The sequence below is a fragment of the Paludibaculum fermentans genome (genome assembly GCF_051172195.1).
Taxonomy (GTDB): domain Bacteria; phylum Acidobacteriota; class Terriglobia; order Bryobacterales; family Bryobacteraceae; genus Paludibaculum; species Paludibaculum fermentans_A.
In genome coordinates this window covers 518109-979481 of the sequence record NZ_JBPJAQ010000002.1, presented here as the reverse complement: position 1 = coordinate 979481, position 461373 = coordinate 518109, and the positions used below count along the sequence as shown (strand labels likewise).

Here is a 461373-nt window from a genome sequence, read left to right as displayed (position 1 = left end):
GAGATCAACGATCATGCCGCCGGGATGGCGTGGCGGTTGCAGGGCGCAGATACGACGAAACCAACAACTGTCGTTTTGAGCCTCAACCTGTTCGACGCGGTGCTGGACGCCATGGAAACACCGCAGGATCCACCGCGGGAGCGCCGTGATTTGACCGCGGATCTCGTCAATCCGCATCCGGACTGCCTGGCAGAGATCAGCCAGGAGTATCCGTTCCTGCAGGAGAAGTATGAGCATTACCGGGCGTTGATGGGCGACGACGCGTCAATCGACCGGCGGCGCGTACAGTACGAACTCCTCAAGGAAGCCGAGCGGAACTACCAGGCGCAGACGGGGGATTCGGTCGCCCACTGGCAGCGGCGCATGATGGCGCGCTATACCCGCAACCTGGCCATGCTGGAGAACCAACTGGTAGCCGGGTTGTTCGACCTGACGGTGGCGGCGCGGGCGGTGGTGGACGACAACTATGCCTGGGAGGTATGGCATGCCGCCAACTCCTACGCCTGGCAGGATGAACACAGCCAACTGGAGACCTTGAACCTCTCGGCCGAAGAGGTCTACCTGCACAGCCGGAAGATGCGCCTGCGGCGGCGGCTGCCTCGCAAGAAACAGCGGTCGATGCCGCGCGGATTAAAGCAGCGGCCCAAAGAGAAACATCCGGGCGAGTGGGCGGAGCAGCTGGACGGGAACTCCATTTGTAGTTATCCGCCGGAAGACCTGGTGATCGAGGACTACGGCAAGTTTCTGCGTGAGCGCGCGAAGACCATGCTGCGAGAGGATCGGGTGCGGGTGGAGCCGTTCACCACCTCGGTGCACGATGGCATCGACATCCGCGAGACCATCCGCAACTGGCACGAGGGCAAGATTTACGTCCGCAAGTTCGAGCGGCTGTCGGGCGATGTGGGGGCGGTGGTGGTGATCTTCGACGAGGATCCGCTGGACCGCTACACCTATTTGACGACCTGGCTGGGCGAGCACCAGAACGAGAGCGACATGGCGTACTATGCGACGCAGCCGTTCGACCACCTGGTGGGCCCCGGGATTGGCCGGGCTGAGTATGGCGGATTCCTGATGGTGCTGCCGCCGCGCCGCATGTTTGACGTCTGGAATGATCCGGACTATGACTTTGCCGAAACGAAGCCGGAGCGGCTGCTGATGGCGGCGCTCGACTACTCAGTGGAGCGGCATGTTGTGTATGTGGCGTCGAAGCCCCCGCGCTCCATCTTCCGGTCGATCGCGGCGCACCTCAACCGCCAGATTATCTACATTCCCATCGGCCAGCTTTCCCCCACTAAGCTGAAGAAACTACGAGTAGTTCACGTTCTGGACAGCTATGAGAGAAGGAAAGTGGCGAAAGACTTTTTATGGTGAAACCGGGATTGGCGAATGGCGCGTCAGTACTTGGGTAAGCCCTGATATACTGAGAGTTTGCGTAACCTGAGACCAACAATGAAGTGGACTGTCCTCTTACTCGCTGCCTCGGCGCTGTGCCAGGCGCAGCAGTACTCCACCGGCCAAGCGGCCCGACTCGTGATAGGCCAGTTGCCGTTCACAGCCCAGGATCCGGGATCCAGCGAAAAGCGGCTGGGTTCGGTGGGCGGTGTTTCGTACGCTGCCGATACGCTGGTTGTTGCTGATTCCAATGGCATTGGCGGCACCCCGATCAACAACCGGGTGGTCATCTATAAGAACGTCGGTTCCTTTGTGCCAGATCGTCTGGCGCCCTTCCCGCAGATCAGCGACCGCTGCAACGCCTGCGTCGGCATCGCCACTGTGGTGCTGGGCCAGTCGGATTTCACCAGTGGTCCCTATGTCGACACCAACAATGATGGGACCATCGACCAGAAGGATATTCCCGCCACCGCGGCGGACACCCTGCGCCGGCCTTTGGGCGTGGCGTACAACGGGCGAATTCTGGCCGTGGCCGACACCGACAACAACCGCATCCTGATCTGGAAAAGCCTGCCGAACACGAACAAGCAGGCGGCCGACCTGGTAGTGGGCCAATCGAGCTTCACTACGTCGAAGCCGGGAACGACCGCCTCGACTTTGCGTGGTCCGGAAGCGCTGTGGCTGGACGACAACAATGGCCTCTGGGTAGCTGATACCGGCAACAGCCGGGTGCTGTTCTACGGTGAGATCACCCAAAACGGGCAGAGCGCGAAGATCGCCCTGGGCCAGAAGGATCTCAACTCGAATCAGCAGCTTGCGGCGTTCCCCGACTATAAGACGACGGACCGTTCGCTGTTGTCGCCGACTTCCGTCTCCATCAATGGCTCGAGGCTGTTTGTGGCCGACCTGGGCGCCAACCGCGTGCTGGTCTGGAACACGATTCCGACGCAGACCGAGCAGCCTGCGAATCTCGTGCTGGGCCAGCCGGACTTCGTTTCGAATACGCACAACAATTCCGCGGCCCTGTGCCCGCAGCAGGGTGTGGACGCGAATGACGAACCCACCTATCCCGACCGTTGCGGCCGCACGATGGAAATGCCGCGTGCCGTCATCTCCGACGGCGTGCGCCTGTATGTGGCTGACGCCGGCAACGACCGCGTGATGGTCTGGAATTCATTTCCGACGGCAAACGCGCAGATTGCAGACCTGATCATCGGCCAGCAGGGTCCTTCCCTGAACCTGGCGTCCGATTCGGCGGAACCGCGGCGCATCTCTTCGACCGACTCGTTCCGGACGCCGGTTTCCATGGCATGGGACGGTCAGAATCTGTATGTCGCTGACACGTTTAACCGCCGTGTGGTGGCCTATACTCCGGGCGACTTTTCCCTGCCCCTGACCGCCGTGCGCAATGCGCCGAGCCCCGACAACCATTCCACGGGCCGCATCACGCTGGGCGGGACGATGGAAGCGGACTACGAGATCTCGGTGAAGATCGGCAACAACACCGTGTTGAACTCGGACGGTACGGTAGTGGATCCGGCCGAGTACAAGTACAAGACGGTCAAGGACGATACCTTCGACACGGTCATCGATCAGCTGGTTTCGATCATCAACAGCAGCGATCCTTACGTGATGGCAGCCCCCAATAAGGACGCCCAGGTGGTGATCCTGTCCGCCCGGTCGTCGGGCGTGGAAGGCAACAACGTCACCATCGTCACCGGCGTCACGCCGGGCACCGCCAAGCTCACAGTCACGACCAGTGGTGCGACGCTCACTGGCGGGCAGGACCCCTCGCTGATTGCGCCATTTTCGCTCGTAACGATCCTGGGAGATAATCTGTCTGACCAGACCACAGCTGTGGCTGATCTGACACAACCGCTGCCCAAGGAACTGGGTGGAGTCGAGTTCTTCGTGGACGGCCTGCAGGCACCCTTGCTGGCGGTCGCGCCGAACCGGATCCTGGCTCAGATCCCGATTGAAGTCAACGACGCGACCAGTTCAGCGGGCATCCTGCGGGTGAAGCGGAACGACGGCTCGGTGACGGTGTCCACGGCGGTAGCGATTCCGATCATAAGCCAGAACCCCTCGGTGTTCAGCGACACGACGCTCGATCCGCAACCTGGCTTGGCCTACCATTATTCGAGCTCGGCGACGGGCACGATTTCGGTGGACGGCACGGCCCAGGGCGGCGACGTCATCACGATCAAGATTCATGACCGGGAGACGAAGTACACGGTGCAGTCGAACGACACACTGGTGATGGTCCGCGACGCCCTGGTGGCGCTGATCAACGCCAGCGATCCGGAAGTGGAGGCATTCCCCTCCGGCTTCTATTCGCGGCTGAGACTGCGGGCGCGCATCCCCGGCCCGGAGGGCAATGGGATTCCCTTCACGGCGACGGCCTCAACGGGTGCGTCGGTGATTGTGACGGCCTTCAATACGACACTGTGCTGCGCGAACGAAGAAGGTTCGCCAGTGACGGTGGACAACCCGGCGGTGCCGGGTGAAACGATTGTGGTGCTGGCCAGCGGCCTGGGGATCGTGAATCCGCAGGAAGCGCGGGACGCCATGACGACGGGCATGCCCTACTTCGGTCCGGCGCTGAACGATGCGTCCGAATCGGTCTCCTCCCTGGCGGGCGGCAAAACGGCGAACGTGCTGTTTGCCGGACTGCGCCGCGGCTCGGTGGGCATCTACGAAGTACAGCTGGAACTCAACCCGGATCTCGTGACGGACACCCAGACACAGGTGACCATCGCGCAGAGCTTCCAGGTCTCAAATATCTTTACGATTCCGGTTGTGAAGAATAAATAGCGGCGGCGGAAGCGCCGCGTCAAGGAAGAGTGCCGGGCACGCCCAAACGGGCAGGCCCGGCATTTTTTATGTCGCTGCCTGGCCGCCCGGGACGTAGACGGCGTGCTTTGCCGCGCGGAGCAGGTCGCGGGCCGTATCTGCATTCTCTTCAGTCACATAGAAGAACGCCCCGATGAGCTCGCGAATGAACAGGACCCCGCCGCGATAGCGGTCGGGTTCGACCAGGTAATCGAGCCCTGCCTCGTCCAACAGTTTCTCAACAGCTTTCGACTCGCTCAGCCGTTTCCCTATATAAATGAGGACTAGTTCCTGGTCCCCGAAAAAAGCGTCGTCCCGGCGCATAGTGCTCTTCCAGCGTAACGCAGACAGAGAGGACTTCCCCATTTCAGCCACTCACTTCCTGGAATATGGCGCCCCCAACGTGTACACACACGAATGAACAACTGCTGCATTGGCTGGCCCTGCGATTGACGCCGGGCCTCGGTGCTCGAAAGACGGCCCTTCTTCTGGAGCAATTTGGGTCGCCGGAGGCGATCTTCCGGGCATCGACGGAGGAACTGGAGGCGGCGGGACTAGCGGGGTCGGTTGCGCGCAGCCTGGCCAGCGGGTGTGCCTTTGAAGATGCCGCGGAGCAGCAGGACCGGATGAAGGCGACGGGGACGCAGGTGGTGGCGTTCACCGATGTGCTGTATCCGCCGCAACTGCGCCAGATCTACGATCCGCCTCCGCTGTTGTTCGCACAGGGACACCTGGAGTTGCTCAGCACGGTCATGGTGGCGCTGGTGGGCAGCCGGAGACCCAGCACCTATGGGGTGGTGGCGGCGGAGCATCTGGCCATCGATCTGGCGAAAGCCGGGGTGACGGTGGTGAGCGGCATGGCCAAGGGGATCGACACCTCGGCGCATCTGGGCGCCTTGAAAGCCGGAGGGGGCACGTGCGCGGTGTTCGGCTGCGGGCTGGACATTATCTATCCAGCGGAGAACCGGAAGCTGGCGGGGCGGATCGCGGCGGAGGGCTTGTTGTTGAGCGAGTTTCCGCTGGGGACGCCGGCGCATCCCCAGAATTTTCCGATCCGGAACCGGGTGGTGAGCGGGCTTTCGGACGGGGTTGTCGTGGTGGAGGGTGTACAGTATAGCGGGAGTCTGATTACAGCCCGGTTGGCGCTGGACCAGAACAAAGAGGTGTTCGCGGTGCCGGGCAATATCACCTCGAAACTGAGTTTTGGGCCCAATCTTTTGCTGAAGCAAGGGGCGCAACTGGTGCAATCGGCGACCGACATTCTGGACGGATTGAGTTGGGAAACGAGGTCGAAACTAGCCCGGCAGGCGGAGCTGCCGTTGGAGGCGGCAGAGGGGGAGGAGCCTGGGCCGATGGCGGCCATTGCATTACAAGTTCTTTCTTTTCTTAGTGTTGATACGCCGTTGCATCTGGATGGCCTGTTGGAGCATCTGCTGGACTGTTCACCCTCCGAGGTGATTGCCACGCTGTTCGAACTGGAATTGCGAGGTCAGGTCCGCCAACTCCCCGGCCGCAGTTATGTTAAGGTGTGGTACGAGTGAACTGCCTGGGAGCCGGCCCTGCCGCCCCGGAGCCGTGTCAAATCGGAATTCATCTTTTTAGTTACCTGTTATGGCCAAATCTCTCGTGATCGTCGAGTCGCCCGCGAAGGCGAAGACGATCGGCAAGTATCTGGGTAAGGGTTTCACGGTCAAGGCCAGCCTGGGCCACGTGAAGGACTTGCCCAAAAATGACATCGCGGTGGACGTCGACCACGACTTCCGTCCTTCTTATGTGGTGATCGAGGGCAAGAAGAAGCTCATCGACGAACTGCGTAAGGCGGCCAAGGAATCCGACGCCATCTACCTCGCAGCTGACCCTGACAGGGAAGGCGAAGCAATCTGCTACCACCTGCAGGAAGAACTGCAGCCCAAGAAGGGCGAGGGTCCGAGCGTCTACCGCGTCACCTTTAACGAAATCACGGCCAATGCTGTCAGGAAGGCGTTTGAGACGCCGCGGGCCGTGGACACGAACCTGGTGGACGCGCAGCAGGCGCGGCGCGTGCTGGACCGGCTGGTGGGCTACAAGATCTCCCCGCTGCTGTGGGACAAGGTAAGGCGCGGGCTCTCAGCGGGCCGTGTACAGACGGTAGCGCTGCGCATGATTGTGGACCGTGAGCGCGAGATTCGCTCTTTCATCAAGCAGGAGTACTGGTCGGTCGAAGTTCACCTGAACGCCAAGAAGGCGCCTGTATTGAAGGCCAACCTGGCGAAGCGGGACGGGGTGAACGTCGAGATTGCAGACCAGACCTCGGCGGATGCGATTGTGACAGCGCTGGAAGGTGCGCAGTATGTCGTCCGGACCGTTACGACGCGCGAGAAGCGGCGTCATGCGGTGCCGCCGTTCATCACTTCGACTTTGCAGCAGGAGTCGGCCCGCAAGCTGCGTTTCAGCGTAAAGCGGACGATGATGCTGGCGCAGCGGCTGTATGAAGGCGTCGAGCTCGGCGAAGAGGGCTCGGTCGGCCTGATCACCTATATGCGTACCGATTCGACGCGCGTCAGCGACGACGCGTTGAAAGAGGTGCGGGAGATGATTGGGCAGCGGTTCGGCGAGCAGTATCTGCCGGAATCGCCCAACGTCTACAAGACGAAGAAGGCGGCGCAGGACGCGCACGAAGCGATTCGTCCGACGTCGGCGATGCGGCATCCCGACCAGGTGGCGCCCTACCTGTCGGAAGACGAGCAGAAAGTGTACAGGCTGGTTTGGATGCGCTTTGTAGCGTCGCAGATGACGCCGGCGGTATTCGACCAGACGACGATCGAAGTGGTCGCCCAGGGCACGGACAGCTCCGAATACCTGATGCGCGCCACGGGCAGTGTTCCGAAGTTCGATGGCTTCCAGGCAGTCTACAAGGAAGGCAAGGACCAGAAGGACGAGGAAGACGACGAGGAGAGCGCCCGGCTGCCGCAGGTGAGCGACGGCGAGACGCTGCGCTTCAAGGCGATTCATCCCGAGCAGCACTTCACTGAGCCGCCGCCGCGCTTTACGGAAGCGACGCTGGTGAAGGAGCTGGAATCGGATGGAGTGGGCCGGCCGTCGACCTACGCCTCGATTCTGTCGACGATCCAGGAACGTGAGTATGTGAAGCGCGAGGGCGGCAAGTTCATCCCCACCGAGTTAGGGGTGGTGGTGACAGAGCTGCTGGTGGAGAGCTTCGCCGACATCTTCGACGTGAACTACACGGCGCGGATGGAAGACGACCTGGACCAGATTGAGGAAGGCAAACTCGACTGGCACGTCGCGATGGCGGATTTCTACAACCGCTTCCTGAAGGATCTGGAGGAGGCCGAGCGGTCGATGCGCGACATCAAGCGCATGGAGCTGCCGACCGACCAGATCTGCGAGAAGTGCGGCAAGCCGATGGTGATCAAGTGGGGTAAGCACGGCAGCTTCCTGGCCTGCACGGGCTACCCCGAATGCACCAATACGCGGCAGCTGAACAAGGGTATCCACGAGCTGGACAGCCCGGAGAACGGCGAAGAGAAGGTCGAGATCTCTGAGCAGGACGCGACGGAGTACTGTCCGAACTGCGGCCGCGAGATGGTGCTGAAGAAGGGCCGCTTCGGGACCTTCCTGGCCTGTACGGGCTATCCGGACTGCAAGACGACCAAGCAGTTGGGCCAGGCGCAGAAGCAGCCGGACGTGATTCTGGACGAGAAGTGTCCGCTGTGCGATCACAACCTGGTGACGAAGAGCGGCCGGTTCGGCGAATTCACGGCGTGTTCGAACTATCCGACGTGCAAGTACGTCAAGCAAAAGACCATTGGGGTAATGTGCCCGCAGTGCGGGACGGGCGAGATCAGCGAGCGGCGCAGCAAGCGCGGCAAGACGTTCTACGGGTGTACACGCTATCCGGATTGCGATTTTGTCGCCTGGGCGCGGCCGATTCCGGAGAAGTGTCCGGAGTGCGGATCGCCCTACCTGGTGGACAAGGTTCTGAAGTCCGGCCATTTCGCGCAGTGCCCCAACAAGGAGTGCAAGTACAAGCGTGAGGTGGAGGAGACCCCAGTCCCCGCGTGAGGAATAGGCGCGGCGCGGCTGGGCATATCTGGTTATGACTGCAAGAGCCCTCCAGGTGTGTCTGCTGGCGATGGTGCTGGCATTAGTGATATGGTCAGCGGCGCCGGACTTGTCGGGTCCGGTGCCGGCTCGTCAGGACGAAGTCTGCACGGTGTGTTACGGAACTGTCGGGTCTTCCGGTGTCGCCTATTTCCTAAACGGCGTACGGTATGCCGTGCACAAGGATGAAGCCCCTATCTTCCTGAATGATCCGCAAGGGTATGCGAAGCGATTCAACGAGCATCAGCGGCCCAACCGGTCGTCGTTAGTGTGGGGCGGCGGGCTTTCGGCCTTCGTGGTGGCGCTGATCGTGATTGCGGCGCGGAAGAAGCGGATGCAGCGGGCGGCGGGGTGAATTCCCTGGACCGGGCGAGGGAGTTGCCACATGGCTCAGCAGTACATCGCTGTGGTTGAACAGGGGGGAGCGCAATCTCTCAGCCTATTTCCCTGATCTCCCCGGGTGCATCGCTACGGGTGACGATATGGAAGAGCTAAAGGCGAACCTGGCAGTTGCGTTGCAGTGGCACCTGGAGGCGCTTCGAGAAGATGGAGTGGAGCCGCCGGCCCCCACCGCGCAGATCATAACTGTTCAAGTTGCCTGACATTCCCTGTCCACGTCTCTGGTTCAGTCGCGTACTCAACGAGTCGCGATTCGCTGAAAGTTTGCCGACAATCTATCTACACTGATAGATATGTCTGCTGAGCGCCAGCGATTGCTGGAGGCCCGAGACCGCGTCAAGCACTGGAAGCGCTGGGGACCTTATCTGTCGGAACGGCAATGGGGCACCGTTCGCGAGGATTATTCACCCGACGGCGATGCCTGGAGTGCTTTCCCCTTCGAACATTCGCACCTGCGTGCCTATCGATGGGGCGAGGACGGGCTGCTGGGGATCAGCGACAACCACCAGCGGCTGTGCTTTGCCGTGGCCCTTTGGAACGGGCAGGACTCGATCCTCAAAGAGCGACTGTACGGCCTGAACAACGCCCAGGGCAACCACGGCGAGGACGTCAAGGAAGTTTACTTCTACCTGGATTCGTCGCCGACTCACTCCTACATGAAGGCGTTGTACAAGTACCCGCACGGCGCCTATCCCTACGACTGGCTGCGGCGGCGGGCGGCGCAACTGGGGCTGCACGAGCATGAGCCGGAGGTCTGGGAGTCGGGCTGTTTTGACGAGCAGCGGTACTTCGATGTCTTCGCGGAGTATGCCAAGGCGGATGAGAACGACATCCTGATCCGGCTGACGGTGCACAACCGGGGCCCGGAGGCGGCTCCGCTGCATCTGCTGCCGACATTGTGGTTTCGCAACCGCTGGGCGTGGGGCCGGAAGAACCGGGCGCGGCCGGTGATTGTGGAAACAGGCCCGGGCCAGGTGGAGGCGACGGAAGCGACAATGGGCCGCTGGAGCTTCACGCTGGAGGGGGCGCCGCCGCTGCTATTCACCGAGAACGACTCCAACGATCATGTGCTGTACGGCAATTCAGTGGGCGGGTTGTATACGAAAGACGCGTTCCACCGGAGGGTGGTGAACGGCGAGCAGGAGGCAGTGAATCCGTACCAGACGGGCTCAAAGGTCTGCGGCTGGTATCAGCTGGAGGTGCCGGCCGGGGGAAGCGTCTCGGTGAGGCTGCGGTTGCGGGCGGAGAGTCAGGCGGCCGGGGGCTTCTCGGATTTCGACGAGATCTTCGCGCAGCGCCTGAAGGAGACGGACGATTTTTACTGCGAGCTGCGGTCGTGCACGTTGTCTGACGATGCGCGGCTGGTGCAGAGGCAGGCGTTCGCGGGACTGTTGTGGTCGAAGCAGTATTACCACTACGTTGTCGAGGATTGGCTGAACGGAGATCCGGCCACACCGGCGCCGCCGGCGGAGCGGATGAACGGCCGGAATGCGCAGTGGCGGCACTTTTTCACGGATGACATTCTGTCGATGCCGGACAAGTGGGAATACCCGTGGTTCGCTGCCTGGGACCTGGCGTTCCACATGATCCCGTTTGCACAGATCGATGCGGAGTTCGCCAAGACGCAGCTGCAACTGTTGCTGCGGGAGTGGTACCTGCATCCGAACGGGCAGATTCCGGCGTACGAGTGGGCGTTTTCCGATGTGAATCCGCCGGTGCATGCGTGGGCCTGTTACCGCGTGTTCAAGATCGACTGGAAGGAGAGCGGGACTCCGGATTACGGGTTCCTGGAACGCTGCTTCCACAAGATGCTGATGAACTTCACGTGGTGGGTGAACCGCAAGGATTCGGCGGGGGACAACATCTTCGAGGGCGGATTCCTGGGGTTGGACAACATTGGGGTGTTCGACCGGTCGCGGCCGCTGCCGACGGGCGGGTATACGGAGCAGTCGGACGGCACGAGCTGGATGGCGATGTACTCGCTGAACATGCTGCGGATCGCCCTGGAACTGGCGAAGGTGAATCCAACGTATGAGGACATTGCCAGCAAGTTCCTGGAGCACTTCCTGTACATTGCTTCGGCGATGAACACGCTGGGCGGCGCGGGTCTATGGGACGATCAGGACGGTTTCTACTACGACCGGCTGCGGCTGCCTTCGGGCAAGTGTTATCCGCTGCGAGTGCGCTCGATTGTGGGGCTGATCCCGCTGTTTGCGGTGGAGACCGTGGATGCCGAGATGACCGCCAACCTGGAAGGGTTCCGTCGGCGGACGAGGTGGTTCATCGAGCACCGGGGCGATTTGACGGGGCATCTGTTGTGGCATCCGGCGGACGACCAGAATCCGCTGGGGATCATTGCTTTGATCCAGCCGGTGCGGTTGATCCGGGCCCTGGAACTGATGCTGGACGAGGCGGAGTTCCTGTCGCCGTATGGGATCCGGTCGATGTCGCAGGTGCACCGGCGGAACCCGTTCGTGATGCACGTGAATGGGGATGAGTATCGTGTGGACTATGCGCCAGCGGAATCGTCGTCGCGCATGTTCGGCGGGAATTCGAATTGGCGGGGGCCGATCTGGTTTCCGCTGAACTACCTGCTGATTGAGTCGCTGCAGAAGTTCCACCACTACTTTGGAGACCGGCTGCAGGTGGAGTTTCCGACGGGGTCGGGCGAGATCATGAACCTGGCGGAGATCGCGTCGGAGATCTCGAAGCGGCTGTCGCGGATTTTTCTACGGGATGAAGATGGCCGGCGGCCGTGCTACGGGGATACGGAACTGTTCCAGAAGGATGAGCATTTCCGGGATTATTTGTTCTTCCATGAGTATTTCCATGGGGACAACGGGGCGGGGTTGGGGGCGAATCACCAGACGGGCTGGACGGCCCTGGTGGCTAAGCTGTTGACGCAGAGCGGGGAGTAGGGGGCGTGCCGTCGTCGAACGGCATAAGGCTACGAACCCCGACCGTCAGGGAGGGGTCTCTGCCCCGCTACCGGATCGTGCCCCGGTTGCCTCGGCGACCACCCCTCTGGGGCATCTCCAGCGTGTCGTCGACGTCCACGGTCGCCGGTGGCGCCAGGTTGAAGGGCGGGCGTCCGCTTAGCAGGGCTACAATCGAAGTGGCCTGATTGACATACCTAATCACCTTCGCCTGCTATGGATGTCATCTCCATGGGGAAGGCGACGGTACCGTGCACCGTACCGATAACCTGAAATCCGCACCGTTTCTTGCGCCGAATCCCAAACTGGCTCGTGCCGAACTGCGATTGATGGACCAACCGTTGTATGAGCTCGACCAGCCTCGGAGGGAGTCCGTTCTAGCCTCGATTGTCGAGGTCTGCCTGCATCGCAAGTGGGACCTGTTGGCCGCGCATGTGCGGAAGACGCATGTCCACGTGGCTGTCAGGGCCGCTGCCCCGCCGGAGCGAGCCATGCTTGAGTTCAAGGCGTACGCGAGTCGCCAGTTGAATCTATTGGGGCTCGATGTGCCAGGTCGGAAAAGATGGAGCCGGCATGGCAGTACTCGCTGGCTGAAGACGACGGGGGCGGTCTCGGCCGCGATCCAATATGTTCTGGAGGAACAAGGACGTCCGATGTCTGTGTATGCAGGACTGCCAGAGTGAGCGGCTAGAGGTAATGTTTCGTGACGGGTGGAGACCCCTCCCTTACGGTCGGGGTTCGTTGCGGGTTCGTTCGGTTCTGCGACTGGGGCGTGTACAGGGTTCCTTTGAAGACGGACGCAGGCCTGGGGGACCCTTCTATACACTCTCGGTTCGTGACGAGGGTGGGACCCCTCCCTTACGGTCGGGGTTCGCAGCGGGCCGGCACGGAGTGGAAACGTGGGGGTCGTTCCTTCGGCGCCTGGCCGGGCGGCTCAGGCGTCTTTGAACGGTGAGCGGCTGATGGCGTAGGTGATGGCTTCCTGGGGCACCTGGAAGACCTGCATGCCTACGTTGCCTTTGTAGCCCAGGGCCTTCACTCCGGCGGGCGAGGTGAAGTAGGCGTCCACTACCATGCGGCGGGCCCAGTCAAAGAAGCGGATGCCGGGGCCGGTCTTGGGCGTGTCGTTGCGGCGATAGGCGATCAGGTCCAGGAGTTCGGTCTGCTGGGCGGGCTTCGCGGCTACGAAGGTCGCTTCGTAACGCTTCAGGGATTGGTCGTCGAGCCAGGCGAGGCCACCGAGCCAGATCTGGGCCATGCGGTCAGAGCCGGAGCAGAGCAGGTCGATGAACTCGGGCGCGCCCGCGGCGGCGGCTCCGGATTCAGCGCCTTCGGGGGGCATGATCAGGTCCGCGAGCTTGGTCACGGTCTGGTATTCGTGCGCATTCAGGGCCTTGGGCTTGTAGACGCCGGCGGTTTGCTTCTTGGCTTCAGCGGCATGCTCGTGAACGTGCTGCATGGCCTCGGCTGACAACTGTCCGAGCAGGGCCGCGGCGGCGGCATTGCGGAGGAGTTCGCGTCGCGTGGATTCCATTACAGCTCTCCCTTCTTCAGGCCGTCGGCGATGAATTCGGACGCGCGCCAGGCCATGGCGCAGATGGTGAGGGTGGGGTTCTTGTCGGGGTTGGTGACGAAGGGGGCGGCGTCGGCAACGAACACGTTTTTGACGTCGTGGGCCTGCGAGTACTTGTTCAACGCGCTGGTCTTGGGGTCGGCGCCCATGCGGACGGTGCCGAGTTCATGAATGATCTCGCCCGGAGTGGAGATGGCGCGCGTCGTATCGGCCACAGTTTTGGGTCCGTTCACGCGTCCGCCCATGCCTTCGATGATGGCGGCGAAGGTGCCGTGCATGTGCTTCACCATCTTGAGTTCGTAGTCGCTCCACTCGAAGTGGAAGCGGAGGACGGGGATGCCCCAGCGGTCGACCACATGCGGATCGATGTCGCAGTAGCTTTTGGCATTGGGGATCATTTCGCCGCGGCCAGCGAAGCCGACTGAACAGCCGTAGCTGTCGAGGATGGCTTTTTTGAGGACCGCTCCGTAGCCTTCGTGGGAGCGGCAGACGCCGTTGAAGCTGCCGAGCATCGGCATGCCGTAGCCGCCGCCGACCTCGATGTGATAGCCGCGCGGGAAGTCCTTGTTCTTCTGCTCGAGGCCCCACCAGGGCATGTAGACGTGGCCTCCGGCATAGCCGTCGGTATCGTGCTTGAGCATGCCTTCCAGGGCTGGCACATAGCCGCCCAGGCTGTAACCGACGGTGTCGGTGAGATTGCGGCCGACGCTGCCCGAGGAGTTGGCCAGGCCATCGGGATGGCGGGAGGATTTCGAATTCAACAGCAGGCGGGCGCTCTCGCAGGCGCTGGCCGCCAGTACGACAACACGGCAGTTGATCTGTTTCTCGGTGCGCGTGGTTTTGTCGATGTAGCTGACGGCTTTCGCTTTGCCATCGGGTCCGGTGATGATTTCGCGGACCATTGCGTTGGGGATGACGGTGAGCAGGCCGGTCTTCATGGCCGGGAAGATCTGGACCTGGCTGGAGGAGTAGTTGGAAGCAGTGACGCAGCCGCGTCCGCACTGGCCGCAGTAGTGGCAGGCGAGGCGGCCGTTCTTGGGCTTGGTGAGGATCGCCATGCGCGACGGCACGCAGGGGATGTTCAGTTTGCGGGACGACTTCTGAATGAGGTGCTCGTGGACGCGCAGGGCCGGTGGCGGCAGGAACTTGCCGTCGGGTGCGGAGCGAAGGCCTTCGGCGCTGCCGCAGATGCCGATGAAGTCCTCGGCCTTGTCGTAATAGGGCGCGATTTCCTCGTAGGAGACGGGCCAATCGGAGCCGAGGCCGTCGTTGAGCAGGCTGGCCTTGAAGTCGTAGTCGGCGAAGCGCAGGGAGATGCGGCCGTAGTGATTGGTGCGGCCGCCCAGAATGCGGGAGCGGAACCAGCGGAACTGGCTGCCTTCGGCGACGGTATAGGGCTCTTCGTCGATCTCCCAATAGCCGGTAGGCGCGCTGAAGAAGCCGAAATCCTTGCGGCCGAAATAGGAAGACGCGTCATCGCCGGCGCCGCGATGCGGGTAGTCGGCGGGGGTCTTGTGTTCCTTATAGTCGCGCGCGGGGTTGAGCATGGCCCCGGCTTCCAGCAGCGTGACTTTCACGCCGAGCTTGGTAAGAACGTGGGCGACGGTTCCGCCACCGGCCCCAGAGCCGATGACTACGACATCATGAACCGGTGCGCCCCTCATCACCTGTGGCATGTCCATCAGGTTTAACACATCCCGGAGGAAAGAGTGAAGAACGACGAGCGGCTGAACCGAAAGAGGGATGTCCGGGGCTGGCGGCGAAACAATTCCCTGCCCTGATGCGTCGATTGAGTAGGGGCGGGCGAAGATCCACAAGGAAATGGCCCCGTCAGATATCCATGCGAATCCATGTGCTGATTGTTAGCTTTGCCCTTTGTGCGATGGGCTCACTGGCCCAGACGCGGCCCAGCAATGTGAAGGCGTCGAATATGGTCCTGCTGGAATTGACTACCGGCGCGAAAGACGGCTGCGGTCCGCTGAAGTTCGAGTTTGTGCGGACCCTGCCCGACGGCACGGCGGAGACAGATGCTTATCGTGTACCGGAAGGGCGAGTGCTGGTGGTGACGGACGTCGACTGGCACTTTGTGAGCGGGCCTCCGAATCAACTGCAGGTGTTCCGGTTGCTGGTGCAGAACCTGGGCGATGGGGCGAAGATCCGGCGTGCGTTCGAGTCGGCGGTTCAGCTGAATGGCTTTGGGATCGGCGGGGCCAGCGAACACATGACGACAGGCTTCGTGGTGGCCCCGCAGGCGAGGATCTGCGCCGATGCCACGCAGGGGATGGACGGGTCCGTCATGCGCCTTTCGAAAGTACTGCTGCGCGGCTACCTGATGGACTGGCAGTAGGACCAGCAAGAAAAAGGACCGGCCGTTGGTGTGGTGCACCAGCGGCCGGTCCAGGACAGCGAGCAAGCGGTGGGACGCAGGCGATTGAGTTTAGCCGCCCGCGATGGCGCCGATGATGATGAGCGGCTCCACTCCGGTGGCGATGGACGCGGGCAGCGGGGTGTCGTGCGGCTCATGCGACCAATCTTCTCCGCACACGAAGAAGCGCAGGAGGTCCCGCCGCTTTCTGGTGACGTGATCGCGCATGGTGCCGCCGAGCATCGGGAAGCGGGCTTCCAGGGCGTCGAGCGCGCCGCCAATCGTCACCGGTTCGGGGAGATCCAGTTGAATCTCGCCCTGGACGCCCGCCAGGTTCCGGAGATGGGCGGGCAGTTCGACGCGGATCATGACAGCGTTTGGACCTCCACGGACAGCACCGCGGGCAGGTCGCGAACGATGGGCGCCCAACTGTCGCCGGCATTATTGGAGGCGTAGACCTGGCCGCCGGTGGTGCCGAAGTAGACTCCGCACTCGTCGAGTTTGTCGACCGCCATGGCGTCGCGCAGCACGTTGACATAGCAGTCGCTTTGCGGCAGGCCCTTGGTGAGCGGTTCCCACTCATTGCCGCCGGTGCGGCTGCGGTATACCTGCAGCTTGCCGTCGATGGGGAAGTGTTCGGAGTCGCTCTTGATGGGGACGACGTAGATGGTCTCAGGCTCGTGGGCGTGGACATCGATGACAAAGCCGAAGTCGGTGGGCAGGTTGCCGCTGACTTCGTGCCAGAGGTCGCCGGAGTTGTCGCTGCGCATGACGTCCCAGTGCTTCTGCATGAAAAGCGTCTCTGGCCGCGACGGGTGCATGGCGATGCGATGGACACAGTGGCCCACTTCCGCCTTGGGATCGGGGATGTACTGCGAGTGGAGCCCCTGATTGATGGGTTTCCAGGTGGCGCCGCCGTCATCGGTACGGAATGCTCCGGCCGAAGAGATGGCGATGTAGATGCGTTGCGGATCGGCCTTATCAAGAAGGATGGTGTGCAGGCACAGGCCGCCGGCACCGGGCTGCCAGTGGGGACCGGTGCCATGGCCGCGCAGGCCGGAGAGTTCGGCCCACGACTTGCCGCCATCGGTCGACTTGAAGAGCGCGGCGTCCTCGACACCGGCATAGACCGTATCGGCGTCGGTGAGGGACGGCTCGAGGTGCCAGACGCGTTTGAACTCCCAGGGGTGCGGAGTGCCGTCATACCACTGGTGGGTGCCGGGCACACCGTCGTAGACAAACTTATTGTCCATGGGGGCCCAGGTTTTGCCGCCATCGTCCGACCGTTGAATCAGCTGGCCGAACCAGCCGCTGGACTGCGAGGCGTAGATTCGGTTGGGGTCCACGGGGGATCCCTTGACGTGGTAAAGCTCCCAGCCCGCGAAGTGCGGGCCGCTGACGTCCCACTTTTCGCGCTTTGCATCCGATTCCAGAACAAAGGCACCTTTGCGTGTGCCAACCAATACTCGTACGCTGCTCATCCCTCAGCTCCTTTCGAACTATTTCCCAAACAGGGGGGAGCACGCCGGCCAGCCCCAGGCAGGCGCGGCGCGGCCGGACTACTCTTGTTCCGGCAATCCCTGGAGTTCCACGACGGGCCTGACCTCGACGGTCCCTTTGCGGGCACCGGGAATCCGGCTGGCGATGTCGATGGCCTCGTCACGGCTTTTGGCTTCCACCATGAAGTAGCCGCCCAACTGTTCCCGCGTTTCGGCGAACGGACCGTCGATGACGAGCCGTTTCCCGTCGCGGACGCGGACGCTGACCGCGGTGGCTACGGACTGCAGCGGAGAAGCGCTGACATACTGGCCGTTGGTGCTGAGCTGGTGGGCGAGGTTCGACGACTCGCCATAGCACTCCACACGTTCCGGTTCGGTGTAAGCCTGTTCCTCCGCGTAAATCAGCAACATGTACTTCATCCCAGGGGTCTCCTTTAAGTCGTCGAATGCAGGTGGCTGAAATCGACACCTGATCCCAGAAAAAAATCAGGCTGGTGCTTTTGTTGTATCGCCTTTTATTCGCCTTCGCAACTCCGCAAGCGAAGATTCGGCTTCAGCTTTGTAAATTCCCAGGGTGCGACGGTAGATTCAACTCCGTCCAGACTACCCTATCCCGGGTGGCAAGTCAGCCGCCCGGCGGGAATGTAAGCCGTCCAACGCGACTTCGATGTTCGCCGAACCATCTGTGCTCGAAAGATAGGACTGCCATCCAACCGTGGATCAGGGAGCTGGACGACGGGGGCATCCCGCAGCAGGCATCGGGGAGCTCCCTGGAGCCCGGCTGCAAAGATAAGGCGAACATCCAATATGAATGATATAAGCGTAGGCAATCGAACAGTCTTTAAGACCGTAAACTCTAAAGCATTCACCCCAATCGAACGATCTACTCCTGAGGGCTGATACCTATCACTAGCCGATCCAACCAGAAGGCATGGAGACGGTCGCCCTCGGCGTGTTTGCTTAGGGGCGATACGTCGAATCCGCCGGGAGGACAGGATGATCGAGAACGGGACACCATCAGAGTCAGTCCAGCGCGCAGCAATGTGGAACAAGTTTGAGCAGGACACCCGGCGCCTGCGCGACGCGATGGCGGCCGGAGAGCTGCAGCACAGGCTGCAGCCGTTCCAGTATGAGGGAGAGGCAGCCGCGGCCTGCACGCTCATCAACGAGACGCTGGATGTGCTAACCGGGACGTTCACGAAGGCCATTGAATCCGTGGAGAAGATGAGCATCGGGCAGATTCCGCCGCCCTTTGAAGGCGGCTTTCCCGGGGATTTCGCTTACTCAAAGAACGTCTGCAACGGGTTCATCGATGTCATCAACCGCCGCAATACGCAGATTGGCCGGCTGACGGAAGCTGCCTCGCGCGGCGACTTGCGCGTGCGCAGCGATGTGGAGCAGTTCACGGGGGCGAACCGTAAGATCTTCGAGCGCTTTAACTCGATGTTCGACGCGTGGCTGAAGCCGGTGGCCGAGATCGAGCAGGTGCTGAACAACCTGTCACGCATGGACCTGACCTCGCGCGTGCGCGGCGAATATGACGGGGAGTACGGGCGCATCGCCAAGTCGCTGAATGCGGTGTGCGGCGCGCTGGCGCAGGAAGTCAACAACATCTCAGAGCACACGCATGTCCTGGCGGCGGCCAGTGAAGAGATCGGCGCGGTGTCTCACGAAATGGCGCGTACGGCCGAGGAGGCAAACCAGCGGGCGCGCAGTGCGGCGAGTTCCAGCGAACAGGTGTCGTCGAACCTGACGACGGCCGCAGACGGGTCGCGGGAGATGCTTACTTCGATCCGCGAGATCGCTCGCAACGCCAGCAAGGCGGCGACTGTGGTGCGCACCGCCGTCGCGGTGACCGACTCCACCAGCCAGAAGATGAACAACCTGGGCCAGAGTTCCGAGCAGATCGGCAAGGTGATCAAGGTCATCACGGGGATCGCGCAGCAGACTAATCTACTGGCGTTGAACGCGACAATCGAAGCCGCGCGGGCAGGCGCAGCGGGCAAGGGCTTCGCCGTGGTAGCCAATGAGGTGAAGGAGCTCGCCAAGGGTACGGCGAAGGCGACGGAAGAGGTGAGCGGCCGGATCGAGGCGATCCAGTTCGACACGAAAGAGAGTGTGCGGGCGATCGCGGAGATCGCGTCGGTGACGAGCCAGATCAACGACATCTCGCATCTGATCGCGTCCGCGGTGGAGGAGCAGACGGCCACGACCAACCAGATGGGCCGGCATGTCACCGAGGCGGCGGAAGCAGCAGGAGCCATCGCGGCCGAGATGAACCGTCTGGCCGAAGCGGTAAGGCTGACCAGCGCCGGCGCCAAGCAAACCGACACTGCGATTGCCGACCTGAACCATACCGTGGGCCGTCTGCAGAAGTTTGTCGACATGTTCCGCGTTTGAGAAGTCGAAGGGGATGAGCATGCAGGACTCAAGCCGTCCGTCTGAGTTGCCCAATCGCTGGCTGATCGCGGCCGCCGGAGTGGCGATGCAGATTGCCCTGGGCGCAGTCTACGCCTGGAGCGTATTCCGCACACCGCTGGTGAAGGCGTTCCATTGGTCGATCATCGAAGTCAGCCTGACTTTTACCATCACAATCTTCACGCTGGGGTGCGCGGCGTTTGTAGGCGGGCTGTGGATGCGGGCCAAGGGGCCCAGGGTGGTGGGCCTGACCGGCGGGCTGCTCTATGGCTTGGGCGTCACGCTGGCCTGCCTTTCGAATCATGGACTTTGGGTGCTGTACCTCAGCTACGGCCTGCTGGGCGGAGCTGGCATCGGGTTGGGTTATATCGTGCCCGTCGCCACCTTGGTGAAATGGTTCCCGGACCGTCGTGGATTCATCACCGGGGTAGCTGTAGCCGGGTTTGGCGCGGGTGCGCTGGTGACGGCGCCCATCGCCACGAGGCTGATCGCGTCGATTGGCGTGCTCTCCACATTCGCAGTGCTAGGCGTCTCGTCGTTCCTGTTGGTGGCCGGATCGGCGCTGGTGATGCGCGATCCTCCGGCGGGTTATAGGCCGGAAGGCTGGGAACCGTCGCAGAAGGGTTCCGCACGCGGCGCCACCGACTTTACGCTGCGGCAGGCCCTGGGCTCGTGGCAGTGGTACGCGCTGTGGGGCATGCTGTTCCTGAATGTATCGGCGGGCATTGCGATCATCTCGCAGGCGTCGCCCATGGCCCAGGAGATCAGCGGAGTGGACGCCGCCGTGGCCGCTACGATGGTGGGGATCATCTCCATCGCGAATGGCGCGGGACGCTTCCTGTGGGCCTGGCTCTCCGACGCAATTGGACGGCGCTGGGTGTTCCTATCCATGTTTCTGCTGCAGGCCGCGCTCTTCTTCGTCCTGCCGCGTGTGGCGGAGTTCAGCATGTTCACCACGCTGTGCGTGATCATCCTGCTGTGCTACGGCGGCGGGTTCGGCACCATGCCTGCATTCTGCGCGGACTACTTCGGCGCCAAGGACGTCGGGTCCATTTATGGGTTGATGCTGACAGCGTGGGGTTTCGGCAGCGTACTGGGCCCGGTGCTGATTGCGCGAGTGAGACAGTCCACGGGCCACTATGACCAGGCACTGTATATCCTAGCCGGGATTCTGGCGGTCAGCGCGATTTTGCCGCTCATCGTCCGGCCTCCGGCTGCCGTGCCCCTGAAAGACGTTGGCGAGCACACCACGCGGCGTGCAGCCTGAGTTCCTTCCCCTATCGTTCTCCGGTCGCGTCAATGTAACTTTTCGCCAAGTGCATTGACGCTGCCCGGCTTCCCCGCTTAGTCTGTTGTCAGTAACTAAGGGGAGAGCCATTGAGCAAACCTACCGACCTGGTCCAGGGCACCCTGGACATGCTGATCCTGAAAGTGATCGCCCTGGAGCCGATGCATGGCTGGGCGATTGCGCAGCGCATTCGCCAGATGTCGGGCGAAGTGCTGCAGGTGGGCCAGGGGGCACTCTATCCGGCGCTGCACAAGCTGGAGCAGAGCGCGTGGATCACCTCTGAGTGGGCGATCAGTGACAATGGCCGGCGGGCCAAATACTACACCTTGACCGACGCGGGCCGCCAGGTGCTCGCGCACGAAACCGCGCAATGGGAGCGGCTGGCTGCCGCCATTTCCCTCATCGTGCGGACGGCCTGATACAGGAGGTGCGGCATGCGCTGGCCTGAAATGCTGCGGCTGAGGTTTCGATCCCTGGTCTCGCGCAAGAAAGTGGAGGACGAGCTCGACGAAGAGCTGCGTTACCACTTCGATCGCGAGATGGACGAGCACATGGCGGCGGGGATGAGCCGGCAGGAAGCGCGCTGGGCGGCGCTGCAATCGGTGGGTGGATTGGAACAACGGAAAGAGGAGTGCCGGGATATGCGTGGACTGAACCTGATCGACAACACCCTGCAGGACGCGCGCTTCGCCATGCGTCAACTGCGAAAGAGCCTGGGCTTCACGTTTACGGCGATCCTGCTGCTGGCGCTGGGCATGGGGGCCAGTGTGGCGATCTTTGCGTTCGTCGATGCGACGCTGATCAAGCCGCTGCCCTACAAGGACTCCGCACGGCTGGTGGGCGTGTTCGAGACGGTGCCGCTGTTTCCGCGCTCCAACCTGTCCTATGCCGACTACCTGGACTGGAAGAAGATGAACAAGGTCTTCCAGTCACTGGATGCCTACGATCAGCGGGGCTTCATCCTCAGCACCCCTGCCGGGGCGGAACCGGTGCGGGCGGCGCGCGTCACCGACGGCTTCTTCCGCACCCTGGGCGTGTCGCCGGTGCTGGGCCGTGATTTCTTTTCAGGCGAAGATCTACCCAGCGCGCACCGCGCGGTCCTGCTGAGCTACGGCGCCTGGCAGAAGCGGTACAGCGGCAAACCGGAGGTGGTGGGACAGGTGGTGACGCTGGATGGTGAACCCAGCACCATCATTGGTGTGCTGCCGCGCGAGTTCCACTTTGCGCCGGCGGAACCAGCCGAGTTCTGGTCCGCGCTGCATCCGGCGGGCGGCTGCGACCTGCGGCGGAGCTGTCATTCGCTGTATGGGGTGGCACGCCTGAAGGACGGAGTGACGCTGCAGAGCGCGTTGGCCGATGTGAAGGTGATCGCGAAGCAACTGGAGGCGCAGTATCCGGACTCGAATCGCGACCAGGGCGCTACGGTGGCGAGCCTGGCGGAGGTGATCACGGGCGACATCCGGCCCATCCTGCTGGTGCTGCTGGGCGGCTCGGGACTGGTGCTGCTCATTGCGGGTGTGAACGCCGCAAACCTGTTGCTGGTGCGCGCCGAAAGCCGCCGGCGGGAAATGGCCGTGCGCAGCGCGCTGGGCGCGTCCAAGGCCCGCCTGATCAGGCAATTCGTCACCGAGGGCCTGGTGCTGGTAATGGGCGGAAGTGCGCTGGGGCTCGCCGTCTCCTGGTGGACCATGCAATTGCTGACGCGGCTGGTACCGGAGAACCTGCTGCTGCGCATGCCGTTCCTGATCGGCCTGAGCCTGAATCCACGGGTGCTCCTGTTTGCAGGTGAGATCGCCCTGATGGCTTTGATCCTCTTTACAGTGACTCCATCGTTCCATCTCTCCTTCGGGCAGACGCGGGAAGGGCTGGCCGAAGGCAGCCGCGGTTCGGCGGGGACGGCCTGGCGGCGGCTGGGCTCGAAACTGGTGGTGCTGGAACTGGCCACGGCCGTGGTTCTGCTGGTGGGCGCGGGCCTGCTCGGGAAGAGCCTTTACAGCCTGCTGCGGGTGGATATCGGCTTCCGGCCAGATCATCTGGTCGCCCTGCAGGTGGCGGCTCCGAAAGGATCATATGACAAGGACGAACAGGCGATCGTGCTGCAGCGCGAGCTGGTGCGGCGCATTGAAACGCTGCCGGGCGTGACCGCTGTCGGCCTGACCAGCAGCCTGCCGGTGAGCGGCAATGGGAACACCACCTGGTTCCGCGTGATCGGCCGGCCGTGGCACGGCGAGCACAACGAGGTGCCGGAACGCGACGTCAGCGCCGGCTACTTCCATGCCCTGGGCGCCAAGCTCATCCGCGGGCGCTTTTTCACTGAGTCCGAGGATGCGTCGAAGCCGAGCGTGGCCATCATCAACCAGGCGATGGTGCGGCAGTACTTCCCGAACGAGGATCCCATTGGAAAACACCTCACCTACTTGTCAGAACCACCCAAGCCGATCGAGATCGTGGGCATCGTGGACGATATCAAGGAAGGTCCGCTGGAGGTGGCGACCGTACCCGCCCTTTACATCCCGTTCAACCAGAGCGCGAGCCGCTTTTTCGGCCTGGTGGTCAGGACCTCCCAGCCGGAGCAGCAGTTGCTGCCTGCGCTGACAGGTGCGATTCGGGAGTACGACCCAGGCATTGTGACGGCGCAGGGCGCGACCATGACGACGCGCATCAACGACTCGCCTTCCGCCTACAAGCACCGATCGTCGGCCTGGCTGGTGGGTGGGTTCGCCCTGCTGGCTCTGTTGTTGGGGGTAGTGGGGCTGTATGGGGTGGTGGCCTACTCCGTCAGCCAGCGGACGCGCGAGATCGGCCTGCGCATGGCGTTGGGGGCGCAACCGGGTTCGGTTTATCAGCTCATCCTGAAAGAAGCCGGATGGCTGACCGCGTTTGGCCTGGTCATCGGGTTGGTGTGTGCCACCGGCGCGGCCACCCTGATTCGCGGGCTGCTGTTCGGCGTGCGGACATGGGATGTGCCGACACTCGCGAGTGTGGCGGTGGTGCTGGGGCTGGCGTCGATGCTGGCCAGCTTCATTCCGGCGCGGCGGGCAGCCTCAGTGAATCCAGTGGAAGCGCTGCGCTCCGAATAGGGGCAAGTATTGGGCGACGTGGAGCCGGAGCCGGACCAGCAGGACTAGACCGGCACGTGGCTTCGCGGCGAAGAACTGACAGCGTCGTGCAGCTTTAGCGAAGCGGCCCAGCGGAGGCGCGCCAGCGCGGTTGCGTTGTGCTCCACCCGTACGCCGACAAAATAGTGGCTCTTTTCCGCCCGGCAGTGGACGATTTCGCCCTCCACTGGACCGCTGTCGAAGATGAGCCTGACTCTGGTTCCTAGCGGGATTTCGCCCCGTAAGGTAATGCCGACGCCTGTGGATGATACGTCTGTCACGCGGATCCCAAAGGCGAGACCGGGCTCGTTGGGAGCCAGCAATTCGAGGGTTCCGAAACACTCAGACGGCACGCGTAGAAACTTCCTGACCGGCCGTGTCATAACTAGATTATCGGCGGTTCCCGTAGTGGCGAGCGAGGCAAAGACCCTCAGGATTCGCCAGTAGAAGACCTTAGTACCGCGGGTGAGGTGGCTGGTACCCTCTTGCGGTTGCTGCACTTGCGCCATTCTGGATTGAATTGTCTAAATTCCTGGCAGCTCTGGTTGAGGGCCGTTCCGCTAAGGTTTTAGCGAACGCCTTCCACCTGGGTGAGATCGCTGTGGGAGACATCCACCCGGACGCAATACAGATACCGTTCATCCGGCGACAGCGACCAACTGGAGGTGCCAATGGGCGGCAGTTGGCCAGGGAAGCGGGCGATCTCCTTATTCGGCGCGCCGTTTAATGGATGGAAGACGACCGCCGCGCCGCCGGTGGGCTGGCTGCTCTCGGCCAGCAGGTAGATGCCGTCGCGGCTGGGCGTCCAGGCGCCCCAGTAGCCGGCCAGCAGTCCATCGATCACCTGGGCCGTCGCTTTGGTGGCGAGGTCGTAGCGCCAGATGGTGGTGCCCGTCCGAGTGCGCGTGTAATACAGGCTGCGGCCATCCGCGGCAAACACCTTCTGGTGAACACCATCGGCCGCAACGATTCTCGTACCTGTCGTCCCGCCCACCGGCACGCGCCAGATGGAGCCCTGCGCGTTGTAGAGCAGGGTTTGGCCTTCGGCGTCAAACATGGGATGGCCGCCGGTCACCCCGGACCCGCCCAGAATCTGCGGCGTTCCGCCTTCGGCATCGACCACATACAGCCGCTGGCTGAGCGCGTCGTTGAAAACGATCTTGCTGCTGTCCGGCGACCAACGGCAGGCGACGGGATGGATGGCGCCGCGGGTGACCTGCATGGCGCGCCCGCCGTCTACCCCGCTCACCCAGAGCTGGCCCTCGCCCGAGCGGTCGGACCGGTAGCAGAGACGCTTGCCATCAGGACTGACGAACGGCAGGATCTCCTCGCCCGTGGAAGAGATGACGCGGCTCCAGCCGTTGTTACCGTGGCGCGCGGCCTCCAGGTCGAGTTTCCAGATGTTTAGATCCTGCTGCAGGTCCGAGTAGACCATGCGGCCACCGGAGCGGCCTACGGAAAGCTGCAACGGGTTGGCGCTGGAGAGATTTGTGCCCTGCACGGCGCCCGTATCCACATTCGCTGACCAGACCTCGAATTCGCGGCGGCGGTTGGAGCCGAAGAAAAGGCGGCGGCCATCGGGCGACCAGTCGTGGCCGCTGATGGTGCGGTCGGCGCTGGTGAGCTGTTTCACGTTGCCGCCGGAGAGGTCGGTGATCCAGAGTTCCTGCCGGAAACGGTCGGCCATTCGCACAAAGGACACCCGCTGGCCGTCGGGCGAGAAGCGTGGATCCACGTCGCCGATGATGGCGTCGGGGGGCCGGGTGAGCCGGGTACGGCTGCCGGTGGCGATATCCACCAGGAACAGCCCAAAAGCCTGCGAGGAGGATTCCTTGTCGTCGACGACGAGTTTGGTGCCGTCGGGGGACCAGTCGAGGTGGCGGCAGTTCAGGCCATAGCGGGAGCGGTAGAGCTGCACGATTTCACGCTCGGCTCCGCCGCGCTCGGGCGTGACGACCACACGGAGAGACGAAGCTTCGTAGCGGATATAGGCCAGGTGGCGGCCGTCTGGCGACCAGGCCGGGCTGCTGTGTTCGTAGCGGCCTTCGCTCACTTTCCGCGGCTCGTCGTCTTCGGGACCCCGGACGTAGACGGCCGGATTGTTGGCGCCGTCCTGATCCCAGATGAAGGCGACCTTGGCGCCATCGCGAGTGAGCGCGGGCTGGTATTCGCTGCCCGGCAGGCGGGTGAGGGAGTGGCGCTGTCCGAATTCGATCTGGGCAGTGGACCGGCGCTGGCTCCAATAGGCCAGGGCGCCCAGCATCAGCACCACCCCGGCGGCCAGGGCGGCCAGCCGCCAGGCCACGTTTACGGTTTCGTGCGTGTGGGGCAGGCTTACCGGCACCACCCACTGGTAGCCGCGGCCCGGCAAAGTGACGAGATAGCGTTCACCGGAGCCGCCATCGCCCAGCGCTTTGCGCAGCATCGAGATGTGTTGGTTGACGTTGGCGTCCGTCACCACCTGCCCGGGCCAGAGGTGGGCGCAGAGCTCCTCCCGGCTGACAACCTGATTGCTGCTCTTCAGGAAGATCATCAGGGCATCGAAGACTTTGGGGGTTACCGCAACAGGTGAAGAGTCGCGCGCTAACGTACGTAACTGTACGTCGGCCGAGAACGGTCCAAAGTGAAACACTTCCTGTTGCATCAGTAGGTTAGCTGTATTTTATGCTGTTTTTTTATTTTTCACACGGCTTTGCTGGACACCCAGGAAAGGCAGGCGCATAACTGCTGGCGGAGCTTCAGGGGCCGCAACGATGCAGCCCCATCCGGTTTGATTGGAAGGATGGTCAGCATGCGCAACCTCGCCGTTGTCCTTATGATGTTTTGCCTCGGATCTGTCCTCTTCGCGCAGAATTCCGGGATTCAGGGATCGGTGATCGACCCGACGAAATCGGTCGTCCCCAATGCCTCGGTGCGTGTAGTCAATCTCGATACCTCCGTCGCCGCCCAGGCCACCACGAACGAGCAGGGCCTTTACCTTTTCCCCTTACTGCCGCCGGGCCGCTACCGGGTTGAATGCGAAGCGTCCGGCTTCGCTCCCCAGAAACTGGCGGAGTTCCGGCTGGAGACCGGACAGACCGCTCGCCTCGACTTTGAGCTGAAGACCGGCTCGATCGCCGAGTCGATTGAGGTGTCGGCCTCCGCAGTCCTGATTAACTCGGAGACCTCGGAAGTGGGCCAGGTGGTGGACTCGAAGCGCATCCTGGAGATGCCGCTGAATGGACGCAACTACCTGCAACTAGCCCAATTCACCGCTGGTGTCCTGCCTGGCGGCGGCCTGGGTGTTGGCAGCCGCGCTCGGGACGAAGGCGCCTTCTCCGCCGTCGGCCTGCAGATTGCCCAGAACAACGTCCTGCTGGACGGCACGGACAACTCGTCGCGGACGTCCGGCGGGCCCCTGGGTTATGAAGCCCAGCAGGTGAAGCCGCCCGTGGATGCGGTGGCCGAGTTCAAGGTGGTCACCAATAACATGAGTGCGGAGTATGGCTACCGCGCGGGCGCCAAGGTGCTGGTGACCACGAAATCGGGCTCAAACCAGTTCCACGGTTCGGTCTATGAGTTCCTGAGGAACGAGAGGCTCGACGGCACCAATTTCTTTGCCAACCGGTCGGGTGCGAAGAAGCCGTCCTATCGCCAGAACCAGTTCGGTACGACGCTGGGCGGTCCGGTCATCAGGAACAGAACGTTCTTCTTCGGCAGCTACCAGGGGACGAGGATCCGCACCGGCCAGAGCTACATCACGACACTGCCCAGCCGCGACATCATCGAGCGCGGCGACTTCTCGAAGCAGCCCGCCGTCCGCCAGAACATCTTCGATCCGTTGACGCAAACGGGAACGGGCGCTACCGCCAAGCGGAGTCCTTTCGCCGGCAACATCATCCCGCAGTCGCGCTGGGATCCCGTCGTCAAGAACATCCTGCCGCTCTACCCGACGGCGAACATCGGCACGAATGACAATCTGACGAATAACTACTACTTCGGGCCCAGCGATTCCGACGATGCGGATCAATACGACTTCCGCGGCGACCACAACTTCTCGGACAAGCATCGCTTCTTCGCCCGCTACTCACGGCGTGACCAGTTCCGCAATCAGAACGGGTATCTGCCCTACCCGGCCATGGGCGGCCAGGGCCAGACGGTGAAACTGAACGGAAACAACGTGGCCGGCGCGCTGAGCAGTGTGCTGACTTCCACGCTCTTCAACGAGGCGCGTTTCGGCTACTCGCAGTTCGATACGGCGTTCGACATTCCGTTCACAAAGAACATGAACAAAGACTACGGCATCAAGAACGCGCCCGGCGATTCGCTTGGTGACGGGCTCGACCAGGGCTGGTCGCTGTTCTCGCCGACTGGTTTCGTGGAAATGGGTCCGCGCGCCTTCTGGCCGAATGTGAACAATCTGTCGAACTACCAGGTCAGCGATGCTATCGTCTGGCAGCGCGGCAAACATACCTTCAAGTTCGGTGGGGAGTTGCGGCGCGCCAACGTGTTCCGCAACGCCGCGCGTTACCGCCGCGGCCAGTTTGCGTTCAATGGCCAGTTTACTTCCGAATCGCCGAACAACGGCACCAGCCGGGCCAACACCGGCAACGGCATGGCCGACATGCTGCTGGGTTATGTCTCCGGCGGCAACTACGGCAACAACCAGGGTGAGGACATCAACAACTGGTACTACGGCTTCTTCATCCAGGACGACTTCAAGATCTCGTCGAAACTCACGCTGAACGCCGGCATCCGCTATGAGGTCTTCAAGAAGGCGCTGTTCCCCAACTCCGCCGCGCAGAGCGTCAGCCGGTACTTGTATCAGGGCATCAATGTCGCCAACCAGGCGGACGAGAAGTTCGTCTATCCCACGGGCGACAAAGACAGCGGCGGCACCAACGACCTGAACAACTGGGCTCCGCGCATTGGCCTGGCTTACTCGGCCAATGCCAAGACGGTGATCCGCGCCGGCGCCGGGACATTCTACGGGGAGGCGAACAGCCTGAGTACGGAGAATTCGAACTTCCGTTCAGGTCCGCCCAAGAGCGCCGACATCGCGCTGCAGACTACTCCGGAAGCGACGTCATACTTCGTGAAGGACGGCTACCCGGCCTTCTCGACCTCGATCGTCCAGAAGGGTTCAGCGGTATACGTGTTCCCCGACTTCCGGCCGACTCTTTACGTCAGTCAGTGGTTCCTGGATGTCCAGCGCAATCTGCCCTGGGACGCACTCCTCACGGTGGGCTATATCGGCACCAAGGGCACGCACCTCCACAACATCCGCAACATCAACCTGCCGCAGACGCCCAGCGCGACCATCGCGGCCAACCAGCGCTATTTCCGACCGCAATTCGGCGGCATCAGCCTGCACGAGAACAGTCTCAACTCAAGCTATAACTCGATGACGGCCAAGGTGGAGAAGCGCTTCTCGAAGGGGCTGACGCTGCTGAGTTCCTTCACCTGGTCGCACAGCATCGACCAGGGGAATGAAGACCTGCTCGACGGCGGCAGCGGCGGCGTGACGCCGTGGGACATGTCCCGCGAACGGTCGAACTCCAATCTCGACCGGCGGCGGGCCTTCGTCTTGAACTCGGTCTACGAACTGCCGTTCGGCAAGGGGCACAGCTACCTCACCTCGGGTCCGGCGGCTGCGGTGCTGGGCGGCTGGCAGGTGGGCGGTATCTTCTCGATGCAGTCCGGCCTGGCCATCGGCCATAGCTTCAACGTGAACAACCAGAACCTGGGCGGCGCCGTGCGCGGCGACTGGGTGAAGAGTCCGAACCTGCCGTCGTCTGAACGCACCATCGACCGCTGGTTCGATACGACGTTCGTCGTGGCCTCCGCTCCGGGCGTGGTCTCCAATGCGGGCCGCAACCTGATCTATGCTCCGGGCCGCACCAACCTGGATATTATGGTGTCTCGCAGCTTCAACATGCCCTGGGAAGGACACTACATCCAGTTCCGCTTCGAGTCGTTCAACTTCGCCAACCATGCGAATTTCGGCTCTCCGAACACGGCCGTGGGGACGCCCAACGCGGGCAAGATCACGACGGCCGAGGATCCGCGCCGCATCCAGTTTGCGCTCAAGTACGCCTTCTAGCCATGAACCGGCGCACCTTCACCCAAACGCTCGCCGCGGCTCCGGCGCTGCTCTCCGCACAGCCGCGGCGCAAGCCGAACATCGTGTGGATCATGGCCGATGACATGGGCCCGGGCGACCTGGGCTGCTATGGACAGAAGCACATCCGGACACCCAACATCGACAGGCTGGCGAAGGAGGGCACGCTGTTCCGCACCGCCTATGCGGGCGGCACGGTGTGCGCGCCTTCACGATCGAGCCTCATGACGGGCCAGCACAATGGCCACACCGCCATCCGTTCGAATCCTGGCGGCGTGCCGCTGTTGGCCAGTGAAGGCACCGTGGCCGATGTCCTGAAATCGGCGGGCTACACCACCGCCCTGTGCGGCAAGTGGGGCCTGGGCGACATCGGTACGGACGGTGTCCCGTGGAAGCATGGCTTCGACCAGTTCTTCGGCACGCTGCACCAGGCGCACGCGCACTTCCAATACCCGCGCTTCCTCTACGAGAACGGCAGGGAGTATCCGCTGGCCGGGAATGTGAACGGGGCGCGCGTCACTTACGCCAATGACGTCATCGCCAGCCGGGCGGTCGACTTCATTCGCCAGAGCAAGGACAAGCCGTTCTTCCTCTACCACTCGCCCACCATGCCGCACTTCGAGCCGCAGGTGCCCGAGGACTCCATGGCGGAGTACCGCGGCAAGTTCCCCATGGGCAAGCCGTGGAGCCAGGCCAACAACCGGCTAAAGGCGCAGCCGGACGTGCGCACCGCCTATGCGGCGATGGTGAGCCGCGTGGACTCCTATGTGGGCCGGATCATGGCCGAGCTGCGGACGCAGGGGCTGGACCAGGACACCCTCGTGTTCTTCACATCGGACAACGGAGCGACGCTGCCCGAGATCGGCGAATTCTTCTTCGACAGCGCGCTGGGCCTGCGCGGCCACAAGGGCAATTTGTATGAAGGTGGCGTGCGCGCGCCGATGATCGCCCGCTGGCCGGGCCATGTGGCGGCCGGCAGGACATCCGACTTCCAGTGGTACTTCCCCGACTTTCTACCCACCGCGGCGGAGGTCGCCGGGGTGCGCCACCTGCCCAAAGGAATCGATGGCATCTCGGTGCTGCCCACGCTGCTGGGGCAGCAGCAGAAACCGCACGAGATGCTGTACTGGGAGAATCCGGACTACGGCTGGAAGACGCAGGAGTTCGCTGCCGGCATCCCAATGCAGGCCATGCGCCGCGGCCACATGAAGGCGGTGCGGCCAAAGCAGAATGGGGTGGTGGAGCTCTACGACTTGGCGTCGGATCCGACGGAGTCGAAAGATCTGGCGGCGGCGCAGCCCAAGCTCGCTGCCCAGTTTGACCAATGGATGCGGGCTGCGCGAACGGCGCCGCGAGTACAAAAAGAGCCACCGCACGGGTGGTGGGAGGCGCGAAGCTAGAATCATGCAGCGACGAAACTTCTTGCAGACCCTGCCTGCCGCGGCAGCACTGGCCGCCGCACCGGCGCCGCGCTACAACGTCCTGCTGTTGATGAGCGACGAGCACAATCCATTCTTCAGCCAACCCTACGGGCACTCCTTTGTCACTACGCCCAATATGGCGAAGCTGGCTCAACGCGGCACGGTCTTCCAGAACGCCTACTGCCCTTCCCCGCTCTGCCTGCCTTCGCGATCTTCCTTTCTCTCGGGCCGCCGGGTGTTCGACCTGCAGACCTACGGCAACTGCAACGTCTTCCAGGTCGATACGCCGAGCTACGGCAAGGTACTGGATAGCCAGGGCGTCCACTCCGTCCACATCGGCAAGACGGACGTGTACAACCAGGCTTCGACGCTCGGGTTCACTGAGATGATTGCGCCGGGTGATCGTGCGCGGCCAGGCGATACGCTGGTTTCACGGGTTCCCCTGGATGTCCAGAAGGATGGAGAAGGCCGCGGCGCCGGCTACGGAGTCAAGCCCAATCCGTTCGGCGGCGATATCAAGAAGGTGGACCTGGCGGTGGAGTGGCTCTCCCGCAAAGCCGCTGCGGTAGGCAAGCCCTGGACGCTGTCCGTGAATCTGCTCAAGCCACACTTCCCGCACAATGTCACGCCGGAACTGTGGGCGCAGTACGCCGCCCATGCGGACCTGCCGAAACATGGTCTCGACAGCCCTGGCGCGAAGCATCCGTATGCCGAGGATCTGCGGAAGTTCTTCGGGACCGACGCCTATGAAGCGGAGACGATCCGCAGCCTGCGGCACGGCTACTATGGCTGCATCACATTCGTCGACCAGCAACTGGGCCGGCTGGTGGACGCGCTGGAGCAGTCGGGCCAGGCGTCCAATACCGTGGTCGTGTATACGTCGGACCACGGTGAGATGCTGGGCAAGTTCGGACTGTGGTGGAAGCGCAGCCTGTATGAGGATTCGGCCCGCATCCCCATGATCGCCGCCGGACCAGGGTTCCAGGCCGGCCAGCGCGTCCGCACTCCCGTCGATCTGCACGACCTGCGGGCGTCGATGTTCGAAGCGGCCGGTGCGAAACAGCCTGCGGGGTGGTGCGGCCAGCCGCTGCAATCGATGCCGAAGTACGACGAAGAGCGCGCCGTCTTCAGCGAGTTTCAGGGCGGCGGCACCCGGGCCAGTGCCTTTCTCGTGCGCCAGGGCCGCTGGAAACTCATCTTCAATTGCGCCGCGCCCCATCAGTTATTCGATCTGGACAAAGACCCCGACGAGCTGAACAACCTCGCCGCCAGCCAGCCGAAAGTCGTGAAGCGGCTGGAAGCGGAACTGCGCCGCATCTGCTCGCCCGAAGAGGAGAATCGCCGAGCCGAGGAGTTCACGCAACGCCAGTTGCGGGCCCTGGGCCGCTGAGAACCAATCATGCAACGCCGACAATTTCTGCAGACCCTCTCCGCCGCCGCAATGGCGCCCATCGCCTCTCCACCGCGCCCTAACATTCTGCTCGTCCTGGCCGACGACCTCGGCTATGGCGACCTGGGCTGCTATGGCCAGACGCGGATCCAGACTCCGAACATCGACCGGCTGGCCGCGGAGGGCATCCGCTTCGGCTCGACCTATGCCGGCTCCACCGTGTGTGCGCCGTCACGCTGTTCCCTGATGACCGGCCTGCACACCGGGCACGCCCATACGCGCGGGAACAAGGGCAACGACCTGCCTCTGCGGCCTGGGGACGTCACCGTGACGGAGCTTCTAAAGAAGGCGGGCTACCGCACCGGGTTGTTCGGCAAATGGAGCCTCGGGCAGTTGGGCACCACCGGGTATCCGACGAAAAAGGGCTTCGATGAGTGGTTCGGCTTCTTCTCGCAGCTGCACGCGCACAACTACTACCCGGAGCATCTGCTGGATCAGGAAGGCAGCTTCCTGCTGCGCGGCAACCTGGGCACCCAGCGCAAGGACTACGCGCCCGATCTGTTCACGAAACGTGCGGTAAGTTTTCTGGAGAGACAACAGGCCGCGCAGCCCTTCTTCCTGCACGTCTGCTACACGCAGCCGCATGCAAACAATGAAATGGGCCGCGATACCGGCAACGGCATGCAGGTGCCCTCCGATGCGCCTTACTCGGATCGCAACTGGCCGCAGGTGGAGAAGAACTTCGCGGCCATGATCAGCCGCATGGACTCCGATGTCGGCCAGTTGATGGCCACCTTGAAACGCAAGGGTATGGATCAGAACACGCTGGTGCTGTTCGCCTCGGATAATGGCCCGCACAAGGAAGGCGGCCACGCCCCGTCGTTCTTCGAAAGCTCCGGCCCGCTGCGCGGCATTAAGCGCGATCTCACCGAAGGCGGGATCCGTGTACCCTGCGTCGCCCGCTGGCCCGGCGGCATCCAAGGCGGCCAGGTGAGCGAGTTTCCGTGGGCGTTCTGGGATATCCTGCCGACCTTCGCGGAGCTCGCGGGCGTCGAGGCCCCGAAGGGCCTGGATGGAACTTCCATTGTTCCGACGCTGAGCGGCAAAACGCAGAAGCCGCACGAGTATTTCTACTGGGAATTCCACGAACTCGGGTTCCACCAGGCTGTACGCATGGGCAATTGGAAGGGCATCCGCAAGGGGCCGGAACAGCCCGTTGAGTTGTACGATCTGTCGACGGACCTGGGTGAACACAAGGACCTGTCGGCAGCCAACCCGGCAGTGGTCGCGAAGATCAAACAGATCATGGCTTCGGCCCGCACGGATTCGCCGGACTTTCCTGTCATGTCCCCGGAGGAAGCGAAGAAGCGGGCACTGCCGATGTAAGGGGAGCACTCCGCATGTAGCCATCTCCGCCGTTGACAGCGTAACCAGATTTGGTTACGCTTGAGACGTGAAATCAAGCGAACTACGGCGCTGGCTCAAAAAGCAGGGCTGCCGGTTCGTGGAAGAGTCCCGCCACACGCGGATCATTTTGGGGTCGAAAGTATCACGCATGCCCCGGCATCCGGCCAAGGACATTAAGACGGGCACACTGCAGAGCATTCTCAATGACCTCGGCCTGAAGATTTAAGAGGCGCCATGGAACACTATTTAGGCCTATTTGAACCTGACGAAAAGGACGGCGGCTATGTGGCCACCTTTCCTGACTTCGGCTACGGTGTCACCCAAGGCGAGAGCATCGAGGAGGTCCTGGATCTGGCCCGGGACCTTCTGATGCTGACCATCGGCGACTTCATCCGGGGCGGAAAACCGCTGCCCGCCGCCAAACGTCGCCGGGGCGCAAAATACCGCCCAGTGCCCTTGACGGCCCTGCAGTGCGCAAAGGTCGATCTTTACAATACATTTCAAACGTCCGGCCTCAATAAGGCGCAGTTTGCGCGCCGCATCGGGATCCCGAAAACTCACATCGACCGGTTGTTCTCACTTCGGCACCAGTCGAGGCTCGACCAACTCGAAGCCGCTTTCGCCGCACTCGGCAAGCGTCTTCATGTCGAGGCGCGCAACGCGGCCTGATTTCTTTACCAGCCATACACAGTCGGCTCCGACGTTCGACGATCCATCGTGCCGGGCGCCCATACCCATCAATAATCCTATCTCTGGTCGCAGCGAGGTTAATTCCGTACTATTTTGACAATGTCCCGGCCAGCCATTTCGTCCTTACTCGAAATTCGGAGCTAGAATAATAGTCACTCATGCAGACCCTCGGCCTGTCGGACTCAACACCCCGCACGGAAAGCCGCTGGCGCGCCCTGTTCTGGCCCACCATTCGCAATGTCGGGGATTTCGATTACATCACCAGGCAGGGGCTCTGGATCTGCTACATCGTCGCCGCGGTGAATGCCGCGCTCTCGGCCTTCTCCGGCTTTCCCATTGCTGGCGCCTTCGAGTCCCTGTTCTATTTCCTGGCCGGCATCGGCGTTCGCCAGCGGAGCCGGTTCGCCGCGGTCGCCGCCTTCGCCGGATACCTGCTCAGCGGATTCGTCGTGCAGCGCTATTCGGGCAATGGCTTTGGCATCGTTCGCATCATTTTTCTGGCTCTGCTCTTCGCCAATATCCGCGGCAACTGGCTCTCAGCCCGCTGGGCCTCAGAGGAGCAGCTGGAATTCCCTCCGATGCGGCTCAACCAGACCCTGGCCGACAAGATGGCTGACCAGCTTCCGGCCTGGCTCTGGCCCAAAATTCGCATCGTCTTTTACGTGATTGCTACGTTGGAATTGCTGTTCTTGCTGTTGGCGCTTTTCGCTCCGCTGCCGTAAGAAGTGTTAGCCGGCGCCGGCCCTTGCTCATTCACTGCCCCGCGGTGTCACTGCAGGCAGCATTGCGCAATTCCTCAAACACGCCAATTGAGGATGGAGGCAAAGGTACCCAGCGCAGCCGGGAGGATTCTCCCCAATGGCGAATCTCCGGTTTCGTGATGGTCCCCCGCTCGACATCAAGCAGTCCGACGTCGTGCAACACACGGCTATCGCCGGGCTGCTCGTCGGATCTCCAGGCTATAGTCAATCGGCTTCCGTCGAGGGACCACTCCGCCGCTGTCTCGAGCAGACCTGGAATTTTCAGCCTTTGCTCTTTCCCTGCCGTGGCATTGAGTGGGAGAACCCGGATCTCACTGCCGTCAATGAAGGCCAGGCGATCCCTGTGCGGATCCCACCTCACAAGGTGACCACGCGCAACAGCCTTCGGTGGTCCCCCGCCTGGGCTTAGGACAAACACCTGGTTCTCGAAGGAAAAGGCGATCTCATTCTCATCCGGTGACCACGAGACAGAATCTGGGACCGCACCGGGTCTATCCGGACACCACAGCAGGCGCCACCATTCATCGCCATCACGCGCGAAGAATAGCCCGTTCGAACACTTTTTGGCTGTAGGGCCAGGCTGCCCGGCAGCCACCAGCGCGCGGCCCGTCGGTGACATCCGCAGATCGGCGACATCCACCGCCGCAAATGGGAATCTGGCGATCATCTTCCCCGAGAAGTCTCGCGCGACAATCGCAGGTATCTGCAGGTTCTGTTTCTTCTCTTGCTGCAACACCGCTGTGCCGTTCACATCGCGCACCTTGATGCGGCCAGCGCAGTCTCCCTCTGGACGCACCGTCAAGGGCATCCCGCTCAGGGAAACGCCCTGAATTGGGTAGTAGAAGTCGACGTCCAGAAGGAAGGTCTTCTCATTGCCCTCCACGAAGGAAGTTGCGAGCGCTATCGCTCCGGCCAGCGCCACCATCACCAGCGGCAGTCTCCAGAGCCGCGATCCCTCAACACCGGACGTCGATCGCAACCGAAGTTCTTCAGCGCTGTCCATGATCACCTTTCGCAAGGCCGTGACGAACTTCGATCGTCTGGCCATCCGGTGGGCTCACAGCCTCAATTCCAGGGCTCAGCAGCTTCAGGATTCCTGCCCACATCAGCACATGGAAAGCCAGCAACGGCAGCTGATACAGGGCTGAGCGCTGGAAGCCCTCGGCCCAATACCAATCACCAGCTCCGATTGCCAGGCTAAATAGAATCGAATCGCGAAGAATAGACCGGCGAGTCAACCGCGGGAGGAGGTTCACAGCGCACCGTCTTCTGATTGATTAAGAGGAAAAGCGGTTTACCTCTCAGTCAATCTCTCTGATTGTATCCCTCTCCGCACCGCCCGGCGCAGCCTTCAACCTCGGACAATGGACATCGATCCAGTCGCCTTCCCTGCATCCAACCGCCCCACCCAGACCTCGTCCCCAAGCACCACGGAGGTCTCGATTTGCCTCTCCGGCACACCCCAATAGCGCCGCAACAGTGCAGCCTTCTGATCCTCCGGCACCAAGGTGAATCCGTGCTTCTCATAGAACCGGATCGCCCAGAACGCCGCGGCCCACGTCCCAATCAGCACCGGTGTGGAGACCCGCCCCCTGAGGTGCGCCAGCAGTTGAGCCCCCACGCCGCTGCGCTGGCGGCTGCCTCGGACATAGGCATGGCGGATCAATGTCACATCCTGCACCGGTTGCAGGCCCATCACCCCCGACAGTCCGCCGTTCTCCTCATAGCCCCAGAACTCGACACCCTGTTCAATCTGGCCCCGCAGTTCTTCCCGGCTCATGTAGGGCGTGTGCAGGCAATCCTCTGGGATGATCCCGCGGTAGGCCTGTGCGCCGTCGTTAATCGTTGTCCAAATCGCTTCGAAGTCCCGCTCGTCGCAGCGTCGAATCATGTTCGTCCTTTCCCGCCAGTTCACGGCACTGAACCCCAGGGGCATTCCGCCGGGCTGGCCACGCTTCAACATCGCAGGAATGGGTTGTGCCGTCTTGAACGAAATTGCAGGCGCGGTAATTGCTCAGCGGAAGGCAGCCCGATAGCGGCTGGGCGTCACCCCGAAGCGGCGGGTGAAATTGCGTGTCATGTGGCTCTGGTCTGCGAATCCAGCTTCGGACGCCGCCTGGGAGGGAGCCACGCCCCGGGCCAACAGCCTGCGCACTTTGAGCAAGCGCTGTTGCACGACATAGGCATGCGGTGTGATGCCGGTGGCGCGCGCAAATCCGCGCAGCAATTGGAAACGGCTCACACCGCACAGCGCGGCCAATTCCGACAAGGAGACTGAGCTCTCACAATCGGCTTCGATCCGCTCGATCGCTCTCTGGACGAAGGGCGGAGCTCCGGTCGAGTGTGGTTTCGACACACCATGCCGCCGCAGCAGGCACATCAGCACGAGCACCAAGCGGTCCTCGGCCGCCAGCGGATCCGGAACGTCGTCCGTCAGGGTCGCGAACAAATCCGAGAATCGCCCAGCCAGCAGCGGGTCGCGCACCACAGGCCGCAGGACCTCCGGAAAGCCGCGGAGTTCTTCGCCCAACTGAGAGGCCACCGCCTGAGGATCCAGGTACACCATGCACCAGCCCCGAGCCCCATCGCCCAGCGGCGCGCCATCGTGGCACTCCCCTGCATTCACCATGATGACGTCTCCAGCCGAGGCTTCCACCGCCCCGATGCCGCTCCACGACCGGTGCCCGCCGAAGCTCATCACCCCAAAGCCCAACTGGTCGTGGAAATGGCGCGGGAACTGCGTGTTGGTCACGAGCGTGCGCGCCTCGACACCGGAAACAACGGATCGGTGCTGCTTTACCTGATGCACTCGCGCGGTCATGATTTCCGTTCAATGCAGCTCGGGTTCATCCCAACCACGATCCTGGGTACAAAATGGGCGTCCGGATTGCCCTGAGTTGCCGAACTTCGCCCTCGCCGCCCGCTCCGTTCTCCCGCATGTACCCGCCTGCTTGAAAGTACAACAAAACCTCCGCACTGGGAGAGTCCGAAGTGCTCTCCCTGACCGCACCCGAAGCGCTCCAGTTCCATTCGCGATTCGTATTGACAATTTAATACGTACGTACGTATTATATTTCCATGGGACGCAAATCCACCCGCAACACCATCGTCGAAACCGGCCTCCAGGTGATGTTCCAATCCGGCTACGTCGGTACCAGCGTCCGCGATATCGTAGCCGCCGCCGGCGTGCCGCAGGGCTGCTTCACCAACCACTTCCGCTCAAAAGAACAGTTCACCAGCGAAGTTCTTCAACACTACTTCGACAACCTGAAGGCCCTCATACAAGACACCTTGGGAGACGCCACACTCAGTCCCCGCGACCGCCTGCGCCGCTACCTCGATGCCATCACCTCCCGCCTGGAGGACGCCCACTGGCGCCGCGGTTGCCTCATCGGAGACCTCAGCCTGGAAGCGCCCGGTCATAGCGAACTGCTCCGGCACCGCCTCGGCGAAATCTTCCTGGAATGGCGAGCCCCCTTCGCGGAATGCATCGCCGCCGCCCAGGCGCAGGGCGAGATCGACACTCAATTCGCGCCGGACGATCTCGCGGAGTTCCTCCTCTCCTCCTGGTTGGGCTCCATCCTGCGCATGAAGGTGGAGCGCAATCCGGAACCACTCGAGCGTTTCAAGCGCATCGCCTTCGCCACTGTCTTCGCAACTAAGTCGCAAGGAGAGAAAGTATGAAAAAGGTATCCGTTCTTGGTTCCGCCATGGCTTATCAGGAAGCCGGCGAAGGAAAACAGCCCGTCGCCGTATTTCTGCATGGGAACCCGACCTCCTCCTACATCTGGCGCAACGTGATCCCGGCCGTGGCTCCCGTGGCACGCTGCATCGCGCCTGATCTCATCGGCTTTGGCCAATCGGACAAGCCGGCGATCAGCTATCGCTTCGAGGATCACGTCCGCTACCTTGACTGCTTCCTCGAAACACTTGGGCTCGACAGTTTCTATCTGGTGGCGCAGGATTGGGGCTCCGCCTTGGCGTTCCACTTCGCGGCCCGCTTCCCGCAACGCGTCAGAGGACTGGCCTTCTTGGAGTTCATTCGGCCAATGCCCACCTGGAACGACTTCAATCCGTCGTCTGAGTCCCAAGCCATCTTCCGGGATTTCCGTACACCCGGCGTCGGCGAGAAGATGATCCTCGAAGAGAACTTCTTCGTGGAAGGCGTCTTGCCCAACGGAGTACATCGCACCTTGACCGAGGAGGAACGGCAGGCTTACCGCGCACCCTTCCCTACCCCGCAATCACGGATCCCCGCCTGGCGCTTTCCCAATGAACTACCCATCGCCGGCGAACCGCCCGACGTATGGGCTGTGATGGAGACCGCACATTCCGCACTGGCTCAATCCCTCTATCCCAAGCTCCTGTTCGCGGGCAACCCCGGCGCGCTGGTGCCGCCGGAATTCGCGGAACGCTTCGCCAGCAGGCTCACGAATTGCCGGCTCGTCCACCTCGGCCCCGGCAGACATTACCTGCAAGAGGATCATCCTGAAACCATCGGGTGCGAAACTGCGCAGTGGATCGCCGCATGCGAACAGGCTGCTCCTCGCCAACAACGTCACGCCGCTGCTCAAAGCTGAGCTTGGTTTGATCGACACGTCGACCCGCAAAAAACCCAGGCCCCCCTCTCGGAGGCCCTGGCATTCGAATGAACAATGATCCGGCTGTGGCGAACCTACTTCATGGGAGCGCCCAGTATCGGCGTCCCCAACACATCCAGCACATGATAGATGCGCACCTTGGTGAGCTTGTCCAGAGCCCTCACCTGTCCAATCGTGTTCATGTAGTTGCGCTCGGGATGGACCTTTCGGAACACCTCCGGTGAGGTACCCGCGCCCGCGCCCAGGCTCGCCGAGTCCTTGAACGTCTGGGCAGTGTAGAGGGTGTAGCCCGTCTCGCCACTCGTGGGCAGGACGGGCACCGAGACCGCCCAGGCGCGGATGCCTTTGCCCGCGTCGATCACTTCCTTGAACATCGGCGCATAGATTGATCTCTCCATATCCATGAGTTCACCCGGACGGTCTGCCGCAGCCGCGTGATAGTCCACGCGCACATAGTTGCCCACCTCCGCCCCAGGACCAACCCGCAACACGCCACGGTTGATCTCCTGGTGGACCAATGTGCTCAATTCACGAGACGTCTTCAGGTACTCCAGGCGGTTGATGCCAGCTTTCTTGTATGTCGCATCCATCTCAGCAGTGGCCGGGTCGAGGTCCGGAAACTTATCCGAACTGATAACCATCACGTAGTTGTAGTCGGAGCCCGCGGCATAGGGCGCGGTCAGCTTCAAGAGGGTCCAGGTCTTGATGCCGCCGGAGTCGATCCGCGCCTGCATCACTTTCCTGGTCTGGTCCATACTGAACGCCAGGAAGGCATCTACTTTCTCTGGCGCCACCTTACGAAAGGTAATCACCGTGTAATTCGTCGGCAGTCTCTGCGCGCCCAGAGGAAGGCACACGAGCATCAGGAGCGCGACGGCGGCAAGGCCGGCGCAAGGTCTGTGGACTTGACTCATTGTTACTGCGTACTCCGTACTTCGGAAGGGGAGGGGCGCCAGACTGGTGCCTCACCGGTGTTGCCCGGAATTGCGCAACGGCCGCGAGGGGTCCAAGGCAGAGGCCGGACGCGGGCCGAGGCACGAGATACTTCGATTTGGGTCCTTACGGTAGGTGAGTCGGCGGCCCCAATACCGCCGCCGTAAGCTGACCCGGTTCCGGTAGCTTACGCGCAGTCTTCTATTTAAGCAAGACTAAATGCGAAAGATTCCTTACACTCGACGTACTGGGTGATCTGCCCGTTTCCGGCTCAGGCTGCCCCTGCCTGTCGGCGCCGCCGCGCCCGGATTGTATATTGGAACGTATCCCCACCGTGACACCTCCGGCACACAAGACACTGGGCCGTCTCTCCGAGCTGCGGCGCCTGCGTGAGCGCTCCGCACACGACATGCTCCTCCTGCCGAATTCCCAGTGGACGCACGCCTTGAACCGCGCCTGGATCGAGGAGGGCCTCCGCCGTTATGAGCCCTTCCTGCTCATCTCCGACGGCGATTTCCGTGGCACGATCCTCGAATGGGAACTGCGGATCGTGCGCGCCGCCGGCTATACGCGCCACGGCCGCTGGTGGAGGCCGCGATGACTTTCCAGGAAAAGACCGCAGCCGAGTGGGCGCCCTTCCAGGCGCTCCAGCCATTGATCGGAGCCCTGCACTGCCGCGGCCCGGCCTCGCGCCGCTTCCTTATCCTGCTGCGAGCCTTGCCGGTACATCTCTTCGGCATCGTGGACCAACCGGCCTGGGCAGACGGAGACACGCGCTCGCCCGCCGAGTTCTTCTTTCACGACCTCGATCACGCCCGCTACAAGATCCGCGAGGATCTCCTCGCGCTCGGCTACGATTGCCCCGATGTCAGCCCCGCTACACCGGCGATCCTTCCCTACGCTCTCGATGCCATCCGGCAGGCAGGCCCAGTGCTCTGGCAGTTGGCGCCGGAACGGCTCAGCCTCGCCCGAACCCTCTTCACGACACTGGATGACTCGCCGGACCGCCAGCTCGCGCACGCCGGCGAGTGGCTCCTCTTCGAGATCCTCCATGAGAAGAGCTTCCCGCTCGACCGCACCATTCTGCGCCGCGAACTGCAACGCCCGGAGCACATCGCCAAGCTGCGGAAGAAGCTGGCCGCCGGCTTCTATGAAGAGGCAAGCCCGCTCGTCTTTGCCCGGCTGCCGGAGGCGCGCGAATGGCTGCTCGGAGCATTGTGACGGTCCCGGTCTTCGATTTCTCAGGCCCGATGGATGCCAGCGAAATCGCCCGGCTATCCCAGGCTGCAGCCGGCGTCGGCTTCTTCCACGTCCGTCACCCGTTGTTCGACGAGCAGAGAGGCAACCAGGCCATCGAACTCGCGCGCGACTTCTTTGCCTTGCCGCCGGCGGACAAGCAGAGCTTGGCCATCGAGAATTCGGCGCACTTTCGCGGCTACAGTGAGATGCGCAACGCTAGGGATTGGCGCGAGCAGATCCACTTCGGGCGCGAGGAACCTGCTGGCGTGCATCCCCTGTCGGGGCCGAATCTCTGGCCCGCCAGCCGCGAGTGGCGCGCGGAACTTCTTCGCCTCATCGCAGACTTTGAGACCGCAGGCCGCGACATCCTGAACGCAATTTCCGCCGGATTACCGCTGCGGCCCGATCAACTACTGCCGCCAGCGGAAGCCCCCTACGTCCTGCTGAAACTCATCCACTACCTTCCGCCGCCGGACGGCCAACCGCGCTCAGGAGTCGCTCCGCACGTCGACTTCAGCTGGATCACTCTACTCCTCCAGGATGACGCCGGCGGCCTCTCCGCCTGCACGCCCGAAGGTCAGTGGCAGGACATCAAACCCATGCCAGGGACGTTGATCGTAAATATCGGAGAGATCCTGCAGTTCGTCACTGGAGCCCGTCTCCGAGCCACGCCGCATCGCGTGATGAACCGCACCCGGGATCGCATCTCGCTACCGTTCTTCCTGAACCCTGGCCTGGACCGCTGGATCGAACCCGCCCGCCTCGGCCAGCAAGACCCCTCGACGGCAACACCGGACCCCGAACACGTCCATCGCGTGCTGCCAGTCAACGCCGCAACGACTTTTCACTACGGCGAAGCCGAATGGCGTCGCAAGGGACAGGGCGTCTGGTGCCGCGATTGCGTCAAGGCTTGAGGCGCCACCGCGCACCCGAATCCTGCGGCCAGGGCACTGTGCTGTCTCAATGATTCATTTCTCCGCGACCGCCCATCCCCGCCGCCTCAACTCGCAGCAGCCCCCGCCCCTGCGTGATCGCATAGCACGTAGTCAGGTCGAAGCACGATAAGCTGACCACCTGCTCCCCGGCCATCGGAATCGCCGTCCACTGGAACCCTCCGTCGTCAGATTCCCTCAGGACTCCATCAGCGCCCACCGCGTAGCCGTGATCCACCGTCAGGAACTGAATCCGTGTATGGCCTGGCCCGGGAGTCCGGGGCCAGATCTGCGTCGGCCGCGCCAACTCAAACCACGAACGCCCTTGATCATCGCTGCGAAACAGGTAATCTCCCTGCAAGAGCCAGTGGAGATCGCCCGTAGACACAACTGCCACTGGCGGCTGAGCTCCACTCAAAAACTGTTCCGAATGCCCGCCGGCGAAGGAGAACTGGCTGGCGGCCCAGGTTCGACCCTTGTCCTTCGAATACATCGCTGCTGTCTTTCCGAAGAGAGAGAACACTGCACCGCGCCCTTCCTGAATGACTTCGAACTTTCCCGATGGCAGCGCACGTTTCTCCCAGGTTTTACCGGCATCCTGACTCACCAGCAACTGCTCGGCGAACCGCCCGGGACCATCCCGCGTCAACACCCGCGCCAGCACCGTCGTCTCATCCCTGCCAACGGTCAGCCACTCCAGGCGTCCGTCCTTCAACGAGGGCCCCACTGGGATCGCACACAATCGCTTCCAGCTGAGGCCCGCATCGGAGGTGAGATACACCGTCTCGTCAATCACGACCCAACCGTGCCCGCCCGCGTGCAACTGGTAGCGCACCGGAGACACGGGCCCAGGGGCATGGGGGTCCACTCGTCCCTTCGCGGGCCAGGCGAGCCGCTGCCAGCTGCGTCCTCCATCCCCTGTCCGATAACTCGGACTGAAGAGGCCGCAGACCAGCCACCCTCTTTCAGAATCCGCAAAATCGACATCGCATTCCGCGGGTCTCGAAACCGCATCCGGCAATCCAGCTACCCGGCTTACACCGGTTGGCAGCAACATCGCATACAGAAAAACCACCGCAATCATGACGTGCAAAGGATAACATTACCTGGAATCCACTCAACTCGCCGCGGAGCTCCGCCCTCTCCCACGATGCCCTTTTCAGCAGAATCTGCCCTCCGCCGGGTCGCGCCACTAACCCCTCCGTGCCATTCAATTTCAGCTGTATATCTGATAACCTCCTCCCAATGCGTACCCGGGCCGCCTCGCTTCTGTTCAGTCTCTTCTCCTTTTGGTGCTTCCTCCCTTCCGTTCTCCCGGCCCAGGCGACTGGCTCTCTCACCTGTCTCATCACTCACGCCCACACCGGTGAACCCGTTTCCGGCGTCCAGGTCCTCCTCCGCCCGGCAGGTCCAGGACAGAATACGGAACTCCACGCCACTTCCGATGCGAATGGACGGCTCCAATTCGAAGACGTAAAACCAGGCCGATACGAACTCTCCAGCACAAAGCCGGGCTTCGTCCCGCACCGGCAACTGGTTGAAGTCGCCACAGGAGTCGCGAGGTGCGCCGACCGCCTTACTCCGTTCACCCGCGTCTCCGGCCGCGTCACCCTCAGCCCCGATCGGCCCGCGGCGGGCGTACCCGTCGAGATCCGCCGCCGTGGCGGCCGCCCCCGCTACACCACCATTACCGTCGCCGATGGCAGCTACGTTCTCGACAAATTGCCGCCCGGCCGCTACCTGCTCAGCGCCGGCGGCCGCGGAGCGGCTCTGCGAAAACTCTCCGGCTACACTCCTGTCGAGGACGCACCCCTCGAAGGCAGCCCCACCACCTGGGCCCCGGCATTCTTCCCCGAGGGCCGCTCGCCGGCCGAGGCGCAGGTGCTCACCATCACTGGCGGCACGGACCTCAACGGCTACGACCTGCGGCTCCGCCAGGTCCCGGTCTACCGCCTTCGAGGCATGGTTGTGGATGATCGCGGCGAGCCTGCCGTCGGAGCGTCCCTCGAACTCTTCACCGCTGACCATTGGTTTGGCGCGGAGTATGAGACCACCGCCCGCGCGGACGGCAGCTTTGAGCTCGAAGGTGTACGCGCCGGCGATTGGAACCTGCGCGCCTCCCTCGCCCGCGCCGGAGCCACCCTCAAGGGCAGCCTGCAACTCGCTGTCTCCAAAGCGGACCTCCCCGCGCTCCGCCTCGAGCTCGCTCCGCCCTTCCCCATGGAAGGCATCGTCGAGCGCGACACACCACGCGACAAGGATGGGAACCGGCTCGTCAGTGGTGTCTACATGAGCTCGGAAGATGGCGGAGCGGACATCGCCCTCTCCTTCCACAAGCAGGACGGCAGCCTCCACTGGGACTCCATCTATCCCGGCCGCTATCGCATCCGCCCTGTCGGCTTCCTCTCCGGCTGGTATCTCGACTCCGTGTACGTCGGCGATCAGGAAGTACTCACGCGGGCGGTGGAGCTGCGGCCAGGCAGCCCGCCCATCCGAATCGTCTACCAGCCCCGGCCCGGCCAGGTGCGCGGCACGGCCGGCCGCCTCGGCGCCGCCCACGTCTACCTGATTCCGGTCGAAGAATCCCTCTGGGACGAACAATTCGTGCGATATGCCAGGACAGATCCCGAAGGCCGCTTCGAGATTGGCAGCCTGCGGCCCGGCGAGTATGTCGCCTTCGCCTTCGACGAGCCCCAGGATACGGACGAATTTACTGATCCTGCGCTCGTCCGGCCGCTGCTCACCCGGGGAACCCGCCTTTCCGTCCGCCGCGGGACGCTCAGCGAGATCGAGCTCAAGCCTCTCCCCGGCAGCCTCTGGTAGGAACCGTAGCCGCCTGGCACCACCGGCCTGCCACGGCCTAGGTCAGGTCTCTATAGAACCTCTAAGGTAAGTTGCTGATGGAACCCCTCCCTGCTTTTCGGCCACCATGACTTAACGAGATAAATCGATGAGCATTCCGGCTCGCATATTACATTGGTATTTCGGCCTCGCTGCCATATTACTGATTCCAGGCAGTCTCCAAATCCTGGGAAAAGCGTGGTGGAAGGCCGCTCACTCGAACCATCCCCCGGCTGGATTGGTCGGCCTCAGCATCATAATGTCGTACTTTTTCGTAGCTGGCTTAATGGCTGCGATGGCCTGGTGGCAGATAAAACGCGGCCGGAGGTTCGCCGGACGCTGGGCGCTGGCCGCTTCGATCTTCCACCTTCTGTTTCTCCCCATCGGACCCTTTGTGACCCTCGCCGGCCTGCTCGTATTTCTGCGCCGGAAACAACGCGAGGCGATTCAGGTGGAACGTCCGCCCGACCATACCCCGAAGGAGGGCGATGGCACCTCGCGGTTCACACAAGGCGCATTCTTTACGGTCTCGTGGGTGTTCGCCATTGCCGGATTCCGCTGGGTCGACCACTTGGCCGCCCAGTCCGGCTTGACCTCCACCCAGGGGCCACTGACAGGCATCCTCGCGCTGCCGCTGGCCATCCTTCTCTCCATCTTCTTCCATGAACTCGGGCACGCGCTCGGCGCCTGGGCCTCGGGATTTCAGGTCCGCATGTTCCGTGTCGGACCGTTCTCCTTCACCAAGCTCGAAGGCAAATGGCGGTTCGGGTGGGCCGGACTGCTGGGTGGGGCGACCGCGGCCCTGCCCTCAAAAGCACATGGCATCCGCTCCGGCGCACTGTTTATCATCGCCGCCGGGCCAGTCGCCTCGTTCGTCACCGGGACCCTCTGCCTCGTGTTGTTCCTCACCGCGCGCAACTCGCCCTGGCAGTCCGCCTGGGATCTGCTGGGCACCATGGCAGTCCTGTGCCTCATCGATTCCGTCATCAATCTGCTGCCCGTGGGTACCAGCAATGGAGGGTATTCCGATGGCGCCAGGCTTTGGCAACTGGCCTTGAATGGCCCGTGGTGCACACGGATCATCGCTCAGTTCTATACGGGACTTTCCATCACCGCCGACCTCTCGCCGGCGGATTGGCCCACCCACCTCGTCGAAGAATCGGCCCGCATTGAACCGGGCACCAGCGGCGACCCGCATTCGGTTCTCCTCGCCTTCGTCCACCTCCGCTTTCGCGGAGAAACTGAGCGGGCACGCGGCTATTACGACCTGATCAATCAATATGAGTCGAAATGGCCGCAAAAGGACGTCACCCAGTTCGCCCCCGAACTCGCCTTTTATGAGGCCTTCTATAACGCGAATGCGGAAGCAGCGCAGCGCTGGTTCGAACGCTTCAAGGATCAGGCCATATCAGACTATTGGCGCGCCCTGGCGGCACTTCACGGAGTCAGGGGCGAATTCGAAGCAGGACGTGCAGCCTGGCACAAGGGCTGGAGCCTGGTCTATCAGGCGCCGCCCAGCGGTCTTCGCCTCATAGACGAACAGGACTTCCGCTGGATGGCCGAACTCTGGTGGCCCGATCTCGCCAGCCTTGCCCCAATCCGACAGGTTTCCCCATCACCAGCAATCACCAGCCGCGAAGCCGTCGTTGTCTGATCCGCACTCCTGCCACATACACCCTTGCCAAACTCAATAAATGAGTATATGCTCAGTCAAAGAGCAGAACTGACATGGCGAAACCTAAGAGCGAAGACAAGCGCAACGCAATCCTGGCCGCCGCCACGCAAGTCTTCGCGCAGCGCGGCTTAAGCGCGCCCACCGCCGCGATCACCACCCAGGCCGGCATAGCCGAAGGTTCGCTCTTCACCTACTTCAAAACCAAGGACGAGTTGATCAACGCGCTCTACCGCGAGCTGAAACTCGAACTGGCTGATGCGATGCTGGCCGGCTTCCCTCGCAAGCAAAGCGTGCGGCACCGCCTGCAGCATGTCTGGAACGGCTATGTGGATTGGGGCATGCACCATCCCGAAGGACAGATGGTCCTGCGGCAGATTCAGGTCTGGGGCGGCTTGACCGAAGAGTCAAAGGCGGCCGCGGGCGCTGCGTTTGGTGAGTTCGAACGAATCTCCGAGGATGCGGTCGCTCAACGGCTCTATCGGGATATGCCCCTGCCTTTCCTCCTCGGCGCGCTGGCCTCCCTGGCGGACATGACCATGGAGTTCATGCGCCGCAACCCCGAGCAGGCAGCGGAATACCGGTCCCACGGCTTTGAGTTGTTTTGGGCCGGTGTCACCCGCAAGTAGTTTTTTTGAACCTTACATGAGTGCGTACGCATTCATATAGAAGAAAGGAATCCCCGATCACCATGCAATACAGACTTCTCGGCAACAGTGGGCTGCGAGTTTCCCAAGCCGCCCTCGGCGCAATGACTTTCGGCGAAGACTGGGGCTGGGGCTCCGGCAAAGACGAGGCCCGTCAGGTCTACGACGCCTTTCGCCAGGCCGGCGGCAATTTCATCGATACCGCCAACGTCTATACCAACGGCACCAGCGAAAGCCTGCTGGGCGAGTTCATGGACGGCCACCGCGAAAGCGTGGTCCTGGCCACCAAGTATTCCAACGCCTTTCCCGGCACAGATCCCAACGCGGCCGGCAACCAGCGCAAGAATATGGTTCAATCCGTCGAGGCGAGCCTCAAGCGTCTCAAGACCGACTACATCGACCTGTATTGGGTCCACATCTGGGATGCCCTCACGCCCGTCGAAGAGGTGATGCGCGCCCTCGATGACCTCGTTCGCTCAGGCAAAATACTCTATACCGGCATTTCCGATGCACCCGCATGGTGGATCGCCCAGGCCAATACCCTGGCCCACCTGCGCGGCTGGACCCCGTTCGTCGGGCTGCAGATTGAATACAGCCTGTTGGAACGGACCGTTGAGCGCGAGTTGATCCCCATGGCGAAATCCCTGAACATCGGTGTAACCGCCTGGTCCCCCCTGAAGGGCGGCGTACTCACCGGCAAATACCAGGGCGGCGCGGCCGCCGATGGCCGCATGAATCACGCCATGCTCAAGGACTTCGCCCGGGAACAGGCCTCCACCGGCAGGATTCTCGACACATTGAAGACCGTTGCCGGCGAAGTTGGCCGCAGTATGGCCCAGGTGGCACTGGCCTGGCTCCAGCACCGTCCCGTGCCGGTGATTCCCATCCTGGGTGCCCGCAAGCTCACGCAGTTCGAGGACAATCTCGCCAGCTTCACGCTGGTCCTCTCCGAAGATCAGGTGCGACGCCTGGACGAAGCTTCCCGCATCGAGCCAAGCTTCCCCACCAGCATGTTCGACCTGGAAATGGTCCGCTCCATCCGCTATGGCGGCCTGCGGGACCAGATCCTGGCCTGACACTCCGCAGTCCGTAGCATGGGGGGCGACCGCCGGCCGTCCCCCCTACTCCCACCCTGGCCTCCACAGCCCCCAAAATCGAAATAAATCCGAGCGCCCTGTCGAATTCCGTTGCCGTGCTTCGACGACTCAGTAGAATCGATAGGAGTTTCTATGACTGGGCACGACGACAAGCAATGGCAACCCCGCGAGCTAATCGCCAGCTTCCTGCACGATTTGCGATTCGCAATCCGCTCCCTGTCGCGCGCGAAGGCGCTGACGGCAACCGTTGTCCTGACTCTCGCGCTCGGCATCGGCGCGAACGCAGCCATCTTCACCCTGGTGCGCGGCGTATTGCTCCGCCCGCTTGTCAATCGTGACGAAGACCGCCTGGTCTACATCCAGCAGAGCGCCCGCGGCATGGGCGCCGACAATGTTGCGTTCTCCGTGCCGGAGATCCAGGACCTCCGCGCTGGCGTCAAGTCGCTGAATGCATTTGGAGAGTTCTCCACCATCGGCTTCACCATGGTCGGGCTGGGCGACCCGCGGGAAGTGCGCGCCGGTGTCGTCGACGGTTCGTTCTTCGAGGTAATGGGCCTTCGCCCCGTCCTCGGCCGGCTGCTCAACAAGCAGGATGACGGTCCCAACGCCGCTGGCGCCTGCGTGCTTACGCATCGCTTCTGGACCACCCAGACGAAGAGCGATCCGTCCGTGCTGGGCAAGACCATCCGCCTGGGTACGCGGTCAGCCACCATCGTCGGCGTCCTCGAGCCGGCCATCCCTTACCCCGCCGAAACAGAGCTCATCGCCAATGTGGTGACCAGCCCCCACCACCTCTCCGCCACCATGGTCACCGGCCGCGTGCACCGCATGACCGAACTCTTCGGCCGCCTGGCGCCCGGCGCCAATCTCGACTCGGCTCGCGCGGAACTGCGCGTCGTCTACGGCTCGATGCTCAAACAGCATTCGGAAGCCTACTCCCCCAAGGCGGACTTTCAGGTCAACGCACTGCTCCTCCGAGACCAGATCACCTCTCGCGCCCGCACCGTCCTCCTGGTCCTGCTCGGCGCCTCCATCCTGATGTTCGTCATCGCCTGCTCCAATGTCGCGAACCTGATTCTCGCCCGTACGGTCCGCCGCGAAGGCGAACTCTGCACACGAGCCGCCCTCGGCGCCACCACCCGCGCCCTGCGGCAGACCCTGCTGGCCGAGAGTCTCGTGCTCTGCGGAGCCGGAGCGGTCCTTGGCGTCGTCAGCGCCGCCCCCATGCTGGCCGTTCTTGCCCAGTACGCGTCCCGCTTCTCCGTCCGCGCGCTCGACCTGACCGTCGATTCCAGCATTCTGTGGGTCGGCGCAATTCTCGCCGTGGTCGCCGCCGTGGCGCTGGCCTTCGTCCCCCGCCTGCCGTCGGGCGACACCTCCCGTGGCATTGGACAATCCAGCGGCAGCGTCCGGATTACCGGCAGCGCCAATCGCCGCCTGCGCGCCTTCGCCGTCACCCAGATTGCCGCCTCCTTCGTGTTGCTGGCCGGCGCGGCCATGCTCATCAACACACTCATCGCGCTGCAATCCACCCAGACCGGCTTCGATACCCGCCGCGTACTCACCGTCAGCGTGCCCGTCATGTCCTATGGGAAAACACCGGAACAAGTGCTGAACTTCTACAAGGAATCCATCCGCCAAATCTCTGCCCTGCCCAGCGTCGACGGCGTCGCCCTCGGCACCTTCATGCCCTGGCGCGACGGCGGCAATTTTGGCCCGGGTTTCAGCTTCACCGCGGAAGGCCGCGTCCCGGCGCCAGGCGAAGAGGATCCGCGCGCCCGGTTCCGCACCGTCTCGCCCGGCTATTTCAGCTCTCTCGGCGTGCCCCTCATCGCCGGCCGCGATTTCAATGAATCTGACCACAAAACCTCCGAGCAGGTCGTCATCGTCAGCCAAAGCCTGGCCCAGCGCATGTTCCCCAACCAGGACGCGATCAACCATCACCTGACGTGGACCGACCCGGTGATGAAGTTCATCGAAGTCGGCACTGAGCCTCGCCGCATCATCGGCGTGACAGCCGATGTCGATGACGAGAATGTCGTCCCCGGTCCGTCCTTCGCCGTCTATCACCCCTTTTCGCAGGAACAGCTTTGGGCCGGCAATCTGTTCATCCACACGCGGGGCAATCCTTACTCCCTCATCTCTCCCGTCACCCGCATCATCCGCTCTATGTCGGCCGATCAACCGGTGGAGCGCGCCGCCACGCTCGAAGACATTCGCACCGAAGTGCTTTCTCCAGACCGCCTCAACACCCTGGTCTTCGGTGGCTTTGCCGCCGTTGCCCTGGCCATCGCCGTCGTCGGGGTGGGTGGCGTACTCGCCTTCTCCGTCAGCGGACGAACCCGCGAATTCGGCATCAGGCTTGCCATCGGATCCCAGCCGCGGCATCTGGTCATGGGCGTCCTGACGCAAGGGGCGTTCATTGCCGGGGTCGGTATCGTCGCCGGAGCCGTGGGCGGCTATGTCCTGGCCACCCTGGCCGGCAGCTATGTCCCAGGATTGAGGATGCCCGGCGCAGTGCCAGTGGCCGGCACCGTCGGTGTCCTGCTGGCCGCCGCACTGGCCGCGTCGTTGGCGCCCGCCGCTCGTGCGGCCAGGGTCGACATCATCCAGGCCCTGCGGTCGGAGTGAGCTTCCGCACCGGAAGCCGCGCCTATGGAATCGTCCAGGTGCCCGCCGGCGTCCACCCCGAATCGCGCCGCAACGGATCCATGGTTCGCAGGTAAAGGTTCCTCGCTCCGGACATCGGCCCTTTGAACGTCATGGGTACATTGATCAGCAGCGCTCCGGCCTGAGCAGACAGTGTGGTGGCGGCGGAATTCACTGAACAGGCGCTACTGTCCAGAACGTTCGATGCTACGCCCGGCTGCACCGGTCCCAGGAAGAATCCGGCGTCGCTGGAATACATCCAGATGCCGTTGCCCGCCCGGTCGTAGTGGAAGAAGCAGAAGCTCTGGCCGCCGCCGTCCGGGGCCGCGGCGACGAGAAACTGCTGCCAGCCGCCCTGCGTGCCCGTGAATCCAACCGGATCGTTGTAAGTGAGCTGGAAGGTCTGCTGCAACCCCGTACCGGCAGCGGGCTGCACCAGGCTGCCGCCAAGCGGTGCCGCCTGGGCGGTCCAGGAACCGTGGTGTTTCCACCCGGTGTTTTCCGCAACGGCACTGCCCGCGCTCAGATAGAGATTGCGGGCGCCCGCGGCTTTGAAGACCAAATCCGCCTTCAGCGTGAGGGTGCCTCCACTGCCCGCCGCCATGGAGGTCTGGGCATTTAGGGCGCAAAACGAGTTCTGCAGCGCCGTGCTGGCGGTGCCGGGCGTCACCGGACCCTCGAAGAAACCGCCTTCCCCGTATATCCAGAAGCCCTTGCCCACCGTATCGTAGTGCACGAAGCAGAACGGTAGCTGCCCACCGTCCGGAGCCGCCGCGACCAGCAATTGCACCCACCGCAGCCGGCGATAGTCCGAACCCCAGGCGTAGCTGGCCTGGAACGAGGCCGCTTGGCCGCTGCCGGCATAAGGGGTCACACCGATGGTGCGAGGCAGGGCGTCGACCACGACGTACGTGAGGGCCGCCGACTCGCCGCCGCCCGGTGCGGGCGTGTAAACCGTCACCGTGTTCGTGCTGGCGCCCAGCAGGTCGGAGGCGGGCAGGCTAGCGAACAGCAAAGTGGAACCGATGAACGTCGTGGGCCGGTCCTGCCCGTTGAAGCGGACGACGGAGGAACTCACGAAATCTGTCCCGGCCACCGAAATCTGCTCTCCGGGGCTCCAGGCGATCCCGGTGGTGGACCAGAGACGTATCGCCACCGGCGCGGGATTGGGGATAGTAAACATCCGCGCCGCGGACGTGCCCCCGCCGGGGGCCTTGTTGTTCACGGTGACCGGCACAATCCCCGGAGTCTCCAGATCCGCCTGGAAAATATCGGCGCGCAGGGAGTTCGAGCTCAGGTATTTGGTATTGCGCACAGCGCCGTTCCATTGGACGACACTGCCCGGCACGAAGTTCGCGCCCGTGAGGGTCAGATGAAAGCCCTGGCTGCCGGGCGTGGCGCTTGTCCTATCCAGCGAATTCAGGATAGGGCTTGGATTTGGTAGCGATACGGCCGCCTGGCCCTGCTGCGTCGGGTCCTGGACCGAGGTGGCGATTACCGTGACGGGGTTCGAGGCGGCGGCGGCAGGCGCTGTGTAGAGGCCTGAGGCGCTGATGGTCCCGGCGCCGGCCGGCCGGAGCGACCACGTCACCCCGTCGGATGCGCCAGTGACGGCCGCTGTGAATTGCTGGGATTGCCCCAGTCCGAGCGTGACCGCAGCAGGCGTCACCTGCACTTTGACCGAGGAGGCCGGGCCGTCGGCCAACCGGGCAACAAACCAAGCACGTTGTCCGCCGAAGGCGGTCTGCGGCGCGCCCTGGGTGAGCGGGAAGTCGGGCGAGGCGGTCAACCCGCCTACATGGACCCGGCCCTGGCCATCCAGTCCGATACCCGTACCGAGGTCATCGTGGGATCCGCCGAAGAAGCCGGAATAGACGAACGACCCGCCACCCGGCGTCAGTTTCGTCACAAAGGGGTGCAAGGGTGACGCGCCGCCCAGAATGTACTTGCCGGCCTCCGTCGGCTCGGCCACGCCCCAATAGACGGGGGCCGGGATGCCAACGTGGGTCCACGTGGCTCCTCCGTCCTTGGACTCGATAACGTTGTCGTAGTCCTGGCCTGTCGCCGCATACACGGAACCACCCAGGGGATGGGGGATCACGGCTCGGGCGCTACCGCCGAAGTCGCTGTACACGGTGCTCCAGGAGTGACCGCGATCGGTGCTCTTGCGGATGCCGCCATAGCCCGCGCCCCAGACTACCTGGGAGTTGGTGGGATCGAACCGCGTGTCCACCATCTGCGCATCGTGAATCTGCGCCAGAGGCGTCCAGGTCTGGCCCGCATTCGTCGATTCAAAGACGCCGGAATCGGTCGCCGCGGCCAGGAACGAAGGGTTGGCCGGGTTGATCCACAAATCGGACGCACCACACACAAACCAATAGCAGGAATGACCGGGCTCCAGCAGTCCGAGGGCTTGCCAGGTGGCGCCGCTGTTCGAACTGCGCACGACGGCCGGACGGTTGTTGGCAAACCCAACCGCGTAACGAATCGCCGGGTTCACCGGATCCACCTTCATCCCGTTCAGGTTGTTCAGCGGTATGGCCACGGCCGCCCATGAGGCGCCGGCATCCAAACTGCGCCAGAACTTGTCAGTCGAAGCGGCCCACACGATATCGGGATTGACGGGGTCGAGCACAATCCGGTCGATCCATTCGTTTCCAGGGCTCGGCAGATTCGACCAGTTGCGACCACCATCAGTGCTCTTCAGCACTTGGCCCTGGTAGCCGGAACTGGCATAAACCACCAGCGGGTTTACAGGGTTGATGGCCATGGAATTGATCCGCGACGCCCAGCCGTCGGTGGCACGCTGGTAGCCGCCGCTCGTCTTCGGCACGAAGAACGCCGCCGTGGAGCCCACTGGCAGCGCCGGCGAACCCGTGGTGTCGTTCGTGGGAAAGCCGCCGCCCTGGGTGCTGCCCGTCAGGTAGACGTTGCCTGCGTCATCGACAGCGATATCCGTCACATCATCCTTCCCCGCGCCGCCCAGGTAGCTCAGGTAGTCCAGGCTCGTGCCGGCGGCGTTCAGCTTCAGGACGAAGCCTTCCCGCGTGGAGCCGCCATTCGTGGGCTGCAGGGCACCGGCGGTCACAGGCAGGTCCGCAGCCGAGGTGGTGCCCACCACATAGGCCGAATCGTTGCTGTCCACGGCAATGGCGCTGGGCAGCGTCTCGGCATCGAGGATCTTCGGCAGCAGCGATTTATGCTGCGGCAGGATGTAGGAGTAAAGCAACTGCCCCACCGGGTCCAACTTGACCACATAGGTGTGGACGCCAGTGCCGATCTCATAAGCCATGCCCGCGGTACGGGGGAAATCCTCACTGCCTACCCTGCCCGTGACGTAGATGTTTCCGAGGCTATCGGTTGCAATGGCAGTCGCCCAGTCATACCAGGCCGTGCCCAGAGTTGTGGGGGTGAAGGCTCCGCTGCCGTTCGGCTTCACTTTATAGATGAGGTTTCCGGCAAGACCGCCGGCGAACACGACGGCGCCGGAGGGATCCACGGCCAGGCCCGCGATGGGTCGGATGTCGCCCGTGGAGTACGTCCACAACACCTGGTCTCCCTGGGGCGCCACCTTGGCGACGAAGCCGGTGCCGCCAACATACAGGCTGCCGGCCGCGTCCACGCGAATGGCCGAAATGCGGTTCCAGCCAATGGTGCAGAAGGAGATGGAGGAGTCCGCCGGATTGACCTTGCAGATCATGCCGCTACCCTGGCCGGGGTTGAGGTGCTGCACCGGAAACGGGAACTCCTCCTTGCTGACGGTACCGCCGACATAAATGTAGCCCTGGGCGTCGACCGCAAAGGGAGTGAAATCGTCGTAATTGGGATCGACGAACTGGTTGGAATAGGAAGGAATCTCGTTACCCGGTGTCTGCGGCGCGGTGAATCCCACGAAGGTGCTGAAGGCGATAATCGGATCGATCACCAGTTGCCGTGACGCGTCGTAACCGCCGAGGCGGTAGCGGAACGATCCATCCCGCTGCTGCGTATACCGGGCCTGCACCAGCGCCCGCCGCCCCTTCCCGCTCTCCTGGTAGGCGACAGGCCGGTGTTGGACGATCGCCCCATCCTCGGCCGGCACCCGGATCACTCCACCCTCGGCCAGGCCAGCCCGGCCGCCGCCCTCAAAGCGGAACGAGACCGCGCGCGGGTTCGCCCCAGGCTGGACAACCAGGTCGTATTCCAGTGCCCCGCCCGTGGCGTGCACCAGGAAGTCGATGCCTGGATAGATGTTGTGATAACGCAGGCTCGAAAAGGTCTCCACCCCCTGGATCCAGGAAGCGGGATCCGCGGCCGGCAGGTAATGGAACCGGGTTTTCAACGCGGCTTCCCCCGAAATCCGCGACGTCGCCGACGCACCGTCGAAGACGAGCGAGACCCGGCTGTGCGGGCCCACCATCGTAATTTGGCGGTCCTCGAAGAGAATGGTCCGGCCGTGCGCCCGGGCCAGGAAACGCGTGCCTTTGGCGGCCTGCCCCTGATTCCGCTCAAACATCAACGGCAACTGGAACCGGCTGCGGCGGCTGGTAGTTCCGTCCGGAGTCCGGGTAGGCGGGACTGCGGAAGCGGTGGCAGGATCGCCTGCAGCGAGGTCACTCGCCCCCAACGGCAAACCCATCGCGAAATTTGAAATTAATATGACCGCGAACGCGGAGAATCCATGCGCCAGCCTGAGACCAAAACTAGGAACGCCCACGAAATAATAACTCCCGCATCTACCATACTACGCAGGGCCGAACGGGCCAACATTGCCGCGCACTTCGAGGGTCAGATTGAATCGAATAGGCCATTCCGGCACCGCAAACACAAGGTCTTCTGAGGTTTTCGCGGCGCAAACGGCGTCGTTTACAATGTGAAAACAGTTGCCGCTCGGCGCTCCGGAAATTGTTGCGTTATTGTTGCTCGAGCCCTTGGTCGGGGTTGAGGGATTTCGCGCCGTGTTCACAGTCCGTGGCTGACGTCCCGCGAGCCTCGCGGCAGGGGTTTCCGTGTCGCTGGTGAGAATCGACGGCCGAACCAATGCCAGCCATCCGGATTGAGCCCCGACCAGGCAGTGGACCACTACCCCTTGTCGCTTTGGGTTCGCACGGCCGCCAGTTCGCAGGCTCGACATCACTCCGGATCGTTTTACCCGAGTCGGGCCAGTCCACGCTGATTCTTACTTCGGAGCAGTGCTATTTCTGCAATTGGCGCCGGCAGGTCCAGCCGGCCAACATCAACGCCCCGGCCAGCGCTGCACCAAACGTCCCTGGCTCTGGCACGGAATTCGCTGGATCGATCGGGATGATCAGCCCGTCGGAGGAGAAGAGACTGAAATTGAGCAGCGGTTGAAGGCTCTCATCCAGGACGAGCACCGATTCCAGGGTAACCGTGGAGGAGAAGTTTGCTTCTGCCTGTCCATAGTAGAAGCCGTCTACAGTCAGCCCAGTGTCCTCCGTCCCTAGCGTCGCTCCCGTTTGGCTCGCCGTGTACCAGAGGAAGGGCGTATTCAACGGTACCCGTGTCAGCGTGTGAGGTGTCGCAGTGATGTATTCGTTGATGTACCTGTACGAAGCTCCATCGTTGCCCCTGCAGTTGAAGGGCGCCGCTGAGACCTGGGTGCCCCAGACAACGCACGAATACGCCACTGTGCCTGAGAACGCCGACCCTGTATTGACACTCCCGTGCAGCCGGTAAGTAGGCAGGAAGTAGACGAACCCATTCTTTGGGCTGTTGATCTGCATGTTGAAGAATGCATACGCAGTCGCCAAGGCCAGAGTTGTCGGCGTCGTATAACTGCCAGGCTGCATCTTCTCCAATTCGAAAGCCGCGAAGGTCTTCAGGCCGGTGAGACTGGCTTGAGCCCATGAATTCACATAAACATGCTCGGAGCCGGATAGCAGGCTCCCATTGTCGGCTCCAATCTGCTCCCCATCCAGCAGCGTTGAACTGGCGTCGGCTTTGGGGTTATACGAACTGTAATATTCGCTTTTATTCCCCTTATCTACGACCCAACCCCACGATTGGAGGATGGCTGCTCCGGCACTCTGCTGCATCAACACCGCGCATACGAGCACTTGGAAGCTATTCATTCTCAATGAGCTACACTCCTCCGCTACAGGCTCCGAGTGATCGCGCCCCCGCTCAGCTGCTCGGCAGCACCACGACCATTTTCCTGGTGCCGTCGTCCGCTCGGCCTCAGCGCATCCTTCGGGAGAATACTGTGCTATTGCAGTTAGGTCGGCCGGCACTGGGCACGAGGACATTAAAACCAGCTAATGGCGGCAGGCACGTTGTTGGCCTGATCCACACTTCGATGCCGGATAAACGGGGCTACCCCGGCGCGTTTCAATTCGTAAGCCACTAGATTCACTCTCTGCGCATACCTTGACGGACCCGCCCCGCCCGCTGACCACACCCCCCAGTTGTGCTAATTTGCCCAAATGGCGACCGGCATGGCAAATCCGTTCCCCAAAGCCGAGAAGTTCCGCGCACGCGTCATCCAGTCCGCCGAACAGGCCCTGGCCACCAACGGCTACGTCGCGCCCCTCGATGTCTTCCTTCGCACCGGACTCCTGGTGCCGCCCCACGTCGACGCCTGGCGCAAAGGCCGCGTCGACAATCTGGTATCTCAGATTCAGGGCAGCCTCCAGAAGCAAATCTTCCTGCGCCAGACCCTCGAGGACTGGGCCCGCGAACACGCCCTCACCCCCTCCGAGACCCGTTACGCGCGGCCATCCCGTGACGGAGCCGCCGAGCTCCGCTTCTCCGTCGACGGCAACCCACTGGACGAGACCTTCTTCCGCACCCACTACCTGCCCGCCTCGATGCCCGAAAAGCAGAAAGAGAAACTCACCGGAAAGCTCAATCGAGTGGAGCCGCCGGTCGTCTTCCAGATCCTGCGCGACTCTGCCTGCTCGGAATGCGGCGTAGAAGTGGAATCCGGTGCCCTGCTCTACATGGAGGCCCAGCAGCCTCTCTGCCTGGCGTGCGCCAGGATGGACGAACTCGAATACCTCGAGGCCGGAGATGCCGCCCTCACGCGCCGCTCCACCAAGTACAGCAGCCGCACTGCCGTCGTCGTCCGCTTCAGCCGCTCCCGCGGCCGCTATGAACGGCAGGGGATCCTCGTCGAGCCCGCCGCCCTCGAACGCGCCGAACGGGAGTGCGCCGCCGATGCGGACCAGCGCGCCCAGGCCCGTGCCGCCGGCGCCGTGCGCCGCGAGAAAGAGGATCGCGACTTCACCCACCGCCTGACCCGGCAACTCCTCGTGCTCTTCCCCGGCTGTCCGCCCCGCGAAGCCGAACGCATCGCCGCCCACACCGCCGTCCGGGGCAGTGGCCGCGTCGGCCGCTCCGCCGCCGCCCGCAAACTGGACGATCGCGCCCTGCACGCCGCAGTCGCCGCCGCCGTCCGCCACAACCACACCGACTACGACCAGCGCCTCGCCGCCGGCGCCGATCGCGAATCCGCCCGAGCAGCCGTCGGCCCGCAAGTCCACCGCATCCTGGACGCCTGGCGCAACGTGGATTAGCTGCGGCCGCAAGGCGCTGGCCTCGCTTGCCGAGGCAACCCTTGCGGAGAGTGAACCGGGAAGCTGCTGGGCGTGCAACGTCGCCAAGCCCTTCTTCAACAAGGGCGGCAGCAGCAGCGCGCACAGCGAGCGATGAATCACACAATGCGTGGGAAAGTAGAGAGGATGCGAATCGAATTCGCGCGGCCCATCAGAACGGCGCCCGGTCCAGGATTCGCCTGCATTCCCGGCTCCCCCCAGGTATGAGGTCACCATGGTAACCACACAGGAAGTGAAGTTGCCGTATTCGGCGATCGTGCTGGGCGCGACGGGCAACGTGGGCGGACGCATCGTCCACCTTCTGGTGAACAACCCGCTCTGCAGGAAAGTGATCGTGGTGACGCGCCGCCAGACAGACGCCTTCTCCGGCGCGAATGTCCAGGAGGTGGTCGTCAACATGGACCGTCTCGAAGAAGAGGTTGCCCCGCACGCCCGGGGAGTCAACGTCGCGCTCGCCGCGTTCGGCGTCGGCAAGGGCAGCGCCACCATGCCGGAGGCGGACGTTCGCAGGATCGAAATCGCATATCCGCAAGCATTCTGCCGCGCTGCCAAGGCGGCAGGCGCCCGAGTTTGCGGGGTCATGACGGCCGTTGGCGCGGATCCCAACTCCAGGGTGAAGTACACCAGGATCATCGGGGAGAAGGAGCAGGCGGCCGAGTCCGTCCACTTCGACTTCCTGGGAATCTACCGGCCCGCGGTCATTCTCGGCAACTCCAACACCCCGGACGCCCTCGGCTACGTCATGCCCCTCCTCCACTGGGCCATGCCATCGAAATACCACTCGATCCACAAGAACGATCTGGCGCGCGCCATGGTGGCGCAGTCGGAGCAGGCGTTCCTAGCGATCGCCCAGGGCGCTACCCCCCAGCCGGCGCCCGTAAAGATCCTGGAGTACCAGGAGATGAAGCCCTTCTTCGTGAAAGGCGAGAGCGACGAGCGGTGAGCACCAGGGAGCGGCATCCTCGGCGTGGTCGATTAATAGTGCTGCGCTCCATCCGAATAGTTCCACTTCGGCTCTCCTGTTGATCCGAGCGGGAACGTCTATACGATTTGGCTGAAGATGCTGGATGCACGAATGATCGGCAAGATCCCCTTTGCCGTCGGTTCCAATTCGTTCCTGGAAACCTGAGCCAACCTATCAAAGCGAGTGCCCCGCCGTGCTCCTACACCTCACCGCGGCGCTATGCGTTAATTTGCACTGGAGGCCCTCTGGAGGCCCTCTGCCTAATCGCCTTCCATGAGCGTTTGCAAATTGACGAAGAAGTCTCCTTTGCCTAGTGCTCTCACGGCGTTTATCATATTGTCAAGTGTGATTTTTGGCACAATGATCATTCCAGGCAAGGCCACACAGATGTCGCCTCGTTCCAGATCTTGCGCTACTCTGACTGCGTCATAGAAACCCACTCGAACGCGCGTTTTATTAGGCAGCTCGACAACAGCATGATAATAGACCCCCTTCATCTCAGCCTCAAATGCAATATTATCGTCAAATCCATAGGGAAATAACAATCTTGGAAGCGACTCTTCATTCATAATTACCTTCCCGAGCTACGACACCAGCAATTTCATTCAAATTCCTTGGACCAGATGCTGGTAATCGACCAAGGTGCTTGGCCGAACCATCTCCAACTGGTAGTGATACGGCAGGAGGTCGTCCTGGTGTGTCACTCCCCATTTTGCCCCGAATGCAACCATCCTCTGAAGAGTGGCTTGACGGGCAACTGTCGTCTTGGTCACTTTCGACGGTGGGCGCAGGATCCGAGAGCGATGACCGCCCACGCGATGGCTCCCCCAGTTGGACTTTGAGAGACTGAGTAGCGATGTAGAACGCGATCGGGGAGTTCAAAACCGTTGGGGCGTCGGAAGTCGACTCCATACCATGATCGGCCATCCTGAATTCCTCGACCGAAATGCGAGTACGACCCACCAGGACGTTCCGACTTCCGTGCGTCCTCTCGGACACAGTTCACCATTTCGTGTCCGCATTGCGGCTGGCTCTTTGCTCCCTCGGCCAAATGCTCTGTAGGGCCAATCATCAATGGCGGGTTGTGACGCACGTACCAATAGAGGTCCCAGCTTTGGGGATCCTCAATGTGTTGATCGATGAGGGACGCGTCAGGCGATGTGAACCGGCCCTGCGTGGACGACAAACACATCACCCTGTAGCAATCCAGCCCGACTACATCATTGGGCGATTCTGTAGGAATCGAGCCTGACAGTCTGCACCTCTTCTTGTTTGCCGCCCTGCCTGATCCGGAAGTATTTGTACTCCACCGGTCCCACGCCTTTGGCGTACGTTGTGATGGTCTGCATTTGTGTCCCCGGATCACGCTCCTCGACGACGGCACAGTCCGGAAATTCCTTCGAGGCAACAGAACATGCTTGGCCAACGGACAGAACCTTGAAGGCTGGAGGCGACTGCCCCTCTCGGACGTGACCGCCACCCTCCCAGTGATCGCCGATGGTAAGGGGCCACTTGAGCACGAGGCTTCGAGTCGAAACTTCCTCAATCCCCGTCCCTGTCGTCGCTAGCATCATAGCCGCATCGTCGGCTTGCATCGGCGTGGGCCATACCTGATATACCAGGCTACCTGCTGTGTTCTTCTCGGCCTTGGTCACGCGCCAGACCACTTTCGATTCCTCGCGACGTGGTATTGAGACGCGAACTCGATACTCCCAAGAGTTTCCGACGGACAGCGGAAAATACGGATGGCCCGTAGGCTGCTGTCCTGACAACAGCAGTACCGGCATCAGTGTGAGGCCGGCTATCCATGACACCCTGTCCGCCGTCATTCCTTCTCCTCTTTCTTCGGCTTCTCTATCGGCGTGTAAACACCTCGATTCGTCTTCTCCGTTCCCTCGGTCATGAAGACCGTAGAACAGCCAGCATCGTTGCGGGAGTCCAAGTGCAAATGCGGAGCCTCAGTCTGCGTGATTGGCCCATGTTTGATGTCCACGGCTTGGGCGTGGCTACCGTCGTACACGTATTCCTGATGCCAAAAATGCAGATGTGGTTTTCGAGGTCCCGGTTCTTCAGGGGATTATTCCTAACGTAGGCGTAAAGGGTCAGCAATTGTGGATCGTTGAGATCCGCGTACAGAACGGGCTCCGGCTTCGCCGACCATTCCGGTGTCGTAAACCTCCCCTGTGCGCCCGAGAAGTACTTTGCCCCGAAGTAATCCAGTCCCATCTCAACATCCCGTTCTTTGCCCGAGAACTTCGAACGTGGCTCGCTGGCAGATGTCCAGGACGAACCAGTCCGGCCTGTTGCCGCGCCCGATGGGATCTGTTCGCCTGATGGCAGGCAATCCAGACAGCGACTTGATGTCGTCCCCGAGAAAACTACTCGTGTACGCCCCAGGAGGTCTGTGGCAATCCAACTACGCCGCCCGCAGTTGCAACCGCCGTATCGGACGCTTCCGTGACTGGTCCATCCACTCCATTCACCATCAGCGTTATTCTCGTCCCAATGACGATGGCTGCACGCTCACCTTATCCATCGTATTTCAAGTCGTGGTGATGCCATCCAGCCTGCTTGTTGCAAGCCGGCCTTCCGCGTCATAGGTCATGCCTTGGACGCCAAACGCTGTCTGGCGCCCAGGATGTTAGTTGTATGTGGACCCGCCAGCCGTCATCCCCAGCAACTCCAACACCCCGGACGCCCTGGGCTACATCATGCCCCTCCTCCACTGGGCCATGCCACCGAAATACCACTCCATCCACAAAAACGGCCTGGCGCGCGCCATGGTGGAGCAGTCGGAGCAGGCGCTCCTGGGATCAAAGGTCACGCAGGAGCCCTTCACGACTCCATCCACAAAGTAGCCGCCCATATGGTGCTCATTCCCATCGGGTGGCTCTTCCTGCTTGGCATCCTTCGGTGGCCTCCTCCCGAGGATGTGCAACTGCTGCATCAGATGCCGAAATGGCGGCCTGCTGGGCGAGGGCGTCCCACCAACGGGAGCGGCTCGCGTATACTATGGCCACTGGATCAGGATGGCGCAAAGGGGATGTTCTGGGCTCCGACGTGTCAGTATTGCTGGACCGTGCAGCACACGGCGATAATAGCGTCCAGGCGCTCCTGTTTGAACTGATCCACACCGAACTCCATAAGTTGGCACGATCTGCGATGAGCCGGGAGCGGCCGGATCACACCCTCCAACCCACAGCCCTCGTCAACGAGGCCTACTTGCGCTTGGTGGGTGACGGCACGGTGAGCTGGCAGAGCCGAGCGCATTTCTTCGGCGCCGCCGCCCGAGCGATGCGGCAGATTCTCATCAACCATGCGCAGGAGCGATCGGCGGCCAAGCGGGGCAGTGGCGGAGTGCGAGTGGAACTGAGCGAGTCGATCGCGTCGTTTACGCCGGACCCCGACGTACTGATCGCAATCGATATCGCGCTGGAGCAGTTGGCCACAGTCGACCCGCGAGCCGCGCGCATTGTCGAACTACGCTACTTCGTCGGTCTGAGTTTCGACGAAGTGGCCGCTTTGCTGGGTATTTCCGTGAAGACCGCGAAACGCGACTGGGAGTTCGCGCGAGTCTGGTTAGAGCGGCGCCTGCGCACCGGCGGGCCCCAATGAGTGGTGAAGCGCAAGCGCGTCTACTGCGCGTCAAGGAGGTATTCTCGGAGGCCGCCGAGGCAGACGCCGGGGAGCGAGCAGCCATCCTGGATCGCTTGTGTCAGGCTGACTCGGAGTTGCGCCGCGAGGTGGAAGCCCTGCTGGACTTGTGCACGGAGCCCAACCTGACGCTCGACCGCCCACTGCGCAGGCATCAGGCCGGGGATCTGTTGGCCGGCCGATACCGTCTCACCCGATTCCTGGCTTCGGGCGGCATGGGTGAAGTGTACGCCGCCACTGACGTCCAAACCGGCCAGGATGTCGCCCTGAAATTCATCCGTCTTTCGCCTGGGTGGCACGATCAAGCCTCGGCCCGGCTGTCGCGTGAGGTGCGGATGGCCCGGCAGATCCAGCATCCGAACGTCTGCCGCGTATTTGAATTGGAGCAGGAACGGGACGAGCAGTTCTGCGTGATGGAGTTGCTGGACGGCGAGACGCTCTCCGGCCGGCTGGCCGCACGCGGACCGTTTCCACACTCCGAGGCCAGCGCCATCGCATTACAGCTCTGCGACGGTCTGGAGGCCGCGCACCTGGCCGGGGTCTTGCACCGCGATCTGAAGCCCGGCAACATCTTTCTGTGCGGCGAACGGGCCGTTATTATTGACTTCGGACTTGCCGTCGCGGCGCCGGGCCGGATGGAGATTACCCATTCGCTGACGTCGGCAGGGGCGGTGATTGGCACGCTGGCCTACATGGCGCCAGAGCAGTTGGAGAGTGGCGAGAGCAGCCCGGCGTCCGATGTCTATTCGCTCGGAGTGGTGCTCTACGAGATGTTGACCGGTGCGCCGCCACACGAGGCGAAGTCGCCGTTCCGCCTGGCAGCGCAGAAAGCGCGGGAGTCGCACTCGACGCCGCGTCTGAAGGTGCCCGGTTTGCCTCAGGTGTGGGACGAGGTGGTCGGGCGCTGCCTGAGAGCGCGGCCCGAAGACCGCTGTTCCCGCGCCGCCGATGTGCGGAGGCTCTTGGAGAGCGGCCGGCCGAGCGCCCGCTTCGTGTTTGACCGCTGGAGGCGAATGCTCACAGTGCCAATCGCGGCGATACTGGCAGTGGCTTTGTTGAGCCTCGGCTGGAATTGGATGGAACGCGACCACCAACCGCCAGCCGAAGCAGTCCGGCTCTACAGTGAGGCGCAGGCCTCGCTGAATGTCGCCGCCCCATGGCGCGCCACAGGCTTGCTGGAGCAGGCATTGCAGCGCGACCCGGGTTTCCTGAAGGCGCGGGCCAGTTTGGCCACGGTCTATGCCGAACTGGACCAGATTGACAAGGCGCGCGATTCGGTGCTGCGTGCTACCGCGACCGCCGACAGCCGCTGGTATGTCGGCCGTGCCGAGCGGCAATCGCTTGACGCGGCGCGGGCCGCCGTGATGCACGATTACCCGCAGGCGGCGCAGCAATACCGGCGGATGGCGATGTCTTCAATCGGCGTGGAACGTAACAATGCACTCCTGGCGATGGCGCGCATGCAGGAACAGGCAGGACAGTTTGAGGCGGCTCAGAAGGTGCTGGAGTCAACTGTGCGCGAGGATGCGGGCAACAACTCCACGCGCGTCCGTTACGCCTTGCTGCTGTGCCGCAAGCGGGACTTCGGTCAGGCTGCGAAGGAATTCGAACAGGCTGCGGCCGCCTGCGAATCCGCGAACAACCCGGAGGGGTTGGCCGATGTTCTGCTTGCGCGTGCGACGGCGCTGCGCACTCAGAGCGTGCAGGAACTCAGTCGCGATCTGGAACGCGCACTGGAACTCAGTTCTAAAACGGGCAACAAGTTCCAGAACCTCTCCGCCCGGTTTCGGACGGCAGCGCTCATGGTAAGAGAACGCGACTACGATGGCGCGATTGCGACGGCCCGCGAAACGGCGCATTTGGCCGCGCGCGAGGGGATGCTGGTCGCGGCCGCACAGTCGATGGGCGAACTCGGTTACACGTTGGTCTATCTGAAGCGGCCTGTGCAAGCCATTGAGCTGCTCCAGGAGGCCGTGCAGTTGGCCGGGAGGGGAGGCAGCGCTCCAACGCTGGCGCAGAACCGCCTGAGGCTCGGTGAGGCGATGGGGGGCAATAACCAAAACGACGAGGCGCTACGGGAGATGGAGCCAGCCGTTCAATGGTACCGGCAGAACGGCGCACAAGACTCACTGCCGCTGATTCTCATCAAGTGGGGCACCGTCCTGGGAGGTACTGCTCGGTTCGAAGAGGCCCCGCGGGTGTTCAAGGAAGCGTTGGAACTGGCGACAAGACACGGCGACGACACCTATAAATCGATGGCGCTAGCGCGGCTCGGTGCCTACTACGGTCAGCGGGACCTGCGGGAAGCGGCCCAATTCTTCGACCAGGCCGTCATCCTGGCCCGCAAGGCCGGCCTCACTGGTCCGCTGCTTCAGGCCGCCCTAATCTGGATTGCACTCGGTGATTTTGAGAAGGGGGAGGCCTTGGTCTCCGAAGCACAGCGCGACTTGGCTACGAACTACAGAGACGGACCAGATCGGCAACACCTGAATGGATATGCCCGCTGGACCAGAGCTCGCATGGCTCTCTATCAGGGTCGCTGCGACGCCGGCCTGCGCGAAGTGACCGGCCTCCCGACCACCCACGCGCTATTTCCCGTTCTGCGGGCCTGTTCGAACACGGCGACCGACGCGGAAAGGCGAGCCCGACGAGTGTCGCTTGAGAAACAGCTTGCTGCCTCTCCCGATCGCTTCAACATCGCGAGGATCTCGGCCGAGGCAGGCGCGCTCGACCTGCAACTGGGCGACTGGGCGGCGGCGCGGCGCCACGGCGAATTGGGCCTGGCAAACGCCACCGAACAGAAGCTGAGGTTGCTCGAACTCGACAATCTCCTGGTCTTGCGCGCCGCCGCAATCCGGCAGAGGCAGAGCGAGCCGGCCAGGGAACTGACGGCCCGCGTCCTGCAAACCGCGGCACGCGCCGGCTTTCAGTCGCCGGAGCGATTCAACGGCCGGCAGGACCTCCTGCGACTATGGGCATATGGCGCTCGCTAAAATAATCTGACCCTCTTTTCTCACGGATCCGGCATGTACCTGTAGAGGGCGTTTCGAGTACATGCATCGAATACTGGCGGCAGTCCTGGCGATCACTGCAAGCGCGGCCGACTTCCACTACGGGTTTGCGGGAGCGAACAGCGATGGGGTGCAGCTCCGCCTTGCCAAGTCCCCCCAGTTCTTCATCGCACAAAAGTTGGTCGCCGTGGAAGTGACCGCTCCGGCCGGTGTTGCGCAGCCGGGGCAGGTCCAGCCCCAAGCCGCTGCCGTCTATCCCGCCTCGGGCACTCCCGGCGCCCCCCAGCCCCAGATCCTGTCGGCATTGCCAACACCGAACCTTGACATGATCCGCTCAGCGGCGGAGAACGGGCTGGCCGCCGCCGGGTTCAAGATCGTAAGCGCGCAACCCGGGACCATCGTCCGCCTTACCGTCTCCAGCTACGACCCCATCAGGACGCAGCAAACGACGCTCCAGCAGACCGTGACGGTACGCGACCCCGCCACGGGCCAGCCCGTCCAGCAACAGATCCCAGTCGAGTTTTGGGAAGGCTCCGGGCTCCTGGCCCTGCGCATCGAGGTGGTCGAGCCAGGCAGTAACCGAGTCGTCGATGGATTCGCCACGTCCGACTCGTTTTCCAAACGAGGGCAAATCGGAGTCAACGGCCGGCGCACCGTCGATCCCGGGCAGTTGCCAATCGCCGACGGAATTTGGCAGCAGTTGGTGAAAAACACGACCGATCCCATCCTTGCGCGCTATGGCACCACTGAAGAAAAGGTGGAGTTCCTGCTGGCGACGGAAGAAGAGCTGCGGCCCGGCAACCAGTTCGCCAGGAACGGCAACTGGAAGATCGCGTTGGCCAGGTGGCAGGAAGCCGCCTTCAATAAGAAACCGGCCGAAGCGTCGCGTGCCTTCAATATGGCCGCGGCCCACGAGGCGCTGGCCTACGAGGCATTGCGGACTCAAAACGCAGCGTCGGGAGCGTCGCTGCTGAACAGGGCCGAAGAGCTTTATCAGAAGGCGATGGAGCTCGAGCCCAGGGAAAAAAACTTCCAGGCTGCCGGCGAGCGGCTCCGCAAGGCCTCCGCGGAATTCAATCGCGCGCTCGCACAGCAGGCGTCTATCCAGGCGCAGGGCCAGCGGCAGCAGGCTGAACTGGATGCCGTCGCAGCCCAGGCTGAATTGGCTCGCCGCCAGGCGGAGGCTGGGGTCAAGGCGCAGCAGGAGAAAGCCCAGTCCTTTGAGGCCAAGCGCGCCGACACCGCCCCGGAGGCCTCGTTTCGTCAACTCGCCAGGGTGCGGCTACGCGCGCAGAACGGGCCGGCATCGGAGGAAGACCGCGCGAAACTGATCGCGTTAGGCCAGCAGGTCTACAAACTCGATTCCCTGGCCGCCGAACGCGTTGTGCATCAGGAGGCGAAGCTCTGGGTCGAGTTGCTGCCAAGAATCGCCAGTTACCGCGAGATGTTCGCTGTCCTTTTTGGTGACAGGAAAATCACCCCCGCCGAGCGCGCCGCGTTGAACGATCTGTCGAAGTCGCTGGACCTGTCGGCGGACGAGGTGAAGGAAATCGAAGCTCAGTTTACGGAAGGGAAATAGATGGAAACGCTCAAATTCGGATTCGGAGGAACATTGGCAATGACAACCACAGCCAGGGTGGTAGGCTTCGGACTCGCGATGTCAGTAGTCTGCATGGCGCAATCACCACCCACTCAACAACGACCTGCCGCCAATCCCGACACGGGGCGCCCAGGCGCGACGATGGCGCGCGCTCCACAGACTCAGACCGAGCAGGCGCAGATCGAAGCTGCTCGTCTTGCAATGAGCGCCGCCACGATCACCATTAAGGGGCATGCCTTTCCGAAACGGCTGAGCTCACCTGGGGCGAAGATGCAGGCGCAGTCATTCTGCGAACCCTACGATACGCGGAAGCAGCCCAAGGTTGCGGAGTTGACGGCGGAGCTGCCTAAGGGCACCAAAAAGGACCACTCGGAGACCTTTTCATCCACGTATTCTCCTCCGCTGCCGATTTGGGTGATCTCGTCATATCAAAGAACCGAAGAGAACAGGATCGGCCCCGTGAGTGTGACGGTTGACGCTGTTCCGGGTGGCTACAAGGTTCTATCGTCGAGCCAGTTCCAGAGCGAGTACAACTCAATGAAGAACTACGTTCTGGGCCTCAACATCCTTGAAAAGGTGAAGGTAGACATTGCCCTCAAGCTCGATGAATACGTGAAGAACTATTCATCGTATTCAATGGAAATCAGCGCTTCGCATGGAACGGCCATGCACAAAGCCGTCCTCTCGGGTGCGGGCAAGTTCAACGGAAGAACCGCCTACCATGGGTGGATTGATACGGTCGAAGTTTGTGCTCCCCCAGAGGCGACTGATCAGGCGGCGTTGCGTCAGACACTGAAGTCGTGGGTTGACGGTCTGGTAAAGGGGATGCCAACGGCGTTGCCCAAGGGAGGGCCTGAGAAATTGAATCCCGGGTCGCTCATAAAGTGAGTGGCGCCGGAGTTGGTCATTTTGCCTCGAACGTCCCCGCCTGCTGGCTCGCGGGCAGTTTTTCTGCCGCCACTACGGCGAGTAACGAACAAGACCTGACGATGGCCCCACGAACACAGAAACAACAAGCAATGTTCTGCTGGAACGCCGTACCGGCGGATCCACAGCCGATGAGATGAAAGGACCATTTGCGTGGCCATCCCGATGGTCCGCATCGTGGCGGAGTAGAAGCCATTTGGGGCGCCTGGAAGCCACCGCGCCCCAGTCAACAATCAGATCGAAACGACCGCGCTCGCTGAACTCAGGTTCGGCGTCACCACGCGGAGATTAGCGGTTGGGTCTGCCAAGCGCGGTTCCCGCCCGCAGGAGGAAAACAGCATTATGTATTCGCAATCAGCACGACTCTGGACTGCGGCGGCATTCTGCGCGGCGATCGCGTTGGCGCAGAATGGTATTCCACACGTAAAAGTAATTCTCGGCAAACAGCCCGGTGCATCCGCATTCCTCAGCCCGTCCCCCACGGGCGGCATCGCCGGACGCCTGCAAGACAGGGTCCCGCCAGGAAGTCGCTTTGTGGTGCTCGACCCCCAAGGAAACACACTATCGGCGGCTCCCGTGAACGCCACCGATGGAACTTTCGTTCTTCCACCGCCTTCCACTCCCCTACAGGCGAACTGCTCCTCTTGTCTGGAGATCCCAGGCTCGCCCCGAGTCTGCAGCGATCCGGGAGCGATGGCCGCGGTTGTCAGTATGCGGCAAAGACCAAAGGGCGACTTCGGTGATCGCGCCGCTCAACCGGCGCCTTGCCCACCCGGATCATCCTGGAATGGCACGCAGTGCGTCGGCATTCAGGCCAACCAGGCGACGCTGCTCCCGCCCGCTGATGCTGCGGTCCTGGCCAATGTCCAGATCATCAGGACGCCCGCCGGAACCTGGCGTTGCATGGGCAGAACCGGCGTCTGCACTCCACCAGAGGTGCAGTCCCTGGCCAGAACGGTAACCACGACCGTGAAGAGCGTCAGCAACATCAAGTCGCTCCTGGTGGTGGCTCCCGACGGGACGATTACTTGCAGGGACTCCGTCGATGGACGGCCCTGCACGCCCGCCGAAACTGACGGGTTTGCGTCCTCGTTGAAAGCTCGTCACGAGACGTTGAAGAATGCTGCTGGCAACATGAGGTGATCCCGGAGAGCCCTGTCCGCAGTCAAAACCCCGCGATAGCTCGAGATCAGTAGCTTGCGCTCAGGACAGGTCGGAGGCCCAACGCACGGTTACGCCATGTTACAGGGGTGAGTTCGTGCGGAATTCACCCTCTCCATCCTCGTCACCGTCGGCGTCGTCTTCGGCAGTCGATGCGGCACCCCACTGGAGGTCCTTACACTCCGGCCGCAGGTCGCCATGCTCACTCGTAATCAGCCCCGACCGACTTTGGACTCCGGGGATCGGAACTTCCGGACCATCCTCCGCCGCTTGTGCTCGGTTGGTCCGACGTACTTGTCGCCTTGAAGCCGGAGACCGTCGTCGGCCGGCACCGCGATGGTCTTCGGTTCTACTGGCGGTGGCGTCATCGGCCGCTGCGTGGCCGACCGACGATCTCCTGAAGGTCCGATAATTGATCCGCCAGTTGGCAGATGACGATATTCGCCTGGTTCGCTCGCGGCAATTCTCCCGAGGCTTCAAGGCCCGACGTGATTCCAAGGAACGCTAAAGAGCAGACTGCTCCCAGGTTCTATCCTTTCGTCGCCTCCAACATCGCTCCCGCTCAACTCTGTTGGCTGGCCAATCCATTTTGATTTGACAGGCGGTCCGGAAGGCACGCCAGAAAGCGAACTGGGTCCTACGATTTCGGCGGTGTCCATAGTAGCCTGAGGCCAGTCTCGAACATTGAGCAGGCACGGCGCGTGTCCGCCGAACGTCACCGTCTCAGACCGCCCCATCCACTCGACTTCTCCCCCATTTCGACCGCTCGGCTCAAATCGGTCCGGCCCCCTGCAAATAATTCTGATCATATTTATCAATCACTTACACCGACCCACTCGGAATACGCTTGCCACGCGGGGTTCTAATCCACGCCGAGGATACAACTATGCGATGGATACGACGGGACAGGGACATGGCGGACGGCGCAGTCGAAGGCCGCTCCAGCAAATCGGCGGGGCTCAACAACGGCCTCGCCAACACTACATCCGCCGGCGCCGGCTTTCGTGCCGATACCCCCATCTCCGCCCCTACAGCCCAAACACCGCTTTTTGAGCGATCAAACCCATCTCAGTGGCACCCGATCCTTCGCCTGCACCCTCGCCTCTCCCAGCAATCCACTCCCCTTGAGGGATCAAACCCATTCTTCAGCTCAGCGCCGCCGCCGCCGACCTCGCCCACGACCCCCTTCCGCCAGCCCGCCACCCCCAAATCCACTCTCCTTGAGGGATCAAACCCATTCCGCCGGACACCGCCGCCGCCCCCTCCCGGCGCACCCTTCCACCAGCCCGCTACCCCCAATCCACCCACTTTGAGGGATCAAACCCATTCCACCGGCCCGGCGCCGCCAGTCCGTCAGTCCCCCTGACGCCCGGCATCGCCGCCCTACTGACTCTCCCCACGCAGGCCCACCCCGCCCTGCAACCGATCTTTGAAATCCTAACCTTCACATTCGCCCCGGCTTAGGTTGACCCGATGCGCGTCAAAGTCTACAATCTTGTCATGCCAAAGCCGGGGCGCAAGGAGTGGCACCTGCGCATACACGGACGTTCTTATCTGGTGGTTCGGAGGATGGACCTGGATGCGGAAGAGGAGTTCGTCGAGCGTCCATTCCTGTCCACCACCACCTTTGACCGCTGGCTGAACGACCAGGTCACCGCCCGCCGCCTGGCCGAGATGCTCTCCTCGGTCACCTCCCTCCCCCAGCGCAACGCCCTCGAGAACAAAGGCTGGCTCAGCGCCCGCCTCGACGACGCCTTCCGGCAGCATCGCCTCGTCCTCATCGAACCCGACGAAGAACCAGCCGCCGCGGCCGCCGCCGGTGGTGGTGGCGGGGGCGGAGGTGCCGCCGCTGGCGGCGCCAATGCCAATCCCGCCGGCGAAAATGCTCCACCAGCCCCCACCAGGGGGCGCACCGGAGCCCCTCCAGCCCCCACCAAAACCTGGATCGAATTCAAGCTGGTGGACAACGACAACAAACCCATCGCCAACGAACGCTACAAGGTGAAACTCACCGACGGTAGCATCAAGGAAGGCCGCCTCGGCGCCGACGGCAGCGTGAAGTTCAGCAACATCGACCCCGGCAGTTGCGACATCTCGTTCCCTGACCTCGACACGAAAGATTGGGCCGCCGCCTGAGAGATTCACCGTGCCTAGAAACCACACTGTCGCCCAACCCGATCACCTGGCCCGGATCGCCGAGAAGTACCACTTCTTCGACTACACGATCATCTGGGACGACGGCGCCAACGCCGACCTGAAGTCCAACCGCGACAATCCCAACATCCTCAATCCCGGCGACGTGGTCGTCATCCCGGACAAAACGCCCAAAACCGAAACTCGCCCCACCAGCCGCACCTATACCTTTAAGGTCAAGCCGCAACCCCTCCAGATCCGCCTCCAGATCCTCGACTACGACGGCGAACCCGCCGTCTGCGAGTTCAAATTCAAAATCGAAGCCGACTCCGGAACCGTCAACCTCACCGACGGCAAGTTCCGGAAACCCATCCAGCGCGCCTGGGAAAACGGCTCCATCCGGGTCGACAAACTCAACATCCTTGATGTACCCATGAAAGTCGGCTGGCTCGATCCCGTCGAATTCCAGTCCGGCCAGGTCGCCCGATTGAACAACCTCGGCTACAACGCCGGCGTCGTCGAGAAGCCCGACCCCCTGCAGTTCCGCTCCGCGCTCGAGGAGTTCCAGTGCGACAATGGCCTGGACATCACCGGTGTATGCGACGCCGATACTCAAGCCAAGTTGAAGGCGATTCATTTGTGCTAACAACCCGGAGGAACCAGCATGGCTGACGCCGGGTTTGCCGCCGACCATCCGCCCCGTCCCGATCAACCGTTCTACGTCGCCCCCAACTTCGATGGCGCGACGGAACGCAACTCTTACCGCGCCCAGTTGATCCCCGTCGCCTGCTGGCGCGTCGACAACATCCGCTTCGAGTTCGACTCCTCCTTCGTCAAGCCCGAAATCGCCGCGGAACTCGCCCTCCTGGCCGCCAAAATGAAGGCCCATCCCAAGGCCCCCATCTCCATCTTTGGCCACGCCGATCCAGTCGGTAAGGACGAGTACAACAAGAAGCTCAGCGGCCGCCGCGCCATCGCCATCTACGCCATCCTCACCCGCAATACAGATCTGTGGGAGAAGCTCTATAACGATAAGGACGACCACTGGGGCCTGAAGTCCATCCAGATCATGCTCACCGCGCTGGGCTATGATCCCGGCCCGGCCACCGGCTACGGCTCCGGCAAAACCACCGCCGCCGTCAAGAAGTTCCAGGGCGACGACGGCACACTCGACCCCGATGGCGATCCCGGCCCCCTCACCCGTGAGAAGCTCTTCAAGGCCTACATGGACAAGACCTGCGTCGACGATGCCGGCGCGGCCTTCCAACTCGGCAACGACGACTTCCTGGCCCGCGGAGCCGACCCCGACGGCAAAGGCGACTATCAGGGCTGCGGCGAATTCAACCCGGTGCTCATCTTCTCCAACGCCGAGGAGAAGGAGTTCAAAAAGCCCGGCAAAACCAAAGCACGCAACGAAGCCAACTCGCCCAACCGCCGCGTCGTCATCTTCCTCTTCCGCCCCAACAGCATCGTCTCGCCCGGCAAATGGCCCTGCCCCCTCGCCACCGAAGGCGGCGAAGGCTGCACCAAACGCTTCTGGTCCGATGGCGAAACCCGCCGCCAGAACACCGACAAACGCCGCGAATACCCCGTCACCCACGACACCTTCGCCTGCCGCTTCTACGACCGCATCGCCTTCAAGTCCCCCTGCGAAACCATTGCCCCCATTCCCCTCGCCACCCTCGATTACAAGATCTGGAATGCCCGCTGGGAACCGGCCGAAGGCTTCTGCGGCGATAAGGTCAAACTGCTGGCCGACACCGACCTGCCCGACGGCGACGCCGTACAGATCAACTTCACTCCCAAACAGGGCTCTTCTCCGAACCTCACCCAGCAGGACACCCAAAGTGCCGGCGGCAAGATCGAAATCGAGTGGGAGATCCACGACGTCGACTTCAAGAGTGGAGCCGCCTTCCTCGAAAAGGTTGAACTCGAGGCCAAGCTCACCGCCGCCAAGGCCGCGCCGGCTACCTCCACTCTCCTCACCGTCAAGGCCATGCGCGACACCGGCGAGGAGACCTTCAAACGCGACATCACCTGGAACGGCTTCGGCAACCACTCCGAATTCAAGCAGAAGACCGATCAGTTCAAGACCAAGCTCACCGCCAACTTCAAAATCGTCAAATCATGGGGCGCTACTTACATCGATTTCCGTTCCATCGGTTTCACCGGCCGGGCCGGCGGCGCTCCGTTTGACGGACATCGCTGGGGCCGCAGCACCGGCGTCAACGCCATGGCTCCCAACGAGTATTACGACGGCACTGCCTGGCAGCCCCTGCCCACCGGGTTCACCATCACCGCCGCCAATTACCAGGCCATCACCTTCCACCGCGACGGCTCAAACTTCGTCTCGGCCAATGGCGGCACCTGGCCCGAGGAGTTCACTGACTACGACTTCAACTCCGCCGCCAACGTCGCCAAACGCGCCGCCTGGTGCACCGAAACCAACAACCGCTGGAGCGATCACTTCATCCTTCGCCGGGCGAAATGCACTTCCCAGAAGAGCACCCGCTGCTGCGTCTACGACACCCAACTCGAATTGATCCTCACCCCGGTGGAGACCTTCACCGCGGCCGACCACGTCGTCTTCGTGGCGCCCGGCAACATGCGCGCCAATGCCGCCAACTGGTTTATGGGCGCACCCGACCTCGCCACCGCCGCCCATGAAACCGGCCACCGCATCGACAATCCCGACGAATATAAGGATGGCGCTACCGATGACACCCTCAACGGCGACGGAGCCATCAACGGCATCGACGAAAACTGCGTCATGGGCCAGAACATGACCAAGGTCAAGAAACGCCACCTCCACGCCATGGTCGAAACCCACAAAAAGGCCATTAAAAACGCCTTCGGCCGCGACTACGACTACGACACTCTATACAAGTGATGAACTGGAACACGAAGTGAACCCCATTCTCGACAAAGCTTTGCAGCAGGCTCTTTCGGGCGATCAGTCCGCGCTGGCCGGGTTTGGGCTTGAGCGCCACACGCTCGGCGGCCCCGGCATCCCCGGCGGCGGCACCGAGTGGGACGAACGCCTCACCCTCACCGGCGACGGCATGCTCACACTTGCCTCCAATCGCTCCATCGCCGACATCAGCTCCGAGCCCATCGGCCTCTACCGCAAGCAGGACAAAGCCGAGACCGTCCGCCGCGCCATCCAGTTGGTCCGCGAAGCAGCATTGACCGAACTCCCACCCCTCCGCGTCGAGCCTGCCGACACCCGCATCCGCATCAATGTGGCCTGCGGCGGCGTGGTCGAACGCGTCACCCTTGGCCTCACCGACCCCATGGCGCTCGAGCCCGCCCGTCCCCTGCTGCAGGAACTCGATCGCCTCGCCCAGTCCGTCCGGGCCGACCCTCTTCGCAGCTTGCGCATCGAGCTCGACATGCCCGATTCCGTCCCCGCCGCCAAGGTCCGCCTCAAAGTGATGGTCATCTTCCAGAACACGGGCACCGAAGGCTATTGGCTCACCCACCCCGGAGCCCTGCGCCGCGAACACCGCTGGGAACAGTGCACCCTCTTCTACGGCCGCAAGCCCGAAATCGTCCGCGGCTTCACCCCCCCGCCCATCGAGTTGCAGGCCTCCGCCCTCGAACCCGTTCGTGAGGAGGGTCTCGACCTGCTGTGGATCCCGCGCGGCGAAGAGGTCGAGCAGCGCTTCACCTGCATCATGGAACCGCCGGTCCCGGGCCTCTACCTGGCTCGCGCCGTCTACTCTTCTTACCTGGGTGACGATCAGGTCGCCGGCCGTCCCCGCCTGCGCGGCTGCGCCTTCTCCAACCAGGTGGAACTCGAGGTCACATGAGCCGGCTGATCGGACTTCTGGGGAGTATCATCATGGCAATGCCTGCAGCCGAAGCAGCAACGTTCTCCCTGGAGTATGCACAGCACTCCGGCTACGGCCGCATGCCGCTGCGCATCCTCGTCGAAGGCAATCAGGCCACCCTCATCCGGCAGGAAACCCTCACCGCCGGCCAGCCCATCGGCCTCTTCCGCGCAACCGTCACAGCGGCCGATCAGAAGCGGCTCGCAAGCGCCGTACCCGACTCCATCGAGAGCGGAACTCCTCTCCAGCGGGACTCCGATTACTTCATCGTCAGGCTCAAAACAGCCCAGCGAAACGTCGAACTCCGCTTCGCCCACGATCCCGTCGCCCTCGGCAAAGCCGCCCCCATGATGAAGGAACTGGAGCGCCTCGAGAAGGACCTCGCCTGGAAACCCCTGCGCGCCATCCTGGTCGAGTTGACCCCCGCCTACGCCGTCAGCATCCGCAACATCGGCTCGGAACCGGTGAAGGTCCCCTTCGGCACTTTGGGCCTGACTATCGAATCCATCGCTGCGGCCGAGCCGCCAAAGGTGCCCGGCAAAACCCCGCCGCCCCGCGTCTGGGAGATGGCCAATGGCACCGCCAACCTGCCGAAGAGTATCGAACTTGCCGCCGGCCAGTCGCTGGAATTCACCCTGCCCCTGGGCCCCACGGCCAAGGACAAACTCTATCGCGCCTGCTTCAACGCCCAGGGCAATATCGACCCCGCCGATCCCGAGATCATCGGCACCGCCTACTCCCTCGCCGTCCCCGGCGGACACAAGTAGCAGCTCCTACTTCGACTCTTCGAAGGCGATCGTGCTTTGGGCCATCGTCCGGCGGAAGTCGTCGTTCTTCAGGCTCATCGTGATGTTCCGCTTGTAGCCAAACAACACCTTGATCCCAAACTCAGTCCCGTAGGTTGAGGGGAACCAGAGCCCGTCGTCCACCTTGCGGTAGCTCACATTGAAGCCCAGTTGCTTGATATCGATGCCGAAGATGATCTTCACCGCCCGCGGGATCTTCATCGACAGCTTCGTGGTCACCATCATCGGCTGGAACTCTTCCGGATGGATCAGCACTTCACCGGCCCAGCTTCGGCTGGCATCTTCCTTCTTCGGTTCGAAGCTGACGCGATAGGCTTCCACCGTGCCCACTTTGCGCGTCCCTTCCAGCTTGAACGTGTAGTGCGCCTGCTCGTCCTTCGTCAACGGAAACAGGTCCTTCGAGATGCCGTCCCGCGACTTCTTGTCGTTGATCATGTCGTCGGTCAGGTCCTCAATCAGATCGCCATCGATGTCCGTGTCCTTGTACTGGAAGTCCGGCTTGTCGTAGGTCAGGATCTTGCCGCCGCGCTCATACCGGCCCTCGAACTTGTCCAACTTCTTATCGGTGCCCTTCTCGTCGGGCGTCACGGTATATTGCCGCTTCTCTTCCCGCGACAGCTTGCCGTTGGTGCGCAGCAGCCTGACAAAGGTGTCCTGCTTGTAGACCACCGTCTTGCGCGCCTCGGCCGCCTTCTCCTGGTTCTCCGCCACGCGGCGCAGGATCTCGTCCACGGAAGGCTGCGCCAGGCACAGTCCGGCGGAAAGGGTGGAAAGTAGGAACACAAGCGTCGTGCGCATCCAGAGGGCCTCCGCTTTCTTATACGCGCCGGAGCCTTACTTCCTTGCAGAAAGTTGGACTACTGCCGGACAATTTCGATCGTGTCCACGACCAGGCTGGTCTTCTCCAGGATCAACAGAATCGTCATCCCGCAAATGCGCCGCAGATACCCCGTAGGCACTGGCACCAGCTTGCGGTCGAGATCTTCGGGCAGCTTGTCGAGCTTCTTGTCCAGCCCGGCCGGGATCACCCCCGCCCGGTGCAACTGCTTCGCGAGTGGCAAAGGGACATCGCCCTTTTTGGCAAGACCCGGCGGCAGATGGCCTGAGCCGATCCGGTAGTAGTCCTGGATGATGCGGTTCTCGGCGTCCGTTATGAACGGATAGCGGAGATGGCTCTCCGCCTCTTCCTCCGCCGTGACTTTGTCTTTCGGTTTGTCCTGGGACTGCCCGCCCGCCAGGCTCGCCGCCAGCAGGAGGACGCTCAAATGCCGCATTGCTTCAATCTTACAGCGCGCTACTCGTAGCGCAGCGCTTCCACCGGATCCAGCCGGGCCGCCTTGCTCGCCGGCCACAGACCGAAGAACAAGCCGACTCCTACGCTGACAATAATGCCCAGCGCAGCCGCCCACAGCGGCACCGTGGTCGGCAGACTCGGGAAGGCCAGTTGCGCGCCCTTGGAGATGATCCAGCCCAGCAGCATGCCCAGCAGGCCTCCGGCAAAGGTCAGCACCACCGCTTCCGTCAGGAACTGGGTGATGATGTCGCGCTTGCGGGCGCCCAGCGCCTTGCGGACGCCGATCTCCTTCGTCCGCTCAGTCACCGAGACCAGCATGATGTTCATCACGCCAATGCCGCCCACCAGCAGTCCGATGGACGACAGCACCACCATCACCAGCGCGGTCACGCTGGTCACCTGGCGGAAGTCCTCGATCATCTGCTCTGCCGTCGATAGCCCGAAGTTGTCGGGCTCGTTGTACTTCAGCCGCCGCTCCTGCCTCAACACGCCGCGCACTTCGTCGATCGCCTTCGGCAGTTCGCCGGGGTAGGCCGATACGACAATCATGTGCTCCAGGGCCGAGGGCTCCAGCTTGCGCATGGTGAAATAGGGCAGCAGCACCCGGTTGTCCTGCTGGCCAGGGAACGAGTTGGCCGGACGGACCATCACACCAATCACTCGATAGCTGTGGCCGTCTACCTGCAGTTCCTTGCCTACCGCATCCTCGGCGCCGAACAGGTTCTTATTGATGTCCTCGCCGATCACGACCACCGGCTCCTTGTGGACGTTCTCGAAGCCGCTGAAGAACCGGCCGGTCTTCATCTCGGCATTGCCGCCGGCGACGTAGTTCTCGTCCGTCCCGCCCAGGTTCAACTGGAGTACGTCATTACCCTTATAGTGCGCTTTGTGGAAGCCGCGGCCCGGGAACAGGTAGGGGCTGACGCCTTTCACCGAAGGGCAGCGCTCCCGAATCGCCACGGCGTTCTCGTAAGTGAGCGGCTTGCGCTGCCACTCTTCCCGCGAACGGCGGCCAAACCGGATGCCGGCCTGCCACTTGAAGACCATGACGCTGTCCGTGCCGAAGCCCTTGATGGCGTTCGTCACCGCGCCGTCAAAACCGGTCAGGATGCTGCCAACGCCGATGATGGTGCCGGTGCCGATGATGACACCCAGCACCGTCAGGAAACTGCGCATCTTGTGGCCGCGGATGGCGTCCCACGCCAGGCCCACGCCGGCAAGGATCAGGGCAAAGTTGTTTATTTTGTATGGCTTCACTTCTCTGCCCTCAAAGCTTCAATCGGATCAAGTTTGGCCGCCTGCGAAGCCGGATAGATGCCGAAGAATAAGCCGACCGTGGCCGAGAGCCCAACGCCCACCACCACGGACGACAACGGCAACTCCATCGGCACAGGCGTGAAACTGCGCACCAGCAGGGCGATCACCCAGGCAATGGTGACCCCGGCCAGACCTCCGGTGCCGGACAGGACCGCGGACTCCACCAGGAACTGTTTCAGAATGTCGGTGCGCCGGGCGCCCAGCGACTTGCGGATGCCGATCTCCTGCGTCCGCTCAGTCACGACGGCGAGCATGATGTTCATGATCACGACACCACCCACCACCATGAAAACACTCACCACGGCGATGGCTGTCGCGGCGATGGCGCCGGTCAGCTTCTCCCAGGCGCCCATGATCGAAGCCGAGTTGAAGACCATGAAGTTGTCTTCCACCCCGGGCCGCAGGTGCCGGTAAGCGCGCAGCAGCGACCGGACTTCGTCCATAGCCTGTTCAAAGTGGCCGTGATCGATGGCCTGCAGGGAGAAGTTGAGCCACGTGCGGGCGCCGAACATCTTGAAGAACGTGAAGATTGGAATGTGGACGAAGTTGTCCTGGGACTGGCCGAAGACGCTGCCGATCTTCTTCGAGACGCCGATCACCTGGAAGGCCTTTCCTGAGATTTCGATCGTCTTGCCGATCGGGTCCGTATTGGCGAAGTACTTCTCTTTCAGGTCGGCGCCGATGAAGGCCACATTGCGGTGGTTGGAGTTCTCACCTTCAGTAAAATAGCGCCCTGTCTCCGTCTGGATGTTATTGAGAATATTCAGGTTCGCATTGCCGCCCGTGATATTCACATCTTCCATCCGCACGCCGTCGCAGGTGACGTCAGCCTGATGGTCGCTGGTCATGCCCATTTCGCGGACCATCGTCGCGCGCTGCTTCAGGAAGTCGAACTCGTCGGGCTTCAGTTGGGGATTCTTGCGCTGCAGCTCCAGAAACTTCTTGGGATCCCAGTCGCCGAAGAAGGCAAAACGGGTCACAACGAAGCCGTCGGCGCCGAGGTCGGCGATCTTTGACTCGACGTAGACGTTCATCCCGTTGATCACGGCCATGACCGCGATGAGCGTCGTCGTCGAGAGAATAATGCCCAGAAGGGTCAGAAAGCTGCGTAGTTTGGCGCTCCGTAGGCTGGCAAGAGCAATGGAGAACGCCTCATAAGTCGAGGCCCCGGATTTCATCTCATAGACCTAGACGGAGCAAACACCCTGTTTGTTCCGCACCTGTAGGATCCAATCGCGTAAAAGAGGATCCAGCCAGAATCTGGGCTGCTCGCGGGCGATAAAGCCCAGATGCCCCCCATGCTCCGTCGGGATGAGGAGGATATTCGGGTTGCCGCGCACCTCCCGCCCCTCAAACAGGTCGTAGGGGATCATTGGATCGTCCTTTGACTGGATCATTAAAGTGGGCACCTGGATGCCGTGCAGGAAGCCGAGGGCCGACTGGGTGGCGTAATAGTTGGGGGCGTCACCGAATTGAAACGCCCGTGCCGTGAAAGTGTCATCGAAATCGAAGACCGTCCGGACCGTGTCGATACCGTCAAGCGGAAACAGCCCGGGATGGGTGGCGTGGCGGCGGCGGTAGCGCCCCTTCAAGCCGCGGACGAAGCGCCGTTCGTAGACCCAGTTTTCCTTCGCGCCCAGGCGGCGGACGCAGGCGTGGAGGTCGATGGGGGTGGAGACGGCACAGACGCCGGAGACGAGGTCGAGGGCGGACGTGCCCGATTCGCCGGCAAACTTCAGGGTGACGTTGCCGCCCAGGGAAAATCCGATGAGAAAGCGCGGGCCCCGGCCTTCCCGTCGGAAGCGGTCCAGAATGGCCCGGACGTCCTGCGTGAGGCCGGAGTGGTAGAGGGTGGGCGTCAGCGCTTCTGTCCCGCCGCAGCTCCGCATGTTGATGCGATGAACGGCAAAACCGGACTCGAGCAGGCATTGCGCCAGCGAAATCATATAGCCGCTGCGGCTGGAGCCTTCCAAGCCGTGATGAAGGAAGATTTCGCCGAGAGCTTCGCCGGACGGCCGGTTTTCGTGGATCAGGACTTGGGTGCCGGGCTCAGTGTCGTAGAGCACGGCGCGGGTGGGAAAGCGCGTCTCATCGATCTCCCTCTTCCAGAAATTTCCGGCGAGAGTGGAGAGGTGAGGGTTGCGGAAATAGGGCAGGAAAGGCCGCAACCCTCTATTTTAGCGTGTCCGCCCGGACCATTCGATCCGGGCTCAAATCCTGGACCTAATCGCCCTCTACGTCGCGGTCGAGCGTACCCGGCTCGGAAGCCTTGCGGGCCAGGTCCTCGGTCAGGATGATGGCTTCCGCCAGATCCCGCATCGGACGCCTCAGGCGGCGGCTTTCGTTGCGCAGGCGAAGATAAGCTTCTTCCTCGGTCAGGTTAAACTTGTACTGGAGAATACCCTTGGCGCGCTCCACCAGTTTCCTGGTCTCGAGCTGCCGCTTCATTTCCTGGGTTTCTTCCATGAGGCGGGCATTCTCGTCTTCCAGGCGGGCCCGGGCAATCGCGCCGCCCATCTGTTCGCCGATGAACGTGATGAGGGAGACTTCCTCGGGGGAATGATCGTGCCGTTCCTTGTGATGGACGTTAATGACGCCAATCACTTCGCCCACCGCGATCAGCGGGACGGAGCAAAAGGCTTCATAGGTGTCTTCCACGAGGCCGGGCAAACGCATGAACCGTTTGTCGTTCGGGGCATTTTCAGCCAGAACGACAACGCTCTTGTTCTCAACCACCCAACCCGTGACGCCCTGTCCAACAGTCATGCTGAGATGACCGATTTCCGCGGCGTGCGGGACCTGGGAGGCCCGGAGAACAATCTCTCCGCTGTTTTGCTCCAGGAGGTAGACGAGACAAGCGTCGCATCCGGTCACCTGAACCGTCATACCTACGATTTCGCCCAGCATCTCGTCCACGGACCGGTTGGAGCTGACGATGCTGCTGATTCTGTGGAGAAGTGAAACTTGGCTGGTATTGGTTTCCATTGCCATGTAAGAAGCCATGCTGTTTGTAGGATAGAAACTGGACCTTTGAGGGTCCAATCGAAACTTTCTATTAGACCCATACCATAGCTCGTGATTCCAAGTACAACCATGAAGCATCGAAAGCTAGTTTGGACTGTCGCCGCCCTTACCCTTTGGCCGGCCCTGACCGCAGCCGACCCCTCCTGGCGCAGGCTGGAATCGGGCCGCTGGACACTGTACACCGACCTGGGCGAAAAAGATGGCTCGCAGGCACTAAGGCAATTGCTGGAGATGAATAATGTCTTCGGCGCTGTGACAAATCCGTTACCAGCGGCAACCCCGCCCATCCGGGTCCTGGTGTTCCGGTCGAAATCGGATTTCCAGCCGTTCCAGCATGGGGCGGCTAACCATGGCATTTACCAGTCGGGGCCAGAGCGGGATTATGTCGTGCTGCTGGCTGCCGGCGAGGAGACGCTGCGGGCGGCCCGGCACGAACTGGTGCACCTCTCGATGCATCACTCTCCGGCAATGATGCCGGGCTGGCTGGAGGAGGGCCTGGCCGACTACTTTTCCACCCTGCAGCGAAGGGGCGAACACGCTGTCGTGGGGCGGCCCATCCAGAATCACATCGACCTGCTGGCGTCCTCGGAATGGCTGCCGGCGGCACGGTTGGCGGAGTGGCGGTACGACCCGACCAGGAACACGGCTGACGCGCTGGCGGCGCAGGTCTACGCGCAGAGCTGGGCATTGACGCATATCCTGATGCAGGCCCAGGACGCGCGCGCCCGGCTGGACCGTTTCTCGGAGTTGATGCGGACCGGGGTGGCGCAGTTGGCGGCGTTTGAGCAGGCGTTTGGACGGAGTATGGACCAGGCCCTGGCGGAGGCCCGGCAGGCTGTGGCGGCCAAGCGCTTTCCTACCCGGGAGGTACCGATTGGGGCCGTGCCGCAACCGGGCTCGTTCCAGGTCCAGGCCGTGGCGGAGGTGGAGGCGCGCCTGATTCGCGCCGAGGCGCTGATGGCTCACGGCAAGCAGACCGAGGCCGCCAAGTTGATCAACGAGACGGCGAAACGCTATCCCGATCACCCCGCGGCGGCAGCCGGGCTGGGGCAGATGGCGATGGCGAATTCCGACTATGCGGGGGCGCGGACGCACCTGGAGAGGGCGCTGGCGCTGGGCGATAAGCAGGCCTCCACTTTCTATGAACTGGCGATGCTGACACGCGACACGCATGGCCCGGAGGAGACGGTGGTGGAGCGACTGCGGCAGGCGGTGCAGGCGAATCCGACGTTCGCGGATGCGTGGTACACGCTGGGCTCGACGCTGCTGCGACAGGGCAAGGCGGCGGAAGCGGCGGAGGCGATGCGGCACGCCGTGGACGTGCTGCCGCGGAACTCGATGTATTGGGAGGGCCTGGGCCGGGCGTGGCAGGCGGCAGGGCAGCGCGAGCCTGCGCGCCTGGCGGCACAGCGTGCCATGGAGGCGGCCACGACTCCGGAGCAAAGCGCGATGGCGCAGGGGCTGGCCAGGGAGATCGAGCAAAACCAGCGACCGCGCCCGGCCGGCAAGCCGGGTGTAGTGACTCCGAAGAGCTGGGAACCCAGGCAGGCCGAGGCGACGGTGAGCGGCAAGCTGGTGATGGTGGATTGTGCGACGGCGGCGTTGAAGTTCCACATCCAGACGGCCCCGGCGACGGCGAAGACGAAGGCGCAGGTGACGATCCTGGTGTCGGACAAACCGAACCAGATCATGCTGCGCGGCAACAGCGGGCAGAAACGGGAATTCGTGTGCGGTCCGCAACGCATTGCCCCGCTGGTGGAGGCGGGCTATATTGCGGCGCCGCCGGAACCAGAGCCTCCACCGGCCGTTGCACCGCCGAAACCCTCGAAGCAGGGCCGGCCCGCGGCGAAGGCGAAGCCTGCCGCGAAACCGGTTGCGGCGGCGCAGCGCCCGGCCGGTGAACTGATCAGCCTCGATTTCAAGTAGACTACTCAAGCACGCCATGAAGATCACACGAATCTCGACCGCGGTGATGGAGTCGAACTTCGACTGGACGCTGGTGCGGGTGGACTCCGACGCCGGCCTGAGCGGGATGGGCGAGGCGTTCCTCGGGCCCGGTTTGACGGCGGTAATCCGGGAGTTCAACGACATCCTGGTGGGCGAGGATCCGACGCATATCGACCGGCTGGTGCGGCGTATGCGGGCCAGTTGCATCTATGCCTCACCGGGCCTGATGTTTCACGCCATCGGCGGCATTGAGACGGCAATTCTCGACCTGCTGGGCAAGGCGTGCAGGATGCCGGTCTGGCAGTTGCTGGGCGGCAAGTACCGCGACGCCGTAACGATCTATGCGGATTGTCACGGGGGCGACGCGCTGGAGTCGATCACGCCGCTGCTGAAGCCGCGGACGCCGGCCTGGATGGCGGCGGAGGGGGCTCCGGTGGAGGAGTCGCGGATCAGCGTGAAGCACCATGGCTGGGACGCGTCGAAGCAGGAGAGCCTGACGCCGGAGAGCTATGCCCAGCGGGCGGCGGAGATGGCCGAACGCGGTTTCCGCATGCTGAAGTTCGACGTGGATGTGCCGACGCCTTATGAAACGGACGAGTATAACCGGGACCTGAGCCCGATGGAGGTGGACTTTGCCGCCTCGCTGGCCGGGGCGGTGCGTAAGGCTGTGGGTCCGCAGGTGGGACTGGCGATCGATTGCCACTGGAACTACGGGGTGGCGGCGGCGGTGGACCTGGCGCGGGCGCTGGAGCCGCTGCGGCTTCTGTGGCTGGAAGACGTTGTACCGCCGGAGAATATCCGGGCAATGGGCGAGGTGCAGCGCTGTACGCGGACGCCGCTGGCGACGGGTGAGAATCACTTCTTCCGGATCGACTTCCAGCGGCTGATTCTGGAGGCGGGCCTGCGGGTGCTGTCGCCGGACGTACAGAAGATTGGGCTGTGGGAAGGCAAAAAGCTGGCAGACCTGGCCGATATGCACTACGTCAACCTGACCTGGCACAACATCAGTTCGCCGTTGGGCACGATCGCGGGCGCGCACCTGTGTGCCGCGACGCCGAACATGCTGGCGCTGGAGTGGCATGCGGCCAGTGTGCCGTTCTTCGATGACCTGGTGAAGAACGGCGATGCGCCGCTGGTGCGTGACGGAAAGGTGAAGGTTCCGGATCTGCCCGGCCTGGGCCTCGAGATCGATCTCGATGTCGCCTACAAGTACCGCAAGCCGGGCGAAGCCTTCTTCGAATAGGGCGTCAAGCCGCGCGCGGCTGTGTCATTTCTTGTGGATGCGGCTGCAAGCCAGAGCCGTGCCGTCGGGATTGACGGCGGAAGTACCTTCCTCGATGTGTTGGATTTTGCCTTCCGCGTCGATGACAAAAGAGGCGCGGTTGGCGATGCCGATGTCCTTATTCAGGACCCCGTAGAGGGTGGCAACGGAACGCTGGCTGAAGTCGCTGGCCAGGGGGAAGCCCAGGTTCAACTCCTTCGCCCAATGACCTAATGTGGGTAAGTTGTCGGTGCTGATGCCGAGCACGATGGCGCCGGCATCTTCAAATTTGGCGAGACCAGCCTGGTACGCCGTGAGTTCCTTCGTTCAACCACCTGTGAAAGCCGCGGGAAAGAACGCCAGGACGACGGTCTTGCCGCGGTTTTCAGACAATTTGAAGGTGTTGTTGGCCGTGGTCTTCAACGAGAAGTCAGGCGCGGTGTCGCCGACCTTCAGATGGGTCTTGGGCGGTTGCACCGGCTGGGCCCAGACGGCCGTGGCCAGCGCCAACCCCAATAGCCATGGAGTGAGTTTCATGGATCCTCCCAGGATCTAGAGGGCTGCTGCATCCTCTTGCGCCCGAGCATAGCAGGCGCTCTCGCGGGGCCGCAACCAGAACCACGGCACATTTTCTATGAATATGGCCGGCGGTTCCGATATGAGCCTCGTGGGCCAACCAGGGCGGCGTGGCGAAGCGCCAGATCCGCTGTCTACCGGGCGATGGTGGCCCGACAGGAGACCGATCAATGCATGCGAGTGAGGTTGCGGGCGGAATGAAGACGAATCAGCGGCAGGGCAAGTACCTCGTCTTCCATCTGGGCAAGGAAGAGTTCGGCGTTCACGTGCTGAAAGTACGCGAGATCATGGGCATCCAGGAGATCACCTCGGTGCCGCAGACGCCCGCCTTTGTCAAAGGCGTCATCAACCTGCGGGGCAAAGTGATTCCGGTAATCGACCTGCGGAGCAAGTTCCGCCTGGACGAACTCGACTACACGCAGCGCACATGCATCATTGTGCTGCAGGTGGCGCACGACAACGGCGACATGCTGATGGGCGTGATCGTCGACGGGGTGTCGGAAGTCCTGACGATTCAGGAAGCAGAGATCGAAGACACACCGGAGTTCGGGGCCGACATGAAGATGCCGTACATCCTGGGGATGGCCAAAGTGAAGGGCCGGGTGAAGATCCTGCTGGACATCGACCAGGTGCTGACGACAGTTGAGGTGCAGGGTGTGAGCCAGGTGCACGGCCTGATGCTGCCACCGCCGGAGATGGGGCTCTCCTCCGATCCGCTGCCGATGTCATAGATCCCGGTCTGAATTGACAGGGAAACCGCTGTAATGCAAAGGGAAGGATACGTGTGCTCATGAACGGGAATATGAGTTTTGGAACCAAGATCAACATCGCCTCTGGTGCGATTGTGGCCTTTCTGCTTCTGCTGGGGGTGACTGCCATTTACACGTTGTCGGATGTGCAGGCCCAGTTGGAACGCTCAGTCAGTGTGGAAGCACGCAAATCCGAACTGGCCATGGAAAGCCAGACGGCGGTAACGATGATCGAGGGGGCGCAGCGCGGACTGCTGCTGGGGTCGATGACCAATGACGGTGCGCTGGTGCAATCGGCCAGCCAGCAAATGAAGGATTCCAGCGACAAGCTCAGCGGGGCGCTGAAGGAGCTGGATTCACTGCTCAAAACGGATGAAGCGAAGCGCTACCAATCGTCGCTGGCTGCCATGAGCGAAGAGGCGCGGCAGAAGCTGCAGCAGTTCGAGAGCAGCATCCGAAGCCAGCGGTTTGACGAGGCCACGAGGATGCAGACGGAGTATTTCCGGGGCCAGTTTGACAAGATGCGGCAGCAGGCCGCGGCGATGGTGGGCGTACAGCATCAATACGCCGTCAGCAGCTCGGCATCGGCGATCTCGATGGCGTCATTCGCGCGGACGCTGGCGGCGGTGCTGTGCCTGCTGGCGTTGGGCGTCGCCGCCATGGCGTTCTGGGTGATCCGGAGGGGCAACCGTGAACTGAGGCAGATTGCGGTGGAGATCGGCGAGGGAGCCGACCAGGTGGCTTCCGCCTCGAGCCAGATATCAGGCTCGTCGCAGTCGCTGGCGCAGGGTTCGTCGGAGCAGGCGGCGTCGCTGCAGGAGACCTCAGCATCCACCGAAGAAGTGAATGCAATGACGCGGAAAAATGCCGAGAGCGCGCGCACCGCGGCAACGGAGACGGAGAAGGCGGATCTGCTGTTGAAGGAGACGGACCAGAAGCTGACGCAGATGATCGAATCGATGCGGGAGATCAACACTTCGAGCGAGAAGATTTCGAAGATCATCCGCGTAATTGATGAGATTGCCTTCCAGACCAATATCCTGGCGCTGAATGCGGCCGTGGAAGCGGCGCGGGCCGGCGAAGCGGGCATGGGATTCGCGGTGGTGGCAGACGAGGTACGGAACCTGGCGCAGCGCTGCGCGCAGGCGGCCAAGGACACATCGGACCTGATTGAAGAGTCGATTGTGCGCTCGAACGAAGGCAAAGTGCGGTTGGATGAGGTGTCATCCTGTGTGTCGCGGGTGGTGGACAACGCGGCGCGGATCCGAGTGCTCTCCAATGAAGTGAACATGGGCAGCCAGGAGCAGGCGCGCGGCATCGAGCAGATTACAAGGGCCGTGGCGCAGATGCAGCAGGTGACGCAATCGACGGCGGCGAGTGCGGAGCAGAGCGCCTCGGCTGGTGAAGAGATGAGTGCGCAGGCTTTGTCCTTGAACGATTCGGTGGGGCGGTTGAGAGTACTGGTGGGCCGCGACGGCGAGCCGCTGAAGGCGCGTGCGGCAGTGCGGCCGGGACGGAGCGTCCAGACGGGCGCCCTCCAGCGTGCGCGGCAGCAGGCGGCGCCGCTGCCCGAGGCGGTGACCGCGGGGGTCCGCAAGGCGCCCGCAGTGAAGGCGCAGGCCCGGCCCGCGGCCAAAGCCGAATTCCCCATGGATGACGACTTCAGGGACTTCTAGGCGAAATCGCGATGGCAACCAAGAAGAAAGGTGCGGCGGGCGGACTGGCCTGCAAGACGCCGGAGAGTCCGTCCAAGACAAGCTCTGACTTACAGGCGCTGGCCGGCAGTGTCGCTGAGCCGATGAGTCAGACAACGCGGGAGAGGCAGATGGCACAAGCGCTGAATCAGGATCCGCAACTGGTGGAAGATTTTCTGGTGGAGGCGCGCGAGCACCTGACGAATATCGAGGCGCGCCTGCTGGAGATTGAACAGGGGGCGCAGACGCGAGAGACGTTGAACAGCGCCTTCCGCAGTTTTCACACGTTGAAGGGCTTGGCGGGATTCCTGGAATACAACGTGATCCAGGAAGTGGCCCACGAAGTGGAAAGCCTGCTGGACCTGGCCCGCAACGATGCACTGCAGTTGAATGCACCCATCGTGGATGTCGTGCTGCAGTCGGGCGACTTCCTGGCGGCGTGCCTGCGCAGCATTGAGTTGAATAAGACGAAGACCGAGGCGCCGCCGATGGATGATCCGGCCGTACTGCTGGAGCGCATCCGCGCCGCGGCCGCGACTCCGCAGGCGGTGGAAGCAACGGCGCAGGGGGAGTTGGAAGAGCGCGACCTGGCTGCGGAGATGGAGCGGACCAAAGCAGGCGCGGGCGAACCATCGAAGGAGATGTCGGCGGCGGCCGAAGCGGTGCCGGCCGAGACGACAGCCGGCCCAAAGCGCAGCGATGCCTCGCTGGTCAAGATCGAGACCGGCAAGCTGGAATACCTGGTTGAGATGGTGGGCGAACTGATGATCGCCGAGTCGATGCTGCATCACAATCCGGACCTGGGCGAGTCGCGGTCGCCGAGGGTGCAGCGCGACCTGTCACAACTGGCGCGGGTGACGGCCGAAGTGCAGAAGACAGCCATGGCGATGCGCATGGTGCCGATTGGCACACTGTTCCGGCGCATGACGCGGCTGGTGCGGGACCTGGCCCGGAAGTCGGGCAAGTCCGCCGATCTGGAGCTGCATGGAGAAGAGGTGGAGCTCGACCGCACGATTGTAGAAGAGCTGGCGGATCCCCTGGTTCACATGCTGCGGAATGCGCTGGATCATGGCCTGGAAGCTCCGGCGGATCGCGAAGCGGCGGGCAAGCCGGCAACGGGCAAGGTCCGTCTCAAGGCGGCGCACCAGGCTGGACAGATCGTGATTGAGCTGAGCGATGACGGGCGGGGTCTGGATCGAGGGCGCATTCTGGCCAAAGCGGTGCAGCGCGGCCTGGTGAGCGCGGAGACGAATCTCAGCGACAGCGAAGTCTATCATCTGATCTTCGAGCCCGGTTTTTCGACGGCCGAGAGAGTGACCGATGTCAGCGGCCGGGGGGTGGGCATGGATGTGGTGCGCAAGCACATCAGCCGGCTGCGGGGCCGGATCGACATCGCCTCGACGCTGGGCCAGGGCACGACCTTCACGCTGCGAGTGCCCCTAACGCTGGCCATCATCCATGGGCTGGTGACGATTGTGGGCGGCGTCCGGTATATAGTGCCGATCTTCGCGGTCCGCGAGATGTTCCGGCCGACTCCGGAGCGCCTGTTCTCAGTGGAAGGGCGCGGCGAGATGGTGCTGGTGCGCGAGCGCCTGCTGCCGGTGGTGCGGTTGAGCCGGAGGCTGGGCGTCCAGGCGAAGAGTGAAGACCCGTGCGAAGGCGTGATGATCGTCGGCGAGAGTGAGGACAGGCAGTATTGCCTGTTGGTGGACGAACTCGCAGGCAAGCAGGAGGTGGTCATCAAGAACCTGGGACCGACCTTCGGCGAGGTGCGGGGTGTGGCCGGCGGCGCGATTCTTGGGGACGGCCGCGTGGGATTGATCCTGGACCTGGCCACCCTGTTCGGAGGAGCGGAGCATGCCGCCTGAGACTTTGCCCGTGATTGCGGCGCAGACCGTGCAGCCTGGCGAGTTCAAGAAGATCCAGTCGCTGACGTACGAGGTGGCCGGCATCGATCTGCGCGAGGGGAAGGAAGCGCTGGTGGGCGCTCGTCTCAACAAACGGATCAGGGAGCTGGGCTTGAAGGACGTCTCCAGCTACCTGAGCCTGGTGGAGGCGGACCGCACGGGCGTGGAGCTGATCGCCCTGATCGATGCGCTGACGACAAACTTCACCAGTTTCCTGCGCGAGCCGCAGCACTTTGAATTCCTGCGCAGCGTGATCCTGCCGGCGTTGTCGGCGCGGGCCACGATGCGCATCTGGAGCGCAGGCTGCTCGACGGGCGAGGAGCCGTATAGCATCCTGTTTCACCTGGCGCAGGCGCTGGGCGAGAAGCAGTTGAAGGAAGTCGAGATCCTGGCGACGGACATCTCCACTCGGGCATTGAGTGTGGCGAGCTCCGGCATTTATGCGGCCAGCCGGATGAAGGAACTGCCTGAGGCGTGGCGCAAGCGATTCTTCCAGCGCGGGGTGGGCGAACAGGAAGGCATGGTCCGGGTGCGCGAAGAGTGGCGCTCGCGCATCCACTTCCGGCGCCTGAACCTGATGGAGGATTTCAGCAGTGTGGCGGTGGCGAACGTCATTTTCTGCCGGAACGTGATGATCTATTTCGACAAGCCGACGCAGCAGAAGCTGGTGCGGCGCTTCGCGGAACGGCTGGAGCCGGGTGGATGGCTACTGATTGGGCATTCGGAAGGCTTGATGGGCATGGAGCATGATCTCTCGTACGTCATGCCGGCGGTATACCGCAAAGCCAGCGGCCGCAAGGGTTGATTGGAGAAAGGGGAGCAGCTTTGGCGAACAGTCTGGTGGTGGGTGTCGGCGACTGCAAAGTGACAGGCGATCCCCTGGCGGAGCTCGTGACCTACGCCTTGGGCTCGTGCATCGCGGTGGCGATCTGGGATCCGGTGACCCGGGTCTCGGGGCTGCTGCACTTCATGTTGCCGGATAGCGGAGTGGACCGGAACAGCAATGGCAGGGAGCATCCCTTCCGGTATGCCGATACGGGGACTCCGCTGTTATTTCGCGGAGCGTACCAGCAGGGCGCGGACAAGCGGCGGCTGGTGGTGCGGCTGGCCGGAGGGGCGGCGGTGGTCAACGACAACGGGGTATTCAATATCGGCAAACGGAACTATGCGGCACTGCGCAAGATTCTATGGAAGGCGGGTGTCATGGTGCATGCCGAAGATGTGGGCGGCAATGTCTCGCGCACGGTCAGGCTGGAGGCCGGTTCGGGCAGGATGATCATCCGCGCCACGGGTGAACCGGAACGGGAGTTGCGGCCGGCGAGCCAGGCTGAACGCGCTGCGTCCATGGGGGGAGCACTGTGTCAATACGTCTGATGATCGTGGATGATTCACCGGTGATGCGGGCCTTCGTGCGGCGCACGGTGGAGGTGACGGGTTTCGACGTGGCCGGCTATCTGGAGGCTGGCGATGGCCGGGAGGCGCTGCTGAAACTGCGATCGGCACGGGCCGCTGGTCCGGCGCAACAGGTGGACCTGATCCTGACGGACATCAACATGCCGGTGATGGATGGCGAGGGGTTGCTGGAGGAGTTGAAGCGGGATGCGACGCTCAGCTCGATTCCCGTGGTGGTGGTGTCGACGGACTCGACCGATCAGAGGATGGACAAGCTGATGCAACTGGGCGCTCGCAGTTATGTACGGAAGCCGTTTCCGCCGGAGAAGCTGGGTGAGGTATTGGCCGGTATCTTCCCTGAGCTGGCCGGCGCCAGCGAGGACGAGGCGGGCGACGGGGGATTCTGATGCCTCAGAACGTAATGGAAATTCACAACATTGCCCTGCCCCAGGTGCGCCAGGCATGCCGGGTGGCGCTGCTGGAGGTGCTGGAGACGATGTTCTTCGAGCTGCCGGTGGCGGAACTGGAGGTGGTGGAAGCGCCGGTTGAGACGAGTTGCCTGATCCGCGCGAGCTTCCACGGCAGTGCCGGCGGCGCGATGCAGCTTGCGATCTCGTGCCAGATCTGCGGCCGGCTGGCAGCCGCCTTCCTGGGCAAGGAGACGGATGAGGTTACGTGCGCCGAAAGGTGCAGTACAGCCCGGGAACTGGCCAATATGCTGTGCGGGGCTTCGTTGAGCCGGTTGCAGCCGCAGGGGCGATTGTCGATTGGAACGCCAGAGTCCGTGGATGAGGCGGACCCGGAATCCGGGCCCTGGCTCAGGTATCCGCTGGAGGGCGGTTCTATCGATGTGGCCTTACGCTATGGCGAGGGCATATGAACCAGGAACGCAGGACGAGAGTGCTGGTGGTGGACGATTCAGCGATCGTCCGCAAGGTGCTGAGCGACATTTTGAGTGCACAGCCAGACCTGGAGGTGGTGGGGACGGCTCCGGATCCTTACGTTGCGCGGGACAAGATTCTGGCGCTGGAGCCGGATGTGTTGACGCTGGACATCGAGATGCCGCGCATGGACGGGCTCACCTTCCTGAAACGGCTCATGCGGTTTCATCCGCTGCCGGTGATCGTGATCAGTTCCCTGGCGCAAAGCTCGACGAAGTCGGCGATGGAGGCTTTGACGGAAGGCGCCGTGGATGTGCTGGCGAAGCCGGGTGGGCCGTATTCGGTGGGCGATCTCAAGGAGGATCTGCCGCGGCGGGTGCGGGCGGCGGCCCGGTCACGGATGCCCGCGGCGCGGCCTGCTCCGGTTGCTGTTAGGGGTCATGCGGCGATCCCGGACGGGCGTGGCGCGGTGCGCCAGATGGTGATCGCGCTGGGCGCTTCGACAGGCGGGACGCAGGCGATTGAACGTGTACTGACGGCACTGCCGGCGGCGATGCCGCCCATCGTGGTCACCCAGCACATCCCGCCGGTGTTTTCGGCAGCCTTTGCTGAGCGGTTGAACAAGGTTTGTGCGTTGGCGGTGCGTGAGGCGAAGGGTGGCGAACTGCTGGAGCCGGGCGTGGCCTGGATCGCTCCTGGCGACCGCCACCTGCTGTTGGACAAAGCCGGCGCGGGTTGGCGCCTCCGCCTGGATGACAGCCCGAAGGTCTGTTACCAGCGGCCATCGGTCGATGTAATGTTCCAGTCCGTCGCGGCGGCGCTGGGGCAGGCGGCGGTGGGTGTGCTGATGACGGGCATGGGCAGCGACGGTGCGGCGGGGCTGCTGGCGATGAGGCAGGCCGGCGCCGAAACCATCGCGCAGGATGAGGCGAGCTGTGTGGTCTATGGCATGCCCCGAGAGGCGATCCGGATGGGTGCGGCTGCGCACGTGCTGAGCCTGGACGCGATCGCGGCGATGGTGCTGAAGAAGAGCCGGGTGACGCAGTAGCGGCCCGGCTAGCCCCGCAGTAGTCCGGCCAGGATGGCCGCGCTGGCGGAGAAGGGCCGTGTGCCGGCCAACGCGCGGGCAGCCAGGGACATTTCCTGGCGCCGCTGTTCATCTTCCAACAGCGAGCGGATGGCAGGCCACAGTTGGCCGCGCTCGTGGTCGCGCAGCATTACGCCCACCTCGGGGGTCATCACCTCGCGCGAGCCCTGGTGCTCCAGGCAGACCGCGGGCAAGCCTTCGGCGAGAGCCTCCATCAACGTCAGGCCGTAGCTCTCGTGGCGCGACGGGAAGACATAGAGATCCGCCATGTGGAATGCCGCCTGTTTTCGCAAGCCGCTCATGTAACCGGGGAAGACCACCTTGACCTGGCGGAGGCGGGCGGCCAGTTGCCGCAGTCGCTCCATATGACGCCGGCCGTGCATAAAGGCCGGTTCGCCGCAGAGGAACAACCACAACGGGCGGGGCGGCAAGCGTCCATGCCGTTCGGCCTCGATCAACGCCTCCAACAGCACGTCCTGCCCCTTCTCCGGCGAGATTCGGCTGAGGCAGAGGAGCACCTGCGCATCGTCCGGCACCTTGAACTCACGGCGCAATCCGATTGCCGCTTGGCGCGCGTCTTCCTCCAGTCCGAAGCGCGGCGGAGCACCCCAGGGCACGACGTGAATGCGCTCCCGCGGAGTGTCCGGATAGCACTCCAGCAGGATGTCCTTCATGCCGGAGGAAGGCACAACCACGGCAGCGGAGTGGCGCAGGCTGGCGCGCTGCTGAGCGAAGATCAGGCGCAGGATTACGGGCGCCACGCGGTCGAGCCGCAGCGCGCGCATGAGTTCCCAGAACCGCGTCAGGCCGCGCGGCGAGAGGCGGTCTTTCAAATAGATGGCCGAGATGTAGGCGACCACATCGACGTGATAGACCGTCACGACGTGGAAGCCGGCCTGCTGGAGCGCGGCGAAGTCAGGACCTTCGCTGATGTCGTTCACCAGGACGGAACTGGTGAGCGGGTCGGCGCGCAGGACGGCCTTCGTCGAGGCGGAGCGGAACGACTCGCAAAAGGCGGCGTATTGGCGCTCGTCAAACTGCACCAATTGGCGGCCGGATGGCGCGGCCGCGCCCAGGATGGAAGGACTGACGAGTTCCACCTGGAAGGGGCGCGTGCGGGCCCATTCGTCCAGCAGCAGGTTGGAGACTGCCGCGCCGCCGCCCAGGGGAATCGCCTGGCCGCCGAAGCCGCCGTGGGCGGCGCAATAGAGAACGCGTTCGATGCTCACCCGCCGACGATGACGGCCGTGGTCGCCGCGCTGTCCTGTTGATGAAGGGCCAGAACGTACCAGCACAAGGTCAGCAGCAGGGGCAGGTCCGGACGCTCCAGGGCGGCCGGTTCGATATCCACGTGCGCGCCATGCTTGAGTACGCCCTGGTTGTGGAACCGGATCAGCGGGTCGCCCGCGGCCGACATCAGGGCCCACTGGCTGCCCCAGAAGCTGGTGGATTTCATGGGCAGCACTTCGCCGCCTGGCAGGAAGATTTCACCCTTGGTACCCATGAGGCCCGGCTTATAGTGGGCGACGTCCTGATCTGAGCCGGCGACCCGGGCGGTGACCACCGGCGTCAGGAAGCCGGTGCGTTTGAAGGTCCAGCTCTGGTCGGCGGTCTTCGCCTCGGCCAGAGTACCGAATACCTTCTTGAAGTCGATGGACGCCAGGACGGAGTCGCCCGACTTCAGCTCATAGGTGCGGGCGAAAGCGGATTGCTGCTTCCACTCAAGGCCGCCGAGTTGGTTGGATCGAATTGGGATCATACTGCAGTCCTTTCTCGAACAACTGAACGGCACGCTGGGCCGTGGCGATATTGATGTCTAGTTCCGCGCAGCGGGCGCGCAGGCGGCGGTTCATTTCACGCCCGACGGTCCACTGCTGGCTGGGCTGGGTCTTCAGCCGTGCTTTCACCACTACGCCCTGTTCCGTGAATTTGTCGACGCCGGCAATTTCGATATCGGCGAGGATGAGCCGTTGGAAGGCTTCGTCTTCGCGTAATTCCCGGGTCACCTCGCGGAACACGTCCATGAGGCGCTGCGGATCTTCCTCGAAATCTACCGCCACGTCAAACACAGCATAGCTGAAGCCCATGGTGAGGTTGGAAAACGACTGGATGCTGCCGTTGGCGAGAACATGGACGGCGCCATCGTAGCCGCGCAGGACCGTGGTTCGCAGCGAAAGCTGTTCCACGGCGCCGGAGACCTCGCCTACCTTGACAACATCGCCGATGCGGATCTGGCCCTCGGTGAGCAGAAAGAAGCCGCCGATCCAATCTTTCAGGACGCTTTGGGCGGCAAAGCCGATGGCCAAGCCTGCTACTCCGGCGCCGGCCAGCAGGGGACCCACCTCGAAGCCGACCTCGCGTTTCAGCGCCAGCAGGATGGCGAACGCCCACACCAGGGAGAAGAGGACGCGGCGGGCGATGGTGGTGACGGTATTGGTCTGTTTGGCGCGTTCCAGATCGACCTCGCCGCCGCGTTCGCGAACGAGGTCGGCGGAGACGCGCCCGACGGTGGAGAACAGTTTGCTGAGCAGGAAGTTCAGCAGCGCGGCGCCGCAGAGGTAGCCGCCGATGCGCAGGGCGCTGAAGAGATAGTCATCCAGACGCTGTACCGGCAGCCCGGACAGGAGCGAGGTCATACTTCTCCATGGTACGCGGAGAGGCCGAGCTGCCGGCTGGCGGCACGTCGGGGTGCCGGGTGCAGCCGAATGAAAGCGCTGGCAGCGGGCGGGCGGCTCTGATAGTCTGTTGTGGATGAAACGCCGTTCATTCCTCCCCGCCGCAGGGCTCAGCGTCGCCGCCATGTCCGCACAAACAACTTCCAACCCAGGCAAACTGAAGCAATCCGTTTGCCGCTGGTGCTACGCCAAAGTCCCGATCGAGGACCTGGCTGCGTCGGCGGCGAAGATGGGCATCGAGTCGATTGATCTGGTCGATCCCAAGGAATGGGATGTGGTGAAGAAGCACGGCCTGAAGCTGACGGTTGTGCCGGGCCCCACCACGATTCCGGACGGTCTCAACCGAAAGGAAAGTCACGACGCGATTGAAGCCAAGTTCAAGACAATGGTCGACCAGGCAGTGGCGGCGCAGGCCGTATCGATCATTGTGTTCTCGGGCAATCGCAAGGGCATGAAGGATGAAGAGGGCGCGGCCAATACGATCATCGGGCTGAACCGCCTGAAGAAGTATGCCGAGGACAAGAACATCCTGGTGGTGATGGAGCTGCTGAACTCCAAGGTCAACCACAAGGACTATATGTGCGACAAGTCGCAATGGGGTATTGAGGTAGTGAAGGCGGTGAATTCACCGAATGTGAAACTGCTGTACGACATCTACCACATGCAGATCATGGAAGGCGACGTGATCCGCACCATCCGCGACAACCATCAATGGTTCGGCCACTATCACACGGGCGGCAATCCCGGGCGCAACGAGATCGACGATACGCAGGAGCTGAACTACCGGGCGATCACGAAGGCGATCGTGGAGACCGGCTTCCAGGGCTATATGGCGCACGAGTTCGTGCCGAAGCGCGAGCCGCTGGTGTCGCTGCGCGAGGCCGTGGACCTGTGCCGGGTGTAGTCGCACGGATCACGGCAAAGTAGTCGACCTCATCTGAAACCACGAAGGAGCACGGCCCAGGCGCCGTGCTTTTTCTTTGCCTGTCCGCCGCCCGTCCGTGCGTCGCGCAAGGGACCATCTGCGGGACAAAGCACTTTTGCGGCATAATATAAAATAAAGGTCGTGAATCATGTACCACTACAACGCAGGTACAGCGCTAGACGAGCTCAGGGAGGATGCCATCCTGCCTAACCCCGTCCATGTGCGCGATATGATTCTTCGAACGCAACACACGCCGGAACAGGCACTGGAATTGAACCGGGCCTTCCTCGCGTATCAGCAGGCCTTTACGGGGGCGCGGGACATCGCAGCCAAACTCCTCGAGGAGCTGGCCGCCGCGACCAACAGGCCGTAATCGCGTAACTCCCTGACGGAGTCTACCCTCACTGTTTTAAACAACCTGCCACCGGGTTGTTACGAACAACTGACACCCGAACTGTACATTGGGAGCACCAACGAGACATTTATGACCAGCAAGAAAAAGACCACCACAGAACCTGAAATCGTGAAGGCGGCCGAGACGGCCCCGGCAACGAAGAGCAAAACCGAAAAGAGCAAGACCACGAAGACACCAACCGCAGCGAAGTCGTCCGCGGCTACGCACAAGCCCGCCACTCGCAAGCCCGTCGCCGCCAAGACCGCCGCGGCTGCGGCATCCGCCCCAGCGCCAGTTGCCGCTGTGACGGCCGCTCCGGTAGCCAAGGCAGCCTTCGAGCCCAGCGCCTACCAACAGGAGATTGCGACCGAGGCGTACTTCCAGTGGGTGAGCCGCGGAGGTGGGGATGGGAACGAGCAGGAAGATTGGCTGCGCGCTGTGGCGATCGTTCGCGCGCGTTACGAATAGAAGTCGGGACAGGAATCAGGGGGCTCCCGGTAGAGCGCGTCGATTCTCCGCGTCCACCGAAGGCCCCCTGAAGGTTCGTGCGGTTTACTTGTACTTGCGCAGAACGGCGAGCACGCGTCCTTGCAGTTCGACGCTCTCACCGGGCACAAGAATGGGTTCCATGGCGGCATTGGCCGGCTGTAACCGTACCATTCCGTCAGTTTGTTTATAGAAGCGCTTCAGAGTGGTTTCAGCCCCACCCACCAACGCCACCACAATTTCACCGTCACGCACATTTGGCGTGCGTTCTACTAGTACGTAATCACCGCTGCAGATATGGTCCTCGATCATCGAGTCCCCCCGAACCTGCAGGGCATAAGTCTCCGCCGAACCTGCAAAGTCGGCGAAGTTGAGCGTTTCGGGCGCCGGAACCGATTCCACCGGCACACCCGCGGCGATACGGCCAAGAAGCGGAATGGTCATACTTCCGTTTTCAGGACCATGGACGCGCGCGTGCTCAGCGGCCCGATATTCCGGTGATACCTCAATGGATCGGCTCTCGTTGTAGCGTCTCTTGAGGTAACCCTTTTGTTCAAGAGCGGTGATGTGTTTGTGAACAGTCGCGAGCGAGGCCAACTGCAGGCCAGCCGCGATCTCTTCAAAACTCGGGCTATACCCGTTCCGCTCCGTATATTCGACGAGGAAGTCTAGGACTTCTTTCTGTCTGGGCGTCAGAGCCATACCCACATTTTTCGGCGAACACGGAGCGAAAGTCAAGCGGGGGTAGTCAATTCGGATGAAGAGGGCTTAATTTATGCCGCACTTCCCGGGGGTCGGACACACGCGTCCAGAGGGACACATGGCCGGCGCGGATTGCTTGGATGCACCCATTTTAGGGGAGAATGTGGAGTGCTCCTTGCGCAGGTGGTGCTCTCCACAGGAGGGGCAGGACAGTGTTTCGTAGTCGGATTCGCGGCGGATCAGCTTCTCAAATTTTGTCCCGCAGTCTTCACAGGCGTACTCAAAAATCGGCATGGTTCAACGTTTCCCTTCCTCGAGGATCGCTACAGCGATTTTATCAACGATCGCCCGGATCTCCGATGTAGGCGCAGTGTAATCGTTCACCAGGATGGAGAAGGCGAGGCGCCGGCCTGAATCTTCACCCACGTATCCAGATAGCGCGGCGACATGGCTGATGGACCCGGTCTTGGCCCGGATGGCTGTCACATCGTTGTAACCGCGGAAGCGATTGTTCAGGGTGCCATCCTCTCCGGCGATGGGCAGCAGTTCACGGAACGCTTCGCGCCATGGGCTGTTGTGCATGTAGCGCAGGACGGTGGTGAACGTTGTAGGAGTCGCCAATGTGCGGCGAGAGAGACCGGAACCATCGGCGAGGGCGAAGTCCTTACGGTCGAGGCCGAGGCTGGTGAGGAACTCGGTCATCTCCTCATGCGCGGCATCGGCGGTTCCTTCGCTCCTCTTGATGAAGCCGACTTCACGAAGCACGATCTCGGCGTAAAGATTCTGGCTGACCTTATTCACCACCTTGAGGATCTCGAGTAAGGGGGGCGAGACGCGTTTCGCCAGTTCGACTCCGGTGGGCACCTGATAGGGCTGGCCTGGCAGTCGATGGGCGGCGCGAGCCGAACCACGGATGGTGACTCCGCGGGCGCGCAGTAGTTCAGCGAATGCCTGGGCGGCGAAGGCGGCGGGGTCGTCGATGGCGATGAGTTGCGAGGCGGCTCCGCCATTGGGCGACGCGGTGCCACCGATCAGGAGGACGTGCGAACTGGGCTGGCGGTCGACGGTGATGCTGCGCGGGGCGCCGATGTGCGTCTTCAGTGTGTTGTGGATGGTGTAGTACTCCACCTGCGGAGTGAGCGAGATTTCGGCGGTTTCACCGGGCTTGCGGCCGGGCCGGATGGTGAGCAGCAGGGCATTGTCATTCAGGGTGAGAGCGCTTACCGGAGCTCCGTATTCCCAGACGGTATCGTCGACGGTCCAACCGTCGGGATAGGGGGACCAGGGCCAGCGGGTGTCGTCTCCGATGATGTCGCCGTCGATGATGCGGACTCCCGCTTCGACCACTTTGTTCGCCAGTTCGGCGAGCGGCTTGAGGGGGTCGCCCTCAATCGCACCTTTCTTGTACGGAATGTCACGGGCAGAGAGAGTGGGGTCGCCGCCGCCGACCAGCCGCAGATCGCCGGTGATTTTGCCGTCGGAGTCCGGCGGTTTTGCGGTGAGAATGCGCGTTTCGAAACGGTAGTCGGGGCCGAGCCGGGCGATGGAGAGGACGGTGGAGAGCAGCTTCGTGTTGGAGGCGGGGGTCATGGGAATGCCGGCGTTGCGGGCATACACCACCCGGCCAGTGGCAGGCTCGACGACATGGATTCCGAAGACGGCGCGTTGGGCGGCCGGGTCGGAGAGGATTTGATTTACTTTCTCGTCAAGGTTCTGGGCAGGCGACACGGCGGCCAGAAACAGAAGGGATGCCGCAAAAGAAGTGGTCCGAAGCATGAGTACTCAGTTTATCCTGAGGTCGTGAAATTCCTGGTGCTGGGCTTGCTGACAACGATGGGGTGGGCGGGGACGGACCCCAAGCCGAAGGCCTCGGACTATCCGGCGCATGGGCGGGCAGCGCGGGCGGAGATTGGCGCGGAGTATCTGTCCAGGACGATCAGTGAAGGGGGCGAATCCTTCTACACAGGGATTTACCTGGTGGTCGAGGTCGCTGTCTATCCGGACAAAGGCGTTACGTTGCCGGTGAGTTCGGGGGATTTCCAATTGCGGATCAACGGAAAGAAGGTGCCGCTGGTCGCACAGACACCGGGCCTGGTGGCGGCGGCGATGCGGAATCCGGAATGGGAGAGAGGCAACCGGGGGCCGACCGCGAATGTGGGATTGGGCGGGGGAGACATCATAATCGGACGGCCGCCAGCGATTGAGCGGTTCCCCGGGGATCCGCAGGCGTCGCGGGGTCCGCGTCCGCCGCAGGCTCCGGAGCAGAGGGATAAAGCGGCGCAGGACCAGGGCGAAGCGGCGCTGCGGCTGGCTTTGCCGCAGGTGGAGGCGGAGACCGGAGTGAGCGGCCTGGTCTATTTTGCGTACAAATCCAAGCTAAACGACATTCGTCGTTTAGAGCTGTTGTACGAGGGACCAGCTGGACGACAAGTGTTGGTTTTGCGCTGAGCGATAGCTTTCTATCATTTGTGTCATCCTGACGGCATGAAGTTGACGTTCTGGGGAGCCGCCCGTACGGTTACCGGCTCCATGCATCACCTTGCCGTGAGCGGACGGCGCTATCTCCTGGACTGCGGAATGTACCAGGGGCGAAGGAAAGAGGCGCGGGAGCGGAACGCGCACTTCCCGTTCTCCCCTTCCACGATCGATGCGGTGCTGGTATCGCACGCGCATATCGACCACACGGGGAATCTGCCCACTTTGGTAAAGGGCGGCTTCACGGGTCCAATCTACGCGACTCCGGCGACGGTGGACCTGAGCAAGTCGATGCTGGCCGATTCGGCGCACATCCAGGAAAAGGACGCCCTCTTCGTGGCCAAGCGGCTGTCGCGGCGGCGGAAGATTGGCCAGGCCGACGATCTGGAAGTGATTGAGCCGTTGTACTCGGTGGAGGATGCCGAGCGGACGCTGGAGTTGTTCAAAGAGGTGACGGAGCATCAGGTGACGGAGGTGGGGCCGGGGCTGGCGTATACGGCGTACGATGCCGGGCATATGCTGGGGTCGACCGCGCTGGCGATGGAACTGCAGGAGAACGGACGCAGGGTGCGACTGGCGTTCTCGGGCGATGTGGGACGGCCGAACCTGCCGATTATCAAGGATCCGGAGACGATGCCGCCGGTGGATTACTTGATCATGGAGTCCACTTACGGCGACCGGCTGCACAAGGATATGGGGTCGGCCAAGGACAAACTGGCGGACGCGATCAACCGGGTGAGCGAGCGGGGCGGGAAGATCATCGCTCCGGCGTTCGCGGTGGGCCGGACGCAGCAACTGGTGCTGCTGCTGCACGAGTTGATGCTGGAGCACCGTATCCCGGGGATCCCGATCTTCGTCGACAGTCCGCTGGCGGTGAACGTGACCGAGGCGTTCCGGAAGCATACTGAACTGTTTGATACGGAAACGCAGGCGTTTATTGATAACGGACATGATCCGTTTGGGTTCAAGCTGCTGCACTATGTGCGCGAGGTATCGGAGTCGAAGGCACTGAACGATCTGCGCGGGCCGGCACTGATTCTGTCGGCGTCGGGCATGGCGGAAGCGGGCCGCATTCTGCACCATTTGCGGAACAATATCGAAGACCCGCGCAATATGGTGCTGATCACCGGCTTCCAGGCGGAGTACACGCTGGGGCGCAAGATTGTGGACAAGCTGCCGGAGGTGCCGATCTTCGGCGAGCCGGTGAGGCTGCGGGCCGAGGTGGTGAAGCTGAACGAACTATCGGGCCACGCCGACCAGAACGAACTGCTGACGTGGATGAAGCCGATGGTGAAGACGCTGAAGAAGGTCTTCCTGGTACACGGCGAACCGCAGCAGGCCGAGGCGCTGGCGAAGATGATCCGAACGGTTTACGAGCTCGAGGTGGAGATTCCACAGCGCGGGCAGGCGTTCGACCTGTAAGACCTACTTGCGGGCCGGACGGGTGTACACGGTCCGGCCCTCGATCATCACCTGCATGGGTTCGATCTGGCGAATCTCGTCGACCGGGCATTTCAGGTAATCACGATCGATCACCACCAGATCGGCCAGCTTGCCGGGTTCGAGTGAGCCTCGCGTCTTCTCGGCGAAGTGCCGGTAGGCGGCCCAGATGGTGTACATGCGCAGGGCCTCTTCGCGGGTGACGCGCTGTTCGGGGTGGACGACTTCTCCGCGGATATTGACGCGGGTGACGGCGTTCCACATGCCCTGGAAAGGGTTGTACGGATTCACGGCCGAGTTTTTGTCGTGGCCGATCATGTGGTCGCTGCCGCCGGCGACGATGATGCCCGCGTCGATGTAGGAGCGCAGGGGGAAGAAGTACTTCATGGCTTCAGCGCCCATGGTTTTCTGCAGGCCGGGGGTGTCGAAGTAGAGCCAGGCGGGCTGGACGTCGGCGAGGACTCCGAGGCGCTTCATTTCGGCGATGGCGTGGGGGTTCTGGAAGCTGGCATGGATGAGGTGGGAACGGGTGGGGGCGATGGGTTTGGTTTTGTTGAGGGAATCGAGGGCGCCCAGGAAGTTGTCGATGGCTCCGCCGCCCTGGCAGTGAGCGGAGAGGGTCCAGCCTTTATCACGGGCGACGCGGAAGATCTCGAGGAGTTTCTCGGCGGTTTCGAAGAGCTGGCCGCGGTCGTCGGGATTGGTCTTGCCGTAGAGCTGGGCTCCGAATTCGCCGTAGGGCTGGCGCTGGAAGGCGGTGCCGATGGTCATGCCGCCATCGACGTTGACCTTGAAAGCTCCGAAACGAAGCCAGTCGTCGCCGTCGTTGGTTTTGTAGGGGAGCGCCTGGATGTCCTTGCGGAGGTCCTCGAGGGGGCGGCCGGCGTCGTAGCGGGCGGTGAGCGTGACGCGCAGGGGCAGGCGGTGGGCGGCTTTGAGGTCGCGGTAGAGACCGATCTCCTCGGCGTAGACCGCTCCATCACCGATGGAGGTGAGACCGGCTTCGACGTAGCGGCGCAGCATCTCTTCGAGGGCACGGCGCTTTTCATCGAGGGCAAAGCCTTCATCTTCCTTGAGACCCTTCAGCAGCTGTTGGGCGTTCTTGATGATGCCGTTAGGTTCGCCGTTGCGATCGTGGACGATCTCGCCCATGGGCGGATTGGGGGTGTCGCGAGTGATGCCGCTGATTTTGAGGCCCAGTGAGTTGACGATGACGACATAGCTGGCGTCGAACATCACGGGATGATCCCGGGCCTCGTCGAGCAGTTCCCTGGTGGGCATGCGCAGTTCGTTCAGGCGCGTGGGGAAGGTGCGGGGGACGATGATCCACTGGCCCTTGGGGGTTTTGGCGGCCTGGGCGCGGATGTAGCTGCGGATGGTGTCGTAGGTATCAAAGACAGGAAGTTTGCCGCGGAATTCACTGAGGCCGGCGCCGAGCGGATGGACGTGGCTGTCGAAGAGGCCGGGCAGAACTGTGGCGCCGTGAAGGTCGGTGACCACGGTTTTGGGGCCGCGTTCGGCGGCGAGCACGGCGGCATCGGAGCCGAGCATGACGACGTGTCCGTCACGGATGGCGACTGCTGACTGGACGGAGAATTTGGCGTCGACCGTGACGATTTTTCCGTTGCGGAGAATGAGGTCGGAGTTGGCGGCGAGGGCGGTGGACGCCAGTCCTGCGAGCAGCAGGAGGGCCGCCCAGGGGCGTGGAGATGCGGGCAGTTGCATTGAATCTTTCTGACCTCGATTTGGAGTGAAGGCTAATACTCCGCGCTGAGTCGGGGCGCTGCGGCGATCACGGGGCCGGGTTGGTGGTTTGCGACGTATTCGACGATATTGTATCGACCCGGCGGCCTGCAGCGGTGAGGGAACGGCGTAGGTCCACACCGCATCCGGCTACGCGGGCGCTAGACCGGATCGGGGATAGTCCAGGGGGTCCGGTAACTTCTTGTCTGGAGAGCTGTGGCCTTGGGGTCGTTGGCGAAGGCGCCGTTGCGGTCGATGCTGAGTTCGCGGCCGACACGGTAGCTGATGTTGGCGAGATGACAGAGGTTGGTCGACATGGCGGCGAGCTCGATGCCGGCGTGGAGGTCGGCTGATTTCCGGCTGCGAACGGCGGCGAGGAAGTTACCCATGTGCGCGGCGTTGGCGGTGTCTTCGCGGGGCGCGGCTTCCTCCTTGGCGAGCTCGCGTTTTTCACCTTTGAAGACGCGGTAGCCCTCGTCGTCGAGAACGAGGAAGCCTTCGCTGCCATAGAAAACGTTGCCGATGGTGTGGGGAGAACCGGAGCGCAAGCCGGCTTCGCCGGGCGTGAGGAGGCCGCGGACTTCGAACATGATTTGCGCCTTCTCGTAGCCGAGGGTGGCGAACTGCATGTTGGGGGTCTCCTGGTCGTCGTCGTGGAGGAATTTGCCTCCGGTGGAGACGGCGTGGGTGGGCCAGGAGTCGAGGCCGGCGCCCCAGCGGGCGATATCCATCTGATGGACGCCCTGGTTGCCGATGTCGCCGTTGCCGGTGTCCCAGAACCAGTGCCAGTTGTACTTGTAGCGGTTCTCATTAAAGGGCCGCATGGGGGCAGGTCCGAGGAAGGCATCCCAGTTGAGACCGGGCGGGACGGGGGCGTCGGGCTTTTGGCCGATGGAGAGGCGGCGCTTGAAGCAGAGGCCTTTGGCGAGATGGATCTGGCCGAGGGCCCCGGTGTGGAGGAGTTCCATGGCGCGGCGGATGTGGGGTTCGCTGCGGCTTTGCGTGCCGACCTGCACCATGCGGTTGTACTTGCGGGCGGCCTGGACCATGCGGGCGGCTTCGTGGATGTTGTGGCTGGCGGGCTTTTCGACGTAGACGTCCTTGCCGGCGCGGCAGGCCCAAATGGTTTGGAGGGCGTGCCAGTGGTTGGGCGTGGCGAGGGAGACGGCCTCGATTTCCTTGTCGGCGAGCGCCTCGCGGAGATCGGCGTAGGTCTTGGGCTCGGCGCCGGTGAGGCGTTTGACGAGGGCGGCTCCTCGTTCACGGGCGGCCTGGTTGACGTCGACGAGGGCGGCGATGCGGGCCTGGGGCAGGGCGGCGTAGGACTCCATGTGATCGGTCCCGCGGCCGCCCAGTCCGGTGATGGCGATGTTGACGCGATCGTTGGCGCCGAGGATGCGCCCGGCGCTGGCCGCGATGGCGGCGGTGGAGTATTGGAGGAAATGTCTTCTGGCGATAGAGGTCACTATTTGTCTCCTGCCTGACGGCAGTATTCATCGTAGAGCGTGGCGACGTTGGCCGTGGCGGTGTCGCCGGGGTGGACGACGACGCGGTAACGGAAGCGGAGTGTTTCCGCGGGCTGGATGGTCAGGCTGCCGTCTTTGGTTTTGTCGTTGAGGAAGTCGTGGAGGCCGAAGATGTTGACGGCGAGCAGGCCATAGGCGCGGCTGTGCCAGTGAGTGGGATGGCGCGGATTGCCGGGGTGGTCAAAGATCGCCACTCCGAGTTGTTCGCCCTGGACGGTGCCATAATCGTCGACCCAATCGGCCTGGCGGCCCCAGACGTTTTTCTCGGACTTCGCTCCGGTGGAGCTGATCATCGTGCCTCCGGTGTCTTCGGAGAGTTCGCGGCCGAGGCGGACGTAGAAGGAGCCTTCCTTCGTGTCACCGAACCGGACGGGGGCCTGGCCGGCGGTGAGTTGGATGTCGAAGTCGATGATGCGAAGGGTGGGGTGGGCGTAGAAGGTCATGACGCGGTGTTCGCGCAGGAGAGTTTCGCCCTTGGGAGTGAGCCACTGGAAGGAAGCTTCGAGAATGCCGGAGTCGCGGCCGCCTTGCGTGCGGATGATTTTGTCGAGGAGGATGCGGCCCTGATGCGGGTCTTTCTGCTCCTGTTCGGAGGCCCAGAAGTTGTAGCCGTTTACGTCGCCGTGGGTGAAGGCGATGCCGCGATGGTGGGGATGCTCGGTGTCCTCGCCGGGGACGGTCTCCATGGGGTAGTGGCGGGAGACGACTTTGCCGCTGGCGGAACGGAGGGGGTGGAGGTAGGGCTTGTTGTCGGCGGCTTTGTAGAGGAGGTCGGTGAAGGGTTGGTTGTTGATGAGGATGTGGATGGTGTTGGGGGCTCGGGTGAAGGAGACGGAGGGGGTGGTGGGCGTGCGTTGGGGTGCGCGCTCTTTGACGGTCGCGGCTCCGATTGCGGAGGAGGAGGAGGCTGCGGGAGTGCGTTGGGGTGCCCGCTCCTTCACAGTCGCGGCTCCGTTTGCGGGTGCGCTGGGCGGTTTTTGGGCTGCTGGAAGCAGGGCCGGCAGGAGGCAGATGAGGATTGATATCGATCTAGACATATCCGGTTATTTGTAGACGGTGGCTCCGCCACGATACTCCATTTGATCGCGTTTGCCGGGGGCGGCGACGTCGAGGATGGCGCGACCCATGCGGAGGCCCGGTGAATAGGCGCTGACCACGCAGCGCCCAACCCTGTCAGTGGAGCGCAGGGCGATGCGCGTTAGGCCGGCGACGCAGTTCCAGGTGAGGCCGGTGGGATGGCCGGGCCAGGTTTGCGGCAACAACTCGCCGGGGCCGTAGGACGTGAAGCTGATGGCATGGGCGGCCGAGGGAACTACCGTGCCGTCCTTGTCGACGACGGCGGCGGTGAGATAGGCGAGGCTCTCGGGATCGCCGGATTCGATGCGTTCGACATCGGAGCGGAGGTCGATTCGGGCGGCGGGGCCGGCGGTCTTGCGCTCGGAGGTGAGGGCTCCGGCTGTGGCCTTGAGGATTCCGGGTTCATAGGGGACGTCCCAGAGAAAAGGCGGGTGATCGAGGCCCGGGAAAGGGGCGGGTTCGCGCACACCCAGGGAGCGGCCGTTCAGGAAGAGTTCGACTCGGGCCTGGTTCGAGTAGACCTTCACCCTGCGGGTCTTGCCTTCCTCGCCGGGCCAGGTCCAGTGGCCGCAGAGGTGGAGCATGGGCTTGGGGCTCCACTGGCTTTGGAAGAGGTAGAAGACGTCCTTGGGGATGCGCCAGAAGTCGGCCAGGCCGAAGGTGACGAGGTGAGGCGTGATGGGATCGTACTCGTCGCCGTCGTAATCGAACTGGTGCCAGACGGTGCTGCCGGCGATCCAGGGGCGGCGGCCGACTTCGGCGAGATAGGCTTCGTGCTTCTCACAGCCGAGGTCTTCGCTCTCCGGGCCCATGCCGTAGAGGCCGCGGCCGATGGCGTCGACGGTGTACTCCTCGATCATGTAGCGGCGCTCGGGGTGAAGATTGCGTTCGTTGTCGTTGGCTTCGAAAGAGGAGTAGAGGCCGACAACGTCGAGGGTCTCCTTGATGCTTTCGATGCGGGCGTCCTGCATCGTAACGGGGCGGCTGGGGTCGGTTGCCTTGATCTTGTTGACCAACTGCTGGACGACGTCGACGTGCTTGGCGGCGGATTCGACTTCGCCTTCGAGACCCCACATGAAAACGCTCGGGCAATTGCGGTCGCGGGCGATCATTTCTCCGATGCCCTTGGCCTGGATTCGATAGTAGCCTCCGTCGTCCTCGACCTCTTCACCGACGAACATCTCTTCGAGGACGAGGAGGCCGAGGCGGTCGCAGGCTTCCATCACTGCGGGGTCGTGGGGATAGTGGCTGGTACGGAAGAGGTTGCAGCCCATCTCCTTGATCAGTTCCATATCCTTGACGTGGCGCGAATTGGGCAGGGCGCTGCCGAGCCCTGGATAAGAGTGGTGCCAGGTGGTGCCACGCAGTTGGAGGCGGCGGCCATTGAGGAAGAAGCCTTGACGGGCGTCGAAATGGAACCAGCGGAAACCGATGGGGGCTTCGTGGAGATCGCCGGCGGCGGCGGAGTCGAGCAGGGTGGTGCGGAGCTTGTAAAGATTGGGGTCGTCGGGGGACCAGAGTTTCGGCTGGGCCAGGCGGAGATGCTGGGTGAGGGCGTGGCCTCGCTTGTTGGCTGGGATGGCGGCGGAGGTTTCGACCTTGGCGGCTACGGCGCCCTGGGGGTCAATGATCTCGTGGATGACTTTCAGTGAGGCAGCACGGCTGGTCTGGTTGTCGATCTTCGAGTGGATTTCGATTTCGGCGGAGTCTGCCGAGACTTTGGGGGTGAGCCAATAGACCTCTGAGAGATGGACGGGCGCGGTGATGCGCAGCCAGGCGTCACGGTAGATGCCGCCGTAGAAAGTGAGATCGGTCTTGACGGTGGGCGCGATGTCCTTGTTGTAGATGTTATCGACCTTGACGGTGAGGACGTTGCCGGCGGGGCCGAACTGGACGTGCCTGGTGATGTCGAATTCAAAGCTGGTATAGCCACCTTCGTGTTTGCCGAGGTGAGCGCCGTTGAGCCAGAATTCACTGACCTGATTGACGCCTTCGAGCTCGAGGAAGATGCATTGGCCGCGGAGGCCTGGTTCGAGTTGGAAGTGTCTGCGGTACCAGCCGATGCCGCGGAAGTAGCCGGGCAGTTCGTCGCTGCCGTCGTGCTGGTTCCAGGTGTGGGGGAGTTGGATGGAGGACCAGGCGGAGTCGTCGTAGGTAGCGGATTTCGCGTTGAGGAAGGCCGGCTCGATGGCAGCGCCCAGGGTGGGGTCACGCTCCCAGGAGCCGAGGGCTCCACCTCCTTTGGATTGGCGTTGGAAGAGCCAGCCGGCATTGAAGTTGCGGCGGATGCGGGGCGGTGCGGAGAGGCGCTTGTCTTGGAGGGGTTGTGCGGCCTGGCTTGCGGAGACGGCGGCCAAGGCCAGGAAATGCCTGCGGTTCATGGTTCCTCTCAGGGTGGACTGGATGGAGGAAGGCCGCAAGTGGGTGAACCCGGTTGCGGCCTTTCGTTGTGGTGCCCGCTTCCTGACGGTCGCGGTGCTGTTGCATGTGGGCTACGACCGGTGCGACTGGCTTGCGGCCTTTCGTTGGGGTGCCCGCTTCCTGACGGTCGCGGCTCTGATGGACACGGGCTGCGACCGGTGCGACTGGCTTGCGGCCTTTCATTTTGGTGCCCGCTTCCTTACGGTCGCGGCTCTGTTTCATGGCGGCTGTGCTAGTAGACGAAGCGGAGACCGAGCTGGCCGTGGCGCGACTGGTTGGCCTGGCTGGCTATGGTTCCGAAGCCGGCCGCGCCGAAGCTGGTGTTGGGCTGGCCGAAGCGCGGTGTATTGAGGGCGTTGAAGAATTCGCCACGAATCTCGAAGAAGCGGCCTTCGGCGACTCGAATGGTCTTGCCGATGCCGAGGTCGAGATTGCGGATGCCGTCGACGCGGGCGGCGTCGAGATAGCGCGGCGCGTTGCCGAGCTGTTGATCGCCGGGCGCGGAGAAGGCGGCCGTATTGAAGTAGCTGCCGGCGCCGTCTACCACGTCGTGGTTGCTGTACTGGCTGCGGGGATCGCCGTTGATGTTGGGGCGCTGGACGCCGCCGCTGAGACGGTTGGTGCGCATCAGGACGGTGATGGGCTGGCCGCTCTGGAGGGTGAGAAATGCGTTCAGCTTCCAACCGCCGATGACGGCGTCGAGAATCCTGGGCATGCTGCCGCCGAAGGTGCGGCCATGGCCGACTGGCAATTCATAGACAGTGGCGAGAGCCAGGCGGTGGGGGGTGTCGTTGGCGCTGACGCTCTTCTCGATGGAGAGGTTGGTGAGGTCCTGCGGTTCGCCCTGGCTGATGCGGCCGACCCAGCGGTTGGCGCCTTCATCCGATGTCGAGACGAAGTGGGAGAAGGTGTAGGCGCCGGTGAAGGAAACGCCGTGGGAGGCGCGTTTCTCGAAGCGCATCTGCAGGGAGTTGTAGAGCGAACTGGCGGCGAACGGCGGGAAGCCACCGAAGTAGCCGGGGAACTGCGGGTAGGGGCGCAGGACATTGATGCGGGCGATGGTGGGGTCGTTATAGATGGAGTCGGGCGAATCGAAGATCGCGTTAGGCCCCTGGAAGAGGTACTGGAAGGGGTTCGCCACCTGCTGATTCAGGCCGGAGATGCCGTACTGTTCGCGGGCGGCGCGAGGGAGCACGTTGTAGTTCTGGGGATTCTTCTTCCAGGGGAGGTGGGTGCTGCGATTGGCGGAGTAGCTGGCTTCCAGCATGAACCCGCCCGGCATCTGGCGCTGTACGCCGATGTTCCACTGGTAGATCTCAGCATTGCGATTCTGGACGCTGGCGTGGTTGTAGTTGGGATAGCCCCATTCGGCGAGCGCTCCGTACCGGTTGCCAGGCGGCATGACGAAGCCGACGGGGAAGGGGTTCTCGATGGTGGCGAACTGGGTGACGCCGCTGTCCTTGGTGCCTTGGATGGAGATATCGCGCAGCCAGGAGGCTCCGGCGTACTGCCAGTTGGTGGCGTAGCTGAGGCCATAGTAGATGCCGGCGCCTCCGCGGATGACGGTCTTCTGATCGGGCGAATAAGCGAAGCCGACGCGTGGGGCGAAGTTGTTCTTGTCGATGTTGGAGCGGCGCATGTCCTTGCCGGCCATGATCGTCGTACCCATGATCTTGCCCAGGCCCGGGACGACGATACCGCTGTCGCAGGAAAGGCAGGTGAACTGGCTGCGGTCGTAACGCTCAGTGTAGGGGGTGCTCCATTCATAGCGCAGGCCGAGGTTGATGGTGAGTTTGTTGGTGACGCGCCAGTCGTCCTGGAAGAAGAAGGACGACTCGCTGGAGCGGTTGGCGACGGCCGGGCTGGCGCTGACGGCTCCGGAGTCCATATAGCCGAGGAGCATGGTGGCCACGGCATTGCCTTCGGCGTCGGTATTGGGGTCGTAGACGCTCTGGGCGGTGGCGGCGGCTCCGAAGTTCAGGCCACCCGCGGTGTTGGCTGGCTGGAAGAAGGTGTTGAGGAAGATGCGATAGTCGGCGCCGAACTTCATGTTGTGGCTGCCGGCAATTTTGGTGAGCAGCGAGTTGAAGCTGTACTGCGTGTCGGTCTCGATGGTGTTGGTGCTGACGTCCGCGTTGAGCCCCTGGTAGTTGTCGAGGTAGAGGCTGGGGAAGTTCTTCTGGCGGAATGCGGGATTGAGGGTGAGGCTGGTGGGGAAGCCGATGGCGTCGGGGTCCGCTGTGACGGGCACGTGCTGGAAGTTGGCGTAGCGGGTGAAGGTGGCGCGATTGGTCCACATGAGGGTGGGGCGCGGGGTCCAGGTGTGGTCGAGCGTGACGCCGTCGCTGTTATAGAGGTTGTCGTTGTTCGACAGGAACGGGTTGGGCGTGAACTGATCGGAGCGGCTGCGGCTATAACGGCCGGCGATGCGGCTGGTGTCGGAGAAGTAGTGGTCGATTTTGCCGTCCAGCCTATAGAGGTGGCTCTGGTCGACGAGTTTGGAGGCGTAGTTGTTGGCTCCGGTGCCGGCGTCACCCGCGGAGGTGGCGGAAGGGTAAAGGGCGATGGCCTTGAGCATCACCGGATCCATCAGGCTGGCGGGGATGACATTGCCGGGGAATGGCGAACGTTTGTAGTCGACGATTTCGCCGCCGTCGAGAACGGGTGAGACGCTGCAGGAAGGTCGGCCGGTGACGTCGGTGGCGCTGGAGTGCACGATGGGACAGGGGTTGTAGATGCTCATCAGGTCGCCATCGGAGTTGAAGGTCTTTGAGAAGTCGCCCTTCTTCTGGAGGTCGGTGGGGACGGTGGTGTTGATGGTGAAGGGCACGTTATGGCGCAGGCGCTCGAAGTCGGTAAAGAAGAAAGATTTCTGACGCTTGATGGGGCCGCCGAGGGAGGCGCCGTACTGGTCGTGGGCGTAGGAGCCCTTGCAGCCGTCGTCGGGGCGGCTGGGATCGCCCGGCGCCGGGCAGTCGCGATTGGCGAAGAAGTCGTTGGCGTCCATGCCCGGGCGGCGGAAAAAGTACCAGCCACTGCCATGGAACTGGTTGGAGCCGGACTTAGTAATCATGCTGATGACGGTGCCGCCGTTGTTGCCGTACTCGGCTGAAAAACTGTTGGTTTGCACCTTGAATTCCTGGATGGCCTCGACGGTGGGGAGGTAGCCGACGAAGGTGGTTCCCCCTTCCCCGCCCTCGGGATGGCTGGCGATGCCGCCGTCGAGCCGGAACTCGGCGGTAGCGTAGCGCTGGCCGTTGGAGGAGAACATGGTGCCGCCAAAGTCGGCGACCTTGGTGCCGGTGACCTCGGTGATACCGGGCGCGAGGAAGGCGAGGGAGGTGACGTTGCGGTCGAGCAGGGGCATCTCCACGATGTATTTGTTTGAGACTTCGGCGCCCAGCGCGCCACTCACCGTATTGAGGAGTGCGGCCTCCGATTTGACTTCAATGGTTTGTGTGGCAGAGCCGATCTCCAGGGTGAAGGAAAGATCCGATTGCTGACCCACACGGAGAGTGATGTTGGACTGTGTGCTGGTTTTGAAGCCCTGGGCTTCCACGGAAGCGGAATAGGTGGACGGTTTCAAGGCGTTGAAGGTGTAGCGGCCGACGCCATCGGAGACGGTTTTGCCCGCCACGCCGGTGGCCAGGTCGGTGAGGGTCACCTGGGCGCCCGGGACGGCGGCGCCGCTGGAGTCGGTAACGGTGCCTCGCAACAGTGCGCTATCACTCCCCTGAGCGAAGGCAGTTTGGGTGGCGAGGGTCGCTAGACCCACCCAGCACAGAATGGCGACGACGACGAATCGGCTGACTCTTGATTCAGGCATTGCATTCTCTCCCAGTTCAAAGCAACTCAGGCAGCTACGGGTAGGCAGCCGGTACGGGGTCCGGCCGCCCGTGATTGCAGGTCATCTCTGACGAGGGCACACATTGAATACTTTCGTTTGCTTACCTATCATGTCGACGAATTCGACAGGAGAGTGTAAGCGGGTGACAGGATTCAGAGCCGGATGAAGCCGGGCGACAAGAGCAGAAATAAGAGCACAACAGGAGCATATCGGAGGATAGGACAGAAATCCGGCTCGAGAGGTGGACATCTCATACTGCACTGCGTGTTCCATCCGACAGGAGTCAACTGTACAACAAACCATCGTTTGTGTCACGTTTAATTTCGTTTGCTTGCTAAATATTTGTTTTGCAGCAAAGCAAAGAGAACTTGCCAAGGGACGGGGACGGGCCTAGACTGTCGGCAGGGTGGGAGAGGGTGCGAAGGGGAGGGGCGGCAGGTACCGCAGGTCCTACGGCAGGCAGGTACGGAGGGATTAGGGATGACTGGAAAAACTGGGTTCGATTCAGCAGTAACAGGGGTAAGGGGCCAGTCCGTCCGGCGGACGGAAACGTGAAGTGGAAGGAAGCAAAGGAGTTCCAGCTAGTTGAGGGCTAGTGGGGGCGGTGCGGTTCGCCCATTTGGGTACCAGAACTCTCAATTCGTTGCGAGTGGGTCGTCTGGCCCTTTATTTTCAGTGGTTTGTAGATTGTAATAGAGATCGAACATGGCTTCCGCCGCACAACAACTATCAATGACCCGGGCCTTGCCGAAGGGCACGGATCAACTACTACAGTTCGTGTACCTGCAAGGGTTGGACACGCTGACGACCTTGGCGTTTCTGCTGGCCGGCGCGCAGGAGGCGAACCCCCTGGTGCGGACGATGATCGGTTGGTTCGGGAATCCCCTGATGGGATTGGCGGCGGTGAAGCTAGCCGCCCTGATGCTGGGTTATTACTGTTGGAACAGGGGCAAAGTGGTGATACTGCGGCGCGCGAACATGTTCTTCGCATTGCTGGTCGCCTGGAATCTCTTTTGTCTGTTGCTGGCTTTGGGCGTCCGTTGGAAAGCGTAGATGGTAGCGGGCGCGGCCTCAGCCGTTCCCCCATGTCTTCATCAAGAATTCGATCTTATTAAAGATCCCGGAGATGGGTCCGGTGACCTGGTAAGGGATAACCGCCGCAACGGCCACGGCGACGAAGCCGACCAGGAGGGCATACTCAACCAGATCCTGACCTTTAAGTGCCCGCGGTGAAGCGGGATGAAACAGGTCTGCTGCAACGAGTGAAGCCCGTCGGGCCGCACCCTCGATCAAACGCCGCATGGTAGTCCTCCCATGTCTCATGTACTAGATCTATGGTGTCTGAGGGTGCCACGCGCGACAACCCAACAAACTCCGTAGAACGTACTGATTTGTTTCTTAGAACTAGTCAGGTCGGCTTGTATTCCTGTAAGGTTTTTCCCGCCCGCCCAATTTGGCCGCGAAAGTGGGGCCGATTGGGGCCAACAACAGGGCTCGGGAACTCATCGACTATACTGGGGAGTCACCCGTGCTTCTCAGTATTCTCATTCCTGTCTACAATGAACGGACCGTTGTCGAGCGTAGTCTACAGCAGGTTTTTGATGCCCCGCTCCCGGAGGGCTTGCTACGGGAACTTGTGATTGTGGACGACTGTTCCACGGATGGTACCTGGGCGATTCTGGAGGGGCTGGCGGCCCGGCACTCGGTCATCCGGCTGTTCCGGCACGAGGTGAACCAAGGCAAGGGCGCCGCGGTGCGGACGGCAATTTCGAAGGCCCAGGGCGACTTCTGCCTGATCCAGGACGCCGACCTGGAATACGATCCGAACGAGTATCCCGCCCTGTTGAAGCCTCTGCTGGCGGGTCATGCCGATGCGGTGTTTGGTTCGCGCTACATGTCAGGTGAAGCACGCCGGGTGCTGCCGTACTGGCATACCAAGATCAACCAGTTCCTGACCTGGACGTCGAATGTCTTTTCCAACATCCATGTGACCGATATGGAGACCTGTTACAAGGTCTTTCGCACCGATCTATTGAAGTCGATTCCGATCCGGTCGAACCGCTTCGGGTTTGAGCCGGAGATCACGATGAAGTGCGCGAAGCGCCAGCTTCGAATCTACGAAGTCCCCATCTCTTACCATGGCCGCACATATGAGGAAGGCAAGAAGATCGGCTGGAAGGATGGGCTGCAGGCGCTTGGCGTCATCTTAAAGTACTGGCTGATCGACGACCTGTACGCGGAGACCAAAGGCCGCGGCGCGCTGATCAACCTGACGCGCACACCCGGTTACATCGACTGGATGACGTCGCTGTTCCGGCCGGTACTGGGCGATACGATTCTGGAGATCGGCGCGGGCTTCGGGACATTCTCGGGACGGCTGATGGGCCGGCGGCTGCGCTATGTGGCGGCCGAATCGAATCCGCTGCACCTGCATGCGTTGAAGAACCGGTTCCTGCGGACGCCGAACGTCGCCGTGGTGGAGTTGGATCCGGGCCGGGCCGCTGATTTCGCTTCCTATGAAGGGGCGTTTGACTCGGCCATCGCGATCAATGTCCTGGAAGGACTGCCGGAGCCGGAGATCGCGCTGGCGGGCCTGCACCGCGCCCTGAAGGAGGGCGGCAAGCTGGTGATCCTGGCACCCCAGGGGCGCGGGGTCTACGGGACGGTGGACCAGGCGATGGGGCAACTGAGGAGATTCGACCAGCAGGATCTGGAAGCGTTGCTGCAGGGCGCCGGATTCAGTGTGGAGACGGTGCGGCAGGTCAACAAAGCGGGCAAACCGGCCTGGTGGCTGGCCGGCAAGGTGTTCAAACGCACCTCCCTGTCGAAACTACCCCTGAAGATCTTCGACAAGAACCTGTGGCTGTGGCGGCCGCTGGATCATGTACTGCCCTGGAAGGGTTTGTCCATGCTGGTGGTTGCCAGAAAGAAGTAGGCGCCATGCGAGCGATCGGCCTGGACTTTGAGCAGCGTACTCTCACGGAGCAGGAGGTAACGCCGCCGCGGGCTCCGCAAGCCGGCGAGGTGCTGCTGCGGATCCATGAAGTGGGGATCTGTGCGACGGATCGTGAATTGTCCAGGTTCCGCTTCGGGCTGCCGCCGGAGGGTGAGAGTTTCCTGACCCTGGGCCATGAGGCGCTGGCGCAGGTGGAAGTGGGCGACGCGCAGTGGGCCAAGGGCGACTGGGTGGCGCCGATGATCCGCAGGAGTTGCAGCCCGGCGTGCGACCACTGCCTGCGGGGGCGGCGCGACCTCTGCCAGACGGGCGAATACCTGGAGCGCGGCATCAACCGGGCGCACGGCTACCTGGTGCCGTTCACAGTCGACACGAGCTCGGAACTGCTGGCCATCCCAGAGACGCTGCTGGATGTAGCGGCGCTGGCTGAGCCGCTCAGCGTGGTGGAGAAGGCCGTGGAAACTGCGCTGCGCGCGCATCCCATGCAGCCGCGGACGGCCATTGTGATGGGCGCCGGTCCGGTGGGCATCCTGACTGCGCTGCTGCTGCTCTTGAAAGGCCTGGAAGTGAATGTGGTCTCGCTGGAGCCCGAGGATCATCCACGTGTGCAACTCCTGAAACGGGCCGGTGCGGCGTACTTGCGCGACCGGCGGCCCTCCAGGGCGGACCTGGTGTTCGAAGCGGCGGGCGGCGCGGCGGACCTTTTGGACTGGCTGTCGCCGTGCGGGGTGCTGATGCTGATTGGCGCGGGCGAAGAAGAGCTTTCGCTGCCGCCGCTGAGAATGCTGGTGGACAACCTGACGGTGGCCGGAACGGTGAACGCCGGCAGGTCGCATTTTGAGCAGGCGATCGAAGATCTTGGCCGAATCCAGCGCCCACTTCTGGCGGCCATGATCGAACGGCGCGGCATCGGCCAATGGCGCGAGTCCTTCACGGGCTCAGCGGTGATCCCGAAGATTGTCCACCGGCTGGGTTGACAACGGGGACGGGACCGGCCCGGCCATTTCAAGTACACTGGGAAGCGATTTCAAATTATGGGCTTACCTTTCCGCCACTCGATCTGCAACGAGGTTTACCAGGGGTGGGACTTCGACAAAGCCTGCAGGCACATCCGTGAAACCGGGTACCAGGGCATCGAGATTGCACCCTTCACGCTTTCGGAGGATCCTGTCACCATTCCTGCCGCCGAGCGCAAGCAATACTCCGATATCATTGCCGGCGAAGGCCTGCTGTTCGTGGGCCTGCACTGGTTGATGGTGGCGCCGAAGGGCCTGCATGTGACGACCCCGGATGCGGATCTGCGCGCGCGCAGCTGGGCTCATATAAGAGGATTGGTCGACCTGTGCGCTGATATGGGGCCGAATGGCGTGATGGTCTTCGGATCTCCGCTGCAGCGCGGGACGGTGGGCGGTTCGACGCGCGAAGAAGCAACGAAACGGTATGCCGACGGGCTGGCCGAGGTGGCTCCGCATGCGGAAGAGCGTGGCGTGAGAATCCTGGTCGAAGCATTGCCGGCGAACCAGACGAACGTCGTCGGGTCATTAGCGGAAGCGGTGGAAATTGTGCGCCAGGTGAACAGCCCGGCGATCCAGACCATGTTCGATACGCACAATGCGGTGGATGAGACTGAGCCGCACCAGGATGTGATCGAACGGTTCTTCCCCTATATCCAGCACGTACATGTGAATGAGACCGACGGCGGCCATTGTGGTACGGGCGACTACGATTTTGCACCGGTCCTCGCCACCCTGCGCCGGTTGAACTATCAGGGATGGATTTCACTGGAGGCATTCGATTTCAGTCCGGGACCGGAGCGCATTTCAGCTGAGTCGCTGCGCTACCTGAATAGTGTGATTGAGGACCTTGAGTCCGCATGATGAGCCTGGATCCCGCGGAGCAGTCACTAGCATGAAAAATCCTGTTGTTACCGGCGGAGCCGGATTCATTGGCAGTAGTATTGTGCGTGCGTTGTTAAAGGAAGGCGCTGAGCGCGTCACGGTCATCGACAACCTGCGTTCGGGGCACGAGAAGAACCTGGCCGAGGTGGCGGACCGCGTAGACCTGCATGTCGTCGACATCCGGGACTATGACGCGATCGCGCCGCTGTTCGAAGGCGCGTCGAAGGTGTTCCACCTGGCGGCGATCCCCTCAGTGCCGCGTTCCATCTCCGAGCCAGTGCCTTCGCACACCTCGAATATTGACGGAACCTTCAACGTCTTCCGGGCCGCCGCCGACGGCGGTGCGGGGCGGCTGGTTTACGCGGCCTCGTCGTCGGCCTATGGAGACACGGAAGTGTTGCCCAAGACGGAATCGATGATTCCGATGCCGAAGTCGCCCTACGCCGCGCAGAAGCTGATGGGCGAGTATTACGCGTCGGTCTTCTCCTCCTGTTTCGGGCTACCGTCGACGTCGCTGCGTTTCTTCAACGTATTTGGACCGCGCCAGGATCCTTCCAGCCCTTACTCGGGCGTCCTGAGCCTGTTCATGCGCTGCCTGATTGAGCGGCGGCCACCCACGATCTTTGGGGACGGCGAGCAATCGCGCGACTTCACCTATGTTGAGGATGTCGCCGAGTTGTGCCTGAAGGCGTCGAATGCGCCGGCGGATGTGGTTTCGGGCAATATGTACAATGCCGGCAACGGAGGCCGATTCACGTTGAACCAGACGTGGCGGATTCTGTGCGGGTTTGAAGGGGTCGAGATCGAGCCGGTATATGGTCCTCCGAGGGCCGGGGATGTGAAGGATTCACAGGCTGACACGGCCCGCGCCGTCCGTGATCTGGGCCATGCTCCAAGGTTTAGCTTCGACGAGGGCCTGCGACTCACGCTTGAGTGGTACCGGGCCAACACATAACAGGTTCTCGCTCGAAGGTGGTTCCAGAAAGAAACCACAATGGTGCTTTCGCAGAGAAAGTGCCTGTATTACTATAGGATACACGTGCGAGTGCAACTCGAGCAGCAGAGCTTCGACAGCGACTATGTCCTGCGGCTCAAGCAGGGCGACCCGGACACTCAGCGTCATTTCGTCAACTATTTCGGCGACCTGCTGCGCGTGAAGCTGCGCGGCAAGTTGAGAGCCCCGCAATTGGTAGAAGAGGCGAAACAGGAGACGTTCCTCAGGGTTTTATTGACTCTGCGGGAACGCGGTATCGACCACCCGGAGCGACTGGGGGCGTTCGTCAATTCTGTCTGCAACAACGTGGTGATGGAAGTGTACCGGGCGGAGTCCCGGACGGCGCCCATGCCGGAAAACTTTCACCCCGCCGACGGGCAGATCGATGCGGAAAGCGAAATGGTGAACGAACAAAGAAGGAATCTCGTTCGCCAATTGTTGGATGAATTACCGGCGAAGGAATGTGAACTATTGCGTCAAGTTTTTCTGGAGGAGAAGAACAAAGACGAGATCTGTCAACAGTTTGGAGTGGATCGAAACTATTTGAGGGTGCTGCTGCATCGCGCCAGGAACCGGTTCAGCGCTCTACTCGGAGAGCGCGGCAAAGCTCATGGCGTCGGTGGGTGAAACGAAACTCAAGCTGAACTCACAATTGTTTTAGAGGTAAAGATGGATCATCGGTCAGCCATCGAAACCACCGCCGTCGAGAGATACTTCCTCGACGAGATGCCCGAGCTCGAGCGCTCTGAGTTTGAAGAGCACTACTTCGAGTGCGAGCAATGCGCGGAGGAAATCAGAGTCATGTCCAGCCTGGAAGCGAACGCCCGTGCCGAGGTACGGGTGGAGCGCCCAAGGGAGAGGACCGAGGCCCCACGGCCGGCGCAAAAGACACAAAGCGCCGGATTCTGGGAGCGGTATTTCAATTGGTTGCGGCCGGCGATTGCGGCGCCTGCGCTGGCATCGCTGCTGGCGGTGATGGGCTATCAGAATCTGTTGGAGCCGGCGCGATCCCACGATCTCACGGCACCGCAGGCCGCCACCCAGTTACTGCTGCGCGGTGAAACCCGGGGTTCCGGCAGCGTGGTCACCTTGCCCGGCAACCATTCCCTGGTCCTGACGCTGGATTTGGCCGGTATCCGGTCGCAGCCTGAATACAGTGTGGAGTTGCAGTTGGAGAATGGCACGGCCGCGGAGCCATTCAAGGTCTCGGCGCCCGGCGCTGGGGAACCGCTGACACTGTCGCTACCAGCCGGCAGTGTGAGACAGGGGCGATATCAGGTTACCCTGCGCAGCGTACCTGGCGGACCGGTCCTGGGCCGATTTCGGTTTGAAGTCCATCCCTGACAGGAGTCTCTCCCTTGGCGAGTATTGAACCCCGTTTTATATTCCGCGGCGACGCTGTGGGCGCCGCCGGACGCCTGGTCCGCAATGCGCGCGGCGAGGCAGTCAACCAGATTGTTCCGGTCCTGGCCGCGAGTTCGCTGCCGGTGATTGGTGGTATTTCCCAGTCCAAGGCGGAAAACTGCACCGTTCCGATGCCCGGAGGCGATCAGCCGTTCCTGTGCGTGGGGCTGGCAGAGACCTCCGCCGTGAGCGAAGTTGATGGACCGGACAAGGATCACACCACCACGGTGAAATGCACCGTGGAGAAGGTCCAGATTCTGGACCGGGTCACGCTGGACGGCGTGAAGGTGGTCCTGGTATCGAGGCATCCCCCGGCGGAGGAAGTGGCCCGCATTACCCCGGATGTAGCGGAACTGACCGGCCTGAAGCTGGACGGACACGAACTGGCCGTCAGTTTCGACCTGAAGGTGTTCCAGCGCTGCCCTACGAAGCAGACCCTCATCGAGTACTACGCCAAGACCGCCTCGTTCCGCGAGAAGTCGGGCTGGCGGGTTTCGTCGGATTCGCCGAAGAGGCTGCGGCCGCCGGAGTTCAAAGGCATGATCGTTGCGACGATCGTGACCGGCATCAAATGGGTGGGTGAGCCGCTGCCCGATGTTGAGATCTGCGGCAACGTGATCCGCTGGCCCGGCGTGGGCAGCATCTACCTGGGCGAACTGCTGATCGCGAAGCACTCCCGGCGGCTGACCATGTTCCGGATGGAACTGGGCGGCAACATGGAGACATTGCGCAACGCCCCGAAGAGATCGGCGAAGGCCCTGAAGCTGACAGCGGCGGCCCGCGCGCCGGAATCCGACCAGGGCGGCGAAGTAGTGATCGGCGAAACCCAGACGAACGGGACGACCATCCCGTAAACACGCGCTGTTACACGGCGGCCGCATTTCAGTGTGAATTGGAGGCGTGAGGACAGGTACACTTGGGCTGATGCTCCGGTGGTGCCTGCTCTTCACGCTCCTACTCTCGGGCTGTTCACGATTCCAGACGGCACCTCAAACCCGCTACCAGGAGGTCTCGCGGCTGTACCGCACGGGACGCCTGCAGGCGGCGTTGCACAACCTGGACGAGCGGCCGGACTGGCGGCACTCCGAATCCAGCGAGTGGCGTTCCCGCTTCCACACTCTCCGCGCCGAAATTCTGTTGGCCCAGGGCAAAGTGGCCGAGGCCTCGAAAGACCTGGCCGACCCAGCGCCGGGCGCGCGGTGGGAGGCTCGCCGGCAACTGGTGCTGGGCGGGGTCTGCCTGCGCCAGGGCCGGTTCGACGAGGGGCAGGTGGCACTGCAGAAGGCACAGCAACTGGCCGAACAGACCGGCGATTCCGAAACAGCTTTGCTTGCGATGGTCTACGAAGGCGCGCGTTTGGCGCGCAAGGGCGACCAACGGTCGGCTGAAGAGGTGACACGGACGGCGCTCAACGAGGCGATGAAGCGCGACGATGCCTATAGCGAAGCCGCCGCGTGCAACAACATGGCGTTTCTGCGGCTGCGCCAGCTTCGCTATGACGAATCGATTGCGTTCACCCGGCAGGCCGTGACCGCGGCCGATCGCATTGACGCGCGCTGGATCGCCGGCCGCTCCGCCACCAATGCGGCGCTGTGTTATGCGCAACTGGGCGACATTCCCCGCGCGCTGGAATGGCAGTCCCGCGTGGCGGCAAATCTCGAACTGGTGGGCGACCGCGGCAATCTCAAGGACAGCCTGGGCGAGATGGGTTCGATGTACCTCATCCAGGGCCGCTTCGATGAGGCCATCCAGTCCTATCGCAAGGCGTTTGACCTGGCCAGGGAGTTGCATGACGACCCGGCGACCTGGGCCGGCAACCTGGCGCTGGCTTTCATTTCCGCGCAGCGCTGGCAGGATGCGGCGTACTGGAACCAGCAGGCCTGGGAGAGCAAGGCTGACAGTTCGAATGAGACAGCCCTGCACTACCTGCGCTTGAACCGGGGCTTCATTTCCGCCGGCCAGTCGCGGTTTGACGAAGCAGCCAGGGACTTCCAGCAGGTGCTGTCCGGCAGCGCGGGGAATCGCGGACTGATGTGGGATGCGCATGCCGGGCTGGCGCGTGTGGAGATGGCGCGCAACCGGTTTGACGCGGCCAAGCCACACTTCGAGGCCGCGTTGCAGCAGATCGAGACGGCGCGTATCGAGCTGCGCAACCGCGAGTCGAAGATCACGTTTCTGGCGCGGCTCATCCGCTTTCACCAGGATTATGTGGAAGCTTTGATGGCGCGGGGCGAGGTGGAGGCGGCGTTGCGCGTGGCGGAATCGAGCCGGGGCCGGATCCTGGCTGCGCAATCGGAGCGGGTCTCGCCGCAGGTGGCCCAGGATGTCGTGGCGCGCGCGCGCCGTTTCGCCGCGGCGCGCAAAACCGCTGTACTGTTCTACTGGACCGCACCGAAACGGTCGTGGCTCTGGACCATCACCGCGCGCGGGGTACGCTCGCATGAACTGCCGCCGGCCGCCAGGCTGGAAGAGCAGGTCAAACTCTACCGCAATGAGATCGAAAAATCGGTGCGCGATCCTCTGCGCGAGGCGGCGGACGGGCCGGGGTCGCAACTTTATCAGATGCTGCTGGGTCCGGCGAGTGAGGCGGCCGGCATCGCGCGCGTGACGGTTATCCCGGACGGCCCGGTTCACCTGATCAATCTCGAATCGTTGCCCGTACCCAAGCCCCAACCGCATTTCTGGCTGGAAGATGTCACGCTCTCCGTGGCTCCGTCGCTCACGATGTTGACCGCCTCCCAGCCCGAACCGGCGACCGGCGAAGGGCTGTTGCTGGTGGGCGCGCCCGAGGCGCCGGATCCGGAGTACCCGACGTTGGAGAGCGCGCGGCAGGAGTTGTCAGGAATCGCAGCCAAGTTCCCTGCCCTGTCCAAAACGGTGCTCGAGGGCGGCAATGCCACGCGCACGAACTACCAGAAGGCGCGGGCGGAACGGTTTGCGTTGGTGCATTTCGCGGCGCACGCAGAGGTCGGCCGGGTGAGCCCCCTGGACTCGGCGATTATCCTGGCCCGGGAGGGCGACCAGTTCCGGCTGTATGCCCGCGAGATCCTGGCTACGCCGAAGCTGCATGCCCGGCTGGTGACGATCTCCGCCTGCAGCAGCGCGGGCACCACCAGTTATGCGGGCGAAGGCCTGATCGGGCTCTCGTGGGCGTTCCTGGAAGCCGGAGCGCAGGCGGTGGTGGCCGGACTGTGGGATGTCAGCGACAGTTCGAGCGCGGAGTTGATGACCTGGTTGTATGAAGGGATTGCGGCGGGGCGGGCTCCGGATGAGGCGTTGCGGGCGGCCAAACTGCGCATGCTGAAGGGCGGAAACTTCCAGAGGCCGTACTATTGGGCACCTTACCAGGTGTACGTCAGATAATCGCAGATTCTCTGCATTCTCATGAAACGCAAAGGGCGCCTGACGCACTTAACAATTAGTAAGGTTGAGGGCAGACCCTAGGATGATCCGGGCCGGCTCTGAGCCACACGACTCGGGAGGAAGCCACATGCGGTTCCGGTGGAACGTCCATCGCCGGAAGGGTGTGTAGGTCGAATGTCTGGGCTCGGTGGTCCGGCGCGTTGATTGTTCCTATCCTCAGCCTTTGCGGCAGTTCTCACGCATAGTCCGAAGATCGGAGGGGATGCGCGTGGGGCTGCCGCTACTGTTTCTGAGGCCCTGAAACAGGGCGGACCCAACTGGTTGGCGGACTACTTGGCGGCGGGAGCAGCCTTCGCATCGGTCAATTTCTGCCGCAATGCGCGCATCGTCAGACGCACCTGCAGCTTCTTTTTTCGCAGGCGGTGATGCCGCGATTTGTCTCCGTTGCTGGCTGACATGGTGGCTAAAGCGTAGCAGGTATCCCCCGCCACCGCCCGTTTATTTTGCCCTTCACGGGCGCAACAGGGCCCCTCAGCCGTAGACGACCGGATGCTTTTCCAGCCAGTGCTCATCGCGTGCGGCGTTGATTTTCTTCATCGCACCGCCGGCCAGCGCACCGGTTACGCGGCGCGAGCCCCAAGCCAAACCACCCGTGAATCCAATCGCTCCGCCGACCACTCCGCCGATCAGCGCGCCGCGGCCCGCCTTGCGATCATCCGTGATGTAACCGGCCGCCGCGCCGATGCATGCACCGATCAGCGCCGGCAGCAGGGATTCCTCGGCGGCGCGGGAGAATTCGCCGGCGATTTCGTCATCGCCGAAGGAGGCTTTTCTCACCGTGGATGCGCCTTCCAACCCGGACTCGACCAGATCGCGGCCGTATTCAATATTTGATTTCACCCAAGAGCCTAGCTTCATAATTCAGCACCCGCTCTCATCATACAGGTTTCGGGATTGCGATCTGAATGTCCGCTGCACCCGGTGCTCCGGATCCGCCAAACACAGCGGCGCGCGGCCCGTCAAGGAGAGATTTGCCTGCCACCCGGTTTACCATATGGGTGTTTCCACATGCCTGAACTGAAGTCTCTTTCCCCTGAGATCCTGATCCACGTCGCGCAGACCATCAATGTGCCATTGAAAGGGCTGACGGCGACCATTGAACTACTGGACGAAGGCGGCACGGTCCCCTTCATCGCACGCTATCGCAAAGAGGCCACTGGCAATCTGGACGAAGTGCAGATCCGCTCGATCGAGGAGAAGCTCGCCTATTTCCGCGAGTTGGAGGATCGCCGAGCCACCATCCTGGCTTCCATCGAAGAACAGGGCAAGCTCACGCCCGAACTGAAGGCGCGCATCGAGAAGACGCTGGAAAAGAGCGAACTCGAAGACCTCTACCTGCCCTATAAGCCGAAGCGGCGCACCAAAGCCACCATTGCCCGGGAAAAGGGACTGGAGCCGCTGGCGCTCTATCTTTGGACGCAGGAGCCGGCCGAGCTGGCGTTGGAGGCCTTCGCCGCCACGTTCGTGAACGCCGAAAAAGGCGTGAATACGACGGCCGAAGCACTGGAAGGCGCGCGTCACATCATCGCTGAAATGATCAGCGAGAACGCCGACCTGCGAAAGGCGCTGCGCCAGATGATGTTCGACGAGGGCGTCGTGGTCAGCCGCAAGGTGATGGACGCCGTCGATGAGCAGGAAAAGTTCAAGATGTACTACGACTATCGCGAGCCGGTGAGCAAGATCCCCTCTCACCGCATGCTGGCGATCCGCCGTGGCGAAAGCGAGAACGTCCTCTACTTCACCATCGAGTTGGAACCCGTGCGGGCGCTTGACCTGGTGCGGCGGTTCATCCTGAAAGCTCCGGGCGACTGGACGCCGCAACTGGAGCTGGCCAGCGACGATTCCTACAATCGCCTGCTGAACAGTTCGATCCAGACCGAAATCCGGCTGGAGTTGAAGAAGCGCGCCGACTCGGAAGCCATCCAGGTGTTCCGCGAGAATCTGCAGAACCTGCTGCTGGCTCCTCCGGCCGGCCAGTTGGGCGTAATGGGCATCGACCCAGGAATCCGCACCGGCTGCAAGATCGCCATTGTCGACGAGACCGGCAAATACCTGGAGAACACCGTCATCTACCCGCAGCGGGGTGATACGGCCGGGGCGATGAAGACGCTGAAATCGCTCATCGCCAAGTTCAACGTGAAGGCGATCGCCATTGGCAACGGCACAGCCTCGCGCGAGACGGATGCGTTTGTCCGCGAGTTCCTGCAACAGGAAAAGCTCGACACGGTGTTCAGCGTCACAGTGAATGAATCGGGCGCCTCCATCTACTCCGCCTCCGATATCGCGCGCCAGGAGTTCCCTGACCTCGACCTCACCGTGCGCGGCGCCATCTCCATCGCCCGCCGGCTGCAGGATCCGCTGGCCGAGCTCGTCAAGATCGACCCGAAGTCGATCGGCGTCGGCCAGTATCAGCACGATGTCGACCAGCGCCAGTTGCAGCAGTCGCTCGAGACCGTCATCGAAAGTTGCGTCAACCGTGTCGGCGTGGAATTGAATACCGCATCGTGGGCGCTGCTGCGCTATGTGGCGGGCATCAGCGAGCGCATAGCGTTGAAGATTGTCGAGTACCGCAACGAGAACGGCAAGTTCACCTCACGCACGCAGCTCACCGCCGTGCCCGGCATCGGGCCTAAGACCTTCGAACAGGCGGCCGGCTTCCTGCGGATTCGCGGTGCGTCGAACCCGCTGGATATGACGGCGGTCCACCCGGAGTCATACCCCGTGGTGGGGCAGATCGCCGAACGGCTGGGCGTGAAGCTGGAAGAGATCATCCAGCAACCGCAATTGCTGGAGAAGTTCAAGAAGGAAGACATCGCCGTCGGCGTGTACACGCTGAACGACATCCTCGAAGAATTGCGCAAGCCGGGCCGCGATCCGCGCGACAAGTTTGTAGCCCCCAGCTTCAAGGAAGGCGTGAAGGAGATTGCGGACGTCCAGCCGGGCATGGTGCTGGAAGGTGTCGTCACCAACGTGACGAAGTTCGGCGCCTTTGTCGACGTGGGCGTGCACCAGGACGGGCTGGTCCACATCAGTGAACTGTCCAACCGCTACATCCAGGACGCGTCCGAAGTGGTGAAGGCGGGGCAGATCGTCAAGGTGAAGGTGCTCAGCGCCGACGCCAAGACGAAGCGCATCGCGCTGTCGATCAAAGCCCTGCAGGGACCGCCTCCGCAGAAACCGCAGCGCCCGCAGCAGGCCAAGCCATCGATGGACGACAAGCTGGCGGCGCTTTCGTCGAAGTGGAAGGTGCGGTAGGGGGGCGATTGCAGAGCCTCCGCTGCATCCGAATAGCTGGCAGCGATCGGCTCTTTACGGCGCTAACCAGGCGTCGGGGTTCATCTGCGTGTCGGGAGCCGTGGTCACCCGCCGCAGTTCGTTGTGGTCTAGCCAGTTCAACCGGCAGTCCGGGCAATTGTCGATGACGATGTTGCCCGGACCCGCGTAGGGGTGGGTGTCCATGCGCTCATGACAGCGGGGACAGTCGATGTTGCGCTCCAACTCCGTGGGGTCCAGCGGACGGGGCGGCTCCGGCAGGATGTCGCGGCGGGCCCTGACAATCTGGACCAGCGCACCGAACGAATCCAGGTCCAGCAGCATCCCCAGGCAATTGGTGCAGTAACCCAGGCGCTTGCCCAGGTAGGACGCGTGCTTCAACTCCTGGCGGCACACCGGGCAACTCTCACCAGTGCCGGCGTCAAAAATGCGCACGCCTTCCGAGTTCGGCTCCGGATAGACCAGCGTGTGGCAGAAGTCGCAGGCCAGTGCCTCACCGATCGCCTCCAACCGCAGCGCACCTCCGCAGTTCTTGCAGTTCATCGAACAACTCCCCGTGTAAACTCTTAATTCTTTAGTTGACCCCGCAACGGATCTGCTCTACAAATAATACTGTCACTTAATTCCTTAGTTGTAGGAGCGTCCAGGTTGGCCAGAAAACGATCACCGAATCTTACCGAAGCCGAACTCCGGCTGATGGATGTCATCTGGGATCGTGGCCCGTGCACTGTCTCGGACGTGGCTGAGGCACTCAAAGAACTGGGGCTCGCCTACAATACCGTGCTCACCACCATGCGAATCCTCGAGGACAAAGGCTTTCTCCTGCACGTCAAGCCAGTCGAGGGACGCGCCTTTGTCTATGAGCCGCTGGTGGGCCGCGACGAAGCCGGCCGCCACGCGGTGCGCTACCTGGTGAGCCGGTTTTTCCGGAACTCACCGGAGTTGCTGGTCCTGAACGTGCTCAACGATGAAGACCTGACGGCCAGGGAATTAGGAAGGATCCGGAAGCTGATCGCGGAGGATGCGAAATGAAAGAGGGATTGGACCTGCTGAATGGGGCCTCGGCCGCTGCGCTCGCCGCCATCGTCAATAGCCTGTGGCAGGCGGCCACCGTCGTTTTGGTTACCTGGGTGGCGATGAAGTTCCTGCCCGGCCTGAACGCGGCGACCCGTCACCTGGTGTGGTGGGGCGTGCTGGGCGTGGTCGCCCTGTTGCCCGTCGCGCCATCCGCCGTCCAGCATTTCAGGGCCTGGCAGAGCGAGCCTCTCAATGCCGAGCAGTTCCGCCCCCTCGAACGCTTCTCCAATCCGCCTGATCTCACGGTCGCACCGGCAGCCTACTCCTATTCCGCCAACCCCCTTCCGCGCCAACCGCTGGCTCCGGTCGAAGTCCGCACGGGATACTGGCCGCTTCTCGTGGCAGGCCTCTGGTTGCTGGGCCTGACTGTACAACTGAGCCGCATTGTCTGGAGCTACTCTTACCTGCGCCAGGTGAAGAAACGGTCGTCGAAGGCCGCCCTGGAGTTGAAGCTGAACTTTGACGAATGGCTGATGCAATCGCGCGTCGGCCGGGACGTCAAGCTGATGATCTCGGACGAAGTCGCGTCGCCGATGGCCGCGGGCTTTGTGCATCCGGCTGTGATTTTGCCCGGCCGTGTCCTGGAAGCCTTCTCCGCTCAGGAGCTCGACCAGGTCGTGCTCCACGAACTCGCTCACCTGGAGCGGCGCGACGACTGGACGAATCTGGCCGGCCAGGTCGCCTCCGCCTTCCTGATGCTGCATCCGGCCGCGGCCTGGATCCTGCGGCAAATCGAGCGGGAACGCGAAATCGCCTGTGATGACTGGGTGGTCTCCATGACAGGAGAGGCGCGCCCGTACGCCGCCTGCCTGGCCCGCCTGTTCGAAATCTGCTGGACTCGCCGCCGCGCCATGCTGGCCACCGGTATGGCGACACGCGCTTCGAACCTGGGGGAACGCGTCGAGATGCTGTTGCGGCGCGACCGCCACTTCACGGCCCGCGCCTCGGTGGTGCCCGCCATCCTGTGCGGCCTAGTGCTGGGCGGCATGGTCATGGCTTCCGCGCAGGCTCCTCACTGGTTCGCGTTCGCTTCGGACGAAGCGCCCGCGCCGCCTGCCCCTCCTGTCGCGCCAATGGCCTCGTCCTCACCGCGGGCTCCCGGTACGCCGAGGGCTGTCCGGGCAGCCTATCCGAACCCGCAGTCACCCCTGCCGGCGCTGGCACCGGAAGCCCCCACCGCTTACCGCGTATTTGATCCGGCCGCGGCGCCGTCTCCGGCTCCGCGTGCGGCCCTGGCGGAGTTGCCTGAGCTGGCCATGGCGCCGATAACGCCCAGCCCTTCGCCGGCTCCTCCTTCCTCACCGGGCCCGGCGCCTGCTCCTCCGGCCGCTCCGCGCGGAATGGCTTCGCCGCCAATGCCCCCTATGCCGCCTGCCGGTGCCAAAGGATCGCTGCTCGCCGCGCTGGTAGCCGCCGGCTATGGCGACCTGCCCGTCGACGAGATCATCGACCTGAAGAACCAGGGCGTCACGGCCGACTACATTCTCGGCATCAGCCGCGCCGGCTGGGGTAAGCTCGCCACGCGACAGATCACTGAACTTAGGAACCAGGGCGTCTCTCCGGAATTTCTGGCCCGCTGCAAGGACATCGGCGTCCGCGACCTCACCATCCGCGAGGTGATCGAACTGCGCCAGCAGGGCGTCAAACTGGAAGAAGTCCGGGAAATTCACGCACTCGGTTTCGGTCCTTACAGCACCCGGCAGTGCATTGAATTGCACCAGCAGGGCGTGCGGGCGCAGTTCTTCCAGGATTTGAAGGACACCGGCTTCGCCCGCCTGGAACTGCGCGAAATCATCGAAGCCCGCAACAATGGCCTGCGCGCCGGCGATCTGCGCGAGGCCCGCAAATACGGCCCCAATCTCTCACTCCGCCAGATCATCAAGCTGAAGCAGGCGGGTGTCATCTAGTTCGCTCCCTTCATACACAGGAGAGACCCCATGAAATACGTAACCGCAATGCTGGTAGCGGCGGCGCTGCTACTGGCCGGCGTAGCCATGCTCGGACAGGACCTGAAGCATGGCTGGAAGATGCACCGGACCGACCGCTCCGACGAGGTGCAATTCACCGTCGAGCGCTGGAAGGAGGGCAATCACTGGAGCAATAGCCGGCCTTACCCCCTCACCAGTTTCCGCGGCTTCACCCAGACCTCGTTCGATCGCGGCGGCAAAGTGAAGTTCAGCTTCGTGCAGGATGCCGGTGAGCTGCAGTGCGAAGGCAGTTTCACGTTTGGCCGGGGCTCCGGTAGCTTTACCTTCGCGCCGAATCCCAACTTCGCGTCGCGCCTGCGGGAGATGGGGTACGACGAACCCGATAGCAACGACCTGTTTGCGATCATGCTCTCCGAGGTGACCCTGGACTTCGCCCGCGAAGTGAAGGACGCCGGACTGGGCGCATCGACCAAACAGTTGATCGAGCTGCGCACACACGGCGTGACCGGCGAGTATATCCGCGAAGCGCGCGAGGCCGGCTATCGTGATTTCAACGCCCGCGACTACACCCAGCTCCGCATCCATGGCGTGAACACTGAGTATCTGCGCGATCTGCAACGGGCCGGCTACAACCTCCCGGCGGGCGATATCACCGAACTGCGCATCCATGGCGTCCCGGCGGAATTTGCCAGGGAATTGAAGGCGGCCGGGTACGACCTGGCCACGCGGCAAATCACCGAACTGCGGATTCACGGCGTCAGCTCCGACTATCTGCGCGACCTGAAATCCTACGGTCTGCGCCCCGAAGCCGGCGACCTGAAGGAGCTGCGCATCCACGGCGTCTCGCCGCAGTATTTGAAGGGACTCAAGGACTCCGGTTATGCTTCGCTGCCAGCGCGGGACATTACCGAGCTGCGCATGCGCGGAGTCTCCACGGAGTTCATCCGCGAGGCTCACGACCTGGGCTACTCCTTCTCGCCGAGGGAACTCAGCGAACTGTGCACGCAAGGCGTGAACGGCGCCTACCTGCGCAAGTTGAAGGAGTCGGGCATGAAGAACCTCAGCGCCTCCCAGATCGCGAAATTGCGCGTCCACGGGGTGGAGTGAATCCGGACGCGCCGTCACATGAAGCGCTTCTAAGGAAATCGCGTTCCAGCGCGGCGTGCGGTAAGGGGGATCCCTCAGCCATAATGGGATACATGAGGATTTGTGCCTTTGCTCTGTGCCTGGGTTTCGCCGGACTTCTTCCGGCCATGGCCGCAGACGTATCCACTGTCGAGGTGATCCTCGCCAAAGTGAACGGCGACATTGTCACCAAGGCGGACCTCGAACGCGCCAAGAAGGACGCCGCTGTCGCGCTCAAAGCGCGAGGCGCCACGCCGCAACAGATCGAAGAGGCCCTGAAACAGGGCGAGAAGGATGTCCTGCGCGACAGAATCGACAACCTCCTGCTGGTGCAGCGCGCCAAGGAGTTGAACATCAATGTCGACGCCGAAGTGTCCAAGTACATCGCCGGTCTTCAGGCGGAAACCAAGCTCGCGGATCCTGACAAGTTCCAGCAGTACGTCCGCGAAGCGACGGGCATGACCTATGAGGATTTCAAGGCCGAGACCACCAACCAGATGCTGACGCAGCGTGTGGTCGGCCAGGAAGTCTATAGCAAGGTCAACATCCCGCACGCCGAGATCGAGGACTACTACAACAAGAACAAGACCAGCTTCGTTCGCAAGGAACGAGTGTTCCTGCGTGAAATCTTGGTCAGCACCGAAGGCAAGGACGAGGCCGGTAAGGCGGCCGCTGAAAAGAAGGCCAAAGACCTGGTCGCCCGCGCCCGTAAAGGGGAGCGGTTCCCTGACCTGATCCGCGACAACTCCGAAGCCGCAACCGCCAAGCAGGGCGGCGACCTGGGCGGCTGGGAGAAGGCTGACCTCAGCGCCGAGATCATCAACGCAGTCTGGGAGAAGCCCAAGGGCTTTGTGAGCGACCCCATCCGCGTGGGCGCGGGCTGGGAAATCCTGCGCGTGGAAGAGCACTTCAAGGAAGGCCAGGCCGCGCTGGAGGATGTCGAGAACGAAATCAAGGAACGCATCGCCGGGGCCCGCATGGCGCCCAAAGTGCGCGAATATCTGACGGAACTGCGCCGCAGCGCGTTCCTCGAACTGCGCGACGATGCCGTCGATACCGGCGCCGCTCCGGGCAAGGACACCCGCTGGGAGAATGCCGCGCTGTTGAAGGCCGAGACCGTGGATAAGACTGAAGTCGCGGCGCAGATTCGCACCCGGCGCCTGCTGTGGGCCTTCCCGGTCCCCGGCACGAATGTCGGCACCACCGGTGTGTCCAGCAGCAAGTAGGTAGCGCAACACGATGAAGGGTCCCGCGGTAAACGAACTGGCCCCCGGCCAGAGTGTGCAGAGCATTTTTCTCGTCCAGGCCAAGGACGTCCGTCAGAAGAAGACCGGAGAGCCTTACCTCTCCCTGGTCCTGATGGATCGCACCGGCGATATTGACGCCAAGATGTGGGATAACGTCCCGGGGGTCATGGAGACCTTCGATCGCGACGATTTCATCCGCGTCAAGGGCGAGACACAGCTCTACCAGAACCGGATGCAGCTGACGGTTTACTCGCTGCAGCGCGTTCAGGATTCAGAGGTCAAACTGGCTGACTTCCTGCCGGCATCGCAACGCGATCCGGACGAGATGCTGGCTGAGTTGCACGCAATCATTGCGTCGATGCGCAACCCGCACCTCAAAGCGCTGCTGGAGGCGATCTTCGCTGATCAGGCGGTCGCTTCTGCGTTTAAAACGGCTCCGGCGGCCAAGGCGATTCACCATGCCTGGCTGGGCGGGCTGATTGAGCACGTGCTCAGCCTGTGCTCGCTGGCACGCTTCATGGTGACCCACTATCCGAACCTCGACGAGGATCTGCTGCTCAGCGGCGCGATCCTGCACGACATCGGAAAAGTGACGGAACTCTGCTATGCGCGCAGCTTCGGCTATACCACGGAAGGCGGCCTGCTGGGCCACATGCAGATCGCGCTGCGCCTCATCGGCGAGAAGCTGCCGGCCGGCTTCCCGCCCAAGCTGCGCAATCTTCTGGAGCACATGATTCTCAGCCACCACGGGCAACTGGAGTACGGCAGCCCGAAGCTGCCGGTGTTCCCCGAGGCACTGCTGCTGCACCATCTCGACAATCTCGATTCCAAGATGGAAACCATGCGCGCTTCCCTGGAACGGGACAAGGCCACACCGGGCGACTGGACTGGATACAATGCTGCCTTGGAGCGCAGTATTCTCGACAAGCGCAAGTACCTGAACGGTCCGGCTCCCAAACCCCAGGCGGTGAAGGCCGCCGCGCCGGCGAAACAGGGTACTGTGATGGGCGAGAAGATGAAGGCGCTGCAAGGATTGTTCAGCGAGGAATCTTAGTGCAGCGGAGAAGAACGGCCCGCGAAATCCCACCACCCCTGGAACTGCAGTGCCTGAACGCGCTGTGGAGCCTGGGTGAAGCCAACGTCCAGTCTGTCCGCGACAAACTGGCGCCCGGCAAACCACTGGCCTACACAACGGTGATGACCATGCTCGACCGGCTGACGCGCAAACAGCTACTCAGCCGGCGCAAAAACGGCCGGTCGTTTGTTTACACGCCGCTGGTCTCGAAAGACGAGGTGCGCCGCCTCGCCGTCAACGAACTGGTGAACGCCCTGTTCGAGGGTTCGGAAGGCGGCTTGCGCGTGTACCTCAACGGTGGCGCGCCCAAGCCGGCCGTCCCCGAAACTCCATCGGAAGAGCCAGAGCGTCTCGACGCAGCGCTGCTCTAGCGCCTGCTACCAGTTCACGCCGCGTCCTCGCAGCTCTGCTTCGATCTGGGCGTGATTCTGAAACTGTACGGCATCGATGCCGGCAAGTTTCGCGCCTTCCACATACTCCGCCACATCATCCGTAAAGAAACATTCCTGCGCCGCGCATTGCGCCTGCTCAATGGCTGCCGCGTAGATCCGCGGCTGCGGCTTCATCGCCTTCACCTCGTGGCTCAGCACGTACGCGTCAAAGTGCCTGAGGATGGGGTAAGTCTCACTCAGCATCTGGAAGTGGATTGGATTTGTATTGGATAGCAGGACGGTGCGGTAACCACGGCGGATGCCTTCCACCATGCTCTCGGGGATCAGGGTTTCGGGCAGGAAGATGGAGCTCCAGAACTCGGAAAACCGGTCGTAGGAGATCTCGGTTTCCAGCAGCCCGGAGACGCGGCGAACAAACTCCGCCCCGTCGAACTCGCCGGATTCGAACCCATTTACCAGGCTGCCCCGCCCGAGGCGCGCGCGAATCTCCTCGGGCGGCAGGCCGCAGTACTCACTCATGGCGCGATAGCCGCGCTGGAAATCAAAAGGGACCAGTACCCGGCCCAGGTCAAAGATAACGGTTCGGATCACCCAACCATTTTAGCGGCCCCGGCCGTTATGCTTCAGCCGGGCAATATCCTGCGAGGTGCGATTCAGGCGGCTCTGCGCGCGGGTGCGCTCGGCTGCCGTCATCCCACCGCCGTCCACACGGTCGCGGTGCACAATGGCCCGGGTGCGGGCCTCTTCCCGCTCCAGGCGCGCTGTCTCCCGGGGAGTCAGTGATCCGGAGCGTACACCCTGGGCAATGCGCTGCTGCTGGTTGCGTTCGCGCTGCCCAATCGTCTGCGCCCCGGCTGTGGCCGCCAGGGCTGTTATGGTGAGGGTCAGAATTAAGGCCTTCATCGAACTTGCCTCCTGCCGTCTTCAACGAGAGTCTGGCCAAAAGGTTGACGTTCTTAGCGAGATTAACTGCAATTCGTTAAGCGGCCCTACGAAGTCACAGGAGGGAGGCAGCGCGAAATCAACGGTTGCGATCCCAACAATCGAGCCTATACTGTCTTCCATGCTCCGCATCGTGGCTGGTGTGGTTCTCCTACTGGGTCTTCGCTGCAACTCCTTCGCGCAACAGGCTCCCGAGGGTCTCTTCGACCGCTTCCTGGAACGCATGGAAGGCGAGCAGCGGCGTCTGCCCGATTACGTTTGCTCCCAAACCATTGAGCGCATTGGCCGGGCTTCGGCCGACCGCGAACTGCAGCGCATCGACACCTTCCGCGTGGATGTCGCTGTCACCGGCGACCGGGAACTCTACGGCCGGCCGGGGGCCAAGGAGTTCTATGGAAAGTCACTGGCCGAGGTGATCGGCTCCGGCTTTGTCAGTACGGGCCGCTTCGCCCTCTTTACGCGCCAGATCCTGAATACCTCCAAAACGATGTACAAGTACCAGGGGCTGAACGAACGGCCTGGAAAGCCCGCGCATGAGTACGATTTCGACGTCGATCCGGCCGGCAGCAACTACATGCTGCGCAGCGGCAATGCCGAGGCCAAAACCGGCTATCAGGGCAGCTTCTGGATCCATGCCGACTCGCTGGACCTGCTGCGAGTCGAGGTCCAGGCCTTCGACATCCCGGAGCATCTGGGCCTCTCCGAAGCCAAAACCACGCTCATCTACGGCCGCATGTCGATCGGGTCCGAATCCATCCTGCTGCCCGTCCAGACAACCGCCAGCGTGATCACCACCGACGGCCTGGAGAATGTGAACCGCATCCTGGTGAACGGATGCCGCCGCTTCCAGACGGAGTCCACGCTGAGCTTCGCGGCCCCGGAGATCGAGATTGCGCCGAAGCGCCACGAGGTTCTCACCCTGCCTTCCGGAGCCATTCTCGAACTGTCTCTCGAAGAAGGATTGAATCTCTCTTCGGCAACCGTCGGTCAGCCCGTGCGCGCCAGCTTGTCCCGAGATTTGAGGTTGGGTGAGAAGATGCTGGTGCCGCAGGGGACGGTCGTCCGTGGCCAGGTAGTGCAGGTGGAGAAGCGAGCCATTCCCTACCCTACTTACCAGATTGGACTCACCTTCGACGCGCTCGAACTCGGAGGCGAGAGTGTTCCGTTAAATGCGACTCTGGCGGAGACGAGCCCCGTCGCTGGATTGATCCAGCAGACCCGGAAACTCAACCCGACCTTCCAGGCGGGCGGCCGGCCCCGCATGGAAGTGCTGGTGCGCAAGGTCCAGACCGGTGAAGGTTATCTTGAATGGGACGCGCGTAAAGGACAGATTCCACCGGGGTTGAAGATGAAGTGGCGGATCACCGGCGAGAAGTAGCCGGCGGTCAGCGCCGCTTGTAGAGCGTGTACGTTAAGCCCAGCACGACCTGATTGTCGAGCGTGCCGCTGCGGAGGCCATAGTGCGCTCCGGAGAGGTCGATCGCAAACCGGTCGCTCAGTTCATATTCCACACCTTCGAAGAGCGAATAGAAGGCGGCGATGCCCGTCGAGCGTTCCCACTGCACATTCCCGTACGCCGTGAGCTTCCGGATCTTGCGTCCGTAACCGGCATTCAGATCCAGCGTCCCGGCCGGGTTGGTGGGCGAACTCTTAGTTGCACCATTCCATGAAGAACCACCACTGAAAGTATTGGATCCACGGTCATAGCGACCGTAGAGCGCTCCGCCTAGACGAGAGCCTGACTCGCCGCGCAGGAACACGGCCGCGGTCGGGGCGATTGCCCAACTGAAGTTCTCGCCCGCTCGAAAAGCCGTGGTGGCGGCCAGGTTTACGTGGTCGCTGAAGTGGGTGGCTCGGCCGGAGGTGTCGTCGACGACGCTGGCGATGGAATCCACGCCGGCACTGAACTCCGTCTGCCAGTGGTCTGGAGTGTACTTGAGCGTGGCGGGCAGGGTGTAGGAGGTGTTGATATCGAAGGCGCCGCTGAACTCCAGGTCGACGTTTCCGGGATCGGTGATCAGCGGACTGGTGAACAAACGGCGCCGCACGGAGAATCCGCCGCTACGGCGGTGGAAAATGCGGCTCTTCAGCTTCGCCTCAACGGGCGGCATGGTGGAAAGCAGGAACAGCAGGCACAGCGCCCGGCGCATACCTCAGTAGGCTAACAGGCGCTCGGCTTCGCGTTGGATATCTTCCGTCTGGGGCAGGATTTCGTCTTCCAGGTCAGGATGATAGCCCACCCAGGTGTCCAGCGCGGCCACGCGGGCGACCGGGGCATCCAGGTGCTCGAACAGTTCACCGGCAATGCGGGCGGCGATCTCGGCCCCATAGCCGAAGCTGAGGCAATCTTCGTGGACGATCAGGACACGATTGGTCTTCTCCACCGACTGCCGGATGCCCTCCCAGTCGTAGGGCGCCAGCGAGCGCAAGTCGATGACCTCGACCGACTTCTCCGGGTGCTTCTGCTCAATGAAAGTGGAAGCCAGCAATGACTTCTGGACGGTCATGCCGTAGGTCAGGATCGTGAGGTGGTGGCCCGGCTTGACCACGCGTGCCTTGCCGAACGGAATGGTGAAGTCGGAACCGGGGTGTGGAGACCTATTGTAAGGCTCGCGATATAGTCGCTTATGTTCCAGAAAAAGAACGGGATCGTCGCAGCGGATGGCGGTGCGTAGCAGGCCGCAGGCATCCAGGGCGTTGGAGGGAAACACCACCCGTAGCCCGGGAATATGGGTGAAGGCCACTTCGCCGCACTGGCTATGATAGACGGCGCCCCCATTGAGGTAGCCGCCAATGGCGACACGAATGACAGCCGGGCACTTCCAGCCATTATATGAGCGCCAGCGCACATTGGCCATCTCGTCCCGAATCTGCATCATAGCGGGCCATATGTAATCAAAAAATTGAATCTCGCAGACCGGCTTCATACCGCGCGACGACATCCCGATGGAACGGCCCAGGATGGCCGCCTCGGCGATGGGCGTATTGAAGACGCGGCGCGATCCGAACTTGGCCTGGAGTCCGAAGGTGGCTTTGAAGACGCCGCCCTTGCCCTTCACTTCACGCAGGTTCTCCTCGCGGCTGCAGTCGGCGACATCTTCGCCGAACAGCACAATGTTCGGATTGCGAGACATCTCTTCCGCGAGAGTCAGGTTGATCTCGTCGACCATGGTGCGCGGCTCACCGGCACACTGCGGATCGGTGTCGAACTGCTCACTGGTGGGATCGATGTCCGGCGAGTATAAGTAGAGGCAGGCAGAGGACTTGGCGGGCGGTTCGGCCTTGAGGACGCGCTCAGTGATCTCTGCGATCTCGAGGTCCACCTCATGACAGATCCGCTTATAGGTGACTTCCTCCATCAGGTTTTCGGAGATGAGGAAGCGCGGGAAGTTGATGATGGGGTCGTTGGCGGCTTCCGCCTCACGCTCGGCCTTGGTCTTATAAAGTCGTTCGTCGTCGGAAAGGGAGTGCGAGTAAGGCCGGGTGCAGTGCGCATGGACCATGGCTGGTCCGTGGCCGGCCCGGATGTAGGCCGCGGCTTCCTGGATGGCGGCATAGGAGGCGAGGAAGTCATTGCCGTCGCATTCGATACGAAGAAGTCCGGGAAAGCCGGAGACGAGGCGGGAAAGGTTGCCGCCGGCAGTCTGCTTTTCCACCGGCACGGAGATGGCATAGCCATTGTCTTCAATAACATAGAGGACAGGCAGGCGGTTCAGGCAGACGGCATTGAGCGATTCCCAGAACTCGCCTTCGCTGGTGGCGCCTTCGCCGGTAGTCACCAGGGTCAACTCATCTGATTCGGGACGCAGGTAGCGGCCCGCCTCGGCGCAACCGACGGCGTGCAGGAACTGGGTGCCGGTGGGCGAGGATCCGGTGAAGATGTGGAGTTCCGGCGAGCTCCAATGGGACGGCATCTGGCGGCCGCCCGAGGCGGTATCGGCCGCGGCGCCCACGCTTTGGAGCAGCATCATCTCCGGCGTGACGCCCAGGGCCAGCGCCAGGGCCCGATCGCGATAGTAAAGGTGGAACCAGTCGTAACTGGGACGGAGAGCCAGGGCGGTGGCCGTCTGAATGGCTTCGTGGCCTGCGCCGCTGATTTGAAAGAAGATGCGGTTCTGGCGCTTGAGCATGACCTCGCGGTCGTCCAGGCGGCGCGAGGTTTGCATCAGGCGGAAGGCGCGTTGCAATTGGTCGCGGTCCAGACCGTGATAGCGGTCTACATTTTGCCGAACGGACACAGCGGTGCTGTCGGTTGTCGCCATTGCTGCTTGCCTCCCTTCAGTCAGTTTACCCCGCTTCCCGCCGCTGGAAAAAACCGGCGAGGGGGTACAATGTGATTTCCTATGCATGATTTAGCATCATTCCGGGCCAACCTGGACGCTGTCGCCGCGCGGCTGGCGGACCGGGGCTACAAACTGGACGTTGAAGAGTTTCGCCAGATCGACACGCAGCGCCGCGCGGCGCTGACGGAGTCGGAGCAGCTGAAGGCCCAGCGCAACTCCGAGAGCATGGAGATCGGCAAGCTGAAGAAAGCCGGGCAGGACACGTCTGAACTGCAGGCGAAGGTACGCGCCATGGGCGAGCGCGGTGCCCAACTCGAGGAGCAGGTCAAGGCGATCGACGAGGACTTCCGGCAACGGCTATCCAGCATCCCTAACCTGCCGCACGAGAGCGTACCCGTTGGCGCCAGCGCCGATGACAACGTGGAAGTGAAGAGCTGGGGCGCGCCCACCAAATTCGAATTCGAACCCAAAGCGCATTGGGACCTGGGTACAGCCCTGGGCGTTCTGGACTTCGAGCGGGCCGCCAAGATCACCGGTGCGCGGTTTGCCATCTACATGGGCGCCGGCGCGAAACTGGAGCGGGCCCTGATCAACTTCATGCTCGACCTGCATACCAGGGAGCATGGTTATACCGAAGTCCTGCCGCCGTTCATGGTGAACTCGGCCAGCCTGTTTGGGACGGGCCAACTGCCGAAGTTCGCTGACGACCTGTTCAAGCTGGAGAACTCGGATTTCTGGCTGATTCCGACGGCGGAAGTGCCGGTGACGAACATCTACCGCGACGAAACGCTGGAGGGCGATCAGCTCCCCATCCGGTACTGCGCCTTTACGCCCTGTTTCCGGGCGGAAGCCGGCAGCCATGGCAGGGACGTGCGCGGCATCATCCGGCAGCATCAGTTCCAGAAGGTAGAGTTAGTTAACTTCGCCCGGCCGGATCAAAGCCATGTGGAACTCGAGAATCTGACCGCCAGCGCGGAGCAGGTTCTGGAGAAGCTGGGGCTGCCGTATCGCCGGATGCTGTTGTGCACCGGGGATATGGGCTTCTCTTCGGCCAAGACCTATGACCTGGAAGTCTGGATGCCGGGCCAGAATGCATACCGTGAGATTTCGTCCTGTTCGAACTTCGAGAGCTTCCAGGCGCGCCGCGCCGGCATCCGCTGCAAGATGGCGAAGGGCAAGAGCGAGTTCGCCCACACGCTGAACGGCAGCGGCCTGGCCGTGGGCCGCACGTGGGTGGCGATCGTCGAGAACTACCAGCAGTCCGATGGCAGTGTCGTACTGCCGGAGGCGCTGCGGCCCTACCTGAATGCCGAGAAGATCGCCGCCAATGGCGCTCTGGCATAAAGGCGGTCACAGGTTCGCGGTTTTTATTTTCTGACCGTCAAGTTGTTTCGCCACATATAGTTACCTAAACCTGAGCCCCGCGCGGCGAGCACCTGCCGTCCTGGCCTGTCTATGTTTTTTGCGGCCGGAGAGATCCAGCCAGAGACAGACGAGGAGGTGGAATTGATGTCCGCGCGGCGGCTCATTTTTGTGTTCACGGCAGTGCAGGCACTGCTTGGGATGTTGGCGGAGGCGGCTCCCCCGCTGACGCAGATTTACGACACGCTTTATAAGGCGGACGGGACTCCGTTCACCGGTTCGGCCGTAGTGAGCTGGCGATCGTTCACGGCGGCTGACACTTCGAATATTCCGGCAAACTCGCTCACTCTGCAGGTGGTTGGCGGCCTGCTGCGGGTGAAGCTGGTGCCGACAACCAACGCATCAGCGAATGCCTACTATACGGTCAGGTTCAATGTGGACGGCAAACTGCAGTTCACGGAGATCTGGTCAGTGCCGCCCAGTAATCTGGCGGTAGCGGTAAAGGATGTTCGGGTGCAGGCGCCCGCCGGATCGAATGCGGTGGCAGCCGCGGCCAGTGTGGTGCAGCTTGTGGATGTGGTGGGACTGACGGAGGCGCTGGCCGACCGTCCGACCAAGAGCATCGCCTTCCAACCCAATCGAATCGCACTGATCGATGCCACGGGGGAGATCGCGGGCGTGAGCGGGTCGCCGGGTGACTGTGTGCATGTGGACGGAACAGCCGGAACATGCGGAGCGGGCGGCGGCGCAATTGGGTTCGTTGATATGGAGACGCCGGCGGGCTCCGTGGATGGAGCAAATGCCGTGTTCGTACTAGCGCAGGCGCCGTTTCCGGCGGGCAGCCTGCACCTGTTCCGTAACGGGATCCTGCAGAAGCCGGCGCTCGACTATGTGTTGAGCGGAAACAGGGTTACGTTCCTTTCGGTAGCAACGCCCCAAACGGGTGACCTGCTATTGGCCAGCTATCGTACGGCAGGTCCGTAGAGGGAAAGGGGTGTGATACTCTCCTGGAGATGCCGGGTTGGGCCAGCGCCCACTGGCATCTACTTCAGGAGGATTCTCATGCGGAGATTCGTGAATATCGTGGCGTCGGCTCTGCTTGTCAGCACGCTGGCGTTTGGGCCCTGCTTCGGGTTGGCCGGCAAGGAAGCGGACAAGAATGCCACGACGGCGCCCAAGACCGCGGTAGCGGAAGCGGACCAGTGTACGGCGTTGACCCAGGCGGGCACCCGGTGTAAGCGCAAGGCGCAGGCGGGCAAAAAATTCTGCTGGCAGCACGATCCAGCCAACAAGGGCAAGAAGAAGACCTAGCCCCGGATTGAACGGCGCGTGAGCCTGTGAGCCGGTGGTGTTCGGTTCTCAGGCTCAATTGGGTTCGTATGAGGGCTGCGGGGGCGATGCACCCGATTGCTGACCGGGAGTGGAGCAATCGATGCAAGGGAAGCTATAATATCCCAGAGGGCCAGCGTAGCTCAGTTGGTAGAGCATCTGATTTGTAATCAGAGGGTCGTGGGTTCGATCCCCTCCGCTGGCTCCAGTTTTCTCCCCGCCTCGCATTCCGCCTCCAGTTGGACCTCGACATGGGAGGAATCCGCATCGGATCGCTGCAGTGCCGCATCGAATGGGCAAAGGGCTCCAAATGTCAGAGATCTTTAGCATCATTCCTGTTCCCGCCTTCATTGCGGTCGCGCTGTTTGGCCTGATACTGGCCGTGATCGCTTCCGCGCCGACAGCCTGGGTCGACCGGGCCGAAAAGGCACTCAAGAAGGAAAAGGAACCCAAGCAGACTTAGTTCTCGCCGGTTTGATAGGGTGGTTACCAAATGACCGCCCGAAGCAGTTTACTGAGTCTTTGTCTCCTCTCTTCCTCCCTACTCGCAGCAGAACCCAAGCGCCCCTCGGCGCAAGCCGTCCAGCAGTGGCAGGACCGCAAATTCGGACTGTTCATCCACTGGGGGCTGTACGCGATTCCCGGCGGAATCTGGCAGGGCAAACCGGTCACGACCGGGTACAGTGAGCAGATCCAGGGCGAGGGCAAGATTGCCCGTGATGAGTACGCCCAACTCACCAGCCAGTTCAATCCTCAGAAGTGGGATCCCGACGCTGTGGCGCGCCTGGCGAAGGCGGCCGGCATGAAGTTCATCGTGATCACCTCCAAGCATCACGACGGGTTCAGCATGTTCGGGACGAAACAAAGCCAGTTCAACGTCGTGAATGCCACACCCTTCGGCAAAGACGTCGTCAGGGGACTGGCGGAGGCCTGCCGCCGCAACGGGCTGAAGTTCGGCGTCTATTACTCCACCATCGACTGGCATGACGAGCGGGCTACGCCCTCCGACGGCGGGCGCAACAACAATGAGATCCCCAAGCCCCACGAGGACTTCAACGTCGCACAGTTGAAGGAGCTGATGTCGAACTACGGGCCGATGTCCGAGATCTGGTTCGACATGGGCAAGCCGACTCCGGAGCAGAGCAAGCGCTTCACCGACACCGTCCACGAGCTGCAGCCCGACTGCATGGTGAGCGGCCGGGTGTTCAATCATCAAGGCGACTTCACCGTGATGGGCGACAACCACATTCCGCCGTACGTGATCGATGAGCCGTGGCAGACGCCGGCGTCGATTTACCACGAGACCTGGGGCTACCGGTCGTGGCAGAAGCGCGAGGATCTGCCAGGCAAGATCAATGAACACATCGTCAAGTTGGTGGAGGTGACGAGCCGCGGCGGCAACTATCTGCTGAACATCGGGCCGATGGGCGATGGCAGCGTGGTGGAGTTCGAACAGAAAGTACTCGAAGGCATCGGGGCGTGGGTGAGGGTCAATGGAGAGGCGATCTATGGGGCGGGTCCGCAACCCTTCCGGGATCTGGCGTTTGGGCAGGTGACGGTGAAGCCGGGCCGGATGTACCTGATGGTCCGCCAATGGCCGGCCGACGGGCGGCTGGAACTGCCGGGGTTGAAGACGCAGATCAAGAGGGCGTACTTCCTGACAGATGCTGGAAAGACCTCCCTCCCAGTGGACAACAGCGCAGCGGTGAAGAGCGTCACGGTGACGAAGCGGATTGAGACAGCTCCGGTGACGGTGGTCGTCGCCGAGTTCGATGGTGCTTTGACCGTGATTCCACCGACGCTGCAACCGGCGGCGAGCGGCGAATTGACCCTGATCTCGAAGCAGGCGGATTCCTTCTACAACTACAACGGCCGTGGCTACTACGAGCGTCCCTCGGTGTACAAGCTGGAGTGGCACTTCGCGTCCAAGCCGGGCAAATACCGGATAGCTGTATCGCCGTCCAGCGCCGGGATGGCTGTGACCATTGACGGCAAGCCAGCGGGCGAACAGGTGGAGTTGGCGGCGGGCGACTATCACACGCTGACGATTACACCGCCGAAGCCGTTTGTGAAGGGCGACCGGCTGCCATCGGCCGTGGAGAGCGTCCGGCTGACACCGCAGTAAGGGCGCATGGCCATGAATCGACGACAGTTCCTTGGATCGGCCACGGCGGCAACTCTCGGGGCCGCACCGTCGCGGCCGCCGAACATAGTGGTGCTCTACTCGGACGACCAGCGGTTCAACACGATTGGCGCGTTGGGCAACAAGGACATCCGGACCCCGAACATCGACCGGCTGGTGGGCAGCGGAATGGCGTTCGAGCGGGCCCACATCATGGGCGGCACCGGCGGAGCGGTATGCATCGCCAGCCGCGCGATGCTGCTGACGGGCCAGACTCTGTTCCGGGCGACCAGGAACATGGACTCGACACCTCCACCGGCTGTCACGCTGATGGGCGAACACTTCCGCAATGCCGGCTTCTCGACCTATGGCATCGGCAAGTGGCACAACGCGAAGGCGCGGTTCAATCAGTGCTTTGAGAATGGCTCGGCGATCTTCTTCGGCGGCATGGCCGACCATCTGAAGACGCCCATCCAGGACTACGATCGGACGGGCCAGTATGGCAAGGAACGCGAGCGCATGGGCGACCGTTTCTCCAGCGAACTGTTTGCCGACGAGGCCATTCAATTCCTGAAGACGGCCAACCGGGCTAAGCCGTTCTTTCTCTATACGGCGTTCACGGCGCCACACGATCCGCGAATGGCCCCGGAGTCGTACCGGAAGCTCTATTCAGCAGACCAGCTCAAACTCCCGCCGAACTTCCTGCAGCAGCATCCGTTCGACAACGGAGAGTTGCAGGTGAGGGACGAACTGCTGGCGGGCTTCCCGCGGCAGCAACCGGAAGTCACGCGGCATCTGGCGGATTACTACGCCATGATTACGCACCTCGATTTCCACATCGGGCGGATCCTCGATACGCTGCGGGCCACCAAGCTTGAGCAGGACACGATCGTCGTGTTTGCGGGCGACAACGGCCTGGCGCTGGGGCAGCACGGACTGATGGGTAAGCAGAGCCTTTACGACCACAGCGTCCGCGTGCCGTTGATGCTGTCGGGCCCCGGAATTCCGCGGAATCGGCGACAAACCGGGCTGTGCTACAACCTCGATATCTTCCCGACCCTGTGCGAGCTCACGGGCACGAAGGTTTCGGCCGGAGTCGAGGGGCAAACCCTGCTGCGCGGCTGGCGTGACAGCGTGTTCTTCTCCTACCGGCATTTCCAGCGAGGCGTGCGGACGGACGACTGGAAACTGATCCAATACATGGTGAATGGCCAGCTGACGACGCAACTGTTCCGCATGAAGCAGGATCCATGGGAGATGCGAAACCTGGCCGGAGAGCCGCAGTCGGCCGGAAAGGTCGCGGAGCTGAGAGCCCTGCTGAAAGAGTGGATGAAGAAGACGGGCGACGCGCTGGATCTGGACAAGCCGAACTGGGGCTACGTGCCGGCGGCGTGAGTTCCACCACCTCCGGCGGTAGGTTATCCATTACAGGCGAGGCTGCGGCGGCTTGACGACTTCCCAGGGAACCGTGCCCTGGCGCCGGACTTTGCGTTTGAAGACCTTGTCGCCCGCGGTGACAAAGAGGATGTCGCGGGCCGGTCCGGCGAAGAGCAGATTGGAAATGTCGGCGCGATCGGGTTTATTCCAAATCGCCACGACACGGCCGGGCTGGTCGCAGATCTGGATTCCGAGCTTGGTCGCCACGAAGAGCTGACCTTCGGCATCGACCTTCATGCCGTCGGCGCCGCTGCGCATGAAATCGTCATGCAACTCCAGGCGGTAGAACGGCTCGCCGTTGGTGAGCGAACCGTCATCCTGGATCTGGTAGGACCAGATGGACTTCGAGGTTGAGTCGTTCACGTAGAGCAGAGTCTGATCGGGGCTGAAGGCGATGCCGTTGGGGAAGCCCAGATTCTCGGCCACGATGCGTTTGGCGCCCTTTGAATCCAAGTACCAGACACGGTGGTTGTTGGGATCGGTGAAATAGATATCGCCCTTGCTGGAAATTGCCAGGTCGTTGGAGGTGACGTCCTCGGCCAGAACCGTTTCGCGGCCATCCATGGTGTAAGCGACGATGCGTTTGCGGCCGTTCTGGCAGGCGTAAAGGCGTCCGTCAGCACCCACCACCAAACCGTTCGCTCCGCCCGAGTCTTCCTTGAAGACAGAGACGGCCCCGTCGACGGTGACGCGGTGGATGCGGTTGTTTGGGATGTCGGTGAAGAAGACGTTGCCCTGCTTGTCGACGGCCGGCCCTTCTGTGAATTTATGGCCCTCGCTGACCAGTTGCCAGCGTTCGGCGGGATCCAGGAACATCGTGGAGAACTGGCGCTCGCCGCCACCGCCCTTGGACGCAACAATTGGTTTGGAGGATTCGCGCCACAGCCAGCGGAGGGCATAGGGCAGGATGGATCCGCCGTGCTTGCTGTTGTGACCTTCGGTGCCCCAGACGTGAGTGGTGTCGTAGCCCGCGTATTCCAGGGCCGAGGCGAGATCCTGATTGCCGATCCACCAGTTGCCGACGAAGATGTTGAGGTCGTGGTCGCCATCCTGCTGGAAGACGCGCAGCGGCTTGGGCTCGGTTTTGCGGACCCAGGACGGATAGATGTTGCCGCCGCGCAGGTTCGTGTAGCTGCCGATGGTGCTGAGGACGCGGCGGAACGACTCGGGATGGAGCCAGGCGACGGTGAAGGCGCAGATGGCGCCTGAACTGGAGCCACCGATGCCGCGCAGGTTCGGGTCCGTCGTGATGTTATACGACTTGGAGACTTCGGGCAGGATCTCCGTGAGCAGGAACTGCGAATAGCGGTCGCCTATGGCGTCGTATTCATAGCTTCGGTTGAAGCGGCCCAGGCTCTGGGTGGAGCGGGCGGGCATCACTCCGGGATTGATGAAGACGCCGATGGTGACGGGCATTTCGCCGCGGGCGATGAGGTTGTCGAAGACGATGTGGGCGCGCCAGGCTCCGGTGTCGGTGATGTAGCCGCCCCCGTCCTGGAAGACCATCAAAGCGGCGGCTTTCTCCTTGGAGTACTGCGCGGGTACGTAGACCCAATAGTCGCGTTCGGTGCCAGGGAAGATCTTGCTGTCCTTCCAGGAGTACTTCGTGACGGTGCCCTGCGGGACTCCGGGGTGACGCTCGGAGTCAGGACCGAGGGGATAGTCTTCGGCGTAAGCGCAGAAGAACAGAGTGGCGGCCGCAAACAACGCGAATCGTGTCGTAGTCATGGGTAGAGAAGGGCTTCAGACATGCTACACCAGACGGAGCGATCCGATATGATGCGGGCATGCAACGCCGTAGTTTCCTGACGCAGTCGCTTTCCCTGCCCTTCCTTTCCGCTTTACCCACACTACAAGCCGCGGCAGTCACACCCCCGCTGGTTTTGGGCGCCGCCTGGTATCCGGAGCAGTGGCCGGAGTCGCGTTGGGACGAAGATTTGAAGCTGATGGAGCAGGCCGGGCTGCGGATGGTGCGCGTGGCGGAATTTGCCTGGAGCACGCTGGAGCCGCATGAGGGTCAGTTTGAGCTCGATTGGCTGGAGCGGGCCGTGGAGATGGCGGCGAAGCGGAATCTGGTGACGGTGATCGGGACGCCGACGGCGGCGCCTCCGGCATGGATGACGCAGAAGTATCCGGACACCCTGCTGACGGAGGCGGATGGACGGAAAGCGCAGCACGGCAACCGGGCGCACTTCTCCTTCACCAGCGAAAAGTACCGCGAGTTCTGCGCGCGGATTGCCGGCGTGATGGCCAAGCGCTTTGGCGGGAATCAGAATGTGGTGGGCTGGCAGATCGACAACGAGTACGGGCGGACGTCGAACGACGATTTCACTCGCGCTCAGTTCCAGGAGTTCTTGAAGAAGCGGTACAAAACGCTGAATGCGTTGAACGAGCATTGGACGACGGCGTATTGGAGCGAGGCTTATACCGACTGGAGCCAGATCCCACTGGGGCCAAGTGGGAATCCGGGCCTGTTCCTGGAATGGAAGCACTTCATCTCGGAGACGTTCCGGACCTACCAGCATGTGCAGGTGGAAGCGATCCGGGCGCATGCGCCGAAGCGGCAGTTCATCACCAGCAACTACATGGGCTGGTACGACTCGTTCGACCACTACATCCTGGCCGAGGAACTGGATCTGGTGTCGTGGGACAACTATGTGGGGCGCGGTCATCTGGATGCGCTGAAGAACGGCATCGTGCATGACCTGACACGCGGGTTGAAGCGCAAGAACTTCTGGCTGATCGAGACGCAGCCCGGTTTCGTCAACTGGCAGGAAGTGAACAACGCGCTGGACAAGGGTGAGGCGCGGGCCATGGCTTGGCATGCGGTGGGTCACGGAGCGGACTGCATCAGTTACTGGCAGTGGCGCAGCGCGCTGAACGGGCAGGAGCAGTATCACGGGACGCTGGTGGGCGCCGATGGGACTCCGGTGCCGATGTATGACGAGGCAGCGCAGTTAGGCCGCGACTTCGCGAAGGTGGGCGGCGCGGTGGGCGGGACCGAGCCGGTGTCAGAGGTGGCGATGCTGCACTCTTACGACAGCCGGTGGGCGGTGAACTTCCAGCGGCACAACCGCAACTTCGACCCGGTGGCGCTGCTGGGCAGCTATTACCGGCCCCTGCGTCGGCAGGCACAGCAGATGGACGTGATTCACCCGATGGCGCCTCTGGGCGGGTACAAGCTGGTGGTCGCTCCGGCGCTGAACGTGCTGACGGAGCCGATGGCGAAGCACCTGGAGGAGTACGTCCGGCAAGGCGGGCATCTGGTGCTGGGGCCGCGCTCGGGCATGAAGGACGAGTTCAACTCGCTGTGGCCGATGAGGCAACCGGGTCCGCTGGCAGACGTGCTGGGCGCGCGTGTGGAGCAGTGGTACGCACTGGATGAAGACGTGCCGGTTAGCGGGCCGTGGGGCCAGGGCAAGGCGACGCTGTGGGCGGAGCAGTTGAAAACGCGCGCCCAGGGTGTCGAGGTGTTGATGAAATATGGCGCCAGCAACGGCTGGCTGGACGATCAGCCGGCTGTGGTTTCGCGCGTAGTGGGCAAGGGGCGGATCACGTACATTGCCGCGTTCCTCGATGATGCGCTGATGGCCAAGGCGGCGGAGTGGATGCTGCGGTTGAGCGGCGTGAAGCCGGCTTTGGGCCCGGTGCCGGACGTGGTGGAGGTGTGCCGGCGCACGGGCGGCGGCAAGGACGTCTTTATCGTGATCAACCACTCGAAGGCGGCACAGAAGGTGGTGCTGCCTCGGGCCATGCGGCCGCTGTTGGCCGGCGGCGCGGCCGTGAGTCTGCTGAACCTGCCGCCACGGGGCGTAGAAGTGTTGTCGGTTTAGCCGCGCTAGCCCCAGGGACGCGAGCGGGCGACCGAGATGCCGCGGACCTCGTTGGGGTACTTGCCGGAGACAGCGCAATAGTAGTGGTAGAGATCGCCCTGATGGACGAGCACTGAGGGCTTGTGCGCGTAGGTGGAATCGACCGTGCCGGGCGGCCCGACGTCGATGAGAATCTGGTCGGATTTGGTGAGGTGATACGGGTCATCGCCCAGCGCGATCAGGTCGCGCGCCTTGCCTTTGGCATCGAGTCCGAAGTAGAAGAGCAGCCAGTGTTTGCCATCGGTGACCACGCAGGGGTCGCTGGCGAAGCGTTGGTCGGGGCTGCCGGCAGGACCGTTGCGCACGATCGGGTTGGCATCGTATCGATTCCAGGTCTTCAGATCTGTGGAGGTGACGACGCCTGTCTGCTCGCGCCAACCGCCGCCTTCTGATTTAGGCAGGTTCCGGGACTTGGCGTTGTAGAAGAGGTAGTAAGTGCCCTGGTCCTCGACGAGACAGGGTTTGTAGAGGCCGCCGCGTTCCCAATCGGCGCCGTCGTCCGGTCGCAAGACAATGTCACCGATTTCCCAGTGGAGGAGGTCGGCGCTCCAGCAGAGTCCGATGATGGCGGGGCCTTCCTCGTAGCCGGCATTGGGGTAAGCGTGGAAGACACCCAGGTAGCGGCCATGAACCTTCTTCAACTCGCCCTTGGAGCGCAGGCGGGTGTCGCGAAGAATCCAGTTCATCGCAATGTTGTAGCGGGTGATGGGGTTCGCCGGATCGCGGCGCAGGATGCAGCCGAGGCGGCGCCAGGTGACGAGGTCGCGCGAGGCGGCCAACCCGGTCTGGTAGCCGGTGCCATCCCAGCCGATGTAGGTCATGCGGAACTCGCCCTTGTGGCGAAAGACGAAGGGGCAATCGACGCTGCGGCTGTCGAAGGCGCCGGGCGTAGGGTCGGGGCCGAGGACGAGCTTGCCGTACTTGTGGGGGGTGAGGTAGGGCGAGACATCCGGCGCGGAGCCGGGGGCGGCCAGGGCGAGGGAAGACGCCAGGAATTGCCGCCGCGAGGGCATTGCTTGAGGATCCATGGTGGGCATCTGGAGCTTCTCAATGTCCCGGTGAGACAAGCAAGTTGATCTCAGCCCCTTCATTCAGGAGGAAGGTCGACTTGGGCGTGACGAAGGCGCCCTTTTCCACGTTGGTGGGCCGCTCTTCATCGTCAACGGCCTTGTGGCCTTTGGAGTTGACGAAGCCGGTTGTCACAGTGGTGATGGGGATCGTCAGCTCTTTGTGAGCCAGCGCGCGGAAACGGATGGTGACGTTGCCGCCGTCCGTGTTGGAGACACTCTCCACGGTGCCTTGCAGGCTGCCGCCGAGGAAGGACTCAGGCGAGATGATGGAGGCCGTGACGGGGTCTCCGGCTTTGCTGATGAAACTACCGATGGGCATGTTCAGTTTGACGAGGAACTTACGCTCCTTGTCGAGCGGAGGCGAGGCCGGCCGCACGAGCAGCGCCCAATCCCTGCTGGGTTCGTTGGGAGGCAGGCCGAGTGTCCGGATGCCGCCGCCCTGGATGGTCCGCACGCTGCCGTTTTGCAGTTCACCGCCGAAGCGCGGGTCGAACCACTTCACTTCGAAGAGGCCTTGCGCCGCGGAGAGGTCAAGAGCGGTGGTGCCGCCATTGGGCAGGTAGACCGCATAGATCTCGCCGCGCTTGGCGAAGACATAGTCGTCCGAGGTGGCGGTCAAGTCGTCATCGTGGCGCATCTGCTGGAAAGGCAGATAGCGCGTGAAGAACTCGTGGGCGTAGTGGAGCAGGTCCCAGAAGTGATCGCGGCTGCGCCAGTCTTCCAGATCGAGGTCGCTGTCGGGATGAGCGTAGCCGAAGAAGAAGACCGTGCCGGAGCCGCCGGCCATGAGGTTGCCCCAGATGGACGCTTTGCGAACCGTGTCGTGCCAGTAGTCGTCCGCGTCAGGCAGGACTCCGGTGCTGGTGGGATTGATTTCGATGATGCCGACCAGCCACTTGTGGCCGGCTTTGGCCGAAGCGTCCACCCACTTGATGGTGGCCGGGCGCGTGTACTCGGGATCGTGCTGCATCGCCGTGCCGTCAAAGCCATCGAAGCCGAGCAGCCGTCCGTAGCCCTTGTCGTCCGGCAGCAATTCGCCCTTCCACTGCACGTACTGGATGGGATGCTGCCACGGATCCACTTGCTTGAAGTACTCACACAGCGCCTTGATGTCCTCGGTGGTGTAGTAGCGCCAACGATCCATCTCCTCGGAAAGATCCCAGAGGATGGCGTGGTGATGGGCGAAGCGGGCGATCAGTTCGCGGTAGTAGAGCTTGCGTAGGACGGTCATCTTGCCCAGCAGTTGCTCGTTCTCTTCTTCCTGCGTGATGAGCATGAGCTGCATGCCCAGCTTGTCCATATGCGAGAAGACTAGATCCCACTGGGCGAGTTTGGAGATGTCGTAACGGGCGCGTTCCTCATAGCTGGTCCAGGGATAGATCTCGCGGCCGTCGCCGTCGATGTTCATGGTCAGCGAGTAGAAGGTGTTCATCCCCTTGCCGGCCAGGTAGTTCAAGGCGCCAATGATGCCCTTGCCCTTGCCGCCCTTCCAACTGGGGTCACCGGCGCGCCAGTCGCGGACGTGGGGCTCGAAGTGATGGAGCCCGTCCTTCAGGCGATTCTCCGCGCCGCCATGATCCACCGTGTCGTCGAACTCATAGTAGGCCAGGAAGTTCTCAGGGCTTTGCGTGCCCACCTGGATGAAGTATTTCTTGGAGCCGTCGTACTGGGCATAGTGTTCACCGACGTAATGCAGGGTGCCCTGTGCACGGTGGTCGCGGCCCGACTTGTCGGAGGGGGCGATGTTGATCTTCCCGGCGAGACCATCGGGCTTGAGCGCAGTGCCGGCGTCGGGATTGAGATCGACCGCGACGTCCTGGCCGGAACGGAACGACACCTGATACTCCCAGTCACCGGTGGCGTCGGGGATGAAGTGGACCCGCCATTTGTTCCCGGCAGTGGCGCTGGTCTCGGCGGTGTTGCCATCGGCGGCGAAGTAGCCGGGAATGACGAAGCGCTTGGCGCCCTGGGTGAAGGTGACGTTGAGCCGGTAGAACAAGAAGGGGTTGGGGTTCGCGGCCTCACTGGTGGCCGGGCCGTCGAAGGTGAGCACCACGTCGTGCCATTGCTTCAGTTCACCGGTAATCTGCTGAGCCGGCAGCAGGCCGTTCAGGCAAGGCAGCAGGAGCAGGGCGGCGGCAAAAGGGGTCGAGTGAATCCAGCGGAATGATGACATGGCGTACCTGGCGGCGTTTTCACACTGTACCGGATCTGAAGCCGTAGGGATACGGCGTTTGCCCGGACCTCCGGGAAGTTCCGCCCTGCGGAAGCGGATCCGGATTCCGGCCGAGGTTCGATGAAGAAGATAGCCGCCAAAGGACCAGCTGCGAAATTCCGCGGAATGGAATATTATGGGTGCTCGGAATTTTCATTCAGAGACGGTAAGGATATGGCCACGACCGCCGATTCATCCTCGCGTGACCGCAATGCGGCGCAGGCAGTTTTACGAGCCTGTGAAGTGTTGAAGTGTTTTCGAAGTGAGAGCGAGGTGGTGGCTTTACCGGATGTGGTGGACCGCACCAGCCTGTCACGGACGACTGCCTTCCGCCTGTTGAAGAGCCTGGTACAGGGCGGGCTGCTGGAACGGGTGGGCCGTGGCGAATACCGTTCACTGGTCCGAACGCGTTCTACGCGGATCATTCGCCTGGGTTTCGCTGAGCAGACGAACTCAGAGTTCTCCCGCACGGTGACGGAAGGGATTCAGCGGGCCGCCTCAGCCAAAGAGAATATCCAGTTGGTGATGGTGAACAACCGGTACAGCGCCGCCGAAGCACTGCGGAATGCGGAGTACCTGATCCGCGAGAATGTCGACCTGGTGCTGGAGTTCCAGACGCACCAGCGGGTGGCCACGAAGATCGCGGCCCGCTTCCAGGAAGCCAATATCCCGGTGATCGCGATCGAGATTCCGCATCCGGGCGCGACCTACTTTGGAGCGAACAACTATGAAGCCGGCCTGATTGCGGGCCGGGCCCTGGGCCGCTGGACAAAGCAGCACTGGCCGGGTGGGGCCGAGCAGGTGTTGCTGCTGGAGCTGCCTATCGCCGGTCCGCTGCCGCGCCTGCGCATTACGGGTACAGTCGACGGGCTGCGCAGCGAGTTGCCCTACTACGACACCATGTCGTGTGTGCACCTGGATGGCAAAGGTTCGTTCGAACAGATCCTGGGTGTTGTGCGCAAGCATCTGAGCAGGTCGAAGCCGCGGCGGACACTGGTGGGTGCGGTGAACGATGCTTGTGCGCTGGCCGCGCTGCGGGCTTTCGAAGAAGCCGGATGCGCGCAGTTGTGCTCGGTGGTGGGGCAGAACGGGATCCTGGCCGCACGGCAGGAATTGCGGCGACGGGGCACGCAACTGGTGGGCTCTGTTGCGTATTTCCCGGAACGCTACGGGGAGGAGCTGATCCGCATGGCGATCCGACTGCTGGAGCACAAGCCCGTGCCCTCCGCGGTGTTTGTTGCGCATAAGCTGTTGACGCCCCAGAACGTGGATCTACTATATCCGCTGGATGGGACCAGCCCGGTGGAGTTGATGTAGCGGGTGTAACGCTAGAGCGCCGCCCGAATCTGCTGCAGAGCCAGCTCCGGGCTGCTGTACACGGGCACGCTGAGCATCTCCGGGGGGATGGCGGCCAGGACACGCGCCATGGAGCCCTGTGCCAGCACAACAGTGTCTGCCTGCGGCATTAGCGTGTCCAACGAGGCGCGAACTAACTGGTCATGGGTCTCGGTGTCGCCCCGGAGCACAGCCTCAAAGGCGCCTTCGCAGCAATCCGAGATGACTTCGCAGTCATGCCCCTGCGCGGCCGCTGTGCCTCGAATCAGTTGGATTGTTGGCTCGAGGGTCGTACTTAACGTTGCCAGCACACCGACGCGCCGCCCGATCGACACTGCCTGCGCGGCCATGGCTTCATCGATGCGGAAGATGGGTCCGTCGAAGAGCTGCCTGGCGACGGGGATTCCGGGTCCTATGGAGGAGCAGGTCACGAGCACTGCTTCGGCACCGGCCTCGAAGGCCGACTGGATCTGCGCCACCAGCCGGCGGGTAGTCGGCTTGTCCAGGCGGCCCGAGGCGATCGTATTGCGGATCAGGCTCTCGTCGACCATGTGGAAGATCTTCCATTCGGGCAGAATCCGGGCGCAGAGCGTGCCGAAGGCCGGCACCAACATTGGGCTCGTATGGATGAGGGCGAGCGTACGCGTCATGGCTTCCCATTATGCCCCGTGTCGTATTCGGAAGGGCGCACAAGACCGGTATTTCGGACTGGAAAGGCGGCTTTTCCTGATATTCTGATCGCGTGCAGAGACGTACGTTCCTCCAGGCCGCCGCGCTTTCACCCCAGGCCGCCAAACACGCTGCCGGTGAGTCCCCAGAGGCTCGCTGGGTGCGGATCGCTGAGTCGTTGAAGCCGAAGCTGAAAGAGACGCCAGTGAAGCCGGCCGCCATCGTGCGCCCGCAGCCCGCACCCGATTCGTTCCTGCGCTGGAAGATGGAAGTCACAGAGACGTTGGCAGCCCTGGCTCAGCGTGCGCTGAAGCGCGGCGACAGTTTCATCGTCGACTTTGGCCGCCATATGGCCGGGTATGTGACCTTTCGGTTGACGGGCGTTGGCGAGGCCGTGGACTCGCCTGTTCGACTGCGGATCACGTTCGGAGAGGCTCCGGCGGATGTCGCTGTGCCCCTGGAGTCCTACACGGGCACGCTGAGCCGCGCCTGGCTGCCGGATGAAACCATCAACGTGGACTTCCTGCCCCGGCGCGTCGAGGTTCCGCGCCGGCATGCTTTCCGCTGGGTGAAGTTCGAGGTGATCGACACATCACCGAATTTCGCCGTGCACTTCGAGCAGATTGAGGCACGCGCCGTCACCTCGGCCATCGCAGAGCCGGCGCCCTTGCCCGCGGGCACTCCGGAGATTTTGCGTTCCATTGATCGTGTGGGCCTGAACACGCTGCGCGACTGCATGCAGACGGTCTTCGAGGATGGCCCGCGCCGCGATCGCCGGTTGTGGGTGGGCGACCTGCGGCTGCAGGCATTGACGAACTATGTCTCGTTCCGCAACCTCGACCTGGTGAAGCGCTGCCTCTACCTGTTTGCGGGCCTGCCGCGCGAGGACGGGCTGGTGGCGGCGTGCGTCTACGATGATCCGGAGCCCAAATGCGGCCAGCAGTTCATCATGGATTACGCGGTGCTTTACATCGCCGCGCTGCTGGATTATGTGAAAGCCGCCAACGACCAGCAGACGGCCAGGGAGTTGTGGCCAGTGGTCCGCAAGCAGGTGGAACTGGTGACCCAGTTCGTCAATGCGGATGGGCTGTTCGCCGATCCCGGAGGATGGTGGATCTTCATTGACTGGCGTGAGGAACTGGAAAAGACTGCTGCCATGCACGGCGTCCTGTTGTTCTGCCTGAAGCAGGCGGTGGAACTGGCCGGGCACGCAGGTCAGCCGGCCGATGCAACGAAGTACCAGGCGTTGATTCAGCGCATGACCACCGCCGGACGCGCGCGTTTCTACGATTCCACACGGAAAGTCTTCGTCAGCGGGCCGAAGGGACAGGTCTCCTGGGCCTCGCAGGCGTGGATGGTGATGTCCGGCCTGGCCACCCCCGAGATGGGCGCGGCCGCACTGCGCAACGCGATGAAGATGCCAGAGGCCGTGCGGCCCGGCACGCCCTATCTCTACCACTACATGGTGGAAGCCATGCTGCTGAGCGGCTTGCGCAAGGAAGCGCTCGATCTGCTCACCAGCTACTGGGGCGGCATGGTGGCCGCGGGCGCGGACACATTCTGGGAGATCTATGACCCATCCGACCCTATGCTGTCTCCCTACAAGAGCATCCTGGTGAACAGCTACTGCCACGCGTGGAGTTGTACTCCGTCTTACTTCCTGCGCGGGCTGCAACTGGGCCGCGCAGCCGGTTAAGCGTTCGCGGCGCCGTGGTGGTAAGTAGACCAGCCGAGATAGGTCTCGAAGGCCTCAGTGAGCACGTCCGCGGAATAGGACGCGTTCATGGCGGCGTGGTGTTCGAACCCATTGCGGCAGATGTAGCGCATGAGGTTCTGTAGCGCAGGCACATGCACGACCGCTCTGCTACCAAAGGTCGCCAGGGGATCGTCGGTGAATTGCCCCTGCCCGACATAGGCCCGGATCCGTCCCTCCCGATCATCCGTGCTCACCCGTGCATAGGTGAGCGGACCGGCCGGTGTGCGGCCTGAGAGAGCGCCGTAGGTGTTCTGCACACCTAGGGTGGAACCAAGGATCGGGGCGGTACTGATGATGATGTCGGGCATGAAGCTCTTGGCCCAATTGCCACAGTGAAACATCACGCACTTGTCGTCGTCATCGCCATAGTTATTGTTCCAGTCCACCAGGGCGCTGGGTGTGCCCGAGGCCAACTGGAGTGCATACATGGACACGACGCCCGTGATATCCACCTCGCAGGCGCTGGGCAGCAACTGTTCGCTCATCATGCTCATCACCGTGCAGGGATTGATGCCGAAGTTGCTCTGCATGGACGTCCAGCACTGGATTGCGGTGGCCTGCAGATCGTACTGCGCCATCCAATCAGAGAGGACGATCGCCAGGCGCGCCATCTGCGTCATCGAACGGTCTGGCGTGTCGCCGCAGGGCGCGTAGCCGCGAATCCGTTCCAGATGCTGCTTTACGCGGGCGTCATCGGCTGGGATCTTCTCCGCCGCTCCAAACACCTCAGAGAGATCGATGGTATTCACGCTGATGCCGGCCGCCTGCAGCAACTTCTCGCTGTAGCGCGTCGTATTGAAGGCGTTCGGACGTGCACCGATCGCACCGATGCGGGCCCGCCGCAGCCCCTTCGTCACGCGGCAGACCGCCAGGAAATTGCGGAGATCCGCACGGAAGCTGTCGGTTAGTGGATGCACCGTATGGCGATGGGTGAGCGTATAGCCGATGCCGTATTGCCGGAGATTGTTGCAGACCGAGACCTTGCCGCAGAAGGCGTCGCGGCGGCGTTCGACACTGAGCTGTGTCAGGTCATCCGGATAGGCCTGCACCAGCACCGGCACGTTCAGCTCTGACAACTGCAGGGTGTCCGCCACACCTTTCTCGTCCCCGAAATTGGGCAGGCAGACCAGCACGCCGTCGATGCGGTCGCGTTGGCTGCGGAACAGATCGGCACAGCGGCGGGCATGCTGCCAGGTCTCCACCGCGCCCAGTTTCGTGGTGTCCTCGTCGAGGATGACGGCTTCGATGCCCATCTCCCCAAACAGGCGCAGGATGTCCGCCCGCCCTTCGGAGACCAACCGGTCAGGGAAGAAATCGCGGTTGCCGACTATGACGGCCAGAGTCATTTTGGACATGGTTCACTTCCTGGTAAATACGCCAAACTGATCGACATTAGTGGACGTCACGAGTTCGCAGTCAATCGACTGCTTCTCGGCTGCTCCGCTGGAGCCCTTCGTCAACATATCGTGTGCCTGATCCACTGCCATGGTCGCGATGCGGGCCGCCGGCTGCAGTACTGTTGCCTTGATCGAGCCGGCCCGGATCGCGGCCAGCACATCGGGACTGCCATCGAAGCCAACGACGATTACCTCCGAGCGGCCCGCGGCCTTCAACGCGGCCGCCGCCCCCAGTGCCATCGTGTCGTTGCCGGAGATCACCCCTTTGATATCGGGGTGCGCCTGCAGGAGTGTCTCCATCTTCTGGAAGGCCTCGGTCAGGCTCCAGTTGGCACTTTGCTGGCCGACCAGCCGCAGGCCGGGATACTTATCGAGCACCTCGTGATAGCCGCGCGTCCGCACCTGCGCATTTGTGTCGGACTCGCGCCCCAGCAGTTCGACGAAGGTACCTTTGTCGCCCATCAGCCGAACGAACTCCTGCGCGCCGAGCAGGGCGCCCTGGTAGTTATTCGATACGATCTGCGCCGCGGCAATCCCGTTGGCGTTGATCTCGCGGTCGATCAGAAAGACGGGGATGTTTGCGCCCTTCGCCTTCGCGACCGCGGCCACGGAGGCATCGGATCCGGCATTGTCGAGGATGATCGCAGCCGCTCCATTGGCGATGGCGACATCCACCAGTTCGTCCTGCTTGTGGGCATCGTCGTTATGAGTATTGATGGAGGCGTCATAGCCCAGGGCGCGGGCCCTGGCGGCGGCCGCATCCGCTTCCGCCTTGAAGAACGGATTGTCATGAGACGGAGTGATGATCGCAATACTCTTCTTGCCGCTGGCGCCCTGACGGCAGCCTACGAGGGCCAGTACACCAAGATAAACAACTAGGAAGATCTTTCGCGCCATGAAAACCTCTTTTGCATCTGGTCGAGCAACACGGCCACCACGATCACCACACCTTTGATGACGATCTGCCAGAACTGGGAAACACCCAACAGAACCAGCCCATCCGCCAACACCCCAATGACGAAGGCTCCGGCGATGCTTCCGCCGACTCCGCCCCGTCCGCCCATTAGCGACGTGCCGCCCAGCACCACGGCGGCGATCGCGTTCAATTCAAATGTCTCGCCCGTCGCCGGGTGCGCCGACATCAGCTGTGAAGCAATGATGACGCCGACAATCGCCGAGCAGAACCCGGAGATCACGTAGCCCAACAGCTTGACCCGTCCGACGCGGACACCCGACAATTCTGCCGCGCGCTCGTTCCCACCGATGGCGTAGATGCGCCGGCCGAAGGGGGTGCGGGACGCCAGAAACGCACCGGCCGCGCCGATCACAGCCATCAGCCAGATGGGGACGGGCAGCAGCAGGATTGATCCGGAGCCCAGCCACGCGAAGCCCGTGTTGTGCAGTTCCGCCTTGCCCAGCAGATTCGGGAAAGTGGCACCATTCGAAATGAGCAGCGCCGCACCGCGAGCCACGTACATGGTCCCCAGAGTCGCGATAAATGGAGCGACGGAGAACTTTGTGATGAGCAGGCCGTTCAGGGCGCCAACACCGCTGCCCGCCAACGCCGCAAGCAGGATCACCAGCCAGACCTGGAAATAGACCACGACGCCAAACGCAGGCAATACCAGCCCGGTATTGATCAGGCCGCCGGCCACGATGCCCGCCAGACCGGCGATGGATCCGACCGACAGATCAATACCCCCCGTGAGAATGACGAAGGTCATCCCGACAGCCAGAATGGCGTTGATCGCGACATGCTTCACCAGGATCATCAGGTTGCCCGAACTGAGAAATGCGGGTGACAACGAGGCGAATACGATGACGAGGACGACCAGGGCGACCAGCGCCCGCAGGCGGAACAACACGTCGCTGATGCGGTGATGGCCGGCCGGAGCGGTGGGCCGGATCACCTCATTGTGCGTTGACATGGAGACTCTCCGGTTTGGCGCAGGCCGCGGCCATCAGGTGCTGTTCGCTAAGCTCGCCTCGTGAATAAGATGCGGACAAGCGTCCGCCGGCCATGACCACGACGCGATCTGCCAGCGTCAATACTTCGTGAAGATCCGACGAGGCGAACACGATCGCCACTCCATCGGCTGCGAGCTTGCGGGCGATCTCGAAGATTTCGGCCCGCGCTCCGACATCCACGCCCCGGCTCGGTTCATCCATCAGAAGGACACGCGGCTTCGTCAACAGATACTTCGAGATCACCGCCTTCTGCTGGTTCCCGCCGCTCAGCGACGTGATGGGCTGGTCTGGACCTGTGGTCTTGATCCGCAATTGCGCGATCATGCGGGCTACGCTGGCCGCCTCGTCGGTATTACTCATCAAGCCGTGCCGCGAGTGCGCCCCCAGGCTCGCTAGGGTCATGTTGCGGCCCAGGGTAAATGTGGGGATGAGTCCCGCGGCCTGGCGGTCTTCCGGCACGAGGGCCAAACCTTGCGAGATCCGTGCCCTTACCGGCAGGTGGTCGATGCGGCGGCCGCTTAGCAGGATCGCCCCCGTGGCGACGGCCCGGCTACCCGCCAGGGCCTCGAAAAGCTCAGTCCGGCCCGCCCCCATCAGGCCATAAACACCCACCAACTCGCCTGCGCAAACCGAGAGGGAAACATCATGGACGCGGCCCGGCACGCTGAGGTGCTCCACACGCAGGACTTCCTCATGGCCTGTACGCTCCTGGTGTTCTTCCGGCGGCGCCCAGCGGCGGCCGGTCATGCGGTCGATGATCCAGGAAACGTCAACGTCGGCGATCGCGGCCGATTCCACCAACCGCCCGTCGCGCAATACGGTGACGCGGTCCCCGATTTCCATCAGCTCTTCCAGCTTGTGTGAGATGTAGACGATGCCGACGCCGGCTGCTTTCAGTTCACGGATTACGCGGAACAGCACCTCGATCTCACTGGGGCTCAACGCGGAGGTCGGCTCATCCATCAGGAGAACGCGCACATTGCGCGCCAGCGCCCGGCAGATCTCTACAATCTGCTGGCAGCCCAACGGCAGGTCGCCCACCAGCGTGGCGACGTCGATGTCCTGCTCCAGTTTCTTCATCAGGCTGCGCGCAACCTGATTTTCGGCCTTGCGGTCGATCACGCCTCCGCGAGTCCGCTCGCGCGCCATGAAGATGTTCTCCACCACACTCAGGTTCGGAAACAGGCTGAGTTCCTGGTAGATCATCCCGATCCCGGCCGCCGCCGCATCGCGCGTCGACCCTAACGTGATGGGGTGCCCGTCGGACTCCAGACAGCCCTGAGTCGGCTGCTCGACACCGGCCAGCAGCTTCACCAGCGTCGACTTCCCCGCCCCGTTTTCACCGATGAGGACGTGAACCTCGCCGCGCCGCACCTCGAAGTCAACCGCATCCAGGGCGAGGGTACCCGGATAGCGTTTCGTGACCTGGCAGGCACGCAGCAGCGCGGGCGCCTGGCTCATTTGGCCCCCTCGGCCCATCTGAAGCGCACCGGGACGATGTGCGGGATCTCACCCCCTGCCGTGAACGTGCCGGTAAAGACGAAGGTTCGTCCCTCTGTGCGGGCCATCTCCGCGCGCGGCGGCAAACACTGCAGGGCTCGTGCGTTCAGTTTGCTGGAGACGTTCGCAAAGTCGATCTGGTTCACAAACTGACTGAATTGGACCAGGCCGGTAGCGTCACGGACCGATGACCCGCGCACCTCCGGACCAATCTGGAGCACTGCATCGGCATGCCCGTCAAAAGGTTCCAGCTCCACACTCATCTGTCCCAGGGGCGGAGTGAGGTTCACCCTGACTACACGCGCGGTGCCTTTGACGCTGAAATGCGCCCCCGGCTTGCGCGAAGGAGCAGGCGGCAGGCTGGTGAGTTCTACCGCGGAAGCTTCAATTGCCGGTAGGATCTTCACCTGCCACTCGGTTTCCACATAACGCGCGGCATCAAATCGCTCTTTGGCCGCGGCCGCGGACTGGCCCTCAATCGGCCGTACTGTCCACGGGACGCAGGCCGTCAGCGAGAGACTCAGGATCGCGGCACAGGTTCGTTTCATTTCTTCCTCGAAACCTGAGTGGCACGGCCGTTGCCGTTGGCCGCGCTGGAAGATTCCAGAAGTTGAGCAGCCGTCAGCCGGTCTGTGATCAGCACATTGATCCACTTTCCGGCCAGGGCGCCGCGAATGGCTGCGAGCTTCCGGCGGCCGCCGGCCACGCCAATCACGCGGCTCACTTTGCGCAGCTCTTCGAGGCTCATGCCGATGACACGTTCGTTCAGAGGGCTGGCGACGGGCAGGCCTTCGCCGTCGAAGAACCGCAGGCAGATGTCACCCACCGCGCCGCGTTCGCCCAACTCCTTCAATTCCGCACCAGAGAAGACATTGCCGCTGAGTGTGAGCAGATGCGAGGGTTCAATCGCGCCAATGCCAACCAGGGCCACGCTGACCAACCCGAACAGTTCGCAGGCCTGCCGGACATACTGGTCCTGCTGCATTACCTGTTTTGCTTCCACGGTGCCCAGCACGCCCGGCGCAGGCAGCAGGGTGGCTGCGCCGCCGATGAGATTCGCCAGCCTCCGCGTGACGTGTGTGGCGTGTACTTCGGCGGCCGGATTGCCAATGCCGCCCAGGATCTGAACGACTCGGGCGCCCGCGCACCGCTGGCTGGGGTGCATGGCATCCACCATCGCCAGCAGGGCGGCGCTCCACGACGAGATACCGATGACATCGCCCGGGCGCAGGGTGGTCTCCATATAAAACGCGGCAGCCGCTCCAAGATCCCGGGCGATCTGCGCCTCGTCGTCGATGCAGTCGACAACAATCACTTCCTTCAGCGCGTACAGGGACTGTAGTGCCTCTTCCAACTCAGGGTGTGTGCCCGAGGGAACTGCCACCGTAATGCGGACTATGCCTTCGGCCTCTGCCTTCTTCAGCAGCCGCGAGATGGTGGATTGCGACACATTCAGCCGCTCCATAATCTCGGTCTGCCGCAAGCCCTGACCGTAATACATGCGCGCAACTTTGGCGATCAACCGGAGTTCGTCTATCCGAGCCATGACTTATGTTGCCATCTCCGGCACCTTAGAATCGCCGAGCACTCGGGCCACGGCATCGCGCCATCCGTCATGTAGCCTGCGGCGATCGGTTTCGCTCATCCGCGGCTCAAATCGCTGCTCCTGGCGCGGCAGCTGCTCCAGTTCCTCAACTCCGGTCCAAACCCCGGCAGCCAATCCGGCCAGCCACGCGGCGCCCATGGCCGAGAGGTCTGGGGAAAGATTCCGCACCACAGGCCGGCCCAGAATATCGGCCTGGAACTGCATCAGTTGATCGTTGCGGCTGGCACCTCCGTCGGCCAGCAGCATCTCCGGCTGCTCGCCGGTGTCCAGCGCCATCGCATCGAATACGTCGCGTACCTGATAGGCGATGGACTCCAGCGCGGCGCGGGCCAGGTGGCCGGCGGTCGTGCCGCGCGTCAGGCCGGTGATCAAGCCGCGTGCATCATCGCGCCAATAAGGAGCACCGAGCCCTGCCATCGCCGGCACCAGGTATACGCCGTCGTTGTCGTTCCGCGCCGCGGCCATCCCTGCCAGATCGGCGGCAGGATCATGCAACCCCAGCAGTTCGCCGGCCCACTGCATGGTGCCGCCGCTGAGAGTGATGTTGCCTTCGATCCCGTATTGCGTCAGGCCGTCTGCCGACCATGCGACCGTCGCCGACAACCCGTGCCTGGAAGCAACCGGCGCATCAGTGGCCCGCATCAGCGAGGATCCTGTCCCGTAGGTCGCCTTGGTCGCGCGCGGCCGGAACGCGGCATGAGCGAAAAGCGCTGCGTGGGAGTCCCCGATCATGCCGCAGATGGGCACGCCATCTCCGCACCGTCCAGCTCCGGCTGTCCCGCCGAAGAGGTGGCTGGAGGGTTGAATCTTGGGCAGGACAGCGCGGGGAATGCCGTACCATGCCAGCAGTTCATCATCCCAGGCCAACCGGCTCAAGTTCATGAGCTGCGTGCGCGAGGCATTCGTGGTGTCGCAGGCATGCGCTGCGCCTTGCGTCAGGTTCCACAGCAGCCAGCTATCCACCGTACCCATGCACAACTCACCGGCCTCGGCCCTGGCGCGGCCGTCCGGCAGTTGCTCGATGAGCCATGCGGCCTTGCTGGCCGAGAACAAGGGATCGATCCCAAGTCCCGTCTTCTGGCGGATCGCGGTTTCCAGCCCGCGCTGGCGGAGATCCGCGCAGAACGGCGCCGTCCGGCGGCACTGCCAGATCACACACGGGCCGCAAGGCTCTCCGGTCTTCCGGTTCCACACGATGACGGATTCCCGCTGGTTGCTCACGGCGAGAGCCGCTGGGGGCGCTCCGCCGGCCGCTTCCAGGCACTCGTCCATCACCTCGAGCACGGCCTGCCAGATCGCACGCGCATCCTGCTCAATCCAACCAGGCCTCGGGCAGTGCACCGTCATCGGCCGGGCGGCCCGCGCCAACACCGTGCCCTGCCCATCCAGCAGCAGGGCCTTCGTGTTCGTCGTGCCTTGATCGATGCTCAGGATTCGAGCGGCTGTCAGCACTTCCGGGCCTTCCTCTTCACCGCTTCCAAACCTGCGTCCCGGATGGCCTCGGCCGTCAGCCCGAAGTGCTGGAATAGGAAGGCAGTGGAGCCGGTGGGTGCAAAGGCATCCCGCACTCCCACCATCCTCACCGGGACAGGCACGGTGGCCGTGACGACCTCTGCCACCGCACTGCCCAGGCCGCCATGAACCAGATGCTCCTCCGCTGTGACGATGCAACCCGTCTCTTCGGCAGCCGCGGCGATGGCCTCTTCATCCAGCGGACGGAGCGTGGCCATGTTCAGCACGCGAGCCTGCACGCCAACCTGCTCCAGTAGATCGGCTGCTTCCAGGGCGCGGCACACCATTGTGCCGTTGGCGATCAAGGTGACGTCGCCGCCTTCCCGCAACCGGGTCGCACGTCCCAACCGGAACTCCTGCCCCGCGCCGTGCACATTCGGCACGCCCATCCGGCTAAGCCGCAGGTACACCGGCCCCTGCAATGCCAGGGCCGCTCGCAGTGCCTGTTCGGTCTCATAGGGATCCGCCGGTACGATCACCGTCATATTCGGCAGCACCCTGGTCCAGGCCAGATCCTCAATCGAATGGTGCGTGGGGCCCAGCGGACCGTAGGCCATGCCGCCGGACATGCCGCACAGCTTCACGTTCGACTTCGAGTAGGCCAGGTCAACCTTCACCTGCTCCATGGCACGCCCGGTGAGAAAGCAGGCGGCGCCGCAGACAAACGGGATCATTCCGCCATTGGCGAGGCCGCAGCCCACACCCACCATGTTCTGCTCGGCGATGCCGACATTCACCAGCCGCTGGGGGAAGAGTTTGCGGAATCCGCCCATCTTACTGGACCCCAATGAGTCGTTCACCACAGCCACGATACGGACATCGGCGGCAGCCACCTCTTCGAGAGTGCGCGCAAAGGCGTCCCGGCAATCGAACAACTGCGGAGACGTGCTCACGACTGCAACTCCTTCAACGCCGCGGCCAGTTCCGCGTCGCTAGGCACTTTGTGGTGCCATTCCGGCCGGTCCATCATGAACGACACACCCTGGCCCTTGTGGGTGTGGGCGATTACACAATTAGGCTTCCCTTTCTCGAAAGGAAGACGACCGAACAGCTCGAGCATGGCGGCGTGATCGTGGCCATCCACCTCGTGCACCGCCCAGCCAAACGCGCGCCATTTGTCGGCGAGCGGCTCCAGCCGAATCGTTTCCTCGGTCCAGGCGCCCTGTTGGATCCGGTTGCGGTCTACGATTAGGGTCAGATTGTCCAAGCCGTAATGGGCCGCAGTCATCGCCGCTTCCCAGTTGCTGCCCTCCTGCAACTCGCCGTCGCCCGTGAGGATGAAGGTGCGCCAGGAGGCTCCACTGATCCTGGCCGCCAAGGCCATGCCGGTCGCAATCGGCATTCCATGCCCCAGTGGACCCGTGTTCGCCTCGACACCCGGCAGCTTGTTGCGGTCCGGATGACCGTTCAGCATCGAGAGGGGCTGCATGTAGGTGTCCAGCCATTCGGCGGGAAAACAGCCGGCCTCGGCCAACGTGCAGTAGAACGCGCCGGAACAGTGGCCTTTGCTCATCACGAAGCGGTCACGGTCAGGGGCATTCGTCCAGGTTCCGCCCGCGCGCATGACCCCAAAGTAGAGTGAGACCAGGATGTCGGTCGACGAGAAATCGCCACCCGGATGGCCCGTCTTCGCGCTGTGAACCATGCGCAAACTACGGCCGCGGATGGAGGCCGAGATCCGCTCCAATTCTTCAATCCGGACTGCAGATGAAACCACTGTAAGTCCCCGCTGGCATAATTATGCGCTACTGCAAGAAATTCCAAACTTAAGCTATCAACGTCCGCTCTGGACGTCAAGCCTGTACCGCATCCGGGTAGGCTGTCGAACTGGGCTTTGTCGGCGGCCACTCGCGCCAGCAGCCTGGCCGGTGGGGCCTACGATGCGGACGTCACGCCATTTGAACGGATCCACGCGCGGGTCTGCGCCAGTATTTCGTCGGAGAGCTTCGGGTCGTCACTGAGGCGTGCAAGGATGAGGCCTCCGACCATCGCAGCCCAGGTTCCGATGGCCGCCTGGCGCTTCTCCGCGGTGGTGTTACCAGGCACGGTTTTAGCGAATCGTTCTATCTGCCGGCGTAGTCCGGCCGTCATGGCCGCACGCGCCTCAGGCGACTGCCGGATGGTCTCGGAACCCAGGCTCGCAGTGGGACATCCGCCAGCGAGATCGTCGCGGTGTTTGTGGGAGAGGTAGGCAGCGGCGTAGCGGCTCAGATCGAAATCCACTGCATCGGTTGAGTCCACTGCATAAGCAAGGGTCTCGGCAATGAGATTGTCTTTCGACTTGAAATGACCGTAGAACCCTCCATGGGTGAGTCCTGCGGCGTTCATGACGTCCGAGACGGTTACAGATTCGAAACCGTGCGCTTTGAACAGACGGGCGGCTTCACTGAGAATCCTGCGCCGGTTTTCAGCCATCTTCTCGCGACTGACTTTCATGAGCACTCCCGTGAAATATTCTGACACTTTTACATGAGCGTGAACATCTTTACGACAGATGATCACCATCATGAATAACTCGAAAGTGGTAGGAGACAACTGATGAGCACGAAAGGCTCGGTTCTGATCACAGGCGCATCCTCTGGGATTGGCGCTGTTTACGCGGATCGATTCGCCAGGCGAGGGTACGATCTTGTACTGGTGGCGCGCGATGCCGCTCGAATGGAAGCGCTGGCTCGGCGCCTTCGAACGGAGACAGGCGTGAATGTGGACTTGATGCCCGCGGATCTAACGGATCCGGCTGGCCTAGCGCAGGTGGAGGCCAGGTTGCGGGACGACGCAGCAATCGGGATTCTCGTGAACAATGCGGGGGCGGCGGCGCATGGCGGCTTCCTGGATCAGGGCCCGAATGACGTAGCGAAGCTCATCAGCCTGAACGCGATCGCAGTGACGCGACTGGCGAGTGCGGTGGCTCCGCGGTTTGCGAAGGCGGGGACGGGATCGATTATTAGTATCGGATCCGTCGTAGGCCTGGCGCCGGAGTTGGGCATGACAGTGTACGGCGCCACCAAGGCGTTTGTGCTGTTCCTGACGCAGGGACTTCATGTCGAACTGGGATCCAAGGGCGTCTATGTACAGGCAGTGCTGCCCGCGGCGACTCGAACGGAGATCTGGGAGCGTTCGGGCCGGGATGTGAATTCGTTGCCTGCGGTGATGGAGGTGGAGGAGTTGGTCGATGCCGCCTTGGCCGGCTTTGACGCCAGGGAGACGGTCACGATTCCGTCGCTGCCAAAAGAGGAGCAGTGGACGGCGTTGGAGGCGGCACGGGCGGCCATGCTGCCTAACTTGCTGCAGGTGCATGCGGCGCCGCGTTATCGCCCCGCATCATGATGGCCAACGGAAAATGAGGGGTCTTAGGACTACCGTAGAATTGAGAGATGTTGAGGCGGCGGGCATTTCTCTGGGCCACGGCTTTCCCTGCGCTTCGAGGCCAGGATCAGAAGCCAAACATGTTTAGCAACGCCGAAGCGTATGAACAGTTCATGGGACGCTGGAGCCGCCTGGTAGCACCTAAGCTGGTGGGTTTCAGTGAACTGCCGGAGAGGGGCCGGGTGTTGGACGTAGGCTCGGGCACAGGCTCCCTTTCATTCGCTGTGGCCGACAGGTCTGCAAAGGCGCAGGTGGACGGGATCGATCCGCCGAAGGAGTATGTTGCCTACGCATCCCAGCGGAACCGGTTTCCTGACCGGGTGCGTTTCCAGGTAGGCGATGCGCAGGCACTTCAGATGCCCGACCGGCAATTTGACGCGGCCGTGTCGCTGCTGGTGTTCAACTTCCTCCCCGATGCGAACAAGGCCTTGCTGGAAGTGCGCCGTGTGACCAAGCCGGGCGGCCGGATTTCCGCCGCGGTATGGGATTACGCCGACGGGATGAAGATGCTGCGGCTTTTCTGGGAAGCGGCTGTGGCGGTGGATCCTGGTGCTGAGCAGCACACCGAAAAGTCGATGAAGCTCTGTCGGCAGGGTGAGTTGGCGTCCTTGTGGAAGCAATCCGGCCTGGTCGGTGTGCGGGAAGAACCCCTTGAGATCACAACCCGGTTCCAATCGTTCGCGGACTACTGGGACGCTTTTCTGCTGGGCCAGGGCACGGCAGGCGCCTATGCCGTCCGGCTGACGAACGAGCAGAAACAGGCTTTGCGTAGTGAACTGAAGCGTAGGCTGGCGTTGCCGGCGGAGGGAACGCCCTTCAGCCTGCCGGCGCGGGTCTGGGCTGTTCGCGGCGATGTTCCGAAGGAAGGGTGACAAACGGGAGAGGTGGATGGTCGGGGGGATTACTCGTCCAACTTCTTGGCCATGCGAATGACCGGCAGCAGCGCGCCGTTGGCGAGCGGCACTTCGAGGCTTTCCAGCGCGACATAGCCTTTCCGGCTGTAGAGTTTCTCGCCCGTCAGCGTGGCTCCCATCTCAAGCCGGCGGAATCCAGCGGCGTGAGCGGCAGCTTCGCAGGCATTCAGAATTCTGGTGCCGATGCCTTTCCGGGCCCAGTCCGGATGAATGAAGAAGGCGCGGATCCTGGCCGCATCAACCCGGGGATCCAGGAGGTCGTTCTCACGCACGTTCGCATGATCGCTGCCGAAGAGGGTTTTGCGTTTGCTCCAACCGCCGCAGCCAACCAGTCCGGCGGAAGGTGATTCCACCACAAAATAGGTGCAGTCGGCTATCAATTGGGTGTCGACGCCAAAGACAGTACCCAGCGCTCCGGCGATCTGTTCAGGCGAGTAGTCGCCGGACTGCAACCGGCGGACAGAAATCTCGATGAGCGGGTGCAGAGCCGGGATATCCGACGGCCGCGCTTCGCGGAGGAAGAGTGAATCCGGCGCAGGCGATGGGCCCATTGCCCCAGTTTACCCGGCGCCCGTGGTCTTTACGGTTTGTGGCGGGCGGGCACAATTCCGAAGATGTTGCCTTCCGGATCGACTCCATCCCAACCACCCCAGGGCCGCTGGATCAACGGAATGCCGAGGACCCGCAAGCGGCCGAGTTCGCCTTCCAGGTCGCCGGCCTCCCACAAGAGTTTGAAGGGGGTGTCTTCGCGCAATTCGGGCGGGTCTGAAATCTCGATCTGATCGGCAATGTGAGGGGGGATGGCGTGAAGAGAGAACTTGGCCAGGCCGGTGTCGAACTCCAGCCAGGTGTCCTGGCGGGACTCTTCCACCGGTCCGTAGCCCAGCACCTGGCTATAGAATTTCTCCATTTCCGGCAGGGACTTCACAAAAAGCATCGCAGACTGCAGCCGCATCCTGTGATGGTAGCGTGCCGGCCGCCGGCATTGCCTTCACGGCGGCCTTCACAGGTACTGGATCCACAGGCGCAGGATGCCGGTGAAAGCGGCGCGTTTAGCCCCAATGTCTCCCATGTCCGCAAAGGTGACCAGTGCCCGGTCTTTCGCCAGCCAGTCGAGCAGGGAATGCGGATCGGGGATGTGGACTCCCGTCTCAGAGAGGGCGTTCTTCTTCGCACCGAAATGGAGAATGACGCCGATCCCATTCTTTACCCGCAGGTTCATGGTGGCGAAATGTTCGGTGGTGTGGAAACTGGGGGCGTTCCACTTGATGGCCTCGCAGATGGTTGGATCGACCGAAAGGATGAGCTGCCGCAAGACCAGAATCTCCGGCTTCCGCGGGTGGTCCAGCTTTGAAAGGTAATCTTCGACGCCTTCAACGGCACTCGTCTTTCGATTGGAGGGCTTCGGACTTGTAGATTCTGGGGTCATGGCTGGTTCGGCCTGGTTGGGTTGGACCTCAGTTTAGCGTAGGAGATTCCGCTTCGGACCACGCCCGGCCGGAGCAGTCCCCAACACGACGAGTTCCCTGTAGACTGTTGGGGGACGCTGGAAGCATGCGCTTCACCTTTCCTCACGAAGCGAGCGAAAGCCGCACGCCCTGCCACCCGGCAGGAACGGCGGAAAGCTGTCCTCGTCCGCTGACGCCGCGAGCGGTGTCATGGGAGCACTCATTATGAAGAAAAGTATTCTCGGCCTGCTGGCGGCGGGCCTGTTCGTGTGTGCGATACCGGCGCCCGCGGCACAACCCATCCGCGTCATGCTGCTTGACGGAGAGCAGGGCGGACCTTATCATGCCTGGCAGGAGACCACGCCGTATCTGAAGAAGATGCTGGGCGATGCTGGCATTTTCAACGTCGATGTGGTGACAGCCCCACCGAAAGGTGCGGATTTCAGCTCGTTCAAGCCGGAGTGGGGCAAGTACCAGGTTGTCGTCTCGAACTATGACGTGCCGGACGAGCGGTGGCCGGATAGCCTGAAGGCTTCGTTTGAGGAGTACATCCGTAAGGGCGGCGGGCTGGTTTCGGTGCATGCGGCGGACAACGCATTTCCCAACTGGAAAGAGTACAACCTGATGATCGGCGTGGGCGGGTGGCGCGGCCGGAACGAGAAATCGGGGCCGCACTTCTACTACCAGGGCGGGAAGCTGGTATCGGACCCCTCGCCGGGTTCGGCGGGACAGCATGGCGCGCGTCTCGCATATAAGGTGGTGAACCAGGTGGCCGATCACCCCATCACCAAGGGGCTGCCCAAGGAATGGCTGCACGTACCGGACGAGCTTTACGCGAAGATGCGCGGTCCTGGTGAGAATATGACCGTTCTGGCCACGGCGTGGTCTGATCCTTCCAACCGGGGCACGAATCACGATGAGCCGATTCTGATGGTGCTGTCGTATGGGAAGGGGCGCATCTTCCATACAGTCATGGGGCACGATCTGGCCGCGCTGAACTGCGTCGGCTTCATTGCCACCTATCAGCGGGGGACGGAATGGGCGGCTACCGGCAAAGTAAAGCAGAAGGTACCGACGGATTTCCCGACCGCGGAGAAGTCCAGCACCCGCGCGGATTACGCACCGCCAGCGGGCTGGACGTCACCGGGTGGACGTCCTCGTCCGGCGGCGGCTCCGGCCAAGTAGCTGAAACGCAGGCCCCCGGGAATGAGATGAACCGAAGCGGCGGTCCGGGGGCCGCTATTCGACGGAATTGGTTGGGTGTGACCGGACGCGGCCACCGGCAGCAATTGCTCAGTCGGCCATTCTTGTGCCCAAACTGTGTTTCCGGCGCCGAAACTTTCCGATTCGGCTAGAATGCAGGTGAATGGACAGATCGTACAGCTCCAGGACCCTGGTGGCGGTCAGTTGCGTGCTCGCCTTGCTGCTAGCAGGGTTGGCTGTCCTGCAATACCAGTGGTCGGCAAGGGTGTCGGCGGCAGATGTGCAGCGGGAACGCGAACACCTGAATTCCGCTGCCCAACTCTTTGCGAGCGAGTTTAACAGCGTCGCCAACCAGAGCGTCAGATTCCTCCAAAACGAAGCCAATACGGCATTACGGGCTGGGGTTCCGCTGACTGGAACCCCGAAGCTGATTGGGGAACTCTACTACCTGAACCTGCCGGCCAATCGCGACCGCGAGATCCTGAAATTGTCGTCGGAGGGGATGTTCGTCGCGGCCTCGTTACCCAGTTGGATACCGGCTGCCCGCTGTTCGCTGGGCGCGGTGGAAGATCCGTCAACGATCCTTGCGCCTATCTTTGATGTCGTCTCGATGGAGCACCAGACTCCGGGCGAAACACGCATCGCCAAGACCATTAAGTGGAACATGGACAGGTGTTTCGTGGCCCGGCTCGACAAGCCGTACCTGAGCAGCACGCTGCTCCCACGGCTGATTGAGAAGAGCTTTGGGAACACGGCGGTGAACGAGTACAATTTTGCGGTAGCTTCCCTCGACAAACCGGACCAGCGTCTCTATGGCGGCGCGCTCCAGCCCGATTTGCGCACGCCGTTCCCAGCGATGGAGCCGAGCTTTCCGATCCCGACGCCGCCAGTTCCGAACAGCGGGGCTCGTCCGCGTGAGCGCAGCTCCATTTTCATCCAGCGCGACGAACGAATCTTCTCAAAAAGGCTGTCCGCGCTGCATGGAACGGGCTTGTGGGAGTTGCAGATCGCACACAAGGACATGCCGATGGCCGCGGCATTTGAGCGCAAGCGCTGGCAGGAACTTGTCGTAAGCCTTGGTGTTGACCTGCTGCTCTTTGCGGCGGTGGCCTTCCTCGTGATCGCGGCGCGGCGCATGCAGTGGTTGGCCGATGAGAAGATGCGGTTTGTGGCCGGAGTCTCGCATGAGTTGAGGACGCCGGTATCGGCCATTGCCATGCTGTCGCGGAACCAGGCCGATGGACTGGTAACGGGTTCGGAGAAAGTGAAACAGTATGGAGAACTGATCCACCAGCAGAGCCGCCGTCTGAACGAGATGGTGGAACAGACGTTGCAACTGGCTGGAATTCACTCAGGTTTGCGGCGGCCGGCGAAGGATGAGATCGATCTCCGTAAGCTGGTTGAGGAATCGGTGGGCGCGCGGCGTGACGAACTGGCGCGCGGCGGATTTGAAGTGGAGGTCGCACTGGACTCGGAACTCCCTCCGATTGTGGGCGACGCAGGATTGCTCCGTACCGCATTCGACAATCTACTCGACAATGCCCTGAAACATGCCGGAGGGGGCCGCTGGATCCGTGTTGGCGCGGTCCACACGCCGATGGAGAAAGAGATCCGGCTTAGCGTAGAGGATCGCGGCGCCGGCATCGACCCGACAGACCAGGCCGAAATCTTCGAACCGTTCAGCCGCGGCCGGGCCGCGGTGGAGGCGCAGATCCCAGGTTCCGGTCTTGGGCTCAGCCTGGTTCGCAGCGCCGCTGAAGCCCACAGGGGCAGTGTGACGCTGGTGAGCAGGCCTGGGCGCGGCAGCACCTTTACGCTGCATCTGCCGCTATGAGCCATCGCATTTTGTTTGTGGAAGACGAAGCCGCGTTTGCGGTGGGCATGATCGACCGCCTGGAATCGGAAGGCTACGCGGTGGAGTGGGCCCAGACAGGCATCGCCGGCTACGATCATGCGCTGCTGCGGCACTTCGACCTGATCATCCTGGACGTGATGCTACCTGGCAAGAACGGATTCGATATCTGCAGGGACTTGAGGCGAGCGGGCCAGAACGTACCCGTGCTGATGCTGACGGCCCGGGGCGAGGTGGTAGACCGCGTAGTGGGCCTCAAGCTGGGCGCGGACGACTATGTCCAGAAGAACTGCGAACCCGTGGAATTGATGGCCCGGATTGAGGCGCTGCTGCGTAGGTCCGCTGCCCCGGCAACGATTACGGCGGAGCGGGCCGAGTTCGGCGACCTGCGGATTGACCTGCGCCGGCACGAGGTGACGCGGGCGGGCAAACCGCTGTTGCTTTCGCCGGTGGAATTCCGCCTGCTTGAGTACCTAATCGAACGGCGCGGGTCAGTGATCACACGGGAAGAGCTACTGGAAAACGTTTGGAACCTAAGCGGCGACACGATGAGCCGCACCGTGGATGTGCATGTGGCCGGGCTTCGCAAGAAGATTGAAGAGGACCCCCGGTATCCTCGTCTTCTGCTGACTGTGAAGGGCGCCGGCTACAAACTTTCCATCTGACGCTTACATTCCTTACACACAATTTGCTCGCCGAACATGCGTATCGCCGCAAGCTATAGACATGAAATCCAGTTTTGCCTGTGCACTGATCCTTTCCTGCTGTGCTGCGTTCGGCCAGCAGGCGGCCGGGACGCTCGCGTTTGAGGTGGCGTCGATCAAGCTGTCTGAACCTCAACAGATGGGCCGCATCCGGGTGATGATGGACACCGACGGCGGCATGCTGCGCTACTCCAACGTCTCGCTGAAGGATTGCGTCCGGACCGCATTCAAGGTGAAGGAGTTCCAGATTGAGGGGCCGGACTGGATGGGCAACCAGCGGTTCGACATCGTCGCGAAGTTCCCCGCCGGCGCGACAGAGAAGCAGGTGCCGGAGATGTTGCAGGCATTGCTGGTTGAGCGGTTCAAGCTGACTGTTCACCGGAATTCGAAGGAAGGGTCGATTTATGCGCTGGTGGCGGGCAAGAGCGGGCCGAAACTGAAACCAGCGGAAACTCCGGCGCCGGATGCCGCGCAAGCCGCACCCAGGCCGGGTGGTGGGCCGCCGAGGGGCGCGATGATGATGATGATGGGACCGGAAGGTGCGCACCTGAAGGCTCCCTCCGTATCGCTGTCCGGACTCGCCGAAATGATCTCCCGCTTTGCCGAACGTCCCGTCGTGGATATGACCGGGATCGAGGGCCAGTACGACTTCGACCTGGTCTTTACACCGGAGACGATGCGCGGCATGCCGGGCGGCGGGCGCGGACCGATGGGCGGTCCCGGACCGGGCGGCCCGCCCCCTGGTGGCGGCGCTCCGGCCAGTGAAATCCCGGTGGAACGCGCAGGGTCGATCTTCGATTCGGTACAGCAGTACGGACTGAAGTTGGAACCGCGCAAAGCGCCGATGGAAATGCTGATCGTCGACCACATCGAGAAAACGCCCACCGAGAACTAACGCCAACCGCCGAGGCCGGCTGACCAGGCCCAAGCCGCTCGCGCCCAAAAATGCGTAGAGCCGAGGTCAGCCGGCGCCAGCACGACGCGAACTTTCCAATCACCTTGAGATCTCCTATGTCCTCCCAACGCCTCGGTCACACTCTTGGACTCTGTGCGGTTGTCTGCATCCTCATCCCGATTCTCGCCGCCTCCGAAAACCGCGGCCGCGTGACATTCAAGGGAATGGCCGTGCCGGGTGCAACCGTCGCCGCGAGCAGGGACGGCAAAACCGTTACGGCGGTCACAGACCAGGAAGGCAGGTACACCTTCCCTGATCTGCCCGATGGTGTGTGGATCATCCAGGTGAAGATGTTCGGGTTCGAGACGATGCAGCAGGAAATGAGCATCGCCGCGAACTCGATGGCCCGGGAATGGCCGCTCACCCTGATGTCTCTGGCACGGATCAAGTCAGAAATCCAGGTGGCCGTTGCGCCACCTAAGCCGTCGCCGGTGGCTCGCCCCGAGGAAGCCCCTCTAAAACCGGCCAAGCCGGCCCCCAGTAAGTCGGCCACACCAGCGCCGCCCTCCGGTGACGACGAGACGAGCCAACGCGCCGCCGACGGGTTGCTGATCAATGGCAGTGTCAACAATGGTGCGGCTTCGAATTTCGGGCAGGCGGCGGCATTTGGAAATAACCGGTTTGGCGGAAAGGGTTTGTACAACGGGGGGCTAGGTATGACACTGGGCAATTCCGCCTTCGATGCCAAGCCATATTCCCTTACCGGCCAATCCACTCCCAAAGCCGGGTACAACCGGATCACGGGGATGGCTAGCATTGGTGGACCCGTGAGAATTCCTCATCTGCTCAAGAACGGCCCGATGTTCTTCCTCGGCTATCAGTGGACCCGCAACAACGATGCAAGCACGGCGACGTCGCTGGTTCCGACTTCGACGCAGCGTAGCGGCATCTTCCCAGGCACCGTTATGGATCCGCTCACAGGGATTGCCTTCCCTGGAAATGCGATTCCACAGAATCGCATCAGCCCCCAGGCTCGGGCGCTGTTGAACTATTATCCGCTGCCCAACTTCGACGGCAACAGTGGCTATAACTTCCAGGTGCCGTTGTTAAATCCTACTCACCAGGATGCGTTGCAGACCCGGTTGTCCAAGACTTTGGGCCGCAACAATCAGGTATTCGGCCAGTTCAGTCTCCAGCGCACGCGGGCGGATGATCCGAGTCTCTTCGGCTTTCTCGATATGCGCAACCTGCAGGGGATCAATAGCGGAGCCAACTGGACACATCGCTTCAGCCAGCGGCTATTCCTCACCCTGGGTGTCCAGTTCAGCCGGATGTCCACGCGAGTCACCCCCTATTTCGCGGACCGCATCAACGTATCAGGCGCAGCCGGCATATCCGGAAACAACCAGGATCCGGTCAATTGGGGACCGCCGGCGCTGAACTTCTCCAGTGGAATTGCCGGGCTCTCAGACGCGCAGAGTTCGTTCAATCGCAGCCAGACGAGCGGCATCTCCGCCTCGATGCTGTTGACTCACGGCGCGCACAACATAGCGTTCGGCAGCGATGCCAGGCGGCAGCAATTCAACTACCTGTCGCAACAGGATCCGCGCGGCACGTTCACCTTCACGGGTGCGGGAACGGGATCGGACTTTGCTGATTTCCTGCTGGGCACGCCACGCACCAGTTCCATCGCCTTCGGCAATCCGGACAAATATTTCCGCCAGACAGTTTATGACGCCTACCTGACAGACGATTGGCGCATCAATCAATCGATCACGCTGAACGCAGGCGTGCGCTGGGACTATGCGGCGCCCATCACGGAGCTGCAAAACCGCCTGGTGAACTTGGACATTACGCCTGCATTCACTGCGGCAGCGCCGGTGTTGGCGAGCAATCCAAGAGGAGGAGTGAGCGGACAGCGGTATCCCGATTCCCTTCTTCGCCCCTTCAAGCAGGGCTTCTCGCCGCGCGTCGGTCTCGCCTGGCGCCCGATGGCGGGTTCGTCCCTGATCGTCAGGGCCGGCTACGGCGTGTATTACGACACGTCCGTCTACCCATCGCTGGCGACCAGAATGGCGCAACAGCCGCCGCTCTCGACGACGGCCAGTGTACAGAGCAGCATCGCGAATCCCATCACCTTAGCCAACGGGTTCAGTTCCGCGGCCTCAGGCAGCAGCAACACGATAGCGATCGACCCGGACTTCCGGCCCGGCTACGCCCAGAACTGGCAGCTCAGCGTACAGCGGGACCTGCCAGGTGCAATGCAGATGACGGCGACGTATGCAGGTATCAAGGGCACTCACGCGATGCAAGCCGTACTGCCAAACACCTATCCGATTGGCGGCGCGAACTCCTGCCCGGCCTGCCCCATAGGCTTTGCTTACCTGCAGTCCAGCGGCAACTCCAGCCGGGAGGCGGCTCAGATTCAGCTCAGGCGGCGGCTTCGCGGTGGCTTTACGGCGTCCATGCAATATGTCTTCTCGAAGTCGATCGACAATGCTGCCGCTTTGGGCGGACCTGGCGGCGCATCCGGTGGGCAAGGGGCCAACGGTCAGAATCAGGCCGGCGCACAATCGGCTGCTCCCCTGGCGGGGCTTGGAGGCTTGTCCATTGCGCAGAACTGGCGGGACACGGCCTCTGAACGCAGCCGGTCGAGCTTTGACCAGCGGCAACTGTTGACGGCTCAAGTGCAGTACACCTCGGGCATGGGACTGACCGGAGGCACCTTCCTGAACGGCTGGAAGGGCACGCTGCTCAAGGCGTGGAACCTGGCCACGCAAATCACGGCGGGCAGCGGACTGCCGCAAACACCGGTCTATCTGGCTGCCGTCGAGGGCACCGGCGTAACCGGCACGATCAGGCCGGACTATACCGGAGCGGGCCTTTACACTGGGGCCGCAGGCCGTTTCCTGAACTCCGCGGCCTATGCGGCGCCACAGCCGGGGGCGTGGGGCACCGCCGGGCGGAATACAATTACTGGCCCTTCCCAATTCACGCTCAACGCCTCGATGGCGCGCACCTTCCGCCTGACCGACCGGTTCAATGTTGATCTTCGATTGGACTCGGTGAACTTACTGAACCGGGTGAATTACACAGCCTGGAATACGACGGTGAATGGCGCCCAATTCGGCCTACCCGCGGCAGCCAACGCGATGCGGAGCGTACAGACGACATTGCGGGTGAGGTTCTAATCGATGCGGCCAGTAATCCTATTCACGTTCTTTTGGTCGCTCGCCGCGTTTGCGCAGCAGGTGGGCGGGAATGCCTCGGCGGGCAAGCCCGAGACCGCTACCTTCACGGCCGGGGCGCAATTAGTTGTCGAAACCGTAACTGTCACCGACAAGCAGGGCAAACCGGTAGAGGGCCTGACCGCCAAGGACTTCACGGTCACAGAGGACGGCGTACCCCAGCAGATCCGGGTCTTCGAGTATCAGAGGCTCTCAACCGCCGCGACAGGTGCGCCGCCCGCCGGCCCCGAGCAGGTGAAGGTCTACGAAAAGCTGGGACAGACTCGAATCGCGACCGAAACGCCCGGCGACGGCCGGTATAAGAACCGGCGCCTGATGGTGTTGTATTTCGACATGACCGCCATGCAGCAGGCTGAGCAGATCCGTGCGCTGGCCGCGGCACAGAAGTTCATCCGCAGCCAGATGACACCGGATGACCTGTTTGCCATCCTGCGGTATTCCGGCGCGGCTGTGGAAGTCCTGCAGGATTTCACAGACGACCGCAATCGCCTGCTTAGCATTCTGCAGACGCTGATCATCGGCGAGGGGCAAGGCCTTGATGAGTCAACAAACGACGCGGCCACTGGAGACACTGGAGCGGCGTTTGGACAGGACGACAGCGAATTCAACATTTTCAACACCGACCGGCAACTGTCAGCCCTGCAGACGGCAGCGAAGATGCTGGGCCAACTCAGCGCGAAGAAATCGCTGATCTATTTCTCCAGCGGTTTGCGGCTCAATGGGATGAATAACCAGGCGCAATTGATGGCCACGGTGAACTCGGCCATCCGTTCGGGCGTTTCGTTCTGGCCAATCGACGCGCGCGGACTTGTAGCCGATGCTCCGATGGGCGATGCGTCGCAAGCCTCACCGGGCAATGCCGGGATGTACACCGGCGCCGGGATGCAGGCAAACACTGCGCGTTTCCAACAGTCGCAGGATACCCTCTACGCTTTGGCGGCGGACACGGGTGGCAAAGCCCTCTTCGACACGAACGACCTGACAAAGGGAATTGTACAGGCCGCGGAAGCCATCTCCAGTTACTACGTCATCGGCTACTACGCGTCGAATGCGGCGCAGGACGGAAAGTTCCGGCGGATCAAAATCACCCTGAACAATGAGATGGCCGCGAACCTGGATTATCGCCAGGGGTACTTCGCCGGAAAGCAGTTCACGAAATTCTCCGTGGCGGATAAGGAGCGGCAACTCGAAGATGCGCTCATGCTGCCCGATCCAATCACGGAATTGACCATAGCGATGGAGATCGACTATTTCCAGTTGAACCGCGCAGAATACTACGTGCCGGTCGTGGTGAAGATCCCAGGCCGTGAATTAGCCCTGGCCAAGCGCCACGGCGCTGACCGGACTGTGATCGACTTCATCGGAGAGATCAAGAACTCGTTCGGGACCACGGTGATGAATCTGCGGGATAAGGTCACCGCGAAGTTGAGTGAGGCGACCGCGGCGGAATTGGCAAAAAGGCCGATTGTCTACGACACCGGCTATACCCTGCTGCCGGGCGAGTACACCATCAAGTTCCTGGCACGCGATGCGGAGACAGGCCGGATTGGGACCTACCAGTCGAAGTTCGTGATTCCGAATCTGAACAAGGACGAAGACCGCCTGCCCATCAGTTCGGTCGTCCTGAGCAGCCAGCGCGTGGATATGAAAGATGCGATATACAACGCCCTGAAGGAGAAAGACCGCCACGATGATGTGAATCCACTCGTGCAGGATGGACAGAAGCTGATTCCCAGCGTGACGAGAGTCTTCAGCAGGGATCGCAGCCTGCTGGTATTCCTGCATTCATACCAGCAAGGTCCGGCCGAGGCTCAACCACTGATTGCGGTGGTAAGCTTCTATCGCGACCAGGCAAAGGCCTTCGAATCGACTCCGGTTGAGGTGACGGCAAGCGGCGGCGGGCGACTGAAGACACTTCCGATTCAGTTCGAGATTCCACTGGCAGGACTGGCGCCGGGCAAGTACGACTGCCAGTTGACGGTGCTGAATCCGGACGGGCAGAAGGCAGCATTCTGGCAGGCGCCCATCCTCGTTGTACAGTAAATTCCGCTGCCCACCCTGCCTGAACTCGCGCGGCCCGCAGGATCAGATCACAATTGGCGTTGTGCCGCCCAACTCGGGCCAACAGAGCCGCGTGGCCAGGGCGGCATTGGCGAACGCCAAAGCGATCTCATTCTTCCCTTCAGAGAAGTGCCGCCAGCCTTCGAAGTGTAGAGGCACGATCGTCGCCTTCTCGAAGGTCTTGGCGAATTCAACGGCCTCGGCCGCGGTCATCGTGAGATGCTGCGGGCCGACCACTGGCACCCGGGCCGCACCCAGATTCAGAATGGCAACTTTGACCGGGAAGCGTCGCCCGATCTCGGCCACATCCTCATACCAGACCGTATCGCCGGAAAAGTAGATGCAGCGATCAGGGGCGTCCGAGAAGTAGAGGACGAAGCCAACCACTGGTCCGCGGTCCCCATCGCTGGGGCCGTGTCGTCCAGGAGTCGCTACGACGTTCAAGGCTCTTCCGTCGCCGGTATCGAATTCCAGTCTCTGCCAAGGCTGCATGCCCACGCTGTTGGCGCCCAGGCGTTGCGCTCCGGCCACGGTGGTGAGCACCGATCTTGCGGTGGAGAGGAGCGTGCGCCCCGAGTGATCCAGGTTGTCGAAATGGTGATCGTGACTGAGCAGTACATAGTCGACGGATCCAATCTGATCCGCGGGAATCGCCGGCCCGGTCAACTTCTCCAGCGTGACAGGCCCGGTTGTATAGTCACTGCCGGGCGGATCAAAGGTCGGATCAGTGAGCAGGCGGACGCGTCCGAATCGGATCAGTGCCGTGGGTCCGCCAATATAGGTGAGGGTCAATGTAGGGCCGGACATCTAAAGCATAGATTCGCCGGAGGTGGATTCGGATTCGGACTACTCAAGTTGTCAGCTACTCACCGGCGAGTGCCTCCATGGGCGAGATGCGCGCCGCTCGATGCGAAGGGATCAGGCAGGCGCCCAGTGCCACCAGTCCGATCAGGGCGATAGAGACACCAAGGGTGGCTGCGTGGAATGGCGGCACGCGGAATAAGAGAGCCCGCATGAACTCTCCCGCGAACCAGGCGCCCAGCAGTCCGGCCGCGACACCACTGCCCAGCAGATGCAGTGCGAGCTTGAGGAACTGCGCCTTGATTTGCCCTGGACGGGCGCCAAGGGCCATTCTGAGGCCGATTTCGCGGCGCCGCTGAGTGACCGCGTAGCTCAGGACGCCGTAGGTGCCAAGGCCGGTCAGCAGCATGGCGACGACCGAGAAGATGGCGGCAGCCAGCGCGGGAGAACGGTAGGCGATGAGACTGTCGGCGACTCGGGCGTCCATGGAACGCTGTTCGCTCAGCGGCAGGTCAGGATCGATCTGCCGGACAGTCCGTTGCAGGGTGAGAGCCAGGGTCTCGGGCGGGAGGCTGGTGCGCACGACCACGAATAGGTTCTCATCCGAGCGCATGGCATAGGGGTAGTAAACGGCGCCCTGGGCCGCCTCATCGGTCAAACCCGCCTGTTTCACGTTGCCGACGACGCCCACCACGGTGAATGCCTCGGCGTCCGCCTTGACGTCAGGGCCGTTGAAGACGAGTTGGCCCAGAGCGCTGGATGCCGGCCAGTAGTAGCGCGCGAAGTCTTCGTCGACCACGCAGACTCGCCCGCTGCGACGGGAATCGGCCGCAGTGAGGAAGCGTCCTTCACGTAAGTGAAGGCCCATGGCGGCGAAGTAGTCACCGTCGACTCCATAGGCAAAGTGGCCTCGCGGCGCCTCCCCAGCACGGCGGATGTGCCCTTTTACGGCCGCCGCGCTCTTTCCGGTCTTGCCGCTGAACGGCACGTTGTTGACCAGGCCAGTGGCCGCGACGCCGGGCTGGGCGGCTAGTCCACGAAGGAGCTTCTCGTTCAAAGCCAGGCGCTCAGGCCAACTACGGTAGCTGTTCCACGGTACGGAGACCACGCTGGTGAGGACATGGTCCTGCCGGAAGCCGGGCGAAATGGCCATGGCCCGCTCCAGGCTGAGCCCGAGAACACCTGCCGCGGAGAGCAGTACAAACGCCAATGCGATCTGGGCGACGATGAATGCATGGCGCAGGCGCTGGGCGGCTCGGTTGGAAGTGGCGCCGCGTGCCTCCGATCGGATCGCGGCGGTCGCGCGGCCTCGCAGGTTCATCCATACGATCGGCATTCCCAACAGAATCCCCAACAACAAGGCACTCAGGAATGCGACGGCTGCCACCCGAAAATCGATTGCGATCTGGCTCCCCAACGGCAGGCGGTCGGCACCCAGCGCAGACAGTAAACGTACCCCGGCCATGCCCATCAGGAGGCCCAGGAGGCCACCGCCCAGGGTGATCAATGACGTTTCAACGAAGGCTTCGCTGACGACGTGGAAGCGGCTGGCGCCCAATGCCTGCCGTACCGCGATTTCCTTCGTACGGCCGTTCGCCCTGACCAGCAGCAGGTTCATCAGGTTCACAGTGCCTATGAGCAACAGCGCGATCGCACCCGCTTGCATCCACAGCAGTACGGGCCGAATCCCGGCCACATGGTCCGCGTGCAGTCCGGCGACAACCGAACGGAAGCCGGCATCGGCAAGGAACTGTGCTTCCTTGGGATTGTCCGCGCCCAGGGATGCGTTCTGCGCATCAATCTGGGTCTGCGCCAAGGCCAGGGTGGCGCCATCGGCAAGGCGCGCGATCATGTGTTTCGAATTGCCGCCGGAGTGCCGGCTCTGTGGAGTCCGCGATTCGGCGCTCGAGGCCAGGGGGCGGAACAGCTTCGCCTCCGAGGAGAGAAAGCGGAAACCCACTGGCAGGATGCCGACGATCGTCGAGGGATTGCCGTCCACACGCAACTGACGGCCGATCGCGGCCGGGTCCGACTGGAAATGCTGGCGCCAGTAAGCCGCACTCAGGATGACCACATTGTCGGTCTTAAAGGATGTCTCGCTTTCGGTGAACGCACGGCCAAGAACCGGGCCCGCACCGAGGGTCGTAAAGAACTCGGGCGTCACTTGCAGGACTTGTTCGCGTGCCGTCAATCCCGACTCCCCCACGATGGCAGTGCCGTTTTGGTAGAGCGAGAGAGAGGCAAATGCGGGAATCTGTCCGCGGCGCTCATAGTAATTGGTGATGGAGGAACCATCGCGGTCCACCCCTGCCTTCGGGTAGGAGTTGTAGACGGTCACCAGGCGGCCGGCCTCGGGGAACGGCAGCGGGCGCAGAAGGATCGAGTCCATCACCGCGAAGATCGTGAGATTCGCGCCCAGGCAGATCGCGATGGTCAGCAGCGCGGTGGCCGTGAATCCGGGGGACTTCCGCAGCAGTCTGGCAGCGTAGCGAAGTTCCCGTCCGAGTTCGTCGAATACGTGCAAGCGACGCGCTTCCCGGCACTCTTCCTCCACGGTATTCACACCCCCAAACTCGAGCCGAGCCTGGCGTTCCGCCTCTTTCGGCGACATTCCAGATCGGATCAGATCCCGGGTGTATTCCTCCATGTGAAAGCTCAGTTCGTCCTTCATTCCGGCTTCGAAACTGCCGCGGCGTGAGAGGACATGCCAAATCGAGCGGAGTCGATTCAACATCTAGACCTCCTCAGAGGTGGCGCTGAGCGCCGCCGACATCGCCACGGCCAGCCGGTTCCAACTGGCCGTCTCTTCTTTCAACCGGCGTCGCCCCGCGGGCGTCAGCGTATAGAACTTCGCTTTGCGGTTGTTGTCACTCTGAGCCCACTCGGCCGCAATGAGCTCCTGATGCTCCAGCCGGTAAAGGGCCGGATAGAGCGATCCTTGCGGGATGTCGAGAGCCTCGCCGGAGATCTGCTTGATGCGCAGCAGGACACCGTACCCGTGCAGCGGTTTCAGTGACACCGCTTTGAGGATGAGCATATCCAGCGTGCCCGGCAAAAGTTCAGCAGTCTTCGTCACAATGCGCTCTCCTAGTCTGGCTAGGAATAGCGTAGCCCCTTTCTCCTAGTTTGACAAGGGGAGACAAAGGTAACATTTCGGAGCTTGGCTTTGGGCATCCCTGAACCGCCAAGCACACGCGGAATCCGGCCGGCTTCCCTTCCCTGCGGTCGTCTGCTAGCCTCATCAATTGCCTCAAACTGTCCTTCTGATCAAGCGCAGTCAGTCCTTCCCAAAGGCAGTTTGGAGGATGCCCGAAACCCGTCGGCATCTGGAGCCGCTGTCCATGGAACGCTGGGTCGGAACCGTAATCCATGGCTGGGCTGCCAGTCCAATCGAACGCGCGATTGTGGAATGCGATGTTGATTTGGATGGGGCTCTACTGAAGCCGCCTGCAATCCGTGCTGCGCGGGATCTTGATTGCGCCGGCGTCTTCGGATTCGGTTTTACGAAGGATTCGCTCAAGGTTCGACTGGATCAGGAAGCCTGCCAGAGGATGTTGCCTTCTCCCAAACGACGCTCCAGGCATCTGGCCAACTTATCCCAGGGAACAGCCATCCGTGTTGTGCTGAACGGGAAGGCGGACTGGCCATCCGGACGGTACTACTATCTGCTGGACTTTCACGTTATCTTCCATGGGGCGGCGGCAACGGAAGGGATTGACATGCGTCGGACGTTTGATCTGCAGGCCGATCTGCTCTGACGACCCGCCCACCCGCAAGAGCGGTTTACGGTTTGCGCCCCGTGAGGCATCCTGGATAGGAATAGTAGGATAGGAGGCCCACGTTGCCGGACGAACAACCACTGCCCCAACCACGCATCCGCAAATGCGGCGCGCCCGAAGTTCATCAACGATTGCTGCAGGATCCGGAATACCAGGCTCGCCGGCTGGAGATTGAGCAGCATTTAACCCGGTTCCTGTACTTTGGACTCGAGAACGCACGGCCCGGAGTAACGGAAATTCCGGTTGCGGTGCATGTTGTGTACTCCACACCGGACGGCAATATCAGTGACGCGCAGGTGGCGAGTCAGATGGATGTACTAAACAAGGACTTCCGCGCCACGAACCCCGACATCATCAAAGTGCCCGCGGTCTGGACAAATCTGGCCAGCGACACGCGCATCCAGTTCGCCCTGGCTACAACGGATCCGAAGGGTGCGCCAACGTCGGGCATCACCAGGACCTCGACAAAGACGTCATCGTTCAGCACCAACGACGATGTGAAGTCGGCCGCCAGGGGCGGGGCTGATGCATGGCCCACTGACAGGTACCTGAACATCTGGGTGTGCCAGTTGGGTGGAGGACTGCTCGGCTACGCACAATTCCCCGGAGGTCCTGCTGCCAGTGATGGAGTGGTGATCCTCCACTCAGCCTTCGGAACTGTGGGCACGGCGACGGCGCCCTTCGATCTGGGTCGCACCACAACACACGAGGTCGGTCACTGGCTCAATCTGATCCATATCTGGGGCGACCGGCTGGATTGTTCTGGCAATGACGACGTGGCGGATACACCTCCGGCGCAACGGCCAAACTACGGCAAGCCGGTTTTTCCGCACGTTTCCTGCAGCAATGGCCCGAACGGCGATATGTTCGTGAACTACATGGATTATGTCGACGATGATGCGATGGTCATGTTCACGCAGGGACAGGCGGCTCGCATGGCCGCGGCGCTGGACGGGCCCCGATCCGCAATGGGCCGGACGGTAGTCGCGAACCCCGAGGTTTAGGTGGGCAGAATCGACAAGGCCCATTTGTTGCGGAGTTGGATCCACTCTCACGAGGAGGATTCCAGCGACGAAATGGTCTTTCGACCGGCGTCCTACCAGTTTCCCCCCAGCCGGGGCCGCTATGGATTTGACCTGAAACCCGGGGGGGTACTGTGCACACTAGGGCCATCGCCGGCAGATTTGCCGTCGATGATCCCGAGTGGCCGATGGAGTCTGGATGAACAGGATTTGCTCTCGCTGGAAGATTCTGGCGAAGGGCCGAGAACCTACGAGGTGCAGCACTTGGGTGAGGACAGACTCGTGCTGCGCCTCAAGGCCTGAAGCGGCGGGCCTACCCCAAGGAAGACCTCAGTTCAACGACTGACCCTGTCCCCTCAGTCACTTTGGAGTGGATCCGCGGGAGTAATGCACCAACCTGAAACTTGAGTGAGCACTCACACATCTATGAAATGGGAATAGGCTTACCCAGGCAAAGAGGTGAGGCGATGAGAGTATTGATCTTCGGGGCGACCGGCATGGTGGGGCAAGGTGTTCTACGCACAGCCCTCCGGGACCCGGGGGTGGACTTCGTACAGACGATCGGGCGTACACCAGCCGGGATCCAACATCCGAGACTGCGGGACGTGGTCCACCTGGATCTTCTCGACTACGCCGCTCTCGATCCGGAGCTTGTCCGGTTTGATGCCTGTTTCTACTGCCTGGGCATCTCCTCCGCCGGTATGGCGGAGGCCGACTACCGCAAGGTCACCTATGACTTCGCCGTGGCCGCAGCCGACGTTCTGGTCCGGCTCAACCCTCGGATGACATTTGTCTTTGTTTCGGGCGCCGGAACCGACAGTTCGGAGAGGGGCCGCATCATGTGGGCACGGGTCAAAGGAGCCACGGAAAATGCATTGCTGAGGCAACCGTTCTACGCCAGCTACATGTTCCGGCCGGGATTCATTCAGCCGGTGCATGGAGCAAGGTCGAAGACTGCCCTCTACCGGCTTATCTATACCGCCTTGTGGCCACTGATGCCACTACTGAGATGGGCGCTTCCAGCCTATGTACTGACGACGGAGGAAATTGGCCTCGCAATGCTGCGCGTGGCCCGGGCCGGTTTCACAAAGCGGGTTCTGGAGACCAGGGACATCCGCGCTGTACTTTCCACCTGAAAGGAAACCACTTATGTCGAGTTCAAAAGTTTGGCTGATCACAGGCAGTTCGCGCGGACTGGGTCGCGCCATCACGGAAGCCGTCCTGGCGGCAGGCCATCAGGCTGTTGCCACGGCGAGGGACCCGAAACAGCTCGCGAGCCTGGTTGAAAGGTACGGGCCAAACGTGCGGGCTGTGGCCCTGGACGTCACCGATCCCGCAGCCGCCCGCAGCGCGGTTCAGACCGCCGTAAACGGATTCGGGCGGCTGGATGTCCTGGTGAACAATGCCGGTTATGGCGACATTGGCTCCGTTGAGGATATGGCAGCGGAGGATTTTCGTGCTCAGATCGAGACAAACTTCTTCGGCGTCGTGAACCTGTCGCGGGCCGCCTTGCCCCAGATGAGGCAGCAGCGGTCCGGACACATCATCCAGATATCATCCATCGGGGGGCGGCACAGCTCTCCAGGGCTTAGCGCGTATCAGGCAGCCAAGTGGGCCGTTGGGGGCTTCTCCGGAGTGCTCTCGAAAGAAGTGGCGCACCTGGGCATTAAGGTCACGATTGTAGAACCGGGGGGCTTTCGAACAGATTGGGCTGGCTCCTCGATGAAGACCGGCCCGATCCGGGAGGAATACCAACCCTCCGTTGGGGCTTATGCGGAGTTCACTCGCCAGCATGACGGGCAGCAGCGGGGTGATCCACAGAAAGCCGCCAAAGTACTGCTACAACTTGTGGAATTGGAGGAACCTCCGCTTCACCTGCTCCTGGGCACCGATGCGCAGTATCTGGCTGCCTCGATCGCATCACATCGGGCAGCCGAGGATGAGAAGTGGAAGGCCCTGGGGGCTTCGACAGACTTCGACGGGGTACCTGGGATTGAATCGCTGGTAGCGAGCCTGCCAGCCAGCATCAAAAAGTGAGCATTCGGTAGCGCGGGCTCTAGTAGGGCTTTTCGCCTTCCCAATTGCCTGGCGGGTTGTAGTAACAAACCCAAACTTCGCGCTGGCCGCGACGGCCTACTGCGCAGCCGACCTGCTTCGAGTTGCGCCAGACCATCTGAGTATAGTGGCCACACTGCGCGCCCGGTCGGCACCTGTTGCTCGACAAGGTATCGTCCTTCGCTTCCGATGCCCAGCTCCCAACGACGAGCTCCGGGGTGGCCCGATCGCCTATGATCTCGAACAGATTCTCGCCGTAATCCGTAGACGGCCGGTGCCGGAACTGCCCGGTCGCCGCCAGCGAACTCGCCCACTGGCGAGCCAGCGCCTCCAACTGGGTTGACCATTCCAGGGCAGGCACGCCCACCCTCGCCCGGACAGCATTCTGAGCCGCCAACATTGGCCGGGCGATAGACTCGGGTGGCGCCGATTGGACAGGGATGACTATCATCACGACGGAGAAGAGACACGCCAGGAGGCGGGGAGGCAGGGATGAGCGCCGCACTCCCGCTTCAACCGCACGAGGCGACACAATGAGGTTTTCGCTCTTTATTCCGACGAGATGGGGCGGCACCTTCATCCACCTACATGCGGTAACAAGAATCAAGACAGCCGGCTACGGGCAGTCCGGGCTGCCACGTTGATTGGAGGTCCAGGACTAGATCGTCCGGACAAGCCTCGACGAGAGCACCGCGGCGCGCCGCTGGTGTTCCCCCGCATCCGCTTTGCCCCTGGTCCGCAGGACTGTATAGTCTTCGCGACTGATTCGATTGGCCAAACGCTCATTGACCAGTTCCGCCGCCGCAGTACGCAACTGTTTGCCCCAACTGCGGTTGCTGATCTCCAACTGGGCCACCTGTTCGGCCGTCATGACCGAGCCATCGCCGGGCCATTCGTTGATATCCCTCATACTTGTCATGATCGGCAGAAACCACCACGGGATTTAGGATTATTCGCGGAGGGCCGCGATTCAACGGCGCAGCCCTCCCCGGTGAGTGGCTTCAGCGGCACACCAAGGCTACCGGAATAGTTTTGGAGCAAATTCGTTCAAATAGTCACGCCAATTCAGCCAGGTATGCCCGCCATCCGTCTCCTTGAAGACAGGGTCAAACCCGTGCTTCTTGAGCATCTCAATGGTCGCCTTGGTCGTGCCCAGCAGGAAGTCCTCTTTGCCCGTGGCAAACCACAGCACTTTCAAACCAGGCTTCAACTTGGCATTGTCGAGCATGGCGGCACGCTCCGTCTCCCACTCCGGAGGGATCGCCGGGGCAGTCGCACCAGCAGTGCGGGGCCCCCGGCCGAAGACGCCGGAACTGAACACGCCGATGTACCCAAATTGGTCAAGATGCGCCATTCCAATGTTCATCGTCTGGCCGCCTCCCATGGACAAGCCGGCCAACGCGCGGTTCTGACGCCCCTTCAAAATGCGGTAATGGCTCTCCACATACGGCATGATGTCGGTCATGAAGTCGTCCGTAAACTCATCCCGACCGCCGGCAGCCCGAGGCCCCATCGTGGTCGAGGTGTGACCGGCCGGCATGACGACGATCATCGGCTTCGCGGTGCCCGCGGCAATCAGGTTGTCCAGGATAAAGCCGGCCCGCCCGACGGACGTCCACGAATCGTCGCAATCACTAGCACCATGCAGTAGATAGAAGATCGGGAACTTGCCCTTCCCCAGTTCATAGCCGGGCGGAGTGTAGATATGCATCCGGCGGTTCCGGCTCAGCGACTTGGAATAGTAGGTGACAGCGGCGACGGCGCCATGCGGAACCTGGCCGGCGTCCACCCAGGCGGCTCCAGGCACCACAACCAGGCTCCAGCCGTTCGTATTCGATTCGCTCATCAGCGGATTGCGAGGATCCATGGCGGCGACGCCATTCACCATGAACCGGTAGCGATACGCGCCCGCGGGCACTACAGGGCTGGTTCCTTCCCATACGCCACTGGCGCCTTTGACCATCGGCAGCACGCCCCTGGTCAGGCCGGGCAGGTCGCCTCCCTGCAATTCCACCGTCTCTGCTTTGGGCGCCGTCAATCGGAATGTGATCGTCCGCTGCGCCGAGACCTCTGGTGACACCACCGGCGGCGTCTGCGGCGCCTGGGCTTGCACCATGGCTGCTGCCGCAATCACCGCGGCAATCGCCCACGTTGGCCTTCTCTGCATAGTTATTACTCCTTGGATCTGGCTCTCGCCACGCCGATGCTATCACGGAGAATCACTCGCGGAGTGCCTCTATCCAGCTCGACCAGGAACCTTCGGCCCCATGCGCCCAACTGCATTCACCGACCACGCACGGTCCTGCCGGCCGAGCCAGACAGCAGGCCACTCGCCAGAATCGCAGCTCCCTCGGCTCAGGGCAGCTCCAAATCTTCCTCGATCAGGCTGCTCTTCGCCACGACCAGTGGCTTGGCCGCCGCAAGATAAGGCCGGACGGCCGCGGGATTGGCGTACTCAAACCGCGAATCGGTCAGCGCGAATAACCTGTACTCGCCGGGTCGTATGTTCTTGAAGTCGAAGCTTCCGTCACTATCCGTCAGATACCCAAGGTAACCGAGAGGATCACTGGGCAATGCGGCCGAAGCTAAGACAACCAGAACTCCAGGCACCGGTTCACCCTTGCGGCGAACGAAACCCTTCGCGCGGCCGATGCTGCCGCTGGCCACCACGTTGACCCGCACCTGCGTTGTCGTGCCGATGTCCAGGACCCCGTCCCGCAACGCGCTGTCCTCCGAGGTGACCTGACTCGCATACACCCCAGGCACGCCGGTGATCAGCAGGCGGTACCTGCCGGCCGTTGTCACAGGCAGCTGAAACGTCCCATCCGCCGCCAGTTCGCGGCTAAAGCCCCGGCTCAGGTTGTCCTCGCTGAGCAAGCTGACAAATAGCCGGCGAACGAGACGCGGGTCGGCCTCGCGTAGCATAACCTGCCCGATCACCCGGGCACTCTCCTGCGGGCTAAGCGTGACCTCAGCATCGCCTGCGGACAGATCCACCTTCGCCGCGGCGGAGAGAGGCTTTGCCGGATCCTGGTTTTTGACCAACACCTCGTACTGTCCTGGAGGTATCGCTGGAATCACTTTTCGTCCGTAAAGATACTCGGTCTGCTGGTAACTCTGAGTTCCATGAATTCCCTCACTCAGGACATCCATCCGCATCATCTTGCCGGCACAGGACTCGCACAGAATTGTCAAACTGAACCCGGGCTTCGTGAATAGCGCGAAGTTCGCCACTGCGTCCTGTCCGGGCTTGACTTGGAGAGGGGCAGCAGCCCGAGGGTCGGATGTATTTGGATAGTACATCGGGACAAAAGCTGTTCGAAGCAACTCGGACGAGGCAGCAGCGCCTCCGAACTCGGGTAGCTGATTCGAAGCAAACCAGGGTTTGCCGGTGACGCCAAGAAAATACTCTCCTGACCCGAGGCCGCTGAATCGATACTCGCCCAGATCGTTGGTCCTGCCCCAGGCCATCGTGGATACACTCTTCCGCCCCGCGATGACCGTGGCATGCAGCAGTTGTACGTTTGCAGCTTCCACCGGCTCTCCGGCCTCATCCAGCACAGTGCCCGAGATCGAGGCAGGCGGGTGAAGCGCGAAAGTCAGATTGGCCGTGCTCTGCCCAGGGCCAGTGATGACTGCAACCCCGAAGTCGGAGCGCAATGATTCTGAGCCATACGACTGGCTCATCAGCCCATTCCTTTGCGCCCGAAGCGTGTAAGTGCCCTTCGGCACCTGGAACTGAAAATTGCCGTCCTCGCCCGTCGTGCCGGCTGCAAGTTCCGCCGCGGGCCGGCTCATCGGCGACACCACCACTCGGATGCGGCCCATCGGCCGCCTCGACACGGAATCGATCACTGTACCGGCGATCGTATACTCCGCAGGCTGATCCTGGCTCCAACAGATTGCGGCCACAAATATCAGCAGCAGTGTGTTCCTCATTGGGACACCCCCGTAATCGTCACCTCGGCCACGCCGGCCGGAGCCACCTTCACGTGAAATCCATTGGTGAATCCACGCAGGACATCCGGCTCCAGATAGGCAGTCTCCCTCAGCCGGGGAACCGCGAAAACGGTATAGTTCCCCGGAGCCAGATTCGGGACCAGAAACTTGCCGTCCTCCGTTGGGTGACCCTCCACGGGGCCGGTGAGGGATTCGAAATCAGGAACCGCCACAATGCCTGGCGTCCATTTTCTGATCTCCTGGCTGATTTCACCCTGAATCGACGCTCCGTCCGAACGAAGCAGGAGTTCCACTCGTTCAGGTTGCAGTCCCGCTCGCAATTGGATGGCAGAACCAGGGATCAGCGGCTCGGAGCCCAAGGATACGGCAGCGACATATCCGCTAAAGCCCTGTACTTTCCAGGTATAGCGGCCCGGACTGAGATTCCTGAACACCATCTGGCCGGAACCATCCTGCCCACTATGAAAGGAAGTATCTCCCAAACGCAGCTCCATCGCCGCGAAACACGGCGTCTCTTCAGCCGGCTCCTTCTTTGCGTCGCAACGCTGCGTCACGAACAGATCAATCCCACGCTGCAGCGATAGCTCGACGCCTTCCACATCGCCCGCCGAAACCCGTACCTCGCATTCGCCCTGCAGCCGTGTTTCGCCCACCCCTTGCGTCGCCGTAAGCCGGTACACCCCCGGGGTGACGTCATTGACTTGAAACCGCCCGTTCGCCTCGTTCACTGAGATACGAGCCGAAACGGGCTCACCCTCGGGCGTCAGTAATTGAACAACGATCTTCGCATGCGCTTCGTAATTCGTCAGGTTGCCCCGGACCTTGAACGCGGGCCGGAGCGGTTCATTGAAATCGACCGCCAGGTGCTGGCCCGGCGATACCACTAGGGGAGTCGCGGAACTCCGGTCCGCCGCGCGGCCCTGATAGATGGGCGCCACGGCCTGCGGCCACTCCACCAGCGGCGCGTTGTCCCCAAGGTACGAACGCGTACCGCCCGCGCGCCCGGCGATCCGCATATAGTAGGATCCCGGGTTCAGATTCCATATCCGATACCGGCCACGATCGTCTGTGGTGACTGTACGGTCCGTTCGGAACGTCCGCCGCCCCTCCGACACAACGGCGCGCACAGCCTGGATGCTGACGCCCTGGATGGGTAGGCCGGAATCATCCAGGACCGTACCCTCAACTGTGGACTGCGGCTCCAGCTTCAGCGCGACATTCGAGCGGGATGGCCCCAGTGTGACCACATCTGCCGCCCGATTCGTTTGAAATTGCGGCTTCTGAGCCGTCACCCGATAGCTGCCGGCATTCAGGCTGGTAAAAGAGAATGCTCCGGATTGGTCGGTCAGGACTTGTCTGGAGGTAAGGTCGTTCTTTTCGCGAGAACGTTCGGATGGATTCGGGCGCAGCGTCACGAGTGCCCGCTGTATCGGCTCACTCGAAATGCTGTTCGCAACGCTGCCTGACAGAGTGTACTTTTCGTCACTGGAAACCTGGCCGAAAAGAAAAGGGTTTGCACAAACAGATCCAATAAGAATGAATCGAAAGAACAGGAATCGAGGCATTTGAGACCATTCACAGTTTAATATACTTCTTGCTATTCCAGCCCTGGCCAGATCAGAAGCACCGCCATATTGTAGAATCCACGGCTCTCCCGGCAGGGATGGGCGTCCCGTCATCCGGGCGCGGCGATCCACCCTGGCTGCGATGGATCAGACCGGCAGCCAGACCACGGCCGCTGGTCGCCAGACTGTCGCTTTGACTATAGTGGTCTAGACTTCCATGCCCGGCATTTTCCTCCTCCCCTCCTTCTCCTCTCGCTTCCTCTCCGTCGTGGCGGTCTTCCCCGCCCTGCTCGCCGCCGACGGTCCGTCCCCGAAAAGCGCACAACTCGAAGCCCGCCAGTGGACCGCAGCCAAGTTTATGGCGCAGGCAGACACTCGTCCCGCCCGCGCCCAACTGGTCGCCCGGACGAAGCAGGGCAAGTTCGACCGCAATGGCCGCCGCGACCGCAAACTGCGGATCGCCGGCAGGAGCTTCGAACGAGGCATTGCCATGCCCACCCCTGGAGAGATCGTCGTCCAACTGGCCGCGCCTGCAACGTCCTTCGACGCCATCATCGGCGTCGACAGCAACGATCTGGGCTACTACGACAATGCGGGGCGCGGCAGCGTCGTGGCAGCGGTAGAGGCGGGCGGCCGCACGCTCTTTCAATCCGGCACCCTCAAAGAGGGCATGGCCGCCGTGCCCGTGCATGCGGACTTGAAGGGAGTCACCGAACTCCATCTCAAACTCTCCGCGGTGGGCGACCGGCCCCGCACTTATCAGGCAGAGTGGGATCAACTGGACTGGGCAGAAGCACGCATCACACTCGCAGATGGCTCCACCGTCTGGCTCGCCGATCTCCCAGCCGGACCGCTGCCCGCTTCTTATTCCGTCGATCCGCCCTTCTCTTTCCGCTATGGCGGACGCCCGTCAGCCGAGTTTCTCGCCCAATGGAAAGTCGAGAGGACAAGCAGCGAAATCGATGGCCGGAAAACGCAAATCAGCGTCACTAACACCGACGCCACCACCGGTCTCCAAGTGCGAACAGAAGCGGTCGCTTATAAAGATTACCCGACCGTTGAGTGGACCGTCTTTTTCCGGAACACCGGCCCATCTCCTACGCCCATCCTCGAAGACATCCAGGCTCTCGACACCGAATTGGAACGTACACCCGAGGGCGAATTCACTCTCCATCACAGCATCGGCAGTCCGAACTCACCCACCGATTTTCGGCCTCTGGAAACCATCCTGGCAGCCGGATCGCGAAAGGCCTTCGTGGCCAGGGGCGGCCGTCCCACCGACACCGACCTTGGCAATTTCAACCTCGAGTGGGCGGGGGGCGGAGCAATTGTCGCCGTGGGCTGGCCGGCTCAGTGGTCCGCGGAATTTGTGCGCGACAAGGCGACCAAGGTGCGCATCCGGAGCGGCCAGGAATTGACCCACCTCCGCCTGCTGCCCGGCGAGGAGATTCGCACGCCCCTGGTCGTCCTGCAGTTCTGGCGCGGCGGCGATTGGATCGATGCGCAAAACGTCTGGCGGCGCTGGATGCTCGATCACAACCTGCCGCGCCCCGGCGGCAGACTGCCTGCGCCCATGCTCTCCAGCGGCAGTTCCCGGCAAACCGTTGAGATGCAGGAGGCAAATGAAGCCAATCAGGTGCAGTATCTCAACCACGCCTTGGACTCGGGCTTGAAGCTGGACTACTGGTGGATGGATGCCGGCTGGTACCCCTACCAACTCGGCTGGTACAAGACCGGCACCTGGGAGGTGGATCCTGCCCGGTTCCCGCGCGGCTTTGTCCCCATCTCCGACGCAGCTCACAAACGGGGCACGAAGATCATCGTCTGGTTTGAACCTGAGCGGGTGACCGACGGCACCTGGCTGCACAAGAACCATCCGGAATGGCTGCTGGGACCCGACGGCAAAGACAAACTACTGAATCTGGGCAATCCGGATGCCCTGCGCTGGGTGACCGGCCACATCAGCAACCTGATCCAGACCCAAGGCATCGACCTGTACCGACAGGACTTCAACTTCGAACCGTTGAAACTCTGGCGGAGTGCCGACACCGAGGACAGGCAGGGCATTACGGAGAACAAGTACGTCACCGGCTACCTGGCCTATCTGGACGAATTGCGCCGCCGATTCCCGGCGATGTTGTTGGACAACTGCGCCTCAGGCGGCCGCCGTGACGATCTCGAAACCTTGCGGCGCGCCGTACCGCTCTGGCGCAGCGACTACGCCTATGACCCGGAGCCGATGCAGCAGTTCACATACGGCATGGCCTTGTGGATTCCCTACTTCGGGTCCGCCTTCAACTCCCTGGACCCGTACATTTTTCGAAGCCAGATGACACCGGCTCTCTCCATCGGCATGGTGGCGGAACGCTACGATAACGGCCTGCCTCGCATGAAATCGATGCTGGCCCAATGGCGGCGCATCTCCGAATTCTACGCAGCGGACTTCTACCCCCTAACCCCCTACGCCGTCGACAAAACCGCCTGGCTCGCCTGGCAGTTCAACCGCCCTGAACGCGGCGATGGCGTGGTGCAGGCCTTCCGCCGAGCCGACAATGCCTTCGAATTGGCGAAATTCCGCCTGCGCGGAATCCAGGCTGCAGCGCGCTACAAAGTCACCGATCTCGATACCGCCCGCTCGACACTCCTGAGTGGGCACGAGCTCATCGAGAACGGCTTACCAGTAACCCTGACTGCCCGCCCCGGCTCCATATTGCTGTTATACGAGAAGCTGCCGGCTGCGCATTGAGGCCCGTCCGACCTTCACCAGAGCGCAATCTTCAGCGCCCCCTGCCCGGGGTTCTCAAAGGGTCCAGGCGTGGGCTTTGGTCCGTTACGCCGCTTTCCCGCAAAGTCGGCGTTGAGCACGAGTCCCGTCCCATCAGCATTCTCGAAGGCCAGATCCGGGATCTTCGCTTTGCCCAGAAGCCCCGTGGTGACCGGCTTTGTCGCAGCCTCTGCGATCTCAGACCCCAGTTGGAGCGTGAGGTACCCGTGCCCGCCTTCCTCCACGATCCCCGGCTTGGGATCGTTGATGAGGACGACTGGGGCCGCCTCGCCGCGATAGGGCCGCGCACCCGAGTAGTAGACATTGCCAGCCGCCTGCAGCGGAGCCTCCCTGGTGTCGTAAACCCACAGCCCATACCCCTCAAAGCGCCGCACCCCCGCGGGAGTGCTGCTGGCTGGCTGCACCGGCTGGGCACCCCCAATCAGAATGTTGTTGTAGAAGCGGTCGTCTCCACCCTTGATATTGCTGAGCCCCGCGAGGGCGGTCGTGTGCGCCCCATGAAACGGCGTCGACCTGCTCAGCTCTGGACTGCTGCTGATTCGACCCGCCATCAGGTTGTGCGCGTACGCGCCGCCTTCCGACCAGTCCCGCAGGCTCGTCTCCGACAGCAACACGTTGTTATCAACCACAAACGGCCCGTGATCGACCTCGACAAAGATGTCGTCAGTCGTGTTGTCGTAGAACAGATTGCCCGTGACACGTGTCCCCTGCGCCATCCAGTCAAGCCACAATCCACGCCCCGCATTGTGTATCCGATTGCCCTTGATCACCACGTCGATCGCGGCATGCAGCTTGATGCCGCCCATCTCGGCTCCGGTGAACTGACGCTTCGCCCATACGCTGTAAATGTGGTTGTTCAGGATCTGGCTGTACACCGCGCCCAGGCTACCGGCAATTCCGGCCTGCTCACAGTTGAAGATGGTGTTGTTCCTCACCACGTGCGATCCAATCCTGTCCCGGGACCATCCGATTGCCAGCGCCCGGACGATCACCTCGTTGTAGTGAATCGCTCCGTCCCGGCTGGGGTCTTTCATCCAGACGTTATGCCCCGTCTTGCGATCCTTGCCCAAAGTCACGCAGGAGCACTTGGAGTCGCTGATGACGTTGTCTTCAATAATCCAGCCTTTGCTCCAGTGCGTGCCAATCAACCCGATCTGCTCAGCTGTAGGAGCGGCCCACTGCGTCGCTGCCTGCTTCAACTGGAACCCACGGACCGTAATGTAGTCACGCCCCGGCTGCGCCGGATAGAAGCAGCTGTCCCGGACATTGATCTCGACCAACTCCTCATTTGGATTCCTGTCGTGGAAGTTGGCGTAGATCGTCGTATTCACTTCATCCGACTCAGTGAACCATGTCCAGGTGGAGCCCTCCCGGTCGCGCCCATCCACAGAAGCCTGGGGCTGCACAACGCGGTCGAGCTGATGTGTCTCCCACAGCGATCTGCCGTTCAGGTAGACCTCCCCCGTATGGTGGGGCCGGCCCTTGTCGGTAAACCAGTCGCCGACTATCAGATCCTTATATGGGTTATATGAGCCAAAGAATGAGTTCGGAATCGTTACCTTCCAGACACCGGGCTGTACCGTTTTCCATCCGCGAATCACCTCGGCGCCGGTAATCGTCACCCGCTCGCCCGGAGCAGCCCTGTAGACAATGCGTTTGGATTCGGATCCGCCGCCGCGTGGAGGCGTCACGCGTTCCCTGTAGACTCCCGCATGCACGGTGATCACATCGCCAGGTTGCGCCACCGCGGCTGCGGCTGAGATCGTTCTCAACGGACTGGACGCAGCACCACTGTTGCGATCGCTTCCTTTTACTGACACGTGCAACTCTGCGGCAAAGGCCGTCGAGACCAGAAGCAGCAAAGCCAGCCCGCCGGCGTGTGAGGTTGCCCGTCGCGGAAATTTGCGATTATCGTGAGTCATTGGTTCGATCCCCCCGCGGTCGGCGCCATCCGGTCTACTGCCTCCGAATCTCATGGGGACGCAGAAACCCGCCGCCGGATGGACGGCCCTCGCCCGGCGCAATTCTATCAGAAGCTGTTCCGCATACCATCCGCACAATGACGTCTAAAGCATCGACAGCAACGGCGGCCGAACGATAGACTGCCTGATGGATGTACGAGGAGCTTTCGTGAAACGCAGAAGCTTCCTGTCGGCGCCGCCGGCAATCCCAGCGCTTGCAGGAGAGGTGCTAGTGCAATGACAAGTGTTCAAACCTACACGATGCCTGGCCGCGAAGAGACAGAGCATCTCTCGCCGGCCGAAATGAGAAGCTACTTCCTGGTGGAAGGCCTGTTCGAGCCCGGAGAACTGAGACTGGCCGCGACCGACCTGGACCGCTTGGTCATCGGTGGCGCCATGCCCACACCCTCGCTCCGCCTGCCGTCCCTCAAGGAATTGGGCGGTGGCGCTTTCCTCGCCCGCCGCGAACTCGGCGTCATCAACATTGGGCACTCCGCCTTGATTCGCGTCGATGGAGAGGAGTACAAACTCGGCCCGATGGACACGCTCTACGCCGGCGCGGGCACCAGGGAGGTCGAGTTCCTTCAAGCCCCCGGCGGCGGCGAAACAGCGCTTTACCTTGTAAGCGCGCCGGCCCACAAATCCTATCCCACCGCCCTGGTCACCCAAGCCGCAATGCAGGCCACTCCACTGGGAGATACCCGCCATGCCTCACGGCGCTGCATCCACAAGGCCATCCACCCAGGCGGCATCGCCAGTTGCCAGTTGGTGATGGGCTTCACTGAACTGGAGGAGGGCTCCGTCTGGAACACGATGCCTCCTCACACCCATTCCCGCCGCACGGAAATCTATCTTTACCTGGGACTCGACGATCAGATGGTCGTTCACCTCATGGGTGAACCCGAACGGACCAAGAGCCTCATCGTGCGCGAACGCGAAGCGGTGCTGTCGCCTTCCTGGTCGATCCACGCCGGCGCGGGCACCACCAACTATCGCTTCGTCTGGGCCATGGCCGGCGAGAACCAGGATTTCGACGACATGGACAAAGTCGCCCTGGATGAACTTGGATAATCGACAGGTCTCTCCGCAACCAGGCTAACCGCCGGCACCGATCCGCGCCGTCGAGCCCCGCACCACCAGGCTGGTCTCAATAGGAACCGGCTGATGCCCAGGCGCCGATTTCTCGTCCAGGCCGGCCATCAGGCTTTGAAACGCCTGCCGCGCCAGGTCCAACCGCGGCAGCCTTACTGTCGTCAATGGCGGAATTGAGTACTCCGCCATTTGAATATCGTCGAAGCCGATAACGGATAGGTCCTGCGGAGCGCGAAGCCCCTCCACGTCGAGCCCCCGCAACACTCCGATCGCGGTCAAATCGTTCGAGCAGAAGACCGCCGTCGGCCTTGGCGTTGCACTCAGCAGCCGCTGCACCGCCGCGCAGCCGCCCGCCAGCTTGTGATCGCCCTCCAGCATCAATGGCCGCGCACCCTTCCATCGCGAGCCCGAGGTGCACCGCAAAAAGGACTCCCGCCTCAGCTGCGCGGACTTCAAATCACCCGGACCGCCAATGAAGGCCAGCCGGCGATGCCCCAACCGGTACAGATGCTGCACCGCTTGCCGGATCCCGGCCTCGTAGTTCACCTGGATGTTTCCAATGCGGCGGCCCGGTGGTCCGATGTCGACAAACACCAGTGGTATGCTCCGGCCCGTCAGTTGCTCCATCAACGACGGCTCAATCTCCGAAGTCATCACCGCAACGCCTTCGACCTTGCGCTCAATCATCCGGCGAACCGTGGTCGCCATCATGGCCGGATCGTAATTAGTGGCGCCCAACAGCACCTCATAGCCAGCCTGCACGGCAAACTGCTCGAAGCCCTGGATCAGCTCAGGGTAGAAAGGATTGGTGATGTCGGAAACAATCAGCCCGAGAATACGGCTGCGGCCGGAAACCAAAGCCCGCGCCTGTGTATTCGGCACATAGCCTACTGCGTTGACGGCGCTCCAGACCCGGGCTGCGATCTCGGGACTGACCGAGCGCACACCGTTCACCGTACGCGACACCGTCGCCACAGACACGCCCGCGCGCTTCGCCACGTCCCGGATACCCATTCGTTTCTCAAATTATCACTTCGGACGAAGGTGGGCAATCGTTTTCCCGAAAGTGTCCGGCGCTTGACACTGCACCATGCTGGCTGATAGTTTCTGCGTGGAAAACGTTTTCCAGAATACCGGAGAATCGTGTTGCACTCCGTCCACACTCGATGCCAGTCCGTCGCCCGCCAGGCCGCGCCCCTACTCATCGCAGCAACTACCATGGAGACTTCACTGCAAGCCGCCAACACCCCGGCTTCCTCCAGCCTCATCAGCCTGTCCACCTCCGACCTCGTCGTCATCAGCCTCTACTTCCTGCTCGTGCTGGCTATCGGTCTCTACCTGAAGCGCAAAATCAAAGCCAGCGACGACTTCTTCTTTGCCGGCAAAGGCGTAGGCTCGTGGGTCGCCGGACTCAGTTTCGTCGCCGCCAATCTCGGCACCCTGGAACTGCTCGGCTGGTCGGCCTCGGCCTACCAATATGGGATGCTGGCCGTGCACTGGTACTGGATCGGCGCCGTGCCGGCGATGTTGTTCCTCGGCATCGTCATGATCCCCTTCTATTACGTATCGAAGGCTCACTCGGTGCCCGGCTACCTGATGCTCCGCTACGGCGAAGGCTCGCGCCGTCTCTCCGCCATCTCCTTCGCCGTGATGACCGTCCTCATGAGCGGCATCAACATGTACTCCATGGCCGTCGTGATGAAGGTGATCCTGGGTTGGGACATCCACTTCAGCATTCTGGTTTCCACCATCACCGTCGGCGTCTATGTCGCACTCGGCGGCCTGCTTTCCGCCATCGTCAATGAAGTCGTTCAGTTCGTCCTGATCTGGGCCGGCACCCTGGCGATTCCCGTCTTCGGCCTCATCGAAACCGGAGGCTGGAGCGGCATGGTCGCCCGCATCGCCCAACGCTCGCCCACCCAGGACTACACCCACATCTGGCGCAACATGGGTGCGGCCGCCGACAACCCCATGGGCGTCCATTGGACCGGCATCGTCTTCGGCCTCGGCTTCATCGGAGCCTTCGGCTATTGGACCACTGACTTCCTGGTGGTCCAACGCGTCATGGCCGCCCGTGATCTGCGAGCCGCCAGAATCGCCACCACCATCGGCGCGGCCTTCAAGATGCTCCTGCCTGCCATCGTGATCCTGCCCGGTTTGCTCGGCCTGGCCGTGTTGCCCATGCGCCTGACCGGTGAAGCCGAGGCTCTCCGCACCGGCGGCCACAGCTTCAACGAAGTCATGCCCCTGATGATGGCCCGCTACCTCGGACCCGGGTTCCTCGGCATCGGCGTCACCGCCCTCATCGCCGGCTTCATGTCCGGCATGGCCGGCAACATCAGCGCCTTCGCCACCGTCTGGACCTACGACATCCACAAGCCGGTCTTCAACCGTCTGGCGGATGATGCCCAGTGCCTCCGCGTGGGCCGCTGGTGCACCGTCATCGGCCTCGCTGCCAGCATCGGCGCCGCCTACCTCGTCATGCAGTTCGCCAGCATCATGGACTATGTCCAGGCTCTGTTCGGCTTCTTCATCATTCCTCTCTTCGGCACCGTCATCCTTGGCATGCTCTGGAAGCGGGCCACGCCGGCAGGTGGCTTCTGGGGTCTCCTCGCAGGCACACTCTCCTCCATCCTCCTGTGGCTGGTCGTCAAGTTGAATCCCGCGGCGCTCGCCATCCTTGCGCTATCCGCCGACGCGCAACCCATGGCCGAAAACCTCTACCGCTTCATCTGGTCGTGGCTCGTGTGCATGATCGTCACGGTCATTGTCAGCCTGGCCACAAAACCCAAGCCGGATTCAGAGTTGCAGGGCTTGGTCTATGGCTTGGCGGATATGCCCACCGAAGCCGGTATTCCCTTCTATCGCCGGTCGACCTTCGCGGCTATCGTGGTCGCGGTGTTCTTCCTGGCCTTGAATCTCATCTTCTGGTAACCCCATGCGTAACCGCACGGCCTGATCCACATGACGCCCTATCAATCAGATTTACAGCGCCGTAATACCTCAATTGCTTCTGGGGAAACCATGACGCGCAAACAGCGCATGCAGCGCGCACTGCGCCGCGAGCCAGTCGATCGGCTCCCCACCCAGTCCAACTACACCAGGCTGATGGCCCATACTCTCGCCGGTCATTTCCAGACGGCAGCAGACTACCTCGGCGAACGCCTCGACAACCACTTGTTGCGTGTCGACATCACCCACACCCGCCCGACCAACCAGAACGGCTCAGTCGAATACGACTGGTGGGGCGCCGGCTGGGACACCCGCACGGAAGGCTATTGGCACTCCTTCGCCCCCCTGCACGAGGCCCTAAACCTCGACGCCTTCTCGTGGCCGGATCCCAACGACCCTCGTCTCCTCGCCTCAGCCCTCCAGACCATCGAGCGCCACGGCGGCGAGCAGTTCATCGCCCCCAACCTCGGCATGTGCCTCTTTGAACGCGCCTGGTCCCTGCGCGGTTTCGACGCGCTTCTCATGGACATGATCGACCGCACGGAATGGGTGGAGGACCTCCTCGACCGCATCACGGCCATCCAATGCGCCCTCGCCCGGCGCTTCGTCGCCGTCGGAGTCCACGCCGGCTACTTCGGTGACGACTACGGCGCGCAGCGTTCCATGTTGTTCTCCCCTCGCCTGTGGCGGAAGCTCTTCAAACCGCGCCTCGCCCAGATGTTCTCGGTCTTCACCAACGCAGGCCTGCCAGTCATCCTGCATTCCGATGGCGACATCCGCGCCATCCTGCCAGACCTCGTCGAGATCGGGCTCACCACCCTGAATCCCGTCCAACCCGAGGTCCTCGACCACGGCTGGCTCTACCGCGAATATGGCGACAAGCTCAGCTTTTACGGCGGAGTGTCCACCCAGGGTGTACTGCCCAATGGAACCCCCGAGGAAGTCCGCGCAGCCACCCTGGCTTGCGCCCACGCCCTCGCGCCCGATGGCACCGGCCTGGTGCTGGGCGCCTCACACCGCATGCAATCTGACATCCCAGTTCAAAACGTGGAGGCGATGCTCAATGCTTTCGACCCTGCAGTCCGTTGAATGGACCGTCAAGTCTCGCGCCCGTGCCCGGCACATGATCGACGAGTTCCGCGCGGAGTTCGGCGGAGAGCCCGAGCTGTGGACTCGCGCGCCAGGCCGCGTCGACCTCATGGGCAGCCACACCGACTACAACCTCGGCTTCGTACTCACCTTACCCATCAGCAAAGACACCTGGATCGCCGCCCGGCGCCGCGAAGACGGCATCGTCCGCCTGCGCTCCATGAACCTCGACGCCGTGGATGAATTCCGCCTCGATCAAATCGACCGCGTCGCGGATTCCAAGTGGCGCAACTACGTACGCGGCGTCCCGGCTGTCCTTCAGCAGGAGGGCCTGGCGCTCAAGGGCTGTGATGCCATCATCCACAGCAGCGTGCCCATCGAGAGCGGCCTCAGCTCCTCGGCTGCCCTGGAATGCGCCCTGGCCACTATGTTCGAGGAACTCGGCGGCTGGCACCTGCTTCCGCAACGCAAAGCCCAGTTCGGCCAGAAAGCGGAACACGAGTTCGCCGGTGTGAACTGCGGGATCCTCGACCAGTACTCCGCCTGCCTCGGCCTCAATGGCTGCGCCCTCCTCCTGGACTGCCGCAATCTCTCTACGCGGACCGTTCACCTTGCAGGCAACATTCACGTCGTCATCTGCAACACCATGAGCCGGCGCCGCCTGTCGGGCGGCGAATATGCCCAGCGCCGCTCCGAGTGCGAGCAGGGCGCCGCCATCCTCGGAGTGCCGGCCTTGCGCGACCTCTCACCCCACCACCTCGCCAGCAGGCGCAACGAACTCAGCGACACGGTGGCCAGGCGGTGCGAATTCATCGTCGCCGAAAGCGCCCGCGTGGAACTGCTGGCACAGGCCCTCTCCAGCAACGACCGCGACGCCATCTCCAGCCTCTGCGCCGCCTCGTTCACCGGAGCGAAAGACCTCTACGAAATAGTCTCCCCGGCCATGGAGACGATGATGGATTGCATGCTCGCCGCCCCCGGTGTCCTGGGCGCACGCCAGGCCGGAGCCGGGTTCGGCGGCTGCATGGTCGCCCTCGTCGACTCCGCCCACACCGAGGCCTTCCGCGCCTCGGTCATCGATTCATACAGCCGCGCCACCCAAACCACGCCCGAGGTCTGGCCCGTCACCGGCGCCCGCGGAGCCGAGGCCTTCCACCTCTGACGCCGCACAATCGCTCCCTTGCGCTTGCCGCCACCCTCGGCCAACCACCACACTGAAGGGGATGCCAAGGACTGCCTGGGGCTGGCTGATTACCCCCGAAGAGCTCGAATCCTGGATTCTCTCCCAGGACGCGAACCTCCTCGTCATCAATAAGCCCGGCCACGTCCTCTGCCATCCCTCCAAACACGGGCCCTGGTCCAGCCTGGTCGGTGCCTGCCGCGAATATCTCTCAGCGGAAGTCCTCCACATGCCCTCCCGCCTCGATCGCGAAACCAGCGGCCTGATGCTGCTCGCCCGCGATCACGCCCTCGGCTCCCTCCTGCAACGCGCCATTCAGAACGGCAAGGTGCGCAAGAGCTATCTCGCCATTCTCGAAGGCAACCTGCAAGACCCCATCGAAGTCGACCAACCCCTCGCCGTCTCCACTAACTCGGCGGTCCGCCTGAAACGTGCCGTGACCGAAGGCGGCCAGCAGGCACATACCCGCTTTGAGCCCCTCGAACACGCCGCCGGCTACACGCTCGTGCGCGTCCGTCCCACCACGGGCCGCCTCCACCAGATCCGCGTCCATGCAGCCCATCTCGGCCATCCCGTCGCCGGAGACAAGCTCTATGGCCCCGACGAAACCCTTTTCCTCCGCTTCATCGATCACGGCTTCGATGAACACCTGCAGGCTGCCCTGCCCTTCCATCGCCATGCCCTCCACGCTGCCTCGCTGACCTTTGAACTGGCGTCGGGCCCACTGCACTTCGAAGCGCCGCTCGCCCGGGACATGGCGGAATTCTGGAACAGTCTCCCACCCTGCCGGACTTCCGGAGTTCCTAGAATGGAAGAGCCCTGATTGTTCTAATGGAGTGTTTTATATGGAACTGCCCGCCATCGGCTCAGCCCTCACCATTCAGTACAAGAGAAACCCAACCGTCTATTCGGATCCCGCCCTCAGCCCGCGCCTCTATTTCGGCCGCGTCGTGCGCCACGAGGGCGAATGGAGCTTCGTTGCCACCCTGGGCAACTATGACAACGTCCCCCAGGAAACCTCCATCGAATGGGCCGGCGACGAATCCGGCTGGGAAGATCGTGAGTTCCATCAGCCCATCGAGGTCATCAACTTCACCCCCAGCACCGACCAGGTGGCCCTGGGCGATGAATTCGCCGCTTTGCCCGAAGAAGTGCCCGCCGCCGACAGCCCCACTCGTCCGGTGGAAGAACTGCGCCTCCGCTTCCTCGCCGCCGGCTTTGAAGCGGGCTGGCTCGACAACCTAGAAAAACCCACCGTCTACTACTCCGACGACTTCCCCGATGCCGCCGCCACCGTCTCCCGCTGGCACAACCAGGAACTCGCCAGCTTCGAACTCAGTGACGACCGCGTCTATCTGGTCTGGCCCGTCGAAGGCCGTCCCGAAGAGGATTGGGGCGTCGAACTCAAGCGTCAGGAAGACGGCGTCTTCTACTCGAAATCAGAAGCCTTCGGCGACGAATTCGAAGCCCGGCTCGAGCGCCGCGAAGGCTACCATGCCCTCATCGGGCTGTGGGGCAGCGACGAGTTCCTCAGCTTCTTCGGAGCCATCCTGCCCGGCCCGAAATAATCAGGCCAGGTCGATCAGGTACATCTGGCGGCCCGTCCCGCCATGGGCGGAATCAATCACCACCTTGCGGCCGTCCGGGCTATAGCGCGGATGCGTGTCACAGCGCCATTCGCCCGTGTACTCCTTCGGCGAGGGAAAACTGCCCAGCGGCACCTTCTTGCCCGTCGACAGTTCATACAGGAACACATTCTGGTTGCGCTGCTTGTCCGGGTAGGTATCGTTGAGAACGTACCGCCCGCCCGGCAGATACGTGCAGTGGCCGTTCACCGTCATCACGTCAGGCCCAATACACTCCACCTGCTCCGTCCGGTCCTTGTACAGGTAGAACTTTTCGCCCTTCGACGGATGCCACGCCCAGGCCAGCACGTGCTCCGGATCCCGCCAGATGAAGTGCGATGTCTTCCCGTAAGGGTCCAGGATGTACAGCTCCTTGCCGTCGCCATTCGCCGTGAACATCCGCGTGGAAAAGCTCGTCCCTTCCTTGTCGCCGCGCCAGCGATGCAGGAAAATGAACCGTGTTCCGTCGGTGTTGTACAGCAGGTGGTTGAACCAATGCTTGGCGCCGTTGGAATAGCCGCCTGGATACGGAATCCGTGCGGCTTCGGAGAATGGGATCAGCAGCTCGTTCCGGCCTGACGCCAGATCCATCCGCCAGATGCCCGCATCCTCCGGCACCAGCTTCTCCTTGTTCGGATCCGGCAGCCCGGCATATCCGTAGCCCGGCCGGCAATCGTTCAGCCGCCGGAAATCGGGATAGATGGCGGTCTTTCCATCCGGGCTCAATGTATACACGGGAGCCGGCAGCTGCCTGGTCCGGCCCGTCTTCACGTTGTGGACCTTCGCCACAAATCGCCCGTCCACACGGTCGTTCCAGATCACCTCATCGCGCGAGCCCGGCACCCACTGCAGCATCGCTCCCTGCTGCCAGTTCCACGCCCGCGTCTCGCCAATCTGCTTCCATTTGTCGCCCTGCCCGGTATCGATCACCCCCAACTGGATCACATCATCCGGCCGCGGCGACCGATGCTCAAAGTCCACCTGCATCCCCAGCACATGCCTCGACGTCGGATCGAATTGGAGCTTGTCGTAGTAGCCGAACCAGTGAAGACCCGGGGCTTTCGTAATCGCCCGGATCTTCACCGGCTCGCCCTTCAGGAGAACGGCTGTGGACGAAAGGAGAAAACTGCGTCGGTTGAGCATTAGAAACCGACCAGCATACCTCCATCCACCGGCAGAACAACACCGTTCACAAACCGTGCCGCCGAGGAACACAGATATACCGCCGCCCACCCAATGTCCTCCGGTACCCCAAAACGCCCCAGCGGAGTCCGGTCCAGAACCTTCTGCTTCCGTGCCGGATCGCCCGCCATCGCCTTCCGCGAGATGTCCGTCTCGATGAAGCCCGGCGCAATGCCGTTCACCCGGATGCCCTTCGGAGACAGATCCACAGCCAACGACCGCACCATGCCCATATACGCCGACTTGGCCGTCGTATAGGCAAATACCCGCGGCACCCCGAAGAACGAGGTCATCGAGGCAGTGAACAGGATGTTGCCCCGCCCTCGCTCCACCATGCCCGGAGCGACTGCCCTCGTCAGCGTATATGCCCCCGTCACGTGCGTGTCCATCAATTGCCGGAACTCCGCCTCTTCCGTCTCCTCAATCGACTTTTTGAAGTGGTTGCCAGCATTGTTGATCAGGATCGAAACATCGCCGTACCGCGCCTTCACATCGGCCACCAGTTCGCCCGCGCGGCTGGTCTCCGCGATGTCGTGGACCGCAAAGCCCGCCTTCGGCCCCAACTCCTCTGCAGCCGCCTGCAGATTCTCCTTACGGCGTCCGACGAGGATCACCTGCGCCCCCGCCGACACCAGCGCGTGCGCCATCGCCCGGCCCAAACCAGTGGCGCCTCCTGTGATTAACGCGACTTCGCCTTCCAGTGAGAAGGCTTCCGCCAGAGACATAAACCCAGTGATGTCTGACATAGTGGAGTATTTACTGATATGTTAATTCACAGCTATGGAAAAAGCAGTAACACTGGCAAAGTTCTCTTTTGGGATGGGTGACCGCTTCGCCCAGCAGGGTAAAGCCCAATTGGCCGCCTGCGCCAAAGCCGCCGCCCTCGGCGCCGACATTATCCCGGTCTGGAACAAGAGCAATCGCGAGCACATGATCGTTGGCTCCAAACCGCCCAGCGTGCGCACGGAAGCGGATGAGGCAGTCGCCGCGCTCCGCTGGACTAAGGCCTACCACGTCGATGCGGACCACATCAATCTCAGCACCGTCGACGGCTTCCTCGCCACCAGCGACTTCTTCACCCTCGACGTCGCCGATTCCATCGGTAAGTCCGCCGAGCCCGCCGCCGTCGATGCCTTCGTTCAGCGCCACGGCGACTTCGGTGGAGCCTTCGGCCTCACCCGGGACAAGGTCCGCGCGGCCGCCGTCAAATACCTGTTCGCCGCCGAAGACGCCGGGCGCATCTACCGCCGCATCGAATCCGCCCGCGGTGCCAACAACTTCGTCACCGAAGTCTCCTGCGACGAGACCGATTCGCCCCAGACGCCCGACGAACTGCTTGTCATCCTGGCCGCCCTGGCTGACCAAAGGATCCCCGCCCAGACCATCGCCCCCAAGTTCACCGGTCGCTTCAATAAGGGCGTCGACTACGTGGGCGACCCCGCCCAGTTCGAACGCGAGTTCCTCGACGACATCGCCGTCATCGCCCATGCCGTGAAGGAGTTTGCCCTGCCCGGCAATCTCAAACTCAGCGTTCATTCCGGCAGCGATAAGTTCTCCATCTATCCGGCCATCCGCCGCGCCATGCAATCTACCGGAGCCGGAGTCCACCTCAAAACCGCGGGCACCACCTGGCTGGAAGAACTCATCGGCCTGGCCGAAGCCGGTGGCGAGGGTCTCGCCATGGCAAAACTTGTCTACGCCGAAGCCTTTGCCCACAGCGCTGAACTCTGCGCTCCATACGCCGCTGTCATCGACATCGATCAAGCCAAGCTGCCGGCACCCGCAACGGTGAATGCCTGGACCGCGCTCGACTACGCCTCCGCCCTGCGCCACGACCAGAGCAACCCGGCTTTCAATGCGAACCTGCGCCAACTGCTCCACGTCGGCTACAAGGTGGCCGCCAAACTCGGCGAACGCTATCTGCGCATGGTCCGCGAATGCGAAGAAAGCGTCGCCCGCAACGTGACGGAGAACCTCTTCGACCGTCACATCGCCCGCGTCTTCCTCTAAACGGAGCCGTGAGCGTCAGCGAGCGGATAGTCGGAACTCTGTCCCAACCCTTGTCCGCAAAACTAATCCAGTCTCCACTTCGCCCGGGGCGTCCGCACCAACAACTTCGACGCCTCGGGCTCCTTGATGTCCGGGCCCTCCTCCCTGCTCCGCCTTCCTCCCTCACATCGACCCAGGCATGTGGCCCCCCTCCGCGAAGCACTATAATGGCCGTCATCGCAATGCTGGGCCGTACCCTCTTCCTCTCCCTCGTCTCCCTCTGCCTCCTGGCCGAGGATTGGCCGACCTATCACGGTAGCGCCGCCAACACGAAGTACTCCACCCTCGACCAGATCAACACCGCCAATGTCAGCCGCCTCAAACTCGCCTGGCGCTACGACACCGGCGACATCTTCGAAGGCTCCGAGATGCAGTGCAACCCCATCATCATTCGCGGAGTGATGTACGCTACCTCCCCCAAACTGCGCATTCTCGCCCTCGACGCCGCCACCGGTAAGCTCAAGTGGAGTTTCGATCCCACCCAGGGCAAACCCGTCACCAGCAAATCCCGCAATCGCGGCCTCAACTATTGGGAGAGCGGTACCGACCGCCGCATCTACTTCTCCTCCAGCAACTGGCTCTACGCCCTCAACGCCGACACCGGCCAACCCGTGCCCTCCTTCGGCACGGCCGGCCGCATCGACCTCCGCCAGAACCTCGGCCGCGATGCCACCAACCTCTCCATCACCGTCACCACCCCCGGCGTCATCTACAAAGGGATCCTCGTCATCGGCAGCCTCGTCAGCGAAGGCCTGCCCGCCGCACCTGGCCACATCCGCGGCTACGACGTCCGCACCGGCAAACTGCGCTGGATCTTCAGGACCATCCCGTCGCCCTCCGATCCCGCCGCCGCCACTTGGCCCAAAGGTGCCCAGGAGTACATCGGAGGCGCCAATAGCTGGGCCGGCATCACCATGGACGAGAAACGCGGCATCGTCTTCGTCCCCACCGGTTCCGCCGCCTTCGACTTTTACGGAGCCAATCGCATCGGCGACAACCTCTACGCCAACTGCCTGCTCGCCCTCAAAGCCGATACCGGCGAAAAGCTCTGGCACTTCCAGTTCGTCCATCACGACACCTGGGATCGCGACCTCCCCACCGCCCCCACCCTGGTCACCGTACATCGCGACGGCAAACCCGTCGATGCCGTAGCCCAGATCACCAAGTCCGGCTGGATCTGGCTCTTTGACCGCGTCACCGGCAAGACCCTCTTCCCCTACCAGGAAATCCCCGTCCAGCCCTCCGACGTCGACGGCGAAGTCCTCGCCAAAACCCAACCCCTGCCCCTCCAGCCAGCCCCCTTCGCACGCCAGCAGTTCACTGAGGAGGAAGTCACCAACCGCACGCCCGAGGCCCACGACGTCGTGCTCCGGCGCCTCAGGCAGGTTCGCAGCGGCCCGCAGTTCACCCCTCCCAGCCTCCAGGGCACGGTCGTCTTCCCTGGCTTCGACGGCGGCGGCGAATGGGGCGGAGCCTCCTACGACCCGCAGACCAACCTGCTCTACATCAATGCCAACGAGATGGCCTGGATCCTTCGCCTCGTACCCAAGGACGCCGCCAAAACCGCCACCGGCCGCATCCTCTACAACCGCAACTGCGCCGGCTGCCACCGCGAAGACCTCGCCGGCAGCCCTCCCGAATTCCCCTCCCTCCAGAACCTCATCTCCAAACGCAGCGAGGCGCAAATCGCCCAAATCGTACACAAGGGCGCCGGCCGCATGCCCGGCTTCGCTCACCTCAAAGAGCCGGCCTTGGACGCCATCATCCGCTACCTGCTCAAGGGTGAGGACAAGGAAGTGATCCAGGCCGTCCCGGGGCTGCCCTCCCCCATCGACCTCAAGTACACGATGGATGGCTACAACAAGTTCCTCGACCCCGATGGCTATCCCGCCATCAAACCGCCGTGGGGCACACTCAACGCCATCAACATCGATACCGGCGAGTACGCCTGGAAGATCCCCTTCGGCGAATTCCCTGAACTCGTCGCCCAGGGCGTCCGCAACACCGGCAGCGAGAACTATGGCGGAGCCGTCGTCACTGCCGGCGGCCTGCTCTTCATCGGAGCCACCAACGCCGACAACAAGTTCCATGCCTTCGACAAACTCACCGGCAAACTGCTCTGGGAATTCACCATGGACGCCGCCGGCAACTCAACCCCGTCCACTTACACCGTGAACGGCAAACAGTATGTCGTCATGGGCGCCGGCGGAGGCAAGTGGAAAGGCCATTCCGGCGGCTCCTATTACTCTTTCGCTCTGCCGGACTAAACTGCTAGACTCCGGCCATGAATCCCAATGTGGCACGCCCGGTGGCGTGGATCATTCAGTTCGTTCTTTTGGCCTTCTGGTTGGGTGTGGTGCCCTTCATCCTGTGGCGCGTCTACGCCATGAGCAAGGATGTCGCCGACATCAAACAACTCTTGAGATCGCTGCTGGAAGAACAAAAGAAAAAGGGCGCCGCCCCGTTGCCGGAACCGCGCCCTGATTCGCTCGAAAGTTAACTAGAAGTTCACGACACCCGCGAAGTCTTCCGCCTTCAACGCAGCACCGCCCACCAGCGCGCCATCGATATCCGGCTTGGCCATCAGGCCCTTCACGTTGTCGGGCTTCACGCTTCCGCCGTAGAGGATGCGTACAGCCGCCGCGGCTTCGGCCCCGAACTTGGCCGCCACCAGGTCGCGGATCGCCTTGTGCGTGTCCTGCGCGATCTCGGGCGTCGCCACCTTGCCCGTGCCGATGGCCCATACGGGCTCGTACGCGATCACGATCTTGGCGAACTCTTCCGGCGTCAAACCGGCGATCCCGCCGTTGAACTGAGTCGCCAGCACTTCGTTCGTGCGGCCCGACTCGCGCTCTTCCAGCAGTTCACCCACGCAGACCATGGGGATCAGCCCGGCTTCCAGCGCGGCCTTGGTGCGCTTCAGCACCGTCTCGTCCGTCTCGTGGAAATACTGCCGCCGCTCGCTGTGGCCGATAATCACATACGTGCAACCGGCCGCCTTCAACATGGCCGGCGTAACTTCCGCTGTGAAAGCGCCTTCCTTGTTCTGCCAATAGCAGTTCTGGCCACCAATACCTACGCGGCTGCCCGCGGCCGCATCCACGGCGGCGGCGATGTCGACAAAGGGAGGGCAAATCGCGACGTCCGCATGCGTGGACGTAGCCACCAGCGGCAGGAACTTCTCGAAGAATGCTTTCGTTTCCGCCGGCGTCTTGAACATCTTCCAGTTGCCGGCCATCAAAGGAGTGCGCATGGTTCTATTTTAGCCTGTTTCCGGACCAGTCAGTCTGAATCGGGGCGGACGGCTGCCCGCCCGCCCCGGTCTCTTCGCTTACTGACCCTTCGCGATCTTGTCCACGATCGCCGCCGTAAACCCATCCACGAACGGACCGCCAAACGTGTCGAAGTTCTCCTTCGTCATGTAGTCCATCAGGATGTCCGGATACACGCCGACGTTCTCCATATGGTTGGCCGGAGGGAAGTCCGGCGTCACCGCCAACTTGCTCCGCGTGACAAACGTGCGCGTCACGCGCGTCGCACTCTCTGAGTACGTCGTCGCATTATACGCGCCAGGATTGCCGCCGCCGCCGTCCGTCCGCATGCCGTAAACCGTCGCACGGTCGCCGTCCTGCAGCATCATCGTGAACGCTTCGCCCGCCGAAATGGTGAACTCATCGGTCACCACCAGGATCGGCTTCTTGTACGCCACCACCGCCCCAGTCTTGTCCGTGGCCGGCTGAACATTCTCGAAGCTCAAAGTGCAGACCGGCAGTGAGCCGGTGCGCCCGCGGTTCTCCGACAACGCCATCTTCACTTCATTCAGATAAGCCGTATACAGCTCGATCGCATACTGCGGAGCGTTCGCACGCTTCGCCGCCGTCAACGTCGTCGAGAAGAAATTCACCCACGTCTGCGTCGCGCGCATTTCGTAAGCGACACCCCGGAACGGCTGCGGAAACAGATACTGCTCCAGCGACTGCGTATAGCACAGGTTCCCGCCGCCATTGTTCATCACATCAATGACCAGTCCGTCCGTGTTCGCATTGAAGTAAGCCATTTCCGAGGCAAACTGCGTCAAGGCCAACGTCGAATTTGTCGGACTCATGTCCGGAATGCGAATGAACCCGATATTGTACGCGCCCGCCTTGTACGTGCCGGAAAAGAACTCATCCGTGCTGCCAAACCCAAGCCGGTACTGGAAGTTTGCCGGCGGATCGAACATCGGATAGAAGTAGGCAAACCCCGTGGAGCCCACCTTCGTGTGGATCCCTTCCATCGTTTGCAGTTCCTTCAACGGCACCATATAGTCGGGCACCGCCTCTTCCTCAGCGCGCACCTTCTCGCGCGTCAATCCACGCTCGCCCCGGCCAGCCACTGCGGCCCGCAGCGCACTGCCCGTCGAACGCCGCTCCATCTGGTCGATCCCGCGGTGCGATAGCAGTGCCCGCGTGGCGGCCACCGGATCAGGCCGCTTGTAGGAGCTCAGGTCGAAGCCGGGCACCGGCCCCACCGTGATCATCGGCGTACCCGACTTCACCCACGGCACCGTGTAGGTCGCTTCCGTCCCATCCAGGCCGCGCACCACAATCACCGCCGAATCGCCAATCAGGCCGGCCGGCGGCATCAGCGTCTGCAAACGGTAGGTCATCGCATCGGCCGCAAGCCGGCGCCGCGTGATCACGTTGCCGGAACCATCCGCCGCATACGGGATCAACTGCTGGATCAGGTCATCCACAGGCACGCCGTCCACCGACACCAGCTCCGAACCCACGTCGATCGGGAACAGTCGCCTCGGCAGCGCCGTCCGGTCCACGCCCTCGATCAATACCTTTCCGTCGTAGATATCCACCAGAATGCGCATGTCCGCAATGAAGTCTGAGGGAATATAGAACTCGTCATGGCTATCTTGCAGACTTGCTACATAGCGCACGCACAGATCCAGAAACTCTATATCGCTTTTCGAATTCTTGACCTTCGCCACCCAGGGCTTGACGTCATAGAGATCGAAGCCCATCACATCGCGCTTCCACTCGTATGGAGCGTAGTTCTTTGCATACAATCCCGCTAGTTGCAGGAAATCCGACACCTTCTGATCCGTCGTCAGTTGGCCGAAGCAAGCTGGCGCGAGACACAGCAGGAACACCGCGGCATTTCTCAAAAGCATTCGTTCACCCTTTTATGGTTATTTGCAGAATCACACTCAGCAGACCCGGTCATTGGCAATAATAACCCGTTCCGCAATCTCCTGCAGGACGCTGTGATATGCTCGCCCCACCACCATGCTGCGCCGATCCTTCCTGCAGACACTTCCGGCGGCTGCCTGGGCCGCGCAACACACCGCCGCCCGTCCCAACATCCTTTACGTGCTCGCCGATGACATGGGCTCCGGCGACCTCGGCTGCTACAATCCCGAGTCGAAGATCCCCACTCCCAACCTCGACCGGCTGGCCTCGCAGGGCGTCCGCTTCACCGACATGCACTCGCCCTCCTCGGTGTGCACACCCACCCGCTACGGCATCCTCACCGGCCGCTACTGCTGGCGCTCTTCCCTCAAATCCGGGGTCCTCCAGGGCTACTCCCCCAACCTCATCGAACCCGGCCGCCCCACCGTCGCTTCCCTCCTCAAAAACGCCGGCTACAACACGGCCGCCTTCGGCAAGTGGCACCTCGGCCTCGGCACGGCCGCCAAAACGGACTACTCCAAGCCGCTGCACCCTTGTCCCACCGATCACGGCTTCGAGACTTTTTACGGGATTCCCGCTTCGCTCGACATGCCGCCTTACCTCTGGGTCGACCAGGATCACGCCGCTGAACCGCCCTCAGCCGAAACACCAGGCGACACCGGCCTCGGAGGTTCCCAGGGCCGCTTCTACCGCGGCGGGGCCATCTCGCCCTCTTTCAAAATCGATGAGGTCCTGCCCACCACCACCCGCAAAGCCGAGGAATTCCTCCGCGCCCGCAAAGCCGCCGCCAACCCCTTCTTCCTCTACGTGCCCCTTACCGCCCCCCACACCCCCTGGGCCCCCAAACCCGAGCACCAGGGCAAGTCCCGCGCCGGCCTCTATGGCGACTTCGTCACCCAGGTCGACGACTCCGTCGGCCGTATCCTCGCCGCCCTCGAACAGTCCGGCCGCGCCGCCAACACGCTCGTTCTCTTCGCCAGCGACAACGGAGCCTACTGGAAACCCGCCAACAGCGTGGAAACCGGCCACCGCGCCAATGCCAATCTGCGCGGCATGAAAGCCGACATCTACGACGGCGGCCACCGCATCCCCTTCCTCGCCCGCTGGCCTGGCCGCATTACGCCCGGCGGTGTCTCGAAACAACTGGGCTGCCTCACTGACCTTTGCGCCACGGCCGCCGAAGTCGCCGGCATCGGACTCCCCCGGGATTCCGCCGAAGACAGTTTCTCCCTCGCCCCGGCCCTGCTCGGCACCCGCCCCGCCACCGCCGTCCGCGAAGCCGTCATTCATCACTCCGCCCAAGGCCTCTTCGCCGTCCGCCGCGGCCCCTGGAAACTCGCCCTTGGTCGAGGCTCCGGCGGCTTCACCCAGCCGGCCGCCATCACGCCCGCTGCCGGGGAACCGCAAGGCGAACTCTACAACATGGCCGACGACCCCCAGGAGACCCGCAATCTTTGGGCGGACAAACCCGAAATCGTGCAGTCCCTCACCGCGCTGCTCGACCAGTACCGCAGCGATGGCCGCAGCCGCCCGCTTCTGACGCGCTGACCCGCATGCGGTATAGAATGGCTGCTCATGCCTAACGGCAATACGCTCGTCCTCTATACGCTGTGTTCCATCGGGCTCCTGCTCGTCCTCATCCTCTGGGCACGCCTCCATGCCTTCCTTGCCCTGATGATCACCAGCATGGCGCTCGGGCTCGCCTGCGGCATGAAACCCGTCCAGCTCCTCAAGTCCATCCAGAACGGCTTCGGCGAAGCGCTGGGCTTCATCGCTGTCGTCGTCGCCCTGGGCGCCATGATCGGCCGCTTCCTCGAATATTCCGGTGGAGGCCGCGCCCTCGCCGACAGGATCCTCGTCATCTTCGGACCCGGCCGCGCCACCTGGGCCGTGCTGCTCTCCTCGTTCCTGATCGGCCTGCCCATCTTCTTCGAAGTGGGCTTCATCATCCTCGTGCCGCTCGTTTACAGCCTCGCGCGCGAATCGAAGAAATCCCTCCTCTACTACGGCCTGCCCCTCGCTGCCGCCCTCACCGTCACCCACGCCATGGTCCCCCCACACCCGGCGCCCGCCGCCGCCGCTCAGTTGCTCGGCGCGGACCTGGGCAAGACAATCCTCTTCAGCATCCTGGTCTCCATTCCCATGACCATCTCAGGCGGCATCTTCTACAGCCGCTGGATCGCCAGGCGCCTCTTCATCCCTGTACCCGAACGCGCCGCCAAAGTGGTGGAATGCTCCAATCAGGCTGCCCCGCCGGTCCCCCTCGTCATCCTGCTCCTGCTGCTGCCGGTCATCCTGATCTTCGCCGCCACCATTTCCAATGCCTACGCGCTCCCTGGCAGGGAGGTCTTCGCCTTCTTTGGGCACCCGTTCACCGCACTCACCCTCACCGCGCTGGCAGCCATGTTCTTCCTCGGCTTCCGCTGCGGCCTCGACCGCTCCAACATCGCCCGCATGGCCAACGAGTCCATGGCCCCCATCGGAGCCCTGCTCGCCATCATGGGCGGCGGCGGCGCCTTCAAACAGGTGATCGTCGATTCCGGAGTCGGACCCTATGCCGGCAAGATGCTGGCCGACTCCAACATGTCGCCCCTAGTCCTCGCTTATCTCGTGGCCGCCGCCATGCGCGTCGCCCAGGGCTCTGCCACCGTGGCCATCATTACAGCCGCGGGCATTGTCGCTCCACTCGTGAAGGGGATTCCAGGCTACACACCCGAGATGATTGTGCTGGCTTTATGCTGCGGCGGGACGATACTGTCGCACGTCAACGACGCCGGCTTCTGGCTGGTCAATCAGTCATTCGAGATGACCGTGCCGCAGACGCTCCGCTCCTGGACCGCCATGAAGGTCATCACGTCCTTCGTGGGCCTGGCCATCGTCCTGCTCGCACAAATGATCTTCTTCCGCTGAGCTCAATGACAAAAAGAAAACCGGCCCGAAAGCCGGCTCTCAGGAACTCAACTTCACACACCCGGTCTGGTTACGCCGGTGTCTTCGTGCAGAAACGGTCGAACGCTTCCACCAGGATCTTCGCGATCTCCGGAGCCTGCCGGCTCTCGATCTCAAACCGGTGCAGCGCCCACACCAACTGGCCGTCACGAAACAAAGCCATTGACGGCGAGGACGGGGGAATCCCCTTCAAATGCTTCTCGCGCAGCGACGCCGTAGCCGCTACGTCCGCGCCCGCAAACACCGTCGCCGCCACATCTGGACGGTTCGCGTGCTGCAGCGCCATCCCGATGGCCGGACGAGCCTTACCGGCGGCGCAGCCGCACACCGAATTCGTGATCATCAGCACTGTACCCGGCGTGGCCACGGTTTCATCCACCGCTTCGGGCGTCCGCGCTTCCACCACACCGAACTTGGTCAGATCTTCCCGCATGGGAATGATCAATGGCTCTGGATAAGGCATGCTTCTAGAATCTCACGAAACCTAACCGATTCGTACTGTCTCGCCCGGCTTAGTCGTATGTTCCGTCACTTTGCCGCCTACGCTCACCTTGCAGGTGCCCCCCAAAGTCGACCGCAGCGTGGCCGACTCCAGCTTCCCGCCGCTCCACGCCAGGTCCACCACATACCCGCCCCGCGCATGCAGCCCCTTCACGCTGCCCTTGCTCCAGGCGTCCGGCAAGGCCGGCAGCAACCGGATCACCCCGTTATGGCTCTGCAGCAGCATCTCCGCGATCCCCGCCGCACCGCCAAAATTGCCGTCGATCTGGAACGGCGGATGCGCGTCGAACAGATTCTCATAACTGCCGCCGCCCGACGAGTAGTTCATCTTTGTACTATTCGAACCCACCGGCGCCAGCAGCATCTTCAACAACTTATGCGCGCGGTTGCCATCCCCCAGCCGCGCCCACAGATTGATCTTGTAGGCCAGCGACCAGCCCGTCGACGCGTCGCCCCGCACATCCAGCGACTGGGCCGCCGCCTTCGCCAGTTCCGGCGTGCCGTCCGGCGTGATCTCGGAACCCGGATATAGGCCCCACAGGTGCGAAACATGCCGGTGGTGCGGCTCCGGTTCCGGATACTCTTCCAGCCACTCCATGATCCGGCCGTCTGAACCCATCCGCGTCGGAGCCAACCGCGCCCGCTTCTCTTCCAGCTCCTTCCGGAACTCCGCATCGATCCCCAAGACCTTCGACGCCTCGATACACGCCCCGAACAGGTAGCGAAGCAGCTGCATGTCCACCGCCGGCCCCATGCACACGTGCGCCCGACGCCCGTCCGGCAACTGGAACGCATTCTCCGGCGAATTCGCCGGCGCCGTCACCAGCCATTTGTGCGACCGTTCCTCGATCAGCATATCCGCGTAGAACCGCGCCGAGCCCTTCATCACCGGATACGACTTCTCCAGATACGCCCGGTCCTGCGTGAACAGGTAGTGATCCCACAGATGCTGGCACAACCAAGCCGACCCGCTCGTCGTCGCGCCCCACGACGCGCTCTCGCCCGGCGAAGTGAAGCCCCACGGATTCGTCACCACATGCGCCACCCAGCCCCGCGCGTTGTAGTAGGCCTTGGCCGTCTTCGTCCCCGGCTCCACCAGCGACTCGATCAGCGCGAACAAAGGCGAATGAAGATCGCTCAACCCGCCCGATTCGGCCGGCCAGTAGTTCATCTGGACATTCACATCCAGATGCCAGTCCGAGTTCCACGGCGTCTCCAGCTCCTCCGCCCACACACCCTGCAAATTCGCGGGCAGGCCGCCCGGCCGCGAAGAGGAGATCAGCAGATATCGCCCGTATTGAAAATAGAGCGCAGCCAACCCCGGATCAGCCGCACCTTCAAACGCCTGGATCAGCCGCTTCGGTGTGGTCAGTTCGTTGTTGCCCGGACCCAGGTCGATCGAGACGCGCTGGAAGTACTTCTTGTAATCCGCCTGATGCGCGCCAATCAGCCCCGCATAGGTCTTCCGCGCCAGCTTCAACATATCGGCCCGCGTGGCCGCCACCGGATCCTTCACGTTCCGTCCGGCAAACCCCTGGTAATCCGTGGCCGCCGTGACGAACAGGATCGCCGCGTCTGCCCCCTGCACCTTAATGGTGTCGCCGTCGACGGTCATCGTCCCGCCGCGCACCATCAACCGCAGCCGCGCCGCAAACTTCACGCCTTTGCCATCCGTGCCGTTGTCCAACTGCCCTGTCATCAACAGGGTGTCGCGGCCCTCGGCCTTCACCGTGGCCCGTTCCGGCCGGTCCAATTTGGCTTCGAACGTCAAATTCCGCAGTTTCGAGGCCGTCAACCGCACGATGATCGCCTGGTCCGGAGCGCTGACGAAGGTATCCCGCGTGTGCTTGATGCCGTCCTGCTCATACTCCACCAGGCCCATCGCGGACTCGAGATCCAGCTCGCGGCGGTAGTTCTTCACCTCACCGCCCTGGGGAAATTTCAGCCGCAGATTGCCCAGAATCTGATACCGCCCGAACGGCACGATGCCGCCCTTGGGATTCCTGGACCCGGCGCCCTGGCAGATGAAGTTCTTGTTCACCAGCGCCTCGGCCTCGAAGTTCTTTCCTTCCAACAGCAGCCGCCGGATCTCCGGCAACACCTCGGCCGCATTGGGCCGGTCCGCATCCTGCCTGCTGCCTGCCCAGACCGAGCTTTCGTTCAGGACAATCCGCTCTTCCGGCACTCCGCCAAAGACCATCGCCCCCAACCGCCCGTTACCCAGCGGCAGCGATTGCTGGAACTTCAAACCCGGTTCGTCGAACCAGATGCGCAGGCTGCTCTTCTTCACGGGCGGCGCCGGAGCGGCCGCGGTTGCCACAGGCAGGCTCTGCAGGAACGTGCGTCTGCGCATCACTCAATCTCCTCTTCCGTTTTCGGAGTGTCTACTTGTACAGGCCCTTTAAATCGTTCAGGCGGACACGCCATGGATCCGCAAAAGCGGTGAGGCCATTCCACATGCTGACCTTCGTGCCCTCCGCGTTGAACCAGCGGACCGGCACTTCCACCACGCGAAACCCGTGCTTATGAGCGATATAGAGGATCTCGACGTCAAACCCGAAGCCATCGCTCTGCTGGCGAGCCGCCACCACGCGCGCCACGTCCGCCCGCAGCATCTTGAAACCGCATTGCGTGTCGCGATAGGGCAGGCCCGTGGCCAGGCGCATCATCAGGTTGAAGAAACGTCCGGCGAACTCCCTCAGAAACGACTGGTGCTTCCCCACCAGCGAACGGTCCAGCGCCCGCGAGCCAATCGCGCCATCCGCTTTCTCGCGCCTCACGGCGGCGATCAGCTTGTCCAGTTCCTGAATAGGAGCCGAAAGGTCGGCGTCGCTGAACAACACCCAGTCGCCTTTCGCCTCCTGCATGCCGTGCCGCACCGCATAGCCTTTGCCGCGGTTGCCGGGGTTCGAAACCAGCCGCACCCGGCTGTCTCGCAACGCCGCCTGATGCACGATTTCCGCCGTTTTGTCCCTCGATCCATCATCGACCACCACCACTTCCACGAAGTCGAAACCCTTTGAATCTAAATAGGATTTGACCGTCTCGAGGCTACCGGGGAGACGCTGCTCTTCGTTGTACGCCGGAATGATGATCGAAAGAGACCGCAAGCTCCCTATTATAATGGGGTTTTCCCTAGGAGTTTCGCCTTGTCCCTGGAACAGGATCTGTTCGACCAGCGCTTCGCGCGCATCCGTGAAATTGCCGCCCTGGGTTACCGCCCCTACGGCCAGCGCTTCGACTTCTCTCACACCCTCGGCGCCATCCTCGCCACCTACACCGAGAAGACGGCGGAAGAGTTGGAGGCCAACCGCGTCATCGTGAAAGTCGCCGGCCGCATCCAGACCATCCGGCGCATGGGCAAGGCCGGTTTCACCCACATCCAACAGTCAGGCGAACGTCTCCAGGTCTACATCAAGAAGGACGCGGTCACCGAGAACGAATACAAGCTCTGGCAATTGCTGGACTTGGGCGACGTCATCGGCGTCGAAGGCTATCTCTTCCGCACGCGCACCGGCGAACTCTCCGTTCACGCCGAAACCCTCACCTTCCTCTCCAAGAACCTCATGGGCATGCCGGAGAAGTATCACGGCCTGGAAGACGTCGAGATCCGCTACCGCCAGCGCTACCTCGATCTCATCGCCAACCCCGAGGTCCAGCAGGCCTTCCAGACGCGCGCCAAGGTCGTCCGCTCGTTCCGCCGCCAGTTGGAGGATCGCGGCTTCACTGAAGTCGAGACGCCCATGATGCAGTCGCTCTACGGCGGCGCCGCGGCGCGTCCCTTCGTCACGCACCACAACACCCTCGATATCGATCTCTACCTGCGCATCGCGCCCGAACTCTACCTGAAGCGCCTCATCGCCGGCGGCATGGAGCGCGTCTTCGAGATCAACCGCAACTTCCGCAACGAGGGAGTCTCCACCCGCCATAACCCCGAATTCACGATGCTCGAGTTCTACCAGTCGTATGCCGACTACCGCGATCTCATGCAGCTCACCGGCGATCTGCTAAAGCAGGTAGCACTCGACGCCACTGGCAACACGGTGGTCGAGTACCAGGGTCAATCGCTCGACTTCGGCAACGTCCGCCGCTACTCCATCCGCGAAGCTGTTTGCGAGTACTGGAAGGGCCCGGTGAAGCCCTCCATGGACAATGTGCGCGACCCGGAATGGCTGCTGGCCCACTCAGAAAAGACCACCGCCGGCGAAGCGCTGGTCGACATCTTCGAGCGCCATTGTGAAGACGCGCTCATCCAGCCCACCATCATCCACGAGTACCCCGTGGAAGTTTCCCCGCTGGCCAAGCAGAACCCCGACGAGCCGGCCATGACCGACCGCTTCGAGATCTTCGCCGCCGGCATGGAAATCGGCAACGCCTTCACTGAGTTGAACGACCCGGACGAGCAGCGCAAGCGCTTCGAAATGCAGCTCTCCATGCGCGAGAAGGGCGACGACGAAGCCCATCAGATGGATGAGGACTACCTGCGCGCCCTTTGCTACGGCATGCCGCCGACCGCGGGCGAAGGCATCGGCATCGACCGTGTGACCATGCTGATGACCAACGCCAAGTCGATTCGCGACGTGATTCTCTTCCCGCTGCTGCGCCCCGAAGGCGAGATCGGGATTGCCCAATGGCTGCGTGAAGCTTCCGCCAAGTGACTCAGGCCTTTGAACTTTTCGTCGCCTCGCGGTACCTGAGGGCCAAGCGCCGTCAGGCCGTGATCTCCCTGATTACCGTCATCTCGGTGATCGGGGTGGCGGCGGGCGTCATGGCGCTGGTCATCGCGCTGGCCATCAACAACGGCTTCCGCACCTCGCTGGAACGCAGCCTGCTGGGCGCCACGCCCCACGTCGTGTTGCTCGAGAAGGAGCCCAGCTCCGGCATCGCCAACTGGCGCGAACTGTGCGCCAAACTGGCCAAAGTACCCAACGTGCGGCGCGCCGCTCCGGCGCTCTACGGCAAGGTGCTGGCCGCCGGGCCCATCCAATCGGCCGAGGCAACCATCAAGGGCATGCCATTGGATGGACAGGACTTTCGCGAACACATCACGGCCGGCGAAGTGGGCGATCTCAGCAATATCCGCGGGTTGCCCGGAGTCGTGCTGGGCACCCATCTGGCGCGCCGCATCGGCCTGCGCGTCGGCGATGTGGTGCGGTTGATCAGCCCGCAAGGGGAATTGACTCCGTTCGGCCTGCGGTCGTCCCAGACCCGCTTCCGCGTCGCGGCCCTGTTCGAGTCCGGCTTCTACGATCTCGACAACCAGTTCGCCTTTACAACCCTGGCCAGCGCGCAGAAGCTCTTCTCGCTGGGTGATGTCGTCAACTCCATCGAGTTGAAGGTGAACGACCTGGAAGCCGCGCCGGAGACCGCCCGCCTGGCCGAAGCGCAGGCCGGCAAGGAACTCGGCGCGACGAGCTGGATGGAACAGAACCGCCAGATCCTGAATGCGCTCAAAATGGAGCGCATCGTCTCAATCGTCACCATCTCGTTGATTCAACTGGTGGCCGCGCTGAACATCCTCACCGCACTCTTTATGAGCGTGATGGAAAAGCGCCGCGACATCGCCGTGCTGCTGTCCATGGGCGCGCGCCGCCGCCAGATCGCCCAAATCTTCATCGCGCAGGGGCTGATGATCGCCGCCGCCGGCATCGTCCTGGGACTGATCCTCGGCTACGGCCTGTCGTACCTGGCCGACCACTACCGGCTGTTTGCCCTGGACGAAGAGATCTACTCCCTGTCCTATGTGCCATTTCAGGCGCGTCCTATCGACGCCCTCTGGATTGCCGCCACCGCGTTGGCGGTGACGCTGGCCGCGACGTTGTATCCGGCGCGCTCGGCCACGAAGATTACGCCGGTGGAAACGCTGCGCTACGAGTAGCGGGCAGCGTCAGATCGCCATCCCCAGTCCGACCAGGTTCGCCGCCAGGATGATGATCAACATCCCGATCCACAGGATCACGATGGGGCGCCGCTTCACGTGGGCCCATTCGCCCAACGCCAGGCCGACCAACCCTCCGAACAGGACATACCCGCTCATGTGCAGCATCCAGTTCACATACGACAGGTTCTGCGGGATGCTGGCCGCGCCCCAGGCGTAGAAGAAGAACTGCAGGTACCACATGGTCCCGCCGGTCGCCGCCAGCAGGCCGTTCCGCAGATTCACAGCCATCGGCTGCGAACAATCGGCACGGAACGATAGTTCGCTGCGCATGATGAGCCGGCCGATGCAGTAAGCGAAGTTGACCAGCGCGCCGCCGCCCATGATGATGACGTAGCTGGGCAGGGCGGCATACAGCGGATTCACACCCAACTGCAGCGCTGCCTGCTCCATCGGCTTCGACGCGTCAATGGCGAACGACATCCCGGAAGAGAAGAACCCGCACATCAGCGCCAACATGAGTCCCTTTTTGAGGTCGAACTCCGCCGCGGTCAGCCCCAACTGCTCTTCCTTCTGGTGACCGGCATAGGTCACAACCCCCACGCCCACCAGGGCAACAAGGATACCCGCCAGGGTCATCAACCCGTTATTGGAGGTGAACAGAAACAGGAATTGTCCGTGCAGAAATGGCGGCAGCAACGTACCCACCACAAGAGTTGTGCCGATCGCGATCCCGATGCCAAGCGACATCCCCAGATAGCGCATGGTCAGCCCGTAGTTCACATTGCCCACGCCCCACATAGAGCCGAACAGGAACGCCTTCCAGAGCACGCTGGAATCCAGCGCGGCGTAGAACGCCCGGAAGTCGGGCAGCAGGAAGTAGCTCACTACAATGGGCAACAGAACCCACGAGAAAATCCCGGCCACCGCCCAGGTGGTCTCCCATGACCACTTCTTCACCTTCCCAATCGGAGCGTAGAAAGAGGCGGCCGACGCGGCGCCCACCATGTGCCAGCCTATGGCGCTAACAATCGAATTCACTCGGACTCCTTATTCGACGTGACAAGCCAAGAAACTACATTACTGCATTGCGCCCTCCGCCCTGGGCTCCCCCTTCAAAAATCAGCCCACGGGAGCACGGGACCCCAAACTGGACGGACGAACCCAATCCGGCGCTCTCAATCTAGACTTACTCTATCTACATACTTATTTTTTAGTTGACATTATCCGTCCACTAAAGGTATTTTGAGTATAGAAGCTCCGCCGATGAACACTCCTTCCCAGCGCCAGCAACTGCCAGCCGCACAAATCACCGGCTGCTGTTGTTGTTGAATCTGCCTCAACGCAACTCATAATTCCCTGCACCGCGGTCGTTTGAGGAACCCCAACCATGTCCGAACTACTTGCCCTGACTCGCCCTGTTTCTACTCTCGAAGTGTCCATCCTTCATGAAATCAGTCATATAGCGAACAACGCCCCAGCCTTCACCTGGGCCGTTGAGAAGACCCAGTCGCTGCTGCGGCGCGAGGCGGAACTCCGGCTCCTGCTGGTCGAGCTCGATTCCGGGTCACCCCTGGCGCGGCAGGAAGTTCAGGACTTCCTGGCGCTGCCCAATCAAGCCAAGCTGCTATACACCTCTCCGCTGGTGGACAAAGGCCAGGAAATCGGCCGCGTCGTCGTCGGTTTCGCTGATCCGGCCCTGGCACCCGAAGCGGCCCACCGCATTGCCGAGTTCGTGGGCCAGCAACTAGGCTCCCTGCTGGGGCGGGCCCGGCTCCGGTCCCGCCGGACGGCCCTGGTCCAGGAGCTGGAACGGCTGCGCGACCGGCTCGACCAGCGCAAGATTCTCTCCCGGGCGGAAGGGCTGCTCTCCAGCCGTCACGGCCTCACTTCACAGCAGGCCCGCAGCTGGCTGGAATCGCAGAGCCTGGCCAGCGGCAAACCCGCCTCGGTGCTGGCCGAACAACTGGTCCTTTTGCATACGCGTGCCGTGCGGCTGAGCGCCTGATCCCATGCTATTGACGCGCAAGGAGTTCGTGATCACACTGGCCGGCGCGGCGGCCCTGCCCGCCCCCAGCCCATTGAAGGTATTGCTGGTCTTTGCCCATCCCGACGACGAATCGGTGGTGGCGGCAACGGTCTACCGCCTGACGCACGAACTGGGCGCAATTGTCGATCATGTCGTAATCACCAACGGCGAGGGCGGCTACCGCTACTCGAAACTGGCCGAATCGCTGTATGGGGCTTCTTTGACGGACGAAGCCAATGGCCGCTCCCGGCTGCCGGAGATCCGCCAACGCGAAACCCGCCAGGCCGGCCGGATCCTGGGTGTCCGCAAACACTACTTCCTGCAGCAGCGCGACCAGCGATTCACACTCGACGCGGGCGAAGCGCTGGATCATCTTTGGGATACGGCCTTTGTCCGCCACCGGCTGGAGGCGCTCCTGGAAGAGGAGCACTACCACGCCGTGCTGACGCTGTATCCCGAGCCCACTACCCACGGTCATCACCAGGCGGCTGCGTCTCTGGTGCTGGATGCCGTTGCGGCGCTCCCTGCCGCCGCGCGGCCAGCGGTTCTCGGGGCCGTTACTGCCCCCAATGGCCCCGATCCCCGCGCCGATTTCGTTCTCAACCGCCACACGCCCCTACCCCAGAATCGCGAGTTGGACTATTCCATCGTCGTGAACTGGGTTATTGCCGAGCACAAGTCCCAAGGTCTGCTGCAGCGCGACTGCAATCGCTTTGACAGCGAGGTCTACCACCTGCTCAACAGCGAGAGCCGCCCGGCAGCACAGCAATTATTTCAACGACTTACCACCGGAGACCACCAGTGAATCTTAGACTCCCCCTGCTTGTTGGAGCCTTCCTCTGCGCCCTGTACGCACAAACCGGAACCAGCGTGCTCACGGGCACCGCCAGCGACGCCAGTGGCTTAGCCCTGCCGAATGTCGTCATCACCCTGACCAACAACGAGACCGGAGCCCGTGCTTCCAGCCTGACCAACGAATCAGGCACTTACCGCCTGGGCTCGCTGCCGCCCGGCAGCTACAAACTTGAGGCCGAACTGCCCGGTTTCGACCGCTTTGTCCGCACGCCCATCCCCTTGAACGTCAGCCAGGTGTTGGCGGTGGATTTCGCGTTGCAGCTGGGCCAGACCTCGAATACGGTCACAGTCCAGGAAGATCTGCCACTGACCGAAACGCAAAGCTCCAGTTCCGGCCAACTCGTGAACCGGCGCATGGTGGCCGGACTGCCGATGCCGAATCGCGCCGCGACCTCGCTGGTTGCCCTGGCGCCCGGAGTCGTGATGATCGATACGGGCCAGGGCGCGGAGAACTATCCGGTGTTTGCGATCGCCGGCGGCCGGGCCCGCAATCAGAACTTCACGCTCGACGGTGGAAACGTGACGAATGCGGTCGGTTTGACGCGGCCGCAGCAGATGACCTCGCTGCCGATGGACGCCATGCAGGAGTTCCGCGTCATCTCCAACAATTACTCCGCGGAAAACGGCCACTCCACCGGCGGGGTGATCACGCTTTCGACGCGCTCCGGCACCAATGCCTACCACGGCAGTGTGTTTGAGTTTCTGCGCAACAACGTACTGGATGCCAGGAACTTTTTTGCCGCCCAGCGTCCTCCGCTGCGGCTGAACCAGTTTGGCGCCTCCTTGGGCGGCCCCATCCAGAAAGACAAAACCCACTTCTTCCTCACCTGGGAGCAGACCCGGCAGGTCTCGTCGATCATCGCCCTGCAGACCGTGCCGACCCTGGCCCAGCGCGCCGGCGATTTCTCCGGACTGGCCCCCATCTACGACCCGGCAACCACCTCCGGGCGGGTCCGGCAGCCGTTTCTGAACAACACGATTCCGGACAGCCGTTTCGATCCCGTGGCCCGGAACGTGCTCGGCTACTACCCGCTGCCCAACCGTGCTGGATCAGCCAACGGCGCCAACAACTACGCCGCCAATTCCAACTCCACCCTGACCAGGAACATTGTCGTGGGCCGGCTGGATCATCAATTGCGCCCGTCTGACCAACTTTCGGCGCGCTACTACATCAATGATTCCTATATCGCCAATACGGGCTCGTTCACAAACCCCGTGGCGGCGCCCGATGCCAACTGGAACGACGCCCGCATCCAAAGCATCCTGGTGGGGCACACTCACATTTTCCGGCCGGACCTCGTGAACGAACTGAAAGTCTCCTATTTGCAGCGCAAGTTCATCGACGACCGCTTCGGAGCGTTCGAGAACCTGGCGGCCAAGGTAGAGTTGACCGGGGTTAGTGCGGCGGCATTCCCCAACTTCACGCTGCCGGGCTACGCTTCTCTCTCGTCGAACTCGATGTCGCGCCACCAGACGCCGATCAGGGACACGCAGTTCCTGGAGTCGCTGTCGTGGCTGCGCGGCAAGCACGCCTTCAAATTTGGCGCCGAGTACCGCATGGGCTCTAACAACGAGACACGCGACCGCACTTCTTCCGGAAGTTTTGGCATCACTTCGCTGATCACGGGCCTGCCAGGCGTCGCCAATACGGGCAACTCGCTGGCTTCGTTTCTGCTGGGCGAAGTGAATTCGGTGAACATCCAGGCCTCGGATCCGATCCTGTCGAAGGCCTCCTACTGGTCGTGGTACGCGCAGGATGACTGGCGCGTGACCTCAAACTTGACCATCAACTATGGATTGCGCTGGGAGTCCGAACTGCCGCGCTATGTGGACAACAACGCACAGAATTCGTTCGACGTCGCGGCGATCAACCCGGTCTCGGGCACTCCGGGCGTGGTGACGTTCTCGGGCGTGAACGGCGTCCCGCGGCGGGCCTTCCGCACGGACCTGAACAACTTCGGGCCCAGGTTGGGTTTTGCGTGGAAGGCGGCGCGCGGGTTTGTGGTGCGCGGCGGTGGAGGGGTCTTCTACGGACCGACGGTGAGCAACACGATTGGGGATACGGCGTCCACCGGCTTCTCCGACGCGATCTCGCTGGTCGTGCCCCAGGCTGACCTGCAAAGCGCCATCCAATTGCGCAATGGAGTTCCGGTGCTGCCCCGGCAGGCGCTGAACTCGAGCTTCGGCGCCGTGGCCCTGGGCCAGAAACCGAACACTTCCGTCGGCTTCTTTGAACTGGACCGGCCGACGCCGGTCAGCTACCAGTACAACTTCAACATCCAGCGAGAGTTGGCGGGTGGAGCGGTGGTGGAGACCGGCTACCTGGCCAATGTTTCTCATCATTTGACGGCCAACGACCTGACACTGAACCAAGTGCGGCCGGAGTTGATGGGCTCCGGTGATGCGCAGGCGCGGCGGCCGTTCCCGCAGTTCAGCAATGTGTACTGGATCAACCCCGCGATTGGAAACTCGACCTACCATGCCGGATTCGTGCGCACCGAGAAGCGCTTCTCACGGGGCGTTTCGTTCCTGGCGCATTACACGTTCTCGAAGTTCATCGATGACGTGGCGTCCGGCAACGAGTATGGCGACCCGCAGAGCTATATGGACGCCTATAACCGCCGGCTGGACAAGGGCTTGAGCGGCTCAGATGTGACGCACCGCACGGTAGTGAGTGCGCTGTATGAAGTCCCAGTGCTGCACGGACTCTGGAACAAGGCCCTGGGCGGCTGGCAGTTGGGCACCTTCATTACATTTCAATCGGGCGCGCCCTTCACGGTGGTGACGGCATCGAACACGACCAACGCGTTCCCGGCCGGCGCAACACGGCCCGACCTGATTGCCGATGCGGCCAGCAGCACGCGGACGCTGGCGCGGTGGTTCAATACAGCGGCATTCCAGACGCCGCGGCAGTTCACATTTGGGAACAGCCCGCGCTCCGGCTTGCGGGGTCCCTTCCAGAAGACGGTGGATGCCACGGTTTCCCGGCAGTTCCGGCTGACCGAGCGTTTCCGGACGGACTTGCGCGGCGAGTTCTACAACCTGCTGAATACGGTGAACTTCGACGTGCCGGGGCACACCCTGGGAGCGGCCGACTTCGGGACCATTCAAAGCTCTCGTCCGGCGCGGACGATTCAAGTCGGATTGCGCCTGAGCTTCTAGGGGTCAGGCGGTGCGGCGGGCTTTGGCCAGGTAGAGCTGTTCGTCGGCGCGGCGGAAGATGGAGTCGGCGGTCTCACCGCGCTTCCATTCGGCTACGCCGACGGAGGCAAGAATGGTGACCTTGATCCAGGAGCCGTCGGCCTTGAAGGTGTATTCCTTGTTGAACTGAGTGCGGATCTGGCTGGCGCGTTCGTTGGCCTTGGCCAGGCCGCAGTCAGGCAGGATGGCCAGGAACTCGTCTCCCCCCCAGCGGCAGATCGTATCCTGTCCACGCACCGAGGACGAGAGGCGCTGCGCGAACTCGAGCAGCACGCTGTCGCCGGCCTGATGGCCCCAACGGTCGTTGACGCTCTTGAAGCGGTCCATGTCGAAGATGAGCAGGGAGAACTGGCGCTTGTTGGTGATCAGGTCCTGGATGCGCTGTTCGCCGGCGCGGCGGTTGGCTACCTTGGTGAGAGGATCGGTGTTCGCGAGAACTTCGGTTTCGTCCAGCTTGCTGCGGAAGGTGCGGAGTTCCTCGCGCAACTTCTCAACGGCCTCTTCGGACCCCTTGCTGACTTGGATTGCGACTTGCCGGAGCTCCACAATTTCGCGGGCCAAACGCTTCCGGATCTCGGGCAGATCGGACATCTGGGAGATGGTTTCGAGGTTCCGGGTGAACTCGCCCAAGCGGGTGCTGTTGGATTGGCCTTGCGAGGCAACCACGGCGGCCACCTGGGAGAGGCAGAGGAGGATCTTCTTAACTTCCTTCTCCTGGTTGCCCAGCATGCGGCAGGACTTCTCGGAGTAAGTGGCCAACTCCTGCTCCAGCCGGGTGCGGGCCGTGTGGAGGGAATCGAGCGTGATGCTGTCTTTCAGTTCATCGGCCAGCAGGCGCAGTTGCTGACGGTGATGAGCGGTGAGAGTCTCTGATACCGGCACAAGCGATTCGCCGATAGTGCTTACAGCGGCCGCGTAGCTCGCCTCCAGTTCGGAACAGAGGCGCTGCCGGTCATCGGCTTCCAGGATGTGCTTTCGCAAGGAGATCATGTAATACCCGTCAAACTGCTTTCCTGTGCATCATCGGCAGATTGTGTTGCGGACTTAACAGACACACCCCGGGCGATTTAACATTTTCATTTCGGATTCTTAAGTATGGAATCAGAAGAGAGGCTAGGCCGGTCTGGATCGGCCTACTGCGCATCAGGCTATTCTATAAATCACCCTGAAACATGCCGACCACAAGCAGTTCTGAACGCCTGACTTCGCTGGATGCATTTCGCGGCGCCACCATGGCGCTGATGGTTCTGGTGAACAATTCTGGTGATGGCGCACACACTTACGGGCCACTGAACCACGCCGAGTGGCACGGCTGGACGCTGACGGACACAGTCTTTCCCTCTTTCCTTTGGATCGTTGGGGTGGCGTTGACGCTGGCGACGGCCAAGCGCCTGGCGAATGGGGTATCGAAGCTTCAGTTGTTCCGGCAGGCGGTGCAACGCACGATTATTCTTTATGGACTGGGGCTGCTGGTTTACGCCTTCCCGCACTTCGATCTTTCGACACAGAGAGTACTGGGCGTACTACAGAGAATTGCGCTGTGCTACCTGATCGTAACTGTAATTTACCTTACATGCGGAATCCGCGGACAGATCGCCTGGATCGTCGGCTTGTTGGGTTCGTATTGGCTGCTGATGGCGTATGCGCCGGTGCCCGGGTTCGGCAGCGGCCGGCTGGATGTGGAAGGCAACTTCGCCCACTACATTGACAGCCTGGTGCTGGGCCGGCACAACTACGCCTCGACCAGGACGTGGGATCCGGAAGGAATAATCAGCACCCTGCCTTCGATTGCGACGGCATTGTTCGGAGTGATGGCGGGCCATATCCTGCGGTTGCGCAAGGAACTGGCCGAGCGCACCAACTGGCTGTTCCTGACGGGCATCGTGTTGATTGCGCTGGGCCTGATGTGCGATCCGTGGCTGCCCATCAATAAGAAGCTGTGGACGAGTTCCTTCGCGTTGTTCATGGCGGGGCTCGACTTTGTGGTGTTTGCGGCGTTCGTGTGGCTGGTGGACGCGCAGGGTTACAAGCGTTGGACGCGGCCGTTCGTGATCCTGGGGATGAACGCGATCAGCGTGTACATGGTGTCGGAGATCCTGGCGGAGACGCTGGGCTCGATCCACATGGCGTCGGGTTCCCTGCGCTCGGTCATCTTCTACAGCGTCTTCACACCCATCGCATCGCCGTACAATGCTTCCCTGCTGTATGCCATCGCATTCACCCTGCTGATGTTCGCGGTCGCGTATGGCATGCACCGCAAGGGCTGGTATCTGCGGGCCTAATCAGTGGATGGTGGCCACCGCTTCGAGCAGGGCGTCAACGTTGCCGCCGCGGAGCAGTGCCTGCAGCCTGGGTTCGTCCAGCCCGCCGGCACGCCCGAGAAGCTGACGGGCGGGCGCGGCCTGGTCGGCTCCGCGCCAGCGCGCCATTTCGAGCAGAATGGGCCAGGCGCGGCCCCGGATCTCCTTCAGGAGTTTGGGGTTGGCTTCCGCGCTGAGGGTGAGCAACAGAATGGCGGCGCGCTGGCGGTCGGACCAGTATCCGGAGTGGAGCATGGCTACCACCTCGGCAGCAGGGACCCAGGCCGCGACGCGGATGTCCGTGCGCAGCAGCACCATCAGTGAGCGGGTGGCGTTGTCCCGCACTCCTTCGTCCGCATCGTGGCAGGCAGCCACGAGCGAACTGATGAGCGGGCGTGACCGGCGGCCATAACTGAGGAAGTGAGCGGCGATGGCGCGGTGGCGGGCGTCGCCGGAAGTCCTCAGGACCCGGCGCAGTGCCTCGACGTGGCGCATGGTGTACTGGCGGATCGCCAACTCAGTGGATCGCAGCTTGATGTCGAGATCGGAGGAGGGCTTCACGGCGTCGGACATTCCGGCCGCCTGGGCCTCCTGCCAGACGGCCCAGGAAGACTGAGCCAGGGACACGCCGTCGGCCGGCAGTTGCAGTTTGCCGCGCGGGCCATCCGCGTATCGAAAGCCTTCGCCCGGTCCGTCCGGCCAGCCGATGAAGAGGGTCCAGGACTCTTCGGGACTCTGGCGGTCGCAGCAGACGACAGCCACATCGGAGGCTTTCGCCATGAAGCGGATTCGAGTGAGCAGGTCGTTCATGTCCTGCGCGTTGACTTCGGTTCCTTCGTGGACGGGGAGTGCGGCGCGGAGAGAGGGGAGGTCGTGACCGGAGGCTCCGAAGAACTCTATTGCACCGATGCGGAGACGGGCATTCTGGGCCTGTGCCGCCAGGCAGAGAAGCGTGGCGCAGGCCAGGTACCGGGCAAGAGTAGAAGGGCGTGGCACCGGGGTATGAGCGATTGTAACGTCTCTTCGGTTGATTGGAACATCGAAGCAGTCCCAATCGTACTCACAGCAGTACCATTAACGAATGGGGAGGCTGACGATGCGTGTGCCCGTATTGTGGATGACGGTAGCGGCGGTGGCGGCGATCGCTGCGACGCCGGTAATGGGCGAAGAGTGGACGAAACAATGGGCCATCCAGGGGCAAGCCGACCTGCGGGTGGAAGTCAACGATGGCCGGGTGATTGTGCGGGGCGCCGACACGAACCAGATTGAGGCGCGGATCATCACGACCGGCTGGAAGATTGGGGCGGGCGGAGTGCAGATCACGCCGAGGCAGGAAGGTTCGCGGCTGGATCTGGACGTGCGGATCCCGCGGTTCAACAACTGGATGGGCAATAACAACCGGTCGCTGCGGGTGGAATTGCGCGTACCCCGCAACCTGGTGGCGAGCATCCGGACCGGCGACGGTTCCGTGCTGGCGGAGGATCTGCAGGGCTCGATCCGGCTGCGGACCGGCGATGGCAGCATTGAAGCGATTGGGCTGGATGGAAAGCTGGACGCCGAGACGGGCGATGGCAGCATTCGGACCCGGGGTCGTTTTGACGTGCTGATGCTGCGCACCGGCGACGGACGGATTGAAGCCGAGGTCATGCCGGGCTCGAAGATGACCAGCGGGTGGGAAGTGAATACGGGCGATGGACACGTGGTGGTGCGCCTGCCCGAGAAGTTCGCGGCCGACCTGGACGCCCATACGGGCGACGGCAAGGTGGAACTCGAGTTCCCGATCAACACCTCCCGGCTGGATAGCGGGAAGGATGTGCACGGGAAGTTGAACGGCGGCGGCCCGACGTTGCGAATCCGGACCGGTGACGGGCCGATTCGGCTGGCACGGATGTAGCTGAGGGTGGGGTAGTTTGCGGGTTCCTCCGCTTACTTGCGTGCGCGGCTCTATCTTGGTTGGGCGGGAGTAGTTTGCGGGTTCCTCCGCTTACTTGCGTGCGCGGCTCTGTACTTGCGTGCGCGGCTCTGTACTTGCGTGCGCGGCTCTGTTCGTTGGGCGGCGCGGCGCCTGTAAGCTAGAAGAATGAGTAATTCCGGCGCATCCAGCGCCCTGCTGATCCACATCACCGGCCACGACAAGCCGGGCCTGACCCATGCGCTGACCGAAATCCTGGCCTGGTACAACGTCCGCATCCTGGACATTGGGCAGGCGGTGATTCACGACGGGCTGGCGCTGGGGATCCTGGTGGAGTTGACACAGGAGATGCGGTCGTCGGCGCTGTTGACGGAGTTGCTGCTGATGGCCCACCAGTTGGGCGTCCAGATCAAGTTCTCCGCCTCTTCGGCCGAAGAATATGACGCCTGGGTGGCCGCGGCGAGCAAGCAACGGTTTATCGTCACAGTACTGGGTCCGACGATCGAAGCGAGCCACATCTCCAAGGTGAGCGGCATCCTTTCGGCGGGTGGTTTGAACATCGACCGGATCGACAGGCTTTCCTCCCGATCCCCACTGACGGCACCGGACGAGCCCGGCCGGTTCTGTGTGGAGTTCAGCACCAGCGGCGGCGCGGCTGTGCAGGAAGACGAAGTGAGGACGAAACTGGCGGCTCTGACAGACGACGCTGAGATCGACATCGCGTTCCAGCACGACTCGGTCTTCCGGCGGAACCGGCGGCTGGTGGCCTTCGACATGGATTCGACCCTGATCCAGGGCGAAGTGATTGATGAACTGGCGCGTGAGGCCGGGGTGGGTGAGCAGGTGCAGGCGATTACGGAATCGGCCATGCGCGGCGAGTTGGACTTCCAGGCGAGCTTCCGGCGCCGGGTGGCTTTGCTGAAGGGCCTGCCGGAGTCGGCGCTACAGAATGTAATCAACCGGATTCCCCTGACCGATGGCGCGGAACGCCTGGTCTCGACGCTCAAGAAGCTGGGGTACAAGACGGCGATCCTCTCCGGCGGCTTCACGTTCTTCGGGCGGGTGCTGCAGCAGAAGCTGGGCATCGACTACCTGCATGCGAATACGCTCGCCATTCGGGATGGTGTGGTGACCGGTGAAGTGGTGGACGACGTCGTGGACGGCGCCCGTAAAGCGCAGCTGCTGCAGGAGTTGGCCAAACAGGAAGGGCTGAGCCTGGAACAGGTGATCGCGGTGGGTGACGGAGCGAACGACCTGCCCATGTTGCGGCTGGCGGGGCTCGGCATCGCCTTCCGGGCGAAGCCCGTAGTGAGAGCCAATGCGAAGCAGGCCCTGAACAGCCTGGGGTTGGACGGCATCCTGTATCTGGTGGGTGTGCGCGACCGCGAAGTGTAACGGTGAGAATTCATCAAACTGTCACATGGCTGGCCTATTCTGACTGCGAATGGGCCTGCCACTTCTCCTCTTCATGCTGCTGGGTGCGGTTGTCATTGCTTTGATGATCGTCAACGGACGCAAAGGCCGGCGCTGGGCCGGACGCTAACAAACTCCATCCAAGACGGGCAGTTACGGTACCCTGGCAAGGGAGTTCGCCGATGTTGCGCCATCTTGCCCTGAGTTCGTTCCTGCTGGGATCCCTCTTATCCGGACAGACTACGCCGCGCTGGAGCCTGGCTCCGGATGGGGGCATCGCGTGGGCCGTCAAGCCGGGCGAGGTACACCAGGACCAGATTGAAATGAGTGGGCGGCAGGTGTCGATGATCGTCACCTATGGCGTCCGGAAGGACGGCACTCCCTACGCCGGGCAGCAGTTGGTGTTCCCTTCCCTGCGGACTGTCCCAAACGACACGCACGCCAGTCTTTCCTATACCTTCGCGGCGGAGGCAGCACCCAGGTATTTCGTGGATGGGCGGCCCGTGCGGGGCGAAGTGACGACGCGCATGCACCATCTGGGACTGCTTACGATCGAGAGCGTGATCGGGCGCCAGAAAGAGGTCACGCTGACCCGGACGATTTTCCCCTCGACGCGGCGTCCGGCGGCCTTCCAGGCGTATTCATTCAAGAACAACTCAAGCAAGCCGCTGACGGTGGAACTGGAAGAGACGCGGCAGGTAGTGACGACGGCCGCGGCGCGCGGAGTAGACGGTTCCTTTCTCATTTCGGCGCAGACCCTGGACGCCGGAGTGCGGACTTTGGAACCGGGCGGCAGCACGACGTTCAGCGTCGTCCTTGCAGCACGGCGCGCGACGGAGCCGGAGCCGAAGTTCGACGTGCCCGCGGAAGAGGGGCAGCGGCGGGCCCTGGTGACGGGATTCCTGTCGAAGCTGCAGCTGGAAACTCCGGATCCTGTACTGAATACGGCCTTTGCCTTCGCCAAGATCCGGACCACCGAGAGCATCTATGACACGGTGGGCGGGCTGATGCACGGTCCGGGCGGCGGAGCGTATTACGCGGCAGTGTGGGCCAACGACCAGGCGGAGTATGCGAATCCATTCTTCCCGTTCCTGGGGGATGTGGCGGGGAACGAATCCGCGTTGAATGCCTACCGTCACTTCGCTCGATACATGAATCCGGAGTACAAGCCGATTCCGAGCTCGATCATCGCAGGCGGGTTGTCGTTCTGGAACGGTGCGGGCGACCGCGGCGACATGGCGATGATTGCCTACGGAGCTTCGCGGTTCGCTTTGGCTAATGGGGATGAGAAGGTCGCACGCGAACTGTGGCCGTTGATCGAGTGGTGCCTGGAATACTGCAAACGCAAAGTGACGGCGCAGGGGGTGGTGGCTTCGGATAGCGACGAACTGGAGGGACGGTTCCCGGCCGGGAAGGCGAATCTGTCGACCTCTTCGTTGTATTACGATGCGTTGATCTCGGCGGCGATGCTCGGGCGGCAGTTGGGGCAGCCGGCTGGTCAACTGGGCGCGTATGCCGATCGCGCCAAGGCGGTGCGGGCGGCGATCGAGAGTTACTTCGGTGCGGAGGTATCCGGCTTCCACACCTACCGCTACTACGACGGCAATACGGTACTGCGGTCCTGGATCTGCATCCCGCTGACGATGGGGATCATGGACCGGGCTCAGGGGACCATTGACGCGCTGTTCTCGCCCACTCTCTGGACTGTGAACGGGTTGGCGACACAGGCGGGCGACAAGACCTTCTGGGACCGCTCGACCCTGTATGCGCTGCGCGGCGTTCTGGCGGCGGGGGCCACGGAAAAGGCGATGGAATTCCTGACGTACTACTCGAAACTGCGGCTGTTGGGCGATCACGTACCCTATCCGGTGGAGGCGTGGCCGGAGGGCAACCAGCGTCACCTGGCGGCGGAGAGCGCGTTGTACTGCCGCATCTTCACGGAAGGGCTCTTCGGGATCCGGCCCAGCGGGCTGCACTCGTTTGCGGTGACTCCGCGGCTGCCGGCCGGGTGGCCCGGCATGAAGCTAAAGGGTATCCAGGCGTTCGGACAGGCGTTTGACCTGGCGGTGACGAGAGCGGGGACTCAGTTGAAAGTGGTGGTAACCAGCGCGGCGCAAGCGCCCATCGAGAGAACGATCAGCGCCGGCGCCACCACGGAGATCCATCTGGCGGCCCGCTAGCGGACCGGCGGCACGCGCACACTGCTAGCCTTGCATTCACGCTGTCCTGTGCAGGGGATGGGCTTCAGATTCTTGTCGAGGCAGACCCGCACTTCGCTGAGAAAGTTCGCGCTGCAGGAGATGGCGATCATGCCGGCGGTCAGGCCCGGATTCGCCTGCAGGAACTCCTTCTTCACCTCGCCCGGGCTGATGGTGAAGTACTCCTTCGGCGACTGGAACTTAGCGGGCACCTTGATGCTCTGCAGGGCCTTGCGAGCGGTTTTGAAGTAGTTGTCCGCGTTCATGCCGCTGCACGTGCCGTGGCGGGTCCACTCGTGGTTGATGAGGGACAGGGACGGCATGATGTCGAGCATGGTCTTGGGGTCCGAAAGACCCTTGTCGGTGGTGCAGAACTGCGGCCAACCGCTGCCGTTCTTCGGTTTTGTATACTGCGGCCACAACCCGTGCAGAATGAAGGAGAAGCTGCGGTCCAAGCCGCATTGCGGATCGTTGGGCCCGGTGTTGCGGCCCTGGCAATAGGCGGGCGACCAGGACATGGTCAACAGATAGTAATCAAACTGGCCAGGTTCTCCGATTTTCTTGTCGCGTTCGGCCCCCGACAGCACCGAAACGGCCAACAAACCCAGACACAGCAGATGTTTCATATGTCGCAAGAATACCTCTGATCGAGCCGTATTCGCTATCCTGGGAGTTTGTGTGTGGAATCGCAGGTTTTACCAAGCTGGATCATCCCGTCGAACGCGGTCGAATCGACAGGATTGTGCAGACCATTCATCACCGGGGCCCGGATCACCAGGGGACGCATGAGTCCGACCTGATTGCGCTGGGCAACGCCCGACTTTCCATCATCGATCTGTCGTCGCAGGGCAACCAGCCGATCTACGCGCAGAATGGCGATCTGGTCATCGTGTACAACGGCGAGGTATACAACCACGCCGAGGTGCGCCGGGAACTGGAAGAACTGGGTCATTCCTTCGAAACGCACTGCGACACCGAGGTGGTGCTGAAGGCGTTCATCCAATGGGACACGCAGGGCTTCAAGAAGCTGCGCGGCATGTTCGCCATCGCCATCTGGAGCGAATCGAAGCGGCGCCTGGTGCTGGCCCGCGACCGCATGGGCATCAAGCCACTGTACCTGTATCATCGCGGGCGGGATCTGTACTTCGGCTCCGAGTTGAAGACGATTCTCGAACATCCGGAGATTCCGCGGAAGCTGGACCGCAACGGGCTCAGTTACTACCTGTCGCTGAACTATGTACCGGCTCCGTACACGCTGATTGAAGGATTGGAAAAGCTGCTGCCGGGCGAGGTTCTGGAGTGGCAGAACGGCTACATCCAGCGCGCCCCGTACTGGTCGATTCAGTTCAAGCCGGACTCCTCCATCACTTTGGAGGACGGCAAAGAGGAACTGGACCGCCTGCTGCGGCTGTCCATCAAAGAACACCTGATCTCGGACGTGCCGCTGGGCGTCTGGGCGAGCGGCGGCCTGGACTCTTCGGCTGTGCTGCACTATGCGGCGCAGGAGGTCCCGAAGCTGAATACGTTCTCGGTTTCCTTCAAGGGCCAGGGGCACGACGAGAGTGAGTACTTCCGCCAGGTGGCGACGCAGTATGGGACGAACCACAACGAGTTCGACCTGAATCCGGAGAAGGAACTGGTCGACGCGATCGGGCAGATGAGCTACTACTCCGACGAGCCGTCGGCGGACGCGGGTGCGCTGCCGGTGTGGTTCCTGTCGGAGATGACGCGCAAGCACGTCACGGTCGCGCTCAGCGGCGAGGGGGCCGATGAACTATTTGGCGGGTATCTGACTTATGTCGCCGACGGCTATGCGGCGCAGGCACAGAAGTATCCGCGCTGGATGCGCCGGCTGGGTTTGGGCGTGGCGCGCATGTTGCCGGTGTCCGACGAGAAGATCGGGTTCGAGTATAAGGCCAAGCGGTTTCTGGAGGGCTCGTTGTTGAAGCCCGCCGAGGCGCACCTGTTCTGGAACGGCAGTTTCAACGAAGAGACGAAACGGACGCTCTACCAGGCGGGGCGGTATCCGAATCCTGGCGAGCTGATCAATACGCTGCCGACCGAGGCGTTCTCCAGCGGCGAGTTGAACAAGTTCCTGTGGCTGGACCAACGCTACTACCTGGCGGACGACATTCTGTATAAGTGCGACCGCATGTCGATGGCGCATTCGTTGGAAGTGCGGCCGCCGTTCCTGGATCATCGCATCGTGGAATTCGCGGGCCGGCTGCCGGAGTCACTCAAAATCCAGGGCGGCTCGCTGAAGCATGTGCTGCGGGAGTTGATGCGGGACAAGCTGCCGCCGGCCGTGTTGACGCGCAAGAAGGAAGGGTTCGATATTCCGGCGCATCGCTGGTTCCGCGGCGTGCTGCGCCCGTTGATGGAAGAGACGCTGTCGAAGGCAAATGTCGACGCGACGGGGCTGTTCCGCAGCGAAGCGATTGAGAAGGTGAAGCGCGACCATGTGAACCGGCGCGCCAACCTGGGTTACCAGTTGTGGGGTTTGCTGACGTTGTTCCTATGGATGAAAAGATGGAAAGTCGAAACCGCTACCTAATCGCCTTGGTGTTGCTGGTGGCGGCGGCCATCTACATTCCGACCCTGCTGGCCCCGCCGCACCTGATGGACGACGTGGACGCCGTGCAGGCGCAGATCGCGCGCAACATGCTGGATTCGGGCGATTGGGTCTCGGCGCGGTTGGACGGCGTGCTGTATCTGGAGAAGTCGCCGCTGAAGTACTGGATGATGGCGTGTTCCTACGCGATCTTCGGCGTGCACGACTGGGCGGCGCGCCTGCCCGTCGTGTTGTCGATTCTGGCGCTGGCGGCGCTGATCTTCTGCATGGGCCGCTGGGCATTCTCGGAACTGGCCGGGTTCTACGCAGCACTGGCGTTCTCCACCTGCATCGGGCTGTTCCTGTTCACGCGGATCCTGATCCCCGACATCATCCTCACCGGGACGATTGCGTTGGCGCTGTGGGGCCTGCTGCGGGCTCTCGATGAAAAGGAAGAGCACCCGCGCCTGTGGGCGGCCATCATGGCCGTGGCCATGGGTGTGGGCCTGTTGCTGAAGGGCTTGATCGCGCTCGTCTTCCCGGTGGCGGCGGGCGTGTGCTACCTGCTGTTCTCCGGCCTGTTCTTTCAGTGGAAGACCTGGCAGCGGCTGCGGCCGTTCTCGGGCACGCTGCTGATTCTGCTGGTGGCCGCGCCGTGGCATATCCTGGCTACACTGGCGAATCCGCCGTACTTCGACTTCTCGATGACCTCGGGGCCGGGCAACTACCGCGGCTTCTTCTGGTTCTACTTCTTCAACGAACACATCCTGCGGTTCCTGAACCGCCGCTGGCCGCGCGACTACAATACGGTGCCGCGCTACCTGTTCTGGCTGTTCCACCTGCTATGGTTCTTCCCGTGGTCCATCTACCTGCCGAGGCTGGTGAAGTTCAACTACCGCGGCGCGGGCCGGGCGGAGCGCATGCGGCTGCTGTGCCTGTGCTGGATCGGCTTCATCCTGATCTTCTTTACGTTCTCTACGACGCAGGAGTACTACTCGATGCCGACGTACCCGGCGTTCGCCCTGCTGATCGGCTGCGCCATGGCGGAGCGGAGCAACTATGCGCGCCATGCCACCAAGGTGCTGGCTGTGGTGTCGGGCCTGGCCTTCGCCGCCATCGTCTTCATCCTGGTGAATGTCTGGAACCTGCCAACGCCGGGCGACATTTCGCAGGCGCTGACACAGAATCCGGACATGTACACGCTGTCGCTGGGACACATGGGCGACCTGACTCTGAAATCGTTCGCCTACCTGAAGCTGCCTCTGGTGCTGGCGGGACTGGCTTTTCTATGCGGCACGATCGTGACGCTGCGCTACCGCGAACGGATGACGCATTACGGCCTGGCGCTGATGATGGTGCTGTTCCTGAATGCGGCGCGCGTGGCGATGAAGACTTTTGATCCTTACCTGAGTTCGCAGCCGATCGCGGCGCGCCTGACCAGTGCCCCGCCCGGGCTCGTCATTTTCGGTGATCAGTATTACAATTTCAGCTCGGTCTTCTTTTACGCCAATTTAAAACAAGCCCTGCTGCTGAACGGCCGCTACAATAACCTGGAGTACGGTTCCTATGCGCCCGGAGCACCGAACGTCTTTGTCGATGACGCGCAGCTACGTGCCTACTGGCACGCTCCGCAGCGCGCCTACCTGATCCTGGAAGGCCCGAAACTGCCTGCTATTGAATCGCTGCTCGGCAAGCAAGACCTCCATCTCGTTCTGGAAAGCGGAGGCAAGTACCTGTTTGTGAACCAGCAACCATGAAGGTGATGATCGACGCCACTGCGCTGCTGTTGCGTAGCGCGGGTGTGAAAAGCGTGCTGTACCACTGGATTCTCGCCATGCGGGAACTGGCCGGGGGCAAGTCGATCCGCGTCTATCCACCCATGCCTGAGATTGGCGGGCTGGACCATCAGCAGAGCGTCACGTCACAGTGGGCCACCATTCGCGGCATCTCCATGGCGGTGCTGAATCAGCGGCTGGGGGTGCCCTTTCCGGCCCTGGCGGCGCGCGGCATGGACGTGTTCCATTGCTCCAACCAGGTGCGGACTCCGCCGCGCGGCATGAAGCTGACGGCCACCATCCACGACCTCACTTGCTGGAAGATGCCGGAGTTGCACACGGCGGCGAACGTCACCGCGGACAAGCGGTATGCTGAGCGGGTATTGTGCCGCGCCGACGGGCTAATCGCGGTGAGCGAGCATACGCGGAAAGACGCCATCGAGATCCTGGGCATCCATCCCGAGAAGATCGTTGCGATTCCCAACGGCATCAGCGAAAGCTACTTCGATGTCACCGGTCCTCCGGTGCGCTCCAAGCCCTATGTTCTCACCGTCGGCACCATCGAGCCGCGCAAGAACATCGACGGCCTGCTGGACGCCTGGTCGATGATGCGCGAGGACCTGCGGCATGCGTACGACCTGTTAATTGTCGGCCCAGCTGGCTGGGCATCGGAGAAGACGGTGGCCCGGCTGCAGTCGGTACCGGAGGGCATTCGGTGGCTGGGCTACGTCGCCGAAGACGATTTGCCGAAGCTGACGCACGGCGCGTCGCTGCTGGCTTACCCGTCGCTCTATGAGGGCTTCGGCCTGCCTCTGGCACAAGCAATGGCGGCAGGTGTCCCCTGCGTCACCTCGAATGTCAGTTCCATGCCGGAAGTCACTGGGGAGGCGGCGCGGCTGGTGGATCCGCGCAGTCCGGCCGAGATCCGCGACGCCATTACGGCTCTGCTGGAGAATCCGGAAGAGCGGCTGAGGCGCGGCCAGGCAGGCCGTCAACGCGCGCTGGAGCGTTATCGCTGGTCGCGTATTGCCGCCCGCAGCCTGGATTTTTTCCAGGACGTAATTACCGGCTGAGACCGAAATCAGAACGCCAAATCTTACCCCTTCCTGCGGAATCGTTGCTTTTCAGCTAAACTCTTCTGAAAATGGCGGATGTGACGCGATTGCTGCGGGAGTGGAAAGACGGACGCGAAGGGGCTGCGGAAGAGCTGGCTCCACTGGTCTACCAGGAGCTGCGCCGTCTGGCTGGTGCGTACATGCGCCGTGAGCGTCCGGAACACACGCTGCAGCCAACCGCCCTGGTGCACGAAGCGTACATGAAGATGGTGAAGGAGTCGACACCCGACTATGAGTGCCGGGCCCATTTCACCGCGGTCGCGGCCCAGCACATGCGGCAGGTCCTGGTCGACCATGCACGGAAACACCGGGCGGGCAAGCGCGGGGGCGGCGTTCAGCCCGTGGCCCTGGAGGATGCAACCATCTTCCAACCGCAGCGCTCGGGCGACCTGCTGGCCCTCGACGAGGCGTTGTCCGAAATGGCCACCGTGGACCCGCGCAAGGCGCGCGTCGTGGAACTCTATTTCTTCGGTGGTATGACTCGCGAGGAGATTGCCTCTGTGGTGGGCATCCATGTGAACACCGTGGCGCGCGACCTGCGCATGGCGCAAGCCTGGCTGAAGGCGAGACTCATGCAATGACGCCCAATCGCTGGCAGCGATTGGAGGCTCTGTTCGAGGCGGCGCTGGAACTGGAACCGGACCGGCGCCCGGCCTTCCTGCAGCGCGAGTGCGCGGGTGACCTGGAGATGCTGGGCGAAGTGCAGCGCATGCTCGCGGCCGACTCCGATGACGGTCACGACCTGCGCCGCGTGGTGGATGCTGAAGCCTTGCGAGCCGTGGCCGAAGCGGAAGAAGAGCCCGCGGACGGACGCCGCATCGGGCCCTGGCTGATTACGGGTGTACTGGGCCGCGGAGGCATGGGTTCCGTCTTCCGGGCCATGCGCGCCGATGACCAATACAGGAAGCAGGTGGCGATCAAGGTCCTGCGGCACGGCCTGGAGAGTGACTTCGCGCTGGCCCGCATCCGCTATGAACGCCAGATCCTCAGCAATCTCGAACATCCGAATATCGCGCGCATGATCGACGGCGGGGAGTCGGGCGGACTACCCTACATCGTGCTGGAGTTCGTGGAAGGCGAAACGCTCACCACGTATTGCGAGAAGCGCGGGCAGACCGTGCCGCAGCGGCTGGAGCTCTTCCAACAGGTGTGCGAGGCCGTTGAATACGCCCATCAGCACCTGGTGGTGCACCGCGACCTGAAGCCCTCCAACATCCTGGTGACCCCCGAAGGCCGCGTGAAGCTGCTCGACTTCGGCATCGCCAAGCTGGAGGATCCCGACTGGCGCCCCGAAGCAGCGGCCGAGACCGCGACCGGCATGCGCATGATGACACCCGAGTATGCCAGCCCGGAGCAGGTGCGCGGCGAGCCGGTGTCGGCGGCCACAGACGTCTATTCGCTGGGCGCGGTGCTGTTCGAGCTGCTGACAGGCGCCAAGGCGCAGAGCATCACCACCACCGATCCGCTGGCGGTGGCCCGCATCGTGTGCCAGCGCGAGGTGCCGCGGCCCAGCACCGCCGCCCTCCCCGCGCATCGCAGGGCCCTGCAGGGCGATTTGGACAACATCATCCTCAAGGCGATGCAGAAGGAGCCCGCCCGCCGCTTTGCCTCGGTAGAACAATTCTCGGCCGACATCCGCCGCCACCTGGCCGGACTGCCCGTGCGGGCCCGCCCCGACACACCGGCCTACCGCCTCTCGAAGTTCCTCCGCCGCAATGCATGGGGCGTCGCGGCCGGTTTGGCCGTCACTTTGAGCCTGGCCGGGGGCACGGCAGCCAGCCTGCACCAGGCGCGGCGGGCCGAGCGGCGTTTCGAACAGGTTCGCAGCTTGGCCAATTCGTTCCTGTTCGAATTTCATGACAAGATTGCGAATCTGCCCGGCTCCACCGAGGCACGCCAGCTCGTCGTGGCTAAAGCGCTCACTTACCTCAGCAGCCTGGCCGCGGAATCCGGCGGCGACCGGTCGCTGCGGCTGGAACTGGCCTCGGCTTATCTGAAGGTCGGCGACGTCCAGGGCGATCCATCCGCCTCAAACCTGGGGCAGCGCGAGGCCGCCATGGTGAGCTACGGGCGCGCCCTGGAGATCGCCCGCGAACTGGTGCGTGAGCGGCGGGACACGGAAGCGCTGCGCGCGCTTGCCTGGGCTCATGTCAAAACCGGTTCCGGCCGGCGGTCCGATAACCTGCCGGAGGCGATCTCGTTACTCCGTGCGGCGGTGCAGTACTCGGAAGAGCTCCGCAACATAGCAGGGAAGCCTGACGACGAACTGATGCTGGAGAGCCACCGTGTGCTCGGCGATGCCTACACCCAGCAACTCGACTGGCAGGCGGCACGCACCGAATTTCGCGCCAGCCTGGAGAGTGCGGAACGCCTGGCGGCCTTGAATCGCGCCGGCGAATGGAACGACCGGGCGGAAGAGGCGGTGGTCCGCTGCCAGCAGCGGGTGTCCAAGGCGGAAGCCATGCGCGGCGACCTGGAAGGTGCCATGAAGGGCTTCCGGCGTGCCGTCGAACTGGGTCGAGAGATGCTGCAGAAGCATCCCAACCGCGCCTCCATCCAGCGCAACCTCATCATCAATTACATGGAGTGCGGCCGGTTCCTTGGCAATCCGCGCGTACCGAACCTGGGCCGTCCCGAGGAGGCGATGGTCTACTACGAGCAGGCCGGGCAGTTTGCCCGCTCGATGCGCGCGTACGACCCTAAGGACGAATTCGCCCTGCGGTCCGAGATCGCCTACCTGCTTTCCACCGGCGACACGCTGGGGCCCATCGATCCGGTCCGTTCCCTCGCCCGCCTGCGCCAGGCCCTGGCCGCGAATGCGGGGTCGAGGGACAAACTCTCGCAGCAATCCTTCGACCTGCAGATTGGAATGTCGATGGTGCTCGCCTTCGAGCGCCTGGGCCAATACCGGGCAGCGCTGGAGATGCAGGACCAGGTGAGCGCGAAACGGCTCGCCGCCGAAGCGACGGCGAAATCTCACGAAGACTTCGAGGAGAACAAAGTAGAAGACGCGCTGCGGCGCGCCCACGTGCTTTACTCCGCCCGGCAATTCGAAGCGGCCTGCCGGATGGCAGAGGGCCAGGTGCAGCAGGCCGCGGCCTTTGGCACACGCTTCTCCAACGACCTCAGCCTGGTTTGGATGCACGCGGACGCTGTCCTGCTGCTGGCACGCTGCCAGTATCAGCTCGCGAAGCTCGCGGGCGGCAGTCCCACCCGGAGCGCGGCCTTGCGCGCCTCGGCCCAGGCCGCCGCCAGGCAGTGCCGTGCGATTTGGGACACCTGGCTCAGCCGGCACCCGGGCAATGTCTTCGTGGATCGCAACCGGCAGTTGGCGGTCGCCTTTGAGCAGGAGCTGGCCTCGCCGCAGTGACGATCGAACGAGGACCCGAAATATTTCGCTTGCCCGTGGTAGATTTCACCCCTGTTTGACGCCTTACCATTTGAGAGGCGATTACAACAGGGTCTGCCCTCATTGGCGGTAACGCAATACACACCTGCTCGGAGGAGCGGCTCCAGCCAGTCTTTGGCTGGAGCTCAGCGGTGTGTTTCACTCACAGCGCAGCGCCACCACCGGATCCACTCGCGAAGCCCGGCGCGCCGGCCAATATCCGGCGAATAAGGCCGTGGCGATCAACGCCAGGGCCGAACCGGCGAGTGTCAGCGGATCGTCCGGCGAGAGTCCGTATAACAGCCTCGCGGCCAGGCGCATCGACGCTATCGTCAAGCCCAACCCGAGCACGGCGCCCACCACCGCCATACCCAGCGTCTCGCGCATCACCAGCCACAGCACGTGCCCGCGCGTCGCCCCGAGAGCCGACCGCAAGCCAAGTTCCGACGTCCGGCGCGAAACCGCGTAAGCCATCACTCCATAGAGACCCAGGCACGCCAGCAGCAGCGCAATGCCCGCGAAGACGGCCGTCAGGCGAGCGACGAACGCTTCCTTGCTCAAGGCGCTCTCAAACTGCCGCGACAACGCTGTCACGCTGCGCACCGGCAGCGCGGGCGCGGCCCGGTTCACCACGGTGCGGATGGTAGAGGCCATGGCCTCAGGATCACCGGCCGTACGGATGTCCAGGCTGCGCACATACTCGTCCGGGTTCTGGCTCAAGGGGAACCAGGCCATGGGCGAAACCGCCTCGCGGAGGTCGTTCATCCGTACATCCCGGACGACGCCGACGATGGTGTACGGAGCCGAAGCGGCGCCCTCCTGGAAGTGGCGGCCCAGGGCCGCGCTGCCGCCAAAGTACTTCTTGGCCATGGCCTCGTTGATCACGGCCACCAGCGGCGCCTTCGCCGTATCGGTAGCCGTGAAGCCTCGTCCCTGTACGAACTGGATCCCGTAGGCGGCAAACAGGCCGGGCGTCCCCAGGTTCACCTGCATGACACGCGATTCTCCCGGCGCCGCGGGTAGACCTGGAATGTAGAACCCGCTGGCGCGGGCCGCACCGCTCAACGGGCTGTAGAGCGACAGGGACGCGGTGCGAACACCGGGTACGGCCTCCACCTGGCGCAGCAGTTCCTGGTAGAGGGCGGGCAGGCGATCAGTGGGAACGCCGGCGGTCCTCGGATCGATGCGCACCGCCAGAACGTGCTCGCGCTGGAAGCCGGGGTCGACGGTGGAGAGGTTTCTCAGGGTCAGGGCAAACAGCGTGGCGCCCACCAGCAGCACCAGGCAGATCGCCACCTGCCCCACCACCAGAAATTTGCCGAGCGTCCAGCGCCGGCCGTGGGCGCCGCCTTCATGGCCCGCGGTGCGTGAGCCCGATTTCAGATCCGTCCCGAGGTCTGCCCGCGTCGACCGCAGCGCTGGCGCGAGTCCAAATAGCAGGCCCGACCCCAGGCACAGCACCGCCGTGAAAGCCAGCACGTGCCAGTTCAACGGCACCTGCAACCCCGGCCCTATCGACGACTGTCCACTGCCAGCCATGCGCACCAGCACGTCCTTCAGCCAGACGCCGGCGACGAACCCGGCCACGCCGCCGATCAGGGAGAGCAGTGCGCTTTCCGTCAGCATCTGCCGAATCAGGCGCCCCCGGCCCGCGCCGATGGACAACCGAACGGCGAACTCGCGGCGGCGGCTCGACGCACGCGCCAACAGCAGGTTGGCAATGTTCGCGCACGCAATCAGCAGCACCAGGCCGACAGTAATCATCAGGACGCTCAACGGAGCGCTGACGGCCTCCCGCATATCCGAGAGCCCCTTGCCCGCCGGTTCAGCAATCACGCGCTGCTTGCGCATCTGCTCCCGCCACGCCGGATCGCTGTCCAGCCCGCCCAGCAATTCGTTGTCCGCATGCAACGCCGCGGAACAGCTGTCGAGCACCGGCTGGATCGATGTCCCGCCCGGCACGCGCACAAACACCATCAGCCAACTGATGCCTCGCTGCGGCGGCCATGGCTTATTTGTGTCAGCGTCGTTCATGTTCGCGTTCTGGGCATAGTGCAACTCCTGCTGCATCTGCAGCGGAACCCAGACCTCGGCGTTGTCGCCCGGATGCGGACCCAGGAAGCCCTGCTGCGCCACGCCCACAATCGTCAACGCCGCCCCGTTGATGGTGACGCCTCGACCCACGACACTGGCATCGCCCGAGAAACGCCGCAGCCAGTAGCCGTGGCTGACCACGGCCACAGGATGCCCTCCCAGGCGTCGGCTGTCTTCCGGCCCGAACACCCGCCCCGCGGCCGGCTTCACCCCAAACAGTTGGAAATACTCGCCCGACACCAGTTGGCCGCGCACCGATTCGGCAGCCGCACCCGTCGCCGCAAGGTTCAGCGTCGTCATGGGCGTCATCGCCGCGGCGCTCGTGCCCGCGGGCATGCGGGCCCGCATCTTCTCGTATAGCGGCCAGGAGAAGCGGAAGTCCGGCTCCTTGTCGCCATCACGAGCCAGTGCCGACAGTTCCCGCGGAGCCTGCACGCCCGGCAGCAGCCGCAGCATCAAAAAGTCGAGAACACTGAAGACCGCGGTGTTCGCACCGATGCCCAGCGCCAGGGAAGCCACCGCCACGACTGCGAAACCGGGGCTCTTCCGCAGCGCCCGCGAGGCATAGCGCAGGTCGGCTCCCAGATCTTCCACCCAGCGTGTCCCGCGGGCGTCGCGGCAGTCTTCCTTCACTTGCTCCATGCCGCCGAACTGGAGTCGCGCGACGCGCAACGCCTCGTCCCGCGCGGCACCTTTCGCGCACAAGTCGCTCACCATCTCGTCAAAGTGAAAGCGCAGCTCTTTGTCCAGGTGCCGCTCCACTTCGCGATGCCGCAACAGACGGTTGATCCAGGTCATCGTGCGCCTCTACTCCACGGTCCGCAGAATGAGGCCCACTGCCTCGCTCATCCGTTCCCAATGCGCGGTCTCCGCGTCGAGCTGGTGGCGGCCCTGTGGGGTGAGGGTGTAAAACTTCGACTCGCGGCCGCTGTCGGACGCCCGCCAGTCCGACGCCAGCAGCCCCTTGTTCTCCAAGCGGTGCAGGGCCGGATACAGCGACCCCTGCTGCACCTGCAACGCTTCCCGCGAGATCTGCTGGATGCGTTGGGCGATGCCATAGCCATGGATGGGGCCGAACTGGACAATCTTGAGAATGAGCATGTCCAGCGTGCCCTGGAGAAGGTCGGATTTGCGTGGTTCCTGCATGATGCCTCGACGGTCTACCTATACAGTAGCGACTGATAGGTAGACCGTCAAGGTATCAGGTAACGACTGTGATTGATGTAACGGGAGCGGGAGACGCACGAGAATCAGCGAGAGAGTAAGTGCGCCAGCCATCCAGAGTGATGCGACTCAACCGCGCGCCGGGGCAGTACCGCTAGACTCGCTCAGTACACGGGTTGAATTGTGTACAATTTGTATGCACAATGAAGTCGTGAGCTTTGAGTGGGATGAAGCCAGTAAGGCCGGAATTAACTTCCGCAAACACGGCGTTCGGATGCCTGAAGCGATTCCCGTGTTTGAGGATGCCTTTGCGCTCACGGTCAAGGATGAGGAATCTGATCCCGGTGAACAACGGTTTGTCACACTGGGCCTGGGCGCGTTAGGGCGTTTGCTCGTGGTGGTCTACACGTGGCGCGGAGAAAACATTCGAATAATATCCGTGCGGGTGGCGGAAGCTCACGAGCGCGAGGAGTACGAGGCAGGTTTATGAAAGATCAGTACCATTTCAGCAAGGGGACCCGCGGCAGGGTTCTCCCGCCAGAGCCAGAGCCAGAGCCCGAGAGCAAGGCTCGCATCACCATTCGAGTCGACCAGGACATCCTCGACTGTTTCCTGAAAATGGCGGAGGAGTCCGGCGGCACCACAGGCTATCAAACCCTGATCAACGCGGCCTTGCGCGAATACATCGAAGGCAAAGCTCCACGATTCGAAGAGACCCTCCGGCGCATCATCAGGGAAGAGCTGAAGTCGAGTGCCGCTTGAGGCCCCGGCCCCTTGGTGGCCCGGATCCAGTGCTGGAATAGCGTCGATAGCCCAGCGCCGGCCCTCGCCGCTCCGTTGATGGTGACGCCCCGGCCGACAACACTCGCGTCGCCGGAGAAGCGCCGCAGCCAGTAGCCGTGGCTGATCACGGCCACGGGATGACCGCCCAGGCGCCTGCTGTCTTCCGGCCCGAGTACCCGTCCCGCGGCCGGCTTCACCCCAAACAGTTGGAAATACTCGCCCGACACCAGTTGGCCGCGCACCGATTCGGCAGCCGCACCCGTCGCCGAAAGGTTCAACGTCGTTATGGGCGTCATTGCCGCGGCGCTTGTGCCCGCGGGCATGCGGGCCCGCATCTTCTCGCAAAGCGGCCAGGAGAAGCGGAAGTCCGGCTCCTTGTCGCCATCGCGAGCCAGTGCCGACAGTTCCCGCGGAGCCTGCACGCCCGGCAGCAGCCGCAGCATCGAGAAGTCGAGAACGCTGAAGACCGCGGTGTTCGCGCCGATGCCGAGAGCCAGCGAAGCTACGGCCACGACTGCGAAACCGGGACTCTTCCGCAGCGCCCGCGTGGCGTAGGGCAGGTCGGCGCCCAGATCTTCCACCCAGCGTGTCCCGCGGGCGTCGCGGCACTCTTCCTTGACTTGTTCTAGGCCGCCGAACTGCAGCCGTGCCACGCGCAGCGCCTCGTCTTGCGTGGCGCCCTTGGCGCACAGTTCGCTCACCATCTCGTCAAAGTGGAAGCGGAGTTCCTTGTCCAGGTGCTGCTCCACTTCGCGATGCCGCAACAGGCGGTTGATCCAGGTCATCGTACGCCTCTACTCTACAGTCCGCAGAATGAGGCCCACCGCCTCGCTCATCCGTTCCCAATGCGCGGTCTCCGCCTCCAGCTGATGGCGCTCCTGCGAAGTGAGTGTGTAGAACTTGGCCTCGCGCCTGCTATCGGATGCCCGCCAGTCGGAGGCGAGCAGCCCCTTGTTCTCCAGCCGGTGCAGGGCCGGGTAAAGGGAGCCCTGCTGCACCTGCAGCGCTTCCTTCGAGATCTGCTGGATGCGTTGGGCGATGCCATAGCCATGGATGGGACCGAACTGGACGATCTTGAGAATGAGCATGTCCAGGGTGCCCTGGAGAAGGTCGGATTTGCGTGGTTCCTGCATGATGCCTTGACGGTCTACCTATACAGTAGCGGCTGATAGGTAGACCGCCAAGGTGTATTTAGGATGGTGTAGTTGGGATGCTACCGATCCACAGTCGAATACATCCCAGGGTGGCTACTGCACAGTGAGCTGTGTGCTCTTCGGCCCGCTCTTGTCGCCGCAAACACCAGCGGCGGTGATTGCCGCACTGCCCTGGATGCTCCCCCCGGTTTCGTTTTCAGCAGCGGTTTCCACTTTGAAAATGAACGTGGCAAGGCGGTCTGTAAACGGCTTGCTGAGGTGGTTTGGATCGACGGGCAGCATCTTGAGATTTGTGGTGAGCGGGTAGATGTTGGCGTCAATATCCACACTGGCGGCTCCGCACGTGCTGGATCTGGCGACAACGGCCTTAAACTCGCTCTTCCCGTTCTTTTGGGCCACCACACTGGGAGTAAAGGTCACACTATCGATCCATACAAAGGCGGTGATAACTGTTGCCGTCCCCGACTGTCCGTCAGAGAAACTGACTCCGACAGCGGGGCAGAACTCCCGCGCGACGTTGAGAACCGAGTAGGTACCCGACTCGCCCGCGAGATCAAGATAGGCGTATACAGTTACACTTCCGAGGTTACTGCCGGTGCTGGTGATCGTTCTTCCGCTTGGGCTGGTTATAGTCACCGTGGCGTAGGCGGTGTGGGAATTGGCCATTTCGTAGTCGGAGTCCGTGACACCGATTCCGATGACATTCGGCCAACTCTCTGCAATGTCTGAATAGGCAGTGCCCGCCTTGAGTATCTGCCCGTTCAAACAGACCAGGATGAGCACAAGCCATGTGGGACTACACGAGTGGTTTTTTTGCCGCATTTGAAGTCTCCCTTTATCTGTCACTGAGTAATTCGGACGCCACGCTTCACACGCGAATTGATGTGCGTACGAAACTTGTCCGCCGCCTCTGGGGACAAACGCTGCAAAAGGATGGCCACTACGTCCCGCAGGATGGAATCTCGCTGAGCACGAAGCGCTTCGGTCTTGCTTGACGCCGTCGGGTAAGCATTGAGAATTGGGCTCTCCATCGAGCGGATCCGAGCCATTGCCTCGTTCGCGGCGTTAATGACGATGTTCGCATCGACACTGGAGAAGCCAGCCGAACTGAGAAAGACCGCCCTCACGTCGCGCCCCGGCGCTCCTGGCCCGTCCGCCACGCTCCTAAACAGCATCAGCCATGCGGTCTCGTCTGGGATCTTCTCCGGATTCTTTACACCGTCGATTATTACGCGATCTGCTGCAATGACACATGACGGCGCCAAACACAGCAGCAGAACGCAACTCGCGCTTCGAAAGAATGCAGATGTATTCATGTTTCAGCCTCAAACAGTCCAAGCCAACTCAGCTTTGAACCTAACGCCTGTCTACGCTCCCAAAGCGCCAGTTGGATCACAAGGCTCTTCTCCCTAATCCCACCTGGCCGCGAGACGCAAAGTCGGCATCACAGCTACATGATTTATATCACTGGTTAACTGCCAGCTAACATGTTTTTTTGCATTTAATGTGAATTATTCGCGCGCAGTGTTGCGATGGATTCGACGATTCAATCAATATCAAATCGCACGCATTACCGAGGCGCTGATTGAACTCCCGATCGCTGGCGCCCACGCCAGGGCACGATCTGGCAACGCGGCCCTACGGGAATACATTGAAGGGAAAGCACCACGCTTCGAAGACACGTTGCGGCGCATCATTCGTGAAAAGTTGAAGTCGAGTGCCGCTTGAGCCATTGGGCCTTTCGTGGCCAGCATCGCCGTCGCGGCCGCCGCGCTGAAATCCACGGGCTCCTCAGATCATGTTCTTCTTCGCATACTCCAGGCTCTTCTCCAGATCCAGCATCTGCTGCACCTTGAGCGCCTCCTGGAATGCCGGCACCTTCGGCCCCGGAGCATCCTCAATTACCATCGGCGTCATCAGCGGATGGCCCTGCTTCACCAGCGACACAAACCGCGCAAACTCCGAGGCGCGTGATTTCGGGAATCCCTTCCAGAACGACTCCTCCAGGTAGGGCACGATGCGCGGCGGGCGGCCGGTGATTACCTCTAAATGCAGCGATGATTCCGGGCATAATTGCTTCTGCATGGCGCCGATCTTCTTCATGTCCACGCAGCCTTCGCCGCACACCGTCCAATGGGCAGCGCAGCCGCGCGGATGCTCGAACAGCGCCGTATCGCGAATGTGCGTGGTCATCGTCAGCGGACCCAGCACCTCCATCGTGACCTCGGGGTGCTCGGCGCACCAGATGGGATTGCCGGTATCCAGGCAGGCCGCGACATAGTCCTTGCCGGACTCCTCGATGACGGTCTTTGCCTCCCACGCCTGCATGTCGCCCGAATGGTTCTCCAGCGCGATCTTCACACCCGTATCCAGGGCCACGCTCCGCGCGCCTTTGAACACTTTGATCGTGCTCTCCATGTGGTACTCGATGCCCTTGCCGTCGTAGCGGTCCACCGTATCGCCCAGGTAGCAGCGCAGGCTGCGCGCACCCACCAGGTGGGCAATCTTCAGCGCCTTGGTGAGATTCTCCACCGGATCCCCAAACGACGGCTTCCACGCCTTCGCCGTGGGGCAGATGCAGCCCGTGCCGGCATCGATGGCAATGTCCAGTTCCTTGCCCTTGGCCTTCACTTTGGCCAGGTGCGCGGGGTCGAGCGACTCAAAGTCATCCAGGGATGAGATCTGGATGGCATTGCAGCCATGCTTCGCCGCAAAGTCGAGGTGCTGCAGCGATTTCATGCCCCAGGCCCGCATCGAGTAGGTGTCGAAGCCGAGACGCAGCTTGGGGTTCTGGGCGCGCAAACCGGCTACGGTCGAGGCGAAGGAGGAAAGGAAGAAAGCACGGCGGGATAGCATGGGTACCGCCTCATCTTATCAAGGGGGGCACCCATCGGCCGGCCATGATGCCGGACCGTCACCACTCGTTGTAGGGATTGCCCTCGAGCGACTTCTTATCCGACTTCGACCGTACGTCGAAGATGCCCGGTTCGGTCTGGTTGACGCTGGTCACGGCGTCTTCCTGGATCGTCGTCCAGTCGGACTCACCTGTCATCGGATCGGACGGAATTTGCCGCAGGTAGCCTTCCTGGACCAGATCCTGCAACGATTGCGGAGCCTTCGCCTTGTCATAGGTGAACTCGTCGATCACCGTGCGCAAGGTGAAGAGGTTCTGCCGCAGGACACTTTCCTTGGCGCGAATGACCGACTTCTGGTACATCGGCACGGCGACCGCCACCATGATTGCGATGATCGCCATCACGATCATCAGCTCAATCAGGGTGAAGCCGCGGGATCTCTTACCACTCGGAGTACATCGTGCCATCGGGCGCCTTCTCCATTGATTTCGTGTACACGTCGAACACATTCTGCCCGCCCCAGCCCGACGACTTCGGATCGTCCTGCGTCGAACGCATGCCCCAATCCGTCGACTTCGTGAACGGATCGCGCGGCATCCTGCGCAGGAACCGGATCTTCTTGCCGTTGGCGTCGTTGGCCATCTTCACGCCTTCTACCAGTTGGTCCAGCGTCTCCGGATAACAATCCGTGCCCATCTTCTGGGCGATCTTGTTCCCGTCGCAGGCGTCCTTGTACTTGTCGATGGCCTTGCGGAGTTCCACCAGCGCGTACCGCAGTTCCCGTTCCTTCTCGCGCCGCACCCGAAACCGGGCCAGCGGCAGCGCCATGGACGTGAGCAGCGCCATGATCGTGAACGCCACGATCAGTTCAATCAGGGTCAGCCCGCGTTGATTCCGCCTCCTGCGCATTGCTCTATTTCACTGTGATCGACGTCACCGGCGCGGTCACCGGAATGCTCTGCAGGCGCGCATCGCGCATCGTCAAATCGGCCAGGGTGATCTGCGACGTGCCCGCGGCCACGGCCGTAAACTTCAGATTCACCAGCGTACCCGAGCCGGAGATTCCTCCGGCGCCGGGCAGGCGGTTCATATTGACGATCGCCATACCCTGTGCGTCCACCTTCGATTCGGAGAATGTCACCTGCTGCCCATCGCCGCCCATGAAGTCGCCCTTGGTCACTTCCACCAGCTTCAATACCTTATTGTCGTAGGTCACGCGCATCGGCGCCGTGAACAGATCGGTCACGTTGTCCACCTGCAGGGTGACCGAGAACGACTCCGCCGGGCTCACCTGCGAAGCGGAGGGCCGCAGCAACAGAGTAGGCGTGCCCGGTCCGGCGGTCGGCCGCCCCAGGCCCGGATTGTCCGGACTCACTCCGGGGTTCGTCTGCACGGCCGGAACCGGTTGATTGTTCACCTGCGACCGGGGCGTCTCCGCGCCCGGCACCACCGGGGTCGGGACATTCACCCGTGAACCAGGCGCCATCGGCAATCCGGCCGGTCCAGCCGGCGGCTTCGGAGCAGCAGCAGGGGCCAGCGGCTTCACATCTTTCCTGGGGGCGTAGCCCAGCTTGTAGATCGACTCAGTACCGGTGGCGATCGCACGCACGTTCTCTGCAGTGACTTCCGGTCCGCGCACAATGTGCGGCACCAGCGCGACCAGCAGGTCGGAATTGATGTTCTCAATGCTATCGGTGGAGAAGAACCGTCCGAAGAACGGCAGGCTCATGAGCCCGGGCAGGCCGCTGCGGACCTTCGTCTGCGTCGCCTGCATCAGCCCGCCAATCAAGGTCACTTCCCCTTCCCTCACGCGGATGATGTGGCTCACTTTGCGCTGGCCGATGACCGGCTGCGAGAGGCCGCCGACGTCCACCTTGTCGCGAATGTTCGAAATCTCGAACTCCACCTGCATCGACACTTCATCATTGGAGTGGATGCGAGGAGTGAGGTCCAGATTCACGCCCACTTCGGCGAACTGAAACTGGGTGGAGACCAGCGGGCTGACGCCCACCGCCCCCGCGCCGGATTGAAACGAACCCGTGGCGTAGGGATAGCGGTCGCCCAGGCGCAGGGTAGCCTTCTGGCCATCCGTGGCTCGCACCTGGGGTGTCGTGATTACCTTTGACGAACTGTCCTTCGCCAGTGCCTCGATAAACGCACCGGGCACGGTCGCCGACCAGTCGCCCAGGCCCAGGCTGCTCAGCCCCTTCAGGCTGACCGACCCGGAGCTGGAACCGCCGGGCGTCGGCGTGATCGTCGAAGAAAACCCGTTCTTGCCGCCGGAAACCAACGACATGCCGATGTCCCGCGTCCTGTCCTTATTTGCTTCCATGACAATGACGTCCACCACGACTTCCGGCTTCGCCTTGTCCAAGTCCAGCAGGACCTTCTCTGCCAGGGCGACTTGATCCGCCGTGCCGCGCACCACAATTGCCGATTGTGAATTCACCGGGAAGACCTTGCGAACATCGGTGACCGTACGCATGCCGGTCATTACTTCCTGCAGTTCCTGCGGCGACGTCAGGTTCTGCAGGTAGAAGATGCGCGTCACCTGCTCTTCATAATCGCGGCGCTTCGTGACATTGTCCTGGGTGACGAAGATCGTGTTGCCGGAAAGCGGCTTCACAAAGGTCTTGGTCAGCAGGGCCAGATAGTCGAGGGCCTCGTCCAGCGTAGTGTTGGACAGGTCCACCGAAAACTTCTTCTGCTGATCCTGGAACTCGGAGTCAAACAGGACGTTGATGCCCGCGACCTTGCCCAGGGTCTCATACAACACCTTCGTGCCCTGATTCGACATCTTGAGCCCCAGCAGTTCCTGCGAAATCGGCTTCAGCTCAGGCACGGGCAGAATGCGGCTGGCCCGCTGCTCGGCATCCTTGCGGGCCGTTTCGGCGGGCGTCATGCCGGGGTCATTGGCGGGCGCGGCGGCGGAGTTGGGATCTTCTTTCTTCGCCTTTTCGCGCTCAATCATCATATTGGTGCGGCGCAGTTCCTGCTCGGCGATGGTCGAGGCGGTGTCGATGGCGAAGGCACGTTGAAATTCCGCCAGCGCCTCTTCCAGCTTGCCTGCCTTGCGCAACTTCTGGCCGGCATCGACGTGCGCCTGTCCGGCGGCGAACCGCACCCTCCGCAGCGCCAGGATGTAGCCCGTATCCCGCGGATCGGCCGACACAGCTTTTTCGTAAAAGTCGAGCGCCTTGTCGTAGTCTCGGGCAGTTTCAGCCGCCCTGCCCTGCTCCAGAAGGTTGTCGCCCTTCTTGTTGCTGGCGGTTGCCAGCGGCACGCTGATAGCCAGGAAAACCAGCCCGCAGGCGGCCGCGAGGACCGCTAAACGATTCATCTTCCGCATGTTAGACCTAAAGTTGCTCCATCGGCCACCTCGCCGCGCCATGCTAAACTCAAGGAAAAGGCGCTACGCGTTCCTGGCACTTCTTCTCAACTGATTGACGTTTCAGACCGCTCACGCGTGGAGGCGAATCTAATGCCCGCGGACAAAACAGGCTTCAAACTCGTCTCTGAGAACCGTAAGGCTTACCACGACTTCTTCGTTCTGGAGAAACTCGAGGCAGGTTTGGTGCTCACGGGGACCGAGATCAAATCGGCGCGCGAGGGCAAGGTCCAGCTCCGCGACAGCTACGCCGACATCGTTGGAGGCGAGGCATGGATCCTCAATGCCCACTTCAGCCCATACTCGCACGGCAACATCTGGAACCACGACCCTACGAAGAAGCGTAAGTTGTTGCTGCACAAGCAGGAAATCCTGAAATTGTTCGCCAAGGTCAGGGAAAAGGGGCTAGCCATCATCCCGCTCAAGCTCTACCTCAAGGATGGTCTGCTGAAATGCGAGCTCGGCGTCTGTAAGGGTAAGAAACTGCACGACAAACGCGAGGCCGAACAGACTCGCGACCAGGAAATGGAAGCTAAAAAGGCCATGAACCTGAAGAATTCGAGGAGCTACTAGTCCAGCCATGGAATTGATACTCAGCCGCACCCCTGCCGCCGCCATCGAGGCCGATGCGCTTCTGGTGATCAGCTTTACCGACGAGCGGGCCGGCAACGACCTCACGGAAGGTCTTGTCTCGGAACTCTATGATCGCGGCGAGTTTACCGGCAAAGCCCTGGAAACCGCCATCGTCCACCGGCCCGGTCCCCTGCGCGCCGCGCGGCTCGTCCTGCTGGGCGGCGGCGATAAGGCGAAGTTCGGCCCCAACGATATGCGCAAGTTGGGCGGCCTGGCCGTTCGCACCCTCAAACCCAAGGGCTTCAAGAACATCGCCATCGCGCTCAGCGGTGAACTCCTCAGCGTGAAGATGGTGGAAGCACTCGTCGAAGGCGCCATCCTGGGCGACTTCGAGCCCGACCAGCTGAAGACCGACAAGAAGAACGCCGACAAGAAGATCGAGCAGTTCCGCATCTCCGTGCCCGACGAAACCGTCGAGCTGGTCAATGCGCTGCGCAGCGGCCGGGCCATCGGCGAAGCCCAGAACTTCGCCCGCACACTGGTCAACCAGCCCGGTAACCTGCTCACTCCGTTGAAGTTGGCGGCCGAAGCGAAGACCATGGCAGAGGAGTTCGGGCTCGGCTGCGAGATTCTCGATGAGGCCCAGATGCGCCAACTCGGCATGGGCGCCCTGCTGGGTGTCTCCATGGGCTCCGCTGAACCGCCGGCGTTTGTCATCCTCCGCTATACCCCGCCCTCTCCGCCGACGACCGAAGACCACCTCGCCATTGTCGGCAAAGGCGTGACCTTCGATACCGGCGGCATCTCCATCAAACCCTCCGACGGAATGGAGAAGATGAAGTACGACATGGGCGGAGCTGCGGCCGTCTTCGGCGCCATGCGGGCCATCGCCCAGTTGAAGCCCGCTATCCCGGTCACCGCCATCGCGCCCTGCGTCGAGAACATGCCGGGCTCCAAAGCCCAGCGCCCGGGCGACATTGTCACCACCTACCAGGGGAAGACTGTGGAAGTACTCAATACGGACGCGGAGGGCCGCCTCATCCTGGCCGACGCGCTCACTTACGCCGCCCGCCACGGCTGCACCCACCTGGTGAACGCCGCCACCCTCACCGGAGCCATTGCCGTCGCCCTCGGCCATCTTTACTCCGGCGTCTTCTCGAATAACGAGGAACTGCAGGCTAAGGTCTTGAGTGCAAGCAAGCTGGAAGGCGAGCGCATGTGGCCTTTCCCCATGGACGAAGACTACAAGGAGTACCTCAAGTCCGCCTTCGCCGACATCGGCAACATCGGCGGACGCTGGGGCGGCTCCATCACCGCGGCTAAGTTCCTGGAAGAGTTCGTCGAGAACAAGCCGTGGGTCCACCTGGACATCGCGGGCGTCGCCTGGCTCGACGACGGCAAACCGTTCCTCGCCAAAGGCCCCACCGGGACCCCGGTGCGTACATTCGTGCGACTCGCTCTCAATTGGTAGGCATCTAAGGGCTTGAGGAGATGATGCCGCTCCGCTCGCTCTGTCTGTCCGTGCTGGCGTGGGCCGCCCTCCCGGCCCTCGCCCAGCCTCCGTCTATCATATGGACCGATGACGAGAAGTCCAACTTCCTGCGTCAGGCCCCCGTGGTCTCCGTCAAGATCCTCAAAGAAGGCGTCACGAGTTCGCACCGGGCTACCTTGCGGAAGAACGGCCGCAGTCACGACGCCCATATCCAAACCGTGAACGAGTCCGGCGTGCTCGCCAGCTCCCTCAACTTCGAGCGAGGCTTTTCAGATAGTTACCGGCACAATCTGGCTGCGTTTGAGTTGAACCAGATGCTTGGATTGGAGCGCATTCCCGTCACCGTGGCCCGGGCATATCGCAAGCTGCCCGCATCCTATACCTGGTGGGTGGATGGCGAGGTGATGACCGAACGGGAACGCCAGGCGCGGAGTCTCCGCCCACCCAACGGGGCCCTTTGGAACGATCAGGTCTACATCATGAAGGTGTTTGACCAGTTGATCTATAACGTCGACCGCAACACCGGTAATATCGTCATCGACAAGGACTGGAAGCTCTGGATGATCGACCACACCCGGGCCTTCCGTGTCCGCATCGATCTGATGAGCGAGGAAGAACTCGTCCGCTGCGACCGGGCACTGCTCGAACGGATGCGCAAACTGGACCCAGCCGAGGTCCGCGCGCGGCTGTCGCCCTGGCTCAATCCACAACAAGTGGACTCGCTGATGGCCCGGCGCGACCTGATCGTCCGCCATTTTGAAGAGCTCGCCGTCCAAAAGGGCGAAGCCAACGTCTTTTATGAGTACCTCGAGAAGAACCCATGAGACGCCGTGACTTCCTAAAACTTGCCTCCGTCGCGCAGATGCAGCCACCGGCGCGGCTGGTGGCCGTCGGCGACGTTCACGGCGATCTCGACCGCTTCATCGACGTCCTCTCCATGGCGGGGCTTGTCGATGATTCCGGCGCCTGGTCCGGCGGCGCGGCCACCCTGGTCCAACTCGGGGATGTGGTGGACCGTGGCAGCAAGTCCCGCGAAGTCATCGACTTCCTGACGAATCTCAAGAAGCAGGCCGCCCGGGCTGGTGGAGCCGTGCATTGCCTGATCGGGAATCATGAGGCGATGCGCATGTATGGCGATTTTCGCTATGTCGCCGCCGCCGAATTCCAAAGCATGTCCACTTCGAAAAGCGAACGCGAGCGCGATCGCCTGTTCGAACAGGATCTGGCCCGGGCCTCCGGCTCGTCCAGCCTGGGCAACCGCAGCGATCTCTCACTGGGATACCGGCCAAAGTGGGAAAAGGAGCATCCCTTGGGACAGGCTGAACTGGCCCGCGCCTTTTCTCCGAAAGGTCCCTACGGCAAGTGGATTCTAGCCCAGCGGGCCGCACTCCGCCTGGGCGGCACACTCTTTGTCCACGCGGGCATCTCCCCCAAGTACTCCGAGTGGTCGGAAGCACGATTGAATGCCCGGGTGACTGAGGAACTCCAGGCCGGAGAACGGCTGGACGATGAGGGCCTCTGCAAGGACACCTCCGGTCCCCTGTGGTGGCGCGGCTTCGCCACGGATTCCGAGGCGGAACTGGCCCCCCATGTGGAAGCGCTGCTGGCCAAGCATCAGGTGCAGCGCATAGTTGTCGGACACACCCCCACCGCGAATGGGATAGTCAGCCGGCTGGGCGGCAAGATCATCCTGGCCGATGTCGGGCTCTCAACGGCCTTCACCGCGCGCCGCGCCTGCCTCGTCATCGAGAATGGGGTGCCGCATGCGCTGGATCGCGGACGCAAACTTCAGCTCACGTAAGAGCCTGATAAGATCTCGTCGAAAATCAGGGGTTTGGTAACCGTCCAGCCGAAGTAGCGCGCTGCCTTCGTGCTGCCGGCGCGACAGTCCATGGCCAGGCAGTCGGCCACCAGGCCGATATGCTCCCGCGCGGCCTCCAGCGGAATCGACTCGACCTTGCCTTCGATCCCACTCGCCTTCGCCACGGCCCGGGCAATCTTCTCCACCGGTTGCGGCATGCCCCCGCAGGCAAAAAACAACTCGCCGGAAGCTGGCTCCGTCACAGCTCGGACGTAGAGGTCGGCTAAGTCGTCTATATGGACGCACGACCAGCAATTGGCCCCTTTTCCAATGATCCGTACAGCACCGTGTTTTTTGGCGTCGGCGAACAGGTTGGCCAGGATTCCTCCGCCCCGGCCGTATACCAGCCCCGGGCGCAACACGACTGGACGGATACCGGAATTCCTGGATTCCAGAACCATCTCCTCCACCGCCGGGCGCCAGGCAACCAACGCTGGTGGGTGCAGTGCGCAGATCTCCCCCACCATGCGTCCATCGGTGTCGCCCACCACCCAGACGCCGCTCGTGTAGATAAAAGTACGTTTAGAACCGGCCAACGCGGACAGCATCGCCCCGACAGCCGCCTTGGCGATCGCGCCCATCTCGGGCACTTCGGCGTCGGCCGCGTGAATCACGGCGTCTACCTCGGCGACCGCCGCGCGCAAACTGTCCAGATCCGTCAGGTCCCCACGGCGGGCGACGAATCCGCGCGATTCCAGCAGATGAGCCTTCTCTTCTGACCGCGCCAACCCCTGCGGCTGGTGCCCCGCCGCTTTCAATGCATCGCACACCGCGGATCCGATGTACCCGGTAGCGCCGGTAACCAGAACTTTCATCGAGCGAAAATCTCCCAGCTATGGAGTGTAGCGTGACGAAGGGGGAAAAAGGAGTCCTAAAGGAGGGAAGGCCCTGTGGCGGGGAGCCGCAGAGCCTTCTTCAGAGGGGCTTGTGAGGGGCTGGGTCCCCTCACGGGATGTTTATAGTCGATGACGACTTTAATTGTCTTTATACAGTGCACATGGCGTGCCAAAGTCCGTCGGACCAGAAATCAAGCACTTACGGCCGCCTAGGCTGGGTCTTCCCCCAATCGAGTGGGGCAAGGGTGGGTGATTCTTAACAGGTGCATAAACCAACTGGGTTATATTTCGCATCCCATTGTCTGAATCGATCACGCAGTCCCCGTCACGCCGCAATTCGCGCCCCGGCAATGTTGGACGATGTTCAGATTGGGAGTGGAAAGAGGGTGCCCTGAAAAGCGTAGAGGCCGTGTGGCTGGGGACCGCACGGCCTCTGTCAGAGGGGCTTGCAAGGAGCTGGGCCTCCTTGCGGGGATGCAATTAAGTCGATGACGACTTATGTTGATCTAAGTATGCATTGCGGATATAAGACTCCGCAAGTCTTTTTTATATTATAGATTCTTCATAATTCATCGCTCTCCTCATACTCACTTATCCATGTACGATTGTGTAGGGTGAGCTCGCCTTCCAATGACTGATGACACTCACTACCTGCCTTCAGAGCGCCTGCCGCGATCAGTAGTGCTGCAGCAACTCACTACGGCTCTCGACCAGGGCGTGCTGTTGAAGCTGGTTAACCTAACCACCGAACCGCTCGCGATTCTGAATCCCCAACGGCAGCTTGTTTACTGCAACGAGGCGTGCTGGCGCATGGCCGGGCTCACCAGTCTGGATGAAGCGATCGGGCTCAGGCCCGGAGACCTGTTGCACTGCGTCAACGTCAAACGCAATCCGGGCGGCTGCGGCACATCGGACAACTGCAAATTCTGCGACTTGGCCAAAGCATTAGTGAACGGCCAGGAAGGACAAGCTACCGCCGGCCGGTGCCTCATCGAATGTGGCGACTCCACCAGCGCGGTCGATGCCGAATACCGTGTGCAGGTGATGCCCCTGCCAGAGGCCGGCCCAGGATGGGTCTGCTACCTCATGACCGACATCAGCCAAGAGAGCAAGCGGCGCGCCCTGGAAAGAACCTTCTTTCACGACATCATGAATCGCGCCTTTGCCGTGGAAGGAGTGGCTGGAGCACTGGCCGAAGATTCCCTCCCGCAGCCTGACCGGGAAGAGTTCACCAGCATGCTCGGCCTGTCCGTGCGCGGCCTGGTAGAGGAGATCAAGAGCCAGCGCGTCCTGCTCGCGGCCGAGTCGGGTGAACTGGCCGTCCACCCTATCCCCATAGACACGCTGGAGGTGCTGCGCGACGCGGTGAGAACCTGTGCGGCCTTCTGGGTGGAAGAGAACGCGCGCGTCGAAATCGAATTGGGCTCACAGGCCGTGGAGTTCGAATCGGATCCGGCGCTGCTCGGCCGAGTCCTGTTGAACCTCCTGAAGAACGCGATCGAATCTTCCGGCCCCGGTCAATCGGTGATCGCCGGCTGCCGCCGCGAAGGCGAGGAAGTCCACTTCTCCGTCCACAACCAGGGAGCCATGACACCGGCAGTCGCCGGCCGGGTCTTCCAGCGGTCATTCTCCACAAAAGGATCCAGTCGTGGCCTGGGCACCTACAGCGTCCGCCTGCTGACCGAGAATTATCTGGGCGGCCAGGTCTCCTTCCACTCCGATCCGGTCTCTGGAACGACCTTCCTCCTCCGGCTCCCGATACTGGCCAGACCGCGGCATACGCTGGTAAACCCGCCCGCCAGGCAAAAGTCCTCCTGCTAGTCGAGGTCGAAGCCGCGGCGCAGCATCTGGACGCTGAGGACTCCCTCCACCGCCTGTAGAGTCTTAATCAGGTGAGGCGGCGCCTGCCCGGGCAGCGGACGCACGCGGTATGCACCGTCCAGCGAGGCGCCCGTTTTCCCGGTGCCCATCAGGATGAGCTCCCGCTCGCTCAGCAGCGGCCCGATCGCTGAACTGACAATTCCGTCCAGATCACAATCCAAGCCGGTCCGAACCTTTAGGATGTACTCCGGTTCCGGGCTGCTCATCGCCTTGGCGCGCAGCATCAACAACGCCTCGGCCAACGCAACCACGCCGAGCCCAATCGAAGCCACCCAGACGCTCCGGGCTCCGACAGCCATGCCGACAATGACCGCGAAAATGACATACGCCGTGTCCTGCGTATCGCGCACCACCGTGCGGAACCGGACTATCGACAAAGCGCCCACCAGGCTGAACGCCCGGGCGATATTGTCGCCGATCACCTGCGTCACCATTGCAATCAGTACGCACAACAACAGCAGCGTCGTCGGGAACTGCAGGCTGGTATTCAATTCCCGCCGGGTGAACTTGTAGATGCCGCCGATCAGCGCTCCGAAGAACAACGCCGAAAGCAGGCGGACAAACACATCCAGCGGTTCGACATGCGGCCCGTTGGCAAACGGCGCAACTAGAAAATCAGGCACGGCGCACCTCCGGCCGGGAAGCCAATCGCCCCATCCCCGGCCACTCCGCCCAATTGCCCCAGGTTCAAGGCCTTGCCGGCTGATCGATATTTCGACGAGTTGCGTGGGTTGAGTGAATACTCCTCCATGAACCCCTGAAACAACGCCGGAACCTCACCGCGGTACTTCAGCTCCAATACGATCCGATCCTCGGAAAGCGGCACCGGGTGATGTCGCGAGTCGAAGGCGAAACCCTCCACTGGAACGGCTCGCACGGCATCATCCAGGGTCAGCCGGATCGGTCCTGTTTCCGTCATGCCCATTCGCGCCGTGCGCGAATAAGAGATCTGGCAGACTGGCCGCAGCCTACGGGCCAGGATGCGGCGATGGAACCAGTAGCCGGCCCAGCCACGCTCGGCTTCAGGCCGGGCCAGGCGGGCGATCTCCGCCAATTCAACCTGCGACCGCTTCTTGCAGACGAGCCCGCGGCTCTTCATCTTGCGCTCCAGAAAGACCACACTGCTGGAACCATAGCGGCGGATCCGGTATTTCCCGCGTGCAAACGAACCCGTGCGGCTCAGGACATCGAAATCGGCCGTATCCAGATACAATGTCGTGATCGTGTACGCATCCTGGTCGGAGCCGAGCCCGTGCGGGTCGGCCATCATGTTGCGCCGTGCCCACGACCGTACCTCCTCGGCCAGGGGCCGCCCAATCACAAACTTGATCTCAGAGGCGAATTTCTTGAACTGCCCCGGATCGATGGAAGGGGACTGCAAGGTTTCCATGGTTATCTCCTGTGGGCGCTTACTCCTGTTGCATCGGCGGACGGCCGCCGGGCGGTCCAAAGCCGCCGGGCATACCGCGCGGAGCCAGGTCCCGGTTGATGCCCGCCCGCACCTGCTCTTCTGTCAAATAGCCGGTCTTCGACCCGCCCCAGCTTTCAAACCACTTGGCGAAGCCGCGGGTAAACTGCTCGCGAGTGATCGGCGCATTCTGGGCTCCGCCCATGGCCTGCTGGAACGCAGGCGCCAGGAACATGCCCGGCCCCATGCCTCCGGGTCCGCCCGGACCGCCGAACCCGCCGCGCCCGCCCGGCCCATTGCCATTGCTGGCCTGGCCCTGCGACTTGCCGGCCAGTTGCGCCGCCACCGATTGCGACCGGGGGCCCACAAATCCCTTGATGGGCTTCATGCCGCCCATGCCCGGGCCCATCCTGCCACCCGGTCCGCCAGGCCCCATCTCTCCGCCCGGGAAACCCGCCGGCTCCTCCTGCTGCCCGCTCACCGCCTTTTCAAAACGAGCCAGCTTGTCAGCCGCTTCCTCTTTCACCGCCGGCCGGATCAGGGCCGCCGTCTCGTCCACCTGATTCGAAATCCTCGCCGGTTCACCAAGCGTCCGGTTCATCTCAGACAGTTTGGCCAGGTACAGCTTCTTGAACTCGTCTACCTGGAACACCCGCTCGAGAAACCGGTTCTGCCCCTGCCACGGCCGCTGGATGCTCAAATCGGTTCCACCCCCCATCGGGAAGTGGCCGAACGAATGGTCCAGGTCCCACGGCAGGAACTGGAACTTGTTCGTTTGAGGATGGAGGTAGACGTAATAGTTCTGCCCCATTGAGAGCAGGCTGTCCATGTTCGACAGCCAAACTGTCGCGGCCATGAACCGTGCAAACTCGTCCAGATCCAGGTAGTTCTTCAAACCGGCCGCAAAGGCCGCATCGTTCGCCGAGCTGACGAAGCGCGCAAACTCGATCACCCTCTTCTTCTGGCCGTCTGTCAGTTCGTCCTTCGGGTCGTACGTCCGTTCGTACTTCGACCAGTCGTCACCCAGATCGGTGAACAGGTTCTGGCCAACCGGCTTGAAGATCGCCCCATCGCGCGTTCCGAACCGCTCTTCCGCGAAGTGCTTGTCGACATCCTCCACCACGGAGTAGAGTCCAAAGTACTTGCGGTCATACTTGCCCGGCACTGTCACATAGACGCGGGCATACGAGGTGCGCGGAGAGGGCACACCGGCATCGCGGAACAGCCGGTAGGACAACGGTTCATTCATCCAGCTCGCATCGGTGACATTATTATGAAGATTGATCTTGGTCAACCCCGCCAGCTTCTGCCCTTTGACGTACTTGTTCAGGTCCAACTTCAATGACTTCTTAATGGAGTTGCGCGACTCCATGTACGAGTTGTTGCCTTTGTAGCGAACCGCTATATCCCGCAACTGAGTGCCGTCGAAATCCAGATCGGCATGTACATATTCAAATTCGATACCGGACATCGCCGACAGGCCATTCCGCTTGCTGGTCCCATTGCGCGCAACCATCCCGGGCCCTCCACCGCCCGGACCACCGGGGCCGCCGAACCCGCCCGGCCCACCCGGTCCAGGCATGGGCGCCAGCGTGTTCAAGCCCGCACGCAACTGTTCCGTCGTCAATTTGCCGGTCTTCTGTTTGTCCCAGGCCGTGTACCATGCCTGGCCGAGACCCGTGAACTCCGCCGCCGAGAGCTTTCCGTCCTTGTTGGCATCCCCCTTCATAAAGGCAGGCGTCACAAACATCGCCGGACCAAAGCCGCCCGGTCCGCCAGGCCCACCCGGGCCACCAGGCCCCCCAGGACCGCCCGGTCCACCGGGACCACCGGGAAAGCCGCCGCCACCCTTGGGCTCGATCGCGGTCCACTGGTCGGCCGTGAACTTCAAGTGAATCGTCCAGATCCTGGCATTCTGGAAGATCTCCGCTGGTTTCGCGGGGGTCGCCGCAACAGCCAGACCCGCCACGCCCAGCATGGCGGCAGCCGCCCACAGCCTTCGCCCGCTGACCGCGCGCTTCGAATTTCCTTCGTGAGTCATACGTTGTAACGCCACAGTAACCGAAGCGACCTTAAGAGAAAGTGAAGCAGCGCCCACCCGCGACAAATTCGAAAGTTAACGTGCTTCATGTTCTCTTAGGGTTCGCTCTGCTAGAGTGCTGACGTAGCAACCGATGCGTGTCCTGATCGTGGAAGACGAACCCGACCTGCTGATGAGCCTGCTGCGCGCCGTGCGCGATGAAGGCTACGCCGCCGATGGCGCGGCCGATGGCATCGAGGGCCTGTTCAAGGCCGAAAGTAACGACTACGACGCCCTGCTGCTCGACGTCATGCTGCCCGGCCTGGACGGCTGGGAACTGCTGCGGCGCCTGCGGCTCTCCAAAAAGACACCGGTGCTGATGCTCACCGCCCGCGACGCCGTCCGCGACCGCGTGCGGGGCCTGGATTCGGGCGCCGACGACTACCTGGTGAAACCCTTCGACCTGCATGAACTGCTGGCCCGCCTGCGCGCCCTCATCCGCCGTGCCGCCAGCCAGTCGCAACCGGTGCTGGAACTGGGCGACGTCGCCATCGACCTGGCCGCACGCACCGTGACTAGGCAGGGTCAGGAGGTCATTCTCACCGCCCGCGAGTATTCCCTGGTGGAGTATCTCGCGCTGCACCAGGGCGCCGTCGTCACACGCACCATGCTCTACGAGCACCTGTTCGACGAGAACGATACCACCCTCTCCAACCTGCTCGATGTCCACGTCTCCAACGTCCGCAAGAAACTAGGCCACGACTTCATCACCACGCGCCGCGGCCACGGCTACTCCATCGGGGCCCAGCCATGATCTTCAACTCCATCCGCTGGCGCCTGCAGGCCTGGCATGGCGTCATCCTCGCCACGGTTCTTACCGGCTTTGGCGTTGCGGCCTATCAGGTCGCCCGCGACAACCAGTTGCGCTCTATCGATCAGGACCTCGGCCAGCAATTGGAGGGGCTCTTCCGCCCCAGGCCGCCGGCAGGGGACCCCGGCGATCCGCCGGAAGCTCGCCCTCCGCGAGGCGAACGCGGCCGGCCCTTCCCGTTCGAGTCGCCCGAATTCGAGGATCACCTGCGTCAGGCCGTCAGTGAATATGGCTCAGCCGGCGGACCCTACCTGGCGCTATGGAAGGTGAACCAGGGGCTGCTTGCCCGCTCGCCCGGCGCTCCGCAGGACATGCCGCCCCCCAGCGAAGCGCTGGCGCAGGCTCCGCAGGCAGCCGGCCCTGGCCAGCCAGGGTTTCGTCCCGGACCTCGCGGCCCCATGCTCGCCCGTACGCGCGGCCCGTTGCGCGAGATCGCTGTCCCCCTGCCCCGCGGTTTCGTCGTCGTGGCCGGCCGTTCCATCGCGGACGACCAGGCCGCCATGCAGCGCCTCGCCCTCTGGCTGCTCGCGGCCGGCCTGGGCGTCTTCCTGCTGGGCCTGGCTGGCGGCGGTTGGGTAGCCGCCCACGCCATCCGGCCCATCGACGCCATCAGCGCCACCGCCCAGCGCATCTCCGCCGGCGACCTCTCCCAACGCATCAACGTCGCCGACACCGAAAGCGAACTCGGCCGCCTGGCCGCCGTCCTCAACAACACCTTCGCCCGCCTGGAATCCTCATTCACCCAGCAGGCCCGCTTCACCGCCGACGCCTCGCACGAGCTGCGAACACCCGTCGCTGTCATCCTGACCCAAACCCAGACCTGCCTGGCTCGCGAACGCGACTCCGCCGAGTACAAAGAGACCCTCGAAGCCTGCCAGCGCGCCGCCCAGCGCATGCGCCGCCTCACCGAATCCCTGCTGGAACTCGCCCGCCTCGATGCCGGAGAAGAACCCATGCGGCGCGATCGCTTCGACCTGGGCCGTGTCGCCCGCGAAAGTGCCGAGTTGATCCGCCCGCTCGCCGCTCAGCGCAACGTCACCCTCGAGACAGATCTCGCCCTGGCCGACTGTGCGGGCGACGCCGAACACGTCGGTCAGGTCGTCACCAACCTGCTGTCGAACGCCATCCACTACAACCGCGACTCGGGCACGGTCCACGTTGTTGTTCGCATCGAAGGCGATCACGGGGTGCTGCGCATCTCCGACGCCGGCAGCGGGATCGCAGTCGAAGACCAGCCCCACATCTTCGAACGCTTCTACCGCGCCGACAAATCCAGGGCTCGCGCCGAAGGGCGCACCGGCCTTGGCCTGGCCATCTGCAAGGCCATCGTCGACGCCCACGGCGGCTCAATCGGCGTGGAAAGCCAGCCGGGCTCCGGCAGCACCTTCACGGTCCGCCTGCCGCTGGCCCATCACTAACGGGCGGTAGTCATCTTCTGGATGAACGCGCGCGGCAGCATCAGCCGCACTCGTTCCGGAGCAATATCCAGGCTCACCGGAGCCTCGCCCGCATACTCGCCATCCACCTGAACATCGATTCGCGTGGAGCCGTTCGCTTCCAGCTGCAGGCTGCGCGCATGCGCCACCGTCACTCCCGTCATGCCCTTCAGGCTGTTCAGCAGCACACCGCTGAAGTACTTCAGGTAGCGGAACGAACTCGGCCCCTCGAAGAGGACCACGGCGAACTGGTCGCTCAGCAGGTTCGCATGCCGCGCGATCTCCAGGTCTCCGCCGTAGTTCCTCACCCGGCTCACCAGGGCGAAACTGCAGCGCGACCGCGTTCCATCCATCACGACATCGAACTCGGGCAGCTTCTTGCCCACCTGCGCGAAACCGCCCTCCCAGTAACTCAGCTTGCCCCAGCGCCGCTTGAACTCCGGGCTCACCATGCGCACGATCCGCGCGTCCAGCCCGACGCCCGCCATGCAGGCGAAGAAACGCGCCGCCTTCCCCGGGGCCGTCATCCGGCCCAGAGAAATCGTCGCCGGCTCCAAGTCCTGGAACTGTGACGCCGCCCGCACAAGATGGCCGCCGATGCCGGTCTCCATACCCAGGACATTGGCCGTGCCAGCCGGCAGAATCGCCAGCGGCACCTCGGAACCGGCCATGCCGGCGATCACTTCATTGATCGTCCCGTCCCCTCCAGCCACAAAAACGAGATTTGAACCTTCGCCGATCGCTTTCCGCGCGATCGAGCCAGCCGTATCGGGCCCCGTGGTGGGACACAGCCGGATGGGTCCGACATGCGGCTCCAACAGCCGCTGGGCCTCGGCAATCATCTGTGGACGGCGAAAAAGCTTTCCGGCGACGGGGTTATAGACCAGACTGGCCTGACTTCGAGATGCGTTGGGATCCGGCACGTAGTTACGATTATAGATAGTGACTGCCCGGCAACAGATGGATGACTTGCGCGCCCAGTTGAGGCGGCACGAATACCTGTACTACGTGCTGGATGCTCCGGAGATCTCGGACGCCCAGTACGACGGCCTGATGCGGCAGCTCCAGCTACTGGAGCAGGAACACAAGGACATCCCTGTCCCACCCGATTCCCCCACTCGCCGGGTCAGCGGAGCGGTGCGCGAAGGCTTCGTCAAAGTGCGCCACAGCGCGCCTATGCTCAGCCTGGACAACGCACTGAATCCAGAGGAGTTGCAGGCGTTCGACAGCCGCGTCCGCGAGCTGCTCGCCGGCGCTGGCTACCAGTACGCCGCGGAGCTCAAACTCGACGGCCTCTCCATGGCCGTCCACTATGAAAACGGAGTCCTCACCCAGGCCATCACGCGCGGCGATGGAACAGTGGGCGAAGATGTCACCGAGAACGCCCGCACTATCCGCTCCCTGCCCCTGCGGGTCGAAGCCGAATGGCCCAAGTTCGAAGTGCGCGGTGAAGTCATCATGCCCAAGGCCTCGTTCGAGAAGCTCAACAAGGAACGCGCCGCCCAGGAATTGCCTCTTTACGCCAATCCGCGCAATTCAGCCGCCGGCTCGTTGCGGGTCCTGGATCCCACCATCACCTCGAACCGTCAGTTGGAGTACCACGCCTACTTTCTGCTGGTCGACGGGCAGCCGGCCAAAGATAGCCATTGGGCCTCGCTCGATGCCATGAAGGCCATGGGCTTCCGCGTGAATCCGCGCCGCCGCCTGTGCGCCAACCTCGAAGAGCTCACCGCCTTCTGCAACGAAGTGGGCGAACTGCGAGACAACCTGCCGTATGAGATCGATGGCGTCGTGGCCAAAGTCGATTCCATCCCCCAGCAGCGCCAGTTGGGCTGGACCGCCAAGTTCCCCCGCTGGGCCATCGCCTATAAATTCACGGCGCGCCAGGCCGAAACCGTCCTCGAAGGAGTCGACATTCAGGTGGGCCGCACCGGAGCCCTCACCCCCGTCGCCCGCCTGAAACCCGTCACCGTCAGCGGCGTTACCGTTTCCAATGCCACCCTGCACAACGAGGAAGAGATCGCCCGGCTCGACCTCGCCATCGGCGACTCCGTCCTCATCGAGCGCAGCGGCGACGTGATCCCCAAAGTGGTGGCCGTGACGAAGCGCCCCGACGACCGGCGCGCCTTCGTCATGCCCAAGACCTGCCCGGTCTGCCAGTCGCCCGTCATGCGTGCCGAAGGTGAAGTGGCCAGCCGCTGCCTGAACACCAACTGCCCGGCCCGGCTCCGCGAGAGCATCCTCCACTTCGCCGCCCGCAGCGTCATGGATATCGATGGCATGGGCGACGCCCTGGTCGATCAACTCGTTGCCAAGGGCCTCGTCCGTAGCGTCGCCGATCTCTACGAACTCACCGTCGAACAGCTGCGCGGCCTCGAACGCATGGGGGAGAAGTCCGCCAAAAAGATCTGGGACAACATCCAGGTGTCCAAACAGCGGCCCCTGCCGCGCCTCATCGCCGGCCTGGGCATCCCCTTCGTGGGGGAACGCACCGCCCAATTCCTGGCCGACAGCCTGGAGAGCATGGACGCCCTCATGGAGGCCAGCGAGGCGCGGCTTCAGGCCATCGAAGAGGTCGGCCCGAAGATCGCCGAGAGCATCCGCCGCTTCTTCGCTGAATCCCACAACCAGGAACTCGTCCGCCGCCTGCGCGGCTATGAATTGAAGTTCACCCACGAGGCCGCCGTCCGCCCGGCGTCCGGAGCCTTCCTCGGCATGGTTTTTGTCCTCACCGGCACCCTCCCGAACCTCTCGCGCGAAGACGCCAAGGCGCGCATCGAAGCCGCGGGCGGCAAAGTCACCGGCTCCGTCAGCAAAAAGACCAACGTAGTGGTGGCGGGCGAAGACGCGGGGTCCAAGCTCGATAAGGCACGCGAATTGAATATCGAAGTGTGGGACGAAGCCACACTCCTCGGCAGGATCGGATCGGCAACAAACGAATGAGTGGATTTCTTGAGTTCCTGAAAGCGCTCGGCCCGATGGGCGCATTTCTCGTCGCATTGATTGACGGCATCGGCCTGCCGAATCCCGGCGGCCCCGACTATCTGGTGATCTTTCTCGCCTGGACCAGGCCGGAGTCCGCCTACAGCAGCGGCCTCCTCGCAGTCCTGGGTGCCTTGATCGGCAGCCTCGTCCTCTTCTGGGCGGCCCGCAAGGGCGGCGAACGCTACCTCGACGAAAAAGCCAGCGGCCGCCGCGCCATGAAGTTCCGCCGCTGGTTCGCCCACTACGGCCTGGTGACCGTCTTCATTCCGGCCCTGATCCCGGTTGTCCCACTGCCCATGAAGGTCTTCGTCCTCTGCGCTGGAGCCCTCGGAGTCCGCCCCTGGGTCTTCCTGCTCGTCATGGCCGCCGGCAAGTTCCCGCGCTACCTCGGCCTGGCGTACCTCGGCAGGGAGTTGGGCGCGCATTCCACCCAATGGTTGAAGGATCACCGCTGGCATTTCGCCGTGGCAACCCTCGCCCTGTTCGCATTCCTGTTTGTACTGGTGAAAATCTCCGACATGCTGCGCGCCAGGCGCACACTGACTCAAGTACAGTAGCAGTACACGAGATCTCAGCCATGCACACTCCTCTCAGCCGGCGCTCCTTTGTCGCAGCCTTCCTTGCGGCTCCGCAGATTGCGAAACAGAACCCCAACGACATCCGCGTGGAAAGCGTCAGCACCGAGGAGGAAAGCTACATCTACCGCACCCCGCTGAAGTTCGGCGGCACCGTGGTCGACCGCGTCACCCTGCTCAACGTCAAGGTGACTATCCGCAATCGGGCCGGCAAAACCGCCCAGGGCTTCGGCTCAATGCCCCTCGGCAACGTCTGGAGCTTCCCGTCCAAAACGCTCACTTACGACCAGACCCTCGCCGCCATGCGCGAACTGGCCGTCAAAGCCCGCCAGGTCACGGCGGACTGCAAGGAATTCGGCCACCCCGTCGAACTGAACTACCTGATGGAGCCCGAATGGCTCAAGGCCGCCGGCACCGCCGTCCCCAAGCTCTGCGCCCTGGTCACCTGCAGCCCCTTCGACGCCGCCATCCACGACGCTTATGGCAAGCTGAACGGCCGCTCCACCTATCACTGCTATACCCGCGAGTTCCTCTCGGAAGACCTGGGCCGCTACCTCGGCAGGGAGTTCCAGGGCGAGTACCTCGAAAAGTACGTCCTGCCCGACCCCAAGCCGCGCATGCCGCTCTATCATCTGGTGGGCGCTGTCGACCCCATCGTCGAGGCGGACATCACGAAGAAGATCGGCGACGGCCTCCCCGAAACCCTGCCCGAATGGATCGCCTACAACGGCCTCACCCACATCAAGATCAAGCTCAACGGCGACAACGAAGCCTGGGATCGCGACCGCATCCTCAAAGTCGACCGCGTCGCCACCGAGAGCATGACGAAGCGCGGCACGAAGCAGTGGTTCTACTCCCTCGACTTCAATGAAAAGTGCCCCAACATCGCGTACCTGATGGCGGTGCTCCGTCAGGTGGAGGAGAAGTCGCCCGCCGGCTTTGCCCGCATCCAGTATGTGGAACAGCCCACCGCGCGCGACCTGAAGACCCATCGCACCAACGTGATGCACGAGGCGTCGAAACTACGGCCCGTCGTCATCGACGAATCGCTCACCGATCTCGAAAGCCTGATGCTGGCCCGCGAGATGGGCTACACCGGAGCCGCCCTCAAGGCCTGTAAGGGCCAAGCCCAGGCGCTCTTGATGGCGGCAGCGGCGCAGAAATGGAAGATGTTCCTCTGCGTCCAGGACCTCACCTGCCCCGGAGCGTCTCTCATCCACTCCGCCGGCCTGGCCGCCCATGTCCCCGGAGTAGCTGCCATCGAAGCGAACGCCCGACAGTACGTGCCAGTAGCCAACAAGGCCTGGGAAAGCAAATTCCCGGGGATTTTCGTAGTGAAAGATGGCTACGTGAAGACGGGTACTCTGACAGGCGCCGGCCTGGGAGCCGTGGCGTAGCAGGCGAAGTGTGCGTCGCGCGGAAGCTGATAGCTGATAGCTGATAACTGAAAGCGACGAACCGGCGCCGAACTTGCTACTGCTTGGCAGCGGCCGCGGCCGGTTGCCCCGGTTTCCGCACCTTCTCGTAATACCGCTGCACAAAGTCCTGCAAATGTAGCGGCACTTCATCCCGGCTGATATCGCCGCCCGCTTCCGCATGGTTCGCAGACCGGTTCACATACGGCGTCTTCAACTGCTGGTTCTTCGAATTGGTGACTTCCACCATCACCTCGCCCTGCAGGTTCAACGCCCGCTTGCCCAGCAACTCGCTCAGCTTGCCCATGGCGTCCTTCTGCTCCGCCAGTTCCGTATCCTTCTTGCCGTCCTGCTTGCCGATCCCGCTCTTTTCCTGATTGTTCGGAACATCCTGGTTGCTGCCCGCCTGGTTCGACTTCGCCTGCTGGGCATTGTCCGCATCCCCAGGCTGTTCCCCTGGCTGCGAGGCATCCGGCTCGCCCGGCTGGTTCGACTTGCCCTGCTGCGGCTGGCCCTTCTCGCCCTTCTGCTGCCCCTGCGACTTCTGGTTCCCCTTATTCGACGCGCTCTGCTGGTTGTCGCCCTTGTTCTCCATCTTGAGCTTGTCCATCAGGTTCGCCATCGCGTCGCGCATCTTGTCCATAAGGCTCGAATCCTTCTGCTGCTTATCGCCCTGCTTCGGCTGGGCGGCATTGGGATCCCCGGGCTTCCGCGAGTCCTGTGCCCCGGACGGCGATTGGTTCTTATCGCCGCTGGCGTTCTCGCCCTCATCCGAATTCTGGTCCTCGTTGTTCTGGCCGGCCGACTGCTTGTCGCCCTTCTGGCCCTGCGAGGTGGCTTTGTCCGGATCCTTCACATCCACGGAACGCAGCGACTCCTGCGTCATGTTGTCGCGTTCCATCACTTCCACGCGCTCGCTCTCGGGCAGCGTCAGGGAGAACGGCTCCGCCGGCATCCCCTTCTGGGCCAATTCCTTGGGAGCGCTCTTCACCGGAGCGGGCACCCCGGTCAGCGTGTCAAACCGTACCTCGGCGATCGGAGCCCGCAAATCAAAGGTATGCAGCACCCCGTAGCGCACAAAAAACATGGCCAGCGAGGCCAGCAGCAGCGCGGCCACCGGCCAGGTATTCCGCGGAGCGCGGATCGGCACAGCCATGCTCGGATCCACCCCGGCGGCGGTAGACTCCGCCTCCGCCTGGACTGCCTCGACAAACTCAGACTGGGCTTTGCCCGGAGTCGCGAAGTGATGGGCGGTGGAGATCAAATCGCGCAGACCCAGCTCGCGGTCGACATTGCAGGCAACTTCGTACTCATTGGGCAGCTTGTTCCGGCTGCGCCACCAACCGATGGCGACGGTCAGGCAGACCAGGATCAGAGGCCAATACCAGTTCAGAATCTGGGTACCCACCAGCAACAGGACAAGCAACGCCCCGAGCCCCACCACCAGCCCCCATCCGAAGTGCTCAAGCAGGATCTGCCACACGGTGCGGCGCCGGGCTTGGAGGATGAGTTTGGAGATGGCAGCGGTGTTAGTCAATGGGTTGATTCTTATTATGACAGGGGCCTAACCGCCGAGGGGAGCCCGTAGGGTGGTAGACGCAGGGAGGGCGAAATGGTGACGAAGCGGGGAGGCGCAGTCGCAGACGGGAAGTTGACCGGGAAGGCGTCAAAGAGCCTCCGACCTCCGTTCCTAGTGCCGTGCCTTCCCGGCAGCCGGCAAATAGGCTTGGTTTCGCGATCGCCAATCGGCCACGCCGCACAGGCCGCCACCACCCCACCGGAGCGAGGCATCTCCAAATTAGAAGTAACCTAAAAAATCGGTCGTGATGTGGACACGGCAGAGGCAAGACGCCCCGGGGCATCCCAATCTCTACTGATTCATTGCTCGCCCACCATGCCTGTGCTATGGTCGGGTCTCGCCAGGTAACCCATGCTCCATCCCTTCACAAATTGCATTTACGCCTGCCTGTTCGTGATCGCGCCAGCCGCCATGGCAGCGGACGAGGTCAAATTTGACTATCGGGTTCTCTCCACCACCAAAACATCCACCATGGAAAAGGAGATGAATGAGGCGGCTGAGGCCGGGTTTTCCTTTTCCAGCGCGATGGGCGGGCAAACCGCGGTCGGCGGCAAGGAAGTGGTCGTCGTGATGGCCAAGGACGACAAGGCCGCCCCATCGGGGAAACGCGTTTACAAGTTGCTCGCCACCAGTAAGACCTCGACGATGCAGAAGGAAATGCAGGTGCTCGGAGACGAAGGGTTCGAGTACAAAGATCAAACCGTGTTCGAAACCGGATTCGCAGGCAGGGAGGTCGTCGTGATCATGGAACGCACGGAGACCGGAGAACCGGGCAGAATCCAGTACCGATTGTTGTCAACGTCGAAGACATCGACCATGCAAAAGGAACTGCGCGAGGCGGGCGAGGCGGGGTTTGTGCTCGTTGGTTTGACTGTCGCCAAAACCTCTTTTGGCGGCTCGGAGCTGGTCAGCATACTCAAAAAGAAATGAGCAATACTGCTCCTCAAATCGCCGATTTGCCTCGCCGGTTTGGGCTGCTCGACCTGCGCCGACGATTCTTGGACCGCGCTCACAGAGAAACAGTCGCGCCGAGTGCTGGTGAAGCCTGCCCGCGCCTCCGGCCCGGTGGGCGGAAGTTGGGCTGGCTGAGTCACGAGCACCAGCCGGAGCTATCGCTACTGAGCCCGGGCCGCGTGGCGCCCTCCGCGGGAGAGTCATCGCGGCATCGGGGACCTCGCATGGGCCTCCGCGGGAATGAATTGACGGGCCGGGCTCAATCGCTCCGCGCGGCCCGCACTAACCTGCAACCCAGCCCCAATCCAGGAACCGCGGCGCACGGAAGAGCTTCCGGCACGACGAACAGACAAACGGCGGTTCCTCAACGCTCTCGGACGTACGACCGCAAGTCCCTCTGTGCACCCAACGTGTAAACCGCATCAATTCGGTTGCCGTCCGGCGAGACCGTGAATACCCCGCGCCATTCAGGCACCGGACCGTGTGCCATCGGCGAGTAGCGGATTGCCAATTCCACCGTGTGGTCATTCAACCGGCCCTCTCCACGCCAGATAACATACTTCCCATCGTCACGCTTCCATGTGGCCGTGGCGAGAACCTGCTGTCCGTCTTGCCAAATGTGCAGGATCCCTCCTGTCCAACTGCCGTTTAGGTCAAGAGGAGCTGTGGAGACGTCACGCCCGCCACCGCCGCTTACCCTGGTGGCCGTGAATCGGAGGCCCTGATTGTTCACGCCGGTGAGGCTGTTCCCGTCGGGGGCAAGCGTCAGGGTATCCGTGTAGCCATGGCTCCACTTGGCCGTGTAGGTGCGGGTGGCTGCGTCGCGCACAGTCCAACTCAGTGTGTTGCCGCGCGGATCGCGTCCTGTACCCCCGGGCTCGATCTCAACAATGCCGCCGCCGGCGCCCCAGTTCCACTTTCCAGCAATCACATTGCTGGAACCAACCGGAAGGGCAGTGGCACCGCTCACACGTGTCGCCGTGAAACGCATTCCCTGGTTGTTGACGGCGGTGAGACTGTTGCCGTCAGCGGCCAGGGTTACAGTATCGGTGTAGCCGTGACTCCAGCGGACGACATAGGCCCGCGCGCCAGCGTCCCGCAGCGTCCATTGCAGCGAGTTGCCGCGCGGATCGCGTCCACCGCCTCCTGGCTCGATTTCCACAATGCCGCCCCCGGCACCCCAGTTCCACCTTCCTGACAGCGAAGGCGTCTGTGCAAAGACCAATGGAGTGCAGGCGAGCACGGCCCAACAGAGCGCTACGGATTGCATGTGGCTTTCTCCCGGCTACAGCATCATGCGTTTAAGACCCATAAATCTTATTCCGAATCGGCGAACATCGCAATCTACCTGTCGTTGCCTCCCAAATCGAACAGCAGGGCACTCACTCCAAAGCTCGCAGCCGGTGAGCCTGTCGGAAGGAAGCCTACCGCGAAATCCGGCCCGGCTGGCGGTCGGCCGCTTCCCCGCGATCACCTCGGTCGACACGGGATGCAGCAACGCTTCCCTCGATTGTTTTGCGCGCAACCTGTGGAAGCCTCCCGCAGCGCCCGTCCGTGCGAAACAGCCCACAAGCTCCACCGAAGCGGCTGCCTTCACTGCGCAAGGCACCCCGTTGGGACGGGTGCCAGGGCAACCCGGGAATCTCAATCCAAGCCACTGTCAGTTCACAGCGCGCCGCCCGGAAGAACGGCGGCGCCACCCCCGACAGGCAGCGCCGCCTCCACTACGGTCTTACTCCAAGGGAGCCGTCACCACCCCTGTGGCTGACAGCGCACCGGTCTGGCCGGCGCCGCTCTGCAACCTGACGGTTACGGTCACACTACCCTCCGCTGCACCAGGAATCCAGGTCGCCGTCCAAAGCCCATCCGGACCAGGCACCAGCGCCAGCGCACGCTCCCCGGCACTCGAGAAGCTCACCAGGCCCAATCCGGTCGAGACCGGCTGCCCACAGTTGTCGGTCACCAACATCTCCAACTCGGCGGGCGTTCCGGCCACGACGGAGAAGTGGTCGCCCAACCGCACCCAATTGGCTCGCAGGCTCGTGGCCGCGCAGTCCGTCGCCGGTATCACCAGCAGGACATCCACCACCGCCACGGTTCCATCCGAGAACTCCAGGGCGATCTGTGCCCGCTGCGTCCCCTCGCCTGCCGTACCCGGCACGGCGTGCACAGTCAACTCCAGGGAGCCATCCGCCGGCACCCTGCCCGACACCGAGCCCAACGTCAGCCAGCCGCTCGCCTCCACCGGCGCTATCGATGCCGTGTAGCCCATCTCCACCCGGCTCGGATTGCTCAGCACCAGCGTCCGCGTCGCAGCCGCCGTTCCCGCGAACGACAGCCCGGCAGGACTCACCTGCGGGCCCGGCTCCTCCGGCGTCACCCACAGTTGAACCTCCGCTGAACGCTCCACCCCACCGGCCGTAGGCGTCACCGTCACTGTGCCCGCATAGTGGCCAGCCGCCAGGTTCGCGGCATCCGCCTTCACCCGTACCGTGGAACTCGGTTGCGCGCTTCCGCCGGCCGGCTCCAGCACCATCCAGGGCGCCGACGCCCGGGCCTGCCATTCCAGGGCCGCCGCGCCATGGTTCAGGATCCGGAACGGTACCTCCGCCGAAGTCCTGGCCGGAGCGGCCCGCAAACTCAATCCAGTCTGCGAGAGCTCGAAATCGGAATGCTCGTCCAACTCCAGGCGCACCATAACTTCCGTAACGGCCGAGCCTTGCCGGAACACCAGCTTGCCCGTATAGGTGCCCGCCCGCAGATGGCTCCTGCGCAGGCTCACGCGCACGACACTCTCCCGGGAGCCGTCGAACGCGTCCGACACCCGATCCACGCCCAACCACGCATCGTCCGTACTCACCGCCCAGGGCTCGGTCCCGGATGTCGTCCGCAGCAGCAACAACCGCTCCACCACGCCTTCGACCGTCCCGGCGGAGACTACCATCTTCTCGGGCGAGGCCGTCAGCTGTACCTCCGGTGCGGTCGCATAGTGCAAGGTCACCCCCACGCTGCGGGTCTCAGAGCCGAGCCGCAGCACAACCGCCCCCGTGTAATCGCCCGGCGTCAGATCGCCCGCAGCCACTGAGACGTTCACCACCGCCGGTGTCACAGCCGTCGACAGCGACGCACTCAGCCAGGCCGAGTCGCTGCTGATTATCACCTTCTGGCCAGCCGGTGCACTGGAAAGCGCCACCTGCTGCGGTGCCGGCGCCGCGCCGCCCACATACCCTGCGAAGCTCAGCGTTGAGGGCGTCGCCTTCAACCGTTCCGCCGCCGTCACCTCCAGGCTGAACGGCCTCGTACTCTCGGCCCCGTTCGCATCGGTTGCCTTCACACTAAAACTGAAGACGCCAGACGTCGTCACGGTTCCGCTCAGATGTCCGTCCCCTGCCAGCGTCACCCCTGGCGGCAGGCTGCCCGAGGCCAAACTGAACACCACCGGGCTTGTGCCGCCGGCCGCCTGCACGGCGCGCGCCACAGTCTGCCCCAACTGCGGTACCGGCAGCGTCAACGGCAGCACCGATAGTGCGTCCCGCACCGCCAGCGAATAGGCCCGCGTCGCCTCAACGCCATTGGCATCCGACACCCGCAAGGTGAATTGCGCCACCTCCGCCGACGTGGCGGTCCCTTCCAGCGTGCCGTCCGCCATGCGGACGATGACGCCCGCGGGCAGCTTGCCGCCCGCGATCGACCACACAAAGGGCGCCTCGCCGCCGCTGGTCGCGATCGCTCGCGCCGCGTAACGGCCCGATGTCACTGGACTCAGCGCTGCCGTCTCAATCGACAGGCCCGGATAGACCCATAGGCTTGCACTGGCGCTGGCGCGCATCGAGTTGCCGTCCATCAGTGTGAACTGCACCTCGTAGCGGCCGGTCACCTGGGGCGTGCCGCTGATCAGTCCGCTGTGCGCGTCCAACCGCAGTCCGGAGGGCAGACCCTCGGCGTAGCCGGAAAGCGTGCCCGTCCCTCCCTGGAAATTCACTTGCCACGGTCGCGCCAGACGCCCGGCAACCAGTTGCGGCGCCACCGGCACTTCCAACGTCGGAGCGGGGTTCACCTTCCACAGCAGGGTCACTGTCGCGCGCAGTTCGTGACCATCGGTCACCTGCACTTGCATCATGCCTGAATCCGCCGCACCCAACGTTCCGGAGATTACTCCGGAATCGCTATCCAATTGCATGCCCACAGGCGCCGTGCCGCCCACCAGCGCCCACCGGTACGGGGCAGTGCCCCGCCCTGCCGCCAGCGTCAGGTTCACCCTCTGCCCCGCGGTCCAGTCCGGCACCATCGTGGTGAGTATCTCTGGCGTGTCCACCACTTGCAGCGTGAACGCGCTCGACGAGCAGGCGCCCAGCGCGTCATCCACCTTCACGGTGAATGAGAACGAGCCCTTCGCCGTCGGCGCGCCACTCAATGTTCCGTCCGCCTCCAGGGTGATCCCCGGCGGCAGCGCACCGCCGGTCACCACGAACGTCCGTGCCCCGGTGCCGCCGGTCACAGCCAGCACCTGCTGGTACGCCGTGCTCAGCACGCCCAGGGGCAGCGAACTCGTCGCGATCATCGGCAGCGCGTTCACGGTCACTGTCATCGTCCGCGAAGCCTGCACCTGATTGTCGTCCCGCACTGTGAAAACGACTTCGCTGATTCCTTCCGTCACCGGTCGTCCGCTCAACTCACCCTGGGTGCTCAATATCAGCCCTGCCGGCAACCCCGTGGCCGACCACGCCAGCGCGCCTGTCCCGCCCGTCCCCGATAACATCGTGGCCGCAATCGGCAGCGAGATCGTTGTCGCCGGAATTGACTCAGCCGGAATCGCCGGCGCCGCGTTCACTAGCCACGATTGCGCCAGCCGCCCCTGCTGGCCCTGCGCATCCGTCACCCGCCAGGTGAAGGAGAACCAGCCCGGTTGCGTCGGCTCGCCCCGCAGCGCGCCCGTCGAGGGGTTCAACACCACGCCTGCGGGCAGCGCACCCTCATCCAGATCCCATGTGTACGGCGCGGTGCCCTTCGTCGCCGTGATCCCGAGTTGAACCGTCTGTCCCACCGTCAGTGCCGCCAGCGTTGGCGGCGTGACCTCCGGCGGATCGATCACCGCGATCGTGAGCGCGGCTGTGGCAATCGCCCCCACTGAATCGGTCAACTGCGCGCTGAAGGACGCCGGTCCCATCGCCAGCGGAGTGCCCGAAATCAGCCCGGATGCGGAAAGACTTAGTCCAGGCGGCAGCGTGCCGCCCGCCAGCGACCAGGTGACGGCCCCCGTCCCCCCACTGCCCGACAATTGCTCTGGATAAGCCACCCCCACCACGCCACCCGGTAACGTCGACGTTTGGATGGACGGTGCCGGATTCACGACGATGCTCAGCGCTGCGGTCGCCGAAGCGGTACTGCAACACTCCACCCTCACCGTGAAACTGTATAACCCCGGAGTGGTGGCCGCGCCCGACAGGGCCCCAGTCGACGAACTCATTAGGATTCCAACCGGCAGGGCCCCACTCTCGATCGACCAGCTCTTCGGCGTCGTGCCACCCGTCGAGGCCAGGGTTTGTAAATATGGTCGCGACTCGGTCGTCGCCGCCAGGCTGGCCGGCTCAACGGCGAGCGCGCCATAGACCGTCAAGGTCACGCTCTTCGTGATGGAGTGCGAGCCCGAATCGTGTGCCGCCAGCGTGAAGGTATAGTCCCCTGCCGCCGTTGGTGTGCCCGCTAGCCGCCCGGTATTCCCATCGAAACTCAAACCCGGCGGAACTGTGCCGGTGGGGGAGTCCCACGCAGAGGGTAGTACTCCACCCGCCAGTGAAAAACTGGTCTCGTAACTCGCGCCCACCACCGCCGGTGCCGCCGTGCCCGAGACAGAAAAGTCCGGCCGGAACTCCACAGTCAGGTCTTCGGTGTTTGCCCCAACACGGGCGCGCAACACCTGTACGTAGACTCCGGTCGCGGCCGCGCTCGGCACCCCCATATAGGCCGAACAGAGCACACTGGGGCCGCACTGGCCAAAACTGCCCCAACTCACACCAGGCGGGGGCGCTCCTGACACAACCTCCACCGAGTCGCCAGGATTGTAGGCGACCGTCGTGGGCACGTAGATCACCCCCAACCCAGTCGATGGAGTGTAATAAATCGTCTTTGTCGGGCCATCCACCCAGACATCCGGGACTCCCGCTTGAGCAAGCGCGGTCAAGAGTACGAAGAGAACTGCGAGTCGCATTCAGTTCTCTCTTCGGCACGAAGGAATTGAGTCTGATGGAAATTGCCGGTGCATTGGGGACGGCGCCACTCGGCGGCAACGCCATCTCGCCCCCCAGCCAGTCAGACCCGCACCACCACCCCTGGCCCGAGCCGAACTCAGCCCTTTCGGCCATGCTGCGCAAGACGGTCACAGGAATTAAAGATCTCTATTTCCTTTATTTGCAACAGCAATCGCGAAGAAACAGCGAAGCCGCCTTGACCCCGCCAGCTACCCTGGAATCGCGCCGGCTCTCATGCCGGCCTTTTTCATTTCCAAGGAGACTTTCATCATGGCTTCCGCCGCCCAGATCACCGCCAACCAGGCCAACGCTCAACTGTCCACCGGACCTGTCACCGTCCCCGGCAAAGCCCGTTCCGCCCAGAACGCGCGCAGCCACGGCTTCACCGCCCGCACGCCCCACATCTCGGACGGCGACCGCCAGGAGTTCGAAGCCCTCGAAGCCCGCCTCCGCCGCGAGACCCATCCCAAGTCCTGCCTTGAGGAAGAGCTCTTCTATCGCATCCTCACCCACACCTGGAACCTCCGCCGCATCGAAACCTTCGAGTCCACCCTCCTCGCCGAAACGGACCCAATGGACTTCTCCGAGACCCAGGCCGCCCACCTGAACCACTTCGCCCGCTATCGCCGCGACCTCGAACGCTCCCTCTACCGCGCCACGACCGAACTCCGCAAACTCCAGACCGAACGCGCCTCGCTCCAGCTCCAGAGCCCCTTTGCCATCCATGCCCTCACCGAATCCGCTCCCCTGGCCGAAGTGACAAAACTGCAGCCACAACTCCATGACTACTTCACCGGACCTCACAACGAACAGGTCATGGCCCAGACCCGCTTCACCTCCGGACCCAAAACCGCAATTCAGTACAGCAAGGCCCTCTCCGCCCGCTGGATCAAGAGCTTGAAAGACAAGCAAGCTACCGCCACCGCCGCAGCCTAAACGCCCCTATCCGCCCCCGCCCTTCACCAGGCGCCCAGATCCTTGCCTCGTGAATTAATCTCCGAGGGTGCCGGGGGCTGTACTAATGCGAGCCCTGGGTTTTCGGCGCGAAGATTCTGAAGCTGTTTCGGGGTGCGTCAATGTGGACGGCTTCCCCGTTGGTTCTTTGATAATCGAATGTTGTTTGGTGGCCTTTGTTCTGATCCTGAACCCTAACACTCCGCGCGCGGGTGGGCGTCGTGGCGAGTGACCTCCCTGCATCTTCAGCGGTGAGGTCTTTACCGCAGCTTGGCGCGCGGACGCGGTGGTGTCGGTTGTCGGCGCCGGGTCGGCACTTGGACTGGTGATGGTCGGATGTGCTTCGAGCGTGGCCTCAACCAAGCCCTGGATCGTCTTTTCGTCAGCCCCCAACTGGCGGAGCTGGTATGCATGGTTGCGAACTTGCCTCTCCCACTCCCTGGCCTTCATCAATCCGATGTCGGGCTCCACGTACGGCCGATCGTCTTTCAGTATCGTCCATACCACCCGGAGCAGGCTCCGGCTCATCGCGATGTTCGCTTTCTTCTTGCCCAACTTGTGGACCCATCGGTGAAACTTCCGTTGGAACATGGAGCCCTGTTTCCTGCCCGCCGCCCAGGCCCCTTCCACTAGTGCAGTCAAAAGGAATTTGTTGGCCTTTTTGATTCGGCAACTCTTGTTCTTGCCCGCCGACCGGTTGTTGCCCGGACAAATCCCCGCCCAACTGCACAAATGATCGGCGCTTGGAAACTGATCCATGTTTGGGCCAATCTCGGCCAGAATGTTCGCCGCAGTAGTCTCCTTGACCCCCGGAATCGTCCTCAACAATTCGTACTGTCGACGGTACGGTTCCAGGTGCTGATCAATCTTGGCCTCTAACGCTTCCACCTGCTGATCCAGCAGTTTGCAGTGTTCGATGCTCTGATCGATGAGCCACCGGTGATGATCGTTCAGCTGATGAGCTTCCAGCGCTTCGGTGAGTTCTGGAATCCTCTGCCGGAGTCGGCACTTCGCCTTGTCAGCCAGATCTGCGGCCGTCACCGGCTTGTTGTCGAGTAACGCCTCCAGAATCTCCTGGCCGGAGACGCCGAAGACGTCACTCACCACATTGCCGATCTTGACGTTGGCGGTCTCCAGCACCTTTTGAATCCGGTTCTTCTCACTCCGGATGTGGCCAAGTAGTTTTTTGCGCCGGCGCGTCAGATCACGAAGCTCCACAATGCCCCGCTCGGGCAGATAACTTCCCGTCAGCAATCCATGACGGTGATAAGTCGCCAAATCCATCGCATCACGGAAATCAGTCTTGTCTCCTTTCCTTGGTTGGTGCTTGCGCGCGCACACCAGCGTAATCTGAAAGTCTTGCTCCAGGACGTTTTTCACCGGAATCCAGTAGGATCCAGTGCTCTCCATCGCAATGCTGGTGCAACCCTCTTCCTGCAACCAGGCACGCAACTCCTGTAAGGCGGGCACTGTCGTTCCGTACGACCGAGTTTTGATCTCCGCTTCTTTGTCCGCCGGACCCACTGCCACGGCTACTGCTAGCCCTCGCTTGCCGACATCGATTCCCGCACACCGTTCCAGAATTACCGGGATCGTGATCATAACTCGTCCTTTCTGCGCGGACGAGCAGCCAGCGTTTCCTTTCACCACTTTGCCTCACGGGCTCGAAGCACCATTCCTGGGTCCATGTCCGCTGGCCGGACCAGTTTGAAAACCGGGGTTTGCCCACCAGTAGGAGTCTCGGTCACTGCTTCGTCTGGCGCGCCACAATCGTACACCCGCGCCAATCAATTTTCATGCCCGTGGGTGGCCACTGGCCATCACTGTTTGACATCCGAACCTCAACCGCCCGAAGTGTGTCCACGAGGGGGAACGCTAGCCACAGGCCCGCCCTTCCGCCAACGCAACGAACCACGACCGTCAGGAAGTGGTCCCCACCGAGCTGCGAACCGCGACTGGGAAGGAGCGGGCCTCAGGCGACGGGAGCGTCTGAACCGGAATCGCCCATAGCCCTCCAGGCCAACGAACCACGACCGTCAGGAAGTGGTCTTCCCCCTCAGCTCCGCAGCCTCTCCCAGGAAGCCCGGCAACCTCCAACCGCCGGCATCGACGAAACGAAGCCACTAGCGACTCACCCAGTCTCGGACCCCCAGCGACGGGCTAAGCCAAGCCGATCCCCACACCTACTCCGCCCGGATGCACTCCACCGGATCCACCGCCGACGCCCTCCGCGCCGGCACATAACACGCCGCCAGCGCGGCCACCAACAACACACCGGGCACCACCGCGAACGTCACCGGATCCACCGGCGCCACGCCGAACAACAGCGACTTCATCACCCGCGTCAGCACCACCGCCGCAACCAGCCCCACCCCAATCCCCATCGCGCACAGCCCCAGGCCTTGGCTCATGAACATCCGCCGCACATCGCGCGCCTGCGCTCCCAGTGCCAGGCGGATCCCAATCTCCCGGTTTCTCTGCGACACCGCATAGGCAATCACGCCATAGATCCCAATCAAACCCAACAGCAGCGCCATGGCCCCGGCAATCGCCAGCATCACCAGCGTGAACGATGTCCGCGCCATCGAATGGTCCATCGTCGCCTGCAGTGTCTCCGGAGTCGCCACCGCCAGCGACGCGTTCACCGATGAGACCACCCCGCGAATCTCATTCAATAGAGCCCCCGTCCCAGCCCTCTCAGTCCGCACCGCAAAGGTCACAGACCTCTTCGCGACGATGATCGGAGCGTAGGGGATCTCTCCAAAAATCGGCCAGTACACCACGGCCGGTGCCGGCTCCTGCGCCCCTCGATGGCGCACATCCTCCACCACCCCAATCACCTCGCGCCACGGTCCAATGTCGCTCGACCGCACAGGTTGGCCAATCGCACCTTCCGGCGAACTCCACAACTCCCGCGCCAGGCTCTCCGAAACCAGTACATACTTGCGTTGGCTATAAACATCCGCCCAGCTCAAGTCGCGCCCCGCCTTCAACCGCGTGCCCAACGACCGGAACAGCCCCGGCGACACGTTCAGGTACAACCGCATCGGGGGGCGGCTCCCCTGCGCGTAACTCTGCCCCTCCCTCAGGATCCCGTCCCAGTTCGGAGCCGCTCCATCCATCGGCAGCGCGCTGGCAAATCCCGCGGCCGTCACCCCCGGAAGCGCCGCCAGCCTATCCGCAATCGCCTGCTGCATCCGCGTGGCCGCTTCCTCCTGGGCCACCAACTCACGCGGGACAAATACCCGGAAGGTCTGCAGCGAATCCGGCTGTGTGAACCCCAGCTCCACCCGGCGCATCGCCTGGAACGTTCGGATCATCAGCCCCGAAGAGATCAGCAACACCAACGCGAGGGATACCTGCACCACCACCAGCGCGTTTCTCACCCGGTGGCTGGTCCGGCTCTGGCTCATCGTCCGCCCGCCACCGCGAAGCCCATACGATACCCGCTGACCCGCATAGCGCAGCGCCGGGATCAGTCCAAACAGCAGACCCGACACAACGGCCACGGCCGCGGTGAACGCCAGCGCTCGCCCATCCAGGCCGATCTCACTCAGGCGCGGCAAATTCGAAGGACCGTATTCAACCAGCAACCTCAACGCGCCGGCCGCGATGGCCACCCCCAGGGCGCCGCCCATGCTGCACAGCACCAGGCTCTCCACCAGGATCTGGCGGACGATCCGGCCCCAGCCAGCCCCCAGCGCCGCCCTGACCGACAGTTCCTGCTGCCGTGCCTCCATGCGCACCAGCAATAGATTCGCGACGTTCGCGCAGGCGATCAGCATCACCATGCCCAGCGTGCCCATCACCACCCACAGCACACCGCGCACATTGCCCACCACGCTCTCATGCAGCGGCCGGAGCTGAGGTCCGATCCTCCAGGAACGATAGACCTCCGCGGCCAGCGAGTCGCCCGGCTTGCCACCATCCAGCGAAGGCCAGGAGCGCATCCACACCGGGATCAGCCGGCCAATGTCCGCGTTCGCCTGCGCCATACCGATTCCGGGCTTCAGCCGCGCGATGGAGAAAAGACCGAACCCGGCCAACGTCGCATGGCTGCGATTCAGCCGCAGGGGCAGCACCAGGTCCGCCTGCGTATCCGCGATCCGGAACCCGGCCGGCAGTACACCCACAATCTCGCGCGAACGGGCGTCCACGGTGATCTTCCGCCCAATCACGGACCGGTCTCCGCCGAACCGCCTGTGCCAGTACCCATGCGTCAACATCGCCACTTCATTCGATCCCGGTGCCTGGTCCGCCGCCGTCAGAGGACGGCCAATCTCCGGCTCCACGGCAAGCGCCTGCAGCAGCCCATCGCTCACCACATTCGCGGCCACCTGCTCCGGTTCGGCCAGTCCGGTGACAGTCACGCGGCCGGGGACCCAAACCCCCATTGATTCAAAGGAACGATTCTGTTCCGTGAAGGTGAAGTACATCGACGCCGAAAGGCCCAGGCTGCCGCGGCTGCTCACGATGCCGCCCGCACCCGGCGCGACTAATGCCAGGTCCACCAGCGCTTCAGACCGCGGATACGCCAGCGGCTTCAACAGAACGCTATTGATGACACTGAAGATCGCCGTGTTCGCCCCGATGCCCAGCCCCAGCGTCAGCACCGCGACCGCGGTAAACGTCCGGTGCTTGCGCAGTACGCGCAACGCATAGCGCACGTCGCCCGAGATCGAGTCCAGCCACTGTATGCCGTTCATGCGGTAAATCTCCTCCCGCCGCGCCGTCAGGTTGCCCGCTTGTCTCATGGCCGCGCTGCGGGCCTCCTCCGACGTCAGGCCCTGCTCCATCAGGGAATCCGTCAAGAGTTGAAGATGCGACTCCATCTCCTCGTGCCACTCCCGGTCCACCTCGTCGCGCCGTAGAAGATTCCGCCAGAACATAGCTAGGACGCCCCCATCACCAACTGGATCGCGCTCACCATCTTGTTGAAGGCGCTCGATTCGGCCTCGAGCTGCTTCTTGCCCTCCGGCGTCAGTTGATAGAAACGCGCCTTCCGGTTGTTCTCCGTCACCCCCCATTCCGCCTTCAGCCACCCTTTTTGCAGCATCCGGTTCAACGCCGGATACAGCGAGCCGTCTTCAATCGCAAGATCCCCGTTCGACCACTCATGAATGCGCTTCGCAATGCCATAGCCGTGCAGCGCGCCTTGGTTCAGCGTCCGCAGAATCATCATGTACAAAGTGCCCGGCAGCAGATCCGGGTTCGAGGAGAGTTCACCCAAGTGGAGAATACCTTTCCCAACTAGATATAGCCCCGAATAGGGTGCAAGTCAATACAGAAGTCCCTTACGCGGGGAGATCCTGCCCTTTCGGGGGGAGCGGCACCTTCCGCCGCTTCAGCCGCTTCAGGACGTCCCTGATCGTGAATTGGTCGGCCGATTCCAATGCCTTGAGTTCACTCCAGTCCAGTGGCACCGCGACTGGCGCACCCGGGCGCGCCCGCACACTGTAATCCGCGATCGCCGTAGCCGTACGGTCGTTTCGCAGGTAATCGATGAAGATCCGGCCCTTCCGCTTCGCCTTGCTCATGGTCGCGATATAAGCGCCCGGATCCGCGTCCACCATCGCCCCTGCCATCCCCCCTGCGAACGATTTCACCTCCGCCCAATGGTTCCTGCCGGACAGGGGCACCGTCACGTGAAGGCCCTTGCCGCCGGTACATTTAACCGCCGCTGACAGCCCTTTCTTCTTCAGGCGCTGCCGCAACTCCTTCGCCGCCAGCTTCACCGCTTCGAAGGCCACACCCTCCCCGGGATCGAGATCGAAGATCAGGCGATCGGGGTAGTCGATGGCCTGCACCGCGGAGCTCCAGGGGTGGATCTCGATCGTGCCCATCTGGATCAACTCCAGCAGGCCCTTCTCCTCCTCGACATAGATATACTCGTGCCGCTCGCCCTGGTACTTGTCCTCGAAACGTCGAACATCCGGGCCTAGCCCCTTGCCCGCACTCCGCTGGATAAAACATGGCCCCTCGTCAATCCCGGCGGGGCAGCGCAGCAGGCTGATCGGATGGCCGGCAATCCGCGGCAGTAGCCAGGGCATCACGGCCGCATAGTATTCGGCGACTTCGCCCTTGGTGACGTGGCCCGTCTCCGAGATCACTCGATCGGGGTGTGTGATGGTGATGCCCTCCACCACGAGCCTTCCTTTTTGAGGCTTCGCAGCGGCGGCCGTCTCCGTCACCGGTTTGGGCGTCTCTTTCTTCACCTGCATGGCAGCTTTATCCTCACGCAAACCTTGAAAGGATGGATGGCGAATCCGGCCGTCCTTCGTCCACTCAGTGAACTCGACTTCGCACAGGAACGTGGGCCTCACCCATTGAATGCCCGCAAATTCGTGGGCCGCCGCGGTGTCCCGCTCAGCCTTCGAGATACTGGGCTTCGACGTGAGCACCGGCTTGAACCGGCGCACCAGCTCCTTGGCGCTGGCTAGTGAGAACCCCGTGCCCACCTTGCCCGCATACCGCAGGCCGCTGCCCTGTTTGTAGGCCAGGTACAGTGCGCCCAGCGCCCTCTCCCCGCTGCGTGCTGCACTGTAGCCGGTGATGATGAACTCCTGCCGTAGGGTGCACTTGACCTTCAGCCACGACTGTTGCCTGCCCGCGACATAAGGCGCGTCCACGCGCTTCGAGATGATGCCCTCCAACCCCAGGTCACACGCCTTGGCATACACTTGCCGTCCGTCCGACTCCAGGTGTTCCGAGTAGCGCAGCGCCCCGCCCGGTTTCGATTTCCGCAGCAGGTTCCGCAGCTTCTCCTTGCGCTCCATGAGTGGCCGGCTGGCCAACTCCTGGCCGTCGAGATACAAAAGGTCGAAGGCGAAACCGGTGATCTCATCCGGCTGCCCGCCTGCGCCCAATGCGGCTTGCAGCGCCTGGAAGTTGCTCTTGCCGCCCTGGTCCAGGACAACCGCCTCCATATCGACAACGGCCGTCTTTGCTTTCAAATGGCCCAGTGCTTCCGAGATAGCGGGAAAGCGCTCGCTCCAGTCGTGCCCGTTGCGCGTCCGCAGCCGCACTGTGCCGCCGGCCAGAAGACCCAGCAACCGGTAGCCGTCGAACTTGGTCTCGTGCACCCAGTTCCTGCCTTCCGGAGCAGCGTCCACCAGTGTCGCCAGTTGTACCTCCGGGTATTCCTCCATCAGGCCCCTCAGTTCACTACTCTCCCCCTTCGCCGCGCTGGCCCTCTGCCGTCGAGAGGTGGTTCCACCGGAGACCTCATTCATGGATTGCCCGCTCCTTACGCTCGAATCGAACTCGTCCAGCGCCGACCTCCGGGCCGCTGCTTGTTCGCCACTCCTTCACAGCCGCCCCCTAGGATGGAAAGCCGGCCTCCTGTCTGGACACGCACGCCATCTTCCAGAGTCCACGCAGCACGGGAACAGGCACTGGAAAAGCTTGGAATTTCCGAAGCTCCCCTTTGAAACTGGGAACTTATTACCCAATTGCGCTCGATCGGCGCGTAAAGTGTGCCACCCTAATCCAAGGGAAGTACGCTCTTCATCAGCCAGGCTCTGGGCGGGCTGATTTGTGAGGATGCAATCGATGGTTCCCGGCTGACCGCGCAATTCACATTGCCGGCAGACAGCATCAGCCGAACCGGCGCCATCAGCGGAGGAGCATTCGCGTGACAAGAAAGGCTGCCACCAAACCCCCCACTCCAGCAAAGCCGGAGAACCAGCTTTTGCCGGTCGTCGGCATCGGAGCGTCGGCCGGCGGGTCGGAGGCCTTCACGGCGCTGCTCAAGCATCTCCCGCCCGACTCAGGCATGGCCTTCGTGCTGATTCAGCACCTGGACCCGAACCAGCACAGCCAACTCTCCGAACTTCTCTCCAAGGCGTGCCGGATGCCCGTCCAGGAGGTCGTGGCCGATACCGCGGTGAGCCCCGATCACGTCTACGTGATCTCCCCCGGTGTGTGTTTGAGCCTCTCGAATGATCACCTCAGGGTGGAACAGCGGGAGCCGGGCCTGAATCTGCCCATCGATCACTTCCTGCTGTCGTTGGCCCGCGAAAAGAGCAGCAACGCCATCGGCATCGTTCTATCCGGAACCGCATCGGATGGTTCTCTCGGACTCAAGGCAATTAAGGCTGAAGGGGGGATCACGTTCGCACAGGAGCCGGCTTCGGCCAAATTCGAGGGCATGCCCCGCAGCGCGATTGCTGCTGGCGTCGTCGACTTCATCCTCCCTCCGGCCGAGATCGCCAAACGCGTGGTTCGGCTTGCGCAGCATCCTTATGTCGCTCGGAAGTCTGACCAGGCTGAAGAAGCAGGCCAGGCGGCGGAGGTCGAACTCAACCGAATCTTCCGTCTCCTGCGAGGCGCCACCGGCACCGATTTCGCACACTACAAGTCCCCCACTATCCGCAGGCGGCTACACCGCCGGATGGTGCTCCACGGCTCGGAGAAGTTGAGCGATTACGTTGCCTACCTGCAGGAGAACCCCGCGGAAGTACGGGCACTGGCCGACGATCTCCTGATTTGCGTCACCTTCTTCTTTCGGGAACCCGAGGCGTTCCAGGCGCTGGTCGACAGAGTCTTCCCGCGGCTTTTGAAAGACCGCTCTACCGAGGAGCCTATTCGAATCTGGGTTCCAGGTTGCGCCACGGGGGAAGAGGTCTACTCCCTCGCAATCTGCCTGGCAGAGGCTATGGACCGCTCGGCAGCCAGCGTGCCGGTGCAGATCTTCGCCACGGATATCAGCGAGACGGCCCTCGACCGCGCTCGCGCCGGAATCTATGGGACGCCTTCACTGGCCGGCATCTCCCCCGCCCGCCTGAAGCAGTTCTTTACCAAGGCCAACGGCGGCCACCAGATTAAGAAGTTCATCCGCGAGACTTGCGTCTTCGCCAAACAGGACATCACCAAAGACCCCCCGTTTCATAATCTCGACCTCATCAGTTGCTGTAATGTGCTGATCTACTTCGGCCCCATACTGCAGAGAAAGGCGCTCTCGATATTCCATTACGCCCTCAAGCCGGAAGGCGTTTTGATGCTTGGCTCATCGGAGGGTGTCAGTGCACTTCCTGATGCATTTGCACCATTGGAAAAGAAGATCAAACTGTTCTCAAAAGCCTCCGTGCCCCGCTCGCTTAAGGTCCGGTTCCCCTCCACCGCGCCTTTGACTCCTGTGGCCTCCAGCCGTGACCTGACGAACGAAGGTGCCCGGGGCACCGCGGATGTACAGAAGACAGCCGAACGGCTGCTGCTGGCACAATATGCGCCCGCCGGCGTTCTGGTTGACGATGCGCTCAACGTAGTTCACGTTCGCGGCGATACCGGGCCCTTCCTGCACCTTGCCCCCGGAGAGCCCTCGTATAATCTGCTACGGATGGCCCGCGAGGGCCTGGTTGTCAGCTTGAGGACGGCGTTCGCCAAAGTCAGGCGCATGAAGGGGACCATCACCCAGGCGGCCCAGGTGAAGCAGAATGGCCAATTCAAAGAAGTCCATCTCAGGCTGATTCCCATCACCGCTCCGGCACGCCCCTCCGCGCCCCACTTCATGGTCCTGTTCGAAAATGCCACACTGGCAGCTCCAGCCGGCGCGGTCCTCGAAGAGAGCCAACCCGCGGGCGCCGCCAAAACCGCCAGGGCCGGCGGTCCCCGATCTCAACGGGAAAACACCCGCCTCAGGCAGGAACTGGCGGCCACCCGGGAATATCTTCAGTCCATCATCGAGGAGCAGGAAGCCTTCACCGAAGAACTGAAATCGGCCAATGAGGAGGCACAGGCCAGTAACGAGGAGCTCGAAACCGCCCGGGAGGAACTTCAATCAGCCAACGAAGAGCTCAATACCGTTAACGAGGAGTTGAGGAGCCGTAACGTGGAACTGATGGCGGTCAACAATGACCTGTCCAATGTTCTCACCTCGATTACGGTCCCCCTGGTGATGGTCGGCAAGGACCTGAAGATCCGGCGCTTCACCCCGGCCATGGAACCAATGCTGAACTTCATCGATTCCGACATCGGCCGCTCGATCTCTGACCTGAAGCCCAATATCGATGTTCCCGATCTGGAAGAACTGCTGAGCCATGCGATCAAAGGAGGCACCCCTGCCGGACGAGAGGTTCAGGGTCCGGACGGCACCTGGTATTCCATGCAGGCGGTGCCCTATCGAGTGGACAATCAAATCGAAGGCGCCCTGTTGGTCCTGCACGACATTGATCTGGTGAGACACGGCCGCGATTATGCAGAAGCAGTCGTCGAAGCGACCCGGCAGCCTCTCATCATCCTGAACAAAGATCTCAAGGTTAGGAGTGCCAACCGGGCATTCTATGAGATGTTCGAAGTCTCGAAAGACGAAACGGAGAATCGCTTCATTTACGACCTGGGCAACGGGCAATGGAACATTCCCAAGCTGCGTGAGGCGCTGCAGAAGATAGTGCCCGGGGCCGGCGGCTTCAGGAACTTTGAGATCGAGCACGAGTTCGAACGCATTGGACGCAAGACGATGGTGCTGAACGCGCGGGAAGTCCGGCAGCCGGCGCCCTATGGTCAAACGATTCTTCTGGCGATTGAGGATATTACGGACCGCATCGTGCATCGGCAACTCGAAGGGGAACTGGCCCGCACGACCCGTGCGTTGACCGTCGGCGCCCTGGCTGCATCCATCGCGCACGAAATCAACCAGCCGCTCGCCGGTGTTGTCACCAATGCCCAGGCCGGCCTGCGCTGGCTCGATGCCGCCACGCCGAACGTTCACGAGGCGCAGGAATCCCTGGCGCTGATCGTCCGGGATGGAAACCGGGCCAGCGAGGTCATCTCCCGCATGCGCGATTTCCTGAAGAAGGACGACCCCGGCATGGTGGCCTTCGATATCAACGAATCCGTCCAGGCGGCGATCGCCTTCGCGAATGGGGACTTGAAGAAGGGCGGGATTGTACTGCGCGCCGAACTCTCTAATCGGCCACTGTTGGTGAGGGGCAATCCGATCCAGTTGCAGCAGGTGGTTTTGAATCTCATCATGAACAGCCGCGACGCGCTGGTTCCGATCACTAATGGGTCGCGGGATCTGCTGGTAAGTTCGCAGAAGATCATGGGACCTCGCGGGCACTCCTATTTGCTCGTTACCGTGCGGGATTCAGGTGTCGGCATCAGCCAGAGGGATATGGAGAGGATGTTTGATGGCTTCTTCACCACCAAGCCGAATGGCATGGGGCTGGGCCTATCGATCAGCCGGTCGATCATTGAGGCCCACGGGGGACGCATTTGGGCATCCCTGAACGAAGGGCCGGGCTTGACCATACAATTCAGCGTCCCGGCCGAAGGTGAGAAGCACCCATGAACCAGGATGATCCCATCGTTTCCATCGTGGACGACGACATTTCGGTCCAGGAGGCATTGACGAACCTGCTGCGCTCCGTGGGCCTGAAAGCGCAAACATTCAGCAACGCGCAGGATTTCCTGTCCAGCCAGCGTCCCGATGCGCCAGGCTGCCTCGTCCTCGACGTGCGGCTGCCCGGGATGAGCGGACTCGATTTGCAGCTGCGGCTCACCGAGGCGCAGATCGGCATACCCATCATCTTCATCACCGGGCACGGTGACATCCGGATGTCGGTGCGGGCCATGAAGGCCGGAGCGGTGGACTTTCTCACCAAACCCTTCCGCGCCCAGGAGCTTCTGGATGCCGTTCAGGAATCGATTGAACGGGACCGAGCCGCGCGCAAGCAGCGATCGGAAACGGCGGAGCTGCGCGCACGGTACGAATCGCTCAGTTCGCGTGAGCGCGAGGTAATGGGCTTCGTCGTGCGGGGCCTTCTCAGCAAACAGATCGCCAGCAGGTTAGGCATCACGCTGGCCACGGTGAAGCTGCATCGCGGCGCGGTCATGAACAAGATGCGGGTCAACTCGCTGGCCGACCTTGTCAGGATCGCCCAAGCCCTCTCTTAATGATCCAGCAGATTTCGGCCTGAGGCCTGCTAACCCCTTGTCCATGCAGCCCGGGGGACGCCTATTTGAGCCCATTGTCTATACCAAAGTCTAGTTCGGCCCATCTAAGAGAAGAATAGGCATTCTCGATCTTCTTGATTAAGATAAATCAACGCGGCTATTGTGACCGTAAATCTGTGCCGAGCCGGTGAGATCAGTGGGCGCCGGATGGATTGACTGAAGGGGTTGAAAGGCCTCGGGAAACGCGCAGTATGCCACAACGCTACGTCATCAACATTCCCACCTTGGTGGTCGCTATCCAAGGAACCGCAAAGATGCCCATCACCATCCCCAGTGCCTCAGTGGTAGATGTACCGCAGAAGGTCGAGGAACTGCAGGGGCTCATTGAGGTGGAGTTCAACGGAGAGAACGTCCTGATGTTCGCCGAGGACATTAAGCAGCGAGGCAAGCCGGTATCCAAAGTACAGAAGTGAAAGCGATGCTACCGCAGGAAACAGGAGGCGAAATTCATGCACAAGAACATTAAGCGGAGAACACATCCCACGGATACGCGATTGGCCAGTCCCGCCGGCGAATCCTTCGAGTCGAGCCCGGTCGAGGATGTGGTCTTTGGCGACATCCCGGAGGGGGGCTGCAACTATGAGGAGATCGCCGCACTCGCCTATCAGCTCTGGAACAGCCGGGGTTGTCCCATCGGCTCTCCGGAGGAAGATTGGTCGAGGGCGGAAGGCTGGCTTCGAACGAAGGAGGAGCTGAAGCGCAATGAGCGCCTGGGCAGCCAACTATCTTCGAGCCAGTATGCCGGCTTTTCGAACAGGTAATCAGGCAAGACCTCTCATGCCGCCCGAACAAGACAACTATCTATCCCGCCCTGAGAGGGATCTCATCCAAGGCAACCACGCCATGGACCCTTCCGCCCTGGAGCGGGTACAACAGCTGGAATCGTTGCGAGTACAACTGGAAGCAGCATCGATGCGCTACAAAGCCGCCACCGCTCAATACAGGGACATGCTCGAAGCGCAAACAGAGGAGGCGGCGCAAGGCCCCGAGGCGACCGATGCCCTGGTCCGCTGCCTGCAAGCGGAAGCCGAAGCACGAGTCGAATACGGGCGAATCCTGCGCATGTTTACGGATCTCGCCATGCACGGCGAAGTGCCCCAGGCACGTTCGGCTGCCGCCGCTGACGGGGCGTGAGTGTTCTTGAGTTTCGGCCCATAGTCGAAGGTGTTGGCGTTGGCCGCCAGGGTCCAATCGGACGAGATCCAAGCGGTGAGGCGCCAACACATTTTCAAGCATGAGAATGCAGCCCTTCCAAAGGTAGACCCTGATGCTCAGTTGGAACCCCACAACACAGAGGAGTGGAGGCGGGTGTGTCCCGGTGCTGCTTGTCTCCGAAGCCGAGGAAGATCATGAATATCTCAGACAGCTCTTGGCCGACCCGCGATGGCGTCTACTTACCGACTCCGAATGGACGCTGTATTCCAGCCGCTCGATCCCATCAGCCACTGCAATTCTGGAGCAGCACCACATTCCAATCGTGCTCTCGGAGAGCAACCTTGGACCGCATCCGTGGCGGGCGATGCTGGATGCCCTCGAGCAATTTCCGGAACCGCCTTTACTGATCCTGGTCTCGCGTCTGGATGACGAACGCTTGTGGTCGGAAGCGCTCAGCCTGGGCGTCTATGACCTGCTCGCCAAGCCCTTCGCCGCCAACGAGGTGATGAGGATCATGAGCCTGGCCTGGCTGCACTGGCAGGAACTGCGCGGCGCGGTGACTACCGGGAACCAGAAGGCCAGGGCTGCCAGCGGGTATTGACAGTCGAGCAGGCCCCCCAATTCCAGGCCCTGAGGTCCGGCGGATGGCAGGTCAATCCGCCAGCCAGCACCCCCCGCCCCCGCTGCGCGAATCCATACGTGGCTTGATGGAACAGGGACGGGTTCGATACCATAAGAAATTCAACCACATGCTACGCTTTGAGACCGCCGGCGAGTCGCACGGGGAGTGTCTGGTGGCGACTTTGACCGGTCTGCCCGCCGGTGTCCCGATTTCCGTCGCCCAGGTGAATCATGAACTTTGGCGCCGCCAGCAGGGCTTCGGCCGTGGTGGACGCATGAAGATTGAGACCGATACGGCGGAACTGGTCAGCGGCGTGCGCCACTCGCAGACCATCGGCTCGCCCATCGCCATCATCATCAGAAACCGCGATTGGCAGAACTGGACCGAAGTACTGCCGGTGGAATCGGTTGAGACGAGCGAAGAAAAGAAGAAGCCGCTCACACGCCCCCGGCCCGGCCATGCCGATCTCGCCGGCGCCATCAAGTACAGCTTCACCGACTCGCGCTACATCCTGGAGCGTGCTTCGGCCCGCGAAACCGCTGCTCGAGTCGCTGTCGGCGCGCTAGCCAAGCAATACCTGGCCCAGTTCGGCGTCCAGATCCTCAGCCACGTTATCCAGGTGGGCACGGCCCGACTGGAGCGACTGGTGGAGTGGGAAGAGCTTGTCACCCTCTCGCAAAAGGAAGAAGTCCTGCTGGGCTGCGTCGATCCCGAAGCCGAGACCCGCATGAAGGCCGTCGTCGACGAGGCCTACCGCACCGGCGACACCGTCGGTGGGGTGTTTGAGGTTCGCGCCCACAACCTGCCCGTCGGACTGGGCTCCCACATCACCTGGGACACCCGCCTGGATGGCCGCCTGGCGCAGGCGATCCTGTCCATTCAGGCCGTCAAGGGCGTCGAAATCGGGGAGGCCGAAGAGGCAGCGGCCGTCTTTGGGTCGAAGGTCCAGGACACAATCCACTACGATAGGGACAAGCAGAGCTTCCACCGCGGCGCGAACAAGGCCGGCGGTTTGGAGGGCGGCATTACGAACGGGCAGGACCTGGTGGTCCGCGGCCTGCTGAAACCCATCTCCACACTCCGCAGACCGTTGGAATCGGTGGATTTGGCGACCAAGGAACCGGCCTCGGCGGCGTATGAGCGCAGCGACGTCGCGGTGGTGCCGGCGGCGGGGGTCATTGGCGAGGCGATGGTCGCGATCGTCCTGGCCCAGGCGTTTCTGGAAAAATTTGGCGGCGATTCCCTGAAGGAGTCGCGTCGAAACTACGACGGCTACATCCAACAAGTCAGGGAGTTTTGAAGTACTAAGATGGTCCTGCGGATAGTTAAGTATGGCGACCCTGTGCTGGAACAGGTGGCACAACCGGTCGCGGAGTTCGGCACCCCGGAACTGAAACAACTGGTGGAAGACATGTTCGAGACGATGTACGCGAACAAGGGCATCGGCCTGGCCGCCCCGCAAGTCGCGCTCTCTCAACGGCTCACGGTGATTGATCCCTCGGCTGGCGAAGATCCCGAAGCGCGCATTGTGCTGATCAACCCGGAGATTGTCTCCAAACAGGGCAGCCAGATCGGCGAAGAGGGCTGCCTCTCGATTCCCGGCTTCCGCGAGGACGTCAAGCGGTTCAACAAGGTGAAAGTCCGCGCCCAGAACGTGGACGGCGAGACCTTTGAGACCGACGGCGAGGAACTGCTGGCACGCGCCATGCAGCACGAGATCGATCACCTCAATGGTGTCCTGTTCCTCAGCCACCTCAGCCTGTTGAAGCGCGACCTCATCCGCCGCAAGATCCGCAAACTGGCGAAAGCCGGCGAGTGGGACTAATGATCCGGGCGCGGCGCGGGCCCGCGCAATCCGAGTAGTCCATGAAACTGGTCTTTCTAGGAACACCGCAGTTTGCTGTCCCGACGCTGGAAGCAGTTGTCCGGGCCGGTCATGAGGTGGTCGTGGTTTACACGCAGCCCGACCGGCCAAAGGGACGTGGCCAGGAACTCGCCCTCTCTCCCGTGAAGGAAGCGGCCCTGCGCCTGGGCCTGGAAGTTCGCCAGCCGGAGCGGGTCCGCCGCTGCGTAGACGAGTTGGCCGCGCTGCAGGCCGATGCCATGGTTGTGGTCGGCTACGGCCAGATTATTCCGCAGGCGATCATCGACCTCCCCCCATACGGCATCATCAACGTCCACGCTTCCCTGCTCCCGAAGTACCGTGGAGCCGGCCCCATCCAGTGGTCCATTGCGAATGGTGAAACCGTCACCGGCGTCACCACCATGATGATCAACGCCGGCCTCGACACCGGCGACATGCTGCTGAAGGCCGAGACCTCCATCGGGCCGGAAGAGACCGCGTTGGATGTCGGGCCGCGGTTGGCCGCCCTGGGCGCCGGCCTGCTCGTCGAGACTCTGGACGGGTTGCTCGCCGGATCGATAGCCCGCGTCCCCCAGACCGATGCCGACGCCACCCTGGCGCCCATCCTGAAGCGCGAAGACGGCCTGATCGACTGGAACCAACCGGCCACCGTGATCCACAATCGAGCTCGCGGCTTCCTGCCCTGGCCCGGCGCGTGGACGACCTTTCGCGGTGTACGCTTCAACATCTGGCGTTGCCGGGTCGCCGCTGAGCCGCCGGCTGGCCGTGCGCCCGGGGCCCTCTACGCCTCAGGCCGCAAGCTGTTCGCTGCCTGTGGCGCGGCCACCGCCGTGGAATTGCTGGAGATTCAAGTGGAAGGGCGCAAGCGCGTGGACGCCCCGGCCTTCCTGAACGGACAGCGCCTGTCCGATACCGATTTATTGGGAGAGTCCTCGAAGTGAACCTGCCCCTCGGCTTCCGTTATTCCGCCCTGTACGCGGGCATCCGCAAGGCCGCCAAGCCCGACCTGGCGCTGATTGTGTCAGACGCTCCGGCCTCCGCCGCCGCTGTCTTCACAACCAACCGTGTGCAGGCCGCACCGGTGAAACTGTCTCGTGAAAACCTGGCCCATACCGGCGGTGTAGCCCGTGCCGTACTGGTCAACGCAGGGAACGCGAATTGCGCCACGCGCACCGGCGCCAAGGTCGCCCTGGCCACCACCCGGGCCGCGGCCAAGGTGCTGGGCTGCAAGGCCGCCGAGATCCTGCCGTCGTCTACCGGCGTCATCGGCATGGAACTGGATCCCGCCCTCATCACCGATGCCCTGCCCGCCCTCGCCGAAGGCCTGGACGCAGGCCGGTTTCTGGATTGCGCCGACGCCATCCTGACCACGGACCTGGTCCGGAAGGTCGCCTATGCGGAAGCGGGCGGTGCGCGGCTCGCCGGCATGACCAAGGGCTCCGGCATGATCCATCCCGGCATGGCGACCACGCTCGCGTACGTGGTGACCGATGCGGTAGTCTCGCCCACCGTCCTGCAGTCCTGTCTGAAGGTGGCCGTGGGCCGCAGCTACAACCGGTTGAGCGTCGACGGCGACATGAGCACCAACGACACCCTGCTGGTGCTGGCCAACGGTGCCAGCGGCATCAAGCCCCGCCGCGAAGAGTTCCAGGCGGCGCTCGATGAGGTCTGCCAGTCGCTGGCGAAGCAGATAGCGCGCGACGGCGAAGGCGCAAAGAAGTTCGTCGAGATCGAAGTCTCCGGAGCGAAGGACGAAGCCGCGGCCACCCGCATCGCGCGGGCCATCGCCAACTCGCCGTTGGTGAAGACCGCTATCGCCGGCAGCGACGCGAACTGGGGGCGCATCCTGTGCGCGGCCGGCTATTCCGGCGCGACCTTCGAGCCGGAACAGGTCGACATTTACCTGCAGGGTGTAAAAGTTTGCCGCAAGGGCCTGGCCGCGCCATTCGACGAAGCAGCCATGAAGCGCAGGCTCGATGAGAAGGACTGCAGCATCCGCTTCCACATCGGCGGCGACGGGAGTGGCTCCTGCCGCTTCTGGACGTGCGACCTCACGCATGGCTACATCGACATCAATGCCAGCTATCGCACCTGAAAACTCTCGTCCGCGGCCGGCACGAAACGCGGGTGCGCTTGCTAGACTTAGATAATGTTGTTCACTGGACTGGAGCATACGGCCCTGGCCTCCCCTGAACCGAAGCGCCTGGCGCAATGGTACGTCGACACGCTGGGTTTCCGGATCAATCACGAGTACGACGGCAACTTCTTCGTCAAAGCGCCCGACGGCGCGATGCTGGAAATCATTCCTTCTCAGGGTGATGCGCCCGAAACCGCCATGCGTACGCCTGGCATCCGCCACATCGCGGTCTCGGTCAGCGACTTCGACGCCGGACACGAAGACCTGAATGGCAAGGGCGTCAAGTTCCTGGGGGAACCGCTCAACCTCAAGGGCAACCGCCTGCTCTTCTTCGCCGACGGTGATGGCAACATTCTTCACCTCATCTCGCGCCCCCAGCCTCTGCCGTAACGGTACCGCCCATTGCTAAGCCGGATCTTCACCGCCTTCGAATCCCGAAATTTCCGGCTGATGTGGGCAGGCGCCTGCACCTCCAGCATCGGAACCTGGATGCAAAGTCTGGCCCAGAGCTGGATGGTGTTGAAACTGTCCGGATCGCCGTTCTATCTCGGACTGGACTCATTTCTGGGCGGCACGCCCATCTTCGCCCTGGCGATGTTCGCCGGCGTCGCGGCCGATCGTTTCGACCGCCGCCGCGTGCTGCTGGTCTCCCAGTTCGTGCAGATGTCCTGCGCCTTCCTGCTGGCCATCCTCTTCGCCACCAACCATGCCAGCGTCTGGCAGATTCTCACCCTCAGCTTTGTGGTGGGCGTCGCCCAGGCCTTCGGAGCGCCGGCCTATCAGTCGCTGATTCCCTCCCTGGTGCCCCGCGAGAACCTGCCCAACGCCATCGCCCTCAACTCCATCCAGTTCAACCTGGCGCGCGTCATCGGCCCGGTCATCGGCGGATTCGCCCTCACCAGCCTGGGCGCCGCCTGGTGCTTCGGCCTCAACGGTCTCAGCTTCGTCGCCGTGATCGTCTCCCTGCTGCTCATCACCATCGACTTCACCCCCGGCAAGACCAAAGAGACGGTCATGGAGAGCATGAAGGGCGGCATCGCGTTCATCCGCCAGAAGCCGGAAATGCTCCCGCTCATCTGGGTGGCCTTCGTCTGTACGTTCCTGGGCATCCCCATCATCGTTTTCCTGCCCGTCTTCGCGAAGGAAGTCTTTGGGGGCACGGCCGCCACCTATACCCTGCTGCTTTCGGTGGAGGCGGCCGGTGCCATCTGCGGCGGCTTGATGGTGGCTGCCCGTGGCAAGGGCGCGGGTGTGGGCCGCGACGCGATTCTGGCCCTCATTGGGCTCGGCGTCTTCGAGGCGGCCTTTGCTTTGAGCCGAAATCTCTACCTCGGCCTGGTCTTCCTGTTCCTGGCCGGAATGGGACTGATCGCCTGTTTCTCGCTGCTCAGCTCCCTGGTGCAGATGGTGGCGACGGATGAAATGCGCGGCCGCGTGATGAGCATCTACAACGTGGCTTTCCGGGGCGGCATGCCCATCGGCAGCCTGATTACCGGCTCACTGGTGCCCCATCTGGGTGCACCTCTGGTAGTAGCCGTGTACGGTGTGGTTCTGGCTTGCCTGGCCCTCTATCTATTGCTGGTGCAGCGCAAGATCGCCGCACTATGAACTGGTAACCGCCCGCCTCGCGGGACGCGTCTGGATAGAATGGTGATTTGTTCCATGCGGATACTGCTCCCCTTACTGATGGCATCGTGTATGGCGGCCGAACTGCCGGCCGATCTGCTCAAAGCGCGCGACGCGCAGGACCGTGCGGCGCTCGACAGGATCGCGGCCGCGGCCGACGCCGAGGCCCAGGCGAAGTCGAATGACGCCAATGTCCTCTACAAGGCTGCCCAGGCCCAGTTGATCCGCGCCGAAGTCTCGATGGAACTGCGCGATAAGAACGCCGCGCGCGGCGCCGCCGAAGCCGGCATCCGGGTCGCCGAAAAGGCCGTTGCGCTCAAACCGAACGTGGGCGAATACCACCGCATCCTGGGCACACTCTGCGGCCAGGTGATCCCCGCCAATGTGCTGGCCGGCATGAAGTACGGCAAGTGCGCGCTGGACGAAGTGAACAAGGCGGTGGAGTTGGCGCCCAAGGCCGCGTCCGGCTACCTGAGCCGCGCCGTGGGCAACTACTACTTACCCGCCTCCTTCGGCGGCGGTCCGGAACTCGCCCTGAAGGACGTCGACAAGGCCCTGGAACTCGATCCCAAGGACGCCGACGCCTGGCTCTGGAAGGGCATCATCCTGCGCAAACTGGCCCGTAACGCCGATGCGCGCAAAGCCCTGGCCAAAAGCCAGGAATTGCACCCCGAGCGGATCTGGACCAAGCAACAACTGGAAAAGACGCCTGAGAAGTGAAGCAGCAGTACCCGGCCACCGCGTTCGTTCTCCTGGTGCTCGCGTTGCTGGGCTTTTTCGTATTCCCGGGCCACACCTGGCTTCAATCGGATACCCAGATCTACGCGCCGATGCTGGATCGCATGATGGATCCGACCCTGTTTCCCAAAGACGAGCTCGCCCTGCGGCCGCATGTCACCTGGACGCTGTATGACGAAGTCGCCATCGGACTGCGCCGCCTGACGGGAGCGGACCTGGAGCACGTCCTCGGCGGCCAGCAACTCGTGTTTCGCTTTATCGGCCTGGCGGGCGCCTTCCTGCTGGCCCAGGCCATGGGACTGGGTGTCCCCGCAGCGCTTTTCGCCGCCGGATGCTTCGGCTTGGGGGCGGTGATCAATGGCCCGGCCGTACTCACGCTGGAGTACGAACCCGTCCCACGCGCGTTTGCCATCCTGCTGCTGATGGGCGCGTTCGGCTGCGCCGCCAACCGGTACTGGCGAGCTGCCGCCGTCCTGGCCTTCCTCGCGACAATCTACCACCCCACCTCCACGGCCCCCTTCTGGGCGTGCGCCGCGCTCTACTTCCTTGTCTCGAAGACGCGGCGGGCATTGTGGCCCCTGGCTGCCGCCTGCGCCGCCGCCGTGGGCACGGTGCTGCTATGCGCGATGCTGCAGCAGGGCGAGACCGAGCACCAGGTCTGGTGGGGCGTGATCCCCGCGCCGCTGGAAGCCATCCAGAAGTATCGCGCCATGTACAACTGGATCCAGTTCTGGCCGAGGCCCTGGTTCTGGCAATACCCGGTCCTGCTGCTCGCCGCTGCCGGAGCCTGGTTTCGCCTGCGGCCCCAGCTCTCCCCGGAAGCGCGCTTCTTCACGCTGGCCGTGGCCGTCTACGGCATGCTGATGGTGCCGCTCCAATACCTGCTGCTGGATGTAGGCAAGTGGATCCTGATGCCACAGTTCCAACCCGCCCGCGCGGTGCTGTTCATCACCGCCATGGCCCTGCTGCTGGCCGCCGCCGCCGGCTGGCACGCCGCCGTCTCCGGCCGCCGCCTGGAAGCGTTCGGGTGGTTTGTCCTGGTCTTCGCGATCCCCACGAACGGGCTGGTGGTCCAACTGTTCACCCAGCCGGATGCCCGGAAACTGCCGCTGGTGCTGGCGCTGGCCGCCTTGACTGTCCTGGCTGTGAAATGGCCGCGCACGGCCGTATTGGTGCCCGCCGCCGCGATCTTCCTGATCCCCGGCGTGGGCGGAGTCAGGAACTACCCCGTGCTGCACACCGCGCCGCTACGCGAACTATCCAACTGGGCTCGCTCCACCACGCCCCAGGATTCGTCGTTCCTCTTCGCCGACGTGGGCCACGGCCTGCAGCCCGGGGTCTTCCGCAACGATGCGAAACGCAGCATCTATGTCGACTGGAAGGGCGGAGGCCAGGCCAACCTGCTGGAGAACTTCGCTGACCTCTGGTGGAAGCGCTGGAACGAGGTGCGCGAGGCCAAGCTGCCGCTGCTGCCCCTGGACCGCTATCGGGCCATGGGCGTCGACTATGTCGTCGTCCGCGCGGTCAACCGGCCTGCCACGACCGCTGCCGTCTATTCGAACACTGACTGGGCCGTACTCCCTACCCGGCCGGCTGCGCCATAAACGCGTCCACTTCGGCTCGGGACGGCGCCGATGCCTGCGCACCCAGGCGAGTGACCGAGATCGCCGCGGCGGCGTTCGCAAACCGCAGGGCAGCAGGCATCTCCAGCCCTTCGGCCAACGCGACGGCCAGGCCGGCATTGAACGTATCGCCGGCCGCTGTCGTATCCACGGCTTTGACGGCGAAGCCGGGCACCGGGAACTCCTGCTCGCCGTCGGAGTAGAAACAGCCCTGCTCGCCCAGCTTCAGGACGACTGCTTTCGGGCCCAGGGCGCGCAGCGCCTTCGCGATTTCCGGCGCCTCTGCAAAGGTCACCCGCGCCGGTTCACGATCCAGCAGAATGCAGGCCTCGCTCTCGTTGGGCGTCAGGATGTCCACCAGGGCCAGCAATCCGGCAGGCAACCGCTGGGCCGGCGCCGGATCCAGGATCGTCAAGGCCCCTGCCCCGTGCCCGGCCAGCATGGCCGCCTGGACCGTCGCCAGCGGGGTTTCCAACTGGAAAAGCGCGCAGCGTGCACCCGCATAGGCCGCCCGCGAAGCCTCAATGTCGCCCGGACCCAGCTGCGTATTCGCGCCCGGCGCCACCACGATCGAGTTCTGTCCCGACTTCTCGACCCAGATCAGCGCCACTCCGGTGGGCGTCTGGCGCGCCGCGCGGACCGCGGAAACATCCACACCGGCCGCCGCCAGGCTCGCCTTCAAATGGTCGGCAAACGGATCCAGCCCTACACAGCCCACCATCCTGACGCGGCCGTTCGTCGCCAGTTTCCCGGCAGCGCAGGCCTGGTTGGCGCCCTTGCCGCCCGGGATCATCTGGAAGTTGCCGCCCAGGGTGGTTTCCCCGGGCGCGGGCAGCCTGTCAACCTGGACTACGAAGTCCATGTTCAGCGAGCCAGTTACGACCAACGAGGAGGATTGCATCATGGGTATCTTACTGCACGGGCGGGAACGGACGAGGGAGATGGGCGGAGCCAGGGCTTACCAGCGGGCACGGTCGAAGGCTCGACCGCGGACGAATTAGTGGGACAGGTCGATGCCGAAATTCCGGAGCTCTTCGGCGTAGTACCGCTTATGCAGCAGATCCCACTCTTCGCTGCCCTCGGGAATCTCTTTCTTCATCGTGCGGATCTTGGCGCGTGCCGCCTTTTCCGCCTTGTCTTCACTCTGCAGGATCTCGGAGATCAGCCGGACCAGTTCCAGCCGCACGTCATTCGAATCGCGGCGGAAGCGGCAGTCGCGCGATTTGCGCATGGCCGTCACCAGCTTGTGCGAGATCTCGTTGATCTTGTCGCGGCTGAGCTTCATCGGGTCGCCGGTGTCGCGTCCGCTGGCCTTCACTACCTTGCGCTGTGCCACCAACTGGTTCTTGATGCGGCGGAACATCTCTGAATAACTGATGCTGTTGTTGGACATGTACACGGAGTACTCTTCCAACAGCGTGCGCACCTCGTCATTCAGCCTGTCTTCCACGGACAACTCATCGGTAATGATCGTCCCCATCAGCTCCGCCACGGCGGTTGGATTGGAGATTTCGATGATGTTGGAACCGAGCTTTGCTGCCAGTTGGCGGCTTAGATAAGTGACGAATTCTTTGGCGAGGAGCATCCTGCGAACTCAGAACCTAACCGGACTACTTTCCAGTCTAGCAGCATGCGGAAAAGCGCTCCAAATCATTCCACTTCGTCAGGTTCCGCCACGGCCGCCAGCATCTCTTCCACAATGGCCCCCAAGTCTTTCGGAAGGAATGGCTTACGAAGGATGCGCCGGGAGCCGGAGCCATTCTCGTGCTCCAGGGAGTCCCCGGGATATCCCGAGATGTAGAGCACCCCAAGCTTGGGATTGTGCTGCAGCAGCCTCTCGGCCAGTTCCGGACCGCTCATGCCCGGCATCACCACATCGGTGATCAGCAGTTCCACCGGCGGATCCGCCTTACTGAACAGCTCCAGCGCCTGCTCGCCGCTGGCCGCCGCGTAGGTCCGGTAGCCCAACTGGGCCAAGGTTTCGCGCGCCAGTTCCCTGACCTGCCCCTGATCCTCCACCAGCAGGATGACGTGGTGGCTGGCCTGTTTGCCGGGGCCCCAGGCGGCCGTCCCGGTAGCCGTCGCCGGCTCCTCCACTGCCGGCAGCAGGATTCGGAAGGTTGCCCCCTGCCCCGGTTTGCTGAACACCGAAATGTGCCCGCCGCTCTGTTTCACGATCCCGTACACGCTGGACAGGCCGAGGCCGGTGCCCTTGCCCACTTCCTTGGTGGTGAAGAATGGCTCAAAGATCCGCTCGCGCGTGGTCTCATCCATGCCCGACCCGGTGTCCATGGCGTACAGCGCCACATAAGAGCCCGGCTGCAGGTCCATCGACTGCGACGAGCGCGCCTCCCTGATCTCCTCGTTCGCCGTCCGGATCGTAAACGCGCCGCCCACCGGCATGGCATCGCGCGCGTTCGCCGCCAGATTCAGCAGAACCTGCGCGACCTGTGTGCGGTCGGCCCGCACGCGCTTCAGCGGCTTGGCCGTCTGGAAACGCAGCTCCACGTTTTCACCCAGCAGCGGCGCCAGCAGCCCCTGCATGGAGACCACCACTTCATTGAGATCGAGAACCTGCGGCTGCAGCACCTGTTTCCGGCTGAATGCCAGCAGTTGCCGGGTCAGGTCGGCCGCGCGCTGCCCGGCGCGCTGGATCTCCACCAGCAGGCGGTGGTTCTGGTCCTGTTCTCCCACCCGTCCCAGCAGCATGTGGCTGTAGCCGTTGATCACCGTCAGCAGGTTATTGAAATCGTGGGCAATCCCGCCCGCCAGCGTGCCCAGCGATTCGACCCGCTGCACATGCCGGAACTGTTCCTCGATCTCCTTCATCTCCGTCACGTCCTGGACCGTGCCCATCACCATGTGGCGGCCGTCGCGCAACTGCGTGAATTCGCCGTACGATCGCACGTGCCGCACCCGCCCGTCCGGCCGCAGGATGCGGTACTCCATGGCCCGGTTCCGCGACTCCTTATCCGCCGTCACGGCCATGGTGCGGATGCGTTCGCGGTCGTCCGGATGGACCAAGTCCATCAGGTGGTCGAAAGTCGGCTCGAAGATCTCGCGGTTCAGCCCGTGAATGCGATATACCTCATCGGACCAGCGCAGGGCCCCGGAGTGAGGATCCTTCTCCCAACTGCCCAGCCGGGCCAGCTTCTGGGCACGTTCCAGGTGGGCCTGGCTGGAGCGCAATTGCCGTTCGGCGTGCCGCCGCCGCAGCACGTTCGCCACCATCGCCGCGATGATCAGGAACTGAATCAAGGTGAAGGCCGCCCCGATCCACACCAGGCGTCGGTTGCGGTCGTAGAAATCGGTCATGCTGGCGGGACGGTTTAGCACCACCACACCGGCGGGGATGAGGTCCGGCGCAACACCAAGCCGCTCAAGCACGACAAAGTCCAGTACCATCTGGAGCACCCCGTGCCGGACAATCGGCACGCCGCCCGGCGACGCGCCGGCCAACACCCGTTTTGCGAGATTGCCGGCCTGCAGGCCATGCGCGCGGCCGTTGTTCGCGCATCCGCCGGCGAAGCCCTGGCCCAATTGAGCGCTATTCGGGCTGAACACCGGTATCGCCCCGGCCGCCCTTGCGATCTGCGCGCCAGCATCCGGCAGCGGCACGTACAACCCGGTGCTGTCGTGGGTGAAGCTGGTCGTCAGCACCAACGAGTCCTGGGGCATGGCTCGCAGTTGCGTCAGGATCTGGCCGAAAGACAGCAGTGAACCGTCCAGGAACTGGAAATGCAGGGACGATCGCCGCCGTGCAATGGTCCGTAGCGCCCGCAGGTGCACCTGGTTCGAGGGCGAAGCGTCGGACACTACAAAAATCTGCCGAACCTTGGGGAACAGGTGCAGGGCCGTGTCGAGATAGCTCTGGAGGTCGAATTCCTCCACTACTCCGGTATAGGAGTCCCGCGGCAACTGCTGGATCAGCTCCGGACTCGATACGCCGGAAAACACCACCGGCACCTGGCCAAACAGACCGTCGCGGTGCTTCAGGAGAAACTGCAGCGCGTCGTCATCCGAGGAGACAATTAGGTCGAGCCGCAGGGTACGATACTTCTCCCGCAGGGTCTCTTCCATCCAGGCTTCGTGCGCCGGGCCGCTTTTGCGTTTCGCGTCGAGGAATTCGGTCCAGACCTCGACTTCGAACGGCAGGGCGGAGAGCACGTCCTCCACGCCCAGCACGAGATCGTTCGTCCACGGGAAGTTCTGGTGATAGGAGTTGAGGATCAGGACGTTGCGCTTGGGCGGAGACGGCTCCGCGGCTGGCGTGGACGGCTGCGCCGCCAACAGACCAGTGGAGAGCGCCAGCAGGCACAGAACGGTGATTCCGTGCCCGGGGGCGAACGATCGAGGCTTTCCCCGGCCAGTCATTTCAATTCATCTCCCGGGTGCCCGGATTAATGAACGAGATCGCCTTCGTGATGATCCAGGAAGTCCCGGTCGATCCTTCTGCGGCCTCGGAACCCCTCATTCAGACCGTGCCAATACCCGACGCCGGTCTCATTGAGCTGGTAGCAGATTAGTACTTCTTCACCCCGGTATTTCGTGGGAAAATCCACGAGCCCGATATTCAGGTCTTTCACCTGTATCCCTAACTCTTCGAACTGATCGAGGATTTCTTTGAGCTTTTTTCCCAGTTCATCGACGCGTTTGCGCAGCGCTGCCAGCCGCTGGGTGTCCAGCTCCACGCCGCCCATCTGGTGAGCTTTCCGCATGCTCCCGGAAATCTCTTCCTGGGCTTCTTCCAGTTCGGCGCGCGCCTCCACGGCTTCGTTGAGCATGCGGCGCACCTCCGGCACCAGACGTTGCGCCTGCTCGAGCGTGAAATAGCGAGCCATGGCCTTAGTGTAGTTGACTTCCCAACGCGCGCAGGATCGCATCCGCCGCCGCCGCCGGTTCCGCCGCCCTGGTGATTTCGCGGCCCACTACCAGATAGCTGGCTCCGTCGGCCATGGCCGACTGGGGCGTCGCCACGCGTTTCTGGTCGCCATGATCCGCTCCGGCGGAGCGCACGCCCGGCACCACCAGCACTGTCTCGGGATGCACCCGGGCCCGCAGCGCAGCCACTTCCAGGGGCGAACACACCAGGCCGTCTGCGCCCGCGTCTATCGCCTTCGAAGCCAGCCACTCCACCTGTTCCGCCACGGTGCGGCCCGTGATGCCCACATCCTCCAGATCCTGCTGGTCGAAACTGGTCAGCACGGTGACCGCCAGGATGCGCAGGTTCGTGCCGGCCGCCGCCTCGCGGGCTGCCCGGATCACCTGCGGACTGGCATGCACGGTCAACAGGCTGCCGCCCAGCGCGGCCACGCGCGCCGCCGCCCGTTTCACGGTTTCGTGGATGTCGTACATCTTCAAATCCACAAAGACTTTCTTGCGCCGCGCGACGATTTCGCGCACCACCGCCGGACCTTCGGCGGTAAACAGCTCCAGGCCGACCTTATAGAAATCGACAGTCGTCGAAAGCCGGTCGACCAGGCTGAGGGCTTCCCCGGCGTTCGGCACGTCGAGGGCAACGATGATGGGGTTGTAGTTCATATAACGTGAATGGGTTTTGCGCCCCGCTCCAGGACACGGCCAATTACGCGGCCAACGGGATGCTCGGCGGCTTGCCGGGGCGATTGCGACAGCAGCAGTCCGCCGGAGGTCTGCGGATCGTACAAAAGCGCTTCGACTTCGGGCCGCACCCCGTCGCGCACCAGGACGCAGTCGGACGCAAACGCCCGGTTATTGTTCAGGCCGCCCGGCACGGCTCCTGCCGCGGCATACTCCAGCGCGCCGGGCAGAAACTCCAGCGCCGCGGAATCGATCTCCAAAGTCACATTGCTCGCCAGGGCCATTTCGCGGCCATGCCCCAGGAGGCCAAAGCCTGTGACGTCCGTACACCCGTGAGCTTCGGTTTCGACCCGGTTGAGCCTGAGCATTGACGCGATGGAGGCGGCCACATGATCCTCGGCGGCCAGGCCGCGCTTCAGCGCCGTCGAGATCACGCCGGTGCCCAAAGCCTTGGTCAGGACGAGGAGGTCGCCCGGCCGCGCGCCGCCATTGGTCCAGATGCGGTCGGGATGGACAGTGCCCGTCACCGCGTAACCAAATTTGATCTCGTCATCGTTCACACTGTGTCCGCCCACCACAGCGCACCCGGCCTCAATCATCTTCTCCGCGCCGCCCTTCAGAATCGCTGCCAGATCCTCCAGATCGCCTTTGCCGGGATAGCACAGCACCGATAGCGCGGTGACCGGCTGGCCGCCCATGGCGTAGACGTCGCTCAGCGCATTGGCGGCCGCGATGGCGCCGTAAGTGTAAGGATCGTCAACGATCGGCGTGAAGAAATCCACCGTCTGCACCAGGGCACACTCCGGGCTGAGCTTGTACACGCCGGCATCGTCCGACGTATCAAACCCCACCAGAACTTTAGAATTGCGCAGGCGCGGAACGCCTGGCAGCACCTGGTCCAAAACCTTTGGACTGAGCTTGGACGCTCAACCGGCGGCTTTGACGTGGGCGGTTAGTTTTTTCATTGCAAACGCATTCAGGGCGCTTTGGCCTCGCTTAATTATCCAGCATCGGGCGCCGCCGTATCGCGGGGTCCCGCAGCGAACCGGAAACGCCCGGCCAGGATCTATAATCGGAGTCTTGACGCATTGGAAACAGCGCCTCGCTCTCTCCGCACTGCTGGTGGTCTGCGGAGCGGTGGAGGGGCGATTCCTGTACACCTCGCTCACGCCGCTGTTCCAGGCTGTGCCCCGCATACCCGGGGTCATTGATCCAGAGAACCTTGCCCTGGGCCAGGTGAAGGACTTTGCGAAGCAAGGCGGCATCAAGGAAGGGGACACGCTGCTGGCGGTGAATGGGGTGCCGATCCATTCCGCCTTCGACGCGGCCCATGAGTTTTTCGCGAAACCCGGTGGAACCCATGCCCAGTTCACGGTGCGCACGGGGCTGGGTCCACCCCGCACAGCCGATCTGGTCACCCCCATCCAGACCATGACCGAATTTGGCGACTTCGCGTTCACACTGGGCCTCAACATAATCCTGCCCATCCTCTGTATCGGGCTGGGGTTCCTGGTCGCCTTCCGCCGTCCCTCCGACCCCACCGCTCTGGCCATCCTGTGGCTTCTGCTGAGCCTGGCCTTCATGCAGCGTTCCAACGGCTATGAGCGCTATAGCTGGGGCGTCTGGATGAGCGGCCCCGCTGTCTTCCTGGACGTGTTCTCGAACGCATGGCCAGCCGCCTGGTGCGCGGTGGCTCTCCTCTTCCCTGACGGCCACTGGCGCCGGGGACCGCTGTCCTGGATCTCCCTCGCCGCCATCCTCATCTATACGCCGCATGACGCGGCCCGGGCCGTGCTGGTCGCGGGTATGTTCGCCGACCCGCGGGTCTGGGCGATTCTGGAACCGCTGGAGCACCTGCCGAAGGCACTCACCCAGTCCTGGCACTTTGCCCTGATCGGCCTCGGCCTGCTGAGCTTCCTGCTGAAGTTCCGAACCGAGACCCATCCCGCCGCCCGCCGCCGCATGCGCTGGATGCTCGCCGGTCTCATGCTGGGCATCGTGCCGAATACCGCGCTGATGGTCTCCGCCGTGCTCCTCAAGCGTGACCTGAACGACTATCCGGTCTGGCTGCTGATGCCCGGTGTGCTGGCACCCATCTTCATTCCACTCACGCTGGCCTACAGCATGCTGGTCGACCGTCTGTTCGACCTCGGCGTGGTCTTCCGCCAGGGCCTGCTGGCGTCGCGCACCGTCACAGCCCTCCGCCTGCTGGTCAATGCGATCCTGCTTTGGATCGCCTTCAGCAGCCACGGCTGGATGGTCACCCTACTCTGCCTGGCGGGTATCGTCGCGGTGAGCTACGGCACAGACCATGTTCGGGCCTGGGTGGATCGCCGCTTCTTCCGTGAAGCCGTCAACGCCGAGCAGGTCCTGATCGAGCTCTCCCACCAGGTGCGCCGCATCACCGATCCCCAGAAACTGCTCGAGATCGTGCAGGACCGCATCCAGTCCACGCTGCACGTCACTCACATCGAAATGCTGCCCGCGGGCGGCTACCAGGGCTTCAGCGATCTGATTCTGCCGCTCACCACGCCTGACCAGGATTACGGCGCGCTCCGCCTGGGCCCCAAGCTCTCAGAGGAGCCTTACTCCCGGCGCGACCTGCAACTGCTGGAATCTGTCGCCAGCCAGACCGCGCTGGCCCTGGATGTCACCCGCCTGACCGCCACCGTCGCCAGTGAAACCGCGCAGCGCGAACGGCTGAACAATGAACTGGAAATCGCCAGCCAGGTGCAACAGCGCCTCTTCCCCAAACGGGCCCCTCAGATCCAGGGCCTCGACCTCGCGGGCTGCTGCGTGCCCGCCCAGTCGGTCGGGGGCGATTACTACGATTTCCTCACCACACCCGGCGGGGCCGTCGGCCTGGCCATCGGGGATGTGGCCGGCAAAGGTGTACCGGCGGCACTGTTGATGGCGGGCCTGCAGGCGTCGCTACGCGGCCTGATCCTGGGCGGCGTCACCGACCTTCGCGAACTGATGGCCAAGCTGAATGTTCTGGTTTACGACTCGTCTCCGGCCAACCGCTTCGCAACGTTCTTCTACGGCCTTTATGACCCCGCGTCCAGCGCGCTGCGCTACTCCTGTGCCGGCCACAATCCGTGCCTGCTGCTGAGGGCGTCCGGTGAACACCACTGGCTCAGGACACCTGGAGTCGGGTTGGGCATGACGCGCCGCGCCCGGTACGAGCAGGCGCAGGTGGACCTCCAGCCCGGGGATCTCCTGCTGCTCTACACCGATGGCGTAACGGAGGCGCGTGATCCGCAAGGTGAAGAGTTTGGAGAAATCCGTCTGCTGGCAGCGCTGGGCGGGGCGCCGGCAGCGGGCGCCCAGGCCGCCGCTGACCACCTGCTGGCGTCCGTGAAAGCGTTCGCCGCCGGAGCGCCGCAGCATGACGACATTACCTTGATCGTGGCTCGCCGCGGCTAACCGCCTCGCGTCAGCGAGGGCGCCGGCGTCGTAGCCCGAGGACCGCGAGTCCTGCCAGGACAACCAGCCCGGCCGTGCCCGGCTCGGGCGTCGGAACCAGTTGCAGCTCGGCGATGCTGGGACTCAGAAACGTACCCAGTTGCACGCCATCGGAACTGGCAATCATGTTGGGGCTGCTGGTGGTGACATACCCGCCCATCACAAAGGTGCCCCCCAGGTTCGCATTGATGGCGGCGACTGCCGCGCTATTCAACTGGACCGTGAGGGTGTGCCCGGATTGAGGCAGACAACCCGGGGTGCTGCAATCGACCCGCGCATCGGCGGGGACCACATTCAACTGGCCATAGACGGTGCCGGCCCCCAGGTCGGCGAAGATCGCCTGACCGGTCGCGTCACCGACCGGATAGATGGAGGAAAGCAGCGTGGGCGACAGCAGATAGTCGGTGAACACGACCGTATGTTGCGGCGCATCGCCGAAGTAGGCGCTGGGCTGGACTACAAACTTCGCCTCACTCACCGGCCCGAGGCCGGAGGGCAGGTTGAACACCCAGAACGCGCGCCAGACAGAGCCGCCGACATTGAGGCTTGTCCCCATGAAGGTGAAGTACGCGATGGGACTCCCGAAGCCCTGATCAGAGATGTCGCCCTGTAGGGACGATGACACGACCACCGGACTGGCGGTCGCCAGGGAAGCGGATAGCAGCAAACCCAGAGTGCAATGTTTAGCCCAGGACATCGCACGAGAATAGCAGAACTCCGGCGGGATTTCGCAATTCTTACGGGACCGGCACTACTTTTCGTGGCCAGGAGCGCCGGCGACCTATTCGTATCGCAGCGCCTCCAACGGATCGACAGTGCTTGCACGCCGCGCCGGCAGGAAACCGGCCAGCAACGCGACGCCGGCCAGTAAGGCGATCACCGCCAGGCCCAGCCACGGATCGTTCACCTTCACATTAAACATCTGCGACGAGATGTACTTGCTCAACGCATAGGCGGAAGGAACGCCCACAGCCAATCCGGCCACCAGCAGAATGATCACTTCCCGCATCATCAGCCGCAATACGTCGAACGGCTGTGCGCCCAGCGCCATGCGCAACCCCACCTCGCGGGTTCGCCGCGCGGCCACAAACGCCATCACGCCATACAGCCCGATCGCCGCCAGCAGGGTCGCCAGGCAGCCGAAGGCGATCGACAGCGCGGCGATGATCCGCTCCGTCGACAATGTCTGGTCCAGCTGGTTCTCCAGTGTCGTGACTTCGTACAAAGGCAGCCGCGGGTCCAGGCGGCGCACTGCCTCGCGCAGCCCGCTCATCATCGACCGTGTATCCATCGAGCCGCGCACGTAATACGCCACCGAGCCCGGGAATCCGGACTGGAACCGCGGGACAAACACCTGCCGGTGCACGCCCTCCCGCGGTCCTTCATATAGGGAGTTCTCCACCAGGCCGACAATCTCGATGGTCAGCTTCGTATCCGGGCCGCCGCCAAAGCCGATATGGCGTCCGATCGGGCTGCCTTTGCCAAAGTAGTACTCGGAGAACGCGCGGTTGACGACCGCCACCTTGAAGTTATCGCCGAGGTCGCTATCGCGCAGGTCCCGGCCTTCCAGCACCGGGATGCCCATTGTTTTGAAATAGCCCGGCGACAAGGCATTCATGAAGGCCTGGATGTCCTCGCCATCCTTGTTCTGATGGCCCTCCACCGACATGCTGGAATCCCATTCCGAGCCGTGGAGAATCGGTACCGCGGCCACACCTGCCGCCTGGACGCCGGGCAGGCCGCGCACATTCGCCAACAGCTCCTGGTAGAACGCCTTCTCGCGCTCCACCGTATAGCCGTTCAGCGATGGGTTCACCTGGAACGTCACCAGGTTCGACATACCCTGGATGCCGGTGGACGTGCCCTTCAGGTTCCCCAGGCTGCGGGAGAACAAGGCGGCTCCGGCCAGCAGCAGGAACGAGAGGGCCACCTGCGCCGTCACCAGGATCTTGCGCAGCCTTACGCCGCCGCCCGTTCCGGAAACAGCCCCGCCCGCATCCTTCAGCACATTCCACTGGTCGATGCGCGTCGCGAAGAACGCCGGAGCCACGCCAAACAGCAGGCCCGTCAGCACGGCCAGCAGCAGATTGAATAAAAGGATCCGCAGATCGGGCGTCGCCGTCAGCATCAGCGGAGTGCCACCCTCCGGCAGGAAGCCGATCAGCCCGCGAATCGTCCAAACTGACAACAGGATGCCCAGTAAGGCTCCGCCCATCGACAGTATCAGGCTCTCGATTAGCAATTGCCGGATCAGTTGGCTCCGGGACGCACCGATGGCCAGGCGCACAGCCAGTTCCTTCTGCCGCGCCACGGCCCGCGCCACCAGCAACCCCGCCACATTGGCGCAGGCGATCAGCAGCACCAGGCCCACCATCGACATCAGGACAATCAGCGCCTTGCCGAAGTCGTTCCGGATGTCGGAATAGCCATTCGAGGCCTGCTCCAGCTTCACCTGCCGCTTGAAGAAGCGGTCCATCTGAAACTTGGAAGCTTTCCTCAGGCCCGGCAAGGTGGATTCGTACTCAAGTTGCCGGGTGAAGATCGCCTGCAGCTTGGCCCGGGCCGTATCCACCGTCTCGCCCGGCTTCATGCGCGCGAACATCTGGATCCACTGGCTGCGGTACTCGCCCATGCTGTCTCGGCCCGGCGTCATGATGGGCGCCATCTGGATGGGCACTCGGATCTGCGGCGACCGCGCCGGATCCATCCCGAGAAACCCTGGCGCCGATACTCCGACAACGACCATCGGGTAGTTGTTCACCAGGACTTTCTGGCCCACAATCGACGCCTTGGCGCCAAAGCGGTTCACCCAGTAGTCGTAGCTGAGCACCACGGTGGGATGGCCCTTGTAGGTCCGGTCATCCATCTCGGGAGAGAACAGGCGGCCCACGGCGGGCTTGACGCCCATCGCATCGAAGTAGTTGCCGGACACCATCTCGGAGATCACGCGTTCTGTCTGCCCGTCCACGCTCAACGACGCGTCATCCAGATAGCGGCAGAATACATGAGAAAAGAAGCCGGCCTGCTTCTGGTAGGCCTGGTACATCGGGTAGGACTGCGCGCGGGATCCATTGTTGTTCCCCATGTGCGGCCCGGTCGACCAGATCATCACCAACTGGGCCGGATCCTTCACCGGCAGCAGCCGCAGCAACAGTTGATCCATCAAGGTAAAAATGGCTGTATTGGCGCCGATACCCAACGCCAGTGAGAACACCGCCGCCAGGGTGAACAACGGGCTGCGCGCCAGGGTGCGCAGTGCGTACTTGAGATCCGGTCCGATGCCTCGCATGGACCTATATACGAATGAGGGGGGTCGCGGTTTGTAACATCTTCATCCAGATGGTGATTTTGCCGGTATTTCTGGCCAGGAGAGCAAGGTCCTGATTCATTTGGCCCTCAAGCCGCCCGCAGAGCCTCCAAGTCCAGCACAGTCCGCCACTTATCGCCCAGCCGCACCAGCCCCTGGCCGGCTCGTACCGCCGCCGGAGGCAGCACCGCCAGCCTGGAAACAGAGTCCACCGCCAAAGCGAAATCAGCCTCCTGCCCGGATTCCTCCTCCGCCTGCACCTCGCGGATCAGCAGCAGGCAACTGCGCGCCGAAATGTCCTGTTCCGCTAAACCCAGGACACGATTCGGTACATAGATCGGGACAGTCCGGCCGTGCAGGCTGGTCACATACCGCAGGGCGCCCCGGCCATCCACGCGGTGCAGTTCGACACCGCGTGTCTGCACCATCCCGCACACCCGGCCGGAAGGGATGGCATACTCGTGCCCGGCCAACCGAACCACCAGGAATTGCTCGCCGCCTGCCATGGCCGCGCCCCTAGCCGATCATCGTCAGAATCGCCGGAACCTGCTCCTGCGCCACCGAGATCTTCGCCGAGAGCTCTTTGCCCGGCTCCAGGCAGAGGTGAACTTCCACCAGTTCCCCCATGCACTGGAACGGCACTACCGTCCACTGGCTCTTGCCGACACTGCGCGTCGTGAAGTTGCGGCCATAGATCACCGTTGGAATACTGAGGCCCATTGGCCCCAATTCTTCCTCCAGCACCGTCTTCACATTCCCCAGCACCATGTTGGTAACTTCGCCGATGGCATCCAGGACTTCGTCGTCAATCGCCGCATACTCCTGCATCAGCAGTTGGCCCGAGATCTTCTGGGCCATCAGCGCGGAACAGGAGAAGGAACCTGATCCCGCCCAGGCGCCGGCCAGCCCCACAATCGCCAGCACTCCTTCACTGGGGCCCGGAGCCGTCACACCCAGATACTCGGGGTGGTCTTCCAGTTCGATCCCCAGCATCGTGCCGAATACATCCTTTGTGGCCTGACGGATCATCGCCACCAATCTCTCGTGTGTCATGGATCTCTCCTTGTTGGCCAACCGGCCTAGATGAGCCCCGCCAGCTTTTCTTTGATCTGCTCCGCCGTGAACGGCTTGCGCACATAGCCCGAGGCGCCCAGCGACACAGCCTCCATCACCTTGGCACTGCTGCCTTCGGTCGTCACCATGATGATGGGAATGCCCTTTGTCGCTTCCTGGGTTTTCAAGGCGCCCAGCAATTGCAGGCCGTCCATGTTGGGCATATTGATGTCGGAGAGAATCAGTCCGACCATCGAGGACTTCAGCTTGTCCAGGGCCTCCTGGCCGTCGCCGGCCTCGATCACCTTTCCTAACGGCACATCAGCCTGGATCAGCACCCTGTGCAGGATCTTCCGTATGGCCGCCGAATCGTCGACGATCATCACGTCCAAGGGCATAGAACGTAAGCCTCCCTAGCTCTGGAAGGCTCATCGGCGCCATCGCGGCTACTGTGAGAAGAATGCTGGAGAAGTTGTGAATCAGGCCAGATTCGCCAGCACAGCGGCCGTCACTTCCGCTGTCGTAGCGCGGCCACCCAGATCCGCGGTCAGGACTTTGCCATCGGCCAGAACAGCGCGCACCGCGCCCTCAATCGAGGCGGAGATGGCCGGTTCACCCAGGTGGTCCATCATCATGGCCGCCGCCAGGATCGTCGCCAGCGGGTTCGATACGCCTTTGCCTGCAATATCGGGAGCCGAGCCGTGTACCGGCTCAAACAACGACGGAGCGTTGCGCCTTGGATCCAGATTCGCGCTCGGAGCCAGCCCGATGCTCCCCGTCACAATCGCCGACAAGTCGCTGAGGATGTCGCCAAACAGGTTCGAACCCACCACGACATCGAAACTGGCCGGGCGCCGCACGAAGTTCATTGCCGCCGCATCCACCAGCAGCGACTCCGTCTCAATGTCCGGATATTCCGCCGAAACCTCGCGGAAGATCCGGTCCCACAACACCATGCCATAGCCCTGCGCGTTTGATTTCGTGATCGAAGCCACCTTGCGCTTCAGGTTGCGCCGCCGCGCCAGGTCGAACGCATAGCGAATGATCCGCTCGCAGCCATGCCGGGTGAAGACGGAGGTTTGAATGGCTACCTCTTCCGGCAGATGGTGATAGACGAACCCGCCGACGTTGGTGTATTCGCCTTCCGTGTTCTCACGTACGACCACCATGTCGATCGCACCCGGCTCATATCCTCGCAACGGACTCTCGACGCCCGCGTACAGATAGGCCGGCCGCTCGTTCACGTAGAGGTCGAAGCCGCGCCGGATGGGCAGCAGCATGCCATTCAGCGTGATGTGGTCCGGAATGTCGGGATGCCCCACCGCGCCGAGAAGAATCGAATCGTGCGCCCGCAGCCGCTCCAGGGCATCCACCGGCATCATCTGGCCCATGCGGAAGTAGTGGTCAGAGCCCCAGTCGAACTCCTCGAATGACAGGTGCACGCCAGCCGCCGCGGCGCTCTTTTCCAACACTTTGCGGGCCGCCGGCACGACTTCCATGCCAATGCCATCTCCCGGCAACAGGGCAATCGACAGCTTCTTCATAACGTCCATGCTAGCCTGTGGGACATGGCCCATGTGAACCCGTTTTCACTCACCGGAAAAACCGCCCTCATCGCCGGAGCCAGCCGTGGCATCGGGCAGGCCATCGCGGAAGGTGTCGCCCGCGCAGGCGCCCACACGATCCTGGCCGCACGGTCTTTGCCTGCTCTCGCCGACATCGCGCGGTCACTGCGGGCCGAGGGTCTGCTGGCCGATGCCGTCGAGCTCGATATCGCCTCGCGCGACTCCCGCGAGAAGGCTCTCGAAGCCATCCCCGAAGTCGACATCCTCATTAATGTGGCCGGCATCAATCTGCGGAAACGGTTCACCGACTACACGCCCGAAGAGTACGACCGCATCCTCAACACCAACCTGCACGGCATCTTCGAATTCACCCAGGGCATTGGCCGGCGCATGATCGCTCGCGGCGCGGGCGGCAAGGTGGTCAACATCGGCAGCCTGACCTCGGTGCTCGGACTACCCTACCTTACCGTCTACACCATCACGAAATCGGCCCTCGCCGGCTTCTCACGGGCTCTCGCCGCCGAATGGGGCCAGTACGATATCCAGGTGAATTGCATCGCCCCCGGCTTCATCCTCACAGACCTCAACCGGGAAATGTGGGAGAAGCCGGAGATGAAGAACTGGCTTGCCTCCGTCCAACCCAATCAACGCATGGGCTCAGCCGAAGACATCGCCCCGCTGGCCGTCTACCTCTCCAGTCCCGGAGCCAACTACGTCACCGGCCAGGTCATCGCGGTCGACGGCGGCTTCTCCACCTGTTCCGTGTGGCCGTTCCAGCCCGCCTCCTGATGCAGCGCCGCCGCTTCCTTTCCACGGCCGCCGGTCTGCCGGTCCTGCTCGGCCAACAGGCGCAGGATCCGGACAAGGTGGAGTGGCTCTGCCCCATGGATAAGGATGTCCGGTCAGCCAAACCGGGTGTCTGCCCGCGCTGCGGCATGAAGCTGGTCCCCGGCATCCCGGAACCCGTGGAATACCGCCTGCTGCTCGACGTCACGCCGGCCGCCTGGAAGCCGGGCCAGCGCGTCCGCATGCGCTTCGAGATCCGCGATCCCCGCACGAACCAGCGCGTGACAAAACTGCAGGTGATCCACGAGAAGCTGTTCCACCTCTTCCTGGTGAGCGGCGACCTCTCGTTCTTCGCCCACGAGCATCCCGAGCCGCAACCTGACGGCACGCTGCTGTTTGAAACCGTGCTGCCCAAGCCCGGTTTCTACCGCATCCTCGGCGACTTCTATCCCGAAGGCGGAACCCCGCAACTCGCCGTCCTGAGTATACTTAGCGCCGGCAGCGACCAGGTCTCCTTCGCCACGCCGCGCCTCATTGCGCAGACCGCTCCCCAGGCCACCGCCAACCTGAAAGTCGCATTACGAAACGAACCCGCCGTGCCCATCGCCGGCCTCAAGACCATGTTGTTCTTTGAGCTCCAGCCGGCCGACGGACTCGAGCCCTACCTGGGCGCCTGGGGCCACATGCTGGTCGCCAGCGCCGATCTCATCGACCTCATCCACACCCATCCCTTCCTGGCCAACGGCGGACCCAACCTGCAGTTCAACGTCGTGTTTCCCCGTCCGGGCATGCACCGCCTGTGGGTGCAGTTCCAGCGGCAGGGCGTGGTGAATACCGCGGTGTTCACCCTGCCCGTGCGCGGCCTCTGATCGTCAGGCAGTGATCCGAACTTGTTTGTGTGGATTGGTGGCGCCCGCCACAATCTCCACCTGCTGGCGCCGCACGCCGAATTCGCCTGCCAGGAACCGGATCAGCTCCTCGTTGGCCTTGCCCTTCTCGGGCACCGCGGCCAGCTTCACCTTTAAGGATCCATCGCCCAGCTCGCCACCCCATTGGGTCTTTGGGCTCTTGGGGATCACCCGGATCTGCAGCGCCAGCCGGCCCTCGGTCTTCAACGAATTCCGCAGCGCGTCCAGGTCCACCGCGATTACTGCAGGGCCAGCGTGAACAACTCGCCCGCCTCCATCTTCCAGCCGCCTTCGGGGAAGCCCGTGATCGGGATGCGCGGCCCGGGCTTATACTCGCGATCGAGGAAGAACACTCGGCCCATCGCTTCCACCTCGCAGTGGCCATTCTTTGCAATGGGTTGACGCACCAGGTCGCGCTGCGACAGGCACTCCGCGCCAAAGCCGGAGAGATCAGCGGGCGTGGTGCCGGGCGGCAGTTCCACACGCGTCCGCACCCAGCCGCTGCGCTCAATGAAGTCCTTACCCAGGCCCAGCGCCGAGCCGCGCCACTTCTTCTCGCCCTTGCGCTGGATCAGCACCTGTACCCCAGCCAGCGTGGAACTCACCTTGAACTCCACCACCAGGTAGTTCCGCGCATCGCTGATGTTCTCACCCTGGAAGGTACCGTACGGCCGCAATTTCCCTTCGCGCTGCAGTTCCTTGGACGCGATCTCGTAGGTGAACGGGGCGGCATCCATCACCTTCTCCCGCGCGCCGTCGCTCAGGTCGGCCAGCACCGGGGTCAATTGATACCGTAGCCGGGAGGCGTCCTCGGCCGCCGGCTCCACCATATTGTTATCGGTCACCGGCATCAGGACGGGGTGCGAGCCAATCCGGATGCCCTGGTACGGCACATCCTCGTGCCCTTTGGTCTGGATGAGCGTTTTCTTCGGTTTGCCGGCAGAATCCAGCCAAACCCGGTAGATGTACTCAATGTCAGTGGTGCGGCCCCAGCGGGCCATCAGGTCGCGCGTCGAAGTGCCGCCATCCTCATTCGTGAAGATCACCGTGTATTCCAGGAACGCGCCGTCGGCGTCCTGGTCCCGCGTGCAATATGCCATCAGCGGGACATCAGTGAACTTACCCAGCGTGTTCAGGCGCGCCAGCAGGATGGGCGCATTGGCGATGAAATCACTGCTCGAGTTCTCGAATTTCGCGCCAGTCACAGCCAGCCCGGCCCCGGCCGCAGAATCCGCCGCCTGCCGTTCCACTTTCAGCGTGTGCGCGCCTGCCTTGAGTTGCCCGAGGAATATCTTGTAGCTGCGCTCCGGTCCGGTCACCATCAGGTGCTGCGGCGGCTGCGCATCCACCTTGATGGCCGCCAGCGCGCCTTCCTTGCCGGCCACGGCCCAATCTGATCCTGGCGAGGACATCGTCAACTCCGCCAGGACTTCCCCGCCCTGCGCCACCTGAAATGGAAACGACTGGCCCTGCGCCCGAGACATGCCGGCACAAACCAGCATCAGGACCAGCACCAGCAACAACCGGTTGATCGTCCGCAGCAGGCAGTCCGTCGCCACCGGTTTCTTCAGCATCGCATTGACGGAACCCGCCATTGGACTCTTCTCCAGATCCTCCGGCCAGCCGGAGAGCACCACCAGGGGGAGCCTGGCATCGCGCGCCCGGATGTCCTGGATCAGTTGCAGCCCATCGCTGGGCCGGGGCAATCGCAAGTCCATCAAAACACAATCGGAATCACGGGCATCCACATGCATCAGGGCGTCTTTCGAGCAGGCCGCCGACTGCACCGTATGGCCGCTGCGCTCCAGGATCAGGCAACGGATCTCACGCTGATCCGCGTCGTCTTCCACAACAAGGATTCTTGGCATTCGAAAAGGATTAGTGAAGCTACTCGGCGAACTCAATGCGGGCGATGACCAACTGCGGCAACGCCTGATTCCAGGAACTGGGGATGCTGTCAAACGGGAGCCGGAACGACCGCGTCTCCCCTGGCGCCAAACCCTTCCCCGACATCTTGACGATCGCGACGCGTTCCCGCAGGACAAGCTGGCCATACGGGTCGTAGAAGACGCAGTTAATGTCCACCAACCCGAGCGTCCTCGACCCGTTGTTGGTGATCTTGCCGACGATCTCGACAAGCATCGTCTTCATGTAATTCTCGCTCGCCTTCATCTCAACGTCCGAGAGAGCGAGATTCCGGACGTAGCTTTTCGCTTCGGCGGTAAGTGCGGTCGGCTGCAACGACTGATTAGGACCCCGGAGGAATAGGACGTAGAAACCTATGGCGGCGATCAGGACCACGACGGTCAAAATGACCAGCGGGGTCGAGTTGAATGTCAGCTTTTGGCTGTTTCGAGTACTAGTGACCACTGACCGTCATCTCCCCTACCAGCAGCGTGGGGCAGGCGACCGAACCGCGGAATTCCAGATCGTCGCCCACTGCTTCAATCTGCTCGAACATCCGGCGAAGATTACCCGAAATCGTAACCTCATGGACCGGCCAAGTCAACTCACCATTCTCTATCCAAACTCCGGCCGCACCCCGGGAATAATCACCGTTGACTATATTGACACCGGAACCCAGGAGTTCGGTCACGTACAAGCCATTTTTAACGCCGCGAATTATCGCTTGCGGGCTTTGCGAGCCCGGTTGGAGGAACAAATTGCCGTGGCCGACCGACGCATTGCCCGTAATGCCCCGCGCCGCGTTGCCCGTCGTCCGCAATCCTAACTTTCTGGCGGTGTACGTATTGAGCAGATAGCTTTTCAGGACCCCAGCTTCCACAATCGTCGTGCGGCGCGAAGCCACGCCTTCGTCGTCGAAAGGACTCGTGCCAAACAGGCCCGGCAGGGTGCCGTCGTCCACCACGGTCACCAGCGGATTCGCGACCAATTCATCCAGTTTGCCGGCCAGGAAGGACGACTTGCGGTACACCGCGTCACCCGAGACCGCCGAGAAGATGTGACCGACCAGCGACCGCGCCACCCGCGGCTCGAAAATCACCGGCACCTTCTGCGTCGGAGCCTTCTTCGCGCCCAATCGCCGCAGCACACGCTCGGCCGCCTTGCGGCCAATGTAATCCGCTGCTTCCAGGCGTTCAAACGTACGGGCGCTGGACGACCAGTAGTCGCGCTCCCGCCGTCCGTCCACGCTCGCCACCGGCACCACCGACAAAGAGCACGAAGACGTCCGGTAGCTGCCGAGGAACCCCAGCGAATTCGCAAAGGCCCGCCAACCTGTGTGCGAACCAAAGCTGCCGCCTTCGCTGTTGTCGATGCGGGCGTCCATCGCCATCGCAGCCTGCTCACCGGCGCGCGCCTGCTCGATCTTGAACGCGGTTTCCAGCGCCGCAATCGAGTCGGAGTACAAACCCAGCTCGCCCTCGAGCTTGCCCAGGTCCGCCGGATCCGGCAGACCGGCATGCGGGTCCGTCATCGAGATGGCGGCCAGCGAAGTGGCTGATTCCACAATGCGCTGCAACCCCTCATCGGTCAGGTCGGAGGAGTAGGCCGAGCCCACCTGCTGCCCGCAAAGCACACGCAGGCCGGCGGCCCGCGAGCCCGCTTCCTTCAGCGTCTCTACTTCGCCCAAACGCACTTGTGCTTCGAACTCGTCGCCTTCAGAAACCGTAGCCTCCGCTGCAGTCACCCCGCGCGCCATTGCCAGGGCGATGAGCCGCGCCGCAATCTCCTCGTGGCCGTTCGCTGGACTCATGCGTTCCCCCCGACGGTCATCTTGTCGATCTTCACCGTGGGAATGCCCACGCCCACCGGCACGCTCTGCCCTTCCTTGCCGCAGATCCCCACGCCTTCGTCCAACTTCAGGTCATTGCCCACCATGCTGACCCACTTCAGCACCTCGGGCCCATTCCCGATCAGCGTCGCGCCCCGCACCGGCCGAGTCAAGCGTCCATCTTCAATGAGATAGCTCTCCGTTGCGGAGAACACGAAGTTGCCGCTGGTGATATCCACCTGGCCGCCACCGAAGGTCGCGCAGTAGATCCCCTTGGGTACCGACTTGATGATTTCGTCCGGATCGCTCTCTCCGGACAGCATGTACGTATTCGTCATGCGCGGCATGGGGATGTGCTGGTAGCTTTCGCGCCGGCCATTGCCTGTGGCGGCCGAACCCAGCAACTTGCTGGACAGCCGGTCGTGCAGGTAGCCGCGCAGGATGCCGTTCTCAATCAGCACGTTACGCCGCGTGGGCGTACCTTCGTCGTCGACATTCAGCGACCCGCGCCGGCTGGCCATCGCGCCGTCGTCCACCACCGTGCAGAGCGGGCTCGCCACCTGCTGCCCCACGCGATCGCTGAAGGCGGACACTTTCTTGCGGTTGAAGTCGGCTTCCAGCCCATGACCCACCGCCTCGTGCAACAGGATCCCGGGCCAGCCCGGCCCCAGCACGACCGTCGTCTCGCCCGCCGGCGCTTCCACCGCATCCAGCGAAACCAGCGCCTGCCGTACAGCTTCCTTGGCGAACTTCTCCGGCAGGTTCTGGCTGGTGAAATGGTCGAGCCCGACGCGGCCGCCGCCGCCCTGGTAGCCATTCTCCACCCGGCCGTCGTCGCCCTTGGCCAGGACGGAGACGTTCAGCCGCGCCATTGGCTGGCGGTCCCACACCAGCGACCCATCGCTGCTGGCAATCAGTACGTGCTTGATGTTGTCGGCGAAGCTCGCCTGGACCTGGAAAACCCTGGCGTCGGCTGACCGCGCCGCCTCGTCGGCCCTGAGAATCAGCGCAACCCGTTCAGCCAGCGAGGTTTCGGCCGCGGGCACCGGTACCGCATAGAGGTCCAGTTTCTCGCCTTCGTCCAGGCCCGACCGCACGATGGACGCCGGACCCGCTGCGATGCACGCCGCGGTGCGGGCGGCTTTCAGGATGCGTTCCGGGGTCAGGTCGCCCGAATACGCGTAACCCGTTCGTTCTCCTGACAGTACACGCACCCCGACGCCCAGCGTCACGCCCTGAGTGGCCGACTTGATGATCGACTCATCCAGGCTGAGCGCCGTGCTTTCGATATATTCGAAGTACAGGTCGGCGAAATCGCCGCCGCGGGAGAGGGCTTCCCCCAGCCACCGCTCCAGGTCGCGCGGGGTCAGGTTGAACCGCCGGGCGAAGAACGAGTCAGAAAAACTCATCCCTCAAGGGTAACAAGGCGTCCTAGCGGCCCGGCCCCGTTCCCGTGGTTTGTTACTTCTTCGATAACCGCGCGATCCGCTCGTCCAGTGCCTGCTTCACCCGCCCGCGGCGATCGTCGCCCAGGGTGGTGTCCGCATCCACCAGAGCCGCCGCGGCCTTGGCGCTATTCAGCGCGAGTTCCGGCTGCCCAGCCTCCTCATAGACTTCCGAGAGCGAATCCTGCGCGTTGGCGGACTTGGGGAACGCCGCCGTCATCCACTGCATCACGGCCACGGCCTGCGTCTTATCGCCCTGCTGCAGGAAGGCGTAGCCCATGGCATTCAACGAAGCCTCACGCAGCGACAACGCATTCGGATTCTCCGCCTTGGTTTTGTCCAGAATCGCGGCCGCACTCGCGCCCTGCGCATTCATCGTATGGAACAAACGCACGGGAGACGGCGCCGGAGCCTGATACGAGGCCCGCACCGTGCCCATTTTCTCGGCCACCGACAGCGCTGTCGGATAGAACTGCGAGAACGAGTTCTCCACGGCGCCGTTCGGCTCGTGACAGCCATAGCAGCTCGCCTTGCGGTCGAGCACCTTGGTCGACGTCAGAAACGGCCGCAGCCCGCCCGCGAAATTGAAATACCCCCAGCCCTTCTCAAACCGGGCCGTGTCCTTCACCGCCGCCTCAATCGCCACCACGTCACTCTGATAGAAGCCGCCCTTATTGATGGAGCCCTGCGAGACCGAGTAGCGGATCTCCAGCACGAAGATGGTCGAATCCGGCCATTTTCCGGTCTGCTTGAACGCCGCATAGGCGGACGGATTCACGAACACGTTATCGAACATCGGGCTTTCCAGGGCCTGGGCCGCCGCCGGCCCGTAGGTCATGCCCAAACCCGACGAGAGGTAAGTCCATTCGCGGTAGTCGGCGGGGAACAACAACTCCCCTTTGTCGTTGAACTGTGGACGATCCGCAGCCACGGCGAGGAGGGAGAAGGAAGCGAGAAGCAGCAGGGTGCGCATAGTGTCGGGGTATGTACAGAATCGGGGATGTACGCCGCGAAAGCAACCTTCCTCGCGTCCGGCCGGCAACTTGTGACAAGCTACAGGGAAAGCGGGAGGAGGGTTCCGTGAAGCGACTGATACTACTGGCGCTGGTCCTGGCGTCGAGCGCCGGCGCCGCCACCATTCACATTGTCGAAGCCAACTGGACGCTAGGCGGCCCACTCACCGTGGACGGCACCGGCACCGATGGCGATGCCGACAATGTCCTGGCGCTGGCGGAGCTCACTTCCCTGACAGCGGTCTATGACATCGCCGGCGGTGGCACTTTGACCTGGGACCATGCCGACTTCCTGCTGGGCGCCTTCGGCATCGGCCCGTTCTCGGGCACCTACCTGTTTCTGGCCCAGAATCCGGGCGGAGCCGCGGTGATCGCTTCCGCCGGCAGCGGCAGCAGTTCAGCCCAGGTCTCCGACGCGCGCATTGGACTGCAGGACACCGCCAGCGGTTTTACCGCCGTACCGGAGCCCTCCACGTTCACCCTGCCCGGTGCCGGCCTGCTGCTCGCCGCCGCGGCTAGGTTTCGAAAAGCGTGGTCTGCACGGACGCGGCCGTCTTCGAAATAGCCCGCACCAGCCGGCGATAGGGAAGCTCCTCGAGCTTCGGGAATTCGATCCAGTCGGCATCGCGCCAAGAACTGTAATACCAGCGCGATAGCAGCGACAGATGTTCCGCCCGTTCGCGGATCGTCACTTTGGGTGCCTCGACGCCGGCCACCAATTCGCGCAGCCGCCGGTCCAGGGGGATGGCATCGCGCCCCGTGGCGGCCACTTTGAACTCCACCGGCGTCTGCCACACGCCCTTCAGCAGGAACAGCAGTTCGACGCAGCCGGGCTCCACACTGGGCGCCACGGCCACGCCGCACACCCGGTCGACATCGTCCACCAGGTCGTCGCGCAGCTTCAGCACCTGCTCGATGCGGTGATAGCGCTGGTGCTGCCGCTGCGCCTGTTCGAAGTCGAGTTCTTCGCTGAAGCGGTCGCGCGCCCGGGCGACGGGCTCCAACAGGCTCTGCCCGCCGGTCTGGAGGAAGTGCACCAACCGGTCGACCTCAGACCGGTACTCTTCCGGCCCCACCACGTCCTGGCAGGGCCGCAGGCACCGCATCATCTCGCCATAGATGCAGCCGGGATGCTCGGGCGACACCTTGAGATCGTCCTGGCAGCGGCGCACCTGGAACAGATCGAGCAACTCCTGCTCAAACCGTTCGGCTGTGACGCGGCTGCGAAAGGGCCCATACTGAAAGGCCTGGGAAACACTCAGGCGTGTCGTAATGGTGGTGCGCGGGAACGCATTCGCCAGCAGCACTTTCACGAACGGAGCCAGGCGCAGTTTGATCATCGCCGCGTAATTATCGGGGAAATGCTGCCGGGCCATTTCGTAGTAAACCAGGCTGGAACCCAGCCGCGAAGCCGTGAGATGATACTCCACCCGGGTGGCCACTTCGCTCAGGTTCAGCAGCCGCGACGGACCGGCCCGAGGTAGCAGCAATCGCTTGAGCCTGCGCCTCAGCAGCGCCGTGCGCGCCAGGTAGGGCCGCCCCTCGCGCGGATGGATGAGAAACACGGCCGGCCGGTCGGGCACGGCCTCCAGGTCGAACGGTGGTTCGAGGAAGGTGGGGCCCAATCAACTCACCTCACACGGCGAGGTGGAATGGGGCCGGATCCAGTGAAGCAGGGAGTGGCGCAAGTCGGTCACTTCCCCGATTGTAGCCGTGGAACAGCCCGGGTGTTGACAAGTCGACAAAGGCGTCTAGAATATAGTGATATTTCTCGCTATGGGTATGTTCTGCAACCACGATCGTACCGAATTGATTGCCCGCCGGGATGGTGTGGATTATGTTTGCTGCAGCGATTGCGGCCGGGTTTTCGAAGCCGAGGACCTGGAGCTTCTCCGCGGTCAGGATGAGAACGAAGAGGCGAATCAATCGGCGTAACCGGACACCCGCCGAAACTTGCGCAGGCCGGCCCGGATCTGTTAGGTAGAGAGGATGACTGATCTGGCCCAGTCGGCTGGATCTTGGTCCCACGTCCCAGGCGTCATGAAGAATTCAGCGAAACCAAATGAAGCAAACACGACCAGCGGAGCAGGCACAGAGAGCGCAGGGATGACCGCAAAATCTCAGTCGGACCTCTTCGCCCAGGCTATGAAAAGCTTCACATCGGGAGACTATCGGGCAGCCCTCGAAGTCTTCGATCAAGCTTCCCAGGGCCCATCTATTGCGGTGAACGAATCCGCACAGATGTACCGGCGGATGTGCCAGCAGCGCATCGATCGCGCCACACCGCAGCTGAAGACACCCGAGGATCACTACAACTTCGGCGTGAGCCTGATGAATGCCGGCAAGTTCGCTGATGCCCGCAAATATCTGGAAACGGCGGTGGATGGCGGCCCGGAATCTCATCATTTGTATGCCCTGGCCATTGTCGAGGGCATGACCGGAGCGATCGATTCGGCCGTCCGGCACCTGCGCAAAGCCATACAGGTGGACCGCGGGCTGCGCAACGTCGCCCGGACCGATGCCGACTTCCAGCCGCTGCTGCAGCACGCCCAGATTCGCGAGGTATTGGCCGGAGATCCGTATTCGGCCGAGTAGTAACTTGCCCTCCAAACGCCCAACGAGTTCCGCACGCAAACAGGCTGTCGAGGACTTTCCCAGCCGCCGTTCGGATCCCCTGCGGATTGTGGCCATCGGCGGCGGCACCGGACTTTCCACCCTCCTCAAGGGCCTGAAGCGCTATGCGCCGCACGTCGGCGAGCAGCCGCTGAGCCCACTGGTGGAGATCACCGCCGTCGTTACGGTGACGGACGACGGAGGCAGTTCCGGCCGCCTGCGGCGCGATTTCGACATCCTGCCTCCGGGCGACATCCGCAACTGCATGGTGGCGCTGTCGGAAGACGAAGCCCTGCTGACGCAGCTTTTCAGTTATCGCTTCAAGAGCGGCCGCGGCCTGAAGGGTCACAGCTTCGGCAACCTCTTCCTCGCGGTGCTCACCCAGATCACGGGCGACTTCTCCAAAGCGGTGCGTCTCAGCTCAGAAGTGCTGGCCATCGCCGGCCAGATCTACCCTTCCACCGTGGGCAATGTCACGCTGCGCGCGCATCTCGAAAACGGCAAGGTCCTGGATGGGGAAACGCGCATCAGCCGCAGTGAATCGCCCATCCAGACGATCGAACTCCTGCCGTCGGATGCCAAGCCGATGGCCGAAACACTGCAGGCCATCCGCCGCGCCGACCTCATCACCATGGGCCCAGGCAGCCTGTTTACCAGCGTGGTGCCCAATCTCCTGGTGGATCGCATTCCGGCCGCCATCCGCCGCTCCCCCGCCCTGAAGGCCTGCTTCGTGAACCTCATGTGGCAGCCCGGCGAAACCACCGGCATGAGTGCAGCCGACCACGTCGACGCCATTCATCGCCATGCAGGGCGCCGCCTGGTCGATTGCGCCGTGGTCAATACGGATCCCATCAGCGACACGCTGCTGGTCCGCTATGCCCGCCAGCGCGCCATGCAGGTGGCCAACGATTTCGACCGTCTCAAGGCGCTGGGCGTGGATGTCGTCGGCCTGCCCCTGCTGAAAGCCGGCGAAAAAGCACGCCACGACCCCGACCGCATCGCCCACGCCGCCGTCGAACTCGCCAAGAAAGGCCGCCGCCGGATCCTGGAACGCGAAAAGACACTCTGATCTGGCGCCGCCGGGCATTTACAATTGGTAGAACCGACTATGTCTGTCTCCGTCGTCATCCTCGCCGCGGGCCTTGGCACGCGCATGAAATCGAATCTCGCCAAGGTGCTGCACCGCGCTGGTGGGGCCTGCCTACTGGAGCATGTCATCCGCTCCGCGCGGACCATCGCCGAAGCCGGCCGCATCACCGCCGTCATCGGCCACCAGGCGGACGCCGTACGCCAGGAAGTGTCGCCCTCTGGCGTGCAGTTCCAGGTGCAGACCGAGCAGAAAGGCACCGGCCACGCCCTGCGCGTGTGCGCCGGGCTCCCAGGCCTGGACCAGGGCCGGGTGGTCGTTCTCTATGGAGATTGCCCGCTGCTCTCGCCTGCCACCCTGCAGCGCCTCATCGCCGCGCACGAGGCCGGCGGCCAGTCCGCGACCGTGATCACGACAAATCTCGACAACCCCACAGGCTACGGCCGGATCCTGCGCGATGCGGACGGCAACGTGCGCGCCATCGTAGAAGAGAAAGCGGCCACGGCCGAGGAGAAGCGGGTCAGCGAGATCAATTCCGGCATCTACTGCTTCGAAGCCGCTGACCTGTGGCCCCATCTCGCCCGCGTCGAACCCAACCCAGCTTCGGGCGAAATTTACCTGACTGACCTGGTGGAACTCCTGCGCGCCTCCGGCAAAGCCACCGTGCCGCTGGTCATCGAGGATCCCAGCGAGATCCTGGGCATCAACACCCGCGTGGAACTGGCCGAAGTCGACCGCCTGTTCCGCAACCGCAAGGTCCGCGAGTTGATGCTCTCCGGCGTCACCATTGAGCGGCCGGAAACCGTGACCATCGACCATGGCGTGGAAATCGGCCAGGACACGATCATCGGTTCTTTCGCGCAATTGCTTGGCAGCACGAAGATTGCCTCGCAGTGCACAATTGGCGCCATGTCGATTCTCGAGAACGCGCAGATCGGCGAAGGCTGCAGCGTTTTCCCCTATTCTTCAATCCAGGACTCGACGCTGGGCGCGGGAGCGCACGTCGGGCCCTATGCCAGGCTGCGCATGGGCGCCGTGGTCGAAGAGGGAGCGCACGTCGGCAACTTCGTGGAGCTGAAGAAGACGCGCCTGGGCGCGGCCTCAAAATCGATGCACCTGGCCTATCTGGGCGACTCCACTATCGGCAGCAAGGTGAACATCGGGGCCGGCACCATCACCTGCAACTACGACGGCCAGAAGAAGAGCCCCACTCTCATCGGCGACGGAGCCTTTGTCGGCAGCAACTCGACCCTGGTGGCGCCGGTGGAAATCGGCCCGGGCAGCTATGTGGCGGCCGGCAGCGTGATCACGAAAGCGGTGCCGGAGGATGCACTGGGCATCGGCCGCGGCCGCCAGGAGAACAAGGAAGGCTGGGCGAAGGCTCGCCGCGAGAAGAAGAAGGGCTAGAGAACCAGCGCGGGGTGGTAGAGGTTCGGCATCACGATTTCGCCAATCGCTACCAACTCCCCTGCGCGATTCAGGGCCTTCACATAGCGGCAATCACCCCGATCGCGGAACGGCGAGACCCGGAAATCGCGGCCCTGCCGGATCTGTGTCTCCGTCAACTGGTCGATCGGCTCAGACGGAAACTCTGGCAGCAGCTCACCCGAGGGGATCAGCGCCTCGCTCAACCGGTTCTCGGAAGCCAGCGCCCCCAACTGCTCCAGTGTGCGTGCCTGGCCGGCGTCGAACAAACCCGACTGCGTGCGCCGCAGGTTCTGCAGGTGTGCTCCGCAGCCCATCAGCACGCCCGCGTCGTGCGCGATGGAGCGTATGTAGGTGCCCGCCGTGCAATGCACCCGCACCTTCACCGTACTGCCCTCGATGCTGAGAACATCCAGCGCCAGCACCGTCACTTCCACCGGCTTCATCTCCACCGCGATCTTCTTGCGGGCCAGCTCATGCGCCGGCCGTCCGTTGATCTTCTTGGCGGAAACGACCGGAGGAATCTGTTGGAACGTCCCGCGAAACGGCGCCAGGGCCAGTTCCACTGATTCAGCCGTCAGGACCGGCTCGCCCTGGGGCGAGGTCGCCACCCCGTCGGCATCGTAGCTGTCCGTCGAAAACCCGAACCGGATCGTCCCTTCGTAAGTCTTCTCATTCAGGGTGAAATACTGTGCCAGCCGCGTCGCCCTGTTCAACAACAGGGGCAAAACGCCCGTGGCGAGGGGATCCAGCGTCCCCAGGTGGCCCACCTTGGTGGTGCCCGCGATGCGCCGCATCTTGTTCACGACGTCGTGCGACGTCCAGCCGCACGGCTTGTCTACTACAATCACACCATTCATCTGCAACTCAATTCTAGAGGATGGCGCGCCTGACAACGCGCCGGAATGCGAGATACTCACGCAGGCTGCGAAGGCCCATCCTGACCATACGCCAGCCTTTCACTGATGTCTGCCCCGCGCTTCTGGCGGAGTGGGCGACCGGCCTGGAGGTGAGCACCCCCTGGCGCGACGCCAGCACCGACATCAGCACATTGGGGGCGAAGGTCCCGGCTGGAATCAATTCGAGATAACCCTTCACCAGATCGCCCCGCATTAGCCGGAAGGGCACGTTGGGATCCTGCACCACCACCCCGAAGATGAATTCGACAATTCGCTCATGCCAGCGGCTGAGCAGAATCCGAATCGCCGGATCGTGCCGGCTATTGCGGACCCCCGTCTGAAAAGCGGTCTCTGCCCGGTGACGCCAGAAGGCCTCAAAGTCGGCTGGTGACGTCTGCCCGTCGCTGTCGGTCTGGAAGATCCACTCTGAATCCATATCCAAGGCAATCCGGTAGCCCAACTGGATCGCCGCGCCGTGGCCTGCATTCTGCTGGTGAATCACCGTCAGTTCCGGGTGGACGGCCAGCAGAGTGTTGAGGATTTGCCGTGTGCGGTCGCTGGACCCATCATCCACGACAATCACCCGCCCGTTCCCCGCCTTGCCCGCCACCGCGCACCACTGCCCCACCACCTGGGCAATGCAGAGTTCTTCGTTGTAGGCGGGCAGGACAATCGTCAGCTCGAGACTCACCAGGCGCGGCTCCACTTCAGCCGGCCGAGCCCGGAATTCGAGCCGCTCGAACATTTGACTGGGAATCTGATTTCCGTCGAGATCAACTTTTTATTGTATCGGCCTGCTGCCCGGCCCCGCCACGCTAAACTGGAAGCAGTGGAAGAGGAAGTCTCCAGCCGATCGTACGACCTAGGACTGCTGCGCCGCCTGCTGCGGTTGATGATCCCCTATTGGCGCAGCGTCAGCATAGCGCTGGTATTTCTCCTTATCAGCTCCATCCTGCAGGTATTGAGTCCACTGCTGACCAAAATCGCCGTGGATCTGTACCTTGCCCCCAACGGGCAGCACAGCCTGCCCTGGCTGGAAGACTGGCTCTCCACCAATGCCCGCACCGGCCTGCTGCAGCTCTCGCTCATCTATTTCGGGGTGATCGTGGCCAACCTGATCCTCGACTTCGGCCAGCAGCTCATCATGCAGTGGACCGGCCAGCGCGCCATGTTCGACGTTCGCAAAAAACTGATGTCGCGGCTGCAGGTGCTGGACGTTTCCTACTACGACCGCAATCCGGTGGGCCGCATGGTCACGCGCGTCACCACCGACGTCGACGCGCTGAACGAACTCTTCGCCTCCGGCATCGTCACCCTGCTGGGCGATGTCCTGGTGCTGCTGTTCATCATGGCCGCCATGTTCAAGCTGAGCCTCGGCCTCACCCTCACCATGCTGGTGGTGATGCCGTTCGTCTTTGCGGTCACCATCGTCTTCCGCCGGGCCGTCCAATCCAGCAACCGCCAGATCCGCCTGGCCGTGGCGCGCATCAATTCGTTCCTGCAGGAACACGTCAACGGCATGAGCGTGCTGCAACTGTTCAATCGTGAGGCCCGCGCCACCGCCGACTTCGACGTGGTGAACCGCGATCACATGCTCGCCTATCGCGGCGCCATCAACGCCTACGGCTGGTTCTACCCCGCGGTGGAGTTCCTCTCCATGGTCGCGCTGGCCTCGCTGCTGGCCTATGGCGGCTTCCACGTGGACGCCGGCGTGATGTCGCTGGGCGTGCTGGTCGCCTTCTTCCAGTACGGCATGCGCGTCTTCCGCCCCATCCAGGACCTCAGCGAAAAATACAACATCCTGCAGGCCTCGCTGGCCGCCGGCGAGCGCATCTTCAGCCTGCTGGACGAAGAGCCCAAGGTGGAATCGCCCGCCCGGCCAGCCTCCGTCCCCGAAAATGCAGCCATCGAGTTCGACCATGTCTGGTTCGCCTATAAGAGCGAAGACTGGGTGCTGGAAGACGTCAGCTTCCGCATTGAGCCGGGCGAAATCCTGGCGGTGGTCGGCCATACCGGCGCGGGCAAAACCACCCTCTCCAACCTGCTGCTGCGCTTCTATGACATCCAGCGCGGCTCCATCAAGCTGGGCGGCATCGACCTGCGCGACTTCGATCCACGCGAACTGCGCCGTCACTTCGGCGTCGTCCTGCAGGATCCGCACCTCTTCACCGGCACCATCGGCGGCAACATCCGCCTGGGCTCGGCTCATGTCACCGACGACGCGATGGCCCTCGCCGCAGAACAGGTGAACCTGCTGCCATTCATTGAAGAGCTGCCCGAGAAGTTCGACCATCCCGTCCGGGAACGCGGCAGCGGCCTGTCCACCGGACAGAAACAGTTGATCGGTTTCGCCCGCGCCCTGGCTCACAACCCGCATTACCTCATCCTCGATGAAGCCACCTCCAGTGTGGACACCGAGACCGAGCTGAAAGTCCGGGCCGCGCTGGAGCGCATGGTGGCCGGCCGCACGTCGATCATCATCGCCCACCGCCTTTCGACCATTCAGCGCGCCGACCGCATCCTGGTCATGCACAAAGGCCACCTGCGCGAAACAGGCAGTCATCAGGAACTGCTGGCCGCCCGCGGCATCTACTGGAAGCTCTACCAGTTGCAGTACAAAGACCAGGAAGTCCGCCGCTAGCGCAGCAAGGCCATCGCCATTGGCGTGAATGACGCCGCGCCGCACGGCACCGCCGGACCCAAAGGCCGGAACCCCATTCGCTGGTACATGCGCAGCCGCTCAGTGATTCCGGAGATCAACAGCGTCGCATAGCCCTCTGAGATGGCCGTGGACACCATCAGCTCCAGCATGCCCAGGAACAGCATTCGCTTGCGGTAGGCAGGCTCAATCGCCAGCAGGCGCGCCTCCAGCAGCGGTCCCGGCAAGGTGTCCAGAATGGAGGGATCCGTCAGGCGTTCCTCCACCGAGAACGGCCGCCGAGGGCACGTGCACACCATGCCCACCACCCGGCCTTCGCTGAGGGCGACAAAGAACCGGCTGATACTTTCCCGCTTGTCAATCAACCGCCCGTCCGCCGTAGGAGGATGCTGCCGGACCTCCTCCGCGAAGACGCGGTGGTTCAGGCAGCGGATCTGATCGTACTCTTCCGCTGTCTCCGCAACTTTGAACACATAGGCCATGGCGTCATGCTTCGTTGCCGGCCTCAAGGGCGGCGCGCTTCACATCCACCTTCATTAATACCCCAAGCCCGAGCAGGAAGAAGATCACCAGCGAAAGGATCGCCCACTGGTAGCTGCCCGTGAACTGCAGCATCAGCCCGAACAGCAGCGGAGCCAGCCAACTGGTCCCCTTGTCGCTGATCTCGTACAGCGAGAAATACTCGGCTTCCTTCCCATGCGGAATCATCAGCGAGTACAGTGACCGGCTCAGCGCCTGGCTGCCGCCCATCACCACCGCCACCAGCGCCGCCGCCACAAAGTAATCGTTGGTCGTCTTCACAATGAAGACGCCGCACATCAGCAGGGTCCAGATCATCAGGCTGAGGACCACTGCCCGATAGGCGGTCAACAGCTTGGCCAGCAGGTTGAACAGCATCGCACCGCCGAAGGCCACGAACTGCACCATCAGGATCGCCAGCGTCAGCGACTCCAGCGGAATCTTCAAATAATCGGAACCGTACTGCCCGGCCAGTGTGATGACCGCCTGGATGGCGTCGTTATATATCAGGTACGCCACCAGGAACGTCAACGTCTGCGGGTACCGGCGCATGTCCTTCAGCGTCTGGAAGATCTGCAGGAAGCCCTTGGCGAAGATGTTCTCGCCCGGTGCCGCCGTGCGCTGCGGCTTGCGGTTGCGGATCCCGATCATCGGGATCATGCCGAATACGGCCCACCAGGCTCCAGCCGAGCCCAGGCTGATGCGCACGGCCATGCCCTTGTCGATGCCAAACGACTCGGCCTTCTGGAACAGCAGCAGGTTCAAAGCCAGCAGGATGCCGCCGCCCAGATACCCGATGCCCCAGCCCTTCGACGAAACGCCGTCGCGTTCCTCCTCCGGAGCCACGTCATTCAGGAAGCTGTTATAGATCACCACCGAGCACCCGAAGGCCAGATTGGCGACCAGGAACAGCGCCCCGCCCAGCAGGTAACGCCCATCCGTCAACGCGAACATAGCGATCGTGCTGGCCGCGCCCAGGTACGCAAAGATGCCCAGCAGCCGCTTCTTGTTCGGGCTGTAGTCAGCCACCGCCCCCAGCATCGGCAGGAAGATCACCTGCGTCAATACGGAGAGCGAGATCAGGTAGCTCCAATAGCTGCGGGCATCCACAGTGAGGCCCAGAGGATGAACATGCCCGGTGGCATCGGCCGCTGCTTTCGCGAGCTCCGTCAGATAGGGGCCCAGGAACAACGTGACGACCGTGCTGGCGAACGCCGAGTTCGCGAAGTCGTACATGTACCAGGCGCGCTGCTCGCCCCGGCTGTATGCGAGCCTAGGCTCGGGACTGTTCAAGCTGTGCCTCCACAAGTTGCGACAGTTTCGGGTAGTCCTTCTTGCCTGTGCCCAACAGCGGAATCTTGTCGACGTAGACGATACGGCGTGGAATCGCGAGCTCCGGAGCCCCCAGTTCCCGCGCCGCCGCCTGCAGTTGATCGCGCTTCAGGTCTTTGTCCTGCGTACAGAGAACGATCATTTCGCCGCGGCCCGGATCCGGCCGGTTCACCGCGCCATGGATGTGTTTCGGCGAAGCAGCTTCGGCGATCTTCTCCACCACTTCCAGCGAGATCATTTCGCCGGCGACCTTCGCAAAGCGCTTCACGCGCCCCTTCAGCTGCAGGAAGCCATCGCCGTCGATCACCGCCAGGTCGCCCGTGGGGTACCAGCCGGGTCCGAACACCGACTCCGGCGGTTCCAGCACGCATGGATTCGACTCGCGCCAGTAGCCCAGCATCACGTTCGGACCCTTCACATGCAGCAGGCCGCCTTCTTCGATACCAGGCACCTTCTCGATCTTCCATTCCATCAGCGGCAGGATCTCGCCCACCGTCCCGGCCTTGTACCGCATGGCCGTGTTCAAGGCAACCACCGGAGCGCACTCCGTGGCTCCATAGCCTTCCAGCACGCGCACGCCGAACTTGTCCATATACGTATTGCGGATCTCGTCGGTGAGCTTCTCCGCCCCGCCCAGCAGCATCTTCACCTTGCGGAAGTCGTAAGGGTGGGCGCGCTTCGCATAGTGCTTCAGGAAGGTGGGCGTCGCGAACATGACAGTCGCGTCGCGATCGTAGAACAGCTCCGGCACGATGCTGTAGTGCAGCGGCGAAGGATACAGGAACAGCCGCAGGCCGCTCACGATGGGCAGCATGAATCCGGCCGTCAGCCCGAAGCTGTGGAACACCGGCATCGCCGACAGAATCTTGTCCGCACGCGACACATCGATGACGCTGAAAACCTGCTCAATGTCCGAAAGGATCGACCAGTGGCTCAGCACCACGCCCTTGGGCTTGCCCTCCGAACCGGAGGTGAACAGGACCACCGCGGGCTCATCCGGGTTGCTGCGCTTCGTGGCCGCCCGCGGGAACGGCAGCGCATAGAGCATCAGCCACAGCTTGTCGCCCAGCGTCAACTGCGCCCGCAGATCCTCCAGGAAGACCACCTTGATCCCCTGCAGCTTCTCCACCACCGCCGTCAGCTTGCCCTTCTCCAGGAATTGACGGGATGTGAGAACAGTCTTGACCTTGGCCGCGCGCAGGGCGCTCTGCATGCCATCGACGCCCGCCGTGAAGTTCAGCATCGCCGGGATCCGCCGGATCCCGAACAGTCCCAGGGCCAGGCAGAGCGTGGCGGCCGCATTCGGCATCAGCACGCCCACCACCTCGTTCTCAACCGTAATCTTGGAGACCAGCCGCCCCAGCGCCAGCGACCCCTTCAGGACGCCGCTATACGTGAGATCCGCTCCGCCCGCGTCCTGCACCATCTGCCGGCCGCGGCCGTGCAGTTCGATGGCTTCCAGGAAAGCATCGTGCAGGCTACGCTTGGGCCGCGAAAGCGCCATGCAGCGTTGCAGCAGCCGTTGCATCGCCTCGCCCGCCTTGCGGCGCCGCAGCTTGCCCGAAGGCGCCTCCGGCATCGGGATGACCTCGCCGGGGAAAAAGGTGACCTTGATCTTGGGGAACCAGGCGATCGGGAAGTCGCCGTCCATGCGGCTGAAACCCTTGGCGCGGACGGCCCCGTCAAGAATAAACGGGGCAACGGTAGCGCCGGTCTTGGCGGCGATGAACGCCGGGCCGTCATAGATCTTCATCAGCGCGCCGGTGACCGTCACGCGGCCCTCGGGGAAGATGATCACCTTCCGTCCGGCCTCGATGACATCGACGGTGGACTTCAGGGCGAAAGGGTTCGTCGTGTCGATGACGATGTGGTCGGTCACCCGCACCAGCAGCCGGAAAATCAGCTGCTTCATCACCTGCGAGTGCACTACCCACAGGGTGTCGTCGGGCAGGATACTCCACATGATGGGAGCGTCCAGGAATGACTGGTGATTGCCGACGATCAGGGTCTTGGCTGCCTGCGGCAGGCCACCGTGGACTTCGACACGATACAGCAGGCGCAAGAGACCGCGAATCAGAAGTTTAAGCATGGGTCAGAATCCAGAAACAATGCCGAGCAAAGGCGTTACAGGTCAGTGTACGACGAAGAAGCGGGCTGAAGTTTGACATTGTGGGGGTGGGCTTGCTACAAAGGAATAACCAACTGCTCCTCAGTAGCTCAATGGTAGAGCATTCGGCTGTTAACCGAAGGGTTGTAGGTTCGAGTCCTACCTGAGGAGCCAAACATTCTAAAGCACTTAACTGCACTGTATCGACTATGCAACAGGTTGATGCAGCACTTTCCCAAATTCGCCGTGCTAAGATTCGCACATGGCGATCCCCCTCGGAACCAACGATCTCAAGATATTCCGCCGCCACCTGACCGACTGTAGACGCTATCCCGGCGTCAAGAACAAGCCCTTCTCGTATAGGCCCCGAAACGCCCAAGAAAAGAAGACGGACACCTGCGAGTGCCCGATCTGGTGCTACGGCTATCTCGCCAAGGAGACTCGCACGGTGGACGGGAGAACGAAACCGAAGCGAGTCGGCCCCAACTCAATCGGCGTAAACGATTGGGCGGCAGCGGAAAGAGAAGTTGCAGCCCTGTATGAGCGTGGTTCACTTCCCCCTGTACAGACTGCCGCCAGACCAATCGACAACAATGCGATCACCGTGCAGTACGCCGGGAAGCGATACCTCGAATCCCGGAAGAACGGTCTGAACCCGATTGAGCAGGACACGTATGACCACGATGAGTCGCTGATGCACGACCGCCTTTTCCCGTACTGCCAAGCAAACGGCATCGTCTACATTCGGGACTTCGAGAACAGGGACGTGTGCAACCAGTTCACCGAGTCCTGGAGGAAACTGCGGCGGAACCCCGGAGATCCGCTGGCAATTACGACACGGAAGATTGTCCTGCAACGGTTCCGAAAGTTCCTGAGCGAGTGCGTGGAAAACGAGTGGATGAAGAAGAGCGGGGCCGACAAGATCAGAATCGCAAAACCACCGACAGCAGCCGAAGAGGAACGGTACGGATTGGAATTGGATGAGTACGAGAGATTGATGAGTGCTCCCGATTCGCCTGGACTGACGCAACTGGAAAACGTGGAAACTCGTGTCGCAACCGAACTGATGCGCTGGACCGGGATGCGGATCTCGGATGCACACAAATTCAACGATGCCGAGGTCGTGCCGAATGAGAAGGGCGACGGGTGGAACGCAGACTTCATCCAGAAGAAGACCAAGAAGAGATGTGTCACACCGCTGCCGGAACACGTCAAGGTTCAACTCCACGCCCTGCCCGGAAGGACGGAGGCTGGCAAGAAGTTCTTCTTCACTTGCTCATACACGGCGTTGAGAATGCGTGTCGATACATTCGCTGAACGGGCGCAAAAGGAACAGCCCTTCAAGCACCCGTTCAGTCCACACTGCCTTCGGCATACGTTCGCAATCCAGCACATCCACCAAGGGACCGACATGAAGTTCATCTCGAAGTGGCTTGGTCACGAATCGGTGAGTGTCACGCATGAACACTACGGGAATTGGATCGGCACAACGAAGAAGATCGCCGCCGACGCCAACCGTGAAGCGAACGACAGAATGCTGGCTGCGGCTGCTGAGATCCGGCGTCAAATGAACTCTGAGCGTACCAACTCAACTGCCACGCCTCTCGGAACCTTGTAGCGTCTTCCAACTCGGAACAGCTTCTCCCGCTGCTTCACGAGACGCACCCTCACCCACTCGTGCGAGTACCCGAGTATATTGCCAAGTTGGGCGAACGTGCTGCTCTCCGGGATCTTGGAGAGAAGCACTTCGAGAGTGGCCCTCTTGTAGTCAACTAAAGCCTGATTGACCGCTTCTTCTTGCGGCTTCGGCACGATACGACGTTTCATTGCGTTCCCCATCGCACGGCGCTCTTTTGCGCTCCGTGCTGCCGACTCGCTGAACTAATTTGGCCGGGGAACGTCCCGATCCGGCTCGGCGGTCTGGTTGCGCCGCTGAGAAATACAGCGGCTCGGGTTGATGTTGGCGGTTTGGGCGATCCCGGAAGCCCGGTCGTCAGCAATCCGCAGAATTCACAATCGGAAGATCTGAGCAACTGTTCTCAGCATGTCGGCGCTCATCCGGCTCGGGTCACAGCGGCGCTTAGGGCCTTATGAACTATCCACCTTCTTGCGAAGCTGGAAGGTTACTTCTTCATCAGTGACGGCGTCCACAACGAGTCAGCCGGGATTGCACCCGCAGTAACCTCGTACACTTGCGTTGTCATGCAAGCGAAGTTTCTTGCCTCGTGTTCAGCCCACTTCTTTGGATCTCCTGGATGTGTACTCCATCTTGCTCGAATTGCATCGACTACATAGCCACGAGCTTCAGCTTCGGTTTCTGCGAATGCCGCATATTTCGTTTTGCGAAATGACCAATTGTAGAGTTTCATTGTTCTCTTGTTTTCTTTTCACCACGTAGAGGCGCACTTCTCCCGCTACGAGCGTGTGCGCCTTTCAGATTTTGAATTCCTGTTGAAGATGGAGGGAAGCGCAGCGACCCTTAGCGGATGTTGTGCATTCCATTTGCTTCCCAACCGGGAAGCCTTACGTCAACCAGCTACGTTCCCAGACTACAATGGCTTTTGGGTTTGGTCAATTACAGGACTTGGAGTCCAACTCAAGTGGATACATCCTCAGACCCCTATAACCATTGACTCTGACTCACTGTTATCTAAGGGGAAATAGTTGCCGTAGGGATTCCGTGTTGAATGCTCTCCCCGACTCAGTGTGGGGGGGGCATCTCCGAGACACATTACCGTCGATGGTCGGCGCAACGAACCGTGCCCTCATGCTTGATTGGAAGTCCGTCAATACTCCGATGCGATCTCTCGCTCTCTCACGCAGGCGATGGCCGACAAGAATGCGATTGCCAATGCTTGACGTGCAATTCTTCGCTCGTTCCACGTACTCGTCTCATCGCTGCGCACCATGATTTCGGCGTCCATTGCGCCGATCACGACCGCCAGCACGATCTCTTCCAGGGGCGGCGCATTGCCAGCGAAGATCGCCGCCACCATGCGCTCGTCCCAAAGCAGGCCACTTCGTGCAAGTTGGTCGAGGATGCGCTTCATCAGCGCACTCCACCAGCAGAGACCAGTCGCTCGGTCTCTGCGACGGCCTTAGCAATTTGCAATTGCAGGGCACTCGCTGACTGGATGTCGTCATCGCTGAGCTTGTCCAGGGCCAGTCTGGTGCGCTCCAGAACTTGCAGTTCGATCCCGTCGAGTCGGTCGTCGCTCCAGGTCGCCGGGGCGTGCAGCAGTAATGTCGCCTGGACTTGGTTGCCGACCTGCTGAAGGACATCGGCAGCAAGCTGGTTTCGACGGCCTTCCAAATTGGATTCGCCACGCTGCCGCTCCAATCGTGCCCACCGGAGACCTCGCAGTATCGTCTTGACGAACACGGCGGTCAGCATTGTCGCAGCATCGTCTGATCCAATCTCGGCCTTGGCGATCTCTGTTGCTGCCTGAAGGCAGTTGTCGATTTCGTCTGGTTCCAGGGTTTGAAAACACCATTCCAGTACATCGTGGTCATCCCCGACATTCAGCAGTTTTTCGAGCATTAGTTTTTCGCTGAATGTTTCAGTGGCTCTGGCGGCGTTCATCGGCATGTGCGTTCTCCTGTGATCATGGCCGATGCACGGCTATCGAGAGTCCGGCGAATTGCGTCTCTAATCCATTCCGACTTGGTGAGGCGGCAGAGGTAGGACGCCTGGGCAATCTGTTCATTGAGGTCCCTCGGCAGGCGAAGAGTCATGAAGTGCGTATAGGTGCGGTTCATAGTTGCGGTAGCTCCGGTATCATTTATCACCGCATGACTTTTGAACGAAGTGTCGAATCGGATGATGGCGCAAATCCACGTAGATGAGAGGGAAGAGGGCTGTTAGTGCCCGAGCTTCAGAAAGCACTGAGGCTGACCGCCAGAACTTGACAGCTTGAAAAACGGTGGGACACTAAATATAGTTTCTGATTGGCGCTGCCGCTCGGATCATACGCCGCTTACACTTCGCACGATATTCCGCTATACAACGAATCCTCTGAAAACTTAACCTGCGAGTGGTCGGGTACTTTGCGATGAGCATAGACGGCAGCACTCGGACAACAGGCGCTCAACTGTGGGAGTCCACGCACAAGAGCTACGGACCATAAAATCGGAACCGGAAGCGTGGGGGCACGATGCTCTGTCCAAAGTAGCTGATTAGCCGTCTGTATCATCGTTGCAGTCGGTAAAAATGACGGGTCTGTACGCAAGTCATTTTGGAGATGGACGCCTGAACGTTACGGTTCGGGAGTCCGTCCCATTGAAAAACTCAAAGCCTACCGCAAGATACCAAAACCACAATAATCCAAAGGGTGCGAAGCACTCCACATGAACTCCATAACAGACCACCGTTAGCCTTCGGCCCTTCGGGGACTGCTCTGCACTCTGCTGTCATGCATATATGCAATGACTGAAGTTGAGGAAGCCGGATAGCTGCGGTAAGCCGGGTGTATTCACCGCAATCGTCGCACTGCTCCCGATAGCCGGATCCTCGGGCAATTCCGATTGGCCGCAAAACGCTATACCTGTGCGTTCGGTTCCAGGGATACGAAACCGTGTTGCGCCGAGGAACCCGGCTCTACATATCTGTGTGATCTTCACCGCCGCCGAACTCTCCGCCGCCCTGGTCAGCGATTGACCCTACTTCGCTTCCGGCTTGAGCCGTAGAAGGAATCTCGCCCCTTTGCGGGGAAGCGTGAATTTGATAAGTGCGCCGTCTTCAAGCTCTATTACAGTAGGGCGCTTCCCGTCATACGAGAATGCTCTTGGCTTTGGCGCTGCCTTAAATGTCAGCGGTGTCTCCCCGACTGATTCCTTCCAGTTCGCTTCGCTATAACCCAGAAGGCCATTAAAGAAGTCGAGTGACTTCTGCTGCTGGTCCAGTTTTTGCGTTGTGGCCTGAATATCCCGGATCTCGTGCAAGAGGGGAGTTGCTGCCGTGAGAAGCCCGGCCAAACCACCAATAGCCAACACCGCTGAGACTGCTTGCTGGACCCACCCCTTGTCATTCTTGCTGTCATCCTTCCGTTCGTTTAGCCGCTCTCCGACCGTCGCCTTTAGTTGCTGATTGGCTTCTTCCAACGCCTTGAGCGCAGCCTGATACCGAGCGATCTTTTTCACAAGGAACGCCCGTGTCACGAAGACTGGAATGCTGATGAGCAGCAAGACCACCGCCGCAGAAATCCAAATTGTAGCCGTAGTGATCGGAAGCGCTAATTCGGTTGGCATTTAGGACGGATTATACCTTCAGGGAACACTCCGATGTCAACCTCAGTTGTATGCACCCTTCCTTCTAAGAGAAGCTGGCGTATATCCGGCGACGAACTGGGACGAGGGAGTCCGACTACCACCACTCTCGCTCCCAAATGTGGCAGGGTGTGTCCGAAAAACCGTCAGTTTCGTACACCTATGCGGCGACGGATTTTCTCTTGCGTTTGCCTCCCTGAACGGCCTTCTCTACCGGGACAGTTTCCGTACACTCCAGAGTTGGCGTCTGTCGATAGGAGTCAAGCGCCGTCATAGCCGGGATGCCGAGCTTCTTGCCGATTGCACGCCAGGACAGACTTTCCTGATCCCGGAGTCTCGCAACTTCGTCCCGACGAAAAATCCGCTTCGGTCTGCCGACGATCTTCCCCGCAGCTTGAGCGGCCTTGATCCCGGATAGCGTGCGCTCACGGATCATTTCACGCTCGAACTCGGCAACACTGGCAAGAATCTGAAGCAGTAGACGGCTGGTCGGGTTCTTCTCGTCCGTGTCGAGCGATTGGCTGGTGGCGATGAACCGGACACCGTAGCTGGTCAGCGCCGCCAACTGCTGATTCAGGTGGAGCACGGAACGGCCAAAGCGGTCGATCTTGTAGACGGCGATGCAGTCGAATTTGTGTTGGGCGGCGTCGGCCATTAAACTGTCCAGCGCAGGGCGGCTGGCTTTCGCACCTGAGAACCCGGTGTCGATATATTCGCCGCCACTCTTCCAGTCACGCCGGGAGATATACTCCCGAAGTTCCCGAAGCTGCATCTCGCAGTTCTGGTCCGTGGTGCTGACTCGAGCATAGACGGCGCAACGCATGTCGTTATCGTACACTATTTTCGTACAATTGTCTATTCCCATTCATTAGACCTGTTCGACCCTCGTAATGAATGCGTAGGGGCAATGCTCTCCGTTGAATGCGCTACCGTGACATACTGCGATGGGCATCATGTCTCTGTGGAATGACATCAAAGGTAATGCAACTTGGGACTTTATAAAGGCTGCGGCGAGTGCTCTCGGCATCGCAGCGGTGCCAGTTTCGGTACTGGCTCTCATTCGGGCGTGGCTACTACAGCCACTCACTGTTGGCAACGCTGTCGCCTTTTGGGGGCTATTCGCCATTGCATTCATCTCGATCTGGATCAGGATGCGACGATTAACGCCACTGGACCCCCGGCTTGAGGGTGCGTCTCAACGGGCGGATGGGATTGGGTATAAAAAACCGGGGCACGATATCGCCATCGTCATTCCATTCTTGAACCGGAGTAGGTGGTGGCACGCAGCGTTACCAGAGTCCGCACCTGTGGCCGCACACGTTCACTTCTTCACTGATGACGGGAGTCTGATCGAGGCGACCTACCCTGCAATGTGGCTACAAGAAACCCGTTCCCACGTCTCGTTCCGCATCGGAGAGGTCAAGGAATTGATCCTCGCCCTCACCGAGGGACCAATACGGGGTTCCAGTAATTGGCGGGTGCCGGAATGCCACGCAAGATCAGGAGAGGTTCAGGATTTGGTTCAGGCTCACCAGGGCGGTGAAATGCTGTCCCTGAAGTTCTTGGCCGACAGACCGACAGTCCTGACGGCGAAGGTTCAGATTATTGGGGACGGATTCACATTTGAAGGAACGTACACGCTCTATCTCGAGGAAATGGAACCTGGGGCCGAACAGAAGGTCCAAACTCGCTGGAAGCCATTTGTTGGACAGCCGACCAAGGTTTAGAATCTTCATCCGCCCGTTGCTATCGGAGAGCGCTGGACCGGGACGGAGTCTCATTCAGCCGGCGTCGGAGCGACCGATGCCAACGTGACATTCCAAGGCAGCAGTTCGCTTCTTGGTCGGTCCTGGATCAACAGCTCGTCAACAGCTCGTCACGAGAATACCTTCTCGTGGCATGGCGACGTAGAGAGCAACAAGTTCGGAGCGCCCGAAAGTCCCGCCGAAGCCAACCGAGAGCAACGCCCGGTCACGAGTGCCAAAGCGGTTGCTCGGTTGCCGTGAAATCATCCGCAACAGGTCATCAACCAGCACAGGTGTCTTCGTCACTTGTGCCGTTCCCGTAATGCGGCGAATCCCCCCACCGTGGCTCTGCGAACCCCTTGGTCTGGCGAGTGTATTTGTCTTACAGTTGTTGCGATGGCGAAACAAAGGTCGAATCCAGAACATCTGAGAATCCTCGCTTCAGGGGTTAGGGAATGGAACGCCTGGAGAAGCGCAAATCCAAACGAGAAGCCCGACCTCCGTGGCGAGAACTTCATTAAGCGTGACCTCTGTGGTATCGACCTCCACGACGCTGACCTCTACCGAGCTACTTTCTGGAAAGCCACTCTTGACGGAGCCGACCTTCGGAATGCCGATCTCAGCAGCACGAACATGAACGGGGCCAGCCTTGTGAACGCAGACCTCCGAGCGGCGAATCTGCGGTTCGGCCGGCTCGTTGCCGTGGACCTGACCGGAGCACGTTTATCAGAATGCTACGTGTACGGTTGTTCCGTGTGGAATCTCCGGGGTCATCCAAACGAGCAGCGGAACATTGTGATAACGCCGAAGTCTAAGCCCGAGATCACGGTCGACCAAGTCGAGGTTGCTCAGTTCATCTATCTCTTGCTCAACAACGAATCAGTTCGCCACGTCATCGACACGATCACATCGAAGGTCGTCCTCATCCTTGGCCGATTCACCCCGGAGCGCAAAGTCGTCCTCGACGCAATCCGTGACGAACTTCGCAACCGAGACTACCTGCCCGTCTTATTCGACTTCGAGAAACCTACCAACCGAGACATCACCGAGACCGTCTCGACACTGGCGCACATGGCCCGGTTCATCATTGCAGACATCACCGACGCCAAGAGCATCCCGCAGGAGTTGATGAAGGTCGTTCCTTCCCTTCCCTCGGTTCCTGTGCGTCCGATCTTGTTGGCATCCGAGCATGAGTGGGGCATGTTTCGGGACTTGGTGCGTTATCCGTGGGTCTTGGAACCATTCTTGTATACAGACCAGGACCACCTTCTCGGATCGTTGTCGAGCCTTGTGATCTGTCCTGCTGAGGAGAAGGCGAAGGAGCAGATCGGGCGCTGACGTTTTCAACAAGCCATCCGCACCAACCGTACAAAAGCGTGTAGGCACTTTCGTGGGTACAAACGGAAGTGACGACCTGCGTATGCACAAACGCACTTGGAGTGCTATTCTCGACCCTGATGGCGACGAGGAAAGCCAAGAAAACGGCCCCGACACCCAAGGCGTCCAAGAGTGGGTCGGCACCTGAGCCGCCAAGAAGAATCGGACGGTCCCGAGCGAAGCACAGCGGCCCAAACTACGTGCAGATGTCGGTTTATATCCACAGAGATGTGCGGAGTAAGGTCAAGATACGACTCCTCGAGTTGGGCGGCGAGTTCAGCGGGTTGATAGAATCACTGCTTCGTGATTGGCCACAACATCAATGGGAAAGTCGAGAGTGAACGGATGCCCAATCCCATTGACCTTCAGCGTCTTAGTAGCCCGGCTGAATGGCGCACGAGGAGGTCAACAGCGCCGGACCTTGCGGATGCCGACCTGTCAGGCCGTGTCTTGTGTGGTTACAGCTTCGACAACACCGATCTCAGAAGAGCTAATCTCCGAGACACTCTACTGACAGGCTGTAGCTTTGCCGGGGCGGATTTAAGAGGGGCGAATCTCTCCCATGCGGACGGGTGCAGAAGCTACTTCTTGAAAACCCGCTTGAGTCAGGCTGACATGACCGACGCCAGCTTCTCAGGTGCGTGCTTTCTTGAGACCGATCTTCGTGATGTTGATTTCCGTCGCTCCAAACTGCGGATGGCTCAGATAGTGGGTTGTGACCTTCGAGGCGCTTTGCTGGACGGTAGCAGTGTATTCGGAGTAGCAATGTGGGATTCAGATTTGTCGGGAGCATCACAGCGCAATCTCATCATTACCCACGATGACGAGCAGATTGTCACTACCGATAGCATCGAGGTCGCTCAATTCCTGTACCTCCTTCTGAACAATCAGAAGATTCGCCAAGTCCTCGACTCCATCACAAGCAAGGCGGTCCTGATTCTTGGTCGCTTCACACCCGAGCGCAAAGTCGTCCTCGACGCAATCCGTGACGAACTTCGCAACCGAGACTACCTGCCCGTCCTGTTCGATTTCGAGAAGCCATCGAGCCGGGATATCACCGAGACCGTCTCGACACTGGCGCACATGGCCCGGTTCGTGATCGCTGACATCACAGACGCCAAGAGCATCCCGCAAGAATTGATGGCATTCGTCCCAACGTTGCCGTCCGTACCCGTCCAGCCGCTTCTGCTGGTGTCACAGCGGGAGTACGGCATGTTCGAGCACTTCAAGCGATATCCATGGGTGCTGGAGCCGTTCGTGTACGAAGATCAGGATCGGTTGCTGGCCGTGCTGAATGAAAGAGTGATTCAGCCAGCGGAGGCGAAGGCGATAGAGCAGACAGGCCGATAACCATTTCCGTGAACCATCCTCGCCCATACGATGCATTCACGACAGCGGCCCGGACCTGAGACCCGCCTTAAAGAGGAATGACGAGCACGCTGAAGTGTGGCCAGACGTGAGTATTGACGTCGGCGCAGGAACGACCCGGCGAACTTCGCAGACCGGTTGCGGTCGCTTCCACAGTGATTTTGAGAATGGAGTCCTCCCCGGCCAAGGTTATACTAACCGGGCGATGCCATCGCTCAGGAGGTACTACGATTCTCCTGGAGCGAACTCCGAAACGGGTCCCTCGGCTCGGAATCCCGGTTTGCCTCCTTCCAGCCCTCAGACCAGCAATTCACAATTGCCAACATTTCGATAGACTGTTGTTTTATGGCGAAACAACGTAAGCGTCTCACCACCCCACCTTGACAAGCCCGCGGACGCGGGCCTATCTCCGCTTGGCAGCCCAAGCAATCGGTGTCAGTTCCGGCATCTTCTGGATGCTTACGTCGTTCAAGCCCGGTAGTACGGCAGCGAGGTATTCTCGGATCGGCACGCCCAGCCGCCTGCAGGTTTCTACCACCGACAGAATCGCCGCCACCTTCGGCCCCGCCTTTGCGCTTCCCAGGTGGATCCAGTTCTTCCGGCCAAGGGCGATCGGCCGCATCGAATTCTCCGCCAGATTGGTGCTCAATTCCACAACCGGATGCTCCAGGAAACACACCAGTTTCGGCCACAGCCCCAGCGTGTACTTCGCCGCCTGGCCCAACTTGCTGGACGGCAATGCTGCTCCCATCGCCGACTCGACCGCCCCCTTGATCTTGTCCACCTGCGGACGCGCACGCCTCTGCCGCAACTCATTCCGCGCGGCCACGTCCAGGCCCTCGGCCCGCGCTTTCGCGTCAATCCCAAACAGTTCATCCATCAGCCGCACGATGCCCTCGGCGATGTGTTCGTCCGGGCTCAATTTGTGCGCTTCGTAGAATCCACGCCTCGAATGAGCCCAGCAACAGGCATGCACCATTTTCGGCCCGCCCACTTTTTCATAGGCAATGTAGCCGTCGGTTTGCAGAATACCTTCGTATTGCCCAAGGAATTGCTTCGGCCCTTCGCGCCCTCGCCCTAAACGGAAATCGAAGATGACTCCACCGCCCGGTTGACCGTACTGCCAAAGGTAGGCCTGATGGTTGTGCCCCCGGCCATCGTGCATCTGCACACCCACTGTCGTTTCGTCCGCTTGGATATAGCCGCCGGAAAGCACTTCCCGGCCCATTGCACCGACGATGGGAATCAGGGATTCACCGACTCTCATCACCCATCCGTCGAGTGTTGCCCGTGTGAGATCCAGCCCTGTCTCGCGCTCCAGAATCACGCTCTGCCGGTACAAAGGAAGGTGATCACAATATTTTCCGACCACTGTGTCGATCACCACCCGGTCGCTAACCAACCCTTTGTCGATGATCCGCTCCGCCACCGGAGCCATGGCCACTCCGCCCTGTGGGCAGTGGCGGCAGGCGCGCTTTTCGCGCTTCGTCACCGCCACGAAATACTTGGCCGGCTCCACGTCGAGCTGCTCGCTTGCGTCGTATCCGATTACGTCCATCACCTGCCCACAGTGGCCGCAATGACACCGCTCAGGAGCGCACGGAATAACCGTTTCCACTCGTGGCAGGTGGGCGGGCAACTCCTGCCGTCCTGGATGCTTCTTCTGGTAGCGTGGCCTTGCCGGCGCTTGCGGCGGCTGGCGCTGGCTCTCGGCCTGCACCTCCTCGCGGCTGACGCCCGGCTCCAGTTCCAATAGCTTCAACTGCGCATCGCTCAGCTTCTCGCTGGCCGGTCCATATTTCTTCAACCGCTCCAGCCGCAACTGTTCCTCGAGCGACTGAATCCGCAGATTGGCCCACTGCAGCTTGCGCTTCAATTCGGCGACTTCGGGAGAGTCGGGAGCAGTGGGTGGGATGAATTCAATGCTCACGGGGAATAAACCAATTATACCTGCTTATGGTTGATTGTGTCGTAATTGCTGTCAATATTGCGTGGGTTCTGCCGCTCAACGCCGTCATCCGGGACCATCTTTCGGAACCAGGCGCGGCGGCGGCTGCCGGCCAGGTCGATCCCACCCAGCAAGAGGGCCAGTTCCTCGGAGCTCAACACCACCTTGACCTCATTGCCATCGGCGGCGGGCCACCAAAACCGACCTTTCTCCAGGCGTTTCGTGCAAACCCAAAGCCCGCTGCCGTCCCAGATGAGAAGCTTCAGGCGGTTCCGTTGCGCATTCGAGAACAGGAAGACGTGGCCGCTCAAGGGCTCCAACTGGAGCCGGTCGCGCACGAGTCCGAAGAGTCCTTCGAAGCCCTTGCGCATATCGGTCGCGCCGGCGGCAAGATAGATGCGGGTGGCCGGACCCCAGGAAAACATGCTCAATTGAGCTCCAGTGCCTGCAGTAATTGGCGCAGGGTCTGAGCATCGAAGCCGATGCCAATCTCGATGCGCCGGCCCGCGGCCAGGGCGATCGCCAGGCCGCTGCCGTTGCGCTGGCAGCGAGACTGGCTAGGCTCGGCGACTTCCACAGCGACCAAGCGGCAGTTGGGTGCCGATGAGGAACGAGGATCATTGCGTTGCCGCTCGCGATACCGGCCGAACGTCGACAGACTCATGTGATGGAGTTGGCAGAACTCCCGTTGAGTAAGCCCACTGGATTCAAACTCGGCCAGTAACTGATCCGCCTCCGCCCGCGTCCGGCGACGCCGCAACTTTCCATTCCATCGCTGTTCATGCATGAGCCCACTGAATCATGCTCAGCAACTTGGGGATAGATGGGATGCTGAGACGCTTACGAAACAACAAACACGGCAGGCCACGCCGAAGGCGCAGCAACGCAGGAAACGTGGCTTCTGCTTCGTCAGGTGGCGCTTGCTCGAAGCGTCCGATCCGGCAAGGGAAGCTCTGTCTCGGCGCTGCTTGTGGGCCTCGTTGATCGCCACCGCAAGGAACTCGAAAAGGACATCCTCGATCAGCTTCCGAGGGCGTACACGAAGGAACTCTACGAAGCCAAGTGCGATGTCGTGTACCAGCACTTCTATGAGTCGTACATGGGGCAGGGGCAGAGCGTTTATGCGGTGAATTGAGTGATCGCATGGAAAAACCAACCTTTTCAAAACGGCTCGGGTACACCGGATCAGAAGCGGCAATCACGATCAGAGAGGATGCCCCGGAGTTCTTGCGCTACTGGATCAGCGGATGGGCAAGAAAAGCAGGATTGTCCGCTCAGACGATGCGATCACTGACATGCGAACTACTGCGGGTCGTCCCGGACTCGAACAACTGGTCGGATGGCAATGTTGCGATGGAAGTCGATTCCCTTCTTGCCAAGTGTCCGTGGTATCGAGTCTACGACATCATCGAAGCCTTCTCCGACTGCATAACCCGAAACTGCGGCCGCAAGCCATCTGCCGAGTTCATGGAATCGGTGAACGGGTATTTCAGGGAAGAGGGAATCGGCTGGAAGTTGGAGAACGGAGCAGTGGTTAGCCGGGGTGATGAGGAATTTGAGAGCCAAACGGCAAACGCCGCCGAAGTTTTGAGCGGTGCCGGATACAGCACAGCAACAGAGGAACTTCATCAAGCCAGAGCGGACCTTTCTCGACGCCCCACTCCTGACCTAACCGGGGCCATCCAACATGCGATGGCGGCGATGGAGTGTGTTGCCAGAGAGTTCTGTGAAGAGCCACAGCCGACCTTTGGCAAGCTAATCCAGCGTCACCCGTATATGCTACCGCCCCCGCTGAATCAGGGCGTCGAGAAAGCGTGGGGCTACGCTTCGGAGATGGGACGGCATGTTCGTGAAGGAAGGATGCCTGATCGAGAGGAAGCGGAATTGGTCGTTGGGATTGCTGCCACAGTTGCGACGTACCTGACCAAGAAGAAGGCACGCCAACAGGGGAGTTGAAATGAACGGAAAATGTTGTGTATTTCAGCCCTTTGACAAGGGACCATTCGACAAGCGGTACGAGGATACGCTTGCCCCGGCGATCAAAGCTGCGGGGTTGGAGCCATATCGGGTGGATAGAGATGACGGAGCCGTGATCCCAATAGAGACCCTTCACGAAGAGATCAGATCGGCAACGCTCTGCCTTGCGGACATCGGCACACGCAATCCAAATGTAATGTACGAGCTTGGCTATGCGGTCGCAAGCGGCAAGGATGTCGTCATCATCTGCTCGAACCAGTTATCCGAGAAGTTTCCGTTTGACATCCAGCATCGAGGCATCATCCAATACGCATCTGACTCGGCAAGTGATTTCGACCGACTGAAAGCCGATATTGCGAACAAGATCAAGGCGCTGCTGAAGAAGCAAGCAACCACTCAATCCATCGCTGCGGCTTCGCCTGTCAGGACAACCGAAGGGCTGCGACCGCACGAAGTCGCAAGCCTCGCATTCGTGATGGTTAACGCAGATGTTGGCGGTTCCGGGGCTTCAAGCTATTCGATCAAGAGCGATATGGAGAAGGCCGGGTACACGATGGCTGCGGCCCAACTCGGCCTGATTCGTCTGACCCGGCTCGGTTTCATCGAAGCGTTTGAGGATAGCGACTACAACGGCAATTCATTCACGGCGTATCGCATAACAAAAACGGGTGAGGATTGGCTGCTCGACAACCAAGACAAGTTGGAGATCAAGGTTTCTGACGAACCGCCAAGACAGCGTGAAATGAAGTTCAATGGGGGCATTACGGATGATGATGTGCCATTTTGACCGTGCGGGGAAGTCGAAAACTCTCTGTCGCAACCACGCCAAGCTCCCAATCAAGCCGCTCCCACACCATGCAGAACTACCCGTCAACAAGGCCCGGAGCATGGCGTCGTTTCTGGTGGCGACGTTCGAGGCAAAGAAATGAACTCGGAGAGAGCGTAGATGCCAATCCCCGATTACCAATCCCTGATGCTCCCGGTTCTGCGGCTCGTTGAAGACCGCAAGGAACACACTGTCTCGGAGATGCGCCAGCGAATTGCGGATCAACTCGGACTGACTGAAGACGAGTTGGCCGAACGACTCGCCAGCGACTCGCAGACCGTCTTTGCGAATCGGATTGCATGGGCCGTGCAGTATTTGAAATCGGCTGGAGCTATCCGGGCCGTGCGCCGGGGCGTGTACGAGATCACCGACCGGGGCCTTTCACTGCTGAGGACGAAACCGTCCGAGATCACGGTGAAGATGCTGCGGCAGTTCCCCGAGTTCATAGAGTTCGAGGGTAAGGGTTCGGAGACGGCGCAGGCGACGACCACGGTGACGCCGCAGAGCGAGACCACGGCTACGCCTGAAGAATCGCTGGAGAGCAGCTTCCAATTGCTTCGGGACGCTCTCACACACGACTTGCTGGAGACGATCAAGAACGGAAGGCCAGCAGCATTCGAGCGGATCGTAGTGGATCTGCTCGTTGCGATGGGTTACGGCGGCTCCGTGGAAGATGCAGGGAGAGTCGTCGGCAAGTCCGGTGACGGCGGCATCGACGGGATCATCAAGCAAGACAAGCTCGGCCTGGACGCCATCTACGTTCAAGCGAAACGCTGGAAGGACGTTGTGGGAAGCCCAGAGATCATGAAGTTCTCGGGAAGCCTGACGAGGCGGCACGCCAGCCGAGGCGTGTTCATCACGACATCGACGTTCACGAAGGATGCGCTGGAGTTCGTTGAAGCGATACCACAGAAAATTGTCTTGATTGACGGGAAACTGCTTGCGTCCCTGATGATCGAGCACGACGTTGGCGTCTCATCCACGAAAGCATACACGCTGAAGCGGCTGGATCAGGATTACTTTGAGAACTTGTGAGGCCGAGTGGCTACCCAGAACAAAATCAAACGCACGAATGCTACGTGGAGAGACAAGTATGAAAAGCTCTATCAGCACTATCGCCGATCCATCATTACGTTCAAGGAGCTGAAGGAGTTTGGACTCATAACGTATGGCACGACAATGGCTGTCACGAGAGTGCGGAGAATCCCGGAGTGCCGCACCAGTAAGAAAGGCGTGTACCGACTGGACTACCTTCTCGATGTTCATGGAATTCCTCGAGTAGCGGATTACGACCTCAAGACGAGTGAATTCATTCATGGGCAGGAAGTCAGGGCATCGCAAGAGTACGAGACCATCCCAGAATCACAATTGGACTGGATTCTGGCGCAGGACCCAACTCGAATCGAAGGCGGATTGACTCCCATGCCTGAGAACTTGAAACGAATTCCAGGAGTGGGCGAAATGGATCACTTCTTTCGAGATGCAAATAACGGGTACGTCGTTGTTGAAGTGAAGCGAGTCAGACGATACAAGAACAACCGTGAAGCTGTGGGGCAGACCGTCTTGTACATGGGCTGGCTCAGGCAGCACATGGCGAAGCATGGAGAAAGTGTTCGTGGCATTCTGATTGTCGGAATGAAGATTGGACTCTCTGATCCGGTCTTAGACTATGCGCCTGAAGTCATCCCCGGCTTTGAAGTGCGGTATTGGGACAAGATTCTTGTGCCGAGTTAAAAGCCGCTGTCGCCGGGGATGTCCCAGGTCCATTGGGCTATGCTGATCCAACTGGGCGGCGCTTTGCGTGGCGGGAGAAGGGGCCCCGGGGGCAGAGCGTGCATGCGGTAGATTGAGGAAGGGCATGGAGAAAGTGGGGCCAATGCTGACTCGGTTGAGCAGCATCATGCCGAGACCCGCTGAAATGGTCGCCAGCAGCATCGACGCAGCGGGGGATGCCTTTGCTCCACCGGGCGGGTGCGGATGCGTCCTGGACAATCTCGTGAGTGCTGGCTGGACATCCGACGCATCGGGAGGGAGGACGGGCACTATCGAATTGCAGGAAGCGTGAACCTGTTGCATGAAACAGTTCTGCTGGAAAGACTGGACAAATTGTCCAAAGCTGCTGGAGACGTTGCAGTAGAATCAATAAGTTCCAATCCTGTCAAGACCCTGCTCTAATCCGAGTCCTACCTGAGGAGCCAAATTTTCGTTAGCCCGCCGCTTCCTTCCTTCCACCCCGCACAACCCCCACTTCCCTGGTTCGCTGCCGCTGCTAACGGCCACCCACACTCACCAATCCAATCAAAGCCCGAGCGGCACAACTGCCTCTAGATCGACCTGTTCTCCGGTAACGGGGTGCTCGAATCTCAGATACTGGGCATGCAGGAAATACCCTCCATCGCCGGGGAGGCCGGGAAGGTTTTCCAGCGGCTGTCCGGTTACTCCATAGAGAGGATCGCCTACCAGCGGGTGGCCGATCGAGGCCAGATGGATTCTGATTTGGTGGGGACGGCCCGAATTCAGGCTGACTTCAAAGATCGTGGTGCTGTCGGTGCGGGCAATCACCTTGGCCAGTGACTTTGACGGTTTGCCGCTTGGGTGGGCGGCCCACACCGAACCGAGGCGCGGATGCGGGACCAGCCCGATCGGCGTCACGATTTCATAGGCGTCCTCCTGCGCAACGTTTTGAGCCAGCGCCCGGTAGATCTTTTGAATTTTGGGTGTGTTCCAGGCTGCGGATAGAGCGGAAGCCGCCTGCTGTGTTTTGGCGAAGAGGACAATCCCGCTGGTACCTCGGCCCAACCGGTGGACAGGGTTTGCGTGGGCCGTTCGCGCTTGCACCAGGCGCAGCAGGGTGTTCTCCAGGAAGCCGCCGCCCGGCAGCGTGGGCAGCCCGCTCGGTTTGTTGACGGCCAGCAGATGCGAGTCTTCAAACAGGACCTCGAAGTGCCGAGGAGCGTCCGGCTCGATCCACGGCGGACGGTTCCAGACAAGAGTTTGGCCTGCAGCGATCGATTCGCTGCCCGAGGCGATGACGCCACCCAGGGTGACTTCGCCGTTGTCGAGATTCAGCTGCCAGGCTTGTGGAGTCGAGTGGGGGTAAAGGCTTGCCAAGTGGGCATGCAGGGTTTGTCCATGCTGTTTGCTGGTGATGATGGTCGTGTACGCATACCCCCGGTTGAGCATCTAGTTTCAATGTAAGCTATGGCCTCTGCGGCGAGGCGGGCCGAGGGGTTGATATCGTGGGCACATGCCGTCGACTACCGGCCTGGATGAATCTGCGAAGACCGGAGCCGCAAAGACGAGCCTCCAGGCCCGCAAACTCGAGTTCGTCCGTGACGCCATCTGGGGTGTCGCCATCGATCTGTTCGCGGAAAAGGGCTTCGAGGAGACGACCATCGAGGATATTGTCGCGGCGGCCGGAACCTCGCGACGCACCTTCTTCCGCCACTTTGAGTCGAAGCGAGACCTGGTGGCCCAGCCCGTCGCGAGCTATGTCGACTCGCTGAGGAACGCCATCGCGGCCGCTCCGCAGCAGTGCTCACCGGCTGAGCTCTTCCGTCACATTGTCACGCAGGTCGCCCCGCTGACCGTCTCCGAAACGCGCATGCGCAAGGTCATGGAGATTTCGGCCAAATACCCCGCCGCCCGCGAAGCACAACTCTCGCGCGTTGCGGAGTTGCAGGATCACCTGGCGGAAGCGTTCGCCCAGCGCTACCCGGAAGGGATCACCGCGCACATACTGGCGGCCCTCACCCTTTCCACGCTCAGCCTCGTCTATCGCGTTTGGTTCGCCCAGGGCCGCCAGGACATCCACTCCGCGGTCCGGCAGGTGCTGGCGGAGCTTTCCAAAACAGCATGCGTCCCATAAGGAACCTGCAATGGCCGGCCATCTGACTGTGGCCCGGATGGATGTTCAGGGTTGAGATAAGATCGGTGGGTCTCGCAGAGATGCTGAAGGGGCGGGCTGCCGCATGCCGGGCGTTCTCCTCTCGAACATTCTGACGGCCGCGCGCAAGGTTACCGCTCCAAATGAACACCCGTATCTTTTTCTGGGCCATTACATCGGCGCTGGCCGGTTTTCTCTTCGGCTTCGATACCATCGTCATCTCCGGAGCGGAGCAGACCATTCAGCGGCTGTGGGGCTTGAGCCCGGGCCAGCATGGCCTGGTGCTGGGGTCCGCCCTCTATGGAACGGTGCTGGGCTCGCTGTTCGGCGGCTGGCCCACTGACCACTTCGGCCGCAAAAAGACGCTCCTCTTCATTGGACTTCTCTACGTACTGTCAGCCGTGGGCTGCGGCTTCGCCACCGGACCGGTGATGTTCGTCGCGGCCCGCCTCCTGGGCGGCATCGGGATCGGAGTTTCGACCGTCGCCGCTCCGCTCTATATCTCGGAAATCTCTCCGCCCGCCTACCGCGGCCGCCTGTCGGGTATGTTCCAGTTCAACATCGTCTTTGGCGTCCTCGTCGCTTTCGTCTCGAACGCGCTGATCGCCCAGGCCGGAGGCGTCAACGCCTGGCGCTGGATGCTCGGTATCGCCGCGTTCCCGTCCATCGTTTATGCCGTAATGTGTCTCGGCTTACCCGAGAGCCCCCGCTGGCTGCTCAGCCGCAAACACGACCGGGCCGCCGGCCTCAAGGTGTTGCGCCTCATCGAACCGGAACTCTCCGAAGCACAACTGGCAGCTCATGCGGACGAGATGGCGGCGGCAGCCCAGACGGAGCAGACCGTGGCCTCAGCCTTCTGGACCCCGCGCCTGCGCATTCCCATCCTCCTGGCGATCCTCGTTGCTTTCTTCAACCAGCTCTCCGGCATCAATGCCGTGAACTACTTTGCCCCGCGCATCTTCGAGATGGCGGGACTCACCGAGAAAGCAGCGCTGCTGCAATCCGTCGGCATTGGAATCGTCAACATCATCTTCACCATCCTGGGCCTCTCCCTCATCGACAAGGTTGGCCGTCGTACACTGCTCTACATCGGCTCGTTCGGCTATATCCTGTCCCTGGGCCTGACCTCCTGGGCGTTCCAGACGCAGCACTATTCCATTGTCCCGGCCTGCATCTTCTTCTTCATCGCCGCACACGCGATGGGCCAGGGCACCGTCATCTGGGTACTCCTCTCCGAGATCTTCCCCACCCGGCACCGGGCTGCGGGGCAGGCTCTGGGGAGCTTCACGCATTGGCTGTTCGCAGCCCTCTTGACCACCTTCTTCCCCATCATGGTCTCGGCCTTCGCGCCGGCCCAGGTCTTCCTCTTCTTCTGCAGCATGATGGTGCTCCAGCTCATCTGGGTGAAGGTCATGGTGCCCGAAACGAAGGGCGTATCCTTGGAAGCAATGCAAAAGGCGCTGGGCGTGGATGCGGACGCCTGACGGACCGCCCCCACGCGCTATCCTGAAGTTCTTCCCGTGACCACTTTCCGCATCGCCCTGGCCCAACTGCCCTACCCGGCCACGCCCGCCACGTCTATCGACGACGCCTGCCGCGACATCGCACAGGCCGCCGAAGACGGCGCCGGATTGGTCTGCTTCCCCGAATGCTACCTCCCCGGCTACCGCGGCCTCGGGCACAATCCGCCCCCCTCTGATCCGGCTTTCCTCACCGCGGCCTGGGCCCGGGTCGCCGCCGCAGCCGCCTCATCGCGCATCGCCGTCATCCTGGGGACGGAACGATTCCAGGACGGCGCACTGCTCGCCACGGCCCTGGTCATCCAGCCCGATGGCACCCAGGACGGCTTTCAGGACAAGGTCCAGCTCGACCCCTCTGAGGACGACACCTACACACCGGGCCACGGCCGCCGGGTCTTCCAGGTCGGCCCCCTCACCTTCGGAATCGCCATCTGCCACGAGGGCTGGCGCTACCCGGAAACCGTGCGCTTCGCCATCCGTGCCGGCGCTCACATCGTCTTCCATCCCCATCTGCACGAAGCCGAGCCCGGAAGCTTCGTGCCCAGTTCCTTCGCCGACCCGCGCAACACGTTTCACGAAAAGGCGCTGCTCTGCAGGGCGGCCGAAAACACCTGCTATGTCGCCAGCGTGAACTACGCCAGCCCCGGAGCCCCCACCACCTCGGCCGTCGTCAACCCCGACGGCACGCTGCTCTGTCATCACCCCTACGCAAAAGCCGGTCTCCTGCTGGCCGACCTCGACCTGACGCAAGCCACTGGCCTGCTCGCCGCCCGCTACCGGCCCGTCTAATCCTTCCAGCAGCACAGGTTCGAATCGCGCGCACTCTGGAATCCATCGCCTCTTGACTCCCCATTCATTTCAGCTATAGTTGAAATACTGAAACACCTGGGAAGGGTACTTGCCTCGCACCACTGACGCCATAGACTTCGTTAAGTTCGCTGATATCCTGGCCGCACTGGGGACCGAACCGCGCCTCCGCATCATTTACCACTTGCTGCGGGCCCATCCTGACGGCATGGTCGCCGGTGAGATTCAGAACGAACTCGGCATGCAGCCTTCCGCCGTCTCGCACCACCTCGAAAAGCTGAAGCACGAAGACCTGGTGCACGTGCAACGGGAGGGCAATTTTCTGCGCTACACGGCCAATCCGGCCGTGCTCGAAGATCTCCTGTCGTTCCTCTTCTCCCAGTGCTGCGCCAAGACTCAGGTCGTTCCGGCCGAAACCCTGCTGAAGATCTGCCGCCCCCAGCCGGCTGCGGCAAATACACAAAAACACAAAAAGGAGACACCCTCACGATGCGAATGAACCTGCCACAGCTTGCAGCCCCCCTGGTCACCGCCCTGGCCCTTCTCCTCACCGCACCCCTCAGGGCGGAAGACACCAAGCCGGCGAAGACGCGAGTACTTGTCCTTTGTACCGGCAATTCCGCCCGCAGCCAGATGGCGGCCGGCTTCCTGAAGTCGTGGGATGCCCGGCTCGATGTCTACTCGGCCGGTACCAATCCCGCTCCGCGCATCAACCCGCTTGCCGTCGCTGCCATGAAGGAAGCGAATATCGACATCTCCAGCGGCTATCCGAAAGCCGTAGCGCAGTACGTTCCACAATCGTTCGACTACGTGATCACCGTCTGCGACGACGCGGACAAAAACTGCCCCAATTTCCAGGGCAAGGTAGGTAAGCGGGTTCACATTGGCTTCCCTGACCCGGCCAAGGCAACTGGCACTGACGAACAGAAAATGGCAGTGTTCCGCAAAGTCCGTGACGACATTCAGACGCGTCTCCGGACGTTCTACCAGCAGGAAATCCGGAAGAAACTGTAAGCCCTGATGGGCACGCTGCCCATCTCCTGGCGCTATGCCCCGCGCCCAAACGTGATCGAGACAGGACTCGGCGTCTGCACCACCGCACCCGTCGAGGTCAGCTTGCCGCTGGACGGATCCACCTGCCAGCTCACGATCGTGTCCGATTGCTCGTTGGCCGCATAGAGAAACCGCCCCCCGGGCGCCATGCCGATAAACCGCGGGATCCGGCCTCGCGAGGCTTCCCAACCCTGCACACTCAACAGCCCCGTCGCCGGATCCGCCGCATAGACCACCACGCTGTCGTGTCCGCGATTCGAACAGTAGACATGCCGCCCGTCCGGCGCCACTTCGATCTCTGAGGGCGTGTTCTCCCTCGTGTAGTCAGCCGGCAGCGTCGGCAGGATTTGGGCGGCCTTCATGTGCCCGCGCTCCGCCTCCCACATCCACGTCGCGATCGTACTGTTGATCTCGTTCACCACCCACAGCACAGGCAGCCGCGGATGAAAGGCCGCATGCCGCGGACCCGACATCGTCCGTGCCACGCCGGCGCCTTGCGCGGTGGGCGTCAACCGTCCGGTCTTCTGGTCGAACCCGAAGACAAAGAGGCGATCCAGGCCCTTGTCCGGCACCACCACGAAACGCCCGCCAGGCTCAAAGAGGATCTGGTGCGGATGCGCGCTGGCCTGCTCCACCCGGTGCGGTCCCGGAGTCCCCGGCAGTTGCACCACCTGCACCAATTCCCCCAGCCGCCCATCCTCCTGGACTCGCAGTACGCTCACGCCGCCGCTCGTATAGTTGGCGATTACCAGGAACCGCCCCGAGGCGTCCAGCGCCAGATGCACTCCGTTCACGCCGCCCGTGTCCACCTGGTTCAGCAGCGTCAACCGGCCCGTGCCCGGCTCCACCGCGATGGCCGAGGCAGACCCTTCGTCGCCATGCGCCGCATACAGGAATCGCTGGTCTTTCCGCAGCACCAGGAAGGACGGATTCACCAGCCCGCCCAGCACCTGCAGGGGGCTCCAGGCACCGGTCTCCTCGTCCACACGGAAGACGTGAATCCCGTCTCCCCGGGCGTAGCGCTTGGCAGAGGTATAGCAGCCCACATACGCGAACAGCGCTGAAGTGGGAGCCGCCATCGCCGCCAGGCCGGAGCCGGCCGCCGCCAGGAATCCGCGCCGCGTCCAACCAGAAGAAATCAGCATTTCACCTCCGGAAAGCACCAATCATACTGGGTTGGCAGCCCGCCCGCCTCGAACGACTCACACGCCCCGGATCGTGATCACTTTGCGAAAAGGCGTGTAGCCGGTGATGTAAATGCAGTTGCCAGCGGCCCGCAGCGCGGCCCCGTGCGCCTGGTACGTATGCCCGGAGAGGTTGATCACCTCATGGTCTGCCTGGCCCGGCCCAAACTCGATGCCATCGCTGCCCACGCGGTAGGTCCCCATGCCTTCCTTCAGGAAAGGCGACTGCCCTGCCCCGCCGCCGAACTGGCCGCCCGGCCGAAACGCCAGTTCCACCGCATACGGCACGCGGTCGTGCCCGGTCACCTCGATGTGCAGCTCGAACGCGTCCTGCTTCTCGACCACTGTCACCTTCTGCTCCAGCACCTGCACGTTGCTCACCCGTCTGTGCGGAAAATCCAGCTTGCTCCAGAACCGGCCGTCCCTGACGGGTGTGAGCGCATAGTCGCCGTCCGCCCGGCGATACTCCTTCGGCAGAGGCTGATAGTAGGGCGCCTCCAGCCGCTGGTGCAGCGCGATCCGGTCGCCCTCCATGGCGATACCCTGCGCACGGAACACCCCCAGGCTGAAGAACCGTCCGCCCATGCGCACCGAGTCGAGAATGGCCTTGCCCTTGCGGAAATTGAAGAAGGTGGGATTGTGCGCCAGCCCGGAGGCGATGCCCTGCGGCTGATCGTCGCCGCCAAAGACGGACGCGGCACGCTCACCGCGGCGGATGCGCACCAGTTGGCTGTTGGCAAAGACATGCCTGTAATCCGAGGGGATCGCGCCGCCCTCCGGCAGCGGCCTGCGCAACAGAGGCTCTTCCAGGAAATGCAGCACCGGATTCGCGCCTTCCACCAGCCCTTCTCCGGGCCGCTCCGCAATCATCCGCGCCACCGCCGCGAACGCAGGATTGCTGTCGTGAATCGCCATGTAGCGGTACTGCAGATAGAAGTTCACCGCATGCACCGGCCGGTCCTGGTCCTGGCGGCGGGAGTGGATGGTCTCCAGTTCCCCATCTGGCTGCATCAGATACAGATTCGCGACCAGGTGCCTGCGAACGGGCTCAAACTGCGCAGGCCGGTTCAGCAGCCGCGCCATGGTCAGGAACGCGTTCACCTCCACCCGCGCATAGTTCGGGCTGCGCTCAGGGAACTGCCCGTCCGCATCCTGGTAGATCCCTTCGCCCAGCCAGTCGTCGATGCGGTCGACATAGCGGGCGTCGGGAAACAGCGAGTGGATCCGCGCCAGCGCGGCGCAGACCACCCAGCGGTGGTTGGGTGTATGGATCCCGCCGGTCACCAGGGCGCCGCCCACCCGCAGCAGGAACTGGCGGAGCGTCTCTTCCAGCCGGGCCAGTCGCTGGTCCCTGCTACGGCGCGCGACCTCCAACGCCGCGGCCGTGGCCTCCACCACAAATCCCGTATCGGGCGGCGAGGAGAGATTGCCGGCATCCAGCAACCCGTCCGCGTCGAGGGCTGACAGGAACCCCTGCGCGGCGCGCTCCAGGCGCGGGATCAGGCGCTCTGATCGATGAAACGAGGATTCCGGTGAACAATACGCAGCCACCAGGGCAGCCAGTTCGCTGCCCCGCCCCAACCGCGGCGACGCAGCTCCTGCGGCCTGGCCCAGAATGCGCGCCACGGCTTCATCATTGGCCTGCAGCAGGCGCAGAAAGAAGCGCTGTCCTTCGTCCGGCTCGGCCGCCGCACGGGCGTCCTGCACCGCGACCGCTGCCAGCGTCCGCCCGATGACGTCTCTTCGCGTGATGTTCATAGTCCCTCCGGCCCGGCTCCCAAACGGCACCATCCTATCCTGCCGCACCAATCGGACGCATCGACTTTCGCTTCACCTGCATGCTAGACTGCCCCGTCATGATCCAGTTGGAGGCGCTCACACGGCGCTTCGACAGGCAAACGGCGGTAGATTCGGTTTCGCTGCAAGTCGCCGAGGGCGAGACACTCGTCCTGCTGGGCGGCTCGGGCTCCGGCAAGACCACCACGCTCAAGATGATCAACCGGCTCATCGAGCCCACCAGCGGCCGCGTGCGTCTTTTCGGTGAGGACGTGGCCGGGATGAAGCCCTATGAGCTGCGCCGGCGCATCGGCTATGTCTTCCAGCGGATCGGCCTGTTCCCGCACATGACGGTGGCCGAGAACATCGCCATCACCCCCACGCTGCTGGGCTGGGACGCCGCCCGCATCAGCGCGCGCGTCGACACGCTGCTGGAACTGGTCGAACTCGATCCGGCCATCTATCGCGACCGCCGGCCCGATGCCCTCTCCGGAGGCCAGGCCCAGCGCGTCGCCGTGGCCCGCGCACTCGCGGCCGAACCGCGTGTCATGCTGCTGGACGAACCCTTTGGCGCGCTCGATCCGCTGACGCGCGGCCGCCTGCAGCAGTCGTTCCTGCGCATCCGCCAGACACTCCAGCTCACGGCAATCTTCGTGACGCACGACGTCATGGAGGCCATCCTGCTGGGCGACCGCATCGCCGTGATGGCCGCGGGCCGGGTTAAGCAGATCGGCACGGCGAGAGAGCTCCTGGAACAACCCGCCGACGAATCCATCCGCGAACTGATCAACGCGCCCTGGCGCCAGGCCGAGATCGCCACGCAACGCCTCCACTCGGGCGATGGAGCTGCCTGATCGTGCACGAGCAACTGCAACTCCTGCCGGGTTACCTCTCCGCGCACCTGGGCCTCACGCTGGCGGCGATCCTCGTGGGCATACTCGTCAGCGTGCCGCTGGGTGTGCTGGTGGCAGGCTCCCGCCGGCTGGAGCCCTTCGTCCTGGGCACCGCCAGCGTCATCCAAACCGTGCCCAGCCTGGCCCTGCTGGCCTTCATGGTCCCGGCCCTCGCGGCGCTGGGCCTGCAAAGCATCGGCTACCTGCCCGCGCTCATCGGACTGTGCCTCTACAGCATCCTGCCCATCCTGCGCAATACCCTGGTGGGCCTGGCGAGCATCGACACCGCCCTGCTCGAGGCCGCGCAAAGCGTCGGCATGACCCCGCGCGAGCAACTCTTGCGCGTCGAACTGCCGTTGGCGCTACCAATGATCATCGCCGGCATCCGGACGGCCACTGTCTGGACCGTCGGCACGGCTACACTGTCTACGCCTGTGGGCGCACCCAGCCTGGGCAACTACATCTTCAGCGGCCTGCAGACCCGCAACTACGCGGCGGTCCTGGTGGGCTGCATCGCCGCGGCACTGCTGGCCCTGGCGCTCGATGGGCTCATCCGCGTGGTCGAACTGGGCCTAAAGCTGCGGCGGCGCGCATTCTGGCTCGGGGCGCTCCTCGTCTTTGCCGCGCTGGCTGCCTGGCCACTGGGCCGGCTGGTGAGCGCATTCTCAAGCCAGGAACAGAAGCCGGTCCGCATCGGCGCCAAGAACTTCACTGAGCAATACATCCTGTCGCGGATCCTTTCCGGCGTTGTCACCGCGAAGACTGGCCAATCCACGGAGTTGATCGAGTCACTGGGCTCCACCGTGGTCTTCGACGCGCTTCAAAATGGCCAGATTGACGTCTATGTGGATTACACGGGCACCTTGTGGGCCAACATTCTCGGGCGCAAAGACCGCCCCCCCAACCGGGCCGACGTGCTGGAACAGACGCGGCGCGGCCTTCACGACCGCTTCGGTGTCGAGCTCGTGGCCGCGCTGGGTTTCGAGAACGCCTACGCCCTGGCCATGAATGAAAAGCAGGCTGAATCGCTGTGGATCCGCAGGATCAGCGACCTCGCTCCGCATGCTTCGAAGCTGAGCCTGGGCAGTGATTACGAGTTCCTCTCCCGGCCGGAGTGGAAGGCCCTACAGCAGGCTTACGGGCTCGCGTTCCGGGAACAGCGGTCGATGGATCCGGCGCTCATGTACCAGGCGCTGCGCAGCGGCGGAGTCGACCTCATCAGTGCGTTCTCCACCGATGGGCGCATCGCTCCCTATCACCTGCGCGTGTTGGAGGATGACCGCGGAGCCATCCCGCCTTACGATGCCGTCATCCTCGTCAACGAGCAGTTCGCCCACGATCAACCGGAGGTCGTCTCGGCGCTGCGCTCGCTGGAGCACCGCATCGACGCCGGGCGCATGCGGGCCCTGAACGCCGAAGTGGATCAGAATGGACGCTCGCCCGCAGAAGCCGCGGCGAGTTACCTTGCTCGGAGTCCCGGCCAGTGAGCGGCGCGGCCCCGAATCGCGTTATCATCGGCGCATGGACCGGGCTGTTCTGGGGCAGTACGGCGCGATCATTATCGGAACTGGGCAGGCGGGACCTACACTCGCCGCGAAGTTAGCGGGCGCGGGACACAAGGTCGCCATCATCGAGCGTGCCAAGTTTGGCGGTACGTGTGTCAACACCGGCTGCATCCCCACCAAAACCCTTGTCGCCAGCGCGCGCACCGCGCACGTGGCGCGGCGGGCCGCCGACTACGGCGTCATCATCGACGGCTCAATCAGCGTCGACATGAAGCGTGTGAAAGCGCGCAAGGATCAGATCTCGGGCGCCTCGCGAACAGGCGTCGAACACTGGCTGAAACACACGGCCAACTGCACTGTCTACGAGGGCCATGCGCGGTTTATCTCGGATCATGAAGTGCAGGTGGGCGACACGGTCCTGACCGCCGACAGGATCTTCATCAACACCGGCGGACGGGCGTTCATCCCGCCCATTACTGGCCTGGATCAGGTGCCTTACCTCACCAACTCCTCGATGATGGACATCGACTTCCTGCCTGAGCACCTGGTGATCGTCGGCGGCAGTTACATCGGCCTGGAGTTCGCGCAGATGTACCGCCGCTTTGGCAGCAAGGTGACGGTGGTGGAGCGTGGTCCGAAGCTGATCGGCCGCGAGGATCCGGCTGTCTCCGACGCCATCCGCGAGATCCTCGAGAAGGAGCAGATCGACATCCGCCTGAACGCGGATTGCATCGCCGTGGCGAAGACGGCGCAGGGCGTGGAGGTCCGTGCCAACTGCGGCTCCAACGAGAATACCGTCCACGGATCCCACTTGCTGGTGGCCGTGGGCCGGCAGCCGAACACCGACGACCTGGGCCTGGAGAAGACGGGCATCCGGCGCGACAAGCGCGGCTATGTGGAAGTCGACGATCAGTTGCAGACCAGCGTACCGGGCGTATGGGCGATGGGCGACTGCAACGGCCGCGGCGCGTTCACGCACACCTCTTACAACGACTATGAGATCGTAGCCGCGAACCTGCTGGACAACGACCCGCGGCGCGTATCGGACCGCATCACGGCCTACGCGCTGTATATCGATCCGCCGCTGGGGCGGGCCGGCCTCACCGAGACGGAAATCCTGCGTTCGGGCCGCCCGGTACTGGTGGGCGAACGTCCCATGACTCGGGTTGGCCGCGCGAATGAGAAGGGCGAGACGCAAGGCTTCATGCGCATCGCGGTCGACGCGGAAACGAAACAGATCCTTGGCGCGGCGATTCTCGGCGTCGAGGGCGACGAAGCAATTCACTGCATCCTGGATGTGATGTACGCCAAGGCACCTTACACGGTGCTGCAGCGTGCCGTGCACATTCACCCCACTGTCTCCGAACTCATCCCCACCGTATTGGGCGAACTGAAACCACTCGAGAAAAACACGTAAACAATGGCAACCCAGGAAGCTGTTGCCCATGACCTCAAGACGCTCACCGGCCGGCTTCACCAGGCAAGAGAGGAGACGGATGCGCTCTTTCGAATCGTGCGGCCCGAAGCAGTTTACGACCGGCCGATCCCCGAGCGCCACCGGATCATCTTCTACCACGGCCATCTCGAAGCGTTCGACTGGAACCTGCTGAGCGGGCCGTGCGGCCTGGTCAGCACTCAACCCGAATTGGACCGGCTGTTCGCATTCGGCATCGATCCGATTGACGGGCAACTGCCCGCGGACACTCCGCGGGATTGGCCTCAGCCGGAGCAGGTGGAGGCCTATAAACAGCGCGTCCGCACTGCACTCGACGGGGCGCTGGAGCAGGTGCCCAATCCTGAGCTCCTGCTGAACGTCGCCATTGAGCATCGCCTGATGCATGCCGAGACGCTGGCCTACATGTTCCACCAGATGCCGTTTGAGCGGAAAGTACAGCGGACAGTGCGCCGAATACTGGACGCAGGCGCCTGGACTCCGGCCGTGGCGAATGTGCCCGCGGGCCCGGCCACACTGGGCTTGCGGCGCGACGGCGGGGTCTTCGGCTGGTGCAACGAGTTCGAAGAGCAGACCGTACCGGTGCCGGCGTTCCGCATCGACCGGTACAAGGTGAGCAACGGGCAGTTTCTGCAATTCCTGGAGGCGGGCGGGTATGACAACCGTGCGCTCTGGAGCGATGCGGATTGGGCCTGGAAAGCGGAGCACGGCATTGCGCAGCCCGCGTTCTGGGTGGCTCGCGGCGGCGAGTGGTGCTACCGGTCGATGTTCGACGAGCTCCCCTTGCCCCCGAACTGGCCCGTCTATGTCAGCCACGCCGAAGCGAGCGCCTATGCCCGATGGCAGGGCAAGCGCCTGCCCACTGAACCGGAATGGCAACGGGCGGCGGAGGGCTCGGCTGTAAGGCACAACGAACCTCCGCGCGACGTGTGGGACCCCTCGCCGGTAAACACCGGCAGCGAGCAGGTGGCAGGGCTCTTCGGCAATGGCTGGGAGTGGACCTCCACGCAGTTTGCGCCCTTGCCCGGGTTTCGGGCCTATCCGTTCTACCCGGGTTACTCGTCCGACTTCTTTGATGGACAGCACTATGTCCTGAAGGGCGGCAGCGTGCGAACGGCCGCCAGCATGTTGCGCGGCAGTTTCCGCAACTGGTTTCAACCGCGGTATCAATATGTCTACGCCGGCTTTCGCTGCGTGGGCTTGGAGGACTGAATCACCATGGCCGCAACAGCAACCGCCATCGCCCCCCAGGAGCAGTTTGCTTCCGACGTGCGCAGCGGGCTCGCCAAGCCGCGGAAGGAGCTGCCGTCCAAGTACTTCTACGACGCCCTGGGTTCCGCTTTGTTCGAAGCAATCTGCCTGCTGCCCGAGTATGGGCTGACGCGCGCCGACGAGCGTGTGCTCTCGCGGAATACGCGGGAGATTGTCGGCCGCATCCCGCATCCCGTGCTGGTCTCCGAACTCGGCAGCGGCAGCGGCCGCAAGACACGCCAGATACTGGGCGCGCTCTGCAAGCGCGGTCCGGTGTCGTATTACCCCATCGAGATTTCGCCGAAGGCCCTGGCGTCGTGCGCCGCGGAACTCGATGACATCGACTGCCTGAGCATCGTCGGCATTGAGCGGGAGTACCTGGACGGCCTGCAGACGGTGGCCGCCGCCCGGCCCCCCGGTGCGCACCTGCTGGTGTTGTTCCTGGGCAGCACGATCGGCAATTTCGATACAGGCGCCGATGCGAAGTTCCTGCGGGAGGTGCGAGGCAAGCTGCGGCCCGGCGACTCCCTGCTGCTGGGCACCGACCTGGTGAAGCGCGTCGACGTCATGCTGGAAGCCTACAACGACTCGCTGGGTGTGACGGCCGCGTTCAACCTGAACCTGCTCTCACGCATCAACCGTGAGTTGGAGGGCGACTTCGACCTGCACCAGTTCGAGCACCTGGCGCGCTTCAACGACGCCACTTCGAGCGTCGAGATGCACCTGCTGTCGAAGCGGCGGCAGATGGTCCATGTGCGCCAAAGCGGCCTTGTGACCACGTTCGAAGAAGGCGAGACCATCTGGACGGAGACCTGCCACAAGTACACCTGCCCGGAGATCGCGCGGCTGGCCGCGGCGGCCGGGTTCAGGGTGGAGGCGCAGTGGGTGGACGAGACATGGCCCTTTGCGGAGAGCCTGTTTGTCGCGGAGTGACCGCGGTCAGAACAGAATCGAAGGCAGCCAGGCTCCGGCCGGCTCCGTGTAGAGCCCGAGGCTCATCAGGTTCATCGGCTGCACCACGCGCAGGCCGTTATTGAGGCACCAGCGCAGCAGCGCACTGTTGCGGGCCGGCACGAGAAGGCCGGGGCCGCCGAACGATTCGGCGGATGCGATGAGGGCCTGCAGGTCGATATTGGTCTCGGCCGTGGAGTGGCCGAAGAAGGCAAGGCCGGACGTGTAGCCGGTGATGCGGCCGGCACGCTCGACGACGAGGGCGGTCTTCTGCTGGATGGCTTGGGCCAGTTCCGCGCCGCGCTCGAATCCATGCACCTGCTTCGACAGGCCGTTGCAGGCGTCGAGGTCGGCAGGCTGCGCGGGCCGGACCTCGCAGCCGGGCACCTGCCGCTCCAGCGGGCTGCCCTGCATGCAGGCCAACGGCTCCCTGATGTCGAAGCCGAGGCGCGTGTAGAGGGAAAACGAACGGTTGTGGAAGGCGGCCTGGACCAGGCGAACGCCGGCGGCTCCGCGTGCGGCAGCGCGGTCCAGCACGTCCTGCATCAGCTTGCGGCCGACTCCGAGATTCTGCACACCCGGGTCCACCGTAACGGGACCGATGCCGGCCACGATGGATCGTTCGTCCATGCAGTTGCTGCCCACCAGGCGGCCATCGACCTCCGCCACCACGCAATAGATGCCCGGGCTGGAGAACAGCATCGTGAGCAGGCCCTTGGGCGCTTCGGGGCTGGGAAAGTCGCACGGAAAGCCGTGTGCGGCATTGATCTTCGAAAAGGCTTCGTAGCAGATGGCGCCACACGCGGCGGCGTCTTCGCGCGTCGCGGCGCGCAAGGTGACTTCGTGGCTGGGAGATGTGGACAAGTTCGATGGCCCTCTTTCTGAACGAAAAAGTATAGCATTTGAAGCGCGTCCGGGCAGGGCGATAATGCAGGCTATGACCTTTCGGCGGATCTTCCTTTTCCTGGCTCCGGCGCTGCTCCTGTTTGCTGACCAGGGGCCGCGGTCCGTCGTCAAGATTACGGGCGAATTGCACAAGCTGGTGCTCTTCTCCGACGGTACGGTGGGCGGCTGGGGCGACATGCGGGACGGACAATTGGGACCGCGAGCCGGGCTGCCAAACTACCGGGGGCACATGACGGCCTTCGCGGCGATCGCCCTGCCGGAAAAGGCGATCGACATTGCAGTGGGCGACAGGTCGTCCTACGTGCTGCTGGCGAGCGGCAAAGTGCTGGCGTTCGGCCTCGGAATGAACGGTGAACTGGGGCGCGGCGCAGCCGGCTTGCCGGGATCGGAAGTCCCCGAGGAGGTGACGGGCCTGCAGGACGTGGCGCAGATCGCGGCGTCGGGCATGACCGCGTTTGCTGTGCACAAGGACGGGACAGTGAGCGCATGGGGCTCGCGCGGCTCCGGCAAGCTGGGCGACGGCGTATTCAACGCACGCTGGGGTGAATCCACTCCAGCGGCGCAGACACCCGTGCGCCTGCCGAATGTCGCGGGGGTGGTGCAGGTGAGTTGCGGCGCGCAGCACGTGCTGGCGCTGACTGCTGCGGGCAAGGTTCTCTCGTGGGGCGGAGCCGGCGCCAAGCTGGGGCGGACGCTGCCCGAGGGGGTTCGCATTGCCCTGCCGGAGGAGATTCCGGGCCTGGAGAATGTGGCCTCGGTGGCGGCCACGGCCGTGGCGTCGGCGGCCTTAAAGAAGGACGGAACGGTGTGGGTGTGGGGCTCGAACCAGCAGGCCGAGTTCGGGAATGGCCGGCGGGAGGACGACGAGCGGACGTGGAAGCCGGTGCGCGTGCCCGCTGTCATGAATGGGAAGGCGCTGGTCAACGGGCTGATCGGCCGGCATCTTCTGGTGCTGCTCAAGGACGGCACCGTGAAAAGCTGGGGTAATTCGGACTGGGGCCAGGCGGGCAATGGATTGACGGGGGAGGAACAGGCCACACCGGCGCTGGTGAAGATCAGCGGGGTGAAAGCGGTCTTCGCCGGAGGGAACCAGTCGTTCGCGGTAAAGCAGGATGGCACGGCCTGGGTATGGGGTTCCGGCGACCGGCGCGAATGGCCGCTGGCGGCGAATGCGCCGTTGCCGGTGGCGTTGAGTTTTCCGGTCCACTAGCCCGCGGGTCGCAGGGCGGCTTCTTCACGAGCCGCGATCTGAAGGGCGTCGCGCTGGATTGCGGCGAGCATGCCACGGAAAATGATGTCGTGGAAGGGGAGCACGGAGTACCAGTACAACAGGCCGAACAGGCCCCGAGGCTCGAAGAGGGCTGTTTGCCTTAGCGTACATTGGCGGGCGCCCGTGGCCTGGATCCGGAAGTCGAGCAGGGCTTCTCCGGGCAGCCGCATCTCCGCCCGCAAAGAGAGCGACTGATCGCGATCGACGCCGACGACCCGCCAGAAATCGAGCGCATCGCCATATCGTAAGGAGTCGGGATCGCGCCGCCCACGCCGCAGTCCGGGGCCTCCGGCCAGCCGGTCCAGCGCGCCGCGGATTCTCCACAACCAGCCGGCGTACCAGCCATGCTCGCCACCCAGACGGCACACGGCTTGAAACGCAGCCGGGGCCGGGATGTCGATGGTCACCGACCGCTCATCGCGAAAGACGGTGCCGCCCGACCAGTCCGGATCGCCCAGCATAGGGCCGGCCATGGACCAGTTCGTCTCCACCAGCCGGGACTCCACCTGGCTGAGGGCGGCCCGGATGGCTTCCCGCACATTCAGCAGTTTCTGAGGGACGAGATGGGTGATGCGGTCCTCGCGGCAGACCACTTCGTTCTTCAACCCTTCGGCGAGGGGCCGCGCGATGCTGCTGCTCAAGGGTGTCACGAGGTGGATCCAATAGGAGCTCAAACGTGGCGTCAGCACCGGTACGGGGATGATCCAGCGGCGCGCCAGGCCCAACTCTTCGGCCATGATCCGCATGATCTCGTTGTAGCGGAGCGTCTCGGACCCGCCGATGTCGAACGTCCCGCCGGCGCTTTCCGGCACAGCCAGGACACCCACGAGGTACCCGAGCACGTTCTCCACCGCAATCGGCTGGCACCGCGTACTGACCCATTTCGGAGTAATCATCACCGGCAGCCGTTGGACCAGATAGCGGAGGATCTCGAAGGAGGCTGACCCGGAGCCAACAATCATGGCGGCGCGCAGTACAGTGATCGGGACGCCGGTGGAGGCCAGGGCGGATTCGACGTCGCGCCTCGACGCCAGATGCTGGCTGAGATTGGGGCCGGTTTCGCCGAGCCCGCCCAGATAGATGATGCGAGCCACGCCCGCGGCCGAGGCTGCCTGCGCGAAGGCTTCGGCCAACTGCAGGTCAAGCTGAGCGTAGGCACCCTTGGCTGACATCATCGAATGCACGAGATAGTAGGCCGCGGTACAGCCGGAAAGTTCCCGGGTGAGAGCCTGGGCGTCGGTCAGGTCGGTCCTGCGGATCTCGACTCGCGGGTCTGCGGCCCACTGGCGGCCCTCGAGTTTCCTGGGCGTGCGGACGAGGCAGCGCAGGGAGTGTCCGGCCTCGAGCAGCATGGGGGCCAAGCGCCCGCCAATGTAGCCAGTGGCCCCGGTGATGGCGATGCGCTGCATATTTACCCCGCTGGCCGAGTGTAGCGTGTTTGCGGCGCCAGCCTACTGGTCGCGCAACACGGTCATCGGATCCACGCGGGCGGCGCGGCGGGCTGGCCAGAAGCTGGCGAACAGGCCGGCGGAGAACAGCAGGATGGTGACGGCCACGAAAGAGTAGGGGTCGAAGGTGGAGACGTTGGTCACCAGGCCCGAGAGCAGTTTGACGGAGGCGAGGCTGGCGATGAGGCCGACCGCGACTCCGGCGGTGAGCAGGCGGGCGCCGATGCCGAGGACCATCGCAATGACCTGCTGGAACGTGGCGCCGAGGGCGATGCGGATGCCGATCTCGCGGGTCTGCTGGGCGACCAGGTTGGAGATTACGCCATAGATGCCGAAGAGGGCGAGCACCAGGCCGAGCACGGCAAAGACGGTGAGGAGGATCAGGTTGAAGCGCGGCCGGGCGTAGACGTTCTCGGCGAGGAGCGTTTCCATCGTTTTGACGTCCATCAGCGGCTGGCCGGGATCGACGGCATAGACCTGCGCTTTGAGGCCGGCGGCGAGCGACTCAGGCCGGCCGGCGGTGAGGGCGAAGATGCGGTCGGCGCGGCCCATGACGGTGTACGGCATGTAGAGCTCGGGCAGAATCTCGTTGGTGGAGACGCGGTTGACGGTGTCGTCGACGATGCCCACGATCTGGAAGGAGTCGTCCGCCAGGTTCACCGGCGCCTGGCGCATGCGCGGGATGCGGATGAGGCGGCCCACGGCCTCGCTGCCCGGGAAGTACTGGCGAGCCAGCGTCTTATTGACGGTGATGCTGTGGGTGCGGGCGTTGACTTCGGTCTCCGTGGGGAAACGGCCCTGGGCGAGACGCAGGCCCATCACGCGCGGATACTCGGCATTGATCTGGTGCAGCAGAACGCGGCGGCTTTCTTCTTTGGAACCGCCAACGGCTTCGATTGGTGCGGACCAGTTGTAGACGGGCGGAAGCCCGGAGTTGATGCCAACGGCGACGACGCCGGGCGCGGTCTGCATGCGACGCAGCGCCTCCTGGAGGAAGGCGTTGCGGCGTTCGGCGTTCGGGTAGCGTTCGTCGGAGAAGGGGATGCGCAGGGTGAGGATGCGATCCGGGTGGAAGGTGAGATCGGCGCCCTGGATGGAGAGGAGGGTGCGGATCATGAGGCTGGCTCCGACCAGCAGGACTAGCGAGAGGGCCACTTCGGCGACGACGAGGATGCTGCGCATGAGGCGCTGGCGCAAGCCGCCGGAGACGCCGCGGCCGGCTTCCTTCAGCGGTTTGAGCAGGTCTCCTCCGGCCAGATGGAGCGCGGGCGTGAGTCCGAAGAGCAACGAGACGAGCACTGAGACGGACAGGGAGAAGAGCAGGACCGGGGCATTGAGGGAGATATGAGCCTCATCCGGGATGGTGTTGGGCGGGATGACTGCGAGGATGCCGCGCAGGCAGACGTAGGCGAGGAAGACGCCGACGACGGCTCCGCCGAGGGCGAGCACGAGGCTTTCGGCCAGCAACTGGCGAACGATGCGGAGGCGGCTGGCGCCCATAGCGGCGCGGATGGCGATCTCGCGGCGGCGGAAGGCTCCGCGGGAGAGGAGCAGGTTGGAGACGTTCACGCAGGCGATGAGGAGGAGAAGACCCACCGCTCCGAAGAGGATCCAGAGGGCATCCTTGATATCGCTGGGAAAGGTCTCGCCGAAGGTCTGCAGGCGGAGCCACCACTGTTTGGGGAAGTCGTCGGGATAGCGCTGCGCGAGCTCCTCGAAGAGGGGCTTGAGGCTGGCGGCGGCCTGTTCGCGGGTGACGCCGGGCTTGAGCTTGCCGAGCATATGAACGCTGTCTTCGCCTTCCAGCGTCTGGCCGGCACGGAGAACATCGGGTAGGTAGACATCGGCGCCGCGCCACATGAAGCGTTGCGGCATGACACCGATGACGGTACGGGTCTTGTCGTTGAGGCGCAGTTTGCGGCCCAGGACGCCGGGGTCGCCGCCGAACTGGCGTTGCCAGAACCGGTAGCCGAGGATCACGACGGGTTCGGCGGATTCGGCTTCGTCGGAGGGCGAGGTGGCCCGGCCGATGAGCGGCGGGACGCCCATCACCTCGAACGTATTCATGGTGCAGTGGTTGCCGCGCAGGCGCTCGGGTTCGCCGGTCCCCTTCATGGTGACGTCGGACCAGGTGGAGGCGATGACGCCGCTGAAGACGGTGTTCTTGCGGGCGATTTCGAGGAAGCGGTCGATTTGGTACTGGCTGCCATTGCCGCCGCGCGGACCGCGAACGGAGACGCTCATCAGGCGATCGGGTTCCTGATAGGGGAACGGATCGATGATGACGGCGTGGAGCACGCTGAACATGGCGGTGCTGCCGCCGATGCCCAGGGCGAGGGAGCCGATAGCGATGGCCGTGAAGACCCGGGCCTGCGCCAGGCTGCGGGCGCCGAAGCGAAGATCGCGGGCGAATTGGGCAAGCCAGGACAGGGGGTTCACGATTGCTCCGATGAGTGTATTGTATGGGCGATCCGGCCGCCGTGTTGTTAACAGTTGGCACCGTTTCGCGCAGTGTTCGCCGTCAGGCCGCGAGATTGCCGGGGCTCAGGACCGCGGGCGCGTGGCGTCCGCAGCAGCGTTTGTACTTTTCGCCGGAGCCGCAGGGGCAGGGGGCGTTGCGGGGCGTGGCGGCGGGATCGGATTCGAGGGGTTTTGCTGCCGGTTGCGGCAGGCTCACAGGAGGCAATTTGGGTTCGTCCGCCGGAAGGGGACGGCGCACAACGGCGTCGAGTTGGGCATGGAACTGCCGGGCGGAATGGCGGCTGAGTTTTTCGCGGGTGATGAGCCAACCCTGGTAGGCGCGTTCGTACTGGCGTTCGAATTTGGCTTCGTACGTCAAGAACACGCCGAAGCCGGAATTCTGATGGAGGTATTGGAAGGCGGCGGCCTGAAGGTGGATGGGGTCGGCGTCGGGGGTTTGGGCGGCGAGTTCGGCGATGCGGGCGGTGAGGAGGACCTCCTGATGGGCGCGCACGCGGCGGAGGCGCCATTCGGCATCGGCCATTTCGCGGACGTAGCGTTCCTCGGTGAGGCCCTGGGCGTCGAAGTGACTGGTGAGTTCGGCGAGCAGTTCTTCGTACTCGGCGGGATCGTCGCCGGGGAGCAGGACGGATTGTGAGCGGAATCCGTGGCGGAAGTTGTTCCGGGCGGAGCGGGCTTTGCCCTGGTCGGAGCGCGGTCCGGTGGAGTGTTGCGCGTTGTTGCGATTCGCGGTGAGTTGAGCAGCGGTAGCCATGATATGAGTCCTTTCAAATCCATCGAATTTCCAAGAGGGCGGATCTAGCCTCCCTAATTCCATTTTCCAGGACCGGCACCAAGGGTTTCCTCTCAAGGTATTGATTCTAAATGAAATAAATGTTGAACTGGAATTCGCGGCCGACAGCAGGACGCGGCGCGAGCGCGGCTACTCGGTTTGGCGGTAGTCGTCGAGATGGATGCCCGACAGGCGGACCGTCTTGTGCCATTGGTATACGGACTGGTAGTGGCGGACCTGCACCTGCTGACCTTCCTTCCACCGCAACATCAGACCTCCAGAGGAGATTTCCCGGCGGAGCGCCTGGCCGCCCACGCCCCGAAACAGCTCCAAACCGTCGGTGCCGTATGCAGTCACGGGAAATTGGGAGACGCCCTTTTCTGACGGCAGATCGGCCTCCAGGCTCCGTAGGTTTAAGGCCATTGTCGTGCATTCAACTTGAGGAACCGCCGTCAGCCTGGGACCCTGAAGTGGCATCAACGCGCACTCGAAGAGATCAGGAAGCTTCAAGCGGGAGTTCTGAATCGTGGCTGTGTGCAGCTTGGGATTCGAATAGACGAAGGCCCAAACCTGCAGTTCCAGTTCGACAGGCTGCGCGCGCAACTCTTCATATTGCCTGCGCGGCAGCGAGAGATCGTAGACACGGCGGGTCTCGGCCGAGGCGCGCCAAGGCAGCAGATTCAGCCTGTACCGAGATCCGTCGGACGCGCAGAGTGATCCGTTCGCGACATTCGGCTCCACGACCATGCCGTCGGGCATTCCCTCGAGTTCCGCAAGAAACCGAAGGACCACATCCCCCGCACCCGTACCGGCCGGCGCAGCTGGGGTTCCGTCCGCAGGCCTACTGACCTTTAGGGTCATGCCCTGCAAGGCAACCGGCATGGGGTTGAGCCAGTCCCGCAATGGCGTGTTGTCCAAAAAGAGGCGTGGCGATGAGAGAATTGCGACCGCGCTCCATCCCAACACCAGTGCAACCCGAGCTAGCAAGGTCCGGCTGCAAATGATCTGGTAGTAGAGACCAGCCAAGGCCACAAGCGCGACAAGCACAGAATACAAAACCGTTAAACGCCATTGCGGCGGAGCCGTCCATCGCGCATAACCGGACAGGCCCACGCTGATGACCGACACGCCCAAATACAACCCGACAGCCGTAAGAATCGCCTTCCCGAGGTTGGTGGTTGTCGCCATCACGGCCGAGGATGGCAGCAGAATCAGCGTTGTCATGCCAAACAGCAGGGCGGGCGATTCCTGAAGCCAGACGCTGGAACTGTAGCCTGAGGCACGAAAGACAATCAGATAGCCCAACCAGGACGGTAGGACCAGGAACAGGGCGAGAAACAGCGCCTTAGCGCCAAGCATGTGAGTCCGGGAGATTGGCCGCGTGCGCCAATCTTCCAGGGGGGAAGGCCAGAGCTCCGCCTGCATCACCCGCCCGACGAGCAGCATGATCAGAACCGGCGACAGGTAGGAGGTCAGCAGAGACACGACCAGGATTGTCGATGTGGTCACGGGCGCTGCCGCGGTAAAGGCAGCGGTGAACAGGACAAGCAGCGTGACAGTGATCTCGTACCACCACTGACGAATGTCCTTCCGAAGCAGGTGCAGGATGATCCTCATGACTGCTCTCCCTTGCGGCCGCTGCGGGCCAGGGCCACGAAGATGGCTCGGAGGTTCATCGGCTGGGCTTCGATGCTGCGGGCGGTGGGGAAGGCGGCCTGCCAGCGGGCAGGGTCGTGACGGGTATCGACGAAACGCAGCATGTTGTTGGAGGATTCGGGCGGCAGCCAGTCATCGGGCCAGGGTGAAGGGTGTTGCGGCCCGGATTCGAAGACAACCTGCACCTCGCGGAAGCGCTCGGTGAGAGCGGTCATCTCTTCAGACAGGCGCAGGCGGCCCTGCTCGAGGTAGCCGACGTGGCTGGCGAAGGATTCGATCTCCGCGAGGTCGTGAGAGGAGACGAAGATGGTCATGCCCTCGGCGCGATCGAGCAGTCCGTGCACGAGTTCGTCGCGGACCAGGGGATCGAGCCCGGTGAAGGGTTCGTCGAGAATCAGGAGTTGAGGGCGGAAGACGAGGGCGGAGGCGAGCGCCGCCTTCATTTTCATGCCACGCGAGAGCTGCTTCAGCTTGCGGTCAGGGGGCAGGTCGAACTGACGGCGCAGTTCGGCGTGCAGGCTGTCGTCCCACGTTTTGTAGAGCGGCTGGAGGTAGTCGAAGAACTGGCGCACGGTCATCCAGTCTGGCAGGCGTTGGTTTTCCGAGACATAGCCGATGCGTTGGAAGGCTTCGGGAGGGAGAGTGCGGCTATCGCAGCCCAGCACTTGTGCCCGGCCGGTGGTGGGCCGGCGCAGGTTCAGGATGGTCTGGATGGCGGTGGTCTTCCCCGCCCCGTTGGGCCCGACAAACGCGTAGATGGAGCCTTCGGGCACGTCGAGATCGAGGCCGCGCAACGCTTCGGTACCGCCATAGCGCTTGGTCAAGCGTTCGGTGTGAATTGCCATGCTCATGCGTCTTCTCCGGAGGGTGGTTCCAGCTTCCGCCAGTGCTCAGCGATGCCGTCCTGGACATCAGACAAGCCGAGGCCGAGCTTGCGGGCCTCGACGACCAGATGTTCGAGTTCGGTTTCGAGCAATTGCCGGCGTTCGGCGCGGGTGGAAGTTCTCGGACCGGCGACGAACGCGCCAATGCCGGGCCTGACTTCCAGCAACCCTTCGTTGATGAGGTGTGCGATGACCTTGTGCGCCGTATTCGGGTTGATCTTCAACTCGCGGCTCAACGCCCGAATGGAAGGAAAGGCATCGCCGGGGCGGAGTTTTCCGCTGACGATTGCCTTGCGGGCCGCATAGACGACCTGCTCGAACAACGGAATACCGGGCACAAACGACAGCCGGAAGGGAACCACAGGTGCACTATGGCACATAGTACACCTAGCAGCAAGAGGAATCTGCGGATTTGCTGGGGAAAGGGGGGAGGGCGGGCCGCCGGAGTGCATTCGCTTGCTCCTCCAGACTCGTGACACCCGCAAGCGAGCGAATACTTCCAGAACCGCGCTTACGGCACGGAGCGGTGTACACGGAAACGCAAATGATCTGCAGCTCGATACAGAGAAGAAGTCCGCACAGGCCAGCCGTGGCAGCCGCTGAACACACAATCGACTTTCAGCTCTTTTTATCTTTTGATAGGCGTATACTGTGGCTGAAGACGGGGGCCTGTACGTTGTACCCCGCGAAATGGATACTTATGCGAACACTGGCTACGCTCTCCATCCTTTGGTTTGCTTCCGTTGGGTGGGGACAAACGAAACCCGAATTTGCTTCTACGAACTCCGTCGCCAATGCAGGCGGCGGATTGAACGAGTATGCGCCGGGCTCGATCATCTATATACGGGGGAACTATCTGGCGGCCCAGTCGGGTCTGGCCACGGCTCCTTATCCGGCGGCCTTGAACGGCACTTCGGTGACCGTGACCCAGAGTAGTGTTGCGCTGAACGCGGTGTTGCTGGAGACACTGCCCGACCGGCTGACGGTGCAATTGCCATACGGCCTGAAGGCGGGCTCGTCGACGTTGAAGGTGAAGACCGCCGGCGGAGAGATCTCCAGGAGCCTACCCATTGTGGATGCGGCGCCGAGGCCCGTGTACCGGCAGGTGGGCGCGTCGTGGATGGTGGAAGCGTATCACTCCGATGGCCGCACGGTTACGGAACTTGCGCCGGCGAAGGCGGGTGAAGAGATCCGGCTGATGGTGCAGGGGTTGGGGGCGACGACGCCTGAGATTGCGGCTGGCGCCTTGCCGGGCGACGGCAGCGAGGAGCGGCCCTACAACATGGCGAATGCGGCGCTGGCGGCGAAGCTGGACAAAACGGAGTTGGAAGTGAAAGGGGCGCGACTGGCGGTGGGGCGCCCGGGCTTTTATGAAGTGACGGTGGTGACACCGGCTGACGTGCTGGCGGGCCTGTACGATGTGACGCTGGGCATCGCGGGCGGCGAGCTGGTGTACGGGGCGAACCTGCCGGCCGGCGGGCGGGTGGTCCAACTGTCGAAGGTGTGGAATACGCAGGAGTGCCGGACGACGGACCAGGCGGCGCTGCGCCTGCCGAACGATGCGGTGGTGACACGGATCGAGACCTGGTATCAGTTCCCCGAGAATACGGCGACGTTGTCGTTCCAACTGCTGAACGAGGCAGGCGAAGAGGTGCTGGCATCGACGATGGGCAAGCAGGCGTGCGACGCGGAGAAGCCGGAGTGGTGCGTGGCGCTGCGAGCGAATTTGAAGCAGGTGGTGCCGGCCGGGGCCTACAAGATGGTGACTTCGGCGCCGGGTTTGTGTGTGAACGACGCCACGACGGGGCAGGCATTTGTGAAGCTGACGGGCGCCTGGGCCGAGTCGAACTGGCAGGTGGCCGCGGATGGATGGGTGACTCCGGAGGGCGGCAGCTTCGAGGCAGCCGGATTCAAGTTGACCGCGGATGCGGGCGCCTTGGCGGAACCGTTGAATCTGAAAGTTTCGACGACGACGCGGCCCCAGGAAGAGACGGGCGGACGAGTGACGCCATACTACCGGCTGGAGGGGCTGCCGGCGGCGCTGGCGGCTCCGGTGAGCCTGACGTTGGATGTGACAGGAACGCCGGAGGGCGAGGTGACGCTGTTGATGCAGCCGGAAGGCAGCGACGACGCGCCATCGCTTTTCTCAGGCCAGGTGCAGGACGGGAAGCTGACGGTGGCGCTGCCGGCGCAGACAGCGGAGAAGACCACGGCGCGGGCGGCGCGGGGACGGACGGGCGCGCTGACGGGCAACAGCAAGGTGAGCTGGATGCTGTGGGCGGTGGCGGGGTTGAAGCCGAACACGTCGAGGGACGAGCATTTCATCCTGCATGCGCCATCGAGCGCGGGCGAGCTGATCAAGAAGATCGGCGATGACCTGGAAGACGCGTACAAGCTGATTGCCGGCATGGGCCTGGATTGGAGCAAGCGCGGCGGATCGGCGATGGAGATCTACCTGTTCTCCTACAACAGCTGGTCGAGCCTGGTGCTGGGCGGCAGTGCCGGTGCGGCGGGCAATTCAGAGACAGGCATCTGGGGCAAGAAGAATACGGGCATCTGCATCAACCTGGACACGCTGCAAGGCGGCGGACAGAAGGATTTGGACGATGCCAGGATCACGGCGGGTCACGAGCTGCTGCATATCATGCAATCCCAATATGAAGGCGCCAGCAGCAGCGGGTGGTTGTGGCTGGAGGAGGCTACGGCGACGTGGCTGGAGCGTGCCATGTCCAGCGACAGTAACTACATTTCGGGGAACGCCTCAGAGAACATGTACTTCCTGTACAACGAACCCCTGGAGGTTGCGAGCTGGTGGAGCCCGGCGGCCGCGCGGCGGCACGGGTATGGAGCGTCGCTGCTGCTGCAGACGATGGCGCCAGCTTCGCCAGGGGTGGTGGATGCGCGGATGGGCAGCGTGTTGAAGCTGATGGAGGCAGAGACTTCAACGATGCCGGTGGAGGCGTTGGAGCAGGTCTTCGGACCGATGCACGAGGCTTGGTGGACCTTCTGCGAACGGTATGCGGGCGGGCAGATTATTGACGGGTATCCCGGCTACGGCCTGTTGACGGGCGGGGCGGTGAAGCCGGTGGCGCTGCCTCTAAGCAAGAGCACGACGACGTATAAGGAACGCTACGCGTATCCTCATCTCGGCGCGCGGCTGTACCAGATCACCTTCGACAAGACGAATCCGCCGGTGTGGCAGGACAAGGCCAAGATCCGGTTCACTCTTAGCACGCAAGGGCTGGTGAAGGCGTTCGTCTACACGATGCGCGGCTCGCGCATGGAGAAAGCCGGCGAGTTTATGGAGATGTTTGACCTGGAGGACGTGCAGGCACTGGCGGAGGCGAACAGCCGGATCTTCGTGATGGTGTCGAACGGGACGCACCTCTATCCGAACAACGGGACCACGGACGTGCAGCTGGAGGTGAAGCTGGACGGGGAGTTCACGGGTGTCTCGTCGTTGGAGCACTCGTTCCACGGCGTGCTTTACAACAAGTATTACGAGCTGGACTTCGAGGTGTCGGTGACGGGCACGGCTCCGTTCCAGATCAACCGCGCGTCCGAAGCGTTCGGCTGCTGTTACATCGCCGACCTGATTACTCCGCCCATCGACCTGAAGACGAAGGAAGAAGGGAAGGATCAGGTGGACGAGTTCACGGTGACGGTGACGTATAAGAACCTGAAGCCGGGCGCGAGCGCACCGGGCGGCTGGAAAGCGGGCATGCGGGTGAAAGCGGGTTTCGATACGAAGGGTGAGATGACCTTCGGCGCGGCCACTATGTCGAAGACCTACCAGGTGACGCGCGGCGGCAAGAGTGTGGGCTCAACGTTCATGACGGAGCTCTTCTGGCCGGATGCGGGCTCGCTGCAGGGCGGCGCGGACGGTCCGGTGGGGATCTCGTTCGTACCCTATAAGTAGCGGACGGGCTGGCGCGCCCAGCAAGGCTCGGATGGTTCCTGGTAGAACTGCATCATGAGCGGCTTGCAAAGGGGCATACTCCAGAAGATCGGCAACACATCGCTGTTGGCCTTACAACGCGTGATGCCGGAGAACGGCGCGCGGATCCTGCTGAAGCTGGAAGGCGAGAATCCGACCGGCAGCATGAAGGACCGCATGGCGCTGGCCATGATCGAGGCGGCGGAGGCGGACGGGCGGCTAGGGGCGGGCGGTTCAGTTGTCGAGTATACGGGCGGCAGCACGGGCGTCTCGCTCTCGCTGGTGTGCGCCGTGAAGGGCTATCCGCTGCACATCGTGTCGTCGGATGCGTTCGCGCCGGAAAAGCTGGACCACATGAGAATCCTGGGCGCGCGCCTGCTGATCGTGCGGAGCGAGAGCGGCGGGATGACGAAGAAACTCACGGAAGACATGATTGAGGCGGCCCGGGTGATCGCGGCGGAGACCGGGGCGGTGTGGATGGACCAGATGAAGAACCCGGCGCCGCTGGCGGCCTATCACCGCATGGCGGAAGAGATCTGGCTGCAGACCGAAGGGGACATCGACGGCTTTGTGCAGAGCGTGGGGACGGCGGGCTCGTTGCGCGGCAATGCGGAAGGGCTGCGGAGGCGGAACGGCGAGATCCGGATTGTGGCGGTGGAACCGGCGGAGTCGCCGGTGCTGTCGGGCGGGGCTGCGGGCTCGCACAAGATTGACGGAGTGGGCGCGGGCTACGTGGTGCCGCTATGGCAGCCAGGGATCGCCGACCGGATCGAGCAGGTGTCGACGGCGGAGGCCACGGCGATGGCGCTGCGGTTGGCTCGTGAGGAAGGTTTGTTCGCGGGGACCTCGACCGGAGCCAATGTGGTGGCTGCGTTCCGCCTGGCGGAGGAACTGGGCCCGAAGGCGAACATCGTCACGATCATGTGCGATACGGGGATGAAGTATTTGAAGACGTACGCGACTTGGCTTCCTGTCGCTTGATCGCATAGTCAACTCGTGATATATCTAATTTCGATATATCGAAATCTGACTATGCGTCAAGGGGGCACGATCCATGGGTGATACGGCTGATCCGCGCGCCGCACGGCCTTTGCTGCCGGCGGTCTTCCACATCATGCTTTCGCTGGCGGATGGCGAACGGCACGGGTATGGAATCAAGCGAGAGGTGGAGTTTCGTACGGGTGGAGGGATCAGCCTGGGGCCGGGCACGCTTTATGGGACCTTGCGGCGCATGCTGGCGGAGGAGTTGATTGAGGAGTGTGGCGAGCGGCCGGACCCCGAGGCGGGCGATGAGCGCCGCCGGTATTACCGTCTGACGGAAATGGGCCGGCGTTTGGCGGTGGCGGAAGCGGAGCGGCTGGAGAATCTCGTTCAGGTGGCGCGCTCGAAGGAGTTACTGGCCAACCCGGGGGGCACGCGATGACCGCGGCGCACGAGCGGGCGGTGCGCTGGCTGCAGCACGTGTGTGGCGGGCTGCTGCGGGCCTATCCGGCGGAGTTCCGCCAGGAGTACGGCGGGGAGATGGTGCGGTCGCTGGGCGACGAGTGCCGTGCAGCCGCACACCGTCGAGGCTGGGCCGGCCTGCTGGGCGTGGGCGCAAACCTGGTGGGCGACGTCTTCCTGGCGGCACCCGGCGTACAACTGGATGTGCTGGGACAGGACCTGCGCCATGCCTGGCGGATGCTGCGAGGGAATCCGGGTTTCGCGCTGGCGGCCACGATGACGCTGGCGTTGGCGATTGGCGGCAACAGCGCACTCTTTGGGCTGGTGCGCGGGATTCTGCTGGCTCCGCTGCCCTTCCCCGACCCGGAGCAGTTGGTGATGATCTGGGAGAAGAACCCGAAGGGAATCGAACGGAACAGTATCTCTCCGCCTAACTTTCTGGATTACAGGAAGTCCAGCTCGGCGTTCTCGGCCATGGCGGCGTTCTATGAAGAGAGCGTCAACCTGACAGACGCGGGTACCGAGCCGGAGCATGTTTTGAGTGCGGTGGTGACGCCCGGATTCTTTGACCTGCTGGGGGTGCGGCCGGTGGTGGGGTCGGGCCTGCAGGGGGAGCGCTCAGTGGTGGTGAGCTACGGACTGTGGCAGCGGCGCTTCGGAGGGGCAGCGGACCTACTGGGTCAGCCGCTGCGGATTGATGATGAGGTGTACACGATCCGCGGGGTCGCGCCGGCGGACTTCCGGTTCCCAGCCGGTGATGTCGCGGTATGGACGGTGCTGCCGGAGCGCACTTTCCTGCTGAGCCGACACGCACGGTTTTTGAGCGCGGTGGGGCGTCTGAAGCCGGGTAGCGGACTGGCGAGCGCACGGGCGGAGACAGAGGGTTTGGCGGCCGGCCTGGCGGGACAGTTTCCGGCATCGAACAAGGGCTGGAGTGTGACGCTGGTTCCCCTGAAGGAGCAGATGGTCGGCTCGATCCGCAAGCCGCTGCTGATTCTGATGGGTGCGGTGGGCTTCATCCTGTTGATCGCCTGTGCGAATGTGGCGAATCTGCTGTTGGCGCGGAGTGCGCGGCGGCAGGGCGAACTGGCGATCCGCACTGCGCTGGGCGCCAGTTCCGCGCGGATCGGGCGCCAGATTCTGACAGAGAGCGTGCTGATCGCCGGACTGGGCGCGGCTGCCGGGCTGCTGCTGTGCTGGGGCTCGCTGGCCGTGTTGAAGGTGGTAAAGCCGCCTGCGATTCCGCGGGTGGAGGAGGTTGGCGTGAATGGCTGGGTGGTGGGCTTCGCGATGGCGGCCGCCCTGCTTGCGGGATTCGTCTCGGGCCTGCTTCCGCTGCTGCGGATATGGCACAGCGATCTGCGTCAGGTGATGCAGGAGGGCATGCGAAACCGGGGCAGTGCGGCTGGCGACGGGCTGCGGCGGTCGCTGGTGGGCGGTGAGATTGCCGTGTGCCTGGTGCTGCTGGTTGGTTCGGGCCTGCTGATCCGCAGTTTCGTGCAACTGCAGCAATTGGATCCCGGATTCAATCCACGCCATGCGACCAGCTTCCGGATCGATCTGCCGGCCTCGCGATATGGGGATGGCCCGTCGCGCGCCGCGCTGCTTGCCGGCGCTTTGGCCCGCGTGCGCCTGGTGCCGGGCGTAACCTCGGCCGGCATGATCAGCAGCCTGCCGTTGACGGGCGGGGAGGGGCACAACCGGTTTGGTTTCGTGCTCGAAGGCAGGGGCGAACCGGCGGCAGCGGAGGATCATCGTTTCTACGCACGCTGGATTTCGCCTGGTTACCTGGCCAGCATGGCCATTCCGCTGCGGCAGGGGCGCGCCTTCACAGAGCGCGATCGCCTGGGCACGGCGCCGGTGGTGATCATTGACCAGGAGCTGGCACGGCGGTACTTCCCAAATGAGAATCCGGTGGGCCGGCAACTGAGGTTGAGCTACGACAAGGGTACGGCGCGGGAGATCGTGGGAGTGGCCGGAGCGGTCCGGTTGGTGGGCCTGGAGAAGGAACCGGCGCCCCAGATTTACATCCCGGTATTGCAGGAGCCCCGCCTGTCCTCGATCAGCCTGGTGGTGCGGAGCGCCATGGGCACCGCGGCAATGGGCCGCGCGGTCCGTGACGAACTGCACGCGGTGGACAGTCAACTGCCCGTATACGACATCCGGACCCTGGACGAACATGTAGCGGAGTCGCTTGCACCGAGGCGGCTCACGATGCTGCTGATGAGCATGCTAGCCGGGATCGCGCTGCTGCTGGCGGTGGTGGGCGTGTATGGAGTGATGTCCTACACGGTGCAGGAACGGGAGCAGGAGATAGGCATCCGCATGGCCCTGGGAGCGCGGCCCGCAGAAGTCCTGCGGATGGTGGTGGCGCAGGGCATGGGCCAGGCGGGCATAGGGATCGCCGCCGGGCTGGCCATGTCGCTGCTGTTATCCAGGCTGATGGCCGGATTGTTGTTTGGCGTGGAGCCGGTGGATGGGTGGACCTTCGCGGCCGTATCCGGTTTGACGGCCTTGGTGGCATGCGCGGCGAGCGCCGTGCCGGGGTGGCGTGCGGCCCAGGTGGACCCTGCCCGGGCGCTGCACGGCGGGTATCCGGACGACGGGCGGCATCGTAGTTAGCGCAGCAGCTTGTCGATCTCGCGCGCCAGGCGTTCTTCCGTCATCCGGGTGGGCGAGTAGAGGCGCACGAGGCCCTTGGCATCGATGAGGACGAAGGTGGGGGTGGCGGAGGCGCCATAGCGCAGCATGGCTTCGTCGCTGAAGGGCATGGCTACGGAGGGGAGAGGGCCGTAGACGGTCTTCCAGATTTCCTCCACGCGTTTCTTCTCGGCCGGCCGGTCAGCGGTATAGAAGCGGGTGGGTGCGGCGAAGTGGACGCCCCGCGGTGCATAGCGTTCGACGATGCGGCGGAAGCTGGCGGCCTGGGCTTTGCAGTCACCGCACCATTCCGCCCAGAAGAAGAGCACGGCCGGCTTGCCCAGCCATTCTTTCAATTGGGGAGCGGCCGCGCCCAGGGTGTCTTCCGACAGGAAGGTCGGAGCTTTGGCGCCCACCAGGCCGATCTGGTTCCAGCGTTTCCAGAGGCGGGCCCGCAGGCTGAACGGCGCTTCGGAGTATGTCTTCAAGCTGTCCTCCAGGAAGCGCAGCGCTGACGCTTTCTGACCGGCGACCGCCAGCGCCTGGGCCTTCACTTCCAGCGCTGTTCCGAGCGCATAGGCGGCTTCGCGATGGGTGTCGTAGTCAGCCGGAGTTTTGAGTTGTGCCAGAGCGAGGCCGGAGGTGCGTTCGGCGTAGGTTGAGGCGGCGGTCCAATCGCCGGTGAGAGCCGCTCCGCGGGCGAGCCAGGCCAGGCCCATGAGATACTCCGTGTCTTCGCCTTTGGCCGCGCGGTGAACTTCGAGGACGGACTCAGCGCTGGGCAGGTCGCCGGCCGAGAGTTTCAGCCGCAGTGTGCGGAGGTCCTCCATCTGCTGCGCCGGCAGGCTGGCGGCGAAGATCAGCACGAACAACAGGCGGGACGGATGGGTCATCACTTGGAGTGTAGTGGATGGAATCCGGATGAGTGCGCACAGGCAGGAGGAATCTCGCCACAGTGAGTCAGTTTGCGCAGCAGCAGCGCTAATTCGGGTAGAGGGGCGGATGATCAAAACCTATGCAATGGCGGTGTTATTTGTGTTGACGGGCATGGCCAGGGAATATCGGGACGACAGCGGCTTCAGCGTCAATCTGCCGGACGGCTGGCAGGTGCGCAAGTACGACGGCGGGGTGGTGAACATCGTTGGACCTTCGCCCTCAAAATTCGTGCTGGTCCTGCCGATCCTGGGCCGGACGAAGGACTGCGTCACGTCGCTGAAAGTGAACCTGTCGGGCGGGTGGCCGGCTTTCCCCGGTGTGACGGACCTGACCATCGAGCCGGGCAACCGCAGCGCTGTCGCGCGCTTTCTCTTTCACGAGCGGCAGAGTCGCGGAGCGGTGCTGTGCGCGGAGACCAGTGCGCGGACGGGCATGATCTATGGGATTGCGGCTCCGACCGCTGAGTTCGCGCGGGAGCAGCCGCTGATGACGTCGATCCTCAGGAGTTTCAAGTATGGCGGCGGGGCGGCTGGCGCGGTTCCGGCTGCCCTGCCGCGCATGACGAAGTGGCGGGAAGCGAATGAAGGTGCATTTGTGATCCCGATTCCCGAGGGCTGGCAGGTCCAGGGCGGCATCCAGCGAATCTCGAACACGGACGTGCGCGGCGGGATCCGGGTGTGGAGCCCGGATGGCGCATCGCTGGTGCAGTTCAACGATGTGCGCCTGGACAAGGTGCTGGTGCCGGGCCGCCAGGGCATGCCGCCGGCGCAACTGGGAGCGGGTTGGCGGGCCGGAGCGCACCAGAGCGGGCTGCAGATGGCGGAGTGGTATTTGCGGCAGGTGTGGGTCTCGGAACTGCAGCTCAGCAACCTGGAGATCTTGCAGCGCCAGGACCGGAACGACCTGAGTTCGCAAGCGGACCAGGTGCCGCAGCGCATGGGCGTGCACGGCTTCCAGCACTTGTTCGGCGAGGTCGGGTTCCGCGCCAGCAGGAATGGGCGGCCGGTGGAAGGGCGGCTGCTGGGCATGACACGCATGTTGTGGAGCCAGAGTCCTGACCTGCTGGGCGGCAACTTCGAGACGGAGATCAAGGGCTACATGGGTCCGGCGGGCAGCGGAGGCCAACTGGCGCGCATCGGCGGCTATATGGAAGGCAACTGCGAGTACAACTATCAGTGGATTGCCGCGAACCGGCAGGCCGCGGCGCAGGACGTTCGCAATACATTGAACCAGATGCACGCTTCGGCGGAGCTGCAGCAGAAGGCGTTCTGGGATCGCATGGCGGCCTCGGACGAGCGGCGCGAGGCGGTGAACGACGTCCTGGGCGGACGCGTCCGGCTGACCGACGGGCAAGGCAACCAGTATGAGGCCAAGGCCGGTAGCAACTATTACTTCTACGACGTGCAGGCCGGGCGGACCGCGGGGCGGCCCAATGACGCGGTGCTGGGGTCGGATGTGTACCCATCACCGGTGGTCGACCTGCGTCCGCTGGAAGCGCTGCGGTAGCGGGCGTCGTGAGGTGAAGAATCGAGACCTGCAACGTTAAAGTTGGGCCATTGCGGGCCTGAGTTCAGTAGAATTCAGGTGGTTGCCGCGATACTGCCATGTTGCGGCCCAGCCGAGAGGTCCCGACATGAAAACCCCGCCGCTACGCCACCTGGCCTGCCTGCTGTCCCTGGCCCTGCCCTGCCTGTCCGCTGTTCGAGTCGACGGTCCAGCGAAGCCATCCCCCCGTGAGGCATTCGGCATCCAGAGGCTGCGTGACGCGGCGGCGAAGGTGTCTGCGCCCGGCAAAGCACGGATCCTGGCCGGCACGTTCGACTCCGGTCTCTTCCAGTCGCTGCCTGGGGTGAAGCCGTTTGAGAAAGGGACGCGCGAAGCGTTCCGGTTGCAGCGTCACGGTGACACGTGGCTGATTGCGGGCAGTGACGCGTCCGGTGTGATGTACGGCTGCCTGGAGCTGGCCCAGAGGATTGCGGCCACGGGCAAGCTACCGGCTCAGCTGGATGAATCGGACCAGCCGAAGTTTGTGCTGCGCGGCCCCAGCATCGGCATGCAGAAGACCGAGATCACCTACGACGGCGCGATCTACGACTACCGCTATACGCCCGAGGAGTTCCCTTTCTTCTACGACCGGCAGCATTGGACCGAGTACCTGGATTTCCTGGTGAAGAACCGGATGAACACGCTGTACCTGTGGAACGGCCATCCCTTCACTTCGTTGCTAAAGCTGCCGAAGTACCCTGACGCACAGGAGCTCACCGACCAGCAACTGGAAACAAATATGGAGATGTTCCGCTGGCTGACGGCGGAGGCGGACCGCCGCGGTATCTGGGTGATCCAGCTGTTCTACAACATCCACATCTCGCATGCGCTGGCCAAGGCGCGCGGGCTTTCGTTCCATCTGTCGGCGCCGACGCCGTTCGTTAGCGAGTACACGCGCTACTGCGTGGCGGAGTTCATCCGCACCTATCCCAACGTCGGGTTGATGATGACCCTGGGCGAGGCGCTGGCTCCGCGTTTCGGGCCGGAATGGCTGAGCAAGACGATCATCCCCGGAGTGCAGGACGGCATGAAGGCGCTGGGTATCACTCAGGAACCACCGATCATTGTGCGCGCCCATGCGACGCAGATCGAAGAGGCCATGAAGCAGGCCCTGCCCCTCTACAAGAACATCTTCACAATGCACAAGTGGAATGGGGAGTCGCTGACATGGACGGATGTGCGCGGCGAGGTGCTGCGGCTGCACCAGTCGCTGGCCAACCTCGGCTCAACACACATCGCGAATGTCCACATCCTGGCCAACCTGGAACCGTTCCGCTGGGGCTCGCCGGAGTTCATCCGGCAGGCGATGCAGTCGCAGGAACGCATCGGCATACGCGGCCTGCACCTGTACCCCCTGCGCTACTGGGACTGGCCGGTGACGGCGGACCGCACGGCGGTGCCGCTCAAGCAGATCGACCGCGACTGGATCTGGTATGAAGCCTGGGCGCGCTATGCCTGGAATCCGCAGCGCGATGCGGCGGCCGAGCGCGAGTATTGGATCGGCCGGCTGAACGAGAAGTACGGCTCCAGCAAGGCCGCGGGCCAACTGTTGGATGCGTACCAGCTGGCGGGTATCTGTGCGCCGAAACTGCTGACGCGCATCGGCATTACGGAGGGCAACCGGCAGGCGTTTTCGCTGGGCATGCTGATGACGCAGATCATCAACCCGGAACGCTACAACGCGTTGACGCTGCTGTGGACCGGCGATGCGCCGCCCGGGGAACGCCTGCCGGAATGGGTGGAGCGCGAATGGAACCACCAGCCACATGAAGGCGAGACACCGCCCGGAGTGGCGGCGGAAGTGAAGGAATCGGCGCGGCGTGCGCTGGCAGCCGCTGAGGCGGCGCGGCCCGACGTGCGGCGCAACCAGGAAGAGTACGAGCGTCTGGTCAACGACCTGCGCTGCATCTACACGATGATGAGCTACTACGAGGCCAAGACGCGAGCCGCGGCCCTGATTCTGCGCTACGGCCACAGCCACGACTGGGCCGACGTCCAGAAGGCGCTGGCGCCGCTGGAAGAGAGCCTGGCGCAATACAGGAAGCTCGTGGAGCTAACCGAGACGACTTACCGTGAGGCGTGCAGCGTGCATAGCGCGTCGCGGCGGATCCCCTTTCTTGGCGCACCCGGCCGCTTCACGCACTGGCGCGACTGCCTGCCCATCTACGAGCAGGAACTCGCGACTTTCCGGCGCAGGCTGGCACAAGGCCAGTCCTTCGCATCGGGCAACGGCGAGCAGCAGCGCGCGGCCTTTGCGGGACTCAGCGTGAAGCTGACAGCGGGTGCGGGCGAGATCTTCCAGGTGGAGCCAGGCACGCGCCTGTACAAAGACAAAGACACGAAGGTGAGCGCGATGGCGGGTGAGCTGAAAGGCCTGACGGGCATCCGCATCGCGCGGGAGGAGGCGGTGCAGAAGGGCGTCCACCTGGAATTTGAGCTGAGCGAACCGGCGCAGGTGCTGGTGGGTTTCTTCAAGAGTTCCAGCCGGAACGCGGCCGCGGCTCCTCCGAAGGACGAATGGGAGCCGGTGTTGTGGAATGGCGTTGCGGCGGAAGGGCATCCCGCGATGACGGTTTACTCGCATGCGCTGACCGCCGGGCGCAATGATCTGGACTTCGGCCGCGGGGCTTACGTCGTGCTCGGCTTCATTCCGAGAACCGTGCGGCCCGAGCCGCGCATGGTGTTTCTGGCTGGCGCCGCCACCAATCAGCGGCCCGACCTGGACTGGCTGTTCGAATAACAAATCGGGCGCGGCAGCGATCCGGGGATCGAAGCCGCGCCCGTGAGGTTCGCTAGTTAGAACTGACTGCTAGAACTTCAGCTTCAGACCCAGCTGGATCTGGCGCGAGGTGTTTGCCTGGCCGGTGATGGTGCCGAACGCGGCGGACGTCGGGGAGACGTTGGGCGCCGCGAACTGCGTACGGTTGAGGGCATTGAAGGCCTCGAAGCGGAACTGACCGCCGACCCGCTCAGTGATGCTGAAGTTCTTCAGCATGGAGAGGTCGAGGTTATTGGCGACGTCGTTGCGCAGGTTGTTGAACATCTGCGGGAAGGTGCGGTAGTGGTTGCCGTACTGGCTGCCGGCTGCGCGCTCAAATTTGGTGACGTCGAACGCCTGGGTGAGGTTGCGGGGCTGCATATTCAGGTCGCCGCCGTAGTAGATGACGTCGCCCCAGCTGAGGGCTCCGCCGCTCTCCCAGGTGTAGATGCTGGTGAGAATCCAGCCGCCGACCGCGAGGTCGAGCATGCGGCCCGAGTTGCCCAGGAACCGTTTGCCATGACCGACCGGCAGGTCATAGCTGCCCGTGAAGACGAAGTGATCGGGGTAGTCGCCGGAGGTGGGCCCGTAGGAGAGCTTGTAGTCGCCGGCGTTGGGCTGCCAGCTGGAAAGCTGCCGCGAGTGCTGGTAGTTGACGGTCGCCTGAAGCCCCCGGGAGAAGCGCTTCTGGACCATCACGACCAATTCGTTGAAGGTGCCCCAGCCCGGATTCGAGTTGCTCTGGACGGCGCCGCTGTATTGCGGATAGGCGCGCAGCAAAGTGGAGAGCGGTACGGTGGAGCCATTCAGGTTGGTGCCCGGCAGGAGGCCGGCGAACGGATTGGGCACCACGGTGGCCAGTGTGTTGATGGTCGCCTGGTCGCGCACCGGCGAACGGCTGAGGAACGGCAGGACGGCCGTCAGGGCCACGTCATTGCTGAGCGTGCCGTGCACCTGTTTGTTGCCGATGTAGCCCACCTGCAACATGGTGTCCTTGGCGAGTTGGTGCTGGATGTCGAAGTTCCAGCGGACGCTGTAAGGATTCGTGATGTTCGAGGTGTAGTAGCTGATGCTGTTGCCGAGATTGGAGTTGATCCCGTTAGCTGACCCGACCGGTTGCTGGATGCCGGTGGGATAGGGATTTGAGAACGTGGAGTACGGCGTAACGTAGCTGTCGTTGGTCGGCACCAGGGTGGAGGTCTGGCTGAAGCCGGTGGTGGGGCCGGTCAGGTAGGCGCCGATGCTGTTGTTGAACACGCCGAAGCCGCCGCGCAGGACTGTCTTGTTCTTCAGCACGCCGGGCATCCAGCTGATGCCGAAGCGCGGGCTGGGGAAGATGGCGGGCAGCGAATAGCCGGAGCGGCGATTGGAATCCGCAAAGGTGATGCCACCCAGCGCCGAGAAGGAACTCACGGGCAACTGGCTGACGGGCTTCAGCGCGTAAGCGGCCGAGGCGGCCTTGGCCACTGAATTGACCGCCGTCGGATCGAAGCCATTCACGATGCGGTTGTAGCGCTCGACGATGGGCGTCTCGTGCTCCATGCGCAGGCCGAAGTTGATCGTCAGGTTCGACTTGATGCGCCAGTCGTCCTGCAGGAAGAAGCCGTACAGGTAGCTGCGGTAGGCGTAGGCGGTGTTGACGTCATACTGGCCGCCGGTGGGCAGGCCGAGCAGGAAGGACGCCATGGAGCCGCCGAAGGCCGGAGCCGCGGCGCCGGTGCCGCCGGTGATGTAGTTCGTACCGAACGTGAACGTGCCGCTGGAGTAGCCCGGATTCAGGCTGTTGGCGTCATAGCGGCGCAGATCCGCGCCGGCCTTGAAGGTATGCCGGCTGAAGATCTTGGTCACCGAGTTGAACCATTGGACTGAATTGAACGGGGTGACGTTGCCGGGCGTGGTGCTGAGGCCGGCGAAAGCGTCGGAGAACGCGACGCGCGGCATGGCCAGCTTCTGCGAATTGGCTTTCATGTAGGCAGGGAAGCCGAGGGTCGTCGGATCGAAGCCGGCGCTGTTGATGAAGCTGTTGGAGTAGCTGCGGGTGAAGCCCAGGCGGGAGTTCAACACGAGAGTCGGCGTGAACGTGTGGACGTCGTCGAGGACTCCGCCCCAGATGTCCTGGCCGCTGAATTGGCCCGTCGCGAGGTTCTGGAAGATGTTCGCCGTCGCATTGGTATACGAGCTCATGTGCATGTTGAAGAACAGCTTGTTGCGGGCGCCGAGATTCAGGTCGGTGCGGCCTACCCAGGATTTGAAGTTGTTGATGCTGGGGTTCGAAACGACGAAGTTGTTCTCGCCTGTCGCCTTGCCGGGCTGGTTGGCCTGCGGGTAGTACTGCATGTACGCCTTGGCAATGGAATCCATGCGCGAGGCGGGAATCAGGTTGCCTGCAAAGGGCGAGCGGGTGATTTTGCCGTTGGCCAGCACGGCCGTGGAAGGGTCGTAGATCTGGTAGCCATTGCCCAGCGCGAGCAGGGCGGAGAAGTCTCCGGTGCGCTCGGCCGCCGTGGGTACGGTGGTGGTCGAGATACCCGGCAGCGAGTCCTTGAAGCCCTCATAGGCCAGGAAGAAGAAGACCTTGTCCTGACCGTTGAAGACTTTCGGAATCCGTACCGGCCCGCCGATGGTTCCGCCATACTGATTCGACCGGGTGATGGGCTGCTTCTGGCTGGCCGCGTTGAGGAAGAACTGGTTGGCGGCGAGAGCGGAGGTCTGGTTGAACAGGAAGGCCGTGCCATGGAACTGGTTGGTGCCGTTCTTCGTGGTGATGTTCACGGTTCCACCCAGGGTGTCGCCGTAAGCCGCGTCGGACTGGAACAGATCCACTTTCACTTCGCTGACGGCGTCCATCGTGGGGCTGAATGCGCCCGCGCGGGCCGCGCTGCTCATGTTCGGTACGCCGTCCAGCAGGTACTCATTCGAACCTGCGTTGGCGCCGCCCATGGCGATATCGACGGCGCTGCCGGTGTCATATGGCTTCACCTGGTTGAGCAGGTGCTTCTGCTTCGGAATCACGCCCAGGGCGTTACGGGCCAGCGCCAGCGGCGTGTTGCCGTTCATTGGCAGGTTCTCCACCTCTCGGGTGCTGATCACCTGGCCCGAGGAGGAAGACACAGCATTCAGGAGCGGCGCTTCTTCGTTCACTGTGACCGACTCCGACACATTGCCTACTTCGAGATGAATGTCGATGTCGATCTTCTCGTTCGTGCCCAGCACCACACCGGTGCGGACGAACTTCTTGAAGCCGACCACTTCCAGCGCCAGGGTGTAAGGCCCTGGGGCGAGGAACGGAGCGGTGAACAACCCGTCCGGTCCTGTGACCACCTGCGCGCGGCTGTTGGTGTCTGTTTTGGTGAGGAGGACTTGAGCGTTGGGTACGGCGGAGCCTGTCGCGTCTGTCACGCGGCCGGACAAGGTGCCCCTGTACTCTTGGGCCGATAGAAGGCCGGCCATCAGGGCCAGCAGGGTGATGCGTCGCAACATGGCAAACTCCCTCGTGAATATATATTCACACCTGAAATTTCTGGGTGATTGAGGGTTATCACTTCCCGGTGAAGCTGTCAATAATAATCACGACCCTTCACAAAGGCAGGGCCGGAAGGCGGCATTTGCTGCCCAGTTATCGTTTTCTGTGTCCAGTCAACAGTTAGCCCGACATGAAGCAGAGTCCAGGCTCTGGGCATGACTGGGGAGGCGCGGCGCGTACCTACCGAAAGATACCCGGAGGGCTTCTCGCACCTGCCACTTCATCGTGAGCCGGAACCGGAGGACTAGGGACGGCCCGCAGTCTGGAGCTTTGCCTCGCCGAACAAGGCGCACACCTTCCCGCGCAGATCCGTCTTGACCACGGGCCCTTCGTTGCTCAGTTCCAGATAAGCCCGCTTCGCCGCATCGTACTTCGGCCACTTCGGCAGGCCCGAACCGTTCGGATCGCCGGCCTTCGCGAAGTTGACCCAGTAGCCCTGCACGCACTGAGTCTGAAGCGCATCGGGATCCGCCGATTCCTGGACGCCTCGGACGCCGAAGACATACTGCAGTTCGCCGGAGTGCGGCGTGCCCTTCTCCACCGGCCCCACGGTGAACTCATACTGATAGGTCGGGGCCAGCTTGTTGTGCTGGCCGGCAATCAACACGGACGGGCAGCGGAACGAAGTGTCGGTGGAGAACTGCGATCCTGCATTGCCGTAGGGCGGATAACTCTCCGCGACGGCCCCGCCATCGAGGCCGTACAGCTTCAGTGCCTGTGGCGCCAGCGGCCCGAAGGCGGCGGCAATGCCCTTTTTGAGGGCCTCGGGCTGACCCGTGAAGTTCCATTCGCGACCGTTGTTGCCGATCATCAACGGTACGGCGGCCTGGGCGCCGGAGGCGAAAACCTCAGCCGGGGGGCGCGTCAGGAAGTAGCCATCCACGTCGGGCGCCGGACGCAGCGGACCGCCGCCGCCGTAAGGAGGAGAAGCCTTCAGCACTTCGGCCGTGGAGAGTTTGCGCATGTAAGCAAGCCCACCCGCGGCCGGAGCATTCATCTTCGCGGCCAACTGGCGGCCGGTCTCTTCCGCCTGCGCCAGGCTAGCCGTGGGATGTCCGCCAATGATCACCGTGCCGCTCTGGGCGATGGCGCGGTGGAACAGGCCCTTGCCCAGCGGCGAGGCCATGAGGTAGCCGACGTCCATGGCTCCGGCGGACTGGCCGAAGATCGTGACATTTTTCGGATCGCCGCCAAAGTGCGCGATGTTTGCCTTGACCCATTGCAGCGCGGCGGCCAGGTCCATCAGGCCGTAGTTGCCTGACGCGTGGTGGGCCGATTCCGCGGTCAACTCAGGATGCGCGAAGAAGCCGAAGATGCCCAGGCGATATTGGACGGTGACGACCACGACCCCCTGGCTCGCCAGCTTCGCGCCATCGAACGCCGGCTCGATGCCGCCGGCTCCGCGTGCTGAGCCGCCCATGTTCGCGCCTCCATGGATCCAGACCATCACCGGTTTCGACCCGCGCGCCGGCCACTGCGGAGTCCAGACGTTCAAGGTCAGGCAGTCCTCGCTGCCCACGGCGGCGGTCTTCGCGTTCCACTCGGCGGAAACCTGCGCGCAGGGAGCGCCATATTCCACGGCATCGCGGACCCCGGTCCAGGGTTGCGCCGCAACGGGCGGTTTCCAACGCAGGCCGCCCACGGGTGGCTGGGCAAAGGGGATGCCCTTGAACACGGCGCCGCCGGGCGCGGGCAGGGCGGCTCCGCGGACTTTTCCGGCAGCCGTGCCGGTGATGGGCGCACCAGCGGGCGCGGCGAAGGCGAACGCCGTGAGGAGTGCTGGAAGTGAGGCGAGCAGATGGAAGGAAGAACGCATATAAATGACTCGTATCCGGGCCGCCGGCCGGCCGGGCTGGCCGCGGGCATAGACCCGGAATGATGCTATCACCGCCAATCCGCACGGTTTGTTCTAGTGCCCACGATCGGTGAAAGGAAGTTGCGATGATGGTGAACTGTGATGAAGCTCTCATTCCCGAAATCCTGGCCGTTAGCGGCGTTATTGATCGGCGCGGCCGTGCCTGGAATCTGCGCCCCGGCGGTGGCGGTGGACCTCAGCCGGGCAGAGATCGTGACTCGCTCCGCCGCTGGCCCAGTCGCGGCCACGGTGCTCCAGGAAGAAGTGGCCCGCCGCACAAACCTGAAGCTGGCCCTCGCCGCGGACCGCACGCAGGGCCGCCCGGCGATCATCCTCAGCAACCAGGCGCCCGCTGCCTTGACCGCGGGCTTGCCCCCGCTGCGCGCCGAAGGCTATCAGTTGATCACCGACACCACCGGCCCGCAGCCGGCGCTGTGGGTTGTGGGAGCCGACGCCCGTAGCCTGCTGTATGGAGTGGGCGCATTTCTGCGCAAGGCGGACTGGAGCCAGGGGCGACTGAGCCTGGAATCGATGGCGATCTCCACGTCGCCTACCTCGCCCATCCGCGGCCATCAGCTCGGCTACCGGAACACGGCCAACAGCTGGGACGCCTGGACCATCCAGCAGTTCGACCAGTACATCCGCGACCTCACGCTGTTCGGCGTGAACAGCATCGAGAACATCCCCTTCCAGGACGACCGGCACAATCCGCTGATGAAGGTCCCGCGCAAAGAGATGAATCGCGCCATGACCGAAATCTGCCGCAAGTACGGCTTGGACTACTGGGTGTGGACACCGGCCGATATCGACCTGAAGGATGCGGTCAAGCGGGAGGCGCTGCTGGCCAAATTCGACGAGATGTTTGCCGACAGCCGCGTCCTGACCGGTGTCTTCGTCCCTGGCGGCGACCCCGGCTCGAATCCGCCCGAACTGGTCCTACCGTTCCTCGAGGACATCGCCAAACGCATGGCGCCGGTACACCCCAAGGCCAAGGTGTGGCTCTCACTGCAGGGCTTCGACAAAGAGAAAGAGGAGTGGGTCTACCGCTACATCGAACAGAAGCAGCCGGCGTGGCTGGGCGGTCTGGTCGCCGGCCCCTCCAGCCCGCCCATCGCCCGCACTCGTCAACGCCTGCCGCGGCAATATGGCCTGCGTCTCTACCCCGACCTCACGCACAACAAGATCTGCCAGTACCAGGTGCCGCATTGGGATCAGGCCTACGCTTTGACCCTGGGCCGGGAAGCCGTCAATCCGCGTCCCGCCGAGTATGCCGCCATTCACAACCGTTACGCCGCGGCCAGCGACGGCTTCGTCTCTTACTCCGACGGGGTGCACGACGACGTGAACAAGGTTCTGTGGAGCGCCCTGGCCTGGGACCCCCACCAGCCGGTCCGCGGCATCCTGCGCGAGTACGCCAGCCTGCACTTCTCCTCGGGCCTTGCCTGGGGAATCGCCGACGCGATCCTGGCGCTGGAGCGCAACTGGCAGGGCCCGCTGGCTGACAACGGCGCGGTCGAGGGCACGCTGCTCACCTGGCGTGGCCTCGAAGCCAAGGCGCCGCAACTCGAAACCAACTGGCGCTGGCAGATGTGCCTGCTGCGTGCTGTCTACGACCCCTATGTGCGCCGCCGCCTGTTGTACGAAGCGGGCCTGGAAACCGAGGTGAACCGGATCCTGGCAGCCGCCAGGCCGGGCGGCTCCGCTGAGGCGATCAGCCAGTCGCGGGCGATTCTCAACCGCGCCGTCTCGGAACCAGTCAGCGCGGACCTAAAATTCCGCATCGTGGAATTGTGCGAGAAGCTCTTCCAATCCATCGGACTCCAGACCAGCGTGGAGAAGTACCATGCCAGCGGAGCCGAACGCGGCGCCGTGCTCGATTTCGTCGATGCGCCCCTCAACAACCGCTGGTGGCTGGAAGATGAATTCAAGAAGGTGTCAGCGATGGCGTCGGAGCCGGAGCGACTGGCCCGCCTGCACGCCCTGGCGGCCTGGGATGACCCGGGCCCGGGCAGTTTCTACGACGACATTGGCAATGAAGCGAAATCACCGCACGTTGACGGGGACGCCGAGCAGGAGCCCGAATCGTTCCGCGCGCCCGAGCCGACCTTCTGGTGGTGGGACAGCGGCAAGAGCCGGGCTCGCCTGTCCTGGCAAACCACGATGTGGCCGGCTCGCATGGTCTATGAAGGATTGGATCCCAAGGGCACCTACGTCGTGCGCACTGGAGGCTACGGCCAGAGCCTGCTGAGCATCGACGGCCTTCGCGCCACTCCTGCGATCGACGGCAGGCAGATGGGCGAGTTCAAGGAGTTCCCCGTCTCGCCGGAGTCTCTGAAAGACGGCCGGCTGGTGCTCACCTGGATCATCCCCACGGACGAGAGCCATCTGAATTGGCGCCAACATTCGAGGCTGGCCGAGGTCTGGCTGTTGAAGCGCAACTGACCCCTCGAAAGAATATTGCGTGAACCTGGGGCGGGCCTCTCGCCTTGCCGTGACTTTGGCGCTATCCTTGCGTAAGAATCGAGGGCTTGATGGATAAAACTTATAGTCTGGGCGGAGTGAATCTGGACGTCTCCGCCGGCCGGGAAAGGGCCGCCGCGACCCCGGATCCCGGCACTCCGTTCCGCATCCTGGTGCTGGGTGACTTCAGCGGCCGGGCCAATCGCGGAGTCAGCGAAACCGGGCGCAAGCTCGCCGCGAGACGGCCCATCCTGGTCGATCGCGACAACTTCGACGAGGTGCTCGCCCGCCTCAATCCGCGCATCGACCTGCCCGCCGCCGGGACTCTGCGCTTTACGGAACTCGACGACTTTCACCCGGACCGTATCTACGAATCCACGGAGTTCTTCCGCGGCCTGCGTGAGGCCCGCAAGAACCCCGAGAAGATGGTGACGGAAGCGAAGGCTGCTCCCCCGCCTCCTCCTCCACCGGCCGCGCCCGCCGGTCCGGCTCCCAAGTTTGATTTCAGCAACCTGCTCGACCAGGCCGTCGAAGCCACGGAAACCCGCATGGGCGGTCGCGGCACCAAGTCAAAGGACGCCTTCTCGCGCTGGCTCGACGCGCAGGTTGCCCCGCACGTCGTCGCACCCGAAGACGCCAGTGTCACCGAGCGCCGCGCGCTGATCGACCAGGCAAGCAGCGTGCAGATGCGCGCGCTCCTGCATAGCTCCGCCCTGCAGTCCCTCGAAGCCGCCTGGCGCTCGCTCTTCTTCCTCGTGCGCCGCGTCGAAACCGGCACCGATCTCCAGATCTACATTCTCGACATCTCAAAAGAGGAACTCGCCGAAGACCTGGCCGATCTGGATGGCCTGCCCGCATCCGGCACGTTCCGCGCCCTGGCTGAGTCCTCCACCGGAATCGCCGGCGGCGACCCGTGGGGCGTCATCATCGGCAACTACACCTTCGGTTATGAGAATGACGACCTGCGCCTGCTGATGCAGTTGGGGACCATCGCCGGAGCTTTGGACGCACCCTGGATCTCCGCCGCTGCCCCTGCCTTTCTCGGCTGCCCCTCGATGGCTGCAGTCCCCGACTACAGCGACTGGGAACCCCTGAAGAACGAAAACTGGGACGCCCTGCGCCGTTCGGAAATCGCGCCTTCCCTCGGCCTGATCCTGCCCCGGTTCCTGCTCCGCATGCCTTACGGCAAGAAATCCGACGAGTGCGAGTTGTTCCCCTTTGAGGAACTCGGCGCCGACCTCGATCACGAGGAGTACCTGTGGGGCAATGCGGCCTTCGTTTGCGCCGCGCTGATGGCCGAGGCGTTCGCGGAAGACCGCTGGAGCATGCGTCCCGGCCGCTTCGCCAATCTGGGCGGACTCCCAGTGGACGTCCGCACCCGCGACGGCGAACGTGTCGCGCAGCCCTGCGCCGAGGTCCTGATGGCCGAGCGCGGAGCGGGCATCATCGTGGATCTGGGCCTCATGCCGCTGGCCTCGCTCAAGGGCAGCGACGAGGTGCGGCTGGTCCGCTTCCAATCCATCGCGCATCCGGCCGCCCCGCTGTCCGGCCGCTGGTCTTAAGGGTGTGGGCGGATCACTCCGCCCACTGCACCCATGGCATCTCGTAGGGGACGATCGCGTCCTCGTGGTAAGGGATGACCCGAACCGAAAAACCGCTCGATCCGCTGTCGTTGCATTCGAAGCGGCCCGTGTAGAGGTGGTCCCCTCCTACCTGGCCCTGGTGTTCCATCTCCACCGCCCGGCCCTTCGCAATGTTCCCATCGGCATCCACCGCGCCGCAGTATATCTGCACCCGCACGTCCTGCGATGCCAGCGCGGCCAGTTGCACGCGCACGGTCACCTTCACCTCGGAACCCACCTGCGTCTCCTGCAGGACGCTCGAATCCACGTTGACAATGCGCACCTGCCGCCCGAACTCCAGCACCCGCCGGCGCCACTCCACCAGCGGCTTCACGCGCGCCGCGCCATCGGCCGCCAGGCGCTGATGCCGCCGGTGCGCCGGCAAATAGAACCTCTCGGCATACTCCGCCACCATGCGATTGGTGCAGAAGACCGGTGACAGCCGGCACATCGACGATTTCATCCGACTCACCCAGCCGCGCGGAACATCGGCCGCGTCTCTCTGATAGAACAGCGGCACCACTTCGTTTTCCAGCAGATTGTAGAGCGCCTCGGACTCGATCTGGTCCTGGGCGTCGGCGTCGGTGTAATTCTCCCCATGCCCGATGGCCCAGCCAACTTCCGGCGTGTATGCCTCATCCCACCACCCGTCGAGGATGGAAAGATTCAGGCCGCCATTGGCCAGCAGCTTCATGCCGCTGGTGCCGCTGGCTTCGTTCGGCCGCTGCGGCGTATTCAGCCACACGTCGACACCCTGCACCAGGTAGCGGGCCACGGAGATGTCGTAGTCTTCCAGGAACACGATGCTCCGCCGCACCTCAGGATCGCGCGCGAAGTGGATGATCCGCCGGATCAGTTCCTTCCCCTCGTTGTCGTGTGGATGGGCTTTGCCGGCGATCAGGATCTGCACCGGACGCTCTGCGTTGTTGAGGATCCGCTTCAGACGCGCCGGATCCCGCAGCAGCAGCGCCGCCCGTTTGTATGTGGCGAAGCGGCGCGCAAAGCCGATCGTCAGGACACCCTGCCCCAGCACGCCGGCGCAGTTCGCCACCTCGGAATCGGTCGCACCGCGGCGCCGCAACTGGCTGGACAGCCGGGCCCGCGCATAGTGGATCAGGCGCTCACGCCGGATCTGGTGCACGCGCCACAGTTCACCATCGGGGATGCGCACAATCCGTTCCCAGATTGCCTTGCCAGGAGGCTCCTCGGCCCAACGGGGGCCCAGGTATCGCGTCAGCAGCGCGCTCATCTCCATCGAGATCCACGACCGTGTGTGGATGCCGTTCGTCACATAGCCGATGGGCACTTCGTGCAGCGAATAGCCCGGCCACATCGCATTCGCCATCTTGCGCGTCACTTCACCATGCAACCGGCTGACCCCGTTGCAATAGGCGCTGTGGCGCGCCGCGAGAAACGCCATATTGAAAGGCTCATCCTGGCGCGACTGGTCCTGCCGCCCATAGTCCAGCAGCCGGTCAAAGGTCAGTCCCAGGGTGTCCGCATACTGCCGGAAGTACTTCTCCATCAGCCATGTGTCAAAGCGGTCGAAGCCGGCCGGCACCGGCGTGTGTGTGGTGAACACACTGCCTGACGCTGAGAGCTGCCGCGCCTGATAGTAGGGCAGGCCATACTCCGCCATGGTCATCCTCGACCGTTCCAGCCCGAGGAATGCCGAATGCCCCTCGTTCATATGGCAGACCGTCGGCTGAATGCCCAACGCCTTCAGCGCCCGCATGCCCCCAATACCCAGCACGATCTCCTGCTGCATGCGCAGTTCGCGGTCGCCCCCATACAGCGCACCGGTGACCTTGCAGTCCTCCGGCCGGTTCTGCTTCACGTTCGTGTCCAGCAGATACAGCGGGATCCGTCCCACCTGGATCTTCCAGATCCTGGCAAACACCGGGCGGCCCGGAAAATCGACCGAGATGAACAGCGGACCGCCGTTCGCGTCCATCACAGGCGAGATGGGCAGGGTATGGAAATCATTGATTGGATAGGTCTCCTGCTGCCAGCCATCGGCATTCAGGTATTGATGGAAATAGCCGCCCTGGTAGAGCAGTCCAACGCCCACCAGGGGCAGGCCCAGGTCGCTGGCCGATTTTAGATGGTCACCCGCCAGGATGCCCAGGCCGCCCGCATAGTTGGGAATGCACTCCGACAGCCCAAACTCAGCCGAGAAGTAGGCCACCACCAGCGAGAGATCCTGCGGATGGTCCAGGGCGAAATGGCCGACGCTGCCCAGGTAGTCCTCCAGGTCTTCGGCTGCCCGGTCCATCTGGGCGAGAAACGCCTCGTCGCCTTCGAGCTCAGTCAGCCGCCGTTGATCCACGCGGCCCAGCATCCAACGGGGATTGTGGCCCGTCTCTTCCCATAGGTCGGGATCAATGCTGCGAAAGAGTTCGATGGTGGGGTGGTGCCACGACCAGCGCAGATTCAGGGAAAGTTCGTTCAGGCACTTGAGCCGTTCCGGCAGCCTGGGTGAAACGTGAAAGCTATAAACGCGAGGCATTTGCCGATCCTCCAGGATCGTCCACGCCATGACTTATCAGTTTCACCGGCCGGGCACAAGCCTCAGACAGGTGTAGGTTTGGCGGCCGCCCCTACCAGAAGTGGATGGCGAGGACTTTCGGCGGACCCGGTGTACCCCCGACGACGTGGGTCTCCAGCACGATCTGCACATTCCGCCGAGCCCAGTCTGGCGGGGCTCCCCGCAGGGCCTCACTAAGGTAGGCGGGATTGGTGAGGAAATCGCCAGTCATCATTGTGCCCAGATGCGTGATGCCGCCGGCCGCGACCACAAACTGCTCCGTGTTGGGGTCGAAAACGCGCGTCACCATGGCGTAGTCCGTTTCGTCGCTCCACGCGCCGCCTTTGCGGAACACCCGCCAACTGAACGGAGCGGCCGAGGTATGATCCTTCACCCCGCGCCACCCCTCGCCCTCGTCGCGCACCAGGGAAAAACGCAGCCCCTCGGTCAGGCGAATGGTCCAGTCGTTATTGAATAGCCCAATCATCACCGCGCTCTTGCCGCGCAGCTCAGAGTAGGGCGTGGAGGTGGCCCAGCGGTAGCGTGCTTCTTTGCCGCGGGTGTTCAGGAATCCGCTCACCTTGGACAGCGCCACGGCGTCGCCCATCCAGACGAAGCGCTCCAGGTTGGGGACCAGTTTTGAAACCGGGACGGTGGCCTTCGGATCCACGGCTCCTGTCGGCGTCGCCGGCAAGTGCCCCACAAAGGAATGGGTCTTCGTTTGGCCGATGCAGAACTGCACTTCGCCTTTGGCTTCGATCAGCGGCTGCCAGAACCTGTCGAGTACGGTAACCGGCGCCGCCTTCGGATGGCCGACGTATATGCCGGCGCCGAACAGACCGGCGCCCACCAGGATGCACAGCGCCGCGAGGGGCCAGCGGGCGATCCCCGGCTCCTGTACGGTTTCGATTTTGGGTTCGGGCGTCAGGATGTGGAATTCGGGCAGGTACGATCCGGGCGGCAGATCGATGCGCGGCTCGCTGGCGTGGCCCGGCTCCAGGTAATATTGGGCCAGTTTCTTGCGTACCTCGGCTGCAGCATTTCGGACCACGGCATCCTGGTTGGTGTCGTAGCTGGCCTCCCGCCCAAAGACCGCGCTGCCCACCACGCGCTCCTTCAATTCGTCGAGGTGGCCCTCGCAGGCTTTCTCTACCGCGTAGCGCAGAAGGAGCTGGCAGCGCCGGCTGTTTCGAAACGGCGGGCTGGCCAACACGCGCTCGAGCTGCGCCCGGATCTGTTCCTCGGGAACCGGGTCAAGGGCGATGCGTCGAGACTTTTCCGCCAACGTTTCACGCATCGAGCTTCATTGTATGCTCCATTGCGGGGCGTCGAGTACGTAAGATGCGTAAAATCGTTAACTCCCTCGTAACATATTGAAAATAAATAGCCGGCCTCGCCCTCGACCGTATAGGACTGTCGTGAGCCTGTTCAGATTGCTCTTTCCAACCAAAAATGGACCAGCTATAGAGGTTCAGCCTCTCGTTCATCCACGTTGGAAGGGAGCACAATGAAGCGATCGGTCCAATTCTTGACCACCCTGGCAATGTCCGCCATTGCCCTCTGGGCGCAATCCACAACCCAACAGCTTTCCGGTACGGTGCACGACGCCTCGGGCGCCGTGGTCACTACGGCCAAAGTATCCGTCCTGCACATCGACACCGGACAGATCCGCAACGCGACCGTGAATGAATCCGGCAACTGGGTCGTCCCCAGCATTCCCATCGGCCTCTACGAGGTGACGGTCGAAGCCTCGGGCTTTAAAAGAACCACTCAAAAGAACGTAGTTGTGGCGGTAAACGCCAAGCCCAATGTGGAAACAACATTGGAAGTAGGTTCAGTTACCGACTCCGTCACCGTGAGCGCCGACTCAGCCCAGGTGGAAACCAGTTCCGGCGAGGTCGGCCGTCTCATTACGGGACAGCAAGCAACCAACCTGCAGTTGAACGGCCGGAATTTTACCCAGCTTTTATCACTGATCCCCGGCGTCTCCACCACCAACCGTTCCGCCATGGACCTCTTCGGCGGCTACGGCTCCAACATGAGCGCCCAGTCGGCCAACGGTTCCCGCACCGACACGTTCTCCTGGAATATCGACGGTGTCGACAACAAGGACAACGGCGGCGGCGGCAACAACTTCGTCAACATCAACCCGGACGCCATCGCCGAGTTCAAGGTGCTGACCACCAACTACAGTGCCGAATACGGCCAGAACGCCGGAGCCATCATCAACCTCGCCATGAAGAGCGGCACCAAGGACTTCCATGGCGGCCTGTATGAGTTCGTCCGCAACGACGCTTTCGACGCCCGCGCCTTCAACGCCATCACCAAGCAGAAGCTGCGCTTCAACAACTTCGGCTGGAACCTGGGCGGCCCCGTCTACATCCCGGGCAAGTTCAACAGCGACAAGAGCAAGTTGTTCGCCTTCGGCGGCATGGAATTCAAGCGGCTGCGCCAGGGTGCGATCAACACGTGGGTCGTGCCCACGCAAGCGCTCAGAAACGGCGACTTCTCCGCCACGGCCTCGTCCAGTTGGCCCAAGGATCCCAACACTGGCGCGGTGTTCCCCAATGGCATCATCCCCAGCACCCGCATCAGCAAGAACATGTCGCGGCTGATGCAGAACTTCCCGGCGCCAAACTTCACCGGTTCCGGTGGAAACTTCGTCTTCCCCACCACCGCCCCCAACGATGCCACGCAGTACTTCATCAAGGGTGACTACATCCTCAGCAACAAGAACCAGATCTCGGTCCACTTCCTGCACGACTACTACACCAACCTGAACAACCTGACGTCGCTGGTGACCTATACGCGCAAGATCCCGGGCACCAACACGAAGGCCCAGTGGACCCACATCGCCAATGCCACCACGGTGAATACGTTCCAGGCCTCGTTCAGCGGCAACGTCATCCTGCAGGGCGACTTCGCCGCCAACCCGGTGTTCCTGAACGACTACACACGGGCCGGCCAGGGCATCACCCTGCCCATGGTGTATGGCACCAACAACACAATTCCCACCGTCAGCATTGCCGGCTACAACGCCCTCAACGCCTCCAACGTGAACTGGAACAACTTCAACCGGCTGTTCAACTTCAAGGACGACTTCTCGAAGTACCTGGGCAACCATAACCTGAAGGCCGGCATCCTGATCATGCGCAGCCGAAAGAACCAGGACAACTGGCCCGCCGTGAACGGCACCGTCACCTATGCCACCGGCCACTCGAATTCCACCGGGAACGCCATGGGTGACGCCCTGTTGGGCAATTTCTCGCAGTACACCGAAGCCAACACGAACCGCGAGGGCTGGTACCGCTTCACCCAGATCGAGCCCTATGTGCAGGACGACTGGAAGGTCAACTCGCGGCTGACCATCAATATGGGCTTCCGCTATCAGTACATGCAGCCGCAATACTGCGCACTGCAGAATTGCGTCATGTGGCTGCCGCAGTACTACAACCTCAGCAAGGCTCCGAAGATCAACCCGGCCAATGGGCAGATCATGGCCGGCAGCTACGATCCCTACAACGGCCTTGTGCTGGGCGGCACTGAGTTCCCTGAAACCGCCAAACAGCGCATTGCCCAGACCAGTGACCCAGCGGTGACTGCCCTGTTCCGCGGCATCCCCAGAGAGACAGCGAATAAGTATGGCGCGACTTGGGGACCCCGCCTCGGCTTCGCCCTTGATCTGACCGGCAAACAGAAAACCGTCGTGCGCGGCGGATACGGCGTATTCTACGAGCGCGTGGAAGGCAACTTCCTGTTCAGCGCCATCAACAACCCTCCGTTTATCTCGCAGTCGGACATCTACGATGCCAACATCGAGAATCCTACCGGAGGCAGCCGCCTCAGCTATCCGGCCGCCATCTCCAATTCGCACTTCCCGGACATGAAAGTGCCGCGGATCATGAACTGGAGCTTCGGCGTCCAGCATAAAATTGATTCGCTCACCACCCTGGACGTCGCGTATGTCGGCTCCAGCGCGGCCAATCTCGCCCGCACTCTCAACTACAACCAGTTGGCCGCCGGCACGCTGCAGAAGAACCCGGGCGTCAACACCAACGCCCTGCGGCCCTACCCCGGCTACGCCAACATCAACATGTATGTCACCGGCTCCAACTTCATCTACAACTCGATGCAGACGTCAGTGAAACGCCAGATGAGGGGTGGCGGCCTGTTGAACCTCGCCTACACCTGGTCGCGGGCCATCACCGATGCCAGTGCCTACAATGAGCAGCCGATGGACAGCTACAACTTCAAGGCGGAACGCGGACTGGCCACCTACCACCGCGCGCACGTCTTTGTGTTCAGCTACATCTATCCCCTGCCCTTCTGGAGAACCGGCGCTGAATGGTACAAGAAGGCGCTGGGCGGTTGGCAGGTTTCCGGCGTCACCACGCTGCAGTCGGGAACCCCGCTCAACCTCAGCATCAATCCCGACCAGGCCGGCATTGGCCAGACCAGCCAGCGGCCCCAGGTCATCGGCGATTGGAACCAGGGCGGCGGCCAGCGCCTGCAGTGGTTCAACACCTCCGCCTTCACGCTTCCGGCTGCCGGAACCTTCGGCAACCTCGGCCGCAATGTCATCATCGGACCCGGCGTCAACAACTGGGACGCGTCGCTGCAGAAGTTCTTCCGTTTCAACGAGAGCACCAGCCTGCAGTTCCGCGCCGAGTTCTACGACGCGCCCAACCACATGTCCTGGTGGGGTGTCGGCACCACTTACGGCGCCTCCAACTTTGGCCAGATCACCAGCGCAACCGATCCTCGCACCATGCAGTTCGGTCTTCGCTTTAATTTCTAGCCAATTCCACCAGACCCGCCTGGGCGGCTCACCTGACCGGGTGCGCCGCCCTTTCTTCATATAGCCCCCTGGGGTATTCCTTGACTTCCCACTCCGGCAAGCGCAGCATAGGGGTATAGGGTATGCGCGAGAGAGAAGAGAGGAGCATGGGATGTCCTGCAGCGGCCACCATCATCATTCGGATTCGGCCTTCGCCTGGGGCAGCGTGTGGAACGGACTCCTGGTCGCCGGTGAGTTTGCGATTGGCGCCTGGACCGGTTCGGCCGCCTTGCTGGCCGATGCCACCCACAACCTCAGCGACACGCTCTCGCTTCTTCTGGCCTGGGGCGCCCGTGTCGCGGCGCGGCGGCCGGCGACGTCAGAGCGCACCTATGGCCATCGCCGCCTGACTGCCATTTGCGCCTTCGTCAATGCCGTCGTCCTGCTGGGCACGCTGGGCTTCATTGCCTGGGAGGCGGTGACCCACTGGAACGATCAGAACCCCATGAAGTACGGCGTCGTGATGGCGACAGCAGCGGCGGCGCTGCTGGTCAACGGCTGGACCGCCTGGAGCCTCCAGAAGGGTTCGGAGCATGACCTGAATACACGTGCCGCCTACCTTCATATGGCGACGGATGCGGGCGTGTCACTGGCCGTCCTGGCCGGCGCCGGCATCAGCGCCCTCACGGGCTGGCGCTGGATCGACGGAGCCCTGGCTCTCGTCATCGTAGCGATGACCCTGCGCAGCAGTTGGCCGGTGTGCGTGGAATCGTGGCGCATGGTCGCCGACGGAGTCCCAGCCAACATCGACCTGCCACAGGTGCGGGCCGCCCTGCTGGCCATGCCCGGTGTGACGGGTGCGCACGACCTGCACGTCTGGAGCCTCAGCACCACCGAGTCCGCCCTCACGGCCCACCTCGTGGTGAACCACGAACGGCTGGACAACCGGTTTCTCGGCGTGGTCCACGATAGCCTGCGCAACCGCTTCGGCATCGCCCATACAACACTTCAGGTGGAAGCCTCAGAACCGCCTTTGTGCCACGGCTGCCCCCTGGCCTGAGATACTGAAGGGTCAGAAAGGACCCGTGTATTGAAGCCTGCCAGTATGAATTGGGAGACCTTGAAGGTCTACCCGCTCGCCGACCGGAAAAGCCTCACGCAAGTTGAGAAGATCCTGGTTCCGCCAGACTCCGAGCCGAAAGCCTGCACCCCCGAAGTTGACCAGGCCACGCTGGAATGCGCCCGCACCATCCAGGCGGCCCGCGTTCGCGGCGCGGCGGTCGCGCTGATGTACGGCGCACACCTCTTGCGGAACGGTTCGGCCCTGATCCTCGAGAAGATGATGGCTTCCGGTTGGCTGACCCATGTCTGCACGAACGGGGCCGGCACCATCCACGACTGGGAGTACTCCTGGCTGGGCCGCTCCACCGAGAGCGTGGAAGAGAATGTAGCCACCGGCACCTTCGGAGCCTGGGACGAGACGGGCCGCAACATCCATCTCGCCCTGCTGGCTGGAGCGCTGCGCGGCGAAGGCTACGGTGTTTCGCTGGGCCGGTTCATTTGGGAAGACGGGGTAAGCCTGCCAACCTTAGCGGAACTGGAAACGGCCATTGCCAGGGAACCGGGCCATCCTCTAACGGGCGCACGGGCCGACCTGTTGCGCCTGATGCGGCAGCACGGTTTGCCCAGCGGCCGCATCACGGTCGAGCACAAGTGGAAACAGGCGTCCATCCTGGCGCAGGCCTTCCGCCACGAAGTGCCGGCCACGGTGCATCCGGGCATCGGCTACGACATCATCTCCAATCACCCGATGTTCGACGGGGCGGTCATCGGCCGCGCGGCAGGTTTGGATTTCCGCCTGTTCGGCGACTCCGCCGAATCGCTGGACAACGGCGTGGTGCTCTCCATCGGCTCGGCCATCATGGCCCCCCAGGTATTTGAGAAGACCCTGAGCTGCGTGAACAACCTGCGGTTGCAGGCCGGCCGCCCCACCGTCAGCGGTCTTACTATTTATGTAGTCGACCTGCAGGACGGCGGCGGCTGGGACTGGACCCAGGGCGAGCCGCCCAAGACGAATCCGGCCTATTACCTGAGGTTCTGCAAGAGCTTTTCGCGCATGGGCGGCGCCATGCATTACGTGCAAAGCGACAATCTGGCGTTCGTCCACCACCTGTACCAACACCTGCAGAAAGGCTAATTGCGCGGCGCTTGAAATCCTCGGATAATGAACAATCCGGTCATTATCCGAGGCCTCGAATGCGTGTACTTTCCGTAATACTTTCCTTTTCAGTATTTCTATCCCTGGCATCGGCCCAGGAGCTATCGCAAGCCGAGCTCAGCAGGACAATCAAGAACGTCGCTATCCGGGCAGAGCGGGCCAAGCGCTACCTGATGGAGGGCACGCTGGTGCTCGAGGGACAGCGGGGCAACAACGCGTCCCGGATGCTGTCGAAAGCCAAATTCAAGCTCGCCAGCGGCCCTCAAGGCAAGTCGTTCCTGCGCATCGAGGCGGAGGAAAAGGATGAGTATCAGCTCATCTCCAATGGCCAGAAGAGCTGGGCATTTGTGCCCAAGCTGAAGCAATTCACGGAAGAAGAGGGCGCACCGCTCGACAATGAGGAAGCGGCCGGCGATTCGGACAATGAACGGGACCTGGCCGAGACGTTCACGCGCATGGTTGTGCCGGGTTTGGCGAGCATGTTCAAAACAGCCGAGAGTGCGGACCAGAACGGCGTCGCTGCCGTGAAGTTCGAAGGCCGCAAGGAGAAGTGGCCGCTGCTGCGGGTGATGTCCAAGGAGCACCAGCGGGACGGGCGCACCTACATTGAGATGGCCGTGCAGCCGGAGACGATGGACATCGGACACATGGTGTGGGCGAATACGCGGAGCAGCGAAGGTGAGCGCACCCTGATCCGCATGACGCTGGAGTTGACGAGCTTCCGGTGGGACGACGCGGTGCCGGATTCCACCTTCGAGTTCGCGCCGCCCAAGAACGCCAAGCGGGTGGATGCGGTGCCGATTCCCGGCCAGACCGGTTCGCTACTGCTGAATAAACCCGCTCCTGATTTCGAGCTGAAGACCCTGGACGGCGAGAAGGTGCGGCTGTCCGACCTGCGGGGCAAGGTGGTGCTGCTGAACTTCTGGGCAAGCTGGTGCGGGCCGTGCCGCCGCGAACTGCCCGGGCTGGCCGACATCTATGACCGGCTCAGCAAGAAGGGACTGTACGTCTACGGCGTCAACGACGAAGGCAAGAGCATCGCGAACGAGTATGCGAAGGAAGCCGTACTCTCCTTCCCTACCCTGGACGACTCCAATCGCAAGGCCCATAGCCTGTACCGCATCCGCTCGATTCCGACCATCTTCATCATCGACGCCAATGGGCAGGTGGTGCGCTTCCTCAGCGGCTCCCGCAGCAAAGAGGACCTGATGGCGGTGCTGAAGGGTGTGGGTTTCTAGTCCCTGGCAATCGAGACCAGGCGCAGCGTGGTGACCAGTTGAATGGCGAACGTATTGCCTGTGGTGCCGGGCGTAGCCGGTCCGTGCTGGATCTGATAGCCCACCTTGAGCAACTGGTGTGCGTTGGGGCGGTAGCCGACCGCCACCTCGTAGATGTCGTTGGCCGGGTTGCGGCTGGAGCGAACGTAACCCGCCCGGCCGGCCACATACCAGCGCGGGTGGAGCACACGCCGGACTTCCCCATAACCGGAGTGCTGGTTGAGGAACGGGACGACGCGGTAGGCCCGCTGGAACTTCTGCCATTCGCCGGTGACATCCCAATGGCCGCGCGCCCACTCAACATCCAAGCCGTAGGCTGACCCGGGCAGATCGCGGGGCTTCGCTTCGCCGGCCCGGTAGAAGGCGTATTCGCGGTGCAGGTAAGGGCCGCGGTAAGCGGAGACGCCGACGCGGAAGCCCTGAGTGAGGGTGACACCGGCTCCGCCGGCCCACGCACCGTACTGGTCGGAATCGAAGACGCTGCGGCGGTTGGCCGGGGACGAGTTGACGAACTGGGCCCGCAGGTCGAACTTCGCGAGGGTGAGGTCGGCCTGGGCTCCGGCCTGGCCCAGTGTGGTGATGGGCTTGTAGTAGTAGCCGTAAGTCACCGGCATGTCGATGACCGGGTTGGCCATGTCGTCATAGCGCAGCAGGAACGACCCGAAGGCGGACGAGAGCTGCCCGGCGCGGACCACCAGCGAGCCGTTCTTCCAGAACTGGGAGTAGCTGAGGTGAGCCTGCAGGAGATCGCCTTTCAAGCCGTGGCCCTGGGTGTTGAACTGTTCGTAGAAGTAGGGCCTGGTATAGACCTGGTAGGTGCCGGCGACGGACCAATGGCGGTTGATCTTCCAGGCCGGATAGAAGACCGCGCGGGCACCGGCCGTGGCGGGGGCGCCGTCTCGCGGTTGCACGGCCAGACGGTCACTGAAGAAGCCGCCAGCGCTGAGCGAAGTGCGGATCTCGAAACCGGAATTGGCCTCCTGCGCCAGTAGACTACCGGAGGCAGCCAGGATGAGGACTGCAAGTCTCATACTTCACTCGACTCCCTGGCCGGCAGCGGCGGATCGGCCACAGCCTCGACGAGGCTCAGCATGGAAGTCTCGAGGTTGAAGCCTTCGGCGCGGCGCCGCGCGAAAGCGGGCGCGAGTTGAGTAAAGACCTCGACGACGCGGGCATCGAACAGGCGCCCGGCGCTCTCCTGCAGCCAAGAGAGGGTCTCGTCGTGGCTCAGGCCGTTGCGATAGGGCCGGTCCGTGGTCATGGCGTCGTAGGTGTCGACCACATGGACGATGCGGGCCGGCAGCGGTGTCTCCTCGCCCAGCAGGCCGTTCGGGTAGCCGGTTCCATCCCAGTTCTCGTGATGGAGCTCGACGATGGAAAGGTAGGGCTGGAAGCCCTGGACACCCTCCATGATACGGCGGCCGATGGTGGGGTGCTGTTTGATGAGGTCAAACTCCTCGTCAGTGAGGCGCCCGGGCTTCTGCAGGACGGCGTCGCGGATGCCGATCTTGCCGATGTCGTGGAGCAGGGCGCCGATCTGCATCTCCTCCAGCTCCTCTGTGCTGAAGTTCATGGCACGGGCGACGGCGCAGGCCATTTCGCTGACGCGGCGGCTATGGCCGGCGGTGTAACGGTCGCGGGCGTCCAGCGCATTGGCGAGTGAGCCGCTGAACTCGACATAAGCGCGGTGGAGCGACTGGCGAGCCTCGCGGATGGAAGCCGCGGCACGGTTGAAGCTGCGCGTGAATTCACGGATCTCGTAGGTGGCGCCGGGCGTTGTCTGGAACTCGGGCAGCCTTCCGGTGGTGGCGCACTCGCGCAACTGCTCGGCGACGCTGGCGATGGGCTTGACGATGGAGCGCGAAGCCAGCAGGCTGACGACCATGGCGGCTAGCAGGGCGCCGAGTCCGGCGACGAGGAACACCTGGCGGAGAATGGCGTGGACCGGCCCGATGGCGGAGTCGACATTCTGCAGGCTGCGGAGGACATAGCCATCGCCGAACGTGACACTTTCAAGCGGCAGCGAGAGGTAGGTGTCGCCGCCGAGTTTGACCTTGCATTCAGCCTGCGGCAGGCACGCTTTGAGAGCCGCTTCGACCAGCGGCGTAGCGATGCCCGGAACACTGGAGATGAGGACCCTGCCGTCGCGCGTGAGTACGGCCGGGGTGGTGAAGCCGGAGAAATCAAAGGTCTCGCCGACGGCGAGGGTACCGATGAGTTCGTCGGCCTGTTCGAGAGCAATAGAGGTGACCTGGTAGGTGCGATCTTCCAGGTTCAGGAAGCCGCGGCCGGGCGGCTGGATGGCGGCCGTGTCCATTTCGATGAGACGTCCGGAGGACCGGATGACTCCGGCCAGAGGCTTGCCCTGGGTATCCGATACGGTGAGCAGGTCGAAGCCGAGCTTCTCGCCGACATCGCGCAACTGGTCCGCGACAGTGCGGCGTGCGTCGGCGCTTTGCGGTTCGACGGCCATCAACTGGAGACCGGCCTTCAGCGCGGCGTTCTCGCCGATGACGCGCAGGAACCGGCTGTTCTGCAGTTCGCCCTTCGAGCGGACGCGGGCGATGGTCGACTGGGTGTCGCGCAGCGCGGCGCTGAGCCGTTCGTGGACCGTGGACTCCACCATCTCCTGGATGGCCCAGAAACTGCCCGTCAGCAGCAGCGCGAAGGGCGTGAAGGAGTAGAGGAATGTGCGCGTGGCAAATCGCATGGTTTACCTGTCGTGCACGTGCCGGGCGGTGGTTTCCGGTCCCAGGGGGATGGAGAACTGGACCTTCACGGTGCCGGTCTCAGGGAGTTGGACCTTCTGGCGGAAGAAGCCGGCCGTCTTGTGCCAGGCCACCAGCGTGTACTCGCCGGCTGGGACTTGGGCGAGGGTAAAGCGGCCCTCGGCGTCGCCGCGCACATAGAAGCGGTTGGGCACGACCACGATTGCGGCTGCCATGTTGGGGTGGAGGTGGCAGTTGACGAAGACGATGCCCGGGTTCTGGAAGGGGACGCTGCGCGACTGGTTCCGGGGGTAGTTCCCGAGATCGAAGGACTTGGCCTTCGAGAGGGAGAAGACGTTGTGGAAGATGGGGTCAAGATTGGGGAATGAGACGGTGGACCCGGCCGGGACGACGAGGAGATCGGGCGAGAAACGGCGCTCTTTCTGCTCAATGGTGGCGTTAACGGGTTTGGAGCCGAGGGCGCCTTCCAGATAGACGACGACGTGCTCGCGCTCGTAGGCCAGGGGGTCGACGGTGGGATCGGGGCCGAGTTCGACGGCGGTGCCGCGCTGATAGGAGCCTGCCGAGGCGGTGACGGTGCGCTTCGTTAACTTCCTTAGAATCAGAATGTTGCCCTCGATGTCGGCAGCAGGGGCGACCGTCGCGGCGAGCAGCAGCAGGAGGACGAACCGGACGGCACCACCAATCATGACGAAGTGATCGACAATGCCACGTAATCGGACTATAGGAGATTGACCTGAATCGGCTAGGGTGCGGACCTAAGGTGACTGAGAGTTTGCGGCGGTCTTGTTTAGTCCTGGCGAACCAGAACCGCCCGCACCTTGAGGGCGAGCTGTTCGGGATTGAAGGGTTTCTGGATGAACTCGCTGCGCATATCGAGATGGCTTCGTTCGGAGATGGCAGCGCCACTGTAGCCCGACATGTAGAGCCATTTGATGTCCGGATAGATCTCGCGAATGAGGCGTGTCAGTTCGACGCCATCCATCTCGGGCATGACGACGTCGGTGAGCAGCAGGTCGATGACGACGCGGCCCGCGCGTGCGATTTCGAGGGCTTCGCTGGCACTGGAGGCTTCGATCACGGAGTAGCCGTAGGAGACGAGCACCTCGGCGGCGAACTGCCGGACGGCGGGCTGGTCCTCCACGACGAGGACAGTTTCCGTGCCGGCGGGCGGCGCGGCGGAAATCGCATCCCCTTGCAGGGGAGCCTCGGCCGCCACGGCGGGGAGGTAGATTTCAAAGGTGGCGCCGGCGCCAGGGGTGCTGCGCACCTCGATGATGCCTCCGCATTGAGACACAACGCCCTGCACCATGGAGAGTCCGAGACCGGTGCCCTTCCCGACTTCTTTCGTGGTGAAGAACGGCTCGAAGATGCGGGTGCGCGTGGGCTCGTCCATGCCGTGGCCGGTGTCGCCCACGGCGAGGCGGACGAAGCGGCCGGGCCGCCGGTCCGGGTGGTCGATGAGGGCGAGTTCGTACCAATCGACATGGGAGGTTTCGATCAGGAGCACGCCGCCGGCCGGCATGGCGTCGCGGGCATTGACGGCCAGGTTCATAATGACCTGCTCCATCTGATGGAGGTCTGCTTTCACCACCGCGCGGCCGGGACTCTCAATGACCCGGACCTCGACGTCCTCGCCGACGAGCCTGGTGAGCATTGGCTGAAGTGAGAGGACGACCTGATTGAGGTTCAGCGACTGCAGATTCATCATCTGTTTGCGGCTGAAGGCCAGCAACTGTTTCGTGAGGCTGGCGGCCCGTTCGCCGGCGGCATAGATCTGTTCGACGTGGGACCGGAGCGGGCTGCCGGCGGGCAGCGTCGCGAGTATCAACTGGCTATATCCATTGATGACAGTGAGCTGGTTGTTGAAGTCGTGGGCGACACCGCCTGCCAGACGGCCCACCGATTCCATTTTCTGCGCCTGCATGAGGCGCGCCTCGGTTTGTTTGCGTTCTGTAATGTCGCGGCTGACGCCGAGGATCTTGTGCACGCGCCCCTGCGCGTTCAACAACAGGGTGGTGACGACTTCAGTATCGACCAGCCCGCCTCCGGCGCGAATTTGTTCGAACTCATCCACGGCATGCACGGCGGTGAGGTCTCCCGACTCAATCTCCGCGATGCGCTGATTGAGTTTGCGCCGGGCGACATCGTAGGAGCGCGGGCTGAGCACCTGCTCCAGGCTGCGCCGCATGGAAGCCTCCAGCGGCAAGCCGCTGAACCGGCGGGCGGAAGGACTGATGTAAGTGAAGCATTCGGCCGCGAGGTCATAAAGCCAAATGACGTCGCCAGTATTCTCGGAGATCATGCGGTAGCGCTCTTCGTTTTCGCGTAGAGCGGCTTGGGCGAGCCGCTGCTCAAGGGCAATGGCCAGGCTGGCGGCCAGGCGTTCGAGCAGGGGAATCAAGCGGCCTTCCAACCGGCCGGGATTGCGATCGCCGAATTGCAGCAGGCCTAGCGTGCGGCCACCGAAGCGGAACGGGATGAGAGCCAGACTTTCAAAAGCCTTCAACGGGCAATTTGGGCGAAGCCGGATGGCGTCGCCGGGCTCGAAGCGGGACTCCGCCGGGGAGCATGACGTATAGAAGCTGCCTTCGGCGGTGAAACCATCGGGACGAAGGTGGGGATGACTGTGGTCCACCTGGCTGGACAATACCGCGCCGCAGAGGCAAAGCAGCCGGGGATCCTCGAAGGTTTGTTGGAAGGGAGAATCCCAAGGGCATTTCAAAGCATCGGGCAGGCCGGAGGAGTGCAGATAGGGGAACCTGTCTTCCTCGCGGAGCCGGATAGCCGCCGATTCGACTGCGGTGATGGAGAGGAGGAAGTCAATCACGCTGCGGACGAGTTCATCCAGGCTGCCGGCCCGATTGAGCAAGCGCAGGAAGGACACGGACCATTCCTGCTCAGTCTCGTGCTGCTTCCGCACACTGATGTCCTGGATGGTGCCGATCATGCGGATGGGCTGGTCATCAGCACCAAACACAAGTTCCCCGAGGCCATGTACCCAGCGGACCTGGCCATCGGAGATGCGAACAATCTGATACTCGAGATCGAAGCGGCCGCGGCGTGCGACCACGTGGTTGGTGAAGTGATCGGCGGCGGCCTGCCGGAAGTTGGGGTGAACGATCTGGACCCAACCAGCAATGGTCCTTTTGAAGGCCTCATCGATGCCGAAAATCTCGTTGAGGACACTGGAACTGGTCCAGGAATCAGTGGCGATATCCAGGACGTAGCTACCGAGGCCGGCAATTTCCTGGGTGGCGTGAAGGAGCCGGTGGCTTTCCTGGAGTACGGCGTCGACGCGGTGGCGTTCCGTGACGTCCCGGAGCATGAGGCCCAGGCGGCCGGGGGCGATGCGGAACAAGAGCAATTCGAACCATTGCCCCAATTCCGGCGATGAGACGTCCAAGCGGGCGGGAGCTCCTGTTGCCAGCACCAGAGCGCCCTTTTCCACCCAATCCGGCTTCGTTTCGGCAAACAGTGCACGGACGGAATGGCCCGCGATCTCGCCGGCGGGCCGAGCCGCCCAGCGGGCGAAGGCGGGATTCACGGCAAGCAGCAGGAGGTCGGCCACTTGTACCTGGTGATCGGCGACGGGCTCCAGCACGGCAAAGCCATCCATGATTTCGTCGAAGAGCATCCGATGGAGCTCCTCGAGGTTTTGAATGGCCTTTTTATCGACGATGAACCCTTCAATGCCCGTGACGGCGCCGTCTTCCACGATCGGGTAGGCCGTGAAGGTGTGGTAGCCAAGCCGGCCGTCCACCATGAGGCGCGAGAATTCGCCCGCGCGCACAGGATTACCGGCAAGCACCTGGGTCATCAGAGCCTCGGCCTGCGGAACGTCGCAGGGAGGCAACGTCACATTGAAGGGCTGACCCACAATCTGTGAGAGGTCAGAGAAGCCGTGTAGCCGGAGCCAGGCAGGATTCACCCAGCGGAAGGTACCGTCGGGATTCATCAGGAAGTACCCCGCTTCCGAGTTCTCTACAGCGTGGCGGAACTGTTCCTCCCGGACGAGGGGAGGCGCGAGACAATCATCGGGCCGGCTCAAGACACACTCCTCGCTTGAGCACACCGATAACCTGGGTGCGGTGCCGCAGGGATCCCAGTTCGGGTGCAATAGGCCGGTTCACAGCAGTCCATAAACTAACACGAAGCTTTACCGGCACAAAGTGGAATCTCATTACTATCACCTGGATGACGAAGCTTTTCAATTATTTCCCATGAAGGTTCATTCAGAGTAAAAACCTAGGCAATCGGCGGAGCTCCAGCGCTATGACGTGTGGGCGGGCCGACTTGAAAGGTTCAGGCCGCGGCTTCGTTCGACGGTTTGGCTGCCCTGACCTGCTTGAGCCAAGCAGCGGAGAACGACCGGGTGAACTGCACGGCGGTCTTGATACCGGAGACAAAGCGGGTTTGGGCGATGACCTGTTCGACGCGGGTTCCGGAGAAGAACTCCTTGATAAGAGGCTGCAGGGCGGTGACTTCGGCCATGGGTGTATGTTCGGCGATGGCGTGGATGGCGAAGGGATTCTGGAGCAGGAGGGCGGCGCGTTCGGTCTGGAGTTTGCGGAGCTCGTTCATGGCGCGATAGAGGGAGCGTTCGAGGTCGCGGCGATAGCGGGTGAAGTGGTTGAGACGAGCGGCATCGGCCTCGGAGAAGTCGATTGGGTCCGTTTCGGCGAGGATGGCGGACTCGAAGGTTTCGATGCGGCGGAGGTTCCAGGTATGGGCGAGGATGCGGTGGAAGACCTCTTCTTCGAGGCAGGACTTGGGACGGGTGTCGCGATGGAGGCGGGCTTGGAGGGCATCGAACTCCGCGCGGTCCTCTTCCGAGATGTGGGGAGAGCGGGCGGTGAGGCCGTGGCGGCGGGCGTTCTGGGCGGAACGAGTTTTACCCTGGGCGGTGACGGGCCCGGTGGAGCGTTGGGCATTGGCCTGGTTGGCGGTGATCTGAGCGGCGGAAGCCATGATGAAAGTCTCCTTAGAAATAGAAAAGGCCGGCATTGCTGCCGACCTGCATCCAGGTTAAAGGGGGGAGTCAATCCGTTTTTGCCTTTTCTTCGATAACAGGCACTGCAAATAAAGGAAATAAAGTTCTGAAACTCCTGTGATCGGAAAAAGCAAAATGCCGAAACTGGAGAGAAAGCGGGTCCGGGGCGAGCGGCAGTCCGCGGGCGAGCGCCTCACAGGGAGCGAGGGCGAAAGATCTCCATTGGGCGATTCAAGTCGATTTGTGTGGGGCTGACCAGGATCAGAGCACTGCTGAGAATTCGGTGGGGACCTGACGAGAAAGCAGGGTGCGGCCGCACGTAATTGGATACGGCCTGGCATTTCGAATGCGGCTCAGGCTGACTGTCATCGCCCATTCAAGTTGACTGTGTACGGTTCAGTACCGATTTAACTGGAACGCCGATTGTGGAACAATCAACCTGGGCATCACCACTGCTCACCGCGCTTGGATCCGACTCTCGAGAGCGGCAGAGGCGATCGTAGCTTCTGCGTTCAGGAGTGGGCCGACAGAAGACCTAAACGACTGCAAACAGTGCCCGGCTAGTTTTTGGCGCACCTACAACTCGCACGTTCCTGACGAGGAGATTCAATTCATCATGCAGTATGAAGTTGATAACGTCCTAAAACTTCTCGTCCTGAGATCCGGGCAGGCGCGATGAAGGCATCCGTGTTGTTAGGCGCCGGATGGGAAGACGACCTGGTGGACGTGCTGTGGCGAGACGCTGGCCGTGCTTTCTGCAAACTCAGACGGAAAGATGCCGCAAGCGAGATACATGCGTTTATACCACTCCCCTCCAGCGGTGAACGCCCGAACCTCGAGACTGTCAGCCGCCTCACTCACGAGTACGAACTGAGAGAGCATCTGGACGCCACTTGGGCACTGCGGCCGGTGGATTTCACCCGCGAGCGCGGACAGCCGATGCTGGTTGTAGACTACGCCGGAGGCGCACCCCTGGATCGCCTCGTCCAACAGCCGATGGAGATTGGGCAGTTCCTGCGACTGGCCACAGCCCTTGCCGGAGTCCTCAGCCGAGTCCACGGATGTGGGCTGATCCACAAGGATCTCAAGCCTGCCAATGTTCTCGTAGACTCGGATAGCGGTCTCGTCCGGCTCACCGGGTTCGGTATCGCCTCACGACTCCCACGCGAACGCCAGTCGCCCGAGCCCCCCGAGTTCGTTGCGGGAACGCTCGCCTATATGGCGCCAGAGCAGACAGGACGAGTGAATCGCTCGATCGACTCTCGCAGCGACCTCTACTCACTCGGCGTCATGTTCTACGAGATGCTGACTGGCGGCCTGCCGTTCACCGCATCCGATCCGATGGAATGGGTGCATTCCCACATCGCCCGACAACCGGTGGCACCCGCCGAGCGCATGAGCCGTGTGCCGGTTCCGGTTTCGGCGATCACGATGAAGCTGCTCGCCAAGACGGCGGAGGAGCGCTATCAGACCGCGGCGGGGGTTGAGAGCGATCTGCGCCATTGCCTGTCGCAATGGGAGTCTCAGCGACTGATCGACAATTTCGCTCTAGGGGCGCACGACGTACCGGATCGCCTCATGATCCCCGAGAAGCTGTACGGGCGGGACGGCGAGATCAACACCCTGCTCACCTCGTTCGATCGAGTCGTCGCAGGCGGGCGGCCGGAACTGGTGTTGGTCTCCGGATATTCCGGCATCGGCAAGTCGGCGGTCGTAAACGAACTCCACAGGCCGCTTGTCCCTCCGCGCGGACTGTTTGCGTCCGGCAAGTTCGATCAGTACAAGCGCGACATCCCGTATGCCACGCTCGCGCAGGCATTCCAAGGCCTGATTCGGCCGCTCCTTAGCAAGACCGACGCTGACCTGGGCAAATGGCGTGACGCGCTTCGGGAGGCGCTGGAGCCGAATGGGCAGTTGATTGTCGATCTCGTCCCGGAATTGAAGCATGTCATCGGGGAACAGCCACCGGTGCCCGAACTTCCACCGCAGGAAGCACAAAGACGTTTCCAACTCATGTTTCGGAGGTTCATTACGGTCTTCGCTCGCCCCGAGCACCCGCTGGCGCTGTTTCTTGACGATCTGCAATGGCTTGATCCGGCGACACTCAACCTGCTCGAAGATCTATTAACGGGCAGCGACCTACAACACCTGTTTCTCATCGGCGCCTATCGGGATAACGAGGTGAATGCCGACCACCCTCTGATGCGCAAATTGGATGCGATCCGCAAGGCCGGTGCAGCGATCCAGGAAATCGTGCTTACGCCGCTTGGCCGCGACGATCTGGGGCAATTGTTGGCGGATGCCCTCCACGGCGTAGCGGCACGCTCGGCGCCGCTGGCGGAACTGATTCACGAGAAAACGACGGGGAACCCCTTCTTCGCAATTCAGTTCATCTCGACTCTGGCGGATGAAGGCCTGCTCACGTTCGACATCGGCGAGCGGGCGTGGATTTGGGACCTTCCGCGCATTTATGCCAAGGATTTCACGGACAACGTCGTTGATCTCATGGTCGGGAAGTTGAATCGCTTGCCGACTGAAACCCAGCGAGCTCTTCAGCAGTTCGCCTGCATGGGCAATAGCGCAGAGTTCGAGATGATGCAGATGGCCTATCCGGGCACAGCGGCAGATATGCACGACCATCTCTGGGAAGCAGTGCGGTCGGGTCTCATCTTTCGCGCGGACAATTCGTATCGCTTCCTGCACGACCGGGTGCAGGAAGCGGCCTACTCGCTGATCCCGAAGGAGCAGCGTGCTGAGGCGCACCTGCGCATCGGCACCCTGCTCGCAACCCGCACGCCTCCGACTAGACTCGAAGAAGCCATCTTCGAAATCGTCAATCAACTCAATCGCGGCAAGCACCTTGTCGCGCCGGCCAAAGAGCGGGAATGGATCGCCGACCTTAATCTGATCGCTGGACGTCGGGCGAAGAATGCCACGGCATATGACTCGGCACTCAAGTACCTCAGGGCCGGCAGCGCTCTTCTGACAGAGGAGACCTGGGAGAGCAACTACGCGCTCGTCTTCGCGATTGAATACCTGATGGCCGAGTGCGAGCTCCTGACCGCCGACATGGGCGCCGCGGAGGATCGACTCTCGCGACTGGTGCAACGTACCAGGAATCGTCACGACTTCTGCATAGTGACGCGTCTCCGACTCACCCTGTACACCGCATCGGATCAAAGTGATCGCGGAGTGGCGGTATTCCTGGACTGGCTTCGCGAGCAGGGGACTGTGTGGCCCAGTCATCCAACCCGCGACGACGCAATGCCGGAGTACGAACGCATTTGGGCTCTGCTTGGGAGCCGGACGATTGAACAACTGGTTGACCTACCATTGGCGACCGACGCCGCATTCCTTGACACCCTGGATGTCTTCAGTGAAATCGTGACGCCCACGCTGTTCTACGACGATCAGCTAATGGCGCTCGTTGTTTGCCGCATGGTGAGTCTCAGTCTTGAGTACGGCAACTGCGATGGCTCCTGCTTCGGTTATGCGTGGTTCTCCATGCTGGCCGGGCCGCAGTTCAACAACTATAAAGATGGTTATCGCTTCGGTCAGCTCGGCTACGATCTGGTGGAGAAGCGTGGGTTGACGCGCTATCAGGCCCGGACCTATATTACATTCGCGAACGGCGTGGTCCCATGGGCGAAGCATGTCGCAACCGAACGCGACCTCGTGCGCCGTGCATTTGACCTCGCGTATCGAGCCGGCGACCTCACATTTGCCGCCTACCGCGGGGAACAGCTAGTCGCAAACTATCTGATAGCGGGAGACCCGCTTGTCGAGGTTCAAGCGGAGGCCGACAATGGTCTCGCGTTCGGTAAGCGAGTGGGCTTCGGCTATGTGATTCACGTCTGCGGATCGGAGCTCGGACTTGTCCGGACGCTTCGCGGATCCACCGCGCAGTTCGGGTCGCTGAATTACGACGAGTACGACGAACTGGACGCGGAGCGGCAGTTGGCGGGCAATCCAATGTTATCTCTCGCCGAGTTCTGCTACTGGACACGAAAGATGCAGGCGCGCTATTTTGCCGGAGACTTCGCTTCGGCCGTCGCTGCCGCGCAGCAGGCGCAGCGGCTGCTGTGGACAGCACCATCTCAAATCGTCACGGCGGACTACCGCTTTTATGCAGCACTTGCCCACGCTGGAGGCTTGGAGTCTGCCGATACGGACGGCAAGGCTCTGCAAATGGATGCGTTGGCGGCTCACCACGCGCAACTCGAGGTATGGGCAGAACACTGCCCGGCCAACTTTGCGGAACGCGCCACGCTCGTTCGTGCGGAAGTCGCGCGTATCGAAGGCAGGATCGTTGACGCGGAGACGCTATACGAGAATGCCATTCGTCTGGCGAACGCGAACGGCTCTGTGCACAACGCGGCGGTATCCAACGAGCGTGCGGGTTGCTTCTATGCTGCGAGGGGGTTTGAGGGAATCGCGACGACCTATTTCCGCGATGCCCGCTCCTGTTATCGCCGATGGGGAGCTGATGCCAAGGCTCAACAACTCGAGCAACTGCATCCTCAGATCGGAACCGCAGGAGTGGTCCCCGACGCGACCGCGACGATCCAGACGCCAGTCGAGCACCTCGATCTGGCGACCGTGATCAAGGTATCCGAAGCCGTGGCGGGCGAGATCGTGCTGGAAAAGCTGATAGACACGCTGATGCGCACGGCCATCGAGCATGCGGGCGCCGAACGAGGCCTCCTGATTCTTCCTGTAGGGGATGACTATCGCATCGAGGCGGAGGTAACCACTAGCAGCGATCATTTGAACGTGGTCATGAGGCAGGCAAGCGTGACGGCTGCCGATCTTCCGGGTTCGGTCTTCCAGTACGTTCTGCGAACCAAGGAGAAGGTACTCCTACACGATGCGGGAGGTCAGAACATCTTCGCGTCAGATGAGTACATTCGCGAGCACCGCCCACGTTCCGTGCTCTGCCTTCCCCTCCTCAAGCAGACCAGGCTACTCGGGGTCTTGTATCTCGAAAATCGCCTTACGCCCCACGCGTTCACACCCGCGCGCATGGCTGTCCTAAAGTTGCTGGCCTCGGGCGCCGCGATGTCCATGGAGAACACGCGACTCTACACCGATCTCCAGGAGCGCGAGGCGCGCATCAGCGCGCTGAAGGATCAGCTCTACCGGGAGAACCTGGCCCTGCGCGACGAAGTCGACCGGGTGTCGATGTTCGAGGAAATTGTTGGCTCCTCCAAGCCGTTGCAGGCGGCACTGTCGCGTATCACCAATGTGGCGCCGACGGACTCCACCGTGTTCATCTTCGGAGAGACGGGAACAGGCAAGGAACTCATCGCTCGCGCTGTTCACAAACGATCCCGGAGGTCAGGACGCGCGTTCGTCAGTGTGAACTGCGCCGCTCTGGCGCCCACCCTGATTTCGTCGGAACTATTTGGTCACGAAAGAGGAGCCTTCACAGGCGCCCTCCAACGGCGGCTCGGCCGGTTCGAACTGGCCGATGGCGGCACGATCTTCCTGGACGAAGTGGGTGAACTCCCGCTCGACACCCAGGTGGCGCTCCTCAGAGTGCTGCAGGAGCGCGAGTTCGAGCGGGTTGGAGGCGCGCAGACGGTTCGTGTCGACGTTCGAGTCATCACGGCGACTAACCGAGATCTGACGGCCGCCGTGGCTAACGGAAGTTTCCGCCAGGATTTGTTCTATCGCCTGAATGTCTTTCCCATCGAAGTGCCACCGCTCCGGGAACGAGCAGACGACATCCAGATGCTCGTCGAGTACTTCGTGCAAATCTTCGCGACCCGGTCGGGCAAGCGCTTCAACTCGATTGACAAGAAGACGCTAGAGTTGCTGCAACACTACGACTGGCCGGGCAACATCCGTGAACTGCAGAACGTCATCGAGCGGTCCGTGATTGTGGGCGCAGGCGAGGTGTTTGCCGTCGACCCTGCCTGGCTGGCGACCCGAACGGCGCAGCCCCGGCCTCGAGTGGCCGCGCCGGCTCTACCGCCAAGCCAGCCGCGCGGAGAGAGAGAGACCATCGAAGCGGCGCTCGCCGAGTGCCGGGGCCGAGTGGCCGGGCGCTTGGGCGCTGCGGCGAGACTCGGAGTGCCCCCGTCGACGCTTGACCATCGCATCAAGGCGTTGGGCATCAGCAAGACGGACTTTAAGTTTCGCTGAATCCTCCCCAGATCCGCCAAATTCACCAAAATCACCATCATCGCCATTTTCACCAGTCGATCCCGAGTCGGATCTCCTTCAAATGCAATGAATCAGGTAAGGCGGACTGCGTGCTTTGAGACACGTCAACACGCGGCTGCGAAGTGGGCTGCGAAGGAGACAGTAATGACAACAGCAAAGCTAGCAAACGTGGTCGAGTCAACGACGATTCGCCCATTCCAAGTCAAAGTCCCTGAGGCAGACCTGATCGACTTGCGCCGACGTATCGTCGCCACCCGGTTGCCCGAGAAAGAAACGGTCGGGGACTTTACCCAGGGCGTGCCGCTCGCAACCGTTGAGAAGCTTGCACGCTACTGGGCGACGGATTACGACTGGCGCAAGATCGAAGCGCGGCTTAACGCCGTGCCGAACTTCATCACCGAAATCGATGGTCTTGACATCCACTTCATCCACGTGCGCTCGAAGCACCAGAATGCTTTGCCTGTCATCATCTCGCACGGCTGGCCCGGCTCTATTGTCGAGCAACTCAAGCTCATCGAGCCGCTGACCAATCCGACGGCGCATGGGGGGACCGCGGCGGACGCGTTCGACGTGGTGATTCCGAACATGCCGGGTTATGGCTTCTCGGGCAAGCCCACCAGCACCGGGTGGGGCCCGGACCGAATTGCTCGCGCCTGGGTCGTGCTCATGCAGCGGCTCGGGTACTCGAAGTTCGTAGCGCAAGGCGGCGATTGGGGCGCGGTCGTCGTCGATTTGATGGGACTTCTGGCACCACCGGAGTTGCTGGGCATCCACACCAACATGCCCGGTGTTTATCCAGCTGAGATCGACGGCGCGGCCTATTCCGGTGCGCCGGCGCCAGCGAGTTTATCAGCCGAGGAGAAACTGGCGTACGAGCGACTGCAGTTCGTCTATCAGAAGGGGATTGGCTACGGGTACCAGATGGGGCTGCGACCGCAGACGCTGTATGGAATTGCGGATTCGCCGGTCGGCTTAGCCGCGTACTTCCTCGATCATGACGCTCGCAGCCTGGCGCTCATCGCTCGCGTGTTCGACGGCGGGTTGGAGGGACTGACGCGCGACGACATTCTCGACAACATCACGATCGCGTGGCTGACGAACACCGGGGTTTCCGGCGCTCGTCTCTACTGGGAATACTGGGGCAAGGGGTATTTCAATGCCAAAGGCGTCTCCATCCCGGTTGCCGTGAGCGTCTTCCCAGACGAACTCTATCCCGCTCCGCGGAGCTGGACCGAGCGGGCTTATCCCAACCTCATTCACTTCAACCAACTGCCCAAGGGCGGACACTTCGCCGCCTGGGAGCAGCCGAAGTTCATGTCCGAAGAAATGCGCGCGGGCTTCAGTTCTCTGCGCGAGTAACGAAAAGCGGACGCCTGCGCGCCGCGGAGGACAGACTCTGCAGGGATTGTCATCTCCGCGGCGAGGCGCCGTTCGTGGCCTCCGCCATTGCATCTGAGAGTGGCTCCCGGTGCTGCGAGCAGCGCTCGACCAGCAGCACGAATCCCAGACGCATAGGAGGATTTACAGGTGCAAGAGAGCTGGCATCAGGGGCTCGTTTCGGTGATTCAGTGAATGGCGTTGCGGGACCACAGTCACCCGCAGTGCAACGTTGCCAGGTGGCTCTCGTTTTCAGTTTGGGCCCGCGCGGCGCGGCGGGCCGGGCGAATCGATCCTGCCTTGGACTGGAGCTCTGTGTCAATCCCTCGCATCGGAGGGCGGATGCGGTTTCTGCTTCCGCCCGCTGCTTCTTAACCGGCGATGAGCCTAGATGGTGCATTTGACCGGAGCAACATTTGGCTGTCAGTCAGGACCGTCGAGGAAGTTTGCCTTCGCGGCGATCTGGTGCGTGACGGAACCGGATGTCAGCCAGGCTGTGCCGAACCAGAGGAAGCGGCAGTCATGTGGCCGCTGGAAGCCCGGAAGCGTTCTCTCGGAGGGAGTGCCCAGGCTAGGATTCAGCGGGCCGGGTGAGGTGCACGATAACGAGCTTCTGCCCATGGAGTAGCTCTGGCTTCTGAATGAGGCGGCTCCCTACGCCATCTTCAGGCGACGGCCGTAAGCGGACAACCGGAGATGTGGCCACACTGCCGAAGAGGGTACCGGCAGGAAGCACGGATAACATGACCTCGCATGCCATCCCGATAGGCGGCTTGGCCGGTGCGGCGACGGTGGGACAACGGGCTTGGGCTTCTAGCGCCTGTCCGCGAGACGAGCCGTGAAGGCGTCGATCTGCTCCACCACTTCGCGCGGATTGCTGATGAGGAGATGGTGTGTGCCTGAGAGTTCCACCACCCGGCCGTGTTCAGCGAACGCTTCGAACCATTTCTCGTGCTTTCGAACGCGCTCGCGGGTCAAGAGAAAGAGCTTTTCCAGGCGTTCGCGAACCGCCGGATCCCCAGTTGCCATGATGCCGAGCTCCGGGAAAGGTAGTCGATCGGAACTGCCCCTTTGCACGAGGTCATCCGCTGACTTCGGGATCGCATAAATGGCCACGGCCGGCACGTGGATGCGCTCAGGATTGTATGGTTTCCTGAATGCGGCCCGCATCTCCTGGACCATCGCCTGAATGATGGCGCGATCCGGAGTATACATGCCTTTGATGGTTCCGTCGGCGTTTGCGGTCCAACGAGCCCGCAGGTGCGCTTCGGGTCCCGCGCCACCGTATTTCTCCAGACAGGCGCGCAGGGTTGCGAAGGACGCAAGGTCAGCTGGCTTGGGATTAGGCGCGGCCGGGAGGGTTCGCGCCACTGCGTTGAAGGCCTCGTTGTCTGTGTCGTCTCCGCGATCGAACGCCGCGTCGACGTACACCAGCCCTGCGATCCGAGCAGCGTAACGTGCGCCTAGCGCATGCATTTCTTCCCCGGCGAACGAATGTCCGACTACGACAGGGGCCTTGAGGCCGACTGTCTCGATTACGCGCACGATGTCCTCGGCGAGGCGTGCGACGGCGTAGCCGGCAGCGGTTGCGGATGAGCCCGGATGGCCGCGCCTGGTCACGCCGACGACGCGATACCGTTTGGCCAACACCGGCGCAAGATCGTCATAGACGTGCGCCGTATCACCTGCTCCGGCCAGGAGGAGCAGGGCCCGGCCGGAGCCGCCCCAATCCAGTACCTCCAGCCGCACGCCGGCGTCGACCTCCACGAGTTTGACTACATGTGGCGACGGGTCCTTCCACTGTGCCTGCTGTGATGAGGAAGGCGTCAGAAGAGCTAGAAGACCGCCCAGAATGTAGTGAGAACGGCGGATCATTGAAGCTGCTCCTGAGAGAGAACTGAGCAGGCGAAGCTTCGACGACGAGCGACCGCGGCGCCTGTAAGCAGCATCATCGGCGCGAGCAGGCCGGCCGCGCAGAACAGGACAGTGCCGGTGTTCGATGGGTCGAGCCACACCGCGGGCCCACCGAACGCAATCAACAGTGCATCAGTCGCAACGGCGAGCGTCGTGCACGCCGCCATGCCGCGACGCGGGGCCAAGGCGACCAGTGTCACTCCGGTCCAGAAGGCTCCGCTCCACCAGGACAACGCGAGGGCAACCCACCCCACAGGCGAAGCGATCCACTGCGGGACGAGGAAGACCGCGGCAAATCCTCCGACTACCGGCGGTGTGAGGAGCGCCAATCCTGCCAGTATCAGCGCGACCATTCGCAACGGCGCCGCCATCACTGCGCTGCGCCAGAGTGCGAGGGTGACGCTTACCGCGTGCAGCCAGAACCAGATCGAGCCTCGCAGTTCCCGTTCTTCAGCCAGATCGCCGGTCATCGCGACTGCACGATCTGAGGAAGTGAATAGCGAGAACAACCTTTCAACGACCTTGTCATGCATGAGCGCCTCCCATAAGATCCAGCCCGTCCAGCAGCCGTTGGTGCGCCTGCAAGGCACGAGTGAGCGCCTCCACGCCGGCGGCGGTGACCGTCACAAGGCGCTTCGCCCTGCCGCCTCGTTGTGGAGTTGGGTCGCTCATGCGCGATGTAATTAAGCGCTTGGTTTCGAGACGCTCGAGCGCGGTATAGAGCGCGCCCGGCGCGACGGTACGGCCTGCACGATCAGCCAGTTCCGCGCGGATGGTCACGCCGTACGCGTCATCACGCAGCCGGAGAATTGCGAGGAGGATGAGTTGTTCGAACTCGCCGAGATTCAGCGGAGCCGCCATTTGAACTTCATTGTAGTTCAAATCGATCGCCTGTCAGGTCATGGGGGCGCGATCAACGGGCAGGCGGGTCGGTAGGTGGCAGTCATCCTGCAGAAGAGAGCAGCCTCGCTTTTAGCGGTGGATTAGGAAATGATCACGGGCTGTTTATTCTCGACTCGTCCAATCGGGTGGGGGAACACGCAGCGCCGTAGTTCTTCCGCCGATGCCTCTGGCCGGGTTCACAATACCAGGGCGGCTCGCACGGCTACATTCCCAGATTCGATTGCTCCTCAACATGGCGAGATCAGCGATGTGGCCGTGGCCGTGATTTGCGCCTGTGCCGCCGAACGCACCGGCCGCTACCCGGCGGTGAGCTGTCTCAGCACGGCCAGTTTCTCGCTGGTATGCGGAGAGTATTTGAGGTCCGGATCCGGCACCATGTCTTTCTCCAGGATGCTCTTGTAGTGCGAGAACGCCCTGAATCCGGCTTCGCCGTGATAGTTGCCGATGCCGCTGTCGCCGACTCCGCCAAAAGGCAGATTGCCATTCGAAATATGCATCAAGGCGTCATTGACGCAGCCGCCTCCGAATGACACCTCGCTGAGCACCTTCTGCTTCGTGGCTTCATCGTTCGTGAACAGGTAGAGCGCCAGCGGCTTCGGACGGGCTTTGATTTCGCTGATCGCGGCGTCCAGATCCTCGTAAACCAGAACGGGCAGCAGCGGCCCAAAGATCTCATCCTGCATCACGCGGTCGGTCCACTCCACGCCTTTCAGGACGGTAGGTTGGATCCATCGCTCCTGCAGGTCATAGCCGCCGCCCAGCAGCAACTTTTCCGGATCGATCAATTCCACAATCCGCAAGACATTCCGCTCGTTCACGATCCGGACATAATTCCCGTTCTCCAGGCTGTAGTCTACGCGGGCGAGTTCCTTCTCCAGGCGTTCCAGCAAGCGGGCCTCGACGCTTTTGTGGACCAACACATAATCCGGAGCGATGCACGTCTGTCCGGAGTTCAGAAACTTGGCCCAGACGAGCCGACGCATGGCCTCATCCAGATCTACATCAGGAGTGATGATGACCGGGCTCTTGCCGCCCAACTCCAGCACCACGGGCGTGAGATGACGGGCCGCAGCCTGATAGACAATCCGGCCCACCGGAACGCTGCCGGTAAAGAAGATCATGTCGAACTTCCTGGCGAGCAGCTCCGTGGTCTCAGGCACGCCGCCTTCCACCACGGCGAAGTACTCCGCGGGGAAATTCGCTCGAATCAATTGGGCCAGCAAGCTGCTGCTGTGTACGGTGAGTTCGCTCGGCTTGAGGATGATGGTGCAGCCAGCCGCCATCGCCGCCATGACGGGGCACAGCGACAACTGATAGGGGTAGTTCCAGGGGCCAATGACCAGGCTCACCCCAAGTGGTTCCGGGAGGATGTAACTCTTTGCCCGGGCGTTCAACAGGTTGGCGTCCACCGTCCTGGTTCTGGCCCACTCCCGGACACCGGCGAGGGCGGCCTCCAGTTCGTCGTAAATGACGTGGAATTCCGTCAGGAACGTATCAAACGCCTGTTTCCCAAAATCGGCCTGGATGGCAGCCTGAAGCGCTGCTTCGTTGGCCTGCAGCATGGACTTCAACTTGAGTAGCTGGCCGATGCGAAATTCGAGCGGTTTGGTGAAATTGCCGCGAAAGTATCGGGCTTGGGCGGCCACCACGTCCGCAATCGCTAAGAGGCCGGCATCGGGCCGCTGTCCTGTCTGGGTCGCTGCGTTCATGTGGGCTCCTTCAAAAAGTACCGACTCCCGTGTCGTTCAGATTGAAGTATGCCCGTCATTGCCGTTGCGCGCGCCCCCTGTCCTGGTGCCGGCGCACTACCACTATTGTGGATAACGGACGTTGGGTCCATCCCTGCGTTGGTGAAGCTTGCAGCGCCGCGGGCGATCGACCAGCGGCGATGTCGTGGGGCGTTTGGCGACATCCAGCATGCTGGCTTCGACAGCCTGCACAGGGATGACCTGGCTGCCGCGGCAGATGTCTCGTTGTGACAGCTGCGCTTCGAACCGATGACCACAATCGCCTGTCTTCCCCCACGGGGGGAGAAGACAGGCTGTCAGGCGGACGGGTCTTGCCCTATTTGTACTGCGGAGTGAAGCTCCAGGACCAGAAGTTGAAGACAGTCAGTATGTCGAGCCCTGACGGCGTGGAGAAGCGAGAGCCTTTTCCGCTGGCTGTTACGGAAAACGTGCCGCGGGTAATGAAGTTAAAGCCTCCGGCGCCGATCACTCCGCTGGCGGGGAGTTGCGAGAGAATGCTCGCCGGCACAGTGAACTGGCCAGCGGACGTGTTCTCGATGCAGACAAATGCGCTCCCTTCGGCGGAGGAAGTCTGCTGATTGATCGTGTAGCTACTACCCGAAATTGTCAGTACTGTGGAGGGCTCGCCTCCGGTCCACCGTACGGTGATTCCGCCGTTCCGGTCGAGCACCTTGAAGTCATCGGGATTATTTGTAACTACCAGGTCCTGAACAATGTCGAGCGCACCGGAAAACCCGCCGACATCGGCCCCGCCTGGACCCGTGAGCGTATACCGTCCCGGGGCGAGATAGGTATTCGGAACGTTGGCCGCATTGTAAGTGAATCCAGACACTTGAATGCTCTGCCGCAACGCCGATTGGTTGCCGTTGGGGCCGTTGGAAGTAACCTGCGGACCAGCGTCCAGGCCGACAGAGGTGAGGTTGGGATAAGGATTTGTCAGCGTGGCCACATTGTAGACAACGCAGCTCCCCGGTGTTGGATTCAAGGTTGGAAACCCTGGCGGCAGCTCGTTGCGAAGTGACTTGGCGAGATCGGCGCCGCCAACCCGGGTGAATTGACCGGAGAACGTATCGAGCTTCGTCATGGCTGTCACCGGAGTCACGCCGGCCGCGCCAACGGTGTCAGTCGTTGCGTAGGCGGTGGCCCTGGTGAGCCCCAGGCTGCCGGCGGAGTAGGTGCCTTTAGCAATCCAACTCTCTATCTCGGACGGTGTTGGGGTCGTGTCGCCGCCGCCGGAACCGCTGCCTCCGCCGCCGTTACCCCCGCCGCCCCCACTGGTAATGATGGGCACCCCGGTTTCAAAGTAGGCCGGGGCGGAGGTGAACGCTCCACCCGGGCGGGCGCGCAGTGCAATGAAGGCAATCGTTCCCGATGACGTATAAAACTCAGCGAGCCCGCGCGTCCCTGCAGTTGCCGCGAACTGATTCGGCAGGACGACGGCAAGGTGCCCTTGAGCAGGGAGGTTCAGTCCAAGGTTCGTGGTTGTCGTTCCATCGGAGGTGCGAAGGTTCAAGGTGATCGATTGGGAGGTCGCGTTCGGGTTCACAATCGCGACCGATGTGACCAGGCCCGAGCCCGTGTCGTTATCGAAGGGCACCAGGAGACGGCCGGACGCGGAGACCGCCGGCGCAGTCGCATCCTGGGTCGAACTCTCCGTGCGGGCCGTAAAGATGGCATAGCCGTTGATGCCGGGACTGGCGGTCAATTCCGCATAGCCCTGGGAGACGGAACTGGCGGTGCCGGGCGTTTGGAGAAAAATCGTGGAACCAGCCGGAATACTCAGGTTGGAGGTGGATAAATTCTCCAGGAAGGCCGGATTCCACGCCGACGTCGCTCCGCCTGAGCCTGCGACGGAGAGCCTGAAATTCAAGGAAGCCGTCAGATTGCTGGTCGTCGTGTTGGTCAGGACGATCGTCGTTGACCAGATGCCGCCGTCGGCGACCTGAGGGATGATCTGCACCTGTGGAGTGGAGGCGGGCGGATTGGTGACTGTGGTCCCGATAATGGGTTGCCCGGTCTGGGGGTACACCGGCGCCGACGCAAAGGCCTGTCTCGGGTTGAAGCGCAGCGCGATGGTGGAGAAAGAACCGGATGTGGTGTAAAACTCGGCTAGCCCGCGCTTTCCGCTGGTCTCCGGAAACAGGTCTGGCAGGACGAATGCCATATGCCCACTGGCGGGCATTTGAGGAAGCACGCCTGTGCTCGTGGCCCCATCCGATGTTTTGATGTTGACCTGGATCGACTCCGCGCTGGCGTTCGGATTGGCCATGGCTACCGCCGTGACGAGGCCCGATGAGTTGTCGAACGGCACCAGGATGCGGGTGGCCGCCGTAACAGCGGGCGCCGTACCATCCTGAGCACTATTCGTCGTCAAGGTGAAAATGGCGTAGCCCACTACCCCCGGACCAGCGTCCAACTCGCCCCAGCCTTGCGTCACCGCGGCTGCAGTGCCCGGAGTGTGCAGGAACATTGTGGAACCGGCGGCCAGATTGAAGGTGGGCAGGGACACACTCTCGAGGAACGCCGGCGTCCAGGCTTCTGTCGCTCCATTGGTTGTATCGCGATTGAACCGTAAGTTCACAGATTGCGAGGCTGTCGTCTTGTTCGAGAGGACAATCGTGGTGGACCAACCTCCGCCGTCGGCAACCTGCGGAATGATCTGCACTTCCGCGAATGCGGGCAGCAACCCCAGCAGCAGGTAACAAGCCGCCAGGCGCGCGAAATACCTGAGCTCTTCCGTTTTGAGAGTCATGGACTTCCTCCATCGTTCAGCGAACTTCGAAGATTAGGCGAGACCTGAACTACTGGGGACTGCCCCGTCCATTGGTATCCTGCCACAAGGTACCGGCGTCTACAAGCTTGTATTGATTCGTTCCGGATAAATTATGGGCTCACGAAGCTTGGCCAATTTGTTGTCAAAGCATAGGTTGTTATGCCACGACGTTTCAGTGTGGTCCTACTCTGAGGGGACATCGTATTCCAGGAGCGAATTTCCTCAGCGAACACAGCATGGGCCGGACACATCAGCATTATTGGGGTCGTCGGGATTCAGATGGTCGCCGCTCGCAGAAAGTGAGGCGCCTCGCCGGGGTTGATTTCCGCAGTCAGCAGGCAGGAGATGCGCCTGGGCCGCCGCAGGGGGATTCCTGGCAATTCGGGTGGGTTGGACCAGGACCATAGAAGCACTGAGGATTACGGATAGCAAGGGGGAGAGGGCGGGGCCTAGTCTCACCGAAAGGGCATCCCTATTTTCTTGTGAGCACAACGTGAGTCGCGCGCTCAGTGGCGTGGTGTTCGCTGACGGAAAATCCCAGCGCAGGCATGTCTATACCGGCAAACAACGCCTCGCCTTGACCGAGGACCACCGGTGCCACTGCAAAATGGAGGGAGTCGATCAACCCAGCCTGCAGATACTGCCGCACGGTGGAAACACCGCCTCCGATTTTGATGTCCTTATCACCGGCTGCTTGTTTGGCCCGGCTCAGAGCCTCTTCGATTCCGCCGCTGACGAAATAAAAGGTCGTCCCGCCTTCCATGACAAGCGGCTCACGCTCAAAGTGGGTCAGCACGAAGGTCGGCGCATGGTAGGGCGGATTGGGCCCCCACCACCCTTTCCACGACTCGTCCGGCCATGGGCCACGGACCGGACCAAACATGTTGCGACCAAGGATGAAGGCGCCGAAATTTTCCATTGCGCGCCGGGCGAACTCGTCGTCCACATCGACAGATCCACCTTCCTGGCCACGCATCGCGCGGAATGTTTTTGTGGGGAAGAACCACTGGAAGATTTCGGGACCGCGCTTGCCCAGCGGATTTTCCAGGCTTTGCTCTGTCCCGGCGCCGAAGCCGTCCAACGAAACACTAAACCCCGCGACACGGACCTTTGACATGCACGTCCTCGCTTTCGAAAAATCGGACCAGCCCCGGCCCGCTAGGCTACCCCACTGCCTGGCTACCAGCTTAGTGCAACGACACCGTCACTGAGAATGCATCAAAAGCCAGGATTTGGTGCAACAGCCGGGCATTGTGGAGTAAGAAATTAGCTGGGACGTGAGCGAATCGCGCAGGGTTTCTTCATCTGTTCCCTGGCACGGCGATCCATGCACGGCGTAGCCCCGGAGCGCCGCGATGCCCGCATGCGCGGAGGCCGGGCTGGGATCGCCCCGTCCTACTTCGCTTCCGCCAAACTCGCGCGCCGAAAGAGCAGACCGGAGACTGCGAACAACAGCACGAACCCGCCGTGTCCGACTCCGACATCCCACACTGGCCCCGACGAGGGTGCGACCGACGACCGCATCAGGGCGAACGCCGCTACCACAACCAGCGTGGCCGCCATGGCGAAGGTTGCGCGCGCCATTCCTCGGGCCTCCAGACGCGCCAGCCAGACTCCGATCGCCCCCACCGCGAGCACGCCGAAGTACACGAAGTTAGCCGGGTTTTCGGACTCCGAGATGTGGACCATGGTGGACCAGCCCATGACGAAGCCCGACACCAAGGCTATGCCGACTCCTGCCTTATAGGCCCAGGCGCCCATTTTCCTGGCGATCAAGGCATAGGCCATCCCTGTGCCGAAGAACAACACATAGGTGAACACGAACGCGCCCGGGGGCCAGTTCCAACCTTCCACAATCTGCGATGCCACCAACGGGACCATCAACAGGCCTAGGGCCACCAGCGCCACGCGCAGGATCGTCTTTCTCAGTTCTGTCATCTGCATTGCGTTCTCCCTTACGATGCCCATCGAAGTCTCGAAAAAGACCCACAGGGCGAACCTGAACAGGCCCTGCCTGGTGTTGCGGCACTCCCGGCACTGATCGTGGAAGGTCTGCGACATAGCCTCGCCGAACCGGTCCTGGAAAGGCCGTGGATATAGGCGCAGCAGCGTCGAATACCAAGTCCGGTAGCGCCGGACCGCGAGGTCAGTGGCCATAAGCGGCCCGTCCTTCCGCTACTGCTACCACGCCGCGATAACGCTGCAGTTCCGCTTCCAGCGCCACCCGGCCCGCCCCGGTGAGTTCGTAGTAAATGCGCCGCTCGTCGTCCATCTGCGGATCGACCCGCTTGTCGCTTTCGCGGATGAGCCCGGCTTCCATCATGCGTCCCATCGAACCATAGAGCGTGCCCGGGCCCATCTTCGTCTTGCCTTGCGAGTCCGCTTCCACCTGCTTCATGATTCCGTAGCCATGCCGCTCGCCGGTCGAAAGAGCCAGCAGGATGTGGAGGACGGCGGGGGTCAGCGGGCCTGGCGCCGTATTCTTCTTCGGCATGATTGGATACTATATCCGTCACGGATATATGTCAAGCGAAGGAGATTGGTGAGTGGGGATGAGGCGCCCAGCGGCGGTTGGCCAGCAGGAACTTGAGATCCACTGAGGAGCTTTGCCCCCCCAACTTCGTGGTTGAGCGTATCCCAACTGCGTCGTTCAACCGTCGCCGCCAGCGGGGCTCTTCGCACTTCGCGACCGGGCGCCCAATGAATAGGCGATCGCCGAGAGAACTGGATAAGTGAGGATATCTCGTTCGATTGGGCTCACCTTCTGAGCCGGGTAGGCCCAGAAGTAGTGAGAGGAAATCAGGTGCCAATCCCAGCCACTGCGGAGAATGTCCCGGCCAATGAGCAGGACCAAGAGAACTGCAGGTGGCAACCAGACCCAACGGCCGGCAGCGGCCGCACCAGGGAGGAGCCCAACCACCCACCATGCCAAGCAGAAGCCAAGTATGGAGATCATGGTCGCATCGATAATCTGAGGTGTTGCAGGCGCGAGCGGATACTGCCAGGATTCGCCCCATCCCAACGCGTTGGCGATGAACTGCCAGAGGATCGCGGCGACCCCAGCTACGAGCAACTGCCCTGCGGCTAAGAGCAACCGTTCAGTAATTTGCTGAGCCCTGGGCCGGGATTGAGCTGGATCGCGCTTGATCTGGGTCGGCATAGATTCCTTCCGCCCCGGCATTTCCGGCAGCATCAAACGGCAATCGTAGCACCGTCGTCCTCGGCCTGCGCATGATGTGCCCCGGCGCGATGGTTCGTACATCTCGCTCCATTGCTGGCTCGAAATCCCGGAGACATGCACGGCTCCGATGTTCTGGCGGGTCTGGGTTAGACGGGCCCGGCCCACTTAGATGCAGAATAGTGAGGTGATGAGAAGCGGTTGTGTGATGGGGGCCGCGGGCCTGCTGGGCCTGATGATGAGCATGACGCCATTGGACGCTCAGGATACGCGCTATCCACCGGATGGCGAGATTCTGCCGGGTCCGGCGAAGGCGGCCGATTTTGCGGACTGGCTGGGGCAACTCAGGAAGTGGCGCCACGAGAAGCTGATCCGCATGGGCTACAGCGGCGCCGAGTACGCGCGGCCTGAATTGCTGTGGTCGCAACGCAATTTCATCCAGCCGCAGGTGATGGTGGAAGACCGGTTCCTTTACGATCCGGCGACGCGGCGGTATACGGTGGACCGCTTCCTGGACGATGTGACGCAACGCTATGGCGGGATCGACAGCATCCTGTTGTGGCCGGTCTATCCGAACATCGGAATCGACAATCGCAATCAATTCGACCTCCACTACGATCTGCCCGGCGGCCCGGCTGGTCTGCGGCAGATGGTGGCGGACTTCCAGAAACGCGGCGTGAAGGTGTTCTGGCCGACCATGCCCTGGGATACCGGCACGCGCGATGTGAGCGTGGCGTATTGGGAGGCAGCCGCACGAATTGCGGCCGAGACCGGCGCGGATGGAATCAATGGAGACACCTTCCGCGGGCTGCCGCTGGCGTACAAGACCGCCGCGGACCGGGCGGGCCGGCCGGTGGTGCTGGAGCCCGAGACTCCGATGGATTCCGACGAACAACTGCAGTGGAATACGCAATCGTGGGGCTATTGGAAGTATCCCTGGGTGCCGGGGGTGAGCCGGTACAAGTGGCTGGAACCGCGGCATATGGTGAACATCTGCGCTCGCTGGGCCAAGGACCGGAATGACAATCTGCAGGCGGCGTTCTTCAACGGCGTGGGCTATGAGAGCTGGGAAAACGTGTGGGGGATCTGGAACGGCATCACGCCCCGGGATGGGGAGGCGCTGCGGCGGATCGCGACGCTGGAACGGCAGTTTGCCGCGCTGCTGGTGAGCGCTGAGTGGGAGCCGCATACGCCGACGCTGCAGTACGGCATCTTCGCGACGAAGTTCCCGGGGACAGCAGGCACGCTGTATACGCTGGTGAACCGCAATGCGTACGATGTCTCGGGGCGGCAACTGGAGGTTCCGTCGACCACCGGCCTGCGGTTCTTCGACGTGTATCACGGCCGCGAACTGCAGCCGGAGAGGGATGGCGGCCGGCTGGTGTTGAACTTCGACATGGAGGCCTTGGGCTACGGCGCAGTGTATGTAACAGCGCAACCTGGAGCAGAACTGGCGGCGTTCCTGACGCGCATGAAAGAGATGACCGCCAGGGAGCTGCGGAGTTACTCGCAGGAGTGGAAGCCGCTGGGCCAGGCGCTGGTGGAGATTGCGGCGGCGCGAGCCGCTACCGCCAACCCGGAAGGGTACGTGAAGATCCCGGCGGGCCGGTTTGAGTTCCGGGTCTCGGGGATCATGATCGAGGGCGGCAACGATGTGGGGGTGGACGTCCAGTATCCAGGTGAACCTTCGCCGCGGCGGCACCACCGGCGCATGTTGGACATGACCAGCTTCTACCTGATGAAGCATCCGGTGACCAATGCGGAATTCAAGAAGTTTATGGATGCCACGAAGTATCACCCGGCGGACGATCACAACTTCCTGAGGGATTGGAAGAACGGGAGCTATCCCGAAGGCTGGGCGCAGAAGCCGGTGACGTGGGTATCGCTGGAGGATGCGCGGGCGTATGCGTCGTGGGCCGGTGCCCGCCTGCCGCACGAGTGGGAGTGGCAGTATGCGGCGCAGGGGACGGATGCACGGCTGTATCCATGGGGTGCGGAGTTTGACGCGGCGGCGGTTCCACCGAAGGAGACAGGGCGGACTGTGCGCGCGCCGTCAGACGTGGGGCTATATCCGAAGAGCGCGAGTCCGTTTGGGGTGGAAGAACTGGTAGGGCATGTCTGGCAGTGGACGGATGAGTATACGGACGAGCATACGAGGGCGGCGGTGCTGCGAGGCGGATCGTACTACTGGCCGCAGGGCTCGGATTGGTATTTTCCGAACACGTACAAGCTGAACGAGCACGGGAAATACCTGCTGATGGCGCCATCCAAGGACCGGTCGGGGTTGATCGGGTTCCGGTGTGCGCTGGACCTGTAACGGACAGTGCATTTCGGCAGTTTTTCCTGAACGCGGCCGGGGCACTTCCGGATTTCCTGGCGAAGGGCGGTGGGGTGCATCGGAGCGCCGCCGCGGATTTCGTCAGGGGAGCGCCTCGATGCCGGCCGGCCGACGTCATTTCGTCATTTAACGCCCGATCGTCGGGAAGAAGGGGCGATCCTGGTCCCCTGGCCTGCCTCCGGAAGCCGCAGGATGAGTCCGCGGCGGTGGTCGCCAGCCATTCCGGGAGTTTGGACCGCTTCGTGCTGTAAGTATCGAAGATAGCCGTACTTCCATTGGAGGGAAATTCATGTTCGCCGTAAACAAAAAGCCCGCCGCTGGGCGCTCGCAGAGCGATCACCGAGTGAAGGGCGAGCCGGCCACAGGAAGCTGGAGCCGCGGGAAGGTCCTGCTGCTGGCGGCCGCGTTGAGCCTGGGCGGATGGCCGGGCGTACTGCAGGCACAATTGCAGTCCGCTGATCCTGGGCCAGCGCGGACGCAACCCGGCACGCCCCAGGCGCCGGCGGATGCATCCTTGGCGGGGTCAGCAGGGACGACCGGGTATACCAAGCCGACGGAGGCGACGAAGTTACGCAACTACCTTTTTTCCGCATTCGGTCCGTACCCCATCGTCGGCGCCGCGTTTGCGGCGGGGATCAGCCAGGCTGGCAATGGCATTCCGGAATGGGGGCAAGGCGCGGAGGGGTATGGAAAACGAATGGGCTCGAACTTTGGGATCGCCGCGGTGAGCACGACCACGCGGTATGCGCTCTCGGCGGCCTTTAAGGAAGATGCGGTGTACTATCCCTGCGAGTGCAAGGGTACGTTGCCCCGCCTGCGGCATGCCGTGTTTTCGAGCGTGACGGCGCGCCGCGGGGAAGACGGCCATCGGGTTTTCTCGTTCCCGGCCATCGTGGCTCCGTATGTCGGGTCAGCGACGGCTGTTTACGGCTGGTATCCAGACCGGTACAGTGCGAAAGACGCGTTCCGCATGGGCAATTACAGCCTGCTGGCCAACGTGGGCGGGAATATCGCGATGGAGTTCCTGTTTCGCGCACCAAACTCGTGGCTTTCCAAACTGCGATTGAACGCCGGGCCGGTGAACAATGGACAGGCGGGCAAGTCGGGCCTGGGCCGGTGAGCGCAGGTACCGGCCCGGACCGATTGATGACTAGCGCAGGAACTCTGAGATCACACGGCCCTTCGAAGCGGGCAGTTTGATGTCCAGCAGGTGGGCGAGGGTCGAGGCGATATCGAGATTGCGAACGCGGTCGAGCGTGGCGCCCTTCTTGATGCCGTAGCCCGAGGCGATGCAGATGGCGTCCATATCTTCCTCAGAGTTCAGGAAACCGTGGCTGCCGCCGATCTGGGTGACCTCAGTGGACGCCGCGCCGCCAGGTGTATTGGTGAAGGCGTAGCCATCGCGGGCCGCCGCCACGAGGTGGGCCATTTGAGGATCCCTGGCAGGATCCGGGAAGCCCAATGACGGGAACTCCTGGGGACCGGCCACCTGGGTTACGCCTTCGACGCCGGCAATGGCGGCGCGGACCTTGGGCGCGAGTTCCGCGGCGCGGGCGGGATCGAGATAGATCATGGCGGTGCCGCCTTCGGGGATCACCTGAACTCCGGAGGTGATGCCGGCCGCGGCGAGCGCCGGCAGCAGGCGGATCTGTTTGCTGTACTTCTTGAAGCCGTGATCGGAGACGACGATCACCGTAGTGCGATCGGTCATTCCGGCCCCGCGGATGGCTTCCAGGATGCGGGCGACCTGGCCGTCGAGGAAGGCAATGGCGGCCGTACCCGCCAGCGTCTTCGGACCATAGGTGTGGTGGGTGGAGTCGAGGCTCAGCATGTGGAAGAGCATCAGGTTCGGCTTGTGCTCTCGGATGATGAAGCTGGCGGCATCGGCCCAGATCTGGTCGCGGCGGAAGATGTTGGTCTGGCGGAACTGCTCCACTTCCTGCGCGCTGACGAGTCCTTTGGCGATCATCTCTTTTTCCACCACACCGTCGACAGAGGGCACTTCCTCGAAGGCCCAGGTGATGGTTTTCGCCTTGTGGATGGCGACCCAATCGACCTGAGCGGTGGTGAGACCGGCCTTCTGCGCCTGGTCGTAGACCGTGGTGGCATGGACCATCTTTTCCTTCTCTATCCACGGCTCGACTTTGTGGACGGGCGGCGTGCCGGAGGCGGTCAGGGTGCCGTTGAAGAAGAGGCCGTGTTCGCCGGGCAGGACTCCGGTGACGATGGAGGTGTGGTTGGGCCAGGTGACGCTGGGGTTGACGGTGGTCATCCGTTTGGCCCAGGCGCCGTCGCTGATGAGTTTGCGCAGGGTGGGGGCGGGCAGCTTGGGATCGTCGAAGGCGTATGCGGGGAAGCCGTCGAGGCTGATGACGACCACCATACGGTTCTTTGCGGGCACGGGCGTCTGTGCGGGCAGCGGCGCCAGGGCCGCAAACAGTGTGAGGAGGAGCGGGAGTCTCATGGGATGAAATAGTGCGGTTCCGAGTGGATTCGAGTCCGTCCGGAACCGCTTCTGATTACACCAGATTTGCCACCCGGCCCGTGTTCGCTCTTCAGGTGAGGCGGAGCTCGATCGAGACCACCGATTGTTTCGGCAGGGTGACCTCCACATTATTGCCGCGCACGGTGACGGACAGGGGTGCGGGCTTCACTTCGTCGGGGTGGTCGAAGGTGTTGCGGGCGGCCTTATCGGAGTGGGTGAGCACCGTGGCGCGAGCTTCAGATGCTGTTCCGGCGGTGAGGCGGATGCGGCAGGCGACCGCGTCGTCGAGCGAAGGGTTGGTGAGGGTAATCGACAGGCGGCCATCACGGGTGGAGGCCGAACCGGAGAGTGCGGGCATGGCAGCTGTGCCATTGCGGGCGGGCACCTTGCGCTCGGGGGTCCGGATCTCGAGTTGGGCGAGCCGGCCGCCCATGTGGCCGCGATACATCTCGAAGACGTGATAGACGGGCGTGCGTGTGTATCGGTCGCCCTGGGCCAGGAAGAGGGCGTGGAGGCAGTTGATGGTCTGGGCGACGTTAGCCATGGCGATTTTGCCGGCATGGCGATTGAAGACGTCGAAGGAGACCGCGGTGTGCAGGGCGTCGCGCAGGGTGAGGGGCTGGCTGAGCAGGTGATTGGGCGCCGTTTCTTCCCCTGGCGGATACCAGACGCCCCACTCGTCGACGATGAGCTTCGTATGGTGCGTTTTGTCGTAAGCGCCCATCGCGGTCCAGTGTTTCTCGATCACCTCTTCGGTGCGCAAGCCTTCGCGGATGACGTCGTACCAGCCGGCGGCGTCGAAGCGGCTGACTTTCTCTTTGGTGTTCCGGAAGTCGGTATAGAAGTGCAGGGAGTAGCCGTCGACACGGGCGCGGTGTTGCGGCAGCATGTTCTCGAAGAAGCCGGTGGTCCAGCCGATGTCCATGTCCTTGGAGTGGCCGCGGGGGCCCACGGCGACGAGGTAAGGCTTGGGGGCGTAGACGGGGAACTGTGTGATGAAGCGGCGGTAGAGGGTGGCGTACTCGCCGGGGTTCATCGCGCCTCCGCAACCCCAGGATTCGTTGCCGACGCCCCAATACTTCACGCCGAAGGGAGCTTTGTCGCCGTTGGCGGCACGCTCGGCCGCCAGGGAGACAGTACCCGGGGGTGCGTTGCAGTACTGAACCCAGTCGTGGAACTCCCTGGGGGAACCTGAGCCGACGTTGGCCGCGAGGTAGGGTTCGGATCCGGTGAGGCGGCAGAGGTGCATGAACTCGTGGATGCCGAACTCATTGGTTTCGGTGTGGTCGAAACCGGGCGGCATGCTGGATTGCCAGTAGTTGTAGGTGCGGGGGCGGGCAGTGGCGGAACCGATGCCGTCCCTCCAGTGGTAGCCGTCGGCGAAACAGCCGCCGGGCCAGCGCAGGTTGGGGGCGGCGAGGCGCTTCATGTCCTCGATGAACTTCAGCCGGATGCCGTCGACATTGGGGATCTTCGAGTTGCGGCCCACCCAGATGCCGTCGTAGATGACGGTGCCGAGATGTTCGATGAAGTGGCCGTAGATGTGAGGCGAGATGATGTCACCCTCGGGGCGCGGGGTGACCTCGATGTCGGCATCGGCGGCGAGGACTGGACGAACGGCGGCGGCGAAACCCGCCACGGCGCCGGCTGCTGTCCGAAGTAAGGTGCGTCGCTGCATCCCATATGTCATATCACCAATCGGGTCGCGGGTCCCTGGGCGATTCCCGCAACATTCCTGGAACCGGCGGCCTGCCTGCCGGTGTCATAGTAAATGTTTAGGAAATGCAGCCGGACCGCGTCCGAATAAGCAGAATTTGTTCCATATTGCCGGCGGTTATCCTGCTCGCCGGGATAGCCGGCGGCCAACCGGAGAGGAACAGTTCGATCGCGGGCCGAGTGCTCAACGAGACTACGGGCGCGCCGGTGCGCCGGGCGACGGTCACGATCGTGATGGAGGGGCGCGACGATGTGCTGGGCACGGCGCCCACCGACGGAGATGGTCAGTTTCTGCTGCGGGCGTTACCGCCGGGCCGGTACTCCATAGGAGCGTCCAAGCCCGGTTATGCGGTGATGGACTACGGGGCGCGCAGGCCGGGCGGACCGGGACAGGTCATCACGATCGGCGCGAATGAGAACAAATCCGGACTGATTATCCGGATGCCGCAGCTATCGGCCATCAGCGGGGCGGTGGAGGGCGTGGCTGGCAGCCGCGTGACCGGGAGTTATGTGCAGGCGTTTCGCCGTTCGTTTCCGCGCGGCAAGCCGGACTGGGTGTATGCCGGCGGGGCAAACGTCGACGACCGCGGGCAATACCGCATCTACCATTTGCCGCCGGGGCAGTATATCGTGGCGGCGCGCCAGACCCAGTTCATGCCGCCGCAGGTGACGGGACCAGGCGGGCCGGGCGAGACAGAACCGAGGTCCGTGCCCGGGTTGACCTATCATCCTGCGACAGTGGTCGAAGAAGACGCCCGAGCGGTCGAACTCAAGCCCGGCATGGAGATGACGGATGTGGATATTGCAATCCAGGAGATTGCGCCGGTGCGGTTGAGTGTCCAGGTTCAGGCGCCGGCAGAGTTGGAAGCCAAATACGCGGCGTCGAACGGAGGGGCACCCGCGCCACGGATGTACCTGCCAGTCTGGCTGAAACGAGTGGGGGGCTCGCTGGGCAACCAGGCTCAACCAATGAGCGCCAACAGCGAACAGCGCTACCAGGCGCAGGCGCTGCTACCGGGCCGGTACATCGTTTCGAGCGTGACGGAAATGGAGGGCAGGCGCTATTCCGCCCGGCAGGAGGTTTCAGTGACGGGCGGCTCTGTTGATATCACGTTGACCCTCACACCCAGCATCAATCTGTCAGGACACGTTCGCCTGATCGGACCCAATGCCGGCCCTGTTTCGAGCATGACTGTGGGGCTGGTGTCCGGGGAGAACGCGCCAATTGGGATCGAGAGCACAACCGTTCAACCGGATGGCTCCTACACGCTGAAAGGGGTGCCGCCGGGCTTATGGGACATCGTGGTGGAGCCGATTCCCAAGGGCGGATACCTGAAATCAATGATGCTGGGTAAGGAGGATGTGCTCACGAAGGATATGTTCGTGACGCCGGAGACGCGCGAGCCGCTCGATATCGTGGTAAGTACACGCGGAGCGGAGGTGCGCGGCCGCGTGGAAGAGGGTGTGGCAGCGACGGTGCTGGCGGCGCCACAGGGCGAACTGGCGAAAGTGCTCAGCTTCTACGCAGTGTCGGGGGTCGACGAAGAGGGCCGGTTCGAGTTTCGAGCGCTGACGCCGGGCACCTACCGGATTTACGCGTTTGAAGAAATGGCGCCCCAGGCCTGGCTCGATCCGGAGTTCCTGAAGAACTATCCCGACAGCGGGACGCTGGTGGAGTTAGGCGAGGGACGCGCCGAGGATGTGAAGGTCAAGGCAATCCCCGGGGCAGGCAGCGCGAAGAGGGGTCGCTGAAATGGCGCGGCTGGCGTTCATTCTGATGAGCATCGCCCTTTCGGCCGGAGCCCGGCAGAATCCGTTCTTCCAGTCCACCGGGCCGCAGCAGGCGCAGCAACCACCGGGATCCCTCAGCGGCCGGGTGGTGGACGCGGCCACCAGCGAACCGCTGCGCGAGAGCCATGTAATGCTATACGGCATTGGCGCGGCGGGGGGCGTGCGGTCGGCCGGCGTTGATGGAGACGGCCAGTTCTCGGTGAGCGGACTTCCGCCCGGGCGGTATTATGTGCAGGCCGTGCATCCGAACTATCCGGGACCGCTTGGCCTGCCGCAGACAGGCACCATGGCCGAGGTCCTGCCGGGCAAGGAGACCAGGGGACTGACGGTGAACCTTTCGCCGGCGGGCTCCGTCTCGGGCCGGGTCCTGGATGATGGCGGGGAGCCCCTGGCCAACTGCAACCTGATGTTGATGCAGGCACCGATGGGGCAGTTTCCGGCGCGGTCCGCGGCATTTGGGCAGACCAACGACAAGGGGGAATTCCGCCTGGCTCCGGTGGCGCCGGACCGTTATTTGCTGCAGGCGAAGTGCCAGGAAGTTCTGCCGGCGGAGAACCTGTTGAGTGTGGTGGGACCTGAGGGTTTCGATCCGCGCGAAACGTGGCAGACGGCCTACTATCCCGACAAGTTGGCAGGCGGGGCGGCTTCGGCCTTCGGCGTCGCGGCCGGCGCCGAGGTGAAGGTGGAGTTTCATATGAAGCCGGTGACGGTCAGCACGATCACGGGCGTGATTACCGCCGCTCCTGGCGTGACGTGGAACAGCCCGCCGATGCTTCTGCTGCTGGATACTGACGGCGGAGACGCGGCACAGCAGCCGGTATCGGTCGCCATGGCCGGAAAGAACAATACCTTCCGGCTCACTATGGTGCCGCCGGGCAGCTACCGGCTCACCGGCACCCTGCAGGACCGGGCTCCGGAAGCCGCCGTTAGTGTGGAGCTGCCGGTCCAGGTGGGGGCCACGCTACCACCGCCGCTGACGGTGCAGTTTCAACCTGCGCTGACGATTGCAGGCAAAGTGGAGGATCCGCGCGGCGATCGGAGCAGTCAGGACGGACCCGGCGACATGCGCATCGTAAGCGGCCCGATCGGCCAGCCCCGGCCGAACATTGCGCCGGTGAAAGGATCCGTGATGCTGACCCCGGCGCGAGGGAACAGTCCCGTGGGCCAGCGTTCGGCGGAGGTAAATGCGCAGGACGGGACATTCCAGGTCTTTGGCGTGACGCCCGGCCGCTGGCGGGTGCGTTATCAGTCGTACCGGGGGCCGTCCTGGCTGGAAACCGTGCAGTATGGGGATTCGCTGGCGCAGGATCAGCAGATTGAGGTAGGCCAGGGGGCGGCGGGCGCGCTGCGCCTGATTCTCGGCGGCAAACCGCCAACGGTCAAATTCGAACTGAAGGATGCGCCTTCCATTTCAGGCGGAAGTTATTGGATGGTCCAGGCGGTGCCCGTACAGCGGGAGGGCGCGGGCAACCAGACCTTTATGGTGGGCGGCCCTACAGGCCAGTCCACTGCGGCGAACTCGCTGCCGCCCGGCCGCTACCATTTCTTCGGGTTGGAGCAGTCGTACGGCGGTATGGTGAATGAGCGGGTTCTGGACTTGCTAGTCCGCCTGGTGGAAGCCACTGAAATCACCAACACCAGCGAGCAGACGGTTACTGTGAAATGCCTGTCACTCGCCGATGTACAGCGTGTGGTGGCGGAATTCCTGAGCGGCGAAGTAAATAGATGAGTCCTCTCAGCAATTCGGGATCAACGCGCTTCCTTACCTGCGGGCGCGGTGTCATAGTAAATGCGTAAGAATGGAGCCGCAACGCAACATAATAGTGCGGTATAAACGCCTCACAGCAGCATTAATCCTGGCATTCAGCACCGCCGCCGCGCAGCCGGAGCGGAACAGTTCTATCTCCGGACAGGTCGTAAACGCCACCACCGCCGCGCCATTGAACCGGGCCACAGTGGAAATCGTGCTCGAAGGGCGACCCGATGTTCGCGGCATGGCGCCCACGTCAGCGGACGGCGCCTTCCTGCTGAGAGCCTTGCCCGCGGGCCGCTATCTGATTAACGTCTCCAAACCCGGCTATGCCGACACCGGCTACGGAGCCCGCTATCCCGGCGCTCCCGGCCAGGTGATCACTCTCGGTGCTAACGAGAACAAATCGGGCCTCATTGTCCGGCTGGCTCGCCTGGGCTCGATCGGCGGCACGATCCTGGGCACGGCCGGCATGATCGCCCGCGGGTCCTATGTCAGTGCATTCCGCAAGGAGTTCCCGCGCGGTCAGCCGGGCTGGGTGCAGGCCGGCGGCGCCACAATCGATGATCGCGGCCAGTACCGCATCAGCAACCTGCGGCCGGGCCGCTACATTGTGGCGGCGTACCAGGTGACGATGCCCGCTATTCGCATGGGCCCACCCCGCCCTGGACTGGAGAGTGAGCAGAAGGCGGTGCCGGCCCTGACCTACTATCCAGCCACGGTGATTCAACAGGAGGCAGTACCGCTCGACATCGGCTCCGGCGACGTCCGCCGCGATGTCGATATCTCGATCCAGGAGATGGCGCCGGTGCGCGTCAGCATTGGGATCCAACTACCGCCGGGTGCGCCCACGCAGCTGAGCCAGCCTGAGACCGCCCCGCGCCGCGGAATGCTGCGGGCTCCTGTTTGGATCAGAGGCGCCGTAGGGGGGCCTGGCGCGCCGATGCACGCGTTCACCGCCACCATGGATGGGCAGGTGGAGTACCAGCCGATCAATCCCGGCCGGTATATCCTGGCCAGTTCGCTGGAAGTGGACGGGAAGTGTTACGGGGCGCGCAAGGAAATCACGCTGTCCGGCGGTTCCGTCGACACCGTGCTTGCCTACTCACCATGCGTCCAGCTCACCGGCCATCTGCGCATCACCGGCCCCGGGGCTGGCCACCTTTCCGGCCGGCAAGTAGTGCTGAATTCCGGTGAAAACCTGCCCCTCGACCGGAAGAGCGGCGAGGTCCAAGCCGACGGCTCGTTTGTCATCAAAGACGTTCCACCGGGCATCTGGGATATCTCACCGGGCGCCATTCCGATGGGCGGCTATTTGAAGTCCATGATGCTGGGCACGCTGGATGTGTTGACCAAGGATATGGTCATTGCGCCGGAGACCAAAGATTCGCTGGAGATAGTCATCAGCACCCGCGCGGCCCAGCTCCGCGGCCATGTGGAGAACGGCTTCGCCACTACGGTAGTGGCGGCTCCGCAGGGCGAACTGGCGAGCGTCCAGTCCTTGTACCGGGCAACCGGAGTGGATGAGAACGGCGACTTCGAGTTCCGGAATCTGGCTCCGTCCCATTACCGGATTTACGCTTTCGAGTCCGTGGAGCCGGGGGCCTGGCGCGATCCGGAGTTCCTGAAGAATTACGCCGGGCTCGGCACGCCCGTGGAACTGGCGGAAGGCCGAGGCCCGGAGATCAAGGTGACAGCGATCCCCGGCGCTCCTGCAGAAAGGCGAAGCCAATAACATGCGCGGCCTTTTTTTTGTCCTCTGTCTTTGTCTCCCCTGCCCTGCGCAGATCCAGGGATTTGGCGGCGGGCGTCCGGGCCAGCAGCATCAGCCGCCGGGTTCGATCAGCGGCAGTGTGGTGGACGCGGTGAAGGGAGAACCGGTGGCAGGCGCCATGCTTACCATTCGGCCCCTGGGTCCGGGCGGAATGGCCTCACCCAGCGTGGATAGCGCGGGACAGTTCTCGGCCGGCAATCTGCAGCCGGGTCAGTACTATGTACAAGCCAACCACCAGTCGTACCCCGGCCCGTTGGGCCTGCCGCAGGCCGGGCTTACGGTAGATGTGGAATCCGGTAAGGCGACCACGGGCGTTGTGGTGAAACTGACGCCAGCCGGTACGGTCTCCGGACGCATTTTGGGCGATGACGGCGAGCCCCTGCCGAATTGCGGAGTCTTCCTCTCGGCAGCGCCCATCGGCACGCTTCCGGTGCGCCAGCAGAACTACGCGCAATCGAATGAAGAGGGCGAGTTCCGCATCGCGCCAGTCTCACCCGATCGCTACCTGCTGGCCGTCCGATGCTCGCAAGCCCTGCCAGTCGAGCGCCTGCTGGACGTTGTTGGACCCGGAGGCCTGGAGCCTGGTGCGGGGTGGCAGCCCCTCTACTACCCGGATAGTCCCACGGCGGCAAGCGCGTCGACGGTCAATGTCGCGTCGGGCGTGAACGTGGAAGTCGAGCTGCACATGAAACCGCAGCTGGTCACAACGGTCACCGGGGTCGTGACCACCCCCGACGGAGCCTCGCCGGCCGAGGTCTACCGTGTCATGCTCTACCCGGAGGAGACTGCCGCGGATCCCGGGTACAGTCTGGGTTCAGCGGCTGATGGAAAGTCCGGCCGGTTCCGTATTCCGATGGTGCCCCCAGGTACATATCGCTTCAAAGCGATCTCAATCAACCGCGGGTCCCAGCCCTCCTGGTACGCCAGCCAGCGCATCACGGTCGGACAGACGGCTCCAGCGCCGGTCACGCTCCAACTGCAAACGGCCACCACGCTGACAGGCAAAGTGGAGGAGCCACCTTCCGAAGCCACAGGCAGCGAGCAGCCCTCGATCCGCATGAGAGTTGGAGCTGTGGGCGGGCCTTCCGGCCAACAGCAGGTGAAGGGGTCCATCCTACTCAGCGAAGCCAGTCCCAGCCAGAACATGGAATTACGAACCGCCCAGGTGAATGCCGCGGATAGCACCTTTCAACTGGAAGGCGTCCCGCCTGGCCGCTGGCGCGTGCAGTACCAGTCTTTCCAGCGGCCCGCCTGGATCGAATCGATGCAGTACGGCGACACTCCGGTGGAAGGCGACGTCATTGAAATTACGCAGGGCTCAGCGGGCACCCTGCTGCTCAAACTCGGGAGCAAGGCACCGGAAATCCACTACGAGCTCAAGGGCGCGCCACCCCAAACTAAGTCCTACTATATGATTCAGGCAATCCCGGCGGACGGTCCCGGGCCCAGGGGCATGGGCATCCTCGGCGTTGTGATGCCCGGGCAACCGGTCCAGGCGCGGCCCCTCGGGCCAGGCCGCTACTCGTTCTTCGCGGTGGAACAGAGTGTGGGCGGCGGCATGCTGAATGACCGAGTGACTGAACTACTGCGCCGTGAGGTCAAGCCGGTCGAGATCTCCGCCGGACAGGAACAAACCGTCCAAATCCGATGCTTCCCGACGGACGAACTGCTCAAAATCGTGGCGAACTTCGTGGCCGGAGAAGTGCGCTAATCCCGCAGCGCCTTACCCACAGTTCCTGCCAATTATGGCGAAACCAATTGCACCGTAAGCCATGTCATAGTAATGTTCACGATTCGCAGTCGAGGCGCAAGATATGGTCCGATATCAAACCGCCGCCATTCTACTGATCCTCGCCGCTGGCACGGCCGCCGCACAGCCAGAACGCAATAGCTCCATTGCGGGGCGCGTGGTGAATGCGGCCACCGGCGCACCCCTGCGCCGGGCGGCAGTGACCATCGTCCTGGACGGCCGGGACGATGTGCGCGGCATGGCTCCGACCGATGCGGATGGCCAGTTCCTGCTGCGGCTGCTGCCGGCGGGCCGCTACCGGATTGAGGTCTCCAAACCGGGCTACGCGGCCATGAACTACGGAGCCCGATTGCCGTCGGCTCCTGGCCAAGTCATCACCTTAGGGCCGAATGAGAATAAGTCGGGCCTAGTCGCCCGGCTGCCGAAGCTGGGATCCATCAGTGGCACTGTCCGGGCAGTGGGCGGGACCCTCGCCATTGGAAGCTCAGTGCAGTCCTACATCCGGGCCTTCTCGGGCGGCAGGCCGGTTTGGGTTGCCTCAGGGCAGTCCCATGTAGACGGGCGCGGCCGCTTTCGGATCTATCACCTGAAGCCGGGTCAGTATATTGTCCGTGCGACACAAATCCGGACACCGGGCCAGAAGAGCATCACGGACACGAACTCGTCCACACCACCGGCAGCCCGACTGGAACCGGCCCCGACCTACTACCCGGCCGCCGTACTGGAGGCCAAGGCCGCTCCTTTGGAACTGGGACCAGGCGGGACGGTCACCAACGTGGATATCACAATCCAGGAGATGATCCCCATCCGCTTGGCAGTCAAGGCGCAATTGCCCGCAGCCGACCCAGATCGCCCGGCCGTGAGGCCAGCAGTCTACCTGAGTGCCTGGATCAATCCGGCGGAAGGACCCACCGTACTCCCCAATAACAACTTCATGGTGGGCATGGATCGCTACTACGAATCACCCGCCCTGCAGCCAGGACGGTACATCCTCACGGGCATGGGCATGGTCGAGGGCAAACGCTACTTCGCCCGGCAGGAGGTACACCTGACGGGCGGGACGGTCGAATTCAGCCTGCCTTTCACGCCCGGAGAAGAGGTGAAGGGACGCATCCGGTTCGCCGGTCCGTCACAGGAGCGCCTCACGAAATTCCAGGTTCGCCTGCGTTCCGCTGAGAACCTGTTTATCCGCCTGAGCTCTGGCGCCATCCAGCCCGACGGATCGTTCACCATCCAGGAGGTGCCGCCCGGACTTTGGGATGTCACCATCGCGCCGGTGCCGAAGGGCGCCTACCTGCAATCGGTGCGGTTCGGCGCACAGGATGTTCTCGCAGCCGGGACCCTCACCACCGGGACGACGCACGAGCCACTCGATATCGTCATCGGCCCGCGTGGAGCCGAACTGCGTGGCCGGATCTCAGAGGGCGTTGCGACCGTCGTTCTCGCGGCGCCACAAGGGGCGAGGTCTTCGCAGCTCAGCCAGTACGCTACTTCTGGTGTGGACGAGAATGGCCGCTTCGAATTCACTGGCCTGACACCGGGCACATATAGGATCTACGCCTTTGAGGAACTGGCTCCGCAGGCCTGGGCTGACCCTGCCTTCCTCGGCAACTTCCCAGACCACGGCGCCCTTGTCGAACTACAGCCGGACCACGCCGAGGAGATTGAGCTGAAGGCGATTCAGGGCTCCAGCGGCCGGAAGGGTGGACGCTGAGATGCGACGCCTGCCGCTACTGGCTCTCCTTCTGGCGCTGCGCATAGCCGCACAACCGCCCCAGCCCAATGCGTCCGTCCCCACGGCGCCAGCGCAACCAGGAGTCGAACTCAGCGGCCGGGTTTTGAACGCAACGTCCGGCGAACCAGTCGCCGGAGCACACATCGTGATCATCCACATGGGTCCGGCAGGCCGCGGCGTGGGCGCTCTCACCGACGCGAGCGGCCGGTTCACGGCCGCAGGCCTGACGCCCGGACCACTGTACGTGCAAGCGACCCATCCGAACTTTCCAGGTCCCTTCGGACTCCCGCAAGGCGGAACCCACATCGACCTCCAGCCCGGGAAACAGTCCGCCGAAATCGTCCTCAGGCTGCGGCCGTCCGGTGTTGTCTCAGGCCGCGTCGTGGATGACGAGGGGGAACCGGTCTCCGGCTGCGAAATCCAAATGTTCACGGTGCGCGTCGGCGCCGCACTCAGTTCCGCCGGGATCTCAGGGTACACCGACGACGAGGGCAATTTCCGCCTCGAGCCCGTAGCGCCGGACCGCTATCTGCTTTCCGCCCGGTGCGCGGAGGACCTGCCGACAGAACACATCCTGGACGTGAACCCGGCTCGCAGCTTCGAATCGACGCAGACCTGGCAACGTACCTTCTACGAAGACAGCCCCACCTTCGCAGGGGCAACGGAATTCGGGGTCGCCGCGGGCGCACAGGTTCAGTTGGAGCTGCATTTGAAGCCTCAGGTCGTCCGTACCCTCAAAGGGGTTCTCACGGGACCGCTGGGGACTTCCTCAAAACGGCCGGCACAGGTCTACCTGGCGCGTACTGGCGGCGGCGCCGGCCCCACCGAGTACGAATCAGAATCCGTCAACATGGAGGACAACTCCTTCCGGTTCGAATCCGTAGTACCCGGCACCTACGAGCTGTCCGCCCTGTCGTGGGACGCCACTTCAGAGGTACGGCATTGGGCTCTAGTAACGCTGACGGTCGGAGACGAGGAACCGCCGCGGGCTGCGCTTTCCATGCAACCGCTGTCCGTCCTGACGGGCAAGGTGGAGACCCGTCCCGGCGCAGCGGACGTGCCGGCGGCAGGCCCGGCGCAATTCCCTGTTGCTCCAACAAACCCAGCCAAGGCAGTGGAAGATCCAAGTCCTGCTATTTTGACCATGACTCCGGTGCCGCGCGCCAACCATGACAGTGATCAGCAAGCATCGGTAAATGCGCATGACGGCAGCTTCCGATTCTCTGGTATTACGCCCGGCCGCTGGAAGATCCATTACTATTTACGCCGGCAACCAGCCTGGATCGAGTCCGTGCAGTACGGCGGCGCCACCAGCGAGAACCAGGAAATTGAGATTACCCCCGGTGCAACGACCACCCTCCGCATTCGCACGAGCACGGAGTTCGCCCGGACCCGTTTCGAGTTGAAGCTTCCTTCGAACGCACCGAGAACTTACTGGGTGGTTTACGCCGTCCCGGCGCAGCGCCTGAAGTTGGATGCCCCGGTGGTGGCAGCCATCGGTTTCCCAGAGAGCCTCAGCAGCGTCACGAGGCTGCCCCCTGGCCCGTATCGCTTCTTCGCAGTGCCGCGCACTGCCGGCGGCGGCATGTTCAATGAACGCTTCGCCGAGTTGATGAGCCGGACACTGGAGCAGATGGATATCTCGACAGCAAACGAAAAAACGATTGAAGTGCGATGTTTTCTGCACGAAGAGGTCGAGCGCATCGTCTCGTCATATATTGCGGGAGAGGTACGCTGAGGCCCAGTGCTTCCGCTAATAATCGAAAAGCGGCATTGTTCATGGTTCGTCCTTTTTGACCGGAGCGACTGGAAATGGTCCGCTATCAACTCGGCGTGCTTCTCGTAATCCTGGCAACTTCGCTAACCTCCGCGCAGCCGGAGCGAACCAGCTCCATTGCCGGCCGCGTGGTGGATGCGACAACGGGTGCGCCCTTATGCCGGGCAGCGGTGGTCATCATTCTGGACGGCCGCAATGACGTGCGCGGCATGGCTCCGACTGATGCGGATGGCCAGTTCCTGCTGCGGCTGCTGCCCGCGGGCCGCTACCGGATCGAGGTCTCCAAGCCCGGCTATGCCGTCATGAACTACGGAGCCAGGTTCCCGTCCAATCCGGGCCAGATTGTAACGGTGAGCCCGAACGAGAACAAGTCAGGCCTCATCATCCGGCTTCCGCAACTGGGCGCGATCAGCGGCGAAATTGTTGCGGCCGGCGGAGGCCCGGCCAAGGGCGCATTCGTCCAGGCATACCGGCGCATCTATCGGCGCGGCCAGCTGGATTGGAGCCCCGAGGGCGGCGCGCGGACAAACAACGAGGGCCACTATCGAATCGCCCACCTGCTTGCGGGCCACTACATCGTTTCGGCCCGGCAGCACGAAACGCCCCCAGACGACCAACCGGCCCTCGCGGTTCAAGCGGAGCCCGCCCTGCGGCAGGCACCGGCGCTCACGTTCCATCCCGCCACACCGGTTCGAGGCGAGGCCGCTCCGATCCTGCTGGGTATGGCCGGCGATGTGATGGGCATCAATGTCTCGATTCAGGAGAGGGAACCCATCCGGCTGCGCCTTCCGTTCATTGGACTGCCCGGCGGAAACAGCCCTTTTGTCCAGCGGGTCAATGGGGTGCCCACCTCCCGCGCGTTCATCCCCGCACGAATTCGGGAAGTGAACGGCGAATCGGGTTACCAGTTACAGATCGCGGCCGGCCCGGAGCGGCGCTTCGAGACGCTGGCCCTGGCGCCAGGCCGCTATGTGATTGCTAGCGCGGTCGAGGCCGCCGGCACTCTCTATTCGGCGCGCCAGGAGGTGAACCTGACGAGCGGTTCCCTGGATATCCCGCTCTTCTTTC

The 461373-nt window shown here is 62.6% G+C and carries 368 protein-coding genes and 2 tRNA genes (2 of these 370 running past the window's edge); 203 read left to right on the top strand and 167 right to left on the bottom strand.

Going from position 1 to position 461373, the window contains the following annotated elements; genetic code table 11:
- Both ACR9Y2_RS30575 and ACR9Y2_RS30570 read left to right on the top strand, forming a co-directional pair.
- Positions 1 to 1371 carry the 3' portion of a hypothetical protein gene (locus ACR9Y2_RS30575; RefSeq protein WP_435045671.1) on the top strand. Its footprint begins 459 nt before the window's first position, so 1371 of the gene's 1830 nt are visible here — the last part of the coding sequence; its start codon lies off the left edge, out of view; the stop codon is at positions 1369 to 1371.
- A gap of 78 nt (positions 1372 to 1449) precedes the next feature.
- Positions 1450 to 4206, top strand: a complete 2757-nt coding sequence (locus ACR9Y2_RS30570; protein WP_435045670.1) for a hypothetical protein — start codon at positions 1450 to 1452, stop codon at positions 4204 to 4206.
- Between the two features lie 66 nt (positions 4207 to 4272).
- On the opposite strand, the gene ACR9Y2_RS30565 is transcribed toward ACR9Y2_RS30570, so the two are convergent.
- Positions 4273 to 4548 (bottom strand): hypothetical protein, encoded by a 276-nt coding sequence (locus tag ACR9Y2_RS30565; protein ID WP_435045669.1) that lies wholly within the window; start codon positions 4546 to 4548, stop codon positions 4273 to 4275.
- A 65-nt stretch (positions 4549 to 4613) separates the two neighbouring features.
- Here ACR9Y2_RS30565 and dprA point away from each other — a divergent pair, with 65 nt between their 5' ends.
- The 6 genes from dprA to ACR9Y2_RS30535 all read left to right on the top strand — a co-directional run bounded on the left by dprA (position 4614) and on the right by ACR9Y2_RS30535 (position 12343).
- Positions 4614 to 5765, top strand: coding sequence for a DNA-processing protein DprA (gene dprA / locus ACR9Y2_RS30560; RefSeq protein ID WP_435045668.1), 1152 nt, complete (start codon positions 4614 to 4616; stop codon positions 5763 to 5765).
- 70 nt (positions 5766 to 5835) lie between these two features.
- The gene (gene topA, locus ACR9Y2_RS30555) at positions 5836 to 8286 is read left to right on the top strand and encodes a type I DNA topoisomerase (RefSeq protein WP_435045667.1); all 2451 of its coding nucleotides are present in this window, start codon (positions 5836 to 5838) and stop codon (positions 8284 to 8286) included.
- 34 nt (positions 8287 to 8320) lie between these two features.
- Entirely contained in the window at positions 8321 to 8680 is a 360-nt protein-coding gene (locus ACR9Y2_RS30550; protein ID WP_435045666.1) for a hypothetical protein, read from the top strand.
- A complete protein-coding gene (locus ACR9Y2_RS30545) occupies positions 8640 to 8927 on the top strand; it encodes a type II toxin-antitoxin system HicB family antitoxin (RefSeq protein WP_435045665.1) in 288 nt (95 codons plus the stop codon). The genes ACR9Y2_RS30550 and ACR9Y2_RS30545 overlap by 41 nt, the downstream gene beginning before the upstream one ends.
- A gap of 90 nt (positions 8928 to 9017) precedes the next feature.
- Complete coding sequence (locus ACR9Y2_RS30540; RefSeq protein WP_435045664.1) at positions 9018 to 11642, top strand: MGH1-like glycoside hydrolase domain-containing protein; 2625 nt, start codon at positions 9018 to 9020, stop codon at positions 11640 to 11642.
- 206 nt (positions 11643 to 11848) lie between these two features.
- Entirely contained in the window at positions 11849 to 12343 is a 495-nt protein-coding gene (locus tag ACR9Y2_RS30535) for a transposase (RefSeq protein ID WP_435045663.1), read from the top strand.
- Between the two features lie 251 nt (positions 12344 to 12594).
- On the opposite strand, the gene ACR9Y2_RS30530 is transcribed toward ACR9Y2_RS30535, so the two are convergent.
- Positions 12595 to 13194, bottom strand: a complete 600-nt coding sequence (locus tag ACR9Y2_RS30530) for a gluconate 2-dehydrogenase subunit 3 family protein (protein WP_435045662.1) — start codon at positions 13192 to 13194, stop codon at positions 12595 to 12597.
- Positions 13194 to 14915 carry a GMC family oxidoreductase gene (locus ACR9Y2_RS30525; RefSeq protein WP_435045661.1) on the bottom strand — a complete coding sequence of 574 codons (1722 nt, stop codon included), beginning with the start codon at positions 14913 to 14915 and terminating at the stop codon, positions 13194 to 13196. Before ACR9Y2_RS30525 ends, ACR9Y2_RS30530 begins: the two co-directional genes overlap by 1 nt.
- A 158-nt stretch (positions 14916 to 15073) precedes the next feature.
- Here ACR9Y2_RS30525 and ACR9Y2_RS30520 point away from each other — a divergent pair, with 158 nt between their 5' ends.
- On the top strand, positions 15074 to 15580 hold the full coding sequence (locus ACR9Y2_RS30520) for a hypothetical protein (RefSeq protein ID WP_435045660.1): 507 nt from the start codon (positions 15074 to 15076) through the stop codon (positions 15578 to 15580).
- 90 nt (positions 15581 to 15670) lie between these two features.
- On the opposite strand, the gene ACR9Y2_RS30515 is transcribed toward ACR9Y2_RS30520, so the two are convergent.
- The 3 genes from ACR9Y2_RS30515 to ACR9Y2_RS30505 form a co-directional block, all read right to left on the bottom strand.
- Entirely contained in the window at positions 15671 to 15967 is a 297-nt protein-coding gene (locus tag ACR9Y2_RS30515; RefSeq protein ID WP_435045659.1) for a MoaD/ThiS family protein, read from the bottom strand.
- Positions 15964 to 17079 carry a WD40/YVTN/BNR-like repeat-containing protein gene (locus tag ACR9Y2_RS30510; RefSeq protein WP_435045658.1) on the bottom strand — a complete coding sequence of 372 codons (1116 nt, stop codon included), beginning with the start codon at positions 17077 to 17079 and terminating at the stop codon, positions 15964 to 15966. The genes ACR9Y2_RS30515 and ACR9Y2_RS30510 overlap by 4 nt, the downstream gene beginning before the upstream one ends.
- Positions 17080 to 17157: 78 nt before the next feature.
- The gene (locus tag ACR9Y2_RS30505) at positions 17158 to 17517 is read right to left on the bottom strand and encodes a YciI family protein (RefSeq protein WP_435045657.1); all 360 of its coding nucleotides are present in this window, start codon (positions 17515 to 17517) and stop codon (positions 17158 to 17160) included.
- 621 nt (positions 17518 to 18138) lie between these two features.
- On the opposite strand from ACR9Y2_RS30505, the gene ACR9Y2_RS30500 reads away from it, so the two are divergent.
- The 4 genes from ACR9Y2_RS30500 to ACR9Y2_RS30485 all read left to right on the top strand — a co-directional run bounded on the left by ACR9Y2_RS30500 (position 18139) and on the right by ACR9Y2_RS30485 (position 23883).
- Positions 18139 to 19497, top strand: coding sequence for a methyl-accepting chemotaxis protein (locus ACR9Y2_RS30500; RefSeq protein ID WP_435045656.1), 1359 nt, complete (start codon positions 18139 to 18141; stop codon positions 19495 to 19497).
- Between the two features lie 19 nt (positions 19498 to 19516).
- Complete coding sequence (locus ACR9Y2_RS30495) at positions 19517 to 20782, top strand: L-lactate MFS transporter (protein ID WP_435045655.1); 1266 nt, start codon at positions 19517 to 19519, stop codon at positions 20780 to 20782.
- Between the two features lie 110 nt (positions 20783 to 20892).
- Positions 20893 to 21222, top strand: coding sequence for a PadR family transcriptional regulator (locus tag ACR9Y2_RS30490; protein ID WP_435045654.1), 330 nt, complete (start codon positions 20893 to 20895; stop codon positions 21220 to 21222).
- Positions 21223 to 21237: 15 nt separating this feature from the next.
- Positions 21238 to 23883 (top strand): ADOP family duplicated permease, encoded by a 2646-nt coding sequence (locus tag ACR9Y2_RS30485; RefSeq protein WP_435045653.1) that lies wholly within the window; start codon positions 21238 to 21240, stop codon positions 23881 to 23883.
- A 44-nt stretch (positions 23884 to 23927) separates the two neighbouring features.
- Here ACR9Y2_RS30485 and ACR9Y2_RS30480 read toward each other — a convergent pair whose 3' ends face one another.
- Both ACR9Y2_RS30480 and ACR9Y2_RS30475 read right to left on the bottom strand, forming a co-directional pair.
- Positions 23928 to 24401, bottom strand: coding sequence for a PilZ domain-containing protein (locus tag ACR9Y2_RS30480; protein WP_435045652.1), 474 nt, complete (start codon positions 24399 to 24401; stop codon positions 23928 to 23930).
- A gap of 68 nt (positions 24402 to 24469) precedes the next feature.
- A complete protein-coding gene (locus ACR9Y2_RS30475; protein WP_435045651.1) occupies positions 24470 to 26545 on the bottom strand; it encodes a winged helix-turn-helix domain-containing protein in 2076 nt (691 codons plus the stop codon).
- A 147-nt stretch (positions 26546 to 26692) separates the two neighbouring features.
- Between ACR9Y2_RS30475 and ACR9Y2_RS30470 the strand changes: the two genes are divergently transcribed.
- From ACR9Y2_RS30470 to ACR9Y2_RS30440, 7 genes are all read left to right on the top strand, one after another.
- Entirely contained in the window at positions 26693 to 29983 is a 3291-nt protein-coding gene (locus tag ACR9Y2_RS30470; RefSeq protein ID WP_435045650.1) for a TonB-dependent receptor domain-containing protein, read from the top strand.
- Between the two features lie 2 nt (positions 29984 to 29985).
- Positions 29986 to 31401, top strand: a complete 1416-nt coding sequence (locus ACR9Y2_RS30465) for an arylsulfatase (protein ID WP_435045649.1) — start codon at positions 29986 to 29988, stop codon at positions 31399 to 31401.
- A 4-nt stretch (positions 31402 to 31405) separates the two neighbouring features.
- Complete coding sequence (locus ACR9Y2_RS30460) at positions 31406 to 32812, top strand: sulfatase-like hydrolase/transferase (protein ID WP_435045648.1); 1407 nt, start codon at positions 31406 to 31408, stop codon at positions 32810 to 32812.
- A 9-nt stretch (positions 32813 to 32821) separates the two neighbouring features.
- On the top strand, positions 32822 to 34198 hold the full coding sequence (locus ACR9Y2_RS30455; RefSeq protein WP_435045647.1) for an arylsulfatase: 1377 nt from the start codon (positions 32822 to 32824) through the stop codon (positions 34196 to 34198).
- A gap of 67 nt (positions 34199 to 34265) precedes the next feature.
- Entirely contained in the window at positions 34266 to 34445 is a 180-nt protein-coding gene (locus ACR9Y2_RS30450; RefSeq protein ID WP_435045646.1) for a type II toxin-antitoxin system HicA family toxin, read from the top strand.
- Between the two features lie 8 nt (positions 34446 to 34453).
- The gene (locus ACR9Y2_RS30445) at positions 34454 to 34888 is read left to right on the top strand and encodes a type II toxin-antitoxin system HicB family antitoxin (protein ID WP_435045645.1); all 435 of its coding nucleotides are present in this window, start codon (positions 34454 to 34456) and stop codon (positions 34886 to 34888) included.
- Positions 34889 to 35067: 179 nt separating this feature from the next.
- Positions 35068 to 35631 carry a hypothetical protein gene (locus ACR9Y2_RS30440; RefSeq protein ID WP_435045644.1) on the top strand — a complete coding sequence of 188 codons (564 nt, stop codon included), beginning with the start codon at positions 35068 to 35070 and terminating at the stop codon, positions 35629 to 35631.
- 31 nt (positions 35632 to 35662) lie between these two features.
- Here the strand turns inward: ACR9Y2_RS30440 and ACR9Y2_RS30435 are convergent, their stop codons facing one another.
- The 3 genes from ACR9Y2_RS30435 to ACR9Y2_RS30425 all read right to left on the bottom strand — a co-directional run bounded on the left by ACR9Y2_RS30435 (position 35663) and on the right by ACR9Y2_RS30425 (position 38479).
- The gene (locus tag ACR9Y2_RS30435; RefSeq protein ID WP_435045643.1) at positions 35663 to 36679 is read right to left on the bottom strand and encodes a TolB family protein; all 1017 of its coding nucleotides are present in this window, start codon (positions 36677 to 36679) and stop codon (positions 35663 to 35665) included.
- Between the two features lie 342 nt (positions 36680 to 37021).
- Positions 37022 to 37561, bottom strand: a complete 540-nt coding sequence (locus ACR9Y2_RS30430) for a GNAT family N-acetyltransferase (protein ID WP_435045642.1) — start codon at positions 37559 to 37561, stop codon at positions 37022 to 37024.
- A 123-nt stretch (positions 37562 to 37684) separates the two neighbouring features.
- Positions 37685 to 38479, bottom strand: coding sequence for a helix-turn-helix domain-containing protein (locus ACR9Y2_RS30425; protein WP_435046346.1), 795 nt, complete (start codon positions 38477 to 38479; stop codon positions 37685 to 37687).
- A 269-nt stretch (positions 38480 to 38748) separates the two neighbouring features.
- On the opposite strand from ACR9Y2_RS30425, the gene ACR9Y2_RS30420 reads away from it, so the two are divergent.
- Both ACR9Y2_RS30420 and ACR9Y2_RS30415 read left to right on the top strand, forming a co-directional pair.
- The gene (locus ACR9Y2_RS30420; protein WP_435045641.1) at positions 38749 to 39354 is read left to right on the top strand and encodes a TetR family transcriptional regulator C-terminal domain-containing protein; all 606 of its coding nucleotides are present in this window, start codon (positions 38749 to 38751) and stop codon (positions 39352 to 39354) included.
- Entirely contained in the window at positions 39351 to 40250 is a 900-nt protein-coding gene (locus ACR9Y2_RS30415) for a haloalkane dehalogenase (protein ID WP_435045640.1), read from the top strand. Before ACR9Y2_RS30420 ends, ACR9Y2_RS30415 begins: the two co-directional genes overlap by 4 nt.
- 95 nt (positions 40251 to 40345) lie before the next feature.
- Here ACR9Y2_RS30415 and ACR9Y2_RS30410 read toward each other — a convergent pair whose 3' ends face one another.
- Entirely contained in the window at positions 40346 to 41185 is an 840-nt protein-coding gene (locus tag ACR9Y2_RS30410) for a hypothetical protein (protein ID WP_435045639.1), read from the bottom strand.
- 335 nt (positions 41186 to 41520) lie between these two features.
- Here ACR9Y2_RS30410 and ACR9Y2_RS30405 point away from each other — a divergent pair, with 335 nt between their 5' ends.
- The 3 genes from ACR9Y2_RS30405 to ACR9Y2_RS30395 are packed head-to-tail and all read left to right on the top strand — an operon-like array spanning position 41521 to position 43357.
- Positions 41521 to 41805, top strand: a complete 285-nt coding sequence (locus ACR9Y2_RS30405; RefSeq protein ID WP_435045638.1) for a hypothetical protein — start codon at positions 41521 to 41523, stop codon at positions 41803 to 41805.
- A complete protein-coding gene (locus tag ACR9Y2_RS30400) occupies positions 41802 to 42425 on the top strand; it encodes a hypothetical protein (protein WP_435045637.1) in 624 nt (207 codons plus the stop codon). The genes ACR9Y2_RS30405 and ACR9Y2_RS30400 overlap by 4 nt, the downstream gene beginning before the upstream one ends.
- Positions 42404 to 43357 carry an isopenicillin N synthase family dioxygenase gene (locus tag ACR9Y2_RS30395; protein WP_435045636.1) on the top strand — a complete coding sequence of 318 codons (954 nt, stop codon included), beginning with the start codon at positions 42404 to 42406 and terminating at the stop codon, positions 43355 to 43357. The genes ACR9Y2_RS30400 and ACR9Y2_RS30395 overlap by 22 nt, the downstream gene beginning before the upstream one ends.
- A 46-nt stretch (positions 43358 to 43403) precedes the next feature.
- On the opposite strand, the gene ACR9Y2_RS30390 is transcribed toward ACR9Y2_RS30395, so the two are convergent.
- Positions 43404 to 44243, bottom strand: coding sequence for a hypothetical protein (locus ACR9Y2_RS30390; RefSeq protein ID WP_435045635.1), 840 nt, complete (start codon positions 44241 to 44243; stop codon positions 43404 to 43406).
- 377 nt (positions 44244 to 44620) lie between these two features.
- On the opposite strand from ACR9Y2_RS30390, the gene ACR9Y2_RS30385 reads away from it, so the two are divergent.
- The 5 genes from ACR9Y2_RS30385 (at position 44621) to ACR9Y2_RS30365 (ending at position 52263) form a co-directional block, all read left to right on the top strand.
- Positions 44621 to 46198, top strand: a complete 1578-nt coding sequence (locus tag ACR9Y2_RS30385; protein WP_435045634.1) for an MSCRAMM family protein — start codon at positions 44621 to 44623, stop codon at positions 46196 to 46198.
- A 277-nt stretch (positions 46199 to 46475) separates the two neighbouring features.
- The gene (locus ACR9Y2_RS30380) at positions 46476 to 47870 is read left to right on the top strand and encodes a M50 family metallopeptidase (protein WP_435045633.1); all 1395 of its coding nucleotides are present in this window, start codon (positions 46476 to 46478) and stop codon (positions 47868 to 47870) included.
- Positions 47871 to 47944: 74 nt separating this feature from the next.
- Positions 47945 to 48517, top strand: coding sequence for a TetR/AcrR family transcriptional regulator (locus tag ACR9Y2_RS30375; RefSeq protein WP_435045632.1), 573 nt, complete (start codon positions 47945 to 47947; stop codon positions 48515 to 48517).
- A gap of 62 nt (positions 48518 to 48579) precedes the next feature.
- A complete protein-coding gene (locus tag ACR9Y2_RS30370; protein WP_435045631.1) occupies positions 48580 to 49611 on the top strand; it encodes an aldo/keto reductase in 1032 nt (343 codons plus the stop codon).
- Between the two features lie 153 nt (positions 49612 to 49764).
- Positions 49765 to 52263, top strand: a complete 2499-nt coding sequence (locus ACR9Y2_RS30365) for an ADOP family duplicated permease (RefSeq protein WP_435045630.1) — start codon at positions 49765 to 49767, stop codon at positions 52261 to 52263.
- A 22-nt stretch (positions 52264 to 52285) separates the two neighbouring features.
- Here the strand turns inward: ACR9Y2_RS30365 and ACR9Y2_RS30360 are convergent, their stop codons facing one another.
- Both ACR9Y2_RS30360 and ACR9Y2_RS30355 read right to left on the bottom strand, forming a co-directional pair.
- The gene (locus tag ACR9Y2_RS30360) at positions 52286 to 56776 is read right to left on the bottom strand and encodes an SBBP repeat-containing protein (RefSeq protein WP_435045629.1); all 4491 of its coding nucleotides are present in this window, start codon (positions 56774 to 56776) and stop codon (positions 52286 to 52288) included.
- Between the two features lie 679 nt (positions 56777 to 57455).
- Entirely contained in the window at positions 57456 to 58352 is an 897-nt protein-coding gene (locus tag ACR9Y2_RS30355; RefSeq protein WP_435045628.1) for a hypothetical protein, read from the bottom strand.
- 363 nt (positions 58353 to 58715) lie between these two features.
- Between ACR9Y2_RS30355 and ACR9Y2_RS30350 the strand changes: the two genes are divergently transcribed.
- Positions 58716 to 59795: a DUF2293 domain-containing protein gene (locus tag ACR9Y2_RS30350; RefSeq protein ID WP_435045627.1), complete on the top strand. Its 1080-nt coding sequence runs from the start codon at positions 58716 to 58718 to the stop codon at positions 59793 to 59795.
- Between the two features lie 253 nt (positions 59796 to 60048).
- Positions 60049 to 60777: an NAD(P)H-binding protein gene (locus tag ACR9Y2_RS30345; protein WP_435045626.1), complete on the top strand. Its 729-nt coding sequence runs from the start codon at positions 60049 to 60051 to the stop codon at positions 60775 to 60777.
- Between the two features lie 281 nt (positions 60778 to 61058).
- Here the strand turns inward: ACR9Y2_RS30345 and ACR9Y2_RS30340 are convergent, their stop codons facing one another.
- The 3 genes from ACR9Y2_RS30340 to ACR9Y2_RS30330 all read right to left on the bottom strand — a co-directional run bounded on the left by ACR9Y2_RS30340 (position 61059) and on the right by ACR9Y2_RS30330 (position 63120).
- Positions 61059 to 61367 carry a hypothetical protein gene (locus ACR9Y2_RS30340; protein ID WP_435045625.1) on the bottom strand — a complete coding sequence of 103 codons (309 nt, stop codon included), beginning with the start codon at positions 61365 to 61367 and terminating at the stop codon, positions 61059 to 61061.
- A gap of 651 nt (positions 61368 to 62018) precedes the next feature.
- Entirely contained in the window at positions 62019 to 62627 is a 609-nt protein-coding gene (locus ACR9Y2_RS30335) for a hypothetical protein (protein ID WP_435045624.1), read from the bottom strand.
- A 70-nt stretch (positions 62628 to 62697) separates the two neighbouring features.
- Entirely contained in the window at positions 62698 to 63120 is a 423-nt protein-coding gene (locus tag ACR9Y2_RS30330; protein WP_435046345.1) for an RHS repeat-associated core domain-containing protein, read from the bottom strand.
- Between the two features lie 329 nt (positions 63121 to 63449).
- Between ACR9Y2_RS30330 and ACR9Y2_RS30325 the strand changes: the two genes are divergently transcribed.
- The 11 genes from ACR9Y2_RS30325 (at position 63450) to ACR9Y2_RS30275 (ending at position 77884) form a co-directional block, all read left to right on the top strand.
- A complete protein-coding gene (locus ACR9Y2_RS30325) occupies positions 63450 to 63656 on the top strand; it encodes a hypothetical protein (RefSeq protein ID WP_435045623.1) in 207 nt (68 codons plus the stop codon).
- 154 nt (positions 63657 to 63810) lie between these two features.
- The gene (locus ACR9Y2_RS30320; protein WP_435045622.1) at positions 63811 to 64413 is read left to right on the top strand and encodes a sigma-70 family RNA polymerase sigma factor; all 603 of its coding nucleotides are present in this window, start codon (positions 63811 to 63813) and stop codon (positions 64411 to 64413) included.
- A complete protein-coding gene (locus ACR9Y2_RS30315) occupies positions 64410 to 67445 on the top strand; it encodes a protein kinase domain-containing protein (protein WP_435045621.1) in 3036 nt (1011 codons plus the stop codon). The genes ACR9Y2_RS30320 and ACR9Y2_RS30315 overlap by 4 nt, the downstream gene beginning before the upstream one ends.
- 61 nt (positions 67446 to 67506) lie before the next feature.
- A complete protein-coding gene (locus ACR9Y2_RS30310) occupies positions 67507 to 69042 on the top strand; it encodes a hypothetical protein (protein WP_435045620.1) in 1536 nt (511 codons plus the stop codon).
- A complete protein-coding gene (locus tag ACR9Y2_RS30305) occupies positions 69043 to 69951 on the top strand; it encodes a hypothetical protein (RefSeq protein WP_435045619.1) in 909 nt (302 codons plus the stop codon).
- A gap of 750 nt (positions 69952 to 70701) precedes the next feature.
- A complete protein-coding gene (locus ACR9Y2_RS30300; protein WP_435045618.1) occupies positions 70702 to 71133 on the top strand; it encodes a hypothetical protein in 432 nt (143 codons plus the stop codon).
- Between the two features lie 1491 nt (positions 71134 to 72624).
- Positions 72625 to 73287, top strand: a complete 663-nt coding sequence (locus ACR9Y2_RS30295; protein WP_435045617.1) for a hypothetical protein — start codon at positions 72625 to 72627, stop codon at positions 73285 to 73287.
- 10 nt (positions 73288 to 73297) lie between these two features.
- The gene (locus ACR9Y2_RS30290) at positions 73298 to 73930 is read left to right on the top strand and encodes a peptidoglycan-binding protein (protein ID WP_435045616.1); all 633 of its coding nucleotides are present in this window, start codon (positions 73298 to 73300) and stop codon (positions 73928 to 73930) included.
- Positions 73931 to 73948: 18 nt separating this feature from the next.
- Positions 73949 to 76174, top strand: coding sequence for an OmpA family protein (locus tag ACR9Y2_RS30285; RefSeq protein WP_435045615.1), 2226 nt, complete (start codon positions 73949 to 73951; stop codon positions 76172 to 76174).
- 16 nt (positions 76175 to 76190) lie between these two features.
- Complete coding sequence (locus ACR9Y2_RS30280; protein WP_435045614.1) at positions 76191 to 77096, top strand: hypothetical protein; 906 nt, start codon at positions 76191 to 76193, stop codon at positions 77094 to 77096.
- 32 nt (positions 77097 to 77128) lie between these two features.
- Complete coding sequence (locus ACR9Y2_RS30275; protein WP_435045613.1) at positions 77129 to 77884, top strand: hypothetical protein; 756 nt, start codon at positions 77129 to 77131, stop codon at positions 77882 to 77884.
- Positions 77885 to 77890: 6 nt separating this feature from the next.
- On the opposite strand, the gene ACR9Y2_RS30270 is transcribed toward ACR9Y2_RS30275, so the two are convergent.
- From ACR9Y2_RS30270 to ACR9Y2_RS30245, 6 genes are read right to left on the bottom strand one after another with little or no spacing between them, the layout of a single operon-like run.
- Positions 77891 to 78721, bottom strand: coding sequence for a hypothetical protein (locus ACR9Y2_RS30270; RefSeq protein ID WP_435045612.1), 831 nt, complete (start codon positions 78719 to 78721; stop codon positions 77891 to 77893).
- 59 nt (positions 78722 to 78780) lie between these two features.
- Positions 78781 to 79197 (bottom strand): hypothetical protein, encoded by a 417-nt coding sequence (locus ACR9Y2_RS30265; RefSeq protein ID WP_435045611.1) that lies wholly within the window; start codon positions 79195 to 79197, stop codon positions 78781 to 78783.
- Between the two features lie 20 nt (positions 79198 to 79217).
- The gene (locus tag ACR9Y2_RS30260) at positions 79218 to 80474 is read right to left on the bottom strand and encodes an ABC transporter permease (protein ID WP_435045610.1); all 1257 of its coding nucleotides are present in this window, start codon (positions 80472 to 80474) and stop codon (positions 79218 to 79220) included.
- Positions 80471 to 81712 (bottom strand): ABC transporter permease, encoded by a 1242-nt coding sequence (locus tag ACR9Y2_RS30255; RefSeq protein ID WP_435045609.1) that lies wholly within the window; start codon positions 81710 to 81712, stop codon positions 80471 to 80473. The genes ACR9Y2_RS30260 and ACR9Y2_RS30255 overlap by 4 nt, the downstream gene beginning before the upstream one ends.
- A 9-nt stretch (positions 81713 to 81721) precedes the next feature.
- Positions 81722 to 82702 carry a YheT family hydrolase gene (locus tag ACR9Y2_RS30250; protein ID WP_435045608.1) on the bottom strand — a complete coding sequence of 327 codons (981 nt, stop codon included), beginning with the start codon at positions 82700 to 82702 and terminating at the stop codon, positions 81722 to 81724.
- A 55-nt stretch (positions 82703 to 82757) separates the two neighbouring features.
- Positions 82758 to 83525, bottom strand: coding sequence for an ANTAR domain-containing protein (locus tag ACR9Y2_RS30245; protein WP_435045607.1), 768 nt, complete (start codon positions 83523 to 83525; stop codon positions 82758 to 82760).
- A 102-nt stretch (positions 83526 to 83627) separates the two neighbouring features.
- Here ACR9Y2_RS30245 and ACR9Y2_RS30240 point away from each other — a divergent pair, with 102 nt between their 5' ends.
- Positions 83628 to 85484, top strand: a complete 1857-nt coding sequence (locus ACR9Y2_RS30240; protein ID WP_435045606.1) for a tetratricopeptide repeat protein — start codon at positions 83628 to 83630, stop codon at positions 85482 to 85484.
- A gap of 16 nt (positions 85485 to 85500) precedes the next feature.
- A complete protein-coding gene (locus tag ACR9Y2_RS30235; protein ID WP_435045605.1) occupies positions 85501 to 86748 on the top strand; it encodes a mandelate racemase/muconate lactonizing enzyme family protein in 1248 nt (415 codons plus the stop codon).
- Between the two features lie 24 nt (positions 86749 to 86772).
- Here the strand turns inward: ACR9Y2_RS30235 and ACR9Y2_RS30230 are convergent, their stop codons facing one another.
- Positions 86773 to 87303 carry a redoxin domain-containing protein gene (locus ACR9Y2_RS30230; protein WP_435045604.1) on the bottom strand — a complete coding sequence of 177 codons (531 nt, stop codon included), beginning with the start codon at positions 87301 to 87303 and terminating at the stop codon, positions 86773 to 86775.
- Positions 87304 to 87512: 209 nt separating this feature from the next.
- Between ACR9Y2_RS30230 and ACR9Y2_RS30225 the strand changes: the two genes are divergently transcribed.
- From ACR9Y2_RS30225 to ACR9Y2_RS30190, 8 genes are all read left to right on the top strand, one after another.
- A complete protein-coding gene (locus ACR9Y2_RS30225) occupies positions 87513 to 88073 on the top strand; it encodes a chemotaxis protein CheW (RefSeq protein ID WP_435045603.1) in 561 nt (186 codons plus the stop codon).
- Positions 88074 to 88144: 71 nt separating this feature from the next.
- Entirely contained in the window at positions 88145 to 89767 is a 1623-nt protein-coding gene (locus ACR9Y2_RS30220; protein ID WP_435045602.1) for a methyl-accepting chemotaxis protein, read from the top strand.
- A gap of 11 nt (positions 89768 to 89778) precedes the next feature.
- Positions 89779 to 91653, top strand: a complete 1875-nt coding sequence (locus ACR9Y2_RS30215; protein WP_435045601.1) for a chemotaxis protein CheA — start codon at positions 89779 to 89781, stop codon at positions 91651 to 91653.
- Positions 91643 to 92497, top strand: a complete 855-nt coding sequence (locus ACR9Y2_RS30210) for a CheR family methyltransferase (RefSeq protein ID WP_435045600.1) — start codon at positions 91643 to 91645, stop codon at positions 92495 to 92497. Before ACR9Y2_RS30215 ends, ACR9Y2_RS30210 begins: the two co-directional genes overlap by 11 nt.
- A 20-nt stretch (positions 92498 to 92517) precedes the next feature.
- The gene (locus ACR9Y2_RS30205) at positions 92518 to 93066 is read left to right on the top strand and encodes a chemotaxis protein CheD (RefSeq protein WP_435045599.1); all 549 of its coding nucleotides are present in this window, start codon (positions 92518 to 92520) and stop codon (positions 93064 to 93066) included.
- Positions 93051 to 93491 carry a response regulator gene (locus ACR9Y2_RS30200; protein WP_435045598.1) on the top strand — a complete coding sequence of 147 codons (441 nt, stop codon included), beginning with the start codon at positions 93051 to 93053 and terminating at the stop codon, positions 93489 to 93491. The genes ACR9Y2_RS30205 and ACR9Y2_RS30200 overlap by 16 nt, the downstream gene beginning before the upstream one ends.
- Positions 93491 to 93964: a chemotaxis protein CheX gene (locus tag ACR9Y2_RS30195; protein WP_435045597.1), complete on the top strand. Its 474-nt coding sequence runs from the start codon at positions 93491 to 93493 to the stop codon at positions 93962 to 93964. Before ACR9Y2_RS30200 ends, ACR9Y2_RS30195 begins: the two co-directional genes overlap by 1 nt.
- A complete protein-coding gene (locus tag ACR9Y2_RS30190) occupies positions 93961 to 95013 on the top strand; it encodes a protein-glutamate methylesterase/protein-glutamine glutaminase (protein ID WP_435045596.1) in 1053 nt (350 codons plus the stop codon). The genes ACR9Y2_RS30195 and ACR9Y2_RS30190 overlap by 4 nt, the downstream gene beginning before the upstream one ends.
- Positions 95014 to 95021: 8 nt before the next feature.
- On the opposite strand, the gene ACR9Y2_RS30185 is transcribed toward ACR9Y2_RS30190, so the two are convergent.
- The 3 genes from ACR9Y2_RS30185 to ACR9Y2_RS30175 are packed head-to-tail and all read right to left on the bottom strand — an operon-like array spanning position 95022 to position 97688.
- Complete coding sequence (locus ACR9Y2_RS30185) at positions 95022 to 96281, bottom strand: glycosyltransferase family 4 protein (protein ID WP_435045595.1); 1260 nt, start codon at positions 96279 to 96281, stop codon at positions 95022 to 95024.
- A complete protein-coding gene (locus ACR9Y2_RS30180) occupies positions 96278 to 96811 on the bottom strand; it encodes a hypothetical protein (protein ID WP_435045594.1) in 534 nt (177 codons plus the stop codon). The genes ACR9Y2_RS30185 and ACR9Y2_RS30180 overlap by 4 nt, the downstream gene beginning before the upstream one ends.
- On the bottom strand, positions 96774 to 97688 hold the full coding sequence (locus tag ACR9Y2_RS30175) for a mechanosensitive ion channel family protein (protein WP_435045593.1): 915 nt from the start codon (positions 97686 to 97688) through the stop codon (positions 96774 to 96776). Before ACR9Y2_RS30175 ends, ACR9Y2_RS30180 begins: the two co-directional genes overlap by 38 nt.
- Before the next feature lie 115 nt (positions 97689 to 97803).
- On the opposite strand from ACR9Y2_RS30175, the gene ACR9Y2_RS30170 reads away from it, so the two are divergent.
- The 3 genes from ACR9Y2_RS30170 (at position 97804) to ACR9Y2_RS30160 (ending at position 99514) form a co-directional block, all read left to right on the top strand.
- Positions 97804 to 98631 carry a hydroxypyruvate isomerase family protein gene (locus tag ACR9Y2_RS30170; protein ID WP_435045592.1) on the top strand — a complete coding sequence of 276 codons (828 nt, stop codon included), beginning with the start codon at positions 97804 to 97806 and terminating at the stop codon, positions 98629 to 98631.
- A 169-nt stretch (positions 98632 to 98800) separates the two neighbouring features.
- The gene (locus tag ACR9Y2_RS30165) at positions 98801 to 99025 is read left to right on the top strand and encodes a hypothetical protein (RefSeq protein ID WP_435045591.1); all 225 of its coding nucleotides are present in this window, start codon (positions 98801 to 98803) and stop codon (positions 99023 to 99025) included.
- Between the two features lie 111 nt (positions 99026 to 99136).
- A complete protein-coding gene (locus ACR9Y2_RS30160) occupies positions 99137 to 99514 on the top strand; it encodes a DUF2934 domain-containing protein (RefSeq protein ID WP_435045590.1) in 378 nt (125 codons plus the stop codon).
- 84 nt (positions 99515 to 99598) lie between these two features.
- Here the strand turns inward: ACR9Y2_RS30160 and lexA are convergent, their stop codons facing one another.
- The 3 genes from lexA to dacB form a co-directional block, all read right to left on the bottom strand.
- The gene (gene lexA, locus ACR9Y2_RS30155; RefSeq protein WP_435045589.1) at positions 99599 to 100234 is read right to left on the bottom strand and encodes a transcriptional repressor LexA; all 636 of its coding nucleotides are present in this window, start codon (positions 100232 to 100234) and stop codon (positions 99599 to 99601) included.
- A gap of 66 nt (positions 100235 to 100300) precedes the next feature.
- Positions 100301 to 100528, bottom strand: a complete 228-nt coding sequence (locus ACR9Y2_RS30150) for an FmdB family zinc ribbon protein (protein ID WP_435045588.1) — start codon at positions 100526 to 100528, stop codon at positions 100301 to 100303.
- Between the two features lie 3 nt (positions 100529 to 100531).
- Positions 100532 to 102010 (bottom strand): D-alanyl-D-alanine carboxypeptidase/D-alanyl-D-alanine endopeptidase, encoded by a 1479-nt coding sequence (gene dacB, locus ACR9Y2_RS30145; RefSeq protein WP_435045587.1) that lies wholly within the window; start codon positions 102008 to 102010, stop codon positions 100532 to 100534.
- A gap of 24 nt (positions 102011 to 102034) precedes the next feature.
- Between dacB and ACR9Y2_RS30140 the strand changes: the two genes are divergently transcribed.
- The gene (locus ACR9Y2_RS30140) at positions 102035 to 102682 is read left to right on the top strand and encodes a hypothetical protein (protein WP_435045586.1); all 648 of its coding nucleotides are present in this window, start codon (positions 102035 to 102037) and stop codon (positions 102680 to 102682) included.
- An 81-nt stretch (positions 102683 to 102763) separates the two neighbouring features.
- A complete protein-coding gene (locus tag ACR9Y2_RS30135) occupies positions 102764 to 104131 on the top strand; it encodes an MBL fold metallo-hydrolase RNA specificity domain-containing protein (RefSeq protein WP_435045585.1) in 1368 nt (455 codons plus the stop codon).
- Between the two features lie 3 nt (positions 104132 to 104134).
- On the opposite strand, the gene ACR9Y2_RS30130 is transcribed toward ACR9Y2_RS30135, so the two are convergent.
- The 5 genes from ACR9Y2_RS30130 to ACR9Y2_RS30110 form a co-directional block, all read right to left on the bottom strand.
- Positions 104135 to 105874 (bottom strand): amidohydrolase, encoded by a 1740-nt coding sequence (locus ACR9Y2_RS30130; RefSeq protein ID WP_435045584.1) that lies wholly within the window; start codon positions 105872 to 105874, stop codon positions 104135 to 104137.
- Positions 105875 to 106053: 179 nt separating this feature from the next.
- The gene (locus tag ACR9Y2_RS30125) at positions 106054 to 107358 is read right to left on the bottom strand and encodes a Gfo/Idh/MocA family protein (RefSeq protein WP_435045583.1); all 1305 of its coding nucleotides are present in this window, start codon (positions 107356 to 107358) and stop codon (positions 106054 to 106056) included.
- Positions 107358 to 108455: a PmoA family protein gene (locus ACR9Y2_RS30120; RefSeq protein ID WP_435045582.1), complete on the bottom strand. Its 1098-nt coding sequence runs from the start codon at positions 108453 to 108455 to the stop codon at positions 107358 to 107360. The genes ACR9Y2_RS30125 and ACR9Y2_RS30120 overlap by 1 nt, the downstream gene beginning before the upstream one ends.
- Before the next feature lie 6 nt (positions 108456 to 108461).
- The gene (locus tag ACR9Y2_RS30115) at positions 108462 to 110876 is read right to left on the bottom strand and encodes a glycoside hydrolase family 2 TIM barrel-domain containing protein (protein WP_435045581.1); all 2415 of its coding nucleotides are present in this window, start codon (positions 110874 to 110876) and stop codon (positions 108462 to 108464) included.
- A 272-nt stretch (positions 110877 to 111148) separates the two neighbouring features.
- Positions 111149 to 114742, bottom strand: a complete 3594-nt coding sequence (locus tag ACR9Y2_RS30110; RefSeq protein WP_435045580.1) for a TonB-dependent receptor domain-containing protein — start codon at positions 114740 to 114742, stop codon at positions 111149 to 111151.
- 726 nt (positions 114743 to 115468) lie between these two features.
- Here ACR9Y2_RS30110 and ACR9Y2_RS30105 point away from each other — a divergent pair.
- Positions 115469 to 115816, top strand: a complete 348-nt coding sequence (locus ACR9Y2_RS30105) for a DUF5658 family protein (RefSeq protein WP_435045579.1) — start codon at positions 115469 to 115471, stop codon at positions 115814 to 115816.
- An 18-nt stretch (positions 115817 to 115834) separates the two neighbouring features.
- On the opposite strand, the gene ACR9Y2_RS30100 is transcribed toward ACR9Y2_RS30105, so the two are convergent.
- The gene (locus tag ACR9Y2_RS30100) at positions 115835 to 116065 is read right to left on the bottom strand and encodes a hypothetical protein (protein ID WP_435045578.1); all 231 of its coding nucleotides are present in this window, start codon (positions 116063 to 116065) and stop codon (positions 115835 to 115837) included.
- 226 nt (positions 116066 to 116291) lie between these two features.
- On the opposite strand from ACR9Y2_RS30100, the gene ACR9Y2_RS30095 reads away from it, so the two are divergent.
- The 8 genes from ACR9Y2_RS30095 to ACR9Y2_RS30060 all read left to right on the top strand — a co-directional run bounded on the left by ACR9Y2_RS30095 (position 116292) and on the right by ACR9Y2_RS30060 (position 125378).
- Positions 116292 to 117698, top strand: a complete 1407-nt coding sequence (locus ACR9Y2_RS30095; protein ID WP_435045577.1) for a glycosyltransferase — start codon at positions 116292 to 116294, stop codon at positions 117696 to 117698.
- 5 nt (positions 117699 to 117703) lie between these two features.
- On the top strand, positions 117704 to 118696 hold the full coding sequence (locus ACR9Y2_RS30090; RefSeq protein WP_435045576.1) for an alcohol dehydrogenase catalytic domain-containing protein: 993 nt from the start codon (positions 117704 to 117706) through the stop codon (positions 118694 to 118696).
- Positions 118697 to 118753: 57 nt separating this feature from the next.
- Positions 118754 to 119596, top strand: a complete 843-nt coding sequence (locus ACR9Y2_RS30085; RefSeq protein ID WP_435045575.1) for a sugar phosphate isomerase/epimerase family protein — start codon at positions 118754 to 118756, stop codon at positions 119594 to 119596.
- 31 nt (positions 119597 to 119627) lie between these two features.
- Positions 119628 to 120572, top strand: a complete 945-nt coding sequence (locus ACR9Y2_RS30080; RefSeq protein WP_435045574.1) for an SDR family oxidoreductase — start codon at positions 119628 to 119630, stop codon at positions 120570 to 120572.
- Between the two features lie 90 nt (positions 120573 to 120662).
- Entirely contained in the window at positions 120663 to 121238 is a 576-nt protein-coding gene (locus tag ACR9Y2_RS30075) for an RNA polymerase sigma factor (protein WP_435045573.1), read from the top strand.
- A gap of 42 nt (positions 121239 to 121280) precedes the next feature.
- Positions 121281 to 121955, top strand: coding sequence for a hypothetical protein (locus ACR9Y2_RS30070; RefSeq protein ID WP_435045572.1), 675 nt, complete (start codon positions 121281 to 121283; stop codon positions 121953 to 121955).
- A 14-nt stretch (positions 121956 to 121969) separates the two neighbouring features.
- Positions 121970 to 122869 (top strand): hypothetical protein, encoded by a 900-nt coding sequence (locus ACR9Y2_RS30065; protein ID WP_435045571.1) that lies wholly within the window; start codon positions 121970 to 121972, stop codon positions 122867 to 122869.
- A 46-nt stretch (positions 122870 to 122915) separates the two neighbouring features.
- On the top strand, positions 122916 to 125378 hold the full coding sequence (locus ACR9Y2_RS30060) for a CHAT domain-containing protein (RefSeq protein WP_435045570.1): 2463 nt from the start codon (positions 122916 to 122918) through the stop codon (positions 125376 to 125378).
- Positions 125379 to 125707: 329 nt separating this feature from the next.
- Here ACR9Y2_RS30060 and ACR9Y2_RS30055 read toward each other — a convergent pair whose 3' ends face one another.
- Both ACR9Y2_RS30055 and ACR9Y2_RS30050 read right to left on the bottom strand, forming a co-directional pair.
- Positions 125708 to 125836 (bottom strand): hypothetical protein, encoded by a 129-nt coding sequence (locus ACR9Y2_RS30055; RefSeq protein ID WP_435045569.1) that lies wholly within the window; start codon positions 125834 to 125836, stop codon positions 125708 to 125710.
- Between the two features lie 73 nt (positions 125837 to 125909).
- Entirely contained in the window at positions 125910 to 126296 is a 387-nt protein-coding gene (locus ACR9Y2_RS30050; RefSeq protein ID WP_435045568.1) for a hypothetical protein, read from the bottom strand.
- 150 nt (positions 126297 to 126446) lie between these two features.
- Between ACR9Y2_RS30050 and ACR9Y2_RS30045 the strand changes: the two genes are divergently transcribed.
- Positions 126447 to 128693, top strand: a complete 2247-nt coding sequence (locus ACR9Y2_RS30045; RefSeq protein WP_435045567.1) for a Tex family protein — start codon at positions 126447 to 126449, stop codon at positions 128691 to 128693.
- Between the two features lie 54 nt (positions 128694 to 128747).
- Here ACR9Y2_RS30045 and ACR9Y2_RS30040 read toward each other — a convergent pair whose 3' ends face one another.
- Positions 128748 to 129254 carry a zf-TFIIB domain-containing protein gene (locus tag ACR9Y2_RS30040; protein ID WP_435045566.1) on the bottom strand — a complete coding sequence of 169 codons (507 nt, stop codon included), beginning with the start codon at positions 129252 to 129254 and terminating at the stop codon, positions 128748 to 128750.
- A gap of 105 nt (positions 129255 to 129359) precedes the next feature.
- On the opposite strand from ACR9Y2_RS30040, the gene ACR9Y2_RS30035 reads away from it, so the two are divergent.
- From ACR9Y2_RS30035 to ACR9Y2_RS30010, 6 genes are all read left to right on the top strand, one after another.
- Positions 129360 to 129743 carry a BlaI/MecI/CopY family transcriptional regulator gene (locus ACR9Y2_RS30035; RefSeq protein WP_435045565.1) on the top strand — a complete coding sequence of 128 codons (384 nt, stop codon included), beginning with the start codon at positions 129360 to 129362 and terminating at the stop codon, positions 129741 to 129743.
- The gene (locus tag ACR9Y2_RS30030) at positions 129740 to 131695 is read left to right on the top strand and encodes a M56 family metallopeptidase (protein WP_435045564.1); all 1956 of its coding nucleotides are present in this window, start codon (positions 129740 to 129742) and stop codon (positions 131693 to 131695) included. The genes ACR9Y2_RS30035 and ACR9Y2_RS30030 overlap by 4 nt, the downstream gene beginning before the upstream one ends.
- Before the next feature lie 30 nt (positions 131696 to 131725).
- Positions 131726 to 132823 (top strand): hypothetical protein, encoded by a 1098-nt coding sequence (locus tag ACR9Y2_RS30025; RefSeq protein ID WP_435045563.1) that lies wholly within the window; start codon positions 131726 to 131728, stop codon positions 132821 to 132823.
- An 83-nt stretch (positions 132824 to 132906) separates the two neighbouring features.
- Entirely contained in the window at positions 132907 to 134067 is a 1161-nt protein-coding gene (locus ACR9Y2_RS30020; protein ID WP_435045562.1) for a peptidylprolyl isomerase, read from the top strand.
- A 13-nt stretch (positions 134068 to 134080) separates the two neighbouring features.
- On the top strand, positions 134081 to 135142 hold the full coding sequence (locus ACR9Y2_RS30015; RefSeq protein WP_435045561.1) for a 3'-5' exoribonuclease YhaM family protein: 1062 nt from the start codon (positions 134081 to 134083) through the stop codon (positions 135140 to 135142).
- Complete coding sequence (locus ACR9Y2_RS30010; RefSeq protein ID WP_435045560.1) at positions 135142 to 135534, top strand: BlaI/MecI/CopY family transcriptional regulator; 393 nt, start codon at positions 135142 to 135144, stop codon at positions 135532 to 135534. Before ACR9Y2_RS30015 ends, ACR9Y2_RS30010 begins: the two co-directional genes overlap by 1 nt.
- Positions 135535 to 135540: 6 nt before the next feature.
- On the opposite strand, the gene ACR9Y2_RS30005 is transcribed toward ACR9Y2_RS30010, so the two are convergent.
- Positions 135541 to 136146: an HAD family hydrolase gene (locus ACR9Y2_RS30005; RefSeq protein WP_435045559.1), complete on the bottom strand. Its 606-nt coding sequence runs from the start codon at positions 136144 to 136146 to the stop codon at positions 135541 to 135543.
- 9 nt (positions 136147 to 136155) lie between these two features.
- Entirely contained in the window at positions 136156 to 136458 is a 303-nt protein-coding gene (locus ACR9Y2_RS30000) for a hypothetical protein (RefSeq protein ID WP_435045558.1), read from the bottom strand.
- Positions 136459 to 136618: 160 nt separating this feature from the next.
- Between ACR9Y2_RS30000 and ACR9Y2_RS29995 the strand changes: the two genes are divergently transcribed.
- On the top strand, positions 136619 to 137875 hold the full coding sequence (locus tag ACR9Y2_RS29995) for a hypothetical protein (protein WP_435045557.1): 1257 nt from the start codon (positions 136619 to 136621) through the stop codon (positions 137873 to 137875).
- A 7-nt stretch (positions 137876 to 137882) separates the two neighbouring features.
- On the opposite strand, the gene ACR9Y2_RS29990 is transcribed toward ACR9Y2_RS29995, so the two are convergent.
- Both ACR9Y2_RS29990 and ACR9Y2_RS29985 read right to left on the bottom strand, forming a co-directional pair.
- Entirely contained in the window at positions 137883 to 138647 is a 765-nt protein-coding gene (locus ACR9Y2_RS29990; RefSeq protein WP_435045556.1) for a hypothetical protein, read from the bottom strand.
- Between the two features lie 3 nt (positions 138648 to 138650).
- Positions 138651 to 140759, bottom strand: coding sequence for an alpha-ketoacid dehydrogenase subunit alpha/beta (locus ACR9Y2_RS29985; RefSeq protein ID WP_435045555.1), 2109 nt, complete (start codon positions 140757 to 140759; stop codon positions 138651 to 138653).
- Between the two features lie 81 nt (positions 140760 to 140840).
- On the opposite strand from ACR9Y2_RS29985, the gene serS reads away from it, so the two are divergent.
- From serS to ACR9Y2_RS29950, 7 genes are all read left to right on the top strand, one after another.
- Complete coding sequence (serS, locus tag ACR9Y2_RS29980; protein WP_435045554.1) at positions 140841 to 142124, top strand: serine--tRNA ligase; 1284 nt, start codon at positions 140841 to 140843, stop codon at positions 142122 to 142124.
- A gap of 165 nt (positions 142125 to 142289) precedes the next feature.
- Positions 142290 to 143126: a hypothetical protein gene (locus tag ACR9Y2_RS29975; RefSeq protein WP_435045553.1), complete on the top strand. Its 837-nt coding sequence runs from the start codon at positions 142290 to 142292 to the stop codon at positions 143124 to 143126.
- Positions 143127 to 143204: 78 nt separating this feature from the next.
- Complete coding sequence (locus ACR9Y2_RS29970) at positions 143205 to 143453, top strand: hypothetical protein (protein WP_435045552.1); 249 nt, start codon at positions 143205 to 143207, stop codon at positions 143451 to 143453.
- Positions 143454 to 143603: 150 nt separating this feature from the next.
- Positions 143604 to 143679: transfer RNA gene (locus ACR9Y2_RS29965), tRNA-Thr, on the top strand.
- Between the two features lie 102 nt (positions 143680 to 143781).
- On the top strand, positions 143782 to 143934 hold the full coding sequence (locus ACR9Y2_RS29960; RefSeq protein ID WP_435045551.1) for a hypothetical protein: 153 nt from the start codon (positions 143782 to 143784) through the stop codon (positions 143932 to 143934).
- Between the two features lie 30 nt (positions 143935 to 143964).
- Positions 143965 to 145596: an alpha-L-fucosidase gene (locus tag ACR9Y2_RS29955; RefSeq protein WP_435045550.1), complete on the top strand. Its 1632-nt coding sequence runs from the start codon at positions 143965 to 143967 to the stop codon at positions 145594 to 145596.
- Between the two features lie 12 nt (positions 145597 to 145608).
- Positions 145609 to 146988, top strand: coding sequence for a sulfatase-like hydrolase/transferase (locus tag ACR9Y2_RS29950; RefSeq protein ID WP_435045549.1), 1380 nt, complete (start codon positions 145609 to 145611; stop codon positions 146986 to 146988).
- A gap of 30 nt (positions 146989 to 147018) precedes the next feature.
- Here the strand turns inward: ACR9Y2_RS29950 and ACR9Y2_RS29945 are convergent, their stop codons facing one another.
- Positions 147019 to 148758 carry an SMP-30/gluconolactonase/LRE family protein gene (locus tag ACR9Y2_RS29945; RefSeq protein WP_435045548.1) on the bottom strand — a complete coding sequence of 580 codons (1740 nt, stop codon included), beginning with the start codon at positions 148756 to 148758 and terminating at the stop codon, positions 147019 to 147021.
- A 59-nt stretch (positions 148759 to 148817) separates the two neighbouring features.
- Here ACR9Y2_RS29945 and ACR9Y2_RS29940 point away from each other — a divergent pair, with 59 nt between their 5' ends.
- Positions 148818 to 150863 (top strand): beta-galactosidase, encoded by a 2046-nt coding sequence (locus tag ACR9Y2_RS29940; RefSeq protein WP_435045547.1) that lies wholly within the window; start codon positions 148818 to 148820, stop codon positions 150861 to 150863.
- A gap of 5 nt (positions 150864 to 150868) precedes the next feature.
- On the opposite strand, the gene ACR9Y2_RS29935 is transcribed toward ACR9Y2_RS29940, so the two are convergent.
- Both ACR9Y2_RS29935 and ACR9Y2_RS29930 read right to left on the bottom strand, forming a co-directional pair.
- Entirely contained in the window at positions 150869 to 151930 is a 1062-nt protein-coding gene (locus ACR9Y2_RS29935) for a hypothetical protein (RefSeq protein WP_435045546.1), read from the bottom strand.
- 19 nt (positions 151931 to 151949) lie between these two features.
- Positions 151950 to 154148, bottom strand: coding sequence for a DUF5060 domain-containing protein (locus tag ACR9Y2_RS29930; protein ID WP_435045545.1), 2199 nt, complete (start codon positions 154146 to 154148; stop codon positions 151950 to 151952).
- 213 nt (positions 154149 to 154361) lie between these two features.
- Between ACR9Y2_RS29930 and ACR9Y2_RS29925 the strand changes: the two genes are divergently transcribed.
- Positions 154362 to 155504: a substrate-binding domain-containing protein gene (locus ACR9Y2_RS29925; RefSeq protein ID WP_435045544.1), complete on the top strand. Its 1143-nt coding sequence runs from the start codon at positions 154362 to 154364 to the stop codon at positions 155502 to 155504.
- An 11-nt stretch (positions 155505 to 155515) separates the two neighbouring features.
- Here ACR9Y2_RS29925 and ACR9Y2_RS29920 read toward each other — a convergent pair whose 3' ends face one another.
- Positions 155516 to 156172: an aspartate/glutamate racemase family protein gene (locus tag ACR9Y2_RS29920; protein WP_435045543.1), complete on the bottom strand. Its 657-nt coding sequence runs from the start codon at positions 156170 to 156172 to the stop codon at positions 155516 to 155518.
- Positions 156173 to 156264: 92 nt separating this feature from the next.
- On the opposite strand from ACR9Y2_RS29920, the gene ACR9Y2_RS29915 reads away from it, so the two are divergent.
- Positions 156265 to 157887, top strand: a complete 1623-nt coding sequence (locus ACR9Y2_RS29915) for a glycoside hydrolase (RefSeq protein WP_435045542.1) — start codon at positions 156265 to 156267, stop codon at positions 157885 to 157887.
- Here ACR9Y2_RS29915 and ACR9Y2_RS29910 read toward each other — a convergent pair.
- From ACR9Y2_RS29910 to ACR9Y2_RS29865, 10 genes are all read right to left on the bottom strand, one after another.
- Positions 157884 to 159302 (bottom strand): L-fucose/L-arabinose isomerase family protein, encoded by a 1419-nt coding sequence (locus ACR9Y2_RS29910; RefSeq protein ID WP_435045541.1) that lies wholly within the window; start codon positions 159300 to 159302, stop codon positions 157884 to 157886. The two genes, ACR9Y2_RS29915 and ACR9Y2_RS29910, sit on opposite strands and share 4 nt — an antisense overlap.
- Positions 159303 to 159305: 3 nt before the next feature.
- A complete protein-coding gene (locus tag ACR9Y2_RS29905; protein ID WP_435045540.1) occupies positions 159306 to 160241 on the bottom strand; it encodes a D-ribose ABC transporter substrate-binding protein in 936 nt (311 codons plus the stop codon).
- The gene (locus tag ACR9Y2_RS29900; protein ID WP_435045539.1) at positions 160220 to 161272 is read right to left on the bottom strand and encodes an ABC transporter permease; all 1053 of its coding nucleotides are present in this window, start codon (positions 161270 to 161272) and stop codon (positions 160220 to 160222) included. The genes ACR9Y2_RS29905 and ACR9Y2_RS29900 overlap by 22 nt, the downstream gene beginning before the upstream one ends.
- Entirely contained in the window at positions 161256 to 162773 is a 1518-nt protein-coding gene (locus ACR9Y2_RS29895) for a sugar ABC transporter ATP-binding protein (RefSeq protein ID WP_435045538.1), read from the bottom strand. Before ACR9Y2_RS29895 ends, ACR9Y2_RS29900 begins: the two co-directional genes overlap by 17 nt.
- On the bottom strand, positions 162770 to 163360 hold the full coding sequence (locus tag ACR9Y2_RS29890; protein WP_435045537.1) for a DUF2291 family protein: 591 nt from the start codon (positions 163358 to 163360) through the stop codon (positions 162770 to 162772). The genes ACR9Y2_RS29895 and ACR9Y2_RS29890 overlap by 4 nt, the downstream gene beginning before the upstream one ends.
- Positions 163357 to 164358 carry a sugar-binding transcriptional regulator gene (locus ACR9Y2_RS29885; protein ID WP_435045536.1) on the bottom strand — a complete coding sequence of 334 codons (1002 nt, stop codon included), beginning with the start codon at positions 164356 to 164358 and terminating at the stop codon, positions 163357 to 163359. Before ACR9Y2_RS29885 ends, ACR9Y2_RS29890 begins: the two co-directional genes overlap by 4 nt.
- A gap of 3 nt (positions 164359 to 164361) precedes the next feature.
- Complete coding sequence (locus ACR9Y2_RS29880) at positions 164362 to 165870, bottom strand: FGGY family carbohydrate kinase (RefSeq protein ID WP_435045535.1); 1509 nt, start codon at positions 165868 to 165870, stop codon at positions 164362 to 164364.
- Positions 165864 to 166823, bottom strand: coding sequence for a transketolase family protein (locus ACR9Y2_RS29875; RefSeq protein ID WP_435045534.1), 960 nt, complete (start codon positions 166821 to 166823; stop codon positions 165864 to 165866). Before ACR9Y2_RS29875 ends, ACR9Y2_RS29880 begins: the two co-directional genes overlap by 7 nt.
- Positions 166820 to 167647, bottom strand: a complete 828-nt coding sequence (locus tag ACR9Y2_RS29870) for a transketolase (protein WP_435045533.1) — start codon at positions 167645 to 167647, stop codon at positions 166820 to 166822. Before ACR9Y2_RS29870 ends, ACR9Y2_RS29875 begins: the two co-directional genes overlap by 4 nt.
- Before the next feature lie 158 nt (positions 167648 to 167805).
- Positions 167806 to 168366, bottom strand: a complete 561-nt coding sequence (locus tag ACR9Y2_RS29865) for a TetR/AcrR family transcriptional regulator (RefSeq protein ID WP_435046344.1) — start codon at positions 168364 to 168366, stop codon at positions 167806 to 167808.
- A gap of 102 nt (positions 168367 to 168468) precedes the next feature.
- On the opposite strand from ACR9Y2_RS29865, the gene ACR9Y2_RS29860 reads away from it, so the two are divergent.
- Together ACR9Y2_RS29860 and ACR9Y2_RS29855 are read left to right on the top strand one after the other, a co-directional pair.
- Entirely contained in the window at positions 168469 to 169257 is a 789-nt protein-coding gene (locus ACR9Y2_RS29860) for an SDR family NAD(P)-dependent oxidoreductase (RefSeq protein ID WP_435045532.1), read from the top strand.
- Positions 169258 to 169376: 119 nt separating this feature from the next.
- The gene (locus ACR9Y2_RS29855; RefSeq protein ID WP_435045531.1) at positions 169377 to 170168 is read left to right on the top strand and encodes a class I SAM-dependent methyltransferase; all 792 of its coding nucleotides are present in this window, start codon (positions 169377 to 169379) and stop codon (positions 170166 to 170168) included.
- 29 nt (positions 170169 to 170197) lie between these two features.
- On the opposite strand, the gene ACR9Y2_RS29850 is transcribed toward ACR9Y2_RS29855, so the two are convergent.
- The 3 genes from ACR9Y2_RS29850 to ACR9Y2_RS29840 all read right to left on the bottom strand — a co-directional run bounded on the left by ACR9Y2_RS29850 (position 170198) and on the right by ACR9Y2_RS29840 (position 171639).
- On the bottom strand, positions 170198 to 170761 hold the full coding sequence (locus ACR9Y2_RS29850; protein ID WP_435045530.1) for a GNAT family N-acetyltransferase: 564 nt from the start codon (positions 170759 to 170761) through the stop codon (positions 170198 to 170200).
- A gap of 29 nt (positions 170762 to 170790) precedes the next feature.
- A complete protein-coding gene (locus ACR9Y2_RS29845; RefSeq protein ID WP_435045529.1) occupies positions 170791 to 171120 on the bottom strand; it encodes a hypothetical protein in 330 nt (109 codons plus the stop codon).
- Between the two features lie 93 nt (positions 171121 to 171213).
- A complete protein-coding gene (locus ACR9Y2_RS29840; RefSeq protein ID WP_435045528.1) occupies positions 171214 to 171639 on the bottom strand; it encodes a DUF1801 domain-containing protein in 426 nt (141 codons plus the stop codon).
- Positions 171640 to 171883: 244 nt separating this feature from the next.
- On the opposite strand from ACR9Y2_RS29840, the gene ACR9Y2_RS29835 reads away from it, so the two are divergent.
- From ACR9Y2_RS29835 to ACR9Y2_RS29810, 6 genes are all read left to right on the top strand, one after another.
- A complete protein-coding gene (locus tag ACR9Y2_RS29835) occupies positions 171884 to 172843 on the top strand; it encodes a ThuA domain-containing protein (RefSeq protein WP_435045527.1) in 960 nt (319 codons plus the stop codon).
- 181 nt (positions 172844 to 173024) lie between these two features.
- Positions 173025 to 174695: a sensor histidine kinase gene (locus tag ACR9Y2_RS29830; protein WP_435045526.1), complete on the top strand. Its 1671-nt coding sequence runs from the start codon at positions 173025 to 173027 to the stop codon at positions 174693 to 174695.
- Positions 174692 to 175378, top strand: coding sequence for a response regulator transcription factor (locus ACR9Y2_RS29825; RefSeq protein ID WP_435045525.1), 687 nt, complete (start codon positions 174692 to 174694; stop codon positions 175376 to 175378). The genes ACR9Y2_RS29830 and ACR9Y2_RS29825 overlap by 4 nt, the downstream gene beginning before the upstream one ends.
- Before the next feature lie 61 nt (positions 175379 to 175439).
- Entirely contained in the window at positions 175440 to 176312 is an 873-nt protein-coding gene (locus tag ACR9Y2_RS29820) for a TIGR03435 family protein (protein ID WP_435045524.1), read from the top strand.
- A gap of 116 nt (positions 176313 to 176428) precedes the next feature.
- A complete protein-coding gene (locus tag ACR9Y2_RS29815; RefSeq protein ID WP_435045523.1) occupies positions 176429 to 179503 on the top strand; it encodes a carboxypeptidase regulatory-like domain-containing protein in 3075 nt (1024 codons plus the stop codon).
- 3 nt (positions 179504 to 179506) lie between these two features.
- Entirely contained in the window at positions 179507 to 181603 is a 2097-nt protein-coding gene (locus ACR9Y2_RS29810) for a VWA domain-containing protein (protein ID WP_435045522.1), read from the top strand.
- Between the two features lie 42 nt (positions 181604 to 181645).
- Here ACR9Y2_RS29810 and ACR9Y2_RS29805 read toward each other — a convergent pair whose 3' ends face one another.
- From ACR9Y2_RS29805 to ACR9Y2_RS29795, 3 genes are read right to left on the bottom strand one after another with little or no spacing between them, the layout of a single operon-like run.
- Entirely contained in the window at positions 181646 to 182428 is a 783-nt protein-coding gene (locus tag ACR9Y2_RS29805) for an MBL fold metallo-hydrolase (RefSeq protein WP_435045521.1), read from the bottom strand.
- A gap of 55 nt (positions 182429 to 182483) precedes the next feature.
- Positions 182484 to 185156: an ADOP family duplicated permease gene (locus tag ACR9Y2_RS29800; RefSeq protein ID WP_435045520.1), complete on the bottom strand. Its 2673-nt coding sequence runs from the start codon at positions 185154 to 185156 to the stop codon at positions 182484 to 182486.
- Positions 185157 to 185498, bottom strand: a complete 342-nt coding sequence (locus tag ACR9Y2_RS29795) for a PadR family transcriptional regulator (RefSeq protein WP_435045519.1) — start codon at positions 185496 to 185498, stop codon at positions 185157 to 185159. It lies immediately after the preceding gene.
- A gap of 265 nt (positions 185499 to 185763) precedes the next feature.
- Here ACR9Y2_RS29795 and ACR9Y2_RS29790 point away from each other — a divergent pair, with 265 nt between their 5' ends.
- The 4 genes from ACR9Y2_RS29790 to ACR9Y2_RS29775 all read left to right on the top strand — a co-directional run bounded on the left by ACR9Y2_RS29790 (position 185764) and on the right by ACR9Y2_RS29775 (position 189260).
- The gene (locus ACR9Y2_RS29790) at positions 185764 to 186180 is read left to right on the top strand and encodes a hypothetical protein (protein ID WP_435045518.1); all 417 of its coding nucleotides are present in this window, start codon (positions 185764 to 185766) and stop codon (positions 186178 to 186180) included.
- A gap of 83 nt (positions 186181 to 186263) precedes the next feature.
- A complete protein-coding gene (locus ACR9Y2_RS29785) occupies positions 186264 to 187205 on the top strand; it encodes a zinc metalloprotease (protein ID WP_435045517.1) in 942 nt (313 codons plus the stop codon).
- A gap of 485 nt (positions 187206 to 187690) precedes the next feature.
- Positions 187691 to 188359 carry an NAD-dependent epimerase/dehydratase family protein gene (locus ACR9Y2_RS29780; protein ID WP_435045516.1) on the top strand — a complete coding sequence of 223 codons (669 nt, stop codon included), beginning with the start codon at positions 187691 to 187693 and terminating at the stop codon, positions 188357 to 188359.
- Between the two features lie 13 nt (positions 188360 to 188372).
- On the top strand, positions 188373 to 189260 hold the full coding sequence (locus ACR9Y2_RS29775; RefSeq protein WP_435045515.1) for an oxidoreductase: 888 nt from the start codon (positions 188373 to 188375) through the stop codon (positions 189258 to 189260).
- Between the two features lie 19 nt (positions 189261 to 189279).
- Here ACR9Y2_RS29775 and ACR9Y2_RS29770 read toward each other — a convergent pair whose 3' ends face one another.
- The 5 genes from ACR9Y2_RS29770 to ACR9Y2_RS29750 form a co-directional block, all read right to left on the bottom strand.
- Positions 189280 to 189678: a CAP domain-containing protein gene (locus ACR9Y2_RS29770; protein WP_435045514.1), complete on the bottom strand. Its 399-nt coding sequence runs from the start codon at positions 189676 to 189678 to the stop codon at positions 189280 to 189282.
- Between the two features lie 258 nt (positions 189679 to 189936).
- Positions 189937 to 190188: a hypothetical protein gene (locus ACR9Y2_RS29765; protein WP_435045513.1), complete on the bottom strand. Its 252-nt coding sequence runs from the start codon at positions 190186 to 190188 to the stop codon at positions 189937 to 189939.
- A 108-nt stretch (positions 190189 to 190296) separates the two neighbouring features.
- Entirely contained in the window at positions 190297 to 191445 is a 1149-nt protein-coding gene (locus ACR9Y2_RS29760; protein ID WP_435045512.1) for an alpha/beta hydrolase-fold protein, read from the bottom strand.
- 188 nt (positions 191446 to 191633) lie between these two features.
- On the bottom strand, positions 191634 to 193217 hold the full coding sequence (locus tag ACR9Y2_RS29755) for an MSCRAMM family protein (RefSeq protein WP_435045511.1): 1584 nt from the start codon (positions 193215 to 193217) through the stop codon (positions 191634 to 191636).
- Positions 193214 to 194803 carry an MSCRAMM family protein gene (locus ACR9Y2_RS29750; protein WP_435045510.1) on the bottom strand — a complete coding sequence of 530 codons (1590 nt, stop codon included), beginning with the start codon at positions 194801 to 194803 and terminating at the stop codon, positions 193214 to 193216. Before ACR9Y2_RS29750 ends, ACR9Y2_RS29755 begins: the two co-directional genes overlap by 4 nt.
- Positions 194804 to 195020: 217 nt before the next feature.
- Here ACR9Y2_RS29750 and ACR9Y2_RS29745 point away from each other — a divergent pair, with 217 nt between their 5' ends.
- Entirely contained in the window at positions 195021 to 197549 is a 2529-nt protein-coding gene (locus ACR9Y2_RS29745; protein ID WP_435045509.1) for an alpha-galactosidase, read from the top strand.
- 14 nt (positions 197550 to 197563) lie between these two features.
- Here ACR9Y2_RS29745 and ACR9Y2_RS29740 read toward each other — a convergent pair whose 3' ends face one another.
- Positions 197564 to 199408: a right-handed parallel beta-helix repeat-containing protein gene (locus ACR9Y2_RS29740; protein WP_435045508.1), complete on the bottom strand. Its 1845-nt coding sequence runs from the start codon at positions 199406 to 199408 to the stop codon at positions 197564 to 197566.
- 378 nt (positions 199409 to 199786) lie between these two features.
- Between ACR9Y2_RS29740 and kduI the strand changes: the two genes are divergently transcribed.
- The gene (gene kduI / locus ACR9Y2_RS29735) at positions 199787 to 200620 is read left to right on the top strand and encodes a 5-dehydro-4-deoxy-D-glucuronate isomerase (protein WP_435045507.1); all 834 of its coding nucleotides are present in this window, start codon (positions 199787 to 199789) and stop codon (positions 200618 to 200620) included.
- Between the two features lie 24 nt (positions 200621 to 200644).
- On the opposite strand, the gene ACR9Y2_RS29730 is transcribed toward kduI, so the two are convergent.
- Positions 200645 to 201655, bottom strand: a complete 1011-nt coding sequence (locus tag ACR9Y2_RS29730) for a LacI family DNA-binding transcriptional regulator (RefSeq protein WP_435045506.1) — start codon at positions 201653 to 201655, stop codon at positions 200645 to 200647.
- Positions 201656 to 201859: 204 nt separating this feature from the next.
- On the opposite strand from ACR9Y2_RS29730, the gene ACR9Y2_RS29725 reads away from it, so the two are divergent.
- From ACR9Y2_RS29725 to ACR9Y2_RS29705, 5 genes are all read left to right on the top strand, one after another.
- Positions 201860 to 203575 (top strand): sodium:solute symporter family protein, encoded by a 1716-nt coding sequence (locus ACR9Y2_RS29725; RefSeq protein ID WP_435045505.1) that lies wholly within the window; start codon positions 201860 to 201862, stop codon positions 203573 to 203575.
- Between the two features lie 90 nt (positions 203576 to 203665).
- Positions 203666 to 204682, top strand: a complete 1017-nt coding sequence (locus ACR9Y2_RS29720) for a uroporphyrinogen decarboxylase family protein (RefSeq protein WP_435045504.1) — start codon at positions 203666 to 203668, stop codon at positions 204680 to 204682.
- The gene (gene galK / locus ACR9Y2_RS29715) at positions 204657 to 205844 is read left to right on the top strand and encodes a galactokinase (protein ID WP_435045503.1); all 1188 of its coding nucleotides are present in this window, start codon (positions 204657 to 204659) and stop codon (positions 205842 to 205844) included. The genes ACR9Y2_RS29720 and galK overlap by 26 nt, the downstream gene beginning before the upstream one ends.
- 61 nt (positions 205845 to 205905) lie before the next feature.
- The gene (locus tag ACR9Y2_RS29710; RefSeq protein WP_435045502.1) at positions 205906 to 206685 is read left to right on the top strand and encodes an RluA family pseudouridine synthase; all 780 of its coding nucleotides are present in this window, start codon (positions 205906 to 205908) and stop codon (positions 206683 to 206685) included.
- A 22-nt stretch (positions 206686 to 206707) separates the two neighbouring features.
- Positions 206708 to 207430: a hypothetical protein gene (locus ACR9Y2_RS29705; RefSeq protein ID WP_435045501.1), complete on the top strand. Its 723-nt coding sequence runs from the start codon at positions 206708 to 206710 to the stop codon at positions 207428 to 207430.
- Here ACR9Y2_RS29705 and ACR9Y2_RS29700 read toward each other — a convergent pair whose 3' ends face one another.
- Both ACR9Y2_RS29700 and ACR9Y2_RS29695 read right to left on the bottom strand, forming a co-directional pair.
- Complete coding sequence (locus ACR9Y2_RS29700; RefSeq protein WP_435045500.1) at positions 207431 to 208630, bottom strand: TolB family protein; 1200 nt, start codon at positions 208628 to 208630, stop codon at positions 207431 to 207433. It lies immediately after the preceding gene.
- Positions 208630 to 209415 (bottom strand): SDR family NAD(P)-dependent oxidoreductase, encoded by a 786-nt coding sequence (locus tag ACR9Y2_RS29695; RefSeq protein WP_435045499.1) that lies wholly within the window; start codon positions 209413 to 209415, stop codon positions 208630 to 208632. Before ACR9Y2_RS29695 ends, ACR9Y2_RS29700 begins: the two co-directional genes overlap by 1 nt.
- Before the next feature lie 34 nt (positions 209416 to 209449).
- On the opposite strand from ACR9Y2_RS29695, the gene ACR9Y2_RS29690 reads away from it, so the two are divergent.
- From ACR9Y2_RS29690 to ACR9Y2_RS29680, 3 genes are all read left to right on the top strand, one after another.
- Entirely contained in the window at positions 209450 to 210679 is a 1230-nt protein-coding gene (locus ACR9Y2_RS29690) for a tagaturonate epimerase family protein (protein ID WP_435045498.1), read from the top strand.
- 206 nt (positions 210680 to 210885) lie between these two features.
- On the top strand, positions 210886 to 212985 hold the full coding sequence (locus tag ACR9Y2_RS29685) for a PQQ-binding-like beta-propeller repeat protein (protein ID WP_435045497.1): 2100 nt from the start codon (positions 210886 to 210888) through the stop codon (positions 212983 to 212985).
- A 17-nt stretch (positions 212986 to 213002) separates the two neighbouring features.
- Positions 213003 to 213218, top strand: coding sequence for a hypothetical protein (locus ACR9Y2_RS29680; protein ID WP_435045496.1), 216 nt, complete (start codon positions 213003 to 213005; stop codon positions 213216 to 213218).
- Here ACR9Y2_RS29680 and tpiA read toward each other — a convergent pair whose 3' ends face one another.
- Together tpiA and ACR9Y2_RS29670 are read right to left on the bottom strand one after the other, a co-directional pair.
- A complete protein-coding gene (gene tpiA, locus ACR9Y2_RS29675) occupies positions 213219 to 213971 on the bottom strand; it encodes a triose-phosphate isomerase (RefSeq protein WP_435045495.1) in 753 nt (250 codons plus the stop codon).
- Between the two features lie 78 nt (positions 213972 to 214049).
- Positions 214050 to 215882, bottom strand: a complete 1833-nt coding sequence (locus ACR9Y2_RS29670) for a S41 family peptidase (RefSeq protein ID WP_435045494.1) — start codon at positions 215880 to 215882, stop codon at positions 214050 to 214052.
- Between the two features lie 115 nt (positions 215883 to 215997).
- On the opposite strand from ACR9Y2_RS29670, the gene ACR9Y2_RS29665 reads away from it, so the two are divergent.
- On the top strand, positions 215998 to 217449 hold the full coding sequence (locus tag ACR9Y2_RS29665; RefSeq protein ID WP_435045493.1) for a sulfatase family protein: 1452 nt from the start codon (positions 215998 to 216000) through the stop codon (positions 217447 to 217449).
- A 27-nt stretch (positions 217450 to 217476) separates the two neighbouring features.
- A complete protein-coding gene (locus ACR9Y2_RS29660) occupies positions 217477 to 218811 on the top strand; it encodes a gluconate:H+ symporter (RefSeq protein WP_435045492.1) in 1335 nt (444 codons plus the stop codon).
- A 70-nt stretch (positions 218812 to 218881) separates the two neighbouring features.
- Here ACR9Y2_RS29660 and ACR9Y2_RS29655 read toward each other — a convergent pair whose 3' ends face one another.
- The 3 genes from ACR9Y2_RS29655 to ACR9Y2_RS29645 are packed head-to-tail and all read right to left on the bottom strand — an operon-like array spanning position 218882 to position 222461.
- Positions 218882 to 219313, bottom strand: a complete 432-nt coding sequence (locus ACR9Y2_RS29655) for a BrxA/BrxB family bacilliredoxin (RefSeq protein WP_435045491.1) — start codon at positions 219311 to 219313, stop codon at positions 218882 to 218884.
- Positions 219314 to 219334: 21 nt separating this feature from the next.
- Positions 219335 to 221704, bottom strand: a complete 2370-nt coding sequence (locus ACR9Y2_RS29650) for a glycoside hydrolase family 95 protein (RefSeq protein ID WP_435045490.1) — start codon at positions 221702 to 221704, stop codon at positions 219335 to 219337.
- A gap of 31 nt (positions 221705 to 221735) precedes the next feature.
- On the bottom strand, positions 221736 to 222461 hold the full coding sequence (locus tag ACR9Y2_RS29645; protein WP_435045489.1) for a dolichyl-phosphate beta-glucosyltransferase: 726 nt from the start codon (positions 222459 to 222461) through the stop codon (positions 221736 to 221738).
- Positions 222462 to 222500: 39 nt separating this feature from the next.
- Between ACR9Y2_RS29645 and lysS the strand changes: the two genes are divergently transcribed.
- Both lysS and ACR9Y2_RS29635 read left to right on the top strand, forming a co-directional pair.
- Entirely contained in the window at positions 222501 to 224009 is a 1509-nt protein-coding gene (gene lysS / locus ACR9Y2_RS29640; RefSeq protein WP_435045488.1) for a lysine--tRNA ligase, read from the top strand.
- Positions 224006 to 225229: an FtsX-like permease family protein gene (locus ACR9Y2_RS29635; protein ID WP_435045487.1), complete on the top strand. Its 1224-nt coding sequence runs from the start codon at positions 224006 to 224008 to the stop codon at positions 225227 to 225229. Before lysS ends, ACR9Y2_RS29635 begins: the two co-directional genes overlap by 4 nt.
- 9 nt (positions 225230 to 225238) lie before the next feature.
- On the opposite strand, the gene rhaT is transcribed toward ACR9Y2_RS29635, so the two are convergent.
- Positions 225239 to 226270: an L-rhamnose/proton symporter RhaT gene (rhaT, locus tag ACR9Y2_RS29630; protein WP_435045486.1), complete on the bottom strand. Its 1032-nt coding sequence runs from the start codon at positions 226268 to 226270 to the stop codon at positions 225239 to 225241.
- A 349-nt stretch (positions 226271 to 226619) separates the two neighbouring features.
- Here rhaT and ACR9Y2_RS29625 point away from each other — a divergent pair, with 349 nt between their 5' ends.
- From ACR9Y2_RS29625 to ACR9Y2_RS29615, 3 genes are read left to right on the top strand one after another with little or no spacing between them, the layout of a single operon-like run.
- Complete coding sequence (locus ACR9Y2_RS29625; RefSeq protein ID WP_435045485.1) at positions 226620 to 227237, top strand: ANTAR domain-containing protein; 618 nt, start codon at positions 226620 to 226622, stop codon at positions 227235 to 227237.
- A gap of 4 nt (positions 227238 to 227241) precedes the next feature.
- Positions 227242 to 228063: a PIG-L family deacetylase gene (locus ACR9Y2_RS29620; RefSeq protein ID WP_435045484.1), complete on the top strand. Its 822-nt coding sequence runs from the start codon at positions 227242 to 227244 to the stop codon at positions 228061 to 228063.
- On the top strand, positions 228060 to 231275 hold the full coding sequence (locus ACR9Y2_RS29615) for a carboxypeptidase regulatory-like domain-containing protein (RefSeq protein WP_435045483.1): 3216 nt from the start codon (positions 228060 to 228062) through the stop codon (positions 231273 to 231275). The genes ACR9Y2_RS29620 and ACR9Y2_RS29615 overlap by 4 nt, the downstream gene beginning before the upstream one ends.
- A 3-nt stretch (positions 231276 to 231278) precedes the next feature.
- On the opposite strand, the gene ACR9Y2_RS29610 is transcribed toward ACR9Y2_RS29615, so the two are convergent.
- Positions 231279 to 232304 carry a diguanylate cyclase domain-containing protein gene (locus tag ACR9Y2_RS29610; protein ID WP_435045482.1) on the bottom strand — a complete coding sequence of 342 codons (1026 nt, stop codon included), beginning with the start codon at positions 232302 to 232304 and terminating at the stop codon, positions 231279 to 231281.
- Positions 232305 to 232486: 182 nt separating this feature from the next.
- Between ACR9Y2_RS29610 and ACR9Y2_RS29605 the strand changes: the two genes are divergently transcribed.
- Entirely contained in the window at positions 232487 to 233596 is a 1110-nt protein-coding gene (locus ACR9Y2_RS29605; protein ID WP_435045481.1) for an acyltransferase family protein, read from the top strand.
- Here the strand turns inward: ACR9Y2_RS29605 and ACR9Y2_RS29600 are convergent, their stop codons facing one another.
- Positions 233597 to 234610, bottom strand: a complete 1014-nt coding sequence (locus ACR9Y2_RS29600; protein WP_435045480.1) for a hypothetical protein — start codon at positions 234608 to 234610, stop codon at positions 233597 to 233599. It lies immediately after the preceding gene.
- 100 nt (positions 234611 to 234710) lie between these two features.
- On the opposite strand from ACR9Y2_RS29600, the gene ACR9Y2_RS29595 reads away from it, so the two are divergent.
- The 3 genes from ACR9Y2_RS29595 (at position 234711) to ACR9Y2_RS29585 (ending at position 239119) form a co-directional block, all read left to right on the top strand.
- Positions 234711 to 235508: a DUF4097 family beta strand repeat-containing protein gene (locus tag ACR9Y2_RS29595; protein ID WP_435045479.1), complete on the top strand. Its 798-nt coding sequence runs from the start codon at positions 234711 to 234713 to the stop codon at positions 235506 to 235508.
- 186 nt (positions 235509 to 235694) lie between these two features.
- Positions 235695 to 236921 (top strand): phosphoserine phosphatase SerB, encoded by a 1227-nt coding sequence (gene serB / locus ACR9Y2_RS29590; RefSeq protein WP_435045478.1) that lies wholly within the window; start codon positions 235695 to 235697, stop codon positions 236919 to 236921.
- 200 nt (positions 236922 to 237121) lie between these two features.
- Entirely contained in the window at positions 237122 to 239119 is a 1998-nt protein-coding gene (locus tag ACR9Y2_RS29585; RefSeq protein WP_435045477.1) for a hypothetical protein, read from the top strand.
- Here the strand turns inward: ACR9Y2_RS29585 and ACR9Y2_RS29580 are convergent.
- Positions 239116 to 239763 (bottom strand): ribonuclease T2 family protein, encoded by a 648-nt coding sequence (locus ACR9Y2_RS29580; RefSeq protein WP_435045476.1) that lies wholly within the window; start codon positions 239761 to 239763, stop codon positions 239116 to 239118. The genes ACR9Y2_RS29585 and ACR9Y2_RS29580 overlap by 4 nt on opposite strands.
- A gap of 50 nt (positions 239764 to 239813) precedes the next feature.
- On the opposite strand from ACR9Y2_RS29580, the gene asnB reads away from it, so the two are divergent.
- The 5 genes from asnB (at position 239814) to ACR9Y2_RS29555 (ending at position 247948) form a co-directional block, all read left to right on the top strand.
- Positions 239814 to 241691, top strand: a complete 1878-nt coding sequence (asnB, locus tag ACR9Y2_RS29575) for an asparagine synthase (glutamine-hydrolyzing) (RefSeq protein ID WP_435045475.1) — start codon at positions 239814 to 239816, stop codon at positions 241689 to 241691.
- The gene (locus ACR9Y2_RS29570; protein WP_435045474.1) at positions 241667 to 243445 is read left to right on the top strand and encodes an ArnT family glycosyltransferase; all 1779 of its coding nucleotides are present in this window, start codon (positions 241667 to 241669) and stop codon (positions 243443 to 243445) included. Before asnB ends, ACR9Y2_RS29570 begins: the two co-directional genes overlap by 25 nt.
- A complete protein-coding gene (locus ACR9Y2_RS29565; RefSeq protein ID WP_435045473.1) occupies positions 243442 to 244536 on the top strand; it encodes a glycosyltransferase family 4 protein in 1095 nt (364 codons plus the stop codon). The genes ACR9Y2_RS29570 and ACR9Y2_RS29565 overlap by 4 nt, the downstream gene beginning before the upstream one ends.
- A 71-nt stretch (positions 244537 to 244607) precedes the next feature.
- Positions 244608 to 245159, top strand: a complete 552-nt coding sequence (locus ACR9Y2_RS29560; RefSeq protein WP_435045472.1) for a sigma-70 family RNA polymerase sigma factor — start codon at positions 244608 to 244610, stop codon at positions 245157 to 245159.
- Positions 245156 to 247948, top strand: a complete 2793-nt coding sequence (locus ACR9Y2_RS29555) for a protein kinase domain-containing protein (protein WP_435045471.1) — start codon at positions 245156 to 245158, stop codon at positions 247946 to 247948. Before ACR9Y2_RS29560 ends, ACR9Y2_RS29555 begins: the two co-directional genes overlap by 4 nt.
- A gap of 177 nt (positions 247949 to 248125) precedes the next feature.
- Here the strand turns inward: ACR9Y2_RS29555 and ACR9Y2_RS29550 are convergent, their stop codons facing one another.
- On the bottom strand, positions 248126 to 250858 hold the full coding sequence (locus ACR9Y2_RS29550) for an ADOP family duplicated permease (protein ID WP_435045470.1): 2733 nt from the start codon (positions 250856 to 250858) through the stop codon (positions 248126 to 248128).
- Between the two features lie 9 nt (positions 250859 to 250867).
- Positions 250868 to 251206 (bottom strand): PadR family transcriptional regulator, encoded by a 339-nt coding sequence (locus ACR9Y2_RS29545; protein WP_435045469.1) that lies wholly within the window; start codon positions 251204 to 251206, stop codon positions 250868 to 250870.
- Between the two features lie 214 nt (positions 251207 to 251420).
- Here ACR9Y2_RS29545 and ACR9Y2_RS29540 point away from each other — a divergent pair, with 214 nt between their 5' ends.
- Both ACR9Y2_RS29540 and ACR9Y2_RS29535 read left to right on the top strand, forming a co-directional pair.
- Complete coding sequence (locus ACR9Y2_RS29540) at positions 251421 to 251714, top strand: BrnT family toxin (RefSeq protein ID WP_435045468.1); 294 nt, start codon at positions 251421 to 251423, stop codon at positions 251712 to 251714.
- Positions 251711 to 251986 (top strand): BrnA antitoxin family protein, encoded by a 276-nt coding sequence (locus ACR9Y2_RS29535; RefSeq protein WP_435045467.1) that lies wholly within the window; start codon positions 251711 to 251713, stop codon positions 251984 to 251986. The genes ACR9Y2_RS29540 and ACR9Y2_RS29535 overlap by 4 nt, the downstream gene beginning before the upstream one ends.
- Here the strand turns inward: ACR9Y2_RS29535 and ACR9Y2_RS29530 are convergent.
- The 8 genes from ACR9Y2_RS29530 to ACR9Y2_RS29495 all read right to left on the bottom strand — a co-directional run bounded on the left by ACR9Y2_RS29530 (position 251875) and on the right by ACR9Y2_RS29495 (position 259356).
- Positions 251875 to 252792, bottom strand: coding sequence for a permease prefix domain 1-containing protein (locus ACR9Y2_RS29530; RefSeq protein WP_435045466.1), 918 nt, complete (start codon positions 252790 to 252792; stop codon positions 251875 to 251877). The two genes, ACR9Y2_RS29535 and ACR9Y2_RS29530, sit on opposite strands and share 112 nt — an antisense overlap.
- A 9-nt stretch (positions 252793 to 252801) precedes the next feature.
- Complete coding sequence (locus tag ACR9Y2_RS29525; RefSeq protein ID WP_435045465.1) at positions 252802 to 253140, bottom strand: PadR family transcriptional regulator; 339 nt, start codon at positions 253138 to 253140, stop codon at positions 252802 to 252804.
- A gap of 114 nt (positions 253141 to 253254) precedes the next feature.
- Positions 253255 to 253944 carry a hypothetical protein gene (locus tag ACR9Y2_RS29520; RefSeq protein WP_435045464.1) on the bottom strand — a complete coding sequence of 230 codons (690 nt, stop codon included), beginning with the start codon at positions 253942 to 253944 and terminating at the stop codon, positions 253255 to 253257.
- 59 nt (positions 253945 to 254003) lie between these two features.
- Complete coding sequence (locus ACR9Y2_RS29515; protein ID WP_435045463.1) at positions 254004 to 254477, bottom strand: hypothetical protein; 474 nt, start codon at positions 254475 to 254477, stop codon at positions 254004 to 254006.
- Positions 254478 to 254952: 475 nt separating this feature from the next.
- A complete protein-coding gene (locus ACR9Y2_RS29510) occupies positions 254953 to 256017 on the bottom strand; it encodes a sugar phosphate isomerase/epimerase family protein (protein ID WP_435045462.1) in 1065 nt (354 codons plus the stop codon).
- Positions 256018 to 256075: 58 nt separating this feature from the next.
- Positions 256076 to 256483, bottom strand: a complete 408-nt coding sequence (locus ACR9Y2_RS29505; RefSeq protein WP_435045461.1) for a type II secretion system protein — start codon at positions 256481 to 256483, stop codon at positions 256076 to 256078.
- Positions 256458 to 256925: a type II secretion system protein gene (locus tag ACR9Y2_RS29500; RefSeq protein ID WP_435045460.1), complete on the bottom strand. Its 468-nt coding sequence runs from the start codon at positions 256923 to 256925 to the stop codon at positions 256458 to 256460. Before ACR9Y2_RS29500 ends, ACR9Y2_RS29505 begins: the two co-directional genes overlap by 26 nt.
- 4 nt (positions 256926 to 256929) lie before the next feature.
- Positions 256930 to 259356 (bottom strand): cohesin domain-containing protein, encoded by a 2427-nt coding sequence (locus tag ACR9Y2_RS29495; protein WP_435045459.1) that lies wholly within the window; start codon positions 259354 to 259356, stop codon positions 256930 to 256932.
- A gap of 141 nt (positions 259357 to 259497) precedes the next feature.
- Here ACR9Y2_RS29495 and smpB point away from each other — a divergent pair, with 141 nt between their 5' ends.
- The 4 genes from smpB to ACR9Y2_RS29475 are packed head-to-tail and all read left to right on the top strand — an operon-like array spanning position 259498 to position 263270.
- Positions 259498 to 259977 carry an SsrA-binding protein SmpB gene (gene smpB, locus ACR9Y2_RS29490; protein WP_435045458.1) on the top strand — a complete coding sequence of 160 codons (480 nt, stop codon included), beginning with the start codon at positions 259498 to 259500 and terminating at the stop codon, positions 259975 to 259977.
- 7 nt (positions 259978 to 259984) lie between these two features.
- The gene (locus tag ACR9Y2_RS29485) at positions 259985 to 261448 is read left to right on the top strand and encodes a leucyl aminopeptidase (RefSeq protein WP_435045457.1); all 1464 of its coding nucleotides are present in this window, start codon (positions 259985 to 259987) and stop codon (positions 261446 to 261448) included.
- A 20-nt stretch (positions 261449 to 261468) separates the two neighbouring features.
- Positions 261469 to 262293 (top strand): hypothetical protein, encoded by an 825-nt coding sequence (locus ACR9Y2_RS29480; protein ID WP_435045456.1) that lies wholly within the window; start codon positions 261469 to 261471, stop codon positions 262291 to 262293.
- Positions 262290 to 263270, top strand: coding sequence for a metallophosphoesterase (locus tag ACR9Y2_RS29475; RefSeq protein WP_435045455.1), 981 nt, complete (start codon positions 262290 to 262292; stop codon positions 263268 to 263270). The genes ACR9Y2_RS29480 and ACR9Y2_RS29475 overlap by 4 nt, the downstream gene beginning before the upstream one ends.
- Here ACR9Y2_RS29475 and ACR9Y2_RS29470 read toward each other — a convergent pair.
- The gene (locus ACR9Y2_RS29470; protein WP_435045454.1) at positions 263258 to 264145 is read right to left on the bottom strand and encodes an NAD-dependent epimerase/dehydratase family protein; all 888 of its coding nucleotides are present in this window, start codon (positions 264143 to 264145) and stop codon (positions 263258 to 263260) included. The two genes, ACR9Y2_RS29475 and ACR9Y2_RS29470, sit on opposite strands and share 13 nt — an antisense overlap.
- A gap of 651 nt (positions 264146 to 264796) precedes the next feature.
- Between ACR9Y2_RS29470 and ACR9Y2_RS29465 the strand changes: the two genes are divergently transcribed.
- Positions 264797 to 265987, top strand: a complete 1191-nt coding sequence (locus ACR9Y2_RS29465; protein WP_435045453.1) for a sensor histidine kinase — start codon at positions 264797 to 264799, stop codon at positions 265985 to 265987.
- On the opposite strand, the gene ACR9Y2_RS29460 is transcribed toward ACR9Y2_RS29465, so the two are convergent.
- From ACR9Y2_RS29460 to ACR9Y2_RS29450, 3 genes are read right to left on the bottom strand one after another with little or no spacing between them, the layout of a single operon-like run.
- The gene (locus tag ACR9Y2_RS29460) at positions 265984 to 266670 is read right to left on the bottom strand and encodes a DUF4956 domain-containing protein (protein WP_435045452.1); all 687 of its coding nucleotides are present in this window, start codon (positions 266668 to 266670) and stop codon (positions 265984 to 265986) included. The genes ACR9Y2_RS29465 and ACR9Y2_RS29460 overlap by 4 nt on opposite strands.
- Positions 266655 to 267437: a polyphosphate polymerase domain-containing protein gene (locus tag ACR9Y2_RS29455; RefSeq protein ID WP_435045451.1), complete on the bottom strand. Its 783-nt coding sequence runs from the start codon at positions 267435 to 267437 to the stop codon at positions 266655 to 266657. Before ACR9Y2_RS29455 ends, ACR9Y2_RS29460 begins: the two co-directional genes overlap by 16 nt.
- Before the next feature lie 19 nt (positions 267438 to 267456).
- Positions 267457 to 269496 carry a CotH kinase family protein gene (locus ACR9Y2_RS29450; protein WP_435045450.1) on the bottom strand — a complete coding sequence of 680 codons (2040 nt, stop codon included), beginning with the start codon at positions 269494 to 269496 and terminating at the stop codon, positions 267457 to 267459.
- A gap of 133 nt (positions 269497 to 269629) precedes the next feature.
- On the opposite strand from ACR9Y2_RS29450, the gene ACR9Y2_RS29445 reads away from it, so the two are divergent.
- On the top strand, positions 269630 to 270289 hold the full coding sequence (locus ACR9Y2_RS29445; RefSeq protein WP_435045449.1) for a response regulator transcription factor: 660 nt from the start codon (positions 269630 to 269632) through the stop codon (positions 270287 to 270289).
- Positions 270286 to 271764 carry a sensor histidine kinase gene (locus ACR9Y2_RS29440; protein WP_435045448.1) on the top strand — a complete coding sequence of 493 codons (1479 nt, stop codon included), beginning with the start codon at positions 270286 to 270288 and terminating at the stop codon, positions 271762 to 271764. The genes ACR9Y2_RS29445 and ACR9Y2_RS29440 overlap by 4 nt, the downstream gene beginning before the upstream one ends.
- Here the strand turns inward: ACR9Y2_RS29440 and ACR9Y2_RS29435 are convergent.
- Positions 271761 to 272705, bottom strand: a complete 945-nt coding sequence (locus ACR9Y2_RS29435; RefSeq protein ID WP_435045447.1) for a diacylglycerol/lipid kinase family protein — start codon at positions 272703 to 272705, stop codon at positions 271761 to 271763. The two genes, ACR9Y2_RS29440 and ACR9Y2_RS29435, sit on opposite strands and share 4 nt — an antisense overlap.
- Before the next feature lie 37 nt (positions 272706 to 272742).
- Here ACR9Y2_RS29435 and ligA point away from each other — a divergent pair, with 37 nt between their 5' ends.
- From ligA to ACR9Y2_RS29420, 3 genes are read left to right on the top strand one after another with little or no spacing between them, the layout of a single operon-like run.
- Positions 272743 to 274725, top strand: coding sequence for an NAD-dependent DNA ligase LigA (ligA, locus tag ACR9Y2_RS29430; protein WP_435046343.1), 1983 nt, complete (start codon positions 272743 to 272745; stop codon positions 274723 to 274725).
- On the top strand, positions 274722 to 275324 hold the full coding sequence (locus ACR9Y2_RS29425; RefSeq protein ID WP_435045446.1) for a YqaA family protein: 603 nt from the start codon (positions 274722 to 274724) through the stop codon (positions 275322 to 275324). The genes ligA and ACR9Y2_RS29425 overlap by 4 nt, the downstream gene beginning before the upstream one ends.
- 20 nt (positions 275325 to 275344) lie before the next feature.
- Positions 275345 to 276739, top strand: coding sequence for an enolase C-terminal domain-like protein (locus ACR9Y2_RS29420; protein WP_435045445.1), 1395 nt, complete (start codon positions 275345 to 275347; stop codon positions 276737 to 276739).
- A gap of 76 nt (positions 276740 to 276815) precedes the next feature.
- Here the strand turns inward: ACR9Y2_RS29420 and ACR9Y2_RS29415 are convergent, their stop codons facing one another.
- Complete coding sequence (locus ACR9Y2_RS29415; protein ID WP_435045444.1) at positions 276816 to 278294, bottom strand: hypothetical protein; 1479 nt, start codon at positions 278292 to 278294, stop codon at positions 276816 to 276818.
- Between the two features lie 393 nt (positions 278295 to 278687).
- Between ACR9Y2_RS29415 and ACR9Y2_RS29410 the strand changes: the two genes are divergently transcribed.
- Positions 278688 to 279266, top strand: coding sequence for a hypothetical protein (locus tag ACR9Y2_RS29410; RefSeq protein WP_435045443.1), 579 nt, complete (start codon positions 278688 to 278690; stop codon positions 279264 to 279266).
- A 388-nt stretch (positions 279267 to 279654) separates the two neighbouring features.
- Here ACR9Y2_RS29410 and ACR9Y2_RS29405 read toward each other — a convergent pair whose 3' ends face one another.
- Both ACR9Y2_RS29405 and ACR9Y2_RS29400 read right to left on the bottom strand, forming a co-directional pair.
- Entirely contained in the window at positions 279655 to 280560 is a 906-nt protein-coding gene (locus tag ACR9Y2_RS29405; protein WP_435045442.1) for a hypothetical protein, read from the bottom strand.
- 462 nt (positions 280561 to 281022) lie between these two features.
- On the bottom strand, positions 281023 to 285498 hold the full coding sequence (locus tag ACR9Y2_RS29400) for an Ig domain-containing protein (protein WP_435045441.1): 4476 nt from the start codon (positions 285496 to 285498) through the stop codon (positions 281023 to 281025).
- A 310-nt stretch (positions 285499 to 285808) separates the two neighbouring features.
- Between ACR9Y2_RS29400 and ACR9Y2_RS29395 the strand changes: the two genes are divergently transcribed.
- A complete protein-coding gene (locus ACR9Y2_RS29395; protein WP_435045440.1) occupies positions 285809 to 286474 on the top strand; it encodes a hypothetical protein in 666 nt (221 codons plus the stop codon).
- Between the two features lie 54 nt (positions 286475 to 286528).
- On the opposite strand, the gene ACR9Y2_RS29390 is transcribed toward ACR9Y2_RS29395, so the two are convergent.
- From ACR9Y2_RS29390 to ligD, 4 genes are all read right to left on the bottom strand, one after another.
- Positions 286529 to 288094, bottom strand: coding sequence for an IS110 family transposase (locus ACR9Y2_RS29390; RefSeq protein ID WP_435041616.1), 1566 nt, complete (start codon positions 288092 to 288094; stop codon positions 286529 to 286531).
- A gap of 581 nt (positions 288095 to 288675) precedes the next feature.
- Positions 288676 to 291381 (bottom strand): ADOP family duplicated permease, encoded by a 2706-nt coding sequence (locus tag ACR9Y2_RS29385; RefSeq protein ID WP_435045439.1) that lies wholly within the window; start codon positions 291379 to 291381, stop codon positions 288676 to 288678.
- A gap of 2 nt (positions 291382 to 291383) precedes the next feature.
- Positions 291384 to 291722 (bottom strand): PadR family transcriptional regulator, encoded by a 339-nt coding sequence (locus ACR9Y2_RS29380; RefSeq protein WP_435045438.1) that lies wholly within the window; start codon positions 291720 to 291722, stop codon positions 291384 to 291386.
- 64 nt (positions 291723 to 291786) lie between these two features.
- Positions 291787 to 293724: a DNA ligase D gene (ligD, locus tag ACR9Y2_RS29375; protein ID WP_435045437.1), complete on the bottom strand. Its 1938-nt coding sequence runs from the start codon at positions 293722 to 293724 to the stop codon at positions 291787 to 291789.
- 401 nt (positions 293725 to 294125) lie between these two features.
- On the opposite strand from ligD, the gene ACR9Y2_RS29370 reads away from it, so the two are divergent.
- From ACR9Y2_RS29370 to ACR9Y2_RS29305, 14 genes are all read left to right on the top strand, one after another.
- A complete protein-coding gene (locus tag ACR9Y2_RS29370; protein ID WP_435045436.1) occupies positions 294126 to 297782 on the top strand; it encodes a chemotaxis protein CheB in 3657 nt (1218 codons plus the stop codon).
- Positions 297779 to 298387, top strand: a complete 609-nt coding sequence (locus ACR9Y2_RS29365) for a response regulator transcription factor (RefSeq protein ID WP_435045435.1) — start codon at positions 297779 to 297781, stop codon at positions 298385 to 298387. The genes ACR9Y2_RS29370 and ACR9Y2_RS29365 overlap by 4 nt, the downstream gene beginning before the upstream one ends.
- A 251-nt stretch (positions 298388 to 298638) precedes the next feature.
- Positions 298639 to 298860, top strand: a complete 222-nt coding sequence (locus tag ACR9Y2_RS29360) for a hypothetical protein (RefSeq protein WP_435045434.1) — start codon at positions 298639 to 298641, stop codon at positions 298858 to 298860.
- Between the two features lie 36 nt (positions 298861 to 298896).
- Positions 298897 to 299208 carry a DUF2934 domain-containing protein gene (locus ACR9Y2_RS29355; RefSeq protein WP_435045433.1) on the top strand — a complete coding sequence of 104 codons (312 nt, stop codon included), beginning with the start codon at positions 298897 to 298899 and terminating at the stop codon, positions 299206 to 299208.
- Between the two features lie 16 nt (positions 299209 to 299224).
- Positions 299225 to 299581: a hypothetical protein gene (locus ACR9Y2_RS29350; RefSeq protein WP_435045432.1), complete on the top strand. Its 357-nt coding sequence runs from the start codon at positions 299225 to 299227 to the stop codon at positions 299579 to 299581.
- Between the two features lie 235 nt (positions 299582 to 299816).
- On the top strand, positions 299817 to 300203 hold the full coding sequence (locus ACR9Y2_RS29345) for a hypothetical protein (protein WP_435045431.1): 387 nt from the start codon (positions 299817 to 299819) through the stop codon (positions 300201 to 300203).
- 148 nt (positions 300204 to 300351) lie between these two features.
- The gene (gene aroC / locus ACR9Y2_RS29340; RefSeq protein ID WP_435045430.1) at positions 300352 to 301524 is read left to right on the top strand and encodes a chorismate synthase; all 1173 of its coding nucleotides are present in this window, start codon (positions 300352 to 300354) and stop codon (positions 301522 to 301524) included.
- Positions 301525 to 301533: 9 nt separating this feature from the next.
- A complete protein-coding gene (gene def / locus ACR9Y2_RS29335) occupies positions 301534 to 302049 on the top strand; it encodes a peptide deformylase (protein WP_435045429.1) in 516 nt (171 codons plus the stop codon).
- 41 nt (positions 302050 to 302090) lie between these two features.
- Positions 302091 to 303029, top strand: a complete 939-nt coding sequence (gene fmt, locus ACR9Y2_RS29330; protein WP_435045428.1) for a methionyl-tRNA formyltransferase — start codon at positions 302091 to 302093, stop codon at positions 303027 to 303029.
- Positions 303026 to 304183 (top strand): bifunctional glutamate N-acetyltransferase/amino-acid acetyltransferase ArgJ, encoded by a 1158-nt coding sequence (gene argJ / locus ACR9Y2_RS29325; protein WP_435045427.1) that lies wholly within the window; start codon positions 303026 to 303028, stop codon positions 304181 to 304183. Before fmt ends, argJ begins: the two co-directional genes overlap by 4 nt.
- Positions 304184 to 304237: 54 nt before the next feature.
- A complete protein-coding gene (locus tag ACR9Y2_RS29320) occupies positions 304238 to 304615 on the top strand; it encodes a VOC family protein (RefSeq protein WP_435045426.1) in 378 nt (125 codons plus the stop codon).
- Positions 304616 to 304627: 12 nt separating this feature from the next.
- Positions 304628 to 305833 carry an MFS transporter gene (locus ACR9Y2_RS29315; RefSeq protein WP_435045425.1) on the top strand — a complete coding sequence of 402 codons (1206 nt, stop codon included), beginning with the start codon at positions 304628 to 304630 and terminating at the stop codon, positions 305831 to 305833.
- Positions 305834 to 305887: 54 nt separating this feature from the next.
- Positions 305888 to 306571, top strand: a complete 684-nt coding sequence (locus ACR9Y2_RS29310) for a tetratricopeptide repeat protein (protein WP_435045424.1) — start codon at positions 305888 to 305890, stop codon at positions 306569 to 306571.
- Positions 306568 to 308193, top strand: coding sequence for a hypothetical protein (locus ACR9Y2_RS29305; protein WP_435045423.1), 1626 nt, complete (start codon positions 306568 to 306570; stop codon positions 308191 to 308193). Before ACR9Y2_RS29310 ends, ACR9Y2_RS29305 begins: the two co-directional genes overlap by 4 nt.
- On the opposite strand, the gene rbsK is transcribed toward ACR9Y2_RS29305, so the two are convergent.
- The 6 genes from rbsK to selD all read right to left on the bottom strand — a co-directional run bounded on the left by rbsK (position 308171) and on the right by selD (position 314735).
- Entirely contained in the window at positions 308171 to 309115 is a 945-nt protein-coding gene (gene rbsK / locus ACR9Y2_RS29300; RefSeq protein ID WP_435045422.1) for a ribokinase, read from the bottom strand. The genes ACR9Y2_RS29305 and rbsK overlap by 23 nt on opposite strands.
- A 93-nt stretch (positions 309116 to 309208) precedes the next feature.
- Positions 309209 to 309796 (bottom strand): DUF507 family protein, encoded by a 588-nt coding sequence (locus ACR9Y2_RS29295; protein ID WP_435045421.1) that lies wholly within the window; start codon positions 309794 to 309796, stop codon positions 309209 to 309211.
- Positions 309797 to 309861: 65 nt separating this feature from the next.
- Positions 309862 to 312585, bottom strand: a complete 2724-nt coding sequence (locus ACR9Y2_RS29290; protein ID WP_435045420.1) for an ABC transporter substrate binding protein — start codon at positions 312583 to 312585, stop codon at positions 309862 to 309864.
- A 26-nt stretch (positions 312586 to 312611) separates the two neighbouring features.
- Positions 312612 to 313052, bottom strand: a complete 441-nt coding sequence (locus tag ACR9Y2_RS29285) for a DUF2203 domain-containing protein (protein ID WP_435045419.1) — start codon at positions 313050 to 313052, stop codon at positions 312612 to 312614.
- Between the two features lie 4 nt (positions 313053 to 313056).
- The gene (pyrF, locus tag ACR9Y2_RS29280) at positions 313057 to 313752 is read right to left on the bottom strand and encodes an orotidine-5'-phosphate decarboxylase (protein ID WP_435045418.1); all 696 of its coding nucleotides are present in this window, start codon (positions 313750 to 313752) and stop codon (positions 313057 to 313059) included.
- The gene (gene selD, locus ACR9Y2_RS29275; RefSeq protein ID WP_435045417.1) at positions 313749 to 314735 is read right to left on the bottom strand and encodes a selenide, water dikinase SelD; all 987 of its coding nucleotides are present in this window, start codon (positions 314733 to 314735) and stop codon (positions 313749 to 313751) included. The genes pyrF and selD overlap by 4 nt, the downstream gene beginning before the upstream one ends.
- Positions 314736 to 314850: 115 nt before the next feature.
- Here selD and ACR9Y2_RS29270 point away from each other — a divergent pair, with 115 nt between their 5' ends.
- Positions 314851 to 317196, top strand: coding sequence for a SpoIIE family protein phosphatase (locus ACR9Y2_RS29270; RefSeq protein WP_435045416.1), 2346 nt, complete (start codon positions 314851 to 314853; stop codon positions 317194 to 317196).
- A 10-nt stretch (positions 317197 to 317206) separates the two neighbouring features.
- Here the strand turns inward: ACR9Y2_RS29270 and ACR9Y2_RS29265 are convergent, their stop codons facing one another.
- The 6 genes from ACR9Y2_RS29265 to ACR9Y2_RS29240 all read right to left on the bottom strand — a co-directional run bounded on the left by ACR9Y2_RS29265 (position 317207) and on the right by ACR9Y2_RS29240 (position 323139).
- The gene (locus ACR9Y2_RS29265) at positions 317207 to 317860 is read right to left on the bottom strand and encodes a PEP-CTERM sorting domain-containing protein (RefSeq protein WP_435045415.1); all 654 of its coding nucleotides are present in this window, start codon (positions 317858 to 317860) and stop codon (positions 317207 to 317209) included.
- Positions 317861 to 318016: 156 nt separating this feature from the next.
- Positions 318017 to 320524, bottom strand: a complete 2508-nt coding sequence (locus ACR9Y2_RS29260) for an ABC transporter permease (RefSeq protein WP_435045414.1) — start codon at positions 320522 to 320524, stop codon at positions 318017 to 318019.
- A gap of 107 nt (positions 320525 to 320631) precedes the next feature.
- Positions 320632 to 321048, bottom strand: coding sequence for a chemotaxis protein CheW (locus ACR9Y2_RS29255; RefSeq protein WP_435045413.1), 417 nt, complete (start codon positions 321046 to 321048; stop codon positions 320632 to 320634).
- A gap of 10 nt (positions 321049 to 321058) precedes the next feature.
- The gene (locus ACR9Y2_RS29250; RefSeq protein ID WP_435045412.1) at positions 321059 to 321595 is read right to left on the bottom strand and encodes a chemotaxis protein CheX; all 537 of its coding nucleotides are present in this window, start codon (positions 321593 to 321595) and stop codon (positions 321059 to 321061) included.
- A 26-nt stretch (positions 321596 to 321621) separates the two neighbouring features.
- Positions 321622 to 321993, bottom strand: coding sequence for a response regulator (locus ACR9Y2_RS29245; RefSeq protein ID WP_435045411.1), 372 nt, complete (start codon positions 321991 to 321993; stop codon positions 321622 to 321624).
- A gap of 81 nt (positions 321994 to 322074) precedes the next feature.
- On the bottom strand, positions 322075 to 323139 hold the full coding sequence (locus ACR9Y2_RS29240) for a tartrate dehydrogenase (protein WP_435045410.1): 1065 nt from the start codon (positions 323137 to 323139) through the stop codon (positions 322075 to 322077).
- A gap of 33 nt (positions 323140 to 323172) precedes the next feature.
- Between ACR9Y2_RS29240 and ACR9Y2_RS29235 the strand changes: the two genes are divergently transcribed.
- Positions 323173 to 323949 carry an SDR family NAD(P)-dependent oxidoreductase gene (locus ACR9Y2_RS29235; RefSeq protein WP_435045409.1) on the top strand — a complete coding sequence of 259 codons (777 nt, stop codon included), beginning with the start codon at positions 323173 to 323175 and terminating at the stop codon, positions 323947 to 323949.
- Positions 323949 to 324815, top strand: coding sequence for a heavy metal-binding domain-containing protein (locus tag ACR9Y2_RS29230; protein WP_435045408.1), 867 nt, complete (start codon positions 323949 to 323951; stop codon positions 324813 to 324815). Before ACR9Y2_RS29235 ends, ACR9Y2_RS29230 begins: the two co-directional genes overlap by 1 nt.
- 3 nt (positions 324816 to 324818) lie before the next feature.
- On the opposite strand, the gene ACR9Y2_RS29225 is transcribed toward ACR9Y2_RS29230, so the two are convergent.
- From ACR9Y2_RS29225 to ACR9Y2_RS29200, 6 genes are read right to left on the bottom strand one after another with little or no spacing between them, the layout of a single operon-like run.
- Positions 324819 to 325088 (bottom strand): DUF167 domain-containing protein, encoded by a 270-nt coding sequence (locus ACR9Y2_RS29225; RefSeq protein WP_435045407.1) that lies wholly within the window; start codon positions 325086 to 325088, stop codon positions 324819 to 324821.
- Positions 325089 to 325093: 5 nt separating this feature from the next.
- Positions 325094 to 326722 carry a response regulator gene (locus ACR9Y2_RS29220; RefSeq protein WP_435045406.1) on the bottom strand — a complete coding sequence of 543 codons (1629 nt, stop codon included), beginning with the start codon at positions 326720 to 326722 and terminating at the stop codon, positions 325094 to 325096.
- A 19-nt stretch (positions 326723 to 326741) separates the two neighbouring features.
- Entirely contained in the window at positions 326742 to 327224 is a 483-nt protein-coding gene (locus ACR9Y2_RS29215) for an FxLYD domain-containing protein (RefSeq protein ID WP_435045405.1), read from the bottom strand.
- A complete protein-coding gene (locus ACR9Y2_RS29210) occupies positions 327214 to 328569 on the bottom strand; it encodes a TldD/PmbA family protein (protein ID WP_435045404.1) in 1356 nt (451 codons plus the stop codon). Before ACR9Y2_RS29210 ends, ACR9Y2_RS29215 begins: the two co-directional genes overlap by 11 nt.
- On the bottom strand, positions 328566 to 329996 hold the full coding sequence (gene tldD / locus ACR9Y2_RS29205) for a metalloprotease TldD (protein WP_435045403.1): 1431 nt from the start codon (positions 329994 to 329996) through the stop codon (positions 328566 to 328568). The genes ACR9Y2_RS29210 and tldD overlap by 4 nt, the downstream gene beginning before the upstream one ends.
- A gap of 52 nt (positions 329997 to 330048) precedes the next feature.
- A complete protein-coding gene (locus ACR9Y2_RS29200; RefSeq protein ID WP_435045402.1) occupies positions 330049 to 331005 on the bottom strand; it encodes a cytochrome P460 family protein in 957 nt (318 codons plus the stop codon).
- Between the two features lie 107 nt (positions 331006 to 331112).
- Between ACR9Y2_RS29200 and ACR9Y2_RS29195 the strand changes: the two genes are divergently transcribed.
- Positions 331113 to 331610 carry a PEP-CTERM sorting domain-containing protein gene (locus ACR9Y2_RS29195; protein WP_435045401.1) on the top strand — a complete coding sequence of 166 codons (498 nt, stop codon included), beginning with the start codon at positions 331113 to 331115 and terminating at the stop codon, positions 331608 to 331610.
- Here ACR9Y2_RS29195 and ACR9Y2_RS29190 read toward each other — a convergent pair.
- A complete protein-coding gene (locus ACR9Y2_RS29190; protein ID WP_435045400.1) occupies positions 331561 to 332670 on the bottom strand; it encodes a hypothetical protein in 1110 nt (369 codons plus the stop codon). The two genes, ACR9Y2_RS29195 and ACR9Y2_RS29190, sit on opposite strands and share 50 nt — an antisense overlap.
- A gap of 10 nt (positions 332671 to 332680) precedes the next feature.
- A complete protein-coding gene (locus ACR9Y2_RS29185) occupies positions 332681 to 332971 on the bottom strand; it encodes a hypothetical protein (protein WP_435045399.1) in 291 nt (96 codons plus the stop codon).
- Between the two features lie 180 nt (positions 332972 to 333151).
- On the opposite strand from ACR9Y2_RS29185, the gene ACR9Y2_RS29180 reads away from it, so the two are divergent.
- The 3 genes from ACR9Y2_RS29180 to glmU are packed head-to-tail and all read left to right on the top strand — an operon-like array spanning position 333152 to position 336152.
- Positions 333152 to 333640 (top strand): tetratricopeptide repeat protein, encoded by a 489-nt coding sequence (locus ACR9Y2_RS29180; RefSeq protein ID WP_435045398.1) that lies wholly within the window; start codon positions 333152 to 333154, stop codon positions 333638 to 333640.
- A 4-nt stretch (positions 333641 to 333644) separates the two neighbouring features.
- Positions 333645 to 334727, top strand: a complete 1083-nt coding sequence (locus tag ACR9Y2_RS29175) for a gluconeogenesis factor YvcK family protein (protein WP_435045397.1) — start codon at positions 333645 to 333647, stop codon at positions 334725 to 334727.
- A gap of 39 nt (positions 334728 to 334766) precedes the next feature.
- On the top strand, positions 334767 to 336152 hold the full coding sequence (gene glmU, locus ACR9Y2_RS29170; protein ID WP_435045396.1) for a bifunctional UDP-N-acetylglucosamine diphosphorylase/glucosamine-1-phosphate N-acetyltransferase GlmU: 1386 nt from the start codon (positions 334767 to 334769) through the stop codon (positions 336150 to 336152).
- Here the strand turns inward: glmU and truB are convergent.
- On the bottom strand, positions 336149 to 337030 hold the full coding sequence (truB, locus tag ACR9Y2_RS29165) for a tRNA pseudouridine(55) synthase TruB (protein ID WP_435045395.1): 882 nt from the start codon (positions 337028 to 337030) through the stop codon (positions 336149 to 336151). The two genes, glmU and truB, sit on opposite strands and share 4 nt — an antisense overlap.
- A 13-nt stretch (positions 337031 to 337043) precedes the next feature.
- The gene (locus tag ACR9Y2_RS29160) at positions 337044 to 337814 is read right to left on the bottom strand and encodes a glycosyltransferase family 2 protein (RefSeq protein ID WP_435045394.1); all 771 of its coding nucleotides are present in this window, start codon (positions 337812 to 337814) and stop codon (positions 337044 to 337046) included.
- 39 nt (positions 337815 to 337853) lie between these two features.
- Between ACR9Y2_RS29160 and ACR9Y2_RS29155 the strand changes: the two genes are divergently transcribed.
- Positions 337854 to 339710: an ABC transporter ATP-binding protein gene (locus tag ACR9Y2_RS29155; protein WP_435045393.1), complete on the top strand. Its 1857-nt coding sequence runs from the start codon at positions 337854 to 337856 to the stop codon at positions 339708 to 339710.
- Here ACR9Y2_RS29155 and ACR9Y2_RS29150 read toward each other — a convergent pair.
- From ACR9Y2_RS29150 to ACR9Y2_RS29140, 3 genes are read right to left on the bottom strand one after another with little or no spacing between them, the layout of a single operon-like run.
- Positions 339707 to 340210 carry a GNAT family N-acetyltransferase gene (locus ACR9Y2_RS29150; protein WP_435045392.1) on the bottom strand — a complete coding sequence of 168 codons (504 nt, stop codon included), beginning with the start codon at positions 340208 to 340210 and terminating at the stop codon, positions 339707 to 339709. The genes ACR9Y2_RS29155 and ACR9Y2_RS29150 overlap by 4 nt on opposite strands.
- A gap of 4 nt (positions 340211 to 340214) precedes the next feature.
- Positions 340215 to 341540 carry an MFS transporter gene (locus ACR9Y2_RS29145; RefSeq protein WP_435045391.1) on the bottom strand — a complete coding sequence of 442 codons (1326 nt, stop codon included), beginning with the start codon at positions 341538 to 341540 and terminating at the stop codon, positions 340215 to 340217.
- Positions 341521 to 343668 (bottom strand): AMP-binding protein, encoded by a 2148-nt coding sequence (locus ACR9Y2_RS29140; RefSeq protein WP_435045390.1) that lies wholly within the window; start codon positions 343666 to 343668, stop codon positions 341521 to 341523. Before ACR9Y2_RS29140 ends, ACR9Y2_RS29145 begins: the two co-directional genes overlap by 20 nt.
- Before the next feature lie 117 nt (positions 343669 to 343785).
- Here ACR9Y2_RS29140 and ACR9Y2_RS29135 point away from each other — a divergent pair.
- Together ACR9Y2_RS29135 and ACR9Y2_RS29130 are read left to right on the top strand one after the other, a co-directional pair.
- A tRNA-Asn gene (locus ACR9Y2_RS29135) sits at positions 343786 to 343860 on the top strand.
- Between the two features lie 88 nt (positions 343861 to 343948).
- A complete protein-coding gene (locus tag ACR9Y2_RS29130; RefSeq protein WP_435045389.1) occupies positions 343949 to 345304 on the top strand; it encodes a tyrosine-type recombinase/integrase in 1356 nt (451 codons plus the stop codon).
- 1168 nt (positions 345305 to 346472) lie between these two features.
- On the opposite strand, the gene ACR9Y2_RS29125 is transcribed toward ACR9Y2_RS29130, so the two are convergent.
- The 4 genes from ACR9Y2_RS29125 to ACR9Y2_RS29110 form a co-directional block, all read right to left on the bottom strand.
- Positions 346473 to 346736 carry a hypothetical protein gene (locus ACR9Y2_RS29125; protein WP_435045388.1) on the bottom strand — a complete coding sequence of 88 codons (264 nt, stop codon included), beginning with the start codon at positions 346734 to 346736 and terminating at the stop codon, positions 346473 to 346475.
- Positions 346736 to 347275, bottom strand: coding sequence for a hypothetical protein (locus tag ACR9Y2_RS29120; protein ID WP_435045387.1), 540 nt, complete (start codon positions 347273 to 347275; stop codon positions 346736 to 346738). The genes ACR9Y2_RS29125 and ACR9Y2_RS29120 overlap by 1 nt, the downstream gene beginning before the upstream one ends.
- 1070 nt (positions 347276 to 348345) lie before the next feature.
- Entirely contained in the window at positions 348346 to 348933 is a 588-nt protein-coding gene (locus tag ACR9Y2_RS29115) for a hypothetical protein (RefSeq protein ID WP_435045386.1), read from the bottom strand.
- A 178-nt stretch (positions 348934 to 349111) separates the two neighbouring features.
- A complete protein-coding gene (locus ACR9Y2_RS29110; RefSeq protein ID WP_435045385.1) occupies positions 349112 to 349774 on the bottom strand; it encodes a recombinase family protein in 663 nt (220 codons plus the stop codon).
- 130 nt (positions 349775 to 349904) lie between these two features.
- Here ACR9Y2_RS29110 and ACR9Y2_RS29105 point away from each other — a divergent pair, with 130 nt between their 5' ends.
- From ACR9Y2_RS29105 to ACR9Y2_RS29095, 3 genes are all read left to right on the top strand, one after another.
- Positions 349905 to 350678, top strand: a complete 774-nt coding sequence (locus ACR9Y2_RS29105) for a hypothetical protein (protein WP_435045384.1) — start codon at positions 349905 to 349907, stop codon at positions 350676 to 350678.
- Positions 350679 to 351092: 414 nt separating this feature from the next.
- Positions 351093 to 352034, top strand: coding sequence for a pentapeptide repeat-containing protein (locus ACR9Y2_RS29100; RefSeq protein WP_435045383.1), 942 nt, complete (start codon positions 351093 to 351095; stop codon positions 352032 to 352034).
- 384 nt (positions 352035 to 352418) lie between these two features.
- Positions 352419 to 353423 (top strand): pentapeptide repeat-containing protein, encoded by a 1005-nt coding sequence (locus ACR9Y2_RS29095; RefSeq protein ID WP_435046342.1) that lies wholly within the window; start codon positions 352419 to 352421, stop codon positions 353421 to 353423.
- 421 nt (positions 353424 to 353844) lie between these two features.
- Here ACR9Y2_RS29095 and tnpC read toward each other — a convergent pair whose 3' ends face one another.
- From tnpC to tnpA, 3 genes are read right to left on the bottom strand one after another with little or no spacing between them, the layout of a single operon-like run.
- Complete coding sequence (gene tnpC / locus ACR9Y2_RS29090; RefSeq protein WP_435040429.1) at positions 353845 to 355371, bottom strand: IS66 family transposase; 1527 nt, start codon at positions 355369 to 355371, stop codon at positions 353845 to 353847.
- Positions 355372 to 355385: 14 nt separating this feature from the next.
- The gene (tnpB, locus tag ACR9Y2_RS29085; protein WP_435044829.1) at positions 355386 to 355814 is read right to left on the bottom strand and encodes an IS66 family insertion sequence element accessory protein TnpB; all 429 of its coding nucleotides are present in this window, start codon (positions 355812 to 355814) and stop codon (positions 355386 to 355388) included.
- A gap of 2 nt (positions 355815 to 355816) precedes the next feature.
- On the bottom strand, positions 355817 to 356176 hold the full coding sequence (tnpA, locus tag ACR9Y2_RS29080) for an IS66 family insertion sequence element accessory protein TnpA (protein ID WP_435040430.1): 360 nt from the start codon (positions 356174 to 356176) through the stop codon (positions 355817 to 355819).
- 183 nt (positions 356177 to 356359) lie between these two features.
- On the opposite strand from tnpA, the gene ACR9Y2_RS29075 reads away from it, so the two are divergent.
- The 5 genes from ACR9Y2_RS29075 to ACR9Y2_RS29055 all read left to right on the top strand — a co-directional run bounded on the left by ACR9Y2_RS29075 (position 356360) and on the right by ACR9Y2_RS29055 (position 359926).
- A complete protein-coding gene (locus tag ACR9Y2_RS29075; protein WP_435045382.1) occupies positions 356360 to 356524 on the top strand; it encodes a hypothetical protein in 165 nt (54 codons plus the stop codon).
- An 8-nt stretch (positions 356525 to 356532) separates the two neighbouring features.
- On the top strand, positions 356533 to 357345 hold the full coding sequence (locus tag ACR9Y2_RS29070) for an AbiJ-NTD4 domain-containing protein (RefSeq protein ID WP_435045381.1): 813 nt from the start codon (positions 356533 to 356535) through the stop codon (positions 357343 to 357345).
- Position 357346: 1 nt separating this feature from the next.
- Positions 357347 to 358153, top strand: coding sequence for a hypothetical protein (locus tag ACR9Y2_RS29065; RefSeq protein ID WP_435045380.1), 807 nt, complete (start codon positions 357347 to 357349; stop codon positions 358151 to 358153).
- A gap of 186 nt (positions 358154 to 358339) precedes the next feature.
- Entirely contained in the window at positions 358340 to 359227 is an 888-nt protein-coding gene (locus ACR9Y2_RS29060; RefSeq protein WP_435045379.1) for a restriction endonuclease, read from the top strand.
- 6 nt (positions 359228 to 359233) lie between these two features.
- Complete coding sequence (locus ACR9Y2_RS29055; RefSeq protein ID WP_435045378.1) at positions 359234 to 359926, top strand: endonuclease NucS domain-containing protein; 693 nt, start codon at positions 359234 to 359236, stop codon at positions 359924 to 359926.
- A gap of 564 nt (positions 359927 to 360490) precedes the next feature.
- Here ACR9Y2_RS29055 and ACR9Y2_RS29050 read toward each other — a convergent pair.
- Positions 360491 to 361375: an RluA family pseudouridine synthase gene (locus ACR9Y2_RS29050; RefSeq protein ID WP_435045377.1), complete on the bottom strand. Its 885-nt coding sequence runs from the start codon at positions 361373 to 361375 to the stop codon at positions 360491 to 360493.
- 64 nt (positions 361376 to 361439) lie between these two features.
- Here ACR9Y2_RS29050 and ACR9Y2_RS29045 point away from each other — a divergent pair, with 64 nt between their 5' ends.
- From ACR9Y2_RS29045 to ACR9Y2_RS29025, 5 genes are all read left to right on the top strand, one after another.
- Positions 361440 to 362060: a TetR family transcriptional regulator gene (locus tag ACR9Y2_RS29045; RefSeq protein WP_435045376.1), complete on the top strand. Its 621-nt coding sequence runs from the start codon at positions 361440 to 361442 to the stop codon at positions 362058 to 362060.
- A gap of 161 nt (positions 362061 to 362221) precedes the next feature.
- Entirely contained in the window at positions 362222 to 363562 is a 1341-nt protein-coding gene (locus ACR9Y2_RS29040) for a sugar porter family MFS transporter (protein WP_435045375.1), read from the top strand.
- 36 nt (positions 363563 to 363598) lie between these two features.
- A complete protein-coding gene (locus ACR9Y2_RS29035) occupies positions 363599 to 364387 on the top strand; it encodes a carbon-nitrogen hydrolase family protein (protein ID WP_435045374.1) in 789 nt (262 codons plus the stop codon).
- 109 nt (positions 364388 to 364496) lie between these two features.
- Positions 364497 to 364904: an ArsR/SmtB family transcription factor gene (locus ACR9Y2_RS29030; RefSeq protein WP_435045373.1), complete on the top strand. Its 408-nt coding sequence runs from the start codon at positions 364497 to 364499 to the stop codon at positions 364902 to 364904.
- Positions 364895 to 365419, top strand: coding sequence for an arsenate reductase ArsC (locus ACR9Y2_RS29025; RefSeq protein WP_435045372.1), 525 nt, complete (start codon positions 364895 to 364897; stop codon positions 365417 to 365419). Before ACR9Y2_RS29030 ends, ACR9Y2_RS29025 begins: the two co-directional genes overlap by 10 nt.
- Positions 365420 to 365451: 32 nt before the next feature.
- Here the strand turns inward: ACR9Y2_RS29025 and ACR9Y2_RS29020 are convergent, their stop codons facing one another.
- Both ACR9Y2_RS29020 and ACR9Y2_RS29015 read right to left on the bottom strand, forming a co-directional pair.
- A complete protein-coding gene (locus ACR9Y2_RS29020; RefSeq protein ID WP_435045371.1) occupies positions 365452 to 366603 on the bottom strand; it encodes a lactonase family protein in 1152 nt (383 codons plus the stop codon).
- 57 nt (positions 366604 to 366660) lie between these two features.
- A complete protein-coding gene (locus ACR9Y2_RS29015) occupies positions 366661 to 368400 on the bottom strand; it encodes a hypothetical protein (RefSeq protein WP_435045370.1) in 1740 nt (579 codons plus the stop codon).
- A gap of 98 nt (positions 368401 to 368498) precedes the next feature.
- Here ACR9Y2_RS29015 and ACR9Y2_RS29010 point away from each other — a divergent pair, with 98 nt between their 5' ends.
- The 5 genes from ACR9Y2_RS29010 to egtD are packed head-to-tail and all read left to right on the top strand — an operon-like array spanning position 368499 to position 374453.
- Entirely contained in the window at positions 368499 to 369272 is a 774-nt protein-coding gene (locus tag ACR9Y2_RS29010; RefSeq protein ID WP_435045369.1) for an ATP-binding cassette domain-containing protein, read from the top strand.
- 2 nt (positions 369273 to 369274) lie between these two features.
- On the top strand, positions 369275 to 370798 hold the full coding sequence (locus ACR9Y2_RS29005) for a glycine betaine ABC transporter substrate-binding protein (RefSeq protein WP_435045368.1): 1524 nt from the start codon (positions 369275 to 369277) through the stop codon (positions 370796 to 370798).
- Between the two features lie 34 nt (positions 370799 to 370832).
- Positions 370833 to 372233, top strand: coding sequence for an FAD-containing oxidoreductase (locus ACR9Y2_RS29000; RefSeq protein WP_435045367.1), 1401 nt, complete (start codon positions 370833 to 370835; stop codon positions 372231 to 372233).
- 3 nt (positions 372234 to 372236) lie between these two features.
- Positions 372237 to 373481, top strand: a complete 1245-nt coding sequence (locus ACR9Y2_RS28995; RefSeq protein ID WP_435045366.1) for an SUMF1/EgtB/PvdO family nonheme iron enzyme — start codon at positions 372237 to 372239, stop codon at positions 373479 to 373481.
- Entirely contained in the window at positions 373482 to 374453 is a 972-nt protein-coding gene (gene egtD / locus ACR9Y2_RS28990) for an L-histidine N(alpha)-methyltransferase (RefSeq protein WP_435046341.1), read from the top strand. It abuts the gene before it with no gap.
- Between the two features lie 6 nt (positions 374454 to 374459).
- On the opposite strand, the gene ACR9Y2_RS28985 is transcribed toward egtD, so the two are convergent.
- Positions 374460 to 375335, bottom strand: coding sequence for a GNAT family N-acetyltransferase (locus tag ACR9Y2_RS28985; RefSeq protein WP_435045365.1), 876 nt, complete (start codon positions 375333 to 375335; stop codon positions 374460 to 374462).
- 73 nt (positions 375336 to 375408) lie between these two features.
- On the opposite strand from ACR9Y2_RS28985, the gene ACR9Y2_RS28980 reads away from it, so the two are divergent.
- Complete coding sequence (locus ACR9Y2_RS28980) at positions 375409 to 376587, top strand: RCC1 domain-containing protein (RefSeq protein ID WP_435045364.1); 1179 nt, start codon at positions 375409 to 375411, stop codon at positions 376585 to 376587.
- Here the strand turns inward: ACR9Y2_RS28980 and ACR9Y2_RS28975 are convergent.
- The 6 genes from ACR9Y2_RS28975 to ACR9Y2_RS28950 form a co-directional block, all read right to left on the bottom strand.
- Positions 376584 to 378056, bottom strand: coding sequence for an SDR family oxidoreductase (locus ACR9Y2_RS28975; RefSeq protein ID WP_435045363.1), 1473 nt, complete (start codon positions 378054 to 378056; stop codon positions 376584 to 376586). The genes ACR9Y2_RS28980 and ACR9Y2_RS28975 overlap by 4 nt on opposite strands.
- A gap of 42 nt (positions 378057 to 378098) precedes the next feature.
- On the bottom strand, positions 378099 to 380534 hold the full coding sequence (locus ACR9Y2_RS28970; RefSeq protein ID WP_435045362.1) for an ABC transporter permease: 2436 nt from the start codon (positions 380532 to 380534) through the stop codon (positions 378099 to 378101).
- Positions 380535 to 380616: 82 nt separating this feature from the next.
- Complete coding sequence (locus ACR9Y2_RS28965) at positions 380617 to 381330, bottom strand: SEC-C domain-containing protein (protein ID WP_435045361.1); 714 nt, start codon at positions 381328 to 381330, stop codon at positions 380617 to 380619.
- A gap of 168 nt (positions 381331 to 381498) precedes the next feature.
- Complete coding sequence (locus ACR9Y2_RS28960) at positions 381499 to 382965, bottom strand: hypothetical protein (RefSeq protein WP_435045360.1); 1467 nt, start codon at positions 382963 to 382965, stop codon at positions 381499 to 381501.
- Positions 382962 to 383855, bottom strand: coding sequence for an ABC transporter ATP-binding protein (locus ACR9Y2_RS28955; RefSeq protein ID WP_435045359.1), 894 nt, complete (start codon positions 383853 to 383855; stop codon positions 382962 to 382964). Before ACR9Y2_RS28955 ends, ACR9Y2_RS28960 begins: the two co-directional genes overlap by 4 nt.
- Positions 383852 to 384268 (bottom strand): GntR family transcriptional regulator, encoded by a 417-nt coding sequence (locus ACR9Y2_RS28950; protein WP_435045358.1) that lies wholly within the window; start codon positions 384266 to 384268, stop codon positions 383852 to 383854. Before ACR9Y2_RS28950 ends, ACR9Y2_RS28955 begins: the two co-directional genes overlap by 4 nt.
- A 320-nt stretch (positions 384269 to 384588) precedes the next feature.
- On the opposite strand from ACR9Y2_RS28950, the gene ACR9Y2_RS28945 reads away from it, so the two are divergent.
- The 4 genes from ACR9Y2_RS28945 (at position 384589) to ACR9Y2_RS28930 (ending at position 391890) form a co-directional block, all read left to right on the top strand.
- Positions 384589 to 387807, top strand: a complete 3219-nt coding sequence (locus ACR9Y2_RS28945; protein ID WP_435045357.1) for a hypothetical protein — start codon at positions 384589 to 384591, stop codon at positions 387805 to 387807.
- 54 nt (positions 387808 to 387861) lie between these two features.
- Positions 387862 to 388806 carry a PLP-dependent cysteine synthase family protein gene (locus ACR9Y2_RS28940; RefSeq protein ID WP_435045356.1) on the top strand — a complete coding sequence of 315 codons (945 nt, stop codon included), beginning with the start codon at positions 387862 to 387864 and terminating at the stop codon, positions 388804 to 388806.
- 73 nt (positions 388807 to 388879) lie between these two features.
- Positions 388880 to 389248 carry a PadR family transcriptional regulator gene (locus tag ACR9Y2_RS28935; RefSeq protein ID WP_435045355.1) on the top strand — a complete coding sequence of 123 codons (369 nt, stop codon included), beginning with the start codon at positions 388880 to 388882 and terminating at the stop codon, positions 389246 to 389248.
- Positions 389245 to 391890 carry an ABC transporter permease gene (locus ACR9Y2_RS28930; RefSeq protein ID WP_435045354.1) on the top strand — a complete coding sequence of 882 codons (2646 nt, stop codon included), beginning with the start codon at positions 389245 to 389247 and terminating at the stop codon, positions 391888 to 391890. Before ACR9Y2_RS28935 ends, ACR9Y2_RS28930 begins: the two co-directional genes overlap by 4 nt.
- Here the strand turns inward: ACR9Y2_RS28930 and ACR9Y2_RS28925 are convergent.
- Positions 391887 to 392801, bottom strand: a complete 915-nt coding sequence (locus ACR9Y2_RS28925) for a TlpA family protein disulfide reductase (RefSeq protein ID WP_435045353.1) — start codon at positions 392799 to 392801, stop codon at positions 391887 to 391889. The two genes, ACR9Y2_RS28930 and ACR9Y2_RS28925, sit on opposite strands and share 4 nt — an antisense overlap.
- A gap of 109 nt (positions 392802 to 392910) precedes the next feature.
- Here ACR9Y2_RS28925 and ACR9Y2_RS28920 point away from each other — a divergent pair, with 109 nt between their 5' ends.
- Positions 392911 to 394350, top strand: a complete 1440-nt coding sequence (locus ACR9Y2_RS28920; protein WP_435045352.1) for a hypothetical protein — start codon at positions 392911 to 392913, stop codon at positions 394348 to 394350.
- 127 nt (positions 394351 to 394477) lie between these two features.
- Positions 394478 to 397129, top strand: coding sequence for a hypothetical protein (locus tag ACR9Y2_RS28915; protein WP_435045351.1), 2652 nt, complete (start codon positions 394478 to 394480; stop codon positions 397127 to 397129).
- A gap of 69 nt (positions 397130 to 397198) precedes the next feature.
- Here the strand turns inward: ACR9Y2_RS28915 and ACR9Y2_RS28910 are convergent, their stop codons facing one another.
- Together ACR9Y2_RS28910 and ACR9Y2_RS28905 are read right to left on the bottom strand one after the other, a co-directional pair.
- Complete coding sequence (locus ACR9Y2_RS28910; RefSeq protein WP_435045350.1) at positions 397199 to 400627, bottom strand: carboxypeptidase regulatory-like domain-containing protein; 3429 nt, start codon at positions 400625 to 400627, stop codon at positions 397199 to 397201.
- 287 nt (positions 400628 to 400914) lie between these two features.
- Positions 400915 to 402486, bottom strand: a complete 1572-nt coding sequence (locus ACR9Y2_RS28905; protein WP_435045349.1) for a carboxylesterase/lipase family protein — start codon at positions 402484 to 402486, stop codon at positions 400915 to 400917.
- 141 nt (positions 402487 to 402627) lie between these two features.
- On the opposite strand from ACR9Y2_RS28905, the gene ACR9Y2_RS28900 reads away from it, so the two are divergent.
- Both ACR9Y2_RS28900 and ACR9Y2_RS28895 read left to right on the top strand, forming a co-directional pair.
- Complete coding sequence (locus tag ACR9Y2_RS28900) at positions 402628 to 404967, top strand: hypothetical protein (RefSeq protein WP_435045348.1); 2340 nt, start codon at positions 402628 to 402630, stop codon at positions 404965 to 404967.
- 89 nt (positions 404968 to 405056) lie between these two features.
- Entirely contained in the window at positions 405057 to 406547 is a 1491-nt protein-coding gene (locus tag ACR9Y2_RS28895) for a type VI secretion system contractile sheath domain-containing protein (protein WP_435045347.1), read from the top strand.
- Positions 406548 to 406560: 13 nt separating this feature from the next.
- On the opposite strand, the gene glgP is transcribed toward ACR9Y2_RS28895, so the two are convergent.
- Positions 406561 to 409116, bottom strand: a complete 2556-nt coding sequence (glgP, locus tag ACR9Y2_RS28890; RefSeq protein WP_435045346.1) for an alpha-glucan family phosphorylase — start codon at positions 409114 to 409116, stop codon at positions 406561 to 406563.
- 91 nt (positions 409117 to 409207) lie between these two features.
- The gene (locus ACR9Y2_RS28885) at positions 409208 to 410431 is read right to left on the bottom strand and encodes a hypothetical protein (RefSeq protein ID WP_435045345.1); all 1224 of its coding nucleotides are present in this window, start codon (positions 410429 to 410431) and stop codon (positions 409208 to 409210) included.
- 210 nt (positions 410432 to 410641) lie between these two features.
- Here ACR9Y2_RS28885 and ACR9Y2_RS28880 point away from each other — a divergent pair, with 210 nt between their 5' ends.
- From ACR9Y2_RS28880 to ACR9Y2_RS28865, 4 genes are all read left to right on the top strand, one after another.
- Complete coding sequence (locus ACR9Y2_RS28880; protein WP_435045344.1) at positions 410642 to 413932, top strand: carboxypeptidase regulatory-like domain-containing protein; 3291 nt, start codon at positions 410642 to 410644, stop codon at positions 413930 to 413932.
- A 151-nt stretch (positions 413933 to 414083) separates the two neighbouring features.
- Positions 414084 to 414971 (top strand): cation diffusion facilitator family transporter, encoded by an 888-nt coding sequence (locus ACR9Y2_RS28875; RefSeq protein WP_435045343.1) that lies wholly within the window; start codon positions 414084 to 414086, stop codon positions 414969 to 414971.
- 45 nt (positions 414972 to 415016) lie between these two features.
- Positions 415017 to 416108 (top strand): hypothetical protein, encoded by a 1092-nt coding sequence (locus ACR9Y2_RS28870; protein ID WP_435045342.1) that lies wholly within the window; start codon positions 415017 to 415019, stop codon positions 416106 to 416108.
- Between the two features lie 59 nt (positions 416109 to 416167).
- Positions 416168 to 417367, top strand: coding sequence for a redoxin domain-containing protein (locus ACR9Y2_RS28865; protein WP_435045341.1), 1200 nt, complete (start codon positions 416168 to 416170; stop codon positions 417365 to 417367).
- Here ACR9Y2_RS28865 and ACR9Y2_RS28860 read toward each other — a convergent pair.
- The 5 genes from ACR9Y2_RS28860 to ACR9Y2_RS28840 form a co-directional block, all read right to left on the bottom strand.
- On the bottom strand, positions 417364 to 418437 hold the full coding sequence (locus ACR9Y2_RS28860) for a hypothetical protein (RefSeq protein ID WP_435045340.1): 1074 nt from the start codon (positions 418435 to 418437) through the stop codon (positions 417364 to 417366). The genes ACR9Y2_RS28865 and ACR9Y2_RS28860 overlap by 4 nt on opposite strands.
- Entirely contained in the window at positions 418434 to 420116 is a 1683-nt protein-coding gene (locus ACR9Y2_RS28855; protein WP_435045339.1) for an HD-GYP domain-containing protein, read from the bottom strand. Before ACR9Y2_RS28855 ends, ACR9Y2_RS28860 begins: the two co-directional genes overlap by 4 nt.
- Positions 420117 to 420119: 3 nt before the next feature.
- Positions 420120 to 420824 carry a hypothetical protein gene (locus tag ACR9Y2_RS28850; protein ID WP_435045338.1) on the bottom strand — a complete coding sequence of 235 codons (705 nt, stop codon included), beginning with the start codon at positions 420822 to 420824 and terminating at the stop codon, positions 420120 to 420122.
- A gap of 101 nt (positions 420825 to 420925) precedes the next feature.
- The gene (locus ACR9Y2_RS28845; protein WP_435045337.1) at positions 420926 to 424186 is read right to left on the bottom strand and encodes a PAS domain S-box protein; all 3261 of its coding nucleotides are present in this window, start codon (positions 424184 to 424186) and stop codon (positions 420926 to 420928) included.
- A 254-nt stretch (positions 424187 to 424440) separates the two neighbouring features.
- Positions 424441 to 425106 (bottom strand): hypothetical protein, encoded by a 666-nt coding sequence (locus ACR9Y2_RS28840; protein WP_435045336.1) that lies wholly within the window; start codon positions 425104 to 425106, stop codon positions 424441 to 424443.
- Positions 425107 to 425803: 697 nt separating this feature from the next.
- On the opposite strand from ACR9Y2_RS28840, the gene ACR9Y2_RS28835 reads away from it, so the two are divergent.
- Both ACR9Y2_RS28835 and ACR9Y2_RS28830 read left to right on the top strand, forming a co-directional pair.
- Entirely contained in the window at positions 425804 to 431275 is a 5472-nt protein-coding gene (locus ACR9Y2_RS28835) for a sigma 54-interacting transcriptional regulator (protein ID WP_435045335.1), read from the top strand.
- 87 nt (positions 431276 to 431362) lie between these two features.
- Positions 431363 to 432655 (top strand): epoxide hydrolase family protein, encoded by a 1293-nt coding sequence (locus ACR9Y2_RS28830; protein ID WP_435045334.1) that lies wholly within the window; start codon positions 431363 to 431365, stop codon positions 432653 to 432655.
- Positions 432656 to 433486: 831 nt separating this feature from the next.
- Here ACR9Y2_RS28830 and ACR9Y2_RS28825 read toward each other — a convergent pair.
- The 9 genes from ACR9Y2_RS28825 to ACR9Y2_RS28785 form a co-directional block, all read right to left on the bottom strand.
- Positions 433487 to 434548, bottom strand: coding sequence for an alpha/beta fold hydrolase (locus ACR9Y2_RS28825; protein ID WP_435045333.1), 1062 nt, complete (start codon positions 434546 to 434548; stop codon positions 433487 to 433489).
- The gene (locus ACR9Y2_RS28820) at positions 434545 to 435120 is read right to left on the bottom strand and encodes a hypothetical protein (RefSeq protein ID WP_435045332.1); all 576 of its coding nucleotides are present in this window, start codon (positions 435118 to 435120) and stop codon (positions 434545 to 434547) included. The genes ACR9Y2_RS28825 and ACR9Y2_RS28820 overlap by 4 nt, the downstream gene beginning before the upstream one ends.
- Complete coding sequence (locus ACR9Y2_RS28815; protein WP_435045331.1) at positions 435113 to 435469, bottom strand: PadR family transcriptional regulator; 357 nt, start codon at positions 435467 to 435469, stop codon at positions 435113 to 435115. The genes ACR9Y2_RS28820 and ACR9Y2_RS28815 overlap by 8 nt, the downstream gene beginning before the upstream one ends.
- 317 nt (positions 435470 to 435786) lie before the next feature.
- A complete protein-coding gene (locus tag ACR9Y2_RS28810) occupies positions 435787 to 437199 on the bottom strand; it encodes an aldehyde dehydrogenase family protein (protein WP_435045330.1) in 1413 nt (470 codons plus the stop codon).
- A gap of 355 nt (positions 437200 to 437554) precedes the next feature.
- Positions 437555 to 439990 carry a hypothetical protein gene (locus ACR9Y2_RS28805; RefSeq protein WP_435045329.1) on the bottom strand — a complete coding sequence of 812 codons (2436 nt, stop codon included), beginning with the start codon at positions 439988 to 439990 and terminating at the stop codon, positions 437555 to 437557.
- A 493-nt stretch (positions 439991 to 440483) separates the two neighbouring features.
- Positions 440484 to 441128 carry a dihydrofolate reductase family protein gene (locus ACR9Y2_RS28800; RefSeq protein ID WP_435045328.1) on the bottom strand — a complete coding sequence of 215 codons (645 nt, stop codon included), beginning with the start codon at positions 441126 to 441128 and terminating at the stop codon, positions 440484 to 440486.
- A gap of 278 nt (positions 441129 to 441406) precedes the next feature.
- On the bottom strand, positions 441407 to 442168 hold the full coding sequence (locus ACR9Y2_RS28795) for a hypothetical protein (RefSeq protein ID WP_435045327.1): 762 nt from the start codon (positions 442166 to 442168) through the stop codon (positions 441407 to 441409).
- On the bottom strand, positions 442158 to 442505 hold the full coding sequence (locus ACR9Y2_RS28790; RefSeq protein ID WP_435045326.1) for a PadR family transcriptional regulator: 348 nt from the start codon (positions 442503 to 442505) through the stop codon (positions 442158 to 442160). The genes ACR9Y2_RS28795 and ACR9Y2_RS28790 overlap by 11 nt, the downstream gene beginning before the upstream one ends.
- Positions 442506 to 442661: 156 nt before the next feature.
- Positions 442662 to 443207, bottom strand: a complete 546-nt coding sequence (locus ACR9Y2_RS28785) for a hypothetical protein (RefSeq protein WP_435045325.1) — start codon at positions 443205 to 443207, stop codon at positions 442662 to 442664.
- A gap of 172 nt (positions 443208 to 443379) precedes the next feature.
- Between ACR9Y2_RS28785 and ACR9Y2_RS28780 the strand changes: the two genes are divergently transcribed.
- Both ACR9Y2_RS28780 and ACR9Y2_RS28775 read left to right on the top strand, forming a co-directional pair.
- A complete protein-coding gene (locus tag ACR9Y2_RS28780; RefSeq protein WP_435045324.1) occupies positions 443380 to 445506 on the top strand; it encodes a formylglycine-generating enzyme family protein in 2127 nt (708 codons plus the stop codon).
- A gap of 310 nt (positions 445507 to 445816) precedes the next feature.
- Positions 445817 to 446647: a hypothetical protein gene (locus tag ACR9Y2_RS28775; RefSeq protein ID WP_435045323.1), complete on the top strand. Its 831-nt coding sequence runs from the start codon at positions 445817 to 445819 to the stop codon at positions 446645 to 446647.
- A 30-nt stretch (positions 446648 to 446677) separates the two neighbouring features.
- Here ACR9Y2_RS28775 and ACR9Y2_RS28770 read toward each other — a convergent pair whose 3' ends face one another.
- Both ACR9Y2_RS28770 and ACR9Y2_RS28765 read right to left on the bottom strand, forming a co-directional pair.
- A complete protein-coding gene (locus ACR9Y2_RS28770) occupies positions 446678 to 447991 on the bottom strand; it encodes an alkaline phosphatase family protein (protein ID WP_435045322.1) in 1314 nt (437 codons plus the stop codon).
- A gap of 91 nt (positions 447992 to 448082) precedes the next feature.
- Positions 448083 to 449690, bottom strand: coding sequence for an alpha-N-arabinofuranosidase (locus ACR9Y2_RS28765; RefSeq protein ID WP_435045321.1), 1608 nt, complete (start codon positions 449688 to 449690; stop codon positions 448083 to 448085).
- 146 nt (positions 449691 to 449836) lie between these two features.
- Between ACR9Y2_RS28765 and ACR9Y2_RS28760 the strand changes: the two genes are divergently transcribed.
- From ACR9Y2_RS28760 to ACR9Y2_RS28730, 7 genes are all read left to right on the top strand, one after another.
- Complete coding sequence (locus ACR9Y2_RS28760; RefSeq protein ID WP_435045320.1) at positions 449837 to 451480, top strand: carboxypeptidase regulatory-like domain-containing protein; 1644 nt, start codon at positions 449837 to 449839, stop codon at positions 451478 to 451480.
- 1 nt (position 451481) lies between these two features.
- On the top strand, positions 451482 to 453248 hold the full coding sequence (locus tag ACR9Y2_RS28755; protein WP_435045319.1) for an MSCRAMM family protein: 1767 nt from the start codon (positions 451482 to 451484) through the stop codon (positions 453246 to 453248).
- 70 nt (positions 453249 to 453318) lie between these two features.
- Positions 453319 to 455004: a carboxypeptidase regulatory-like domain-containing protein gene (locus tag ACR9Y2_RS28750; protein WP_435045318.1), complete on the top strand. Its 1686-nt coding sequence runs from the start codon at positions 453319 to 453321 to the stop codon at positions 455002 to 455004.
- 1 nt (position 455005) lies between these two features.
- Complete coding sequence (locus tag ACR9Y2_RS28745) at positions 455006 to 456754, top strand: carboxypeptidase regulatory-like domain-containing protein (protein WP_435045317.1); 1749 nt, start codon at positions 455006 to 455008, stop codon at positions 456752 to 456754.
- A gap of 103 nt (positions 456755 to 456857) precedes the next feature.
- Positions 456858 to 458507: a carboxypeptidase regulatory-like domain-containing protein gene (locus ACR9Y2_RS28740; protein ID WP_435045316.1), complete on the top strand. Its 1650-nt coding sequence runs from the start codon at positions 456858 to 456860 to the stop codon at positions 458505 to 458507.
- A gap of 1 nt (position 458508) precedes the next feature.
- On the top strand, positions 458509 to 460266 hold the full coding sequence (locus tag ACR9Y2_RS28735) for a carboxypeptidase-like regulatory domain-containing protein (protein WP_435045315.1): 1758 nt from the start codon (positions 458509 to 458511) through the stop codon (positions 460264 to 460266).
- A 74-nt stretch (positions 460267 to 460340) separates the two neighbouring features.
- A protein-coding gene (locus ACR9Y2_RS28730) for a carboxypeptidase regulatory-like domain-containing protein (RefSeq protein ID WP_435045314.1) crosses the window boundary here: on the top strand, positions 460341 to 461373 show its 5' portion. Its footprint extends 629 nt past the window's final position; 1033 of the gene's 1662 nt are visible here — the first part of the coding sequence; its start codon is at positions 460341 to 460343; its stop codon lies beyond the right edge, outside the window.

Bases quoted from the DNA above. Each gene is read 5' to 3' on its own strand.
- ACR9Y2_RS30570 (WP_435045670.1), top strand. From the start codon at position 1,450: ATGAAGTGGACTGTCCTCTTACTCGCTGCCTCGGCGCTGTGCCAGGCG.
- ACR9Y2_RS30565 (WP_435045669.1), bottom strand. From the start codon at position 4,548: ATGCGCCGGGACGACGCTTTTTTCGGGGACCAGGAACTAGTCCTCATT.
- dprA (WP_435045668.1), top strand. From the start codon at position 4,614: ATGGCGCCCCCAACGTGTACACACACGAATGAACAACTGCTGCATTGG.
- topA (WP_435045667.1), top strand. From the start codon at position 5,836: ATGGCCAAATCTCTCGTGATCGTCGAGTCGCCCGCGAAGGCGAAGACG.
- ACR9Y2_RS30550 (WP_435045666.1), top strand. From the start codon at position 8,321: ATGACTGCAAGAGCCCTCCAGGTGTGTCTGCTGGCGATGGTGCTGGCA.
- ACR9Y2_RS30540 (WP_435045664.1), top strand. From the start codon at position 9,018: ATGTCTGCTGAGCGCCAGCGATTGCTGGAGGCCCGAGACCGCGTCAAG.
- ACR9Y2_RS30530 (WP_435045662.1), bottom strand. From the start codon at position 13,194: ATGGAATCCACGCGACGCGAACTCCTCCGCAATGCCGCCGCCGCGGCC.
- ACR9Y2_RS30525 (WP_435045661.1), bottom strand. From the start codon at position 14,915: ATGGACATGCCACAGGTGATGAGGGGCGCACCGGTTCATGATGTCGTA.
- ACR9Y2_RS30520 (WP_435045660.1), top strand. From the start codon at position 15,074: ATGCGAATCCATGTGCTGATTGTTAGCTTTGCCCTTTGTGCGATGGGC.
- ACR9Y2_RS30515 (WP_435045659.1), bottom strand. From the start codon at position 15,967: ATGATCCGCGTCGAACTGCCCGCCCATCTCCGGAACCTGGCGGGCGTC.
- ACR9Y2_RS30510 (WP_435045658.1), bottom strand. From the start codon at position 17,079: ATGAGCAGCGTACGAGTATTGGTTGGCACACGCAAAGGTGCCTTTGTT.
- ACR9Y2_RS30505 (WP_435045657.1), bottom strand. From the start codon at position 17,517: ATGAAGTACATGTTGCTGATTTACGCGGAGGAACAGGCTTACACCGAA.
- ACR9Y2_RS30500 (WP_435045656.1), top strand. From the start codon at position 18,139: ATGTGGAACAAGTTTGAGCAGGACACCCGGCGCCTGCGCGACGCGATG.
- ACR9Y2_RS30495 (WP_435045655.1), top strand. From the start codon at position 19,517: ATGCAGGACTCAAGCCGTCCGTCTGAGTTGCCCAATCGCTGGCTGATC.
- ACR9Y2_RS30485 (WP_435045653.1), top strand. From the start codon at position 21,238: ATGCGCTGGCCTGAAATGCTGCGGCTGAGGTTTCGATCCCTGGTCTCG.
- ACR9Y2_RS30475 (WP_435045651.1), bottom strand. From the start codon at position 26,545: ATGCAACAGGAAGTGTTTCACTTTGGACCGTTCTCGGCCGACGTACAG.
- ACR9Y2_RS30470 (WP_435045650.1), top strand. From the start codon at position 26,693: ATGCGCAACCTCGCCGTTGTCCTTATGATGTTTTGCCTCGGATCTGTC.
- ACR9Y2_RS30465 (WP_435045649.1), top strand. From the start codon at position 29,986: ATGAACCGGCGCACCTTCACCCAAACGCTCGCCGCGGCTCCGGCGCTG.
- ACR9Y2_RS30460 (WP_435045648.1), top strand. From the start codon at position 31,406: ATGCAGCGACGAAACTTCTTGCAGACCCTGCCTGCCGCGGCAGCACTG.
- ACR9Y2_RS30455 (WP_435045647.1), top strand. From the start codon at position 32,822: ATGCAACGCCGACAATTTCTGCAGACCCTCTCCGCCGCCGCAATGGCG.
- ACR9Y2_RS30445 (WP_435045645.1), top strand. From the start codon at position 34,454: ATGGAACACTATTTAGGCCTATTTGAACCTGACGAAAAGGACGGCGGC.
- ACR9Y2_RS30440 (WP_435045644.1), top strand. From the start codon at position 35,068: ATGCAGACCCTCGGCCTGTCGGACTCAACACCCCGCACGGAAAGCCGC.
- ACR9Y2_RS30430 (WP_435045642.1), bottom strand. From the start codon at position 37,561: ATGATTCGACGCTGCGACGAGCGGGACTTCGAAGCGATTTGGACAACG.
- ACR9Y2_RS30420 (WP_435045641.1), top strand. From the start codon at position 38,749: ATGGGACGCAAATCCACCCGCAACACCATCGTCGAAACCGGCCTCCAG.
- ACR9Y2_RS30415 (WP_435045640.1), top strand. From the start codon at position 39,351: ATGAAAAAGGTATCCGTTCTTGGTTCCGCCATGGCTTATCAGGAAGCC.
- ACR9Y2_RS30410 (WP_435045639.1), bottom strand. From the start codon at position 41,185: ATGAGTCAAGTCCACAGACCTTGCGCCGGCCTTGCCGCCGTCGCGCTC.
- ACR9Y2_RS30400 (WP_435045637.1), top strand. From the start codon at position 41,802: ATGACTTTCCAGGAAAAGACCGCAGCCGAGTGGGCGCCCTTCCAGGCG.
- ACR9Y2_RS30395 (WP_435045636.1), top strand. From the start codon at position 42,404: ATGGCTGCTCGGAGCATTGTGACGGTCCCGGTCTTCGATTTCTCAGGC.
- ACR9Y2_RS30385 (WP_435045634.1), top strand. From the start codon at position 44,621: ATGCGTACCCGGGCCGCCTCGCTTCTGTTCAGTCTCTTCTCCTTTTGG.
- ACR9Y2_RS30380 (WP_435045633.1), top strand. From the start codon at position 46,476: ATGTCGTACTTTTTCGTAGCTGGCTTAATGGCTGCGATGGCCTGGTGG.
- ACR9Y2_RS30375 (WP_435045632.1), top strand. From the start codon at position 47,945: ATGGCGAAACCTAAGAGCGAAGACAAGCGCAACGCAATCCTGGCCGCC.
- ACR9Y2_RS30370 (WP_435045631.1), top strand. From the start codon at position 48,580: ATGCAATACAGACTTCTCGGCAACAGTGGGCTGCGAGTTTCCCAAGCC.
- ACR9Y2_RS30365 (WP_435045630.1), top strand. From the start codon at position 49,765: ATGACTGGGCACGACGACAAGCAATGGCAACCCCGCGAGCTAATCGCC.
- ACR9Y2_RS30360 (WP_435045629.1), bottom strand. From the start codon at position 56,776: ATGTTTGAGCGGAATCAGGGGCAGGCCGCCAAAGGCACGCGTTTCCTG.
- ACR9Y2_RS30355 (WP_435045628.1), bottom strand. From the start codon at position 58,352: ATGAATAGCTTCCAAGTGCTCGTATGCGCGGTGTTGATGCAGCAGAGT.
- ACR9Y2_RS30350 (WP_435045627.1), top strand. From the start codon at position 58,716: ATGGCAAATCCGTTCCCCAAAGCCGAGAAGTTCCGCGCACGCGTCATC.
- ACR9Y2_RS30345 (WP_435045626.1), top strand. From the start codon at position 60,049: ATGGTAACCACACAGGAAGTGAAGTTGCCGTATTCGGCGATCGTGCTG.
- ACR9Y2_RS30340 (WP_435045625.1), bottom strand. From the start codon at position 61,367: ATGAATGAAGAGTCGCTTCCAAGATTGTTATTTCCCTATGGATTTGAC.
- ACR9Y2_RS30335 (WP_435045624.1), bottom strand. From the start codon at position 62,627: ATGACGGCGGACAGGGTGTCATGGATAGCCGGCCTCACACTGATGCCG.
- ACR9Y2_RS30320 (WP_435045622.1), top strand. From the start codon at position 63,811: ATGGCCACTGGATCAGGATGGCGCAAAGGGGATGTTCTGGGCTCCGAC.
- ACR9Y2_RS30315 (WP_435045621.1), top strand. From the start codon at position 64,410: ATGAGTGGTGAAGCGCAAGCGCGTCTACTGCGCGTCAAGGAGGTATTC.
- ACR9Y2_RS30310 (WP_435045620.1), top strand. From the start codon at position 67,507: ATGCATCGAATACTGGCGGCAGTCCTGGCGATCACTGCAAGCGCGGCC.
- ACR9Y2_RS30305 (WP_435045619.1), top strand. From the start codon at position 69,043: ATGGAAACGCTCAAATTCGGATTCGGAGGAACATTGGCAATGACAACC.
- ACR9Y2_RS30300 (WP_435045618.1), top strand. From the start codon at position 70,702: ATGCGGCAAAGACCAAAGGGCGACTTCGGTGATCGCGCCGCTCAACCG.
- ACR9Y2_RS30295 (WP_435045617.1), top strand. From the start codon at position 72,625: ATGCGCGTCAAAGTCTACAATCTTGTCATGCCAAAGCCGGGGCGCAAG.
- ACR9Y2_RS30285 (WP_435045615.1), top strand. From the start codon at position 73,949: ATGGCTGACGCCGGGTTTGCCGCCGACCATCCGCCCCGTCCCGATCAA.
- ACR9Y2_RS30275 (WP_435045613.1), top strand. From the start codon at position 77,129: ATGGCAATGCCTGCAGCCGAAGCAGCAACGTTCTCCCTGGAGTATGCA.
- ACR9Y2_RS30270 (WP_435045612.1), bottom strand. From the start codon at position 78,721: ATGCGCACGACGCTTGTGTTCCTACTTTCCACCCTTTCCGCCGGACTG.
- ACR9Y2_RS30265 (WP_435045611.1), bottom strand. From the start codon at position 79,197: ATGCGGCATTTGAGCGTCCTCCTGCTGGCGGCGAGCCTGGCGGGCGGG.
- ACR9Y2_RS30255 (WP_435045609.1), bottom strand. From the start codon at position 81,712: ATGAAATCCGGGGCCTCGACTTATGAGGCGTTCTCCATTGCTCTTGCC.
- ACR9Y2_RS30245 (WP_435045607.1), bottom strand. From the start codon at position 83,525: ATGGCAATGGAAACCAATACCAGCCAAGTTTCACTTCTCCACAGAATC.
- ACR9Y2_RS30240 (WP_435045606.1), top strand. From the start codon at position 83,628: ATGAAGCATCGAAAGCTAGTTTGGACTGTCGCCGCCCTTACCCTTTGG.
- ACR9Y2_RS30235 (WP_435045605.1), top strand. From the start codon at position 85,501: ATGAAGATCACACGAATCTCGACCGCGGTGATGGAGTCGAACTTCGAC.
- ACR9Y2_RS30225 (WP_435045603.1), top strand. From the start codon at position 87,513: ATGCATGCGAGTGAGGTTGCGGGCGGAATGAAGACGAATCAGCGGCAG.
- ACR9Y2_RS30220 (WP_435045602.1), top strand. From the start codon at position 88,145: ATGAGTTTTGGAACCAAGATCAACATCGCCTCTGGTGCGATTGTGGCC.
- ACR9Y2_RS30215 (WP_435045601.1), top strand. From the start codon at position 89,779: ATGGCAACCAAGAAGAAAGGTGCGGCGGGCGGACTGGCCTGCAAGACG.
- ACR9Y2_RS30210 (WP_435045600.1), top strand. From the start codon at position 91,643: ATGCCGCCTGAGACTTTGCCCGTGATTGCGGCGCAGACCGTGCAGCCT.
- ACR9Y2_RS30195 (WP_435045597.1), top strand. From the start codon at position 93,491: ATGCCTCAGAACGTAATGGAAATTCACAACATTGCCCTGCCCCAGGTG.
- ACR9Y2_RS30190 (WP_435045596.1), top strand. From the start codon at position 93,961: ATGAACCAGGAACGCAGGACGAGAGTGCTGGTGGTGGACGATTCAGCG.
- ACR9Y2_RS30180 (WP_435045594.1), bottom strand. From the start codon at position 96,811: ATGATCCCAATTCGATCCAACCAACTCGGCGGCCTTGAGTGGAAGCAG.
- ACR9Y2_RS30175 (WP_435045593.1), bottom strand. From the start codon at position 97,688: ATGACCTCGCTCCTGTCCGGGCTGCCGGTACAGCGTCTGGATGACTAT.
- ACR9Y2_RS30170 (WP_435045592.1), top strand. From the start codon at position 97,804: ATGAAACGCCGTTCATTCCTCCCCGCCGCAGGGCTCAGCGTCGCCGCC.
- ACR9Y2_RS30165 (WP_435045591.1), top strand. From the start codon at position 98,801: ATGTACCACTACAACGCAGGTACAGCGCTAGACGAGCTCAGGGAGGAT.
- ACR9Y2_RS30160 (WP_435045590.1), top strand. From the start codon at position 99,137: ATGACCAGCAAGAAAAAGACCACCACAGAACCTGAAATCGTGAAGGCG.
- lexA (WP_435045589.1), bottom strand. From the start codon at position 100,234: ATGGCTCTGACGCCCAGACAGAAAGAAGTCCTAGACTTCCTCGTCGAA.
- ACR9Y2_RS30150 (WP_435045588.1), bottom strand. From the start codon at position 100,528: ATGCCGATTTTTGAGTACGCCTGTGAAGACTGCGGGACAAAATTTGAG.
- dacB (WP_435045587.1), bottom strand. From the start codon at position 102,010: ATGCTTCGGACCACTTCTTTTGCGGCATCCCTTCTGTTTCTGGCCGCC.
- ACR9Y2_RS30135 (WP_435045585.1), top strand. From the start codon at position 102,764: ATGCATCACCTTGCCGTGAGCGGACGGCGCTATCTCCTGGACTGCGGA.
- ACR9Y2_RS30130 (WP_435045584.1), bottom strand. From the start codon at position 105,874: ATGCAACTGCCCGCATCTCCACGCCCCTGGGCGGCCCTCCTGCTGCTC.
- ACR9Y2_RS30120 (WP_435045582.1), bottom strand. From the start codon at position 108,455: ATGTCTAGATCGATATCAATCCTCATCTGCCTCCTGCCGGCCCTGCTT.
- ACR9Y2_RS30115 (WP_435045581.1), bottom strand. From the start codon at position 110,876: ATGAACCGCAGGCATTTCCTGGCCTTGGCCGCCGTCTCCGCAAGCCAG.
- ACR9Y2_RS30110 (WP_435045580.1), bottom strand. From the start codon at position 114,742: ATGCCTGAATCAAGAGTCAGCCGATTCGTCGTCGTCGCCATTCTGTGC.
- ACR9Y2_RS30105 (WP_435045579.1), top strand. From the start codon at position 115,469: ATGGCTTCCGCCGCACAACAACTATCAATGACCCGGGCCTTGCCGAAG.
- ACR9Y2_RS30100 (WP_435045578.1), bottom strand. From the start codon at position 116,065: ATGCGGCGTTTGATCGAGGGTGCGGCCCGACGGGCTTCACTCGTTGCA.
- ACR9Y2_RS30090 (WP_435045576.1), top strand. From the start codon at position 117,704: ATGCGAGCGATCGGCCTGGACTTTGAGCAGCGTACTCTCACGGAGCAG.
- ACR9Y2_RS30085 (WP_435045575.1), top strand. From the start codon at position 118,754: ATGGGCTTACCTTTCCGCCACTCGATCTGCAACGAGGTTTACCAGGGG.
- ACR9Y2_RS30080 (WP_435045574.1), top strand. From the start codon at position 119,628: ATGAAAAATCCTGTTGTTACCGGCGGAGCCGGATTCATTGGCAGTAGT.
- ACR9Y2_RS30070 (WP_435045572.1), top strand. From the start codon at position 121,281: ATGGATCATCGGTCAGCCATCGAAACCACCGCCGTCGAGAGATACTTC.
- ACR9Y2_RS30055 (WP_435045569.1), bottom strand. From the start codon at position 125,836: ATGTCAGCCAGCAACGGAGACAAATCGCGGCATCACCGCCTGCGAAAA.
- ACR9Y2_RS30050 (WP_435045568.1), bottom strand. From the start codon at position 126,296: ATGAAGCTAGGCTCTTGGGTGAAATCAAATATTGAATACGGCCGCGAT.
- ACR9Y2_RS30045 (WP_435045567.1), top strand. From the start codon at position 126,447: ATGCCTGAACTGAAGTCTCTTTCCCCTGAGATCCTGATCCACGTCGCG.
- ACR9Y2_RS30040 (WP_435045566.1), bottom strand. From the start codon at position 129,254: ATGAACTGCAAGAACTGCGGAGGTGCGCTGCGGTTGGAGGCGATCGGT.
- ACR9Y2_RS30030 (WP_435045564.1), top strand. From the start codon at position 129,740: ATGAAAGAGGGATTGGACCTGCTGAATGGGGCCTCGGCCGCTGCGCTC.
- ACR9Y2_RS30025 (WP_435045563.1), top strand. From the start codon at position 131,726: ATGAAATACGTAACCGCAATGCTGGTAGCGGCGGCGCTGCTACTGGCC.
- ACR9Y2_RS30020 (WP_435045562.1), top strand. From the start codon at position 132,907: ATGGGATACATGAGGATTTGTGCCTTTGCTCTGTGCCTGGGTTTCGCC.
- ACR9Y2_RS30015 (WP_435045561.1), top strand. From the start codon at position 134,081: ATGAAGGGTCCCGCGGTAAACGAACTGGCCCCCGGCCAGAGTGTGCAG.
- ACR9Y2_RS30000 (WP_435045558.1), bottom strand. From the start codon at position 136,458: ATGAAGGCCTTAATTCTGACCCTCACCATAACAGCCCTGGCGGCCACA.
- ACR9Y2_RS29995 (WP_435045557.1), top strand. From the start codon at position 136,619: ATGCTCCGCATCGTGGCTGGTGTGGTTCTCCTACTGGGTCTTCGCTGC.
- ACR9Y2_RS29990 (WP_435045556.1), bottom strand. From the start codon at position 138,647: ATGCGCCGGGCGCTGTGCCTGCTGTTCCTGCTTTCCACCATGCCGCCC.
- ACR9Y2_RS29985 (WP_435045555.1), bottom strand. From the start codon at position 140,759: ATGGCGACAACCGACAGCACCGCTGTGTCCGTTCGGCAAAATGTAGAC.
- serS (WP_435045554.1), top strand. From the start codon at position 140,841: ATGCATGATTTAGCATCATTCCGGGCCAACCTGGACGCTGTCGCCGCG.
- ACR9Y2_RS29975 (WP_435045553.1), top strand. From the start codon at position 142,290: ATGTCCGCGCGGCGGCTCATTTTTGTGTTCACGGCAGTGCAGGCACTG.
- ACR9Y2_RS29970 (WP_435045552.1), top strand. From the start codon at position 143,205: ATGCGGAGATTCGTGAATATCGTGGCGTCGGCTCTGCTTGTCAGCACG.
- ACR9Y2_RS29960 (WP_435045551.1), top strand. From the start codon at position 143,782: ATGTCAGAGATCTTTAGCATCATTCCTGTTCCCGCCTTCATTGCGGTC.
- ACR9Y2_RS29955 (WP_435045550.1), top strand. From the start codon at position 143,965: ATGACCGCCCGAAGCAGTTTACTGAGTCTTTGTCTCCTCTCTTCCTCC.
- ACR9Y2_RS29950 (WP_435045549.1), top strand. From the start codon at position 145,609: ATGAATCGACGACAGTTCCTTGGATCGGCCACGGCGGCAACTCTCGGG.
- ACR9Y2_RS29945 (WP_435045548.1), bottom strand. From the start codon at position 148,758: ATGACTACGACACGATTCGCGTTGTTTGCGGCCGCCACTCTGTTCTTC.
- ACR9Y2_RS29940 (WP_435045547.1), top strand. From the start codon at position 148,818: ATGCAACGCCGTAGTTTCCTGACGCAGTCGCTTTCCCTGCCCTTCCTT.
- ACR9Y2_RS29935 (WP_435045546.1), bottom strand. From the start codon at position 151,930: ATGGATCCTCAAGCAATGCCCTCGCGGCGGCAATTCCTGGCGTCTTCC.
- ACR9Y2_RS29930 (WP_435045545.1), bottom strand. From the start codon at position 154,148: ATGTCATCATTCCGCTGGATTCACTCGACCCCTTTTGCCGCCGCCCTG.
- ACR9Y2_RS29925 (WP_435045544.1), top strand. From the start codon at position 154,362: ATGGCCACGACCGCCGATTCATCCTCGCGTGACCGCAATGCGGCGCAG.
- ACR9Y2_RS29920 (WP_435045543.1), bottom strand. From the start codon at position 156,172: ATGACGCGTACGCTCGCCCTCATCCATACGAGCCCAATGTTGGTGCCG.
- ACR9Y2_RS29910 (WP_435045541.1), bottom strand. From the start codon at position 159,302: ATGTCCAAAATGACTCTGGCCGTCATAGTCGGCAACCGCGATTTCTTC.
- ACR9Y2_RS29905 (WP_435045540.1), bottom strand. From the start codon at position 160,241: ATGGCGCGAAAGATCTTCCTAGTTGTTTATCTTGGTGTACTGGCCCTC.
- ACR9Y2_RS29900 (WP_435045539.1), bottom strand. From the start codon at position 161,272: ATGTCAACGCACAATGAGGTGATCCGGCCCACCGCTCCGGCCGGCCAT.
- ACR9Y2_RS29895 (WP_435045538.1), bottom strand. From the start codon at position 162,773: ATGAGCCAGGCGCCCGCGCTGCTGCGTGCCTGCCAGGTCACGAAACGC.
- ACR9Y2_RS29890 (WP_435045537.1), bottom strand. From the start codon at position 163,360: ATGAAACGAACCTGTGCCGCGATCCTGAGTCTCTCGCTGACGGCCTGC.
- ACR9Y2_RS29885 (WP_435045536.1), bottom strand. From the start codon at position 164,358: ATGGCTCGGATAGACGAACTCCGGTTGATCGCCAAAGTTGCGCGCATG.
- ACR9Y2_RS29865 (WP_435046344.1), bottom strand. From the start codon at position 168,366: ATGAAAGTCAGTCGCGAGAAGATGGCTGAAAACCGGCGCAGGATTCTC.
- ACR9Y2_RS29860 (WP_435045532.1), top strand. From the start codon at position 168,469: ATGAGCACGAAAGGCTCGGTTCTGATCACAGGCGCATCCTCTGGGATT.
- ACR9Y2_RS29855 (WP_435045531.1), top strand. From the start codon at position 169,377: ATGTTTAGCAACGCCGAAGCGTATGAACAGTTCATGGGACGCTGGAGC.
- ACR9Y2_RS29850 (WP_435045530.1), bottom strand. From the start codon at position 170,761: ATGGGCCCATCGCCTGCGCCGGATTCACTCTTCCTCCGCGAAGCGCGG.
- ACR9Y2_RS29845 (WP_435045529.1), bottom strand. From the start codon at position 171,120: ATGGAGAAATTCTATAGCCAGGTGCTGGGCTACGGACCGGTGGAAGAG.
- ACR9Y2_RS29840 (WP_435045528.1), bottom strand. From the start codon at position 171,639: ATGACCCCAGAATCTACAAGTCCGAAGCCCTCCAATCGAAAGACGAGT.
- ACR9Y2_RS29835 (WP_435045527.1), top strand. From the start codon at position 171,884: ATGAAGAAAAGTATTCTCGGCCTGCTGGCGGCGGGCCTGTTCGTGTGT.
- ACR9Y2_RS29830 (WP_435045526.1), top strand. From the start codon at position 173,025: ATGGACAGATCGTACAGCTCCAGGACCCTGGTGGCGGTCAGTTGCGTG.
- ACR9Y2_RS29825 (WP_435045525.1), top strand. From the start codon at position 174,692: ATGAGCCATCGCATTTTGTTTGTGGAAGACGAAGCCGCGTTTGCGGTG.
- ACR9Y2_RS29820 (WP_435045524.1), top strand. From the start codon at position 175,440: ATGAAATCCAGTTTTGCCTGTGCACTGATCCTTTCCTGCTGTGCTGCG.
- ACR9Y2_RS29815 (WP_435045523.1), top strand. From the start codon at position 176,429: ATGTCCTCCCAACGCCTCGGTCACACTCTTGGACTCTGTGCGGTTGTC.
- ACR9Y2_RS29810 (WP_435045522.1), top strand. From the start codon at position 179,507: ATGCGGCCAGTAATCCTATTCACGTTCTTTTGGTCGCTCGCCGCGTTT.
- ACR9Y2_RS29805 (WP_435045521.1), bottom strand. From the start codon at position 182,428: ATGTCCGGCCCTACATTGACCCTCACCTATATTGGCGGACCCACGGCA.
- ACR9Y2_RS29800 (WP_435045520.1), bottom strand. From the start codon at position 185,156: ATGTTGAATCGACTCCGCTCGATTTGGCATGTCCTCTCACGCCGCGGC.
- ACR9Y2_RS29790 (WP_435045518.1), top strand. From the start codon at position 185,764: ATGGAACGCTGGGTCGGAACCGTAATCCATGGCTGGGCTGCCAGTCCA.
- ACR9Y2_RS29780 (WP_435045516.1), top strand. From the start codon at position 187,691: ATGAGAGTATTGATCTTCGGGGCGACCGGCATGGTGGGGCAAGGTGTT.
- ACR9Y2_RS29775 (WP_435045515.1), top strand. From the start codon at position 188,373: ATGTCGAGTTCAAAAGTTTGGCTGATCACAGGCAGTTCGCGCGGACTG.
- ACR9Y2_RS29770 (WP_435045514.1), bottom strand. From the start codon at position 189,678: ATGTTGGCGGCTCAGAATGCTGTCCGGGCGAGGGTGGGCGTGCCTGCC.
- ACR9Y2_RS29765 (WP_435045513.1), bottom strand. From the start codon at position 190,188: ATGAGGGATATCAACGAATGGCCCGGCGATGGCTCGGTCATGACGGCC.
- ACR9Y2_RS29760 (WP_435045512.1), bottom strand. From the start codon at position 191,445: ATGCAGAGAAGGCCAACGTGGGCGATTGCCGCGGTGATTGCGGCAGCA.
- ACR9Y2_RS29755 (WP_435045511.1), bottom strand. From the start codon at position 193,217: ATGAGGAACACACTGCTGCTGATATTTGTGGCCGCAATCTGTTGGAGC.
- ACR9Y2_RS29750 (WP_435045510.1), bottom strand. From the start codon at position 194,803: ATGCCTCGATTCCTGTTCTTTCGATTCATTCTTATTGGATCTGTTTGT.
- ACR9Y2_RS29745 (WP_435045509.1), top strand. From the start codon at position 195,021: ATGCCCGGCATTTTCCTCCTCCCCTCCTTCTCCTCTCGCTTCCTCTCC.
- kduI (WP_435045507.1), top strand. From the start codon at position 199,787: ATGACAAGTGTTCAAACCTACACGATGCCTGGCCGCGAAGAGACAGAG.
- ACR9Y2_RS29730 (WP_435045506.1), bottom strand. From the start codon at position 201,655: ATGGGTATCCGGGACGTGGCGAAGCGCGCGGGCGTGTCTGTGGCGACG.
- ACR9Y2_RS29725 (WP_435045505.1), top strand. From the start codon at position 201,860: ATGGAGACTTCACTGCAAGCCGCCAACACCCCGGCTTCCTCCAGCCTC.
- ACR9Y2_RS29720 (WP_435045504.1), top strand. From the start codon at position 203,666: ATGACGCGCAAACAGCGCATGCAGCGCGCACTGCGCCGCGAGCCAGTC.
- galK (WP_435045503.1), top strand. From the start codon at position 204,657: ATGCTTTCGACCCTGCAGTCCGTTGAATGGACCGTCAAGTCTCGCGCC.
- ACR9Y2_RS29710 (WP_435045502.1), top strand. From the start codon at position 205,906: ATGCCAAGGACTGCCTGGGGCTGGCTGATTACCCCCGAAGAGCTCGAA.
- ACR9Y2_RS29705 (WP_435045501.1), top strand. From the start codon at position 206,708: ATGGAACTGCCCGCCATCGGCTCAGCCCTCACCATTCAGTACAAGAGA.
- ACR9Y2_RS29700 (WP_435045500.1), bottom strand. From the start codon at position 208,630: ATGCTCAACCGACGCAGTTTTCTCCTTTCGTCCACAGCCGTTCTCCTG.
- ACR9Y2_RS29695 (WP_435045499.1), bottom strand. From the start codon at position 209,415: ATGTCAGACATCACTGGGTTTATGTCTCTGGCGGAAGCCTTCTCACTG.
- ACR9Y2_RS29690 (WP_435045498.1), top strand. From the start codon at position 209,450: ATGGAAAAAGCAGTAACACTGGCAAAGTTCTCTTTTGGGATGGGTGAC.
- ACR9Y2_RS29685 (WP_435045497.1), top strand. From the start codon at position 210,886: ATGGCCGTCATCGCAATGCTGGGCCGTACCCTCTTCCTCTCCCTCGTC.
- ACR9Y2_RS29680 (WP_435045496.1), top strand. From the start codon at position 213,003: ATGAATCCCAATGTGGCACGCCCGGTGGCGTGGATCATTCAGTTCGTT.
- tpiA (WP_435045495.1), bottom strand. From the start codon at position 213,971: ATGCGCACTCCTTTGATGGCCGGCAACTGGAAGATGTTCAAGACGCCG.
- ACR9Y2_RS29670 (WP_435045494.1), bottom strand. From the start codon at position 215,882: ATGCTTTTGAGAAATGCCGCGGTGTTCCTGCTGTGTCTCGCGCCAGCT.
- ACR9Y2_RS29665 (WP_435045493.1), top strand. From the start codon at position 215,998: ATGCTGCGCCGATCCTTCCTGCAGACACTTCCGGCGGCTGCCTGGGCC.
- ACR9Y2_RS29660 (WP_435045492.1), top strand. From the start codon at position 217,477: ATGCCTAACGGCAATACGCTCGTCCTCTATACGCTGTGTTCCATCGGG.
- ACR9Y2_RS29655 (WP_435045491.1), bottom strand. From the start codon at position 219,313: ATGCCTTATCCAGAGCCATTGATCATTCCCATGCGGGAAGATCTGACC.
- ACR9Y2_RS29650 (WP_435045490.1), bottom strand. From the start codon at position 221,704: ATGCGCAGACGCACGTTCCTGCAGAGCCTGCCTGTGGCAACCGCGGCC.
- ACR9Y2_RS29625 (WP_435045485.1), top strand. From the start codon at position 226,620: ATGTCCGAACTACTTGCCCTGACTCGCCCTGTTTCTACTCTCGAAGTG.
- ACR9Y2_RS29620 (WP_435045484.1), top strand. From the start codon at position 227,242: ATGCTATTGACGCGCAAGGAGTTCGTGATCACACTGGCCGGCGCGGCG.
- ACR9Y2_RS29610 (WP_435045482.1), bottom strand. From the start codon at position 232,304: ATGATCTCCTTGCGAAAGCACATCCTGGAAGCCGATGACCGGCAGCGC.
- ACR9Y2_RS29605 (WP_435045481.1), top strand. From the start codon at position 232,487: ATGCCGACCACAAGCAGTTCTGAACGCCTGACTTCGCTGGATGCATTT.
- ACR9Y2_RS29595 (WP_435045479.1), top strand. From the start codon at position 234,711: ATGCGTGTGCCCGTATTGTGGATGACGGTAGCGGCGGTGGCGGCGATC.
- serB (WP_435045478.1), top strand. From the start codon at position 235,695: ATGAGTAATTCCGGCGCATCCAGCGCCCTGCTGATCCACATCACCGGC.
- ACR9Y2_RS29585 (WP_435045477.1), top strand. From the start codon at position 237,122: ATGTTGCGCCATCTTGCCCTGAGTTCGTTCCTGCTGGGATCCCTCTTA.
- ACR9Y2_RS29580 (WP_435045476.1), bottom strand. From the start codon at position 239,763: ATGAAACATCTGCTGTGTCTGGGTTTGTTGGCCGTTTCGGTGCTGTCG.
- ACR9Y2_RS29570 (WP_435045474.1), top strand. From the start codon at position 241,667: ATGGAAAGTCGAAACCGCTACCTAATCGCCTTGGTGTTGCTGGTGGCG.
- ACR9Y2_RS29565 (WP_435045473.1), top strand. From the start codon at position 243,442: ATGAAGGTGATGATCGACGCCACTGCGCTGCTGTTGCGTAGCGCGGGT.
- ACR9Y2_RS29560 (WP_435045472.1), top strand. From the start codon at position 244,608: ATGGCGGATGTGACGCGATTGCTGCGGGAGTGGAAAGACGGACGCGAA.
- ACR9Y2_RS29555 (WP_435045471.1), top strand. From the start codon at position 245,156: ATGACGCCCAATCGCTGGCAGCGATTGGAGGCTCTGTTCGAGGCGGCG.
- ACR9Y2_RS29550 (WP_435045470.1), bottom strand. From the start codon at position 250,858: ATGACCTGGATCAACCGTCTGTTGCGGCATCGCGAAGTGGAGCGGCAC.
- ACR9Y2_RS29545 (WP_435045469.1), bottom strand. From the start codon at position 251,206: ATGCAGGAACCACGCAAATCCGACCTTCTCCAGGGCACGCTGGACATG.
- ACR9Y2_RS29540 (WP_435045468.1), top strand. From the start codon at position 251,421: ATGCACAATGAAGTCGTGAGCTTTGAGTGGGATGAAGCCAGTAAGGCC.
- ACR9Y2_RS29535 (WP_435045467.1), top strand. From the start codon at position 251,711: ATGAAAGATCAGTACCATTTCAGCAAGGGGACCCGCGGCAGGGTTCTC.
- ACR9Y2_RS29530 (WP_435045466.1), bottom strand. From the start codon at position 252,792: ATGACCTGGATCAACCGCCTGTTGCGGCATCGCGAAGTGGAGCAGCAC.
- ACR9Y2_RS29525 (WP_435045465.1), bottom strand. From the start codon at position 253,140: ATGCAGGAACCACGCAAATCCGACCTTCTCCAGGGCACCCTGGACATG.
- ACR9Y2_RS29515 (WP_435045463.1), bottom strand. From the start codon at position 254,477: ATGAATACATCTGCATTCTTTCGAAGCGCGAGTTGCGTTCTGCTGCTG.
- ACR9Y2_RS29510 (WP_435045462.1), bottom strand. From the start codon at position 256,017: ATGCTATCCCGCCGTGCTTTCTTCCTTTCCTCCTTCGCCTCGACCGTA.
- ACR9Y2_RS29505 (WP_435045461.1), bottom strand. From the start codon at position 256,483: ATGGCACGATGTACTCCGAGTGGTAAGAGATCCCGCGGCTTCACCCTG.
- ACR9Y2_RS29500 (WP_435045460.1), bottom strand. From the start codon at position 256,925: ATGCGCAGGAGGCGGAATCAACGCGGGCTGACCCTGATTGAACTGATC.
- ACR9Y2_RS29495 (WP_435045459.1), bottom strand. From the start codon at position 259,356: ATGAATCGTTTAGCGGTCCTCGCGGCCGCCTGCGGGCTGGTTTTCCTG.
- smpB (WP_435045458.1), top strand. From the start codon at position 259,498: ATGCCCGCGGACAAAACAGGCTTCAAACTCGTCTCTGAGAACCGTAAG.
- ACR9Y2_RS29485 (WP_435045457.1), top strand. From the start codon at position 259,985: ATGGAATTGATACTCAGCCGCACCCCTGCCGCCGCCATCGAGGCCGAT.
- ACR9Y2_RS29480 (WP_435045456.1), top strand. From the start codon at position 261,469: ATGATGCCGCTCCGCTCGCTCTGTCTGTCCGTGCTGGCGTGGGCCGCC.
- ACR9Y2_RS29475 (WP_435045455.1), top strand. From the start codon at position 262,290: ATGAGACGCCGTGACTTCCTAAAACTTGCCTCCGTCGCGCAGATGCAG.
- ACR9Y2_RS29470 (WP_435045454.1), bottom strand. From the start codon at position 264,145: ATGAAAGTTCTGGTTACCGGCGCTACCGGGTACATCGGATCCGCGGTG.
- ACR9Y2_RS29465 (WP_435045453.1), top strand. From the start codon at position 264,797: ATGACTGATGACACTCACTACCTGCCTTCAGAGCGCCTGCCGCGATCA.
- ACR9Y2_RS29455 (WP_435045451.1), bottom strand. From the start codon at position 267,437: ATGGAAACCTTGCAGTCCCCTTCCATCGATCCGGGGCAGTTCAAGAAA.
- ACR9Y2_RS29450 (WP_435045450.1), bottom strand. From the start codon at position 269,496: ATGACTCACGAAGGAAATTCGAAGCGCGCGGTCAGCGGGCGAAGGCTG.
- ACR9Y2_RS29445 (WP_435045449.1), top strand. From the start codon at position 269,630: ATGCGTGTCCTGATCGTGGAAGACGAACCCGACCTGCTGATGAGCCTG.
- ACR9Y2_RS29440 (WP_435045448.1), top strand. From the start codon at position 270,286: ATGATCTTCAACTCCATCCGCTGGCGCCTGCAGGCCTGGCATGGCGTC.
- ligA (WP_435046343.1), top strand. From the start codon at position 272,743: ATGGATGACTTGCGCGCCCAGTTGAGGCGGCACGAATACCTGTACTAC.
- ACR9Y2_RS29425 (WP_435045446.1), top strand. From the start codon at position 274,722: ATGAGTGGATTTCTTGAGTTCCTGAAAGCGCTCGGCCCGATGGGCGCA.
- ACR9Y2_RS29420 (WP_435045445.1), top strand. From the start codon at position 275,345: ATGCACACTCCTCTCAGCCGGCGCTCCTTTGTCGCAGCCTTCCTTGCG.
- ACR9Y2_RS29410 (WP_435045443.1), top strand. From the start codon at position 278,688: ATGCTCCATCCCTTCACAAATTGCATTTACGCCTGCCTGTTCGTGATC.
- ACR9Y2_RS29405 (WP_435045442.1), bottom strand. From the start codon at position 280,560: ATGCAATCCGTAGCGCTCTGTTGGGCCGTGCTCGCCTGCACTCCATTG.
- ACR9Y2_RS29400 (WP_435045441.1), bottom strand. From the start codon at position 285,498: ATGCGACTCGCAGTTCTCTTCGTACTCTTGACCGCGCTTGCTCAAGCG.
- ACR9Y2_RS29395 (WP_435045440.1), top strand. From the start codon at position 285,809: ATGGCTTCCGCCGCCCAGATCACCGCCAACCAGGCCAACGCTCAACTG.
- ACR9Y2_RS29390 (WP_435041616.1), bottom strand. From the start codon at position 288,094: ATGATCACGATCCCGGTAATTCTGGAACGGTGTGCGGGAATCGATGTC.
- ACR9Y2_RS29385 (WP_435045439.1), bottom strand. From the start codon at position 291,381: ATGTTCTGGCGGAATCTTCTACGGCGCGACGAGGTGGACCGGGAGTGG.
- ligD (WP_435045437.1), bottom strand. From the start codon at position 293,724: ATGAATGAGGTCTCCGGTGGAACCACCTCTCGACGGCAGAGGGCCAGC.
- ACR9Y2_RS29365 (WP_435045435.1), top strand. From the start codon at position 297,779: ATGAACCAGGATGATCCCATCGTTTCCATCGTGGACGACGACATTTCG.
- ACR9Y2_RS29360 (WP_435045434.1), top strand. From the start codon at position 298,639: ATGCCACAACGCTACGTCATCAACATTCCCACCTTGGTGGTCGCTATC.
- ACR9Y2_RS29355 (WP_435045433.1), top strand. From the start codon at position 298,897: ATGCACAAGAACATTAAGCGGAGAACACATCCCACGGATACGCGATTG.
- ACR9Y2_RS29350 (WP_435045432.1), top strand. From the start codon at position 299,225: ATGCCGCCCGAACAAGACAACTATCTATCCCGCCCTGAGAGGGATCTC.
- aroC (WP_435045430.1), top strand. From the start codon at position 300,352: ATGCTACGCTTTGAGACCGCCGGCGAGTCGCACGGGGAGTGTCTGGTG.
- def (WP_435045429.1), top strand. From the start codon at position 301,534: ATGGTCCTGCGGATAGTTAAGTATGGCGACCCTGTGCTGGAACAGGTG.
- fmt (WP_435045428.1), top strand. From the start codon at position 302,091: ATGAAACTGGTCTTTCTAGGAACACCGCAGTTTGCTGTCCCGACGCTG.
- ACR9Y2_RS29320 (WP_435045426.1), top strand. From the start codon at position 304,238: ATGTTGTTCACTGGACTGGAGCATACGGCCCTGGCCTCCCCTGAACCG.
- ACR9Y2_RS29310 (WP_435045424.1), top strand. From the start codon at position 305,888: ATGCGGATACTGCTCCCCTTACTGATGGCATCGTGTATGGCGGCCGAA.
- rbsK (WP_435045422.1), bottom strand. From the start codon at position 309,115: ATGATGCAATCCTCCTCGTTGGTCGTAACTGGCTCGCTGAACATGGAC.
- ACR9Y2_RS29295 (WP_435045421.1), bottom strand. From the start codon at position 309,796: ATGCTCCTCGCCAAAGAATTCGTCACTTATCTAAGCCGCCAACTGGCA.
- ACR9Y2_RS29290 (WP_435045420.1), bottom strand. From the start codon at position 312,585: ATGACTGGCCGGGGAAAGCCTCGATCGTTCGCCCCCGGGCACGGAATC.
- ACR9Y2_RS29285 (WP_435045419.1), bottom strand. From the start codon at position 313,052: ATGGCTCGCTATTTCACGCTCGAGCAGGCGCAACGTCTGGTGCCGGAG.
- pyrF (WP_435045418.1), bottom strand. From the start codon at position 313,752: ATGAACTACAACCCCATCATCGTTGCCCTCGACGTGCCGAACGCCGGG.
- ACR9Y2_RS29260 (WP_435045414.1), bottom strand. From the start codon at position 320,524: ATGCGAGGCATCGGACCGGATCTCAAGTACGCACTGCGCACCCTGGCG.
- ACR9Y2_RS29255 (WP_435045413.1), bottom strand. From the start codon at position 321,048: ATGGCAGGCGGCGAGCAATTCCTGGTGGTTCGGTTGGCCGGGCACGAG.
- ACR9Y2_RS29250 (WP_435045412.1), bottom strand. From the start codon at position 321,595: ATGACACACGAGAGATTGGTGGCGATGATCCGTCAGGCCACAAAGGAT.
- ACR9Y2_RS29245 (WP_435045411.1), bottom strand. From the start codon at position 321,993: ATGCCCTTGGACGTGATGATCGTCGACGATTCGGCGGCCATACGGAAG.
- ACR9Y2_RS29240 (WP_435045410.1), bottom strand. From the start codon at position 323,139: ATGAAGAAGCTGTCGATTGCCCTGTTGCCGGGAGATGGCATTGGCATG.
- ACR9Y2_RS29230 (WP_435045408.1), top strand. From the start codon at position 323,949: ATGCAGCGCCGCCGCTTCCTTTCCACGGCCGCCGGTCTGCCGGTCCTG.
- ACR9Y2_RS29220 (WP_435045406.1), bottom strand. From the start codon at position 326,722: ATGCCAAGAATCCTTGTTGTGGAAGACGACGCGGATCAGCGTGAGATC.
- ACR9Y2_RS29210 (WP_435045404.1), bottom strand. From the start codon at position 328,569: ATGAGTCCAGCGAACGGCCACGAGGAGATTGCGGCGCGGCTCATCGCC.
- tldD (WP_435045403.1), bottom strand. From the start codon at position 329,996: ATGAGTTTTTCTGACTCGTTCTTCGCCCGGCGGTTCAACCTGACCCCG.
- ACR9Y2_RS29200 (WP_435045402.1), bottom strand. From the start codon at position 331,005: ATGCGCACCCTGCTGCTTCTCGCTTCCTTCTCCCTCCTCGCCGTGGCT.
- ACR9Y2_RS29180 (WP_435045398.1), top strand. From the start codon at position 333,152: ATGACCGCAAAATCTCAGTCGGACCTCTTCGCCCAGGCTATGAAAAGC.
- glmU (WP_435045396.1), top strand. From the start codon at position 334,767: ATGTCTGTCTCCGTCGTCATCCTCGCCGCGGGCCTTGGCACGCGCATG.
- truB (WP_435045395.1), bottom strand. From the start codon at position 337,030: ATGAATGGTGTGATTGTAGTAGACAAGCCGTGCGGCTGGACGTCGCAC.
- ACR9Y2_RS29160 (WP_435045394.1), bottom strand. From the start codon at position 337,814: ATGTTCGAGCGGCTCGAATTCCGGGCTCGGCCGGCTGAAGTGGAGCCG.
- ACR9Y2_RS29150 (WP_435045392.1), bottom strand. From the start codon at position 340,210: ATGGCCTATGTGTTCAAAGTTGCGGAGACAGCGGAAGAGTACGATCAG.
- ACR9Y2_RS29140 (WP_435045390.1), bottom strand. From the start codon at position 343,668: ATGCTTAAACTTCTGATTCGCGGTCTCTTGCGCCTGCTGTATCGTGTC.
- ACR9Y2_RS29130 (WP_435045389.1), top strand. From the start codon at position 343,949: ATGGCGATCCCCCTCGGAACCAACGATCTCAAGATATTCCGCCGCCAC.
- ACR9Y2_RS29125 (WP_435045388.1), bottom strand. From the start codon at position 346,736: ATGAAGCGCATCCTCGACCAACTTGCACGAAGTGGCCTGCTTTGGGAC.
- ACR9Y2_RS29120 (WP_435045387.1), bottom strand. From the start codon at position 347,275: ATGCCGATGAACGCCGCCAGAGCCACTGAAACATTCAGCGAAAAACTA.
- ACR9Y2_RS29115 (WP_435045386.1), bottom strand. From the start codon at position 348,933: ATGCCAACCGAATTAGCGCTTCCGATCACTACGGCTACAATTTGGATT.
- ACR9Y2_RS29110 (WP_435045385.1), bottom strand. From the start codon at position 349,774: ATGCGTTGCGCCGTCTATGCTCGAGTCAGCACCACGGACCAGAACTGC.
- ACR9Y2_RS29105 (WP_435045384.1), top strand. From the start codon at position 349,905: ATGTCTCTGTGGAATGACATCAAAGGTAATGCAACTTGGGACTTTATA.
- ACR9Y2_RS29100 (WP_435045383.1), top strand. From the start codon at position 351,093: ATGGCGAAACAAAGGTCGAATCCAGAACATCTGAGAATCCTCGCTTCA.
- ACR9Y2_RS29095 (WP_435046342.1), top strand. From the start codon at position 352,419: ATGCCCAATCCCATTGACCTTCAGCGTCTTAGTAGCCCGGCTGAATGG.
- tnpB (WP_435044829.1), bottom strand. From the start codon at position 355,814: ATGTTTTCCTGGGGTCCGGCCACCCGCATCTATCTTGCCGCCGGCGCG.
- tnpA (WP_435040430.1), bottom strand. From the start codon at position 356,176: ATGCATGAACAGCGATGGAATGGAAAGTTGCGGCGTCGCCGGACGCGG.
- ACR9Y2_RS29070 (WP_435045381.1), top strand. From the start codon at position 356,533: ATGGAAAAACCAACCTTTTCAAAACGGCTCGGGTACACCGGATCAGAA.
- ACR9Y2_RS29065 (WP_435045380.1), top strand. From the start codon at position 357,347: ATGAACGGAAAATGTTGTGTATTTCAGCCCTTTGACAAGGGACCATTC.
- ACR9Y2_RS29060 (WP_435045379.1), top strand. From the start codon at position 358,340: ATGCTCCCGGTTCTGCGGCTCGTTGAAGACCGCAAGGAACACACTGTC.
- ACR9Y2_RS29050 (WP_435045377.1), bottom strand. From the start codon at position 361,375: ATGCTCAACCGGGGGTATGCGTACACGACCATCATCACCAGCAAACAG.
- ACR9Y2_RS29045 (WP_435045376.1), top strand. From the start codon at position 361,440: ATGCCGTCGACTACCGGCCTGGATGAATCTGCGAAGACCGGAGCCGCA.
- ACR9Y2_RS29040 (WP_435045375.1), top strand. From the start codon at position 362,222: ATGAACACCCGTATCTTTTTCTGGGCCATTACATCGGCGCTGGCCGGT.
- ACR9Y2_RS29025 (WP_435045372.1), top strand. From the start codon at position 364,895: ATGCGAATGAACCTGCCACAGCTTGCAGCCCCCCTGGTCACCGCCCTG.
- ACR9Y2_RS29020 (WP_435045371.1), bottom strand. From the start codon at position 366,603: ATGCTGATTTCTTCTGGTTGGACGCGGCGCGGATTCCTGGCGGCGGCC.
- ACR9Y2_RS29015 (WP_435045370.1), bottom strand. From the start codon at position 368,400: ATGAACATCACGCGAAGAGACGTCATCGGGCGGACGCTGGCAGCGGTC.
- ACR9Y2_RS29010 (WP_435045369.1), top strand. From the start codon at position 368,499: ATGATCCAGTTGGAGGCGCTCACACGGCGCTTCGACAGGCAAACGGCG.
- ACR9Y2_RS29000 (WP_435045367.1), top strand. From the start codon at position 370,833: ATGGACCGGGCTGTTCTGGGGCAGTACGGCGCGATCATTATCGGAACT.
- ACR9Y2_RS28995 (WP_435045366.1), top strand. From the start codon at position 372,237: ATGGCAACCCAGGAAGCTGTTGCCCATGACCTCAAGACGCTCACCGGC.
- ACR9Y2_RS28980 (WP_435045364.1), top strand. From the start codon at position 375,409: ATGACCTTTCGGCGGATCTTCCTTTTCCTGGCTCCGGCGCTGCTCCTG.
- ACR9Y2_RS28975 (WP_435045363.1), bottom strand. From the start codon at position 378,056: ATGCAGCGCATCGCCATCACCGGGGCCACTGGCTACATTGGCGGGCGC.
- ACR9Y2_RS28965 (WP_435045361.1), bottom strand. From the start codon at position 381,330: ATGGCTACCGCTGCTCAACTCACCGCGAATCGCAACAACGCGCAACAC.
- ACR9Y2_RS28960 (WP_435045360.1), bottom strand. From the start codon at position 382,965: ATGAGGATCATCCTGCACCTGCTTCGGAAGGACATTCGTCAGTGGTGG.
- ACR9Y2_RS28955 (WP_435045359.1), bottom strand. From the start codon at position 383,855: ATGAGCATGGCAATTCACACCGAACGCTTGACCAAGCGCTATGGCGGT.
- ACR9Y2_RS28950 (WP_435045358.1), bottom strand. From the start codon at position 384,268: ATGTGCCATAGTGCACCTGTGGTTCCCTTCCGGCTGTCGTTTGTGCCC.
- ACR9Y2_RS28945 (WP_435045357.1), top strand. From the start codon at position 384,589: ATGCGAACACTGGCTACGCTCTCCATCCTTTGGTTTGCTTCCGTTGGG.
- ACR9Y2_RS28940 (WP_435045356.1), top strand. From the start codon at position 387,862: ATGAGCGGCTTGCAAAGGGGCATACTCCAGAAGATCGGCAACACATCG.
- ACR9Y2_RS28935 (WP_435045355.1), top strand. From the start codon at position 388,880: ATGGGTGATACGGCTGATCCGCGCGCCGCACGGCCTTTGCTGCCGGCG.
- ACR9Y2_RS28930 (WP_435045354.1), top strand. From the start codon at position 389,245: ATGACCGCGGCGCACGAGCGGGCGGTGCGCTGGCTGCAGCACGTGTGT.
- ACR9Y2_RS28925 (WP_435045353.1), bottom strand. From the start codon at position 392,801: ATGACCCATCCGTCCCGCCTGTTGTTCGTGCTGATCTTCGCCGCCAGC.
- ACR9Y2_RS28920 (WP_435045352.1), top strand. From the start codon at position 392,911: ATGATCAAAACCTATGCAATGGCGGTGTTATTTGTGTTGACGGGCATG.
- ACR9Y2_RS28915 (WP_435045351.1), top strand. From the start codon at position 394,478: ATGAAAACCCCGCCGCTACGCCACCTGGCCTGCCTGCTGTCCCTGGCC.
- ACR9Y2_RS28910 (WP_435045350.1), bottom strand. From the start codon at position 400,627: ATGTTGCGACGCATCACCCTGCTGGCCCTGATGGCCGGCCTTCTATCG.
- ACR9Y2_RS28905 (WP_435045349.1), bottom strand. From the start codon at position 402,486: ATGCGTTCTTCCTTCCATCTGCTCGCCTCACTTCCAGCACTCCTCACG.
- ACR9Y2_RS28900 (WP_435045348.1), top strand. From the start codon at position 402,628: ATGAAGCTCTCATTCCCGAAATCCTGGCCGTTAGCGGCGTTATTGATC.
- ACR9Y2_RS28895 (WP_435045347.1), top strand. From the start codon at position 405,057: ATGGATAAAACTTATAGTCTGGGCGGAGTGAATCTGGACGTCTCCGCC.
- glgP (WP_435045346.1), bottom strand. From the start codon at position 409,116: ATGCCTCGCGTTTATAGCTTTCACGTTTCACCCAGGCTGCCGGAACGG.
- ACR9Y2_RS28885 (WP_435045345.1), bottom strand. From the start codon at position 410,431: ATGCGTGAAACGTTGGCGGAAAAGTCTCGACGCATCGCCCTTGACCCG.
- ACR9Y2_RS28880 (WP_435045344.1), top strand. From the start codon at position 410,642: ATGAAGCGATCGGTCCAATTCTTGACCACCCTGGCAATGTCCGCCATT.
- ACR9Y2_RS28875 (WP_435045343.1), top strand. From the start codon at position 414,084: ATGTCCTGCAGCGGCCACCATCATCATTCGGATTCGGCCTTCGCCTGG.
- ACR9Y2_RS28870 (WP_435045342.1), top strand. From the start codon at position 415,017: ATGAATTGGGAGACCTTGAAGGTCTACCCGCTCGCCGACCGGAAAAGC.
- ACR9Y2_RS28865 (WP_435045341.1), top strand. From the start codon at position 416,168: ATGCGTGTACTTTCCGTAATACTTTCCTTTTCAGTATTTCTATCCCTG.
- ACR9Y2_RS28860 (WP_435045340.1), bottom strand. From the start codon at position 418,437: ATGAGACTTGCAGTCCTCATCCTGGCTGCCTCCGGTAGTCTACTGGCG.
- ACR9Y2_RS28855 (WP_435045339.1), bottom strand. From the start codon at position 420,116: ATGCGATTTGCCACGCGCACATTCCTCTACTCCTTCACGCCCTTCGCG.
- ACR9Y2_RS28850 (WP_435045338.1), bottom strand. From the start codon at position 420,824: ATGATTGGTGGTGCCGTCCGGTTCGTCCTCCTGCTGCTGCTCGCCGCG.
- ACR9Y2_RS28840 (WP_435045336.1), bottom strand. From the start codon at position 425,106: ATGGCTTCCGCCGCTCAGATCACCGCCAACCAGGCCAATGCCCAACGC.
- ACR9Y2_RS28835 (WP_435045335.1), top strand. From the start codon at position 425,804: ATGAAGGCATCCGTGTTGTTAGGCGCCGGATGGGAAGACGACCTGGTG.
- ACR9Y2_RS28830 (WP_435045334.1), top strand. From the start codon at position 431,363: ATGAATCAGGTAAGGCGGACTGCGTGCTTTGAGACACGTCAACACGCG.
- ACR9Y2_RS28825 (WP_435045333.1), bottom strand. From the start codon at position 434,548: ATGATCCGCCGTTCTCACTACATTCTGGGCGGTCTTCTAGCTCTTCTG.
- ACR9Y2_RS28820 (WP_435045332.1), bottom strand. From the start codon at position 435,120: ATGCATGACAAGGTCGTTGAAAGGTTGTTCTCGCTATTCACTTCCTCA.
- ACR9Y2_RS28810 (WP_435045330.1), bottom strand. From the start codon at position 437,199: ATGAACGCAGCGACCCAGACAGGACAGCGGCCCGATGCCGGCCTCTTA.
- ACR9Y2_RS28805 (WP_435045329.1), bottom strand. From the start codon at position 439,990: ATGACTCTCAAAACGGAAGAGCTCAGGTATTTCGCGCGCCTGGCGGCT.
- ACR9Y2_RS28800 (WP_435045328.1), bottom strand. From the start codon at position 441,128: ATGTCAAAGGTCCGTGTCGCGGGGTTTAGTGTTTCGTTGGACGGCTTC.
- ACR9Y2_RS28795 (WP_435045327.1), bottom strand. From the start codon at position 442,168: ATGGCCACTGACCTCGCGGTCCGGCGCTACCGGACTTGGTATTCGACG.
- ACR9Y2_RS28790 (WP_435045326.1), bottom strand. From the start codon at position 442,505: ATGCCGAAGAAGAATACGGCGCCAGGCCCGCTGACCCCCGCCGTCCTC.
- ACR9Y2_RS28780 (WP_435045324.1), top strand. From the start codon at position 443,380: ATGAGAAGCGGTTGTGTGATGGGGGCCGCGGGCCTGCTGGGCCTGATG.
- ACR9Y2_RS28775 (WP_435045323.1), top strand. From the start codon at position 445,817: ATGTTCGCCGTAAACAAAAAGCCCGCCGCTGGGCGCTCGCAGAGCGAT.
- ACR9Y2_RS28770 (WP_435045322.1), bottom strand. From the start codon at position 447,991: ATGAGACTCCCGCTCCTCCTCACACTGTTTGCGGCCCTGGCGCCGCTG.
- ACR9Y2_RS28765 (WP_435045321.1), bottom strand. From the start codon at position 449,690: ATGCAGCGACGCACCTTACTTCGGACAGCAGCCGGCGCCGTGGCGGGT.
- ACR9Y2_RS28755 (WP_435045319.1), top strand. From the start codon at position 451,482: ATGGCGCGGCTGGCGTTCATTCTGATGAGCATCGCCCTTTCGGCCGGA.
- ACR9Y2_RS28750 (WP_435045318.1), top strand. From the start codon at position 453,319: ATGGAGCCGCAACGCAACATAATAGTGCGGTATAAACGCCTCACAGCA.
- ACR9Y2_RS28745 (WP_435045317.1), top strand. From the start codon at position 455,006: ATGCGCGGCCTTTTTTTTGTCCTCTGTCTTTGTCTCCCCTGCCCTGCG.
- ACR9Y2_RS28740 (WP_435045316.1), top strand. From the start codon at position 456,858: ATGGTCCGATATCAAACCGCCGCCATTCTACTGATCCTCGCCGCTGGC.
- ACR9Y2_RS28735 (WP_435045315.1), top strand. From the start codon at position 458,509: ATGCGACGCCTGCCGCTACTGGCTCTCCTTCTGGCGCTGCGCATAGCC.